A 422,871-nucleotide genomic window follows, 5' to 3' on the forward strand; every position below is an offset into this window, starting at 1 on the left:
GACTTCAAAAACAGTTTGATCTTTCCTAAAGGTCACAAGGTCTGTAGACATATAATCTGAAACGCAAACAGAAGCACTTGCAGCCTTTTCGGGCTCGGCCCTTCTACCCTGAAAACTTTTAATACCCATAGCACAAGTGTTTGATAATTAGTTCTTAAAATATAAAATTTATATAATAACCTGAAGTGTGTTGGCAATAATTTAAGATTTTTGGGAGTAAGTCTTTAGTTGTTGAAGTGCTTTTAGATATATTTGAATTATGTCGAAACAAATTCAAGCAGGAATTGCCTTATTAATAATTATTTCCGGGGTTATTTGGAGCTTCTCCGGTACCAGGCCACAGGTGGATCTGAGCAAAGAAGTGCCGGCCGGTCAATTTTCTACTGCACGGGCTTTTGAGCATGTGGAGGCTTTGGCACAGGAGCCGCATTATGTGGGCAGTGCTGCCCATTCCAAAGCGCGCAATTACATCGTGGATGAACTTGAACAGCTGGGTCTGCTAATAGAAATGCAGGAAGGCTTTTCCCTCAACAGGGAAGGCACCCTTGTACGGGCGCAAAATATCCTGGCGCGAATTCAAGGTACGGGAGACGGTCCTGCGCTGCTTCTTATGTCCCATTATGACAGCGCAATGCATTCTTCGCCGGGGGCAAGTGATGCTGCCAGTGGCGTTGCCACCATTCTTGAAGGGATTCGTGCCTACCGGACTTCGGGAAAAGTGCCTGAAAATGATATCATACTGCTCTTTACCGATGCCGAAGAGTTAGGTCTTAATGGCGCCGACCTATTTACAGAAGAACATCCCTGGGCTAAAGAAGTGGGGCTGGCCCTCAACTTTGAGTCTCGTGGCAGCGGGGGAAATTCTTTTATGCTGCTTGAGACCAATAGCGGGAACCAGGCGTTGATCAACCATTTTTCAGAAGCCGGGGTGCAATTCCCGGTCACCAATTCCCTCGCTTACAGCGTGTATAAAATGTTGCCCAATGATACAGATCTCACGGTGTTGCGGGAACAGGGGAATATTAACGGCTTCAACTTTGCTTTTATTGACGATCATTTTGATTATCACACGGCAACAGATGTTCCCGGGAACCTGGATCTGCGAACCCTGGCTCACCAGGGGAGTTACCTTATGCCTTTACTGAATTATTCGGCGTCGGTCCCTTTAGATAATTTTTCTTCGGAAGAAGATGTACTCTTTTTTAATCTTCCCGGATTCAATTTTATTAAATATCCCTATAGCTGGATCATGCCCATGGTCATCCTGTCCTTTACATTGCTGCTTGGAGTGATCATTTATGGTTTGCTGAAGCGGAGGCTGGAAATAAAATCAATGGTGAAAGGATTTTTGCCTTTGCTTTTGTCGCTGTTCCTGGTAGGTATTCTAGGTTACTTTTTATGGGAATTAGTTCTTTGGTTTTACCCGCAGTACAAAGAAATGGAACACGGCTTTACCTATAACGGCTACTGGTATATTGGAGCAGTGATTTTTCTTGCTCTCGCTGTATGTTTTTATGTCTATCACAAGTTTAGAAAACCACAAAATTCCCGTCAGTTATTGGTAGCACCTCTCATTTTGTGGTGGGTGATAAGTGTGCTGGCCGCAGTTTATTTAAAGGGTGCTGCATATTTTATTATTCCGGTGTTGTTTGGAATAATCCAGCTGTTGATAATGATTTTTGATCCAAAATGGAAGTTGCCCATATTGGCATTTTTGAGTCTGCCTGTCATTTTTATTCTCATGCCTTTTATAGTCTCTTTTCCGGTGGCACTGGGTCTTGGGATGCTGGTGCTTACGGCGGTCCTGGTGAATTTATTGTTCGTACTGCTGTGGCCGGTTTTTGGAGCCTTCAGGAATAATCAGTTATTTGGGTTTCTGAGTTTTCTTGTATTTATGGTGCTCTTTGTGATCGCGCATTTTAAATCAGATTTTAATGAAGATCGTCCCCGCCCCAACAGTCTGGTGTACCTGGCCGATAAAGATAAAGGCGTTGCTACCTGGAATACCTATGAAGAAATACTGGATGACTATACTGCGCCATATTTTGAAAATGCTTTAGAGGCACAGCTAAAGCACTGGTTTGGCAGCAAGAATGGCAGTAACTTCAGTAAAACGGCGGTGGCGCCACAAATCATGCTTCCGGAACCTTATGTTTCGGTTCAAAAAGCTGTTATTGAACCCGAAGGCGAGGATGTATATAACATTAAGATTGCGCCCAACCGCGATATTAACAGGATTGAACTTTTTGCCGACAAAGGAATTGATTTTAATTATTTTAAAGCCAATGCAAAAGAAGCGGGAGATTTGCGACCCGGCAGCAGTGACCTTCATGTGCATAAAAATCGCTGGTGGGATAATATCCTGACTTATTATGCGGTGAGTAAAGACACCCTAAGGCTGGAGCTGAGTGTGGAAGAGGGAATCCATCCCGAGATCACTCTTTTGGAAGCCTCATACGACCTGCATGAGAATCCGCAGTTACAGGTGCCTGCGCGGGCAGATGATATGATCCCAAGGCCGTTTGTGCTGAATGATGCAATTGTTGTAAAACGAACCTTTAAATTGGAGTAAATTTGAAGTAGAACCAAGAACCAGGAACCAAGAGCCTAGAGCCAAGAATCAAGATAGCTAAACCCGATATTGGAATTTGGTGCTTGGAATTTGGAATTTCATTTAAATCCTTAAATATTATACCTTTCAAAAACATATCGATTCTTGGAATCGGCTGGCTGGGACTACCGCTGGCTAAAATGCTTCTTGCTGAAGGTCTTTCGGTGAAAGGCTCCACCACCTCTGCAGATAAACTGCCTCTTTTGAGTAATGCCGGAATAGCCGGATTTCAACTGAAGGTTGCTGCGGAAGGAATTGTAGGAGATATAGAAGCTTTTCTGGCTTTGACCGATGTCCTGGTGATAGATTTCCCGCCGGGACTCCGCAAAGATCCGAAATCTGATTATTCGGGGGCTATTGCAAAGCTGGGACGGGCAATAGAAACTTCAGGGGTCAAAAAGGTCATTTTTATCTCCTCGATTTCAGTTTATGAGGAAACAGAAAACTTTACCATATATACCGAAGATCATAAACCTAACGCAACTTCGGCTTCGGGCAGGGAGATCATTTCCGCAGAAAAAACATTGTCCCAAAATCCCATTTTTGACACCACAGTGATTCGCTTTGGCGGACTTATTGGCGCGGGAAGGCACCCGGTGAAATATCTCGCCGGCAGAAGCGGACTCGCAAATCCACTGGGGCCTGTGAACCTTATTCATTTGAAGGACTGCCTGCAGGTGATAAAAAAGGTACTCGAAAATGACATTTTTGGAGAGGAATACAACGCTGTTTTTCCGCTAAATCCACCACGTGAAAAGTACTACAGCGAAAAAGCTTGTGAAGCCGGACTGGAAATTCCGGAATTTGATCATTCTAAATCTTCGGTCGGAAAAATAATTTCAGCATCTAAAGTGATGCGGGAGCTGGGGATAGAATTTAGGGCAGGAATATGATCAATTCAGCAACAATTAACAATTATCATTGATCCCCTGCAGGCTCAGGCCAAGGCCTGAAGTGATTTTGTTCGAATAAATAATTCCTGCCTGCTATCGGCACGGATTACAAATCCGCGCCATCTGTTTGATCCAACTTTTCCAAAGTTTTAATAATGAGACATGGCTTTTCATTCTGAAGTATGCTATTTTAATCTATGGAACCTTGGAAAAGTTTTAACCGGTTTGGAATTTGGATATTGGTGCTTGGAACATTTCGTTTCCCCTCTTAATAACTTTTGAAACTTTATGAGTTGCTTCCCCCTTCTGTTTTTTTAGATTTGAAGTTTTCAATAACCAGAGGATAGACTATGAGTGCATTCGTGATAAGTAAAAGAGATAATGGAAATTACAAGTTCACTTTTGCCTCCCGGAAGGGGAAAACCATCTTCACCAGCATTGCCTGTAAGCAGAAATCGGATTGCGAGAAGATCATAGAAACTATTCGGGAGGACACCGAATCTTTTACTTTTAGAAAAGCCAGGACAGGTTCGGGAAAATACTTCTTCAGGATCACCCGGGGCGGATTCGTTCTCGCCACCAGCCGCAAATTCTCTACAGAACTTATGCTTCAGAAAGGGATCGACCAGTTCCTAAAATATGGAACTGATGCCGAAACCCTGGACTTTTCCATTAGCGATAATGTTTTTGCCGAGGTGGAGGAATGATCATTAACAATTTCCAACTAACAATTTTGTTGGCCATTAATGGTTTTTCTGAAAGAGGTCTGGTTTAACTTCAAAATCCCGGTAAGGAAGAAAATTTTAAAATTTATCTCATATTTACAATCTTAAATATTGAAATGAAGAAACTATTTTTTCTTTTAGTGGTGCTATTTCCATCTATTTTATCAGCTCAAATAGAAGATCATGTTTATGAATTATCGGACTCTTCTAATATCCTTTCTGAAAGTGTAAAGACAATTATTTCGAAGAATATCGACAACAAGCAGTTTGTGTTCTTAGGAGAATCTTTTCACAGATCTGGAGCAGATCTAAGAAAGAAAACAGACTTCGTTAAATACCTTGTGAAGGAAAAGGGTTTTGAAAATATCATCTTTGAATCAGATTTTTATGCGCTTTATAATGAACATCAGCAGTCCCATCTCTATGGTATCTGGTCTCAGGCTGAACAATGTCAGGAACTCTTTAAGTTTTTTGACGAGTATAGTGTTACCATTTGGGGTGTAGATAATAAATTTCATTCTCCTTATTCTAAAAAAACCTTTCCGGGCGACCTGGAGAAGTTTCTAAAAAGTGAAGGAATAGATTTCAGCAGTAGGTATATATCCATTGTGCGCCAGATCCTGGAATCTGAATTCAAGGCTAATGATCTCATTGCTCCTGAGGATCTGCTTTACTTTGATAATGAAACTGAAAAGATTCTCATTCATCCAAATGTTCACAAGAACAGGTTTTGGCTGCAGGCTATCAAAAATTTAAGAAGTTGCTCCATTGTCTACAGGTCAAAGGATGTAAAATTGTCAATTGCTGAAAGAGACCGGCAGATGGCTGAAAATCTCAGCTTTTTCGCAAATAAATATCCCGGGAAAAAATTTATAGTCTGGGCGGCTAATGCACATATTGCAAGGACAGATAGTGAATACATGGGAGAGAAAACTATGGGAGTTGAATTTTTAAAGGCCAATCCCGATAATTCATACCACATCGCATTCGCTTCAGTAAAAATGCCTTACCGGAAGATTAAGAAAATTCAGAGAAAGAGAAAATCCCGGAAGAATCTCTTACACTACCTGCCCGATATTGATCAGGACTATTTTATGGACGCCAAAGAAATTAGAAGTAAATTTCCGGAGTTAGCGGGTTCACCTTATTATGCCAAATTATGGAGTGCCAGGAAAAAGCATTTAAAAACGGAGTGGCTCCGGCATTTTGACGCAATTGTTTTTATAGAAGATGGAGAGCTGGCTCAATATCTCCCTTTAAAATAATATTAATTGCTCAGGACCACATTCAGGGCAAGATCTTTCATCGGGAATGAGATAATTCGCTTAAGGTCTTTCGGGAATTTCCAGCTTCCGCCGTAATACCACCAGAGCAAATCCCCGTCGCCTCCTTTCACCATTCCCAGCTGCGGTTGGTATATGTATTTAATGGATTTCCCCTCTTCATAATTTCTGTTCATGTGCCTGTATTCCTCCTGATAGATCCTTCCCAAGAGTATAAAGAAACCATTTTCCGGCACCTGCACTTTTTCTTTGGTCAGGTCTATAGTGGTCTCTTTCCGGCCCTTTTCGGTTTCAATAATAAAATTCTTAGACAAGTACTTTTCGGAAGGCCGTCCGTCGGGATCTGCAGCAATGATCTTGATGGAAAGCGGCACGGGATCGTTCAGGGTGTTATCTGTCACCACTGAAATTTCTTTTATAAATGGAGTTTTTTCATATCTGGACTTGTGTTCAAAAAACCGGGCAGCGGAGTATTGCAGATTTTTTCCCGCGTAAAGGAATTCCAGGATCTGCCCGCGGCGCTTATAGGAGGTTATATCCTTTTCAAGTTCCTGTTTCCTAGGTATGATTACCACTTCGCTGAGTTCTTCTGTGCTTTCTTTCAAGTAGATGGTCAAATGCTCTATTCCTGCCAATACCTCCTTTGATTCAACCTCATATAGGAGATCATCAAAGTGTCTCCTTCTTTTGCCTTGTCGATGGAGAATTCGCCATTGTGGTCACTGGTACTGCCCAAAGCTTTGTTTTTGATCCATACGTTTACGTACTGGATTGGCCTTTTCTCAATGCTATCCACGATGGTGCCGGTTACCTGAGAGAAGATCAATTGTGAGGATAGAGTTAGTAAGACTGCAACAAATAGATTTTTCATAATTTCTAAGGCATAAAATTATCTTCTTTCTTGAAAGATTTCCAAAAGGATTCGTCGTATGGAATCCCGTCCAGCAACGTATTTTTCTTCCAGTTATCCCGGTTTAGGATTTCAATATCATCTGCAGTATAATAGGTATTAGGTATCAATGGTCTTCTTGAAATTTTGATAAAATTCCCTCCGGCATCAGGGATTCATGCCAGGAGAAGAATTTGGGACCACTGGTTTGGAGCTGTTCCTTTCCCTTGCAGCTTTGATTGACACCCGGTCTTTAATGGCTATGAGGAAGGGCGCAGTCCAGAAAACAATCCAGATTAAGGTTAGCTCCGGAAGAAAATTAAATATATAATTCGCCGAAAATACCACAACAGATACCATACTTAGTAGCAAGGAATCTTTTATTCGTACCTGCTCCAGGGAAAATCTACCTATATGGAGTTTGTTCATTCTGGCTATTCTTGTTAGATGGTCCTTATCAAAAAAGCTGTTTTTGGAGGGTACGTACACAGCGACCATTCGAAGGTTCTGGATGATATAGACAAGAGATATTCCCAATAAAAAGTGCTGTAGAATATTAATGAAGTAATCTATGGAATAAATACCGGTAAAGTATTGGAAATGGTAGACCCTGTAGATGTAGACAAGGGAAAAGATGCTCATTACAATAGAACTCCAAACGCTTAGGATGAGTCTTGTTCTTTTGGTTAATCTGTGGGAAGAAAATGCGTTATAAAAAGAAAAAACAATGAATACTATTCCTATCCCAAGAGCAGAAATCATAAAGTAATTGGATCCAATAAAAAAACCGGTCTGGAGGACCAGGTAAATTACAGCAATGGACTGGAGTAACGTGACTCCTTCGGTGATTCTGGGGGTTGCTTTCTTTTCGTAAAATATTGCTGAAATAAAAGCAAATATGACGATGAAAATATAGGGCCAATTCCTAATCTTTTCGGCGGCATTAAACGAGTCGAGATTGATAATAAATACTAGAAAGGAGGACAGAATAAAGGCAAACATTAGTTTAATAACAAAGAATGTCCAATGATCACTGAGTCTCTTATTTTCTGTGATCAGGCCGCAAATGAGAGGAATGGTAAGGAAAGGTAAAACATAAAAGTCTGCCTGAAATATGAGGAATACAAGATAGCCCAGCGAAACCAGGCAAAATGCAACGCAAATTATGACTGCCCCATTAATATCCTTTATTGTAAAATTTCCTAATTTTATTTCTTTCATAGAACCTGATTATAAGGATTTAAAACTTCTTTCACTTGAACCTATCATCATCTACCGATCTTAATTGGTTTGACTGAGTTCTGTATTTGGATATAAGGTTAAGAAAATTTACTCTTGAATTTTTTCAACAGGAGGCTTTTCGAATAATCCCGCTTTAAAATGCTCCCAGTCAGAAAAGATTGCACTTGCCAGAATGAAGGTGAAAAAAGCTACAATGGCTCACAACTTTATATTGGGTTCGTATATAATTCTAATTTGATGTTGGGTCACCTCTTTCCTTTCCTGCTCTTCAAAACTTTCTGATCTGTACTTATTGTTTTTGATAAATAAATGCGGCTGTCTTATGTAAGAAGCGAAAATGGTCGCCATAAGAACCAGAATCACGACCTCAGATGGTTTTCCTTTATACATATGGATCAGAACAATAAAGATCATATATAAAACCAGCATGGAAGTGCCTATCAAAATAGTTTTTCTGTACAAGAACAGCCCTGTCCCAACTAACAGGAAAGTACCGGCGATGATCATTACAACAGCACTTTCTACTATTTTTCCGGTTTGATATGGGTTGAGTAATTTGTCCAGAGCATTTGGAATATAGTAAAGGGTGATTACCAGTGAAGGTAACCAGGTCAATATGCTGCTAAGGGTTTTTTGTCTTCCTGCTGTTTTTTGTTCGGTCAATATTTGAGGTGTTAGATGTTATTGAAAGTTTTTTGACAAGGTTCTGTTTAAAATACTATACAGACTGCTGAGCCCGATCCTTTTCTGTCGGCCCTCGGCCTTCAGCAGGCGTAAATTCTAATATTCCGGAGATCAAAGTCTTATATTCCTGAACTTGCCTCTCAAACTCCTTTTTTATATGTAGTCCGATCAAGACCCCTGTTGCTAATAAAATTCCTCCTATTATCCACATATAAGTATTAGAACTGTACTCCAGGGCCACCCCGCCTAACAAGCCTAATCCCAAAATAAGATGGCCGTAAAGCAGTACTTTGGATAATGGGTGTAACCTGAAATCAATTTTTACATCGGTCTTGTTCTCAGGATCTGCCGGGAATAATTTTCCGTTTACAATAAGATTATTTTGAGTATTTATTTCAAATCCCAGGAGCATCCGTTTCCGGATCTTAAATTTTACCGGTTCCTTTTTATCAGAATTTACTTTAAAGACAAATCCTTTAGTTCCGCCAAGGGAGGATTCTAACCTTCTGCTGACCTCTTTAGGATCATTTTTTACTTGAAAATTCCATGCTTTCATATTATTATTTTAGGATTTTTTGTCCACCGGCAGAGAGGTTTAGTAATAGTTTTAACCAGTCTGTCGAGATTCCTTTCAACTATTTAAAGATCCGGAATGCCGGTACGAATCTGAATTTTTGTTCCTTGTAGATCCTTATGCTATTGATAAGAATTACTACAAAATTGTAGAAATATAGAATTATTAGCGGAATATAGAACAGTAGAATGCTTTTTGGACTTAGAGTGGTAAACCCGCTAAAAAAGCCGAAGAACATCAGGATAAAACAAGAGAAAAAAATAATGCACCAGGTGATCTCAAAGTTCATAATGGATTTACCGAGTTCATTCACCTTCTTTAATTTGTCTTTTTTAAGGATCCAGAAGATGAGGGGAACAATTACCCCCAGGATCGGAAAGAATAGAAATCCCATGGCAGACAAACACATTAGAGTGAGATATCCTTTATCTTCAGTTACCTGCCAGTCGATTATTTCATCGGGGGTGGTTGCCAGGGCCCGAGCTAATCTTTTTAAAGAATCTCCCCGGGGAACAGTCTCATTATTTTCAACCCGTTGAATTGTCCTTAAACTGAGGCCGGAATTTTCTGCAAGCAGTTCCTGCGTCAGGCCGTTTTGCTTTCTAAGTTCTTTTACTCTTTTAGATAATTTGAGATCTTTCATTTCTATGATTTTGTGTAGAGCAAAAGTATTCTGTGAACCAATCAAAGTGTTGCGTCTTTGCTACGACATTTTACCGTCATTAGTGTCAGATTAGTTAAAATAAAGGCTCTAGGGCTCTATCTGTACAATAACTTCTTTTGAGAGATTGCCGGTATGGGTACCAATAATGGTTTCATATTTTAGGATCTGTCCTGCCGAAAAAAGGTTTGAAGGGATCATGATGTCGATATCCTTCACATGCCTGGTAGCGCCATTGTCATGCTCATGAAATCCTCCCATGGGAACTTCCCTGGTGATCTCTATTCTTTCTCCCTCATGGATGGTCCTAAAGAACCTGGGCGAACTACCATCATTGGATTGAGTTCTGATCTGAAGGATCAGGGGTTTTTCGGGAGTAGTGAAGGACGCGTATACAGTGTCTTCCGTTACTTTCTGCTTATTATTGTGGCCATAGTCATCAAAAGTGGCATACTCTATCCAACTTTCACTATAATCAAGTTCATTACTACAGGATGCGGATAAAAGCGGCAATGAAAGAATGAGAATAATAAATGTGGATCTATTCATGGTTGTTCTTTTTACTTTTTAATATCAATTAAAACCTGTAGCCAATCCTCAAATGCAGATTAATAGCTAAGTCACTTTGATTTTCAAGGTAGCCCGCTTGCTTCGCAAAGGTATACTTGTAGCCCAGACCAATTCCGGTTTCGTAGTTGAAGTGGCTGCAAATGTGCCTCCTTATTCCCCATGTGGGAATTATTGAAATATCACTTATCACCCGGATATTTTCATAGTTAGAGATCACAAACCAATCGGGATGAAAGTTTGTCTGTAGGGATACAAAATTGCCTGAGTTCCCTTCTGTTCTTCTGGATTTTCTTTGTCTTTTATCGAGGTTGTAATACCATCTGGGCTCAAGACTTATCACCGGCGCCAGTAAAAATCCAACCTTGTCGTAATAGCTGCCGGCAAACAATCCGGTGTCAAAGCCGAGTTCACTTCTCAGCGCGATCTCCTCTGAAAGGGCAGCCTCATTATGAAACCAGAGGCCCAAAATTCCACTCTGGATACCGTAGGTGGAGTGCTCTACACTGGCATTTTGAGAATTAGCAAAAAAAGAAATAGCACAGAAGGTGAGGGACAGGAAAAATTTTTTCATCAATAAAATTGGTTGGTGCCCGGTATCTTATCTCCGCATCCATTTAAGACAGAGAAAAAAGGACAGATTTTAAAATGCAGGTCTTCAGGAGGTAGGGAAGGATAGAAGACCTGGTGACGAATATAGTTAAAAATTTTAACAGGCTTTTTAAAAAACCATAGAAGCCGTTTTTAAAAGAAAAGGCTTCAAAAATGACATTTTTGAAAGGTATTATTAAAGTAGCGCCTCGTAAAAACCGTAACTTTCTCCAGTCCTGCCTTACTGTTGAAGAAATTCCTGTCTCTTTGATTACTAAGGAAACCCGCCTCTACCGGTACCTTTATGTAGAATTATTTTTCGAAATAGGTCTCCACATAGTAAGAATAACTTTTCCCGTCTCGCTGCTTATAAAGAGTCATAGACTTGTAAGAGAAATGGGTGGCATTTAGTTCAAGAACTTCACCTTCGGGAAAGAAGTAAATGGGACCGCTACTTACAACGCCCGGCTCGATTCTAACATCAGTTTTAAAATTGTTTTCCTCCAGGAGCCAGGAACCGTAAAACTTATCTTCGTATTCCGGAGTTTCATAATAGGCAGAACCATCGACTTCCAAAGTAAGTACATTGTACGGCGGAGTATCATAGAAATCTTCCTCCACATCCTGCAGCTCCCCTTCATAAAAAGTATAAACCTTTGTGGCTGTTAGCGTCCAGGAGCCGGTTAACAGGTCCTTACTATTCCTCTTTTGATCATCGTCTTTTGAGCAGGAGGAGAGGACTAACAGGAAACTAAAAAATAGACTGATACTGATTTTCTTGATCAAAATGACTGACTTTGGTGGGTGGTTGTAAACTTGCCGGAAAAATATTCAATAAATATATTAATTAAGTCATTATTCGCACTACCTGATTTTCAGGTTTCACCTCCGGACTAGAAATATGGGTTTCCTCAAAAGCAGCGAAAACCCAGGCTTATTTACACAATCCCCGCTGCCAGCAGCACAGAGAACAGGAGCAGCATAATGCCTACGGCTCGGTGAAGGGTCCCGATTGTAATTTTCTTCAGGATCTTATTACCAACCGCAGCCCCAACAAAAGCCGACAAAGTAGCTGCAATGAGCAGGGAATAATCGATCTCCGATCTTATTTTCAGAATATCTGCAGCATAGACCGTGAGCCTGGAGATGTCGATAAAGACCGAAATCATAATTCCGGTGCCGATGAAAACTTCCTTGGTTAATCCTGCCCTAATTAAGAACGCGGTCCGCAAAGCGCCCTGGTGGCCTGAAAGTCCGCCGAAGAAGCCGCTCAGTACGCCACCCAGGGGAAGGTATTTGGGATCGAAATTCAGCTTCATCAGTTTTGGAACTATATCAAACAGTGCAAAAATGAACAACAGCAGGGCGATGATGAGTTTTAGCGGAGTGATGTAAAAGGTCTTTTCTGCCAGGGTATAGCTTGTTAATGCTTCGGTTTCAGAAAGTATGGTAAGCAGGTAAGCCCCTGCAAAGGCAGCGAGGATGGCCGGAACACCAAACTTTAGAACCACTTTTTTATCGGCTTTCCTGCCAATGAGACTGAGCTTGAAAAGATTGTTCAGGAAATGAACGATGGCCACCAGGGCTATAGAGATATCAAGCGGAAAGAACAATGCAAAAACCGGTAAAAGGATGGTGCCGAGCCCAAAGCCCGAAAAGAAGGTGAGTCCCGATGCCAGCAGGGCGAACAGGCAAATGACAATGTATTCCAGCATAAAATTTAGCTTGTTCTAATACTACCGCAATTTAAGGAGCAGATCTTCTGCTAATGTAACTGTAATATTATTTTTTGGATGAATTAAAAAAAATGCTTCAGCAGAAGAGGTTTGATACAGGTCACTTTATTTCCTGCCAATCCTTAACCGGGAAATTCCGTCTTTTTTGAGTAACAATTGTTGCAAATGTCTCAGCGGCAAGATGCTAACTTTATATTGTGAAAATCTCAGATGAATTAAAAGGTGTTTTACTGGCGTTTGTTTCTGTAATCGCTGTTTCAAACGTTTATATCTTTAGCAAGGCGGCCCTTATGGAGGTAAGTATGCCGCAGTTTGGGGTGTATTGGTTCAGCATTGGGCTGTCGTGGATATTTTTATATGGCTGTACCCAAAGAACCTACAGGTCAATAAAAGAATTTGCCAAAAGGAATTTAGGTATCCTGGCGGTGCTTGGGCTGATAGAAGTCGCGGGGACGTATTTCTTCTTTAAAGCCATTGATACCATTTCTAACCCGGCAGTCACCTCTTTTATCGGAAATATATCGCCGGTTTTCGTCATCACCCTCAGTTTTTTCCTGCTCAGGGAGCGGTTCAACCGGCAGGAATTCGTGGGGATGCTGTTTGCCATAGCCGGTGCCTTCATTATAAGCTATAAAGGAGATACGGCTTTTAGAGATATGTTTATCGATGGGACGCAATACGTGCTGTATTACGGTGCCTTTGCGGCTATAAGCGCAATCATTATAAAAAAGAACATCAGGAACATCAACCCGGTCATCCTAACGACCAACCGTAGTTTTTTTCTACTGGTATTTTCAGTTATGGCCCTGGTCTCTTCGGAAGAATCTTTAACCATACCCTTTAAGCCGCTGCTGAATATCTTCATCGGGGCTTCTTTGGGACCATTTCTAACGGTGATCGCCGGCTATCTCGCCCTGCAATACATTCCATTATCAAAAAAGGCAATTATTAGCAGTACGAAAGGATTGTTTGTCCTCTTTGGAGCCTATCTCTATTTTGGCCAGTTTCCCGATATGATCACTATAATTGGAGGTCTTATCACTATCCTGGGTTTACTGCTCATTGCCTTCGGAAAAAGAAAAATCCCAAAACCTAAAGAAGTTTCTTAGCTGTTCTCCTCCCGGCTACCCCATTCGGCCCAAGAGCCGTCATAAACCGATTTCTTTTGGTCAATTACAAGTTCCCCCGCCAAAAACAGGATACAGGCCGTGACTCCCGAGCCACAACTAAAGACCAGTTCCTTTGACGGGTCATTTACCTCCTTAAAAATGGATCTCAGCTCCTCTTTTTCTTTGAACTTTCCGTCCTTAAGCACTTCTTCGAAAGGAATATTGACAGAACCCGGTATATTCCCGCTTCTTACTCCTTCCCGGGGTTCGGGGACAGTGCCGTTAAATCTTTCACGGCTTCTGGCGTCAATGATCAGTGCCTCTTTTTTGGTGAGGTTCTGTTTTACAAAATCAATATCGGAAACCAGCTCCGGCTGAAAGTGCGCAGTAAAATTGCCTCTCTTTTTTGCAGTATCATGTTCTGTTTGGGTTGGGAATCCTGCCTTTACCCATGCTGAAAGTCCGCCATCAAGAACAGCGATCTTCTCATGTCCCATTACCCTGAACATCCACCATACCCGCGGACTCGTGTAAATACCGAGGTTGTCATATACCACGATCTCACTGGAATTGTCAAGGCCAAGTTTTCTACAGTTTTCCTGAAACTGTTCGGGTGACGGAAGCGTGTGGGGGAGACCGGAAGTGAGATCGCTAAAATCCTCTTCTATATCAAAATACCTCGCGTTTTGAATGACCGTGTTTTGGAATTCAGGTTTGAGGCCCGACATGTTGGACTGCGGGCTGCAATCCAGGATGATGAGATTGGGATTGTCTAATTTTCGGTGCAATTGTGCAGCGCTTAAAACAGGACTTTTCATACAAAATTTTTTAAGATTTAGGATAAGTTGCGGGAGTAGTGACGCAGACTTGTAGCCTCAGGAATTTTCTTATCCTGTTTCTAAAATTACAATTTTTTGACAATACCCATTGTTCGGGTGGGCCATCATTTCTACACTTTTTCAGGTTCGTTTTTGTCCTTATTTTAGCTGCGGAAATATTTTTCTGAACTTTTTAGGCAGTCCGTCCTGTATGTGAAGTTTTTTCCCGGAAAATGGATGCGTGAATTTAAGGCTGCCGGCGTGCAGGTACAGGCCTTTGCCTTTTAAGATGAGGTCCTCCAACCCATATTCCTTATCTCCTAAAATAGGATTTCCCAGACCTGCCAGATGTTTGCGCAACTGGTGCCGCCTTCCGGTTTGTGGGCGTAACTCCACCAGGTTGAGACTGCCGAATCTTTCTGAAGCAACCGATTCCAGTACTTTATATTCTGTATGCGATGTTTTGCCATCCACATCTGCGGTGATGCTGCCCTGAGATTCGATTTCACCAATGCACACGGCATAATAGATCTTTTCCACCTCTTTGTCTTCAAAAAGCTTGTTCAGGGCCCGAATCGCGGCACGGGTTTTCCCCGCCAGTAAGATGCCGGTAGTGGCGAGGTCCAGCCTGTGAACAGGTTGGGGAGTGGTAGCATCGGGCAATTCGCTGCGCTTCAGGTTTTGGGGCAGGGCATTGGCAAGGGTCTTAAAACTGTTACCGCTTACCACAATACCTGCAGGTTTATGCACCAGCGCCAGGTGTTCGTCTTCAAATAAAATCCGCAGCGGAAAAATGAGCTTTTTCCCGGTTGCTGTTTCCCCGGGAAGACTTAGTGTAATGGTCTCCCCGCCGGTGATAAAAGTAGCTGTACTTGCAATTTCCCCATTGACCGTGATATATTCCTTTTTTAAAGCCTTTTTTAATCCTGACTTAGTGGGAATGGTACTAAAGATCCCAACCCCGTATTCCTGCAGCCGCATGGGCGTGATTTCTGAAGGGACATGATGGGTCTGAATAGTTTGCACGGTTAGAGGGTCAAAACGCTGAATAAAATTAAGACATTGGCCAGAGCTTTCCTATTTTTCCGGCATAAGGAGGAATTTCATGTCATTCAGGAGAAAAGGCTAAAGTGATCCTGAAATAAATTCAGAATCATGATATATTAGCTTTTAAGACAGCCCAAAAATGCCATTTTTGAAAGGTAATCCGGGCTTCGGCATCAGGAAATTTTAAGCTTCTATAACCGGAGCATTACTTTCCTTTTTTACCAGGAACATTACGTACATGAGCAGGCCACAGGCAACCAGGGAAAGCAGGATCATCACATTCCAGGTGAGGGTATAACCAAATTTGTCGATCAATTGCATGCCCGAATTATGACCAAAAATATGCCCTATGGAGAAGGCTATGCTATACATGGCCATATAAGAACCCTGTTTTCCGCCTTCGGCTCTTTTGAGGGCAAAGCTGTTGGAAAAAGGAAATGCGATCATTTCCCCAAGGGTCAAAAAGATCATCCCCACCAGCAGGATCCCCACCCATCCCGTTAGGTTGATAAGGAGGAAACTTATGGAGACCAGGATGGTTCCCGTAATGACATGAAATAAGCTGGAGCGCACTTTCCCTTCCAGGTACTTTATGAGCGGCATTTCAAACAGAAAGATGAGGAAGCCGTTTAATCCCAGCAGCAGGCCTATGTGAGATTCACTTAAGAAATGTACCCGCGCATAATATAAAGGCATGGTCGAAAAATACTGAAGGAAAACAAACCCGAATAAGATCATGGCGGCTATAAAGACCAGGTAAGCTTTGTCTTTCATCATGGACTTCGGGATGCTTATGATCTCCTTTGGGTTTTCCACAGCTTTCTTTGGGTGGAGCAGTTTTAGCAGAAGAAAGCCAGCCATGATACAGGTGATTCCGTCTACCCAGAAGAGTCCGCTGTACCCGGCAGTCGCAATGATCAATCCGCCCACGGCAGGCCCTGCGGAAAATCCCAGGTTGATCGCGAGCCTTATGAGGGTTATGGACCGTGTCCTGTTTTGGGGTTTGCTGTAGGCGTTGATAGCGACAAAAACTGCGGGACGAAAAGTGTCGGCTACAAGCATCACGATAAAGATCCCGGCGCAAATCCCCCAGAAAGTAGAGGGGAACTGCAGAAAGATAAAAAGCACCCCCGAAATGAGCAGGCTTAAAGCCATGGTTTTGTAATGGCCAATCCTGTCCACCAGTTTCCCGCCCAGCCAGGAGCCGGCAACAGAACCCAGGCCAAAGAAGGTAAGGATCCAGCCGACTTCCTCAAGGGAAAAGCCCCTGTTTTTTGTCAAATACAGCGACAGGAATGGAATCACCATGGTGCCCGCCCTGTTGATAAAGGTGATGAAGGCCAAAAGCCAAACCTCCCGCCTCAGGTCGCTAAAGGACCCAACATAAGCCCTAAATAATCGCTGCAACATAGCTTACAAATAAAGCGTTGAAATTAAATTAAAAATGGATTGGTTGGGAGGAGGGCAGGAAGAATTTCTACAAAAACAAAAGCCCCTTCGAAAGAAGAGGCTTTGAAAATGTCTTTTTTGAAGAATATTATTGACGTAGTGCCTGAAGAATAATTCCCGCTACTTTCTCCTGTCCCGCCTCACTGCTAAGGAGATCCCTGTCGCTTTGATTGGTTAGGAAAACAATCACTACAAGGACAGCCGGGCAATTAGTGTTTTTAAGGACAGCGAAATTAGCCTTTTTGACTCTTGTATGGGCAAATTAATTTGAAAAGCTCCTGCTGATCTTTACTTTCGGATGAGCCGATATAGTTGCTCGTGGCTTAGTTTAAAATCGGTTTTATCAGTTTATCATCTATGAAATTCAGATGGAATTCAATTTCTGAGGTAGCTTTTTTAAAGGTTTCATCAGAGTTTTCGAAAGAAGCGAATAATAAAGTCTGGGCCTCTTTATAACTAGATAATTCTTTAAGAAATTTACCAAAATCATCTATTGACATATCTTGCTGCTTAGGTTCATCGAACATTAAAAGATTAGGATGATTTCCTCCTTTCTCAGATGACGTTTTGTATAGGCTACAAGTATATGCCCAAATACTTCTTACAAAATCACTAGCGGATGAATCGAACCTAATATTATAATATAAATCTCCATCAGGTTTTTTAGCAAGTGGAAGATAATTATCTTCTGAAATAGCAATATCACTAATTGCTTTACTACTATAGTTGAATTTTTGTAATAGCTGTTTAAAGTTACTTGTAAGAGATTCTAGTTTTGAAATATCATTTGTTGATAGAGTATTTCCTTTCAATTCACTTTGATCTTCTAGAAGCTTTTTCCAATGATTTGAAAGAATTATTAATTCATCTTTTAAATCAGCAAACTCCTCTAAGAATTTAGAATAAAATTCTACTTTTTTCTTCAAATTCAGTTTGTATTCAATGTCAACAATTGATGGTAGCCGATCATCGGAAATTAATTCTTTTTTTAAGTCTCGGATATCACTTCGGATATCATTTTGGGATTTTCGTAGATTTAAAAGGCCAACCTCCTTTTTTGAAATTTTTGATTCTAAACCTTCGATATTGACTACTAACATTCTAATCTGAGCATCTAAAAAATCGATATTATCTTCAATGCGCATTGGAACTTGCTTCACACTAAGAGGGAGAAGAGAATCATTAATCTCTTGATTACAAGTAGGACAATGATTTTCTGAAACTTTTAAATTTATCTCTGCTCCTAACTTTTGAACTTTGAGAGCTCCTTTATTTTTTCTCAAGTCATCTTTTAAGTTCTCTAATTGATAATTAAAATTTGTCCACTGCTGTTTGTTAAATGTCAGTTCACTAGAAATCATCTCAATATCAAAGCTCATTTGATTTAAAAGATCTTCCTTTTCTTGAATAATTTTCTCATCAGTTGAAATCTTATCTTTAACATTAAGATTTTCTTTTTTATTTAGATCTTCTAATTCTTGAATTAATAAATCTAGAAAGTCCGAAATCGAATATTCATTTTCTTCTCTTGATAACAGGATATTAATTTCATTATAATTATTGATAATCATTGGATTATATGTTACTCCAATGAGTTTGCCACCACCTTTCTCTGCAAATCCTTCTAACCTTTTAGCGAGACTAAGCCAATCATTCTCAAGAATTCTTTTGTTTATATTCAATTCCTGTTTTTTCATTTTGTTTCCATACACATCCATATCTAATATGAACTCTACCACTCTTGCTTCCTTGTTATTTAAACCGTAAATAGGCATTGTTGCGAAAAAATCAGACCATCCAGATTTTTGTTCAATAATAAAACTTGATGCAATTTGTTGGATATATATTTTACCTAAATCGCCTTTGTTGGTTAAAACCTTAGGAACGTTCCAGTTAAGAAACTCTTCAAGAAAGAGGTGGAAGCCGTAATATTCATTAGAAGCTCCGCCACTATCATGAATAAACATTGGGCGACTTTTTAAAGATTCCTCTTCTAATAGGCTCCCTTCATAAACATCAATTAACTGTGATTTTCGATTTGGGTTTTGTACGAATCTTCTAATAGTTATGATCTCGTTGTGAGAATTTTCAATTTCTAGTAAAACATTTGATTGCAGGACATTTTGGAAATTATCTTTTGGATATTCAACTTGATCCTTCAATACAGACTGCATTGTTTTTTCGAATTTTCCTCCAATTAGTTCTTCAAAACCAAGTGCATAAACGATTGCTTGAAATAAACTACTTTTTCCGCTCGTATTATTTCCTCTTATAATATTTAAGCCAAGATCAAATTCGTGAAAGGCCCCAAAAACACCATTGGTTGTATTAACTTCAATCTTAATATTATTAATTTTGAGCATTTTGATTTTTCCATTTTTTGTAGATAGAATCGATGCGACTATCTGTTATTTTTCTTTTCCCCAAGTAGTTTAGAAATTCAATTTCCTTTTCCAAGAAACCATTGTTTTTTATTATTTTTTGAAAAAGGGTCTCACCTTTATCTGATAATTCATACTTGCCGTGAATGATTTTACAAATTTGTTCATGTACTGCATAGTTTAAAGCTCTATTTAAGCTAGGCTCGATGCCCCAAGTTTTAGAGCTTTCTGTGTAATTACTATTAATAAACTTTTTTATCGATTCTTGATTTTCCGAGCTTTTAAGAGCCCAATAAATTAAATGAAGCTTTAGTAAGCTAGATTTAGAGCTTTGGCAGGATAGTTTTAAGATTAGTGCGATTAATCCAATAGTATATGATGGCCTATATTCAGGTGGTATTGAAATGGGCTTTTTCGAGAACGTAATCTTTTTCGCGTATAATTCCATTTACTCAAAATTTATCGGACATCTAAAAATCCAGTCAGCTAATGCCCAATTGGTTAATTTTAGGATCATTTGAGGAGCTAAATTGCTGAATGAGTTATGTAATTGATCTTTTAATATACCTCTAAATTCTTGATAAAGCTCACTCGGCTCTTTACTACTTGAAATACATCTCTCTTCAATTTCGGATTCAATTACGCTTGTTATATTTAAAAATGTCTCGTAATCAATTGGGTAATCTTCCTTCCATTTAAATAAGATATTATTCCCGTCTAAATAATCCGATACATTTATATCAACAAGTTTGTCTAACTTTTCTTCAAATTTCGATGATTTTTGATTTAAGCGATAACCATTTTTTGTCTGTGCTTTTTCAATTAATGAAATTGCCGAATCTTTCCATTTGAATTTCTCAACGGTCTCAATCTCATTTCCCGGTGATATATCGATTTTTATTTTAGCATTTTCAATAGCGGTATTTAAGTACGGATGTAGAAAATCTATATTTTCAAATAAAACTTCAAAATTATTATTATCAATAATTGACAAGTTCCAGCTTTTTACTTCTTCTTTTTTTAAAGTGCAATGTTGTACAATTTCATTTTTCGCATAAGTTGGTGTGACGAAATACCACTTATTTATTTTAGTTTCACCTAAAATTTTTTTTAACTGTTTCTCATAGGTTTTAAGTTTTTTCAAATCCTTGGTTATTTTATCTCGATGATTTTCATACAATAAGTGACTATTATAATGTTCGTCGGGACAATAACATTGAAATGCTTTTCCAGTGCGGGTAAAACCTTCAATACCAAAGTCTCCTGGAGTTGCCTTTATTTCCTGATATGCTTCTTCTCTAAAATTATTTTTGAAACATAATTGACAAACTCTTTCCCATTTGTTACCATCAAAGGTTCCATATTCTGTTCTTATCATTAATGTAAAATTGTTAATGCATTGGTTACAATGGCGTATGCACAATACTTACTTTCTCTTTATTCTACAGTCGCAGAAAAATACAAGTTTTGATCTGCAACAGCGGTAGGGGGAGGAGGAGCAGATTCTTCCTGCTAATATAATGTTAATTTCTTACAAGCTTTACGGGAAACCATATAAAGGTCCCAAAAACGGCTTATAATAAGTCATTCTTAAAAAGCTTAAAGCTATTAGCAGGTATAAGTATATTGTGGGGTTAAGTAACAAAATCTATCTATTATGGAAATCGCGATCTTTTACTTCTATATTTTCAGGAACTAAGTGATCAACAATTACCATTGATTTATTAGAGAACTGCTTATGTTTAAATTGAAGGACCAGTTCATTTTCCGAAAGTGCTTTGATCTTGAAAAATTTGTAGTTTTCATCAATGTTAAGCAGTTCGGGGATATCTTCACTTTCTAACTTAATATAACTGCGGTTATCCTGGGATACTACTTTCCATGAAGCATTTAAAGATCTGCCGCAATTTTTCGAAAAGTGTTACAATTTTATAAATAGTTGTCATTTAATGCAATTAAATGGGTCTCATTTATTCACAGCGAGAGCGGACGGACTTTAAGCTTCTTGATTTTTCCTTTTTCATTATCTTTTACCTTCTAAAACGCCAACCATGAAAAAATTTCTCTTTTTACTGCTCCTTATTGCCGGTCCGGTGTGGGCGCAGACTCCCGAAGAACGCATTGCAGAAATGGGCATCACCTTACCCGAAGTTCGGCAACCCTCGGCCAATTTTGTGAAGTGGAGACAGGTGGGGAACCTGCTGTTCTTAGCCGGGGAAGGCAGTCCCGAAAAAGGCACTTTGGGAAAGGATCTCACCACCCAGGAAGGTTATGACGCGGCAAGAAATACCGGCATCAGGATCCTTGCCACTCTTAAAGCGGCGACGGGAGATCTCGACAGGATCAAGCAGTTCGTGAAGGTGCGGGGCATGGTGAATTCAGCACCCGATTTCTATGAACAGCCACAGGTGATCAACGGCTTTTCTGATCTTATGTTCGAAGTCTTCGGGGAAAGTGGGAAACATGCACGGGCCGCAGTGGGTCACGTGAGCTTACCCTCCAATATCGCAGTAGAGATCGAAGTGGTGGTGGAGCTAAAGGAATAAAGGGACAGAAGAAAAAGAGGCCGACTCACTGGACCGTAATTGGTCAAGTTGAACTTATTTCAGCTTCTCTTTTATTCGATATAGTTTTTCAGTTTGTTAAAGATCCTGAAATAAATTCAGAATGACGTGTTTTCAGCGTTTTAGACACCTCTCAAAAATGCCATTTTTGAGAGGTATTTTAAGTCAGCAGGCTAAAATGTCTCAATGGTTTTTAGTCATTCTTTATTATATAGTAGTGTACATCTACCAGTTCATAGGAGTCGATAATTACGACATCCCGCGACTCCTCCTGGTCATAAGTTAAGATACAACTGGAGTTGGCAGCAATTTCATAACAGGGAATCGAGGCGTTTTGAGAAAAACTACTGGTGGTCTGGAGTCCGTCAACATTTACCGTAAGCACAGGTACTCCGGAAACAGCGTAATTGTTAGGATTGGTAAGCTCAATTTCAAATTCCAGCCTGGAGGTATTGCTTCCTGTGTCTGGTGTGAATTCGAATTTTAAAACTTCATAGGAAAAATCTTCTAATTGAGGGGGTTCAATTTCTTTTGCTTTTGTAGGCTCGGGAGTATCACAGGTAACTTCCTGGGTAGTATTATAGCTGTAAGACTGACCATTCACGTAATAAAATTGAGGAATAGTAATGGTTTTCATACACTCCTCCTCACTATCATCCGAAGAGCATCCAAACCATAAAACTGCAGTTAAAAATAATACAGGGAATTTTAATATTTTATTCATTTTCATAAGGTGTTTAATAACTCCCGGGGAGTGGGTACATAGTTCTTATTCAGTATAAATATCTAAAATAAATAACCGGATTTTAGATCAACCGCCTGATCCACCGGTTATTTTCTTTTTAATGAAGTTTCAGCATTAGATCTCAAAGAACCCGATTTCAGCTTTTTTGACCAGAATATAAATTGCGAATAATAAAATAGCAGTCGCAAGTGTAAATTTGCGGTTTTTAGAATTTTTGTCTTTTTTTTCCATTTTGGACCTGTTTGTATATTGGTAACCAATTGGTTTAAAATGTTACACTTTCTTCAATTTTCAGTTTAATTACCTGCAAATCAGGTTATTTATTTTAAGAAACTGACACTATTTGTTCAAATTCCAAATTGCCGCAAATGATGATCGGAATGTTTGTGAACTAAAATTCCTATCTGCTCTTTTGTCATTGTGCCGAAAAAGTCATGGACAAATTCCGGATTGTTGAAATTTTTATATTCCTTTAGCAGGGAAATCCATTTTAATTTCTCGGCTTCCAAATCGGAAAATTGGTTCTTCGCTTTGAACTGCTCTGAAGTAGGAATGTTTTTATCAAAAGGTTCTTCGTTTTTTATCATCCTCTTTAATGCGATTTTCCCGAATATTTTTCCCAGGAATGTTTGTTTATAAGTGTGCGCATCTTTTCCCAGGATCCACTCATTCCAGTAAGTATTATGCTTTAGCATTTGGTGAACGTTCATTTGTCCCCATTCCGCTTTATTGCTTTCCTTTATTTGTCCAATCCGGTCGATTAGATGTTGCCTGATAGTGTGGTCGAAAACTGTTTGCATTCTCTGAATTCTATTGATGATCTCTTAACCAGATAAAATTAATCTACTCTCTACTAACTGGTAGGGAAGAAATTGCTTTAAATGTAAGAGAAAAATCTCTTCAAGTGTGAAGGGGAATTATTAAAAAACCTGCTTCATGTTTATTGAATTGGTTTTGAATTTCAGTATTAAAATTAAGTATTAAATTAGGAGGTCTGTAATGACGGCAAGGGTGGTGAATAATTAATGACAGGTTATGGTGGCAGTTCTAATTATTTCTATGATCTTAAATTCCTCAATGATGATACAACTCATATTTGATTTTAATAAAGAATCTAACATTCGGGAATGGGTGATCGTGGATGATGTTGTGATGGGAGGACGATCCTCAGGTGAGATCAGCCTGAATGAGGACGGCCACGGAGTTTTTGAAGGGGAGGTTTCCCTTGAGAACAATGGCGGCTTCTCCTCGGTGCGTTACAGGACAGGAAGAATTGCGGTAAAGGATCATTCAAAAGTCGTGGTAAGATTGAAGGGGGACGGCAAAGAATACCAGTTCAGAATTAAAGGCGATACGGGGGATGAATATTCTTATGTAGTTCCGTTTTCAACTTCGGGAAAATGGGAGGAAATAGAAATTGAGCTAAAAGACATGTATCCCACTTTTAGAGGGAGAAAATTAGATATGCCCAATTTTTCAAATGATCATTTTGAAGAGATTGCTTTTTTGATCGGCAACAAAAAGAAGGAGAAATTCAAACTTGTGATCGACAGGATAGAGCTGAGGTAGAATTTTTTATTCTTTGGAGCAGAAATATCAAATCAATTTGAATATTTACGGAAATTTCTTCTTTCCAATTTGCCGGATTGTTTTTGATGTAGGTTGAAATGGTTTTAAATGCTCTATCATTCCTGATGATTATATCATGAAATCTTGTTTGCCATTCAAATTCATATCCCAGCCTGTGGGCATGTTTTGTAGTGGCAGATTTATAGGATCTAATGATGGTTGAAATGGAATTGGATTTTGGGGAGATCTTTGCCATTTGGAGATTTTTTTGGGGATGCGGCTGAGACGTTGCATGCAACGTCTGTACGGGATCTTTGGGATGATTCCCGGGGGGATCATTTTTCTTCTCCTCATCATTTCCTTCGGAAATTTTTTCTTCTCTCGAAATTTCCGGATTATCAAGAATCAGAATGCCGTGAATGTGATTTGGCATCACGATAAAATTTCCTAATTCTACGTGAGAGGCGTGGTGAGGGATCTCATGCCATAGCTTTTCTGCAATTGCCCCTGTGGGGGAGAATTGCATTTTCCCGTTTTTGATCTCTCCAAAATAATGTCTTCTATTGGCGGTGCAGATGGTGATGAAATAGGCAGCATTCCACCTGTAGTCCCAGTTCTCAAATCTGGTAGATTTTATTCGGTATTTATTTTTAAAAAGGTTTGCCATTCTTAAACGTTTTCAATTCGGAAGGAAGAATTTTTCACTCATCTATTTCATTTTCAATAGAAGCAATGATATCTTTTATCTTTTGTTTTACCCCTTCGGACTGCTCATTGGTATAGGCAGTAAAGCTTATCATCTGTAACAGGTAATCTTCAAAATCGGGATGTCTTAAAAGTGGTCTGAAGTCGGCCTGAGGCACCAGGTCCTTCATGTTCTGATATTCCGTAAGGCTGCCCATGGTCAGTTTGGCGCGTAATTCTTCGTCGTCCAGGAGCACCATCATCATGCGGCCTATCTGGTAATGTTCGATCAGAAAGGGGATCAGGCGTTCTTCGGTCAGGTTGAAGATGGCCACTTCCTCTTCTTTCAATTCACTCAGGGAACTCGAGAATGCCGAGACTTTATTTCTCAGCTCAAGGTTCTCAAGTAAATACAGTTTGCCCGAATTTATCAATTCATTACTAACGCTTAGCTCGGGATCGAAGGTGGGTCTTATTGAAATTCTGAAAAGGTGTGCGTCCAGGCTATCTCCAGATACTGTGGCGGGATCTTGCTTTTTGTATTGCAGCAGACTCAAACAGGAATTAAGCACCTCGTTCCTTATTTCTATCTTATCCTCGATCTGGGAGAGGTTGCTCCTGTATTCTTTTGAGAGCTGCGACAAGATCTGCTGCTCCTGGCTTCGGTTCTGTCGGTCCTGGTTCCAGCTATTGATCTGTAAGGCTATAAGGATCCCAAGGACCACAAGAATTATTTCCCCAACCGCATACAGCAGGTAACTAGTGAATTTGTTTCTGGTCAATAAGGCCTGACGAATCTTTCTAAAGATAGTAAGCACGCTTCCAAAGAATTAGTGCTATTAAAGATAAGGTATAAAAATTAACAGGAGTCGGTTAATTGATTTTAAGCCTAGTCAAAAATGACATTTTTGGGAAGTATTGAGAACTTTCAGTTATTCATTTATGGTTGTCAAAACAATAATTCGACACTATAATTGATATTATGAATTGTTTATATATATTCACAACTGCTAATTTTTTAAGAATCAGGTTTTTTATTTATAAATACTATCTTTAATAATTAAATCATTATGAATTTTTCACCGTATTTCAGGAATTTTTTATCATTTCTCTTTTTGTTTTCATTGATTTTTATCACAGTCTCATGCGGTAAAGATGAGGTGATTGACGATGATAACTCGAATGATGAAGATGAGGTGATTGATGAGGAAATCTTCGAGTTGGAAGAAAATTTAATGTTAGATGAAAGTCGTCAATTCTTAAATTATGTGATTCCGCAAACAGAATACGATCTTTTTCTTGCAGATCGAGGTGATTACACAATTGTTACAGAAAAAGTATATGAATACTTCAAAGATGATTTTGATTTTATATTCATTTTTGCGGATGAAGATGTCAAGCCTGATGGTTCACCCTATGGTACGAATAGATCTGCGAAACGAGACATTGATGGTTTAGGAGGCATTTTGTATGACGAAACAGCAACTTATGGTTCAGCCGGCAGATTAAAAAGCGTTCTGTATCTACCTTTAATAAGATATCTGCGAAGTGGCCCATTTTTACATGAAATTGCTCATCACTGGGCTAACAAAGGATTTATCCCATCAACGGTAGCCAGTCACTGGGGATATTCCAGTGCAGGAGGGCAGTTAGGTGGGTTTGATGAATTGGTAGACCTTGGAAATGGTTCATATTTGGGTAAATTAAATGGAAATGAGGGCTTTGGTACTGTCGCGAATGGAGGTAATAGTATACCTTATTCTAATGTCGAATTGTATTTAATGGGGATGATTCCAGAATCTGATCTTGAGGTAATTTATGTAGCAGAAAATCCGGAAAATGCTGAGGGAATTGGGGTTTTCACGGCAGATAAAATTACATCTTACACACCAGCAACTTTAATTAGCCAACATGGAGCAAGATCGCCTTCATATGCTAATTCACAAAAAGCATTTAAAGCCATAACGGTAATCATTTCTACAAGTCCTATTTCGGATGAAAGAAAAGAAATGGCTATCTCTAATCTTAAAAATTTTGTAAAACAAGGTGAACCGTCCGCTGAATGGGGCAATTCGAATAATTTCTGGATGGCAACAGGTGGTGTAGGATCGTTTGATGTTAATATCAATATTGAAAATTTGAAATAGAGATATGGCTACAGCGTCTCGAAAAATGCAAGTTGCATTCGGGAAATTTAAATTGATGAATTAAAAAACCCCTCCAAAAGAAGGGGCTTAAAATATTGTTTCCATTAGAGATTCCGATCCCGAAGCCTCGGGATCGGAATGACATAAGTATTACCAGATCTTCACCCGGTTCTCAGGTTTCACATACATCTTATCACCTTCCTGAATATTGAATGCTTCATAGAAAGCATCAATATTTTGAAGAGGCACATAAGCACGGTATTCTCCCGGAGAATGTGGATCTGTTTTGATCTTGTTTTTCAAAGCTTCTTCTCTCATCTTAGTTCTCCACACGGTTGCCCAGCTCATAAAGAAACGTTGTTCTGGCGTAAAGCCATCAATTTCTCCGGGGTTCCCATGCTCCTCAAGGTGGATCTGAAGTCCGTCATAAGCGGCGCTCACTCCTCCAAGGTCTCCAATGTTCTCACCTAAAGTAAATTTTCCATTGATGTAGACCGAGTCAAGCACTTCAATGGCGCTGTATTGGTCGGCCAGTCTTCCCCCAAGGGTTTCGAACTGCTCCAGGTCTTTTTCGCTCCACCAGTTGTTCAGGTTTCCGTCGGCATCAAATCTTGAACCGCTGTCGTCAAAACCGTGAGAGATCTCGTGGCCAATAACGGCACCAATTCCGCCATAATTAACTGCAGCATCAGCTTTATAATCGTAGAACGGCGGCTGCAGGATAGCAGCAGGGAATACGATCTCGTTGTAAAGCGGGTTGTAATAAGCATTCACGATTTGTGGCGCCATAAACCATTCGCTTTTGTCTACAGGCTTACCAAGTTCTGCGATGTCTTCTTCAACGTTCCATTTTGCTGCATTAAGCATGTTCTGGAAGTAGGAACCACCATTAGCAGGTTCTTTGATCTCCACGCTGCTGTAGTCTTTCCACTCATCTGGATATCCAACTTTGATCTGGGTAGTAGCCAGTTTCTGCTTCGCTTTAACCTTGGTGCTGTCGCTCATCCAGCTAAGGTTGTCGATGCGATTTTCAAAGGCTTTTACTACGTTTTGGATCATTTCTTCGGCTTTCTGCTTAGCTTCAGCCGGGAAATGTTCTTCTACATATAATTTCCCAAGGGCTTCTCCAATTGTGCTGTTGATGGTCGCAAGGGCGCGCTCATTCCGTGGTAATTGTTTTTGTGCGCCGCGAAGGGTTTTTTCGTAGAACTCCCAGTTTGCATCCTCGATCTCTGTGGTCAACATACCTGCTGCGTCATCAAAAAGAGACCAGCGCAGATATTCTTTCCAGTCCTCTACATTTTGAGAAGCAAGCGTGTTTTGAACTGCCTCCATGTATCGCGGCTGACTCACAATGATGGTATCGACATTGGCAGCACCAATAGCTTCAAAATAACGGTTCCAGTTGATCGCAGGAACTTTGTTCTGAAGTTCGGCAGTCGTCATAGGATTATAAGTTTTGCGGGCATCACGACGCTCAACTTTGTCAAGACGTGGTTGTGCAAGTGCAGTTTCAAATTCAAGAATGGTCTTAGCTTTTTGTGCTGCCTCTTCTTTAGAATCCCCTAAGTACTGAAGCATCCTGGTGATGTGTGCCACATATTTCTCACGCTTGTCTTTTGAGTCGGCATCTTCAGCAATGTAGTAATCCCTGTCTGGCAGTCCAAGACCTCCCGGAGCAAGATATGCTGCGTTCATGTTTGAATTCTTTGCATCGGCACCTACACCAAAGCTGAAGAATCCTCCACCGCCGTACATCTGCATTTCCTGAAGATAATTTTGAACGTCTTCTTTGGTCTTTATAGCCGCAATTTTATCCAGGTAAGGCTGAATTGGTTGTATTCCCTGCTCGTTACGGGCCACAGTGTCCATGATGGTCTTGTACAGGTAAACTGCTTTGGCCTGGTCACTATTAGCGTCAAGATCTTCGCTGTTTGCAGCAGCTTCAAGAAGGGCAAGAGCATCCTTATCTGTTTTTTCCCGTAATTCGTTAAAGCTTCCCCATGTTGTTTTGTCTTCGGGGATCTCATTGGTATCCAGCCAGCGGCCGTTCACATACCTGAAGAAATTTTCCTGCGGGGCCACTGTGGTATCCATATAGGCAAGATTGATCCCGCGTTGTTCTTCGGCTTCTACTTCTTTATCATTTTTACAGCCGGTAACAACCGCTGTTGCCATAAGAGTAAGAAGGAAACCTTTACTAAATTTATTCATATTCATGTTAATTTTTAAAAGTGGCGTAAAATAAGAAAAAGGATCCAAATTTTACCTTTTTATAGAACTTAGTGAGATCTTATTTTGGAAATAAAAGCTTTGTCAAAATCGGCTTTTAGAGAGGTAACAGCGGCCATATTTTCATTGGGTATGGCGATGGAAAGAACGTAGTGCTTTATTCTCCACTTTCCGTTTTCTTTTACCACTACGCCCGAGCCGCGGCAAATACCCATTTGAGTATCCAGCAACTCGTCAAACCAGGAAATTTCGGCATCATCGGCAAAATATATATTCCTTTCCAGAGTGGAAAAGCTCCAGGCTTTCCCGCGGTCAAAATAGGATTTTGACCATTCCATGAATTCTTGTTTGTTCCAGTTCTCTGTAGCATCTGTACCAATGAAAACAGATTCAGCAGCCATTAAGCTGAAGTATTCCTCGTAATTAGCTTCGGCTGCGGCCTTGTGCCACTCTTCAAGAAGGTGGTTTACGTGAGGCTCTTCAGCCTGACCGAAAGCGAAGCCCCCGAAAAAAAGCACGAGGGCCAAAAAAGAGATTTTTTGCATGTGTTTAGATTTTTATGAAAGATAAGGAATTTTGAAAATCGTAATTCTGTAGTTGGTTGAAACGTAACGCTGCATGTTAATTATTCCGCTTATAATTATTGGGCTAAAGCCCTTTTTATCCCGGAGACTTTTGATCCACCACCTGAAGGTGGCGGCAATTTATTTCTCTATTTAAACTTTAAGAATGACATACTTAACTGCCTACGGCTTTAGCCGGAGGTTAAAGACATACTGCAAAGGCCTTGGCCGGTCTATACGAACAGTGCATTTATATTCTTCTGCCTAATCATTGGGCTAAAGCCTTTTATTTAGGAAACCTTTGATCCACCACTAGAAGGTGGCAGCAAAGTATTTCTCTATTTAAACTTTAAGATGGCATACTTAAATTGCCTCCGGCTTTAGCCGGAGGTTAAAGAAATACTGCAAAGGCCTTGGCCGGTCTATACCAACAGTGCATTTATATTCTTCTGCCTATAATCATTGGGCTAAAGCCTTTTATTTAGGAAACCTTTGATCCACCACTAGAAGGTGGCAGCAATTTATTTCTCTATTTAAACTTTAAAGATGGCATACTTAAATTGCCTCCGGCTTTAGCAGGAGGATCAAAAAGATAATACAAAAGGCCTTTAGGCCAAACCCGATTTAACTTCGAACCGGGAATTAAGATTTAGATCTCGTCCTCTCCGGCATCAAGGGCAACAAAGTTTCTTATCGCCTCGTTGGGTTCAATAATATTGTACCCGCTCCAGAATTCGGGATTATAGACCTTGAAAGTCTCGTACTGGAAATCTTCGGGTTCCGGAATTTCAGAAAGTGCGGCCGCAGGCATAGTCTCAGATTCATAAACCACCAGTTGCAATTTATTCACCTGGCTTATGTTGAATTTAAGGTCCAGGTCCAGTTCATTCTGCTTACGGCGGCCGGGAACGTGCTTGTTCTTTTCGATGATGGTAAGTGGGCGGTCAATCCCAACAGATTCGCCGGTCTCCCGTTCAAGATAACTTAGGTTGTACTTTCCTGCTTCATCTTTTACAAAGATCATCTTGCCCCGGTAAACGTCATCTTTGGTGCTTATTCCAAAAAGGCGGAATTTCTTCAGCGGTTTTACATTTTCATATTCCAGGCGGTGGACCCCATAATCCTCTGTATTTACATAGATCCTGCCTTTAAAATCGGCTCCCCTTTTTGGTTCAAAATCGATGATGTAAACTGTAGCATTGTCTATCCAGGCATAGCCGTTTTGAGTAAACCTGTACTTGTTAGCCTTGTCAAAAAGGTTAAAAGTGATGTCTTCTTTCCAGAACATCCCGTCCATAAGTCTGTTTATCCTGGAATTAGAGTTCTTTTTGAGATTCTTTTTCCTTTCAGCAAGAATTTTTTCTTTTTCTACGGGAGTTTTTTCTTTCTTTTCCTCTTTTACTACTAATTCCTCTTTAAGTTCTTCCTCATCGACCTTTACCCCGATGATCCCCGAACGTATCTTGAGGTAAGAACGGTCTTTAAGAGTGTTCATAAAAAGGGAATTCAAGTGGTCTGTCACCTGTTCCAGGGATTGTGTGCTCTGTGGATCGTAAAGACTTGCAGCTTTTATAATATTTACTTTCTGGCTGTCAAAGTTCCCGTACATATCGGCCAGGATTTCTCTATAAGAATCTGATACTTTTGGAATTTTGGCAGAGATCTCGTTCATGAGGGCCTGATCTATACCGGCAATTGTACTTTTGTCCACTTCGAGGTCGAACCGGCGCACATAACTAATATCCGACTCTCTTAAAAAGATCCTCTTCCTGCTGTTGTCAAAATTGTAGTTGTTATAAACCTCTTCTTTTACTTTCTTAATGATCTCTTTTGCTGAAAGGTTTTTGTTCGAAAGAAAAACTTCGCGCAATTCTATGGTAGCAGGCTTTAGAAAAATGATCCCTTCGGAAATTTCTTTGGGGGCGATCTCAAGCAGTTCATAACCCAGGGAGGAGATCTTGATAATTTCGGGAGATTTTTCCTTTTGGGGGTTATAGCTGAAGGTCCCTTCTTCATTGGTCACCAGTCCCCGGTTTTCGGCAAAGATCACATTGGCGTAAGGAATAGGTTGTTTCGTGGCTGCGTCGAGTACCTGCGCGCGTATCTCCTGGGCTTGTAAAAACTGCACCTGAAGCAGCAACAGAAAGAAAAGAAGGAATCTCATAGTGAACGGTTTATTCTAAGACGAATATGGGTTATAAATGTTACAAATTGTGATTTGAATTTCAGCATTAACAAAAAACTAACTAAAAACAATTGGCAGCAGGATGAAGGGTTTTCTAACTTTATAGAAAAGCCAATCTATGACACGATCTATCTGGAAATCAACAGCAGAAAAAACTAATTTCCCGACATTAAAAGAATATATCAATACAGAAATTGCTATAGTAGGAGGTGGTATTACAGGAGTCACTGCAGCATACCTGTTGGCAAAGTCGGGTAGAAAGGTAGTCCTGCTGGAGGCAGGTACTATAAGCGGAGGAACCACAGGTGATTCTACCGGGAATCTTTATTCTATGATTGACAAACGCCTGCATCACATCCAGAGCAAGTGGGATAAGGAAACAGCATCAAATGTTGCCCGGTCAAGAGGACAGGCCGTAGACCTGGTCGAGAGGTTGGTGAACGAGCATCAAATTGACTGCAGTTTCAAGCGCGTGCCCTGGTATTTGTTCAGCGAGACAAATGAGAAAGATGAAGTAATTGAGAAGGAGATCGATGCCGCTGCAGATTATGGACTTCCCATAGAGGAATTACATGAATTGCCTCTCCCGGTTAAGGTGAGTAAGGCTATAAAGGTCAAAGGACAGGCACAATTTAATCCGGCAGCCTTTGTAAGTGGCCTGGCAGAAAAAATAGATCCTGCAAACTGCAGGATATTTGAAAATTCTGAGGTACATCATATTGAAAAAGAAGAGGAATTGGTGTTGTCTACCGCTACGGGAACAGTGACTGCTCAAAAAGTCATTTTAGCCACTCATACTCCCAAAGGAATTTATGGATTACAAACTGCTCTTTACCCATACCGTGAATACGCGATCGCGGCTAAACTTAATTCCGGAGATTTCCCGGATGGGATCTACTGGGATACAGAAGCCGATTTCCACACTTCCCTGCGTACCTATAGTAAAGGAAATGACAAGTACGTGCTTGTGCTGGGAGGACATCACAAGGTAGGGCAGGAGGATGATTACAGTCGTTTCTTTAGAAAGCTTGAACAGAATGCACGAAAATATTTCGATGTTTCAGAGATCGAGTATGAATGGAGTGCCCAGCACTACAAACCTGCAGATGGATTACCTTATATTGGAGAGAGTTCAGACGACAACATCTACATCGCTACCGGTTTTTCTACAGACGGGCTCACTTATGGAGTGCTTTCGGCAATGATCCTGGATGATCAGTTTAACGGCAGGGAAAACCAGTGGAGCGATCTCTACAAAGCCTCAAGGTTTACTCCCGTTAAATCTGCTAAAAATTTTATCAAGGAAAATATCAACGTAGCAAAGCAGTATCTTAAAGACCTTCCCGGAAAGGCCGAAGCCGATTCCTTTGATGAGATCGCGGTAGGGCAGGGAAAAGTAGTGGTAGTTGACGATGAAAAATGGGCAGTTTTTAAAGATGAAACGGGGCAGGTGCATTGCCAGTCGGCCGTGTGTACACACATGGATTGCATTGTGGACTGGAACGATGCCGAGAAAAGCTGGGATTGTCCATGTCATGGAAGCCGCTTTCAAGCTACCGGAGAGGTTATAGAAGGCCCTGCATTTTCCCCGCTGGACAAGAGGAACCTTGATAAAAAAGAATGATATTATGGTAATTACTGCAATTGTATTCATTAGTCTCGCTGTTTTACTCGGGCTTTACCTGATAAGTTTCGTTTTAAAGAAGAAAATTCCGCCTAAAGGAGTAGCTATAGTCCATGGCTCTCTGGCTGTTCTGGGAATTCTTATTCTTATTATTTACGCATTAACTACAACTTCTCATCATAAGCATTGGGATAGTATTATCATCTTTCTCCTTGCGGCAACGGGAGGGGTTTATCTCTTTTACAAGGATATTCGCCACCTTAAGATCCCGAAGTGGGTAGCCTTGATACATGGCGCCCTTGGGCTATTCGGTCTTGGCTGGATTTTGTATCACGTTATTGGTGGCACCCATTGACCTTTATCCAAAGGTGAAGTGCCGGCCGATGTTCCTTTTTTATTGATTCTTATTTTAAATATGTGCCCCTGCTTGTTTATTAATTTAAAACCAATGCCATGACAGGCTATAGACATTTTTTCAATCCTCCTTCACGTGACCCCAGTTCAAACTTTCGCTTTGCAACAGGGAAGATAAGATATCTCTTCTCTGGTCAAGGTCATATAGGTCTGTTTGTTCCTGTTTGTCACTCGAAGTTCGATCTTCATTGGGAAGAGAAGCTGAAAAATTCTCTTTTAAGTGCATTAAAAGATTTGTCATGGTACTTCTTAATAGCTGCAGCTCTTCCTTTTCATTTTGAGACCTTTCATTGGACTTAAGCAGGAGGGTAAGGGCTTCATCCAGCCGCACAAAATTAAGGCTAAGACAGTTTTCGGGATTTGAGTGGCTAAAGAAATGTACCACAGGATATGCCTGGTGGCTCACAAGATGATTATCGATCTTTTCCTGTAACGAAAGTACTTGTTGATCCCTGTAAGAGCTGTTTACTTTCTCGAGCTTATTGGCAATTTCAGAAGGGCTTTTCCCAAGGTTAGAAATACTCCTGGACAGTGTTCTTTTTCGAATGACCGCAGAGGAAACGGAGATCAGGTAAGTCATTGAACTGGTAAAGAAAATAAAGCCGAAAAAGGAAAATAAACTTGTTAGTATCTCAAAGAAGGGGGTGATAGGTTTAAAATTTCCCATGCCTAATGTAGAGATCACGTATCCGGTAAAGTAGAGCCTTTCTACCCAATTGGCCGGCCGCGAATCACTATTGGTTATTCCCGAAGGATCATAGGAAAAGACCAGGAACAGCCCCAGCCACACAATAATGATCCACACAAACAGTACTCCCAGATTAACGGTCATGCCGCAGTAGTCAAAGGCTTTCCTGCCAAAAAATCCGGAAGACCAGCGCGTTGCCCGGAAGGAGAGGCTGGCTACTTTTTTAGAAATAGGTCCTGCTCCGCTTCCGGAGAGGGTGGTAAAAAAGAAATCATAGATTACAAATATAAGAAGGAGGAATCCAAGGCTTAAATAAAGTACGTTCATATTTGAATTTTAAATTTTTAGAACCATAGAGAAATACCACCGCCTGCACCAAAACGATTGTCATAGCTTCCCATTAACCTTATTCCTTTGCTAAGCACATACTCGAGACCTACCTGGAATACCGTTTCGGTTTCGTAGTCTTTGCTCTCTTCGAGATCTCCATTCCAGCCAAAATCAATCTGGTATTCATATTCCCCATATAATTCAAGGCGGGGAAAAAGCAAAAGTCCGGCATTAAACGCCAACTGAGGCCGGAGTTTGTGATCAATGCTGAGTTCAGAATCTATTAACAGCGGCAGCAGGTATCTGATGCCGCCAATGGCAGTAGATTCCAGTTCATCCAGGTTATCTTCTTCTTCGTTTTCAATACTCCCGCCGGCAAAGACCCTGAAGTAGTCATTGAGGTATCTTTCATAGGTAAGAGTGGCTTCCACGTTTTCATTCCATCCATACTCAGCCCGCAACCTGAATTGGTTTCGAATATTGGTGGTGGTAGCATAAAATTCGGTCATGTGGCTTGCAGCCGATACTTCTCCCCAGGTAAAGTATTCATTCGCTTCTGTTGTTAGATTGGCTAAAGGATATGGTTCCAGCCGCTCATCACGTGGCGTATCGTAACTAAAGACCCGGGCCATACCGCCGTTGAGGTGATAGAGTACATGACAATGAAAGAACCAGTCTCCATATTCGTTGGCATCGAACTCGATCACCGTTTTTTGCATAGGGGCGACATTCACCGTATGCTTTAATGGGGAATATTCTCCATTCTTGTTGATCACTCTAAAGAAATGCCCGTGAAGGTGCATGGGGTGATGCATCATCGTTAGGTTATTCAGGGTAATTCGCACTTTTTGCCCCTGCTCAATTTTAATTTTGTCGGTTTCAGAAAGAGGTACTCCATTAATGCTCCACACGTACCTGTTCATATTTCCTGTGAGGTTGAACAGGATTTCTTTAAGCGGCTGTTCGTCAGAAATAGTGGTAGGTGCTGGGGCTCTGAGGTAATCATAATTGAAGACAGGAGATCCCGCGGTTTTCATGGCGTCGCCTATTACCAGGGAATCGGGCAGCGGCTTTTTTATAGGATCCATCAGGTTGGGATCTTTCATTTTGTCCTGAACCAGAGTATCCCTTTTCATGTCTTCATTCATGTCCATATCATGCTGGGTATGATCCTCTTTCATTTTCATTCCTTCGGAATCCATGTCCATCTCCATGTGATCCATTTCCATGGCATACTTTTTCATCACTTTAATGGAGTCATTTTTCCCGGGTCTGAACTTTGATGCCGGAGCGCCCATTTTCATATCCATGGCCATCATCTTTTTCATCATCTCAATCAGGTCAGGTTCGGGGACTACCGGGGCAGGTATAATTTCTCCTTCTCCTATATATGCTGAAGCATGTCCCGAACCATCCTGGGAAGTGGCACGAATTTCCAGTTTTCCACTTTCCGGAACAGTGACAATGAAGTCATAGGTCTCTGCAACAGCGATAAGGGTCTTGTTCTTTTTTACCGGTACCACATCCAGCCCATCGGCAGCAACCAAAAAAGGATCTTCTCCCCCAAAGGTGAGCCAGAAGTAGGACGCTGCAGAGGCATTGACAAATCGGAGCCGTACCTTTTCTCCCGATTCAAAATCAGGATACTGCTGTTCCGGGAGTCCGTTTACCAGGAAAAGATCATGGTAGTTATCAGAAATAGCCATATCGGGCATGCGTTGCCAGCTCATTTTGAGTTTGGCTCCCAGCGCGTTTTTAGCCAGGACTTTATTTAGACTTTGTACCTGCCCCTTCTTGATCAGGTACCATTCATTGCCTCTTTTGAGATTCCGAAGCTGTTCATGAGGTTTTTCATCCATCCAGTCTGAAAGGACCAGGACAAGATCTTTATCATATTCCATGCTTTGCTCCCGCGGATTGATCTGGATAGAACCGTACACCCCGCGTTGCTCCTGAAGTCCTGTGTGAGAGTGATACCAGTAGGTGCCCGACTGCTTCAGGGCAAATTCGTAAGTGAAGGTCTCTCCCGGTCTTATGGGCGGAGTGGTGAGATAAGGTACGCCATCAAAGAAATTCGGAAGTAAAAGTCCGTGCCAGTGCACCGAAGTTTCCACATCCATCTTGTTGGTAACATGGATCTTCGCATACTCTCCTTCGGTGAACTCCAAGACGGGACCGGGTATGCCGCCATTGATGGTCATGGCCTTGACCGGGTCTCCGGTGAGATTGACCATTTCTTCATCTATGGTCAGTTCATATTCATGCACCGGCCAGTTATCGACATTGCCTTCAACAGATTGAGGACGTTGAGCAAACGATTGAAAAGAAAATGTGAGAGTAAGGAAGATAGGGAGAAGAAGATTTTTCATTACATTTTCTTCAGGTTTACAGGAATAGGGATTTCTTACAAGTTAGTCAGCTTCTACCGTTTTCTGTATGAAAGTACTGTTAAAACTCTCCCGGTTAAAAAATTCCGAAGCATGGGAAAATCCACTTCTTTTCCGGTTTGTGACACTTTGCTTAACAGGAACTTAACCAAGCCCTCCGGATAAATTGATTAACTTATAGATCCTTTAGAAAACCATAAAAATCTATAGTTATGAAAATAAAATTGCTCTTCGTAATGTTTAGTCTCGGGTACGTTCTCACAGGATACTCACAGGGAACAATCGGACTGGAAGTGGTAGCTGACAATCTGGTTTCCCCGGTGGCACTTGTGGAATCTCCGGACGAATCGGGAAGATATTTCATTGTTGATCAGGTAGGTGTGATTAGGATACATACTCCTCAAAAAGGTCTTTTGCGGGAGCCTTTTTTGGATCTGAAGGATAAGATCGTTCCTTTAAAAGACGCCCATGAAGAGAGGGGACTTCTTGGCCTGGCTTTTCACCCTGATTACAGGGAGAACGGTAGGTTCTACGTTTATTACAGTGCGCCTTTGAGTGAAGATGCCCCCGAAAACTGGGATCACACCAGTCATATTTCAGAATTTCAGGTTTCGGCAGATAATCCTAATATGGCCGATAAGGCTTCAGAAAAGATCATTCTGAAGGTCGATCAGCCGCAGGATAATCACAATGCGGGAACTTTGGCATTCGGTCCCGACAATTACCTCTACATTGCTCTTGGCGATGGCGGTGGTGCAAACGATATTGATATGGGCCATGTACCCGACTGGTATGACAAGAACGCGGGTGGAAACGGGCAAGATGTAGAGCAGAATTTACTCGGCAGTATTTTACGAATTGATGTGGATGGGGATGCTCCTTATGCCATTCCTGAAGACAACCCCTTTGTAGACAAAGACGGAATGGATGAGATCTATGCCTATGGTTTGCGAAACCCCTACAGGTTTTCCTTTGACCTTGAAGGAGAGAATGATCTCATTGCCGGTGATGCGGGACAGGTACTATGGGAGGAAGTTAACGTAATTACCAAAGGCGGGAATTATGGATGGAATGTGAAGGAAGGGACACATTGTTTCAATTCCTATAATAACGACAAGGAGAAAAAGGAATGTCCTCAAGAAGATAAGATGGGCAACCCTCTTATAGATCCTGTCATCGAATTTAAACAAGGCGGTACCGACCATGGAGGCAAAGGCCTGGTGGTAATTGGTGGGTATGTCTACAGAGGTGAAATGATTAAAAACCTGGCCGGGAAGTACCTTTTTGGTACCTGGACGCAACATCACGGAAAACCTGCGGGAGCAGTGTTTATGGCAACCCCAAAAGAGACCGGAATGTGGGATTTTCAAGAGCTGAAAATTGCGCAGACCAACTCTACTTCAATAGGTCATTATCTATTGTCCTTTGGCCAGAACAAAGAGGGAGAAATGTTCGTTCTCACTACCGATGAAAATGGCCCGGTGGGCAATACAGGGAAAGTTTTTAAAATGGTTGCAGGAAAGTAAATCGGGTAGGCGTCATTCTGAATTTATTTCAGAATCTTTTCAGTACAAAGTTCGAACTAGAACCTGAAGTAAGTTACCATTGACGTTTTCAATTTTAATAAGGGAGAACTCCCTTCGGTCGATAGATATAAGGTGATTATTTTTTAATTGTTCATTTTTTTGCTGTGCATTCCTCTCCCTATGGTCGTCGGATGCAAGTAAAACGAACCAAAAAATGGACACTTTTTTGATAGGTGTTTCCAATTTTGCTCCCGCAAAATTGGAATCGCGCTCCCCCGGCTAAATTTTCTCCAAGGCTTCAAAAATTTTTAACTCCGGGGGAGCACTACACTTACAGAAAAGATCCTTTACAAGAACTAGTCATATAAACAGGAATATTCCGTCAAAATCATACGCTAGAAAATTTTTTTAGAGGTCTCAGGTTGACGAAAAATCGCATTTATCTAGTGAGATCATATCTCGAACGAAAGAGTCACTCCCATTGTAGCGGGATTACCAAGGTGAACGGCGCCAAAATTATAGCCGTAACTTACATAGTCGGTATCAAAAATATTACGGCCCCAGATCATTAGCTTTATATCCCGGTAAGAGACACCAACATTCCCATTGTACAGGCTGTAAGGCTCCTGCCTTAGATTATTGGCAAGATCGAAATATTGTTCCTCCAGGTACTTCCATTCTGCACGGGCCGTAAATTCCCAATCTTCATTCAGTCCAAGATTTGACTGATATTGGAGAGCGAGCATTGAAGTTACTTCGGGAGTATAGATCTGTTTATTATCCTTAAAATTCACTTCACTTCCATCCTGTGCAATGAGTAAGGATTCATAACTGGCATCAGTGAAACCCAGGTCATAGCTCAATTCCAGTCCGGTTGTTAATAAAGCTCTCAATTCTACTTCCACACCTTTGCTGTTAAGGCTTCCGGTGTTTCGGGTTACGATAACTCCATCGGGCATGACTAAAGTTGGCACCTGTACGTCGGTCACTTCCGTGTAGAACAAAGTGGCATTTACAAGCAGCCTATTGTCCAAAAATGAGTTTTTAGTACCTATTTCAAAGTTGTTACTGAATTCCGGATCGTATTCGTATAAAGGTGGCTGCGAAGGATCTGCACTCAATGGAGTAAGCCCTCCAGCCCTGAAGCCGCGGCTGTAGGTAAAGAAAACAAGGTTTTCTTCTGAAAGATCATAGGTAAGACCGGCCTTGGGCGAAAAGGCGTTAAAGCTTGCAGTAGCGGTAGAGTCCGGTTGATATTCAAAAATAGGTTCGGGTTCTGAGTCGGGCTGATATTCTCCCAAAATAGATTGCTTCTTGTACTCGTAATCATATCTCAAGCCGGCTATCAAACCAAGCTTTTCAGTAACCTCATAATTCAGCTGCCCAAAAAAGGCAATTCCTTTCCCAATTGCTTCACTTGTATTGATGAGGGAATAGTTGATATCTTCAGATCCCATTAATGCTGCATCCTCCCCAAAATGGGTTGCCTGTTTCACGGGGCTCTCCTGGTAGAACATGTAAGTTCCTGCAGTCCATTTCAGGTTCCTGCCGGAGCCGCTGGGAGAGGAGAGCCTAAATTCCTGGGTCGCAACTTTTACCGTATTCCAGTCCCTTCCGTAGTCATTGATAATGGACAGTGCATCGAGAGGGGAGAAGTCTGCATCAATAGGGTTTTGGTAATACCGGTAATTCTGCTGGTAAGCAGTCTGTGAACTAAAGTTGAGGTTTTCCCCTTTATGATCAATGACAAGAGAAGTATTAAAAGTATTGTCCTTCATTGTTGAAAGCTGGTTCTGGTTTAGGGTGTAAGGATTTTCCAGCGCGGCGTCTATCCCCATGTTCAATGGGAAAGCTCCTTCATTTTCTGCTGAAAAATGTTTAAGATTCAGGGTTGCATTCCAGGTTGGGCTAAAAAGGTATTTCAGGTAGTAATTTCCCGAAAAGTTTTTTTGATCATCATAACTGGAACCGGTGAATTCATTGGTGTAAAATCCTTCCCTTTCCTCATATAATCCGGCGGCACCAAAAAATAATTTATCAGTCAGGGGCGTTCTTATTCCTGCCATATATCGCTGTTGGTTGTAATTGCCCAGGGTAGCTTCACCAAATACTGTTGTTTCCTTTTGAGGCTCACGGGTTATAATGTTGATCACACCACCCATAGCATTCCTTCCATAAAGTGTTCCCTGTGGACCGCGTAATACTTCTATTCTCTCAATATCAAAAAGCTGGGTGATATAGGTGTCCAGGTTGTATTGATTTACGCCGTCAATATAGGTTGCAATGGCAGGATCGTAAGAGGTAGTGACAATTCCCCTTATGGAAGTTACAGTCCTTCTATCTCCGGGATCGCTGGCATAGAGGTTCGGGGAAATAGCCGTAAGATCATTCGCATTCTGGATCTGGCTTTGCTTTACGTTTTCATACGAAAGACTGGTAATACTCAATGGTATCTCCTGGATGAGCTCTTCTCTCTTTTGGGCGGTGACTACTACTTCTTTTAACCTTTCCCCTTCAGCAGAGAATATAATCTCAATTTCAACCAACTCTGAATCTATATTCACAATTTGGGTGGTTTCTGAATATCCCCGTTTGCCAAGGCGAATGATGTAAGAGCCATAAGGAACTGCCGAAAAAGAAAAAATTCCCTCTCCGGAAGTTGTGGTCTGGTAGGAGGAATTCAGCAGGTTGACCTGTACATTTTCCAGCGGTTCTGCAGATTCTGAAATTATTTTACCCGTTAGGCGACCTGTTTCCTGTGCGCCTGAAGTCATGGAAATTAAAGTAAAAAATATACTGAAGAGTAGGTAATGTTTCATTGGTTAGTAATTGACTTTTTTTGATTAAAATTTTTACGAAAGATCAGGTTTATCAAGAGGGCAAAGCTCAGGATGAGTAACCCGAAAAATTCCCGGGTGGCTTCGATCCATGGTTTTTCATCTGACATTGATCCGGTAATATCTTCTGCATTGTATAGGGTTATCCAGGAGTTTACCCCATCCGGAATAAAAAATAAATAAATGGCGTAAGACAGGAAGACGAGTAGCCCTAGGTAGTGATATATTTTTTTGTCTTTCCCAAAGACGGCAAGGCTACATACAAGGGCTCCATAGCCATAAATAGCTATCCAAAGGGCCGGGTCCGGGTCATTTAATTGTACAAAGGCGGAGAAAAAGAAGATAATAGCAAAGAGGGCATTAAATATTCTCACAAATTTTGTTTTAAGAATCTAAATTCCGGTAACAGGGATACCTGTGCATTGCCTTTTTCCCCGACTCTGACTGGAATAGAGAGAAACAGGGAAATTCTTCTCATTTTATGAGATCATTTAGTACATCAAGAACCCCGTTTTTTCACTTAAAGTTAAGAAAGAGGAATAGCAGGAGCGGCCATTTAACGACAGTTTAACCTTTTAAAAGGCAGAAAATTGAAAGGGAAAATATTTAGAGATTAATTACGGAAGTATCTCTTTATCACAAGATAACAACTTCTTTTATGGCTTGCCGGGAATATGGAAATTTTGATGTAAACCCGATACCTCCCAAAGAGGTTCAATAGTAATTTATCTGAAAAGTGGAACAGTCCCTGTGCTGTCGGGTTCCATGGATTCTTCGAACTCCTGGTCGAGTTCGGTCTCAAAATTCTCGGGAGTCTTCAGGAAGAGTTCGTTGAGTTGCAGTTTAAAATTGTCAAATTCTACAACAAGATCTCCGGCAACATCAAAGATCTCATCGGGGTTCTTCTGTTTTTTGGTGGAAAGTTGGTGCAATACCTGCGCCTTGGTATAAAGTACATTGGTGCGTGCCTCCACGGCTGTACTGCGCAGCGTATCGGGAATGGAGGTGTTCAGATTTTCCATGATCTGTACCAGATTATTAGAGGCATCCATAATATCCATACCGGTACTGTTCTCCAGGTTTTGAATTTCATTTTGAGCAGTTGCATATGCCAGCCATTCTCCTGCCACCTGTCTTGCCTCGGGCAACAGGTTTACGGTTCGGGTACTATTATGTTCCAACCGCTCGGAAAATTTTCTTTCAGACTGCACTTCAGAAACCTTTGCCTCCTGCTTTTCGGCACAGGAGAAAAGGGCGATCAACGTAAATAGCAAAAGAAATTTCCTCATTTTTTAAAGGTACATTTTAAAAGCAATTTTTAGGGTCGCTTTTGTACAAATTGATATATGTTTTAAGACTGCAGAATTCTTCATCTTTCCTGAATTCAATATCTTTGTTTACTTAGCAAACAAAAATTTTATGGCTTCAAAGATATTGATAATTGGTGCATGCGGACAAATAGGAACCGAACTTACTATGGCCCTTCGGGCAAAACGTGGGAATGAGAACGTCATCGCCTGCGACATTCGTGAGGGAAACAAAGAACTGATGGCTTCCGGCCCTTTTGAGATTGCCGATGCTACCAATTACCACCAGATCGAGGACCTGGTAATACAGTATGAAATCGATGAGGTCTATCTTATGGCAGCTATGCTTAGTGCAACAGCCGAGAAGTTTCCAATGAAGGGCTGGGCTTTAAACATGGATTCCCTGTTCCACGTTCTTAACCTTGCAAAAGAGGGAAAAGTGAACAAAGTTTTCTGGCCCTCCAGTATTGCCGTTTTTGGACCCACCACTCCTAAACATGACACGCCGCAAACTACTATTATGGAGCCTTCAACAGTGTACGGTATAAGCAAGCAGGCAGGAGAACGCTGGTGTGAATATTACCATAAAAAATATGGTGTGGATGTGCGCAGTATTCGATATCCGGGACTAATAAGTTATAAGACACTGCCGGGTGGTGGTACAACAGATTATGCAGTGGAGATCTATCATGAAGCTTTGAAAAATGGCAAATACACTTCATTTCTAAAGGAGGATACCGAACTACCTATGATGTTCATGGATGATGCCATAAGAGCTACGATATCCCTTATGGATGCTCCTTCAGACAAAGTGAAGATTCGTTCTTCGTATAATCTTTCCGCCTTAAATTTTACTCCAAAAACGCTTGCAGAGGCTATTCAAAAGCACATACCAGAATTTGAGATCTCTTATGATCCGGATTTCCGGCAGGCTATAGCCGATTCCTGGCCATCAAGCATAGATGACTCCAGGGCCCGGGAAGACTGGGGCTGGAAACATGAATTTGACCTGGAGAAAATGACTTCAGGAATGCTGGAGGGTATCAAGGAAGTACATCATGTATAAAACAAAAAAAGTCCTGCACACCGTGCAGGACTTTTTGATTGAGTAAAAACTAATATGATTAGTTGATCACGCGCACTCTTGTTGCGGTCAATCCTTTTCTTCCTTCTTCTTCCTCGTACTCAACTTTGTCTCCTTCATTAAGAGTTTCTCCATTAAGTCCGGTAACGTGAACAAAGATGTCTCTTCCTGTGTCGTCGTTCGTGATGAATCCGTAACCTTTTGATTCATTGAAAAATTTAACTGTACCTTCCATTTTAAAAAAAAATAATAATTAATAAAGTACAAACATAATCTAATAATTGAAACAGGGGGTAATCAAATTGTTATTTATTTCTAAAAATTTTAAAATGTGGCAGTTACCTCTCTTTTCTGTCTTTCATTTTTTTTAAGTTTTCATCGGAAAGAGTGTAGTCTTTCAATTTTTTTCCCCTCCAGCGAAGTACCAAAAACATAGGCAAAAGGATAAATACACTGGCAAGTACTGTGAGGCCAATGATTCTGTTTCCTAAAGCCTGGTCATTCTCCACTTGCATTACATAAAATCCCACAAGGAAGGATATTCCAATTAAAACGGCTACAATCTGGGTAAGTATTCCTAAAGTTCTCATACAGTTACTTCTATTAATTTCTTCCTGTAAGCAGTAAGAAGTTTTGATTTGGACACAAATCCAAGATACTTATTCTTTCTAACTACAGGAAGGTTCCAGGCATCACTTTCCTGAAATTTTTTCATTATTGTTTTCGGGCTGTCTTTTTCCTCATCAATGGTATCGGGAGCTGTTTGCATGAGCTCCTCTATTTTTACGCTGTCGTAAAGTTTTTTATCAAACATGATCGGCCTTATGTCGTCCAGAAGAAGAATTCCCATAAAGTTATTATCACCATCTACTACAGGAAATATATTTCGGGAGGATTTTACAACTCCTTCCTTTATAATTTCTCCAAGGGTCATTCCAATTTTTAAAGGAACAAAATTTTTCTCAATGACCTGATGAATATTCATAAGCGTAAGAACGGCCTGATCCTTATTATGAGTGATCAATTCGCCACGTAAAGCCAACTCCATGGTGTATACCGAATGTGGGAGGAATCTGGTAGTGATTAAGAATGAAATGGCTGCAGTGATCATAAGTGGTACAAAGAGTTCGTATCCATGAGTAAGTTCTGCAATAAGAAAGATCGCCGTTAGAGGGGCCTGTAATACCCCGGCCATTAAACCTGCCATTCCCACCAGTGTAAAATTACTAACCGAGAGGGGGGTCTTCAGGAAATTCAAGTGGTTTAAAAACAAGGCAAAACCGTGTCCCATTGTGCTTCCCATGAACAGCACGGGAGCAAATATTCCTCCGATTCCGCCGGCATTAAACGTCAGGGAGGTGGCGACAATCTTAAAGATGACAAGTCCCGCCAAAAGAACAATTATCACCCAAAAATTATCAAGATATTCGTTGAATAAGCTGCTTCCCAAAGCCTCAAGATAATCCTCCTGGAGCAAATTGTTTATTACGTTATAGCCTTCTCCATAGAGAGGAGGAATAAAAAAAAGGAGAACTCCCAGTGCCGATCCTCCAATAAGTAAGCGGTGAAATGAAGAATCTATTCTTTTGAATAACTTGTTGATCCAGAAATAGGTTTTGGTGAAGTAAATAGAACAAAGCCCTGCTAAAACACCTAAAAGAATATAATAAGGAACATCGGCAATCTCGAAACTGTCTTTAAGACTGAAAGGCAGAATAATATCTGAACCAAAGAAAAAATAGGAGGTAAGGATAGCCGAAACCGACGCCAACAGCAAGGGTAACAACGAGGCCAGGGTGAGGTCAAGACTGAAAACTTCAATTGCAAAAATAATAGCTGCAATAGGAGCTTTAAAAATACTTGACATGGCTCCGGCCGCCGCACAACCTATTAATAAGGTTCGCGTGGCCTGATTCATATTGAAAACCCGCGAAATATTAGATCCCAGGGAGGCGCCTGTTGCCACGGTAGGTCCTTCCAGTCCCACAGATCCACCAAAACCTACCGTTATAGGTGCGGTGATCAATGAAGCGTACATTTGTACAGGCCTCATTAGACCCTTTTTTTTGGAGATTGCATAAAGGGTGGATGGTATACCGTGTCCAATGGGATGTCTAATCCCATATCTCACAATAAGAATTGTAATGGCAAGGCCTACAATTGGGAATATGAAGTAGAAGGCATGGTGATAATTTACAATTAATTCCCCCTCAAGCAAACGCTGTATAAAATGTGTTAAGTTCTTAATTAACACAGCCGCAAGACCCGAGGTAAAACCTATGAGCGCCGCCAGTATCATCACAAACTGCTGCAAAGAAAGATTTTTGGTTCTCCAGATCAAAAATCTTTTGAATAAGGGATTCCTGCTTTTTGCGTTCATATTAAAAATGCCGAAAATCACCTGTTAGTACAGAAAGTATTTTCAGGTATATTAAAGGTTAATTTGTAACCTTCAAATTTAACTCTTTAAGCTGTTCCTCATTAATTCGTGCGGGAGCATCGATCATTACATCTCTTCCGGAGTTATTTTTTGGGAATGCGATGTAGTCTCTAATGGTTTCCTGACCGCCGAGGATAGCTACAAGCCTGTCAAATCCAAAAGCTATTCCTCCATGCGGAGGGGCTCCATATTGAAAAGCATCCATTAAGAACCCGAACTGGGCCTTAGCTTCTTCGGGAGTGAATCCCAAATGGTCGAACATCATTGCCTGCGTATTCTTGTCGTGGATCCTTATTGATCCTCCTCCAATTTCGTTTCCATTCAACACCAGGTCATAAGCGTTGGCGCGAACATTACCCGGGTCTGTGTCCAAAAGTTTAATATCTTCTGGCTTTGGAGAGGTGAAGGGGTGGTGCATTGCATGATAGCGGCCGGTCTCTTCATCCCACTCTAAAAGGGGAAAATCTACTACCCATAGTGGCGCGAATTCATCAGCTTTTCGAAGCCCCAGTTCATTACCAAGGTGCATGCGCAAAGCACTTAACTGAGTTCTGGATTTATTGGCATCACCTGCCATTACCAGGATAAGGTCTCCAGCTTTGGCGCCTGTTCTTTCAGCCCAGGATTTAAGATCTTCTTCAGAATAGAATTTATCTACCGAAGATTTCAGGGTTCCGTCCTCATTGTACTTTGCCCAAACTAGTCCGTTAGCACCAATTTGAGGGCGTTTTACCCAGTCAATAAGTTTATCTATTTCTTTTCTTGTAAAAGATGCAGCCCCGGGAACAGCAATTCCCACTACCAGTTCCTGCTGATCGAATACATTGAAACCTTTATTTTTGGCCAAATCATTCAATTCCCCGAACTCTATTCCAAAGCGGATGTCCGGCTTATCATTTCCGTATTTCTTCATGGCCTCATCATAGGTCATACGAGGAAATTCGGTTACATCTACGCCTTTTATGGCCTTGATGAGGTGGCGGGTGAAATCTTCAAAAGTATTGAGGATATCTTCCTGTTCCACAAATGCCATTTCACAGTCGATCTGGGTGAATTCCGGCTGCCGGTCGGCGCGCAGGTCTTCATCCCTAAAACATTTTACGATCTGGAAATACTTATCCATTCCGCCAACCATAAGCAGCTGCTTAAAGGTTTGGGGGGATTGAGGTAAGGCATAAAATTGGCCTTCGTTCATTCGGCTGGGTACCACGAAATCACGTGCACCTTCGGGTGTGGATTTGATCAGGACAGGTGTTTCCACCTCTATAAATCCCTTTTCTGAAAGGAATTTGCGTACCTCCATAGCCACTTTACTTCGGAAGATCAATTTGTTCTTCACAGGATTGCGGCGAATATCAAGGTAACGGTATTTCATGCGCAGGTCTTCGCCACCATCGGTTTCATCTTCTATTGTAAAAGGTGGAAGTTGTGCTGAGTTAAGAATCTTTAATTCTGAAACCAGGATCTCCACATCCCCGGTAGGCATGTTGGGATTTTTTGAAACCCGCTCGATCACTTCTCCCGAAACCTGAATAACAAATTCCCGGCCCAGCTGGGAAGCCATTTTGATCATTTCGTTGGAAGTACGCTCTTCGTCAAAGATAAGCTGCGTAAGTCCATAGCGGTCGCGAAGATCAACCCATACCATGAAGCCTTTATCCCTTATCTTTTGCACCCATCCGGAAAGTGTTACTTCTTTTCCTTTGTCTTCTAATCTTAATTCCCCGCAGGTATGGCTTCTGTACATAAATTGATCTTTTTTGAAGGGGCAAAAATAAGAAGAACTGACGGGATAGAAGAGAGATTGAAAAAAGTTAATCTATAAAAATGAATTTCATTTGAGAACAGATGTCAAAAATGACATTTTTGGGAGGTATTTGACAAAACATTTTTGCCACGAATACACGAATGATTTTGTTTCGTCAATATTGTAAATCCTTTGCCACTGATGCACGGATAATCTTTTTGAAGTAGAGACCTGCCAAAGTTTTATTTCAAGAAAATTGGATCTATAATCATTACCTGATCTTTTGATATGAAAACTTTGGCAGCTCAGAATTTTTTCGCAATTGAAATTTGGAGCTTGAAATTATGAAATTTAATTAGAATCCTGTTGGCGCGGATTTGTAATCCGTGCCGTGTAAACATCTACAGCCATCTAAGGGTTGACCTATATGTTGTCCTTACGGGACATTTGATCCGCGGGTGATTCTTGTGCTACCTATATGTTGTCCCTTCGGGACAGGTCCAGATTTTATATTCTGTGCTCTTAATTATTCGCCTTCGTGAGCTTTTATGCAAGATATTTCCGTTTTCTGCATTTGTTGGCGCGTATTTGTGATCCGTGCCGTGTAAAACATCTACAGCCATCTAAGGGTTTACCCATATGTTTTCCCTACGGGACATTTGATCCGCGGGTGATTCTTGTGCTACCTATATGTTGTCCCTGCGGGACAGGAGCAGAATTTCAATTTGGTACGAATTCTCTGGGAGGGGAGACCTGCCAAAGTTCCAAGCGAGGGAGATTCAGGTAGGAATTATATTCTGGTCATCCGATATTGAAAACTTTGGCAGGTCTGGTCACTTATTGGAATTTGGGCATTGCAATTGGCTATTTTAATTAGAAAAGGCTGCACATTTCTGTACAGCCCTTTTTGTATAAATCTTTCGAATTAGGTCTTAATGACCAATCTTGGTAAAATGTACCTTGTCGTTTATGGAGTTCAGGATAAAATTATCATCGAGGCCATTAACAATCCAGGTTTCGATCTTCGCTTTTTGGGTGATCTCGGCAGCTGAAACTTTTGACTCCATTCCGCCGGTTCCATGAGTGGATTTTGTTTCACTCATCACCTCTTTTTTAAGGGCTTCAAGATCATTCACATTGCGAATGGTTTCGGGGGTTTTGGCTTCTATAGTACCTTTTTTATAAACACCATGAGTGTTGGTGGCGATGATAAAAAGGTCTACATTCAGTAAAGCTGCGGTTTGCGCCGCCAGGTTATCATTATCACCAAATTTGATCGCATCTGTAGAAGAAGTATCATTCTCATTAATGATAGGAATGTAATCATTCTCTACCAATACGTTCACAGTGTTAATGATATTCTGTCTTGACTCTTCATTGCTGAAGTCGTTTGGAGATAGCAAACATTGCCCAATCAACAACCCAAGTTCCCGGAAGCTTTCCTGGAATATTCGCATAAGGTGTGGCTGGCCAATAGAGGCAAGGGCCTGCTTTACATCAATATTTTCCCCACTGCGCTCCAGGTTCACAAACTGCTTTGCCACAGCCACAGCTCCCGAACTAATGATCACAAATTCATAATCATCTTTAAGAGTCGCAATTTGTCGACCTATATCTTCGATCTTACCTCTTGAGATATAGTCAGTTTCCTTAGTTAGGGTATTAGAACCTAATTTTAAGAGAATCCTTTTTTTCTTCTTTGGAGTTTCCATTTCTATATTATTCTGTTCTAAAATTTTATCTAGTTTGTCCATTTCCGTGTATATACCATTTATTGGTTACTAAATGCTGTAGACCAATGGGTCCACGCTGGTGCAATTTATCTGTACTAATGGCAAGCTCTCCACCAAGTCCTAATTGCCCGCCATCTGTAAACCGGGTTGAAGCATTGTGATATACAGCTGCATTATCCACATTTTCCATGAAGTTTTGTGCTGTTTTATCATCACGTGAAATAATTGAAGCCGAATGACCTCCTGAATATTTGTTGATCTTCGCAATTGCTTCGGTTGTAGAATCTACCTCCCCGATAAGCGCCTTGTAATCCAGAAATTCTTCATACCATTCATCTTCACTTTCGATTGGCCTGCTACCTTCAATGTTCTCAAGGGATTTGTCGGCAATGATCTCTACATTATTGTCTGCAAGGGATTTTTGAAGTTGTTTCAAAAATTCTTCTTTGTTCGGAAGTGCCGAATCTATAAGAACCTTGTCTACTGCATTACAGGCAGAGATCTTCCCGGTTTTTCCGTTAAGGATCACGTCAAGGGCGATATCTGTATCTGCATTTTTTTCTACGAAGACAAAATTGTTTCCGCGGCCACTTACGATCACTTGTGCCGAAGAATTTTCTTTAACGAATTTAATCAAGCGCTCCCCGCCTCTTGGAACTACAAGGTCCACTTGTTGATCTGGGTTTGCAAGAAATTCCTGAGTTTGCTTTCTGTCAAACTGAAGGTATTCAACCCAGTTTGTAGAAATGTTATTGTCCTCAAGGGCTTTATGCCAAAGCTTTACAATCTCCAGATTTGAATTAAGAGACTCTTTTCCACCTTTTAGAAGGATTTTATTACCCGATTTAAAGGCAATCCCTGCGGCTTCAACGGTTACATCGGGACGGGATTCATATATGATCATTACTGTCCCAAAAGATGCAGTTCTATTATAGACCTGCATACCGTTATCGTGCTTAAAGCTGAATCTTTCCACTCCCACAGGATCCTCCTGGGAAGCTAAATGTTTTAATGAGTGAACCATTCCTTCAATTTTGGAATCATCCACTTTTAGTCGGTCTTCCATGGCCAGATCATCACCCGAATAACTATCGAGGTCGATCTTATTTGCTTTTAAAATATTATCTTTTTCCTTTTCCACAAGATTTGCCATTGAGAGCAATACTTTGTTTCGTTCATCAATGGTTAACTGAGTGTTCATTCGTTGAATTTTAATTAATATTAAACTTTCCTGCCCCGTATAGTCCAAACACTTTGCCATAGTGGGGAATTAAAAAGAAAACCTCCGGATAATTCCGAAGGTTTCTTAATAACAGGTGTTAAAAATGCCATTTTAGGCAAGTCTTTGTTCTCTCCTGTTTCTCATTTTTACCCGTCCCCGGTTCACCAGGTACATCATAGCCGGCACTACAACAAGGGTTAAGAAGGTTGCGAAGATGAGCCCGAAGATTACGGTCCAGGCCAGCGGCCCCCAGAATATAACGTTATCCCCTCCAATATAAATTTGTGGATCGTAATCTGTAAAAAGTGAGAAAAAGTCAATGTTGAGGCCTATAGCCAAAGGAATCAAACCTAATACTGTCGTAATGGCAGTTAATAGGACGGGCCGCAATCTTGACTTACCTCCTTCTACGATCATTTCAAAATACTGGCCTTTTGTCAGGAGTTCGCTGTCCTCAAGTCCCAGGCTGTCTTTTTTGCGGTCGATAAGGATCTGGGTATAATCTACCAATACAATGGCATTATTCACAACAATTCCCGCCAGGGAAATTATTCCCATCATGGTCATGATTATAATAAAGTCCATCTGGAAAACCACCAGTCCAAGGAAAACCCCTGCCAGTGATAAAAACACAGCCATAAGAATGATCAAAGGTTTCGGGATCGAGTTAAACTGAGCCACCAAAATAAGGAGTATTCCTCCCAGACCAATCAATAAAGCCTTTAACAGGAAGGACATATTCTCCTGTTGTTTTTCCTGTTCCCCCGTGAACTCCAGGGAAATATCCTGTGGCAAATCATAGGAAGCAAGTTCTGTTTGAAGTTGCTCAACAATCGCGTTCCCATTATAGCCTTCCAGTACGTTAGAATAAATTGTTATTACCCTTTTCAGGTCTTTTCGCTTTATGGAACTAAAAGCCGAAGTGAGCTCTGTTTTTGTAACAGATGATATTGGTACCTGGACAATGTTCCCTGTGTTTTGATCTTTAAAGGTAATAGGCTGATTGAACAATGCATTTTCATTGTACCTGAAGTCTTCATTAAACCTTACGTTGATAGGATAATCTTCATCACCTTCTTTAAAGGTAGAGATCTCTTCCCCATAGATCGCCCTACGCAGAGTTTGGCCTACTGCTCCAGTAGATACCCCAAGTTGTCCTGCTTTTACACGATCGACAGTGACATTAAGTTCAGGTTTTGATTTATTGACATCAATCTGCAATTCCTCGATCCCCGGAATATTCATATTCTGGATGTGCTCCTGCAGGTTCTCGGCGGTGATCAACATCTGTTCGTAATCCTCTCCTTTCAATTCCATATTGATAGGATATCCAACAGGCGGTCCTGCAGCATCCTTTTCCACAATAATTGAAGCTCCAGGGAAACCCTGTACTGCCTCTCTAACTTCAGAAAGAACATGGCTACTTCTCACTCCGCGCCGGTCTTTGAACTCACGCATTGTAAGGGTAACCTTTCCCTTGTGCGGCATATCGTTTTGCTGGCCGCCATCTGTCTGGGGATTTCCGGCACCCTGGCCTACCTGCGAGATGGCAGATTCCACCATGAAGTTGTACCCGTCTTCATCTTCATATTTTTCGATCACCTCATACACCTGCTGTTCTACCCGTTTGGTGATCTCATTGGTCTTACGAATGTCTGTACCTTCGGGTAACTCTATGTATGTAATGATTTGGTTCGGTTCATTTTCAGGAAAGAAAAGAACTTTTGGCTGTACAATCCCTACCAGGATAAAGGAGAGGATCAACATTGCCACAGTTCCGAAGAAAACCAGATAAGAGTTTTTTCCGCGGAGAGAAAAGCGAAGTGTGGATTCATATTTTTTCTCCAGTTTTTTTAATGCCCTGTACTGGAAGAAATCCACCCACTTACTAAGGAAATATTTATAAGCCCACAGCAGGATGGCTGCAAGTAAAGAAAGGTTTCCAATCGCTCGCAGTGCACCCATATCCAGTAAAAAACCGGCGACTAATAGAATTACTCCGATTCCCGCAAAAATTGCACTTATACGAATCAGCTTTTTCTTTGTTAGTTCCTTTTCTTCAGTCTTCATGTATTCCGAGGTGAGCATTGAGTTAATGATCAATGCGACAAAGAGGGAGGAACCAAGTACTATAGAGAGGGTAATGGGAAAGTAAATCATGAACTTCCCAATGGTTCCCGGCCATAGGCCAAGCGGGAAAAAGGCTGCTAAAGTAGTGGCGGTAGAAGCGATAATAGGCCAGGCGATCTCACCAACTCCCTGTTTTGCCGCTTTTACCCTGGGTACTCCCTGGTCCATAAGACTGTACACGTTCTCTACAACAACAATCCCGTTATCTACCAGCATTCCCAGCCCCATTACCAGTGCAAATAATACCATGGTGTTAAGGGTGAAACCTATACTTGAAAGGATTATGAATGATAGGAACATAGATAAGGGAATGGCAAACCCCACAAAAAGCGCATTCCTGAAGCCCAAAAAGAACATCAATACCACCACAACCAGGATTACCCCGAAAATAATGTTGTTCACAAGGTCGTCCACCATATTCTCTGTAGTGGTAGACTGGTCATTAGAGAAACTTATTTGAAGATCGTCGGGAAGATAATTCTCCTGTTCTGTCTTCACAATTTCCTTGATGTCACTTATCGCTTCGATCATGTTCTTCCCGCCGCGCTTTTTGATATCAAGCATCACTACAGGTTCTCCATATTCACGGGCAAAGGTGGTAGGTTCCTGCTCCTGGAATCTTATTTCGGCAATGTCTCTTAAAAAGACATTTCCATCTTCTCTTTTTACAATAACATTTTTTAACTGGTCGGGGTTTGTAACCTCTCCCAGGATACGTATGTTCTTCTGAATACCTCCGGTGATCACATTCCCTCCAGAAATGGTTTGGTTTTCCATACTCACTGCACTAATGATGTCCTGGAAACTCACTTTAGAAGCGGTCATTTTATAGATGTCTACCGCGATCTCTACCTCTTTTTCCTCGGCTCCCCTTACAGATGCCTCTTTTATCTGCGGAAGCAGTTCGATCCTGTCCTGCAAATATTCGGCGTATTCCTTCAATTTTTGCACAGGATAATCCCCTGTGAGGTTTACGTTGAGGATAGGCATTTCTTCTGAAATATTGAGGTCGAACACATTGGGTTCTACCTTGGCACCATTATCCAGAGTGGGCCAGGTGGTTGCAGCTTTTTGCTGATCCACCTTGTCTTTTACTTTTTGCTTAGCCGCATCGATCGTAATATCTTCATCAAATTCTACGATGACAAGCGAGTAATCCTGAAGGGTAGTGGAAGAAATATCCTGTACCCCGGCAATGTTGTTGAATTCCTCTTCGAGCGGTTCGGTGATGAACTTTTCAACATCTTCGGCAGAGTTCCCGGGATTGACGGAACTCACATATATTTTAGTCTCAATTACTTCCGGAAATGATTCCCGTGGCATGCTGTAGTAAGACATCAATCCACCAATGAAGATGATGGCAATGATGACGTACACCGTCATGCGGTTATCAATAGCCCAGGAAGAAAGTTTAAAATCTTTATCTAATTTCATTTTAGTTCGTTGCGTTTCGGTTATCCATCTCTACCTGTTCTCCTTCCTGAATGCTTCGTGCCCCACTGGTGATAAGCAGGTCGCCCGGTTGCAGGCCTGAAAGCACTTCCACAGCACTGTCGTAAATAAGCCCTGTCTCCAGAATTCTTCGCTCGGCTACGCCTGTGCTGTCGGTTTCTTTCTTAACTACATACGCCACATTTTCTCCGGCAGAATTCTTCTGGATCACGTTCTCGGGAATGATAATTGCATTTTCTGAAGTGTAGTCGTTTATGCTTACTGTTGCAATAAGATTTGGTTTGATCTGTTCTGTATTTTGAGGTACAGCTACCTGGATCTCGAAAGTACGGTTGTTCGGGTTTACAAAATTCCCCACCTGTTTAACAGTACTGGTAAAGGAAGTTCCCGTGGCGGCTATTTCAACCATTACTTCTGTTCCTACTTCAATTTTACCCAGGTATGACTCCGGTACTGCCGCAGTGATATACATATTGGAAAGATTGATCAACCTGAACAATCTACTTTGACCGGGAACTACAACTTCTCCCTGCTCGGTAAAGATCTCGTCGATCACCCCACTAAAAGGAGCTTTTACAACAGTTTTTGCTAATTGAGATCGCATTTGGTTAACCGAATTTTGAATTGCTTCATAATTGGTCCTGGCTTCAAGATACTGGATCTCGCTGCCAATGTTTTGTTCCCAAAGTCTCTGCTGCCTTTCAAAAGTAGTTTTGGCCAGGGTTTCCTGAGCTTCCATTTGCGCCAGCTGACTTCCTAATCCGCCTTCGTCAATTCTTGCCAGAATTTGCCCTTTTTGAACCCTGTCTCCTTCATCTACATTCACAGTAATGAGAATGCCAGAATATTCAGGATAAATGGTGATATTCTGTTTGGTTTCAACATCCCCCGGCAATTCAACATAATGTTTAAAAAGAGAATCTGTTATCTTTCTTACACTCACGAGGGTGAAGTCATTGTTAGAGTCTAATTTTTCAATAGCTGCATCCAGTTGAGCAATTTGAGAAGACAATTCACTTTGCTGAGCACTTAAGTTGGCTTTTTTGGCTCGTATTTCGCTCAGGTCTCCTGATTCTATAACCTTCTCAACAGAATCATTTTTTCCGCAGGAAACAAGAATGAGGAGACTTACTATAATTAGGCTTAATTTTTTCATTTTTCAGTGATTCGTATTTTGATTAGTCTTCTTCAGAATAAGTTTTTGTGCTTAGCACGTTTTCAAGTTCTACTTTATTATTTATCACCTCCAGCATAGCCTGCAACAGGTTTTGCTGGGCGCTATAAAGTTGTCTTTGTGCCTCGCTAAGTTCAAAGCTGCTGGCAAGCCCTTCAAAGAATTTGATCTGGTTCTTGTTTTCGATTCTCTCTGCTAACGCCAGACTTTCCTGCTGAGCTTCAAAATTTTCAAGGCTAAACCTGTAGTCGGCTTTTGCTGCATCTATTTCAAGGGAGATCCTGTTTGTGGTTTCCTCGAGGTCAAGCAGAGCCTGCTCGTATTCGAGCTGTTTTTGTTTAGTACGCGCATTCCTCATTCCGCTGCTAAAGATTGGCACATTTAAAGTTACGCCCAGGATAGACTGCTGGTAATACTCCTGGTCATCATTAAGAAATGTGAAAGAGTCACTGTAGCCTGAAGTCCCGTAGTTTAAAAAGCCGGTTAGTTGAGGTAAGGCCTTTGCCTTTTCAAGCCGCACAAAGATCCTTGCAGCTTCAGCAGAATTTTGAGCTATTCGCACATCTATATTTTCCTCAACTGGTATGCTTTCCTGTAGTAGTTGAAGATCATAAAATTGTAGCGCAAGGGTGTTGAGATCATCTGTAGGGATCACAGGCCGGTCAACAGGGATTCCCATAGCCATATTGAGCAACTGGTAAGAGATCTCCAGCATACGCCTGCTGCGGTTGAGGTTGTTCTCAAGGCTAAGGCGGGTGATCTTTAGCTGCTCTACATCTTCCTCCTCTGCCAGGCCATTTTCAAAAATTTTCTGGGTATCCTCAAGGTTTCCGGTGACATTTTCAAGGTTTTTCTCCAGGATGTCCACGCTTTCCCGCGCCATGAGTACATTGCCGTAGGCGTTGATTACTGCCTTTCTTACCTCGAGGTCGGTCTTGGTTTTGGCATTTTTAGAGATTTGTAGTAAGGTGCGGGCAGATTGTACACCTACAATATAGGAGCCGTCAAAAATGAGTTGTGACCAGGTGGCTGTTGCAGTAACATTTTGTTTGGTCCCAAACCGTACCGGGATAAAACCCTGGGGAGCATTCACAGGCTGGTCATTTCTTTGAGTACCTTCAAAATATTCCTCAACTACGTCAATAGTAGCCTGCGTGTTATCAAAAGCAGCTGCAGGTAAAAGCGTTACCGGCTGCTTCAGGAAATTTTGGTAATCTACGCTTCCATTGATTTGCGGTAAACCCTGGGAAATTATTTCCCATTTTTGAGATATTGTTTTCTCGACTTCCTTTTCAGATTTTAGAGAGGAATAATTGTTTTCAAGTCCCAGGGCAATCGCTTCCTCCAGTGACAGAGCCAATTTTTCAGGATCGGGTTCCTGTGCCAGGGCGTTAATACAGAACAGACTGCTGAATAGAAATATCAATTTTTTCATTTTGTGCTGCTTGTGGTTAAATATGTTTCCAGTTTTTTTAATCCTTTGTCGGTAACAATGGCTCGCAGGTGATATTCCAGGTGCATTTCCGTCAATTCGTTTACATGAAATTCCCCTTCATCAAAGAAATCATGGTCTTTGATTCCTACAATTCCCATGAAATAGATGCGGCTTGTGAAGGCCACAGGGATATCACTTCTGTACACTCCATCGCGAATTCCTTTATGAAGATTTTCTTTTGTGAGTTCTTCCAATATATGTTTCTGCTTCTCCCGTATCGTGGTATAGATCTTAGGGTAATATTTTTGAAGTTGATATTGCGGAGAGGATTTTTTGTCCTTGAGATTCTGGCAGGCGAAATCTTTTATTTCGAAAAGTTCCTCAATAGGATCTTTTCGATCATTTCTTATGGTCTGTATGCCTTCAGAGATTTGTTCAAAGACATACATTGCCGTTTCTTCAATTAATTTGGACTTAGTTGAAAAGTTAGCATAAATAGTCTTTTTAGAGATCCCCATTTCTGCCGCTATCTCATCCATAGTCACGCTTTTCACCCCAAGGGTGAGAAACATTTCGGCGGCTTTTTCTATAATTTGATCTTTCAAGATTTTATTTTTTGAGCCTGCAAAGATACAAATGGAAACTAAATAAACAATTAAAGTTTCCTAAGTTTTTACACCGAGATTTTCTTAGTGACGAAAAAGAGAGGATTTTCTCCCTGTTTTGGTATTTTAGCGCAAAAAATTTTTATGCTCTCAGTAGACCGGTACCGCGAAGAATTTGAAGAATACCTTTCCCGGAAAATTATAAAACAGGAACCTGCAAATTTGTATGATCCTATGGTTTATATTCTTAGTCTGGGCGGGAAGCGAGTAAGGCCTGTGCTGGTACTCATGGCGGCCGAGATCTTTGGGAGTGACTATAAAAAAGCTCTTGATGCGGCCCTGGCCATTGAGGTTTTTCATAATTTTTCCCTTGTACATGATGATATCATGGATGATGCCCCTTTGAGGAGAGGTAAGCAAACGGTACATGAACGGTGGGATATAAATACGGGAATACTTTCCGGCGACGCTATGCTCATCAAAGCCTATCAGTTATTCGAGAATTACCCCGGAGAAACCTTCAGACAACTTGCTGAGTTGTTTTCAAAAACAGCTATTGAGGTCTGCGAAGGCCAGCAATACGACATGGATTTCGAAGTTCTGGAAAAGGTACAAATAGATGAGTATCTTAAAATGATAGAATACAAGACAGCTGTTCTTGTAGGAGCTTCTTTGAAAATGGGTGCTATTGTGGCAAATGCTTCCGAAGAAAATAGTAAAAAGATCTACGAATTTGGGCGCCTGCTGGGAATAGCTTTTCAATTGCAGGATGATTATCTCGATGCTTTTGGAGACCCGGATTCCTTTGGTAAACAGGTGGGCGGCGATATCATTGAAAACAAAAAGACCTTTCTTTACCTCACTTCCCTACAGCAGGCGGCTTCCGGTGAAGCTATTCAGCTGGAGCATTTGTATTCCATAAATCCGCCAGATCCCGCATCAAAAGTGGAGACTGTAAAAAGCCTTTTTGAGAGCAGTGGTGCGGCCGAACTTACCCGAAAGGAAATTCAGAAATACACACAACAAGCCTTTGCTGTGCTTGACGAATTGCAGATAGAAGAAGACAGAAAAAAGCTGCTTTATAACTTTGGTAAAGGTTTGATGAACAGGCAGGTTTAGAAATAAATACTCACAAAGGGCATAAAAGCGTTAGCGTAAATGCTCTTTTCATCATCATACAATACATCATATCGCACCCCTATGGTGATTGGGCCGGTAAGATAACCCAGACCCAGGAAAAGAGCAGGGTACCAGTAGTCATCGGAGATATTGGCGCCGTCAAATTTAAGATCCCGTGAGACGTAATGCTCTTCGAATTCTGCGGAAAGCTGCAAAGGGTTGAATGGCCGCAGAATACCAATTGCGCTTGCTCCCACGGTAAATGAAGAGAAACGGGAAGTATTGTTATAGGAGCCGGTAAGGCCTACTCCGGCCGATGTGTAACGGTTAAAATCATAGATGGCCTTTGGGGCTATAAAACCACCGAAGTACCCATTACTAAAATTAACTCCCAAACTTCCGCCAAAACGAACGTCCTCCCAAAAAGCCTTTTTTGAAACCCCGCTCTCCTGTGCAACTAGATATGAATGAGAGGAATAAAGCAAAATTATTAAAACTAAAATCCCTGTTCTATTGCTTAAAAATGAGGCCATGATGTTAAATGTTTTAAAGGTAAAAGGTAAATATATTAAATGCTCCTATGCTTCTTTTTTAAAAATTGTACTTTTGTAACGTTTTACAAAAAAGAAACAGGTAGTTTCATCTTATGGACAAATATTCATTTTTAAATGCCGCACATACAGCCTATTTCGCTGAACTCTATGATCAATATCTACAATATCCCGACAGTGTAGAACCTAGCTGGAGAGCTTTTTTCCAGGGATTTGATTTTGGTCTGGAGTCTTCTGGAAATGGCCAAACCTTTGTTGAACATCCCGAAAACGGGGAGCCGATAGAAATGAGTGATTCGGTTCTTAAGGAGTTTCGGGTGGTGAAGTTGATCGATGGATACCGTACCCGTGGCCATCTCTTCACAAAAACCAATCCCGTAAGGGAACGCAGAAAATACAGTCCCACTCTTGATATCCAGAATTTTGATCTTGATGAAGGGGATCTGGAAACGGTTTTTAATGCAGGGGAAATTCTAGGGATAGGACCATCCACTTTAAGGCAGATCATTAAACACCTTGAAAAGGTTTATTGTGATTCCATAGGGATAGAGTACATGTATATTCGAAAGCCTGAACAGGTAAAGTGGATTCAGGATAGGTTGAATATCAATGAGAATCAGCCTTCGTTCACCAAGGAGCAGAAAAAACATATTTTAAAGAAGTTAAATGAAGCAGTTTCTTTCGAGAACTTTCTTCATACTAAATATGTAGGTCAAAAACGTTTTTCTCTGGAAGGAGGAGAAAGTTTAATCCCTGCACTCGATGCTATTATCGAAAAGGCTGCCGATCTTGGCGTGAAAGATTTCGTTATGGGAATGGCCCATAGGGGACGTCTTAGTACCCTTACCAATATTTTTGGGAAGAGTGCAAAGGATATCTTTACGGAATTTGACGGAAAAGATTACGAGCAGGACATTTTTGACGGGGATGTGAAATATCACCTGGGATGGACTTCCTGCCGAACAACCGACAGCGGGAAGGAGATCAACATAAATATTGCTCCCAATCCTTCTCACCTGGAGACCGTAGGAGCCGTAGTGCAGGGGATCACCCGTGGAAAACAGGACCGCCATTACCAGAAAAAAACAGATGCTGTTCTACCTATTATTGTACATGGTGATGCTGCAATAGCAGGCCAGGGGATTGTTTATGAAATAGTTCAAATGGCACAGCTGGAGGGATACGCCACCGGCGGTACCATACATATAGTGGTAAACAACCAGGTAGGTTTTACCACCAATTATCTTGACGGTCGTTCCTCGACCTATTGTACAGATGTTGCAAAAGTGACATTGTCTCCTGTGCTTCATGTGAATGCAGATGACGCCGAGGCGGTTGTACATGCTATCCTATTTGCCCTTGACTGGCGAATGACCTTTGGAAGGGATGTTTTTATTGACCTTTTAGGGTATCGAAAGTATGGGCACAACGAAGGGGATGAGCCAAGATTTACTCAGCCTAAACTTTATAAGGCTATTGCCAGTCATCAGAATCCGCGGGATATTTATTCAGAAAAGCTTAAGGCGCAGGGGGTCATTGATGATACCTATGTTCAAAAGCTGGAGGAAGAATATAAGGCAAAACTTGAAGAGAACCTGGAAGATTCCCGAAAAGAGGAAAAGACAAGGGTTACTCCATTTATGCAGGACGAATGGGAAGGATTTGAACATGTAGATGAATCCCGTATGATGGAAGAGGTTGACACAACCGTGGATATGGAAGTGCTTACCGAAGTTGCCAATGCAGTTTCCCAATTGCCTGCCGACAAAAAATTCCTTAGAAAAATAAAGAAACTGGTGGAGCTACGTCACACCATGTTCTTTGAAAACAACAGTCTTGACTGGAGTATGGCCGAATTACTTGCGTATGGCACGCTCATTAAAGAAGGATATTATGTGAGGATGAGCGGACAGGATGTGGAACGGGGAACTTTTTCTCACCGCCATGCCGTAGTTAAGGTAGAGGACAGTGAGGAGGAAATCATACTTCTCAATCAAATTAAAGGGGCGACTTGTGATACCAAGGAAGGTTCTTCCTGTGATTTAAAAATATATAACTCTCTGTTATCTGAATATGGAGTAGTAGGCTTCGATTACGGGTACGCAATGGCGAGCCCTAATTGCTTAACCATTTGGGAGGCGCAGTTTGGAGACTTCAGCAATGGAGCGCAGATCATGATCGACCAATACATTTCTGCTGCCGAAGATAAATGGAAACTACAAAATGGACTGGTTATGTTCTTGCCACATGGATATGAAGGCCAGGGAGCAGAACATTCTTCAGGAAGAATGGAAAGATACCTGCAGTTATGCGCTAAGGACAACATGTTTGTTGCCGATGTGACTACTCCAGCCAATATGTTCCACCTGCTTAGAAGGCAGATGAAGGTGAATTATAGAAAACCTTTAATTATTTTCACTCCAAAAAGTCTGCTAAGGCATTCGAAAGTGGTTTCGACAAAAGAAGAGTTTGCTAATGGTACTTTTCAGCCACTTTTAGATGATACGGCGGCCGATGTAAATAAGGTAAAATCTCTTGTATTCTGTACCGGGAAATTTTATTATGACCTGCTGGAGCGCAGGGAAGAATCTGGACGTGATGATGTCGCGTTGGTGAGACTGGAACAACTATTCCCATTGCCAACAGATCAAATTAAGAAGGTTATTGAGAAATATAAGAATGCCGATGATGTGGTGTGGGCACAGGAAGAACCTAGAAATATGGGGCCTTATGGACATTTACTATTGCATCTTGAGGAGGCAAAAAGCTTCAGAGTTTGTAGTAGAAAGTTTTATGGCTCACCTGCAGCAGGTAGTTCTGTGAGATTCAAGAAACGTCACGAAAAAGTTATCGAATCTGTATTTGATAAAACCGTTGAGGTAGTTTAATTATTATTAATTTTCAGCCGGTATTAATTTCGGCATTAAAATAAAAAAGAAGAAATCATGGCTTTAGAAATGAAAGTCCCTTCTCCGGGAGAATCGATCACCGAAGTAGAAATCGCCCAGTGGCTGGTTGAAGACGGAGATTATGTAGAAAAAGATCAGGCAATTGCCGAAATTGATAGTGATAAGGCTACCCTTGAGCTTCCGGCAGAGGCCAGTGGTATTATTACCTTAAAAGCAGAAGAGGGAGATGCCGTAGCTGTTGGTCAGGTAGTTTGTTTGATCGATACAGATGCTCCAAAGCCCGGAGGTGGAGATAGTGATTCAAAGGAAGTAGCGAAAGAGGAAAAAGAGGCCTCGTCGGCTAAAGAAGAGGAATTGGAATCTTCTGAAAAAGACAACAAAAAAGCTGAAGCCAAAACAGAGGCTCAAAACAAGCCGTCCCAGGAAAAGGAAACTTATGCAACGGGAAGTCCTTCTCCTGCAGCCAAAAAGATTCTTGATGAAAAAGGGATGGATGCAAATTCTGTAAAAGGAACCGGCCGTGACGGCAGGATCACTAAGGAAGATGCTAACAACGCAAAACCGTCTATGGGTACTCCAGGACAGGGTAAGCGTGGAGAGGAGCGTAAAAAAATGTCTATGCTGCGCCGTCGCGTTGCAGAGCGCCTGGTAGAAGTTAAGAATGAGACAGCTATGCTTACTACCTTTAATGAGGTAGACATGTCTGCCATCTTCTCTCTTCGAAAGCAATATAAAGAGGAGTTTAAAGATAAACACGGTGTTAGCCTTGGGTTTATGTCTTTCTTTACCCTTGCAGTAGTAAGAGCGCTGGACCTATATCCCGGAGTGAACTCCATGATCGACGGAGATTACCAGGTGAAGTATGACTATAAAGATATTAGTATTGCAGTATCGGGTCCAAAAGGATTGATGGTTCCGGTAATGAGAAATGTAGAGAACATGAGCTTCCGTGGGGTGGAAGCAGAGATCAAACGTCTTGCAATCAAGGTGCGCGACGGGCAGATCACTGTAGATGAAATGACCGGAGGTACATTTACCATTACCAATGGTGGAGTATTTGGTTCTATGCTCTCAACACCTATTCTAAATCCTCCTCAAAGCGGAATTCTTGGAATGCATAATATTGTGGACAGGCCTGTGGCTATTGATGGTCATGTGGAAATTCGTCCTATTATGTATGTAGCACTTTCTTATGATCACAGGATTATTGACGGAAAAGAATCTGTAGGATTTTTGGTGGCCATAAAAGAGGCCCTGGAAAATCCGGAAGAACTTCTTATGGATAATGATGTGAAGAGAGCTCTGGAATTATAGAGTTCGAAAAATGATAAAAAGAAAGGCCGTAATTTTTCGAAAATTACGGCCTTTCTTTTTGTACTAGTACGTAAGTAGAATGTAGAGATTGAGTACCAGTACAAATATAATTAACAGTGCCAGTAACGCCGGAAACACCGGCAGGTGTTTTAGGTTAAAAAAATTCATAGCGGTAGATTTTTTGGTTAACCTCAAGGTACTCAAAGATATACCGCTGTAAAATGGGTGGAAACCCCCATTTTTTAAAGATTATTTCAGGTAAAGGTTCATAGATTTGTAATCAATAATGGCTTTGCCTTTCTTGAGTATGTCGGCGCCAATAATTCCCTGCACCTTTTCGGCTTTATGTTTTACCAGAGCCTCATTAACATGCTTAAGGTCGAAAAGTATGAGATCCACTTTTTTTGTTTTCCAGCCTTTGATCTCAATAAGGTTCTTCATTGCAATTTGGGTCAACATGTTAGTTGCCCCGGCACCTGCCGCTTTTACATCACTATCTTCTGCGAGTAACTCGAAATATGAAATAGCTTCCAGCCCAACGCAGGTGCTGGATGCCCCGGTGTCAAGGATGAAATTGCCCTCAATTTTATTTATTTTCGCTTTTAGTTCCAGATGTTGAGTGGCGGTATAGGTGAGAGGTATTCTTGTGTATCCTTTTTCTTTAAGTAACTTCTTAAGAGATGCCATTCTTTTCTTTTTGGCAAAGATAGCTGTATAAATTAAATTATTTTTGCATTTATGACAATAACAGATACTCATACCCACCTCTACAGTGAATCTTTTGAGGAAGATCGCAGGGAGATGATAAATAGAGCATTAGATGCCAATATTACACGTTTTTTTATTCCGGCTATTGATTCAGCCTATATTGAAGATATGTATGCTCTGGAAAAAGAATTCCCCGAAAATATTTTTTTAATGGCCGGGCTGCATCCCACTCATGTAAAGGAGAATTTTCGGGAGGAATTAGATATTGTGGAAAAGCAGCTTAATGAAAAGAAGTTTTATGCAGTGGGAGAGACGGGAGTTGATCTTTACTGGGATAAGTCAACTTTAAAAATTCAGCAGGAAGCTTTCAGGTATCAAATACAGCTTGCGAAGAATCATCAATTGCCAATTGTGATTCACTGCCGGGATGCATTTGATGAAGTGTTTGAAGTGCTGGAACAAGAGAAGGGAGAAGATCTATTTGGAATTTTTCATTGCTTTACCGGGACTCACGAACAGGCTTTAAAGGCACTTTCCTATAATATGAAGCTGGGGATTGGCGGCGTAGTAACCTTCAAAAATGGTAAAATTGACAGGTTTTTAGATCAGATCCCGCTTAGTGAGATTGTGCTGGAGACCGATGCTCCTTACCTGGCGCCGGTGCCCTACAGGGGGAAACGCAATGAAAGTCTCTATATCCTTGAAGTGCTTAACAAGGTTGCTGAGGTCTATAACGCCACTCCCGAAGAAATAGCTGCAGTCACAACCCGTAACTCACGGGATATTTTTGGGATATAATCAAGACTTGTGCTTATATTTTTGTTTTTTTGCTAACTCTAACGAACAACCAGTGACAAATTACGATGATATTCGGTTTTACGACGATGCAGAAGTGCAGGGTGCTTTAAAGGATTATGTGCGGCATCCTATGATCAAAGGTCTTTTGCAATTCACCTTTCCGAATGTTGCATTTGAGAAGGTGGAGGAGAAGGTCCTTAGCTGTAATTCTATTAGGGACTTCCAGACCAAAATTATTTATCACACCGTGCAAATGGTGTTGAGCAAGAGCTCTGAGGGTTTATCTTATTCGGGTTTTGATCAACTGGATAAAAATGAGTCTTACCTGTATATTTCCAATCACAGGGATATAGTTCTCGATACTTCCCTGCTTAATTGTGTGCTTTACGAGGCCGATCTTAAGATGACTGCTTCGGCCATTGGGGATAACCTTGTGAAAAAGCCGTTCCTGCTTGCACTTTCCCGACTCAATCGTAATTTCCTGGTAACACGGGGGGTGAGTCCGCGGGAAATGCTTAAAAGTTCCCAAAAACTTTCAGAATATATAAGAAAACTTCTCCTCGAGGAGAAGCGATCGGTTTGGATGGCCCAACGTGAGGGTAGGACCAAAGACGGTAATGATCATACTCAGCAAGGAGTGCTAAAAATGCTGGCGATGGCAAAGGGAGATGACTCTGTAGCCGAATATTTTGGTAAGCTGAAAGTTGTACCCGTGGCGATTTCCTATGAATTTGATCCTACAGATGTGCTAAAGTTGCCGGAGATCCTGGCCAAAAGAATGGAGCAGATCTATATAAAGTCGGCAAATGAAGATTTTAAATCTATTCTTAAAGGTGCCCTTGGAAATAAGGGAAGAATACACATTGCTGCCGGAGAACCTATAAGCACAGAGGCGCTTAAGGAGATCGAGGCGAAAGCCGGATCTGTGAATGAACAGCTGCAAGTCTTAACGGCGAGTATTGATCGTCGCATCCATTACAACTATAAGCTTTGGCCTGCCAATTATATCGCTTTTGATTTGCTTAATGGTAGCAGCATGTTTGAAGAATTTTATAACACAAAACAAAAAAGACAGTTTGAAAGGCGTCTTACCCGTAGAGTTGATTTTAAGAATGCACTTGAGGTGAACAGTTATCTTCTAATGTATGCCAATCCAGTAATTAATCAGAAGAATCAGCATGAAAACCAGCGCTAATATTCTCCTAATATATACTGGGGGAACCATTGGTATGGTGAAGGATTTTGAGACAGGTGCGCTCAAGGCCTTCAATTTTGATGAGCTGTTGCAAAATATCCCTGAATTAAAACTGCTGGAACATCATATTGACACGGTAAGTTTTGAAAGGCCTATAGATTCTTCAAACATGAATCCCGCCTATTGGGTTCAAATGGCCGAAATTATTGAGGAGAAATATGAAGAGTATGACGGGTTTGTTGTTTTGCATGGGAGTGATACCATGTCTTACAGTGCATCGGCTCTAAGTTTTATGTTTGAGAACCTTTCAAAACCTGTGATCCTGACCGGTTCCCAGTTGCCTATTGGGGATCTTAGGACAGATGCTAAAGAAAATCTCATTACCAGTATTCAAATCGCAGGACTTCAAAAGAACGGAAAGCCGGTAATCACTGAGGTTGGTCTCTATTTTGAATACAAGTTGTACAGGGGGAACCGTACTTCAAAAATCAATGCAGAGCATTTTCAGGCTTTTGCTTCACCTAATTATCCTCCTTTAGTAAATTCGGGAGTTCATTTGGCAGTTAACGACGCTTATTTATGGAAGCCGAACCAGCGTCGCAGGATGAAACTTCACAAAGGTCTTAATGATGAGATTGCCTTGGTAAAGATTTTTCCGGGGATAAACAGGAGTCTATTGGAGCATATATTGAGTAAAGAAGGATTAAAGGGAGTGATCCTGGAAACCTATGGTAGCGGGAACGCGCCTACCCTGGAATGGTTTGTTCAATTACTCAAGGATACAATTTCCAGGGGTGTGGTTATTGTGAATGTCACCCAGTGCATTGGGGGCAGTGTAGCGATGGGCCAATATGAAACAAGTACACAACTCAAAAAAATTGGGGTTGTCTCGGGTAAAGACATTACTACAGAGGCAGCTGTGGCTAAAATGATGTATCTCCTGGCGAAGGAACTAAGTCCAAAAGTATTTAGAACAATATTCGAAACTTCCTTACGTGGGGAAATGTCATAAAAATTAAGGGCTGTTACTTGACCAGCTTCTCTTTTTTTTCGTTATTTGGCGAACTGTTCAGAAATAGCTTGAAAAAAGATTTTGTCAGTATAATATTTTAGAGAGGTGGCCGAGTGGTCGAAGGCGCACGCCTGGAAAGTGTGTATACCCCACAAGGGTATCGAGGGTTCGAATCCCTTCCTCTCTGCTAGTTATTTTTATTTGAATAAATATTTATATCTTTAACCCGTTAACTAATTAAATTAAGACAAAAAGTAATGAAAAGATTATTTTCAATTTTGGTGATCGCTACAATTATGGTGTTCGGAGCCGTAGATGTAAATGCGACAAATAACGTGAATGCCCTGCCGGCTACCATGGTGAACTTTGTTCAGGATGAAGATCAGGCAGTTGCTGAAGAAACTGAAGATGTAGGATTTCACCAGGAGCTTAAAAGACGCTTCATCGAAGGTGGACCCGGATTTATGGGGATCGTACTTCTTTGTTTGATCTTAGGACTGGCGATCGCGATTGAAAGAATTATATATCTTAACCTTGCAACTACCAATACTAAGAAACTTGCGCAGGATGTAGAAGACGCATTGAATACAGGTGGTATCGAAGCTGCCAAAGATGTTTGTCGTAACACAAAAGGTCCTGTTGCTTCTATTTATTACCAGGGTCTTGACCGCGCCGATGAAGGTACAGAAGCTGCTGAAAAAGCAGTTGTAGCTTATGGAGGTGTTCAAATGGGACTTCTTGAGAAAAACGTATCATGGGTATCTTTGTTTATCGCTCTGGCTCCGATGCTTGGGTTCATGGGTACTGTAATTGGTATGATCGAGGCTTTCGATAGAATCGAAGCGGCAGGAGATATGCAACCTTCACTAGTTGCTGGTGGTATTAAGATCGCTCTTCTTACTACAGTATTTGGTTTGATCGTGGCTATTATTCTTCAAATCTTTTACAACTACATTATCGCTAAGATCGACCGTATCGTTAATGATATGGAAGATGCTTCTATCACTTTGATGGATATCCTTGTAGACTACAAGAACAAAAGAAGAGTATAACATTACCAAACTTAATTATGAGCTTACATAAAATATTAAAATATATAGCGCTCGTTATCGGGGTTATTGGACTAATCCTTTGGGGAAGAGTTCTAATGGCCGGTGATGATGCTATAGAAAACTCGGCAGATGTACAGGCAAGTGTGGTGACTCCATTCCTATATGTGGCATACATTGTGTTTGCAATAATTGTGCTCCTTGTGCTATTCTTTGTGATCAAAGGACTGTTTTCGGGAGATATTATGCGAACCCTAATCGCAGTAGGAGCGTTTATTGTGGTTATTGGTATTGCATATTTACTTACAAGTGGTACCGAGAGACAACTTAATGATGGAACGATGCTTTCAGCAAATGCAGACCATTGGGTAGGAGCAGGTTTAGTAACCTTCTATATCCTTGCCGGTACAGCAATATTGCTAATGATACTTTCCGGAGTCAGAAAACTTATAAACTAAATTAGCTATGGCCAGACGATCTACACCTGAAGTAAATGCCGGTTCATTGGCCGACATCGCCTTCTTGCTTTTGATCTTCTTCCTGGTGACAACAACTATTGAAACAGATAGCGGTATCAGCAGAAAGTTGCCTCCAATGCAGGATGAAAACGTGGAACCGCCAATTATCAAAGAAAAGAATATTTTCAAGGTAATTGTAAACCGAAATAATGATCTGTTAGTAGAAGATGAGCTAATGGAGCTTAAGGATCTTAGAGATGCCGCTGTTGCCTTTTTGGACAATGGTGGAGGAGTTGGACCGGAAGCCTGTACTTACTGTGAAGGTGCCGGAGATCCAACCTCTTCAGATAATCCTATAAAAGCAGTTATCATGCTTGTAAATGACAGGCAAACTGAATATGGGACCTATATTGCCGTTCAAAATGAATTGGTAGGAGCGTATAATGAGTTGCGTAACCGTTCTGCCCAAAGGTTGTACGGAAAATCTTTCTCTCAAATGGAGGCAGACTATGACAACATCAATTTTACAGGAAATAAGGAAAGTTTGAAGGAGCGAATTGAGGAAATAAGAGATATGTGGCCTCAAAAGCTTTCAGAAGCCGATCCTAAAAATTAATCGCGAAAATTAAAGAGCTATGGCAAAATTCAATAAGAAAAAAGGCAGTGAACTGCCCGCGATAAATACCTCATCCCTGCCAGATATCGTTTTTATGCTTCTTTTCTTCTTCATGGTGGCAACAACAATGAGGGAGACTACCTTAAAGGTGCAAAACGTTCTTCCTTATGCAGACCAGGTAGAGAAACTCGATAAGAAGGATCTTGTGATGTATATCTATGCGGGTAAACCAAGTGCCAGATATCAACAAAGTGTTGGTACCGAATCCAGGATACAGTTGAATGATAACTTTGCTGAGGTTAGTGAAATCCAACAGTTTATTTATGCTGAAAGAGAAACTAAAAGAGAGGAACTTGTTCCTTTCCTTACAACCGCATTAAAGGTTGACCATGAAACCAATATGGGATTAGTATCTGATATTAAGATGGAGCTGAGAAAGGCTGAAGCTCTTAAGATTAATTACACTACCCGTACCGGTGATGCAGCGCAGAACTTTGACTAAAATCTTTTTATAATCTTTTTATAATCCCCTTTCTTTCCGAAAGGGGATTTTTTTTTTGAATGCTGCTTTTCTTCGAGTTATCTTTGATCAAAATTCTTTCATGTACCGGTCGCAAAAATGGCATTTTATCGTTTTATTCTTTTCTTCTTTTTTCCTTCAGGCGCAGGAAAGAAATGAAATTCCCCCTGTGATCGATAGCCTGTATCGTGAGGACCAGGTGTATTTTAGTTTCACTTACAACATCGTTAGCGGGTCGCCATCAGAGATTACCACTTCTCAGTTCTCAGGAGGTTTTCACACCGGCTTTATTAGAGATTTTCCCATTAATTCCCGGCGGAATGTTGCCCTTGGGCTTGGTCTTGGCTGGTCCATTGACACCTATGGGCACAACCTCTACGTAGGAGAAGCTGTGGAGGGGGAGGGAACCTATTTTGCAGTACTTGACCGGGATAGGGTAGATTTTAATACTAATCGGTTTACAACGCAGTCCATTGATTTACCAATTCAGTTTAGATGGCGTACCTCGACTCCAGAAAGTTATAAGTTTTGGCGTATCTACGCAGGTTTAAGACCTGGATATGTATATTATTTTCAGTCAAAATTTGTGCAGGATGGAAATACTTACAGGGAATCGGATGTCCCGGAATTTGAAAAACTTAGGTTAGGGGCAACTTTTACCTTTGGCTATAACACCTTTAACTTTTCTCTCTATTATAGCCTAAACTCCTTCTTTAAAGACGCGACAGTGAATAATGAAGACCTTGATCTAAAGACCTTGCAGTTGGGACTTACTTTCTATCTTTTATAACCACATAAAGGCTACTCCTACCTGGGGAAGCAGACCGAGAATTATTCCCAGACTTAGTTCGGTGTAAGAATGGGCGCCATGATGCAACCGTGAAGAGGCGGTGAGGCCTGTAATGGCAATCATAAAACTAATGGTATAAACCAGGTTGAGATTAAAATGCAGGCTTAGAAATACCAGGAAGAGCGTTAATCCCCCGAGCCCCATCATGTGGAGGCTTACTTTGATCCTGGCAAGAAGAAACAATAAAGCCAAAAGAGCTGAGAGCATTATCCCCATGAAGAAATAATACAATTCGGGATAATCAAAGGTGTTCAATACATATTTGAGCACTACAAAATCTAACACGGCATATAAGAACAGCGGCCATTTTCTTTCTTGTATTTCTTTTAGATGATGGTCATTTACCTTTTCAAGGGTTTTGAGCATATAAACAAAAACGATGGGAATAAAGATAGTCATGATGGCCACTGCCAAAAGCTTGGCTTTAATGACTTCTATTGGGAAAAATCGTGGTGTTACCAGGAAATAGATCAAAGTTCCTACAGAGGGCATCCAAATGGGGTGAAAAAGGTAGGATGCAGACTTAATAAGAAGCTTCATCAAATCTCTTTTCGAAGGCGGGCAACGGGAATATCCAGCTGTTCTCTATATTTTGCTACAGTACGACGCGCAATTGGATAACCCTTTTCCTTCAGCATTTTTGCCAGCTTCTCATCTGTTAGAGGTTTCCTCTTGTTTTCGTCTTCAATGGTCATCTCAAGGATCTTTTTGATCTCCTTGGTTGAAACATCTTCCCCCTGGTCGTTCTTCATGGATTCAGAAAAGAAATCTTTAATGAGTCTTGTGCCATAGGGAGTATCGACATATTTACTATTGGCTACCCGGGAAACCGTGGAGACATCCATGTCAATCTCGTCTGCAATATCCTTTAGGATCATGGGCCTTAGATTTCTTTCATCTCCGGTTAGAAAGAATTCCTTTTGGTAATTCATGATAGAACTCATCGTAACAAACAGGGTAGTTTGTCGCTGTTTTATTGCTTCAATGAACCACTTTGCGGCATCCAGTTTTTGTTTTATGAACATTACCGCATCCTTCTGTGCCCGGCTTTTTTCTTTGGATTCCTTGTAACCTTTGAGCATCTCACTGTAATCCTTGGAAACGTGCATTTCTGGCGCATTTCGACCGTTGAGGCTTAGTTCCAGCTCCCCATCGACTATTTTGATAGTAAAATCGGGAATTACATGTTCCACTGCACGCGTATTTCCAGCATAGGCACCCCCGGGTTTGGGGTTAAGGTGTTCTATGACATCTATTGCATTCCTAAGTTCTTCTTCGGAAATATCATGCTTGGAAAGCAATTTCTGGTAATGCTTCTTACTGAATTGATCAAAAGACTTTTCAATAATATCGGAGGCAAGACTTACCGCTCTTGTTTGCTCTTTTCTGTTCAACTGAATCAACAAACATTCCTGAAGACTTCTTGCACCAACGCCCGCAGGATCCAATTCGTGTACATATTTTAGTACTTTTTCAACAGTTTCCTCATCTGTATAAACGTTTTGAGTGAAAGCAAGGTCATCAACAATGTCCTGAATAGATCTTCTTATATATCCGCTTTCATCCACGCTTCCTACCAAAAACTCGGCAATCTCTTCTTCAGACTCATTAAGCCTAAGAGTGCTGAGTTGGGTTTTTAAATACTGCGTAAAAGATGTGCCCGATGCATAGGGTACCTGCCTGTCTTCGTCATCTGCACTATAATTATTGGCCTGCAAACGGTAATTAGGAATTTCGTCATCACTCAGGTACTCATCTACATTGATGTCTGCCTCAATGGTCTCATTTCCCTGATCTTCATCCTGGTAGTCATCTGTGCCAAAATCCTCTTCGTACTCTTCATTATCCTCTTTCCCACCTTCAAGTGCAGGATTTTCCTCCATCTCCTGCTTAAGCCGTTGCTCAAAAGCCTGCGTAGGAAGCTGAATAAGCTTCATCAACTGGATTTGTTGAGGGGAAAGCTTTTGAGATAATTTTAAGTTTAACTGCTGTTTTAGCATATAGTTTCTGGCTTTTTATAAAAATAAAAAAAACAATCTACAAACGTAAACGAACGTAGATTGTTTATGAGTACTTTAGGATGTAAAAAGTTTTAGAATTCGGCGTTAAGCGGAGTTCTCGGGTATGGGATCACATCTCTAATGTTCCCCATTCCCGTGGCAAACTGCACCAATCTTTCAAATCCAAGTCCAAATCCACTGTGTACACAGGTCCCAAATCTACGGGTATCGAGATACCACCACAACTCTTCTTCATCAATATCAAGCGCCCGCATCTTTTGTTGTAGCACCTCAAGACGTTCTTCCCGTTGTGAGCCACCAACGATCTCCCCAATACCAGGGAAAAGGATATCCATGGCCCGCACAGTCTTACCGTCTTCATTTAAACGCATATAAAAAGCTTTTATGTTGGCCGGGTAATCAAAAAGTATCACCGGACATTTAAAATGCTTTTCTACGAGGTACCGCTCATGCTCACTTTGCAGGTCGGCTCCCCATTCTTCTATAATATAATTAAATTTTTTCTTTTTGTTGGGCTTCGAGTTCTTTAGGATGTCAATAGCTTCGGTGTAACTCACCCTTTTGAAGTTATTTTCAATTACGAACTTCAACTTTTCTGTAAGGCTCATTGGGCTTCTTTCGGCTTCCGGTTTTGCCTTGTCTTCATTGGCCTGGCGTTCTTCAAGAAATGCAAGATCGTCTTTGCAGTTGTCCAATACGTACTTGAGAACATATTTTATAAAATCCTCGGCAATGTCCATATTTCCAGCCAGGTCACAAAAAGCCATTTCGGGCTCTACCATCCAGAATTCGGCAAGGTGACGGGAAGTATTGGAGTTTTCTGCCCTAAAAGTAGGTCCAAAAGTGTAGATCTGTCCGAGACCAAGAGCATAAGTCTCGCCCTCAAGCTGTCCCGAAACGGTTAGGTTAGTTTCCTTTCCGAAGAAATCTTCCTTGTAATTAATGGATCCATCTTCGTTACGCGGAACATTATCAAGGTCGAAAGACGTCACTTTGAACATTTCTCCTGCTCCCTCGGCATCACTTCCGGTGATTATAGGGGTATTGACGTAGTGGAAATTGTTTTGCTGAAAATAGCTGTGAATAGCAAAAGACAATTTAGACCTTAGTCTCATCACAGCCCCAAAAGTGTTGGTCCTTACCCTAAGGTGTGCCTGCTCCCTAAGTTTTTCAAGGGAATGCCTTTTAGGAGAGAGGATGGTAAGTTTAACTTCTTCGGGATCTGCATCCCCAAGGATTACCACAGAATTTGCCTGGATTTCCACCTTTTGTCCGCTGCCCTGGCTTTCTTCCAGGGTCCCCGTGACCTTTATCGCTGCCCCAACCGTAATGCGTTTTAGGGTATTCTCACTTAGTTTTTCGTAATCAACAACACATTGAAGGTTGTTGATGGTAGAGCCGTCATTGAGGGCGATAAAGCGGTTGCTCCTAAAGGAACGAACCCAGCCATTTACCTCTACTTCCTGTAAATATTGAGTGCTTTCTAAAAGTTCTGCAACTTTTCCTGTGATCATCTTTTTCTATTTGGAGAGCAAAGATAATTTTTCCGCACTTGCCTTACAAGTAATTAAATAAAGGCCTTGACCAAAAACAGGTGTCAAAAATCACATTTTTGGATCCTCCTTGCTGTAGTTCTCTTCGGAATCTTCTTCCTCCGGAAAGATATTTATGGTAGGCTCCCGCAATACATCTTCATTTGCAATTTCCTTCTGAAGCGATAGAAGTAACGCCGGTAGTAGTAGCAGGTTCGACAGCATGGCAAACAGCAGGGTGGCCGAAACCAATCCTCCAAGTGCTACTGTGCCCCCAAAACTGCTTATCATAAATACAGAGAAACCAAAAAACAGCACAATTGAAGTATAGAACATACTCACACCGGTTTCTCTCAAAGCAGCATAGACAGATCTTTTGACCTTCCAGTTGTTTGCTTTGAGTTCCTGCCGGTATTTTGCCAGGAAATGAATGGTGTCATCTACAGAGATCCCAAAGGCGATGCTAAAAACCAGGATAGTTGAGGGTTTGATTGGCACTCCCAGGAAGCCCATCATTCCCGCCGTCACCAGAAGAGGCAGGAGATTTGGAATTAGCGATACAAGTATCATTTTAAAGGAGCGGAACATCCATGCCATGATCAGGGCAATTAGGAAGATCGCGAGACTAAGGGAAATGATCAGGTTTTTAACCAGGTAATTTGTGCCTTTTTGAAAGATCAATGCTTTACCTGTCATCTCTACTGAAAAACGATCTTCAGGAAATATTTCAAGGATCTTTGGCCACAGGTCTTCCTCGATCCCCTCCATTTCTTTGGTGCCAATATCTTTCATAAAGGTGGTCATCCTGGCATAACGGCCGGTACTATCCACAAAAGAAGTGAGTAAATTATCACCGGCAGCATCCAGCCCCTTGGCATAAGGAAGAATAAAGTTGCGTTCCTGGGATGTGGGCAGCTGATAATATTTTGGATTCCCGTTGTAATAGGCCTGTTTCGAATACTTAACCAGGTTTACTATAGAAACCGGAGGGGAAAGCTGTTTTTCTTCAGCAATGAGCTCTTGAAGCTCATCCATTTTCCTTAGGGTAGGCAGTTTCATTACTCCCTGCTCCCGCTTGGTGTCTATCAATATTTCCAATGGCATAACACCATCGAACTCTTCTTCAAAGAATTTGATATCTTTAAAAAAGGCCGCCTCCTGTGGCATGTCCTCCAAAAGGCTTCCGGAAATCTTGATCGTATAGATCCCAATAATGCTTGCTACCAGCAGTACAAGTGAGATGATGAAGATCCCAATGCGGTGGTGCCTTACCATTTTTTCCATCCAGTCTACAAACCCGGCGATCCATCTTTTGTTCAGGTGTTTTAAGTGCTTTTCCCTCGGCACATTCATGTAACTGTAGATGATGGGAATGATAAGGAGGCTCAGGATAAAGATCGCAATGATATTTATAGAAGCCACGATCCCGAACTCTTTGAGCAAGGTACTTTCTGTAAGAATAAAAGTTGCAAATCCCGAAGCTGTCGTAAGATTGGTCATTAGGGTGGCATTCCCCACTTTTGTGATCACTCGCTGCAACGACTTCGCCTGATTCCCGTGCTTCTTTATCTCCTGCTGATATTTATTAATGAGGAAGATGCAATTTGGGATCCCAATCACAATGATCAACGGCGGAATGATCGCAGTAAGTACCGTGATCTCATAATGCAGCAGTCCCAATACACCAAAGGCCCACATCACGCCAATAATAACCGTGATCATGGAGATCACCGTAGCGCGAATACTCCTGAAGAAGAAGAAAAATATAAGAGAAGTTACTAAAAGCGCAGCTCCAATGAATAAACCTATCTCATCAATGATGTTCTGGGAATTAAGCGTACGTATATAAGGCATGCCCGAGACATAGACATTTAGATCCTGTTCTGCTTCAAACTTTTCTACGAGTGGAATTAGATCCTCTACTACAAATGTTTTGCGCTTCCCTGTGTTGACGATCTCCTTGTCAAGATAAATTGCAGTTTGAACTGTATTGGAGTGCCTGCTGTAAACCAAACCTTCGTAAAAGGGCAAATCCTGAAATAATTCTTCCCGATACTCCCTTACCTGTTTGGTGTTGGGCTGGGGCTCGGTAACAAAAGGAACCATCTCAAACCTCCCGGGATCTTCAAATTTCTGAAGTTTTTGAAGGTTGCCAATGCCAACTGAAAATTCAACTTCAGGAAAACTGTCCAGTTTTTCGGCCAAAGAATTCCAGGCCATGAAATTTTCAGGAGAAAATAAAGCAGAATCCTTTACAGCAAGTACAATTACATTGCCCTCTTCCCCAAACTTGTCTAAAAACTCCTGGTACTGCAAATTGATAGGGTCATCATCGGGCAGAAGGTTAGCTTCAGTAAAGGAAAATTTCATGTTCTTCCACTGCAAACCAAGAAAAATGGTTGCTGCAGCGATCAATATCAGGATAAGGATCCTGTTCCGAAGAATGGTACGTGCAACCGTATTCCAGAACTCGAAGCCGAGAAATTTTGACATGGTAGAAATTTGTTTTGCAAAGGTAAGAAAGCAAGCATATTTATATAATGGTAGCAGCCTTCAAATTGGAGCAGAAAAAAGCGGCCGAAAAAGCCGCTTTAAAAAAGTATATAAATTTAGCCCTTTTAGACAGTCATGATCTCTTTTTCCTTAACTGCAAGGATCTTATCTATCTTATCAATATAAGTGTCTGTAAGTTCCTGAATCTCGGCTTCAGCAGACTTTTGAAGATCCTCAGAAATGTCAAGTTTTTTTATTTCCTGGTTAGCGTTCTTACGATCGTTCCTAACCCCAATCTTGGCATCTTCGGCTTCGGCTTTGGCCTGCTTTGCAAGTTCACGGCGACGCTCCTCGGTCAAAGGTGGAACGTTAATGATCACGCTGTCCCCGTTATTCATAGGATTAAACCCCAAATTGGCCTGCATGATCCCTTTTTCAATAGCCTGGATCATACTTTTTTCAAAAGGTTGAATGGTGAGGGTACGGGCATCTGGAGTATTCACGTTGGCTACCTGATTTAGAGGAGTCTGGCTTCCGTAGTAATCTACTCTTACGCTGCCAAGCATAGCGGGAGTCGCTTTTCCCGCTCTAATGTTTAATAACTGTTTCTCCAGGTGAAGAATGGCTTTATCCATTGCTTCCTTTGCACTATCAATAACAAAATCTAACTCGTCGTTCATTTCTAAAGGTTAATTTTAAAAACTATTTCAAATCTCGTATGCCTAAAAATTTACTTTGGTACCTATTTTTTCTCCGGTCACAACCTTTTCGAGATTTCCGGGTTTATTCATATCAAAAACGATAATAGGTAGCTTATTTTCCTGACTAAGTGTAAAAGCCGTACTATCCATAACTTTCAATCCCTTGGTAAGGACCTCATCAAAGCTTATAAAGTCAAATTTAGTAGCTTTTTTGTCTATTTCCGGGTCTGCAGAGTAAATTCCGTCTACGCGTGTCCCTTTGAGGATCACATCGGCGTGAATTTCTATAGCCCTTAAAACTGCTGCGGAATCTGTAGTGAAATAAGGATTTCCTGTACCACCCCCAAAAATAACTACTCTCCCTTTTTCAAGGTGGCGCATGGCTTTTCTTCTAATGAAAGGCTCTGCTACTTCATTAATTTTTATAGCGGACTGAAGTCTCGTTTGGATGCCTGCATCTTCGAGAGCAGACTGCAGTGCCAAACCATTTATTACCGTGGCAAGCATTCCCATGTGATCGCCGGTCACGCGATCCATACCACGACTGGCACCAGATACACCTCTAAAGATATTACCGCCGCCAATAACTATGGCCACTTCAACTCCTCTTTCTGTAACTGCTTTTATTTCCTGTGCATACTCGGCTAAACGGAATGGATCGATTCCATACTGGCGATCGCCCATAAGTGCTTCGCCCGAAAGTTTAAGTAAGATTCTTTTGTAGTGCATTTACGTGATTTGATGGGTTGTGCAAAACTAAGGAAATTATTAATGTTATAAAGGGGACAAAAAAGAATATTGAAGTAGCCCTTTGATGAGGGCTAAATTTTATACTTTTATTAACGGGAAAAGGGTTGCCCGATCAAAAATAAGCAATGAAAAAAATTATATTTCTAAAAGTATTTTTAGTACTCTTCCTTTTTTGTGCGATCTCCTGTGATAAGGATGATTCTATAGAAAAAACCCTTCCGGGGGAATGGATCGAAGTGGCACCTGTAAGTGATCGCACCACACTTATTTTTTCATCACATAACAGGTTGACAAGAATAGACGGAGAAGGCAATGAGGAAGATTATATCTATGAAATTAAAGATGATGCCATTTTTTTAAGTCTGGTAAGTGGGCAGGAGGGAAGCACTGAGTTGTTTTTCCAAAAGCTGGATCCCGGTAGATTCAGAACTGGAAATTTATATCCTTCTATCCCCGAAGGCGAAGAGGTTATTATGACCTTTGAGAGGATCTAAAAAGAGAACCAAGACCGCTCTGCCGGCCGGCCGGCTACAAGAAACAAGAGCCAAGATTTTTTTATTCCTTAAATGAAATTCTAGTCGTTTGGGCTAAAGCCCTTTTTGTTTCTTCTTTTTTTTACCACCTAAAGGTGGTGGCAATTTAAGTTAGCCATTTAAAGATGGATAATTAATAACCATGAATTGCCGCCGGCTGTAGCCGGCGGATGCAGAGAACAAAATCTCCCAAGGCTTTAGCCAAATTTTCGATCTTAATTTTTAACCCAGTCTAAAACGCAAAAAACCCGCTTCTGGAAAGAAGCGGGTTTTTTATATTGATTGAGCAAGTGCTTATCCAAGTGCAACTCTTTCGAATCCTACAACTTTAAGGTTGGCATCTTCAGACTTTACATATTCCCCAACAGACATTTTGCTGTCTTTGATGAAATCCTGATTTACAAGAGTGTTGTCTTTAAAGAAACGTTTGATCTTTCCTTTTGCGATATTGTCAAGCATTTCTTCTGGCTTACCTTCCTGTCTTAGTTGATCTTTAGCGATCTCGATCTCTTTTTCAACTACAGACTGGTCAACACCTTCTTCGTTAAGAGCAACAGGGTTCATTGCAGCTGCCTGCATAGAAACGTTTTTCGCAACTTCTTCGGCGTTATCTGTCTTTGCAGAAAGTCCTGTAAGAACAGCGATCTTGTTACCGGCGTGGATGTAAGATCCTACAAATGGAGCCTCAAGAGTCCTGAAGTCACCAATCTCGATCTTCTCACCAATAACCCCGGTTTGCTCCGTAAGTTTCTCCTGAACAGTAATTCCTTTGTACTGCTTTCCAAGAAGTTCTTCCTTAGAAGAAGTTTCAAGGGCAAGATCTGCAAGATCCTGTGCGAACTGAACGAAAGAATCATTCTTTGCAACGAAGTCTGTTTCACAGTTAAGAGAAACGATCACTCCTCTGGTGTTATCAGAATTTACTGTTGCGATCACAGCTCCTTCAGAAGACTCTCTGTCGGCACGGTTTGCAGCAACTTTTTGTCCTTTTTTGCGAAGAACTTCAATAGCTTTATCGTAATCTCCTTCGGCTTCTACCAATGCTTTTTTGCAGTCCATCATTCCGGCACCGGTAGCTTGTCTTAGTTTATTTACTTCTGCGGCGGTTATCTTAGCCATAGTGTATAATGTTTTATATTAAAAGAATAAGTCGTTCAGTTAATTTCAGAAGAAAGAAACCGAACGACTCATAGATTAACTTATGAAATTTCTATTCTTCCTCACCATTAGTAGAACGAGCATCGGCTAAAGTCTCTTTTTTAGACTCTAGTTTCACGTCTTCCTGAGCTTCCTTCATGTCTTTTTTATCCTGTGGATCTGTAGACGGAACTTCAGTTTCTAATTTCGGCTTTCTTGGCTTAGGAGTTCTTTTTGGTTTGTCTTCTGTTTGATCTTCTTCTTTGGAATCTTTTCCAGAAGATTTTCTTTCAGAAAGACCTTCTACGATAGAATCGGCCATGTAAGAAACAACTTTACTAATTGATTTTGAAGCATCATCATTTGCAGGGATCACATAATCCACATCTCTTGGATCTGAATTCGTATCGACCATTGCAAAAATTGGAATGTTTAATTTTTGAGCTTCTTTAATCGCGATGTGTTCACGAGTAATATCTACTACGAATAAAGCGGCCGGAAGACGGCTCATTTCCGAAATAGAACCTAAGTTTTTCTCTAACTTAGCTCTTAAACGATCTACTTGTAAACGTTCTTTTTTAGAAAGTGTGTTGAAAGTACCGTCTTTCTTCATTCTATCGATAGAAGCCATTTTCTTAACAGCTTTACGAATAGTAACGAAGTTTGTCAACATACCACCAGGCCATCTTTCTGTGATGTAAGGCATGTTAGCTTTTTCGGCTTGTTCAGCAACAATTTCTTTTGCTTGTTTCTTGGTAGCTACGAAGAGTATTTTTCTACCACTGGCTGCAATTTTGCTAAGCGCGTCTCCGGCTTCCTGCATTTTAGCAGCACTCTTATAAAGGTTGATGATGTGAATCCCGTTGCGCTCCATGTATATGTAAGGCGCCATGTTTGGATTCCATCTTCTTGTGAGGTGACCAAAGTGTACACCTGCATCAAGTAATTCTTTTACTTCTACTTTGTTTGCCATTTTTGTAATAGTTTACGTTCTGTTGAGATAGCAACAATCAAGTGGCGATTTTTAAATCTGGCCTTGACCGTTTAGATGCTAAACTAACCACCGGCACTTCGACATGCTTAGTGTGAATTCCGGAGTAACAACAAAAATCTAATGATTTTAATGAACTTTTGGTGCTGTGAACACCAATAATATTAACGTTTAGAGAACTGGAATTTCTTACGAGCTTTCTTCTGACCGAATTTCTTACGTTCAACCATTCTTGGGTCTCTTGTAAGTAAACCTTCTGGTTTTAGAGTAGTTCTATTCTCAGCGTCCAATTCTACCATAGCTCTGGAAAGGGCAAGGCGAATAGCTTCTGCCTGTCCAGTAATCCCACCACCGTAAACATTTACTTTGATGTCAAAGCTTTCGTTGTTTCCGGTTAAGTTAAGCGGCTGTCTTACTTTATATTGTAAGGTGCTGGTAGAGAAGTAATCCTTAACGTCTTTTTTGTTTACAGTGATGTTACCGCTTCCTGTAGAAACGTACACACGTGCAACTGCCGTTTTTCTACGGCCAATTTTGTGAATAACTTCCATTACTTAAGATCGTTTAAGTTAATAGTTTTTGGTTTTTGCGCCTGTAGGTCATGTTCTGATCCTGCAAAAACTCTTAGGTTACGGAAAAGATCTGCTCCAAGTTTGTTCTTTGGTAGCATTCCTTTTACTGCATTTTCCACAAGTCTCTCTGGACCTTTAGTGAATAATTCCGTTGCAGTTAAACTTCTTTGACCCCCAGGATAGCCGGTGTGGCGAATGTACTCTTTAGAGTCCCATTTCTTTCCTGTTAAGTTGATCTTCTCGGCATTGATAACAATTACGTTATCACCACAATCAACGTGTGGGGTGAAATTAGCTTTGAACTTCCCTCTTAGTAGCTTTGCTACTACAGAAGAAAGGCGGCCAAGGGCCTGTCCTTCGGCATCAACAACAACCCACTCCTTATTTACAGTGGCTTTGTTGGCAGAAACCGTTTTGTAGCTTAATGTGTCCACACTAATTAAATTTACTTAATAATTAAACATTCCATTCCCTGCATAAAACAGGGGTGCAAATGTACAATTATAAATTTATATTACAAACGCCAGATTACTAATTTAATGGAGTAGAAGTTTCTGGTTTTCAGACCTGTTGTAAATGTCACCAGAATTTAGTTTTTTCAGCTTTGGAAATCTCTTCTTTTAAAGAAATTTAAGCCATTAATTTCGGTCCTTCACAATATCTAATAAGTTGTGGTTAATCGATGAAATACACTTAATATCGATTAAAGGGAAATAAGTGTTAAAGAATTATTAAATAAGATTTCTCTCTCTTACATTTGTACCCTCGAAATGAAGAACTTGACTATGAAAAGATTATTACTTCATGCAGTGGCGGGGATTATGTTGGCGCCACTTTTTACTGCCTGCTCAAAGGATAATGGGAACAGTGATGTTCAGGAATTAAATCTTACAGGAACCACTTCTATTCAGGAAGTCAATATTTTGGCGGCAGACCTCGTAGGAACATGGAACATGTACTCCATGACTTCAATGGAAAACACTGTAGATTTTGACCAGGATGGTAACAGGACTAATGACCTCCTGCTAGAAACCAATTGTTTCGATCCCATGTATTTTATATTTAAAGAGAATGGTGGAGTGGATACGCACCAGGCCAGACTGTATTTTAGCGAGGCTACCGGAATGTTCTCCTGTCAAACAACCGGCGATTATTCTGCAACTTATGAAATTGTAGATGGAAATGAACTCACCATTACATTTTCAATAGATGGACAGCAATACGTTGAGACCAGAACAATAAGCCTTTTTACCAAAGACAATTCCGAATTTCTAAAAGTAACCCTTACAAAAACTGAAACAAATGCTGCAGTTTATGTAGCGCCAGATCCCGGTAATACAGTCGCTTCAGAAATTCAAAAAATTGAAATGGTATATATAAAACAATAACAGTCTTTTTTGCCCCCTGAATGATCAAAACCTTCGGCACCTGTTTCCGAAGGTTTTTTTATGCTCATCTTTCCTGTTTTCTTTTGAACAGGTTCGGGACCAACGAAAGATTTTAGATCTCAAATCTCACATCTCACATCTCACATCTAATTAATGTGCCTCGAGCCAGTTCTCTCCCGTACCTAATTCTACTTCCAGAGGGACATCCATAATAAATGCATTTTCCATCTCGTGCTTCACCATCTTTTGGATTTGTTCCAGTTCTGGGCGGTACACATCAAAAACAAGTTCATCATGAACCTGTAGCAGCATTTTGGTTTTGTAATTTCCCTCCTGCAATTTTTTATGAATATTGATCATTGCCAGTTTAATGATATCGGCAGCACTTCCCTGGATAGGGGCATTAACGGCATTTCTTTCAGCTGCACTGCGAACCATCTGGTTTCGGGAATTGATATCTCTTAAATATCTTCTTCTGCCAAGCACCGTTTGTACATAACCATGCTGGCGGGCAAATTCCACTTGCTCACTTATAAAGTTCCGAAGTTTTGGATAAGTCTTATAATAGGTGTCGATCAATTCTTTTGCTTCTCCTCTTGAGAGATTTGTCTGGTTGCTCAACCCAAAGGCAGAAACCCCGTAAACTATTCCAAAATTAACTGTTTTTGCATTACTACGCTGCTCACGTGTCACCTCTTCTAAAGGAACATTGAACACTTTTGCAGCGGTAGAAGCGTGAATATCCTGGTTTTGTTGAAAAGCAGAGATCATATTATCTTCTTCACTTAAAGAGGCGATGATTCGTAACTCGATCTGCGAATAATCGGCAGCCAGTAAAATATGGTCTTTATCGCGAGGGACAAATGCTTTTCGCACCTGCCTGCCTCTTTCGGTCCTTATAGGGATATTCTGCAGGTTGGGATTATTGGAACTCAATCTTCCAGTTGCCGCCACGGTTTGCATATAATCTGTATGCACCCTGCCTGTGGTCTCATCCACCTGTAGGGGCAAAGCATCTATGTAGGTATTTTTTAATTTGACCAGTCCCCGGTAATCGAGTACCTGTTGCACGATCTTGTGCTGCGGTGCCAGGGCCGAAAGGATTTCTTCCCCGGTAGAATACTGTCCCGATTTTGTTTTTTTGGGCTTGTCAACCAGTTTCAGTTTTTCGAACAATATAATCCCTAGCTGTTTTGGCGAGCCTATATTGAACTCTTCCCCTGCGGTGTCAAAAATGCCTTTTTCAAGCAGGCTAATATCTTTATCAAGTTCCTCCGAAAGGTTTGAAAGAAAATCTTTATCGAGTTTTATTCCTTCCAGTTCCATATCGGCCAGGACACGTACCAATGGGATCTCGATCTTATTGAAAAGTTTCTCGGTTTTGGCTTCTTTAAGTTCTGGAGTGAAATGTTGCTTTAACTGCAGGATCACGTCGGCATCCTCAACGCTGAATTCCGTTTGTTGCTCGAGAGAAATGTCGCGCATGGATTTCTGGTTTTTGCCTTTCCCCAATAATTCCTCTACAAAAACAGGAGAATAATTCAAATATGTTTCTGAAAGCACGTTCAGGCTGTGGCGCATATCGGGATTAATAAGATAGTGGGCGATCATGGTGTCGAACAGTTCCCCCTTAAACCTGATGTTGTATTTTGCCAGTACCTTGATATCGTGTTTCAGGTTTTGGCCCACTTTTTCGATGTTTTCAGCTTCAAAAAAGGGCCTGAGTTTTTCCATCACTTCCTGGGCTGCAGATCGGTCTTCGGGAACAGGGATATAAAATCCTTTTCCGGCTTCCCATGAAAACGCAACTCCAATAATTTCTGCGGAAAGCGGATTCAATCCTGTTGTTGTAAATTCAAAACATACGCAGGGTTGCTTCATTAAATTTTGAAGGAAGAGTTGCATGGCCATACCTGTAGCGATACTTTGGTAAACATGCGGGACATCTTTAATGGTCTTCCTGCCCGAAAAATTCTCAATACTTTCGGATGCTTCGGTCCCAAAAAGGGAAAATTGGCCTGCTCCTGCCTGCCGCTCCTGGGCTTTCGCGGTTTCGGTACTTGTAACCTGCGTAGGTCGTGCAGTTTCCCCGCCCGAAAACAGCTTCAGGAATTGTTCTTTTAAACGACGGAATTCCAGTTCTTCAAAGATCTCCTGTACCTTTTCTGCATCGGGCTTGGAGAGTTCGTAATCTTCAGCATGAAATTTTACATTACAGTCGGTCATGATGGCGGCCAGTTTTCGGGAGATCCTGCCCTGCTCAGCATGGGCTTCCACTTTTTCACGCATCTTGCCTTTAAGCTTATCGGTATTTGCAAGTAAGTTTTCCATGCTGCCAAACTCCTTCAGGAATTTCTTAGCGGTCTTTTCACCTACCCCGGGCAAACCGGGTATGTTATCAACTGCATCTCCCATCATTCCGAGGAAATCGATCACCTGCTCCGGGCGTTCTACAGCAAATTTCTTCTGCACTTCGGGAATTCCCCATATTTCAATGCCGTTACCCATGCGGGCTGGACGGTACATGAAAATATTTTCGGAAACCAATTGGGCAAAATCTTTATCGGGTGTTACCATGAACACCTTATAATTTTCTTTTTCGGCTTGTTTTGCCAAAGTCCCAATTATATCATCGGCCTCACAACCCGGCAACACTACCACGGGAATATGCATTGCAGTCAAAATATCCTGGATATAAGGAATAGCTTTAAGGATAGGTTCGGGAGTGGCATCCCGGTGTGCCTTATAAGCTTCAAACATTTCTGTACGGGCGGCGCTTCCTTCCTTGTCAAAACACACTGCCAAATGATCTGGCTGTTCCCGTCTTATAACGTCGAACAGGGAATTCATAAAACCCATGATGGCCGAAGTATCCTGGCCTTTGGAATTTACAATGGGGTTATTGATAAAGGCATAATATCCTCTAAAAATTAAAGCATAAGCGTCAAGAAGGAATAAGCGTTTTTGGTCGGCCATGAAATTGTTTTTTACGCGATAAAATTAAGAAACTAAAATGAGTATTAAGAATCGATAAAAGTGTAGCGGGATATTAAACACTAATCAACAGCCAATGCCCATAAAAAGTTAACCTGGCCATTGAATTTTGGTTCAATGACCAGGTTAATTATTTAATCCCATGAATTTACCTGATTAAATATTGCCACAGGTAACCTTCTATTGGACCTTAGTCTTTAAATCTTATATCGCAATCTCTGCTTTTCTGCGACGGTAACCATAGTAAAGTATATAACTGTAGCACAACATCACGAGGATAAGTGCAAGGTTAAATCCATAGGAATCTGTGATGTAACCAAAAGCCGGGGGGATTATTGCCCCACCCACAATCATAGTACATAATACTCCAGAACCCTGTGGTTTGTTATCTCCAAGTCCGTCAAGTGCCAGACTGAAAATGGTAGGGAACATAATAGAGTTGAACAATCCTACTGCGATCAAAGACCACATTGCAACAAGTCCCGTAGTAAGGTCGGAAATAAGGACGAGACCAATGGCGCAGGCTGCAAAGAAGCTAAGTACTTTTGCCGGGTTCAGGATCTTAGTGAGGTAAGAACCAATAAAACGGCCAATCATGGCTCCGGTCCAGTAGAAAGTCACAAATACTCCCACTACCGCCATATCTGTAGAGGTGGTGACGCCCGAGGATAAGATCCATTCGGCCAGGGTTCGCATAAATGGCGTTTCCCTTATTATATCGGGAAGGTTAAGGCTTAAAAAATAGTTGACCATATAGGAACCAATAGCTACCTCGGCACCTACGTAGAAGAATAATCCAAAAGCACCCATTATCAGGTTACGGTTCTTAAGTACTACCCCGTAATCATTGGAGGCTTCGGTGTCGGTTACCTTCGGAAGTTTTACAAAAAGAAAGACCAGTGCTATGAGGATAATAAAAATGGCTATACCAACGAAAGGAGTTTGTACGGCTGAAGCTTCCGCAGCATAGTATTTTACTCTTTCGGCTTCGGTCATAAAAGCGATCTCATCTTTTGTAAGTACTTTGTCACTAAGGATAAAAAGGGCACCAAGGGCAGGAGCGATCGCTGTTCCCAAAGAGTTAAAAGCCTGAGACAGGTTGAGTCGGCTGGAAGCAGTTTTTGCGGGGCCGAGAATGGTTACATACGGGTTGGCTGCAACCTGCAGGATAGTGATACCCCCGGCCAGGATAAAGTAACCAACCATAAAAATTCCGAAGACCCTGTAAGAAGCCGCCGGCCAAAAAAGGAGGCAACCTGTAGCCATGGTAAAGAGGCCCAGTACAATTCCTTTTTTATATCCAATTTTGGAAAGCAGCCATCCTGCCGGAATTGATAACAGGAAATAGGCGCCAAAAAAGGCAAATTGAACCATTCCTGCCTGGAAATAAGTAAGGGTAAAAACCTCCCTTAATCTTGGTATGAGGGAATCTACTAATACAGTGATAAAGCCCCAAAGGAAAAAAAGTATGGTTAAAAAAATAAAAGCGGTACGATAGGATTTTTTTTGTTCTTCCATGGTTTTAAAAATAGAATTTACTGGCTACGTTTTTGTTCTCTCCTGCCCTGTATTCCATATAGGAAAAGCCTTTTTGGATGCAGTAAGAACCTACTTCACCTTTTTTGTTGATGGCAATGAATGCCGCCTGGAAATCTTTGTAATTTGGGTTTTGTTTAATTATTCGTAAAATGGCTGTCTCACATGCTTCCTGCGGAGAAATTCCCTGTCTCATTAGCTCCACGATAAGGAAGGAACCAACACTTTTCAAAATTGCTTCGCCCATTCCGGTCGCTACGGCACCTCCCACTTCGTTGTCAAGAAAAAGCCCGGCTCCTACAATGGGAGAATCTCCTACGCGCCCGTTCATTTTGTAAGACAGGCCCGAACTGGTGCATGCACCTGCTATATCACCTTTATGATCTATACAGAGCATGCCAATGGTATCGTGATTTTCAATATTGATAATAGGCTTGTACTCTTTTGTTTTAAGCCATTCTTTGTATGCCTTTTCTGAAGCTTGGGTAAGAAGGTCTTCTTTTTCGAATCCCTGCTCCTGCGCGAATTGATCGGCACCTTCTCCCGCCAGGATCACGTGAGGGGTTTCTTCCATGACCTTTCTGGCCACAGAGACAGCATGAGTATTATTCTTCAAGTAGACCACAGCACCGGCGTCACCCTGTGGGTTCATTATACAGGCGTCAAGAGTGACATTTCCTTCCCTGTCTGGGGCGCCGCCACGACCTACTGTAGTATTTCTAATATCGGCTTCTTCCACCATCACGCCCTGTTCAACTGCATCAAGAGCCAATGCTCCTGCCTCGAGCATTTTCCCTGCCATGAGGCTCGCATTGGGAAAGTTCCAGGTCGCAATACAAACAGGCAGAAAATTTGACATTTTTGACAGGTTTAAATAATCCATAAATGGAGAAGCAGTGGCAATTCCTAATCCGCCAAGGGAAGCATTTCTTATGAAATAACGTCTTTTCAAGTTTAGCTAAAACATAATTTTAGAGCCGGCCGTAAATGTATGAAAAGAGATTCAGAAATTTGGAGGCATAGCGGGTCGCATTATATGAGAATGCTCATATTTATTGATAAAATTTGTTCTGTATTGGATAAACTGCTTTAAGTCACAGTTCTTAATAAACTATTAAAGTTCCGGAATATCGAGCAGAATAGTACATTCACATTTTAATCCTGAATTATGTTCGCCTCAGAAACCTGGTCACTTTATGTTACTATTCTTCTTGTTGTTTATGCTTTGATCATCCTCTTCTTTGTAATAAGGGGAAATCTTCGCACAAAGAACATGAATGACTTTGCTGTTGGCAGTGGATTTCCTGCCTGGGCCGTTGGTTTGTCCCTCGCGGCTTCCATGACCAGTGCTGCAACCTTTATTATTAATCCTGGCTTTATAGCACTTTACGGGTTTTCAGGAATTATCTCTTTTGGAATAGTGATGCCTATTGCCATTTTTGCATCTCTCATTTTCTTTACCAAATCCTTTCAAAAGTACGGGTCCACCGTTAAGGCCCTTACCATGGCTCAATGGATAGGAAAACGTTATGATTCTAAAGGGCTGACCATATTTTTTGCTGTTCTGTCCCTTTTACTCATCACTTTTATAGTACTCATCTGTGTAGGCTTAACTCAAATTATTTCGAAATCCCTAAACCTGGAGCCATTTTACGTCTTGCTGGGGCTGGTGACTTTTGTTTTTGGCTATACCATGTTCGGGGGTGCGAATTCTATGGTCTATACCAATACCGTGCAGGCGATCCTCATGTTTATTGTTGCGGTAATCCTGCTGCTATCGGGATCTGAATATTTCTCCAATGGCTTTGATGGGTTTGTAGATCTTTTAAAAAATATAAACCCTCAGCTAACAGAACCCACAAATCCTCAAAGTTTTCTCTTTCGGGATTATTTCGAGATCATTTTTACCCAGATCATTATTGGGATTGCCATTGTTTGCCAGCCACACATCATCACAAAAACCCTTTTTTTGAAAAGTGAAAAGGCAGTGAATCCATATCTCACCGTAGCCATTCTCACCATGAGTGTATTCTTTCTGGTTGTGATCGTTGGCCTGTACGCCCGAATCACCTTTCCCGATCTTAGCTATAATGGAGAAGCATTGGGGATGGATGAACTGGTTTCGGCTTATGTGGTGCGGACCTTCTCTGCCGGAGTGGGAGTAATCATTGTGGCCGGATTAATTTCTGCAGGCCTTTCCACCCTTGAAGCACTTATTCAGTCGCTTTCAAGTACAATTACAACAGACCTGCTTGGGCCGGTGATCAATAAGAGTGAAAAAACGGGCGTAGCCGTGAACAAGGTTGTAATCGTAGCCTTGGCCATAGTGAGCTTTTTTCTTAGTTACGACCAGATCGTCAATCCCAATGTGAGCGTAGCCATTTTCGCGCAGAATGGTGTTTACGCCTATTTTGCAGCAGCATTTGTACCTGTTCTCTTTGGGATCTATTTCAAAAAAGTGAGCAAAAATGCCGTTTTCATCGCAAGTTTTTCGGCTGTAGCTCTGCACTTTATTATTTACTACGGCAGGATCACGCCATACATGCAGGAACCCGTAAATAATCCCGGAGTTTCTGCAGCTATTGCCATAGTTATCTCATTTATAATAGGTAATTCTCTATATTTATTCAGCAGGAAGACAGCATGAACTACTTTGATTGGATAGGAAAATGGGCAGAATACACACCCGATAAGGTCGCTGTAGCAGCTGCTGATGATAGCTTGTCCTATACTTTCAGGGAACTTCATGAAGCCTCTTTAAAGGTGGAAAATTCGCTGCGGAAGGAATTCGGGGTCAAGGAAAAAGACAGGCTGCCGGTACTGGCACAGCATTCCCCGCAATTCCTCATTCTCTTTCTTGCTGCCCAACGCATGGGAGCAATCCTGGTGCCGTTAAATTACCGTTCTTCTGCTTTTGAAATACAATATTACATAGAGGATATTGATCCAAAGCTCCTTTTTGCCGATGTTGAACTCTTTCAAAATAAGCTTGGGGAGATCAAACAAAAAATAGATCTGCCAGTCATTTCGCTCAAAGCCCTTTTTGAGAGTGCAGAAAAATTTAGCTCTAATACCTCGCCATCTAATATTGAGCCGGACAGGCCGGTGTTCATCTTCTATACTTCGGGAACTACGGGCAAACCCAAGGGAGTGCTTTACACTAATCGAATGCTTTTTTGGAACAGCCTTAATACTTCCGTGCAACTTGAAATTACTTCTGGAGATTATACCCTCAATGCCCTGCCACCATATCATACTTCTGGATGGAACGTGCTGTTGCTCCCTATGCTTCACAGGGGCGCACGGGTAGATTTTATGAGCAGGTTTAAGGCAAAGAAGGTGTTGAATTATATTGAGAATAAACAAATAAGCTTGTTTCTTGCCATTCCCACTATGCTGCGAATGATGGTAAAGAACAAGAATTTTCAAAATTTTAAAAATTCCAATCTGCGGTATATGGTCGTAGGCGGAGAAAATCTTTCGATCCCGATCATCGATGCCTGGGCTGAAAAAGGTATAATGCTTCGGCAGGGATACGGTCTTACCGAAGCCGGACCTTGCATAACATCTCTGCATCACCACGATGCCCTGTGGAAAAAGGGTTCCATAGGGAAACCAAATTTTTATGTGGACTATAAGATCGTGAATGAGCAAAATGAAGAGGTAGGGGTAAATGAACCCGGGGAATTTTGCATTCACGGTAATATTGTCACGCCGGGTTACTGGAACAATTCGACTTATACTTATCAAAAGATTCGGGATAGATGGCTGCATACGGGTGATATCGTTCGAATGGATGCCGATGGCTTTATGTACGTTATTGGCAGGAAAAATCAATCCTATATTTCGGGCGGAGTAAATATTTTTCCGCTGGAGATAGAGCAGGTGCTGGTGAAGCGGGAGCTGGTGAAAGAAGCTGCTGTGATTGGAGTGGATGATGAACAATGGGGAGAGGTAGGAGTCGCGTTTGTGGAGAAGAACAGCATAACTTCAGAAGCTGAAATCCTTAAAGAATTAAAGCGTTACCTGGCATCTTATAAGATCCCGAGGGAAATTATATTTCTGGATTCCCTTCCAAAATCGGGAATAGGAAAGATAGACCGGAACAAATTGAAAAATGACTACAACCATTTAAAAAATGAGAAAAGGAATATTGTTTAGTCTGCTATTCATAACAATAGCGTCATCTACAGCACAAGAAAAAATCAACGAACTGGTAAAATACAGTCTTCCCGTGAAGAGCATCAACTTAAATTCCGAGACTATTGCATATGCCGAAGAGGGCAGCGGAGAGAAAACGCTGCTTTTTATTCATGGCCTGTCAAGTACTCTTGATGCCTGGAAAAAGAACATTAATGGGCTTAAAGATGAATACCGGTGCATCGCGGTTGACCTGCCGGGATACGGGAAATCTTCCAGGAACAGTACCAATTACAGCTTAAATGACTACGGCGGAATGCTGCAGGAATTTATTAAAAAGAAGGATCTCAAAAAGGTCATTTTAGTGGGGCATTCTATGGGTGGCCAGATTGCCATGCATACTGTTCTTAATTATCCTGAAGACTTTAAAAAATTAGTATTAATTGCACCGGCTGGTATAGAGACTTTTACCGAGCAGGAAGCAACTTTGATGAAGGCTTCATACACACCGGTAATGGTGGTGAATACAACAAATGAACAGATCCTGGCTAACTATAAACTCAACTTTTTCGAGTTCCCTGAAGATGCCCAACAAATGGTAGATGACAGGATAAGAATAAAATCGGCTCAGGATTTTCCAGCTTATGCAGAGGTAGTAGTGAATAATATTCACGCTATGCTGGACGAACCGGTGATTGACAGGATCAAAGAAATAAATATTCCGGTATTGATGATCTGGGGGGCGAATGACATGCTCATTCCTAATAAGTACCTTCATCCTTCAGAAAGCATTGAAAACCTTATAAAACTTTCCGAAGAAAAATTTTCCGATCTTGAAGTGGAAGTTATTGATAAAGCCGGACATTTCGTAAACTTTGAAAAAGCTGAAGAAGTAAATTCCGAAATCAGGGAATTTTTAAAGAATTAATGAAATCAAAACTTAAAATATTCGCCGATTTTGCTGAAAGCGTGCTGCCCCATGAGGCGGCCTTTCTGCTTAAAGAAAACCGCATTCGGGATGATGAAAAAGAAGATATTTTAAGCAGAGTTTGCCATAATGCTGAAGAGTTCCATGCTTCGGTAGATTTCGACGAAACGGTAGATAAGCGCAAGTACGCATATATCAAGAAATGGATTGCAAAAAAGCTTGAGAAAGCAGATGTAGATGCAAATCTCATCTATTTAAGCCACATTGAGAAACAGGTGCTCACAGATACAATTTCTTCCGAAGAAGAAAAGGAGCTCCTGGAGCGCATTAATGAATATGATCAAACTTCCTTTTACTTTGAAAAATTCTATGAGCTGGTCAAGGAATATCAGGATTATCTGCTGGTGCGTTTTCGATATAAAGATTGCGAGGTAACGCAGGATTTTTTAAAAAGGAACAAACAACATTACGCCAGGGCTATTAAGGTGAAGAATCAGTTGTTTTTGGCTACTAAGGACCTTACCCGGCAGTATACAACTCAGGCGTTAAATACCAAGCACTGGGAAGCGCAACTGCTGGAATATCTTTATGACGATGAGCTTGATGGCCGCAATAAATACCATGCTTTTATAAGACTGGTGTTTCTTTATTTCAATTATAAGGAATATGAAAAAGCGAAAGAAGTGTTCGACTATATGGACGGCTGCTTCCGTAATGGGCTTATGTATTCAAGACGGGTGCTTTTTAATTACTACGGGAACAGGGTGATCCTGCATTCCAATCTCAAAGACCTTGAAAAAGCTGAATATTTTGCGCACCTATCTGTAAAGCAGGAGAACAGTGATAAATTATTTTATTTAAATAATCTTATTGCGATCCTTCTCAAAAAGGAGAAAAACCGCGAGGCATTGGAATTGCTCACAGATAATTATAAATTATTCAAGAGCTCTCATAACCATCACCAGAAGCTTGGGTTTGCGACTCATTACCTGCGGGCTTTGGTGCGTAACAACCGGATCCAGATAGCAGAGAATTTTGCCGTGAATTTTCTGTATGAGAATAAAAAGCACGTGTTCGAACATCGTTGGAACAGATTTTTTTCAAACTACCTGCTTGCCCTCACAATTGCTGAAAAACCCGCGGAAGCCTTAAAAGTGATGGAGAAATATGATCTTTTGGAAAAAGAGGCAGAAGCATCGGGAAGGGAAGATTACTTTCCAAAAATTCAATTTTATTATGGCCTTGCACTTTATCTCAACGGAAATATTTCTGAAGATAAGTTGTTTGAGCGTCTTAGCGGCTCTCTTCCCGCAGCTTCCCAAATGACCGAAGAAGGCGTGGATGCTCTGCTTGCCTTTTTGGACCGGCTATCCTTTGCCCTGCCAAATTTCTTTTCTGCTTTAAAGTCGCACTTTCATAAAAGCCTTCTCGTTTCTTGAAATTTTCACAATAATCAACCTTTTTTGAGACAGGGAATAGATGGGTCACACTTCAGAAATCTTTTGTTTGTCTCCAGTTGGTGTTAACTCTTGTTAATTTGGTCTTAATTATTTAAAAACCATCTTTTTATGAAGATCAAATTTTTCACCATCATGGGCTTGCTGTTCGGGGTACTATCGTATGCTCAAACAGGAAGTATTAGCGGGAACATTGTTGATGCTACAACGGGAGAACCTCTCCTGGGCGCCAATGTTGTGGTACGTGGCACCAATACAGGGGCAACGACCAACGAGGACGGATATTTTATTCTGAAGGACCTTGAGCCGGAACAATATACGCTGGACATCTTTTTTATGGGTTACGAAAGTATGACCCGCAAGATTGACCTTCAACAAGGGCAGGAGGTCACATTAGATCTAATGCTGAACAAATCCAGCGATCTATTGAGCGAAGTGGTTGTTTCTGCAAACAGGAGACCACAAAAAATCACCCGGGCGCCTGCCACGGTGAACGTAATTTCTTCTGAACAGATCGAGAACTTTCCCGGTCCCAATGCGGGCGAACTTGCTGCCCGCCAAAAGGGAGTTGACTTTGTGAGAACGGGAGTGCAGGGCACCGGGATCAATATCCGCGGTTTCAATTCTGCTTTTAACTCCAAGAACCTGCAGGTGGAGGATGGAAGGATCTCCAATCTTGTAGCTACTGGTCTACCCTTTGGTTCCTTTACAACCATCACAAAAGAAGATATTGAGCGCGTAGAGATCATTTTAGGTCCTAACGCCGCACTTTACGGGCCTAATGCTCATAATGGTTTGGTGAACACTTTGACCAAAGATCCAAGAACTTCTGAAGGGCTGGACCTGATTGCAGGTGCAGGGAACCAGGAGCAATTGACCTTTAGGGGACGCTTTGCAATGGAAGTTAAAGATAATGTGGGGGTCAAACTTTGGGGAGAGCATACCCGGGGAACCGAGTTTGACTACGTAGATTCAGTTTATGTTGGACAAACAGCATATCCCGAACTCGAACTTGACCCCGATTTCCATACTACCAAATATGGCGCCGCGGTCTATTACGGTTTAAATGAAACCAATGATCTTATCGCCTCCTATGGGCACAGTGATAACTCCAATTTAGGGGTGACCAACGCCGGTAGAAATCAGATAAAGGATTGGAATATAGATTACGCCCAGCTGCGGTATCTTTCTCCTCATTTTTATGCCAACGTTTACCACACCTGGAGTAAGACCGAAGATACTTATGCAATAAATCAACGTACGCAGAATTATATTTCTTTCATAAACAACGGATTTTCGGAAGCTGAAGCACTGGAAAGATCATTTACAGAACAATGGTTCCCCGTGCCGGCTTTACCCGATGGAGGTTTATCTCTGCCAAGAGGTGCAGTATTTGCCGACGATTCCAGGAGATGGAATGGGGAAGCACAATATAACAACGAGATCGGCGCACTTACATATGTTGCCGGAATTCAATATCAGCAGGACCGTGCCGATTCCAAGGGGACTTATTTGCTGGACATGGATGGGCCCATTGTAATTGACCAGACGGGATATTATGGACAACTGGAATACACTTTTGAAGAGGCCGGACTCGACCTGCTTTTTGTGGGGAGGTATGACGATCACGAATTGTATGGGGGGAACTTTATACCAAAGGCAGCTATTGTCAAGAACTTCGATTTTGGTAGTTTCAGGCTTACTTATGGAAAAGGAATTGCTGCTCCTTCTATTCTCAACCTTAGCGGAAATCTCTTTGGTGGTCTGGTACTTGGGAACGGGGAAGGTTTTACTTTGGAAGATGGAACAGAGATCCCGGCCCTTGACGTAGAAACTATTCGTTCAATTGAGGCAGGATACAAGGGAAAACTTTTTTCAGACAGGCTTTTTATGGAGGCTAATGCCTATTACAACATGTCTGAAGACTTCCTGAGTCCTTTAATTAATATTTCGGCTACTTCGCCAGTGGATACGAGAGGCAGTACTCCTATAGAGGAATTGATCCCGGGATCTGACGGATCTTTTGTCCTTACCTATCTCAATTTTGGAGATGTGGATACCTATGGAGCCGATCTTGGACTTAATTATTTTTTTAATGACCAGAACAGGTTCTCCTTTAACTACTCCTATTTTGATTATTCGCTTGATGAAGACGATCCTGCCAATGATGCCAACAGAGATGGAGTGGTACTAAAAACAGATCTTCCCATTAATACACCAAAGCACAAATTTGGATTGGGCTACTACTACACCGGCAGCAAATTCTTTGGTTCCCTTTATGGAAGATATGTAGAGGAGTACGATTTCTTTTCGGGTATCAATGTAGCTGCCGAGACTCAGCGGGACCTTCTTGTTGGAGGGGATCCTGTAGTAGAAAACGCACGTGTGGGAAGAACATGGAATTACGGGCCACTGGGAGGTTTTTTCAATGTAGATCTTACCCTGGGCTATAATTTTTCTGAAAACTGGATCCTGGGTGCTTCTGTGACCAATATTTTTGATTCTGAAGTAAGGCAGTTTGTGGCCTCTCCTGCAATAGGAAGATTATATATGGTAGAGCTGAAATATCACCTGCCCATAGGAAATAACTAGACCCGCAGGATCACATGATTCAAAAAACTGAATTATCCAACGGGATAGGACTGGAGTACCTAGACCGCGGGGAAGGAGAAGTCATTCTTCTGCTCCACGGCCTGGGATCCACAAAAGCCGACTGGGATTTGCAGGTGGAGGAGTTTTCGAAGGAATTTCGGATAATTGCTCCCGATCTAAGGGGGCATGGAAACTCCTCCAAACCTGCAGAAAGATCTGAGTACGGTGTAGAGAAGTGCGCAGAAGATATGAAGTTGCTTCTGAAGGAACTGGGGATAGAAAAATGCACTATAGTGGGATTTTCTATGGGAGGAGCGATAGCTTTTGAAATGGCAGTGGATTTCCCCAAGCTTGTTTCAAAAATGGTCATTGTCAATACCGCTCCCGATTTTAATGATCTGGGAGAAATGGGGGAAGAGATGGTCCGGGAAAGGACAAAGTCTCTTAAAACTTCAGGGATGGAACCTTTGGCGAGACAAATTTCCGAAGGTATGTTCCCGGGAGAGGACCAAAAGGAACTTAGAAATGCCTTTTTTGAGAGGGCACGAAAAAATCCTGTAGATGCCTATTATAATTCCTTCATCACTTTAATGAAATGGGGAATAGGAGATAAGATCAAAGAGATAAATATTCCGGTGCTGGTCATTGCGTCAGATCTTGATTATACGCCGGTGAGCCTTAAAGAATCCTACGCAGGGAAAATGCCCGATGCAGAAGTTGTGGTGATCAAAAATTCCAGGCATGGAGTTACCATGGACCAACCGGAGCAATTCAATAAGGCCCTGCTAAAATTTTTCAGAAGATGAACAGAGTAGCTTTAATTACCGGAAGCACCAGTGGAATAGGGAAAGCCATTGCAACGGCCTTTGCGGCTGCGGGCTATAATGTCATGTTTCACGGTCTCGAAAAAGATGGATCACAGATAGCCGAAACGATTGGGAAAGAAAAGGGAGTGAAAACGGCTTTTTCGAATGCCAATCTTAAGGAGCCACAATCGATTTTGGACCTGGTGGAGGACACAGTCAATACTTTTGGAAAAATAGATGTTTTGATCAACAATGCGGGGATACAATTTGTTTCAAAGGTGGAAGAATTTCCGCTTGAGAAATGGAATGACATCATTGCTATTAATATGACTTCTGCATTTGTAGCCTCAAAAGCAGCCTGGTCTGTGATGAAAAAGAATGGCTTTGGCAGGATCATCAATATCTCATCGGTACATGGATTAAGAGCTTCAGAATATAAAGCGGCTTACGTCTCTGCCAAGCACGGGGTCATTGGATTGACAAAGGTGCTTGGCCTGGAAGGCGCAGGGCATAATATCACCTGTAATGCCATCTGTCCGGGATATGTAAAAACTCCCTTGGTGGAAGATCAAATTAAAGATCAGGCGAAAGCGCATAATCTTTCCGAAGATGAGGTGGTTAAAAAGGTGATGCTTAAAAAACAGGCGGTAAAAGAATTTATACCCGAACAAAAAATTGCAGAACTGGCTCTTCTGTTAGCCAAAGAAGACGCTTCTGCTCTTACTGCCGGCTCCTATGTGCTGGATGGAGGCTGGACCGCGCAGTAATTTTTTCTTTTATGGTTAAAAAAGCAGGGCCGGTCCCTGCTTTTTTCTGTCTAAGTAGTGTCTATGGAGCTATCAGTTAAACATTTAGCAATGTGAATTTTTTGGCAGGACTTTAGCAGTACCTTTGCAGCTTAAAATTTTTACATGCGCTGGATCATTTTTGTCATCATATATGTAGTTCTGGATATTTACGCTTATCAGGCTTTTAAAACCGTTACCCGCCATTCCTGGATCTATTTGATTTACCTCGCCCTTTCCCTGGGAGTATTAGCTTATTTGCTATACCAGTTCAATGTGCCCGAAAAACAGGGATTGACAGGAGCGCGCAGTTATGCGATTGGGTTCTTTCTGGCTTTTTTCGCACCTAAACTTATCTTTTTCGTGCTTTTATTTGGTGAGGACATGGTTAGGCTTGTGGTGAGCGGATTTCAAAAGATAGCGCATACAGATCAGGAATATGCTTTGCCTTCACGGCGCAAGTTCATTAGCCAGATTGCGCTGGGAATTGCAGCTATTCCTTTTGCTTCCCTGCTCTACGGAATGTATCAGGGACGGTATAACTACAAAGTATTAAAGTATGTGCTTCATTTTGAAGATCTGCCCGATGCTTTTGACGGCTATAAGATCACCCAGATAAGTGATATTCACTCCGGAAGTTTTGATAATCCTGAAAAGATCAAATATGGGATCGACCTTATAAATGAGCAGCAAAGTGATGCCATCATGTTTACCGGTGACCTGGTGAACAATACAGCTTCCGAAATGGATGACTGGAAGGAGGTTTTTGGCACCCTGTCTGCAAAAGACGGTGTATTCTCTGTACTGGGAAATCATGATTACGGGGATTACGTCAACTGGGAATCTGCAGCGGCAAAAAAGGCGAATTTGGATGCTCTTAAAGGAGTTCACGGGGAAATGGGCTGGAATCTCCTTTTGGATGATCACAAAAAAATTGTTCGTGGCGATGATTCCATTGCCATAGTAGGCGTGGAGAATTGGGGAGCAGGTTTTAAACAGGTTGGAGATCTTGATAGAGCCGCTTCAGGGCTTACAGAAAAGGAATTCAAGATCCTTCTTTCTCATGATCCTTCTCACTGGCAGGAAAAGGTGAAAAAAGATGAGAAGAAATTCCATATCACCCTAAGCGGACATACTCACGGAATGCAGTTTGGGATCGAGATCCCGGGCTGGTTCAAATGGAGCCCCGTACAGTACAGGTATGAACACTGGGCAGGAATTTATGAAGAGGCAGGACGTTTTCTCAATGTCAACCGCGGCTTCGGATTCTTAGCTTATCCCGGCAGGGTTGGCATCTGGCCAGAAGTATCGGTCATTGAACTTCGAAAAGGACCCAAACCCATATAAATCAAACTTTTGATTATATTTGATTAAGGCTGCAGGAGTTTAACTTCTATTGTGGCCCGGAATCAATTTCAGGATTATGTCAAAATTTGGGGAATTAATTGACCTGCAAGTGCCGGTCCTGCTGGAATTCTATACGGACTGGCATGAAGCTTCCGCAGCCATGCATCCGGTTTTAAAGGACGTCGCCGCTGCATTAGGCGATAAGGCCCGGATCATAAAGATAGATGTCGATAAAAATTCTGAACTGGCAGAAGCCCTGCGTGTAAAAGGCCTGCCTACCCTCATGATCTACAAGGAAGGGGAGATGAAATGGCGGCAAAGCGGGGAACAGGATGCCAACACTTTGATTGGGCTAATTCAGGAGTATATTTAATGCTTTGATGAACAAGTTCGATACCCGAACAGGCAATTTTGCTGAAGATTTAATAATTACAATAACAATAGAGGGGCGATAAAGCCAACCCTTACTTCATTTTTGTTATAATCGGACAGAGCCAGATTTTCTACGGCATAATCTGAATAATCGTAATACCGGCCGATATATGCTAGGTAAAACCGGAGATCAATATTTTTAAACGGACTGTAGTAAAGGGTAGGGATATATCCATAGCTCGTTCTCATGTGGTCATGGCTGCTCGTGACGTCCCCGTAAGCGCTACTGGTCATTAGGGTCAACAAACCCTGGAATTTTGGACTAAAACGGTATTCTGCTCTCAACCAGTTTTCGAGATAAGTAACATCTTCAGCAATCTGATCATTATTCAGAATACCTGTCATGATCCCCTTCGTATCTACCTGTTCATAGCTGTAATGAAGGTCATACATTAGGGTGAGGTTTCGGTTTTGGTATTTATGGCCTAAAGTAAAAAAAGAGGTCCCTCTGTTTTTAACTTCATTGGAATAACTAATGCTGTAAATGGTTTGGAATTTTCCGTCAAAAAAGTTTCCCCGCCAATTTCCAACCACGGCTACCGGCCATACCGGTTCCTGAATATTTTCAGCAACAATATCACCGTAAAGGTCATCATAATGCATGGTGCGCGAATTTAGCACCTGCAAACCGAAAGTGTGATTCTCAAAAGCCTGATAAGAAATTCCTGCCCCCGTCACATACGCCAGAGCATTGTTGTAAATATCATTGTACTCCAAAACATTTAAGGCGCTAAACTCATATTCATAACCACCATAAAAGGCACTCATTTTACCCAGGAAAACATTGAGGATGGGACTGGCTTTGACGTTGATGTATGCCAATTCAATATTGTTGCCCAATTGATCCAGGGTTTGAACATTACTGTCTCTATTAAAGCGGTTTCTAAAATGAAAATTCACCTTTTCGTGGAGTTTTCCCGAAATTCCGAGAGCGGTATGTCCATTTTGAAACTGTATCCCGTCGTAATCATTGTCACCGCCTCTAAAAGTATATGCCCGAAACTCCATACGCATATCAAAGGTCATATTTATATTTTTTAGGAGCTCTACCTTTTCTATAGGAATGATAGGTTTAGTAATACTGTCGTTTTGCTGTGAAAATCCCATTATAGGAATTAATAACAGCCCACATACCAAAAATGATTTTATCATTATTAAAGAGATCTTATAATTCATTTAAAAATGAATTGATGGTGGAAAATATTGCCAATTGATAATTTTATAAGTAAGAAATAGTTTCTAATGTGTGTGGTAGCTCTATAAATTTACTAAAATTTTGACGATAATCTGTTTAGGGTAATTTTCCCAATTCAAAATTCAAACAATTGTATACAATAGAGAAAAATGAACACGACTTACCGATTTTTAATCCCGGGCCAATGGCTAAGGTCTGGGCCAAAGGCAAAAAAAAAGCCCGGAATAATATTCCGGGCCATTTTAATAAACACAATTGAAGTTTATTTAAGCATTTCATATAGTTTTTTAGCAACCAGGTGCGATGAGGCAGGGTTTTGTCCGGTAATTAAATTACCATCCTGTACTGCATATTCTTTCCAGTCGCCTTCTTTAGAATAGATACCGCCGTTTTCTTTCAGCATATCTTCTACAAGAAAAGGAACAATCTCTGTTAATTGAACAGCTGCTTCTTCAGAATTGGTGAAGCCGGTTACCTTTTTACCTTTTACTAAAGGTTCTCCTGCTTCATTCTTTACATTCTTAAGCGCTGCGGGAGCATGACAAACAAATCCAATAGGTTTTTCCTGCTGGTTAAAAGACTGGATAAGCTCAATTGAGGTTTCGTCATTTGCAAGATCCCAAAGTGGACCATGTCCTCCCGGATAAAAAACGGCGTCAAAATCCTCGGCATTGATCGTTTCCAATTTTATTGTGTTATTGATCACATTCTGTGCTTCCGCATCATTGTAAAATCGCTCAGTGTCGCTGGTTTGAGCCGAAGGACTTGTACTGCTCGGGTCAATTGGCGCTTTTCCTCCCTGTGGAGTTGCTACTGTAATTTCAACACCTTTGTCCAGTAAGGTATAATATGGATTGGCAAATTCTTCCACCCAAAAACCTGTTTTTTTTCCTGTGTCTCCCAGTTCATCATGGGAAGTCAATACAAATAATACCTTCATTTTCCTGTCAACTTTTTGTTACTACTATTTTTAATTTCTGCTTGTGGCATTTGTGCCGTGGCTGTTAAACCAAAGCTAAGTGCCAGTACTAATAAATTAATCTTCTTCATTATATTCTATTTTCAATAACTCATTTTTACAATCTTCTCTACATCTTCGGGCTTAAGGTTCTGGTGTTCTCCCAGGCCTAACCAACCTCGATCTGTAAATCTTTTTGAGATCTCTTCGGCTGTACCGTGATAATCTTTAGTATAATCAGAAAGTCTGGTTTTTATTCCAAGTTCCTGAAAGAAAGTCTCGGTCCTGTCAATTGCCGCAGAAGCTTTATGGTCCAGGGAACCTTCGGTTATGTTCCAAACCCTTTCAGCATATTGTGCCAATTTTTCCTTTTTGGTTTCAAAATTGAACTTGTAATGGCTCGGTGCTATTACAGCAAGAGTACGTGCATGGTCGATCCCGTGAAGCGCGGTAAGTTCATGCCCCATGGCATGTACAGCCCAATCTGTTGGCACTCCTTTTTGAATAAGTCCGTTTAGAGCCATGGTACAACTCCACATAAAATTGGAAGCTGCAGTATAATCTTTAGGGTTATTCAATACTTTAGGGGCCACCTCAATCAGCGTCTGTAATATGCTTTCAGCGAATCTGTCCTGTAGACTTGCTCCACTGGGGTACGTCATGTATTGTTCCAGTACATGAGTGAAGGCATCAGTGATTCCGTTGACCAATTGGCGTGAAGGAATAGAATGAATTACTGTAGGATCAAGAACGGAGAAAGCGGGGAATAATCCAGGACCTCCCATACCCAGCTTTTCTTTGGTCTCAGCGCGTGTAATTACCGCGCCGGAGTTCATTTCTGAACCTGTAGCCGGCAGGGTGAGTACTGTTCCAAAAGGCATCCCTTTTTGTGTGGGGATCTTTTGGCTAAGTATTTCCCACGGAAAATCTCCCTCATATAGAGCTGCAGATGATAAAAATTTAGTTCCGTCAATTACAGAACCTCCACCTACAGCTAGCAGGAAAGTTATGTTCTCCTCCTTTATTACCTTTAAGGCGTTTATCAATACTGAATATTCAGGGTTAGCAGGAATTCCTCCAAATTCCAGTACTTCAAATCCTTCAAGTGCCGTTTTTACCTGCTCATAAATACCATTCTTCTTGATACTTCCTCCGCCATAAAGCATGAGAATTTTAGCATTTTCAGGTACTTCTTCTTTTAGTTTATCTATTTGTCCCTTCCCAAAGATGATTTTGGTTGGATTCTTAAAATCAAAATTTTTCATAAATCTCTTTTACTAATAATTAATCAATTACTGTTACCAGGTCTTCTTTGCTTTTGCGCACTTTTACAAGTCCGGCAAGCCAGTCATTTTCGGTATCCCTGTATCCTAGAGGCAGCATCAAACAACTTCTCAGGTTCTTTTCCTTCAGGTTTAGAATTTCATCTAATGCAATTGGATCGAAGCCTTCCATTGGAGTACTGTCAACTTCTTCAAAAGCTGCTGCGGTAATGGCGTGAGAAAAGGAAATATAGGCTTGCTTGGCAGCATGGTGAAAATTTTCTTCAGCATCGCGATGGGGATAGAAGCCAAGTAATTTTTGACGGTAATTTTCCCAACCTTCGTTTTTAAATCCTCGCACCGTATTGGTATGGTCAAACATCTTGTTGATGCGCGCTTCGGTATAATTATCCCAGGCAGCGAAAACCAGTAGGTGTGAACAGTCTGTCACTACAGATTGATCCCAGGCGATAGCTCGTATTTGCTTTTTGATCTCGGGATTGGTGATCACGAGGATCTCAAAAGGTTGTAAACCGCTAGAAGTTGGAGCAAGGGATGCCGCTTCTATAATTGTATTTATTTTTTCCTGTGCTACTTTTTCACCATTCATGGCTTTTGCCGCGTAACGCCAGTTGAGTTTATCTAATAATTCCATATCTAATTAATTATTAATGAATATTCATTCTTTTTTAGGCCGGAAGTTTTTCCCGGATCTTACATTTAATATATTATGCTTTAATGCTGTTCCAGGCCGATTGGTAGGCTTTGTTTACAGCTTCCTGGCCAACCGTGCAAAGTCCCCGGTTTTCCATGTTTACCAGAAAAGAAATGGGATAGATGGTAAAAGCGTATAGAAGATAAGGAGAAATCGGTTTAATGATCCCTTCCTTTTTTCCCCTTTCCCAAAGCTCCAATAAAGGTTCCAGATGTTTCAATCCTTCCTGCCTGCTTTCCTCATCGATCATGGGAGTATTGTCACACTGGGAAAGGAACAAGGCCTGATCTACCTCTTTCAATTTATAGAAGGCAATATTCTTCCAGATCTTTTCAAAGCCCGCTTCCACTGTCATACTTTTATCATAATCTTTAAAAGCGTAACTGCTGAAGGCTGCCTTTACTTCTATATATACCTGGTTCACCAAATCCTGTTTATTTTTGAAATACAGATAAATAGTGGCAGGAGAAACATTTGCCATTTTGGCAATTTTAGACATAGGAGTAGCATGAAAACCACTATTGTTTACTAAACTAATAGTTGCTTTTACTAAAGCATCTCTCTTCATCTGACTTTTTGAAATTGCTTTCATAATTTTCAATCCTGGGCAAAGATACAAAAAAAGAATGAACGTTCATTTTTTAATTTATTCTTTTGTTTTTCTCTTCGTTATATTAATTTTTACTTGTAAGACTACCACCATAGTGGTTAAAGTAATCGCGGTTATAATAGTCAGGAATTTTAATTCCGGAAGTATATCCCACATATCTCCTCCGTAAAATGCCACTTTTCGGAAACCACTCAAATAGTGGGTCACCGGAATGGATTGGGAGAACGCATTAATAGACTTTGGGATTGCAAGACTTGGCCAGGTGAATCCACTTAAAACGAAAGCAGGGGTGGAGATCACCATTAAAAGTTCTGTAGCCTTCAGCTGATTCGGGATCAATATCGAGAACAACATCCCGATCCCCATCGAAGCAAACGTAAGAAGTGTAGTAAGTATTAGCATGGGGAAATTGAAGATATCGGCTTCTACATTGAAGAAGACGAAGAACTGACTTACTATGAACCACATCACCGGTAGCATGAGTAGAAACGGAGTTGCCTTTAGACCTATATGGTAAACCGACCACTTTTTGACTTTTACCAGCTCTTTAAAATATCCATCCTCAAAATCCCTTGCGAAAACCAGCGCCATGGCCAGGAAGATGACCTGTTGCATAATAGCGCCTAAAAGTCCGGGTAACATGAAACTTAGATAATTTCCAGTGGAGTTGTAAAGCTTATTAAAATTGGTCTTGAAGCTCTCATATGACTCCATGGCCTGGGATTGAGGCATTCCCTGTTTCTGTAATCCCTCAATTTCAATCCCGGCATTTATGGTCATCAAAACCTGCTGAATGTTCTTACTTGCGATATTGGCATTTAGAATATTTGCCATGTTGAGGTCCACCCTCACTTCGGGATGCTTCTTTTGAAGTATGTCGGCTTCGAAACCCGATGGCAGAGTAATAACGGCAGCATACTGTTCCCCTGGCATTTCTTCGGCAATGGTGCCCGGGGTGTACCTGAGATCCTTCAGCAGTAGCGCTTCATTTATTTCAAACGCATCAATAATTTGATCTGATAAAGGGCTTACGTCCTGATCAACAATAACTATAGGAAGATTTACAACTTTTGCCTGTTGATATACAAATCCAAATAAGATCCCGTACAAAATAGGAGCTCCAAAAAAGATAGCAGAAAGCACATTATTGGAAAATATGCGCCTGAATTCTATCTTGAGTAATTTCAAAAATTCTTTCATCCCTGTTACTTTTTAAGAAGTATGGTTGCATTGGTATAGAAGGTGCGCTGGGAAATATCGGAAGTTGGGACCACCTTTAGCTCATAAACAGATTCCGACAGGTCATACAGCGGGGCTGTAGTGGTGATGTCTGCATAATGAGCAAGCTGCTTAATGGCCAGAATATTTCCTTTGACCTCTTCTTCAGTATAAGGATTGACCATTATCAATTCATCCCCTTCTTTAAAATCATATATATTCGATTCGTTAATTGTAAACCTGAAGTAAAGGCTGCTCTTTTTATATCCGTTAAAAAGTGCATACCCGGGAGAAAGCAATTCTCCTTCTTCAAGGCTTATGGTCTCAATAGTCATATCTGCAGGAGCCAATAGGTAGATCTCATTGGAGGCGGTAAGAACTTCTTCTTTGGCACCCTGTGCACGGTCTAACTGGCCTTTTGCCTGGTCGATCTGCTCTGACCTTACACTGTTCTTTGCTTCCCGGCGCTTTGCTTCAATAGCCGAGACCTGGGCTTTGGCCATATTTAATTTCATCTTTACCTCGTCCAGTTGCTGGCGTGATACGAGAGAATCTTTGTACATATTATCCAGTCGATTGTAAGATTCCTGTGCAAATTCCATCTGCGCTTTCGCTGCTTCCAGTTTCCCGTCGATCTGAATCAATTGTTCTGTGGTAGCTCCATTATAAGCCATGTTCAACTGACCTTGTGCAGCTGTAACGGCGCCTTCTGCCTGGATCATTTTGGCATTGATCTCGGGAATATCGAGGTGAGCGAGGGTATCTCCTTTTTTTACTTCCTGTCCTTCCTCCACATATAATTGTTTTACTCTTCCTGCGAGTTTGCTGCTTACAGAAATGGTCTCAAATTTTACTTTCCCTCTAAAAGGGGTTATTTCCTCTTCATTATTGCATGAACCCAAGGTGAATAGCGTGATAAGGCCGAGTCCAATTTTCTTTATTGCTGTCATATTTTTAAATTAATAGTTTAATAATTAAGTAGTCCTTTTGCATGTAGCAGTGCCGTGGTAGCTCTTCGTTGTTCGAAGTAGGACTGCTGCAGTTGAAATTTTGCCTGTTCAAGATCTTTTAGAGCGTCAAGTACCTCGTTTATAGAAGCCAAATCATTCTTGTATTGCTTATCAAGCATTTCATAAGTGGCTTCGGCCAATTCGATCTCTTTCTTTGCGATCTGTGTATTTTGTAGTGAAGACTTATATGAAAGCTCTGCTTTTATGCTGCTTAGAGCGATCATTTCTTCGGCTTCTTCGATCTGTTCCCGGTATTTCCTGCTTTCAAGTTTTGATTTGAGGCTTTGTAGCCTGGATTCGTTCCCGTCAAAAATGTTCCAGCGCACGCCCACACCTACAAACCATTGGGGATCTAAAAGAGAGAGATCGTCTTCCAGAAATTCGTAGTGTCCTTTAAGAGCTATTTTTGGAATAAAATGGCTTTTTTCCATTTTAGCTTTATAGTCGGTAGCTTTTTCTGCTTCCTCCAAAGCTTTGATTTCATTTCGTTTCTCGGCGGCCATTAGATTGTCGGGCATTACAGAGTTCAGTTCAGGCTGAAGGGCTTTTAATTGTTCTTTGTCCTCACCTGTTAGCTGATGTAAAACTTCAATCAACAAAGTTTTATTCTGGCTGAATTCTAGTTGTTTCCCCGCCAGTTGTTGCTGGGCAAGCTCGATCTTCTTTCTGCTGATGGGTGTGGCGAGGCCATTCTCAATAGCTTTTCTAACATAGTATTCCTGCTCTTCCAGGTAATCGGCAGAGGCGGAAAGTACCTGTTCTGAAGCATTTACGAGAGCAAGTTGATCATAGGTTTCAATGATTTTTAAGGCGATCCTGTCTTTTTCCGCCATCCCGGCGTATTTAACAGAAGCTTCTTTATGTTTTCCGGCTTTGAGGGCATTAGTGGCTTCAAAGCCGCTAAACAGTACCCAATCTACATCTACCGAAGATTTCAAAATATTCTTATCCTGCAGGTTGTCTGCCTGCTGTAGAGGAATATTTTCAGGAAAAGGGGAATTAAATGGAATACCAGCAGCTTCTTTTATAAGAAGCTTTTGAGTGGACATTAAAAGACTTTGTGTGTCTTCGTCAAAAGTAATATCATCATTTAATCTCGTGTAGCTCCCATTGAGGGTAACTTTGGGAAGAAATACCGATTTAGCCAGTTTTTGATCCACCCGGGCCTTCTCGGCATCCAGGTCATAGACATTCACGGAGTGACTTTTTTCAAGTCCTTTTTCGATAAGGACCTTAAGTGCGGGATCTAATTGCTGTGCCATCGAACTTGTCGGGAACAGAGCCATTAGCAGGCAAAAAAAGCTTATTCTTAAGAGGTTTATTTTCATTGCAGCTGTTTTTATTAAAGCAGTGCAAATTTCCTCACTAAGCAGGCTGTATCCTTTGACCTATGTCAAAAAGTAAAAATTAGGGTCTTTTTGGGGAGTCATTCCGACGAATGCGACTCAGTGTTTCCTGGGTCATCCCCAGGTAAGAAGCGATATGACCTAAAGAAACTCTGTTGGAGATATTGGGAAATTCAGTGAGCATGTAATCATACCGCTCTCTGGCAGTCTGGAACTGGAGGGCATTTAATTTATTGACTACCCTTGTGAGCATCTCGGTAGAAAGCAACCGTCCAAATTTTTCCATATCGTGGTATTTGGCAAAAAGGGCATCTAATTTTTCACGGGTAATGCTGTAAATGGTGGAGTCCTCAAGCATTTCGAGGTAATACAGACTTGGGACCTGCTGAAAAAAGCTTTCGATACTGGACATGAATTTACCTTCAATAAAGAACCACTGTGTGATCTCCTTCCCGTCTTCCTTAAGGTAATAACTCCTGCCAACACCTTCTTCTATAAAGTACAATTTATTGCAAACCTGTCCCTGGGTTACCAGTGTCTTATTTTTCTGAACAATTTCTTTTTCAAAATGTGAAATAATATCCTCTAATTCTTCCGGAGGAAAAGAAACAAATTGCTTAAGAAAATCAGAAAGATTCATATTTTTGCCCGGTCTTTTAAGAATTTTTACAAAGGTATTTATTTGAAAAGAAAGTAAAGGATCTTAAGACTGCCTTAATCTAAATTTATGTTGATCGAGTTGGGTAGTTGACCTATCACCTGTAGAAAAAATCCCCAATACTTCGGGGATTCTATATAATATTCCATGATTTTTAGTGTGCTGGCAATTGGTATGTGAATTGCTTCTACCTCATGGGACCATCAAAATTCCATTAGCGTTTTTAAAAATTAGTAAGAAAAGAATGAATAAAAATAATTTTAATCCAGCTCCCCTGGAATTAACTGCAGCCGAAGAAAATAAGAATACAGAAAACTTTGTAGAACAAGAACGAAAACCAAGGCATATTAAGGGAATAATTGTGAGGGCAAGCAGTCTTGTGCTGCTTATGAGTGCCGCTTATTTGGTATATGCTTTACAAAATGATTTTACCCGCTTCAATTTAAAGGGTATGGATTCCCAATGGGGCATGGTCCTTTTTATAATTGCGGGTGGACTTTTTCTGTTTAGGGCAGGATTCTTCTTATATAATCTTTACCTGTATTTTCGTTACAAACCGGTTGATACGGTTGCAAATGATCATCTGCCTACCTGCACGGTGATTGTGCCCGCTTATAATGAAGGAAAACAGGTTTGGGCCACTTTAATGAGTTTGGCAAAAAGTGATTATCCTGCAGATAAACTTCAATTACTGGCCATTGATGATGGTAGTAAAGATGATACCTGGAGCTGGATGCAAAAAGCTAAAGAAGTACTTGGAGATCGTCTAAGTATTTACCAGCAACCCGTAAACCAGGGGAAACGTCATGCTCTCTACCGTGGCTTTAACTTAGGGACCGGAGAGATCTTTATCACCGTGGATAGTGATTCTGAAGTTACCGGTGACACGCTGCGCAACCTGGTAAGCCCTTTTGTGGTGAACGAAAAATGTGGTGCGGTTGCAGGGAACATTCGGGTTCTTAACAACGGGCAGAAAGCTTTGTTGCCAAAAATGCTCGACGTAAGTTTTGTGCTGAGTTTTGAATTCGTACGTTCTGCCGAAAGTAGTCTGGAGTCTGTGTTATGTACTCCCGGCGCATTGGCTGCATACAGAAGGGAAGCTGTTTTCGGTTGCCTTGATGAGTGGATCAACCAAACCTTTATGGGGCAGGCTTCAGATATCGGGGAAGACAGGGCAATGACCAATATGATCCTTAAGCAGGGTTACCATGTCCTCTTCCAGCGAAATGCTTTCGCCTATACAAATGTTCCCGAAAAGTATTCCGGACTTTACAAGATGTTCATAAGATGGGGAAGGAGCAACGTACGGGAGAATATTGCCATGGCAAAATATGTGTTCACCGATTTCCGGGAAGGCTCTAAAACAGGATCCCGTATCCTGTTCATCAACCAGGTACTAAAGTTAGTGTTGACTTATCCTTCCATTCTTTTGATGCTTTTCTTTCTTTCAATTGAACCGGTGCTGTTCATAAGCTCAACCCTTTTTAGCATATTGATCTGGTCCAGTTTCCCGGTGCTGTTCTATGCGAAGAAGTACAAGTTATCTGAGTCATTCTGGGCATATTCATACAGTATTCTGTACACTTTCGGGCTATTCTGGATCACTCCTTATGCAATTGCCACGGCAAGTAAAAGGGGATGGCTAACCCGGGGTTAAATTCCTGAAAACCTTTAAAGATTAAAAAGAGGCGTCTAAATTTTTTTTAGACGCCTCTTAAATTTTTAATTTTTAGTCTTTACAGGATATGGAGGCCGCTTTACCAGCTCCAGCTCGCCTGATGAGGTCTTTTTATAAGATCAATAAAATAATGTGTCAGCTGGCTGGCATGGTTAAACCTTTCGTCTATGATCAAAGCCTTTTTATTGGCTTGAGGAAAGAAATAACGCTTGAAGTTTTCATGACCCTGGTAAGCTGTATTCGACACATAAACATAGGCCACCTGGCCGTTAGTCGCCTCGTCCATTTTTTTAATATTCCCTTCTATCCAGTCACGGTTCCTAAGTGCCCATTCTGTTTCTATGGGAGTTACTTTCTCTGTTCTGGAGTTATTAAGAGAAGGGGAAGAGCTTACGGTAAGGTTCACCAGTTTTCCCGCTGTGTTCTCAAAAAAGCGGAAAAGATTGTCATTTGAAATTACTTCTTCACCTTTTACCTTGAGGATGTAATTACCTTGTTTAAAATCTGCGGTGACTAAAGTTTTATAAGATATTTTTGATCGACGATCCTCTCGCTAAATATTGTATAATTGGATCTTGAATATTTGGATGCTATTGTTTTATTGTAGAAAAGCCACCATCTACGTGGATAATTTGACCGGTTATCCAGGATGATCCCGGAGTTAGTAAGAAGACAGCAGCTTCTGCAATATCTTTTGGTTTGCCTATTTTCTTTAACGGATTCTTTTGAGATTGCGCCTCCACTTTCTCCTGGGTATTTAAAAATTTACTGGCGAGATTCGTATTGGTGAGGGAAGGGGCTACTGCATTTACTCTAATGCCTGGAGATAATTCTGCTGCAAGGGATCTGGTCAATCCTTCAATCGCACCTTTAGACATGGCAACTTGTGAATGAAAGTTAAAACCGGTTTGAACAGCAACTGTTGAAAATAGCACAATTGAAGAATCATGGCTTTTTTTCATCATTGGTAAAAGCTGTTGAATAATTTTAGTTGCACCTAAAACCTGTAATTTAAAATCTTGAATGAAGTCTTCTTCTTTAAAACGGTGGAAAGGTTTTAAATTAATACTACCGGGACAATATGCAAGACCGTGAATTTCTTCAGGGAGATCCTCAGTATTCAAGGTTTCGGATAGAACATCCAATTTGAAATACCTTACATTTTGTCTGTCCTGGAGAATATTATTATTGTAGGTCGCCACAATATTAGCTCCTTGTTTTTCAAGTATAGTAACTATCTCTTTACCAATACCTGAAGAGCCACCAATAATTACATAATTTCTCATTTCTTTTTGTTTTACACTAAAATGATTTAGACTGGTCCTTTCGGCTATTAATATTCTAAAATACTGTCTTTTCCTGAAACTGCTTAGGAAGATATTGTTTAAAAAGTATGTTTGCAAGGACTTCAGGTCCATTACCTTCCAAAAAAATAATATACCTTATTGAGATACTTTGTTCTCTCTGTTGACCCTGCATGGTTTCCCGGCCTGTTGTTGCTAGGATTTTTTATAGTATAATTTTCCGCTTAAGAATAATAGTATAAGCGGGATCAAACCGATTGGGCTATATTCTTCTTTCCCAAGAAAACTCACGATTAGAAGAATTAAAGCGATAGCAAGAATCATTAAATTTTCGAAGGTACTTTTATTCATATTTTTAAATGTTTGTAGAGGATTATCCGGCTGAGGTTATTGTTTTTTTATCGAAAAGTGTTCCCACAGGGAGTAATTATTCCTTGTTCATTTTCGGAGGCATTGCAATGTTTCCGGATAATGAAAGTGGGCTGTAGGGAAGATATCACTTTCCGGCATAACGGGTTTATCTTATGGAAATAAATTTAGGAAATTATCCTTTTAAATATCAACCTGATGCAATTTTTAGCAGGCTCCAGCCTTGGAATTTATTTTTATCTCGATAGAGCGCATTATTGTTTACCCTATGTCATGTGTTTTTTCCCTTCCGCAATATTTTGACAATACGGTTATAGAAAATTTCTGATAAATTCCATTTGTATCCATCAAAATCTGTGGTATTTGTAAACTGGATTACCACAGCATCAATGTCTTTATGATACCTGGCAATACTTTGAAAGCCGGGAATTAACCCGGTATGGTCATACCCGTAAATAGAAGAATAGATCATCTGTTCCTCCCCTTCAAATAAGGAGCCATCGTTCAATGCCCTTAAGAAAATGCCAACATCTTCGGCGGTTGCCAACATAGATCCATAGTCGGTTGTTTTAATATCTTCCTCGACTCCCACGTAATAACCACTCATTACGTCATCTAAATTGACATCATGAATTGAAGCATATGTGTTCTTCAGTTCAAGGGGTAACAGAATTTCATCTTCTATATATTGAAATTTGCTCCTGCCAGTAACCTTTTCAATAAGTTCAGTAATCAATAGATAGTTAGTATTTGAATATTCATATTTTTCACCGGGTTCGAAATTTGCCTGCAAATCCAATACTCTTTCCAGTGCTTCTTCACTACTTTTTGGTAGATTGATCCAGAAATCCGGTGTGTCGGTTAAATTGGGAATGCCACTTCTGTGCTTTACCATCATTTCCAGGGTAATTCTTTCTGCATTTTCTATTCGCCCTACAAGTTCAGGAAAGTAATCAGCAACAGTTTTGCTTAAAGACAAATGCTTATCGTTGACTAGTTTTGCAATAGCAACAGCATCATATAATTTACCAATGCTGGCTATTTTAAATAATGAAGATGAGCTTGCGGGTATTTTACGTTCCTTATCTTTCCATCCTGCTGCGTAAAATTCTGGCTTTTGACCTTCCTGGTTTATATAGACAATTACTCCATCAAATCCATAATTTGTTATCTCTTCTACCTGTTCTTCTACCGTGTCGGGTAACGGTAATATCCATGCCTTTAATACAATCCATGGAACGAAAAAGAGGGAGATCACGGTGCCAACAATTAATGTTGTTGTGATTATGAGTTTAGTTTGTTGCCTGGTCATTTTTCACCTAATGTTCTTTTAATTTTTTATTGCTTTAGTTCGTGTTGCAATAACATTATCAACTCGTTGATCTCTCTATCAAGATCTTTTCTTCGGTCTATCACGTCCTGAGTAAAGGTTAATTTCATTCCCAGAAGATTTCTTATTCTACCATCAGTTAACACTCGGTTATAATCGTTTTCTTCTTCATTTTGTATGTTAATTTCAGGAACATTAGATTTTACCAGAGGGACAAAATTTATTTCCTTCTCCAGAATATCATCAATTCGTATTTGATGGACGCTTAATCTATCCTCGAGGATATCATTAAGTTTATTTAACCGGAATTCTAATTCTGTAAATTTTTCACTGATGCTTTTATTTTTGATCAGGCTTAATTTATCAGTGTTTTTTAAATTGTCGTAAGCGTTAAATGTTGGCTTGTCACTTTCTAAATCCCAGACGGCCCTTTTAAAAATTGAGTCGGGGATTAACACAATTTTAGTTGGGTCTGATCCAATTCCGAGAATCCTGATGAGTCTTTTTTTTAAAGTATCTTCGTTGGAAATTAATGATACAGATTGAGATCGTGCCAGGTCTAAATTTTCTAATAGATTTTTGAGAACTACTTTTTCCTGAATTGTATCTTTTCTGTTTTCATTCCAGTTGTTTATTTGTAGAGCAATCAATATCCCAATTACAACCAAAATTATTTCTTCAATTGCATAAAGAAGATACTTGCTGAATTTATTTTCCGATAATAATCCCCGGCGGATCTTCCTGAAGAAATTGATCATTAGAGAATTCTTTCTCTAAATATATGATTTTAAATTAATTAGCTTGTAGACATTGTTATGCACAATTGCGAATAAAAATATGCGAGTTGCTGAATCATGGAAATTAAATTTAATCTGAATTTTTCAACGTTCTAACGTCGATCACCAAACCTTTTTAACTTTGCCAATCACAAGAAGTCCAATTCCCAGCCCCATGCTGGCTCCAATCCAAAAGCCGTGGATTATTGTGTCCAGTAAATAGTGTGCTCCTATTCCTAACAGGAGAATCATTAGGCCTATTATTCTAACCTTATTCATTCTTGAGTGGTTTTTTATTTTTTACTCTATAAGTCAGGGATGCTGAAATAATAAAAGCAGGTACTATAAAAACATTAATTACAGTACGTGGTTCAATCCATTCATATTGTGCGAATATTATGGCTGAGAATAATATCACATTTAAAATGTAGAATCCTGTTTTATTTATCTTCATCAGTTCTAAGTTTTTAGAAAACTATTCTTGCTATTTAAACCTTTTATTAATCAAAAGCTTTTTTAAAATTGTTACGCAGTCGATATTGAAAAAACATTCCCAACAGATAAAATAAAATTCCAACTGCAATGATAATCAGTCCAATAATGAAAGTCTTATTGTCTTCATGATATGACTTTGCTGCTAGTATGGTAATAATTCCAACTAATACAGTAAGAACAGGAAGAATAGAAATGACAGGATTTGGTCTTGTGTCTAGCATTATAGATGTGCCTTTTCCTGAACTGATTATTTTACCTTTTAAATAGGCGGTTTTCCTTTTAAAATTTGGAATATACCACGTAATATAGGTCCATTTGTCATAAGCTTCAAACTCATCCTGACTTATAAATTTCCCAACAAAACCTGAATTGCATTTCTGAAAGATATCTTCAATTCTTTGCTTTAGTGTTTCTCCCTTCAAATTAGATGGATATTTTATTCGGCTGGAATTAAGTAATTTTTCAATGATTTTCATCGATATGTTTTATTCAGTTCAAGAGCTAATATAGCATTTCTATGATCCCGGGCATTCTCATTTTTCCAGTGCACCAGAACGTCTCGTACAAAAGCAGTTTGAGTGCGCAAGCTTTTCAACAATTCGTTTGAGTCCGTAGGACATTTTAGCGTTCCCGGTGGAAACCCCGCTTTTGATTAGGTACTATAAGATAACATTGATTTTTTATGGAAACATTCTTCTTATTAGAAACTGTTCGAAATTAAATAACTGTCCGGTTTTAGTCCTGCTTCAAAAAATCAAGGGCTTTATTTAAAATTTCATCCTCTCCCTTCTTGATGCTCAAAATGTTTCGCTCTACTTTAATATCCGGAGATATGCCAACCCTTTGGGTTTCTCTACCATCTGGATAAAAAACCCCTATACCAGACATTCCCGTAGTATAACCTCCAACAAAGGAGATATCACTAAAATTACCATTAGCTCCTGCTGTAGGTCTTCCAATAGTAGTGACATTTGGTGCGTTTTGCAGTGCCATAATGGTATATTCTCCCTGGCTTTGGGTATATTCATCCATTAGGAGAACTACTTTCCCCTCGTACACATCGGGATTATCGTGGGGAATAACTAAGGTTTCTGTAAACCTGAATTTACCAGGGTAATCTACCACTGGAACAAGGGATTTGGCAATTCCGTAATCTTCTTTTTGGAGGTAATTTGCAAGTGCATACCATGTTCCTCTGGGATACGCTCTTGCATCGATAATAATTCCCCTTGCATCTTTAAATTCTTCATACATTCTAGGCACATCCTCTCTTTCGAGTAGCCCCAGATCTACATAACCAATATTACTGTCCAGAAACTTCCAGGGTTGATTAGAAATATCTGGCCTAAATTCCCTTCTGTAATAACGTGTTATCTTTTTCTTAAGCTCTTCACCGTTTCTTGAGATAAGTACTTCTACGGAATCTGTGTTGCCATTAAGTAGAGGAATATGGATATCTCTATGTTTTGATCTATAGTTTGATCCTGTTAAAAATCTTTTCTCCTTTTCAAGGATGTCAGAGACCGGCACACCATTTACTGCTAAAACTATGTCACCTAATTTCCAGTCGTCTTTCTCAGCATAGATCTTGTCCATAAAATGAGTTACTACAGGTTGTTTGTCTATCATATTTAGCTCAACGGGAGCCCAGTAAAATCCAAGACGCTTATTTAGCTCGGGGGTGATCAAATAAGCGTGTGCATCATCAAGCTTAGCGACTGTCGCCAACATTGCCAGTTGATAATCCATTTCAGAAGCAGGAGTTAAAAAGAGCGGTAACATTTCTTTGAGTACCTGATCCCAATTTTCATCCATTTGATATTTGTAAGGAAAAAAATACTCCACCTGGTTCCAATACCTGAATAAGGCCAGAAGTCTTAGGTTCTTCTGGTCCCAGCTAAAAGATTTGTATTCTTTTTCATTAGTGAAGATGGCATTGCCTACCTGTTCGGCAGGCTGGACATAATAGTGGTTTCCCTTATAGCGGTTTTGCTCAATGGATCTAAGCTTCTTTTCAAGCTTTTTGCTGAACATCCCGGATTCAATCCAGGAAAGATCAAAATTCTTATTGAATAAATTCTCTGAAGACTCTTCAGGGGGAAAATCCAGCTCGGGAACTTCACCCAGTTCTTCAATCCACTTTAAAAAGAATACCGAAAGTTCTTTTTTATTTTCAATTGTTTCAATCCCTGCTAATTTTTCGAGTAATTGTTTATCCCAGTCAAAAGATCCATTTGCTACTTCGGGATGATAATATTTAAGAAAGCCCCAAATTTTAGCTGTAGCGGCTAATTTATCTGTTTCGGGAAGATCTTGTTCTTTGCAGGTAGCTCCTAAGGGGAATACTAACAGAAAAAGAAAAAAGGCAATTCCAATATGTCTTTTCATAATAAAAATTGTTCTATTAATTTATTTGGAGAATAATTCAATGGCTCTGGTGGTTTAGAAAAAAAAAGATTGTATGGAATATTTTGAAAGGAGATTGCAATCTCGATTCAGGTTTAAATAGTTGATACATCGCCGCTTAATGAAAGTGGTGTGTAGGGAAGATTTCACTTTCTGGTAAAACGGATCTTTATTAGGGAAATAAATGTAGGAAATTATCTCTCAAAAAGGCCATTTTTGACAGGCCTTTTGCTTTAAATCAATGCTTTAAAATTGTAACCTGCATTTTTATAGTGCTCCAGCACCTGGGGTAGTACCTGCTTTAAGTTTTTTTCGGCTTTATGGCTGTCGTGAAAAACAATGATGCTGCCGGGACCTGCATTCTTCAGTACATTTTCAAGGCACTTTTCAGGAGAAATGCGCAGGTCATAATCCATGCTCACTATACTCCACATTACGATCCTGAAACCCAGTTTCTGAAGTCTTTTTGCCTGTACATTTCTTATCTTTCCGTAAGGGGGGCGAAAAAGGGGATCTTGAATGTCTTTTCCCTGCGGAAGATTTTGATCAATAACCTCCCGGGCTTTTATGGTATTCTGAATGTATTCTTCTACCGGAGTTTTCCAGCCATTAAGGTGGTTGTAGGTGTGATTGCCTACCACGTGACCTGCATCGATAACCTGCCGGAAGACTTCCGGATGTTTTTCTACATTTTCACCAATACAAAAAAAGCTGGCTTTGGCATCGTAAGCTTTTAACTGTTCCAGGACCCAAGGAGTCACGCCCGGAACAGGACCATCGTCAAAGGTGAGGTAGAGGGCCTTTTCGTCCTCAGGACCCTCCCATATCCTCTGTGGATAGATCCATTTTATGATCCTGGGTATGCGCTCTCTCATGTCTCCTTGTGCCCCTCTTTTTACAGCGAATCCCTTATTTCGGTAGGGAGCAGGTCTGCTCCATCAGTCGGTACTTCTTCGGGCGCCACTTCAGGGCTTCCGTAGAAATGCTGGAAAAGCATAAGGTACTGGTTGAACTTATCTGCCTCTTCTCTTGCGAGTTCTTCGGAGTCATTTATGATCAACAGGTCTACCAGGCTCCTGTAGCGTTCAATGTCGGTCACTATTTCATTTCCGCGGGAAAATTGTCTGTCCAGCTCAAGGGAACTGTAATAGGTAAGGTTCTCCTGATATTTTTGCGCCACATCCTGCCACAGTTCACGGGCTTTTTCCTTTTCTCCCACCTCATAATATCCCTGGATAAATGGTTCCAGTAAAGTGTAGTATTCAAAATAGTCTACAGGCATTTTTTCCATTGCGAGGTCCATAACATCTTCTGCCCGCTGCATTTTGCCCTCGTTGATAAGGGTTTCGGCAAGACGAGCCAGGTTGCTTCGATAGGTAATGGCATTCTTACGCGTTTCCGGATCATAATACAGGTCGGGATCTCCCGAAGTGCCCCAGTACCAGTTCATCACAATGTCATACATTTTATCTGAATCAATACGGCCCATATCAAACGGGTTACGTGGATTCACCGGCGTCTCTATCGGCACCAGTTTGTAAGCGACCCCGTCCAACTGCAGGTAATCTTTCATCCACAGGTAGTCGTCGTCTCCAAAACTTCCGCCGGTAAAGTAAATAGGTCTCTCCCAGTCATTTCCAGCAATGATATCCAGCATTAACAGCCTGTTCTTGTATAGAATGTCTCCGGAAAGTTCAATTATAATCTCGTCAACAATTTCATCGGCATTCTGAGGTTTTACGATGCCATTTTCCAGCACATTTTCCTTGTTAACGGGAATCCTTATGTGCTTGGTAGGGAAGGTACTTACACTTTGGCCACTCATCAAATCGGCTTTAGTACGGGGATCGTCGCTGGCGATCCAGTTCATCCAGGTCTCTATGTTCATAGTGTCCTGCGTGATGGGCTGGAACCAAACAGCATCTCTTGTTCCATACCTGTACTGCTCATGTTGTAGCTGTCCCGGGATAGGATCACTTTCCCAGGCTTTGCGCTTCATCTGGTCAATATACCAGTCGGTCGCAAAGAGGCTGGTGTTTACAATACGCACATCTGTACGGTAGCCTTCCACTTGCTGCGCATACCATAAAGCAAAGGTGTCATTATCCCCAATGGTAAAGAGAATTGCGTTTTCATCGAGACTATCCAGGTACATTTTTGCCATTGCCAGGGCAGAGTAGCGGTTCGATCTGTCGTGATCATCATAATTCTCACTGGCCAGAATTCCGGGTACAGCCAGTAAAGAAACAACCACCACAAGGGCAACAGTGATCTTTGGCTTCAGGTAATCTTTCAGAAGATCGAAGAGAGCATAAACCCCAAATCCTATCCAGATGGCAAATACATAGAAGGAACCAACCAAAGCATAATCTCTTTCCCGTGGTTCAAAAGGCCGTTCATTGAGGTAGATCTTAAGGGCAATTCCTGTAAAGAGAAAGAATACCAGTAGTACCCAAAAGTTTTTCTTGTCCCTGCTGTATTGGAACACCAGTCCAATTATCCCTAAGAGAAGCGGAAGAAAATAATAGGTATTCCTGGCCGGATTGTTTTTTGCATCGGGGGGCAGCTGATCCTGGTTCCCAAGACGGGCCTCGTCAATGAAGTCAATCCCGCTAAGCCAGTTTCCATTCTGGTCTGTATATTTTCCCTGCACGTCGTTTTGGCGACCTGCGAAATTCCACATGAAATAACGCCAATACATATAACCCATCTGGTACTCGAACAGGTAATTCATATTCGAGCTAAAAGACGGTTTATCAACATCAAGGTATTCCCTAAAGCGGCTTAAAAAGCTATGGTACTGTTCATAATCAACATTCCCCTGATTGAAATTTTGCTTGAATTCATTCACAGCGGCAATAAGCTGGTCCTCTTGTTGATATTCGGGTTTAATGGTGAAATCAAGTGGCCCTGTAAACTCCATGTAATTTGAAGCATGCTCTGTGCTCCACATACGCGGCAGGAATGCCTTGTGATCATCATCTGTATTTTGTTTCGCGTTTTTGTAATCATTAACAATTACATATTCGCCTGTAGCCTCATCTATCTCATATTTAGGTTTGTCGTCAACATAAGGATTATTTTCATCAAGGCCGCTGTAGATCTCTGTAAATTGAGGTCCGTAGAACAAATGCGTTTCGGGATATTGTTCCCTGTTGTAATAAGCCAGTAGTTCCCGTGCGTTGTTCGGGTTATTTTCATTGATCACCGTGTTTGCGTTTGCCCTTATAGGAAGCATCAGCCATGAGGAGAAACCAATGAAGATGAACAGGATGCACAGCAGTAATGTGTTTAGCTGAAAGTATTGTTTGCGCCGCGTGTATTTGATTCCGAAGTAAAAAGCAGCGATAAGTACAAGGCCCGTAAAAATTGTTCCCGAATTAAACGGAAGCCCCAGAGTGTTCACAAAGAAAATTTCAGTAGCCGAAAATAATTTTAAAGAACCCGGCAATAGGAACATAAAAACAAACAGAAGTACCGCTACAACAGCCAGGTTTGCAACAATAAAATTCTTGACCGTGATCTTTGAAAAGTTTTTGAAGTAGTAAAGAAATCCTATGGCAGGGATGGTTAGCAGCCCCATAAAATGGACTCCAAAAGAAAGCCCAATTATAAAACAGATAAGGATCACCCAGCGGTTCCCCCGTGGCTCAAACATATCCCTTTCCCAAAGCAGTCCCAGGTAAAACAGGATAGACATTAGAAAGGTGGCCATGGCATAAACTTCGGCTTCCCCGGCATTGAACCAAAAACTGTCTGTAAAAGTAAAAGCAAGAGAGCCAACCGCGGCACTACCAAGAACAGCAGCTTTTTTTGCACCGGAGATCCCGCTCACAGGTCCGCTTATCTTCAAAACCAGTAAGACAATAGACCAGAACATGAACAGAATGGTAAAGGCGCTGGCAAAGACCGACATGAGATTCACCATATAAGCCACTTGTGAAGGTTCACTGGCAAAAATGGAGAAAAAGGCTCCCATCATTTGGTAGAGCGGCGCACCGGGAGGGTGTCCAACTTCAAGATTTGAAGAAGTGGCAATGTATTCTCCTGCATCCCAAAAACTAAGCGTGGGTTCTACAGTAAGCCAAAAGGTTGCGAGTGCTATAAGGAAAACCAACCAGCCCAGAATTTTATTCCACCTGGTAAAGTTAAAATCTGTCATATTTGTGAGTTTGAGAACAGTGGCGAATTTAAGAATAATTAAAATACTGTAGGAAGAACGAATTTCAAAAGAAGATATTTTGGATTGGGGCGGCTAACTATTGAATTTTAATCTATTGACAGGTATGTAAACAACAGGTTTTAAAAATGTTATTTCCACGGAACAATAAAATTTAGCCTTCGGGAAAAGAATTTGAAAAAAATGTTTGTACAAGCCAAAGTTTGTTTTAAATTTGCATCCGCATTACAGCAATGGCCTATGGTGTAACTGGCAACACGTCTGGTTTTGGTCCAGAAGAGTCTAGGTTCGAGCCCTAGTAGGCCAACAAAGTTAATGTGAAACCGAATTGTGAAAACAGTTCGGTTTTTTGTTTTTAGCTGAAATGGGCGAGAAGCCTGTCCCGAGCGGGGCCGCAGGCTGAGTCGAGGGAAGCCCTAGTAGGCCAACTGAAATGAAAAACCCCGAACGAAAATTCGGGGTTTTGTTGTTTATAGGAAGCTGTGCGAAGTCCAGATGGCTGTGCGAAGGCTGTTTGAAGCTGTGCGAAGTCTCCAGACTTCGCACAGCTTCAAACTATTAAACTTTAATCCAGTCTTTCAATAAAAAGATCGCGGCGGGGGGAAGTACTATTTAAATCTTTTTTTACCAGGCCGGAAGAAATGCTCATGATCCTTCCTAAATGATCCTTGAATACAAAGTGTGGATAACCTTTTGCAGGATATGTGACTAAAGCGCCGGAGTTAAGATTAAATGTTTGTGCCTTCTTTTCATACAGGGAGTCTTCTGCCAAAAAACCTGAAGGGTCATTATAACTTCCCAGTACTAAACTGCCATCCGGGCTTAGGGAGGTTGGAAGAACGGGTTCCTCAAACTTTCTAACAAGAGAAAAGTCTTTAGTTGACCATATACTGCGATCCTCAAAATTGACGAGCAGTTGTAGAGATTTTGAAAATGCCACCTCATTCTGCCACTGTGGTTCTAAAGGTAAATTCACATTGGTTCTTCCGTTCAACCTGCCATCATTTTCCACCATAAACCTGAGACTGTTTGGTTCATTCATATGACCTACCAGAATTTCCCTGTTCAAAAGCTGCACAATTTCATAATTTCCCAATCCCTGGTGAGCTGTAAAATGAACTTCTTTACTCACCACTTTAAAAGTGTTGGCTTCCCGGGTACATATATACAGGTGGTCCCCGTCTGCCATTGCCCAATGTCCATTCCCAAGATATTCCACATCATCCAAATAAACTGACTCCTCAAGCACCCTCAAATAATATTTAAACTCCAGGGTTGCTGCCTCATAAACAGCAACATCACTTCCTTGTGGGAAAAAGATCTCTTTTCCTTCATTGGATATGAAAATTTTCATACCAAAGTTAGGGTGCGAAGCAGGTGTACTGGCAGCTTCGGTCTCCACACTGTGAGATATATAATCGTAACCGAATAGTTTTGATTCGCCCGAAGCGGAATTTGTAGTATAAAGATATACTATACTGTTGCCGGGATCTACCGCAAAGCTTGAAATGGAATTTAACGGGAGGATCTCCGGGCGGGCGGCTTCTACCTTCTGGCTGTTATCGCCAATGATGCTCTGCATAGTTTTATTTCCGAAGATATCATACACATATACCGTGTAAACAGGATCTACAAAATACGGTAATTCTGTAGTGTAGGTTGTGGTCTCCCGATTCTGAATTGTGGCAATCACTTCTTCCTGGTACCCGGCACCGTACCCGCCTTCGAAATTACGAAGTGTGATCGCGTAATGTGAAAAATAATAACCAGCATATTTTCCCCAGTTAAGGGTAACAGCAAGATCCTGGAGCTGTGGCTGCTCCATCTGTACAGTTCCCACCTGCAGATAACCGGTATTTACGATTACCGGTTCGCTTTCGGCCAGTAAACCTTCAGAAGTATAAAGCCTGAAGAAATAACAGATCTCCTCCTGTACCGGGGGATCTTCATCTATAAAGTAAGCCTGTTGCTGTTGATTTATACTTCCAATGTGCCTCGCATTAGATTTATCACAACCGCTGTCAATTCTGTAGATTTCATAACGATCAAAAAGATTGTATCCAATATAAGGCTGCCAGTCCAGCCTGATCTTGTCATAATGCGGAGTAACAAGTTCATGCCTAAAGGTTTCAGAATAAATATCCAACTCTGCCGGGGGCTGGTACCTTCTTGCCGTTAAAACAACTATCTCCTGTTTCCCGTCGTCATCTGTGTCTATTTTGCTTTTAAATTTCATTTCTTTGTCGTTCAAAGAGGTAATCACCATTTGCAAGGTAGTGCCCTCCAGGTCTATAATTCCGTTATTGAGGCTGAAGGTGGTCATTCCCACTTCAGGCGGGCAACCATAGCTGTCAGAAAAAGTAAATTCTAAATAGCTTCCATTTGGAGAAAAAACAAAGAAATCACGAGGACATCCTGAGGCATTTCCGGGAACAGTGCTTTCCCGTCCCTCATATTCTACTTCAAAGACAGACCAGATCCCTTGCAGATCCTGAGCTTTGGCTGAAGTTAGAGCATTTGAATAAAAGCTGTCTTCTGCGCTGTCGTCATCTTTAGAGCAGCTTAAAAGGCTAAAAAACAGCAAGACTGCGCAGCAGGCAATGGGGTATGAGGGGCGAAAGTAGTTCTTCATAATGACAGAATCGTGAATTTAAAGGCTTACACCTTGGATTAGTTTTAAATTTTGAAGTATACTGTATTAAATCAATTTTTTTAAGCTGAAATCTGCCTGAAGTTGTGCCATTTCTTCTTTATCCATCATTCTCATCGAGTGAAGCCAAAGAATGTCTGCGTAGAACTTCTTATACCTGAACTTTTCCATGATGGTGTTGAATTCAGCTCTGGTCTCCAAACCTTTTTTGTGTCTGATAGCGCTCATGTTAGCCTGTAAAAATTGCTGAAAAGTAAACAAAAAGTTGATTGCTTCACCTGATGAATCTCAACCTTTTATAAAAAAAATCAGCCTTTAAAAATGGTAGCAGGTGCAAAGCCGAAGGCTGTGCGAAGTCTCCAGACTTCGCACAGCTTCACGCACAGCTTCACGCACAGCTTCACGCACAGCTTCACGCACAGCTTCACGCACAGCTTCACGCACAGCTTCACGCACAGCTTCACGCACAGCTTCACGCACAGCTTCACGCACAGCTTCACGCACAGCTTCACGCACAGCTTCACGCACAGCTTCATTTATTTTCATAACTTAATAAAGTGAAAGCAGGCTATATTATAAAAGATCAATCCAGACCTCATTTTTTAACAGCAACAGTTGTAGACTGGGTTGATATATTCAGCAGGCAAATTTACAGGGATTGCATCCTTGACAGCCTTACTTATTGTGTGCAGAATAAAGGGATGGTAGTTTATGGTTATGTTATAATGACCAATCACATTCATCTCATCATAAAATCTGAAAAAGGGGAGTTGTCAAATCTGCTAAGGGATTTCAAAAAGTTTACTGCCACAAAGATCCTGGAGCATCTTCAAAATTGTGGGGAAAGCAGAAGAGAATGGATCCTGGAGAGACTGGCACTAACTACTCTGACCCATAGCAGAAACAAGAACTATCAGGTTTGGAAGTACGGCAACCACCCCGAAGAAATTTACAGCTCAAAATTCTTGTGGTCAAAACTGGATTATATTCATCTGAATCCCGTACGCGCTGGTTTTGTGAGTCGTGCTTCACATTACACGTATTCCAGTGCTTCGAATTACGTAAATGGCAAAGGAATATTTGAGCATGTAACCCTGGCCGACAATCACGTTTCCAATTTGGTAATGCACCAAAGAATAAGAGATAAATATTACTAGGTGTGTTTAACTGCTGTGCGAAGTCAACTGCTGTGCGAAGTCTCCAGATTTCGCACAGCCTCACATCTACCTATAAACAAAAAAAGCCCCGGAAAATTCCGGAGCTAAATATTCTAAAGCCACATTTTTTACATTTCACTAAGCTACCTGCGACAGTGCTTCAGGAATATGGTTGTAATAATTTAATGAACTCTGATAAAAATTCAGGCTTCTTTTATCGTTTTTGAGGCAGGAAGAAAGAAAACGATCCAGATCCTGGCATTCGAAATTTACTGTGGTATATTCATGATCAGACACAGGAATTTCTGCCTTGATGGTATGTTTTTTATAATCGATCTCTACCCTTCGGGCTCCAAAATACATTTTGATGATACCCTTGTGAAGAGAGCTGAATTTTTCCATTTCTGTTTCACAATCTGTACAACTGCTATGAACAAAATTTTTAAATTCTTCAATAATTTGGGAGGGTTGAAATGATGTCATGAGGCTGATAGTTTTTGGTTAATTATTCTCTGCTTGAGGGGCCTAAATTAAGGTTTGAGGTGTTAAATAAGTTCTAACAAAATGTTGATTAATATAGAATTAACAACAAGGCTTCGCTCTTGTGAAAAATTTGGGAGGAAAGAGGGCGCTGGATAGTTTAAGTACTAAAGCGTTTTTAACAATTTTGTCTTAACCAGCGTGAATCACCCCCTCAAAATTGTCTTATGTACTTCCTGTTCACAGGCTTTTGCAGGAAAAATACTATCTTCATCAAAAACCAGGGTGTGAGTAAACAAAGAAAAGTAATCTGGATATCGGCCGGTGGGATTGGAATAGTTCTCCTGTTGTTACTGGCCAATCTCTACGTAAAAAACAGAATTGAGCAGAGACTCGAAAGTAAGGTGGGAGCTTCAGATTATAAAGATCTGTCTGTAAATATCTTCCTCAATAAATTTAGTGTGGAAGACCTGAAAATGGAGCAGGACCGGTTTGCCGGTAATGTGGATAAAATAAGTGTTAGTGGTATTTCCTACTATAAATACCTTTTTAAGAACGAGGTGGAGATAGATGAGCTCGAGCTAGGTTCCCCGCAAGTTAGCCTCTTTCCAAAAGATACTTCAGCAAAAAAAGATTCCGCTACACAGAAGGTGCACATAAAAAACTTCAGGATAGAGGATGGGAGTTTCAGCAAAAAAAGTGCAGAAACAGCTGCTGCCTCCATATACGCACATATTCCAACTGCTCACATGAGGAATTTGAAATCGGGGATGCAGCTTTCCGACTTTAATTCTTATGATGTGGAAATGGATACCGTTTTCCTGAAGATGAATTCCGAACATTATATTAATGCGGGCAATGTTTCGGCGGTAAACGGAGAGGTGAAAATCTCAGATTTTAAAATACGTTCCTTTTATCCCAGGAATGAATTCATTCAAAAGATCCCTTATGAAAAAGATCACATCACGCTCGATGTGAAGGCGATCACCCTGGACAGCCTGAATGTTGGAAAGCGCAAGGATTCTTTATATCTAAGAAATCATGAAATGACTATTAGCGGGGCCGAGCTCACTATTTACCGGGACAAGCAGGTGCGTGATGATCCCAGGGAGAAAGCTTTATACAGCAAATTGCTGCGGGAGGCGCCGTTGTTGCTCAACTTCGAAAAGGTGCTGGTAGAAAATAGTGAGATCGTTTACGAAGAGCAGGTAAAGCCCGAAGGTGGGCCTGCCATAGTGCGTTTCGCAGCTGTAAATGCCAACATCAATAATCTCCACAATATTCGGGAACTAAAGGCCCACCCTAAAATTACTGCCAATGCCGATTTTATGCAGGGTACACCCGTAAATATTGACTGGACTTTTCCCGTTTTTGATCCTCAGGACAAATTCCAGATTTCGGGCAGCTTTGGTAGGCTGGAGGGAGAGGCCCTTGATCCATTCCTGGTGCCATCCATGAATGCGCGGGCAAGGGGCACCGTGAATGACGTTTATTTTAATTTCTACGGAAATGATGATATCCTGCAGGGAGATTACAGGATGGAATATGAGAATTTCAAGATCGAGCTGCTCACCAAAGAAAAGGGGAAAGAAAAAAGCTTTTTAAGTTCCATTGCAAATCTTTTTGTGGACAATAACCAGGAACCCGATGAAGGGGAAGAACAGGATGTAAAGGTGGAAAGAAATAAACATCGTTCCTTCTGGAACTACGCCTGGAAAGGCCTTAGGGAAGGTTTGATCGATGCCGTGGGGCAGCTTTAGAAGGTTTAAGGTTTAATGTTTAAAGTTCAGGATTCAAGGGCGATTCTGATAATTATTTCAGGAAAAATCCTTTCAGAAATGTCCTTTTTAAGAGGTGAGTCCATATGTTTATAAAATTCCCGGCCTATCGAAAATCGATTGTGAAATTTGAAGAGAGATGGCGTTTAAATTTTCTGCTGTTTGAGCGTCCTTTAATTTTCTCGTTGCACTATTTTTTCTCGCGAGTTCAGAAAATTTAGACATCGATCGAAAAATTTAGATCTATTTTCGTAAGCCTAGATTTTTTGGTTCTTTTTCATCAATGGAAAAAGAACAAATATTCTTTTATACTATAATCATTATCTCTTCCCAAAATTTATACGGCGAGGCATTTCAAGAAGTTGAACTATTATCAAAAAATTTAATATATCGGAATAATTCCATTCAATGGGATTATTTCCTATTTTTGCTGAAAATCAGCAGCATGGATTATGAAAGGATAAAGGAGAAACTGAGTATTTTAGCCGATGCCGCCAAATACGACGTTTCCTGTTCTTCCAGCGGAAGCAAACGCAAAAATACCTCCAGTGGTCTGGGAGATTCTTCAGGGATGGGGATCTGTCATTCTTATACCGAAGACGGTCGCTGCGTTTCCCTTCTCAAGATCCTGCTCACCAATCACTGCATTTTCGATTGTGCCTACTGCGTTACCAGAAAGAGCAACGACATCAAACGGGCTGCTTTTAAGGTGCAGGAGGTGGTAGATCTCACCATCCACTTTTACCGGCGCAATTATATCGAAGGTCTCTTTCTGAGTTCCGGGATCTTTAAAGATGCCGATTATACCATGGAGCGGCTCATACAGGTAGCCAAAAAACTGCGGCTGGAAGAGAATTTCAACGGTTATATCCATCTCAAGTCAATTCCTGGCGCAAGTGACGAACTTATGCGGGAGGCGGGGCTCTACGCCGACCGGCTAAGCGTCAACATCGAGATCCCCACCAAAAGCGGACTCAAGCTCCTGGCACCCGATAAAAAACACGAAGATTTCATGAAGCCCATGGAAAAAGTGAAAAATGAGATCATCCAGTATAAACAGGAAAGCAAGCTTATAAAAAGCACCCCCAGGTATGCCCCGGCGGGGCAGAGTACGCAAATGATCATTGGCGCATCTGGCGAGAGCGATCGCGACATCATGTACTCGGCTAACTTTTTTTATAAGAAGTACAACATGAAGCGGGTGTATTATTCGGGATATGTGCCGGTGGCTGAAGATCCACGGTTACCGGCCTTGAACAGTCAGGTGCCGCTGTTGAGGGAGAACCGGCTGTACCAGACAGACTGGCTGCTGCGCTTCTACGGCTTTGATATTCGGGAGCTGCTGAATGAGCAGAATCTCAATCTTGACCTGGAAGTCGATCCGAAATTAAGCTGGGCGCTGCGCAACAGGCATCTCTTTCCGGTAAATATCAATCGGGTGGAGAAGCAGCTGCTGTTAAGGATTCCCGGTATAGGGTTAAAGTCGGTCAACAAGATCCTGCAGGCGAGGAAATTCCGGAAGCTCAACTGGGAACACTTAAAAAACATCGGGATCGCCATGAACAGGGCGAAACATTTTATCACCTGTGACTCCAGGGAATTTGAAGTAAAAGAACCTTCCAGCGAGTACCTCAAAAATGTCATTTTAGGCACCTCTTCGGGAAAGTTCAGGAAAGATATTGGAAGCCAGTTAAGCCTTTTTTAAATGGAACAGCAGGCGATACTTGTTTATGACGGGACCATGGAAGGTTTTCTTTGTTGCCTGTTCACAGCCTACGAAGAAAAGTTGAAGGTGGTGGATATAAATCCGCCGGGAGCACAGGCCGGGCAACAGTTGTTCACAGCATCCCGGGAGGTGATCACAGAACCCGATAAAGCCAAACGCGTATGGACTTCCTTGAAGAAGAAAGCCTCACCCGCCGGACTGCGGGATCTAAAATGGACATTTTTGAGTGAAATTCCGGGGATGGAGATGCACATGTACAGCATGATACGTTACATCCTTGCCGAAAATGTGCCGGTGGACCGGGATTTTTCCCATCCCGCGGTACTTAAAGTTTCTCAGGCGGCCAAAAAAGTGGGTCGGGAGAAACATCGCATGGAGGCATTTGTTCGCTTTAGGCTAACCAAAGATGAGGTTTATTTTGCGGCCATAGAACCCGATTTCAACGTGCTGCCGCTCATAAAAAGCCATTTTAAGAACCGGTATGCCGATCAAAAGTGGATCATCTATGATTTAAAACGGAATTTCGGAATAGCTTATGATCTTTCAGCCGTACAATTTATTACTCTGGATCTTGATCCCGCGATTGGCCTCTCCGGCGCGCCGGAGGCTTATTTTCACTCTTCAGAAATAGCTTTTCAGAAGTTGTGGGATCAGTACTTCACCAGTACCAACATCAAAAGCAGGGCAAATCAAAAACTGCATGTGCAGCACCTTCCCAAGCGGTACTGGAAATATCTTACGGAAAAGAACCTTTAAAAATGGCATTTTCATTCTTCTAACATTCAAGTGATAAAGATGAATTGCCACTGGCTTCAGCCAGTGGTTTAAAGAAGAGGTGAGATCAGGGCTTTAGCTCAAATTTCGGGGTTGTATATAAAAGGAACTGATGGAATAGGGGAAACTCCATTGGGCTAAAGCCCTATCTATCTTTATTTCATTAAATCCTCCGCCTAAAGGCGAAGGCAATTAAAGTCTCATCAGCATTCATTCTGAATATTTCCATTCTTCTACCATTCAAATGGTACAAATGAACTGCCACTGGCTTTAGTCAGTGGTTTAAAGAAGAGGTGAAATTAAGGCTTTAGCCCAAATTTCGGGTTGTATATAAAAGGAGCTGATGGAATAGGGGAAACTCTATTGGGCTAAAGCCCTATTTATCTTTAATTTCATTAAATCCTCCGCCTAAAGGCGAAGTCAATTAAAGTCTCATCACCATTCATTCTGAATATTTCCATTCTTCTGTCATTCAAATGGTACAAATGAACTGCCACTGGCTTTAGTCAGTGGTTTAAAGAAGAGGTGAAATTAAGGCTTTAGCCCAAATTTCTGAATGGTTTATAAAAGGAGCTGATGGAATAGGGACAACCCATTGGGCTAAAGCCCTATCTATCTTTATTTCATTAAATCCTCCGCCTAAAGGCGAAGGCAATTAAAGTCTCATCACCATTCATTCTGAATATTTCCATTCTTCTACCATTCAAATGGTACAAATGAATTGCCACTGGCTTTAGTCAGTGGTTTAAAGAAGAGGTAAAATCAGGGCTTTAGCCCAAACTTCGGGGTGGTATGTAAAAGGAGCTGATGGAATAGGGGAAACTCCATTGGGCTAAAGCCCTATCTATCTTTTATTTCATTAAATCCTCCGCCTAAAGGCGGAGGCAATTTAAGTCTCATCACTATTCATTCTGAATATTTTCATTCTTCCAGCATTCAAATTGTACAGATGAATTGCCACTGGCTTGAGCCAGTGGTTTAAAGAAGAGGTGAAATCAGGGCTTTAGCCAAAACTTCGGGGTTGTATTTAAAAGGAGCTGATGGAATAGGGGAGCCTTTATTGGGCTAAAGCCCTATCTATCTTTATTTCATTAAATCCTCCGCCTAAAGGCGAAGGCAATTTAAGTCTCATCACCATTCATTCTGAATATTTCCATTCTTCTGTCATTCAAATGGTACAAATGAACTGCCACTGGCTTTAGTCAGTGGTTTAAAGAAGAGGTGAAATTAAGGCTTTAGCCCAAATTTCGGGGTTGTATGTAAAAGGAGCTGATGGAATAGGGGAGCCTTTATTGGGCTAAAGCCCTACTTATCTTTAATTTCATTAAATCCTCCGCCTAAAGGCGAAGGCAATTAAAGTCTCATCACCATTCATTCTGAATATTTCCATTCTTCTACCATTCAAATTGTACAGATGAATTGCCACTGGCTTCAGCCAGTGGTTTAAAGAAGAGGTGAAATCAGGGCTTTAGCCCAAACTTCGGGGTTGTATGTAAAAGGAGCTGATGGAATAGGGTAGCCTTTATTGGGCTAAAGCCCTATTTATCTTTAATTTCATTAAATCCTCCGCCTAAAGGCGGAGGCAATTCAAGTCTCATCACTATTCATTCTGAATATTTTCATTCTTCTACCATTTAAATTGTACAGATGAATTGCCACTGGCTTGAGCCAGTGGTTTAAAGAAGAGGTGAAATCAGGGCTTTAGCCCAAATTTCGGGGTTGTATATAAAAGGAACTGATGGAATAGGGGAAACTCCATTGGGCTAAGGCCCTATCTATCTTTTATTTCATTAAATCCTCCGCCTAAAGGCGAAGGCAATTCACAGAAAATAAAAAAACAACATTCTAGTTCTAAAGATTCTTTTCTTTCTATGATTAGAACCTGAAACTCCCGAAGCTTCGGGACAGGTTGACCGAATCAAAGAACCTTCAGAAATGCTATTTTTGGGAGGTAAGGTTGTAAACCAACTTCATTCTGAATTTACTTCAGAGTTACTTTGATCTGCTCTTCGGAATAAAGAAGAACCTGAAACTCCCGAAGCGTCGGGACAGGTTGACGGGAAAAAACCTTCAGAAATGATATTTTTGAGATGTAAGGCTGTAAACTGACGTCATTCTGAATTTATTTCAGAATCCATTTTAGAGCGATATGTAATTCAGACATTTATGACCTGATTAAAATCATGTTATAAACAAGATAAGCCTGTTACTTTTGCGATCTAAATAAAGAGGTATGAGCACATCTTTGATTCAGAAATACAACGTTCCCGGCCCCAGGTATACCAGTTATCCCACGGTGCCGTACTGGAATGAAGCCGCATTTACGGTAGAACAATATAAAGAGACGCTAAAAAAGTCATTTTTGGAGAGCAATAGCAAGGAGGGGATTAGTATTTACATTCACCTGCCTTTTTGCGAGAGCCTTTGTACTTTTTGCGGCTGCAACAAACGTATTACCAAACGCCATGAAGTGGAGTCGCCGTACATCGCTGCGGTGCTCGAGGAGTGGGACATGTATGTGAACCTGCTGGAGGAAAAGCCGGTGATTAAGGAGATACATCTGGGTGGAGGAACACCCACGTTCTTTTCTCCCGCAAATCTTAAGATCCTTCTCGACGGACTTTTCGAAAAAGCTGTGCGGGCAGAGGAAACCGATTTTAGCTTTGAAGGCCACCCCAACAACACCAAACAGGAGCACCTGCAGTTGCTTTATGACCTGGGCTTTGAGAGGGTGAGTTACGGGGTTCAGGATTATAATTTTGAGGTGCAGCGGGCTATTCACAGGTTTCAGCCTTTTGTGAATGTGAAAAATGCTACTGAAGGGGCCCGCGAAATTGGCTACACTTCTGTGGGTCACGATCTTATTTTTGGTCTGCCTTTTCAAACCGTAGATCACATTCGGGAAACCATTGAAAAGACCAAAGAGCTGATGCCGGACAGGATCGCGTTTTACAGCTACGCCCATGTGCCCTGGATCAAAGGAAACGGGCAGCGCGGCTTTAAGGAGGAAGATCTGCCTTCGGCCGATGTGAAGCGGGAGATGTATGAAGTGGGGAAACAACTGCTCGCCGAAGCCGGTTATGTGGAAGTGGGCATGGACCATTTTGCACTAAAGAGCGATACGCTTTATAAGGCCATGGAGAACCACAAGCTGCACCGTAACTTTATGGGCTACACTTCTTCCAAGACCAAAGTGATGATAGGTTTGGGAGTTTCGGCTATTAGTGACAGCTGGAGCGGTTTCGCCCAGAATGTCAAGACCATTGAAGAATATTACGAGATCCTTGAAAAAGGAGAACTGCCTCTTTACCGCGGACATATTCTTACTGCGGAAGACGAGAAACTCCGCCAGCACATTCTAAATCTCATGTGCAACCTGGAAACTTCCTGGAAAGATGACGACATGAAATTCCCCGAACTTCCTGAAGTCCTCATCAACCTGAAAGAAATGGAAGCCGATGGTCTCCTGGAATTCGGGGATGAAAAATTGATCATCAAAGAATCGGGAAGACCTTTTGTTCGAAATATTTGTATGGCTTTTGACCTGTTGCTGCAAAGAAGCAAACCGGAGACGAGATTGTTTTCTATGACGGTTTAGGAAAGGGATTTAAGGTTGTAATTCAGGATTGAAGACTAGAAAATTGGGATAAAAAGGTACTCAAACTGCGAGGATCGGTTGCATTCTCATGGGTTAAAGAAAACCTTTGGAATTCATACCAATCTGAAAAGTAAAGGTTTCCCGAATGTTCTGGAAAACGAGAAATTTGATTTTCTGATGGATAGAAGAACTCCGAATCAATAAGTTTTTTACGTAAAATTTCCTCTGCTTGTTGGGGAGTTAGACCTTTATTATTTTCAAATATTACTTCTCCAAAGATCTTGTAATTTCCCTCATCACGGTGTAAGTATTGGAATGAAATATTTTTCTTCTGCATAACCTGTTTTTCCTGAAAAGTTACCAGGAATTTTTTATACTAGGTTAAAGAATTAGAATATTTGATATTGGTTGGTGAGAAATTCATCTAATTCTCTCTCAGAATAAAATTCGAATTGTGGCTCCTTGTTTTGTTGGAAAAATGAATTTAAAGCTATTTCACTTTCAAATAATCTGAAATGATATCCTTCGTAATTATATACAAAGCAAATAGATGTTTTAAGATAATCTGTAATGTCAATTTTTTCAATCGTTCTTGACGAACTAAGATATTGCACATCAGGTTGCTTTAAAATATTCATAGTATTCTTTTAAAGCAGAAAAACTTCTTTATTGTGCCAGCTCAAGGATTCCTGTGAAGGGTAATACTTTTCCTTTTCAGGGAGAATTATTTGCTTTCCTTCAAATTGTGAAAGAGTAAATCTCGATTCTTCTTCTTGAATAGATGGAGAAACCCTCACCAAAAAATTTGAATTTATCGTCAGCAGGCCCCTATCAAAAGCGCGATGCATGGTAGGTGATAGTGCAATACCATTTGTGACGGTATCATCTCCAGATAAACTAAAAGAGTAAATATGACAAGCATCTATCATTTGAAGGTTATGTGAAGATTTAATTTTCATTCCTGTGATACAGCAGGTGTGGCTATAAATTTTAGGAATGGTTTTTTTAAATAATCCCCCACGAACAAATAATTCCTCTTCATACTCATCTTCTTCCAAAGTTTCTTGCAGGCTCTGGATGTAACTTTGATATGCCTCTTTCGGCTCATTCAGGATTTGGTTTTCGATATTTTCTTCTTCATAGCTTCTGTCCAGTCTGGAATATAAATTTTTGGTTGTTGAGAAGTAATTGTCCAAAATGACCTGTTCAAACCACAATTGGTTCGGTGTCTCCTGAAGAAGTAAGAACAATTCCCTGTCGATTTCAGCATAGGCAATAGATTCTTTTAAATTTTTGAAGCTTTTTATACTTTTTGAACTGGTAGTGACAATCTCTTTTCCTGGCTTCGCTACCAAATACCAAAAAGCTTCGGATCGCAAATGAAAAAAAGGAAGTGAAAAATTCCGCTTGTGATCAGTGATTACTAATTGATTCCAGATTTGCTTAAAAGTCAGCAAGAGGTCTGAAGTAATGAATATTCGATTATTAGTAATTGCTCCACGAGAAATTAGCTGGATTATAGAAAGCAATAAAATTGGTTTATGAGGAGCTTTGCCCATATCCTTGACATAGGCGCACCTCAATTTCTTGAATTGAGAAGAATATTTTAGAATTGCTTCTTCTGTCATCACTAACCAACTGCTAATTTCTGACTTTCTTTCAAAATATAAGAAGGCATAGGTTCAAGAAGCCTCCACTCTACACTCATTGGTTTTTCGCCTTTTGATTTTATAAACTCTGTCTCACCCAAAAAGGTGTACGACATTGTGAATCCATATTCATCAACATTTTGCTCTCTTACAAAAAGTAAGATCTTTTTACCCAAATCTTTATGTTTGATATAAGATTCTCCCTTGGGTGAATTCGGGGAAATGCTATTCTGACTTTGCCAGTGAAATAGTGTTTTATTAACGGCGTAGTCCTCATACATCGTTGTTGGAGAATATTCCTTTTCGGTCTTTTTAAGAGTTACGAACAACGCTTCCACGTTTAGCTCCTTGTTATAAGCAGATCCCTCACGGTTAGAGGATTTTTTACTGAAGGTACTCATGCCGATTGCGGCTAAAATTTCTTCTCTATTATATCTACTGTGGAGCTTTAAAGGGAAAGGAAAATCTAAACGAATATCTTTTTCAACAAATTCTATTTTTTCTATTTGATGTTCAATAAACTCTTGCAACTCTTGAAGCATGACCTTGTTGTTTCTCAACAAAGTCATACTGTCTTTTATATCTGAAAAATCCAGTTTTATCCCTGCCTCCTGCCAAACATCGTAATGGAACATTAGCAGCATTTTTTCTTCCTCCTGAGTGAGCAAATCTAGGTTTGTATTTTCAGAAATTACTTTCTGAATAAACTGCAGATAGCTTAAAGAGTTACACTGGATGAGTTTCTTCTGCATACAAGTCGTCAGTTCTTTTTCCTGGGGCTCGTTAAAATCTGGAATTACCTTTGCATCTGCACACAGTCTTTTCCAGCTTCCTTTCCTATAAATTTGTCGAATCTCGAGATGATGAAACTCTAAGAAATTATTCAGGGAAAGTGGCAGGGTCGAATGGTTCTTAAACTGCTGAATTTTGGTTAGTAGCTGTGGTCTCCTAAATTCAGTTGCCTCTCGAATGTTTCTTAGAATAACTTCCTTAGCTTTTTTCTCCAGTACGATAGAACAACCTAAAGGTAAATGAGGAAATTCATCTTCTATTTCTTTTATGATTGAGGTGTGTGTTTTGCCTACCAAGGCTCTGAATTTATGTTCAAAATCGTATTCTGGACGGGCGTTACCCACAAAGTCCAAAACAGTTAAACAATCTTTATTTTCAGCAAGTCTGAGACCACGTCCTAATTGCTGAAGAAAAACGGTTAAACTTTCTGTAGGTCTTAGAAAAAGGACCGTGTCAATATTTGGAATATCTACACCTTCATTAAAAATGTCTACTACGAAGAGATAATTAATTTCTTTTTTCAGGAGTTGATTTCTCAAAAACTCCCTCTCCGAGCTATTACTACTAACTAAATAATTGGCTTTTAATTTAGCTATTGTAAATTTTTCGGCCATGTATCGGGCATGCTCTTGACTCACACAAAATCCTATAGCTTGTACATCATGAACATCTGTCAAATATTCCTCACAATTACGGATGATATCTGATACGCGTCTGTCATTTTCTGTATAAAGCTTTGTCAGTTCTTTTACCTCATACTTCCCATTCCTCCAATTTACTGTTGATAAATCAATAGCATCAGAAAGAGCGAAGTATTGGAAGGGACTTAAAAGCTTACGATTTAGAGCTTCTGGTAGTCGAATTTCTGCAGCAATCTTGTTGTGGAAATCTTCTGTTATGTCTCCTCCATCCATTCTTTCTGGAGTTGCTGTTAAGCCTAAAAGGATTTTGGGCTCAAATCTTTTAAGAATTGGACGATAGCTATCGGCCTTGATGTGATGCACTTCATCAACTATTATGTAATCATAAAAATCAAGTCCCAAATGGATGGTCTTTAAGCGATTGTTCAAAGTCTGAACCGATGCGAAAAGTTGAGTATATTTTTCTGGTTCATTTCCATCTACCCAAAGTTCTCCAAAATTCGAATCACGCAAGACATGCTGAAATGTTATCTGAGCCTGTTGTAAAATCTCTTTCCGGTGAGCAACAAACAAGAAATTTGCATTTGGATTTTCCAAATAGAACCTCCTAAAATCAAAAGCTGAGATTACGGTTTTTCCAGTTCCCGTGGCTGCCACCAGTAAATTTTTATTTCTATTATGGACTTCTCTTTCAGATTGTAACTTAGACAGAATTTCCTCTTGATAGGGATATGGTTTTAAATCGAAAAAGGTGGTAATTTGATTTGATCCGTAGGAACTTTGTTTCTTAAGAGCGCTGCTGAGTTTTTCCTTATCTCTTCCTTTTTCGTATGGTTCAAATTCGGGATCTTCCCAGTAAGTTTCGAAAGTCTTTTGAAACTTATTGATGATATGACCAATTTCCTGAGTTGTTACTTTCAGATTCCATTCTAAGCCATTAGTTAAAGCAGATCTGGAAAGATTTGAAGAGCCAATATACCCAGTATGAAAGCCAGAATTTCTTAGAAAGAGGTAAGCTTTGGCATGCAGGCGTTCATGTTCGGAATTGTATGAAACCTTTATTTCTGTATTGGGTAAAGAAGATAAATATTCAATGGCTTTTACATCTGTAGCTCCCATATAGGAAGTGGTAATAATTTTTAGGCTTTTACCACTGTTCGTAAATTCTTCTAATTCCTTCTTGAAAATTCTGATTCCGGAGTACTTTATAAAAGACACTAACCAGTAGATTTCATCGGCAGAAAGAATTTCTTTCCTCAATTCACTTTCCAATGAAATCCCAACGTTGTTTCCGGTGAAAAGTTCACTCTGGCTCATTCGAGTATAAGGAGTTATCTCCTTCAGTCGCGTTTCTAAACTTGAAAAGGGAAAATTGAGTTTCGAAAAAACAGCTTGCAAAATTTTACCCTCGCTTTCCAATAAGTTGTCGGATAATTCAACGTCCCCTAATTCTGAGACTAAGAGTTGTATTATCTTATTGGAGAGCTCAATTTGTTTTAGTGGCCGATCTTTTTCTTTGATCTCATTAAGAGCATACTTTATTGTTTCTGCTAGGTAAAGACTTAAATATTGCGAAGCTTCTTCTTTGTCCAAAGTCGTTTCGCTAATGTGAAATTTTTCAGAATCAACAGATTCTAATTTATTGGCGACCAGTTTGTTTATTAGCTGTTCGTAAAGTCCTGTTTCGAGGTTCATTGGATACTTTGAATATAATTTTGAACAATAGGTATGTCGGCTTCTGCCCAATCGTACTGTGACAAATCAGCAGGGAATACCCACTCAACCTTTAGATGTTCTTTTAAATCAATTTCAAATGTCTGTAGGGAACAGCGAAATGGAATTAGTTTGATTACTTTTTTATTTGAATAGGAGTGTGTATTAAAAGGTAAACGTTCATTGACTTTGATTTCTACACCTAATTCTTCTTTTATTTCTCTTTTTAAGCAGCTTTCCAGATCTTCAGCTTCTTCAACTTTGCCTCCGGGAAATTCCCACTTGAGCGGGAGGCTCATCTTTTCACTTCTTTGTGCACAGAGAACCTTTCCATCGTGTTCTATTATGGCACATGTTACTAAAATCACCTTTTGGGAATATTTTTTAATAAAAATAAGGAATTACTCAAGAAGAGTAGCAGCCTATTGTGATTTCTATTGTTAGCAAATTCAAGTTTGCTTTTTGGCACCCCTGTCTGTTCGCAAGATCCCCAAGATAGAGCCAAGCTTTGCCGGTTCAAAATTTCAATAATATTTATTCGGAAAAGCTAATTTCGTATCTTTGATAAAAGCTTGATGACTATGGATTTAGAAATAAGAAAAAAAGAATTTGTGCGGGAATTTCTGAAAGTTCAGAATGAAGAGATAATTATTCAACTTGAGAATATTCTTTGGAAGGAAAATAAATCTGTTCAGGATAAGGCCGAACCCATGAGTGTGGAAGAATTTAATTTAAGAATTGACAAATCCATGGATGATTCCCGAAGCGGGAAACTCGTAGAGGCATCCGACTTAAAAGCCAGAATGAAAAAGTGGAGTTAGGCATCTATTGGACTGAATTCGCAGTTAGAGAATTTGAAAATATCTTTGAATATTATTCCGAAAAAGCAAGTCCTCAGGTTGCCCGAAAATTGACAAACGGAATCTATAATGAAACTCTTAAATTAAAATCACAGCCTGAAATTGGTCAAATCGAGGAGTTACTTAGAGAACGCTCTGGGGAATTCCGTTATTTGATTTATAAAAGCTATAAAATTATTTATTTGCTCAACTATCAGAAAGACCGGATTGAAATACTGGATGTTTTTGATACCCGACAAAATCCACGAAAAATAAAAAGAACTGAATAGAGAAATTGTCTATTCCGGTGAAATTCTTTTTTCTCTCCTTATCTTTCTCTACTATAATTTTTTGTAGATAACCTTCCTCTCCTTAAAGAAGCTGGTTTTTTATTGTCTAAATTCAATTACAAGAATTTTTCCCCTTTTTAACAGCTTCCTTTATTCTTCTTATTCTAATTATTTCTAATTTTGGAAATATTCCAATTAATAGGAAATTATCCAATAATGGAGAAGAATAAAGCTATTTTACATCTCGACCTGGACACTTTTTTCGTGTCTGTAGAGCGCAGGTTGCATCCCGAGCTTAATAACCGTCCGGTGCTGGTGGGTGGTTTGGGAGATCGCGGGGTGGTGGCGGCATGTAGTTATGAAACGCGCCGCTATGGAGTACACTCGGGCATGGCGATGAAGGTGGCCCGGCAGCTGTGTCCCGCCGCCACTATTATCAAGGGAGAAACCACCACTTACAGTAAATATTCCAACGAGGTAACCGAGATCATACAAAATAAAGTACCCGCTTTTGAAAAAGCGAGTATCGACGAATTCTATGCCGACCTTACAGGTATGGACAAGTTCTTTGGCACCTACCAGTTTGCCACCGAGTTGCGAAAGGAGATCATCCGGGAAAGCGGCCTTCCTATTTCCTTTGGCCTCTCCCGCAATAAAGTGGTGTCAAAGATCGCCACGGGCGAGGCCAAGCCTAATAATCAAATCCTCATAGAAACCGGGGGCGAAAGGTCCTTTTTGGCACCGCTGTCTGTGCGTAAGATCCCTATGATAGGAGCTAAGACCTTTCAGACGTTGCTGGGGCTGGGCGTGCGGGAGATAAAGACCATACAGGAAATGCCGGTGGAGATGATGGAAAGTGTGCTGGGCAAGAACGGGCGCACCATTTGGAAACGAGCACATGGGATCGATGAGGTGCCTATCATTCCGTTTCACGAGCGCAAATCCATCTCGGCCGAACGTACTTTTCACCGGGACACCATTGATATGGTACAGTTAAATGCCACCCTCACTGCCATGACCGAGAGCCTGGCGTATCAGCTGCGGCGCGGGGATAAGCTTACGTCGAATATAAGTGTGAAGATTAGGTATTCAGATTTTAATACCTATACCAAACAGGCGACCATTCCCTACACCAGCGCCGATCATATTTTGATCCCAAAGATCGAGGCACTCTTTAGGCAGCTGTACAACCGGCGGTTGTTGATAAGACTCGTGGGAGTGAAGTTTGGCGGACTCGTAGGCGGGCATTACCAGATCAATCTTTTTGATGACAGCGAAGAGATGCTGGACCTGTACAACTCCATCGACCGCATTAGGAACAGGTTTGGGGAGAACAGCGTGATGCGGGCATCGACCATTGGCGGTACCAGCATAGGCGGAAGACAGAATTCCTTTGACGGCGCTCCACCTATGTTGTATGCGCACAGGCAAAATTAATCTTCGCCCTTTGGGCGGTTCAAGGTTTAAAGTTCAAGGTTGGTTCAATGATCAATAAACAATTAGCAATAAACTAATTTCTTTGCGGGCTTTGCGAAAGCTTGGCGGCTTTTGCGTGAAAAAGATTTGAGAATGTGATGATTTGAAAATTTGAAGATGAGATGTCTCCGTCAGTTCGAGTGAATTGGAGACTGCGAAAGCAGGATACAATTTATATCGAGAACAAGGGGCTGAGTACCCGGCCTTCTTCTCGATACAATTTTCCCTCGCTGCCGCTCAGAAAAATCACTCGAAGTGACGGCCATGGAAAAGTGGACAGTGTTCGGTGATCAGTGATCAGAAGTGCGCAGTTCGCAGTTCTTTTTCAACTCCCCGTCAGTTCGAGGGAATCTGGAACTGCGTGAGCAGGGACAGATTTGTATCGGGAACAAGGGAGTGACTGCCCGGCCTTCTTCTCGATACAATTTTCCCTCGCTCGCGCTCAGAAAAATCACTCGAAGTGACGGCCAGGAGAAAAAAGTGCTCAGTGTTCGGTAATCAGGGATCAGAAGTGCGCAGTAGGCAGTTCTTTTTCAGCTCCCTTTAGGGTTGGGGTAACTGAAAAAGAACACCCTAAAATTGGAATTTGGAATTTGACAAATTGGAATTTAAAACAGCATGTTTTTAAACAACCACACATACTACTCTCTCCGCTACGGGACTTTCCCGGAGAAGGAACTGTGTGAGCTGGCGGAAGAGAATGGAGCGACTGCGGTGGCGGTGACCGATATCAATAACACCTCGGCCTGCCTCAGCTTTTTGAAGACGGCTCAAAAATATGATTTTAAGACCCTCATTGGGATCGACTTCCGGAATGGGGTGCAGCAGCAATACGTGGGCCTGGCGCGGAACAATGAGGGGTTTAAAAATCTCAATGATCACCTTTCGGAACATTTGCATGTGGAAAAGGAATTCGCTGCTGAAGCTCCGCTGCTGGAGGATTGCTGGTTTATTTATCCGCTGGAGCAGGTGATGAGGTGTCAAAAACGGCATTTTAGAGATGATGAGTTTATAGGTGTTTCCGTGGAAAGTCTGCGCAAGCTGAAATTCTCCAAATATCTTGAACTTCGCGATAAACTGGTGCTGCTGCAAACGGTAAGCTTCCGGAATAAAAGAGATTACAATGCTCACCGCCTGCTGCGGGCCATTGATAAGAACATTTTGTTAAGTCAGCTGCCCGAAGTAGAACAGGGTTCTCCCACTCATAAAATGTTACCCGAAAATTCCCTTTTTGAAGCCTTTGCAGATTATCCTTTTATCCCAGAAAATACGCAGCGCCTTATCGATGGTTGCGAGGTCAACTTTGGTTTTGACAGCGCCCGCCAAAACCGAAACCTGCAGATCTTTGGCAACAGCAAAGAGGAAGATGCTGAAGTGCTAAGGGCACTTTGCTATAAAAAACTGCCGCGCCGTTATCCCAACGCTAATTCCGAAACTCTGGCGCGGGTAGAGAAGGAGCTGGACGCGATCATTAGCCTGGGTTTTGTGTCTTACTTTTTGATCAACCACGATATCGTGGAGTATGCCAAATCGAAGAATTACCCGTTCATTGGCCGGGGCAGCGGGGCGAATTCGGTGGTGGCTTACATCATTGGCATTACCAATGTAGATCCCATTGAACTCAATCTTTATTTTGAGCGCTTTATCAATGCGAGCCGTCACTCGCCGCCCGACTTTGATATCGACTTCTCCTGGAAAGACCGGCAGGATGTGACCAATTATATTTTCCGAAGATATAAGAATACTGCGTTGCTCGCTACTTATGTTACTTTTAAGCGGCGGGCTGTAATAAGGGAGCTGGGGAAAGTTTTCGGGTTACCCAAAGCAGAGATCGACAAGCTTTCTTCAGGCTATTTTGATCCTAAAGATATTGATGAGATGGAAAAGCTGGTGTTCCGCTACAGTGGATTGATCGCCGGATTTCCTAATTACCTGAGCGTTCATGCCGGCGGAATTGCCATTTTACAGGCTCCAATCCATCAATATGCCGCCACTTTTTTGCCGCCCAAGGGCTTTGCGACCATTCAGTTTGATATGAATATCGCCGAAGACGTGGGCATTTTTAAATTTGATATCCTCGCCCAGCGTGGCCTCTCCAAGATCACCGATGCCATTGAGATCATTAGGGAGAATCAGCCAGATGCTGTGGTCGAAGACATGGAGAATGTTTCAGCTTTCAAATATGATCCCAACATTAACAACCTGCTGCGCACGGGCGATTGCATGGGCGTATTTTACGTGGAATCCCCTGCCATGCGCGGATTATTTCAGAAGTTACAGACCGATGATTACCTGGGGCTGGTAGCGGCGAGTTCTATTATTCGGCCAGGAGTTTCCAACGGCGGGATGAAGGAGGAGTATATTAAACGCCACCGCGATCCCAACCGGCGCAAACAGGCGCATCCTGTTTTAGCTGAGATCCTTCATGAAACCTACGGCGTCATGGTCTACCAGGAAGATGTGCTCAAGATCGCCCACTATTTTGCCGGGCTCTCCCTCGAGGAAGCCGATATCCTGCGCCGCGGCATGAGCGGGAAAAAACGGAATGAGGTAGATTTTCGAAAGCTGGAGGATAAATTCCGCAACAACTGCAGGGAGAAGGGATATTCCGAAGAACTTATTGAAGAGGTGTGGACCCAGATCATGTCCTTTGCCGGCTACGCTTTTCCGAAGGGACATTCGGCCTCCTATGCCGTGGAGAGTTACCAGAGCCTTTACCTGAAATTTTACTTTCCGCTTGAGTTCATGGTGGCCTGCCTCAATAACGGCGGGGGCTTTTATGATGTGGAGACTTATATTCAGGAGATAAGGAAGTGCGGCGGCAAAGTGCATCCGCCATGTATTAACCAAAGCGATCACCACACGGTGATCTATGGAAAAGATATCTACCTGGGGCTGGGTTACATCAAGGAGCTGGAGATAAAGGTAGTGCAGCGTATTTTGGAGGATCGCAATTTCTTCGGAAGTTATAAGTCTTTTGATGATTTTATCGACCGGGTGCCTATTTCCATAGAGCAGCTGAGTATCCTGCTGAAGATCGATGCTTTCCGCTTTACCGGCGTAGATAAGCACCACCTGCTGTGGAAGGCTTATTTTAAGCTGAACCGTTCCCGCACCCGCAGCGGGCAAACCCTGTTGTTCCGTCCGCCGCACCGCGATTTCAACCTGCCGGAATTATCGCATTCCATGCTGATTGATGCCTATGACCAGATGGAGCTGCTGGGTTTTTCCCTGCACGACCACTTCAAACTCCTCAAACCCGAAAACTACCGCAACCTGCAGCGGCCCGGAGTGGTGATGGCCAAAAACCTGAAGCAGCATCTAGGTAAGACCATAGAGATCTACGGCCACCTTATTACCGCCAAACGCACGCCAACTGTCAACCGGCAGTATATGTGCTTTGGGACTTTCTACGACCGCGCGGGTGATATTTTCGACACGGTACAATTCCCCCGTGCGGCAGAGCGGTTTCCGCTGCACAGCAAGGGGATCTATCTATGTAAAGGAAAGGTAGTGGAGGAGCTGGATTATATATGCATCAACATAGAATGGCTTGAAAGACAGGAAACAGTAGGAGATCCAAGATATATAAGCAGCACCCGCATGAAGATCTCTTTTAGGGAAGATGGGAAGGGGATGATAATTAAGTGATCAGTGCTCAGTGATCAGTGGGCAGTAAAGTTAGATTTACGAAATAAGAAGTACGAGGTTCAGGACCCGTGATAAGGGCAGGGTTGTCATTTCGACAGAGCCTTTTCTTTTGAGAAAAAGAAGAGGCGACGAGAAATCTCATCTTGCTATGTACAAGTATTGAGACAAGAGACTAAGTGCCCAGCCTTCTTCTCGATACGATTTTCCCTCGCTCCCGCTCAAAAAAATCACTCGAAGTGACGGCCATGAAATTTGAGAATGTGATGATTTGAAAATGAGGTTAAAAAAAGGAATCAGTGTCGGTGATCAGTGGTCATTACCTCCCCCACTTTTGAGCGGGACTACCGTACATTATGATTTTTTTGAAGATTTATTTGGAGCAGCAAAAGAAAGCCCCAGAGGTGCGAAATATCTGTAGTCCGGGGTTTTAACCCCGGGTTTAGGTGGACCTCTATGACAAATGCCTAATTAAGAATGAAGCGTATCAGGGCAGTTTTAAGGAAAAGTAGTAAAATTATAAATTCATTATCTTTAATAAAAAGCTCAGAAATGGAAGCAACAGAATTAAAGCGGCGGTTGATTGATTACATAAATAATGCAGATGAGGAAGTGCTAAAGAATATCCAGGCCCTGGTGGAGAATCATGAAAAGGATCAGGTAGTTGCATATACTGTTGAGGGAAAACCTCTAAACAAACAGGAATTTCAAAAGGAAATTGCGGAAGCTGAAGCAGAATATGAAAAGGGAAACTTCAAAACCCATGAACAACTGAAAAAGGAAGTAAAAACTTGGAAAAAATAATTTGGACAGATAAAGCTAAAACTTCTCTGCACCATATCTGGAAATTTTATGCTGAAGTTAATCCGGAATTAGGTGATAAAATAGTTAATGAAATTCTTCAGGGTGTAGCAGGGATGATCTTTTTGGAACAGTATCAATTGGGGGAAGCGCTATCGCAGAATTATTGTGAGACACTTTAAAATTATTTATCGCCCTATCGAGAATGGTATACTGGTATTACAGGTTATTGATACCCGGCAAAATCCTGAAAAACTTAAAATAGAATAATTGTGTGTTTTGATCAAAAGTGTGCAGTAGTTAATTTTCTCTGCACTCCTTTGCGTTTGATCTTTGCGGTCTCTGGGAGAAATGATTTGAAGATGAGGTGAAAAAAATGATCAGTTTTCGGTGATCAGGGAAGTTCAGCAGGTTGTCATTTCGACAGAGCCTCTTCTTTTGAGAAAAAGAAGAGGCGACGAGAAATCTATGGCCACCTTATCATCACCAAACGCACCTCAACTGTCAACCGGCAGTCATATTTCATCAGTAATATATTCGGTTTATTGAAAAATAACTGCGCACTAAAGCACTGCTAATTGCCTACTAAATTTCCTCTTTCCCAATGGGGTGATCTTCGTACCAGTCGTCGAAGGTTTTATCTGTAGAATAATTGTCGGTGATGACTTTATAAACGGTAAGAAGCCACCAGGCCTGTCCGGCGATTACGGTATAGAACACTATATCATAAGAAACATTATAGAATACCATTACCGCTACCGATACCAGTAGCAGAGTCGCAACAATAACATAAAAGTGGGCCGAAATTCTCATATCCTTAAGATAGCAAAGAACAGCGCCACAATGAGTTAACGGACTAATAAATCAATCCATTTTAGCAGAAGTTTGACTTTTTGTTAAGATATTCCTTAAGAGCAGTAAACCGGCAGTTAGTGGCAGGAAAATGCTGCTGTAAGCGAGCAGGCGAAAGTAATCTTCAAAAAGCGGAAGTTCCAGCCAGGTCACCGTTCCTTTGTAGAAAATAAGGGCTTCGGTCATAAGAAAGGCTGCAAAATAGAGCCAGAAAATCCATTTTGGAAGTTGCAGGAGCCTGGTGTGAGAGAGAAAAGCAAGTAGAGTAATGGTCACCACACCAAGAAAAACCCAGTGCAGGTATCCTATTACAAAATCGGGAAAGCTAAAAGCGAGATTCGCGAACCATGGAATAGCCGATAGTAGTTGTAACAGGAGCTTAAAGATGAGCACAATCCCTGCTATGCTTAGCAGGAGTTTTAAAAATGAGGAAAAACGAAGTTGTTTCCAAAAAGGGGAAACGATCTTCAAAAACTTCACAAATGCAGTGATTTGCAGGATTGCTCCCAAACCACCTAATATGTAGTAGATCCAGTGCGGCTCTGTCCAGAGAACAGATAGGAAAAATCCAAGAACCACTGCGGCATTGAGTTGCCAGAAGAAGCTTTTAAAATCCTCTTTTTGAGGCTTCAGGTTTTGCTGTTCCATGAAGTAAAAAAAGATCCCGAGGAGCGCAAGGATAAACCATGCGTTGTATTGAAAATGCAGGTAGAAATATATCGACAAATTGTACCAGATGCTGGTATTACCCAAAGTGGCCATAACGCCACCTATGGCCCAGGGACCAATACTGGAGACCACCATATACCACAGGGATGCTTTAATGAGTTTAAAGGAATAGGTGTTCTTGTAGGGTGGCGGAGTCTTCTTCAGGATAAACCAGGCCATAAAATAGGAGGCAATGAGAAAGAGCGTGGAAAATATGATCGAAAAAAGAGCATATCCTGTGAAGGGAAATGTGACCAGCATTCCTATTAAGGTGATCTGTGTAAACCAGAAAATACGTTTGTAGATCCTTCCGAAGCCGGCTTCAGAAAAATACATTTTATAGATAAGCGTGGTAAGAGCAATGTAAACCCAGCCCAGCAATGCGATATGTGAATGGGAATGCACTACATACCGAAAATTAGCAGGAATGGGAATAACAAAAAAGAACCGGAGGAACACTCCCAGCAGCCCTACAAGGAAGAAATATCCAAGAGCAATGTTAGCGTGCTTTTTAAGATCGATCATGTTTTAAAAGTAGGAAAAAGAGAGGAGGCAAAAAACCGCATTTTTGACACCCCAAAAAATGGGATAGAAAAACAGCTTTTTGCCTCCTCAGTAAATTTGAGTTTATACTTCTACGGGTTCTTCTTTCCGTAATTTTTCTTTTTTAGATGCCGGCAACTTCTTGCGGCTGTCAAGAGTAAATACAAACCATACAAAGGCAAACAGGCCTACTGCAAAAATTGTATCTCCAATTGCCCTCATCCAGCGCAGCGTATCCATTCCCGGTTGCTGCATAAATTCGGCAGAACGGGCATACCACATTCCTTCATTTACACTGGCTACTGTTTGTAGCAGGCCTATTGGAAGGACACTGAGCAGTACCATAAGAATAAGACCTATATTAATAGACCAGAAGGAGAAACTCAGCAGTTTATCATTCCATACCTGTACTCTGTACAAACTTCTAAGTACAAACAGCATGAGGCCGATTCCAAGGAAACCATATACTCCAAAGAGAGCGGTGTGTGCATGAACTGCAGTGGTGTTTAGTCCCTGCATGTAGTAAAGGGCGATTGGAGGATTGATAATAAATCCAAAGATCCCTGCTCCCAAGAAGTTCCAGAAGGCTACGGCTATAAGGCAGTAAATAGGCCATTTGTAATCCTTAAGCCATTCTGTAGCTTTAGACAGTTTGTAGTTTTCATAAACTTCATAACCTATCAATACCAGCGGTACTACTTCCAGGGCGCTAAAGGTCGCTCCTAAAGCCATTACGGCTGTTGGGGTACCACTAAAATAGAGGTGGTGAAATGTTCCCAGAATACCTCCCGAGAGGAAGATCACGGTAGCCAACAGCACACTTAAAGTTGCTGTTTTGGTACGTAGCAAGCCAAGTCTTACGAAAAGGAAGGCAGAAACTACTGTGGCAAATACTTCAAAGAAGCCTTCTACCCACAGGTGCACTACCCACCAGCGCCAGTATTCGGCAATCGCGAGATTTGTTTGTCTTCCCCACATAAGTCCTGCTCCATAGAACAAAGCAATGGCTGCGGAAGAAACAAGGAACATGATAAGCAGGTTTCTTTCTGAAGTTCTTTGACGTATTACCGGTATAAGTGGTCTCACCATAAGCGCGAGCCATACAAAGAGCCCTACAAACAGGAATATTTGCCAGAATCTTCCCAGGTCCACGTATTCATAACCCTGGTGTCCAAACCAGAAGTTCTCTGCCAGTCCCAGTTTTTGCATGATTCCCATCCATTGTCCGGCCATAGAACCAAACACAATTATCAAAAGGCACACAAATAAGAAGTTAACTCCAAATTTCTGAAACTTAGGATCTTTTCCTGAAACTGCAGGCGCGATATAAAGTCCTGTGCCCAGCCAGGCAGTAGCGATCCAGAGGATTCCAAGTTGTACGTGCCAGGTACGGGATATTGAATAGGGGAGAATTTCGGCGAGGTCAAGACCATAGAAACCGTCTCCTTCAACTCCGTAATGTGCAGTTACTACTCCAAAGGTTACCTGGATAAGAATGAGAACACATACTATCCAAATGTACTTTTTCACCGCCAGCATAGAAGGCGTAATGGTTTGGTCCATTAATGGATCTTTCACCGGTCTTTCCAGCTCTTCCTCTTCTTTCATTCGGGCGTGGTAAAATACCATTAGACCAATTCCAACCAGAAGAAGAATAATACTAAATCCAGTCCAGATTAAAAGATCTCCGGTTGCCTTGTTGCCTACCAAATCATCTGGGGGCCAGTTATGGGTGTAGGAGACATCACTGCCGGGACGTTCTGTAACAGTTGCCCAGGTGGCCCAGAAAAAGAAGCCGGCCATTTGGTGCATCCTTCCCTCGTCCTTTATGGAATTGGGAGGAATGGCGTAGTAATCCCTCAATTCATCCAGTTCGGGGTTCTCCATGAAGAGTCCGCGGTAATAGTCACTAAGATATACTACGGCTTTTGCTCTCATAGGAGAGATGGTTATGGTGTTATCGGTTTCATTATAGGTGTTCTTTCTCAACTCCAGTTGTAACCTTCTTTCAAGGAGCGCCTGTTTTTCACTTTCCAGTTCCTCGTAAGTTTGACCATAATCTTCCTGTGACCATTCACCCAGTATAAACAATGCCTCCCGGTGGAGCCAGTCTGCGGTCCAGTCGGGGGCCTGGTATGCGCCGTGGCCCCATATGGAGCCAACTTCCTGCCCCCCCATACTTTGCCAAACGTTCTGCCCGTCTTTAATATCCTGACCTTCGAAGACGATCTCTCCTTCGGTAGTGACTACTTTATCGGGCATTGGAGGCGCTTTTTGATAGATCTCAAAGCCATAGTAACCAAGGATGGCAAAGGATGCGGTCACTACCAAAAGGAAAACGATCCATAATTTTCTTTCTTTACTCATTCGTACTTAATTAAAAGCCGAAAAAGAATTTGAAACCTGTGACTTACAGACTTTGTCTTTTTCGGCGGGTTGGGGATTTAATTCAATGATCTGCCGGTATTATGAACGGAGTTCTTTTTCAAGGTTAAGAGCCTTTGGGAAAAGAATATTGTTCTCAAGATGCACATGTTGGTGTAGGTCCTGCTCAAATTCTTCCAGTTTGGCGTAGAATGCTCTGTAGGTGTTACAGGCGCCTTGAGGCGGAGTATAATTGCTGCTTAATTCGGAAATTCTTCTAAGTAGTTCCCCGGCATCTTCGTGCTCGATCTCCATCATCTTAATGGGATTGTCCACGGTGCCAAAATTTGCTGCAGGCAATTCCATATTCTCTTTTTTTGCCTGGACCATCTTTTTAATGAACGGGAACAGGATTAACTCTTCTTTTTTAAGGTGAGCGCTTAATTCCCCGGCTACCTGCTTTACAAGATCTTTTATCTCCAGCAGTTCGTGGTAATGTCCTCCATGAACCTGTGCAACTCTCTCGGAATACTGGAGTAGGAGTGGGATATTTTCTTCAACATAGCTGTGATGAACATTGATGATGTGATCTGTAAGGAAATCAAGCTCCCATCTATTGTAATTGGTTGCTTTTGATGTGTCCTGGTCTACATTGAGAAGGTCCCGGCTCAACAGGTTATAGTCTACTTTGTATTTTTCACATGCCTTTTCAAGGCTAATGCCGCCGCCGCAACAAAAATCGATGCCGTATCTTTTAAAGATGTGTGCAGTTTTGATGTTCTCTGTCACCATTTCTGCGACTGTTTTTGTTTGTAAGTTTTCCATGATCATATGTTTTAGATTAACAGAAGTTTAATTTTCGGGTACAAAGATCAAAGATTGGCAGGGGCTGGTTTATGAGTCGGGTCATAAAAGACAAATTTGTCCGAGTTATTTTAAGGGAATAAAAAAACGCCCCCGGGATTGGAGGCGTCAACTTTAAAAAACAATCTAATAACACTAAACTAAAACAACCTATTAACCATGTAAAACCAGTAATGGCAGCTGATTTATAAACGGAATATTTTCATTCTCTTCGTTACGCAGAAATTTTTGGCACAAGTTGAGGTTCTTTGCAGCCAATACGATCATGTCTACATCGCGGTTGGCAATAAGTATTTTCTTGGGACTTTGATCCTTGTAGGTGTAGTAGGTTTGTAGAACTGGAATTCTAGGGGAAAAAGAATCCTGCAGGAAATCACGGTTCTTAATTTGTTCGGTCGAGGGTTCCTTATCATTGTTGAAAATCTCCAGGATCTTGACATTGGCCTTTGAAAGGGAAGCGAGATTGAGGAGAGTACGCAAAACCTTACTCCCGTAATGGATCTTATAATCTGTAGGGAAAAGGATCTTTTTGTGTTCTTTAAAAGAAGCGTGTTCCGAAATGGCAAGCACGGGACATTTGACTTTCATCATAACGTCTGAAGTGTTTTTGCCTATAACGACACCTTCATTATTGGTTTTTCCTTTGGTGCCCATAAGGATTAGATCTATCTGTTTTTCCTGTACCTTGGCTCTTACGGCATTGATTAGGTAATCTGCCTTAAAACAAATATTGAAAGTATGCTCTGGATTAGTACGTATACTTTTAAGCCAGTCAAGCAACCTGTCGAAATTTGACTGTACTTCCTGGGACATTGACATATATCCAGTCGCCATTTTATTTACCGGAACCGGGAAAACATGTAGCAAATGAAAATTGCAGGGAGTGTCCTTAAAGAACTGCAGCGCGTATGCTGCGGCATTCCTGCTATTTTCAGAAAAATCTGTGGGCAATAAGATATTCATCATCTGTCACATCTATTTACCCCGCAAAAATATGCAGGATGCATAGTGGAAAAAATGATGAACATCAGTTATTGAACTATTCTAAATAATAAGGAGGATCAACTAATTTTTTTAAGTGCTTCCACATTGAGAAGCTTGATATTGCGGCCTTCTATTTCCAGCAGACCTTCTTTCTTAAAATCTGATAAAGTACGAATAAGGGTTTCTGAAGCCATTCCTGCCACACTGGCAAGGTCGCTCCTCGAGATCCTGATGCTCTGGGTTGGATGCCTTCTTATTTTTTGAGAGAATAACAAAATGGTACGTGCTGCCTTTTTTCGAACCGACCCATAGGCCATTTCCAGGAGTTGCCCTTTAATACCTGCAAGGTTATCACCCAGTACATCTATTAACTCAAGGGTGATGTTGCTGTTATTCATGAGGATGTGCTTCAGCTCCTCTTTGGAAACAGCATATACCCTTGTTTCCTCCATAGCGGTAGCATATTCGGTATAGGTGTCACTCTTTTTAAAAGAAGTATTTCCGAAGAAATCTCCTTCCTTATATAGGGAGGTAATAAGTTCTTTTCCATATTCATCCATACGGTGACTCTTGACCACTCCTTTATCAATGAAGAAAAAATGGTTTCCCAGCTTCCCTTCCTCGTAGATGGTTTCACCTGCCTTAAAAGTTTGCTGTTCGTATTTCTTAACTTCCTCCCTTAGTTCCTGCAGGGAATTGATCTTTTGCTGGGCATCTTCCTGTGCAGGAGGATTGTTGGTTTCCTGAATTTTACTAAGGATCGCAACTTTTGCCAGGCGGCTTTCTATGGCGCTTATTAGTTCTTCTTCTTCGAAAGGTTTGGTGAGGTAATCATCTGCCCCCAGATCCATTCCGCGACGAATATCTTTATGTTCTGTTTTTGCTGAAAGAAAGATAAATGGGATGTGGCGTGTTTGAGGGTCTTCAGAAAGAGCCTGAAGTACCCCATAGCCGTCCATCTCGGGCATCATAATATCACAGATTATAATGTTTGGCAATTCCTGTCGTGCCACCTCCAGGCCGGAGCGGCCATTGGCTGCCGTGATAACGTTATATTCTGCAAGCTCAAGTAGTTCGGCTGTGTTTTCCCGTACTACGGTATCATCTTCTATAAAAAGTACTTTTTTCATTCTTTAACTATAGGTAGTTCTACAATAAACTGGGTTCCCGCATTTTCTTTACTGCTAAAGCTTATGGTTCCTCCCAGGTTCTCCAAATGCACTTTGGCTATGTTAAGACCTATTCCTGTGCCCTGGTTTAAAAGAGCATTTTCGGCCCTGAAATATCTTTCAAAGATATGTTTTTGATCTTTCTCGGGGATTCCCATTCCCTCATCTGTTACCTTAAACCGGATTATTTTTCCCTCCACCTCAATTTCAAATCTAATTAAAGTGTCTTCCGGGGAATATTTTATTGCGTTGTTCAATAGATTGGACAGGACCAGTTCAAGAATCTTTTCATCCTGCTGAAGTACGATATTTTCAATGTCACGGGTATATTTGATGTTTTGCCCGCTCTTAAGAGTGACATTGGCGTTATATACTACTTCATTGATCAGTTTACTAAGGTTGAAACTGGTGAATTTATAAGTAACCCTACCGCTTTCAAGCCTTTCAATAGATAAAAAGTCATTAAGGATGTTGTCCAGATAATGAACCTTGCTCTTGATTGTATTAAGGTGTTTTTCCCTTTTTTCCTGGTGCTCTTCAAGTTTGTACTTTCCGGCAAGAACCACCGAGGTCAGTATTCCGCTTAGAGGAGTTTTAAATTCATGCGATACAAGGGAAAGAAATTTGGTTTTTAATTCATTGAGTTCTTTCTCTTTTTGAAGGGCAGTTTTGATCCGGTTCTCGGCCTCTTTACGGCGTTTTACCTCCAGCTCCAGATTTTTGTTAGCTTTCTGAAGCTTTTCAATGCTTTCCTCCAGCTCTTTTGTCCTTACCTTGATCTTATCTTCAAGTTCATTATTTAAATCAGTGATTTGACGTTGCGCCTCCTTCCTGACCGAGATGTCAATTATGAGAGACATTACAAACTGCTCTTCCCCAATTTTGAAAGGGTTCAAACCGGCTTCTACAGGAAACTCATCGCCATTCTTTTTCACTCCATACAGGTCACGCCCATGGCCCATTTGCCTTTTTTCACTGTCTTTCAAAAACCCCTTAAAATGAGCAGGATGTGCAGAACGGTATTTTGGAGGTATCAGGAGATTAAGAGGCTTGTTTTTAAGTTCACCTTTTTCGTACCCAAACATTCTATCTGCGGCGAGGTTACTGCTTATAATGTTCTGATTTTTATCAACTACAATAATACCTTCTGAAGCTGCTTCAAAAAGTACATTGAAAACATTCTGGTCTTTTTCAAATATTTCCAGGTGCTTATCTGCGGCGGTACTCAATACTGAATTTTTTGGAGTGAAGGTCAAATTTAAACAATTTAGAATAACTGAGGTTTAAATGAGAATGTTGTACGGAAAAAGAAATTCCGCTATAAATTCAGAGTTGTTTGTTCCCCGGCGCTCACAGGACTTCAGCGTAACTTATATGAGAATGAAATTTTTTATTTTTTGGAGACGATGAGCCCTTGGATTTTCTTCTTATACCTGATGAAGAAACTATATTGATTTTCCCAGAGGGCTATGGTCATTTAAAGGTTAGTCGAAAATGCCTTTTTTTGAAGGGGGAGTAAATATAAAAGATCCGGAGAGAAAGAATTTTTCTATCCGGATCCTTTTGTTGTAGCTCTACAGTATTCAAACTTTCACGTTCTCTCCAGCACCTGTAAAAACTACAACTATGACGCCTGCTCGTCTTCGGGCGAGACATAATCTTTATCTGCCGGTAAAAGTCGGCTTGCAAGTTTTGTCACTCCCATTGCTATAAGCACAGCAGTGATAACAAAAAGCAAAAATTTTACCATAAGATTATCCTCCAGCACATTGCTGTAAAAAGTGAGAATGATCTCTATAGCCAAAAATGCTAATTGAAAACTTGCTTTTAATACCATATAAGTAAAATATGGGATAAAGATACGTCTGTGGTAAATTTAATTGACGTGTTTTTTCAGCTTTGACTCAAATTTAACTTATGACTTTCAATTGCTTAACTTAACCGGTACAACCTTCAAAAGGTTTTCAAAATGCCATTATTCGGGAGGAATAAGGAGTAGCTGGGAGTTGCAACAGGAGCCTGTTACTTCGTATCCCGATGTTTAGTTTCCTTAAATTATCCTAAAGAATCTTCAGAAGAAAAATTCGAGGATCCTCTTCTGTTTTTCCAATGAAATCTAACATTGTTTCCACTTCTTTGGAAATTCTTTTTTTTGGAAAACAATGGTTTAAAAAGCTATTTTTCGAGTTTAAAAGTAATGACCGGACTATTTGCGTGATTCACCAGGTCTTCGCTTATGCTGCCATTAAAAAAATGTGATAATCCTTTGCGTCCATGGGTGGCGATGCCCATTACATCTGCATTGACCTTCTTAGAGAAATTTAATATTCCCTCTTCTACGGTATCATCGTTAAAGACGTGGAACTCATAATTGTTGAAATCTGATCCCTCCATGTACTTTTTCAGCTTTTTATCGCAGTCAATCGTGGTCAAAAATTCATTGGCGGTATTTATATAGACCAAATGTAGTTTTGCCTCAAAGGTTTCGGCCAGGGCCACCACCTTTGCCAGGGTCTTTCTCCCGGTGGTTTCCAGGTTGGTAGCAAAAATGAAATTTTTGATATCAAAGGCGGGATGGTCATTTTTAACGACAAGCACCGGCACTTCTGATGTTCTCACAACCTTTTCGGTATTTGAACCTATGAACATTTCTTTTAAGCCGGAAGCTCCCTGGGAACCCATAACAATAAAGTCGCAGTCGTGTTTTTCGCTGGCTTCCAGGATGCCGTCGAATGCCTTATTGATCTCCACAATATCATGCACCGCAAGACCTTTTAGGTAAGGGCGTGAAAGCAGGTCGTCGAACCTCTTTTTTGCCAGCTTCATAAAGAAAATAGCCTCGGGTAAATCGTTGGTACGTGTTTCTCCCACAGGGTTCACCATATCTGCAGGTAATTCTATCAAATGCAAAAGATAAATTTCTGCATTAAATTTTTTCGCGAGTTGAGCGGCTACTTTGAGGGCGTTTTCTGCCTTCTCCGAAAAGTCGGTCGGCACAAGGATTTTTTTCATAGGTAATTGTAAATAGGTAAGGTTGATTTAGTTATAAAACTACAAATATTTTTTCATTCAAAATCTTGTTTTCGTTCTACAAAAATATTACTATATTTGCACCGTTGAAGCGAAAAAAGAACAACGAGGGGACAGAAAGTCCCCTCTTTTTATAGCCAGACCCGGGAATGTTACAGGAGAAAGTAGAAAAATTACTGCAGGAAGCTTTCGAAGAAAATAATTCATTATTTTTAATTGAGCTCAACGTCAACGAGGCGAACCATATTGCTGTCATTATTGACGGTGATGAAGGGGTGTCTGTAAATGACTGTATTGCGGTAAGCCGCAAAATAGAACATAATCTTGATCGCGAAGAGGAAGATTTTTCGCTTGATGTATCCTCGGTAGGTGTTTCAAGTCCCCTGGAAATGCCGCGGCAGTACAAAAAAAATATTGGTAGAACTCTTGCAGTTACCACTGTTGATGGAGAGAAGGTCGAAGGGAAACTCACTTCTTTTGAGGATGAAAAGATTACTCTTAAGTGGAAGGCCCGGGAGCCTAAGCCTGTAGGTAAAGGAAAGGTGACTGTAAATAAAGAAGCTGTCTTGCCTTTAGAGGATGTGAAAGAGGCAAAGGTGATAATAACATTTTAATAGAATAAGATATGGAAAATATCGCGTTGATAGATTCGTTTTCAGAATTTAAGGATGATAAGTCTATAGACAAGCCAACTTTAATGGCGATCCTTGAAGAGGTGCTGCGAAGCGCGCTTAAAAAGAAGTACGGAGAAGACGACAACTTTGACATCATTGTAAACCCCGATAAAGGGGATCTTGAGATTTGGAGAAACAGGGTGGTGGTAGCCGATGGAGAAGTGGAAGATCCTAACCAGGAGATTTCCCTTACCGAAGCCCGTAAGATCGAGCCTGATTTCGAGGTTGGTGAAGATGTTTCTGAAGAAGTTAAATTGATCGACCTTGGACGTCGCTCAATTCTTTCTTTACGTCAAAATCTTATTTCAAAGGTACACGAACACGATAATACAAATATCTACAAGCACTTTAAGGAGCTTGAAGGAGAAATATATACTGCCGAAGTTCACCACATTCGCCACCGTGCGATTATCTTACTGGATGATGATGGTAACGAGATCATCCTTCCAAAGGACAGGCAGATACCGTCAGATTTCTTCCGTAAAGGAGAGAATGTAAGGGGAATCATTGAAAGTGTTGAATTAAAAGGAAATAAGCCTGTCATTATTCTGTCAAGAACTTCTCCCTTATTTTTGGAGAAACTTTTTGAGCAGGAAATTCCTGAAGTTTTCGATGGTTTGATCAATGTGAAGAAAGTAGTGAGAATACCTGGTGAAAAAGCGAAAGTAGCCGTAGATTCTTATGACGATCGTATAGATCCTGTTGGTGCCTGTGTGGGTATGAAAGGATCAAGGATTCACAGTATCGTTCGCGAACTGGGGAATGAGAATATTGATGTGATTAATTTCACCACCAATAACCAGTTGTTGATCACAAGGGCCCTTAGTCCTGCAAAGATCACCTCTCTTAAAATAGATGAGGAGAATAAGCGGGCAGAAGTGATGTTAAAGCCCGAAGAAGTGTCGAAAGCCATTGGTCGTGGAGGTCATAATATAAGATTGGCAGGACAATTGACGGGTTATGAAATAGATGTCTTTAGAGAAGGCGTTGAGGAAGATGTTGAATTGAGAGAATTTGCAGATGAGATCGATGACTGGGTTATCGCAGAATTTGCCAAAATTGGTCTTGATACAGCAAAAAGTATATTAGAGCAGGACGTAGAGGATCTTGTCAAGAGAACAGATCTTGAGGAAGAGACCGTACGCGATGTTATGAGAGTTCTTAGAGAAGAATTTGAAGAAGAGAACAACAGTTAAGAATAAAAGAGGTTAATTTAGAGGGCAATTTATGGCTGAAGCGAAGACAATGCGATTAAATAAGGTGTTACGCGAATTCAACATTTCGTTGGATCGTGCCGTGGAATTTCTCAATTCCAAGGGCCACGAAATAGAGGCGCGTCCCACCACAAAAATTTCGGGGGAAATTTATCAGGTGCTTTCTGATGAATTCCAGACCGATAAGAGTAAGAAGGTAGAGGCGAAGGAAGTTGGAGAAGAAAAGCGCAAGGAGAAAGAAAGCCTACGACTTGAAAGAGAGAAGGAGCAGGAAGAAAAGCGCAAACATGAGGAGAAGCAGGAGGTCATTAGAGCTAAGTCTAACCTGGAAGGCCCAAAACAGGTAGGCAAGATCGATCTGGACAAGCCAAAAACAGCTTCACCGGAAAAACCTAAAGCTCCGGCAGAAGAAACTAAAGCGCCTGAACAGCCACAGGCCAAAGCTCCTGAAGCCGCAGAACAGGAAACGCCTAAAGCTGATGCTCCAAAAGCAGAAGCCCCAAAAGCAGAAGCTTCCAAAACTGAAACTCCAAAAGCCGAAACTCCAAAAGCCGAAACGCCAAAAGCGGAGGCTCCAAAAGAAGAAGCTTCAAAAGCTGAAACTTCAAAACCTGAAGTGAAAGCACCGGAGACTCCCAAGCCTAAGGCCGAAGAGTCTAAAGAGGAAAAACCTAAAGAGGGAAAAGCAGCCGAAGGTTCTGAGAATAAAGAAGAATCCTCTACTGTTGCTACAAAATATCAAAAGCTTAGCGGCCCTAATTTTACCGGAGAGAAAATTGATCTTTCCCAGTTTAAAAAGCCTGTTAAGAAGAAGGACGAAAAAGACAAAAAAGCTGAAGAAGAGAAGGAGAAGCGTAAAAAACGTCGTCGTCGTATAAGTAAAGATGTTAAAGGTGCACCGGGACAAGGTGGTGGTGGTTCAAGATCTAACAAACCAGCCGGGAAACGTACTCGTCCTGTAACAAAAGAAGAGCCTAGCGAAGAAGAAGTTCAAAAGCAGGTGCGTGAGACCCTTGAGAAATTACAGGGTAAATCCAGCAAAGGTCGTGGTGCCAAATACCGTAAGACCAAGCGTGATACTCACCGTCAAAGAACCGAAGATGCACAGCTTGAAGAAGAAAACAAGATCTTAAAGGTTACCGAATTTGTTACCGTGAGCGAAGTTGCCACGATGATGGATGTGCCGGTAACTCAAATCATCTCTGCATGTATGTCTCTTGGAATGATGGTAACGATGAATCAGCGTCTTGATGCTGAAACACTTTCTATCGTTGCCGAAGAGTTTGACTATGAAGTTGAATTTGTTACTGCAGATATTGATGAACCAAAAGAAGTAGTTCCCGAAAATCCTGAAGATCTAAGCCCACGTGCTCCAATCGTTACAGTAATGGGACACGTAGATCATGGTAAAACATCTTTACTGGATTATATTCGGAAAGAAAATGTAATTGCCGGGGAGAGCGGTGGAATCACGCAGCACATTGGTGCCTACGGAGTAAAACTGGAAAACGGTCAGAAAATAACATTTTTGGATACTCCGGGTCACGAGGCCTTTACGGCCATGCGTGCAAGGGGTGCCCAGGTAACCGACCTTGCTATTATTGTTGTAGCGGCCGATGATGATGTGATGCCTCAAACAAAAGAGGCTATCTCCCACGCACAGGCTGCAGGAGTTCCTATTGTATTTGCAATTAATAAGGTGGACTTGCCGGCGGCAAATCCCGAAAAGATAAAAGAGAAACTTGCCTCTATGAACCTTCTTGTAGAAGATTGGGGAGGTAAAGTTCAATCTCATGATATTTCTGCCAAAACAGGAGTAGGGGTTAAGGAATTACTTGAAAAAGTGCTTCTTGAAGCCGAGATCCTGGAGTTACAGGCTAACCCGGATAAACTTGCTACAGGTACTGTGGTGGAAGCTTACCTGGATAAAGGAAGAGGATATGTTTCTACGATTCTTGTACAAACAGGTACACTTAAGATAGGAGATTTTGTTCTTGCAGGTAGACACAGTGGTAAGGTGAAGGCAATGCAGGATGAGCGTGGAAAAGACGTGAAAGAAGCAGGTCCTTCAACACCGGTATCTATTCTTGGTCTTGATGGTGCCCCACAGGCGGGTGATAAGTTCAAGGTCATGACAGATGAGCGTGAAGCTAAAGATATCGCTGCCAAACGTACACAGTTGCAGCGCGAGCAATCGGTAAGAACTCAGCGTCATATTACGCTTGATGAGATTGGACGTCGTATTGCACTGGGTGACTTTAAAGAACTTAACATTATTCTTAAAGGTGACGTGGATGGTTCTGTGGAAGCGCTTACAGATTCATTCCAGAAGTTGTCTACTGAAGAAATTCAGGTGAACATTATCCATAAAGGAGTAGGTGCGATCACTGAGAGTGATGTGTTGCTGGCTTCAGCATCAGATGCGATTATCATCGGATTTAACGTAAGACCTGCAGGAAATGCCCGAATGGTTGCCGAGAAAGAAGAAATCGACATTAGAACTTATTCCATCATTTATGATGCAATAAACGATCTAAAAGATGCGATGGAAGGAATGCTTTCTCCTGTAATGAAGGAGGAGATCACCGGTAACGCAGAGATCAGAGAGATCTTTAAAGTGTCTAAAATTGGATCTATTGCCGGTTGTATGGTTACAGATGGTAAGATCTACAGAAATTCACGTATAAGATTGATTCGCGACGGAGTTGTGGTTTACACAGGTGAACTTTCCTCTCTAAAACGATTCAAGGATGACGTGAAGGAAGTTTCTAAAGGTTATGACTGTGGATTGCAAATCAAGAACTACAATGACATCCAGGAGGGTGATGTAGTTGAAGCATTCCAGGAAGTTGCCGTGAAGAAAAAGTTGAAATAGTACCTAATAGTATAAATAGAAAAAGGGACGCAAATTGCGTCCCTTTTTTATTGGGATTTTACGAAATAGATCTTACCTGTTCTGTATTATATAATTGGGAATTTTGTGAAACAAACCTGTCCTAATGTGATTAAAGAAATTTAATCTGAACAAATACCTGCCAAAAAGGGCATTTTCAGCTCTTCATTTTCCGAAGTGAACTTTTGAGAGTTGAATAAATGAAAGACCAACAAAAAAATATCTCCGGAATTTATTTCAGATTAATTATATTACTGCTGGTCCAACAGGTTACAATATTCAGGATTGTTTTGATGCGCTCTTCAGCTTAAATATCAAAATCACCTGTTGCTTTTTTATTATCTCTTCTCCGGTTTGAATCTAAAAGCTGCCGGGAAGGATTTCTTGATCTCCAGCAGAGCTCTGTCGGCCTCAAGGCTGTTCCTGAAGTTCCCAACCCACACCTTGTAATTTGGAGTTTCAAAAACTATTGTAGATGACCATTCTGGGAAGAGGGATCTATATTCTTTAATGACTTTACTGGCTTGGTTGTTATCTCCCGAGAATAATTGTACCCTATAACGCTCGCCAATAACCCCATCTTTTACCATTTCCGATTTTTGTTCCAGGAGTTCTGGTATTATTTCATCCTGATGGATAGTTACCTGTCCTTCCTGCGCTTTAGACACTGTAATGGTTCCAATTACAATAAAAGTAGCCAGGGTTAATTTGCTTTTTCTCAACATTTCTTCTTAATTTTCTGAAATACAAAAGTATAACTTTACCGATAATTTCTGTCGTTAACAGTTATTTAGAACTGTTATAAATTAATTGGCTATCCTCTTAAATCGAACTTAAGTATTACTTTTGTCGGTAAATTTTTAGGTGCTAAAACATGATTTTTGTCACGTTTTAATTCTACTAAAAATCGTACCAAATAAGACGTTAATTCAACTTATAATATGAAAAAGGTGAAATACCGCCATTCAGCAGCTCGAATAGTATTTTTCAGTGTATCCCTGTTTTTCTCTTTTAATGCCCTTCTTTTAGCGCAGGAGCCCGATGATTCTCCGCTTTCTGAAGACGAAGCAGACAGGCAGGAAACTGTTCAGGGGCCTCAGGAATCGAATGTAGAGGCAGAAACCTCCGGTGGGGATGAAGCCGCCGGGAAAGAACTTTTCAACACCCTGTGTGCTGCCTGTCATAAATTAGATGGGAATTCTATTGGGCCGCCATTGAGAGGTGTGGGTGATAGGAGAGAGGTCGAATGGCTGCACAGCTGGATTAGAAATTCCCAGGCGATGATCGCCGCGGGAGATGAGCAGGCGGTTGAGATCTACAATGAATACAATCAGGTGGCAATGCCTCCTTTTCCACAGTTGAGCGATAGCGATATCGATAACATTCTTGCTTATGTAAATGCGCCTAAGGCTGTGCCTCAGGAAAAGCAGCCGGGAGCAGAAGCTGCCGGGGCCGGTGCGCAGGGTGGCGGCGGAATCTCTACAGATATTTTGCTTGGGATACTTGCCTTTGTGCTTTTAATGCTGCTTGTGATCCTCTACCTGGTAAATAAAACTCTTAGAAGATTTGCGGCTGCCAGCGGTGTGGAACTACCGGTAAAAGAAAAGAGAGGGAAGCCTATATGGAAATCCTTTGTTGAAAATCAATTCCTGGTAATAGTTACTTCAGTTGTGCTTGTACTTGTTGGATCTTACTTTGCTTATGGATGGATGATGCAGGTAGGAGTTGATCAGGGCTACCAGCCAATTCAGCCAATTCACTTCTCACACAGAATTCACGCAGGAGATAACCAGATCGAGTGTAAATTTTGTCACAGTTCTGCCAGGGTGTCTAAAACCTCGGGTATTCCATCTTTGAATGTGTGTATGAACTGTCACAAATCAATAAGCGAAGTTGCTGAAGGAACAGCGACAGAAGAATATTCAAAAGAATTCTATGACGGGGAAATTGCGAAGTTATACGACGCAGTTGGATGGGATGTATCTCAACAGGCATACACCGGAGAAACTGAACCTGTTAAATGGATTAGGATTCACAATCTGCCCGATTTTGCATATTTCAACCACTCGCAGCACGTAGAAGTTGGAGGGATTGCCTGTCAAACCTGTCATGGCCCTGTTCAGGAAATGGAAATTATGTACCAGAATGCTCCTCTTACGATGGGCTGGTGTATAAACTGTCACCGCGAAACCAATGTTCGTACCGCTGGAAACGAATATTATGAAAAAGTTCATGAAGAGCTTTCAAGAAAATATGAGGTTGAAGAATTAACTGTTGCCCAAATGGGCGGGATTGAATGTGCCAAGTGCCATTATTAATTTAAAAAGTAGAAAGTAAGCATATGTCATCAAACAAGAAATACTGGAAAAGTGTTGAAGAGCTGAATGAAACCAGCTCAATTGTTGAGACGCACAGCCAAAAGGAGTTTGTAGAGGAGATCCCTACAGATGAATTTTTAGGCAACAAGGAGACTCTCGAAACATCGACCACTTCAAGAAGGGACTTTTTGAAGTACGTTGGTTTTAGTACCGCAGCGGCTTCTTTGGCTGCCTGTGAAGGTCCTGTAATGAAGTCTATTCCTTATGTGGTGCAGCCCGAAAGGATTGTTCCCGGAGTAGCGAATTACTATGCTACCACTATGGCCGATGGATTTGATTTTTCAAGTGTTCTTGTTAAGACACGTGAAGGTCGTCCTATAAAAATTGAACAAAACACGATGGGGACTACGGGTGCCAATGCAAGGGTGCATGCATCGGTTCTTTCTCTTTATGATAATAAAAGACTTCAAAGGCCTCTGGCTAACGGTGAAGTAACTTCATGGGAGCAGTTTGATCGTGAGGTAAAGGAAAAGCTAAACAATGTTGATGGAGAGATTGTTCTGCTCACGCAAACTTTCGCCAGTCCTTCTACCGCAAAACTTATCAATGAATTTTCTGAAAAATTTGGAAATGTTCGTCACGTTGTTTATGACACTGTTTCTGAAGACCACATGTTGGATGCTTTTGAGAACCGTTACGGAAGAAGGGCTTTGCCATCTTACGAATTCTCGACAGCTGAAGTTATAGTTTCCATTGGAGCCGATTTCCTTGGAGACTGGGCCGGTGGTGGTCATGATGCAGGTTATGCAAAAGGACGTATTCCTGAAAATGGAAAGATGTCACGCCACGTGCAGTTCGAATCGAATTTTTCTCTTACCGGTGCCAATGCCGACAGGAGAATAACCCTTACACTTTCTCAGCAAAAAGCTGCCATCGCAGCTCTTCACGGTTATGTTACCGGAGGTGCTTCGACGAGTAATCTTCCGGCGCATATTGATGATGCTCTTATAAAAGCTGCACGACAACTCCGTGAGGCGGGAAGTAAGGCTGTAGTAGTTACAGGTATTCCCGATGTTGAGGCACAGTCTCTTGCGTTATCCATTAACGAAGCTCTTGGAAGTACTGTGATGAACACTGCAACACCAAGAATGCTGCGCCAGGGAAGTACTGCTGCGGTAAGGCAATTAGTTGCAGATATGCAGGCAGGGCAGGTTGGTGCTATTCTTATTGTAGGAGTTAATCCTGTTTATAGTTTACCATTTGCCGATGAATTTGTGGAAGGATTGGCTAAAGTGGACCTTAAAGTGACGTTCTCCATGAAGAATGATGAGACCGCACTTCTTTCCAACTATGTCGCAGCCACTCCTCATTATCTTGAGAGCTGGGGAGATGTAGAATTTACAACACAGAAATTTGGGTTGATGCAGCCTACGATCAGGCCTCTTTTTGATACAAGCCAGTTTCAGGATGTACTTCTAAGATGGACTGATAAAAATATATCTTACGCAGATTACCTGAAGCAAACCTGGGAAGGATCAATGGGATCCAGCTCATGGGTTGATGCCCTTCACGACGGGGTGTTCGAAGGAACTTCTCCTGTAAGTGCGCAGGTTGGAGCCGATCAGGTTACCTCTGCATCCACATCATTTGATGAAAGTGCAGCGGTGAGAAATCTTTCTGCAGCGCAGGGAGAAGGATTAGAGCTGGAGCTTTATACCTCTGTAGCTATGGGAGCCGGAAATCAGGCCAATAACCCATGGTTGCAGGAATTGCCAGATCCTATTACCCGTGCCTCATGGGATAACTATCTTAAAATATCCAGAGCCGATGCTGAAGCGCTGGGTCTTGAAAATGAGCACGTTTCTAACGGGGCTTTAAATGGTAATTATGTAAACCTTAAGGTTGGAGATACTGTTCTTGAAAGAGTTCCCGTATTTATTCAGCCGGGCCAGGCGAGAGGAGTAGTTTCTCTGGCATTGGGTTATGGTAAAAGAGAAGGGATTCAGCGTGAAATGCAGGTAGGTGTAAATGCTTATCCTCTGTATAAGGATTTCCGTGCTCACCAGAATGTTATTATAGAAAAAGCTGCAGGCGTTCATGAATTTGCATGTTTGCAGTTGCATACTACTCTAATGGGTAGGAATGATATTATAAAAGAAACCACCCTGGAGATCTTCAATACAAAAGATGTCCACGTGTGGAATGAAATGCCCCAAGTTTCTCTAAACCACGTAGAGACACCGGTTACTTCACCAGATGTAGATCTTTGGGATGGGTTTGACCGTTCTGTAGGTCACCATTTTAAAATGTCTATTGATCTTAATGCCTGTACAGGTTGTGGTGCATGTGTGATCGCCTGTCACGCCGAAAACAACGTGCCGGTAGTAGGCAAGGAAGAAGTGAGAAAGTATCGTGATATGCACTGGTTGCGTATTGACCGTTACTACTCTTCTGAGGAAACATTTGAACAGGATGTAGAGAAGAAAGAAAATATGAGTGGTCTTGGCGATTCCCTCTCCCAGTTTGGAGAAATGGAAGTGGCTTCAGATAATCCTCAGGTTGTATTTCAGCCAATGTTATGTCAGCACTGTAACCATGCTCCATGTGAGACGGTATGTCCTGTTGCTGCCACTATGCACGGGCGCCAGGGTCAAAACCAAATGATCTACAATAGATGTGTTGGTACCCGTTACTGTGCGAACAACTGTCCTTATAAAGTGAGAAGGTTCAACTGGTTCCTTTATAACAAGAATGAGGAATTTGATTATAATATGAACAACGACCTTGGGCGTATGGTGTTGAACCCCGATGTTACTGTAAGGTCAAGGGGAGTTATGGAGAAATGTTCTTTCTGTATCCAGCGTACACAAAAGACCATTCTGGATGCTAAACGTGAAGGCAGGGCCATTGAAGATGGAGAGTTCCAGACTGCATGTTCTGCAGCCTGTGACAAAGGAGCTATTGTTTTTGGGGATGTGAATGATGAAGCAAGCAAAATAGCAGCTTTAAGTGAGGATGATAGGATGTATCACGCCCTGGAATACATTGGTACAAAACCAAACGTAATGTATCAGACTAAAGTCCGCAATACATCTGAAGCATAAATTAAACAGTTAAAGAATTAATTATAAAAAGCATATGTCTCATTACGAAGCACCTATTCGAAAGCCTTTAGTACTCGGCGATAAGACCTATCATGATGTTACGGTAGATGTTGCTGCTCCTGTTGAAGGACGGGCCAACAAATCATGGTGGATAGTTTTCTCTATTGCACTTGTGGCTTTTCTATGGGGATTGGGTTGTATTATTTATACAGTTTCTACAGGAATTGGTACCTGGGGATTAAACAGGACCGTTGGTTGGGCCTGGGACATCACCAACTTTGTTTGGTGGGTAGGTATTGGTCACGCCGGTACACTTATTTCGGCGGTACTATTACTCTTCCGTCAAAAATGGAGAATGGCTATTAACCGTTCGGCAGAAGCCATGACGATTTTCTCGGTCGTGCAGGCGGGATTATTCCCAATCATTCACATGGGACGTCCATGGCTTGCTTATTGGGTACTTCCAATTCCTAACCAGTTCGGTTCCCTTTGGGTAAACTTTAATTCACCACTGCTTTGGGACGTATTTGCGATCTCTACTTATTTGTCGGTTTCTTTGGTATTCTGGTGGACAGGTTTATTACCAGATTTCGCGATGATAAGAGACCGTGCAGTAAAGCCTTTTCAGAAACACATTTACGGAATCCTGAGTTTCGGGTGGAGTGGCCGTGCAAAGGACTGGCAACGATTTGAAGAAGTGTCCCTTGTTTTGGCAGGTTTGGCTACGCCTCTTGTACTTTCTGTACACACTATTGTATCCTTTGACTTTGCTACTTCTGTTATTCCTGGGTGGCATACAACGATCTTTCCTCCCTACTTCGTGGCTGGAGCGATCTTCTCGGGATTTGCGATGGTAAACACTCTTCTTATTATCATGAGAAAGGTGTCTAATCTTGAAGACTATATTACTATCCAGCATATCGAACTAATGAACATCGTGATCATGATCACTGGTTCTATAGTTGGGGTTGCCTATATTACAGAATTATTCATGGCCTGGTACTCGGGAGTTGAATACGAACAGTACGCTTTCCTTAACAGGGCCACAGGGCCTTACTGGTGGGCTTACTGGTCTATGATGGCCTGTAATGTGTTCTCACCACAGTTCATGTGGTTCAAGAAACTTCGTACCAGCATCATGTTCTCTTTCTTTATTTCTATTGTTGTAAACGTAGGGATGTGGTTCGAGCGATTCGTAATTATTGTGACTTCCCTGCACAGGGATTACCTGCCTTCGTCCTGGACGATGTTCTCTCCAACTTTTGTGGATATAGGAATATTTATTGGAACGATTGGATTCTTCTTTGTGTTGTTCCTGCTTTATGCCCGTAGCTTTCCTGTTATTGCACAGGCCGAGGTGAAGACAATTCTAAAAGCATCTGGAGACAGATATAAAAAGTTGCGTGCAGAGCATGGAGATCATGCAGATCACACGAATACTATTGTTAGAGAACCGGTTTCAAATGTTGAAGGTGGCTGGATAAAGAGAGGGGATCATACTTCTAAGAAGGAGCATGAGCCGACTACTCATACCGAAAGTTTGACAACGTCTGAATTAGACCGTGATAAAATTGATGAAATGCTGCACAGGATTGGAGTTTTTGATCCTGCGACACACTCTGAAGATGATCTTCAAAAACTAAATGGTGTAGGTCCTTTAATGGAACAGAAATTACACCAGACTGGAATTTATACCTATGAGCAGGTAAGCAACCTTACCTTTGAAGACTATACATTACTGGATAGGGTAATAGAAAACTTCCCTACTGCCGATAATCGCGGTGACTGGAACGACCAGGCAAACCAACTAAAAAGTAAATAAGAATGGCATCTAAAGTTATACACGCTCTTTATACAGATGACGACTTGCTTTTACAGGCTGTAAGGCAAGTTAAGGAGGCCCGCTATAGCATTGGGCAAATCTATACTCCTTTCCCGGTCCACGGGCTGGACAAGGCTATGGGGCTCGCACCAACAAGGCTTGCAATAACCTCATTTATTTATGGGATTATAGGTTTGTTGGTAGCAGTAGCTATGATGAATTTTATTATGATCGAAGACTGGCCAATGGATATTGGAGGAAAACCAAGTTTTAGCTTTATCCAGAATATGCCTGCTTTCGTTCCTATTATGTTTGAGCTTACGGTATTTTTTGCTGCCCACCTTATGGTTTTTACTTTCTTCATGAGAAGTAAATTATGGCCGTTCAAAAAAGCTGAGAACCCTGACGTTAGAACCACAGATGATCATTTCCTAATGGAAGTAGTGGTGGGGAATCATAATATGGAGGAGCTTACCGACTTTTTGTTCAATACCGGTGCTTCTGAAATTAAATTAATAGATAACAAATAAACCCGATGAAAAGTTTATTTAGAAAAACCATATTTTTCATTTTAGCACTTAGTGCAGTTTCCTGTGTGGAAAACTCTAAGCCAAATTACCAGTATATGCCAAATATGTACGAGACGGTAAGCTATGAACCTTATGGAGCATACGAAGTTTTTGTTAATGAGCAGGAGGCTAAGTTGCCGGTGGAGGGAACAGTTTCCAGAGGATGGAAACCTTATGAGTATGAGAATTCCCCCGATGGATTTGCGACTGCCAAGGCAGAGTTGCAAAACCCTCTTCCTTATACCGAAGACAATCTTGCTGAAGGAAAAGCACTTTATACAATTTATTGTGCAGTTTGTCATGGGGACAAAGGAGATGGTAAGGGAATCCTGGTGGAGCGTGAAAAGTTCCTTGGAATTCCAAGTTATTCAGATGCGGGAAGGGCGATTACAGAAGGGAGTGTTTATCACGTAATGTACTATGGTCTTAACGCAATGGGTTCTTATGCTTCGCAAACTTCAATCGATGAGCGTTGGAAAATTGATCACTATGTAATGTATTTGAAAGGCCAGCTTGAAGGGGCTCCAGAGAGGGAATTTGAGGCGGAAGGAACAGAAACTGAGGATATAAATGAGAAAGAGGAAAACCTTATGCCACCCGTAAATGCCGAACAGACTATGGAGGTGAAGCAAAGTGAACCTGAAGGCGAACCAATCGAATAAAATCAAGAATAACAGCACATTAGATATTATACAATATGTACACGCTATCCAGTAAATTAAAATTATTTTCTATCATCCTCATGGTAGTAGGTCTGTTAGGTTTGATCTACGGATTCATTGCCGTGCCTGCAAATATTGAAGAGGTTAAAGAGCTAATAGCACATGATGATCACGGGGAAGTGGTGGAAATGCCTTTACCCGGTCAAACCGAGGATGAATTGGAAGATGATGCCGAAGGTTTTGATTTTGTTCCTTCGGAACATGAAGTAATTACCGAGCGTACAGATGAGAAGGTTCACAAAATGGCTGAAGATGCCCAATTGGTGCACCTCGAACATGTTTTTCATCAATTACAGAATAAACCATGGGCAGCTGTATATGTTGCAGCTTTCTTTTTCTTTATGATTTCACTGGGAGTGCTTGCTTTTTATGCAGTACAGTTTGCTGCGCAGGCAGGATGGTCCCCTGTTCTTTTCAGAGTAATGGAAGGTATTACGGCTTACTTGCTCCCCGGTGGTATTATTATGTTCGTGCTGTTGGCACTTTCTGGTTTCCACCTCAACCATCTGTTTGTGTGGATGGATCCCGAAGTAGTGGCTCATGATGAAATCATTCAAAATAAACAGTCTTATCTCAATGTGCCGTTTTTCCTTATAAGAGCAGCTATCTATATTGCGGGTTGGGCATTATTCAGATATTACCTGACGAGAAACTCAAGACGCCAGGATAATGCAACAGATATTAACTGGTATAAAAAGAATTTCAAGTTGTCTGCAGGATTCCTTGTATTCTTTATCGTAACCGAATCTATGATGTCATGGGACTGGATCATGAGTTTGGATCCACACTGGTTTAGTACCCTTTTTGGATGGTATGTATTCTCCAGTATGTTTGTTTCTGGTATTACCGTGATTGCGTTGGTGACTATTTATCTCAAATCACGTAACTATTTACCATTTGTAAATGATAGTCATATACATGATCTTGCCAAGTTCATGTTTGGGATCAGTATTTTCTGGACTTACCTTTGGTTCTCACAGTTTATGCTTATCTGGTACTCGAACATTCCTGAAGAAGTAACCTATTTTGTAGCCCGTATAGAAGATTATGGGTTGGTATTCTTTGGAATGGTTGCACTTAATTTTATCTTTCCGCTTTTATTATTAATGAATAGCGACTTTAAAAGGGTGAACTGGTTTGTGGTAATGACAGGAATAATCATTCTATTAGGTCATTATCTTGATGTTTATGTGATGGTAATGCCTGCAACTGTTGGGGAATCATGGTTTATTGGTATCCCGGAATTGAGTGCCCTGGCATTTTTCGGAGGATTATTTATTTTTATAATATTCAACTCCCTAACCAAAGCCCCACTACATGCAAAGGGTAATCCTTTCATGAAGGAGAGTGAACATTATCATTATTAAAAGATTTTTTAAAGAGAAATTATAAAATGACAGTATTTTTAATCATAATAGTAGTAGCATTATTTGCGATAACTATTTGGCAGCTTACCAGGATCTTCCAATTATCAAGGAGTTCAGACTCCGTTGATTCTTCAGAGATCGCCAATGACAAGGATAACAAGACGCAGGGTAATTTAATGCTTGCTTTTGGAATCGCGTTTTATATTTTCATGCTTTACAACTTCTGGAATTTTGGGAACAGGGCTTTACCTGCCGCTTCTTCAGAACATGGTGCAGAGTATGATAATTTGCTTTTGATCACAATGGCTGTGATCATGTTTGTACAGGTTATAACTCAGGGATTGCTTCACTACTTTGCCTTTAAATACAAGGGTAAAAAAGGACAGAAGGCTCTATTCTTTGCAGATAACGATAAACTTGAATTCGTATGGACGGTTATTCCAGTTATCGTACTTGCAGGATTGATTATTTACGGGTTGTTTACCTGGAGTGATATTATGGACATTGATGAGGAAGAAGACCCTATTGTTATTGAGCTTTATGCCAAGCAATTCAGCTGGCAGGCACGCTATGCAGGAAAAGACAATGTTCTTGGAAAGGCTAATGTTCGTTTTATTGAAGGAGCAAATACCATGGGTGTTGACGAAAGTGATCCATATGCCATGGATGACGTTATCACTGCAGAGATCCACCTTCCTGTGAACAGACCAGTACTTTTCAAGATGAGATCACAGGATGTACTTCACTCTGCCTACTTCCCGCATTTTAGAGCACAAATGAATGTGGTGCCTGGAATGATCACTCAGTTTTCCTTTACACCTACTGTCACGACAGATGCGATAAATGAGACCGAATATATGAGGGATAAAGTTGCGTACATTAATGAAATTAGAAGAGAGAAAAGTGAAGAACTCGCTGCATTGGGTGAAGAGCCTTTGGCAGAATATGAAAACTTCGAATATTACCTGTTATGTAATAAAATTTGTGGGGTAGCACACTACAACATGCAAATGAAAGTAGTTGTGGAAAGTGAAGAGGAGTTCAACGCCTGGATGGCAGAACAAAATGAGTATTCCGAAACTCTGGAATCTGCAACTGCAGCCAAAGAGGTTAAGAAGACCAATGGAGATGAAATAGCACAGGTAGAAAATTAATTAAGCTAAGAATAAAGAAATATGTCAGCAGTAGGACACGTACCGGTTAATGAACACGCTCATGATGATCACCATGATGAGGGTAATTTCTTTACGAAATATATATTCAGCATGGATCATAAGGTTATTGCTAAGCAATACCTTTTTACGGCGCTTTTCATGGGGATCATTGGGATCGCCATGTCTATTTTCTTCCGTATGCAGCTCGCATGGCCATCAGAATCATTTAAGATCTTTGAGATCTTCCTTGGAAAATGGGCTCCGGGAGGAGTAATGAGCCAGGAAGTTTATTTAGCACTTGTAACAATTCACGGTACCATCATGGTTTTCTTTGTGCTTACACAGGGACTGAGTGGTACCTTTAGTAACCTTCTTATTCCGCTTCAAATTGGTGCACGGGATATGGCTTCAGGATTTATGAACATGCTTTCTTACTGGCTGTTCTTCATCTCCTGTGTGATCATGCTTGGTTCCCTTTTTGTTGAGTCAGGACCTGCTTCTGCCGGTTGGACTATCTATCCGCCACTTAGTGCCTTGCCACAGGCTATTGGTGGATCTGGATTGGGAATGACGCTTTGGCTTGTTTCTATGGCCATTTTCATTGCTTCCTCTTTACTTGGTTCCCTTAACTATATTGTTACAGTGATCAACCTAAGAACAACAGGATTGTCCATGACACGTTTGCCTTTGACAATCTGGGCACTTTTTGTTACCGCTATTATTGGTGTTGTTTCTTTCCCTGTTCTTTTATCGGCAGCTTTAATGCTGATTATGGATAGAAGCTTCGGAACTTCATTCTTCCTGAGTGATATTTACATTGGAGGAGAAGTGCTGCACTATCAGGGAGGTTCTCCAATTCTTTTTGAGCACCTTTTCTGGTTCCTTGGTCACCCGGAAGTATATATTGTAATCCTTCCTGCCATGGGTATCGCTTCAGAGATCCTGGCAACCAACGCGAGAAAACCTATTTTTGGATACCGTGCGATGATCGCATCGATCCTTGGTATTGCCTTCCTTTCTACGATCGTTTGGGGACACCACATGTTCGTATCCGGTATGAACCCGTTCCTTGGTTCGGTATTTACCTTTACAACCCTCTTGATCGCGATTCCTTCCGCAGTAAAAGCATTTAACTGGATCACGACCATCTGGAAGGGTAACCTGCAAATGAACCCATCCATGCTGTTCTCCATTGGGTTTGTCTCAACTTTCATTACCGGAGGTTTGACAGGTCTTGTTCTTGGGGACAGTACACTGGATATTAACGTACACGATACCTACTTCGTTGTTGCTCACTTCCACCTTGTAATGGGTATTTCTGCTCTTTACGGAATGTTCGCAGGAATCTACCACTGGTTCCCTAAGATGTTTGGACGTATGATGAACAAGAACCTGGGATATATCCACTTCTGGATTACAATTATAGGTGCCTACGGAGTATTCTTCCCGATGCATTTTGTTGGAATGGCCGGTCTTCCCCGTAGATATTATGACAACACTGCTTTTCCTTACTTTGACGATCTTTTGGAGATCAATGTATTGATCACCGTTTTTGCTATAATAACTGCGCTGGTGCAGTTGGTATTCCTTTACAATTTTATCCATTCAATGGTTGCAGGGAAAAAAGCGACAGCAAACCCATGGAATTCGAACTCCCTTGAATGGACTACTCCGGTAGAACCTATTCATGGAAACTGGCCGGGACCAATCCCTCACGTTTACCGTTGGCCTTATGACTACAGTAAAACGAATGAGAACGGAGAGTACGTGATCGCAGGCCAGGATTTTGCGCCACAGAACGTTCCGCTACAAAAGGGCGAAGAAGAGCTAAATCATTAAAGCTTTTGAACACAATAGTATAAAGCCTTTTCATCCACATGAAAAGGCTTTTTCTTTTATCTTTGTTTCTTTAATTTCCTTAATATGAACGAAAACCTTGATCCCACCGGGGAAAATTTTTCCTCGGAAGAACTTGACATCGAAAGAGCTTTACGGCCTCTCGAATTTTATGATTTTGCAGGCCAGGATCAGGTATTGGATAATCTGAAGGTTTTTGTTGAGGCCGCCAATCAGCGCGGGGAGGCTCTTGATCATACCCTGTTTCACGGTCCTCCGGGACTTGGTAAGACCACTTTGGCCCATATCCTGGCTAATGAACTTGGGGTGGGAATTAAGGTGACCTCAGGGCCTGTTTTGGATAAACCTGGCGATCTTGCCGGTCTGCTTACTAACCTCGACGAAAGGGATGTATTGTTTATTGACGAGATCCACCGCCTTAGTGCCGTAGTAGAAGAGTATCTCTATTCGGCCATGGAGGATTATAAGATCGATATTATGATCGAGACAGGACCCAATGCCCGTTCGGTCCAGATAAATCTGAATCCTTTTACTCTCATAGGAGCAACCACCCGCAGCGGATTACTCACCGCACCTATGCGTGCCCGTTTTGGAATTTCCAGCCGACTCCAATATTATACTACCGAACTACTTTCAGATATTGTACAACGTAGTGCGCAAATCCTAAAAGTGCCAATCAACATGGAGGCAGCTATTGAGATCGCAGGACGTAGCCGCGGGACACCGCGTATTGCAAATGCCCTTTTACGAAGGGTAAGGGATTTTGCACAGATTAAAGGCAATGGGAAAATAGACATTGAGATCGCGAAGTATAGTTTGAAAGCTCTTAATGTTGATGCTCATGGTTTGGATGAGATGGATAATAAGATCCTTACTACGATCATTGATAAATTTAAAGGCGGCCCGGTAGGTATTACCACTCTGGCCACTGCTGTAAGCGAAAGTGCAGAGACCATTGAAGAAGTCTATGAACCTTTCCTTATCCAGCAGGGTTTTATACAAAGAACACCACGGGGGCGCGAAGTTACAGAAGCAGCCTACAAGCATCTTGGGCGTACCAAAGGCGGTATCCAGAGTGGATTGTTTTAACAACAAACCTACCAGGTCTATAAGACCTGTTAGGTTTTGATATGTACCTATGAAGCAGGATGTTTTAGAACCCGGGGCAACCTACCATGTTTTCAATCGGGGAAATAATAAAGAGGACATTTTTAAGGAGGAAGAAAACTATTTTTATTTTTTAAAATTAATCCGGATTCATTTATTGCCTGTTTGTGATATCTATGCTTATAGTTTATTTGGAAACCATTTTCACTTACTTCTAAAGATCAAGGAAAGGGAGGAATTATCTTCTATCCACCAGGATAAGACTCATCTTCCATTCTCTAACTTCTTTAATGCGTATACAAAAGGAATAAATAAAAAGTACAACAGGACCGGCAGCCTCTTTCAGGAACATTTCAAAAGATCAAGGTGAGGGATGAGAAGTATCTTGTTCAATTAATTGCCTATATTCATCTGAATCCTGTAAAACATGGTTTTGTTGAAGATCACAGAAATTATAGATTTTCTTCTTTTCAGACATATGTCCATACCAAACCGACCAAAATAGAAACCAATTATATATTTTCTCTTATTGACACTGAAACTTTTCAGCAATGGCATAATGAAAGAAGATTAAACACGAAATACTTAAGTGATTTCCTACAGGACCAGACCTAACAGGTCATAAAGACCTGGTAGGTCTAAAAAAAACAAAAAGGATAAAGAGACGAATGAAAGAAATCAAAGGCATACCAACAGTTTCAGTTTTTAAATTCTACAGGAATGCCCGTAGGATTTTAAAAAACCCCCTGCCGTTTCACCGCGAGAATTTTACAGAACTTGGGGATACCTGGAGGTTAAATCTGGCCGTTCGTGAAGCTGTGATTTTTTCCCGCAATCCCGATTTTGCAAAATATGTTCTTCAGAAGAATCAGAAGAACTATAGAAAAACCACTATCCAAACCGTAGATATTGCCAAATATCTTGGGCAGGGCCTGCTCACCGCAGAGGGTGAACTTTGGAAAAAACAGCGAAAAATGCTGCAGCCGGCTTTTCACAAGAAGCAGCTGGTAAACCTGTTGGACACTATAAAAACAGCCATCGATACCGAACTTGACAAAATAGAAACAGGAAGGCCATTCGATATTTTCCCCATTTATAATGATCTCGCTTTTCAAACTGTAGTGAAGAGCCTTTTTAGCGGTGCTGCGACCAAAGAAGAAATTGCGAGGTTACAATATATTACAGAAGCCGCCCAGAAAATGGTAGTCCGGGAACTGCGGCAGCCTTATCTAAACTGGTGGTTCAGGATGCGTGGAGAAATTCAAAAGCACCTCGATCTTACTCAGGAGGCAAGAGGCATCCTGGCGAGAATTGTGGAAGAGCGACAAGAGAGTGGTGTTCGGCATAACGATCTTCTTGATATGATGCTCGATGCCCGCTATGAAGATGGGGAGCCTATGCCGCGCGAACAGCTTCTTGATGAGATCCTCATCCTGTTTACCGCAGGACATGAGACAACTTCAAATGCGCTTACCTTTACTTCTCAATTGTTGGCAAACAATCCAGAATATCAGGATAAGATCTTTCACGAGGTTCAAAAAGCCGAAAAAGAAAGCTCCTCTTTGATGGAATTTATTCAGGCTCTAAAATTCACCCAACATGTAGTGGAGGAATCTATGCGGCTTTACCCGCCCGCTTATTTTATCGACAGGAGGAATATAGAAGAAGATGAATTTGAAGGTATAAAGATACCCAAAGACACCGATGTACTTTTTTCTGTTTATGAAATTCACAGGCATAAGGACTACTGGGATAACCCCGACAAATTCTTCCCCGAAAGATTTGAACGGGCTGATGCTTCTGAATTTTCCTCACATTATTTTCCTTTTGGCGCCGGCCCAAGAAAGTGCATTGGTAATAATTTTGCCATGTATGAAATGATAATGGCTGTTGCCGAAGTGGTTAAAAGATACAGGATTGAAGCTCTGGATCCCGAAATCCAGATCCAGCCGCTCATTACTTTAAAGCCGAAAAATGCAATTCTTCAATTTAACTTCAGATAATTCAATATCCTCTTCTGAAATAACTTTATTGAACAGATCAGAAAAAATTACAACCCGCAGAATTTCTGTTGAATTAATCAGAATATTGATCCTGGTGATTAATAGATAATTTCCTGTTCTGGAGTAATATTTGTGCAATAATTGCAATAGTTTTGCCTGTAAGTGTGGATTTAAGATCGAAATATTCAAACCTCATAAAAACCGAAGCAAAACGCCTCGGTTTTTTGTCATGCGGAATTTCCAAAGCCGAATTTCTTGAAGAGGAAGCGCCACGGCTTGAAGAATACCTGCACAATCAAAGGCATGGAAAAATGTCATTTTTGGAGAATTATTTCGACAAGCGTCTTGATCCCACAAAACTTATGGAAGGCTCTAAAAGTGTTATTTCCCTGCTCCTGAATTACTATCCTGAGGATACTCAGCGGGAAGATTCCTATAAGATCAGTAAATATGCATACGGTACAGATTACCACTTTGTGATCAAGGATAAGCTCAAGAGTTTGTTGCAGTACATTAAGCAGGAAATAGGAGAAGTGGAGGGCAGGGCTTTTGTAGATTCTGCACCGGTAATGGATAAGGCCTGGGCTGCAAAGGCAGGCCTGGGCTGGGTTGGAAAACACACCCTTTTATTGTCAAAGCAGAAAGGCTCCTTCTTTTTTGTAGCCGAATTGATCGTGGATCTTGACCTGGAGTATGACGCGCCGGTTACAGATCATTGTGGGAGCTGCACTGCATGTATTGATGCCTGCCCCACAAATGCAATTGTGGAACCCTATAAGGTTGACGGTAGCAAATGTATTTCCTACTTTACGATTGAGCTAAAAGAGGAATTGCCTAATGAAATGAAAGGTAAATTTGACGACTGGGCATTTGGTTGTGATATTTGCCAGGATGTATGTCCCTGGAACCGCTTTTCAAAACCTCATAATGAACCTTTGTTCAATCCGCACCCCGAGCTGCTTAGTATGAGCAAAAAGGACTGGGAGGAGATCACCGAAGAAACTTTTAGAAAAGTCTTTAAAAAATCGGCGGTAAAACGCACCAAGTACAGCGGACTTACGCGCAACATCAGGTTTTTAAAAGATTAGACTCCCTGCAAATTCAGTTTTGACAGGATTTCCCTGCTCATCTTTGGCGGGGCTGTTGAATTTCAAATTTTCGAGGACTTCTTTAACTATTTGATTTGCCCGTTTTCCCGGAGCAACTGCGATTACGTTAAGGCTTTTTCCTTCCTTGTTTACTTCAAAAAAATATTTTATTTCTGTACCCGATTTGATCTTTGCTCTTCCTTTTTGAAGATGCGCTCGCAGTCTTTCGTTTGTTACTTTACGAAAGCATTCTTTGTTATCGGGCATGGAGACACATTCCTGATATTCCGGAGGAAATTTTAGTTCTTCAAATTTAATAACTCCCAGCCGCTCTGTTTCCTGCCTGCCCAGGCTCTTTTCGATGTTTTTTTGGAAATCTTCAGAACTCAGAAATTCCTCCATGCTGTTATGATTTACGGTTCTAAAGGTGATCGGCAAAGAATGCAACACAGCTACCTTTTCGCCATTAAGGGTTGCAGGTTCTTTGATCTTAAGCATCTTAATTACCCTTTTTGCTTCTTTCCTATGCTTACTATCCTCTGCGCGCACCTTTACATCCTGCACCTGCCCATCTGCCGAAACTTTGAATTGAACATAAGCCTTCCCTGTGGCATGTAAGGTTTTCCTAATATCAAGATTGGCTTGAATGTGATCGCTTAGCTTATCATTAAAGCAATCTTTAGTATCTTTAGAATCATCGCACTCCCCAATAACAGGTGCGGTATCAACAGCAGGCATAAGGTAAGCGTCCTGTGAAAATGGATTATTACTGAAAAAGAATAGAAATAGGAATAAGTAAAGATATTTCATGAGGTTATTTTTTTTAAATATAAAAGTTTTTAAGCAGTTTCTCCTGATCCTGTGTTTCTTCGGAATTTCCCATCAGCTTTTTGCGCAAACTGAAACCTTTGAACTTAAGGTTGATTCGACCTTCGAGAGGCTAATTGCTGTGGCCGATACCGATGGTGACAAAAAGATCACCATAGAAGATGAGCAAAAAATGCCATTTTTGATACCCCGTACCGCTGGAGATTCAGTGGCCATTGAAGAAATTTATTATTTATCAAATTTACTTCAGGAGCTCGCCATGGCCCGGGCAGATGACAGGGATACGCTTCAGATTTCTCTACAGGAGATCAAGGAAGAACCAACTAAGCGAATTTCCCGAAGAATTAAGGAGCAGTTTTGGGATGATCTCACCCGTACCATTGATCGTAAAGGCCTGCGAAAGATCTTGCGGGATACAAAAGCTTCAGATGGTGTTCAGCGGCTATATGTGCCGGCGACAGACACTACAGGAATAAATTACTATACAGAGCTTCAGCAGGAATTAAGTGGTTTTGAGGTGGTGATTCTTCCGCATGAGATAAGTCCGCAGTATGTAAAATCTATAAATAATCAACCCGGACTGCTGGCATTAAAAATAGAAGATGATCGCGGGGTTCCATTCGTGGTTCCGGGCGGCAGGTTCAATGAAATGTATGGCTGGGATAGCTATTTTGAAGGAGTAGGGCTACTCGTTGACGGCAGGATAGATCTGGCCAAAGCCATGGTAGATAATTTTATCTACCAGATCAATCACTATGGAAAGATCCTAAATGCCAACCGCTCTTATTATCTAACTCGCACTCAGCCGCCGTTCATGTCCTCTTTTGTTCGGGAGGTTTATGAAGCCATGGAAGAAGAGGATAAGGCCTGGCTGCGGAAAGCATTGGAAGCAGCCATAAAAGAATATGAACAGGTGTGGATGGTAGAGGGGGAACGACTCACTTCCAATGGTCTCAATAGATATTTCGCCCAGGGTATAGGTATTCCGCCTGAGACTGAAAAAGGGCATTTTAACGAGGTGCTTCAGGAGTTTGCATCAAAGCATGATTTAGAAGTTTCAGAATTTGTAGAGAAATATCAATCGGGAGCAATAGAAGATTCCGAAGTAGATGAGTATTTCAGGCATGACAGGACCCTTCGGGAGAGCGGGCATGATACGTCGTGGCGTTTGGAGAACAGGGCGGCAAATTTAAACACTGTTGATCTCAACTCGCTGCTCTATAAATATGAGAAGGACTTTGAATACCTCATTGATGAATATTTTGATGACAGCTTCACAACTTCAGCCGGAAAAACTTATACAGATGACTACTGGAAAGATAAAGCTGAAAAACGCAAAGAGCTAATGAACCGTTATTTGTGGAGTGAGGAGAAGGGCAGCTTTTTCGATTATAATTTCAAAACAGGAGAGCAAACCGGGTATATTTCAGCTACGAATTTTTACCCTTTGTGGAGCGGACTGGCTTCAGAAGAACAGTCTGAAAGAATGGTTCCTCAGTTAATGCAGGACCTCAAGGCGCAGGGCGGGATCCTTTCCAGCGCAAAGGCTTCCGTAGAAGAAACAGCGACAAACGAGGTGCAAAGGCAGTGGGATTACCCTTATGGTTGGGCCCCGCATCAAATGCTCCTGTGGCAGGGCTTGTTAAGCTATGGTTACGAGGAACAGGCGCATGAGCTTATTTACAGGTGGCTCTGGATGATCACTAAAAATGCCGTGGATTACAACGGTACTATTCCGGAAAAATACGATGTTGTGGATGCCACTCATAAAGTCTATGCCGAATACGGGAATGTTGGAACAGAATTCGATTATATCACCACCTCGGGTTTTGGCTGGATGAACGCATCCTATCAACTGGGACTGGAGTTGCTGCCGAAAAAATACCATGAAAAGCTTGACGGCCTGGTGCCGCCAGGGAAGTTAAACTTCGAACAATAATGCTGTTTTAGGCATCTCTCTGCCTGCAGGAAAAAATGACCCACATCATTAAGCTGTAAATACTAAACCCTTACCTTTGTTCCGCCTGAATAAACAGGGAATTATGAGGAACGAACGCAAAAGACGTGAAGCTTTAATTTATCACGCAAAACCGCACCCCGGTAAAATACAGGTGGTGCCTACCAAAAAATATTCTACCCAACGCGATCTTTCACTGGCTTACTCTCCCGGGGTTGCAGAGCCTTGCCTGGAGATCCATAAAAATGTAGAGAACGTATATAAATACACCACCAAAGGAAACCTTGTGGCGGTAATTTCTAACGGTACCGCCGTACTTGGCCTTGGTGACATAGGTCCCGAAGCTTCAAAACCCGTAATGGAAGGTAAAGGCTTGCTCTTTAAAATTTTCGCAGATATTGATGTTTTTGACATTGAAGTGGACACTAAAAATGTGGATGCTTTTGTGGAGACCGTCAAGAATATTGCGCCTACTTTTGGCGGAATTAACCTGGAAGATATAGCAGCGCCCGAAGCTTTTGAGATCGAAAGAAGGTTAAAGGCAGAACTTGATATTCCGGTAATGCATGATGACCAGCACGGTACGGCTATTATTTCTTCGGCTGCCCTGCTTAATGCCCTTGATCTTGCAAAAAAGAAAATAGGTAAAGTGAAAGTGGTGATCTCGGGGGCGGGATCGGCTGCAATTGCCTGTGCCAATCTTTATGTTTCCCTCGGGGTGAAGGTGGAAAACATCGTGATGTTTGATGTAAAAGGAGTGCTGCACAAAGACCGGAAAGACCTTTCTGATCTTCAGAAGAGATTTGCGGTAAAAAAGGAATATAAGAACTTGTCGGCCGCTATGGAAGGGGCCGATGTGTTTTTAGGATTATCGGTTGGAAATATTGTAAAACCCGACATGCTGGAGAAAATGGCCAAACGGCCTATTGTTTTCGCCATGGCCAACCCAGAACCTGAAATAGATTACGACCTGGCCGTTGCCACCAGAAAAGATATTATTATGGCGACTGGTCGTAGTGATCATCCTAATCAGGTGAACAATGTGCTTGGTTTTCCTTTCATTTTTAGGGGCGCTCTTGATGTGAGGGCAACCAAGATCAATGAAGAAATGAAGATGGCAGCCGTAAAAGCCCTTGCTGCACTGGCTAAGGAGCCGGTGCCCGAGCAGGTGAATATTGCCTACGGGGAAACCAAACTTCTCTTTGGGAAAGATTATATTATCCCTAAGCCTTTTGATCCCAGGTTGATCACACAGGTTCCTCCGGCAGTGGCTAAGGCCGCAATGGAAAGCGGAGTTGCCAAAAATCCTATTCAGGATTGGGCACGTTATGAAGATGAGCTGCTGGAAAGGATGGGGAATGACAATAAGATCACCCGTTTGCTTATGAACAGGGCGAAAATGAATCCTAAGAAAGTTGTTTTTGCCGAAGCCGATCACCTGGATGTGCTTAAAGCAGCACAGATTGCACACGACGAAGGTATTGCACAACCTATCTTGCTGGGCCGCAGAGATGTGATTGAAGAACTAATGAAGGAGATCGATTTTCATGCAGATGATGTTGTAATAATCGATTCCAAAAGTGATGTTGAAGACGAACGTCGCAACCGGTATGCAGAGGTTTACTGGGAAACCCGAAAACGAAAGGGAGTTACCCGCTATGATGCCCGCTTATTAATGCGTCAACGTAATTACTTTGCGGCTATGATGGTGAACTCGGGAGATGCAGATGCTTTGATTTCAGGATATTCCAGGTCTTATCCTACAGTACTTAAACCTATGCTTGAGTTAATAGGTAAAGCTGCGGGCGTTTCTAAAGTTGCAGCGACGAACCTTATGAATACCTCCCGTGGGCCACTTTTTATTAGTGATACTTCGGTAAATATTGATCCCACTGCCAAGGAACTCGGAAAGATTGCTCAAATGACCGCCAGGACCGTGAGACTGTTTGGAATGGAGCCGGTGATGGCGATGATCTCCTACGGGAATTTTGGATCCTCACAGAATGAAAAAGCCGAAAAAGTAAGGGAAGCGGTAGATTATCTACATCGCTTTTACCCGGACCTTATTGTCGATGGGGAAATGCAGACCGACTTTGCGCTTAACAATGAAATGTTGCAAAAGAAATTTCCATTTTCAAAACTTGCGGGTCGTAAAGTGAACACTCTTATATTTCCTAATCTCGATTCGGGTAACAGTACCTATAAGCTGCTAAAAGAGCTTAACAAAACCGAATCTGTTGGGCCAATCCTAATGGGGATGAATAAACCTGTACACGTGCTTCAACTTGGTGCAAGTGTAGAGGAAATAGTGAACATGACTGCTGTAGCAGTGGTAGATGCCCAGGAAAAGGAGCGAAAAGCTAAACGTGAACAATAAATAAAAAAGTGAAGGTGTCAAAAAATACATTTTCCTCTTGTTTTTTTTAAAGAATTATATCGGGTAAAGGCCATTTTAAAAGCTAAGAGCAGCAGGTAATTGCTGTTTCCCTATCCTTTCAATTTTATTACATTTGACGCTACAAATATCTACTTTCCATGATCTACAGCATTAAAGGCCGGCTTGTTGAAAAGAATCCTACTAATGTGGTGATCGATTGCAACGGAGTCGGATATTTTATCCACATTTCCCTACATACTTTTTCTTTAATCCCTTCGCAGGAACAACTGCAGTTATATACCCACTTACAGGTAAAAGAAGATTCGCATACCCTTTTTGGTTTTTGGGAAAAATCTGAGCGGGAGATCTTTAGGCTGTTAATTTCTGTTTCGGGAGTTGGCGCGAGTACAGCCCGTAGTATGTTGTCTTCCCTTGAGCCAGGACAAATAACGGAAGCAATTGCCGCAGGCGATGTGGCGACCATTCAGGGAATAAAAGGAATTGGAGCCAAGACGGCGCAGCGGGTGATCATTGATCTTAAAGACAAAATTGTAAAAGTCTTTGGTATTGATGAAGTTTCAGCGCCTCAAAGCAATACAAGCCGTGAAGAAGCGTTATCTGCATTAGAGACCCTTGGGTACACACGAAAGCAGTCTGAAAAAGTGGTAGAGAGAATTGTGAAGGAAGAACCTGATGCTTCAGTGGAATCTCTTATTAAGCAGGCACTAAAAAAATTATAACTCCTTTGGAGCAGAACTACAATTTCAGGTTTTGGCTTTCAAATTCCTTTGCACTTCTTTGTGTTCTGGTACTCTCTTCGCCAACCCTGGCGCAGGATACCATCGTTGAACAGGATACCGTAAAAACAGGTCATTCACTGGGAAAATTGAGGTTATCTAATCCGAACAGTATAGTTGCCGCTTACACCTATGATCCCGTCCTTGACCGTTATGTCTATAGAGAAACTTTAGGAAAGTTAAATATTACCGCTCCCCTTATCCTTACTCCCGAAGAATACCAGGAGTTGGTGATCCAGGAAGAAATGAAAAATTACTTTCAGGAAAAATCTGATGCGCTTTCGGGAAGAAAAGAAGGTACAGAGGAAGATCAGCGGGACCTGCTTCCCGGGTTTTATGTGAATTCCGATTTCTTTCAGAATATATTTGGTGGTGGTGATATTGAATTTATTCCGCAGGGATCTGTCGCACTGGATTTGGGAATTCTTTATTCAAAAAGAGATAATCCTGCTTTCTCACCCCGAAACCGAAGTACGTTTACTTTTGATTTTGACCAGCGAATCCAGCTGAGTCTCCTCGGAAATGTGGGTGAGCGCCTAAAAGTAACGGCAAACTACGATACCGAGTCTACTTTTGATTTTCAAAACCAGCTGAAACTGGAGTATACTCCTACCGAAGATGATATCATTCAAAAGATCGAGGTGGGTAATATCAATATGCCACTTAATTCGGCTTTGATCCAGGGCGCGCAAAGTTTATTTGGGGTAAAGACTCAGCTTCAGTTTGGAAAGACCACGATAACCGGGGTTTTTTCTGAACAGAAAAGTGAACGGCGAACGGTAAATGTTGAAGGCGGGGCAACCGTCCAGGAATTCGACAAATTTGCAATTGAATACGACGAGAACAGGCACTTTTTCCTGGCACATTACTTTCGTGACCATTACGATGAAGCACTGGAAAATTATCCTTTTATAAATTCCAACATACAGATCACCCGGGTACAGGTATGGGTGACCAACAGGACAAATAACGTACAAAATCTCACCGATACCCGAAATATTGTTGCGATTCAGGATCTTGGGGAGTCCCCGGTACCGGGAAATATAGGTTTGGTAAATCCGCCGGCAGGTTTTTTCAATCAGCCGGAAGGTGCCTTTGCCGATAACCGCAATAATGATCTAAACCCTTTTGGGATAACCGGGCCGTTTGAATCTGTGCTTACTCCCGCAATTAGAGATGTGGCAAGGGTGGAAAGCGGGTTTGGTGGCCTGCAGGTTTCAGAAGGAAGGGATTACGTGAAACTGGAAAATGCCAGGCAGTTAAAACCTTCAGAATACCGCTTGAACTCCAGTCTTGGATATATTTCCCTGAATCAAAGACTGGCAAGTGATGAAATTCTTGCTGTCGCTTTTCAGTATACTGTTGGAGGAGAGGTCTATCAGGTAGGGGAATTTGCAAGTGACGGGATCGATGCCTCGGGTGGTACGGGAGAGGAATCTTCAATTTCTCAAAACCTGGTAGTGAAGATGCTTAAGAGTTCGGTCACCAATGTTGATGAACCGGTATGGGACCTTATGATGAAGAACATCTACAACCTGGGGGCTTTTAATCTGGAGAGAGATGATTTTCGAATGAACATCGTGTACACAGATCCTCAACCCCTTAATTACATTACAGGAGTTGAAGGCGTGCCTTTACCCGAAGATGTGGAGCAAACAACCCTTTTAAGGGTATTTAACCTCGATAATCTCAATGTTTCGGGGGATCCAATAGTAGGCGGAGACGGGTTTTTTGATTTTGTGCCGGGAATTACAATTAATCCCGAAACAGGGAATATAATATTCACCTCTGTAGAGCCATTTGGAAATTACCTTTTCAACAAACTGGATCCCAATCCTAATGCAGGTTCAGAAATTTATGAGCTTCCCGAAACCTGGAATGCCAATCAGCAAAAATACGTTTTCCGGGCGCTTTATAATACTACCAAAACTCAGGCAGAGCAGGAGCAGGCCGAAAAGAACAAGTTCCAGCTTCGCGGGCGCTACAAATCCTCTAATGTTGAAGGTATTCCGATTGGTGCTTTTAATGTGCCACAGGGATCGGTAACAGTTACCGCGGGAGGAAGAGTGTTGCAGGAAGGGGTTGACTATGTGGTGAACTACCAGTTTGGACGGGTGCAGATCCTGGATGAGGCTTTATTGGCTTCAAATATTCCCATCCAGGTATCAACAGAGAATAATGCCCTTTTCGGGCAGCAAACAAAACGGTTTACCGGGATTAATGTCGAGCATCTTTTTAATGAAAATTTCCTGGTGGGTGCCACTTATCTTAACCTTAATGAACGCCCGCTCACACAAAAATCCAATTACAGCTACGAACCCATCAATAATACTATCCTTGGGCTCAACCTGAATTATTCAACCGAATTGCCATTTTTGACACGCTGGGTCAATAAACTTCCCAATATTGATACAGATGTGTTCTCCAATCTTTCCCTGCGCGGTGAAGTGGCGTATTTGTTGCCGGGTGCGCCAAAAGGAAGTGAATTCGAAGGTCGTGCCACCACTTATGTGGATGATTTTGAGGCAGCGCAAACCTCTATTGCTATTGACAATCCGCTGGGATGGGAACTTTCCAGCGTTCCTCTTGGTTTTGGCGGCGAACTGGCTAACGGAAATCTCGCTACCAATTACAAAAGGGCGAAACTTGCCTGGTACAGCATAGATCCTATTTTCTACGGAAGCAGCAGACCTTCGGGAGTTACAGACTCAGATCTTTCCAGTTACGCGACCCGAAGGGTTTTTCTCAATGAGATCTTTCCGAATGTAGATGTAGTGCAGGGCCAGTCACAGGTGCTATACACTCTTGACCTGGCTTATTATCCGGGAATAAGAGGGGCTTACAATTTTAATCCTGCAGCTGCCGGTGGCAATAACCTGCCAAACCCTGCAGAGAATTTTGGGGGTATATCCCGGGCGATTAACTCGACCAACTTTGAGCAGAGTAACGTGGAATACATAGAGTTTTGGATGATGGATCCTTTCCTGTATTCAGAAAATGCGGGAAATCCCGGAGGGAAGCTGGTCTTTAACCTGGGAAACATTTCTGAAGATGTTTTAAAAGACGGGCGGAAGCAATACGAAAACGGGCTTCCTGTAGATGGCGGTGTGCAGAATACGACCCTTACAGAATTTGGTAAAGTGCCTTCCAACCAGTCACTAATTTACGCTTTCAATACTGAAGGGCAGGAAAGACTAAACCAGGATACTGGATACGACGGACTTTCTGATGCAGAAGAAGCTTCTCAATTCCCTGCTTTTGGAAACCTTCCCGATCCTGCAGCCGATAATTATGATTATTTCCTGAATGCTTCAGGAGGAATTCTGGATCGCTATTTTGACTATAATGGTATTGAAGGTAATTCCCCACCAGATGTTACCAATACCAACCGCGGCAACACCACTTTACCTACAGTTGAAGATCTAAACCGTGATAATACCATGAACACGGTTGATAGCTATTTCGAATATGAGGTTCCTGTTTTTCCGAATATGAGCATAGACAATAGCCGCTATGTCACAGATGTCAAAGAATTTTCAATTGATTTGCCTAACGGGCAGGAGTTACCTGTGAGATGGTTGCAGTTTAAGGTGCCAATTTATGAGCCAACCGCTGCTCGCGGAGGAATTGGAGATTTCAGGTCTATAAGATTTATGAGGATGTATCTTACCGGCTTTGAAGATCCCACGGTACTCAGGTTTGGAACTATGGACCTGGTGCGGGGGGATTACCGTAGATATACCCAAAGTTTGGATCCCGATAAATCTGATCCTACCAATGAAAGCACCACTTTTACTGTCGCTTCAGTAAGTATTGAGGAGAATGAAAACCGCCAGCCTATCCCTTATGTCTTGCCACCCGGTGTGGATCGTGAGGAATTGATGAATAATAATACCAGGGTGAGACAGAACGAGCAGTCGCTTGCCGTGACAGTTTGTGATCTCGAGCCGCAGGATTCCCGCGGAGTATATAAGAACTTCCAGTTGGATATGAGGCAGTACAAGAATCTTGAGCTGTTCATTCATGCCGAACCTTTGGTAAACAGGCTAAAATGGCAGGATGGTGAGTTGGTGGCCTTTGTGCGGATTGGTACAGATTTTACCGATAACTTCTACCAGATAGAGATCCCGCTAAAACCAACCGAATTTGGTGCAGCGTCTGCTTCGGAAATTTGGCCCGTGGAAAACCGCATGAACCTGGCATTGGAATTACTGCAGGAGGTGAAAGCAAAAGTGATTGGAAATCCCGATTTGGTGTCTACGGAACTCAATTTCTTTAATGAAACAGGAGAGCAGGTTGCAGCGGAAGCACCTTACGAGGTGGGCCAGTTAAGAATAGGGATCAAAGGAAATCCCAGCTTTGGGAATGTAAGGATGCTCATGTTAGGTGTCAAAAATGGCCTTTCTGAAGCCACTTCCAGAAACCTTTGCGGGGAGGTATGGTTCAATGAACTTCGTTTGTCTGAACTGGATAATGAAGGAGGCTGGGCAGCGATCGTGAATATGGACGCCAACGTGGCCGATTTTGCGAATCTTTCGGCTACCGGAAGAAGGAGTACTGTTGGTTTTGGTTCTTTGGAACAGGGACCAAACCAAAGAAGCAGAGAAGACTTTTTACAATATGATGTGGTGAGTAATCTCAATATGGGGCAGCTTTTACCACCCTCCTGGGGCGTGAAAATCCCTGTGAGCTACAGCTATGGCGAAGAATTAATTACTCCAAAATATGATCCCGAATATCTTGATCTGGAACTGGAAACTGTGCTGGATAATGCCGCAACAGACGAAATTAGGGATGACCTTAGGGAAAGGGCCGAGGACTTTACCCGGCGTCAGAGTATAAATGTAATAGGACTTCGTAAGGAAAGATTGGGAGAGGACAAACCTATGCCTTACGATATTGAAAACCTTAGCGTTTCCGGAAGTTATAATCAGGTGGATCACCGGGATTTTGAAATAGAAGATGCCTTTGATCAAAATGTGCGGGTAGGAGCTACTTATGACTATACTTTTGCACCTGTGAATATTGAGCCTTTGAGAAATGTAAAGGCCTTGGACAGCAGTGCGTATTATGCCCTTTTAAGGGATTTTAATTTCAACGTGTTTCCATCAAACGTAACTGCAACCTCTACTATATTCAGACAATATAATGAGCAGAAATTTAGGGAGATCAATTTGCCTCCCGGTTTTATTAATGGGATTCCAACGCTTTACCAGAGAAACTTTTTGTTTGACTGGCAGTATACTATTAATTATAACTTCACTAAAAGCCTGCGGCTGAATTTTGATTCCTCAACCAACAGAATTGTTCGCAACTACCTTGATGAAGATAACAACCCCGATACTACTACAGATATTTGGGACGGCTTTTTCAATGTAGGTATTCCAAATCAACATTACCAGTCCTTACAACTCAATTACGATTTGCCCCTGGCAAAGGTTCCTGTACTTGAATTTGTGAAGGCGACCTATTCGTACACAGGAAATTTTCAATGGGAGCGGGGCTCAGAAATTTATCAAACTCTGGAAGACGTGCCCGATCTTGGAAATAGTGTTCAAAATTCCAATGTACACCAGGTAAGCGCAAATATGGAAATGCAGACCTTGTATGATTACTTTGGTCTAAAGAAAAGGACACGACCGGGAGGAGCCCAAACAATAGAAGAGCGCAGCAGAGCAGTGCCTACTTTAGACGGGGATCAACCAAAAGCTCCAGCCCCGGCAGATATTGCCCGGCTAAGTGCAGGGGATAGAACCTACAACACTTTTGTGGGGCTTCTAACTTCCATTCGAAGGATACAGGTAAATTACCAGGAGAACAACGGGACCTTCCTTCCCGGTTATACCAATGACATAGGATTTATGGGTACCTGGAATCCAACCTTCGGCTTTACACTGGGAAGTCAGGAAGAGGTGAGATATATGGCAGCCCGTAAAGGCTGGCTTACTTTATATCAGCAATTTAATCAGCAGTACACGCAGGTCGAAAATGAACAACTGGGGATCAATGCTGATATTTCCCTGTTGCCAGATTTAACCGTTCAGCTTACCGCAGGCAGGTTATATTCAGAAACATTTCAGGAAAATTACAGGGTAATAGGAGGTCAATATGTGCCGCTTACCCCATTAACTTTTGGGAACTTCAACATTTCTACCATTCTTCTTAAAACTGCTTTCAATCAAAGTACGGCTGAATCTTCGGCGACTTTTCAGGATTTCAGGGAGAACAGGCTGGCAGTGGCAAGAAGACTGGCTATAGAAAATGGCCTTGATCCAAATGAGACAGATGAATTTGGCTATCCTGTAGGCTACGGAAAAAATAATCAGGATGTATTGCTACCGGCATTTTTAGCTGCTTATTCGGGTTCAGATCCCGATGATGTGGCGCTGGGAGCATTCAGGGATTTCCCTCTTCCCAACTGGAACCTGAAATATACCGGCTTTATGCGCCTGCCGTGGTTCAAAAAGAATTTCAAAAGATTTTCTGTTAATCATGGTTATACTGCAGGATATACTCTTAACCAATTCCAGACCAATTTAGATTATGATCCTGCCAATCCCCGCGATGTAGACCAGGCAGGGAACTACAAGAGTGAGTTGCTTTTTTCCAATGTTAATCTTACTGAACAGTTTAGCCCTCTTGTTCGGGTGGATATGGAAATGGCAAATTCTATCAAAATTTTAGCCGATATTCAAAAAGACAGGGCGTTGTCATTAAGTTTTGACAATAACCTTCTTACCGAAATAAACGGGAACCAATATACTCTCGGTTTAGGATACCGTATCAAAGATCTAAAGATCGACACCAAGATTGGGGGGCGTCAAAGAATTCTTAGCAGTGACCTCAATTTTAAGGCAGATGTTTCATACCGTCACAACGAAACCGTTATTCGATATCTGGACATAGACAATAGTCAGGTTACTGCGGGACAGGATATCTGGGCCATCAATTTTACGGCAGATTATGCCCTTTCAAAGAACCTTACCGCGCTGGTTTACTACGATCACAGTTTCTCGGAATACGCAATTTCAACAGCTTTTCCCCAGACTACAATCAGGTCTGGAGTGACTTTGAGATATAACTTCGGAAATTAGCGCAGGGGGCTTGACTAAAAGGATTAAAAAATTAACTTTGTTATATTAAAAAACTAACCATGAAGATTCCAAAAGACTTAAAGTACACCAATGATCACGAATGGGTGAGAATTGAAGGGGATGTTGCCACTGTAGGTATTACCGATTTTGCTCAGGGTGAGCTGGGAGATATCGTTTATGTAGAAGTTGAAACTGTAGATGAAACTCTGGATAGAGAAGAAGTGTTTGGTACTGTTGAAGCAGTAAAAACAGTTTCAGATCTGTTTGCACCGCTTTCGGGTGAGATCATTGAATTCAATGAGAGCCTGGAGGACGAGCCGGAGAAAGTTAATTCAGATCCTTATGGAGAGGGTTGGATGGTAAAGATTCGTTTTACCGATGCTTCGCAGATCGATGATCTTTTAAGTGCCGAAGAATACACTGAAGTTGTTGAAGGTTAAACTTCTTTTTCTTCTAACTGCAGTATCTTATACGATTCTAATACTATACCTGTCTCTCATTAATCTTGCAGATACCCCGGTTAAAGAACTTGGGGTGAGTGATAAGGTTATGCACGGCGGGGCCTATTTTGGTCTTGGACTGCTGTGGATGTTGTTTGTGCTCTTTTCTTTTAAGGAAAACAAGCTTTTTAAGAAAATTCTTATTATTTCTGTAAGTTCAATAGCCTTTGGCATTTTTATTGAGGTTCTGCAGGATACATTGACGAGTTATCGACAATTGGATCTATATGATATTTTTGCTAACACTCTGGGTGTTGTTCTTGCAGGAATTGTTGTGTGGACCTTAAGGAAATATCTAATCAGGTTAAAAGCCAAGATTAATTTAGATTTAATGAAAAATTAATTATTTTAGCCAACCTATAATTAAAACGGAATTATGAAACCCAAAAAAAATCCAAAAGCTGATTTATCCAGGAGAAGCGTTTTGTTCTTCCAGATTGGAATGATCGTGATGCTTTTCATTACCTGGAGGGCGATTGAGTGGAAAACCTATGATAAGGAAGCGATTGATACCGGGATGGTTGATATGGATGCCTTTGAAGAGGAAGATGTGCCAATCACCGAATTGAATACACCACCGCCACCACCACCGCCACCACCGCCACCAGCACCCGAGGTTATCGAGATCGTAGAAGATGAAGAAGAAGTTGAAGAGACGGTGATCGAATCTACCGAAACTAACCAGGAAGAGATCGTGGAAGTTGAAGAGGTAGAGGTTGTTGAGGAAGAAGAAGAAATTGGGGACGTTCCGTTTGCTGTTATTGAAGATGTACCTGTTTTTCCCGGATGTGAAAACGAGAAAAACAACCAGGCCCGTAAGGACTGTATGAGTGAAAAGATCAATGACTTCGTGAACCGAAGATTTGATACAGGTTTAGGTAGTGATCTTGGACTTTCTGGAATCAACAGGATCTATGTGCAGTTTAGGATCGAGAAGAATGGTAATATAACCGTTCTTGGAGCGAGGGCTCCACATCCACGTCTACAGCAGGAAGCAGAAAGAGTAGTGAACATGCTACCTAAGATGCAGCCAGGGAAACAACGTGGTCAACCGGTTGGGGTGCTTTATTCCCTTCCTATTACTTTTAGAGTACAGGACTAACTTAGTCGTTTAATATATTTTTGAAAATCCCGCACTTGTTGCGGGATTTTTTATTTCCGATCATTTGGTGTAGGAAGATTTAATTTCTGTAGGATATTTTAATGAAGTTTCTGCTATTTGGCTTAATTATTGAAGTTGTGCTAATTGATTAACTAAAAAGATGTTTTTAGTTTCTCCTTTTGGCCTCAGGAATCATTAATCTTTATATATATTATGGAAAATAAGAAAAACACTAAAGTAGATCTCGCAAAAAGGAGCATTTTATTTTTTCAGCTGGGCCTTATTCTTGCTCTTTTATTGGTCTTTCAGTTAATCGAATTCAGAGTCGAAGCGGAGCCGGTTTCTAAGGAGGAGCTTGTAATGGCAGATCCTTTTGAAGATGAGATGGTGCCCGTGACCAAAGTCGAGGAGGCAAAACCGCCGGAACCACCAAAAGAAATTGCGGAAGTAGTTGATGTAATTGATGATGATGTTGATAAAAAAGAAGATATAATCGCCTCAACAGAGAGTGAGGAAAAGATCCTGGAGGTAGCCGAAGTAGATTTCATTGAAAAAGAAGAGCCTGTTGAGGAGTACAATATTAACTCGGTAGAAGAAGTTCCTGTTTTTCCCGGCTGTGAAGGTCTGGAAGATAACACCTCCCGTAAACAGTGTTTTAGTGAAAAGGTGAATAGATTGGTTGGCCGCACTTTTGATACCAGCCTTGGAAGTGAGCTGGGGCTATCTGGTCTTCATCGTATTTATGTGAGCTTTAAAGTACAAAAAGATGGAAGTGTGAAGGTCATTGGTGTTCGTGCTCCTCACCCCAAGCTTGAGGAAGAAGCCAGGAGAGTTATACTACAATTTCCCGAATTAATTCCGGGTAAACAGGGAGGAATACCGGTAGGGGTAACATATTCACTGCCTATCACTTTTAGAATACAGGAATAAAATGTTTTGAAAATGCCATTTTTAATCCCGCACCTGGTTGCGGGATTTTTGATTGTATGAAAATACTTCAAGTTTTTAAAATAATGTATCTTTCCGCAGTAATCTATTGAGCATTGTGCAGGCTATGACAAAAATTTACACGCTCTTCCTTATATTTCTTCCGTTACTTGCCTTTTCCCAGACCTTTAAAGGAGATCCTGAAAGATTTCCCCGTTTTTCTGAATGTGAAAATGTGGAGTTTGAACAGGAGGAAAGTTGTTTCAGAAAGATTTTAAAACAAAAGATAAGCAGGGAATTTCAATTGCCACAAATAATTTCTGAAGACGATTATAGAGGAGAAGTAATAGTGCTTTTTGAGGTCACCCGTGATGGAGACTTTGAAATAATCTTTATCGATGCAGCTTATTCCGAATTAAAGGAGGAGATAAATCGCATTTTTAAGACCCTTCCGAAGATCTCTCCTGCTACCTACAACAGCAGGCCAATTAATATGCAGTTCCGTATGCCGGTTAAAATTCCTTTTGAACAAGAGGAAGCTGTGTCACCCACATATAACGAGGAATTAGAAGTTGTAAAGGCCGAAGTAGCAGCTCCTGTTGTACGAAAAGAAGTGACAGAAGAGTATGATGAAATCAAATCATTGGACATTGGTAATCCACGGTTTGAAAGTGAGATCAATATTCCTCTATCGCACGAACTTTACAGTAGGTTTGAAGATGAGGTGAACAGGGTAGGGACTAATTTTCACACTTCCTCCAAGCCTTTTCTCTATTCGGAAGTACAGCCTTATTACAATTTTGAGGCTAAGCTTGCCGCGCTTCAAAAGCCTGTAGACTCTTGGGTCGGGAGAAAAATTTGGAATGAGCATCTTTTTAGATTTCAAGGTGAAGATTACTGGTTCACAGTAGATTTTGCTCTTGACCTGCAGGTGGGGAAAGACTTTGACAGTGAATTGGATGTTACCTACAATAATACAAGGGCTGCCATTTTTCAGGGTGGACTCGGTAAAAATTTTAGCTTTTATTCTGTAGTTTATGAGAACCAGGGAAGATTTGCAGATTATTTTAATCATTATGCCGAATCAATAAGACCTGGTTCTGAAGGTGCGGCTATTATTCCCGGGCGTGGAATTGCCAAGCCATTCATGGGGCAGGCCTATGACTATCCTGTCGCCGAGGGTTATCTTTCCTACAGCCCCGGCAAATTCTTTAATTTGCAGTTTGGCCATGGCAAAAATTTTATTGGGGACGGTTATAGGTCACTATTGTTGAGTGATAATGCATCTCCATATCCTTTTTTTAAGCTCAACACCACTTTCTGGAAGATAAAATACACTAACACGTGGATGTCTTTGCGTGATGTACGGCCCGAAGTTACGGGAGAGGACTCCTACCGCACAAAATTTATGGCCAACCATTACCTGAGTTACAATGTGACAAAGAGACTTAATATTGGCTTTTTTGAATCTGTAATGTGGGAGAATGACAACAACCGCGGCTTTGATCTCAATTACCTAAACCCGGTGATCTTCTACCGTGCTATTGAATTTTCGACCGGGGGACAGGCTGGAAATGCCATTATCGGCCTTACCGGGAAGTATAAGTGGAATAACAGTTTCCTTACTTATGGCCAGTGGCTTATTGATGAATTTTCTTCCAGTGATGTTTTTGGGGGAGAGGGAAGCTGGAAGAATAAACATGGATTTCAGTTAGGGACAAAATATTTTAACGCTTTTAATGTAGAGAACCTTCACCTGCAGCTGGAATACAATCAGGTGCGGCCTTACACCTATTCTCACAACACTATTACGCTCAATTATGGTCATACAAACCAATCCATGGCGCATTTATGGGGAGCTAATTTTAGGGAGCTTGTGGCTATTGCCCGATATAAAAGCGGAAGGTATTATGGTCATGTGAAGGCGATATACGGGGAACGTGGTTTTGACTTTTCAGAAAATGGTGATTATTACGGCGGAAATATCTACCGCAGTGAGGAGGAACGCCCTCTGGAAACAGGCGTAAGGATTGGTCAGGGAAATAATACAGATTCATTCTTTGCTCAAACTGAAATTGGCTACATTATAAATCCTGCCACAAATCTTAAATTTTTCGGCAGCTTTATTTACCGCAATTTTGATCCTGAAATTAATACTGTAGAGCACTCTGATAATACCACATACTGGGTAAATATTGGGCTTCGGACAGATATTTTTAACTGGTACTTTGATATGTAAGTTCTATAATGGATTGAGAATCAATAGCTATATTTTTTTGGGATTATTAATTTAACGTCTTCGTGGACTTGGTAGAAAACAATTAAGAAGTATCTTTGCGCCAAAATTCCCTTTTTTGGAAAACACCCAAGTACATAGTCCTGCAATTTCTCTGGTAAGCGATCTAAAGGAGGTTACCAAGATGAGACTGGCAATAAGTGTAGTCTTTTCTTCGGTTGCCGGTTATTTTTTAGGAGCAGAATCTGTTGATCTCCTCACAGTGATCATGTTGTCGATTGGAGGGTATTGCCTCGTTGGAGCCTCAAATGCCTATAACCAGATCCTTGAAAAGGATCTTGACTCTTTAATGAAGAGGACCAGTAACCGTCCTGTTCCTTCAGGAAGAATGTCGGTTAATACTGCTTTCATTATTGCAAGTTCCCTCACGGTACTGGGGCTGGTAATTCTATATCTTATCAATCCCAGAACAGCAATGTTTGGGGCGATCAGTATTTTTCTTTATGTAAGTGTTTATACACCTCTTAAGACCAAGACCCCACTATCTGTATTTGTGGGTGCCTTTCCGGGTGCCATCCCTTTTATGTTAGGATGGGTTGCAGCTACGGGAGATTTTGGTATTGAGCCGGGAACATTGTTCATGATACAATTCTTCTGGCAATTTCCGCATTTTTGGGCCCTTGGCTGGTGGTTGTATGATGATTATGCTAAAGGTGGTTTCTTTATGTTACCCACGGGGAAAAGGGATAAGGGTACTGCGGTACAAATCGTTTTATACACCGTTTGGACTGTAATAGTTTCTCTAATACCCGTAACCGGGATGACAGGGGCACTGTATATTACGCCGTTTTCTGCGGTACTTGTACTTCTTCTGGGAATGGGAATGTTGTTTTATGCCGTACAGCTTTACCGGAAGAGAGATGAAAAATCGGCTAAAAAACTTATGCTGGCAAGTGTTTCATATATCACTCTGCTGCAAATTATATATGTATTAGATAAATTAATTCGAGTATGGATTTAACACAAGGAACCCAAGCGTACAAGCAGGGCCGGGCAAAAAAGATGATGCTGTGGTTTGGGATCATAAGTATGGCTATGATGTTCGCGGGACTTACCAGTGCTTATGTAGTAAGTACCAAGCGACCGGACTGGCTTACTGAACTTCAATTGCCAGTCACCTTCATTTGGAGTACTTTGGTAATATTTTTAAGTAGTATTACCTTTCATTTTGCCATAAAAGCAGTGAAGCAGAACAATCATTCTCTTGCTACTTCAAGTCTTGTTGCGACTTTATTACTTAGCATCGGGTTCATTGTTTTGCAATTTATGAGCTTTAATGAGCTGCTGGAATCGGGATATTTCTTCACAGGGAGTGCGAGTAGCGTTACTACTTCCTTTCTGTATTTGATCGTAGGATCGCATTTAGTCCACCTTTTAGGAGGAATAATTGTGCTTTTGGTGATAATTTATAACCATTTTAAACAAAAGTATTATGCTGGGCAAACACTTGGATTAGAACTTGGTGCTACTTACTGGCACTTCGTGGATGCCCTTTGGATTTACCTGTTTTTATTTTTATATTTCTTTAGATAAATAAAAAACCTATTTTTGCCCATACTTTAAAAATCAAACTCTTTCTATGGAAGCGACTGTGACCAGAACAGGTACCGAAGGAAAAACATGGGGTGGTGGAAATCAACCTCTAAAGGTGAGCTATGGAAAAATGATGATGTGGTTCTTCATATTGTCAGATGCGCTTACGTTTTCGGGATTTCTTGCCTCTTACGGTTTTGCCCGATATAAATTTTCTGAAAGCTGGCCTATCGCCGATGAGGTTTTTACCCACTTTCCCTTTTTGCACGGAGTAGAGGCGCCAATGTACTATGTGGCATTAATGACCTTTATCCTTATTTTTTCCTCTGTAACTATGGTTTTGGCTGTAGACGCAGGGCATCAAATGAAGAAATCCAAGGTGACCTTTTATATGTTGTTAACCATTATTGGAGGTATAGTCTTCCTTGGTTCGCAGGCATGGGAATGGAAAAATTTTATTCAGGGTACTTATGGGGCAGTTGAAACCAGGGGTGGAAATGTGCTGCAGGTAGTAAATGATGAAGGACATCGTGTTGCTCTAGATGAATTTGTGGTTGCTGCACCAACAGAGAGATTACAACAAACACGTTCTAATGCCTTGTGGTTTGTAGACGAACCTACTTTACCACGCTTTACGATGGAAGACGTGCTTGTGGGATTTGCGGCTAATCCAAACCTGCATATTAGGACTCAGCAGTTGACTGAGACAGGAGAGAAGGTTGTGCTTACCAGAGCGGAGTCTTTAGCTAAACTTGAAAACGAAGGAATTGGAATTATTGAAGGGGCTAATCTTCAAAAGAATGAATATGGTAATCCTTTATTTGGAGGCTTCTTCTTCTTTATTACTGGATTCCACGGGTTTCACGTCTTAACAGGAGTTTTGATCAATATCATTATTTTTTTTAATGTTCTTATTGGGACTTACGAAAGAAGAGGGCATTATGAAATGGTGGAGAAGGTAGGACTGTACTGGCACTTTGTAGACCTTGTATGGGTATTTGTATTTACTTTCTTCTATTTAGTATAATCTGGAATACATTATAAAATGGCACACGATACAACACACGCACACCAATCGAATACAAAAAGGATCTGGACCGTATTTATTATTCTTTCAGTTATTACCATTGTGGAGGTAATTCTGGGAATCATCAAGCCCGAGGTACTAACAGATACTTACTTTATAAGCTTAAAATTAATTAACTGGATCTTTATTGTGCTTACCATCTGGAAAGCATATTATATTACCTGGGCCTTCATGCACATGGAAGGTGAGACGAAAGGACTAAGACGTTCTGTAGTCTGGACTGCGGGTTTTCTCATTGTTTACCTGGTTTTCATTCTCCTAACCGAAGGAGATTACGTTCATGAGGTAATGAAAAGAGGGCAGGTAGCCTGGGATTTTTAAAAGTTAAAACATTAGGAAAAGGCGGTTTTAAAACCGCCTTTTTTTATTTTTGTGCACATCTTTCCGTAAAAGATAACATGAAAAAATTCTTTGTCATTTTTGTGCTTTTTGCACTCCCCCTTGGGGCCTATTTGTTCTTCGCTTCAGGAGTCAATAATTTTGCACGTCTGCCTGTGCTTACGCAGGAAATTTATCAGTTGGAATCCTTCAGAAGTCTTGAAGATGAAGAGGAGGAGGTGAGCTTTGATGGCAAGATCACCATTCTGGGTTTTCCAGGTGGTGAGCCACTTGAATATTCCAACAATGCCTATCATCTTGCTGAAAAAATTTATGACCGCTATGCGGAATTTAAGGACTTCCAGTTTGTTTCTGTAATACCTTCGGGAAGTGAGGCTGAAGTTGAAAAGCTTCAGGATAAAATTTCCAAAGTTATAGATCTTAAAAAGTGGAAATTTGTCACAGGTACTTCCGAAGAGATCAACGCGTTATTTGACAGTCTCAATACCGATCTTGAATTGACCGGTGATCTTTCTACTCCCAATGTATTTATTATTGATAAGGAAGGAAAGCTGCGTGGCAGGGACAAAGACGACGATGGGAATGAACTCTATGGCTACGATACTGGCTCTATTTTTGTACTCAACAACAAAATGAATGATGACGTAAAAGTTATCCTTGCAGAGTATCGCCTGGCACTAAAGAAATATAACAGAGAGAATACCGAGAAATAAATGAAAAATTACTCCTACATAGGAATTTCCTTCGTGATCTTAATTTTTGGGATCATAGTTGTTCCCGAGATTATCGACAGGATAAACGAACGGGAAGTGGTCTCTTCCAATAGGTCTGATGGACAGGAAGAACGTGCTTCAGAAAATATTGAGCTGGAGTATATTATGGTGAACCAAGAAAAAAAGAAGGTTCCCGCATTTGAATTCATAGATCAGCACGGGGATACTATTACCAATAAAGATTATGAAGGTAAAGTCTATATAGCAGAATTCTTCTTTTCTACCTGTCCTACTATTTGTCCTATTATGAAAGAAAATTTAGTCCAGGTGCAGGATGTTTTTGCTAAAAATGATGATTTCGGGATCGCTTCCTTTAGCATAGACCCACAGCATGATACTCCCGGAGTTTTAAAAGAGTATGCTGCCTTGAATAACATAACCCATCCAAACTGGCACTTGTTGACCGGGAAGCGGGAAGAAATTTACGATCTCGCGAATTCTGGATTCAATATTTACGCCGGGGAAGATGAAAATGCCGAGGGAGGTTTTGCCCACTCCGGTTATTTTGCACTGGTTGACAAAGAAGGCTATATAAGATCGCGAAAGGACCGACATGGAAATCCTATCATTTATTACCGTGGGTCTGTGCCGCGTAAATCTATAGTGGAACCCGGTGAGGAAGAACCTCAAATAGATATTTTGATTGCAGATGCTAAAAAACTTGTCAATGATAAATAGGAAGTCCGATAGGGTGATGGTACCGGCCATTTTGGTGATCTCCATTTTGGTTCCCGTGCTTGTGCTAATTTTAATGTACCTCCCCGAGAGGTATGATGTATTGGGAGGAAATTTCAATAATTTCCCTCTGTTTCATGCTGTTCTTAATTTCTTTACTGCCCTGTTACTCATTGCAGGGTATTTATCAATGAGAAAAAAAGAATTGGCGTGGCATAGAAATTTAATGATTTCAGCATTTTTCCTGTCGGCAGTTTTTTTAGTGAGTTATGTGATCTCCAAAATAAGCAATGAGCCTGTGCCTTATGGTGGGGAAGGTGTACTTAAATATATTTATTTCTTTATTTTGATCACGCATATCCTGCTTTCGGCAATTATTGTTCCCCTGGTTTTGTTCACCATGTACCGCGGTCTTACAGGAGAGGTGGGAAAACATCGTAAAATTGCCCGCTATACTTTTCCAATATGGTTATATGTAGCTGTGACAGGAGTGTTGGTATATTTATTTATGGCTCCCTATTATTAATATTATGAGAACACGAATCTTACTTAGTGCATTTTTAATACTGGCTCTTTCTTTTGATGCAGAAGCCCAGTGTGCAATGTGTCGGGCTGTTCTTGAGAGTGGAGAAAGCCAATCGGCTGCTGAAGGTATAAATGACGGGATCCTGTATCTCATGATCTTTCCTTACCTTTTAATGGCCGGTATAGCCTATTTTATTTGGAAATCCCGGAAAAAGACCCGTACCCAAGAATAGCATTCTTTTCTTTCAAAAATGTGCTTTTTCTGAATCTTTTTCTTAAAACTGTAACATTTCCCCTTTTTGCAAGTCTAATGGTTGCCCCCCTCTAATTAAAAGAAAGAGACCGGTATGATCGAAATAAAAGATTTGCACAAGTCCTATAAGACCGGAAATAATTCCCTGCACGTCCTAAAGGGAATAAATTTTAATGTCGCCGAAGGAGAACTTGTCTCAATTATGGGGTCTTCCGGATCCGGTAAGTCCACACTTCTCAACATCCTGGGAATGCTTGATGAGGCCGATTCGGGCACGTATACGCTCGACGGAGTTCCTATCAAAAATCTCAATGAAAAAATAGCAGCCCGCTACAGGAATAAATTTCTGGGATTTATTTTTCAGTCTTTCAATCTTATAAATTACAAGACAGCTCTTGATAATGTCGCTTTGCCCCTTTATTATCAGGGTATGAAGCGCAAAGAAAGAATTGAGCGCGCAATGGCATACCTCGATAAAGTAGGTCTTAGTCCCTGGGCGCAACATCATCCCAACGAACTTTCGGGAGGTCAAAAGCAAAGAGTTGCAATAGCCAGAGCCCTTGCCAGTGATCCTAAAGTTTTACTGGCCGATGAGCCTACCGGTGCGCTTGATACCAAAACGTCTTATGAGGTGATGGACCTCATTCAAAAGATCAACGAAGAAGGGCGTACGATCTTGATCGTTACCCACGAGCATGATATTGCCGAAATGACAAAACGCATCGTCAATCTAAAGGATGGTGTAATTATAGATGATAAAAAAGTAGATCAGGTAAAGGCACTGCAGTATGTTTGATCTGGAACGTTGGGAGGAGATCTTCGAAACTATCCGTAAGAATAAATTGCGGACCTTTCTTACCGGGCTCTCGGTAGCATCCGGGATCTTCATTCTTGTCGTCTTGTTGGGTATTGGCCAGGGCATGAGGAACGGGATCGGCGTCCAATTTGAGCAGGATGCGGCCAATATTCTTTATATCTGGACAAACAGAACTTCTGTAGAATATAAAGGCTTGAATCCCGGGCGGGAGATAAGACTAAAGAACACCGACTATCAAACTACTGCCCAGAAATATATTGATGAGCTCGAGTACAAATCTGCCGTTTACAGGATCTGGAATGGGGTGGTTACCTTTAAAAAGGAATCTGGATCATACAGGGTAGAAGGGGTGCTTCCAGACTACCAGTTCCTTGAGAACAGTACTATGACAGAAGGCCGGTATCTTAACTACACCGACCATGAGAATTATGAAAAAGTAGCCGTTATTGGGAACCGGGTAAAAAATGACCTTTTTAAAGAGGCAGATCCTATCGGCAAATACGTCGAAATCTCGGGAATTAACTTCAAGGTCATAGGGGTTTTCACAGATCCCGGAGGGGAACGTGAGGAAAACAGGGTATACGTGCCTCTGTCAACCGGACAAAGGGTCTTTTATGGTCAGAACTACATAAACAATATGGCCTTTACCCTTGATAAACAGGACAATTTCGAAGCGGCACTGGCTGCGTCAAATAAATTTTCTTCAGAACTTGAGGCATTTTTAAAGGAACAACACAGTGTAGCTCCCGAAGATGACCGTGCTATCAATATTAATAATTCTCTTGAGAATGCAAAGCGGTTTTACGACCTCATGGACATGATCAAGTACTTCTTCTGGGGAGTAGGAATATGCACAATAATAGCCGGGATCGTGGGGGTTAGTAATATTATGCTCATAATTGTAAAGGAACGCACCCGGGAGATTGGCGTGCGAAAAGCTCTTGGAGCAGAACCTTTGTCTATAGTGGGGATGGTGCTGCACGAATCTATTTTTGTAACTGCCATTGCCGGGCTGGTAGGACTAATTGGAAGTCTTGCCCTGCTTGAGCTGGTGGGACCAATGATAGAAACAGAATTTATTACAAATCCTTCGGTGAATTTTGGGATTGCACTTACTACAGTGTTCATCCTGGTGATTGCCGGAGCACTCGCGGGATTCTTTCCTGCCTACAGGGCAGCCAGGATCAAACCTATTGTCGCATTAAGAGATGAATAAGCATGTTTAGCAGAGATAATTGGGACGAAATACTGGAAGCCCTTAGCGCCAACTGGTTTAGAACCATTCTTACCGCATTTGGGGTGCTTTGGGGGATATTTATCCTCGTGATCCTGCTTGCTGCCGGAAAAGGTTTGGAAAACGGGGTGAAGCAGGGTTTTGGCGGAATGGCAACGAACTCCATGTTCATGTGGACGCAGGTTACCTCCAAACCGTACAAAGGTTTACCTAAAGGAAGAAGATATAACTTCAAGATTGATGACGTTGCAGCTATAAAACGCGAAGTACCAAATATGAGGTTCGTGTCCCCACGAAATCAATTGGGAGGCTTTGGCGGTGGAAACAATGTTGTAAGAGGGCTCAATACCGGTGCTTTTAACGTATATGGTGATTATCCCGAGATAATACAGCAGGAACCCATGGACATTACCTCAGGAAGGTTTCTCAACTATTCAGATATTAATGATAAAAGGAAAGTGGCTGTTATTGGGGATGGGGTTCGAACGGTTTTGTACAAGCAGGGAGAAGAGGTACTTGGAACTTACATTAAGATCAATGGGGTAAACTTCATGGTAATTGGTACCTATAAAAAGAAGGGGAACAACGGTAATTCGGAAGAAAATCAAAAACAAATTTACGTGCCATTTACTGCATTTTCTCAGGCCTTTAATCAGGGGAATAATGTAGGGTGGATGGCGATCACCGCCCAGGATGGCTCTTCAATTACCGAATTAAAAGGGGAAGTGCTGGACGTCATCAAATCCAGGCATTCCATACATCCTGAAGATGACAGAGCAGTTGGGAATTTTGATCTTTATGAAGAGTATAACAAGATCAACGGTTTATTTGTCGCACTAAAAAGCGTCGCCTATTTCGTGGGAATCCTTGTGCTTTTATCCGGGATAATTGGAATAAGCAATATCATGCTCATCGTGGTTAAAGAACGCACCAATGAAATTGGAGTGAGACGTGCTCTTGGGGCTACACCCTGGGCTATTAGAGGACAGATCCTTATGGAGTCTATCTTCCTTACAATTATTTCGGGAATGGCGGGAATAGTACTCGCTACAGGAGTGATTGCTCTTGTGAACCAGGCACTAAGTGGAATGGATACTTCAGAAATGATGTTCCTCAACCCCAGCGTAGATCTTGGGGTAGTAATGGTGGCATTGGGTATCCTTGTAATATCGGGATTGCTGGCAGGTTTGATTCCGGCTCAAAACGCGATTAAGGTGAAACCTGTAGATGCTTTAAGAACAGAATAACAATAAATACAAATAAGTAACAGAATGAAAAGAGTTGTAACTATCCTGATCCTGGTTGTAATTGCAGTAGCTTTTACCGGTGCATTGTACTACCTGTATGCTAAAAATCAGGAGGATCCAACGGTGTACGAAACCGAGCAGGCTTCAGAACAAACCATTGTGAAAAAGACAGTGGCAACCGGGAATATTGTTCCTAAAGAAGAAGTTTTGATCAAGCCCAATATCTCGGGAGTTATTGAAGAAATATATATCGAAGCCGGGGATCGCATCAAGGCCGGGGATCAGATCGCTAAAATCAGGGTGATCCCAAATGTTTCTTCCCTGCAGAGTGCTAAAGACGCAGTGCAGACTGCGAAGATCAACTTTGATAATGAAACTAAAAATTTTGAACGTCAAAAATCCCTTTTTGAAAAAGGTGTGATCTCTGCCAATGAATTCGATAATGCGCAGGTTGGATATAGACGTGCAGAGCAGAATTACCGGTCTGCACAACAAAATTATGAGATCGTTCGCACAGGAACAACCAGTGGGTTGGGAAGTGCAGCCAATACCATGATTCGTTCTACAGTGGAAGGTATGGTGCTGGATGTTCCTGTTAAGGTTGGAAACCAGGTTATAGAAAGTAACAACTTTAATGATGGAACTACAATCGCTGTTTTGGCCGATGTAAATGAGATGATCTTTGAAGGGAAGGTAGATGAAAGTGAAGTGGGGAAAATAAGGGAAGCCCTTCCGCTGGAAGTGACTGTAGGAGCCATTGAGAACAAAACTTTTAATGCTGTGCTGGATTATATTGCGCCTAAAGGAGTTGAGGAAAACGGGGCTATTCAGTTTGATATTGAAGGCACCTTAGATAAGGCCGATACAACTTTTATCAGGGCAGGATTGAGCGCCAATGCTTCGATCATTCTCGCACGGGCCGAGGATGTGCTTGCAGTGCGTGAAGCATTGATACAGTTTGATCCTAAGACACAGGAACCGTTTGTTGAAGTGGCTACAGGGGACCAGGAGTTTGAACGCAGAGAAGTTGAGTTGGGAGTGAGTGACGGTATTTTTGTAGAAATCAAGAACGGTATTACCGCAAATGACAAGATCAAAGTTTGGAATCAATTAAAACCAGCCGGGCCAACTGCACAGGTGCAATAGATTGTGTCTTTGTGTAACAAAAAAGGTTCATAGAAGACTTATATTTTACAACTACCATTATGAAAAGATTTTTATTAACTGCAGTTTTCCTTTCCTCTTCCTTTTTAGGGTTTTCGCAACAAAAAGAATGGACACTTCAGGAATGTATTGAATATGCACTTGACAACAACATAAGCGTAAAGCAGTCACAACTTGATGTGGAGCTGGCAGATATTCAGATATCTGATGCTTTCGGAAACTTCCTGCCGGGATTGAATGCTTCGGCTTCCAATTCCTGGAATACGGGACTTACCCAAAATGTTACTACAGGTATTCTTCAAACCCAAACCACGCGGAACTTTTCCGCAGGAGCTACAGCGGGATTAACCCTGTTCGACGGATTAAGAAATTTTAAGCAATACCAGTACGCTAAAATGGCAAAACTGGCCAGTGAATATTCCCTGGAGCAAATGAAGGATGATATTGCCCTTTTTGTGGCCAATGCTTACCTGCAGGTACTCTTTAACAAAGAAAGTCTTAAGGTGATCCAGGCACAGCATCAAATAACCCTTGAGCAACTGGAGAGGGCTGAGGCTTTAGTAGAAGCAGGTTCCCTTCCCAGGGGTGATCTACTGGAGATAAAAGCTACTTCTGCAAATGAGGTACAGCGAATGATCGTGGCCGAAAACCAGATCGAGATCTCTTTAGTCTCCTTAGCTCAATTGCTTCTTATTGAAGATTATGAAAACTTTGACATTGCCGACAGAGACTACGAAGTTTTTGGAAGTGAGGTCCTGGAAATGCCGGTTTCTCAGGTGATTGATGCTGCCGAGGAGGAGCGTTACGAAGTGAAAGTTGCCGAGATGAATACAGAACTGGCAGAAAAGGAGCTTGAGATAGCTCGTGGGGCTTACTGGCCTACTCTCGGTGCCTTCTTTAATTACAATACAAGAGAATCTGGTGCCGGGCGATTTATTTCTGCAGGTCTTGATCCCGATGAGCCTTATCGCCAGATAGGTTTTGTAGAGGCAACCGAAGAAATTGTTGTGGCGCCGAACATGGTCACCGAAATCGGAAATCCCCTTCCCTTCTTTGAACAACTTCAGCTTAACGATGGTATCTCTTATGGGGTTCAGGTTAGTGTGCCTATTTTTAATGGATTTAGCACCCGTAATCAGGTAAAAAGAAGAAAAGTAAATGTACTGAGATCTGAGTATCAACTGGAGCAGACGAGGCTTGATCTTGAGGCTAACGTTTACCAGGCTTATACAGATGCCCGCGGTGCTTTAAAAGCCTACGAGGCGGCACTGGTGGCACGGGAAGCCCAGGTATTGGCTTATGAGTACGCTACAGAACGCTATAATGTAGGGATGACTAATGCTTTTGACTTTAGCCAGGCGAAATTTAATCTGGAGAACGCAGAAAGCGAAGTGGTAAGAACTAAGTACGATTATATTTTTAAATTAAAAGTGTTGGAACTGTATTTTGGAGTGCCAATCACAGACCTTAAATTCTAAGTAATGAAGAAAAAAACTATTTATATAATTGCCGGAATTACCGTTTTAATCATTGTCTTGCTCGTGGTAGGCAAAAAAGCAGGATGGTTTGGGAAATCGGGTAATTTCAAAGAAGTTGAGGTTACAGAAGTACAGAGATTTGATGTTATTGAAAAAGTATCGGCAACCGGAAAGATCCAGCCCGAGGTTGAGGTAATGCTTTCCTCGGAAGTTTCAGGAGAAATTATAGAGCTTCCAGTAGTAGAAGGGCAGCAGGTTCAAAAAGGGGATTTGCTGGTGCGTGTTAATCCTGAAATCTACCAGTCCAGCCTTGAACGTTCCCGTGCGGGACTTCAGAATATAAGATCTGGCCTTTCACAGGCAGAAGCTTCCTTAAAAGAAGCTGAAGCCAACTATGAGCGAAATAAAACCCTTTTTGAAAAGGGAATTATCTCCAAGGCCGAATGGGATAGGATCGTTTCTTCCTATGAAGTAGCACAGGCTTCTCGACAAGCTGCTTTTTACAACGTAAGAAGTGCCGAAGCCAGTGTCAACGAAGCCTTGGAAAATTTGGGGAGAACTAACATCTATGCGCCAATGAGTGGAACCATTTCTTCTCTTGATGCCGAGCTTGGAGAAAGAGTAGTGGGTACACAGCAAATGGCGGGTACCGAAATTCTAAGAGTGGCTGATCTTAACGATATGGAAGTTGAGGTAGATGTTAATGAAAATGATATAGTAAAGATATCAATAGGGGATTCTACTTTAGTTGAGGTGGATGCTTATCTCAAGCAGGAATTCCAAGGAGTGGTTACAGAAATTTCAAACTCAGCCAACGCTACAGCTACGGCCGATCAAGTGACTAATTTTAAGGTAAAAGTGAGAATACTTAAAGAATCTTATGACCACCTGCTCGAAGGAAAACCTGAAAATTTTTCTCCTTTTAGACCGGGAATGACTGCTACCGTAGACATTATCACCAATCGTCGCGACGATGTGATTGCCGTGCCTATTAGTGCGGTGGTTGTGAAAGCTGATACAACTGCGGGCAGCCGTGACAAGGAAGAAGATAAAGCCTCTCCCGAGGAGCTTTTTGAAACTGTCTACATAAAGGAAGGTGACGAAGCCAAGGTACGTGTTGTTGAAACAGGGATACAGGATGATGCGAGGATTGAGATCAAAGAAGGTCTGGAGACAGGCGAAATGGTCATTACGGGCCCATATAATACCGTCACCAAAGTTCTTAAACCCGGGGACAAAGTTGAAGTAAAAAATGAAACCGAATAAATCGTTAACTTGCGAGGGTGATTCTATGTATTGAAACAGCTACCACAAACTGCTCGGTAGCACTGGAGAATAAAGGGAAGTTGCTGGCTTTGAAAGAAGACTACAGCAGTAATTATTCACATGCCGAAAGGCTGCACCTTTTCATTGAGGAGATCCTTAAGGAGAATGATGTGCAGGCCGGCGATCTGGAAGCCATTGCTGTTAGCAAAGGCCCCGGGTCCTATACGGGTTTACGAATTGGAGTTTCGGCTGCAAAAGGCCTTTGTTTTGCCTTAGACCTGCCCCTTATCTCGATCCCTACTTTAAAGTCTCTCGCTCTACAGGTAAAGCAGAAAAAAGATGGTTTCATTATTCCTCTTTTGGATGCCCGAAGGATGGAAGTCTATACCACCGGATTTACCGCAGAATATAAAAAGGTGTTTGATACCCGCGCAGAAATTTTAAATTCAGATTCATTTTTGGAATATCTGGAAAATGCTGCGGTAACTTTTATTGGGAGTGGAGTGGAGAAGTTCAGTAAGATATGTGAACATCCCAATGCTACCTTTATTGAAGGGAAGTTACCTTCTGCCGGAGAAATGGTAACCCTGGCGGCAGAAAAGTTTCAGAAGCAAAAATTTGAGGATGTAGCCTACTTTGAGCCATATTATCTTAAAGATTTTATGGCAGGGTAGCCAAAAAAATAACAAAAAAAAGGTTCCAAAAATGACAATTTTTGGAACCTTTTTTTTGTTCTAAACCCTGGTTTTATTCTGTAGCAGATTCTTTGCTGTGGTTAAAGAAATGTACATCGCGCTGCGGGAAAGGAATGGAAATACCGGCAGCTTCGAGACGTGTTTTAGCTTCTTCAATTGTATACCAGTGGCAATCCCAGAAATCTTCAATTTTGGCCCAGAACCTAACCGAAAGATTTACAGAGCTATCTGCCAGTTCGGTGACCACTACGGCGGGAGCAGGATCTTCCAGTATGTTTTCCTGCTCTTTGAGCAGCTCCAAAAGAACGTCTTTAGCTACCTTGATATTGCTGTCATAAGAAATTCCAATGGTGATGGCATCTCTTCTGGTATTTTCAGCTGAATAATTTACAATATTTTCATTCGACAGTTCGCCGTTAGGAATTATGGCCAATTGGTTTCCAAAGGTGTTGAGTCTCGTGTAAAACATAGAAATATCTTTCACACTACCCGAAATACCATTTACTTCAATCCAGTCTCCTAATTTAAATGGTTTGAGCAAAAGGATCAAAACTCCGCCGGCAAAATTTGAAAGAGAACCCTGCAGTGCCAAACCAATGGCCAGACCTGCGGCCCCTAAAATGGCAATAAATGAGGTAGTTTCAATCCCAAGCATACCTACCACACTAATTAGTAGTAGTACTACAAGCGCCCCATTTGCCAGGTTCAAAAGAAATTTGGTTAAAGCTGGATCATGGCCTTTGTTGTCAAAGAACTTTTTAAGGTAACCAATGACTAATTTAATTAGCCACCAGCCAATGACCAGCCATAGGATTGCTCCCAGGAGATCGGGCAGAAAGCCTAAGAATTGTTGGAAATATTCTGCAGTTATGGTTTTAAGATCGGTAATTTTCTCCATCTACTTTACATGATTTACTGCAAAGGTGGCAGAATCGGTCATTTTTATGCGTTTAGGAACTGTTAAAATTATGTGAAAGAAGTATGGGAAGGAAAGTTTGCAGAAATAAAAAAGCTCTCCGAAGAGAGCTTAATTAACTAATTAAATTATGCCTGTAACTTAGGCATCTACTTGAAAAGTGATCTTAACGATCACCCGGTAGTCTGTAATACTATCGCCTTCTATATTTGCTGTTTGATCCTTAACGTATACAGATTTTATATTCTTTACAGATTTTGCTGCTGTTTTCACTGCATTTTTTACGGCATCTTCCCAACTTTTGTCAGAATTCGCCATAATCTCCAGTACTTTCATTACTGCCATAATTCTTTTAATTTAAGGTTAGTATTTGTTTTAATCGATTGATTATCAATATACAAATTTCCTATGCAAAGTATTTCCAAGAAATTGTTAAACCTTTTCTTTTGGCAAGAACCTGCCTATGGAATTAATGAAAAGATTGAGATATATAAAGCCCTCAAAAGTTAAACACTTATTGAGGGCCAGTCTGGAATTATTTTTATTTTTTAAATAATATTCCCTCTTTCATCTGTTTTAATCCTGATAACTTCTTTTCCGTTTTCCAGCCTTAATTTATATCTTTTATCACTTCCTCTTTCATCGTGATAATTGACAAGATAAACATCTTTTGAAATTGACCAGTTGGGATATTTCTTCATAACGTTTTTTCGAACGACATCTGGGATCCCTGCATTCTTATATCTTTCAATGGTTCTAATTAATTTACCATCCCTGTCATAAGCCGCGAGCACAGACCCTTCAGGTATAAAAAAACTTACCTCATAAGTATCATAATCATCATGGTAAATCTCTGACGATTTGATATCATACGACGCAACATGTTCAGACAGCTTTTTCACTGGTATGGCAACCTGTTCATTAGTTACGGCATCCAGATATTTATAGTTTACCGCAACCAAATTTACTTCTTTGAGTTCCTCAGGTTCTGTAATCTGAGCAAAATTCGGACTCATTATTCCAAAAAGGAATAATATTGAAAGCACTTTTTTCATAACTGAATATTTTAGTTAGTACTGTTTAGTTGTTTAAAACTAAGTTATTATACTAAGTTAATATTTATAACTAACTGAAACAAAGTTATTTATATAATTATTTTGAGTATTACCATTCGGGTTTTGCATTTATATTAACCATGGGTTTTCCCGCCTTTCTATAAATAATTCATATTTTGCAGTGCCAAACCCGCTTTTCTTAATGGAAGATATCTATATCGTAATGCTGGTTGCCCTCTTTGCTCTGGCAGTCACAGATCTTGTTGTTGGGGTGAGTAATGACGCCATTAATTTCTTAAGCTCGGCAATTGGATCCCGTGCTTTTCCCATGAAGACCATACTTATAGTTGCCAGTATTGGTGTAGGTGTGGGCGCAATCTTTTCAAGTGGCATAATGGAGGTCGCCAGAAAAGGTATATTCATGCCGGGCGAATTTTATTTTGAGGAGATCATGATCATCTTTATGGCAGTAATGATCACCGATGTTCTGCTACTGGACTTCTTTAACTCCCTGGGATTACCTACTTCCACCACGGTATCTATAGTTTTTGAACTACTTGGTGCGGCAGTCAGTATTGCAGCAATCAAGATATACAATGAGTCCGGAAATTACGGGGATATCCTTACCTATATCAATACATCAAAGGCCACCGAGATCATTATTGGGATCTTACTGGCCGTCGTCATTGCTTTTCTCATTGGGGCTATAGTCCAATATCTATCACGCTTAATTTTCTCTTTTCAATTTGAGCAGAAAGTTAAGTACGTAGGTGCCATTTTTGGAGGGGTGTCTTTAACAGCGATTCTATATTTTATTCTTCTGAAAGGTTTAAAATCGGTCACTTTTATTCCTGAAGCTTACCTCGATTACCTGGACAATAATACATTAATCATTATCGGGATAGGCCTGGTGTTTTTTACCGTTATCTCGCAGTTGTTAATGAGCATATTTAAAACTCATATCCTCAAGTTCGTGATCCTTGTGGGTACCTTTTCCCTTGCACTTGCTTTTGCCGGAAATGACCTTGTGAATTTTATCGGGGTACCAATTGCCGCCTGGCAGTCTTTCGAATTATGGCAAACAGCCTATGCCTCTTCCGGGGTTTTACCTTCAGAATTTTCTATGACCGGCCTGCAGGGGGAAGTTTCAACGCCCCCGTTTCTTTTATTGGGAGCAGGGGCAGTCATGGTAGTGACCCTTTGGTTTTCACGAAAGGCGCGAAACGTGGTGGAAACAGGAGTTAATCTTTCCCGACAGGGAGAAGTGACAGAGAGATTTGATCCTAATTTCCTTTCTCGCGGAATTGTACGCTATTCTGTATTACTGGGAAATGTAATAGGCGCCATAACTCCCCAGCAGGTAAGGAGTAAAATAGAAGAGAAATTTCAGAAACCGAAGGCTTTTACCAGAGATGTCGAGGATACTCCGGCCTTCGACCTTGTACGGGCTTCGGTCAATCTTGTAGTGGCAAGTATTCTTATCTCTATTGGTACCAGCCTAAAATTACCGCTTTCGACCACTTACGTTACTTTTATGGTGGCTATGGGTACTTCATTAGCAGACAGGGCCTGGGACAGGGAAAGCGCTGTCTATCGCGTTGCCGGTGTTGTAAATGTTGTGGGTGGCTGGTTTGTTACCGCACTGGTAGCTTTTTCGGCAGCGGCTATTTTTGCCGCGATAATCTATTTTGGTGGAATTATTGCCATTACAGTGCTTATTGGCCTGGCGATCTTCAGCATAGCCCGCAGCTTTGTGCTTCATTCCCGAAAAGAGAAGGAGAAGAAATTAAAAAAGCCTTTCCGAAGGAATGACATCAGCACCATTAATGACATAGTAGTGGAGAGCTCAAAAAATATTTCGGGCATCGTTTGCGGAGTGAACCAGATGTTTTCCAAGACGGTGAAAAACCTTGGCTATTATGACAAGAGTAAACTTAAAAAGAACAAAAAGTCAATTAAAAAACTTGAATCTGAAATTGATGAGCTAAAGCGGAATGTCTTTTACTTCATCAAAACTATTGAGGAGGGTTCCCTTGATTCCAATCGTTTTTACATACTTATCCTGGATTACCTGCAGGATATTGTCCAGTCAATTGGTTATATTACAAGGAACAGCTACAATCACGTGAATAATAACCATAAGAACCTCAAGTTTAATCAAATAAGGGATCTAAAAAGGGTAGATGATAAAATGCAGGCTCTGTTTGACGAGATAGAGGATATTTTTGATAAACAGGATTTTGCACGTATTGATGTGGTATTGGCAGGGAAGCAAGCGCTTTTGAGTGATGTTGGGGACCTTATAGAAAAGCAGATCAACCGTATAAGGACCACCGAAAGCAGTCCTAAAAATTCTGAGCTTTATTTTGGTTTACTTCTGGAAACCCGTGACCTCATTACCTCTACAATGAACCTCCTGGAGCTGTACCGGGAATTCAATATCGCTGTAGAAACCACTCGATTTTCGGCTGGAGCACCTCAAAAAAAATAAGACCGCAAAACCCCATTTTTGAAAGGTCTTGCAGTCTTTAATTTTTATTACTTCAGTTAACCTGAAGTTTAATTTAACCTGCGGTCGATTTCTTGTGTGCCTTTATTAACCAAAGAGTCAATTCTTGTTGAAGTCTTTCGCACAACAGAATCCAGGTTCTTAATTCTCTTTGTTTTTGCGGTAATAGTAGAATCAAGATCCTCTACCTTATCCAAGCCGCGGTTAACAGCAGAATCAAGTTCTTCTGCACGGTCATTGATCCTGTCCAGTTGCTCATCCACTCTGGAATTCATCTCCTGGCAGCCGGTAAAGATTGCTGAAACACCAAGGATCAACAACGGGATTTTTACGAATTTGCTTATTTTTTTCATAGCTCTATATATTAGGAAACCTAAATCTTTAACTTTCAGTGAATAAAATCTTTAAATTACCCATTAATGGCTTCCACGCGTTCCACCCGTCCTGCAAGCATATCCTTTAACATGGTTTCGATTCCATTTTTAAGGGTGATTGTGGAAGAGGGGCAACCGCTACATGCTCCCTGAAGGATCACCTTAACTAGTTTTTGGTCCTGGTCATAGCTTTCAAACAGGATGTTTCCACCGTCACTTGCAACTGCAGGTTTGATGTATTCGTCAAGAATGGCAACAATTTCCCTGGAGGTATCATCCAGTTCAATCTTCTGTACCGGGGCTTCTTCTTTATTTTTTGTAGAAGATGGTTGTTCGCTGTCGTCCAGTAAAACATCTTTTCCCTGTTCCAAATACTCTCTCATAAATTCCCTGAGCTCCTGGGTGATTTCCTCCCATTCGGCAATGTCAAATTTCATGATAGAGAGGTAGTTTTCATCAATAAAAACTTCTTTTACAAATGGGAAATGAAATAGAGCTTTGGCTAAAGGTGCGTTTTTTGCCTCATCGATATTCTTAAATTCCACGCTTTGAAGCACCAGTTTCTTATTGGAAACAAACTTCATCACAGTTGGGTTTGGAGTACTCTCGGCATAAACGGTTACCGGAATTTTTTTGACTTCCTCTTTGGGAGGAGTAACTACAGTTCCGCCACTGTTTAAAAATGACTCTATTTGCTCCGAAATTTCTTGCTGTACATCTTTCCAGTGCACAATGTTATACTTTTCAATAGCCACAAAATTCTGGGCTATATAGACCTTTTTTACAAACGGGAGGTGAAATAGCTGTTGGGCTAAAGGAGAACGTCCTGCCTCTTCAATATTTTGAAATTCAAAGCTTTCATGTTTGGTCAAAAAAACGTTAGCCTCGAACTTAACAATAGTAGGTTTAGTGGTAGGCTGTATATTTATGGTGATATTTTTCATGTCGAAATTTTTGCAAAAGTACAATTTTCTCTTTGCATTCTACCTCTTATTTAGAATGATTCAATGCTTTTAGAAATCCAGATGGTTAACCTTGAAAGAACCGGCAGGGGCGGGGATAATGTTCTTAAGAATTTCCGGGCTGCCATTCGTGAAGAACTCGGGTAAATGTTGTTGATTCCCGGTAAGGAGGTCAAGACCTTGCAGAACTACCTTAGTCTGTTTTGCCACGGCCATGCCCGAATCGATGATCTTAACATGTGCGGGAAGAATTTTCTCAAGCGTGGGAATTAAATAGGGGTAATGGCTGCATCCCAGCACCAGGTGATCAATTCCTGCTTTGATCATTGGGTCCAGTAATTCTTCAAGCATCTTCTTTAAAAAGGAAGAATCTTTTTGCCCTTTTTCGATCTCCTCAACTAAACCTTTTCCCACAACCTCGATGATCTTGTTGTCTTTAGAATAAAGATCTGATGTCCTTGCAAAAAGGGCGCTGGAGAGGGTTCCTTTGGTTGCCAGTATGCCAATACATTTAGTCTCACTTTGCAAAGCCGCAGGCTTAATTGCAGGTTCTATCCCAATAAAAGGTACATTGTAAGAGGATCTTAGGTGAGTGATGGCATTTGTCGTTGCCGTATTACAGGCCACTACAATGATCTTAGCACCCATTTCCAGTAGTTTTCGGGTATTTTTGACACTTAGCCTTACAATCTCCTCGGGAGGTTTTTCTCCGTATGGGGCATTAGCGCTGTCGGCTAAATAAATAGTGTGTTCCAGGGGGAGCAGGTGATGGATTTCTTTCCAGATGGAGGTGCCGCCAACACCCGAATCAAAAATCCCAATAGGCTTATCTTTACTCATTCCTGTAAAAATAAAAACTGCGCATCAATGATGCGCAGTTTTTACAATATTTTTTGAGAATGGAAATTAAATTCCTAACTCTTTCTTTACATCTGGCATTAGGTCATATCCATCGGCCATGATCACTCCCGTTCCAGTTGTTGAGTCAAGAACATAATCAAACTCTTTTGCACGAGCTACTTTTTGGATTGTAGTACGGGCTTTTTCGAAAACAGGCTTTAGAAGATCTACTTCTTTCTTTCTAAGATCCTGCTCAGCAGTTTGACGGTACTCGCCAATAGATCTTTGGGTTTGTTGAAGCTCTAATGCTCTTTTTTGATTTTCTTCATCGGTTTTGGTTTGAGCTTCGGCTTCATATCTTTTCATTGTACCCTGTGCTTCAGTTACCATCTCCTTGATCTGGGTATCGTAAGTCTTTTGTAGTTTTTCTAACTGGTTCATTGCAGTTTTGTAAGACGGCATTTGTTCAATTAGTTCCTGAGTTGCAATGTGAGCTACTTTTGTTTGTGCGTTTGCAAAAGAGGATGCTCCCAGGATTAAAGCTACAGCTATTAGAAGTGTCTTGAATTGTTTCATTGTTTAAAAATTGATTATTTAGATTATTTAATTGTTGAATTATTTACCGAAAATTTAATAATGGCCTTTTAATTATTTCTGTTTTCTTCCCTCGCTTTGGCTACGGAATCTTTTTTTCGCTGGCGTTCTTCTAATATTTCTTGCCTGCGTTTCTCCAATTCCTCCTTCTTTGCCGTGCGAATTGAGTCTCTTACCCTGCGTCGTTCTTCCAGTAGAGCTTCTCTTTCTTCTTTTCTTTGTTGTTGCAGTTGTTCTCTTTCTGAAAGTACCGCATCTTCTTCAACAGTCTTTGCTTCCTGTCTTACCAGTTCCCGTTTTTCCTGACGGGTTTCCAACTCTTCACGATTAGAGGCCCTGGTAATGCTTCTAAGAACCTGGTCACTAACATCCAGCCGGTCGGCTGCATATAAAGTGATGACATCTGCCGATTTATCAAAGATAAGATCGTAATCCCTGTTTTTAGCAATTTCCTGCACCGCAACAAAAACCTGATCCTGAATTGGCTTTACCAATTGCAGCTTTTGTGTTATAAGATCCCCATTGGGACCAAAACGTTTTTGCTGGTAATCAAGGATCTTTTTTTCTTCAAACTTTATTTCATCCTCCCGGTCACTAATCAACTCACTTGTCAAAAGCGGCCTTTCATTCGCAAGATCCTGCTTCATTTTTTCAATCCGGTTCAATTCTGTCTCTATCTCTCTTTTCCACTGTTGAACTTTGTTTTCAAGTTGAGCAGAGGCTTCCTGATATTCGGGAACATTCTCCAGAATGTATTCCATATCTACATAACCAATTCTTACCGTTTGCTGCGCCTTTGCGGCAAAGCCTGAAAAGACTAAGAAAGCAAGTGTTATAAGAATGGAGTTTTTCATAATTAATGGGTGTATAGAAAATACCGTGCCAAATTAAAACTGCTGTCCAATTATAAAATGTGTTTCCCAACCGTTTGCTTTGGTCTCCCCTGGAATTGGATCGAATCCATATCCAAAGTCTATTCCAAGTAATCCAAACGCCGGCATAAAAATTCTTAGACCAGCACCTGCCGCCCTGTTGAGCTGGAAAGGATTATAGTCCCTAAAGTCATCAAAAGAAGCACCGGCTTCAAGGAAAGTTAGGGCAAAAATAGAAGCTGTAGGCTTTAAAGTAATAGGATATCTCAACTCCAGGGAATACTTGTTGTAGATAGTGGCCCCATCATTATCTGATGCAGCACTTAATACACCCCTGTCCACAGGGGTAACCGACTGGTTAGGATACCCTCTTAGAGCAATAGCTTCCCTTCCGTCCATACTGTATGTTCCCATACCATCTCCTCCAAGGTAGAATCGTTCAAAAGGAGGCACCCCACGATCATTATTGTAAGCACCTAGGAAACCATATTCTGCGTGCGTTTTTAATACAAGTTTATCATATAGGTTAGTATACCAGGTACCGTTAAATTTGATCTTATAGAATTCTAACCACTTGTATTTTTCCTGGTCAATCTTTGCTTGATCGGGAACGGGATCTTCTCCCTCTCTTAATGGTCTTCCCTGCCTGTTGATCAAATCGCCGTTTGCGTTTTTAAGCTGAAATTCGGTCTGGTCTCCCAGATTAGCATAATCCACATCGTTAAATAGAGAATAAGGCGGAGTAAGTTTTGCAACCACCTCAAATTTCGAACCTCCCATTGGGAAAATAGGATTGCTGAAGGTGTTGTCGCGGGTTAGTCCTAAGGTTAAAGAGAAGTTATTGGAATATCCATCTCCAAAGGTGAATAAACCAGTATTATAATTACTTAGGTTGTAGTGCTGGAAGGCAACTGCAGTAGAAAATACAAAGAAATCATCTGGTACTGTAAGCCTTCTGGCAAGACCAAATGTAATACCCGAAATAGAGAACTTTCGGTCTTTATCTGCCTCGCGGTTCCTGTAATCATAGAAATATTGTTCTGTGTGCTGCAGGGATGTTGAAAGCCTTACAGGTTTTTTTCCGCCCCACCAGGGTTCAGAAAAGGAAAGGCTGTAAGTCTGGTAATAAGTACTGGCCTGTGCACGCAAAGAAAGTGTTTGTCCATCTCCCATTGGTAAAGGACGGTAAGCATCTTTATCGAAAAGTCCGCTTAGAGAGAAGTTATTGAAGGATAATCCAAGGGTTCCAACAAAACCTCCGCCTCCATAACCTCCCTGGAGCTCAATTTGGCTGGCTCCTGCTTCCACTACAGAATATTCCAGGTCCACAGTGCCCGTGCTCTGGTCAACTTCTTTAAAGTCAGGAGTAAGGTTTTCAGCATCAAAGAACCCTAATTGCCCAAGTTCCCTTACGGTTCTTACCACAGCTTCCTTGCTGTATTTGTGGCCGGGTTTGGTGCGTATTTCTCTGTAAATTACATGGTCTTTGGTCTTGTCATTTCCAATTACCGTAATTTCATCAAAATAGGCAATTTTACCTTCTCTTATTCTTATTTCGAAATCTATGGTGTCATTGTAAACCTTTACTTCAACCGGGTTAATGTTAGAAAAGAGGTATCCATTATTTTGATAAAGGTTGGTGAGATCATTTGCATCGGGTTTGGTGTTATCGGCGATCTGTTTTTCAAGCAGCACTCCGTTATAAACATCTCCTTTGCCTATTCCCAGTCTTCTTCGTAACTCCTGGTCTGTATAAACAGAATTTCCAATGAATTCAATATCACCAAAATAGTATCGGTTTCCTTCCTCAATATTGATTTGCAGAGCTACGTCGTCTTCATCTACACGAATAAGACTATCAGAAATTATTCGAGCATCGCGATATCCTCTTTCTTTATAAACATTAAGCAACTTCTGCTTATCTGCCTCATATTCTTCGGGAATAAATTTCGATCGCTTCCAGAATCTTAGGAAATTTTCCTGTTTGGTTTTTTTCATGGCTCGTTTAAGACGGGCGTCAGAAAAGGCATCGTTACCGGTAATTTCGATATCCTCGATCTTCACTCTCTCTCCCTTATCCACGTTGATTACCATATTTACCGTGTTCCGGTTCAAAGTGTCTTCGACAGGTACGGTATTAATGGCAACTTTGGTGTTGAGGTAGCCTTCATCTTTATAAGTGTTCTGGATAAAATTTCTGGTGGTGGTAATCAGGTTTTCCGTGATCTTAGTACCTACCGTTAGCTTATTCTCTTTTATGAGTTCCTCCTGTTTCTTTTTCTTGATGCCCTGGATCCTCACATTCGCAAGTGCAGGAACTTCCTGGATTTCCAGTTCAAGATCGGCCACGTTACCTTCTATGTTGGTAACATAAATATTGATATCGCTGAAGGACCCTACATCCCATAATTTTTTAAGTACCTTGCTTATGCGGTCGCCGGGAATAAAGATCTTTTCGCCCTTTTTTAGACCGGTATATGCAATGATGGTTTGTTCATTAAAGGAAACATTTCCTGTAACCTTAATTTCACCTATTGTGTACTCCTGTCCGTTTGCAATTGGAAGATCCTGTGCTACTGAAGTAAAATTTATTAAGAGGCCAAGGGCCAAAAGTGCTAATGTAGATTTTGTTTTAAAGGCACTAACTAAGTTGCTCACTTGTTTTTCCAAATCTTCGTTCTCTGTTTTGATAGTTATAAATGGCTTCGTAGAGATCCTCTCTCCTGTAATCTGGCCATAGTATTTCTGAAAAATATAATTCGGCATAAGCTATTTGCCATAAAAGGAAATTGCTTATGCGTTGTTCTCCGCTTGTTCTTATTAGCAAATCTACATCTGGTAAATTGCGGGTGTAAAGATGCTTATTTATAACCGATTCATCAATATCTTTAGAGGAAAACTCACCTGCAGCCACTTCATTCGCGATTTCCTTCACCATATTACACAATTCTTCCCGGGAACCATAGCTTAAGGCCAGGGTAAGGGTCATCCGGTTGTTTGACGAGGTTTTCTCAATTACCTCCTGCAATTCTTTAAAGGCTTTTGGAGGTAAAGTGTCAAGGCAACCTATGGCGTTTAACTTGATATTGTTGTCCTGAAGGGTTTTGATCTCTTTTTTTAGGGAAGAAACTAAAAGTCGCATGAGCATATCCACTTCCACCTTGGGTCTGTTCCAGTTTTCTGTAGAAAATGCATAAAGGGTGAGATTTTCAACCCCTAATTCTGCACTTGCTTCCACAACTTCCCTAACCGCTTTAGTGCCTTTTTCATGGCCTCTTACGCGCATTAAACCCTGTTTTTTTGCCCATCTGCCGTTACCATCCATAATGATGGCAATGTGTTTGGGTAATTTTTTAGGGTTAATGTTCTCTTTAAAATTCATATTAGTATTTGTTGAAGCACCCCGATCCTCTCCCAAAGTTAAAGGTAAAATAGATACCGGTAAAAACATACCAGTCGGAGGTATTTCGGTTACCAAAATCATAAAGGTTGTAACTACCATCAACTTCTGAAGGGTGACTACCATCCAGGTTGTCTGTAAAGGTATAGCGGGCTCCTATTTCCATGCCAGCAGAGAGAAAATTGTTCAGGGTTTGTTTATAGCCCATTACGATAGGCAGTGAAAATTCCCAGTTATTCCCGGCTTCCTGTAATTCATTTGCTGCCGGATTGGTATAGGCCAAATTTTTCAACATGTAGTGATTGGCAAAATAGTAGTTAATTCCGGTGTAAAGATAAGGAGTTGATTGGTAAGTATTGGCGTGAAGGTCCCAATCCCAAAAAGTAAATTCAAGACCTAATGAAGCTTCAGCAATAGTATTTGAGAAAGAATATCCTCTTTGCAGTCTTCGGCCTTCATTGGATTTTGCATCATCGGCCTCGATTTTGGCGTAAAGGAGGGAGAATCTAAAGGAGTGGCGATCACTGCGATTCCACTTTACAAGACCTCCAAAGACCGGTGTGTTCGGGTTGATATAGGTAGTGTTTCCCACATCCCCAATATAATTTGCTCCTCCTATAAAAGGGCCTACTTCAAAATTTTGGGAATAGGTCTGATTTCCGCAAAGGGCAATTAGAACCATAACAACAAGATACCTCATAGGTCTTCAAAAGTCTGCAAATATAACAATATTGTTAACCCTACAATAACATGAGGGAGTTTGTGCTTTAGCATTAACAGATTAAAGCAGGTTTTATTGTTTTAATTGCGCTTATCTTCTCCCCAAAGTAGTTTTTTTCGGAGGGTTTTTAAGAAGGTGTCACTTGTAAATTCCACCATTTTTATTTTAAAAGGCGCCTTTTTAATGGTGACTGTAGTGTTGTTTTTAAGGGTTTCTAACCTTGAATCCATAGAAACAAGGTAGTCATCTGCACGACCCGACACTTTTAATGTGATTGTGGTGTTATCTTTTATGACCAGTGGGCGGGCATTAAGATTGTGAGGAGCAATGGGGGTGATCACAAGTGCCTTTGTGGCAGGTGTAATCACGGGGCCGCCACAACTTAATGAATAGCCGGTAGAGCCGGTAGGGGTGGAAACTATTAACCCGTCTGCCCAATAGGAGGTAAGTGGTTCTCCATCAAGCCAGGTGTCAATAGTGATCATGGAGGTACTGTTCTTTCTGCTAACAGCTATTTCATTAAGGGCGAAATTGTTGTGGCATAGTTCTTCCGCTTCAGGTTGGGTCATAATACACAACAAGGAACGTTCGGAGATCTTATACTCGTTTTTGAGAAGCCTTGAGATGGTAGCCCGAATTTCTTCTTTATGTACCGTAGCCAGGAAACCAAGTCTCCCGGTATTGATTCCCATAATGGGAATATTTAGGTCCTGAACAAAATTTACCGAATGAAGTATAGTCCCGTCTCCTCCTACACTTATAAAAATATCGAAGGTATCATCCAGCTCCGTAAAGGTTGCAAAATGGTGAAAATCCTTTTCAATTTCTTTGCTTTCGTCAATGAGTCTAAGAAAATTCTCTTCTATAGCGACCTCAATATTTTCAGAATCTAAGACATTTAGAAGTTCTTCAATATAGGCGCCCGAGTTGGTGTGATAAAATTGCCCGTAGATTGCAGCCTTCATCCTTAAATGTTTAGGTATTTATCCAGATAGCGGGAGCGATCCTGCAAACTCGATGAAAAAGAATCTTCAGAGTGTTGGGATACGACCTCATAGCCGTACCTTCTAAAGGTTTGAAACATGGCATTAAATGGGACAGCTCCTGTTTTAAGAGTGATTTGTGCACGTTCATTTTCAATGGCTGAAACGAATGCGCCCAGTACATTGGTGCCATTGGATTCCACAATCTGGCATATTTCACTAAAGGCATAGTCCTTGACTCCTTTTTCCACTACTATAATACCGCCCGGATTGTTAAGGAAAGGTGATTCGGTAAATAAGTTCATAATATCCTGTAGCTCAAGATATCCCAAAAATGCATTGTTTTCATCTAAAACGGGCATTATGTTGGAATCATTCTTGGAAAAATTATGCAACACATCTATCCAGTTGTCTGTATCCCTTACAAAAAAGCCTTCCAGGGCATATTGAAACTCCTCCATGGGTTTGTCTGTGTCAAAGATCCTGGCATCAGCCACGGGGATACAGCCCATATAGGTTTCACCCTGTTTGACGGGTAAATGAGAATAAGGATATTCATTGAAAATCTCAAGCACTTCTGCCACAGGGGTGTCGAATTGCGGGATTTTTATCTCATTAAGTATGTATGGCTGAATGTTCATTGCCCCGGGGTTTTTCTGCAAATTAATCAAAATAATGTACTTTTTTGCTTAATCAACTTTGTATTTTTGTTGAAAACAAGTGTCAAAAATGACTAAATTAAGCGTAAATATTAATAAGATTGCAACCCTTCGAAACAGTCGGGGAGGGGATATTCCCAATGTTGTACAGGTTGCCAAAGATGTGCAGCGGTTTGGAGGACAGGGAATCACAGTTCACCCAAGGCCAGATGAACGCCATATAAGATACCAGGATGTGCTGGACCTTCGTCCTGTAGTAACCACAGAATTTAATATTGAAGGAAATCCAATTCAAAAATTCGTTGACCTGGTATTAAAGGTAAAACCCGAACAGGTGACTCTTGTTCCCGATGCAGAAGATGCAATTACTTCAAATGCGGGTTGGGATACTATTAAACATAAAGACTACCTGAGAGAGATCATTTCAGAATTTAAAAACAAAGGGATCCGGACTTCGATTTTTGTGGATCCCGATCTTGAAATGATCAAAGGTGCAGCAAATACCGGGACAGATCGTATTGAACTCTATACCGAGGAATACGCCCGGCAATATGCAAAAGGAAACAAAGATGGAATTAAACCTTATAGATCCTGTGCCGAAGCTGCCAATGATCTTGGACTGGGAATAAATGCTGGTCACGATCTTTCCCTGGCAAACATTGAATACTTTCAGAAGAATATTCCTGGTTTGCTGGAGGTGTCTATTGGCCATGCTTTAATAGCCGAAGCTCTATACCAGGGGCTGGAATATGTTATTAATCAATACTTAAGTTTACTAAGAAGCTAATGAAATTACATTCGAATATCGTGGGAGAGGGGCAGCCTCTATTGATCCTTCATGGATTTTTGGGGATGAGTGATAACTGGAAAACGCTTGGAAATGATTTTGCCGATGCCGGTTACCAGGTGCACCTCATTGACCAAAGGAATCATGGTCGTAGCCCTCACAGTGAGGTATTTAATTATACCGAGCTGGCCAAAGATATCAAAGAATATATTCAGCACTACAGTCTCAAAAATGCCATTTTAATTGGACATTCTATGGGAGGTAAAACAGCAATGACGGCCGCCGCTTTGTTTCCTGATCTTATTGAAAAGCTGGTAGTAGTGGATATTGCGCCAAAATACTACCCGCCGCACCACCAGGATATTTTGAAGGGATTAAAAGCCGTTGATGAGGCTACATTGGAATCGCGGGGAGAAGCAGATGAAGTGCTGTCACAATATGTGTCGCAGAAAGCAGTACGAATGTTTTTGCTTAAAAATCTTTATTGGAAAGAAAAAAATCGGCTGGGACTAAGGTTGAATCTGGAGGTACTTACAAAAGAGATCGAAAAAGTAGGTGAAGCACTGCCGGGGGATTACGTTTATTCCAAACCCACACTTTTTATTAAAGGGGAAAGGTCAAATTATATTACTTCAGAAGATGAAGGGCTCATAGAAAAACATTTTCCCGAAGCGAAAATTTCAGTCATTCCGCGAGCGGGGCACTGGGTTCACGCTGAGAATAAAAAGGAGTTTTATGAAGAGGTAATGAGATTTTTGTAATTCTGTTGTAGAATTTACTATGCACGCGTAATAAATTGATGTTTTTCTTGCCTTATATTCAATTTATGCTATTTTTGAGCCATTGATCCTAAAATTAAATCTACACAAACTATTATGAAAAAAGTTTTATTACTAATGGTATTTGTTCTTGCAGGTACTATAACTTATGCCGGTGGTTATCGTGTTGGTGTACAGGGGCAGCGCGCACTGGCCATGGGACACACGGGAGTTGCCGTAGTTAACAGTGCCGAATTGGGTTTTTTCAATCCGGCAGGACTTGTTTACCTTGAAAACCAATTAACCATTTCTGCAGGGGTAAGTGCAGTATTTTCTGAAGTTGCCTGGCAAAATGAATCTACAGGAGCAACAGCTCGTACAGATAACCCTGCGGGAACTCCTTTTTACTTCAATGCTTCTTATAAATTGAATGAAAATCTTGCTCTTGGCCTTAGTATATATACCCCTTACGGGAGTACGGTAGAATGGGAAGATGACTGGGCCGGTTCTCACTTAGTTAATAATATTAAACTTCAGGCTATCTACATCCAGCCACTTGTTTCTTACAAGATCGCCGATTTCGTGAGCGTTGGTGGTGGTCCCATCTTCGTGACAGGTTCGGTTAATTTTAACCGTAATTTAAGCAGAACCCTTACCAACATTGATGGTGAGAGATCAAATGTTACCATAGACGCTTCGGGAGTGAACGAATGGGGATGGTCTGCAGGTGCACTTTTTACTCCTACCGAAGATCTTAGAGTGGGAGTTAATTACCGTTCTGAGATCATTATGAATGCTGAAGGTGGAGATGCCGATTTTGAAAACATTCCAAATACGCCGCTTGCACCTTTTAGCGATACAACTTTTGATGCTCAGTTGCCTTTACCGGCAGAACTTACTGTAGGTCTATCTTATGAGCTCAATGAAAAGTGGTTATTGGCCTTTGATTTTAACAGGACTTATTGGGGAGTGTATGAATCCCTTGATATAAAATTTGCCAATGGTGTGGTTTCTGAAAATCCACGTGGTTATGAGGATGCCAATACCTGGAGATTTGGAGCACAATACATTGCAACAGATAAGTTGACCTTACGTGCAGGTTATTATCTTGATCAATCCCCTGTACAACCTGGATATTTTGCACCAGAGACTCCACGTAATGACTCCATGGGTTTCACCGGGGGACTTTCTCTTAATGTGACTTCAAGACTTGCAATAGACGCCTCTTTTGCATACATAAGATTTGACGAGGTAGATGCATCCTACGACCACTACATTGATGAAAATGGGCAAAATGTACCTTTTGGAGGAACATATAAATCTGTAGCCTTTATTCCTGGGCTGGGTGTTACTTATAAACTATAATAAAGAAATTTGAATATGAAAAACTATATAAAATATATCGGAATTCTGGCCCTGGGGATGGTTGCCTGTGAACCCGAATTTGAAAATCCGGTTGATGATATTGATGCTTATTCCAGTGGGGAAGCTGACTTTTCAAACTATGTGGCATTAGGAAATTCTCTTACAGCGGGCTATGCAGATAATGCATTGTATATCACCGGTCAGCAGAATTCTTACCCAAATATCCTGGCGCAACAATTTGCAAAAGTGCAGGAGACTCAGGATTTTGACCAGCCCTTAATGGCCGACAACGCCGGGGGTCTTCTTTTTAATGGAACTCCAATTGCCAACACAAGGCTTGTGCTGGGAATAGGTGAAAGTGGAACATCTCCAAGAAATTACACCGGAAGCCAGCCTACTACAGAGGTTACTAACAAACTATCGGGATCTTTTAATAATATGGGAGTGCCAGGAGCAAAAAGTTTCCATTTAATTGCGCCAGGCTATGGAAATCCTGCCGGAGTATTAACAGGAGCTTCGAATCCTTATTTTGCAAGGTTTGCTTCAACAGAAAATGCTACGGTGTTAGCAGATGCTGTAGCTCAAAATCCCACCTTCTTTACCTTATGGATTGGTAATAATGACGTTTTAAGTTTTGCTACTTCAGGTGGTTTGGGTGTTTATCAAGAGGATCCAACTGTGGAACTTTCTGCTTATGGTTCCAATGATATTACCAACCCTCAGGTTTTTGCGGGAGTATATTCAACTTTAGTGGACCTAATGATGAGTGCCGGCGCCGAGGAAGGAGTGCTGCTTAACATTCCTGATGTTACAAATATTCCCTTTTTTACAACTGTTCCTAATAACGCATTAGAACTTTCTGCAGAACAGGCTGCCGGGTTGACCGGTTATTTTCAGGCTGTAGCCGGAATATTCACACAGTTTTTAATGAGCCAGCAAGTGCCCGCAGAGCAGGCGCAGGCAATAGCTTCTCAATATGCCATTACTTTCAATGAGGGGAAAAATCGCTTTATAATTGATGTTCCTGAAACTCAAACTAATCCACTTGGTTTTCGTCAAATGACAGAGGAAGAATTACTCCTGTTGACAATCAATCAATCAGCTTTACGGGAGCAGGGATATGGGTCGGCTGCTATTACGCCACAAGTAATGGAAGTACTTGGAATGCTACAGGCTGGACAGCAACCTTCTCCAGAACAGGCTCAACTTGTATTGGATGCAGTAAATGGTATTGATGATGGGGACGCCCTGGATGCTTCAGAATTAAATGACATTAATACAGCGAGAACCCAGTACAATCAAACAATTAAACAATTGGCTGATGCTAACGGATTAGCATTTGTAGATGCAGCAGCAATGCTGGAGCAAACTGCTACCACGGGGGTTAACTATGATGCAGGAGTGCTTACTTCAACTTTTGGAAGTGGTGGTGCTTTCTCCCTTGATGGAGTTCATCTTACACCAAGAGGCTATGCTCTTGTTGCCAATCGTATTATTGAAGCTGTTAACGACAAATATAATGCTACTGTCCCAACTGTGAATATTGGTTATTATGGCACCATTACTCCGAGTAACGATTAAGGGCTTTTATTAATAATCATCAAAACGCCGGGACATACCCGGCGTTTTTCGTTCAAAAGACTATCTTAGTATTCAAAAATATTAAACTATGACTTTCATTTTAAGAATTCTCCTTACAGCCGTTGTTGTGGTTTTCCTTGCTAATTTTCTTCCCGGTGTAACGGTTACTGGATATTTTACTGCAATTGTCGTAGCCCTGGTGTTGGCGCTGCTTAATCTAATTGTCAAGCCTATCCTGGTGCTGTTGACATTACCTGTTACCATTATTACTCTGGGGCTATTTTTAATCGTGATCAATGCAATTATTATACTTCTGGTCGATGCTTTTGTAGATGGATTCCAGGTAAGTGGCTTTTGGATTGCTGTGCTTTTTAGCCTTTTATTATCAATTATCCAATCTCTGTTTTTCTCTATTGCCGAAAAGAAATAAAGGCTGCTGAATTTCAACTTTTTGAAACTTTGCTCGCTCTTAAAAAAGTTGTACTTTTGCAGACCAATTTTTATAAGCAATTATAATGAATATAACGAGAGAGAACATAGACGAACTTAATGCCGTACTCAAGGTAGATATAGCTAAAGAGGACTACAGCAACAAAGTTGAAAAAGTACTAAAAGATTACCGTAAGAATGCAAATATTCCCGGCTTCCGAAAAGGACATGTGCCAATGGGGATGGTGAAAAAGCAGTATGGTAAGGCTGTTTTGGTTGATGAGGTGAACAAGTTACTTCAGGATTCATTGAATAAGTATCTTACTGAAGAAAAACTTGATGTTCTTGGAAATCCGCTTCCAAAGGAGCAGGAAAATTTTGACTGGGACAGTGATAACTACACCTTTGAATTTGAATTAGGTCTTTCTCCACAATTTGAAGTGAGCCTGGACAACAAAGAGGCTATAACTTATTACAAGATCGTTGCCGGTGAGGAAATGATAGATAACCAGGTGAAGACCCTTCAGAAGCAATATGGGAAACTCGTTTCAAAAGAAGTTGCCGAAGAAGGAGACCAGGTTACAGGTACTTTTAAAAATGAAGCTGAAGGAATAGAATCTAAAACTACCCTTCCTCTTGAAAAGTTGAAAAACAAGGAGCCTTTCCTTGGAGCTAAGGCCGGTGATACTGTTTCTGTTAGTACCAAAGATCTTTTTGAAGATGATCACCAGTTGATGGAATTTCTTAAAGTTGAGCATGACAAGGCGCATGGACTTGATGTTGAGGTGCAGTTTGAAGTTGAGGAAGTTAACACTCAGGAGTTGGCCGATCTTGATCAGGAGTTATTCGATAAGCTTTTTGGGGCAGGGGAAGTCACTTCTGTTTCCGAGCTTAAGGAAAAAATAAAAGAAGACGCTGCAAAGCAATTCGAACAACAAAGTGACCAGCAATTGCTGAATGATGTTACTGAGATGCTTATAGAGACTCACAATTTTGATCTTCCAAAGGAATTTCTTCAGAAGTGGATCCAAACCGCAGGTGAAAAAGAACTTTCTGAAGAGCAGGCGAAGGAAGAGTACGAAAAAAGTGAAAAAGGATTAAGATTTCAATTGATCGAAGGTAAGCTTATACAGGAGCATAACCTGGAAGTGAAATTTGAAGATCTAAAATCTTTTGCCAAAGACAGGATCAAAGAACAAATGGCTCAATTTGGCCAGATGAATCCCGAAGAAAAGGAACTTGATGATATCGCAGCGAGAATCCTTTCCAATCAGGAGGAAGTAAAGCGCCTTTCGGAACAATTAATGAACCAGAAACTTCTTGAACTTTACAAGGAAAAAGTAAACCTTGAGGAGAAAGAAGTAACGTACGAAGAATTTGTTAAAGAAGTTTACCAATAGAACTTTTGTTAATTAATACTTATATCTTTAAGGGCGTTAGACCGAATGCGGGATAACGCCTTTTTTGGTAAATGATTTAGGGGGAAAAATTCCTCTTTTTAAAGTAAAACCGATTTTATTTCAATGGATTACGCTAAAGAATTTGAGAAATATGCAACCCGTCATCACGGGATCAACAGTAACTATTACGACAAGATAATAAGCAGCATGTACCCTCAGGGTATGACGCCAAACATCATTGAAGAGCGGCAAATGAATATTGCCATTTTTGATGTTTTCTCACGTTTAATGATGGATCGTATTATCTTTTTAGGAACCGGAATTAGCGACCAGGTGGCCAATATTATTCAGGCACAGTTGTTGTTTTTAGAGAGTACAGATTCCTCCAAGGATATTCAGATTTATATTAACTCTCCTGGAGGAAGTGTTTATGCAGGCTTGGGTATTTATGACACAATGCAGTTCATTAAGCCCAATGTTGCAACAATTTGTACGGGAATGGCCGCTTCTATGGGAGCAGTTCTTCTTTGTGCAGGGGAAAAAGGAAAAAGGAGCGGTTTGCCGCATTCCCGTGTGATGATCCACCAGCCTTTAGGTGGGGCGCAGGGACAGGCAAGTGACATTGAGATCACAGCTCGTGAGATCCTTATCCTTAAGAAAGAGCTTTATGATATCATTGCAAAGCACACTGGTCAAACCTATGAGAAGATCCATGAAGACAGTGACCGTGACTATTGGATGAAAGCAGATAAAGCTTTGGAATACGGAATGATAGATGAAATTTTAACTAGGGAATAATTCCTTTTTTGAAGAATGTAGAGAAGCCTTAAAGGCTACAAGAAAAGATTTATGGCAAAAGAAGAATTAGAATGTTCCTTCTGCGGAAGAAAAAAACCTGAAACCAACCTGCTTATCGCCGGGCTGGACGCTCATATTTGCGACCGGTGTATTGAGCAGGCTCATGGGATCGTTATTGAAGAATCAAAACAAGACAGCTCGGGGGAACTTTCCTCAGAGCTAAAGCTAAGAAAGCCTCAGGCCATCAAAGGCTTTTTGGATCAATACGTTATTGGGCAGGAGCACACCAAAAAGGTACTTTCTGTCGCTGTTTATAATCACTACAAAAGATTATTACAGCCGGTGAATAACGATGATATCGAGATCCAGAAAAGTAATATTATTATGGTAGGGGAGACCGGTACCGGTAAAACCCTTATGGCCAAAACCATAGCCAAAATGCTAAACGTGCCGCTGGCTATCGTAGATGCCACGGTATTGACCGAAGCCGGTTATGTGGGGGAAGATGTGGAAAGCATACTTACCCGCTTGCTTCAGGCTGCCGATTATAATCTGGAGAAGGCACAGCACGGGATCGTATTTATTGATGAGATCGACAAGATTGCCCGCAAGAGCGATAATCCTTCGATCACGCGGGATGTGTCGGGAGAAGGCGTGCAGCAGGCATTACTTAAGCTTCTGGAAGGAACTACAGTGAATGTGCCGCCAAAAGGAGGTCGTAAACATCCCGATCAAAAGTTTATTGAAGTAGATACAGAAAATATTCTCTTTGTAACAGGAGGGGCTTTTGACGGCATTGAGAAGAACATTAGCAAGCGACTCAATATGCAGGCGGTTGGTTTTAGTGCTTCCAAAAGCGATGATGCTATTGAGCGGGAAAATTTGCTTAAGTACATCATTCCAAAAGATTTAAAAGATTTTGGACTTATTCCCGAAATTATTGGTCGTCTCCCGGTGCTTACACACATGAACCCATTGGATAGAAAGACCCTTAGGTCAATACTTACAGAACCTAAGAATGCTATTATTAAACAGTATCAAAAGCTGTTTGAGATGGATGATATTAACTTTACTATTACCGATGAAGCTCTGGATTTCATCGTAGAAAAAGCAATAGAATATAAGCTTGGAGCTCGTGGCTTGAGGTCCCTCTGTGAAGCAATACTTACCGATGCTATGTTTGAAATGCCCGAAGGCAATACCAACGTACTGGAGGTCGATAGAGATTACGCCGAAGAGAAACTGGATAAATCTGGTATAAAAAGGCTTAAAGCAGTCTCTTGATAAGGTATCAAAAAGGATATTTAAAGCCATTCTCTTTAGAATGGCTTTTTTTATGGCCTGTATTTCATGTCTTCTGAATTTTTGAAAATTTTAATACAACAATTCGAATAAACGTGTAAATTAGACAGAATGTAATGATTTGTTAAATAGACGGATAATGGAAAAATTAAATCCCTACCTTACTTTTTCCGGCAATTGTGAAGAAGCTTTTTATTTCTATAAATCGATTTTTGGAGGCGAATTCTCCCATATAAGTCGATATCGGGATATCCCGTCAGATGAAGGTCTCGAGATTCCGGAATATAGAATGAACAAGATTAAACACATTGTGTTACCCCTCGGAGAAAAATGCCAATTGATTGGGAGTGATTGCGACGATGGATGGTGCCCCGAGGTGGTGAAGGGGAACAATGTTTCTCTCGCAATCGATGTGGAAAGCAAACAAAAAGCCGATAAGTACTTTGAAGCTTTATGTGCAGAAGGTTCGATTACCATGCAAATAGGTGATGTTTTCTGGGGAAGTTACTACGGAATGTGTACAGACAAATTTGGAGTAACCTGGATCATTAACCATCCCAAACCCGAAGGCAATACCTAGAATGCAACAACTGGAGATCAAGACTGCGATTCAAATAGCAAGATCCAAATATGACATTTTTGAGGCGATAGTTGAGCCTGAGAAAATGAGCGGGTACTTTATTTCAGGTTCCTCCGGGAGTCTGCAGGAAGGGAAGACCGTCAACTGGACCTTTCCCGAATTCCCTGATAGTTTTCCTGTCAAAGTTGTTCAGGTAAATGCTTCTGAAAAGGTTCTTTTTGAATGGGATGGAGCCGAAGGATTTAAGACTACCGTAGAAATTAATCTGGAGAAAATTACCGATACTCAGACTCTTGTAACAATCACCGAAGGAAAGATGGAGGTAACCGAACAGGGAATAAAATGGTATGGCCAGAATACTGAAGGCTGGGCTAATTTTTCAGCCAGTTTAAAAGCTTATATGGAGCACGGTATAAACCTTCGCAAGGGCGCATTTGATTTTCTGAAAAAATAGATTTTTAATTTCTTTATTCAACGGTCATGAAAACAACATCTGCCGAAGTAATTAATGATCTTATTGTTCGCACAGAGGCCAATCTTAGAATGGCCCGTGAGCTAAACAAAAGATCTGTCCATGATCTTAACCAAAGTCCTGCACCGGGCTCCTGGAGTGCATTGGAATGTATTGAACATCTCAATTATTACGGGGATTTCTATGTTCCTGAAATTGAAAACCAAATTGCTTCTTCACCTTATCTGCACGAAGAGATCTTCAAAAGTGGCTTTTTGGGAAATTATTTTGCTCAAAGTATGCTTCCAAAAGAGGGTTTTAAAAAGATGAAAACTTTGAAGAGTACTAATCCCTCGGGAAAGAAACTGGGTAAGGAAGTTATCGACAGGTTCATCATGCATCAGCAAAAGTTACTGGAGTTGCTCAAAAAAGCAAAAAGTGTAAGTCTTACCCGCACCAAAACCGGAATAAGTATTTCCAGGTTCATTAGGTTGCGGCTGGGAGACACTTTTAGAGTTGCTATCTATCATAATCAAAGACATTTGCTACAGGCCGAGAGGGCATTGAAATCTGTAGAAACTTCTGCAGCCGAAGCATAAGTTAAGAGAGGTTCCAAAAATGACATTTTTGGAACCTCTTTAAATTCAGGTGAAGTGGGGAATCTTTTTTAGTAGCCGGAAATAAAAAACCCGCTTCAGTAAAGAAGCGGGTTTTTCTATTCTAAAACTTAAGATATGCAGAGTAAAATCTCAATACTCAATACTCATATCTCAAATCTATTTTTACATCATTCCAGGCATACCTCCGCCCATTCCTTGAGGCATTCCGCCACCACCGGCGTTTTCTTCCTTGATATCAACCAAAGAACACTCGGTAGTAAGGATCATGCCCGAAACAGAAGCAGCGTTTTCAAGAGCTACTCTTGTTACCTTCTTAGGATCGATAATTCCTGCTTTCATCATGTCCACATAAGTGTCAGATTTTGCATCATATCCATAGTTTCCTTTTCCTTCAAGTACTTTATTGATCACTACAGAGCCTTCGCCACCTGCATTCTCAACAATGGTTCTAAGAGGAGATTCGATTGCACGGTTCACGATCTGGATACCTGTAGCCTCGTCGGCATTAATAGATTCAAGATTTGCAAGAACTGCCTTTGCACGTACCAGGGCAACACCACCACCGGCAACAATACCTTCTTCTACAGCCGCACGGGTTGCATGAAGTGCATCGTCAACACGATCTTTCTTTTCTTTCATTTCAACTTCTGAAGCTGCACCTACATAAAGTACAGCAACACCTCCGGCTAGTTTAGCCAAGCGCTCCTGAAGTTTTTCTTTGTCATAGTCTGAAGTAGTGCTCTCCATTTGAGACTTGATCTGGTTCACACGATCTTTGATTGCCTGGTTGTCACCTGCACCGTTTACTACAGTTGTATTGTCTTTGTCGATAGCTACTTTTTCGGCAGTACCAAGCATGTCAAGAGTTGCGTTTTCAAGGGTGTAACCTCTTTCTTCAGAAATTACAGTACCACCTGTAAGGATCGCGATATCTTCAAGCATTGCTTTTCTTCTGTCTCCAAATCCTGGAGCTTTTACAGCTGCAATCTTAAGAGAACCTCTTAATTTGTTTACAACAAGCGTTGCAAGGGCTTCACCGTCAACATCTTCGGCAATGATCAAAAGTGGCTTTCCGCTTTGAGCAACAGGCTCAAGTACAGGAAGCAGGTCTTTCATTGAAGAGATCTTCTTATCGTAGATAAGGATATATGGATCTTCAAGATCTGCAGTCATTTTCTCGCTGTTGGTAACGAAGTAAGGAGAAAGGTATCCGCGGTCAAACTGCATCCCTTCTACAACATCAACATGAGTCTCTGTTCCTTTTGCTTCCTCAACAGTGATCACTCCTTCTTTTCCAACTTTACCAAAGGCCTGAGCGATTAGCTCTCCAATTTTATCGTCATTGTTGGCAGAAATAGAAGCTACCTGCTTAATTTTTTCTGAAGAATCTCCTACTTGCTGACTTTGTTCCTTAAGGTTGGCAACCAAAGCTTCTACAGCCTTGTCAATTCCACGTTTAAGATCCATTGGGTTTGCACCGGCTGCAACGTTTTTAAGACCTTCTTTTACGATGGCCTGAGCAAGTACAGTAGCAGTAGTTGTACCGTCACCGGCAATATCATTGGTTTTAGAAGCAACTTCTTTTACCATTTGTGCTCCCATATTCTCAAGAGCATCTTCTAATTCGATCTCTTTTGCAACAGTTACACCATCTTTTGTTACTACAGGAGCTCCAAAGGATTTATTGATGATCACATTACGACCTTTTGGGCCCAAAGTAACTTTTACTGCATTAGCCAATGCATCTACTCCGCGTTTAATACCGTCGCGGGCTTCGATGTCAAATTTTATTTCTTTTGCCATTTTTATTAAATTTTTTTCTCCCGAAACCGGGAATTAATCTTGTTTTCAAAAATTGATGAGGTAAAAAACCGCCTGTAAGTGATGGCGGTGTAACCACAGTGGTTATACTATAGCAAGAATATCTTCCTCTCTCATGATAAGGTAATCTTTACCTTCCAGTTTGAGCTCTGTACCTGCATATTTTCCATAAAGCACACTGTCACCAACCTTAACGGTCATGTCGTGATCTTTTTTACCGCCGCCTACGGCTACTACTGTGCCTTTTTGAGGCTTTTCTTTTGCGGTTTCTGGAATGTAAATACCTGATGCAGTTTGAGTTTCGGCTGCGGCAGGCTCAACAAGTACTCTGTCTGAAAGAGGTTTAATGTTTAGTGCCATTTTACAAATGTATTTTAGTTAATGATTCTATTAATTGAACTGGCTTAAAGACGAAAATTGTGCCAGTTGGTAAATGCTGACAAAAGCCAAAAAAAAATGCCAGCTTGTCATAAGCTGGCATTTGTATAAATATTTTAGGAACTTTTTAGTTCTGCTCTCCAGGATTGTTGGCAGGAGTTTCAATAGGTGCAGGGATGTTGGTTTCCACCTCTGGTTCACCGCCCATTATCTTAGATTCTCCAACTCCATTCCCATCCATGATGGTAACGTTGGAAAGTAGGATAAGCACAAGTAAAAGTGTAGCCAGGGTCCAGGTACTTTTATCCAAAAAGTCCGAAGTTTTTTGGACTCCCCCAATTTGGTTTGCACCACCGCCAAAGGCAGATGATAGTCCGCCACCCTTAGGGTTTTGAACCATGATAACCACTACCAGCAAAAACGCTACTATAATTATAAGTGTCAAAAAGATTGTAAACGTGCTCATTATGCTTAACTGTTATTTTCCTGTAATTTTTCGATTGCCCGAATTTGGTCTGCAAAGAAACCACTTTTTTCCGGATTTTTCAAAATTAAAATTTTATATGCCTGTATGGCTTTTTTGTAATTTTTTTGTTCCAGGTATACCCGCGCTAAAGTCTCTGTCATAAGGGATTCCGGCGCTGCCAGGCTGTCCTCTGCGAGATTGGCTTTTTTTGCAGTTTTTGAGGGGGTAATGCGCGGATTTTTGGAAATAAATTCCTCAATTAGTTCAAACTTTCTGCTCTTTGCTTCCTGTTCTTCTGAAGATAAACCTTCCCTGTTTATAGGTTTTGCTGAAGCAAGCTTTAACCATTCTGAAAATGAATGATTTTCGTTCGGATTAAAAGAGAGGGGTTTTCCTAAATCAAGGGAATCATCTTCAGCTGAAGTTTGCCCTTCTTTTTCTCTTCTTCTGAAAAGCTCGGGATCAAAAACCTGTTCAGATTCCTTCACCTTCATTTTTAAAGCCTTGTCAAGAGAAAGATTGTCATCTTTTGTTTCGGCCTCTCCGGGCTGTAGATCTCCAATATCTTTTTGATGCTGCTCCTGTTTTTTAATGGAATCGGCGATCTTGTTCTGGTTGAACTCTTTCGAAGTGATAAAATCGAACAGTACTCCGCGATCTGCGGTGTGGGCAGCTGCAACCTTTAATTCTTTATTGTAATGTAAACTATTTACATTTTTAAGCCCCTTTAGTCGTACCGCACGGGCAGCCTGGAAGTACGGATATTTTTTCAAAACCTCGTGCAGGGCTTTTGTCTGCTCAAAAGAGACTGCAGCCGGATTTTTTAATATCGATATTACTTCCTCCTGTTTCATTACCAGTTTGTAAGGGTGGCGTTAAAGATATCCTGGGTTATACGGGTGAAAATTTCCTCAAGGGCCGTTGCCAAAGTGGAGCCGGAAAGCTGATCGTTGGCCGGATAATCATAGTAAAAAGAGAATCGCCTGTCTAAAATGTCCTTTTCGGGATCAAGCGTATTATAATAACGCAAATTCACCACAATGGTAAGCCGGTTTTGAGCAGCTGTACTTTGAGCTGTTGCACTCATTGGGGACACGTAATAATCCACTATTTCACCTTCATATACCAAATCTCCGTTTTCATCTGTCAGGTTGAGGTTCGTCTGACTTTGAATAAGATCCTGAAGCTGCAGTGTGAAGGTGCGGTCTATTCCCGGTTCTACTATTGGTGCTGCATTCTGAAAATAATTTACCTGGAAAGTTTCTGCCTCACCCACATCGGCTCCCGTGAATGAGTAGATGCCACAGGAGTGGAAGCTAAGTAGAAACAGGGCAGCAAGCAGCAGTTGAATTTTTTTCATAAAATATAAGGTGTCAAAAATGACATTTTAAAGGTCGTATTGTTTGATCTTTCTGTACAGGGTGCGCTCACTTATTCCCAATTCTTCAGCCGCGGCCTTTCGTTTTCCATTGTGGCGTTCCAGGGATTTCTTGATGAGTTCCAATTCTTTATCCTGAAGGGAAAGGGTTTCTTCCTCCTCAATTTCTTCAGCAAAATAATATTTATCCTGTTTATCGGGTTGATTTTGCTGCGGAATTTGAAGAACTTCCAGTTGCTCGTCTGTTATTTCTTCGGGAATGACATCTTCCTCATCATTATTTCCGTAGATCTTTTTAATAAGGCTTTCGTTTTCTTCTTTCACGTTTGTGTGACTCTCATTCTCCATGAGCTCTAAAGTGAGCTTTTTAAGATCGTTGAGATCGTTTTTCATGTCGAAAAGCACTTTGTAAAGGATCTCCCTCTCATTGCTGAAGTCGCTTTCTTTTTTCTTCTCCTCAATAATGGCCGGTAAATTACTGCCATAACCGGGGAGATATTCTTTAAGCTTTGCAGCGTCAATACTTCTTTCCTGTTCCAGGACAGAAATTTGTTCGGCCAGATTCCTTAGCTGCCTTACGTTGCCATTCCATCGGTACTTTTGTAACAGGCTAATGGCATCATCATCAAGTCGTATGGTGGGCATTTTGTACTTTAAAGCAAAATCTGACGCAAATTTCCTAAAAAGCAGGTGGATATCGTCCTTGCGCTCGCGCAGGGGCGGCAGGTAGATTTCAACGGTACTCAACCTGTAATAAAGATCTTCCCGAAATTTCTCCTTTTGAATGGCTTCGCTCATATTAAGGTTGGTGGCAGCTACAATGCGCACATTAGTTTTCTGAACTTTGGAAGAACCAACTTTAATAAATTCTCCGTTTTCGAGAACTCTTAATAACCGAACCTGCGTAGTTAAAGGCAATTCCCCAACTTCATCGAGGAAGATAGTTCCTCCGTCGGCGACTTCGAAATATCCGCTCCGGGTTTGGGAGGCGCCGGTAAAAGCACCTTTTTCGTGCCCAAATAATTCTGAATCAATGGTGCCTTCGGGAATTGCTCCACAGTTGACAGCAATGTATTTTCCATGCTTTCTATGGGAGAGGGCGTGGATGATCTTGGGAATACTTTCCTTTCCCACACCGCTTTCCCCGGTTACCAGCACCGAAATATCTGTAGGTGCCACCTGCATGGCTTTTTCTACAGCCCTGTTAAGCTTCTGGTCATTTCCCAGAATACCAAAACGTTGTTTTATTGCCTGAATGCTTTCCATATTTTAAATCAAATTCCAATAAACAAGCACCAAATTCCAATAGGGGTGCGGGAAATACTGTACTATTTAATTAAAGAGTTTTACTCCTCCAATGTTGATCTTAAAGTTTAGAATTTTAATTTACTTAAACCTTAAACCTTAAACCTTAAACCTTAAACCTTAAACCTTAAACCTTAAACCCAATGACCACTAATTGTTGTCGCTATACCCAACTGCTTCTCCTATTAGCGTAGCACTGGTACAGGCTTCTATCTTCACATTCACAAATTCACCTACTTTGTAGTTCTTCTTTGGAAAAACCGCAACCGTATTCTGGGTAGTTCTTCCGCTCCAATGAGCATCAGATTTTTTGGATTCTTTTTCGATCAAAACTTCTACCGTTTTACCAACGAACTGCTGCGTTCTGTAAAGGCTGTGTTCCCGCTGAAGGCTGACAATTTCTGTAAGTCTTCTTTTCTTTACTTCTTCGGGTACATCATCTTCAAGCTTTCTGGCCGCCATTGTTCCAGGTCTTTCAGAATAAGCGAACATAAAACCATAGTCGTATTTCACATATTCCATTAATGACAGCGTGTCCTGGTGATCCTCTTCGGTTTCTGTAGGGAAGCCGGTGATCATATCCTGGGAAATAGCTACATCGGGAATTAATCTTTTGATGTTATCTATTAGGGTGAAATATTCCTCGCGGGTATGAAGTCGGTTCATTTCCCTGAGGATCCTATCGCTTCCGCTTTGCACAGGAAGGTGGATGTAATTACAAATATTTCTATAATTCGCCATTGCCTCGATCACGTCCAGGGTCATATCCTGCGGATTGGAGGTGGAGAATCTAATTCTCATTTTAGGATGTGCTTCGGCAACCATTCGCAAAAGTGCAGCGAAGTTTGTGGCGGTCGCAATTTGCATTTCAGAAGCATTTTTAAAATCCTTTTTAAGTCCGCCGCCGTACCACAAATAGCTGTCAACATTCTGTCCCAAAAGAGTGATTTCCTTGAATCCTTTTTTTGCGAGATCATTTACTTCTTCCATGATGCTCTGTGGATCCCGGCTGCGCTCTCTTCCTCTTGTGAAGGGAACCACGCAAAAGGTGCACATATTATCGCAACCACGGGTGATAGAGACAAAAGCCGAAACGCCGTTGCTTTGCAGTCGCACCGGGGAAATGTCGCCGTAAGTTTCATCTTTGGAAAGAATAACATTTACTGCGTTTCTTCCTTCCTCAACTTCATTTATAAGGTTTGGCAGGTCTTTATAGGCATCGGGTCCCACAACCAGGTCAACGATCTTTTCTTCTTCCAGGAATTTAGCTTTAAGGCGCTCGGCCATGCAGCCAAGAACTCCCACTTTCATTCCCGGATTAATTTTCTTTACTGCGTTATATTTTTCGAGTCTCTTGCGAACTGTTTGTTCTGCTTTATCTCGTATTGAACAGGTATTAATAAGAACAAGGTCTGCTTCCTCAAGGCTCTGCGTAGTATCAAAGCCTTCTTTGGCGAGAATGGACGCAACGATCTCGCTGTCGCTAAAGTTCATCTGGCAGCCATAGCTCTCGATCATCAGCTTTTTCCCGTTTCCGGTCTTAGGCTCCATAACCAGTGCATTTCCCTGCTGTTTTTCATCTATAATCTTCTCCATATTTCAAAAAAGTGCCATTAGGTAATTGAACGCGCAAAGATACGTTTTTAGTTGAGAAGTGACAAAGTGACAGGAGGAAATAATGTCTTTTCTGAAGACCAAAAAAATGCATTTTTGAAAATTAAAAAAGCGATGTTTAAAATTTCCTATACTTTTGCAAATCTAAAAAAGATACTATGGCGAAGAATTTAGTGATTGTAGAGTCCCCCGCAAAGGCTAAGACCATTGAAAAATTTCTGGGCAAAGATTATATCGTTGCCTCGAGTTTTGGTCATATTGCCGATCTTCCCACCAAAGAACTTGGGGTGGATACCGAGGGTGATTTTACTCCTAAATATATAGTATCCCGCGACAAAAAAGATGTCGTCAAGAAGCTCAAGAGCTTAGCAAAGAATGCCGACATGGTTTGGCTGGCGAGTGATGAGGACCGGGAGGGAGAGGCTATTGCCTGGCACCTGGCCGAAGAGCTTAAACTTGATAAGGATAAAACCAAAAGAATTGTATTCCATGAGATCACCAAATCTGCTATTCTTAAAGCAATCGAGAATCCACGTGGGATCAATTATAATCTTGTAAACGCACAGCAGGCCCGTAGGGTTTTAGACAGGCTGGTAGGTTACGAACTTTCTCCCGTATTGTGGAGGAAGGTTAAAGGCGGACTTTCTGCCGGAAGGGTGCAGTCTGTTTCTGTGAGATTGATCGTGGAGCGAGAGCGGGAAATTCAAAATTTTCAAGCTGAAGCCTCTTTTAGAATAGATGCCGAATTTACTAATGAAGAAGGAAAGACCTTTAAAGCGAAACTTCCGAAGAATTTTGACACCAAAGCTGAAGCTGAACAATTTCTTTCAGATAATCTTGGCGCAAACTTTAAAGTAGCCGATCTTACTACCAAACCGGCAAAGAAATCACCTGCTCCACCATTTACGACTTCCACGCTTCAGCAGGAAGCAGCCAGGAAATTATATTTTTCGGTAAGTAAGACAATGACCATGGCCCAGCGTCTTTATGAGGCGGGACATATTACTTATATGAGAACCGATAGCGTCAACCTTTCTGACGATGCAAGAAAAGGTGCCAAAAAAGAGATTTTAGACGCCTATGGGGAAAAGTACAGCAAGACCCGGCAGTTTAAAGGAAAGACAAAAGGGGCGCAGGAGGCACACGAAGCAATTAGGCCAACCAACTTTGCAGCGCATAGCGTGAAGGCAGACAGGGATGAGCAGAGGTTGTATGAACTTATATGGAAACGGGCGATCGCTTCCCAAATGAGTGAGGCTCAACTTGAACGTACAAACGTTAAGATTGAGGCCGATAAGCATGACAAGCAATTCACTGCCAACGGGGAGGTGCTAAAATTTGATGGTTTCCTTAAAGTGTATCTTGAGGGGAGAGATGAGGAAGATGAAGAAGTACAGGAGCAGGAAGGAATGCTACCGGCATTGCGGGTGAATGAAAAGCTTGAAAATGAATATATAACCGCAACCGAAAGGTTTACGCGTCCACCTTACAGATATACCGAAGCTTCTTTGGTGAAGAAACTGGAGGAGCTGGGAATTGGCCGTCCTTCAACTTACGCGCCAACAATTTCTACTATTCAAAACAGAAATTATATTGAAAAAGGATCTGTTGACGGTACCGAGCGGGAGTATGTTCAGATTAGTCTGAAGAATGAAAAAATTAATGAAAAGAAACTTACAGAAAATGTAGGTAGCGATAAAGGAAAATTAGTGCCAACCGATGTTGGAATGGTGGTGAATGACTTCCTGGTAAACCATTTTTCGGGTATTCTTGACTATAACTTTACGGCTAAAGTGGAACAGGATTTTGATGATATAGCCGATGGTAATGAGGAATGGACAAAGATGATGAAGGATTTCTACAGCGATTTTCATCCTCGTGTTCAGGACGTGGCCGAAAATGCCGAAAGAGAAGTTGGGGAGAGAATTCTGGGTACAGATCCAACTTCCGGAAAACCTGTAAGCGTGCGCCTTGGGAAATTTGGTCCTATGGTACAAATGGGTTCTGTTGAGGATGAGGAAAAACCGAAATTCGCGAGCCTTTCACCAGATCAAACGCTTGATTCCGTCACTTTTGAAGAAGCTATGGAGCTGTTCAAGCTTCCGAAGGAATTAGGGGAATATGAAGGAGAAAAAGTGGAGGTGAACAATGGACGTTTTGGACCATATGTTAGGTATGGAAAAAAATTCGTTTCCCTTGAAAAGGGGGAGGATCCCATTGAAGTGACAATGGAGCGGGCGCTGGAGTTGATCAAGGAAAAAGAAAAAGCCGATGCTCCTATTTATGAGTATAAAGACCTTCCGGTACAAAAAGGTATCGGGCGTTTTGGACCCTTCCTTAAATGGAACGACATGTTCATCAATGTCAATAAAAAATATGATTTTGATAATCTTTCCGCAGAAGATATTGAAGAACTAATCGAAGATAAGATCAAGAAGGAGCGCGAAAAGGTGATCCATAACTGGGAAGATGAAGGAATTAGGGTTGAAAAAGCCAGGTGGGGGCGGTCTAATATTATAAAAGGTAAGACTAAAATTGAATTACCTAAAACTGTTGATGCTGCCAAACTTAGCCTTGAAGAAGTGAAGGATATCATAGAAAAAAAGGCGCCAAAGAAAAAAGCGGCAAAAAAATCCACAGGTACTAAAAAGACAGCTGCCAAAAAAACAACCCGTAAAAAAACCACCTCCAAAAAGAAGTAATTTATGGAACTGGAATTTTTTACGCCGGTTAACGCAGAGCTTGCAGAAATTGCAGGAAATAAGCTGCGGTCTTCCCTTAGAATTCATCTTGAGGATAAAGCTTTTCCCGATCTTGATGGGGTGAAAATCGCCTTTTTTGGTGTTCTGGAAGATCGTCTTGATGAAGAGCCAACAGGGGAACCTTTTAACTTTGATGACATTCGCAGGGAATTTTATAATCTGTACCCCGGCAACTGGCATTTACCAATGGCCGATCTGGGGGATATTCAAAAAGGGGAGACTGTTGAAGATACTTTTTTTGCTGTCCAGTCTGCTGTAAATGTGTGTCTCAAAAAAGGGATCATTCCTGTCATTTTAGGCGGGAGTGAAGATTTAGTATATGCGCAATACAGGGCGTATGACGGGGTTGAGCAAATGGTAAACCTGGTGAATATTGATTCCAAATTTGATCTTGGAGACGCTGATAAACCTATTAGCAATCGTTCATATGTAGGAAAGATTGTGGTAACCAAGCCATATAATCTCTTTAATTATTCCAGCCTGGGATATCAAACGTATTTTAATTCACAGGATGAAATAGAATTGATGGATCGTTTGTTCTTCGATGCCTATCGTCTTGGGGAAGTTACAGGGGATATTACAGTGATTGAACCGGTAATGAGGGATGCTAATCTTGTAAGTTTGGATCTTGGTGCAATTAGTGGAGGAGCCCTTGGTAACTACCGGCTTAAATCGCCAAATGGTTTTGATGGAAAGGAAATTTGTGCTTTGTCCAGATATGCCGGTATAAGTGATAAAGTATCTTCATTTGGTGTATATGAGTATACTGCACGACTTAATTTTCCTGCATCCAGAATGTTAATCGCACAGATTCTTTGGTATTTTGTGGAGGGAGTGAATTTCAGAAAGAATGAAAATACTATTTCCTCAAAAAAAGAGTTTATAAGATATCAGGTGCCAATTGATGATGAAATACTGGTGTTTTACAAGAGTCCCGTGAGTGGTCGCTGGTGGATAGAGATTCCTTTTATTTCCCCGGTAAGTAATAAACTTAAACGGCATACGTTATTACCTTGCACGCAAGGAGATTATTTGGATGCCTGCAATCAAATCATCCCTGAGAGGTGGTATAAAACTAAAAGGAAAAACGAAATTTAATGATATAAACATTTGTAGCTTCTGCATTTTGACTAAATAAATTGTTTATTAGAAAATAAATAAATAGGTTTACTGCCTTGGAGCTATTATGTCCTAACTTTTGAGAGATATTATGAGGAAACTTATTTCGCTTATTGCTGTAATTTCTGTTTTGGCCTCTTGTGGCCGCGGTGATCAGGGGCAATTGGTAGGTGCGCAGGGAAAAAAATGGCATCCCGAAAAGCCCCTGGGAATGACATTAATTCCCGGTGGGGCGTTCATCATGGGTAAAAGTGATGATGATATTGCCGGTTTAAAGAATGCACCGCCCAAAACTGTAACAGTTCGTTCCTTTTACATGGACGAGACCGAGATTACAAATGCAGAGTATCGACAATTTGTGAACTGGGTTAAAGATTCAGTGACCAGGATGAAATTGGCCATTTTTGCCGAAGAGATGGGTGAAACTCCGGGAACTGGAGGTATTGGTGAATTTGCCTTTGCCGATACCGAAGAAGCCGATATGACTCCGTACGAGAAGTATATGTACGATAACTACTATAGCATGGGTGGTTATGAAGGTCGAAAGATTAATAAAGATGTAGATATTATATGGGATACCAGGGACTATCCCGATGAGTATTATGCCGAAGTAATGGATACCTTATATATTCCCATTGAAGAAGCATACAACGGGCAGCGTTCTTTTGATGTGAACCATCTTAAATTTCGTTATACCTGGATGGACGTGAGCTCGGCAGCAAGAGCTGAACCGGGACGACGTGCCGACTTTATTGAAACTGAAGAGATCCAGATCTATCCCGACACAACGGTTTGGATCAAGGATTTTAATTACTCCTATAACGAGCCAATGCACAATGATTACTTCTGGCATGACGCTTATGGAGAGTATCCGGTGGTGGGTGTTTCCTGGAAACAAGCCCGTGCTTTTGCACAATGGAGAACGCTTTACCACAATTCTTACCGAAAAGAAAGAGGTAAGCATAATGTGAATTCTTACCGCCTGCCAACAGAGGCAGAATGGGAATACGCAGCCCGTGGTGGTCTGGAATCTGCTACTTATCCCTGGGGTGGGCCTTATACCAAGAATGACCGTGGTTGTTTTATGGCTAACTTCAAACCATTAAGAGGGGATTATGCAGCCGATCAGGCTCTTTACACAGTTGAGGCAAAATCTTATGAACCTAACGATTACGGGCTTTATAATATGGCCGGTAATGTTGGGGAATGGGTTTTCTCATCTTATGATCCGGCTTCTTATGAGTATTCTTCATCTATGAACCCTTCTGTAAACGATGAGGCGAACATGCGAAAAGTAGTTCGAGGGGGATCATGGAAAGATGTAGCGTACTTCCTGCAGGTGAGCTCAAGGGATTACGAATATGCGGATTCTGCACGTAGCTACATTGGCTTTAGAACTGTGCAGGATTACATGGGGACAGATCTTACCCTCAACCAAACAAGATAAAAATCCCTATTTTCACATAACCTATTTACAAAGAAGAACTAAATTTTAAATTATTATGGCACAAGCAAAGTCAAGTAAGAAACTAATGAACATGGTGTATGGTTTAGGTGCATCTGTAGTTATCCTGGGAGCACTTTTTAAAATTATGCACTGGCCCTTCGGTAACGAAATGCTTATTATCGGTCTTATTGTAGAAGCGCTGGTATTTGCGGTTTCTGCATTTGAGCCTGTAGATGATGATGTTGACTGGTCACTCGTCTACCCGGAGCTTGCAGGTGGTGAAACAACTGTACGCAACAATCAAGCGGTAGTTACCGATCAGGAAACTGAGGGTATGCTTTCCCGTAAACTTGATGAGATCCTTCGTGAGGCTAAAATCGATGCCGGACTTATGAGTAGTCTGGGAGAAAGTATTAGAAATTTCGAAGGTGCCGCAAAAAATATCACTCCTACTGTAGATGCTATGGCTTCTCAAAAGAAGTACAGTGAAGAAATGAGCCTTGCAGCAAACCAATTGGAGTCCTTGAACAGTATTTATAAAGTGCAGGTGGAATCAGCCGGACGTCAGGCAGAAGTTAATGAAGCAGTAGCCGAAAATGCAAACAGATTGAATGAGCAAATGGAATCTTTGGCTTCCAACCTTTCTTCTCTTAACAGTGTGTATGGAGGAATGCTTTCTGCTATGCATGTAAAAGCTTAAGCATTTACTGCAGAATAAATATTTAATAGAACAAACTAAAGATAGAGAATGGCGTCTGGAAAACAAACACCAAGACAGAAGATGATTAACCTGATGTATCTGGTTTTCATCGCAATGATGGCTCTTAACATGTCCAAAGAAGTACTTACAGCCTTTGGAATGATCAATGAGAGCCTTGCGGAATCAAACGCTTCTGTTACCGAAAGAAATATCGCCGCTATGGCGGGGCTGGCAGCAAAAGCTGAAGAACAACCGGCAAAATATGTTCCCTTAAAGGAAAAAGCAGAACAAATCCATACCCTTACTACCAATTTTACTACTTATATCGACAATCTCAAAGAGAAAGCTCTTGAGGATATAGAAGGAGAAGAGCGGGAAGACTATGAAGCAATGGACCAGTCTGCTAAACTTGATGAGTATCTTTTCTCAAGTGGTCAGCCAAGTCAGGCCGGAAAGGAATTTCTTGCTGAAATAGAGAAATACCGCGAAGGAGTAGCAAATGTGCTGGGAGAAGAGTTCTCTCAAATCGCAGCTGAAGTTAAAAGAGAATTTAGTACAGAACCTGTGGTTGATGGAGAAGGTGTAAAACGGCCGTGGCTTGCTTACAACTTTGAAGGATTTCCATTAATTGCCTCCCTTACAAAGTTGACTCAAATGCAAGGGGATGCAAAATCTGCAGAAAACGATGCACTTTCCGCAATGCTTTCTGGTCAATTACAAAGTGAAGTTTCCCTTACAAATTATGAAGCTCTGGTTATTCCAGATAAAACTGCATTTTTTAGTGGTGAAAACTTTACAGGTACAGTAGTATTAGGACGTGTAGATAATACATTGCAATTTGATAAAGTTACCATTAACGGTCAGGATGTAAAATCTACCAAGGCCGGGCAAGTGAAGTTGGAATTCCCTGCAGGGAATGTTGGAGAGCAGAAAATTAGTGGTCAGCTTCAGTTTAAAGAAGGGGATTCTATTGTAACTATTCCTGTGAACCAAAGTTATAGTGTTATACCTAAGCCTAATTCAGCAGTTATTTCTGCAGATAAAATGAATGTCGTATATCGTGGGGTTGCAAACCCAATGACTATTTCTATTCCTGGAGTTGGAAACGTTTCAGCTAATGCACCTGGTTTAAGATCTACTGGTGGTGCGGGTAATTACATTATGGATGTAACCACCCTTCAGGCACGTGAAGTGACCATTAACGTTAGTGGGGAGCTACCAGGCGGAGAAAGAGTTAGCGACAGTAAAACATTTAGAGTACGTGATATTCCGAGACCTGTTGGAACTGTAAGAGGGGAAGACGGGACTGTGAGAATGCAGCGTCAAAACCTTGAAATTTCGACCATTGGAGCAGCTCTTCCCGATTTCGAATTTGATGTTGATCTAAGGGTCACAGGATTTAAATTCCGTGTGCCGGGTCAGCCTACAATTCAGGTAAGAGGACAAAAACTTGACCAAAGCGCCATTGCAGCTCTTAGAAGAGCAGGAAGAGGAGAGACTATCCAGATCTTTGATGTGGAAGCGCAACTTGCCGGTAGTTCAGGCTATAAGCTGAAGCAGGTTTCTCCGGTACTGGTTGAATTAACAAATTAAATCATTAGAACATGAAGTGGAACCAAATATTGTTAGGATTATGCGGATTGCTTGTTTCGGGCACCTCTTTGGGTCAAACTAATCTTTTAAACGCTAAGAGCCCCGACGAGATAGGAGGTCCAACCAAAGCAGACGTTACTTATGGAAAGAACGATCCTTTGGAATATGGATATGTGGATGACAGGGATGTACTGTGGGCAAAATCCACCTGGGAGGTCATAGACCTAGATGAAAGGGTGAATTTTCCATTGTATTATCCCATAGATACTAACCAAATTGGGAGTTCAAGAAGATCACTTTATGATGTATTGGTTGCCGGCATTAAAAGCGGAAAGATCAAAAATATCTATGCCGACTCCTATTTTAATGACAAGCGTACCCTAGATGATATACAGGCTGCCTTGTCTAAGGTAGATACTACAGATCTTGGTATTGAACAGTATAATGCAGGGGAGGAAATCGACCCACAGTTCATTAGCCGCAGGGACATTTCCTCTGCCGATATTGCTGAGTATCACATTCGTGGATACTGGTATTTTGATAAACGCCAGGCCGAACTTAAATACAGGTTACTCGGAATTGCACCTGTTGCGCCCGATGTTAACTTTATTGATCAGGGTGGAGCCTCGGCTCTAGTGGAATTGTTCTGGGTTTGGTTTCCAGGAGCAAGGGAAGTCTTAAATGAGGCTTACGCTTTTAATCCTCAAAACACTTCAAATCCTGTTTCTTTTGACCACTTGCTCAATGCAAGAAGATTTAATGCAGTGATCTATGCTGAAGATAACGTGCAGGGGGACCGACAGGTTGATGATTACATTAATAACAATGCTTTTATGCAGTTGCTCGAATCTGAACGTATAAAGGAACAAATAAGAAATTTTGAACAGGATATGTGGAATTACTAAATCCATCCTGAAGTAATATATTTAAGCGCCTTTCCTCTCAGAAAGGCGTTTTTTTATACCTAATTTTGCGGTATGAAAGACTTTATAATTGTTGGCGCAGGTCTTAGCGGAAGCTGTCTTGCTTACAGGCTCGAAAAAAGCGGAAAATCCTTTGTTGTTTTTGATGACGAAAGCCAGGAAGCCTCAAAAGTAGCCGGCGGATTCATGAATCCTGTCATCCTGAAGCGTTTCACCATGGCATGGAAGGCCGATGAACAGCTGGACATTGCCTACAGGTTTTACAGGGACATGGAAGAGACTTTGGGAAAGACCTTTTTAGGACCTTTAGAGGTCTACAGGCGGTTTTCTTCGATTGAGGAGCAGAACGACTGGTTTACTGCAGCCGATAAGCCTAAATTGGCTCCATATCTCGACACCAATCTTGTTTCGAACCTCAATAAACATATTCCCGGACAATTTTCTTTCGGAAAAGTCCTTGGAACATCCCGCATCGATCCACGTTATCTTCTGGAATCTTATGCGGAATATCTACAGGAAAAAGGATCTTTTATAAAGGAGACTTTTGATTACGATAAGTTGGAAATTGACTCTTCAGGCGTCAGGTACAAAAATCTAAGTGCCAAAAATGTCATTTTTTGTGAAGGTTTCGGACTAAAAAATAATCCATTTTTCAACTATCTTCCGTTAAGAGGGAACAAAGGAGAATACATTATTATAAAAGCACCCGGGCTCGATCTTGAAGTAGGGGTGAAATCCTCTATCTTCATTTTTCCTGCGGGGGATGATCATTATGCTGTAGGTGCGACTTACAGTAACAGCGACAAAACACCCGGACCTACTACAGCAGCACGGGAGGAACTAATTAAAAAACTGAAAGACCTTATTAAAATAGATTTTGAAGTGGTGGATCAGGTTGCCGGACTTAGACCTTCTACAATTGACAGGAGGCCACTGGTGGGACAGCATCCAAAATTCAGCAATCTCTACACCTGTAATGGGTTTGGAAGCCGGGGCATTCTCATAGCTCCTTCAATATCCCGGGAACTTCTAAGCTATATTGAAGAAGGGGAAGCACTGGATCCAGAGATCAACATTTCAAGATTTTCCAAAAAATGGTATAGAGAAGCTTAATTTTTTGCCTTTTTAGGGTCATAAGAAAAAAAGAAATTCACCCATATGTTTCTGCTCCAGCGTACAATTACCGGTAAAAACAGGATTAGGGTAATTACAATGGCGATGAAGGTGGGGAGTAGAGAAAGACCCAGAAACCAGTAGGAGATCACGAAAGCTGCAGTTGCAAAAGCTATTCCCACTGCATAACTCACATACATGGCTCCAAAGAAGAAAGAAGGCTCCATTTTGTATTTGGTGCCGCAGTTGGAGCAGCGCTCGTGCATGTCAAATAGTTTAGAGATCTTGTAAGGGTTCTGTTCTTTGTACATGCTTTCTTCCTGGCACACGGGACAGGTGCCGGTGAATATGCTGTATAATTTATTTCCTTTCAGGAATTCCATAAGATTCTGTAATCTGTTGTAAATTTAAGAATCTTCTTTGAATTATGGGAAGGGCCGTCATTAATGAGTTGTCAAAAAGGACTGATTTACCGCATATTTTTCTTCTCTTACTTTGCGATGGGTCAATAATAATTAAATGATCAACCAGAATTTAATCTTCCCGCCTCCTAATTGCCTTCAAGATCTTAAATTGGAACATCTTTTAAAAATTTCCGATAAGAAGATAGAGCCAGAAGGTTAAAAATTTGGGTTCTTAACTGGTTTTCAATTAACCCGATGCAATTAAAAGGTTATTTTTTTCCCCCGAAAAAAGTGAGCATCTTTGCAAAAATTTTGCAGTGGAATGTTGAATATACACAACTTATCGGTCTCCTTTGGTGGAGAATATTTATTTGAAGAGATCACCTTTAGGCTTGGCGCCGGTGACAGGGTGGGATTAATAGGAAAAAACGGGGCCGGAAAATCCACTATGCTCAAGATCCTTTCGGGGGAAATGGAACCCGATACCGGCCAAATTGCTGCCGACAAGGATCTAAAGATTGGTTTTCTTAAACAGGATATTGACTTCGTTGAGGGAAGAACTGTACTGGAAGAATCTTATGAAGCTTTTGAGGAAATAAAGGAACTGGAAAAGCGTCTTGAGGGAATTAATCATCAACTGGCAGAGCGTACTGACTATGAGAGTGACGAGTACCACCAGTTAATGGTAGATCTCAATGATGTGCAGCATCAATATGAGATCCATGGGGGCTATAGTTATCAGGGAGAAACCGAGAGGATCCTGCAGGGGCTTGGGTTTAAAAGAGAAGATTTCAACAAATTGACCAACACCTTTTCAGGGGGTTGGAGAATGAGAATAGAGCTGGCTAAGCTTCTGCTTCAGCAGAATGATATTCTTTTGCTGGATGAGCCTACCAACCACCTCGATATCGAATCCATTATCTGGCTTGAAGGATTTTTAAATAATTATCCAGGTGCTGTAGTTATTGTTTCGCATGATAAGATGTTCCTGGACAATGTGACGAACAGAACGATTGAGATTTCATTGGGTAGGATCTATGATTTCAATAAACCATATTCCAAGTACCTGGTGCTTCGTAATGAATTAAGGGAGCAACAACTGGCTTCACAAAAAAATCAGGAAAAACAAATCCAGCAGACAGAGAAACTTATTGAGAAATTCCGTGCTAAAGCTTCCAAGGCAAGCATGGCCCAGTCTCTTATAAAAAAGCTTGACAAGATCGATCGTATTGAAGTCGACGAGGATGATAATTCGGTCATGAATTTAAAATTCCCCGTTTCGGTAGTTCCGGGGAAGGTAGTTATCGAAGCACATCATATTTCCAAGAATTACGGGCATAAAACTGTACTTAAGAATATTGACCTGCTTATTGAACGGGATTCAAAGACTGCTTTTGTGGGTCAAAACGGGCAGGGTAAGTCCACACTTGCTAAAATTATAGTTGGAGAGCTAGACCATAAAGGAGAGCTTAAGCTGGGACACAATGTTCAAATTGGATATTTTGCTCAGAATCAAGCCGAATACCTTGATGGCTCAAAAACTGTCCTGGACACGATGATAGATGCTGCTAATGAAAAGAACAGGTCAAAGGTGAGGGATATCCTGGGTTCCTTTTTATTTCGGGGGGATGAAGTCGATAAATATGTGAGGGTACTTTCGGGAGGAGAGAGGAACAGGTTGGCTTTGGCAAAAATGCTGCTTCAGCCCTTTAACGTTCTCGTGATGGATGAGCCAACAAACCACCTGGATATTAAATCAAAGAATGTTCTTAAAGATGCTTTAAAGAGTTTTGAAGGTACTTTGATCCTGGTTTCGCACGACAGGGATTTCCTGCAGGGGCTTACAAACAAGGTCTATGAATTTAAGGATCATAAAATTAAAGAATACCTGGGAGATATAGATTATTACCTTGACCAGCGTAAACTGGTGGATATGCGGGAGGTTGAGAAGAGAGATGTTGAAAAGCAGGCACCTAAGGAAAGTAATAAAGATTCTTACGAGAACCAGAAAAAGCTAAAGTCCCTTAATAACAAATTGAGCAATATTGAAAGCAAGATCTCCCGTCTTGAAAAAGAAATAAAAGCGAAAGATGTTGAACTTGCTGCCAACTATGAGAAAAGCGTTGCTCAAAAAGACTTTTTAAATACCTATCAGGAAAAGAAAAAAGAACTGTCCCAATTGATGAAAGATTGGGAGCAAGTGCAGCTCTCTATTGAAGAAAAAGGATAGCTATGATTGAGCATTTCTTTCAATGTCCATATTGCTGGGAGGAAATTTCCATGCTTCTGGATCCCTCAATAAGGGAACAGAAATATATTGAAGATTGTGAGAATTGCTGTAACCCGATAGAAGTATCTGTTTCATTTGAAGATGGAGAATTAAACAGCTTTCAGGTAGCCGGAATTGATCAATAAACTTTATAAATTCAAAAATTTCAGGGGTTTATAAGATACTTTTTTTAAATTCGGAGACTGTACAAAAAACTGACTGTGGAAAAATCTTTTGAATTTGCTGAAAACGTTGTTGGCTTTATGGTCAATTCTGAAATTGATCAGGAGAAAATCGAGGAGATTTTAGCAGCAGTAAAACAAAGGATTAAGAAAATATCGCCTATTTGTCTGTACCTCGAGGACCAGAATGATGACGGTGCCTCTTTCGGAGGCTTTATGGAAATTCTTTCTTTTCATTTTTCTCACTCAAAGGATCTCGATAAAATAGCAGTGGTTACAGACGATAAGTTGTTTCAAAAATCTATGGATTTTAAAGATCTTATAGTTCCTGCCAAGGTTAAAACTTTTGACAGAAAGGAGCGAATGAAGGCTATGAATTGGGTGATGGAATAATTTTCAAAAAAAGCTTTGGAGAAATGAAAATTGACTGTATATTTGCAGTCCAATATCGCGGGATAGAGCAGTAGGTAGCTCGTCGGGCTCATAACCCGAAGGTCACTGGTTCGAGTCCAGTTCCCGCTACTAGCAAAGACAAGGCTTCACAGAAATGTGAAGCCTTGTCTTTTTTCAATGGGGTACAGAATAAGTACAGAATAAGGGGATCAATCCTAAATATTGTTGCATGGGTTCGAGTCTTCCTTCTATTTACTTGCATTGGAAGCTCAGTAAGGAAAACGAAGGTGAAATGTTATTTATTAGTTTGAAAAACACCTTTGGAGAGTGAACCAATTTTTAAATATCAAAATGACATTTATCAGGTAATGTTGTTGTGATAAGCAGTACCTTAATATGGCATTAAATTTATTGGGTATGAGAGTTTTAAACAGGACGACCAGGATAATTTATTGGGGATTGATTATTTTGTCCTTTGTTGTTGGTTATGTGGTGTATCTTTTCCTATCCGATAACTGTAACCTTCAGTTTTTAGTATTGTTTTCTGGTCTCCCATTTTGGTTCTTTATAACAGGTGTGTTTGGGTTGCTATGGCCAAGGATAAAACCCGAAGGGGAATCTAATTACATTATTCACGCTTTGGTAATAGGAATAATTTTTTTTCTCCTATTTGTCATTCACACCTGGCTGATTTTACCACTTCTCTGTCCTGAATTTAAAGAATGTCTTCTATCATAGCCTTTAAGCTATTCATAGTGATAAAATTTACTCGATACTGGCTAAACCACCTTTTTTCAAGGTGTTTTTTTGTTTAAATTTTTTTCCCTGAAAAAGCCTATCTTAAACTTTTATAAAACGTCTATACAATGAAAAGTTTAATAAGTGTTCTATTTATCATGGTGTTATTGTCGGGCTGTACTTCGTCTGATGAAGGTATTCTTTGTGAAACGGGTCCTGTAGGATTAACTTTTGAAGTCATTGATGAAGCTACAGGGGAGAATCTGTTCGAAGACGAATTCAATCCAAATCAACTCCAAATAGAAAATAATGAAGAGGAAAGAGTAGACGTCCGTTTTGAGACTGAGCGAAATGTCTTTAATGTCCTTTTGGGCTGGGAGTCCAAATCTGATACCTATACCGTTACCATCGCTGAAGAAATAGAATTTACTTTTGCATTCACCCTGGAAGAATCGAGTAGTGGAGGTTGTACTTCTACTAAGCTTACAGCATTAGAAATAACAGGTGCCACTTATGAAATACAGGAAACAAGTGATGTAACGACCATTTTTGTGAGCAGTACAGCTGAGTAAAAATTTCCTTTCACAGCTTAGTTTATCCGATTCCTTAAGATACCCAGTGAAAACCGTCCAAAAAAAAATTCATCTGTAGATCGAGCGATGTTTTTTTAACATAACTATGTATTACATTTGATCATGAAAATGCTGAAAACATCTTTTATGAATTTGAGAGTAAAGCTCTTCTTGCTAATGCTTCTTGGTAGCACCTGCTCTCTTTTTTCGGCCAGTTCAGACCTTCCTGTTAATCAGGTACAGGAAAAGGAGCAGAAGGCAGAAAGCTATGACCTGATAGGTGAGCAGATCACTTCTTTGTTTGATTCTATACTCCCTACCCACAAAAACCTCCTTTTTTCAAGCGGTGGTTATAGTACAGGAAGTGATTTTGAAGCTCATATCCTTAACCATACTTTTACTTCCCTTAATTACATTAAGCGCTCCCGTTACATTATTCCTGGTTTGGGAGTAAAGGAAGTAATTTTCCCGTTTCATATTTTTCTCTAGGGTTTCAGTCCAAAAATTTGTGTATTGGTGCTTAGTACCATCACTTGTGTCGTCCTTTTAGAATAGACACTAAAATTTGTTACCTGAAACTTAATGATTAAACTTATATGAAACTTGATATATTGATTGTGGATTTTGCCATGCTGGCATTAGTGTTTGTACCATATCTTATTTTTATCCTTATCGGGAAAAGAGAAGAACGTAATTTGAAAAATACATTTTTAGAAGAGACCCGGAAACTTCGTCTTCGGCTTGACGAGAAGGATAAGTGGAATAATAATATAATAGGATTGGATAAAGAAAAAACAACTCTTCTACTGGTACAAAAGAGAAGAACCGGATTGTTGACAGAAGTTATAGACCTTCGGGAAGTGCGGGCATGTGAAGTGCTCCAGGAGGTGCAGACTGTAAGAATTGAACAAAGGAACGAACAGATCCTTCAAAAGATAGATCTGCAGTTGAAGTTGTATGACGGTTCCTTCAGAATCATAAGATTGTACGACTGTGAAGAGACTTACACTCAGGATTATGAGTTGAAACATGCAGAGAAATGGAATAACACAATAAATTCCTTAATAGTTTTTCGCCCTACCATTAATTCTGCAGCATAGCCGCAAAAAATCCGGGAAGAGACAATCTTCACTGTCTCTTCCCAAATTCCCCTTTTTCCTTTATTCATTTTAACTAAATATTTTTCTCATATTTAATGATACTTCAAAGTTTACTTCTCATTGCCGGTCTCTTATTGTTGATCAAAGGTGCCGGTTGGCTTGTGGAAAATTCCTCTGCCTTCGCCCGTAAGAAAAAGATATCCGATCTTGCCATTGGTCTTACCATAGTGGCTTTTGGAACTTCGGCCCCCGAGTTGGTGGTGAATGCCGTTGCGGCCTATCAGGGGCACGAGGAGATTGTTTTTGCCAACGTGATAGGAAGTAATAATTTCAACCTTCTCTTTATTCTGGGAGTGGCAGGATTGATCTCTCCTTTATTGGTACAGCAAACTACTGTGTGGAAAGAGATTCCAATTTCCTTACTTGCTGCAGTAGTGCTTTTTTTTCTGGTCAATAATTTTTTTGTAGATCAGGAAGGTTCTTTGAGCAGGTGGGACGCTTTGGTTCTGATTTCATTCTTTCTGGCTTTTCTTTTTTATGTCTATAAGCAATTAAAAGATGTCCCTTCAGCCTCTCCGGGTTTAGAAAAGGAAAAGTCAAATACCAGAATCTTCGGGTTTATTATTCTTGGACTTGCAGGTTTAATCCTGGGAGGAAGGCTGGTGGTTGAAAGTGCTATGCAAATTGCTGGAACTCTTGGGGTGAGTGAAAAGATCATTGGTATTACCATTGTTGCCGCCGGTACTTCTTTGCCCGAGTTAGCAACTTCTGTTATTGCGGCCTTTAAGAAGAACAATGATATTGCAGTAGGTAACATTATTGGCTCCAACATTTTTAATATTTTCTTCATTCTGGGATTAAGTGCTCTGGTAAGACCTATTGGATACAATGCCGTTTTTAACAACGACTTGTTTCTCCTGTTTGGAGGAACGGCTCTTTTGTTTCTATTCATGTTTCTTGGTGGAAAGAGAAGGCTCGAAAGATGGGAAGCAGGTGTTTTGCTCCTGATTTATCTGGTCTACACCACCTACCTTGTTCTTAAAGAGATATGAAATCTGTGGATAAGGCAGGTCTTTAATATAAACAACTTCTGAAGTCATGGATAAAAAAAATATCCCAATGCACTGGAAGATTCTTATTGGAATGAGTCTGGGTGTATTTCTGGGTCTGGCGTTGGCGCAGTTTGAATGGGGTCCCTCTTTTGTCCGGGATTGGATTAAACCTTTCGGTAGTATATTTATAAATGCACTGAAGCTAATTGCTGTTCCTCTAATCCTGGCTTCGCTGATCAAAGGTGTCTCCGATCTGAAAGACCTTTCTAACCTTTCAAAAATGGGATTCCGAACGGTCTTTACTTTTGTTCTCACCACTATAGTGGCAGTTTGTATAGGTCTTCTTCTGGTAAACCTCATTAAACCCGGTGCTTCGATTTCTGAAGAGACAAGACTGGACCTCCTTTCAAGTTATGAAACCGAGGCTTCTACAAATATTTCTAAAGCTGTTGTACAGCAGGAGACCGGTCCGCTCCAGGGAATAGTGGATATAGTGCCCGAAAATTTTATGGGAGCAGCTGCAGATAACAGAAATATGCTTCAGGTGATCTTCTTTGCCCTAATGGTAGGAGTGGGATTAATTCTTATTCCCGGGGATACGGCAAAACCGGTTAAGGAATTCTTTGATGGTTTCAACGAGGTAATTCTTAAAATGATCGATATCATCATGATGGCTGCGCCTGTTGGTGTTTTTGCTCTCTTGGCGACTCTGGTGATTGATTCCCCCAGCCTTGACCTATTTGCCGCCCTTGGTATGTATGCCTTCACTGTTATTCTTGGATTGCTCTTAATGATTGGCGTGTATGGCTTAATGGTTTATTTCTTTACCCGAAGATCCCCACTTTCTTTTTTTAAGGGAATAGCTCCTGCTCAATTACTGGCCTTCTCGACAAGTTCCAGTGCTGCAACTCTTCCTGTAACTATGGAAAGGGTAACCGAACACCTGGGGGTGCCAAAAGAAATAGCAAGTTTTGTTCTTCCGGTTGGGGCGACCATAAACATGGATGGTACCAGTCTCTACCAGGCAGTAGCAGCAGTCTTTATAGCTCAGGCATTTGGACTCGATCTATCTTTGGGAACTCAATTAGGAATTATTCTAACTGCTACGCTTGCCTCAATAGGATCGGCAGCAGTACCGGGAGCAGGAATGGTAATGCTGGTAATAGTTCTTGCTCAGGCAGGAATACCCGAGGCAGGATTGGCTTTGATCTTTGGAATTGACAGGCCTTTGGATATGTGCAGGACCGTTGTGAATGTCTCCGGAGATGCCGCAGTTTCCAGCTTAGTGGCAAAAGCTGTTGTTTCCAGGGGAAAATTTGCTACAGCCGAACTGGAGGAAGTGCAGGTTTAACCTTTTGGAGAGAATAGGGAATTCATTTCCAGGTCTGCGTAGTTAATACTCCTGTCTTTTGAAAGAACTACCTCTCCCTGTTTATTTGTAGGAAAACCCGGATCAATATGACGGTCTATAATCACAGAATTCTGATTGGTGATCACCCAAAAGGATTTGATCGTTCCATTTCCCGGTTTCCTGAGCCAGATATATTGATGCCATTTTTTTCTGTTTGCCTCATACTCAAGCTGAACAGCTGCTTCTTTGCCTGGCAATGGTATTTCAAAGGCTGAGGGATTATGAGGTTTTAGAGTTCCAAGATCTGTGAATTTTCCATTCTGGCTGGATGCTGAATCCTCAGAGAAAGAATAGTCATAATGAACCTTTCTTCTTACTTTGAGATTTTGAATAGGATCTTTTCCATTGAGGGTGATGAGTACCATGGCAATAGAATCCTGCGTCTTTGAAATAATATTTGCCTGGGGATAACTATAGACACCCCGGGATCTAAGCTCTTCTGAAAGCTGCTGATTCTTGTTTTCGAGGATTGTAATTTCTTCAAGTCTTTTCTTCAGTTGATCTTCGGCGTTGATACTTCCTTTTTTCATGCCCAGGAGAAAAGCAGCTGCCGCTAATCCTAAAAGGATTATAGCCCAAACAAAGTCTGAATTTATCTTCATTCGATAAAGTGGGAATTTTAATACAATATATGCTTTAATTAGTTCGAAGCCATATACAAAGCAAATTTTCTCCGGGGAGCTTAAAGCTTAAATACAAATAATTAAGGAAGGCTAGCGGTGGTTTGTCGCGTGTTACAAATTTTCGTGCCTGTGATGAACTCTTAAATTAAGATTATGCTGTAGTTCGACAATGAAAAGCCCTCGGGTATCATTTGTTAAGGTTATAAAAAATATAAAGTAAGATAACTTTCCCTAAATAATTTTATGCTTGAAGTAAAGTTTTAGTTTTCAAACAATTACCAAAGATGGTTGAAAAATTATTTTCAACATACCGTGCGAAATGGCATCCAATTTGCAGATAGAGGAGAAAAAGGATCTATGTCTAAAAAAGATATCATAAAGCTTATTAAAAACTCCGATGTTCCCTGTATTGGACTTTTTGTGCTGGCGGCTGTGGCAGGAATAGTCCTTATTCTTTCCCTTCACAGATTGTGGTTCTTTTGAAAACTAGCTATTCTTCCCGAAACCATTTGCTATACATGATATAGTTCGCAGCAGTTTTCTTAAGGTTTGCAATCTGGGCTTCAGATAATTTTTTAATCTTTTTTGCAGGAATTCCTGCGTAAATATGGCCCGCCTCACAAATTGTTTTTTCCAGAACCACAGCTCCTGCAGCAATAATGCAGTCTTCCTCAACTACTACATCATCCATCACAATTGCTCCCATTCCCACCAAGGCCCTGTCTTTTATACTGCAGCCATGAACTATTGCTCTATGTCCAATTGAAACATCATTTCCTATACCGGTAGCTGCTTTTTTATAAGTGCAGTGTATAACAGCTCCATCCTGGATGTTTGTTCGGTCTCCTATGTGGATGGAATTTACATCCCCCCGTACTACGGCTGTAAACCAAATTGAACAATTTTTTCCAATAACAACATCTCCTACTATTGTTGCATTTTCGGCAATAAAGCAATTATCGCCTATTTGAGGATTTTTATCTTCTACGGGAAGGATAAGAGGCATAAGAATATTTTTTTGTTCTGTAAAAATACAAAAGGTACGGTGCCTTTCCTTGTTCTGTGACAAATTTTAGTCCTTCCAGATGGAGTTGACTGGAAAAACAAAAATGACTATCTTTTAACTTTAAGTAACCAGAAATTATGGAGGAAAAAAGTCCTGAAAATAAGTATAATGTGATCCTGCGCCTACCTGTGAAAATCAATTATAAGGTGCTGGAAACCTATCTTCAGAAGAAATTACTTGGAAAAGTCTTAAGTAAGGGAAAAGCAAATGGCCAAACCGCCGACCATGCCCGAATACAAAAGATTAACCTTGAAAGAAGCCATTTAGAAGACTTTGATCTTGCAGTACATGTGCAGTTAAGGCTGCTCACTACCTTTTTTAAGAACAGGGAAATTTCTGCTGTTGCACACCTTTCTTTGGGATTTCAGGAAGCAGAGCAGGAATTACTAATTAGACGATTTAAAGTTGAGAGTGAAAACAATGGTTGGGTAATAAATAACCTTGTCGAAATGCTTATCAATAACTTCTTATACTCAAGGTTTAAAGAGAAAATGAAATTTGACATTGGCCCAATAGTTTCTAAAAAATTAGAGAAACTTAATGAAAAACTTACCGGTGCACTGCAGGTTACAGAGGGGGTGAATATTACCGGGAAGATTAATGAATTCAGAGTTCAGGATATTATTCCGGGCCAGAGAACTTTACTTGTTTCCGTTCAGGTATTGGGGAATAACGTTTTGAATATTAACAGCATTGATATTTAAAACAAAAAAATTCCCATAACACCTTTTTCAAGTGCTATGGGAATAAATAACATTTCGGGATTTATTTTTCCTAAGCTGAGGGCTGCTGTTCAACTTCCCTGTTGCTGTCAATAAGATTTTTACGAATTTCGTCGTGCTTATTCATCATTTCTTCATGTTCACTCCGCATGGTGCTATGTTCATCCATTATGGTTTGATGCACCTCTTTCATTTTGGAGATCTGGGCTTTCATTTCTGAACTACTCAGGTTTCCGAAGTTATCTTTAAGGTCTTGATGGCCTTGCATTAATTCTTCATGACCGGCTAACAAGCCTTCATGCTTTTTAAGGATAACTTCATTCTGCGCCATTTGATCATAATAGGTAGAATCTGAAACCTGCATAGTGTCCAGCTGCTGTATAAGCTCATTGTGGCTCTGTTGCATTCTTTGATGTGTGGCCTGGAACTCTGTATGTACTTGTGAAATACTATCGTTCTGTGCCATCAATTCATCAAACTCTTTGGATAAGTTTTCTTTTTCATTGTCACCACAAGAAGCTAAAAGTCCCATGGTAAAAATTAAAATCATAAATTTTTTCATTATATTTTCTTTTTGCTGGTTAATCCCTTCAAAAATACAAAAGCGAACCTCTACTAGTTATAATTATCTGTTAAAAGGATTTAGAGAGGAAAGTGCAGATTAAAAATGCTACTCTATACAATGACCGGAAATCATATACAGGTTTCCTGCTGTTATAAATGAGTATCTTTGTAAAGAAAAATTGAATTATGGCGCATAAAGCAGGATTTGTAAATATAATAGGTAACCCTAACGTTGGGAAATCTACCCTAATGAACGCCTTTGTGGGGGAGAAATTAAGTATCATTACTTCCAAGGCGCAAACCACCCGGCACCGCATTCTTGGTATCGTAAATGGAGAAGACTTCCAGGTCATCCTAAGCGACACCCCCGGTATTATAAAACCCGCCTATCAACTTCAGGAGTCGATGATGGATTTCGTCAAATCTGCTTTTGAAGATGCAGATGTTTTGATCTATATGGTGGAGATTGGAGAACAGGAACTTAAAGATGAATCCTTTTTCAACAAGATTATCCATTCAGAAATCCCTGTTTTATTACTTCTGAATAAAATAGATAAATCGAACCAGCAACAACTTGAAGAGCAAGTCCAGCTTTGGCAGGAAAAAGTTCCGAATGCCGAAATATTTCCTGTTTCTGCACTGGAAGGTTTCAATGTGCCGCAGGTTTTCAATAGAATTGTGGAACTTTTACCGGAGTCGCCTCCGTTCTATCCAAAAGATACACTTACAGATAAGCCCGAACGCTTTTTTGTCAATGAGATCGTAAGGGAAAAGATCCTTATGCACTACAAAAAGGAAATTCCTTACAGCGTGGAGATCGATACAGAAGAGTTTTTTGAAGAGGAAGAGATCATTCGTATGCGTAGTGTGATCATGGTCGAAAGGGAAACCCAAAAAGGAATTATTATTGGCCATAAAGGCGCCGCATTAAAAAGAGTGGGAGTAGAGGCGCGCAAGGATCTTGAAAAATTCTTTGGAAAACAGGTGCACCTTGAATTATATGTGAAGGTGAACAAGAACTGGAGAAGTGATTCAAAACAGTTGCGTCGCTTTGGTTATTCAGGGGATAAGAAGTAAATTTTAAATTCTGTTGGTAGCAAAGGTCAATCTCGACCACATTTTATTTTTTGCAAAATTTAAAAAACATTTATCTCTGTTATTCCTGAAAATTAGGCAGGTATATGTGCCGGGCAATTGTTTTAAATGCCCTAATTTTGCAGCCTTATTAAGAAAATTTTATTATGAGCAGTATAGTAGCCATTGTAGGTAGGCCTAACGTTGGTAAATCCACATTTTTTAACCGGTTGATCCAGCGCCGGGAAGCCATCGTAGACTCAGTGAGCGGAGTAACCCGTGATCGTCACTACGGAAAAACCGACTGGAATGGCCGTTATTTTTCAGTAATTGATACCGGGGGATATATCCTGGGAAGTGATGATGTTTTTGAAGCCGAAATTGATAAGCAGGTAGAACTTGCCATTGGAGAGGCCGATGCTATCATTTTTATGGTTGATGTGGAAACTGGGGTTACACCTATGGACGAAGATGTAGCGCAGCTCCTGCGGAAAGTAAATAAACCTGTTTTCCTTGCTGTAAACAAGGTGGATAATGGAAAAAGATTAGAAAACGCAGTAGAATTCTATTCCCTTGGATTAGGGGAATATTTTCCAATTGCCAGTACCAGCGGTAGTGGTACGGGGGAATTGTTGGATGCTTTGGTAGAAGCTCTTCCTGAAGATACACGTCCCGAAGAAGCCGAATTACCACGTTTTGCAGTGGTTGGTCGTCCCAATGCAGGAAAATCTTCTTTTATTAATGCATTGATTGGGGAAGATCGATACATAGTGACAGATATTGCCGGAACTACCCGGGATTCGATCGATACCAAATACAATCGTTTTGGTTTTGAATTTAACCTTGTGGATACTGCCGGTATACGCCGCAAGTCCAAGGTTAAAGAAGACCTGGAGTTCTACTCTGTGATGCGTTCTGTACGAGCTATAGAACATTGCGATGTTTGTTTGATCGTGATGGATGCTACCCGTGGGTTCGATGGACAGGTGCAGAATATCTTCTGGCTGGCCCAGCGTAACAGGAAAGGTATTGTGATACTTGTGAATAAATGGGATCTCCTGGAAAAGGAGACCAACACCATGAAAGAATACGAGGCCAAAATTCGTCTTGAAATGGAACCTTTCACAGATGTGCCGATTGTTTTCATTTCGGTGCTCACAAAACAACGAATTTTCAAAGCGATAGAAACTGCTGTGGAAGTTTATAAAAACAGGAGCAAAAAGATCAAAACCAGCGAACTTAATGAGGTGATGCTTCCTATCATGGAATCATATCCACCGCCGGCTTATAAGGGGAAATACGTGAAGATCAAGTTCTGTATGCAATTGCCTACCCCGCAGCCACAATTCGCTTTCTTCTGTAATCTACCACAGTATGTAAAAGATCCTTATAAGAGATTCCTTGAGAATAAATTGAGAGAGAAATTTGACTTCACAGGTGTGCCTGTTTCAGTCTACTTTAGAAAAAAATAAGGTAAAGGTGTAGCTTTAAGCCTTTATGAAAGTCGAATGAATGCTGTTACTTAAGGTAGCAGCATTTATTTTTTTCAATCTATTTTTGTCAGAAACCAATTAAATAGGGGAATCAGTGCCCGGGAATTGAATTGATATTTTCGAGACTGCTCATAAAAACTGCCAACTGAAATACTGAATACTGCCTACTTTAGGACTACCATCCACCTCCGGCACCGCCGCCGCCAAAGCCGCCGCCGCCGAAACCTCCTCCGAAGCCTCCGCCACCGCCAAAGCCTCCGCCTCCACCACCAAAGCTGCCGCCGCCGAATCCGCCGCGACCAAGGCTGCTTAGCACCAGGATGTCAAGGAGTCCGCCGCCACGACGATATCCGCCACGGCCGCCGCCTCTTTTATTTCGGGAGCTAAGGATGACAAGAAAAACAATGAAGATGAGGGCAAGAATGATAAAGCGTGAGGAAGACCCTTCGCCCGAAGCTGGTCTTGAACCTTCATAAGTTCCGTTTAGGACCTGGAAAATAGCACTTGTTCCCACATCAAGGCCTGCGTAGTAATTTCCCTCCCTAAATCGCGGCAGAATGATGTTCTGCACGATCTCGTATGAAAGGGCATCGGTAAGATAGGGTTCTATCCCGTAACCAGTTTGTATCTGTATTAATCGATCTCCTTCAGATAGGAGGATGAAGATTCCGTTATCTTCTTTTTCCTGCCCCACACCCCACTCGTGGGCCCATTCGGTTGCATAGGTAGCGATCTCTTCCCCCTGGAGGCTCTCAATTGTAGCTATAACTATTTGGGTGGAGGTGGTGTCGGCGTAATTGATAAGCTTTCGTTCCAGCGCCTGTTCTTCCTGAGGCGTGAGTACATCGGCTTCATCATAGACACTCGTTGCCAGAGAAGGCTTTGGTGGGATATCCCTTTGTGCACTGGCAGTAAAACTGAAGCAAATTAAAAGTATTAAAAAAAGAGAATTCCGAAGTAAATTATTCATTATGTGGATATTTTATTCGAAAGTTCATTCTTATCACCTTCGCTCCATGGAAAATGTTCCTGTAGTTCTTTTCCAGCTATTAAGATCCCGTCAATAAGTCCCTGTTTAAAATCCCCTTTTTTGAAACTGGAGGCAATAGCATCTTTAGTAGTCTCCCAAAAATCCTTTGGCACGACCTTGTTGATGCCTTTGTCGCCGTAGATCACAAACTGGCGGTCATCAATTGCAACGTAAATGAGCACCCCATTATCTTCTTTGGTGTTATCCATCTTTAGTAAATGAAAAACCTCCATGGCACGATCCCAAATATTTCCATTACTGGTCTTCTCAATATGCACACGAATTTCTCCAGAAGTATGACTCTCTGCCTTTCTTATGGCTGCTACCACTTCGGCTTCCTGTTCTTCGTTAAGAAATTCTTCTATTTTTGACATTTTTGAAAGTTTTAAAAGTCGAAATCTACATCGGGGGCGTCTTCTGATCCTGGATCTGCTTCATAAAGCGGCATCCTGTCAAATCCATACATGCCAACAATAACGTTGTTTGGGAATTTTCGAATATAAGTATTATAATCCCTCACCTCCTGGTTATACCTGTTCCTTTCTACATTGATCCTGTTCTCTGTACCTTCAAGCTGGGACTGTAACTGCTGGAAGTTTGACGTTGCACGTAGTTCCGGATATCTTTCAACGGTAACCAGTAACCTGGACAAAGCAGAAGATACCTGTCCCTGGGCCTGTTGAAATTGCTGCAGTTGTTCCTGGGTCAAATTATCTGCATCGATTTGGACGGAGGTCGCATTTGCGCGGGCTTCTATAACATCTGTAAGGGTTCCTCTTTCAAAATCTGCAGCTCCTTTTACAGTGTTCACCAGGTTTGGAATAAGATCACTCCGGCGTTGGTAAGCACTCTCTACCTGTGACCATGCAGTTTTTGCATTCTCCTGTCTTTCTACAGCAGTATTGTATTTACCCACAGTTAATAAATAAATTCCCAATAGTATTGCTCCTATGATCAATACGGGTACAAGCCATTTTTTCATGTTATAGTTCCTTTTTTAAATTGGTAAGTGTGGATTTTATATTTTCCAGCTTTCGAATAATTTCAAAGTTAGATAATGTTTTCCGGCTTTTCTCCTCCTTTAGGTGGATTTTAGCACCTTCCAGGGTAAACCCTCTTTCCTTAACCAGGTGATAGATCAATTCCAGGTTCTTAATATCCTCACGTGTAAACTTGCGATTGCCTTTGGCGTTCTTCTTGGGTTTGATCACGTCAAACTCCTTTTCCCAGAACCTTATTAAAGAAGCATTGACACTAAAAGCTGTGGCTACTTCTCCTATAGAGTAATAAAGTTTATCGGGCAGGTCTACATGCATTAATCCAGGGATTGATTTTCAAGTTGTGCCTGTTCCAGGATCTCATCATATTCTGTAGGAGAAAGATGGCCGTAGTAGAAATTGATAGGATTGATCTTCTCATCATCCTTAAAGATCTCATAGTGGAGGTGAGGAGCCTGGGAACGCCCGGTGCTTCCTACAAAGCCAATAAGGTCTCCCCGCTGGACTTTGTTTCCTTTTCGTACATTGTATTTATATAAATGCGCATAGAGACTAACATAGCCATAACCATGATTTATTCTAATGTGATTCCCGTAACCGCTGGAGCGGTTATCTGCACGTTCCACCACGCCATCACCTGTTGCATAGACGGGGGTGCCACGAGGTGCAGTGAAATCCATACCGTAATGAAATTTTCTCACCTTGGTAAAAGGATCTGTTCTCCAGCCATAACCCGAAGCCATTCTTTTAAGGTTCTCATTCTTAACCGGCATAATTGCCGGGATGGAAGCAAGTAGATTCTCCTTATCATTGGCGAGTTCTACAATTTCATCCAAAGAACGCGACTGGACAACCAGTCTTTTTGTAAGCATGTCCAGCTTTTTATGGCTGTCCACGATCAGCTTGGAATTGTCGAAACCTTCCAGATCTTTATAGCGGTTGATACCTCCAAATCCTGCAAGACGCTGCTCTTCGGGGATTGGGTTGGCCTCAAAATAGAGTCGGTAAATATTATTGTCCCTATCTTCAACGTTAGCCAGGACATTTTCAACCTGCTCCATTTTTCGGTTGAGCAGGCTATATTGAAGTTTCATATTCTCAAGTTCCCTGGTAAGCGCTTTTTCCTTCGGGGTTTCGAGCTGCGGAATGTTGAGGTAAATGACCAGTAATATAAAGCCTGCGAGAAAGGCTCCAAGTACACTAAGAGCAGCAATTCCCCACCTACGGCTCTTCTTGCGCTCTATCTTTTTATAAGAAAGCGTCTCACTGTCGTAATAATATTTAACCTTAGACATAAGTTAAATTATTCTATTTTTGCGTTACCTATTATGTTGCAAAAACAGTGCAACAATCAGCTTGAGAAACGAACAAAGATAAAAATTGTTTTCCCGAAAGCATAATATAAAAATTTTAACTTTTCATGAGATCCCAGGAGATACGTTCTAAATTCCTCGAATTTTTCCAAAGTAAGTCCCATACCATTGTTTCATCTGCACCCATGGTGGTGAAGGATGATCCAACCCTAATGTTCACCAATGCAGGGATGAACCAGTTCAAGGAGTACTTCCTGGGCAATGGGACACCCGCCAGCAGGAGAATCACCGATACTCAAAAATGCCTTCGCGTGAGCGGAAAACACAATGACCTGGAGGAAGTAGGAAAAGATACCTACCACCATACCATGTTCGAGATGCTTGGGAACTGGAGCTTCGGAGATTATTTCAAAAAGGAAGCAATTACCTGGGCCTGGGAACTACTCACTGAAGTTTACAAGCTTAACAAAGAAGATCTTTACGTTTCGGTTTTTGAAGGCAGTCCCGAAGAGGACCTGCCACTTGATAAAGAGGCATTGGATCTATGGAAACAAATAGTGCCCGAAGATCGGATCATCTACGGAAACAAAAAAGACAATTTCTGGGAAATGGGTGACCAGGGACCTTGCGGACCTTCTTCTGAAATTCATATCGACCTCCGTTCGGCTGAAGAGAAGGCGAAAACACCCGGAAGAGATCTTGTAAATAATGATCACCCACTGGTAGTGGAGATCTGGAACCTGGTTTTTATTCAGTTTAACAGAAAAGCCGATGGTTCCCTTGAAAAACTACCCGAGAGCCATGTGGACACCGGGATGGGTTTCGAGCGTTTATGTATGGCACTGCAGGGAGTAAAATCAAATTACGATACCGACGTTTTTACCCCGCTTATCAAAAAGATCAGCGAGATCACTGCTTCGGAATATGAAAAAGATGAGGAAATTGATATAGCGATTCGTGTAATAGCAGATCACGTGCGGGCAGTTGCTTTTGCTATTGCAGACGGGCAGTTGCCCGGCAGTGGCGGGGCAGGATATGTGATCCGACGTATCCTTCGCAGAGCGATACGTTATGGCTTTACATTCCTAAATCAAAAGGAGCCATTTGTTTATAAGCTGGTTGAAACCCTTGCCTCTCAAATGGGAGAAGCTTTCCCCGAGCTGCGTTCTCAGCAAAATTTGATCACGAATGTCATAAGAGAAGAAGAAAATTCCTTTTTACGCACCCTGGATCAGGGTCTTGTGATGCTGGATCAAATCATGGAAGAGAGCAAAGACAAGAATGTTTCAGGAAAAAAGGCTTTTGAACTATACGATACCTACGGATTTCCAATTGACCTAACTGCGCTTATCTTAAGTGAAAAGGGATATAGTCTTGATCAAAAAGGATTTGAGGCAGAACTTCAAAAGCAAAAAGACCGCTCCCGGAATGCATCAAAAGTAACTTCAGGGGACTGGCAGGTGGTGAAGGATGCAGAAACTGAAGGTTTTGTGGGCTATGATAGTCTGGAAGCCGAAGTGGAGATCTTGCGTTACCGCAAGGTGGAATCCCAAAAAGAAGGTGAGTTGTACCAGCTGGTCTTCAGCAGGACACCTTTTTATCCTGAAGGTGGAGGTCAGGTAGGGGACAGGGGAGTTCTTGAGGCAAAAAATGGTGCCGTAATTTACATTTTAGACACCCGTAAGGAGAACAACCTTATCATTCACCTCACAAAAGAATTGCCCGAAGATGTTTCAGGAACTTTCACCGCAAAGGTAAATGCTGCCCAACGTGCTCGTACTGCGGCTAATCACAGTGCTACCCATTTATTGCATCAGGCTTTAAGGAGCATCCTGGGAACTCATGTGGAGCAAAAGGGTTCTATGGTGCAGAGTGATTATTTGAGATTCGATTTTTCCCACTTCAGTAAAGTGAGTGCAGAAGAATTACAGCAAATTGAAGAATTTGTAAATTCAAGAATTGCAGAGAAACTTCCGCTTGTTGACAACAGGGAGATGACCTATCAGGAAGCCATAGATGACGGTGCAATTGCTCTTTTTGGAGAGAAATATGGGGACAAGGTGCGTGCTGTTCGCTTTGGAAAATCCATGGAACTATGTGGAGGAACCCACGTTGGAAACACTTCAGACATCTGGCACTTTAAGATTATTTCTGAAGGTGCTGTGGCATCAGGAATTCGAAGAATTGAAGCGATCACCAATGAAGCTGCCAAAGAATACTTTACTGCACAGACCCAGACCTTCAACGAGATCAAAGCAGTGCTTAAGAATGCTCAGGATCCCGTAAAGGCTGTGGTGAACCTGCAGGAAGAAAATGCCGAATTGAAGAAACAGATTGAATCCCTGCTTCGCGATAAGGCTAAGAACCTTAAAGGAGATCTAAAAAGCCAGATCAAAGAGATCAACGGAGTGAACTTTTTAGCTCAAAAAGTGGATCTGGATATGGGCGGGATCAAAGATCTTTCCTTCCAGTTAGGAGATGAAATGGAGAATCTATTCCTTCTTTTTGGAGCGCAACAGGACGAAAAAGCAATGCTTTCCTGTTATATTTCCAAAAACCTGGTAGAGGAAAAAGGACTAAATGCCGGAAAAGTAGTGAAAGAATTAGGCCGGTACATACAGGGCGGCGGCGGCGGACAACCTTTCTACGCAACTGCCGGAGGTAAGAATCCTGCAGGACTTAACGAGGCGCTGCAAAAAGCAGAGGAGTTCGTGAAATAAGATATGAAATCAACCCTTTCAGGGTTGCAAACTTTAAAAGGGTTTTAATCATACCTAGCCTACAAGGTCTTTTCCAGACCTTGAAGGTTTTATTGTAAAAAAGACCTACAAGGTTTTGGAAACCTTGCAGGTCACCGAAATCAAAAAGATGGAATTTCGTACTCTAGTTCCCATAGTGCCTCAGGAACCAAAAATTGGTTACTCTTCAAAAGTGCTGCTTTTGGGCTCTTGTTTTGTCGAAAATATTGGGAAGAAACTGGATTATTTTAACTTCCCAAACCTGCTCAATCCCTTTGGAATTTTATTTCATCCCGCAGCCATCCATAACTTCCTGAAAAGGGTAAAATCTCAACACACTTTTACAGAAGCCGACATTTTTTACCACAATGAAGCCTGGCACAGTTATGAAGCCCATTCCGATCTTAATTCGGTAGAAAAACAGGAGATCCTCAACAAGCTGAATGCTGCTGTGGAGGAAACAGCAGGCTTTCTACGGTCCACTACTCATGTTATCATTACACCAGGCACGGCCTGGGGCTACAGGCTTAAAGAATCTGGAGAAATGGTTGCTAATTGCCATAAGGTCCCGCAGTCAAACTTCAGCAAAGAAATAACAGAGGCTCAAAATGCCCTTTTTGAGACAGCAGCAATTGTGAAGGAAATGAATCCAAAAGCAAAGGTCATTTTTACGGTCTCTCCTGTGAGGCATTTAAAAGATGGGTTTGTGGAAAATCAGCTAAGCAAGGCCAAGTTGATCACAGCGATTCAGGAAATTGTTGCTTCTAAAGATCACTGTGCTTACTTTCCCTCCTATGAGATTATGATGGATGAACTTCGGGATTACCGTTTCTATGCAGAAGACATGGTACACCCAAATAAGGTGGCTATCGATTACATCTGGGAGAAATTTAAGGAGGCATGGATAGCTTTAGAAGCTTCCGAAGTAATGAAGAGAGTGGATACCATTAAAAAAGGGCTTTCACACCGGCCATTTAATGAAGCTTCCGAAGCACATCAAAAATTCCGCAGAGATCTTCAGCAAAAGATGGAAAAACTTGAAAAAGAATATCCTGAAATTAAATTTTGAAGTAAATCTTCACATTTTCTTCAAATAAACCCTTTTTCTAATTCGTATTTTTAGAACATGAAGAAATATTTTCTTGGTGCCCTTGTCGTGTTGATCATCTTTTTGACCTTTCGTTATTGTGAAAACCGGGATGCCGAACGCGACCGCCTGGAAGAGAGCACTGCGTTGATACAGCAGCAGATCAAAAATGTGGGGAAACTGGTAGTGACCGAAGGTACTTTTGCACAGGTCTACACCTACAAGGATACTGAAAAAAGGTTCTTTGATGTGCTCCCGGCGCGCAAAAGGGCGCTTATTATTGTCAATGCCAAGGCTACAGTTGCTTATGACCTGAGTAAACTACAAACCGAGGTGGATGTGGAGAATAAAACGGTGCATATCAAGTACATTCCCAAAGAGGAAATCAATATCTATCCAGATATTAAATATTACGACATCACCCAGGACTACCTCAATCAATTCACAGCGGCCGATTATAATAAGATCAAGACCCGGATAAATAAATCCATACGGGAAAAGGTGGAGAAATCTTCCCTAAAATCTAATGCAGAGAACCGGCTCATTAGCGAACTGCAAAAGATATATATCCTTACCAATACCCTTGGCTGGACCCTTACCTATAATGAACAGGAGTTTGGAACTTCCATGGAAGGAATGCAGGAACTTAAGCTGTAATTATCCTGTAACCAGTTCGGGTTTTACGAGCCCAATTCCATTATCAATTAAATGTGCTACTTCGGGTCTTCGATGTTTTACGTCTTCCAGATGCTCCAACACCTTTGAAGCCAGTTTCTCATCTTTACCGCTTGTCAATTCGAAGATCTCGACTGAAAGCAGCCAGTCTTTAGGATGATATTTTTTCACGAGATCAAAAGCAGCGTCCAATGAAAACTTTGTGTTTTCTCCCTGCCTGATATTTCTTACCGATTTATACAGGGATTCCAGTTCTTCGCGCTCAGGTGTTTTTTTGCTCTTGATGGTGGTGGAAGAAGGGGTGTGGGTGATAAGGTCAAAAGATTTTGCATCTGCAGGTCCTGCAAAAGCTGATATCACTTCTTTTCCTATCGCCATATCATAATTCCCCCATTCAGGTTTAAAAAGTACTTCGTCTTTCCAGGTGACGGTGCAGTTCTTTAAACTTATTAAGATCACCTTTCCCTGTAAATTCCTGGTTCCTGTGATGATCTCACCTTTGACTGTGATGCCGCCTTCAAATTCGAAATTCACCTGCTCTCCTTCATAAATGTCATAGGCGCGAAGGTCGCGGGGGCTCATATCTTCAATGGCGAGGTTTATACCTTTTAATCTTCCCACGGGAGATCCAAAACCATCGGGATGATTCTCTATGCCGTGGCCAACTAACTCTTTCTCTCTTGAAGCAAGGGCAGTTTCTCCCGTAGTTTGGAAATATACCGGCTTTCCGTTTTCTTCGATTACCCGGGTGAATTTTCCGGAAATCTGGATCCCGGTACTAAGTTCTATCGTACCTATGTTTTTTGAATGGATTAGCTTTTGTAAGCCTTCCAATCCGCCAACGCGGAGTGCCATTTTGTTGGCAAACTCTTCCAGGATAAGGCTTAGGTGGGCAAAATCTGGTGTCACATACAGCTGGGGCTGAGGTTTTGTAATATCAAATTCCTGTTGAGCTGCTTCTATGGTGTAAGGTATCTTTTTTACTTTATCGGTCATGCACCAGGTGCTCTCCCCAATGGAGGAAAGGAGGCCGGCCCCATAGATCCTCGGATTTTCGGGGGTTCCTATCAAACCGTATTCCACTGTCCACCAGTGTAGATTTCTTATTTGAGCCATTTCGCTTTGCTCCCGCTGGTCATTTTGTAGCTCCTCAACTCTTTTTTCGGCGGCTGCGATTTCTTCTTCGGGAGTATCTTCGGCTTCTTTAATGATAGAGAGGTGCCTTATAGCTTCGTAGATCTCGTAATCTTTTGCGCTGGAGATCGCCTTACAACCAATTTCTCCAAACCGGCGCAGGTATTCTGCATATTCGGGGTTGGCAATGATGGGTGCATGGCCTGCACCTTCATGGATAATATCGGGTGCCGGGGTATATTCTATATGTTCAAGTTGTCTTATGTCACTTGCAATCACCAAAACATTGAATGCCTGAAATTCCATAAATGCCGCAGGCGGTATAAAACCGTCAACCGCTACTGCAGCCCAGCCAATTTCCTTTAGGATCCTGTTCATCCCATACATGTTGGGGATGTGGTCAATGGAAATTCCCGTTTGTTTAAGTCCATCCAGATAGGAAGAGTGAGCAACCCTGCTAAGGTAATCCACATTCTTGCGCATTACGTATCTCCACACCGCCTGATTTATAGGAGTGTAGTCCTCGTAATTCTGAGGTTTTATGAATTGCTTCAGGTGTGCCGGAAGCCGGTCAATAATTTCGTTCGATTCAAATTTTTGTTCCATGATTGTATCAAAAATGACAGAAATTAAAGATACAAAAATATTGATGATGCAATATTTTGATTTTCAATGAAGTAAGCTTTGCAAAAACAAAAAAAGCCGCTACGGTTTTCACTATAGTGGCTTTTAAAAAGGGGGACTTCAGTATTAATTAAGAGAAGGAGGGTATTTTTCCAGAATTTCTTCTACAATCTCATTTATCCTCTCCTGTTTTCGATCAACTTTACTGGAAAGGGCTGCAGTACCCATTCCCTGCCACACTAATTCTTTCTTTTCTGCATCTACAAGGTCTATATAAAGAGTACCTTCGGTAGTGGAATTGATGGTGTTATGACCTGCACCCCAGTACCATGGATGCCAACCCCAACCATATCCATAGCCATAAGGATTGTTATAAATATTTATATTTTCTTTTGTCTTCGTGAAAATGCTCACCAGCATATCTGGATTATCAGATTTGGTAAAACCTTTTTCCTGCATTTCGTCATCTATGGCTCTTAAAATCCTCTTCTTGTCAAGATCAGAAATTTCTGCTTTGTCAATTCCAGGTTTAAAGAAGGCATAAGTTTGGTACTGTGCAAAATTGGCTTCTTTGTCGTAATCTGTCGCTACACGCACGCTATTACAAGAAGTCATAACCAGTACCATCAGAAGAAGTACCGAAGTAATTTTAATAGCTCTCATACTAATATGGTTTTAAGGTTAAGTGTCCAGGAGACTGTCATCGACCATGTTTGGAAGTGTAACCTTTAAACGCGGTTCTGTTTCCATAGCCCGTTTAATTGCAAAGATAGCTCCTTCATTACGAGCCCAGGATCTACGAGCGATCCCGTTGTTTACATCCCAGAATAACATAGCGTTGAGTCGCCTCTCCGACTCCTTATTACCCTCAAGAACCATACCGAACCCGCCGTTGATCACCTCTCCCCAGCCTACACCTCCGCCATTGTGAATACTCACCCAGGTGGCTCCTCTAAAGCTGTCGCCAATTACATTTTGAATGGCCATATCGGCCGTGAAGCGGGAACCGTCATAGATGTTGGAGGTTTCGCGATAAGGAGAATCTGTTCCCGACACGTCATGATGATCCCTTCCTAAAATCACTATTCCAATTTCCCCTTTTTCAATAGCCTTATTAAAAGCTTTTGCAATTTCGATGCGGCCCTGGGCATCGGCATAAAGTATGCGAGCCTGGGAGCCCACCACCAGTTTGTTGGCTCTTGCTCCTTCGATCCATTTAATATTGTCCTGCATTTGCTGCTGGATTTCATCAGGAGCCTCTTGTTTTAATTTCTTAAGCATCTCGCGGGCAATAGCATCGGTCCTTTCCAGGTCTTCCTCTTTTCCCGAAGCACACACCCAGCGGAATGGTCCAAATCCCAGATCAAAGCACATAGGGCCCATGATATCCTGCACGTAACTTGGATAAGCAAAATCCTTTTCTTCTCCGGCTGAAGTTCCACTTACAAAATTGCCTTTCCCGTCTCTGTATATCTTTGCGCCTGCTCTTGAAGCTTCAAGTAAAAAGGCGTTTCCATAATCAAAGAAATAAGTTCCCTTTTTTGTGTGGCAATTGATCGCATCAGTTTGTCTGCGAAGGCTTTCCCGCACTTTTTCTTTAAAGCGTTCGGGATCTTTGCTCATCATCTCATTGGCTTCTTCCAGGCTTAGACCTACGGGATAATAGCCACCCGCCCAGGGATTATGGAGAGAAGTCTGATCGCTGCCCAGATCAATTTGCACATTTTCTTCATCAAACTTTTCCCACACCTCTACCACATTACCCAGGTATGCAAAAGAGATTGTTTTTCCTGCCGCTTTTGCTTCTGTCACCTTTTGCACGAGTAAGTCGAGGTCTTCTACGACTTCATCGACCCATCCCTGGGAATGACGGGTTTCAACAGCTTTTGGATTTACCTCGGCGCACACCGTGATACAGCCGGCAATATTTCCTGCTTTGGGTTGGGCACCGCTCATTCCTCCAAGCCCCGAAGTCACAAATAAAGAACCCTCTCCCAAATTGCCTTTTTTGATACCTGTACCATCGGGGGAAGTGGAAGTTCGGGCTATCTTTCGTAATGCATTTAGCACAGTGATCGTGGTACCATGGACAATTCCCTGTGGCCCAATGTACATATAGCTTCCTGCCGTCATTTGGCCGTACTGCGTTACTCCCAGGGCATTAAATCTTTCCCAGTCGTCCTGTTTCGAATAGTTGGGGATCATCATTCCATTGGTGACCACTACGCGCGGGGCATCCTTATGGGAAGGAAAGAGGCCGAGCGGGTGGCCCGAGTTCATGACAAGTGTTTGCTCCCCGGTCATTTCGGCTAAATATTTCATCACCAGCCGGTACTGCGCCCAGTTTTGAAACACTGCCCCGTTTCCGCCGTAAGTGATCAATTCATGTGGATGCTGAGCTACTTTAGGATCCAGGTTGTTCTGGATCATGAGCATGATTCCTTTTGCCTGTTCACATTTTCCGGGATACTCAGAAATTGGACGCGCATACATCTCATAGTCTGGGCGCAGGCGGTACATATAGATCCTTCCGTAGGTTTCAAGTTCGTGACGAAATTCCGGAAGCAGCTCCTCGTGATGCTTTTTATCAAAATACCTAAGTGCGTTGCGCAAGGCCAGTTTCTTCTCTTCGGAAGAGAGAATATCCTTGCGTTTTGGCGCATGATTTACTGCGGAATCAAAATTTTTCGCAGTCGGTAAAGTGTTGGGAATACCTTCTAAAATGGCATTTTTGAAGTCCATATAGAATTATTTTTTCTGTTGATTGGTTTTCTTATTGAAGCCGTAGGGGCAGTGGCGACAGCCGCTTTCACAGCAGTATCCTCTTTTAAGGTGGTATTGTTCGGTAAAGCAGCGGTAGCCTTCTGGAGTAATATAGAAGTCCCCTTCCTCAAGCGGAATTTTTTTCTTTAAAAAACTCATATTACAAAAATAGCATTTTCTTATCTTGCCCTAATGTTTGTGGTGGTAAATAAATTTATTCTTGCCAAACAATTTGATGGCGTCGTCCTTTGGCCATTTATTGTAATAAAGCGAAAAGAGCTAAGGCGTAATTCAGTTTTTATGAATCACGAGCGAATACACCTCAAGCAACAGCTGGAGCTGCTTATCATATTCTTTTTTATCTGGTACTTTTTCGAATATTTTATTAGACTTATTAAGTACCGGGATTCCTATAAGGCCTATAACAGGATTTGTTTTGAACGGGAAGCCTATGCCAACGAAAAAAACCTTAAATACCTGGAGAAAAGATCATTCTGGGGATTTCGACATTACCTCTAAGTGGGTTGATATTTGGGACTAGAGATCCCTCAGATCTTCAAGCATAGTAGGAATAAGTTCACTTACCGTAGGATGTATGTGAATTGCATCTCTTATTACTTTGTAAGAAGCTCCTGCATACATCTGGTCGATGACCGTGTGGATGATCTCGTCTGCCCCGGTTCCCAAAAATGTTGCACCAAGTATCTTTTCGCTTTCTGCATCAATAAACACCTTCATCTTTCCTAATGTCTCCCCTTTCTCCTTTGCCCTGGCCACATGTTTCATAGGTATTTCTGCCACTTTCGCTTTTATACCCTTTTCCTTTATTTGTGTTTCATTCATTCCTACCCGGGCCAGTGGCGGGTCAATAAAGGCGGCATAGCAAACAAACCGGTCAGAAAGGGATCTTTTCCTTTCCTCAAAGAACTGGGAATTTACAATTTGAAAGTCGTTGTAGGCGGTGTGGGTGAAGGCTCCTTCTCCATTGCAGTCCCCCAGAGCCCAAATGTGGGGCACAGAAGTTTGTAGTTGATCATTTACCTTAATGTATCCGCGTTTATCCATTTGCACTCCCGTATGTTCCAGGCCCAGACCATCTGTATTAGGTACTCTTCCCACCGCCAGCAACAAATGGTTGGTTTGGATCTTTTTTGCTCCTTCTTCACAGTCATAGGATACTTCAATGCCTCTTTTTTCTGTGGTGGCTTTGATGCAGTCTGAATTTAGTAGCACCTTGATCCCGCTGGTCTCAAGGATCTCTGTTATAACTGCGGCAATATCTTCGTCTTCTTTTTTCATGAGCCTTGGTCCCCGCTCCAGTATGGTCACTTTACTTCCAAAGCGGCTAAACATCTGGCTAAATTCCAAACCAATATATCCTCCTCCCACAATGACCAGCTCTGCAGGCACCTCTTCAAGTTCAAGCATACTCCGGTTGGTTAAATAATTCACGTCTTTAAAATCTTTAGGGACGTTAGGCCTGGCGCCAACATTGATAAAGATCTTTTCTGCAGTAAGCTTTTCGCCGTTTACCTCAATTGTATTATTGTCCACAAAGACCGCTTTACCGCGAATAAGAATTATGTTTTCTTCATTCTCAAACTGCTTTTGCAGTCCGGCATGTGAATCGGAGATCAAATCATCCTTGCGGGCCCTGATCTTTTTAAGATCTACTTTTACTTCACCCTCGATACTTATCCCCAGATCCCGGCTATTCTTTGCCACAAATGCTCTTCTTGCAGCAGCGACATAAGCTTTGGTAGGAGTACATCCTGTATTCACGCAGGTGCCGCCCAGGTCATCTTTTTCAATGATCGCCGTTTTAAAACCATTTTTGGCGAGACTGGAAGCCAGGGGAGGTCCTGCCTGGCCTGTGCCTATAATTATTGCATCAAATGTTTTCATCTGTCTGTATTTCTTTTGCTCATCTTTGTTTCTTCTAAAGGAAATCGACTATAAAAGTTGGTTTCAGAAATTATAGATTCTTTTTGAGAAACTGGGCTTTCTTTCTTATAATTAGTTCTTAATATTTGAACCAGGATTATAAAAACCCGGATGCCGAAGATCACTCAGCGATAGAAAAGACTATTATCCCCTGCCAAATGAATAATACAGAAAATGTATTTTATGCACCTCCCAAGATCCCCAATCAGTTTATAGCTGAAGTCAATGGAGTTTCCATTTATCTAAAGAGGGAGGACCTTCTGCATCCCGAGGTTTCGGGTAATAAATTCCGCAAACTTAAATACAACCTGGCTGAAGCTGCCTCTCAAAAAAGGCAAATCCTGCTCACTTTTGGGGGCGCGTATTCCAATCATATTGCAGCCACCGCTGCTGCAGGGAAACTTGCGGGCTTTAAAACAATAGGGGTAATTAGGGGAGAAGAACTTGGGAATGACCTGGAAAAGACACTCCGCGAGAATGCTACGCTTAGGTTCGCTCATTCCTGCGGAATGCAGTTGCATTTTGTAAGCCGTAGTGACTACCGGGAAAAAGTTTCCGAAGAATTTTTAAAAGAGCTGCAGGAGAAATTTGGCGAGTTCTATCTTGTACCCGAAGGAGGCTCCAATGAACTGGCTGTAAAAGGCTGTGAGGAAATATTAACTCCTAAGGATGCTGAATTTGACGTTATTTGTTGTGCCATTGGGACTGGAGGAACCATCAGCGGATTAATAAATTCTTCTGAAGAGCATCAGCAAATCCTGGGCTTCCCCGCCCTAAAAGGGGACTTTCTTAAGCCGGAAATAGAGCGCTTCAGCAAAAAAAATAACTGGAAGATTATACCAGATTATCATTTTGGAGGTTATGCTAAAGTGGATGAAAAGCTCATTAACTTTATCAATAACTTCCGAAGGAAGTATGGGGTGCAATTAGATCCTGTTTACACAGGAAAACTTTTGTACGGTATCTTTGATCTCGCACAGACTGGATATTTTCTGAAAAATACTCGTATTTTAGCCATTCATACAGGCGGAATCCAGGGAATTCCCGGTATGAATAAGGTGTTAAAAATGAGAAATTTACCTCCAATTTTGACCTAGTATGAAAGTCACATTTAAAATTTTTACACTTATACTTCTCACTTTCACAGTTTCCTGTGGAACAAGTAAGAAAGCTTCCAAAGGGGGAGAGGTCACCAGTAAAGAACGTAGGACTAACGGGGAGAGACCGGTGGGAAGACTTCCTTCGCCCACTCCCGGGACCTACCAGGATAAGGTGGCAAGGTATATTGAACTTTATGCGCCCATGGCACAGGAGGAGATGGAGCTTTATAAAATTCCTGCCAGTATTACCCTTGCCCAGGGCATTTTGGAATCGGGTGCAGGGGAGGGGGAGTTAACCCGCAGGGCAAATAACCATTTTGGAATAAAATGCCATGGCTGGACCGGGGGGAAGGTATATCATGATGATGACCGGTCACAGGAATGTTTCAGGAAATATAAAGATCCCAAATATTCTTTTAGGGATCATTCCCTTTTCCTTGCCGAAAGAAAACGGTATGCTGCACTTTTTGAGCTTGACCCCTACGATTACAAAGGCTGGGCCCACGGGCTTAGAGCTGCAGGTTACGCGACAGACAGGCGGTACCCCGAGAAACTCATTAGCATTATTGAAAGATATCAACTCCATTTGTACGATGGCGATACTCCTGCGAGACAGGTGGTTGTTTATACAGAAACGACCACTTCGGGCAATTCTGGAGGCCGGGCTTATACCGTACAGCAGGGGGATACCTTATATTCTATTGCAAAAAGGCACAACCTAAGCGTTGAACAGTTACAAAAAATAAATAATCTTAAAGGCACTAATATTGGCATTGGCCAGACTCTTCTAGTGACTCCTTAAAACAATATTATGATCTACAAAAGAAGCAGCGAGTTGTTCACTGCAGCTAAAAAAGTTATACCCGGTGGGGTAAATTCCCCTGTTCGGGCATTTTCTGCCGTTGGCGGGGAACCAATTTTCATTAAAGAAGCCAAAGGAGCTTATATTTATGATGAGGACGGGAATAAGTATATTGATTATATCAACTCCTGGGGGCCTCTTATTTTAGGTCATGCCTTTGAACCGGTAGTTAATGCGGTGGTAGAAAAGGCGAGAAAGGGAACCTCTTTTGGAACCCCGACAGAACTGGAAACCACTATTGCCGAACTTGCTGTTTCCATGGTTCCGAATATCGACAAGATACGTATGGTAAATTCGGGTACCGAGGCTACCATGAGCGCCGTACGTCTTGCCCGCGGCTTTAAGGATCGTGATAAGATCATCAAGTTTGCAGGCTGCTATCATGGGCATAGTGATTCGTTTTTGATCCAGGCGGGCAGTGGGGCAGTGACTTTTGGAACGCCTAACAGTCCCGGGGTAACCAAAGGAACTGCTAAGGACACCTTGCTGGCCACTTTTAATGACCTCGAAAATGTGAAACAACTGCTGGAATCAAATAAAGGGGAAGTAGCCTGTATTATTCTTGAACCGGTTGCTGGAAATATGGGATGTATCCCCCCAAAAAAGGGATTTTTGGAAGGTCTTCGCCAGCTGTGTGATGAACATGATGTACTGCTTATTTTTGATGAGGTAATGACCGGTTTCCGTCTTGCAAAAGGTGGTGCACAGGAGCTTTACGGAGTTAACGCAGATATCGTTTGCTTCGGAAAGGTAATTGGCGGCGGACTACCCGTGGGAGCTTTTGCTGCCCGAAATGAGATTATGGATTATCTTGCGCCTGTAGGACCTGTTTACCAGGCAGGAACCCTTAGCGGAAATCCTCTGGCAATGGCTGCAGGCCTTGCAATGCTGCAGGCACTTAACAGCGATAATGAGATCTACGGGCGTTTAAAAGAGAAAACCGCTTACCTGCATAAAGGCATTAAAAATGTGCTTAACCGCAATGAGGTGGCACACACCATTAACAGGAAGGGATCAATGATCTCCATTCATTTTGGAGAAGAACCGGTAACCGATTTTGCCTCTGCAGCAAGATCTGCCGGGAACGGGAAATTCAATAAATTCTTTCACGGTTTACTTGATCACGGAATCTATATCGCACCAAGTGCTTTTGAAACCTGGTTCATTACAGATGCTTTGACTTATAAAGATCTTGATGCTACAATAGAAGCCGTGCACCAGGTGTCGAAGGAGTTGTAAGTTAAGAAATCAACCCTTTCAGGGTTCCAAAACCTGAAAGGGTTTTTAGTTATAATATTAAAATATACCGCACCTCCGGCGCTCTGTTGAGTCATTTAGACATTTCTATAAACATGTCGCTCCTCCGGAGCTTGATTAATTACAAATCAGCTCCGGAGGAGCGTAATTTTTATAGCAAGAATGGAAAGAGGGTAACAGGAGCTCCGGAGGAGCGTAATATTTATAGGTAGAATGTAAGTATAGTGAAAGGAGCTCCAGAGGAGCGGCATATAATTAGTTCATCCCTTTAGGCCCTGTCAAGAGGGAGACAACAAAAATTTATCAGGTTTTGAAATTCTAAAGTCTAAATTCTCAGATCTCAGATCTCAGATCTCAGATCTCACGTCTCAAATCTCACGTCTACCCATTCATCTCCAGCAGCTCCTCAACATAACAACGTTTGTTGGAAAGCCGCGGAATCTTATGCTGTCCTCCCAGTTTGTCTCTCTTTTTTAGCCAGTCGTAAAATAGCTTTTCCCTGGCAATATGGACCTTTGGTGAATTGAGGGTCATGTTATTGAAGCGCTTGGCTTCATAATCGCTATTGATGTTTTGCAAATGCCTGTCCAGGCATTCAACAAAAAATTTAAAATCGGCGGGAGGCGTCTTGAATTCAATGATCCATTCATGCGCTCCTTTTTCCCTGCCTTGCATGAAAACAGGTGCAGCGGTATAATCCACTATTTCGCAGTCGGTTTGTTGAGAAGCTTTTTTTAATGCTTCTTCGGCGTTCTCGATAATAAGTTCTTCCCCAAACACATTGATGTGATGTTTGGTCCTGCCCGTGATCTTAATGCGGTATGGATCCAGGGAGGTGAAGCGTACGGTATCTCCAATCTTGTAGCGCCATAGACCTGCATTTGTGGTAATAAGCACTGCATAGTTCTTATCTAATTCCACTTCAGAAAGGGGAATTACTTTTTCTTCAGGAGTACCAAAATTCTCCATCGGGATGAATTCATAGAAGACACCATAATCGAGCATTAGCAGTAACTCCTTGGAATCATTAGTGTCCTGAATGGCGAAAAATCCTTCCGAAGCATTATAGATCTCAAAATACCTAAAGTTGCTGGAGGGCAGAATTTTTTGATATTGATCCATATAAGGCGCAAAATTTACTCCGCCGTGAAAATAGACCTCAAGATTAGGCCATATCTCAAAAAGGTTTTGTCGACCCGAAGCCTCTAAAGCATTGTTGAGAAGAACCAGCATCCAGGATGGTACACCCGCAAGGCTGGTAACATTTTCATCAATGGTTTCATTGACTATCGCCGGCATTTTCACCTCCCAGTTGCTCATTAGGGAGATTTCGTTGCTGGGGGTACTACTGTATTCTGCCCAAAAAGGCATATTATCAATCAGTATAGCAGAAAGATCTCCAAACTGTGTTCCGTTGCTGCTATAGAGTTCCTTGCTGCCGCCCAACCTGAGGCTTTTACCACTAAATAACTGTGATTCCGGATTGTTGTTAAGGTACATGCACAGCATATCCTTACCTGCGGCGTAGTGGCATTTTTCCAGGGATTCATCACTAACCGGAATGAATTTGCTCTTTGCGTTAGTGGTGCCACTGGACTTTGCAAACCATTTGATGGGAGTGGGCCAAAAAATATTATTTTCGCCACGACGGCTGCGTTCTATTTGCGGCTCAAAATCTTCGTATTGTTGTAAAGGCACCCGTTGTGCAAAATCCTCGTAAGTCTTTATTGAAGCAAAATCATATTGCAGCCCAACTTCTGTGTTTTTTGCTTTTTGTATGAGTTTTTTAAGTAGCTCAAATTGCACTTCCTGGGGATATTTGATAAACAACTCCATTTGATGGATTCGCTTCTTGAGGAACCAGGAAGCCACAGAATGTACTAAAGGAATTGGCATTTTTTCTTTTTATCTTTGGGCGCTTCAAATCGGTGTGCAACCGGTTAAAATTAAAACTATTCTTACAGCTGACAAAAAATAAGGCTGCGATAAAATCTTCTTTTCTATGACTTATGAGGGTGTGCTTACTAAAATGAAAACTGAATTAGCAGAAACAGTTCAATATTACCTCATTTTTGAGCAGGATTTTCTCAATATGAACCAGGTGCTGGACAAGCGTTTGGCGATTAATTTCCTAAACTATGAGTGTACCAGTTGTCATAAGAAAAAGAAAATCTTTGCCAATGGGGTTTGTTATAACTGCTTTATGGAACTGCCCGAAATGGGGGAGTGGGTAATTAGGCCGGAACTAAGCAAAGCACATCTCGATGAGGAGGACAGGGACCTTGAATATGAAAAGGCAGCTCAATTGCAGCCACATGTGGTTTACCTGGCAAATTCCAGTAATGTGAAAGTGGGGGTGACCCGAAAAAGCCAGATCCCTACCCGTTGGATCGATCAGGGGGCGCACGAAGCCATAGAGGTGGTAGAGGTTCCCAATCGCTATCTTGCCGGGATCACAGAAGTTGCTCTTAAAGAACATCTTTCTGATAAAACCAACTGGCGCAGTATGCTCACTAACAATCTTAAAGATCTCGATTTGGCGGCCATTCGTGAAGACATGAAACAATATCTGCCTGCCGAAGTCCTGGATTACTACCTGCCCAATTCTAAAGAGCTCGAAATAAAGTTTCCGGTTATGAGCTATCCCACAAAATGCAAATCCCTTAACCTCGCTAAAATGCCATTTTACGAGGGGGTTTTAAAAGGGATAAAAGGGCAGTACCTTATTTTTGAAGACGGTATGGTCTTCAACGTGAGGAAACATGAGGGATATAATGTCTCTCTGTCTCTGTCTATAAAATAATTACTGGCTCTTTGTAGTATCTTTTTTCTTTTTGTTGCCGCCCAGAATTCCGCCCAGGATGTCTTTGGCGGTCTCTTTTATGGCGTCATTAGGATCCTTTTTAGCTAAAGAATCTTTTTGAGTGGTACTGCTGCCACTTATGGTATCTTTCTTTTGGCCCCCGCTAATAATGTCACTCAAAACATCCCGGCCCTTATCTTTGAGAGTTTCTTTTTGAGTAGCGAGAATTTGTTGCGTTAGGTTATTTACCGCTTGTTGTACGTTGAGGTTGATGTTTGGATTGCTAAAACTACCCGTAATATTTACCGGTAGGCCAACAGTCATATTCTCCTGGTCCTGAGCACTGAGACGGGAGAGGGTGCTGCCTATCTCGCTGCCTAAATATTGTGCTGGAACTTCCAGGGCTACATTGTAATTCATGTCCAAATCAAAACCATGAGCACCCGAGGCACGGCCTTTTATTCCTTTGATGTTAAAATCAAAGGGCTGCACTTCAACCTGGCCATTATTGAAGGTTAATCTTGTCTCCAGGTCCTTTAAGTTAAGGTTATTAAGGTCAATGAAAGTAAGGCTTTGATTCAGTTTTGCAAGCAGAGGAGTTTGCGCCGGGTTCACCCTTGCCCCCAGAACTTTTGCAAGTGCATTTCCCGCTAAAGTTTGTAGCTGCGGCGTAAGGTCATCATTTAAATTTCCTCTTAAATCAATATTTGTAGTGAGTTCTCCCTGTAACGCCTGAGCAATAGGTGCGAGATTCCTTAATAGCTCCATGTCTTTAAACGCACGTGCAATGTCAATGGACTGCAACTCTAGCTGCATGGCAAAATTCGGGATAAGATCCTTGGTGGAAACCAATCCGTTCAACAGGATGTTACCTGCAAAGATGTTGGAAGTAACATTAGACAGGCGGGCAGTTTCATCTACGATCCTTAAACTTCCACGGGTATTTTCCAGTACCAGGTTATCATACAGTACCCTATTTGCGGTAAAGTCAATATTGGCATCCAAAAATGACGGGATCTTGATCGCTTCATCGCCGGGGATTTCTGCAGTGGTTGACGGTTCATTATCTGCTCCTTCTACAGCAGTTTCCTTCACCATAAAATCATTCACCGAAAAAGTTTTGGAGGCAGCAGTAAAATTCCCCTTTAGCTTTTGATCTGTGAATAAATAACCCATCAGGTTCTGAATGGTTCCGGTAACAGCGAGATCTGTTTGTCCCGTGGTTAATACTGTGTTCTCCAGGCTAACGGTAGCCGGATTAAATCGCAGCTGCGCAGTAGAGAGTTTTATCTCATTCGGGATTTCGGGAGAGGTGTAGCTAAAATCCCTGATGATCGCAGTACCGCTGCTTTTTACATTTTGATACTGCTCCTTTTCAACAGATTCCATATCGAAGCTTGTTGTAAGATCGGCAGTGACAATACCATTCAGGTCCTGCTCGAGTTCAAGGGGATAGGCCCTGGTGATGTTTGCCAGGTTGATGGTTCCCTGTAGGGCCATATTCACCAGCATATTGCCGGTAAGGTTTTTAATGCTTCCGCTGGCGTTGAAAGCGTCCTGATCAATCCTGAAATTGAGACGATCAATGTTTACATAGGTATCCTCTGCAAGACCGGTGTCATTTTTTAGCACAGCAGCAATCGTAATATCTTCCACTGCTTTGGGGAGGTCGGGATATTTAAAGGCTGCATTGTTGGAAGCAATATTGATCTCCATCTTCGGAATATAAGTTTCGTCAACAATTCCGCGGATAAATCCATTTACTACAAAATCTCCTTTTGTTTCAACATTCTCAATGTTCTTAGAATATTCATCGGGCATTACTGCAAGGAAATTCTTAAAGGAGGAAGTGGGGGTCTTGAAAGTGAGATCCACTTCATTATCGTTTTCATTCACCTGAACGTAGCCGTCAAAGGTGAGGGGGAGCTGATTTATTAGCGCTTCATTTTCCAAAAAGGTATAACGCATATCTTCCAGGTCCATCTTAAAATCGGCATCAAGTTGTAGCTTGTTCCGTTTTAAATAATTCACACTGTCCATTTCAAAACTTACCAGGGCGGTTGAAAAAGTACTTAGCGTAGAAGTCTGGGCAGAGAAATCTCCCGTACCCTCGTGGTTAAGATCTTCCACTAGTAGTTTCATATTTTGTCCCTGATCAACATAGTCTACCCGGGAGTTATTGATCTCGTAATGCTCTACATCAAATTGAAAACCTCCACCATTTGAGGTGGTCGTAGAAACGGAATCCTGTATGGCAATGTCATAATTATTGTTCCCCAGGGAGTCCACTTTTACATTTAGAAAAGTGTTTTCTAATTTAAGAGCATCAATCTTCTTAGGTTCACCTCCGCTTTTGAAGAGTTCCCGAACCGACATCTGCAAAATAATCTCTTCACTCAGGGCAAGAGTATCATCTTCAAAAGGAGCATTATTTATGATCTTCAGGTTTTGAATGGCCAGGGTAGCATCGGGAAAATTCCTGAAGATGCTCAAATCTACATCTTCAAAGCTCACTGTCGCATTGACATTTTTGTTGATCGTATCCTGTACCAGGTCTTTCAGCTGCTTTTCAAATAAAAATGGAGTAAGAAAAAGCAGGAGAAGGATCACTCCCAGGATAATTCCGAATATTTTTAAAAATTTTTTCATCTTTTACTTTTATGGGATCATATTCTCCTCAAGTTCGTGCCTTATGCCCGAATTCCTCGAGGAGCCGTTTTTGTTCAAACTCTTTATAACAAAGTTAAGGGTATGTGCATTTGTTTTATTTAATTTGCTGTGAAATATCTTGATCCCGTCTTACTAAAAATTTCTTAAGATCTCTTGAACCCTTTAAAAACCGTTTATATAGCACTAGGAAGCAATGAGGGTGCCAGATTTAACTTTTTACAAAGGGCTGTTGAAGAAATTCAGCAAAAAACGGGAGATGTAAGAGCGGTTTCGGGGGTGTATGAAACCCCTGCCATGGGTTTTGAAGGTAAACCTTTCCTTAATTCCTGTATTGCTGTAGACAGCCGTTTTAAACCTCATAAGATCCTAAAGCAACTGCTGGAGATCGAGAAAAAAATGGGGCGGGAGAGAAAATCCGGCGACCGTTATCAAAACCGGCCAATAGATCTTGATATCCTGCTTGTGGAGGATGAGGTGATCACTTCTGAAGACCTCACAGTACCTCACCCCGAAATTCAAAACCGGAATTTTGTTTTGGCGCCTCTTGCCGATATTGCTTCGGAAGTAAAGCACCCTCACAAAAAGGTGAAAATTAAAGTCCTGCTGGAGTCTGTCGACAGAACAGAATTAAAGCTTATACCCGAAAAACTGAAGCTTCCGAAGAAATTTTCCTTTTCAGGATTCAATTATATTGCCGTGGAAGGGAATATAGGTGCCGGTAAGACCAGTTTTGCAACCATGGTTTCCCAGGATTTTAATGCCAAGCTTATCCTGGAAAGATTCAAGGACAATCCATTCCTTCCGAAGTTTTATGAGGATCAATCCCGCTACGCTTTTCCGCTGGAAATGTCATTTTTGGCTGATAGGTATCAGCAGCTTTCAGATGACCTTGCTCAATACGATCTTTTCAAGGATTTTGTGGTTTCCGATTACGATGTTTTTAAATCCCTCATTTTTGCAAAGATCACCCTTCATGAAGATGAATATTCGCTTTACCAGAAACTTTTTAACCTTATGTACAAGGAGCTGGTAAAACCCGATCTATATGTGTATTTCTATCAAAATACCGAAAGGTTGCTGGAAAACATCAAGAAGCGGGGCAGGGATTACGAACAGAATATTGAAGCCGATTATCTTGCAAATATCAACCGCAGCTACCTGTCTTTCATTAAATCCCAGCCCGGGCTCAATGTGAAGATCATTGATATTTCCAATCTGGATTTCGTGAAAAGAAGGGAAGATTATCTAAGCCTGTTGCAGGAAATTACCGGGTAAAAAAGATTAAAGACCGCTTCGCTGCAAGAACCAGGAGTCAAGACTTTATTTCTGGTAATTTTAATCATTTCCCCTAATAGCCTTGGTTCAAAAATTAATTTTCCGGATCTGTATCTAATTGACCAGTCAAAAAAATTCTCTAAGAAGAATGCTCAATTTTGGAAAATACATCCCAAAGGACGACTCCTGCACTCACGGCAATATTGAGGGAATGTTTGCTGCCCAGTTGCGGGATTTCCAGGACTCCGTCGCTGGCAGTAACTACCTTTTGCTGCACTCCCTTTACTTCGTTCCCGAAAACCAGGGCGTACTTTTGCCCTTTTTGAGGGGTAAAAGTATCGAGCAAAGTTGAATCTTCGGCTTGTTCTACCGAATAAACCCGAACGTCTTCCTGTTGAAGGTCCTTCACCAGCTCCAGGACATCTTCCTTATATTCCCAGGCCACAGTATCTGTCGCTCCCAAAGCCGTTTTTTGAATATCTTTATGAGGCGGAGTGGCTGTTATCCCGCAGAGGTAGATCTTTTCTATCAAAAATGCATCTGAGGTGCGAAATATTGAACCCACGTTATTAAGGCTGCGTACATTGTCTAAAATGACAATAAGCGGCGTCTTTTCGGCTGACTTAAATTCTTCAGTAGATTTTCTTACGAGTTCGCTGTTTTTCAGCTTTCGATTTTCCATAGCGGCAAAATTATGAAAACAGAACATCTTTTCTGTGGAAATCATGTAGTCCTTTACAATCCACATTCCGCATAATTGGTACTTTATTGTTGAAAAAGGTGCATCTTTGCTTCATTTTTATATATATTTTTAATGTATTCGCTATTTAAATGAAAGTGTATCATTTTTTAATCTGTTTTTTTCTGTTTTTTGGTAATTCGGTAATTGTCGCTCAGGAGAAATTTGAACCTGCTTATGTTGTTGATCTTAAAATGGATACAATCAAGGGTTTTATTAAGGAGGAAACTGATGCCCAGCTCGCTAAAAGGATAAGCTTTAAAAAAAACCTGGAGGCTTCAGCAAAACAATATACTGCAAATGAACTTCTCGGTTTTGGTTTTGATAGTGGGAGGATCTTTAAAAGGCATAGAATTTACGCAGCAGGTAACGAGAGGTATATTTTTGCAAAAAGAATTTTAAAGGGAAAGACAGATCTTTTTGTATGGAGGAAAAAAGGTAAAGCAAAACCTGACTTTTTTGTTACTAATACTCAAATTAACAAGACGGTTCATCTTAATGCCCCATCTAAAAAGGTAATCACTTCTGAAGAGGGAAAGAAATACTCTGTTAAAAATAAGCAATACCTGGAGCTGCTTAATCAAATTAAAACTGATCTTAAAGATCAGGAACAAAAAGAGATCAGGTACAACGAAAATAAAATATATAAAGATCTTCGAAATTATAATTTACAATTTTCGGAAAAGTATCCGGTTTCAGACTATGAAGAAAGCCAGGTGAACAGTTATGAGGTAACATTTGGAATGATGCCCAAAGATTTAGCAGGTGAAACTCATTTTAGAGTCGCAGTTTACAGGGATAAACTAAGAGTAGAGAGATCAACCAACTGGAGTTACATAAGAGGCTTTTCTTATAGGTATTGGGAGAATGATAATGAAAAAAATAGGGAAAGGCTCAGTACAGGGACCTCTAGTTACCGATGGCAGTCATTAAGTCTTATTCCCATTGGTATAAAGTATCAGTCTAATAAAGGAATATTTAGACCATATTCTTATGTAGGGTTGGGAGTTGGATTTTTATTAAGGACAGATCATGTAGTCGAAAATTATGAAATAACAGGAGTCACAAAATCCTTCTATCCCTTTCCTACCATCCATGTTGGAGCCGGGATAAAAGCTAAACTGGGTAAAGATTTTTTACTTTTCGAGGTTACCCCTTCATTTGATGGGGTCTTTTTAAATGTTGGATACTCCTTTTAGTCTGAATTAATTTTAGGCCTAACTCTTACCTTGTCTATCTAAGGGAATCCAGGGCAGGAGTTCTCATATAAATTTTTGATACTTAAGAGTAAATTTGGAAATTCCTATAAATATGTAGAAAACCCCATGTGCTTAAGAAAAAAATAATCGGGAAAGTTACAATTAATGTGTTTGACAGGTTGTGGATAAAAGTTTGAAAATGAGAGAGGGGAAGATTATCTTTAAATTGAGAGAATCCATATTTTAGCCCTCAGCAAAAAATCAAGCATAGTGTCAGGAAAATCAGAGAAGAAGGTGACCCCTTTAATGCAGCAGTATAACAGCATCAAGAAGAAATATCCCGATGCGATGTTGCTGTTTAGGGTAGGCGATTTTTATGAAACTTTCGGGGAAGATGCCGTAAAAGCTGCACGTATTTTAAATATTGTGCTTACCAATCGCAATAATGGCAGTGAACGTAGTGAATTGGCTGGTTTTCCACATCATTCTTTGAACACTTATTTACCTAAACTGGTAAAGGCAGGTGAGCGGGTGGCAATTTGTGACCAGCTGGAAGATCCAAAACTCACGAAAAAGATCGTAAAACGCGGGGTGACCGAGCTAGTGACTCCCGGGGTATCTATGAATGATGAGGTGCTCCAAAGCAAGACGAACAATTTCTTATGCGCAGTTCACTTCGGAAAGAGATCATTGGGAATATCTTTTCTGGATGTTTCGACGGGAGAATTTTTAACCGCCGAAGGCTCTGTGGAATATATTGATAAGCTCCTGCAAAATTTTAGTCCCAGCGAGGTGCTGGTTCCAAAGCAGAAGAAAAAGGATTTCTATAACAGTTTTGGGCAGGACCACCATGTTTTCTTCCTGGAAGACTGGGTCTTTAAACTGGATTATGCTTACGAGAACCTGAACACACATTTTAAAACGAAGTCCTTAAAAGGTTTTGGAGTAGAGCACCTGGAAGAGGGAATAATTGCGGCAGGTTCGGTTCTTTACTACCTGGGAGAAACACAACATCACCGCCTGCAGCATATTACCGGGATTACCCGTATTGCCGAGGAAGAGTATGTATGGATGGACAGGTTTACTATTCGTAACCTGGAGCTGTACACTTCAAACGCACAAAATGCCGTAACGCTTCTTGATGTCATTGATAGTACTATTTCCCCAATGGGAGGAAGGATGCTGAAGCGTTGGCTTGCTTTACCTCTTAAAAATGCAGAAAAAATAAAGAAGCGTCACAAGGTGGTCGCTTACCTTGTTGATCAACCCGAAATACTTCAGAAGACCAGAAATCATATTAAAAAAATCAGCGACCTGGAAAGGTTGATCTCCAAGGTGGCTACTGGCAAGGTTTGCCCACGGGAGGTGATCCAGCTAAAGAATTCCCTGGAAGCAGTGATACCGGTCAAGGCACTTGCAACTTCTTCCGGCGAAGAGGCTCTAAAGGTGATGGGGGAGAACCTGCAAAGTTGCGATCTGCTTCGGAATAAAATAAAAGAAACCCTTTACGAAGATGCACCTGTAAATATTCAGAAGGGAAATACTGTTGCCGAAGGATTTTCATCTGAACTCGATGAACTGCGAAAAATAGCATTTTCGGGTAAGGATTATCTAGATAAGCTCCTGGAGCGGGAGAGTGCTGCCACGGGGATCACCTCCCTCAAAATTGGGAGTAATAATGTCTTTGGATATTATATAGAAGTACGTAATGCGCATAAAACTAAGGTGCCGGAGGACTGGGTGAGGAAACAAACCCTTGTGAATGCAGAAAGATATATCACCGAAGAACTTAAGGAATACGAGGCAAAAATCCTTGGAGCCGAAGAAAAGATCCTGCAACTTGAACAGGAAATATTTGCCAGTCTTGTGACATGGATTGGAGATTACATTCAGCCGGTGCAGCAAAATGCTTTTATAATAGGGCAGCTCGATTGCTTATGTTCCTTTGCCCAACAAGCCAAAATAGAAAATTACTGCCAACCGGAAATTGACGATTCGTTTGAACTCGAAATAACTAATGGCCGTCATCCTGTAATTGAAAAGCAATTGCCACTTTCTGAAGCCTATGTTGCCAATGATCTTTACCTGGACAGGGAAACCCAGCAAATTATCATGATCACCGGGCCCAACATGAGTGGTAAGTCTGCAATTCTTAGACAAACGGCACTCATTGTGCTTATGGCTCAGATGGGAAGTTTCGTACCTGCTGAAGCAGTTAGGATTGGGCTGGTAGACAAGATCTTTACAAGGGTAGGTGCAAGTGATAATATCTCCATGGGAGAATCCACTTTTATGGTGGAAATGAATGAAACTGCAAGCATCCTTAACAACCTTTCAGAAAGAAGCCTTGTGCTGCTGGATGAAATAGGACGGGGAACCAGCACCTACGATGGTATTTCTATTGCATGGGCCATCACAGAATACCTTCATGAGCACCCTGCCAAAGCAAAAACCCTCTTTGCAACCCATTACCATGAGTTAAACGATATGGGGGAGACGTTTGGGCGTATCAAGAACTATAATGTTTCGGTAAAGGAGCTTAAGGATAATGTGCTGTTCCTAAGAAAGCTGGTGCCCGGAGGCAGTGAGCACAGTTTCGGGATACATGTTGCGCGAATGGCAGGTATGCCTCAACAGGTTTTGAGAAGAGCAAATAAGATCCTGAAGAAGCTCGAAGATTCCCACGGGATGAAGGAAAAATCGGGTGCCTTAAAGAAGTCGGCCGAAGACGATATGCAGCTCAGCTTTTTTAATCTCGATGATCCTATCCTGGAAGAACTTAAAGAAGAAATACTGCATACAGATATCAATACCCTTACTCCTGTGGAAGCTTTGATGAAGCTCAATGAGATCAAACGAATGCTTACCAGCAGGCAACAGGCAGGGGTATAGGGGATTACCGGCAGACTAATAAAAGACGGGGTTTTTTGAAAAAAAATCTTTGCCAGTTTCAGAAATGTATTAAATTTGCACCGCAATACTCCTCACAAAAGGAGAAGTTCTTTAAAAACGCGAAAATAGCTCTCCCGATAGCTATCGGGAGGTAGAGCGCCACCAAGGCTCTCTATTTTTAATGTTCTTTAAAATGCGAAAATAGCTCAGTTGGTAGAGCGCCACCTTGCCAAGGTGGAGGTCGCGGGTTCGAATCCCGTTTTTCGCTCTTAAATGGAGAAGCCCGGGCAGACCGGGTTTGTTTTTTAAACTTAATATTAAAAAGCCACTCTTCATTTTAAAGTTCCACGCTCGGATGGTGGAATTGGTAGACACGTTGGACTTAAAATCCAATGGGAAGAAATTCCCGTGCGGGTTCAAGTCCCGCTCCGAGTACAGAAACCCTTGTTAATCTCCTGATTTTCAAGGGTTTTTTTGTTTAAGGATGGCTGAATTTCCCCCGTATTTTTCTTTAATCTTCGAATTTCATTTGATTTTTCATTATCAAGGCTAATTTTATCCACTTTTGAATTCAGTTATTTTCAAAGTTTGATATAAAGCTCTTGTGTCTCAAACTGACTTTGAAGTAATTTCTCTCTCTTGAACCCCCACCTCAGTTAGTAAAGAGTCATATTCTCCTTTTCACGCCCCTTCACAGGTTTTTATAAAGAATCATTACCTTTATCAAGATGTCCCCATTCCCAATGAAGAAAAGATACTGGATTCCTGCTGTTGTTCTCCTCATCCTTATAATCACCTATTTTTTAGGTCCTAAACCGCCTAATCCAGACTACGGGAAAGAACTGCCAGATGTTCCTAATGATCTGGAACAGCTGGGAGCCTATATCCAAAAAAGGGAAAAACAGCTTCCTCTCAGGGAGGATAATCAGGCGCGGATACTTTGGCAGCAAAACGAGCCGCAGGTCACAGAATATAGTGTGGTTTACCTGCATGGATTTGGTGGAAGTTACCGGGATGGATATCCTGTTAATGTTAAGATAGCCGACACTCTAGGAGCCAATCTCTACCTTGCCCGCTGGGCAGGACACGGCATGGTTGCCGGCGAAGCTCTGGAGGAATTTTCTCCGGGAGCTGCCTGGGAATCGGCTAAGGAAGCCCTGGTAGTAGGTGAAAAAATTGATAAAAAGGTGATCATTATGAGCACCTCCACGGGTGGTACGCTCGCCTTTAAGTTAGCTGCTACTTATCCCGATAAAGTGCATGCGCTTATTAACTTATCGCCATACATAGAAGATGAGACAGATGGAGCTTTTCTATTGAACTCACCTTGGGGCTATGAACTAGCGAGCCTTGTTTCTTTTGGAGACCATATGAAGGTGGAACATGAAAAAGAAATTGCCGCGCAATACTTCGATACTATCTATCCTTCCCGGGCCCTGGTGGACCTGCAGGTTTTACTGGGGACGCTTATTTCTGAAGACACTTTCCGGAAGGTGACTTCTCCCGTCCTCACCCTTTATTATTACGAGAATTTTCTTGAAGAGGATGATCATGTTGAGGTAGAAGTTTATCCTGAAGTCCATGCATTACTGGCTACCCCCGATTCTCTAAAGAAGCTGGTGAGACTGGTGGAGCCGAAAAATCATTTTTTAGGAAGTGAAATAAAATCTGAAAATACTCATGTGGTTACAAAGGAAATCGTAGAGTTCTTAAGGGAAACCCTGAAACTGGAAATTAATTCTGATTCCGCAGAAATAAGAGATTTGGAGGTAGATGAACAGGCGAATGATAATTGATCATTCAATTAGAAGGTGTTCATTTCCCGGAAGCATTTTTCCTTTAAATTATCTCTGGTCTAAATTTTAATACCTTTTTTTGTTAGCGTAGTTCACCAGGGAGAGCATTACAGGGACTTCCACCAGAACGCCGACCACACAAACCAATGCTGCCGGACTTTCCAGCCCAAAGAGCCCTATGGCTACGGCAACAGATAATTCGAAGAAATTACTCGCGCCAATCATGGCGGCCGGGGCGCATACCGGATGGCTGAGGTTGAGTTTTCGACCCGCAAACCAGGTGGCAAAAAAGATAAAGTAGGTCTGAATGATCAATGGCACCGCGATCAAAACGATAATAAGTGGATTATTGAGGATATTCTCCCCCTGAAATGCGAAAAGCAGAACCAGGGTCAGTAAAAGTGCGATGACACTCAGCGGCTTGAACTTGGGTAGAAAGTCAGTCTGGAACCAATCAGCCCCGTGTTTTTTGATAAGCATACTACTTGTAAGGATACCTGCCAGTAACGGTACAACCACGTAGATAAGTATGCTCAAAATAAGGGTTTCATAAGGAACTACAACATCGGTTATTCCAAGCAGGAGTCCTACAATTGGCACATAAGCAAAGAGGATAATAAGATCATTTACCGAAACCTGCATGAGGGTGTAATTGGAATCGCCGTCGGTAAGATAGGACCAAACAAAGACCATTGCCGTGCATGGCGCGGCTCCAAGAATAATAGCTCCGGCGATATATTCTCCGGCAAGCGAGGGATCAATAAAGGCAGCAAAAATCTTGGTAAAGAAGATCCAGGCAAAAAATGCCATTGTGAAGGGTTTGACCAGCCAGTTCATTACCAATGTCAGCACAATACCTTTAGGCCTTTTTCCTATCTTTTTAATGCTGGTAAAGTCTATTTGTAACATCATTGGATAGATCATCAACCAGATTAGAATGGCAATTGGAATATTTACCTGGTAGATCTCCCAGGTGCTCATGACCTCCATTGCATCTCCTGCGAGATAGCCAATAAATATACCTCCGGCTATACAAAGGGCTACCCATAGACTTAGATACTTTTCAAAAAAAGCGATCTCCTTTTTCTCAGACATGACTTTTAAAATTTTGGTGGTGGTTAGTAATTCAGAATTGTTCTTAATATCCTCTTCTAAGATTTTCTGCGTAAGCATTGGGAAGCCGACTATCCTCTACCGCTTTTGCAGCTTTTTCAACATCGTAACTAAACCTTATGAAGTCTGCTTTTATGCTATCTGCCTTTTTAATGGAGCTATTCTCATCTATTTCCAGAATTATATAACCGCCGCGGTTATCCCGGTCTTTAGGTTTTCCAACCGAGCCCAGATTAATCGCATGCCTGTAATGCGGATTTTCTTCTTCCCCGGAATTCAGGATCCTATGATAAGGTTTGTGCGTATGGCCAAAGCACATAATATCTGCCCCGGCCTTTTCCAATATCCTCAAAAGGCTTTTTTCTTCCCGTTCTTCAAAAAGATATTCGTTGATCTTGCGCGGACTGCCATGAACCATTAACAGGTTTAAGTTTTCCCCGTTCATTTTAAATTCCACGCTCATATGCGCCGGAAGGCTCCGAAGGTAAGCCCTGTTTTTTTCTGAAATGAGTTCATTGGTAAGGGAAATGGAGACTGCTCCATTGGCTTTTTCTTCATCGGTGCTATAGGCGCAGCCACAGTCATCGCTGTTTCTCCCAATGCCATAATCATAGTTCCCGGCGATTACAGAAATGTTTCTTTTTCTCAATTCTTCAATAACCTCATTTGGCCAGATGTTATAGCCCACAAGGTCTCCCAGGCAATAGATGAAGTCTATATCACGGTTTTCGACATCTTTAAAAAATGCTTCGAGAGCCGGAAGGTTCGCATGTATATCGCTAAATAACGCAATTTTCATTTTGGATCTATTTTAGGTTAACAGCAATCGTTTGAAGAAGGGCTATTATATTCATTAAAGATATTATTGAATTTTTCCTTTATTTCTGCCCAACGGGATGGGTTGATACAGTAATTCACCTTTGTACCTTCAATGGTCCCCTGTATGATACCAATATCTTTTAGTTCTCGAAGATGTTGACTAATAGTAGCCTGAGCCAGTCCCAATTCATTAACTAAATCTCCATTGATACAGCTGTTAGATTTCAGCAGGAATTCCAGTATGGCAATGCGGGCAGGGTGCGCAAAGGCTTTTGCTGCAAGAGCTATTTCGTTTTGAGATTTAGTAAAAAGATCATTTTTTGTTACTCCCATTTTACTCTGAATTTTAATGTTGCAAACCATTCCTCACTGGATATTGGAACCCGGTCGAGGAAGAGTAAATATATCGCAATATTACGATATATTTTGTAGATTTTTTAAAGGATAGTTTCTTTTGGTTTTACCCACTCGTTATAAGGAGAGATAAAAAGAATCCTGGAGGGCTCTTTCAGGTCGAGGTGTTAACCTTTTGTCAAAATTATCTTTTCCTCGAATTTTGAGATATCTTTTATAGAATAGCAATTGGAAAAGGTTATTTTAGCTTTTTTCCTAAACGAAGTACTACTTTAATGAAGAGCAGCCAGGCACCCTTTATGGAAGATCCTGAACAGATAAAATTTGCCGAAAGTTTAATAATTTCTTTGCGCGAACCGGTTGTGGTTATAAGCGAGGAAGGGAAGATTCTTGCTGCAAACGATGCTATTTCCAGGATCTTTGAAACTCCCCCCGATAATTTTACGGGAGAATACCTGGTTCCCCTGCTGGAGGACAGGGAAGAATCTTCGCGTTTAAATGACCTTATACATACTCTCATAAAGTCAAAAGCAGCTGTAAAAGATTTTCCGGTAATTTTATCATCTGCAGGACTTAAAAAGCACCGTTTCAGGATCAATGCTAATTATTTTCCCGCTAATGGTTCGGGTTCACCCGGTTTCCTGCTTTGCTTTCAGGATGTGAATATACCTGAGGGGGACAAAATTGACTACCGTAAATTACTTAGTGAGGTCCTATCTGAAGTTCCTGCCCTAATATGCACTCTGCGAGGTCCCGATCACAAATTTGAACTTGCAAATGATAAGTATCTTGCCCTTGTAGAATACCGTGAAATAATAGGTAAACCTGTTAAAGAAATACTGCCCGAGGTAGAAAATCAGGGCTTTATTAAAATGCTGGATAAGGTCTATGATACGGGAGAAGCTTTCATAGGAAAAGAAATAAAACTTGATTTAAAGAATAAAAGAGGAAGGAAAAGTTTAGTTCTTGATTTTGTGTATCAGCCTATAAAGGATGCTTCAGGAAAAGTTGAGGGAATTTTTGTTCATGCCATAGATGTCACCGAAAAGGTTCTAAACAGGCAAAGCCTGGAGAACAGTGAGAAAGAATTGAGAAATCTTATTGATACGGTGCCGGTAATTATTTGGATTTCGAATGCGCAGGGAGAAGGCTATTATCTTAACAAGAATTGGTATTTATATACAGGACAGAGCAGAAATGAATCCTCAGGTTTTGGTTGGTTGAGCGCGGTACATCCCGAAGACAGGGATATGGTAGCGACACATTTCAAATTGGCCCATGAAGAGGAAAAGGAATACTACAGGAAATTTCGTCTCTATAATAAAAATGGATACTACAGGTGGGTGATCGACCGGGGTCGCCCTAAATGGAATTCAAAGGGAGAATTTGAAGGTTTAATAGGCACAGTCACAGATGTTCATGATGACCACCTTAAGGAGCAGGTGATCAAAGAAAATGAGCATCGCATTCGTTCCATAGTAGAACAGGCAACTGTGGCTACAGCAGTCTATATGGGCGAGGAAATGAAGATTGAGCTGGCTAATGATGCTATGCTGAACCTCTGGGGAAAAGGCAGGTCTGTAATTGGAACCACTTTGCGCCAGGCATTACCAGAGCTTGAGGGGCAGCCTTTTCATGACCTCCTGCTTAAAGTATTCACGACAGGGGAAATCTACTGGGGAAAAGAGGACCGGGTAGATTTAATGAAGAATGGCCAGATGGTAACAGGTTACTATAATTTTACTTACAAGCCGCTTCGCAATGAAGAAGGTGAGATCATTGGTATTCTCAATATGGCCCTGGACGTTACCGAAATGGTCGAATCAAAAAACCTTTTAAAAGAAAGGGAACGTCATTTTCGACTCATGGCAGATCTTATGCCTGAAAAGGTTATTAATACAGATGCCGGCGGGGAAGCAATCTACTTCAACAAAAATTGGCTGGACTATACTGGCATGAGTTTTTCTGAGCTCAAGAAACGCAATTGGGAGAGCTTTATTCACCCGCAGGAGGAGAAAGAATTCAATGAGAAGTGGCAGTATTCCCTTGAGACCGGAAGCGATTTTGAAATGGAATTGAGACTTCAGGATAGAAACGGTGAATTTTTGTGGCATCTAAGCAGGGCCGAAGCGGTAAGAGGAGAGGATGGGGAAGTAGCAATGTGGATTGGGACTAATACCCAAATTCAAAAGCTTAAAGAAGAAGAAAAAAGGAAGGAAGATTTTCTTAAAATGGTAAGCCACGAATTAAAAACACCTGTGACTTCCATCAAAGGTTATGTTCAGCTTCTACTGAATTTTTTCGAAAAAAATAAGGTAGAAATACCCGGAGGTTTTCCAATTAGACCTTCACTCGAGCGAATTGACAATCAGGTAGTACGTCTCACCAGGCTCATTGCCGAGATTCTGGATCTTTCGAGGCTGGAGGAGGATAAACTGGATTTGAAAAAGGAAGTCTTTGATCTTAACGAACTTGTAGAAGAAACCGTTCAGGATATAAAGCTTACGAACACTCAGCATCAAATGGATATCTTTCATACCTATAATGCGAAAGTTTGTGCAGACAAAGACAGAATTGGACAGGTGCTAATCAATTTTATTACTAATGCTATAAAATATTCACCCGAGAGTCAGTACATTGAAATCCACATTCTAAAAGTGGATGACAAAAAGGTAGGTGTTAGCGTTAGAGACAAGGGAATTGGGATTGATGAAAAATACCATAAGAATATTTTTAAAAGATTTTACAGGATAGGAGTGGAGAGTGATGATACTTATTCTGGGTTTGGGATAGGATTGTATCTTGCTAATGAGATCATTGAGCGCCATAATGGCTATATAGAAGTAAAAAGTAAAAAAGGGGAAGGTTCAGACTTTAGTTTTGTGCTTCTGGAAAACAAAAAAGAAAATGAATAAAAATAAAATTCTGGTAGTTGATGACGATTCGGGAATTGGTGAAATGCTAAAAACCCTTCTCGAGTTCTACGAATATGATGTCACTGTAACCGCAAAACCCGAAGAAACCGAAAAACTTATCATTGCCGAAAAGGTTGATTTGGTGCTTCTCGACATGCTCATCTCTGGCGTTAATGGTACAGACGTCTGCGCCCGTCTTAGAAACAATCCTCAAATGGAAAATATTCCGGTTCTAATGATGTCTGCCCTTCATGATGCCGGTACCAAATGCAGGGAGGCCGGGGCCAATGATTTTATTGCCAAACCTTTTGAAATGGATGAGCTGGTTAATAAAATAGGTGTTATCCTGGAATCCAAAGCGAAAAGTTAATTACCGGCTGTCTTTCTTAGGTTGACAATGTACTCGGGATAATCGGTTATTATACCGTCAACACCTAAATTGATCATTTTTTTAATTTTATTTTTGCTGTTAATGGTCCAGGGGACAACTTTTATTCCTCTGGCCTGTATTTCCTTTACCTGTTCTTTTGTTCTCAATTGCTTGTAGTAGGGTCCAATTGCATCGGGAGTGAAGTCAAGGCGGTTTAGTCCTTCTCTCCAGGGAGTTTCGTAGATAAGATAGGAAGTTTTTATATCAGGATACTTTTGCTTCAGGAGGTTGACGAAGTTTGCATCAAAAGATTTGATAATCACAACTTCCTCCATTTGATGCTTGCTTACAATTTCCATAATTAATTCTGCAAATTCCCCGGGATGCGGTTGAAAGATGCCATAATCGGGAGGTCTTGATTTTGCCTCCAAGTAATAGGTGATAGGTTCGAGCCCCTCTTTTTTTCTAAAATTTTCCACTGCCTCAAATATTTCACTGAGAAGAGGCTTGTGAGCATTAGAACTTTGCTGTTGATTGCGAAATGTTGTGTTTTTGAGAGTGCCTGTTGGAAATTGCCTGATGCTATCATAGGTCATCCTGTACAGGTTATAGTTTTTTTGTTTTGAACGGCTAATCCTTTTTCCTTCTGGAGTAATAACCGTGGCAGCGGCCATATACGGTTCGTGAGAAACAACGACTTCTTTATCGGCAGAGATCACAAGGTCCATTTCTATTGCATCTACCCCAAGCGACACCGCGCTTATAAAGCCTTCAAGGGTATTCTCCGGGTACAAAGAAACATTTCCTCTGTGGCCAACTATTTCAAAACCGGGATGAAAAATGACATTTTTGGAACTCACACAGGAAGAAATTAAAATTAAGCTAATAAACACCAGAAAAAGGTTTCTCATTTTCCAATTAGTTCTATCTAAAGATATAGAAATGCCGCTTCAAAAACCAGAAAGCCGCCCCTGATTAGGAACGGCTTTAAAATATTTTTGTGAAACTTTTAGAGAAATATACTATTCTATCTTTTCCTGCTCCACCTGGTCATCGGTCTCATGGATCTCTTCCTCGATCTCCTGTTCTACTTTCTCTGCACCCTTTTCTACTTCCCTGGCAGCACGTCGTGTACCGTCTTCAATGTCTTCACCTATTGCCTCTACAGCATCTTCTGTTTTTTCCTGGGTACTTTCCCTACAGGAGTAGGTTGTCAAGATGACTCCTGTAATCAATAAACTCAAAAAAACTTTTTTCATAACTACTATTTTTTAAATGTAAAAAGCCATAAGAGTAAACTTATGGCTTTAAATTCTTCAAAAAAGAAGGAACTACTGCATGTCGTCAGTTTCGTTCATTTCTTCTTCAATTTCCTGCTCAGTTTCCTCACCAGCCTCTTCTATTTCATTTCCTGCTTCTTCAAGACCAGATTCAATGTCTTCTCCTGTTTCTTCAAGATCAGTTTCTACTTCTTCCATTTCAGTTTCTACATTTTCTTCAGTAGTCTCTCTACAAGAGTAAGTAGAAAGAGTAAATGCAGCTACAAGTAATCCTAAAAATAATTTTTTCATGTGAGTATGTTTAATTAGTTGAAACAAATTTAAACTATTTTTTATATATGCAAAGAAGTGTTTAAATAAACTGCTGCAGCCTGAAGGAATAAGGTGAAGTATTTATCGTTTTTTTAAGAAATATTCTGAAATCATTGGAGTTGCCCCTCTGTTTTTCCTGATATAAGCAGCTGAATTTGAGCCCATTCTTTCCCGGAAACTCTTATCACCAACGAGTTGAGTGAGTGCGGCCCCGGCTTCTTCACTACTTTTAACCGAAAGCAATCCTCCAGATCTTTCGAGTGCTCCTGCTTCGGGAAATTTTGAGTGGTTTTTCCCAATGATAACCGGTATTCCAAAAGCGGCAGGTTCTAAAACATTGTGCAGACCTGTTTCTCCGGCGGCACCTCCCACATACGCGATATTCGCATAACTATAAATCCTGGTAAGGAGCCCCACGTTATCAATAATTAGCACCTTATAATCCTTTAGCTGCTTACTGTCTTTCTCTGAATACAATAGTGAACTTACCTCAAGCTTATTTTGAAATGCTTCTATTTTTTCTTTCTTAATGGCATGTGGAGCAATAATGAACCTGACTCCTGTCTTTGCTTCGTTGATGAAGTTGATTAGCAAATCCTCGTCTTCGGGCCATGTGCTGCCGGCAACGATACACAAATTATTATCTACAAAATCCTCGACAAAACCTAAATGATTGTTCTGCTCCAGTTGTGCACTTACCCTGTCAAATCTCGTATCGCCGCTTACTTCAGAGTTTTTAAAGCCTATTCTATCTAAAAGCTCTTTTGAGTTTTGATTCTGAAGAAAAAAGTACTCAAACGCCTCAAGGTATTTTCTCATCCATTTTCCATAGGGCTTGAAAAACACCTGATCTTCCCTGAAAACTCCCGATATCAGTAAAGTCCTGGTCTTTCTTCTCCTAAGTTCTTCAAGGAAATTGGGCCAGAATTCATACTTTATGAAAAGAGCCCAATCGGGGTGAACAAGGTCAATGAACCTTGAGGCATTTTCTTTGGTGTCCAGAGGAAGGTAAGTTACCACATCTACCAGGGAAGTGCTTTTCCTTACTTCATAACCTGAAGGGGAGAAGAAGCTTAGCACGATTTTATGTTTGGGAAATATTTCCTTTACCTGCCCAATCATCGGCACGGCCTGTTCGTATTCCCCAAGGGATGCTGCATGAAACCATATGGTCCTGTCTGTAGGTGCAATTTCAGTAGCAAGATGCTCAAAAAGGTCCTTTCTTCCGTGGTTAAAAAGGCGGAGCTTTTCATTATATCTTCCCGCCAGGGGGAGTAACTTTTCAGCAGATTTAATGGCGAAATTGTAGAGAAAATGCAAGACTGGTGGTTTGGGTGCTAAAATAATAAAATACCATTGGCAAAAGTGACATTCTTCGTATTTTCGTAGTCCTAACTTTATAAGATGAAAAATATACAAATGGTTGACCTTAAGGGTCAATACGAAAAAATAAAAGATACTGTCAATAACTCTATTTTAGAAGTTCTCGATACCACTGCCTTTATTAATGGACCCGAAGTTCATGCTTTTCAAAAAGAATTGGAGACTTACCTGGATGTAAAACATGTGATCCCCTGCGCAAACGGTACAGATGCCTTACAAATAGCTATGATGGGATTGGGATTAAAACCAGGTGATGAGGTAATCACTGCCGATTTTACTTTTGCGGCAACCGTGGAGGTAATTGCACTCCTTCAGTTAACCCCTGTCCTTGTAGATGTGGAACCCGATACTTTCAATATCGATCCCGAAGCCATTAAAAAGGCCATTACACCAAACACCAAGGCTATCGTTCCGGTGCACCTGTTCGGGCAGGCTGCAAACATGGATGCAATTATGGAAATTGCAAGGGAACACGATCTATATGTGATTGAGGATAATGCACAGGCCATTGGTTCTAATTACCATTTTAAGGACGGTAAAACCCAAAAAACCGGAGCAATTGGACATGCTGCGTCCACGTCATTTTTTCCTTCCAAAAACCTGGGTTGTTATGGAGATGGAGGCGCAATTTTTACTAATGATGATGATTTGGCCCATACCATAAGGGGAATTGTGAATCACGGGATGTATGAGCGCTACCACCATGATGTAGTGGGCGTGAATTCAAGGCTTGACAGCTTACAGGCCGCAGTTCTTAGAGCGAAACTTCCACAGTTGGACGGGTATAATAAGGCCCGGCAAGAAGCTGCACAAAAATATAGCCGTGCCCTAAAAGGTGTAGAGGGTATAACCGTGCCTTATACCGAAGGTGCAGATGATACCCATGTTTATCATCAATACACTATCAAAGTGGCCAATGGGAAAAGAGATGGACTGGCTAAACACCTGGCAGAAAAAGGTATTCCTCATGGTATTTATTATCCAATCCCGCTCCATAGCCAAAAGGCATATAAGGATGAGCGTTATAATGAGGCCGATTTTCCTGTGACCAATCGCCTGGTAGAGGAGGTGATCTCCCTTCCAATGCACACCGAACTTGATGATGAACAAATTTCCTATATTACAAATACTATAACCGATTTTTTGACGAAATAAGTATTATATGAAATATCTTCTTTGGGCCTGCACTCTGCTGTTTACTTTTGTAGCTGCTGCACAGGACACTTACATTCACAGCGGAAAACTTTTGGATACTAAAACCGGAAAGGTCCTTAACGATCAGACAATTATTGTCTCGGAAAAAAAGATCAGGGAAATCAGGGATGGTTTTGTGCAACCGGCAAGAACTTCAGACAGTTTAATTGATCTACGGAACATGTTCGTGCTTCCCGGGTTGACCGATATGCACGTGCACCTGGAGAGTGAAACCAATCCTTCGAAATACCTGCAGCGGTTTACTAATGATCCTGCAGATGATGCTTTTAATTCTGTTGCTTTTGCCGAAACCACTCTCCTGGCGGGATTTACTACAGTGCGGGATTTGGGAGGCAGTGGAGTAAATATTTCGTTACGGGATGCCATTAATAAAGGCAAGGTGAAAGGTCCAAGAATCTTTACCTCGGGCAAGTCTCTTGCCACCACGGGAGGTCACGCCGATCCTTCAAACGGGATGAACAGGGAATTTGCCGGAGACCCGGGGCCTGCAGAAGGTGTGGTGAACTCTGTTGAAGATGCAGCCAAAGCAGTGAGGCAACGTTATAAAAATGGAGCCGATCTTATCAAGATCACAGCTACCGGCGGAGTATTAAGTGTCGCCAAAAGTAGTTCCAATCCGCAGTTCACCCTTGAAGAAATAAAAGCTATCGTAGATATTGCAAAAGATTATGGTTTTCATGTTGCAGCTCATGCTCATGGAGATGAAGGTATGCAGCGGGCAATAAAAGGAGGGGTTACTACTATTGAACACGGCACCTTGATGAGTGACGCAACAATGGAGCTTATGAAAAAGCACGGTACTTATCTGGTCCCCACGATAACTGCAGGAAAAGAAGTGACCGAAAAAGCCAAAATAGAAAATTATTATCCGGAGTTAGTAGTACCAAAAGCTCGGGAAATTGGACCGCAAATTCAAAACACTTTCGGGAAAGCTTATAAAAAGGGAGTAAAGATCGCCTTTGGAACAGACGCCGGAGTTTTTGAACATGGCAAAAATGGGAAAGAGTTTGGTTATATGGTGGAGGCAGGGATGCCGGCACTTGAAGCCATTCAGTCGGCCACCATTGTTCCTGCACAAATTTTGAAGATGGAAAAAGAATTAGGACAACTGGCACCCGGTTTCTTTGCCGATATTATTGCAGTAAAGGAAGATCCCATCCGCAATATAAAAACTTTGGAAGACGTGCAGTTTGTAATGAAAGAAGGTAAGGTTTACAAGCATAAATAATATCCTGCTAAACATGAAAGGCTAAAAAGCCGGAGATTTTCTCCGGCTTTTTACTTATTGCCCCAGCCCTTGTTCAGACTCTTGACTCTTGACACTCTTGACTCTAATATTTAAAATTCTGCAGAACGCACCTGCACACTTCTGTCTATCTTCTTTACCAATCCCTGAAGCACTTTTCCCGGGCCTACTTCAATAAATTCAGTAGCACCATCTTTGATCATGTTTTGAACACTTTGGGTCCATTTTACCGGCGCAGTCAATTGAAAGATCAGGTTTTTCTTTATTTCAGAAGGAGCTGTAACGGCAAAAGTGGATACGTTTTGATATATGGGGCAGGAAGGGGTTTTAAAATCGGTTTCTTTAATTGCGGCTGCCAGCTCTTCCCTTGCAGGTTCCATTAAGGGAGAGTGAAAAGCACCTCCCACGGGAAGGATCATGGCTCTTCTTGCACCTCTTTCTTTTAATTCTTCGCAGGCTTTCTCCACAGCTAAAAGATCCCCGGAAATTACCAGTTGTCCCGGGCAATTATAGTTAGCAGCCACAACTGTACCTTTAATATCGGCACAAATGGCTTCTACCAGATGATCTTCAAGTCCTAAAACTGCAGCCATGGTAGACTCTTCCAGTTCACAGGCTTTTTGCATGGCCAAAGCTCTTTTAGAAACTAATTTCAATGCATCTTCAAATTGTAAAGTTCCGTTGGCAACAAGGGCCGAAAATTCCCCCAAGGAATGGCCTGCAACCATATCGGGCTTAAAGGAATCTCCCAATACTTTGGATAAAATAACCGAATGGAGAAAAATTGCCGGTTGAGTTACCTTTGTTTGCTTAAGGTCTTCGTCGGTTCCTTCAAACATGATCTTCGTGATTGAGAACCCTAAAATATTATTGGCTTTTTCGAAAAGTTCTTTTGCAAGAGGGGATTTCTCATAGAGATCCTGTCCCATTCCTGTGAATTGTGCTCCCTGGCCTGGAAATATATATGCTTTCATATCATTGGTGATTAGTCTGCAAAATTAGTAAAATAAAAAAATCCTTACAGCGGGACTGTAAGGATTTGTCTTATGAAGCTGGTTCTAAAGGTTTAATTTTCCTTTTTCGCCAATATCTTTATTGTCACCTGTAAGGGCACCAACTCCCATTTTAAAGAGGGTAACATACTTATTGGTCTTCGTGTCCCAGTAATATGCCTCTGCAGGAGTAATTTTTATCGCGGTTAAGTTAGGATCGTCGGGCCCGTCAAACCAGTTGTCGGTTCTGGGGTTGTATAGATCCTCGAGTACTGCCCTGTCTTTGGTGATCTCTGCCTTTCCATAAAGGCTCATAAATTCCATATCGTCGGGATCACTGTAGAGCAGGTGAACATCGGGATTTGTCTTTAAATTCTGGTTGTGTTCACTATTGCCCATGCTAATAAACCAGATATTTCCTTTTTCGTCTACCTTTTTTGTACTCATGGGAATGGCATTGATCGGCTTCTTTTCAAGCCCGGTAACCATCATGGCTACTTTTATGTCGTCTACCATTTCTTTTAGCTTTTCCCACGATTTCTCTTTATTTAAATTCTCTGTGCTCATATCTTTTTTTATGTTTATCCATTTAAATATAAAGGAATTAGGGAGGGATGTCCTCTAAAGAACTGCTAAAAGAACAGCGAAGCCTGTTAAGATTATGAAAAGCGGCGGATTATTCCTTTTACCTGCGGAAGATAACTGCTGCCAAATATATTAAGGTGGACCAGGAGGTAATACAGCTGCCACAAAGGAATTCGCTCTTCCCATCCCTGCTGAAGCGGAAAATGTGCGTGATAAACCTCGAATACTTCCGAAGGAAATCCTCCAAAAAGCTTCATCATTGCCAGGTCCATTTCTCGTGGGCCATAACATACAGCAGGATCAATGAGGCAAGGCAAACCTTCTTCGTTTGTAATATAATTGCCGCTCCAGAGGTCTCCGTGTAGCAGGGCAGGGGCTTCTTCGGTAATTTCTTCTGAAATATTCTGATAAAATCCTGAAAGGTCGCCCAGCGAAAATCCTCTTTCTGAAGCCATTTTTACCTGTGGCTCCAACCGTTGGCTTATAAAGAAATCGGCTGTAGATTTTCGTTTTTCGTTATACTGGGGAAGGCTGCCAATGTAGTTTGGCCCGGAAAAACCGAATTCTTTTGCCGATGCTTTGTGAAGTTCGGAAAGCTGCTCCCCAAATACCTCCCAAAAATGGTTTTTTTGACCCCCTTCTTTTTTGTGTTCCAAAAGCAGGTAAGCCATGTCCTCTATTTCTCCCAAACCCAAAACAGCCGGCACATCAAAAGCTTCAGCTTTTTTCAGGGCTTCAAGTCCTTGCTTTTCGGCAGCAAACATATTGGGGAATTTTCCCGCAGAATTTATCTTGATGACCTTTTTTCCTTCCGAAGTATCAAGAAGATAAACCGCATTAATACTGCCTCCCGAAAGGGAAGTGACCTTGTTTAATTCAAAGCCCTCCCGGTTCGCCAGTTCCTTTATAACCTGTTGATCATTCGGCACGTTCGTAAGTAAGGTAAGTAAATGCGAAATTGTGACGTTCATCCTTTGGATGCGTTTCAGAAGCTACAAGCTTCCACTTTTTCTCGTCAATTTCCGGAAAAAAAGTATCGGCTTCAAAAGTTCCGTGGACACGGGTGAGTTCGATACAATCTGCCTTTGCCATTGATAATTTGTAGATCTCGCCTCCGCCAATTACAAAAGGTTGAGAGTCTTCCTTGGCCTTTTCAAGTGCTTTTTCCAAAGAATTCACCACAATAGTTCCTTCGGGATTGTAATCCTGCTTTCGGGTAATAATAACATGCTTGCGGTTTGGAAGCAATTGAGGAAAGGTCTCAAACGTCTTGCGACCCATGATGATCGTATGGCCCGTGGTTAGTTTTTTGAACCTTTTGAAATCATCGGGTAAATGCCACACCAGGTCTTTGTCTTTACCCAATTCATTGTTCTCACCTGCAGCTGCGATCAAAGTAACTTTTCCCATTTATTAAGAATTTATTGGAGCATCTGGATCAATAGGTTTGTGGGTAGTGGGAGGGATGTAGGGTTGATCTTTTTTTGGCAATGGATGTTCCCTTTCTACTTCCTTTTGAATTTCCTCGATCCTTTGTCGCTGTTTGGCCACAAGTCTTTCAACCTGCTCATTTTCCCAGTCTTTTCCAAAGAATTTATTGGTGACATACACATTAAAGGCATGAATAAGCAGGAGCAAAGCCCAGAATATTATAGCCCATACAAACCAGTCCAATCCAAAAGGATTGATATCACGACCTATTTCAAAGATCACGTTTAAAAGGATAAGAACCACCGAGCCCAGCAGGAAGACAATGAAGTGTTGGTACAACCTTCTCTTTTGTCTCGCCCGCATCTGCGCTCTTTCGATGAGTATTCGCTGCTCAGGATCAATTTTTGAAGAACTATTTTTTTCCAGCCCCATTTTTATAGGTAATTTAGATATCTACCCAAATTTATTGATTTTACTGCGGAATATTCCATGTATATGAAGAATTTTAAGAAACAGTTTCCCCTTTTAGAGCAGTATACCTACCTCGACACTGCTGCTTCGGGTCTTTTGCCAGAGGCTGTACTGGAATTCCGGCAGGACCACGACCTTGACTTTTTAATAGGGGGCAGCATATTTCGGGAGAACCGCGAGGCAATGTTCCTAAAGGTGAGAAAGGCAGTTGGAGATCTTTTTCATTGCGCTCCCAACCTGGTGGCGCTAACACCCAATTTCTCTTATGGGTTCAATTTACTTATGGAAGGAATTGATCGCAGCAAAAAGGTTCTTTTGCTGCGGAAGGATTATCCTTCAGTCAATTGGGCTGTGGAGTCAAGAGGTTTTAAAGTTTGCTATGCCGAAATTGACGAAAACCTGGAGCAAAATGTTGCTGAAGCAGTAGAAAAGGAAAAACCTGATATTTTCGCTTTTAGTCTCGTACAATACATCAACGGAATTAAAATAGATCCCGCTTTCCTCCTGAAGCTGAAGGAACAATACCCGGAACTGCTACTTTTTGCTGATGGTACCCAGTATTGCGGAACCGAAAAATTTAATTTTGAAGCTTCAGCTTTGGATGTACTTGGGGCCAGTGCATATAAATGGCTCAATGCCGGCTATGGAAATGCTTTCTTTCTCTTTAAGGAACATATGCAGGAGAAAATTGCTCCAAAGGAGTTGGAGCTAAAAGACCTGCGGGGTAAGAACAAGCCGCATAAGGGCAGTTTTATCGGTAAGTTTGAGCCCGGTCACCTGGACACGCTCAACTTCGGAAGTTTAAAAGCTGCCATTGATCTTATTGAGCAAATAGGAATAGACAAGATCGAATCCAGGGTGAGGGAACTCTCAGCGCCTGCCAAAGAGAAACTTGCAGAAAGAGGCCTTTTGGAATCTGCAGTGGTGAACCGGAAGCTGCATTCTTCTATTTTTAACATTAAAGGAGATGAAAAATTATTTCAAAAGCTGCGAAGCAACAAGATAATTTGCTCTATGCGGGGTGAGGGAATTCGGGTAAGCTTCATTTATTTTAATACCGAAGCCGATCTGGATAAACTGCTCAGGAATTTATAATGAAGGATCCAAAATGCCATTTTTGGATAAAATATTTTATACACAGATCATATATCGTAAAATTATAAAATAGAAGGAACTCACAGGTTTTCAAAACCTGTGAGTTCCTTTGTGAATGCTCATAAACAAATAATTAAGTAGGTATTCTAAAGCAAATGTATTCCTGCCTGCGCCATTTCCTGCCTCATTGCTTCCGGCCAGATGCTTACCTGTACTTCTCCAATATGTTCTTTTCTTAACAGGAACATACACAACCTGGATTGTCCAATCCCGCCTCCTATGGTTTGGGGAAGCTTTCCTTCAAGTAACTGCTTGTGATAGAACAGTTGGCTTCTTGTTTCTGCCTGTCGCATTTTTAATTGCTGTTCCAGTATAGCGGCATCCACTCTTATTCCCATGGAGGAGAGTTCAAAGGCCTTTTCAAGCACCGGGTTCCATACCAGGATATCGCCGTTTAAGCCTTTTGTGGTAGCAGAGGTTGGGGAGCTCCAGTCATCATAATCGGGGGCGCGGCCGTCATGGAATTCTCCCCCCTGCAATTCCCCACCTATTCCTATAAGAAAGACAGCGCCATATTTCTTAGCGGCCATGTTTTCTCTTTCCTTTGGTGAAAGCCCGGGATATTTTTCCTGTAGATCTTCGGTATGCAAAAAAGTAATTTCTGCAGGAAGAATGGGAGTGAGTAGGGGATACTGGCTGGTTACTGCTGCCTCGGTGGCTAAAATGCCTTCATAGATCCTGGAGACCTGTTGTTTGAGGAATTCCAGGTGGCGATCTTCGGGAGCCATAACTTTCTCCCAGTCCCACTGGTCTACAGAGATCGAATGCATAGGCCCCAGCTCATCATCGGGGCGCAGCGCCTTCATGTCGGTCACTATTCCCAAACCTGGTTCCAGCTCATATTCCTTTAAGCGCAGCCTTTTCCATTTAGCCAGAGATTGCACCACCTCGGCCCTCTGTTCCTGCATTTCTTTAATAGGGAAGCCTACAGGACGTTCTATTCCGTTGAGGTCATCGTTGATACCGGTGCCCTGGAGAACAACCGTGGGGGCAGAGACCCGCACTAAAGAAAGCTTCTCTTTTAAATGTTTTTCAAATTCGGTTTTTACGAAGTGTACAGCTTCTTCGGTTTCAAGTTTTCGCGATAGTTGTTGTAGTGTAGTTTTCATAATTCTTGTTTTAGATTTTTAAGTAATAAAAAAGCCTGCCCCGGGAAGGAGGCAGGCTTATAAGCACAGAGATCCTCTCCCCTGGGTGGCGGACTATTATTATTGATATTATTTGTTTGAAGTCGTTTCATAATTGAGCAAAAAAAAGCCTTTCCTGGTGTGGGAAAGGCTTTAAATATTGTTTAAGGGATCTTGTTATACAATAATAGCTTTCCGCAACCTGAGTCGATTCAGATTGTTATTGAAATTATTATTGTTGTTATTGAAAATCACCTGTTTGTGTCTTTTGATATTTGTAAACTTACTTCTTTTTTATTTACTGCCAAATTTATTTTTCAATCTTAACTCCTTTCCAGAAGGCTACATGATCTTTGATTTTTGCAGCTTCAGATTTTGGATGAGGATAAAACCAGGCTGCATCGGGGTTTTTCTCTTCTCCCACCTTTAGGTGAAAATAGGAAGCCCGGCCTTTCCAGGGGTAGGTAGTGTGCGTGTCGCTGAGCTGAAAGAATTCAGCTTTGATAGCTTCGGGAGGGAAATACTGGTTGTTCTCCACTTCCACTGTATTATCACTCTCTGCTATAATGGTGTTGTTCCAAATTGCTTTCATAATCCTGTTCTTTTAAAAAGGTAATTTTTATAGCAGTTATCCTTGTCTGCCCAACTTCCTGCCATTTCCAGCCCGGCTTCTTCTGCAAGCCAAGCGATTGAGGTATCATCATATTTTTGAGACACTTCTGTATGTATTGTTTCCCATTTATGGAAATGTACTTCCAGATTGAGTGCGTTTACCTGCACCGTTTGTTCTTTTGTGCTAACAAGATAACTTTTTGCTACGCCGGTTTCAGGATTGTAGAGCGGCCAGTGCATAAAAGTTTCCGGATCAAAATCGGCTTCCAGCTCCCGGTTCATCCGCGTCAACAGGTTCTTGTTAAAGGCTTCGGTAACTCCTGCACTATCATTATAAGCGTCCAAAATCACCTGTGGCTCCTTTTTTTGATCCACCCCCATGAAAAACAGATCTTTTTCATGCATGGCAGAGGAGATCTTTTTAAGAAATGCAACGGCTTCTTCGGGAGTAAGATTCCCAATATTCGATCCCAGGAATAAAATTACTTTTTTCCTGTCCCGGTAATCTGCAAGACGGGTAAGTACATTTGCGTAGGTCCCTTGTTGTGGTTCTACATCTAATCCAGGGAACTCCTGTAGCAGGCTGCCACTTAGCTGTTCCAGCACATTCTTGCTTATATCGACCGGCAGGTATTTGTAGTCGTAACTTTTTTCCTGGAAATGTCTTAATAGCACCTTGGTTTTTTTCCCATCTCCAGCACCAAGTTCGATAAGGTCAAAACCGTTAAAAGAGGAAAAAGCGTCCCCTATTTCCTCCCTGTGCTGTACCAGTATATCGTACTCCTTTCCGGTAAGATAATATTCCGGCAGCTCCATGATCTTTTGGAAAAGTTCATCCCCTTTTTCATCATAGAAAAATTTGGAGCTTATCTTTTTAGGATAGGAGGTAAGGCCTTTGAAAACATCTTCGGCAAATTGCGTTTTAAATTCGGGAGGTTTTGTCTCGTTCATTGAAATAATTTTCCGCATAACTTTCCTAATTTGAAAATAAAAAAAGGAAACCCGCGGGTTTCCTTCAAATTTAATCTTTTAAAAATCCCTTTTAGTTAAAGGAATACTAACAATGCGCTTAAACCTTCTTGAGCGACATAGGTAGTAGAGAACTAACTGCTACGTCCTTTCCCGCTTTCTTACCGGGTTCAAATTGAGGTATACTTTTCAATTGTTTGATAACTTCTTTTGCAAATTCCTCTCCCCCGCCAAATATAACCACACGACCTACTTTTCCATCCACACCAACTACATAAGCAGCCGTAAGGGAATAGGTTCCCGGTTCTTTTATGGCTGAAATATTAACGTGGCGGTTCATCCAGTCATTAACCGAGGAGGTGGTGCAGGTTTGAATGTCTTCAGCTTTGCGGCACTTTTTCCAAATAGGCTGTTGATCTGCTTCTTTAGAAGTAACAACTTCTATTGGGGAAGTACCGGGTTCTGAAATGTAGAGAGGTACTTTCAGATCTACTATAACATTCGCCTTTTTGTTATCAAATTCCCCGGGGATAAAATGAGGCATATTTTTTAATCGTCTCTCCAATGCCTTTGCGGCTTCTTTAGGTATACCTTTTACGGAAGCCCAGCCTACTTTTCCTGTAGTGTCAATAATGATTCGTACAGGTATTTCAATCTTGCCTTCTTCAACGGTTGTCAATGCTCCTACTCCTGTGATATGCTGCAACACGTATCTTTCAATCAATTTGGCTGTACAGGCAGGAGTTTTTTCTACACATTCTGTGGAGGACGGAGACACATCAGCGTTAATTAAAGGAATAAAAGCTCCGGAATTACTTTCCTTCTGAGCAAAAGCTGCCGAAGTTGAAAGGGCCAGTAATAAGAAACACAGAAGGTTCTTCAAAGGGAAAAATTTTAGAAGGTGAAAGGAACTTTATAACTAATCTCCCTGGGTTTTCCTGCCAGTTGTCCCGGCTTCATTTGCGGGATAGCGAGAATTATTCGCTTTGCCTCCTCATTAAGCTCCTTTTTTGGTCCTTCTACTTTTTTTACCACCGGCTTTCCTTCTTTGTCGATCACAAAAGAAACTACTGCTTTTCCTCTAATATAGTTGCCATTGGCATCCTTCGGGAATTTATAATTTTCCTTGAGGTGCTGCGTAAGTTTCTTCCTAAAACACGCTTTTGTATCCCCGGCAGATGCTTCACATCCCGGCCAAATTGGTGGAATTTCTTTGGTGGTAACCGTATTATTGGAAACCTTCACTCCTTCCTGAGCAATGCTGGTGCCTGCGGTAAAGAGGAAAAGAATTAAAAATAGTTTTTTCATGATCGGGAGATAAAAATTTTAAAAGCGATAGGTGCTGGTAAAGTTGCGTGTATCGGGTTCCCCGTTTAAAGTTCCCGGTTCCATATCAGGAATTTTTTCCAGCATATTTCTTGCTGCTTCATTAACCAAAGGCTCAGAGCCTTCCACCGATTTTACTACAACTTCCCCTTTCTTATTAATGTCAAAGGAAACTTTCACCTGCCCACGTACGTAAGCATTGTTCTTCATGGGATATTCATAATGTTCCCTCACATGGGCATTTAGTTTTTCGTTAAAACATTCTGTTTTGTCTTCGGCATCTTCACAACCGGGCCAAACCGGGGAGGTTTGTTGTGCCTGGGAAACTGTAATTCCCCCAAAGAAAAAACATGTGATAACTAAGAACTTCTTCATACTGTTGAAAAATTTAAATTAAACAAAAATTAAACCGCTACACGGCCTTTTATAGCCGGATGCGGATCATAATTCTCCAATTTAAAATCTTCAAACTTAAAATCAAAAATATTTTTCACCTCCGGGTTGAGCTTCATCACCGGTAACGGCCTTGGATCCCTTGACAGCTGCAGGTTCACCTGCTCCATATGATTGTTATAAATATGTGCGTCACCAAAAGTGTGAATAAAATCCCCGGCCTCATAACCGCAAACCTGCGCGATCATCATGGTGAGCAGGGCGTAGGATGCAATATTGAATGGCACCCCCAGGAAAATATCGGCGCTGCGCTGATAAAGCTGACAGGAGAGTTTCCCATTGGCTACATAAAACTGAAAGAAGGCATGGCAGGGGGGAAGTGCCGCTTTCCCGTTAGCCACATTTTCTGAAAAACTTTTAGAATTATCTGGCAGTACAGATGGATTCCAGGCGGTAACCAGCATGCGGCGGCTGTTTGGATTCTTCTTTAGAGTCTCCACCACCTCTTTTATCTGGTCAATATCCTCACTGTTCCAGTTGCGCCATTGGTGTCCATATATTGGTCCCAGATTGCCATTTTCATCGGCCCACTCGTTCCAGATACGCACCCCGTTTTCCTGCAGATATTTGACATTGGTATCCCCATTAAGGAACCAAAGCAGTTCATAAATGATAGACTTTAGATGAAGCTTTTTCGTGGTGACCATAGGAAAACCTTCGCTTAGGTCAAACCGCATTTGATAACCAAAGACACTTTTGGTGCCGGTGCCGGTGCGGTCCCCTTTTTCATTTCCGTTTTCCAGGACGTGTTTTATCAAGTCGTGATACTGCTTCATTATGAGTTAATTCTGAAGGATTTATATTTTAAAGATAGTGCTGATGCTTACCTGCCAAAAATGACAAATTCCGGATCAGTTTCAGCTAAAATAGAAAACTGCCCCGATTAAAAAAGTTAATTCCAAAAATGAATTGTTACAGACTTATTAACTATCGTATTTAAGATAAAGTATACCTGTTTTAGAATAAATATGAATCCTGAGTAATTATAAGTCTTAAGTCTTGACTCCTGGCTCTTGGTTCCATCTTTAGGACATTTAAATATAAATTAACCAATGATCATCCCCGCAATAGTAGCCGAAAGTAAAGATGCGATAGTACCTCCAATAAGAGCTTTCATTCCAAACTCTGATAAGTTCTTTCGCTGGCCGGGCGCCAGGGAACCTATTCCGCCAATCTGGATTCCAATAGAGGCAAAATTAGCAAAACCACATAGCATATATGTAGCCATGATAATTGATTTTTCATAGGTAAGGCTTAGGGCGTTCACAGGGTTTTTTAATTCTGCTAACTGTATGTAACCAACAAATTCGCTGGCTGCCAATTTGATTCCAAGAAGCTGTCCCATGAGCATCATATCTTCTGTAGCCACTCCTATGAGCCACATAAGAGGTGCGAATACCAAGCCCAGCAAAGATTCGAGAGACAGCCTTGCATAAGGTGTATTTTCAGCCATTACAGCGTTGAGGGTCGTAAGATCTCCAAACCAGCCCAAAACATAGTTGATAAGGGCAATAAATGCGATAAACACAAGCAGCATAGCAGCAACATTGGCTGCAAGTTTTAAACCTTCGGTAGTACCGTTAGCGATGGCATCAAGAAGATTGGATCCAATTTTTTCTGATGAAACCTCAACATTGGTATCGATCTCCTGCTGCTGCGGATAGAGGATCTTGGAAACCACGATCGCTCCCGGTGCTGCCATTACCGAAGCTGCAAGCAGGTGCTTTGCAAATTCAAGTCTTAAGGCGGGATCATCCCCACCCAAAAATCCAATATAAGCAGCGAGTACTCCTCCTGCTACAGTGGCCATTCCACCAATCATTACCAACAGGATCTCAGATCGTGTCATTCTTTCAAGATAGGCTTTGATCATAAGTGGTGCCTCTGTTTGGCCCAGAAATATATTCCCTGCCACACTTAAGCTTTCGGGGCCAGAGATGCCCATAAGTTTGGTGAGCACCCATGCCATTCCTTTTACAATGACCTGAATTACTCCAAGATAGAAAAGTACCGAAGTAAGTGCCGAGAAGAAGATAATTGTAGGTAACACCTGGAACAAAAAGATAAAGCCGTAGCTCTCAACACTCATAAGTCCTCCCAGCAGGAATTCGCTTCCTGCAGCAGTAAAGTCAAGAATAAGAACGAAAATACCTCCAACAAATTCAAAAATGTTCTGTATAAATTCAACTTTTAGCACCCCTATGGCCAGTAATAACTGGGCTGTCAACCCTACCAGAATCGTTTTCCAGTTGATCGCTTTGCGGTTGCTGCTGAATAGAAATGCAATCAAAATAAGAGATACCATTCCCAGTGCACCTCTCCAGAAGCTTGTAAAAGTAAAACCTTGATTGGGGATGACGGTTTTTGCCGTTTCTACCGGCAGTACTTCTCCAACGGTTTGGGGGATTTCTTTTAAGGAATAAGTGACGTTCCTGGCAGAAAGAACCAGCGTAGAGTCGGTTAAAGTTTCGACTCTGAAATTTTGTATACTATCCCCGGGGTTATTGAAAAAAAGAACCAGGACATTATCTTGATAGACGTAATTCCCGGTTGCATTGGGAACTTCTTCATTGGTAAGGGCGAATTCAAAGTCGCCGTTATCAAGTTTCAAGAAGTCATTCCCGGGAGAGATCTCAAAAATGGCATTTTGGGCACTGTCTTCAACAGCTTCAAAATCCCAGGTTTTAGAAATAGATTGGGCAAAAAGGGAGGATATTCCGAAGAAGATCAGAAACAGGCAGCACCAAATTTTGTTCATAAAGGGGGGAGTTATTTTCGCTTGGAGATCTCATCTCGTATGCGGGCCGCTTTTTCATAATCTTCATTTTTTACGGCCTGATCTAACATGTTATTCAGTTCGTTAAGGGAAAGTTTTTTATAATTCTGTTGGTCAGGTTTTATCTCCACTTCTTTAGAAAATAGTTCATCTACGATGATATCTTCTTTCTTCTGTTCTTCTTCTGCCTCTTTGCTGGCATCTCCTTTTAGGTAAATACCGGCCTTGTCTAAAATGTTTTTATAGGTAAAAATGGGTGCCTGGAACCTCAGGGCAAGAGCAATGGCATCACTGGTCCTGGCATCAATGATCTCTTCTATCTTATCGCGCTCACAAATTAGACTGGAGTAGAAAACTCCATCTACCAGCTTGTGAATGATCACCTGTTTTACCACGATCTCAAATCTGTCGGCAAAATTCTTAAAAAGGTCATGGGTAAGCGGGCGGGGAGGTTTGATCTCTTTTTCTAGAGCAATAGCAATAGATTGGGCTTCAAAGGCTCCAATGACTATGGGTAATTTTCGTTCTCCTTCTACCTCGCTCAGGATTAGAGCATAAGCCCCGTTCTGTGTCTGGCTGTAAGAAATTCCTTTTATATTAAGGCGCACTAAGCTCATACTTCAAAAATACAAAAAAAGCTGTCTAAACGGGCAAAAAACCTAATTTAGACAGCCCTCTTAAAGGCTCGCAAGTTAAAAAATTATGAGTTACCAGCCTTAAATTCCTTTAATTTTTCGGTGAGCTTTGGTACAATTTCAAAGGCGTCTCCCACCACCCCGTAATCGGCTGCTTTGAAAAAAGGAGCTTCGGGGTCATTATTGATCACCACCTTTGTTTTTGAAGCGCTTACCCCGGCAAGATGCTGTATTGCACCCGAGATTCCCACTGCTATATAGAGATTTGCGGCAACGGGCTTTCCTGTTTGACCTACGTGCTCACTGTGTGGTCTCCAGCCCATGTCGCTCACTGGTTTGGAACATGCTGTTGCTGCCCCAAGAGTATCTGCAAGTTCTTCGAGCATTCCCCAGTTTTCCGGTCCTTTCATTCCTCTTCCGCCAGAAACTACGATCTCGGCATCGGCAATGGTCACCTTATCGGCTGCCTTGTCCACAGAAACTACGTTTACTGAGAAATCTCCTTCAGCAAGAGAAGGGGAGAAATCTTCTTCTTTAGTCTCTGTTGCGCTTTCTTTAAGACCAAAGGCATTTTTGGAAAGGCCTATGATCTTCACATCTGTAGAAAGTTCTGTGAAGTTAAAAGCCTTATTGGTAAAAGCTGTTCTTTTTACCTGAAGGGGCTCGGTGCCTTCGGGCAGGGCAACCACATTGGAGGCGTAACCTGCATCCAGTTGTACCGCCAATAGCGGAGCTAAATATTTTGCATTAGCACTCTGGCTAAGGACAATTACTTTTGCTCCTTCTTTTTCGACTGCCTGTTTTATGGCATCGGCATAAGCTTTGGCATTGAATTTTTGAAGTTTATCATCATTTATCTTAAGTACCTTGCTTACTCCGTATTGCCCAAGGTCCCCTGCGCCCTGTGCGTTAAAGGAAACGGCAGTGACATCTGTTCCCAACATGTCGGCAACACCTTTTGCATAAGAGGCCACTTCGAGTGCGGTCTTTTTAAATTTTCCTTCTTCTGATTCTGTATATACTAAAACTGACATATCTTTTTATGGTATATTTTTTATTGAATATTGAATAGTTAAAAATGGAGTCTGGATTCCAGACACTTCATCTTTAAATCACCTTCGCCTCATTGTGAAGCAAATTCACCAACTCATCCAGGTTATCGGGATCGATAAGTTTAATATCTCCTTTTGGCTGTGGCTTTTCAAATTTCACAGCTTCAGAATGTGTTCCTGCTTCTACCGGTTCCACTACATTAAGTGGCTTCTTACGGGCCTGCATTATTCCCCGCATATTAGGAATACGAAGATCACTCTCCTGTACAATTCCTTTTTGTGTTCCAATAACTAAAGGGAGGCTTGTCTTAAGCGTTTCTTTTCCTCCATCGATTTCGCGAATTGCCGTGGCTTCATTTCCTTCCACTTCCAATCCAATACAGGTATTTATGAAATTAGCTCCAATTAGACCTGCAACCATTCCGGGAACCATCCCGCCGTTATAGTCAATAGATTCACGGCCGGCAATAATAAGGTCATAACCCCCGTCCTGTGCTACTTTGGCAATTTGTTTTGCAACATATACCCCATCTGTAGCCGGTGTATTTACGCGTATAGCGCTATCGGCTCCAATAGCCAGAGCTTTTCTTAAGGTAGGCTCGGTCTCTGTACCACCTACATTTACCACATCTACTGTTGCGCCTTGTTTTTCTTTGAACCACATTGCCCTGGTAAGACCAAATTCGTCATTTGGATTTATCACGAACTGTACCCCGGCAGTGTCGAATTTTGTGTCACCTTCAGAAAAATTAATCTTGGAGGTAGTATCAGGAACGTGACTAATACACACTAATATTTTCATATATCTCAGTATTTTTTAAATAAAATTTATAATTGGTTTACGAAGATACATAAAAACTGAGGAAAAATACTGTGCGTGCATAAGAAATTTTTGTTCTGAAGTAGGCGATAATCCTTATTTGAATTACTATTTTTGTGGTTCGAAATTTTTAATCAAATACGTGTAATGAAGACAATCCAGTTCAGGGAAGCAATAGCCCAGGCCATGAGTGAAGAGATGCGCAGGGATGAAACTGTGTACCTTATGGGGGAAGAGGTTGCTGAATATAACGGAGCTTATAAGGCATCAAAAGGGATGCTGGATGAATTTGGTCCCGATCGTGTGATCGACACACCCATTTCAGAATTAGGTTTTTCAGGAATAGGGGTTGGTAGCGCCATGAACGGCAACCGCCCTATCATAGAATTCATGACCTTTAACTTTTCCCTGGTGGGAATTGACCAGATCATAAATAATGCTGCCAAGATGCGCCAAATGAGCGGCGGGCAATTTAATATTCCTATTGTATTTCGTGGTCCAACAGCATCTGCGGGACAATTGGGTGCTACCCACTCCCAGGCTTTTGAAAGCTGGTATGCAAATACTCCGGGACTTAAAGTTATTGTTCCTTCTAATCCTTATGACGCAAAAGGGCTTTTAAAAGCTGCTATTCGCGATGATGATCCTGTGATCTTCATGGAGTCTGAACAAATGTACGGCGACAAAGGTGAAGTGCCCGAAGAAGAATATGTTTTGCCAATTGGTAAAGCCGATATTAAAAGAGAAGGTAGCGATGTTACTATTGTTTCTTTTGGTAAGATCATCAAGATATGTTACAAGGCTGCTGAAGAATTGGAAAAAGAAGGTATCTCCTGTGAGATCATCGACCTGCGTACTATTCGCCCGATGGATCACGAGGCTATCTTGGAATCTGTAAAAAAGACCAACAGGTTAGTAATCGTGGAAGAGGCATGGCCTTTTGGAAATATTGCTACAGAGATCACTTACCAGGTGCAGTCACAGGCTTTCGATTTCCTTGACGCTCCTATTGTAAAGATAAATACTGCCGATACCCCGGCGCCATATTCTCCTGTATTGCTGGAAGAGTGGTTGCCAAATCACAACGACGTGATCAAAGCGGTGAAGAAAGTAATGTATAAGGAATAAAACCTTTCAAAAATAACATTTTCAAGCCTCCTTTTTGGGAGGCTTTTTTGTTTACAACCCCAATTACCAATCATCAAATTCCAGCCACCAAGCACCAAGCACCAAGCATCAAGCACCAAACACCAGGCACCAAACACCGAACTCCAAGCACCGAACTCCAAGCACCGAACTCCAAGCACCAAGCACCAAGCACCAAATCTTTAAATCTGCAAATTGGAATTTGGAATTTGGGATTTGGAATTTGGAATTTGAGGATTCGGAATTTGAGGATTTTGAATTTGCCTCCGCCATTTGTGAAAAAAAACCTAAACTTTATTTTAAGGAGCAACTTCTCAATAAGATATACCTATTTAAAACGGAAGGAAGTATTATATTTGCCGCCCCTAAGAGAAAAAAAGAAATTAAAAATAATATAATGAGTAAAACATTTGACGTTCTTATCGAAATCCCAAAAGGGAGCCGTAATAAATATGAGTATGACTTTGATCTAAAGAAAGTGCGCTATGACAGGATGATCTTTTCTTCCATGATGTATCCTGCAGATTATGGTTTCATTCCCGAAACCCTGGCTTTAGACAGTGACCCCTTGGACGTACTTGTATTGGTGACCGAACCTACTTTCCCGGGTTGTGTGATGGAGGTAAAGCCTATTGGTGTTTTCCACATGGCCGATGAAAAGGGGCCTGATGAGAAAGTGATCTGTGTACCTATTTCCGACCCTATCTGGAACAGGCTTAATGACCTTAGCGACGTAAATGGTCACCTTATCAAGGAAATAGAGCATTTTTTCAAGGTGTACAAAGATCTTGAGCAAAAGAAGGTTGATGTTGAAGGTTGGGGAGATGTTAAAGAGGCAAATGCTATTATCGAGGATTGTATTAAACGATATAAAGACAGCAACGGGGAAAAAGGAAATTTTTCGATCCTTTAATCTTCCGGCGCTCACCATATTAAGAAGGCAGCTATTGAAAAATAGCTGCTTTTTTATTTTAAGATATTCCTAAGGTTTAATTTCCTTTCATTCTGCATTCGTTAAAAAACCAATTAAAAAATGGCATTATCATAAAATTATTCTCTAAAATATATTTTTATCGCCTCAAGGCTACCTATGACTGAGAATATCTGAACTTTTTTGCCTGTTACTGACAAACATCATATTTAGGATGCTATATTTTCCCCTCTTTTGCTAACTTTAGCACCGTAAATAAATTTAACAAAAAATTATGGAATCATTGATGATCTGGTTGCCGGCTATCCTGGCGATCATAGGGCTCATTTTTATGTGGGCAAAACGCTCCTGGGTTTTGAAACAGGATGCGGGAGATGGAAAGATGAAGGATATTTCCTCTCACATTTACGAAGGAGCGCTGGCTTTCCTTAATGCCGAGTATAAGATCCTTACCATTTTTGTCATTGTCGCAAGCATTTTACTGGCAGGAATTTCATTTATTGTTCCTACCACCCATATTCTAATTGTTGTAGCCTTTATATTTGGGGCTATTTTTTCGGCTTTCGCCGGAAATATAGGGATGCGTATCGCAACCCAGTCTAACGTTCGTACAACCCAGGCCGCAAGGACAAGTTTGCCACAGGCATTAAAAGTGTCATTTGGAGGTGGAACAGTTATGGGACTTGGTGTGGCCGGTCTTGCCGTTCTTGGCTTAACGACCTTCTTTATCATTTTCTATCATGTCTTTATGGGCGGGGAGTGGACAGATGTTCACCAAATGACCATTGTACTGGAAACTCTTGCAGGATTCTCTCTTGGAGCCGAATCTATTGCGCTATTCGCACGTGTGGGTGGTGGTATTTATACCAAAGCGGCCGATGTTGGTGCCGACCTTGTTGGAAAAGTGGAAGCCGGTATTCCAGAAGATGACCCCCGTAACCCTGCTACCATTGCCGATAACGTTGGGGACAACGTAGGTGATGTTGCCGGGATGGGTGCCGACCTCTTCGGAAGTTATGTAGCTACCGTATTAGCGGCTATGGTTCTTGGTAATTATGTGATCAAAGACATGGGCGGTGATATTATTTCTGAAGGTTTTGGAGGGATTGGACCCATTCTTTTACCAATGGCGATCGCCGGCTTCGGGATCATTTTCTCTATCGTGGGAACGCTTTTGGTGAAGATTAGCAGTAGTACTGCTAAAGAAGCTGAGGTACAGTCAGCACTTAACAGAGGGAACTGGGTGTCCATCATCCTGGTTGCCATCTCATCTTTCTTCCTTGTGACCTGGATGTTGCCGGAAACCATGCAAATGGAATTCTTTGGCGAAGGCCCACAGTTGATTTCTTCAATGAGGGTTTTCTATGCCACTTTAGTGGGACTTGTAGTAGGAGGAGTAATTTCTGCTGTTACCGAATATTACACTGGGCTGGGTAATAAACCTGTACTTTCTATTGTTCAGAATTCCAGCACAGGTGCCGGGACCAACATAATTGCCGGTCTTGCTACCGGGATGATCTCTACTTTTTATTCTGTACTTCTTTTCGCCATCGCGATATGGGCGTCTTATGCCTTTGCAGGTTTCTACGGAGTAGCGCTTGCGGCTTCGGCCATGATGGCGACCACAGCAATGCAGCTGGCTATTGATGCTTTTGGACCAATTGCCGATAACGCCGGAGGTATTGCCGAAATGAGCGAACTGCCTTCAGAAGTTAGAGAGAGAACAGATATTTTGGATTCAGTAGGAAATACAACTGCAGCGACAGGAAAAGGATTTGCCATCGCTTCGGCGGCACTTACCTCTCTTGCTCTTTTTGCAGCTTATGTCACTTTTACTGGAATTGACGGGATCAACATCTTTAAAGCTCCTGTACTTGCCATGTTGTTTGTAGGAGGTATGATACCCGTAGTGTTCTCGGCTCTTGCAATGCAATCTGTTGGGAAAGCGGCCATGGAAATGGTAAACGAGGTGCGTAGGCAGTTTCGTGAGATCCCCGGGATCATGGAAGGAACAGGCAAGCCACAATACGATAAGTGTGTAGAGATCTCCACAAAAGCAGCCTTACGTGAAATGTTGTTGCCGGGTCTTCTAACCATTGGATTCCCTATCCTAATCGTACTTATACCCATGGCTCTTGGTTATGAAAATCCTCTTATCGCCGAAATGCTTGGAGGTTATATGGCCGGAGTTACCGTAAGTGGTGTGCTTTGGGCGATCTTTCAGAATAACGCGGGAGGTGCTTGGGATAACGCCAAGAAATCTTTTGAAGCCGGGGTGATGATCAACGGCGAGATGACCTATAAAGGTTCTGAAGCTCATAAAGCTGCCGTAACCGGTGATACTGTGGGAGATCCTTTTAAAGATACATCGGGTCCATCAATGAACATTTTGATTAAGCTTACTTGTTTAATAGGTCTTGTGATCGCGCCTATTCTTGGAGAAGATATGGCTATGGCCAATACACCCGAAGTAGATGAAGTAACTATCATTCACGAGCAGGAGGAGGCAGAAGTAGTACCTGTGGTACAATTCTCAACAGATAAAAATGAGGCTCTTGTTGCTGCGGAAAAAATTGCTGATGCGGTTATTGCTTCGGAAGCTGTACCGGCTGAAAAAGCTTCAGAAGTAACTCCTGAAAAAGAGTGATTCAGAAGGAAATTTCCTAAAAAACTTTTAAAATCCCCTGCAACCACAGGGGATTTTTGTTTTAAAATGTATCTTGAAAAAAAGTGTCAAAAATGGCATTTTTAAAACCTGTTTATGAAGCTCCTTTCCAGGATTAAAAATCATCTTACCGCCAAACCTGAAGTAAAACTGGCCACCTACCGCAGTTATGGAACTTCCAGTCATCTTTATTTGTTGGGACGGGCTATAGATGATGATAACCTGAAGATGCATGAGGACCAATCATTTTTCAGGACACTTTCCAACACCTATAAGCAGTTCGACAGCTATGAGATCTCAAATGCCGAAATTGCCCTGGAACTTCCAAATGGTGTGGTGCTTAAGACAAAAACCAATGCCAAAGGCTATTTCCTCTACGACAAGACCATTTCCCTAAACCTGAAGGAGTTTGCCAATGATGAAGGCTGGGTGAAGCTCAAGGTCTCTTTTGTGAATGAGGTGCATAACAGTAAGATCACCAACAACAATGAATTTGAAGCTGAACTGCTTATCCCGCCCATAAAGGCCAGCTACGGAGTCATAAGCGATATTGACGATACTATTTTACATACCGGGGTAACCTCTTTTCTTAAGTGGAGACTTATCAAAAACTCTCTTTTTAAAAATGCTCACAACAGGATCTCTTTAGAAGGTTCTCCTAAATTTTATAGGGACCTGCATGCCGGAAAGAAAGGAGATGAACAGAACCCCATAATCTATTTAAGCAATAGTCCATGGAATCTATACCAGTATCTCAGAATTTTCCTGGAGGTCAATGATTTCCCAAAAGGACCTATTTTGCTGCGGGACTTTAGAACCCCTTTTGATAAAACATTAAGACCCGAGAAGCCGCACAAGCAAAAGGAGATCGTAAATATCCTGAAGACCTATCCCCACCTTAATTTCATTCTCATTGGTGATAGTGGAGAACACGATCCTGCTATTTACACAGAGATCGCTGCCCAGTACCCAGATCGTATTTTGGCAATTTACCTGCGCAGCGTAAAACACCGCCGACAAATGAGACGGGTGAGAAGTATAGTGGACAACTTCGAGACCGTTCCCGTCTTAATGGTCGAAAATTCCCAACAAGCCGAGGAACATGCGCGGGAACAGGGGTTTATTTAAAGGTTTAATGTTGTTGCAGGTTGCAGGTTGCAGGTTGCCCTTTCTACGTTCCGCGCTTCATGCGAAACGGAGCTTTTTGGTGACCGAAACAATCTGCCTCTTTTGAATGTGGATACCAACTTCCTGATGACTTGTAACTTTTTTATGCCTTTATGCTCCATTATTAGAAAGGTAAGTTGCCATCACTGCCGACTTGGGACTGTGCACTGCATACTGAACCTGACCACTGATGACTGAGAACTGAACACTAATTCCGTCTTGTAAAGGGCACAAACCTTACCGGCATCAAGTTTTTGATCTTCAGCTTTCCGTTCTTTTGTTTTGTTACAAGTCTTAGTTCCTGCGAAGCCGACATGGGGCCAACCGGGATGATCATTTTACCACCCACCTTAAGTTGTTCTGCCAGTCGGGGAGGGATTTCTTCGGGAGCAGCGGTAACAATAATAGCGTCGTAGGGCGCATGTTCTTCCCAACCGTAAAAGCCATCCCCAACCCTGAAGTGGATGTTGTCGTAACCCATTTCTATAAGTCTCTTTTTTGCAGTCTTCGCCAAAGGTTCGACAGTTTCAATGGTGTAGACCTCATCTACAATCTCAGCCAGCACTGCCGCCTGGTATCCAGATCCTGTTCCTATTTCCAGCACCTTCATTCCCGGTTTAGGATTAATGGCCTGGGTCATATAAGCAACAATGAATGGCTGAGAAATGGTTTGCCCTTTTCCAATGGGTAGCGGCCTGTCATCATAGGCATAGCTTTGCATGTTCGGGGGAACGAGTTTGTGTCGCTCCACAGTCCGCATGGCCTTTAGAACATTTTTATCATCTATTCCGCGGGAAGCAAGATGCTGCTTCACCATTCTCTCGCGCTGTTGCTGATATCTGTCCTGTTCAGTAAAGGGAAAGAAAAAGAGCAGGACAAAACCCCAGATAAATACACCAATTTTCATTTTTCTATTTAAGGTAATGAAAATCAGTAAATTGTGAAAGAATACTTATTGAATAAAAAATAATGTGCGAAGTCAAAATTTCGCTCAGCTGTGTCTTCGCAAAGCTGCCATGCGAAAGCAGAAGACTATGCTAAACCGAAAAAATATTAACAAGAGAGACAGTCTAGTCTCCCATCTAAAATCTCAAATCTACTTGAAAAGTCCGTGAAGTTCGCCATCCACTCTGGTGATAATATTACCCAGGTCTTCCGGATTATCGACAAAGTTGATGTTATCCACATCAATGATGAGCAGATTACCTTTATTGTAGTTGTGTACCCAGGCTTCGTAGCGCTCATTGAGCCGGCTTAGATAATCGATGGAAATGGAATTTTCATATTCCCTGCCGCGTTTATGGATCTGGGAAACAAGATTGGGAATACTGCTGCGCAGGTAGATCAAAAGATCGGGTCCCTGTACCACACTTTCCATAAGGTCAAAAAGAGATTTATAATTCTCGTAATCCCTGTTGGTCATGAGCCCCATCGCATGCAGGTTGGGTGCGAAAATATGAGCATCTTCATAGATAGTACGGTCCTGGATGATCGCTTTTCCACTTTCCCTAAGCTCAAGGATCTGGCGGAACCGGCTGTTTAAAAAGTAGATTTGCAGGTTAAATGACCAGCGTTCCATTTTGTTGTAAAAATCTTCCAGATATGGATTTTCCAGGACATCTTCATATTGAGCTTCCCAGTTAAAATGTTTTGCTAGTAATTTGGTAAGGGTGGTTTTTCCCGCCCCTATGTTTCCCGCAATGGCTACGTGCATGTTCAGAGATTTTTGGCTGTTGATCCGGGAGCAGTGAAAACTCCGCCGGTAAATATAATGGAATTAGATTTTTTATTAAAAGTAAAATTGAAATTGGTTTTTAGTTAATGGGGAATTGGTAAACTGGTTAATTGGGGATTTGTAATTGGGGAGTGGTTATAGATGCTATCAAAGTCTATAGTCTGGACTCGAGTCTCTAGACCCGAGGCTCTGGTTTTCAAAATATACTTTCAAACACCTCCCCGATAGAACACTCCTCACACTTCCCATACATCCACAGGCAGTCGATCGTGTCTGTAATCATATGAAAAGCAAGTCCTATCATTACCAGTTTAATGATCCTGTGTTTAATAAAAACTGCTCCGAGGAAGTAAAACGGAATAATATATTCAGAATGCAGGGGATGATAGCCTATTCCGCAACGCTCCGGCATAAAAATGGGGTCTGCAAAAACATGGTCAACATCCACCAGCATTGTCGCCAGTAAAATAAGCCATGCTTTTTTCCAGTTCTTCGGGTCGTACCAATAGGCTATGGCACCTATAAATATGAAGTGGAGAAAATAATGTACCAGCGTTTGTAGCATTGAGGAATCAAAATTTAAAATTCAGGATTCTTTGTTTCGGGTTGCAAGTTGCGGCTTCAAAATCTGGTCCAAAGTTAGCTTTAATACTCTAAAAACGCGAAATGGATGAACAGCTTTCACTGTCCATCCATTTTCCAGAACTGAAAGTCATTCCCCCAAATGATTTCAATTCTTAACTTTAGAATGGTGAATAATTAATCTGTTTCAGCTTCACTGCAGTCTACACCCTGTATCTGGTCATAAGCCTCCTGGTAGTAATCTCCCCAATAAGGACAATCGCTGAATTCGTTGTAAAATTCAAGCAAGGCGTTCTTATAGGCTTCGCAGTTTTCTGCGTTCGGATTTTGAGAATATGCCGAAAGGGCATCTGCTACGGGAGCATATTCGCTTTCGAAATTATTACACCCGGAAATTTCATCGTCGCCACCCGAGTCATCATCACTGGAACAGGCTGTAAGATTAAAAAGTCCGAAGCATAGAATGATTGATAGAAGTTTAATGGAATTTTTCATAATTAGTTTTTTGATGTTTGGTTTTTTAATTGGTAGTTATCTTTTATTTAAAGGGATATAGTTCACTATCATGCGCACTCCCTGTGGTTTTTAAAACCCAATTGGGAGTATAATAAAATACCTTTAATAATTATTTTTTTCATGGTCTCGCTCTGGGGTTTGGTCTTTATCTCGAAGTTCAAAAATTTCATTTTTAAACTTCCTTTTTCTCAAATATTCTGAAACCATTCTTCAAACTTGTTTCCCAAAAAGGGCACAGGTTTAGCTTTGCCGTTAATGGCATTTATAAGTCCCATGATCCACAAGTACAACAGGAAGAGGGAACCAAAGAAACTCACTATCCATCCCAGAACAGGGATCATTCCTACGGCAAAAACGGCGAATCCACATACCGTGAGTCCTAAAGATTGCTTGATGTGGTAGGCTGCAAAAGGATCTTTTTTCTCATTGTTCATTACAAATGCTGCTACCAGGCCAATGATGGTTAAATAGGCTATAACTGCAATAGTTTTATCACTGGTTCTCTCGTTTTCGGTTTGGGTTTGTGTATTTCCGGTTTCCATAATCTGTTTTTTAAGGATTCAAAAAAGGTGTTTTTAATGGTTGGTTAGCTGCCGGAGTGCTTTTGAGCTCTTAGTAAAACACCGGTAACATTCGGGGAGTAATTCAGAAACTTTACAGGTTGAATTTCACACCGGCTGCAAGTACCAGCTGACTCCCATCTATGATCACGTATTTAGCTTCAGCAAAAGGGGTGATACTACTTCCAATATCGAAATTCGCACCGGCGCCAAGGTTTAAACCAAATCGCCCATCACTGGTTTCCATGGAAGAATCTGCAAAGGGAGCATCGTCTATATCGAATTTGACATGAGTGTAATTGAGACCGGCAATACCATAGAAACCGAGGCTCTCACTATTCATAAAATAGTAGTTGGCATTTCCATTTATTTCCCACCAGTTCAAACTCACGCCAGCTTCATCTTTTGGGAAGTAGTAGATAAAGGCCGGAGAAATGCTTAGATTTTCCAATACAGGGAATTCGGCATTGACACCCAGCCCCAGGTTTTCAATCTCGGTCCCGTAAGCAGCCATCGCCCCCATTTTTGTATCGGTTTGGGCATTTGTTACAAAGCAACTTCCAAGTATGATCAAAGCGCTGGTAAAAAGTAATTTCATTTTCATGTTTAAACAGTTTAAAGGTTAGTGTTTTAAAATCTTTCAGAAGTTGTAATTCTGATTGGTGGGTGTAAAAGTCTAAATATTACTAGTTTAATTGGAAGGAAATTGAGTGAAGAGGGGTTTTGAATTAGTATAGCCGCCTCAAAAATTATTTAGAGGAAATTTTAAAGTGAAACCTGTCAATTATGCCTTAGCCTAATTCATACTGTACTTATTCTAATGAATAAAGGTATTTAATCAGTTAATTTTTTATTGGATCGTTTATAAAACCTACTTTTATTATGTCAAAACGTTCAATTTTTGAATTTATACCAAAATGAGAGTAGCGATCGTAGATGATGAAGTACATTGTGTAGAGGGGCTTGTCCTGCACGTGAAAAGCAAGTTTCCTGAAGCCGAGATCGTCTTTAAGGGCACCAAACCCGAGGACGCGCTGGTGTCTATTCCCAATGTAAAACCAGATCTATTATTTCTCGATGTGGAGATGCCGGGAATGAATGGTTTTGAATTGCTCGATCAACTTTCTGTAGAAAATTTTGATGTTATTTTTACCACTGCCTACAGCCAGTATGCTGCACAGGCTTTTAAAGCCAATGCTGTAAATTACCTTCTTAAACCCATTGATGAAACAGAATTTGAAACAGCGGTGCTGCAGTGGAAAAAAGAACGGGAAATGAAAAAGACCCTTTCTTCTGAAAACATGAATGAGCTGTTGAATCACATGAAAAGAGAAGGGATTCTTAAAAATAAAATTGCAGTCCCGGTAACTGAAGGTTACGAGTTTATAGAAACAAATGAAATTTTATACTGCCAAAGTCAGAATAACTATACCTTATTATTTACCGTTGATAACCGGAAACTTGTATTGAGTAAAACTCTCAAGGAATTTGAAAAACTGCTCGACAAATACTTTTTCATCCGCATTCATAAGTCCTATCTCATCAATCCCAATTACATGAAAAAGTATTACCGGAATGACGGCGGATATCTTGTGATGCAGGACGGAAAATCCATCCCGGTAAGCAAAAGTAAAAAAGACCTGATCACCAATTTATTTGATGCAATTACCAAAACAGCTTAATAACATTTCAAATTCTTCCAATCGACCGGGATCTATGCTGAAGTTTTCAGGAAAACTCCGTAGACCCTTGTGTCTTCTATGGTTCATTCTTATTTTCCTTTGCACTACCTCGGGATTTTCTCAATCTCGTCTTGATAGCCTTACAACTTCTTATGAGCAGGAAACCAATGATTCTTTAAGGGTTATTACCGGACTTCAAATGCTTCGGGAACTCCACCGGAATGAGCACCGGGAAGAAAAAGAATATTCCTTTGCTCGTGATATTATTCAGGAAGCATTAAACACCGGAGATTCTTTGCTTTATGCGAGGTCACTGGACAACCTTGGCTTACTCTACAGGTTTCACCAACGATATGATGAAGCGATGCCCCTGCATATCAAGGCCTATAGGCTTATTGAGAATAAGGAGGTTGACCCGGTATACAAGATGATCTTTGCAAACAATGCGGGGGTGGCTGGGCGTTATGACCAGAGGTATGATACTGCCGTTTCCTATTACATGAAGGCGTTGAAAATAGCAGAAAAGGAGAACAATCTTAAAAATATTGCAATTGCGGGTAATGGGATTGGTAATACCCTTGGAAATATAGCCGGGAGGCAGGACGAAGCTTTAAAATATTTTGAGCGTTCCCTGGAAGCCGAAAAAGAACGGGGAAACAGTCTTGGGGTAGCCATGAATTACCTGTCTATAAGTGATTATTATATATCTAAAGATGAATTTGCAAAGGCCCGCGAATATCTTGATGAGTTACTAAGGTTAAACCTGGATAGGAATGATGACTATGGTCTCGCTATAACCTATGAGTTTTATGGTAAGTCTTACCTGGAGGAGGAAGAAGACCTGGACCGCGCTGCTTCCTATTTTATGGATGCCCTCAAGAGATTCCAGGAACTGGGTGATACACACCGGCAGGCCCAGATCCAGGGAAGCCTTGGGGATGTACGTTTAGAGCAGGATCGACTTGATCTTGCCCGGGATTACTTCCGGAGATCACTGGAGCTTGCAAAAGATCTCAACCAACATGGACTTATCATGGCCAATTCCTATAAACTGGCCCAAATACTTGAAAGGCAAGAGAAACCTTCTGATGCTTTGCAATACCTCAAACAGGGAAAAGCCTATGAAGACAGTATCAAGCTTGAAGAACAAAATGTTGAAATAGCCGCACTCATTCGACAGTATGATATAGAAAAAAAAGAAGACCATATTCAGCTTCTTGAGAAAGATAAGGCGCTGCAGCAAACAGTTTTAGACAATCAGCGTCAAAAACTGGAGCAGCGCAGGATACTCGTGTTACTCATGGGCCTTGGATCTTTGTTCATCCTGGTGATCTTTGGCTTGCAGTACCGCAATATAAGGATGAAGAAGAAGGTCAATGCACGCATTCTGAAAGAGGAAAAAGAAAAGATGAAGGCGATTTACGAGCGCAATCTTGCCCGTGCAGAGATCCTGGTCACCCGCCTGAGAATCAACCCGCATTTCATTTTTAACAGTCTAAATGCCATCACCTATCTTATCCAAAGTCAGCAGAATGCAAAAGCAATGAAATATCTCGTGGTTTTTAGCCGCTATACCAGGATGGTGCTGGAAACCTCCCAAAAACATGTGGTTCCATTATCTGAAGAACTTCAGTTAACTCATTATTACCTTACCCTTGAAAAGAATCGTTTTGAGAAGGATTTTTCCTTCGAGATCAAAGGAGATGATATTCCTGAGGTGGGGAATGTGATGATCCCGCCATTACTGCTGCAGCCGTTGATCGAAAATGCCATCTGGCACGGACTGCTTCCAAGTAAACGCGAGACAAAGACCTTGCTTCTGGAAGTAATTCCTGAAGGGGAGGATATCTGGATCATTATTGATGATAACGGAGTGGGCAGAAGCGGCACCGGCAAGAGATCTTCTGAAAAAGATCATAAAAGCATGGGCATGCAGATCATAAAAGAAAGGATAGAGCTTTACAACAAGAGTTATTCGGGGAATATTGATTTTGAGGTCATTGATAAAAAGGATGAACAGGGGAGGCCTGAAGGTACCAGGATCCTTTTTAAACTGAAGCAAAATGCCTTTGCCAAAAATCCTGCGGAATTTTTAACCTGATTCATGTGGTTTGCGAGATCGATACATTTCACGGTAACTACTCCTATTTTGTTTAGGAAGATTTCGATTTCCGGAATAATTTTTAAAATCTGCCGCCCCTCCGGGGCTCTTGATTTTTGTACGATATAATCCCGGGGTTGAAACCCTGGGCTATAAATATGTCGCCCCTCCGGAGCTTTTTATTTATCCCCTCCTCCGGAGGGGTGCCCGCAGGGTGGGGTGGGTGTAGACTGAATTTCCAAGAGATCCTGAAACAAGTTCAGGATGACGAGAGAACCATTTTGGAAAGGACTGTAATTTATGAATAGCCCCATTCAGGTGGGGAATTTAAAATGATGATAATTTGGGCTTCAGCCCAAACCGGTGAGAATTCTATTCTCTGAATTTCTTGTCACTCTTTATTTATGCCGCCCCTCTGGGGCTCTTGATTTTGGTACGATATAATCTTGGGGTTGAAATCCCGGGCTATAAATATGTCGCCCCTCCGGGACTTTTAATTTATCCCCTCCTCCGGAGGGGTGCCCGCAGGGTGGGGTGGGTGTAGACTGAATTTCAAAAAGATCCTGAAACAAGTTCAGGATGACAGCAGAACCAGACCGGAAAGGATAGTGACTTATGAATAGCCCCCACCTTCAGGTGGGGGATTTAAGATGATAATGATATAGGGCTTTAGCCCAATTCTTTGGAGTCTGGGTCATAAAGCACTCACGAGATCCTGAAACAAGTTCAGGATGACGGGTGGAAGGAAGGATGTTCCTTTTTCCGAAGGAAAAAGAAAAAGCCGAGATCCATAGGATCCCGGCTTTAATCTCAATCAAGTCTAATTTCTAACAGCGCAGCGGTCTAATTTCTAGCAGCGCAGCGGTCTATTTTAATGAGCCATACACCCATGCCCCGTGCTCTCCTCATGCCATCCAAAAGAAGGATTATACCGGTTGTTCTCCCAGTAAAATGGTAACCTTTCTTTTGGCTCGTTTCCTATCTCATTCATGGTTTCAGCGTCATAAAGTCTTCCGTTGACCATAGTGTAGATGATGCTGTTGGTGTTCTTAATATCCTCCAGCGGATTCTTCTCCATCACGATCAAGTCGGCTAGCTTTCCTTCTTCAAGGGAACCGATCTCGCTGCCCAAGCCAATATATTCTGCGGAATTGATGGTAGCAGTTTGCAACGCTTCCATGTTGCTCATGCCGCCCATTTGAATCAGCCAAAGCTCCCAGTGAGCTCCAAGCCCCTGAAGTTGTCCATGCGCGCCCATGTTCACTTTCACGCCTTCATCAGAAAGTTGTTTGGCAGTTTCTGAAACCAATATTGGTCCCTGCTCATATTCTTCTTCCGGCAAAGTGGTGCGGTGCCTTGAGCGGGAATCGATCACCGACCGCGGAGTGAAATTCAGAAGTTTTTCATTTTCCCACACATTGGTCTTGTCATAGAAATAATACTCCCCGTTGATTCCGCCGTAGTTAACGATCAGCGTGGGAGTATAACCGGTGTCGCTGTTGCCCCAAAGGGTAAGCACATCTTTATAGACCGGTGCCACGGGAATATTGTGTTCGATCCCGGTATGCCCGTCCACGATCATGTTCATGTTGTGCAAAAAGGTACTTCCACCCTCGGGCACCACATTCATATCGAGTTCTTTTGCTGCCTGCATCACCTGCTGACGTTGCTCCCGGCGCGGCTGATTGTAACTTTTAACTGAAGTCGCTCCAAATGCCTTGGTCCTTCTCAAAGCTGATCGCGCATCTTCCAGGCTGTTGATCTCTGCTTTAAAATCCCCTTCGGCCCCGTACAGGATGATCCCGGTGGAGTAGAGGCGTGGGCCAACCATTTCGCCGCTCTTGATCAATTCGGCCATTCCAAAGACGGTTTCACTTAAAGCAGAAGGATCATGTGCTGTAGTCACGCCGTAAGCCAGGTTAGCGAATGCCGGCCAGTGCTGCTGCGGAGTCAGGCCATATCTAAAGGCGCCAATGTGGGCATGGGCATCCACCATTCCGGGCATTATCGTTTTGCCTGCCACATCGTAAACCTTCGCATTTCGCGGAACACTTACTTCTGAAGCTGTTCCTATCTGCACGATCTTGTTGCCTTCGATCACAATACTTCCGTTCTCGATCACCTTATCGCCGTCCATGGTAATGATTCGCGCATTGGTGAAAGCGATCTGTCCCTTCGGAACATCTGTCTTCACCTGCAGCCCGATCTTTGTTCCCTCTTTGGTGATTGGCGGAATAGAATCCACAGAATTCTCTAAAAAGGTAAACCGCTCGGTAATTTTGTTGGTGAAATATTCGTCTCCTAGAGTCCAGTGCACATTCTGGCTGTCGTTTGACCAGTGCAGGTTGATCCCCGCATCTTTCGCCAACTGACTCACCGGAAGGATTTTACTGTCAGGGCCAATTTCCACAGCTTTTCCAGCCATGACCAGCGGTGCCACGTATGCTTTGTGCAGGTTGCTAAAGGCTACCCATTTATTGTCGGGACTTGGAACCAGTCGGCCGCCGTACTTGGATTCGATGTGGGTGCGCTCGTCCTTTCCGTTGAGGTCGATACTCTTCAGGGATTTGGTAAGGTTTCCGAATAAATATCCCCCTGTTTGGAACAGGATACGGTCATCATTGGTGTTGAACATGGCAAACTCGCCTTCATCGTGGATCTTTTTCATATTTTCTCCGGAAGCCTTCATCAGGTAAATTCCGGGGTTCTTGGTGAAGGTCCTTCCCAGGTCAGAGTTTCCGCCTTCCTTGTTGAAGACGATCATCTTACCATCGCCTGAAAAAGAAGGGTTCCTGAAAATGCCTTTTTCAGCAGTTAGTTTTTTTGCATTCCTTCCGTTGAGGTCTACAGTTCTTACAGCGCCCATATTGTTATCGCTCCAGGTCACATATACGATGCTCTTTCCGTCGGGAGAGAAGCTGGGTTCAAATTCGAATTCTTCAGCATCGGTGATGCGCTGCGGAGTTCCGTTAGGAAGGTTTTTCTTCCACAGGTAACCCACGGCATTGAAGACCAAAGTTTTCCCGTCGGGGGATGTCACCGCATGACGGATCACTTTCGGATTAAATTCCTCTGTATGTACCTGGTGATCGGTGTGGTGGCTTTCGGCTATTTTGATGGTGGTGTCGACGTTGAAAGGTATTTCTGAAACATTGGTGTTATCAATGTTCACTTTTTTGATCTTTCCTTCGGCCCACATCACAATGTCTTTGTTGTTCGGCATCCAGCTGAAACCGGGATATACCCCGAAGATCGCCCATGCCTCCTGCTGGTCTTTGCTCAACTGGTCGTATACCGGCCATTCCTCACCCGTTTCCAGGTCGTGGATGAACAGTACAGATTTTGTGCGTACCCGCTTTACAAAAGCCAGCTTTTTTCCGTCAGGGGATACCTGCGGTCTTGCAGCACCCCCGGGACCTCCGGTTACCCGGTCGATCTCTCCGGTTTTAAAGTCGTAGCGATTGATTACATAGATCTGCTTGTTGGGATCTTTGTTGTATTGGAAAAATCCGCCGGGGTACTCATCCTGGCTGTAGTAAAGATAACGGCCATCAGAGGAAATACTCGGCTCGTTCATATCCTGCTGTTCGTTCTTCTTTTCCACAAGCTGGATCCCTGCTTTTCCTGCGCCTAAATGGTACATCCACATTTCCCCGGCACCAAGGGAGCGGCCGGAGGTAAAATGCTTTCGGGCAACGATCGCGTTCCCGTCGGGCATCCACTCGGAGTTGTTGAGCAGCCTGAAGTTTTCATGCGTGAGTTGTTTGGCATTCTTGCCGGTTGCATCCATGATCCAGATGTTGTCTCCGCCACCGGCGTCACTGGTATAGGAGATGCTTTTCCCATCGGGGCTAAACCGCGGCTGCACATCATAGGCCATCCCGCTGGTAAGTGCAGTGGCTTTTCCACCGTCGATTGGCATAATGTATAGATCCCCTAAAAGGTCAAAAACGATCTGCTTTCCGTCGGGGCTTACGTCGAGGTTCATCCAGGTACCTTCATCGGTATTGAGGGGAACTTCTTTGATGTTCCAGTCATCGGTATAGGGATCATTCACGTCCCATTTCTTTTCATCTTTCTTTTCTTCTTCCTGCGCAAATACTAAGGAGGTTGACATTAGCAGCAGCAATGCCAGTAGCGATCTTTGGATCATATATAAAGTTTGAGAATTTTAAGAGGGCTAAATATATGGAATGTTTTTATGTTTTTTGGGGATGCCAGGAGGTAAGCCGCTCCCTTTAAGTTGGTAGTTTTGGAAACCTGAGTTGCCTCGACAACAATTTTCGTTATGGATTAAGGGAATTTGTCAACAAAAACTTGAGAATAGAAGCTTTCTGCTATATTTATCACCTGAATGAAAAAAGTACTTTTTACAATCCTCACGATTTTTGCTGTAACCCGGGCACAGGCTCAATATTGGGAAGAAGTCATTGATGTTTCTGTAGGTTATGGAATAAGTGTGCCTTATGATGAGGTGGGGTATTTTGGTGCAGGTGTTTATGCACAGGGAGAGTATTTATTTGGAGTGAACGAGTGGATTGATTTGAGAGCATATGCCGGTTATACGCTGGCCGAAATGAAGGGAGATCTTTCCGGGTCTAATGCCGGCCGGACTAAATCGACTGCAAGCGCCGTTCTCTTTGGAGGAAAAGCGCGCGTGAGGTACCCGTTTGAATGGGTGGCGCCTTTTGCTGAATTAGGATTAGGTGGGTCACTTGGATCTTTTCAAACTGTCACCCCCAATATCAATATTGATAAGAAAGGACTTTTTGCACACATTCCTTTCTCTTTGGGTGTGGAACTGGGGCCGCGACATAATATGAGTGTTAAATTGACTTCTTATTTTCATACCGGTGTGAAACAGTTCACCGCAGCTGCTGCAATTGGGATAAGAATTCCTATTGGTTATTATTAGGATTTCTCACCGGAGACGAGCTGTATTACTATAAACACAATTTTAAAATTGCAAAGCATATAAATTTGCCGATCCCGCTATCAGTGAAAAATTCATTTGCAACTTAATAATTACCGTAACAGAAGGAAAAAACGGGAATAGTAAACTCATTCCAAATGAACCTTCTACATTTCTTCTTCTTCCACAAATACTACGGAGGTTGACATTAGCAGCAGCAATTCCAGTAGCGATTTATGGATCATATAAAGATTTTAAGAGGGCTAAATATAGGGGTTTTTGAAGGTTCTATTGCCAAAACTATCGACAAGGATAAGGCGTTGAAAAGTTTCTTTAAGAAAAGGTGTTCCTGTAGGTTTATAATGTTATTTTTAACATTCCCTACAATTTATGGTAATTAATAAATCTCTGGAATATTGACAAAAAGCCTGACAAGACATGGCAGTGTCATGTTATACCGTTGCTTTCAGAAATTTTAAACAGTTAAAAATGACATCAAATCACCAAATTATAGTTCAAACTCTTGTTGAACAAAAGAGAGATGAGTTGTACCCAGAAATTTCAATAAATGATTTCTTTCATATTTATGCAACTGAACAAATTTTGAAAAATTACGATTTGAATTATGAAGAAATTGAAAAGGGAATAACAGAAGGTGGCGGAGACGGTGGGATTGATGGTATATATACATTTATAAATGGGGAATTAATTCAATCAGTTGATGACATTGTTGACGCAAAAAAAAATACACTATTAGAGTTAGTGGTGATTCAATCCAAGTTTACCAATAGTTTTACTGAAACAGCAGTGGAGAAGTGTAACTCTTCAGCAAAGGAACTGTTTGACCTTTCAAATGACTTAGATGCATTAAGATCCGTTTATAATGAGCAGTTAATTAGGAGTGTCAAGATATTCAGGGAACAATACAAGAAGATCATTAGCAAATTTCCCGAATTAAGTATACAATATTTTTATTGCTCCAAAGGAACTGAAGTTCATCCGAATACAGAAAGAAAGGTGAGTGTTATTGACTCAACTTTTCAAGAGTTGTATTCAGATGCTTCCTTTAAATTCGAATTTATTACAGCTCAAAAATTATTAGAGATTTCTAGAAAAGAACAAACAAGAGTAAAACAACTTCTTCTCAAGGACAATCCAATTTCAACTACAGATGAAGGGTATATTGCCATTGCATCCATAAGGTCTTACTTTGATTTTATTACGAGTGATGATAAAAAACTTCTAAAATATTTTTTTGATGCAAATGTAAGAGACTATCAGGGAACCGTAGAAGTAAATAAAGGAATTAAAGAAACATTAGAAAATCCTGGAGAAGAAGATTTTTGGTGGCTCAATAATGGAATTACAATTACTGTTAGCAAAGCAACATACTCTGGAAAAACTCTAACAATTGAGGACCCTCAAATAGTTAATGGCCTTCAAACTTCGTTTGAAGTTTATAATTATTTCCGAGGTGTCCCCGATTCTCAGGATGAAAGAAACGTTCTTGTACGAGTTATTACTACGAAATCAGAAAAGAGTCGATTAAAGGTAATTCGTGCTACTAATAGTCAGACCAAGGTTCCTCTTGCCTCACTTCGTGCAACAGAATCCATTCACCGGGATCTAGAAGACTTTTTGCTCACAGAAGGTTTTTATTATGACAGAAGGAAAAACTTTTACAAAAACAATGGAAAACCAATTAATAGCATCGTAAGCATTTCTTATTTAGGCCAAGCAGTAATGGCAATAGTTTTGCAAGAGCCTGATTATGCACGTGCCAGACCTTCATCTTTATTAAAAAATGATAGTGATTATAAGCGTGTCTTTACTGAAGATTATCCAATTAAACTGTACGCAAAGTGTGTAAACATTCAAAAGCAAACCGAACATAGATTAAAAGCAAGCAAGAGCTCATTTTCAACTTCACAAATTGGGGATATGAAATATCATGTAGCTCTTTATATTACTTGTCTTGCTCTAAAAAAGGAATCTCCAACTCCGAAAGAAATTGAAGGTTTGAATTTATCAGAAGTTTCTGAAGACTCTTGGCAAACTGCTATTGATGATGTGAATGTCTTATACGATTCCCTCGGTGGAACTAACGCGGTTGCAAAGGGGAAGGAATTAATTACTGAGCTAAAAGAATTGATTAGAGAAAAGATAACTGCAGCCGATAAGGTGTATAGTAAATAGCTACCTCCGAAATGACTGTCATCGCCATTATACACCACATTCTTTTTAAGTCTGTAAATTCCTTATTTCTTAATTCTTAGTTTATGAAAAACTTCGGTAAAACTATAAAGATCTTCCTTGTAGACGGGGAGCCAAATGGCAGGATGACCTGCGAATTGTCTAACTGGACTGGGAAAGCTCTGAAAATTCCAAGGAAGAAAATTAAAGAATCCTCAGACCGGCCGGAATTGGAAAACACCGGGATCTATATTCTATTTGGAAAATCTGATAAATCAGAAAACAAAGAACTTGCTTACATAGGTGAAGCAGAGGGGATTTATAAAAGATTGAACCAGCATTTATCTGCAAAGGATTTCTGGAACGAAGCCCTTGTCTTTGTAAGCAAGGATGAAAACCTTAATAAGGCTCACATCAAATACCTGGAAAGCAGATTACATGAAATTGCGTTGAAAGTTAATCGTTACGACCTGGAAAATGGTAATTTGCCACCGAGGTCTTCAATATCAGAATCTGACAAAGCAGAAATGGAAGAGTTCCTGGAGAACATCAGACTGTTGGTGAATTCTTTAGGATATAAAATATTTGAAGAGCTTAGAAAAGCCCAAACAACTCAGGAGGAGGTAAACAATACCTTCTACATAAATTCAGTAAGAGGTGCCAACGCGAAAGGACAAATGACCAACGAAGGATTTGTCGTTTTAAAGGATTCAGAAATAGCAAATTCCATTACCAACTCCTTCCCGGAGAATTTGGTTAAATTCAGGCAAAGCTTAATTGATGACAACATAATTGTTGAGGTCAATAATAAGCTCGTGTTGAGAAAGGATCATTTGTTTTCCAGTCCGTCAGCTGCAGCTGCTGTTGTAATGGGAAGAAGTGCAAATGGTTTAACGGAGTGGAAACTTAATGACGGCCGTCCACTAAAAGCGGTGGAATCTAACTCATAAAAAACCTTTCAAAAATGACAAAATTTCTATTCCTTCTGTTTTTATGCCTGTTGACAACAAGCTGCATCGATGATGAAATGAGGAGACCAATTCCTGGAGGCGCGCCTCAGGAAAAAGAATTTGAAGAAATAAAAGCTGTCGCGCATTTGCCGGTACATATTGACAGCACAAAATACCTGTTGCATCCTGTAGGGGAACTGGGGGAGGAGAGATCGGAGTATTTCGGTTCCGGAGGCTCGTCGGGAGGTCATGTATATCAATCTTCAGATGTGATTAAGGGGAGAATGAGCAACATCAAATTTCAGCAAATAGATTCTGAAGAATTGGTGCCGCTAACGAACGGACGGGTGGTGATCTATTCTGTTGAATTCCTCCGCAGCATCTTTGAAAATACCGGAAAACAGTTTCTGATTTACGAAATGCGGGATCGGGATACCAATGGTGATGAAAACCTGGATGGGGAAGATGCAAACTCACTTTACATTAGCAACATTAACGGAGAAAACTTCAGAAAACTCACTCCAAAAGGTCAGCACCTGCTGCAATTGACGGTAGTTGACGAGATGAACCGGCTCTACTTCAAAACCAGTGAAGATAGCAACGGAGACGGGCACTTGGATAACAAAGACCGGCAGCATTTATTTTATATTGATCTAGCTGTTGAGACTCCAAAAGTTGTAGAATACGATCCTCTAAAAAAATAAAAAAATACTATTTTGACCGCTTTTAAATATTCAAATGGAAAAAATACTACTCCTGTTTTGTCTGGTTACCTTGCTCTCCTGTTCTAAAGAAGATACAGCACCAGATGATCCCGTTGTGGCAACCTGGAGCCATGTAAAAATGATCAAAACGCCTTTACAGGGAGAGCCGGTAGTTATTGAAGGCAACGACTGCTCAAAAATGGAAACCATGACCTTTAAAAATAATGGAAAGCTTGAGGTCGCTTATTACCGCTACGGTGAAAATTCTGAATGTATAATAAATGAAACTGCCTCCGGGATCTATGAATGGAAAAAAGTTTCCGAAGGATTATACAACCTTAGCAGGGGAGGGAATACCGGGACCACTTATGAAGTCTCTTTTCCCAATATGAACACTCTTCATATGACCGTGCAATTATCTACAGCAAATGTTCAGTGGCAAAGCTACACCTATGTATACCAAAAGCTTTAAGAGTAAAGATTTCCAAAATTTAAATTTTTACACGCCCTAGCTTCAGCGGTGGTAGGTCAAAAATCACACTTCTAACCTCGCACTTCTAAAATCCAACTTCCTCAATTACCTTTTAAAAATGCCATTTTAAGAACCTCTTCCGCAGCAGCTGCCTGCTCAATTTCCGATTGGCGATAATGAAGAGGTTTAGAAAGTTTCTCAATGAAAATGCTGCTATGTAGGAATTTATACTATTTTTAACAATCCCTACAAAATTATAGCAAAGTAACACTCAACAACGCGAGCATATCGACAATTCAGAAAAAATGAAACAACAATTACTATTAATTTTATTGACAGCATTTTTAAGTCTTAACTGCTATGCCCAGATCAATTATGAAAAGGGATATTACATTGATAATGAGGGTCAAAAAACTGAGGTCCTTATTAAAAATATTGACTGGAACAATAATCCCACCGAATTTGAATTTAGACAATCTGCGGATAGCCAATCTGAGAATGCCACAATAAAAACTGTAAGGGAATTTGGAATAAACAACTTTTCAAAATACAGCCGGCAGCTGGTAAATATTGATCGATCCAGTGGGAACTTAGATCTTTTGAGTGAAGACAGCAGCCCTCGATTTAAGGAAGAAGAACTTTTCTTAGAAGTATTAATAGAAGGAAAAGCCAATCTATACTTGTATAATGATGGTAATATTACCAGGTATTTTTACAGTAAGGATGGTTCCAAAATTGAACAATTAATATTTAAAAAATATTTGACCTCAGACAATAACATTGGTACAAATGAGGGGTATAAACAGCAATTATTCAATGATTTGAAATGTCCAGCTTTTACAATGAGAAAAGTTGAGAATGTAGATTACAGGAAAAATGAATTAATAAGTTTTTTTGAAGATTATAACAAGTGCCATAACCAGGACTATATTAATTTTAAAGAAAAGCAAAAAAAGGATCTATTCAATTTGAATATCCGGCCCGGTATTAACTTTTCATCTCTTTCAATGTACAATACTGTTAGTGATTTCAAGGATACCGATTTTGGTGATGAATTAGGATTTAGGCTGGGAATAGAGGGAGAATTTATTATGCCATTTAACAAAAACAAATGGGCGATCATTCTTGAACCAACCTATCGTAACTATAAATCTGAACAGTCGCAGGAATCGGGTACTGTATCTGGTGGGATCCTTATTACAAGAGTTGATTATAAATCGATTGAACTGCCAATAGGTGTGCGGCACTATTTATACTTCAATGATAATTCAAAGCTTTTTTTAAACGCATCCTATGTTGTTGATCTTAATCTTGATTCAACACTTGAATTCTTTAGACAAAATGGTTCAATGTACTCTTCACTGGACATTAAACCTAAAGGAGTTATAGCACTGGGTGTTGGTTATAAATTTATGGACAAATACAGCATCGAAATGAGATATCATACCAGTCGGGAACTATTAGTTGGATACTCGTATTGGAGATCTGATTATGAAACTGTTTCAATGATAATTGGATACTCTTTGTTTTAATAACCATCCTAACAAATGAATAAGATAAGGATAATTGGTGCAGTCCTCTTCTGTATAGGAATAACGGGTCATTTTTTAGTGGATACTGAAGATTTCGGCTTCTGGACTGGAGCAGCAATGGGAGCGGGTGTGACTATGTTATTGATCGGAAAACTTAAATGGGCTTAATTGTTCTCTGCATTATTAATGTGAATAATCGAATGAAACTTAGCATTTATCCATAGACCTGAAATGGTTTTTAAAATAATTAAAATAAATCTGTTGTGACCAAAACAAACCTCTTTCTCCTCCTCAGCTTTTTACTGGCTGCAAGTTTAACGGGCTGGTTCTATTACCAGGTTGATCATGAGGTGGGGGAAATTAATTTTGATGGCAGCCTGGATGATCCTGCCTTTGAGCTTTGTGATGAAGATAGGGTGCAACAGGATTATTCTCCTGTTGGTGCCAATTATCGCGGCGGAAAAAAAGCGATCGAAAAGGAGATCCTGGACAGGCTGCAGGAGAAGTTGCTTTTTGAAGGATCAGGGATAATTACCCTTAGGTTTGTCGTGAACTGCAATGGGGAAACAGGACGCTTCAGGATATGGACTATAGACGGGAAAATACAGGAAAAAGAATCTATTCAGGAGCAAATCCATATTTTTAAAGCTTCCGTAGCACAACTGAAGCATTGGGAGCCGGGCTCATGGAAAGAAAAGAAATTTGACAGCTATTACCAGGTCAATTTTAAGATCAAAAACGGAAAGATCACAGATATTTTCTAGAGCTTATGAGAAAGTTTTTCAACGTTTTAAAGATTATCCTTACCGTGATATTGTTTGCGTATTCGCTGTGCTTTCTGCTTTTCATTTTTGTCATGCCTAAAGAAAGGAGGTTTGATTTTGCAGGGCATATGCAGGGTACTTATTTGTCACAGAGCATGTTCGATGTGCTCACCTGGCAGCATCCAACCTATGCCAAGGCTTATTTCGAACAGTCGGTCGCTTTAAATAAACGGGGGGAGTATGCCAAAGGATTTCGGTTGCTGGACAGGGCGGTTGAGCTGGATCCAAAAATGCACCTTGGCTATCGCGGGTACATGAAGCTGCGTTTTCTTCGGGATTATGATGCTGCCCTGGCAGATCTTGACCGTCTCGATAGTCTTACTCCAAATCATACCGATGCGCCCTGGGGAGAAGATATTGATTTTCTAAGAGGGGAAGCCTGGTTTGGAAAAGAAAATTACCGGAAGGCGATTCGAGTATTCAACCGCAGCCTCGAAAACCAGGGGGAAGATTGGGCAGATATTCAAACCTTCGTATACCTGGGAATGGCAGAACATGAATTGGGTAATTATGAGCGGGCTATTTCAGAATTTCAAAGGGCTTTAAAATATTCAGCTTCAACTCCCGAAGCACACTTAGGCCTGGCGCAGGTCTATCGGGAAATCGGCAATCCAGGCCTGGCCCGGGAGCACATTTTAGAAGCGGAAAAAAGCATGGCCTATAAAAGAGAGGATTCCTACAACGAGTATTTGAATGAGATCTATTACATTGATATAGCAGCGATGAAGAAGGATTTGGATCTTGAGACGGCCTCAACCACTACTGCTGATGAACACTCCCGGTCCTGAAGTAGAAGCTGAATAAAATGACACCAACCAATACTTATCTTTTCACCTCCCGACGGCTCGGTTTCCGGCCATGGATTTTGGATGACCTGGAGGAATTCGCCGCACTTAACGCTGATCCTGCGGTGATGGAGTTCTTTCCGAAGCCATTAAGCAGGGAGGAATCGGCGGAGTTTCTCGACAGATTATTTAATCATTATACGAAGCATGGCTACTGCTACTTCGCTGTGGAGTTGCTGGAGACGGGGGAATTTCTTGGCTTCACAGGCCTGGCTTACCAAACTTTTGATTCAGAATTCACTCCGGCCACAGATATTGGTTGGCGGCTTCAAAGAAGAGCGTGGGGGAAAGGCTATGCCACCGAAGGCGCCAAAAGATGCCTTCAATATGCTTTTGAAGACCTGAAGCTGAATAAGATAATTTCCACCTGCCCAAAATTAAATCATCGTTCTGAACGGACAATGCAGAAGATAGGTATGGTTAAAAAAGGAGAGTTTGATCATCCGGGACTTCAGGAGTATCCCGAACTCCAAAGCTGCGTATTGTATGAGATTGGAAAGGAGTGAAAACCGGGATTTTTCAGCCCGGGTTTTATCATTTTTTTAATAGATTTGGAAACACCTAACAGGAAAGCCGGTATTTAAAATGCTAATCTTGTGCCGGTGAAATAAGTATATAACTATCATACTCATTACTCTTTAGACATGATAAACAGATTACTAAAAACCGGAACTGTAATTGGAATGGCCATATGCGTCATTGGATATATATTTTTAAAATTGCTTTCCTTATCCGCGGGATATTTCAACATCTATGACATCACATATTCATTGACGGCTTTGATGGGTTGCTTATTTATTCTAACGGGTAGCCGGTTTGTTAAGGAAAAGATTTATGATGTTTTAAAAATTATCGGGCTTTTGTTTGTAGTGATGCTGGGGAGCAGCTTACTCAATGAATTGAATGTTTTTGAATTGAGTAAATTTCACGTGTTTTATATCAAAATCCTTCCTATGCTTTTATTTACAGGAATTTATTCCATGTACCTGGATTACTTCAGAAAAAAGGAAGACCATGATAAATTGGATTATTGGAAAATTATCCTGTTAACCCTGATCATCATTAATGTCTATTTCATCCATTTCAATTTTCACCCCTCCTTATTTAAGGATGTCAATCAGGTTTTATTCTGGATAATCGTTACCGGAATTCTGCTGAATGAATATATCGGGTCGAAAATGGGGCGCATTGATTAACATCGGCTGCACTCAATAAAATCTTAAAGATCTGGATTGTCTTCTATTTCCTTGATTCGCTTCTGTATTTTAATCAGGTTATAAAGTATTAAAATACCACCTAAAAGTAATAGCGAATAAATAGCCCAGCCCCAGGGAATAAAGATCACGGCAAACCCATAGCACACAAATGCAAAGACCGCAGCCGCAACGAGAATGTTTCGGCCCTTCTTTGCTTTTTGGAGTTGTTCCGGAGTCATATTTTTAGATTATCTGCCAAAAATAGGGAATTGCTGCTGCCATTGAAAAACAAAAATTTCGCGTATAAAAATCTATCTCAATTTTGCTGAAAGTTTTACTATCCTGAAAAAAAGTAAGTAAAGTTCTGGTTTTCAGTAAAGCTCTAAAGATGTCCTTTTGCATAAAAGTGTAAAAAAAGAATCTATAAAGGAATTTTTTAACTAATTTGCTGATAGAAGATCCTGCTGCCGCTTTAATAAATGGCTCTCCCTACCTTCATCTTCTGCTTTTAAACCAACCAAAAAGCACTTTATGAGAGCATTAAAAATTATGCTGTTCCTAACAGCACTGGTAAGCTTTGTTTCCTGTTCAAAAGAAGAAAACGATCCCGAATTAGAGACGGAAATGCTCCTGGGGGAATGGCACCTGGAAGAGTTTAATTATTCGGGCACCAATGTTTATTCAGCCGGCAATGAGACTGCTTCTGTTTCTTATACGGGAGAAGCCGTTGAAATAGATTTTGAAACTGTTTTTCTCAAGGATGGAACTTATATAACTGTGGGCACCTACACCATTATCCTTACTTCAACTGCCGAGGGAGAAACTGCTGTTGAGGAGTTCACCTATTCTGATATTAATACCACCGGGACCTACAGTATCGAAGACAACAAGATCACTACGACCCATGAACAGGAATACCCGGGACAGGAGATGATTGCCGAAATTAGTGAGGGTGTTATAAAGGAGCTTACGCCAAACAGGCTGATTCTTACTTATGAATATAGTGGTACCACAGAAGTCTGGGGTATGGAAGTCGAAGTTAACACGAATGTTATTCAAATTTTCTCCCGATAATAAGACCGGTTATGAAAAAAACATTGCCATGGTTGCTGCCACTCTTTATCTTTTCGTTTTTATCTTCCTGTGAACCCGAAGGTCCGGGAGACAAAGATCCCGAGCCACCTGTCGCCGAAGATATCATTGAAATTCCTGATGAGCATTTTAAACATGCGCTGGTCAACACCAATTCTATCGACACCAACGGAGATCATGTAGGGGACAGCAATATCGACCTGAACAACGATGGGGAGATTCAGCGCAGCGAAGCGAATTCCATTCGAGGTTTAGTAATACACTTTAACTACAACGATTTTAACAGATACGTAGATCTTAAAGGGATTGAAAATTTTGTGAATCTTGAATATTTTAAAATGACAGGCGACCTTCTGTTTGAGGAAATTGATCATGAGTTATTAAGTTACGATTTGTCTAATCTTAAAAAGTTACGTTTTCTGGAGATGAATAATCTTGGAACTAATGCTTTTAAAGATTTAGATCTACAAGGTCTTGCCGATCTGGAGGAACTAAAAATTATCAATAGCAGACCGGACTATAGTAAGGATGGAGAAGATTATGGCAATCCTCTCAATTTTATGGATGTTAATCTTGCAGGTACTCCAAACCTTACCATCATGGACATTACAAACAGTTTTCTAAATATTGATTTCTGCCAGGTGCCATCTCTGAAAAGGCTAAATATGTTCTATTTGGAAGGAGGAGAGCCCGAGATTTTTGACTTCCACTGTTTGACAGAGCTGGAGTGGCTGAATATTTCAGAAAACAGAATTAAGTCTCTCATCCTCAAAAATTCATCGATCTTAAATACATTGCTGGTTAAGGATATCGGATATTATGGCATCAATTATCCCTTTGTAGAATATATCTGTATTGACGATTTTCCTGAAGAGCATGAGCAGATCGCCACTTTAATAGATGAGCATACCGTGGTGGTGACCGATTGTAGTTTTTAGAACATCCGGAAGGTGATCCGGGAAGGAGAATTAGCTATGGCGGTAAAATTTCAGAATAAATATTGCATTGAATCCACCCGATTGCAGAAATGGGATTATGGATGGGATGCTGCATATTTTATCACCCTTTGCACAAAAGGCCGGGGGCATTTTTTCGGAAAAATTATTGATGGGAAGATGCAATTTTCACCGGCAGGTGCAATTGCCAATGTTTTGTGGCACGATTAATTTCCTTAACCGCGTCCGGTCAAGCATAGTCGAGACCCCGCCCTCCAAAAATGTCATTTTTGTCACCTCTACGTGCAGCAAATCTTAAGTACAGATAAAAACTATCTTAGAGCAGAACGAACCCTGATCCAGTAAAATTTTAATTCCAGGAATTTGCTTAAATTTCCAATTCCCTGCCATACTGTAATTCAAATTAGAAATAATAAAGACTATTGTATCTCACCGGTCATTAATTGCCGACACTATTAATAAAAATTGTTTTATGAAGGGTATCATTCTCACTGTCTTATTTTTAGTCTTACATCAAACTTCTTTTTCGCAGGAAACAATTATTAAAGACCATTCAATTCCTGCCCTGAACAAGGTAATTGATTCTTTAGAAAACAACTATAAGAGATCTGAAATACCAACTTTCCTGTCTCTGCCGCAAACTACAGGAGATTATTTTTATTTAAAAACTGAATTCCCTGATGATTTTATAAATGCTTTAAAAGCAGGTATTCCGCTGGATTCACTTATTGGGAAATTTCCAAATCTCCAGATCGACCGAGATCTATTAATCATAAAGAACAACTACGTGCTTTCCAATGGCGAAGAGAAACTGGAACTAAAATCCTTTCAGATAAAATTTAATAGTGACCATAAGATCACCCTGGAAGCATCAGATTCTTTAGTGAAGGCAAATCATAGACTTTATTATTTAAATCAGCCAGATTATGCTTCCGGCATTAGAAGAGTCAGGGGGTTTTACTTACATGGAGATTTTGTTCAGAAGGAGATTCCGAAGAAATATTCAAAATGGGTCAATTACACCAGTCATCTTGTGCCACCAACCCGGCTGTTTTCTAAGAGCGATACTGATCCTTTTTCGCATATCACAGTGACTACGCCTATAGATTCCCTGGTTACCTACTTCGCTAAAGTTACCCACAAACCTGTGTTTGACAGAAATGAGGATTTCAAGTTACGTATAAGACTAATGGATCAATGGGAAGAGAAAAGAGCTGTACGTGCCGATAGTTTATTCAGAAATGATCCCGTTTTTAAGAACCTGCTTTTCGAAGCCCTCGATTTTGCTGAGACTAATCAAAAATCCAATGGCGAACTGGAGGTTTTTGTTGCACAACTTATTTCAAGAGAACGGGCGCTGAATTTAATGAGAAACAATCAGCAGATAGGAACCTGTAGTTTTGATAACGGTCCCCTTGAGCAACAGAAGCGGATGGCCCGGCTGGCCGCAGAAATTCCCGATTGGAATGTTTTTATTCAGTCTTTTCTAAATGTCATGAATGATCATGTTTCCAGGGTTGCCAACTCTAATATAGCAAGTGAGTCGAGAAAAACCTATATAGAAGAACTTACCAAATTGGATCTTGATGTAAGAACCTTGTTGTTGGGCTCGAACATGCGTATTGCTGAGACCTCAAATGCTCTTTATTTTTCTGATGGAAGTAAGGTGGCCAAAGCATTTACTGCATTAAACGAAACCAATAAAGATTTTTTTGAGGCTGCTGTTGATGGCCTGATCAAGGACGAGCAGGTTGATGCCTTCAACAAACTGCATTTTTATAATACCCTTAGCTATTACCATTATTTTCTTGAGGATTCTCCCAGAAAAGAACGCGTGGCTCAAAAGATGGAAAAAATGTCAGCTTTTATGCCTGTTTCGATTAGATCAAGAATGGAAGAACCGCATAAGGAATTAAAAGATCTGCTTTTTCAGGAAAGTGAAAAGTTGGAGGAGTTCAACATTCTTGATTCTTCCATTGGAAATATTTATTCATATAGTTACGGAGGAGATTGCTGGATGGCCGAGATTCAGGAGAATGCCGGGAATCCGCGATTGATCTATGATCTTACCATGCCTATTGAAGAAAAGATCACCCCGTTAAGTAATTTTTTGAAACAAAAGCCAGAGCTAACCAGAAGAATTGAGGATCATAGCTTCATCAAACGCTTATTGGATGCTGATGCCGAAAGTAAACTTTATTTAAAATTTACAGAAGACAGATCATTTTATAATTTCCGTAATAAGGTGCTCAAAGATGTTCCCGGGGCAATTAAAGAAAATTGGGATTTTAAAAATGCTGTTTCCTTTTACATTTCTTATCCCGACAGAAGATATGTGAGATTTATCCTTTTTGAAAATAATGATGTCATGGTTCTGAAGATTCCCAGGGATTACAGTCTTCCTAATTACCGTTTTGAAGATTTAGTCACAAAAACAAATGAATCTTTTCTTTCTGTGACCTATGAAAGCTACAAAATCTTTAATGAGAAGGGTGAAATGCTGAATTAATTTAAGGGAAAAGATATCTTCCCGTTTTAAAAATTCAAAATAAAAGATTTTATGAGCTCACAGCTTGAATTTATAAGAAATGCGACCCTCGTTCTTAATTACGCAGGCAAAAGGATTTTAATGGATCCTATGTTTGCCAAAAAGGGCGAATATCCAGGCTTTCCCGGCACCGTAAATTCTGAAGTTAGGAATCCGCTGGTAGAGATGCCGGTTAAGCCAGAAAGTCTATTTGATGTTGATGCCGTTCTGGTTTCTCATTTGCACACAGACCACTGGGATCCGGTCGCGAAACAGATCCTGCCAAAAAACCTGAAGATCCTTGTTCAGAATGAAGATGATGCGAAAATAGTTTGCTCACAGGGTTTTACTAATGTTGAAGCTCTGCCGGAAAAGGCAGATTTCGAAGGTCTTAAGTTCACGAAAACCCATTGCCAGCACGGGAACGATATGGCCTATTCGGTACCCGAAATGGTTGAATTCCTGGGGAAATCCTCGGGATTCTATTTTACCACGGAAGGGGAGAAGTCAGTTTACTTTTTAGGAGATACGATCTGGATCGAGGAGGTAGAAAATAATTTAAAAAGCTGGATACCCGATGTGGTCGTGGTCAATGCCGGCCATGCACAAATGGAAGATGAACGGTTTGGTGCAATTATTATGGGAAAAGAAGATTTGGAAAGGATTCACGAACTATTGCCGACCGCCACAATCATTGCCATTCATATGGAAGCTTTAAATCACTGTATTTTAAGTCGAAGGGAGTTAAGGAGATTTGCCGAAGAAAAGGGCTTTTCAGAAAAATTGATCATTCCGAAAGATGGTGAGGTAATTGATTTTTAGATATAGATAATTAAACGGTGGTCCGGTCGGGCGGAATCGAGACCTCGTTGTCCAAAAATGCCATTTTTGTCACCTCTCCGGTAGCAGCTTTTGAGGTGGATAATATCAGAGAAAGTTTATCTTAGTGGAAGCTAACCAACCAGTTATCATCATTGAATGCTTCAGATAACAATGATATTTTCACCTACAGGAGACTCAGGCGGGCGATAGGATACCTGGGAATTGCGCTTCCGGTGCTGCTGGTGGTATTTTCTTTTATTCCCTTTTTCAAAACCGAAGTGCAGCCCTCCATAAGTGATTACTATTACACTAATCTCCGCGACATTTTCACCGGGACTTTAGGCGCGGTTGGATTATTTATGATCTCTTATAAAGGACATTGGAATAAGTCACTTTTGAAGAATGACCAGCTGCTTACCAATATTGCGGGTATCATGGCAGTGGGCGTGGCGCTTATTCCCGTGACGCCGGAGTTTGAAGTTGAAAATATCCTTACTCTTATTCCCTATGATTTTTCCTGGTTGGGCTGGTTCCACTACGGTTTTGCTGCCCTGCTCTTCGGAAGCTTCGCGTTGCTGGCGATCAACGTTTTTACCATCGGACAGAATGAGCCCCAAGATATTCCTGTAAGCACAATTAATGAAAATCATATCTATAGGTTTTGCGGGATTGCCATTATTATTCTCATGATCCTGGTTCCTGTTTCCGAAATGCTGAAATTATTCAGGTATTCTACGCTTATCCTTGAATCTCTTGCCCTGTTTTTCTTTGGAGCGGCCTGGTTGATTAAAGGTCGGGCGCTGGGAGACCGGGGAAAACTGGGAGAGAAAATTTACCGGGAGCATAACGCGGAAGGCACTGAAGAACGATGATTATGCAGCAAAAACAATCCTTCCGGAATTTCAATTTCTAAAAGGTTAAAAGGAAGCAAGACCGGATCTTAAAAATGCCATTTTTTAGAAGTCTGAATTTCCGCAGAAAAATACGAAACCTCTTCCCCCAAAATTCTTTATCTTCTTGTACCATCCTAATAAAATGAAAGCTAAATTGATCACTTTTTTCTCTGTCATATTAATTCTGTACCTCCTTATTTGCACTTTGCTGTCATTTTTCCAGGAGAAAGTAATATTCTTTCCCCAGTCTCTGGAAAAGGATTTCAGGTTTGAGTTTGAAGGGGATTTTGAAGAACATTATGTCATAATGAAAGATAGCAGCAAATTACATTCCCTGCTCTTCAATACAACCGATCCAAAAGGAGTGATCCTGTATTTGCATGGTAACGCGGGTTCTCTGCAAGACTGGGGGACGGTGGCAGGTACTTTCACCAGCCTGGGATATGAAGTTTTTATCCCCGATTACCGGGGCTACGGCAAAAGTGAAGGCAGAATAAAAAATGAGGCGCAGCTGCACAGAGATATGCAAACTCTCTATAATTACCTGAAAAAAGAATATTCTGAAAACGACATCATCGTACTGGGCCATTCCATAGGTTCGGGGTTGGCGGCAAAGTTGGCTGCGAAAAACGATCCAAGATTACTTATCCTGCAGGCGCCACCATACTCTTTGCCCCACCTGGCAAAAAAGATGTTTCCGCTCAATCTTTTTCCGTCGTTCCTTATCGATTACAAACTTGAAACCGGAAAATATGTGAAAAAGGCCAATGTTCCGGTTGCGGTTTTTCATGGAGATGAAGATGAGATCGTTCCCTATGGCTCTTCCCTTAAAATTAAGCAGCATTTTAAGCCCGGGGATACTTTAATAACTCTCGAAGGCTTGGGCCACAACGATTTTTTAAATACACGGCAATATGCAGAAGCAATAGAGGAAATCCTGGCTAATAACAGCGATTAATCTGAACCTGGAAATGATCCTGAAAATGCCATTTTTGGAAGGCCTGAATTTCCGCAGAAAAAACCGCCCTCTTTCCCCTCAAATTTTTCATCCTGTCTCTGCATAAAAAAAATTAATATACATTGCCATAGCTTTTACCGATCTCTGACTTAACAACTTTTTTAAATTCACAGGATAATCCTTCGAAAAAGGTGCAACAGTCCCTTTTTTAAGCATAAAAATTTATCATGAAAAATAGTTTTTTGACGAGCCTCGTTTTTTGCTTCCTTTTTATTTTTTACACTAATACTTCCCGGGCACAGCAGGAATTCAATCTTACCGGGGGAACAGGATCACCCGAAATGATCAATGTTGGGCTGAGAATGCGGGTGGATCAGAATCAATATGGTTTAGCCATAGGTACTAATTTGGCTTATAAGAATGATAATATAAACGTGTCCGGGGATTATTATTATCATTTCAGCGGAAGATCGGGACATACCTCTTTGCGCCCGTGGTACATCAAATCGGGATTAACTTATATGCACAGTGAAGGGGATTGGGAAATACGACAGAACCTCTTGCTGGTGCCCAGGCTGGGAAGGGAATTCAATATAACTCCCGAATTTGGAGTGGCCCTGGAGGCGGGAATTATGCTTATGCTCATTGATAAAAATACAGCAAAGAAGGAAAGGACAGATGCTGTATCAGGTGATCTTGATCTTATAGGATCGGGATTTATACAACCCTCTGCCGGCCTGAAATTTTTCTACAGACTCTATTAATGATCAATAGACAATTACAAGCACCAAATTTTAATAATTTGAAAATGTGAGGATTTGAAAGTTTGAAAATTGGAGCTGATCTCTCTACTGCACCTCGGCGGCCTTTATAGAATCTTTGCAGCCGTTGCAAGAAATAATGAGTGGGTTACATGCACCAGGTCCGGGAGAAATTTGAAGATTTCAGAATTTTAATCTTTAGAATGTAGATATGATTATTGGTAAATTCATATACACTAAGTAATAATATTTTCAAAAAACAACTGGTTTGTTAAAATTAATTTTACTTTTATGATATTCTGATAATTCACTAACACTAATCCTATAGAATATGCTCTATTTACTTTGGTCTCTTTTAAACATTGCCTTAGCTCTTTATTTCATTTATCTATTTGTTGGGTTTATAGCAGTAGGTAGGAAAGTTTTAGGGAAAAAAGCCAGGTGGCTTTCTGTTCCGGTTTTGGCTCTAGGGCTAATAAATTTAGTGGCTGCGGCAGGTCCGGAAGTAAAAAACAATGAGGTGTTGGTTGCAGACTCTAACAAGGACGAAATTGAGATGAAGTATAAGAGTATTGTGGTTGAAGATAACTTAAGTCTGGATTTTTCTCTTGGTGTAGATTATTATGTTAAAGACGGGGAGGTAATTTTGGTGAAATCTCTTAGTAATGTTAGCGGATTAATTCCAGGATATGAATATGAATACGTTTCTTTCCATGCGGGAAAAGTTCAGGAAAATGGACAGGTTCCTTTTTCAGCCGTGGGGTTTCTAAAATGGAAATTCGGTGGAATTGGCATCTATAGCCAAATGAAATCCTTTGAAGGAAAGTTGCAACTATAGAAATTTCAGGAAACGAGTAGCAACTAAAAAAGTTTAAACACGAACTCCCGATTGCCAATTTTCAGGTTTCAGGTTTTTTTTCTCTGATGCCACAGTAGAGCAAGTTGTTCTAAACTCAGGACAGTCACTATTATTAGTGAATTTGTGGCTCAACTTTCCCGCTAATTTGAGGTGATTGTGCTTTGTCATATGCCTTCAACTTCCCATTTTTCAATTATTACTTCCAACATCCCTCTTCATACTTCTAATTTCCCAAATCTAACTTCCGAATTCTAACTTCATTCTTTATCTTGGGAACCTTAAAATCCCTTTTACCCATGATAAAAAAGTTACCGATGTACGGGCTGCTTTTAGCGGTTGGTGTAAGTTGCCAGACGCAAAAAGGAGTGCCGGCACAAAAAAGTGAGGCTTCAGCTGAAAAAAAGACAAAGGAGGCTACCAAACCTTATAGCGAGGTGATCACTGCAGCAGCAGAGAGCGATCAAGGCTTATTCGCCACCCATTTTGTTGACGATAAGCTCTACTTTGAAATTCCGCTTGACATGCTGGAGAAAGACATGCTGCTGGTGAGCCGTATCGCCGGAGTGCCATCAGGTTATGGTGGCGGTTATGTTAACGCCGGTTCCAAGGCGAACGAGCAGGTGGTTCGCTGGTCGAAGAGAGGTGATAATATTGACATGAAAGTGATAAGCTTCGAGAATGAAAGCGAGGAAGGATCGCCTATTTACCAGTCGGTCGCTGCAAATAATTTTTTCCCAATACTCTTCAGTGCGAAGATTGCGGCTTATAATGATGATAAAACTTCCGCAGTAATTGAAGTGAGTGATCTTTTCAAAGAAGAAGTAGCAGCCATTAACGGAGTTTCCCCCAATCTTCGGAAGCGCTATAAAGTGAAAAAACTTGACAAATCCCGCTCTTTCATCACTTCGGCAAATGCATTTCCCGAAAATATCGAGGTGAAGCACGTGATGACCTATGAAGCGGAGGAACCGCCCGAAAGAGATCAGGCCGGGACTATCACCATGATGATGAACCAGTCGATGATCCTGCTTCCGGAAGAGAAAATGCAACCGCGCCTGGCCGATCATCGTGTAGGTTGGTTTACTACCCGTAAGTATAATTATAATTCCGATGAGCTAAAAAGTGATGATTACAGGATCATCAACCGCTGGCAGCTGGTTCCAAAAGATATTGAAGCCTACAAGAGAGGTGAGCTGGTAGAGCCGGTGAAGCCTATTGTATGGTACCTGGATCCTGCTACGCCCAAAAAGTGGCGGCCTTATTTCAAGCAGGGGATCGAAGACTGGAATGTGGCTTTTGAAGCTGCAGGTTTCAAAAATGCAGTGATCGCCAAAGATCCTCCTACAAAAGAAGAAGACCCCGATTTTAGTCCCGAAGATGTGCGATATTCGGTGGTGCGCTATGTTGCGAGCACGACCCGTAATGCCATGGGCCCTTCGGTGACCGATCCCCGTACCGGTGAGATCATCGAGAGTGATATCATTTGGTACCACAACCACCTGCGTTCTTACAGGAACCGCTATATGATCGAGGCCGGGGCGCAAAATCCTTCGGCTCGTACTCTTAATACGCCCGAAGAAGAAATAGGGGAGATGATGCGCATGGTGATCGCACATGAAGTAGGTCACGCGCTCGGTTTGCCCCACAACATGAAGGCCAGCTCTGCGTACGCAACAGATTCTTTGCGTTCTCCAGAGTTTACCCGGGAATATGGTCTAACACCTTCCATTATGGATTACGCGCGCGTGAACTATGTGGCCCAGCCGGGAGATGAAGATGTACGCTACATCAGGATGATGGGGCCTTATGACCTTTACGCGATCAACTGGGGTTACAGGTATATCCCGGAAGCAGATTCCCCGCAGGAAGAAAAACCAATTTTAAGCCAGTGGATCCTCGAGAAGGCAGGAGACCCTGTCTATGAATTCGGAAATGGTTACGGCGGAATTGATCCGCAGTCGCAGAGGGAAAGCCTTGGTGACGACCAGATCAAAGCCAGCGAGTACGGACTTGCCAACCTGAAAAAGGTGGTTCCAAATCTTGTGGAGTGGACCTCAAAAGACAATACCGATTATTCTGAATTATCTGAAGTTTACCGCGAACTTACTTATATGTGGAGAGGCTATGTTTCCCATGTAGTAGCCAATGTTGGCGGCGTCTATGAAACCCGAAAAACCTCAGATCAGGATGGAACTGTCTATACCCCGGTTCCCGAAGAAAAACAAAAGGCCGCAGTGGCATTTTTAAATGAACACGCTTTCTCCAAACCAGACTGGCTGCTGAACAGGGAGCTTTTGGAACGTATTGAACCTACAGGTGCCATTGAACGGGTACAGAACCTGCAGAGCAGGGCATTAAATGATCTGCTGGATGAGGACCGCCTGCAACGAATGATCGAAAATGAGCAGGTTAATGGTAATGACGCTTACACCGCAGTTGAAATGATGAATGACCTTAGAAAAGGCATTTTTGAAGAGCTGTACAATTCTCAGGAAGTTGATGCTTATAGAAGAAGCATTCAGCGTGCCTATGTTGATACCGCCGCAGAATATGTTCAGAGTTTAAAAAAGGATGAAAATAGCGATATTACTTCCACTGATATTGTTGCTTTAATGCGTGGAGACCTGGAGCAACTAAAGAGAGATCTTAGAACTAGAAAAAACAGGACTAGCGATCAATTGAGCCTTTACCACTGGAATGACCTTATTGCAAGAATAGATGCAGCCCTTGACGTGGATGCATAGAAGATGAGACATGTTGCATAAATTACTTTTTAAAGCTCCGCTATTCGCGGAGCTTGTTTTGTTCAGTAGATCATTTTTGCTTTAAGTCATCTACTGATAACCAATTAATTAGTCTAAATTTACTTTTACACTAATGGAGGAGATTATGAAGAAGGTAAGTTTAATTTTAATGATCCTGTAGTTGGCAGTTCTTTCCTGTAAGAATTCAACAACGCCTGAAAATGATGAAGTGCTATTGGAAACCTCCAAAGTAGGTTCTACTTATGGATGTGCACCACCAACAGTGGATAGTGAGTGGTACAGAAAGAATAATGTTGCACCGCTTCTGGACGGGCTTGATGTACTGCATTATCCCGTTACCACAAATGATCCTAAAGCTCAGGAATATTTTAATCAGGGACTGGTGCTTTCCTATGGTTTCAACCATGCCGAGGCTGCAAGGTCATTTTACTATGCTACCAAACTGGATTCCGAATGTGCTATGTGCTATTGGGGCTTCGCTTATGTTTTGGGGCCAAACTATAACGCAGGAATGGAGCCCGACAATTATGAGCGGGCTTATGAAGCCATTCAGCAGGCTGTTAGCCTTTCAGATAATGTTACAGAAAAAGAAAAAGCGCTTATCGATGCACTTGCTTTGCGGTATGTTCCGGAACCCGTGGAAGACCGTCGGGAACTGGATGTAAGGTATTCTGCTGCGATGGAAGATTTGTTCAACAGGTATGACAGTGATCCCGAAATAGCAGCCCTTTATGCCGAATCTGTCATGGACCTCTATCCGTGGAATTTATACGACAAAGAAGGGGAGGCCAGGGAGTGGACTCCAAAGGTGATCATGCTGCTTGAAAAAGTGATAAAGGATTTTCCCGACCATCCGGGAGCCCATCACTTTTACATACATGCCACAGAGGCTTCAAAGACTCCCGGGAGGGCGCTTGGTAGTGCAAAAAAGTTTGATGAAGGCTTAGTGCCGGGTGCCGGCCATCTACTTCATATGCCCTCACATACCTATATCCAGACGGGAGATTATCACAAGGGTAGTTTAGCTAATTTAAGAGCGGTGGAAAGAGACAGTGCTTATGTTACCCTCTGTCATGCACAGGGCGCATATCCTTTGGTTTATTATCCGCATAACTACCACTTTCTCGCTGCAACCGCGACTCTGGAAGGCAATAGCAAATGGGCCCTTATGGGTGCCGAAAAACTGGCTGAGAAAATTCATCCCGATATCATGACAGAACCTGGATGGTCTACCCTGCAACACTTTTACATGATCCCGTACTTTGTAGATGTGAAGTTTGCAAAATGGGATAAGATCCTTGCAAGGCAGGTAACAGACACACTGTTATACCCCGAGGCAATTTCCCGCTATTCACGCGGTATGGCTTACCTGGGTAAAAAAGATTTACAGAAGGCGAAGGAAGAACTAAAGAAGCTCAAATTCCTGGAAAAGGATGAAAGGCTGGCAGAAATGATGATATGGGAGATCAATTCCATGAAGATCATAGTGGAGATCGCCAGGAAAGTCCTCGAGGCTGAAATTTTAGCCAGCGAAGAAGAATTTGACCGGAGCATAATTTTGCTGCAGGAAGCTGTAGCTTTGGAAGATAGTCTGAATTTTCAGGAACCGCCGGACTGGTTTTTCTCGGTTCGCCATACCCTGGGAGCGGCACAAATAGAGGCCGGAAGATATCCGGAGGCAGTTAAGACCTTAAGAGAAGACCTCGAGACCCTTCCAAAAAACGGCTGGGCACAACACGGGCTGAAACTGGCCTATGAAAAAATGAATGACCGGGAAAAAGTTCTGGAGATGGAAACTGCACTTAAGGATTCCTGGGCCACAGCAGATGTGGTGATAAATACCTCCAGAATCAAATGATCTTTTCTTGAAAGTATAGTAGAGTTTCAAATAAAGATAACCGCCCTGCAGAGATGCAGGGCTTTTTATATTCTCAGAAATTCTTTATCAGAGGTAGGCAGGAGAGGGTTATCTATTGAAAATTAACTTGTTATACTATCAAAAATTAGGTATTTTACACATTCTTAGGTGTTTCCATAAAATATTATGAAATGAATAAGGTTTTTATTAATGGTTTAAAGATAATAGGATTGTTTCTACTGGGCTTTCTGTCAGTAGTCCTTTTATTGATGTATACCGGAGTGATCTGGAGATCGCCGGAGCACTATTCTGTTGCAGCCGTAAAGGATTTTAAACAGCCTGTAATGAGCATGGAGGAGTACAGCAACGTACCCGGCCATCGCCGACCCTATACTTTCCACCTCAGCAAAGGCGATGGGGAAGCATATATTGTGGGGATTGAGCACACTAAAGATACGAACAACCCACAGCTTGACACCATAAACAGGATCTGGGAAGATTTTAAACCCAATGTGGTATTGGTGGAAGGAAGATTGGGCTTTTTGTTTAGCGGAATCCAGGATCCTGTAAAGACACATGGAGAAGGAGGCAGGGTTATAAGCCTGGCCAGGCGGGACAAAGTAAAATTCTACACCTGGGAACCTCTTAAGCAGGATGAGGTGAATATGATGCTGAAGCGTTTTCCTGCTGAAAAAGTCGCACTCTTTTATTCCCTTAGACCATACCTGAGCAACTATAGGTATGGAAAGCCTGCAAATCCGGCTAAGAATTTACAGGGTTACATTGACAGCAGGACCGATTATGATGGCATAAGAGGAGAGATAACCACAGTTGCACAGATAGACAGTATATGGGCGGCAGATTATCCGCAGGAAAAGGACTGGCGGGATTCGACAGATGAATTTGGCTGGCCTAAAGGAGAACTCTCAGAAATGGCAGCATACTCAAATGAGCTGCGGAATATCCACATGTGTACCGCTATTCTTGAACTCATGGAGCAGGGGAATAAGGTGTTTGTAAGTATGGGCTCCAGCCATGCCTACAGGATCGAAAAAACATTAAAGGAGGAGCTTAGAAGAGAGTAAAAAATAAAGGGTAACCCGGCGATCTGTCAATCCTCATAAAAAAGATTTGTATCTCATTTTGTTGCTTAAAAAATATGCGACCGGTCTTAACTATTCCTCAATCGGAATAGCTAATATAGGAATACTGGCTTTCTTCACTAATTCCAGGGAAACGCTTTCCTGCAAAAGGTTGTGCAGAAAGCTGTGTTTATGTGTCCCTACAATAAGAAGATCGCAATTCAGCTTTTGCGCCTCTTCCAAAACAGCTTCTACAGTTGAACCCTGTATGAGCAGGGCTTCTTTTTCTATATCCCCGCTCAAAAAGTTGTCGCAGTACATTTGCAGGTTGCGATGTTCCTCCCTGAATTCTTCGGCCTTAAAATCTCTGATGTATTGCGGTCCGGGTTCATAACCCACAAAATCGGGATCGGGTTCTGCCACGTGCAACACCCAGACTTTGGCACCGAACTTTCCTGCCAGGCCATCGGCATAACCGAGCAAATCTCCTACGGCGTCATTAAAATCTACTGCTACTAATATGTTCTTTAGTTCGTTCATGATGTTGTCTTTTTTATGATTTTTTGTTCCGGTTCCCTGTTGCCTGTTGCCTGTTGCCAGTATTTAAGGTCAATTACTAACCTAAAATAAGGTAACCTTATTCAGGCAAGGTCTCACTGATCACTGCCACTGATCACTGAATACTAGTACTCCTTTTCCCGTGAAACTTCATTCTCCAGGTTTTTCCCTTCCTGCATTAAGCGAAAATTCTTCAGGATCTGTGGAATTACAGATTCTACGTGGGTGGTACTGGCGATATGCGGGGAAATCCTGATCTTTTTATTGTTCCAAAATGGATGTCCTTCTGGCAAAGGTTCCTGCCTGAAAACATCCAATGCAGCTCCCGAAAGGTGTCCATTGTTTATCATTTCCAGCAGGTCATCTTCTACAAGATGCTCCCCCCGTGCCACGTTGATCACATAAGCCTCCTTAGGTAGCTTCTCAAAAAGGTGTTTATTCAATATGTTTCTTGTCTCGGAAGTAAGAGGCAGCAAATTCACCAGCACCCTGCTGTCCTTCAGGAAATCCTTCAACTGGTCATCACCGTGATATTTTGTCACTCCCAGGATCTCTTTATTGGTACGGGACCAGCCGGTGACATTGAATTTGTTCTGAATAAGTTTTTCGGCTACCCCCACACCTAGAACACCCATGCCCATAATTCCCACCTGTACTTCTTCGGGCCGTAAATAGGCGGTGGGATTCCATTCCTTGCTGCAATGGTGCTCAGCGAGATTGCGAAGGTGTTCAAGAACCAGGGAAAGGACAAAGACACTCATATCTTTCGTAAGCTGTTCATCTACCAGCCGGGTAATACGAATGTGTTGCGGAATTTCCTTATCACATATGATATGGTCTATTCCTGCTCCCATGGAAGCGATCACTTTTAAATTGGGATAATCCCGAAAAGCTCCGTGGGGATGTTTCCAGGACAGGGCAAATTTTACCTTTTTAGGGTCTCTGACATCGGGATACACCTCCAGATCAAGATCGGGTGCTTTTTCTTTCAAAGCTTCCACCCAGGGTTTCGGATCTTTTTGGGAAGTGATGATGAGGAATGACATATAAAAATTTTTAGACATTAGTGGGTAGTCATTAGTTGTCCGGAGCTTGAATTCTATATATTTCTAAAGACTAAAGACTAAAGACTACAGACTTTTTTAACTCACAAACGCACTATACCCCGTGATCGCTCTTCCTACAATAAGGGAGTTGATCTCCTTGGTGCCTTCATAACTATAAATGGCTTCGGCATCTGCGACAAATCGTGCAACATCGTATTCCAGCAGAATTCCGTTGCCGCCCATGACTTCCCTTGCCCTGCTCACAACATCGCGCATCCTCATGCTCGTATAGACTTTTGCCAGGGAGGCATGTTCATCTTTTAGCAGGTCCTGGTCCTGTAGTTCAGATAGCCTGAAACAGAGGGTTTGCATTGAGGTGAGGTTGGCGATCATCTCCACCAGGTGGTTTTGGATCAATTGGTACGAAGCTATAGGCCTTCCAAATTGTTCTCTTTTCTTAGTGTACTTGAGAGCGCTCTCATAAGCCCCGCGGGCGCAGCCCACAGCCTGCCAGGCTACCCCGGCACGTGTCATCCTCAGCACCTTTGCAGTGTCTTTAAAAGATTCCGCTTTTTGAAGCCTGTCTTTCTCATCGATTTTGCAATCGGTAAGGGTGATGAGGGCGTTCTGCACAATACGCAGTGCCATCTTGTCTTCCATTTTTTCAGCTTTAAAACCGGGGTTGTCATTTCGAACTAAAAATCCTTTTACCTGATTTGAATCTTCATCCCTGGCCCATATCACGATCACATCTGCAAAAGTGGCATTTCCTATCCATTTTTTCTGTCCGTTAAGCACCCAGTGCTCCCCATCAAACTTACAGGTAGTTTCAAGTCCGCCGGCAACGCCGCTTCCCACATTAGGTTCGGTGAGGCCGAAAGCCCCAATGGCCTCAAGGCGCTGCATTTTTGGAAGCCATTCTTCTTTTTGTTCATCGCTTCCGCAGAGATAAATAGAACCCATTGCGAGCCCGCTATGGACTCCAAAAAAGGTGGAAATGGAAACATCCACCCTGGCGATCTCCTGCGCAATGATACCTTCCATCAAAAATGGCAAATTAGGGCAGCCGTAGCCCTCATACGGCACTCCCGTGATATTGAGTTTTTTAAATTTATCGATGATCTCATGAGGAAACTTTGCGCGGTTCCAGTGATCGTTGACCAATGGCCGCACCTCATCTTCCATAAAGTTCCGCACCCTTAGCTGTAGTTCGCGCTGTTCTTCTGTCAATTTAAGGTCCAGATTATAGAAATCCCCGTCAATTGGTGGAAGGTCGTGCTGACCTTTGCGACGTTTGGTCTTTAGCATTTTCATGAGCCCTTTAAGCTGATTATCGTCCAGCTGACCCAGGGTTTGCATAGCTTCAGGTAGATCGATCTGTTTATTGATCTTCGCCAGTTGATCAAGATCGATGTTTTTTAAAAGATTGATGGTGTTTCTAACTTTTCCGAAAAAGGCCATAGGTTTTGGTTTTTCTAAAAATAGGCATTAAAGAAGAAGCATCTTGTTAAAGCTTTCTCAAACCGAACCTTAGTGCAGAGTATTAAGTAGTGAGAAGTAAGATTTTTCTTTAGAGGCGGAATATCTCGTTTGGAATGATCCCGAAATTTGATTTAACTTCCCAAAAATAACTTAAACACAAGTAAAATGGGAATTTTTTCATCATTAATGGGCAATGCCGGTGCAGTCGACAATCAAAATTTACAGAATGATTACGGGCAGTTGCTTTTTGAATCTGAAATTATAGAAGCAGGTTTTAAAATTTTTAGGGACACCTTTATCTTTACCAATAGAAGATTGATCCTGGTGGATAAGCAGGGATTGACCGGAAGCAAGACTCAATATCTCTCGGTAAGCTATAAGAGTATTTCCCGCTTTAGTGTAGAAACAGCAGGAACTTTTGATCTTGATGCCGAATTGAAAATATGGATTTCGGCTGAACAGCAACCAAGTATAAGCAGGAAGTTTAATAAATCTGTGAACGTGTATGAAGTGCAGAAAATCCTGGCACAACATGTTTTAAGGTAGACTTTTAGCAAAACTTTAGTTGCTTTCTTTCCTTCGTCGGCTTCACTTTATTTAAATTAATGGGAAATCCTGAGGTGTCAAAAATGGCATTTTTGGAACCTCTTCAAAAAAAAGTTTGAGCTATGAAAGATGACAACAAAGAAATGAAGGACCCACAAAAGAAAGAAGCACAACCCCCTTTTGAAAATCAGGAACGGCAGCAGGTTACGCCGGGTAAAGAAAAGAAAATGCATCCCAAAGTCGATCACGGCGAGGAATCTTATAAAGGCTCGGGTAAGCTGGAAGGGAAAAATGCCATCATTACAGGAGGTGATTCAGGAATTGGTCGCGCTGTGGCCATAGCCTTTGCAAGGGAAGGAGCGAATGTCTTGATTTCCTACCTGGAAGAACACGATGATGCCAAAGAAACTGCCAAATGGATAATAAAGACTGGAAAAAAGGCAGTTTTGGTGCCAGGAGATGTAAGTGAAGAAGAACACTGCAGCAAGATCGTCCAAAAGGCTGTAAATGAGTTTGGGCAGATCGATATACTTGTTAATAATGCAGCCTTTCAAATGGCAAGAGAAAAGATACAGGATATTCCCAGCGATGAGTGGGATAAGACCTTCAAAACAAACATCTACTCCATGTTCTACCTGGTGAAAGCTGCCGAACCTCACATGAAACCCGGGAGTACAATAATTAATACTACTTCTATCAACGCATATAAGCCACATCCGCAACTGCTGGCCTATGCTGCCACAAAAGGGGCTATTCAAAACTTTACAGCCAATCTCGGGCAAATTTTAGCACCAAAAGGAATTCGTGCAAACTGTGTAGCTCCGGGTCCGGTTTGGACGCCATTGATCCCGTCTACCATGCCCATGGATGAGGTAGAAACTTTCGGGAAAGATACTCCCCTTGGCAGGCCGGGACAACCGTCTGAATTTGCGGCGCCTTTTGTACTATTGGCCTCGGAAGGGTCAAGTTATATGACCGGCTCTACCGTCCAGGTGACGGGAGGAAGACCAACAATTTAGTTTATTTTTGCACTTTTCACATTAAAGAAATGTCCAGATTAACCACAGACCGTTCAACTGAAGGGGAAGTCTCCTTTTCCCGGTTTTACAGGATCTTTTTCATCCTGTTTTTAAGCTTTACCCTTAGTATGCCTGCAACTTTGCAGGCACAACGCACCGAGCCGAACAGCGAAGCTGTAGAAACCAGCGGCGATATCATACTTTTGGCGTTGCCTGCATCGGCTGCACTTAGCAGCGTTGTGATGAAAGACAAAAAAGGTTTTTGGCAATTCACTAAAAGTTTCGCGACTAATATTGCTATTACAGGGGCACTTAAATATACCATCAATAAGCGAAGGCCTTTCAATGAAGGGGGGCAGGCATTTCCCTCGGGACATACATCCATTACATTTCAGGCAGCATCCTTTATCCACAGGAGGTATGGCTTTAAATATAGTATTCCCGGATATTTACTTGCCGGCTGGACCGGCTACAGCCGTATTTATGCCACGCGCCATGATGGATATGATGTACTTGCCGGGGCAGTGGTAGGCATAGGCAGCAGTTTTTTATTCACTACTCCCTACCAACGGGAACATATGCAGCTTAGCTTTAAGAGTTCCGAAGATGAATTTTTGCTGGGATTTATTTACAGATTTTAAGAGAGGGGCAACAGTTAAACTGGATCAAACAAAAAACGCTTCCCGAAAGAGAAGCGTTTTTTTGCTGTTTTTGAGAAGTTATATTCCAAACTCTTCTTTTACTTTATCAACGTAATCAAGTTCCTCCCAGGTAAATAACTTCACCTCCAAAGTTTTTTCTCCGTTATAAGGACTCTTGAATACTTTTCTTTCAGTACGTGGTTCTTTTCCAAAATGGCCGTACGCCGAAGTCTCCCGGTAAATAGGATTTCTTAGGCCCAACCTTTCTTCAATGGCCGATGGTCTCATGTCAAATATCTTAAGTACTTTTTGTGCGATCTCGCCATGAGAAAGATCAACTTTTTTAGAACCATAGGTTTCAACCAGGATGGAAGTTGGTTCCACAACTCCAATAGCGTACGATACCTGCACCAGGACCTCGTCGGCCACGCCGGCAGCCACAAGGTTCTTAGCGATATGCCGCGCCGCATATGCAGCAGAGCGATCCACTTTACTTGGATCCTTTCCTGAAAATGCACCCCCGCCGTGAGCTCCTTTTCCGCCGTAGGTATCTACAATAATTTTTCTTCCGGTGAGCCCGGTATCCCCATGAGGTCCCCCAATGACGAACTTTCCGGTAGGATTGATATGGTATTTGATCTTGTCATTGAATAATCCCTGAACATATTCCGGCAGCTGTGCCTGCACCCGCGGAATAAGAATTTCAAGAATGTCTTTTTTGATCTTGTCGAGCATGCGGTTATCATCCTCGTCAAATTCGTCATGCTGGGTGGAAACCACGATGGCAACTATACGTTGCGGCACATTGTCATCGCTGTATTCAATGGTAACCTGGCTCTTGGAATCGGGGCGCAGGTAAGTAATTTCGTCATTTTCGCGGCGCAATTTTGCAAGCTCGATAAGGATCTTGTGAGAAATATCAAGCGCGAGGGGCATATAGTTTTCGGTTTCTTTGGTGGCGTAACCAAACATCATTCCCTGGTCACCTGCACCCTGTTCCTCCTTGTTGCCACGATCCACACCCTGGTTGATGTCCTGGGACTGTTCGTGGATTAGGGAGATCACCCCGCAGGAATCCCCGCTAAATTTATACGCGCCCTTTGTGTAACCAATGTCATTGATCACCTCTCTTGCAATGGTTTGAACATCGAGGTAAGTATCACTTTTCACCTCCCCGGCAAGTACCACCTGCCCCGTAGTAACGAGGGTTTCACAGGCAACTTTAGATTCGGGATCAAAAGCAAGAAAATTATCTAAAAGGGTATCGCTAATCTGGTCTGCAACTTTATCCGGGTGGCCTTCAGATACACTTTCTGAAGTAAATAAATATGGCATGCTTCGTAGTTTTTATATTCCGGGAGAAATTTGACGTGGAAGCGCTAGAGGAGTTTTCACTGCTTTAGCATTTTTAAGGGTTGCAATCAGTCAAATTTTTCCCTGTAATTTTTCAGCAGCAAATGTATGGAATTTGATTCAAATCAGGATACTAATTTCTATTTTTAAGAATGGTTTGGGCGCTCCGCCCCGTCCTCCCGGCCGTCCCGTCAGGCTTTCGCGGGTCGCTTCCCTCATCCATAAGGCTTCGGGAGAGCTCCAACAACCGCTCAATCCTTAGCGCAAGGCTATCTAACTATGGCTATCGTATAAAAAAGGCTTTTTCACCGGTAGATCCCGTGAAAAGCCTTTTTTAGAATCAGAAGACCAATTATTAAAATTCTTCAGCAGTAGCTTCTGCCTCAGCACGGGAAAGGAATATCTGTATCCCCAGGTTGATGCCTAAAGAATGCTGATAATCTGTGTTTCCTCCACCCACCAGGCCATTGTATTTCACGCTCGCCTCAAGAGCCACGTACTGGTTAAGGAACAGGGAATATCCCGGGCCAAATCCAAAGGCAAAACCATTGGTGGTTGGACCATCTTCCACATTTACCCCGGCAATACCTGCATGAGTTTCCAAAAAGAAATAGCCGGTAGGTATTTTATTGCCAAGATTGATATCTGAGGGTGCCACATAAAATCTTCCCAATGCCTGGACTCCGTAAACAAAAGTATTAACCGATTCATCATCGGGTCCTTCAGAATTGTTATACCCCAGGTTCACAATTGCTCCTGCGACAAAGGTATCGGTGAAGAAATATCCGGCCTTTGGACTTATCCCGATGTTGTATCCCGAATCTTCATTTAACCCAATGTTAATTCCGAAGAGTCCGTTGGTAGAAGTAGTGCTAAGACCACTTCCAATGTCGGCCCCTAGCATAAAATTTCCTTCCTGCAATTGCCCATGGGAAATATGGGTGAATCCAAAAATCATCAAAGTCGATAGAAGTAAAATTTTTTTCATAACTGTTATTTTTAAGGTTTAGGGGGGATTGTTATCATGTATAAATTACTAACAACCAAGCGTTTAAATGGCAATTTTTAATACTTTTTAAGTGCCAATTCACGAATTTTTATTAGGAGAATTCGCAAATTCCTACACTCTTACGAAGAATGTTGTTCTTCAAGTTAATATTTAAAAGAAAATCCTCTACAAACATTTGGATTTCCTGAAAAAATCAAATTATTTTCAAATTTATTTGTTCCTTAAAGTTTTCTGTCGTTAACTTTGCCTAATACAAAACAGGAAATGAAACAGGTAATTTGTAATATGATGTGCATGATGTGGAGAAAGTCCGCAGCGCGTCCTATTGCATGATCCTGAAAAGATAAAATTGCAAAAAGCCGCTGCCACCGCAGCGGCTTTTTTGTTTTAAGTATAAAACAAGAGGTGCCAAAAATGGCATTTTAAAGACCTTTTAAAAACTAAAGCTGATGACAGCTAAAACAGAAAAAATGAAAATTAACCCGGTAACAGCAATGATGATGCGTTGTATGATGATGTGCATGATGTGCGCAGGAAATCGCTATTGCCAAAAGATGAGGATCTAATTTAGTTATATATTCAGTTACTAAAATCCCTTTGGCAAGCGAGTCAAAGGGATTTTTTTTTTAGGCAATTAGCAATGAAAAATAACGAAGCACCAACTTTCAAGCACCAAATTCCAATTTGGAAAGGGTTTTTTAATCCGCAACCCGCAACCCGCAACCCGCAACCCGCAACCCGCAACAATAAACAGTAAACAATGAACAATAATCAGTCACCAATGAGTAAAAGACAACAACAGAGGAAACCCGGATGAGATCTCTCGTCGCATCTCCTTTCTCCGAAAGAAAATGCTCTGTCGAGATGACAATTAAAAATTAGAAAACCGAGAACCGAGAACCGACAACAAAAACTTAAAAAGCATCTAGTACCAAATTCCAAATTCCAAATTGGGAAAATTAAAACATTCGTGAATTCGAGGCCATTTTTAACCCGCAACCGACAACGCAACCATAAACCATAAACCCGAAACAACAAACAATTAAACCTTAAACTTTAAACATTGAACCCATGAATACACCACAAAAATTTTCGACCAACGCCCTGCATGCAGGCCATGACGTAACAACAAATGGCGGAACCAGAGCAGTTCCCATTTACCAAACAACTTCTTACGTCTTCAAAGATTCAGATCACGCTGCAAATCTATTTTCCCTGGCCGAACCGGGCTTCATTTACACCCGACTGAACAACCCAACAAATGATGTACTGGAGCAAAGGCTGGCGGCGCTCGAAGGCGGGATCGCTGCTGTAGTAACAGCATCTGGAACGGCGGCCATAAGCACAACGCTGCTCACCCTGCTAAAAACCGGAGATCATATCGTCGCTTCCAGCAGTCTTTACGGCGGAACTTACAATCTACTGGGCGTTACTTTACCCAGGCTCGGCATCAATACTACTTTTGTAGATCCTACAGATCCAAAAAATTTCTCTGAAGCTGTAAAAGAGAATACCCGTGCAATTTTTGTAGAGTCACTTGGAAACCCGAAGCTCGATGTGCTCGATCTGCAGGCGATTTCCAAAGTGGCTAAGGAACATAAAGTTCCATTTATAGTGGATAATACAGTAGCCACTTCTGCTTTGGTCAAACCTATAGATCATGGCGCCGACCTGGTGATCCATTCCCTCACAAAATACATCGCCGGCAATGGTACTTCTCTCGGCGGAGTCATTAACGACGCCGGAAAATTTGATTGGGCCAACGGCAAATTTCCGGAATTCACCGAACCGTCTCCCGGTTACCACGGACTCGTTTATCACGATGCTTTAAAAGAAGCAGCCTTTATAGCTAAAGTAAGGATCGAAGGCTTACGGGATTTAGGCGCTGCCCTTAGTCCGTTCAATGCTTTTCAGATCATTCAGGGGTTAGAGACCCTGGAGATAAGGATCAAAAAACACAGCGAAAATGCATTGGCTTTGGCAAAATGGCTGCAGCAAAAAGAAGAAGTGAGCTGGGTGAACTATCCCGGGCTGGAGAGCAGTGCTTATTATAAACTGGCACAAAAATATCTTCCAAAAGGGCAAAGCGGAGTGGTGACTTTTGGAGTGAAAGGCGGCTATGAAGCTGCAAAAGTGTTAGTGGACCAAACAAAACTTTTCTCTTTGCTAGCCAATATTGGGGATACTAAATCTTTGATCATTCACCCCGCCAGCACTACGCATCAGCAGTTAAATGACCAGCAGCAGGAATCAACCGGTGTAACAAAGGATCTGGTAAGACTTTCTGTTGGTTTGGAAGACCTGGAAGATCTTAAAGCAGACCTGGAACAGGCCCTGGCGCAAATTTCCAATAAGAAAGCAGTTAAAACAGCATAAGAACCCAATCCGGAATAGCTGAAATATTGTCTGCTGTTCCGGTAAAATAATAATTTATGTTACAGGAAATCATACTTCCCGACTTTGAAAATTCCGGCGGCAGCCTTCAAAAAATTCATGTGTTTTTTCGCTTTTTTGGCAGGGAAGCCGGCACTGCGCCTGTAGTGCTGGTGAATCATGCCCTTACGGGAAATGCCGATGTCACGGGAGAGAAAGGCTGGTGGAAGGAACTGATTGGTCCCAACAAATGTATCGACACCAACAGGTTTTGCATCCTGGCGATCAACGTTCCCGGCAATGGCGCAAGTGGGAATAGTGAACATCTGTTGCACAATTACACAGAATTTACCATACATGATGTGGCCAGGATCTTTTCCTCTGTTCTTGAGGAGCTGAAGATCGAAAGCCTTTTTGCAGCCATTGGTGGATCAATCGGCGGAGCTCTTGCCTGGCATCTGGCAGTGCTAAAGCCAAACCTCATACAAAACCTAATTCCCATAGCGACCGATCTCAAGGCTACCGACTGGGTGCTGGGGCAGTGTAAGGTACAGGACCAGATCCTCAACAATTCGGTAGATCCCATTCACGATGCCCGCATGCACGCGATGACTTTTTATCGTACTCCGGCTTCCTTTTCAGCAAAATTCCGCCGGAAAAGGAACGAACTCAATTTCCAGTTTGAAGTGGCGAACTGGCTAAGCTATCACGGCAGGAGGCTGGAAGGCCGGTTTGAACTCGCAGCTTATAAGCTAATGAACCATTTGCTTACTACCATAGATGTTTCGGGAGGGAAAGGGGAACCTTCAGCAGCTGCTAAAAAGATCAGCGGGAGTATCCATCTTATAGGGATCGATAGCGACCTGTTTTTTCTTCCGGAGGAAATAAGGGGAACCTATCGGGAACTTTCCGAAGTAAAGGAAAATGTGAGTTACCACGAGATCAAGTCTATTCATGGCCACGATGCTTTTCTTATCGAATATGAGCAGTTATCACAAATTTTAGATTCCATTTTTAATCAAAATAACACACAAAATGAAGAAAATAAATATAGTTCTCTTTGGAACCGGTAACGTAGGAAGTATCCTTGTAAATCAAATTTTGCAGGCCCGGGAATCACTTCAGCAGAAAGAAGACCTTGAGATCAACCTGCCCGTCATCGCTAATTCTACAACAGCTTTTTTTCAAAAGGAGAATCAGCAGCCTTCGTGGGAAGCCGATCTAAAGAATTTCGGTTTTCCTTATAAGCTGGAGGATATTCTGGATTATGTGCAAAAACAGCAGTACGAGAATCTTATTGCCGTAGATGCTACGGCCAGTGAGGAATTTGTGGATAATTATCTTGATCTTATTCGTGGCGGTTTTCACATCGTTGCCGCCAATAAGGTAGCCAATACCCTTTCGTCTCAATTCTATACTCAATTACGGGAAACGTTGCAGGAGCACAACAAGCATTTTCTCTATGAGACAAACGTGGGTGCCGGATTGCCAGTTATTGAGACCCTGCGGAATTTTTATCGTGCCAATGAGCGGGTGACAAAGGTGAGGGGAGTATTTTCAGGTTCTCTTAGCTATATCTTCAATACCTATTGCGAGGTGGAAAAGGCATTTTCGGAAGTTCTTACCGAAGCGGCCGACAAAGGTTTCACAGAACCCGATCCACGGGTAGACCTTTCTGGAAAAGATGTTGCCCGTAAGCTGTTGATCCTTGGCAGGGAACTGGGGTTACAAAAAGAGTTTGAGGAGATAAGCATTCAGGACCTGGTGCCGGTTCATCTCAACGGGCAATCTACCCTCAAGAATTTTCAAAAGAAAAAGAAGGATCTGGACCCGATTTTTCTGAAACTAAAAAAGGATCTTAGGCATGATGAGGTACTACGGCATGTTGGCGAGCTGGATCTTCAAACCGGAATTCTGGATGTGAAACTGGTGACCGAAAACCGAACTTCTGCCCTTGGCAGCCTTAAAAATGCCGATTCTTCCTTTGAAATATTTACAGAATCTTATGGCGAGCAGCCTTTGGTCATTAAAGGCGCGGGTGCAGGAGCCGCAGTGACGGCACGTGGAGTTCTTACAGATTTAATTAAATTAGCCGAAAAATTACCCTCATGAAGATCCATCTAAAAAGGCTCAACGACAACTACCATTTTGAAACAGTTAATGAACGCGGCAATGTAATTCATCTCGATAACAAGAGTGAACCGAATCCGCAGGGAGCAAGCCCCATGGAGTTGCTACTCATGGGAATTGCCGGCTGCAGCGGAATTGATATTGTAATGATCCTGAAAAAACAACAACTGGAGATGACTAATCTGGAGATGGATGTTGAAGGTTTTAGAGTTGACGGTGCTGTTCCCAATGTTTTCACCAGAATTCACCTAAAGATCTCAATTGATGGGGAAATTCCTGAAAATAAAGCAAAAAGAGCAGTAGATCTTTCCCTGGAAAAGTACTGTTCAGTTGCAAAAATGCTGGAAAAGACAGCCGAAATTACTTCGGAAGTTATATTGAACGGTTCTCCGGTGAGTAAGTAATTCCGGCACCTGACCCCATGAAAAAATTGCTGTTTCTTGTTATGCTGATCTCTGCGACTGTTTTTTCGCAGGAGAAGCATTACTCGTTGGAGGCAAATTATTTCTACGGAAGCATTTGGGAGCACAACCCGAATATCTCTCACCTTATTACCGAACATCCCTATGGGCTCCTGCTGCATTTCAACCGGAAGACTTACGGGGATGAGCCCTGGGAGAGGCGGTACAATTATCCCAACGTGGGATTTTCGCTCTCCTATCAGGATCTTAAAAATGAGCATTTAGGCGAAAATTTTGGCGCTTATGCACATCTGGGTTTTTACCTTTTAAATAGGCACCTTTTGCTAAAAGTAGGGCAGGGCCTGGCAGTGACCACGAATCCGTATCATCCCGATGACAATTACCGCAACAACGCCTACGGCTCCCGCCTGCTCAGTTCCACCATTTTCACCGGAAATCTTCAATTCGAAAATCTTCTAGGCGGCCTTGGATTCCAGACAGGCCTTGCATTGATCCATTACTCCAATGCCGATTTCAAATCTCCAAACAGCTCCACCAACACCCTGGCCTGGAGCGCCGGATTGAATTACGATTTTGACCACGGCTCTCAAAGAGAATTTATTCCCAAGGATCCAAAAATGCCATTTTCGGCACCCTTTAGGTACAACTTTGTTTTGAGAAGCGGAGTGAATACGACCGGGGTAATAGGATCGGAATCTTATCCTTTCCTAACACTTTCAGCTTATGCCGATAAGGCTTTGAACCATAAGAGTACGTTACAGGCGGGAGCAGAACTTTTCCTGTCACGGGCAATGGAAGAATATATTTATTTTCATTCGGTCGCTTTTCCGCTTGACGGTTCGGCGGGAGATGAAGACGCGAAGCGGGTTGGGATCTTTGCGGGACACCAATTGACCTTCAGGAAGCTTAGTCTCATTACGCATTTAGGATACTATGTTTACTATCCGTACGATAAATATGTGGACAGGATCTACAATCGCGTTGGTTTGCAAAGAGAGATATGGAATGACCTTTTTGGATCTGTAACCGTCCGCTCGCATGGCGCAAATGCCGAAGCAGTTGAATTTTCAATAGGATACCGGTTATGAATGTGCTGCTGAAAAAATACCTGCCAATATTGCCTTTTTTGAGCCTGCTGCTTTTTCTGGGCTGTGATACAGAAGACGCACCCGATTGTTTCCAAACCGCCGGGAAGAAGATTACAAAAGAAATTCAGGTAGAAGCTTTTCACGAACTCATTGTTTACGAGGATATCAACCTGTTTATTGAGCAGGGGACAGAACATAAGGTTGCCGTGGAAACAGGGGAGAACCTAATGAAGGAGATCTCTGCTGAAGTCGTTGACGACAGACTTATTCTGCGAAATTCCAACGGATGTAATTTATTGCGGGATTATGGTCTTACCAATATCTATGTTACCGTCCCTAATCTGGAGTGGCTGCAAAATTCAGGGAACCGCGTTATAAAAAGTGTGGGGGAATTACATTTTCCGGACATCTGGCTGCGTAGTCTTAACCAGGAACGCGCAAAAGGAGTGTATACGGTAGGGGATTTTGATCTGCATTTGGTCTCAGATCATGTGCGGGTGACAGGGGATGATTTCTCTAATTTCTTTCTCCGTGGGGAAACAGATCATCTTGATCTTTACATTGCAAATGGCGACGGCAGGGTGGAAGCGCAGGAAATGATCGCAGAGACAGTGGAGATACAGCACCGCGGGACGAATAAGTTGCTCGTTAATCCGCAGCAGGTGTTGAATGGGGAAATAAGAAGTACGGGAGATGTGATCTCTGTCAACCGGCCACCCATAGTTCAGGTGGAGACGTTTTATACCGGCAAGTTGATCTTTGAGTAAACCCTGACAGCGGTTAAATTCCAACCAAACCTGCAAGATCTTTTTTCTTTTAGCCACGGATGCACGGATAATTTTCTGATTCTGCCGGAGATTCAATTCTGTTAGCGGTTTTGGATATCCGAATTAATCTGCAAGGTCTTTTTTGGACCTTGTAGGTTTCTACCTGAAAAATAAGACCTACAAGGTTTTAAAAACCTTGCAGGTCTGGTGGAGGTGGGTTGATTATTTCTTCAGCGTCAATTCCGAAAATAAATTCTCAAGGTTCTTATTTTTCCGGTTTAATTGTAGGGTTTTTAATCCGTTGTCGTGGGCGAAGTCGAACACTGTGGGGCGCATATCTTTTTCAGTGTCAAAGGTGAGCTCATAGACAAATCCAACGATATTATTAATATTTAAAAGGTAAGGCAGGCGCTGCAGGGCAACTTCTTCAATGCGGTAGTCAAATTCTACCTCAATGATCTGCACCTGTTCGTCGCGTAATTCCGCAAGACTTTTATCGGCTACGATCTTTCCTTTGTTGATAATTATCACCCGCTCGCATAAGGCTTCCACTTCGCGCATGATGTGGGTGGAGAGAAAAATGGTTTTTTCCCTGCCGGTTTGTTTGATCAATTCCCGAATTTCGACCAATTGGTTAGGATCCAATCCGGTGGTAGGTTCATCCAGGATCAAAACTTCGGGATCGTGTAAGAGGGCATTTGCAAGGCCTACCCGCTGCCGAAAACCTTTGGAAAGTTGTTCGATCTTTTTATTGGCTTCGGGCAATAATCCGGTCTGAATAATTACCTCTTCAATTCGGCTTTTTGGCACCTTGTAAATGAGCGCATTGAACTCGAGGTATTCCCGCACGTACATTTCGGTATAAAGGGAATTATGTTCTGGTAAATATCCGGTGCTTCTTTGTGCCTCCAACATCTCTTCTGCAAGGGGATGACCGTTAACAGTAGCTTCCCCCGAAGATGGCTGCAAATAACCGGTAAGGATCTTCATTAAAGTTGATTTTCCCGCGCCGTTGGGACCGAGAAAGCCTACAATTTCCCCTTTTTGAATAGAAAAGGAAACTTCGTCAAGGGCCTTTTGCTCCCCGTAATATTTTGAGATCTTATTTACCTGTATGGACATAGCAGCTTTTTTTCAAAAGTAAATCAACTTTTTCAAAAGAAGGAAATTTTAGAAGGAGAAGTCCGGAGCAAGGGAATTCTACTAAATCGTTCTCGTGAATTATTACAAAAAAAATATCGTTTTCTGAAAATATGTACTACATTAGCTTTTCACAAAGATGAGAATGAGCAATTTATTTATCTGGAACGCCTGGTATTATTTTTATTTCTATAACAGAGATAGGATCGGGAGTGCCATATAATTAAACTAATAGTTATAACTGAAATCCCGATGTAAGCATCGGGATTTTTTTTTGCCATAAAATGGAAGAAAAAATAGCAATACAGGGAATAAAAGGTTCGTTTCACCACCAGGTTGCCGGGGAATACTTCAGGCAGGATGTGCAGGTAGATGAATGCCGCTCCTTTCGGGAAGTGGTGGATAGTTTGTTGACCAACCGGTCTGTTAGTGCGGTAATGGCCATAGAGAATTCCACGGCCGGTACTATACTTCCTAATTATGCTTTGATCGACGAAAACAATCTTCAGATAAAAGGGGAGCATTACATACCCATTTTTATGAATCTTATGGCGCTTCCGGGGCAAAAGATCGGAGATATTAAAAAAGTCTGTTCTCACCCAATGGCATTATTACAGTGCCAGGATTTTTTCAAAGATCATCCGCACATTGAACTTATAGAAGATACGGATACTGCAGATGTGGCTAAAAGAATAAGCGAGCAAAGACTTAAAGGGGTTGCGGCTCTCGCCAGCAAGTCTGCAGCCCAAATCTATGATCTGGAGATCCTGAATGAAGGAATACAGACTATGAAGAGCAATTCCACTCGCTTCCTGGTGCTTTCCTCCAAAAATGCGGCCCCTGTAGTCACCGGATCTAATAAGGCTTCTCTCAAGATCATTCTTGAAAACAAAAAAGGAAGCCTGGTAAGTGTACTAAATATTTTACGGGATTTTGATCTTGATATGACCAAGATTCAAAGTGTTCCGGTAGTTGATATCCCCTGGAAGTATGCATTTTTTATAGATGTGCTGTTTCAGAATGAAGAGGAATTTCAAAAGGTATTGGGAATACTTTCAGGATTAACTGAAGAATTAAAAGTATTGGGGATTTATAAAAACGGGTTATTATGATAGCACAAGCCAGTAGATTAAATCATGTTGAAGAATACTACTTCTCAACAAAATTGAAGGAAGTGAGGGCTTTACAAGATTCCGGGAAGCCTATTATTAACCTGGGCGTGGGAAGCCCAGACCTTGCGCCACCGCCACAGGTGATGACGGCTTTACAAAAGGCCTTGCTCAACCCAGATGCTCACCAGTATCAGCCGTATCGCGGAACTAATGACTTTCGGAAAGCTATAGCAGAATTCTACCAGAATTTCTATAACGTAGACCTGAATTCAGAAACTGAGATCCTTCCCCTCATGGGCAGCAAGGAAGGAATAACGCATATTTCTATGGCGTTTTTAAATGAAGGAGATGAGGTGCTTGTGCCAAATCCCGGCTACCCCACCTATGCTGCTGTTAGTCGTTTGGTGGGAGCCAGTACGGTGTTGTACGATCTTAGTGAAGAAACCGGCTGGCTGCCCAATTTTGAGCAACTGGAAAAGAGGGATCTAAGCAGTGTGAAATTAATGTGGGTAAATTACCCTAACATGCCCACCGGTGCGGTGGCAAAAAAGGCAATTTTTGAACAGCTTATTGCCTTCGGAAAAAAGCATAGCATTCTTATAGTAAATGACAACCCATACAGTTTTATCCTGAATGAGGAGCCGGAAAGTATCTTGAAGTATGCCGATGATACAGACGGCGTGCTGGAGCTGAATTCTTTAAGTAAAAGTTTTAATATGTCCGGCTGGCGAATTGGGATGCTTTGCGGAAGTGAAAAACACATCAATTCTGTCCTGAAAGTGAAGACCAACATGGACAGCGGAATGTTTTTCCCGCTACAGGCGGGTGCGGCAATGGCATTGAGACTTCCGCCAGACTGGTTTAGGGAGCAGAATAAGATCTACCTGCGCCGGAAAGAGGAAATAAGCATATTGGCAGATGCCCTTGACTGTAGTTTTACCCAAGATCAAACCGGAATGTTCCTTTGGTGCAGGGTACCAAGAGGTATTACTTCGGAAGCTTTTGTAGATCATCTTTTAAAGCAGTATCATATTTTTGTGGCCCCGGGATTTATTTTTGGGAGTCAGGGGGAAGGGTACATCCGGTTCTCTCTTTGTTCTTCCGAAGAAACTATTATTAAAGCCTGTAAAAGATTATCGGCATGAAGGTTCATATTATAGGTTTAGGTTTAATAGGCGGGTCTTTTACATTGGGATTGCGGAGAGAATTTCCGGAAGTGGAAATTTCCGGGAGTGATGCAAATGAAGCTCATCTCGATAAGGCGCAAAAACTCAGGCTCATTGACCGTCCTGCAGGGTTGGAAGCATTAGATCATGCAGACGTGGTGATTATTGCCGTTCCTGTTGATGTGGCAAAGAAAGTGGCCGTTGAGGTCCTTGATAAAGTAAGGGCAAATACGCTTGTTTTTGATGCAGGTTCGACAAAATCGGGATTATGTGAAGCGATAGAGCAGCATCCTAACCGACGAAACTTCCTGGCGGCTCATCCTATTGCGGGTACAGAATTTTCGGGACCTTCAGCCGCTGTAGAAGACCTCTTCAGGAATAAAACCAATATTATTTGTGAAGTGGAAAAAACAGCTTTTAAACTTCAGGAAAGAGGGTTGGAAATATTTCAGAAGCTGGGAATGCGCATTAGGTATATGGATCCCAAGTCCCACGACCGGCACATCGCTTATGTTTCTCATCTGTCGCATATCAGCTCTTTTATGTTGGGAAAAACCGTGCTTCAGAAAGAGCAGAACGAAAAAGACATTTTTGACCTGGCAGGAAGTGGATTTGCATCCACAGTGCGACTTGCGAAGAGTTCTCCCGCTATGTGGACCCCAATTTTTCAGCAGAACAAAGGCAACATCCTGGAGACACTGGAAGAATATATTAGCAACCTTACCAAATTCAAAAATCTTATCGAAAATGATGATTTTCAGGAGGTTTTTCTGGAGATGGAACGAACAAATCATATTAAAACGATTTTAAACGGAATAAACTGATCATAAAATGGAAAATAAAAAGGAACTGAGAACCTGGTTGGACAATTTTGGACTGGATCATCCCCTTGTAATTGCCGGCCCCTGCAGTGCAGAAACTGAGGAGCAGGTACTCAAAATAGCACACCAGTTAAAAGACACCGATGCCACAGTTTTAAGGGCAGGGATATGGAAACCGAGAACCCGCCCGGGTAATTTTGAAGGTGTGGGTGCGCTTGGGCTAAAATGGCTTCAGAAAGCAAAAGAGGAAACCGGAATGTTGACTACGACGGAAGTTGCCAATCCAAACCACGTGGATCTCGCTCTCAAACATGATATTGATATCCTGTGGATAGGCGCACGAACTACGGTTTCTCCTTTTATTATTCAGGAAATTGCCGATGCTCTTAAAGGTACAGACAAGGTTGTGCTTGTAAAAAATCCGGTGAACCCCGATCTTTCCCTTTGGCTGGGAGCGGTGGAGAGATTTTACACTAGTGATATCAAAAACCTTGGGGTGATCCACCGCGGATTTTCCACTTACGAAAAGACCAGGTATAGGAATAATCCTGAATGGCAGATTCCTATTGATCTACAGACAAAATTCCCCGATTTGCCGTTGATCCTTGATCCGTCGCACATTGCCGGAAACAGGACGTCGATCTTTGATCTTTGCCAGACCGCTCTGGACCTTAACTATGACGGACTCATGGTAGAGACACACTACGATCCCGATAATGCATGGAGTGACGCCGCCCAACAAATTACACCGGCCACACTGGTGCAGTTTATGGAAGATTTGAGGATTAGGAAAGTGATTTCAGAAAGCGAGGAATTTAAGTCCAAACTTCAGAGTTTGAGAGCGATGATAGATATTGCCGATACTCAATTACTGGACGTGCTATCGAGAAGAATGAAGATATCTGATGAAATAGGGAAAGCTAAAAAATCACAGAACGTAGCGGTGCTGCAAAATCAGCGATGGAGTGAAATTCTGGAAAAAATGACCGGGGAAGGGCAGCAGAATGGATTGAGTGAAGAATTTATCATGAGGATCTTCAAAGCTATTCACCAGGAGTCAATCGACCACCAGGAGAAGATCATGAGGTCTATGCAGTAAAAGACGAGGGTTGTTATTGCAGGTGCAGATACTGCAATGTTGTAAAATAATAGGTATTGAAAATTTATAATGTAATTTTGCCTATCTAGTTAAGAGTACAGAATATATGGTTTTGAGTGCTACTTTTTTCCTATTGCGGAAAGCTCCAAAACCTAAAAAAAATTTATGACAGGAACTGTTTACAAATCTACCGGAAGCTGGTACCAGGTAAAAGCTGATGACGGACACTTTTATCAATGCCGAATTAAAGGAAAGTTCAGGATCAAGGGTATTAAAAGCACCAATCCTGTGGCTGTGGGAGACCGGGTGGAATTTAAACTGGAAAATACTTCCGAAGAAGATCAAAACGGGGTGATCACAGGGATCAAGGAGCGGGAAAATTACATTATCCGCAAATCGGTAAACCTGTCAAAGCAAACGCATATTATTGCCTCAAATATTGATCAGGCTTTTTTACTGGTGACCATGAAAAGTCCGCCAACCTTTACCATTTTTATTGATCGTTTCCTTATCACTGCGGAAGCTTATGAGATCAAGGCAATTTTGCTTTTCAACAAGATAGATACCTATAATGATGATGAGCTGGACGAGGTGAAATATCTCGCAGCCATGTACCGGCAAATTGGTTATGAATGTATAAGGATTTCGGCAAAGACCGGAAAAAATGTGGAGAAGGTAAAAGAGCTTATGAAGGGGAAAACCAGTCTAATCTCCGGTCATAGCGGAACAGGGAAGTCTACTTTGATCAATGCGATCGAACCTAAACTGGACCTAAAGACTACCGAAATTTCTGAGCAGCACCGTCAGGGCCAGCATACCACTACTTTTGCTGAAATGTATGATCTTGATTTTGGTGCCCAGATCATTGATACTCCCGGGATAAAAGGTTTTGGGGTAGTAGATATCGAAAAAGAAGAATTAGGGAATTATTTTCCGGAGTTCTTTGCGCGGAAACAGGATTGTAAGTTCTATAATTGCCTTCACCTGGAAGAGCCTAAATGCGCTGTAAAAGAGGCGTTGGAAGCCGGGGAGATCCCCTGGTCCCGTTACAAAAGTTATCTGCAAATATTGAAAGGCGAAGACGAACAGAATTATCGATTTGACAATCACCAGCCCGAATGAGAGCAGTAATACAAAGAGTTTCTAAAGCATCGGTCACTATAAATGGTGTCAAAAATGCTGAAATTGGTAAAGGTTTATTGATCCTGTTGGGAATAGTTGAAGAAGATACTTCCGAAGATATTGCATGGCTATGCAAAAAGATCGTGAACATGAGGATCTTTAATGATTCCAATGGAGTGATGAATGATTCTCTACTTGACGTGAATGGGGATGGTATAGTGGTAAGCCAGTTCACCCTGCATGCGAGCACAAAAAAAGGAAATCGTCCCAGTTATATTAAAGCCGCCAAACCCGACGTTGCTATTCCTTTATACGAGGAATTTGTAAACCGATTTGAGCAGGAGCTTGGAAAAGCAGTAGGCACAGGAGAATTTGGTGCAGACATGAAAGTGGAGCTATTAAATGATGGGCCTGTGACTATAATTTTGGATTCAAAAAATAAGGAATGATAGAATAGCCCTTTCGGGGTTCTAACCCTGAAAGGGTTCAAAATAAACATAATGAACATACAGGATTCTCAAAAAGCAGTAGATAACTGGATCAAAGAGCACGGGGTGAGGTATTTTAATGAGCTCACCAACATGGCGCAGCTTACCGAAGAAGTTGGGGAAGTGGCCCGCATTATTGCCCGTCGTTATGGGGAACAAAGTGAAAAAGAGAGCGACAAAGCAAAGGACCTGGGCGAGGAACTTGCCGATGTTGTGTTTGTGGTGCTCTGCCTTGCCAATCAAACCGGCATCAACCTCCAGGAAGCCTTTGATAAAAAACTTGATCTCAAATCTCAGCGGGACAAAGACAGGCATAAAAACAATAAAAAATTAAAATAAATGCGCATTTTAGAAGACATTAAAAATCCGGATTACTGGACAAAAGTTTTCCAATTAGGAGTTATCTTTTTTGTAATATTCGTGGGACTTTCATTGATCATCTCTCATTTTCGCCAGATCATGTCGGGGGATTTTAGTGCTATTTACCAGGATGAATTTGCGGATGGGAAATGGGTAGAATATATTCTTGTTAAGGCTGCAATAAGTCTTGTGTATGCAATGTATATGACCAGTAGGCGCAAGAATTTCAAAAGAGAGTAATCTATGCAGCTGCAGCTTTCTATTAGGAGCCGGGAACTTGCCGGCAGGATCTCTGTTACCGGTTCAAAAAGTGAATCAAACAGGCTTCTTATATTGCAGGCGCAGTTTCCTTCCATTGAAATTCAAAACCTTTCCAACAGCGATGATACCCGGGTACTTCAAACTGCTCTTACTTCTTTAGAAGAGGTTATAGACATTCATCACGCGGGTACGGCAATGCGGTTTTTAACCGCTTACCTGGCATCTACCGAAGGCCGGGAGGTAATTTTGACCGGTAGCCAAAGAATGCAGGAACGACCAATCGGGATTCTTGTAGATTCACTTCGGGAATTGGGAGCAGAGATTTCTTATGAAAACAAAGAAGGTTATCCACCTTTACGCATCAAAGGAAAAAAGTTGGTTAAAAATGAAGTGAAAGTATTGGCAAACATCAGTAGCCAGTATATTTCGGCTTTGATGCTGATTGCACCCGGAATGCCGGAAGGTTTGCATATACACCTGGAAGGAAAAGTAACTTCTGTACCTTATATCTTAATGACCCTTCAACTCCTGAAGCAGTGTGGGATCTCCGGAAGCTTTGAAAACAATAAAATTTCTATCGGGCCACAAAAATCGGTGCCAAAAACTGAAATTACTGTAGAATCTGACTGGAGTTCAGCTTCTTATTTTTACAGCCTCGCAGCCCTTTCGAATTCGGCAGAGATTATTCTAACTTCCTATCGGGAAAATAGTTTGCAGGGAGACAGAAGCGTAGCAGAGATCTACCGAAAATTAGGTGTAAAAACCACCTTTTTGGAAGGTGAGATAAAGCTGGAGAAAACTGAAATACTACTTCCCAATATTCTGGAGCTGGACCTCTCCAACAGCCCCGACCTTGCGCAGACGATTGCCGTCACCTGCTTTGGCCTTGGAATAGAAGCCCGGTTAACAGGTTTGCATACCTTAAGGATCAAGGAAACAGATAGGCTTCAGGCATTGAAGAACGAGATTGAGAAGCTTGGGGGTAAGGTTTCAATTACAGAGAATTCGCTGCAGCTTTCAGCTTCCGAAGAAATAAATTTAAATATTTCAATCGATACTTATAATGACCATCGTATGGCACTGGCTTTTGCACCTTTGGCCTTAAAAGTGCCAATAGGAATCAAAAATGCCGGGGTGGTGAGTAAATCTTTTCCGGGGTTTTGGAAAGATATGCAGCAGCTTGGGTTTTCTGTAGAAGATTCAGCGGTCGACTAAAAATTTTTCAAAAGAACCCGTTGTGTGGCCGCGTCAATTAACAGATTTCTTAAATAAACCTGCATTTACTTGACAACGCCTATCTCGAGGTCGTATATTTGCAGCTTCAAAAAAACTATCTTATATGGGAATGAAATTATCGCACTTCAGCTTTGATCTGCCACCAGAACTTTTGGCCGAATATCCTTCAGAAAACAGGGATGAGGCACGTTTAATGGTTTTGAATAGAAAAGATCAAACTATTGAGCACAAACAATTCAAGGATCTTATCGATTATTTTGAACCAAATGACGTGATGGTATTGAACAATACTAAGGTTTTTCCTGCGCGTTTATTTGGTAATAAAGAAAAGACCGGTGCTCGTATTGAAGTGTTCCTTTTGAGGGAATTAAACGCCGAAACCCGTTTGTGGGATGTGCTTGTAGATCCAGCCAGAAAGATTAGGATAGGGAATAAATTATATTTTGGAGAGGATGAAAGCCTTGTGGCCGAAGTCATTGACAATACTACCTCCCGCGGGAGAACACTTCGTTTCCTGTATGACGGTTCTTATGAAGAATTCCGTGATAAACTGACAGAGCTGGGTGAAACTCCGCTGCCAAAATACATCAAGAGAGAGGTACAGCCTGAAGATAAGGAGCGTTACCAAACGATCTATGCAAAATCTGAAGGGGCTGTAGCGGCACCAACTGCCGGACTTCACTTCTCAAAGCACCTTTTAAAGAGGTTAGAGATAAAGGGAATTGATTTTGCCGAGGTGACACTACACGTTGGATTGGGGACTTTTAGCCCTGTTGAGGTAGAAGATCTTTCAAAACATAAAATGGACAGCGAGGAAGCTTTTATTGAAAAACCGGCTGTAGATACTATTAATAAAGCTATTAGCGAAAAACGTAAAGTTTGTGCAGTAGGAACTACTGTGATGCGTTCCCTGGAAAGCTCTGTTTCTTCGAACAGAACTCTAAATGAATTTGGTGGATGGACCAATAAATTTATCTTCCCTCCTTACGATTTTAGTATAGCGAACTGTATGATCACCAACTTCCATACCCCAAAATCGACTTTATTGATGATGGTTTCTGCCTTTGCAGGTCATGACTTCATGAAAAAGGCATATGCTGAAGCGGTGAAAGAAAAATATAAATTCTACACCTACGGGGATGCAATGCTTATTCTTTAAGTAGGTAGTTCTCAGTTTACAGTAGGCAGTTTAAATAAAACAAAACCTCACAGGTCTTTGAGACCTGTGAGGTTTTGTTTTACATCTTGATGAAGTAGTATCTACGGATTTTCATTTCTTTTCATAATTCAGATCTGTGATTATTTGTGCGATCAGCGGGAAACTTGCAACCCTGCAACCTGTAACCAAAAATTGGCTAACTTATTGATCCTCAAAAATGACATTTTAGAGGAGTATTAGAAATCACAATAACTTTAGTATTTTTGCAGCGTGAAAAACGGAAAGAAAGACATACGAGCATTGACCAAAGAACAACTTCAGCAATTCTTTGTTTCTCAGGGAGATAAATCCTTCCGCGGAACTCAGGTTTATGAGTGGCTGTGGGGTAAAGGTGCTCATTCTTTTGAAGATATGACCAATATCTCAAAGGACACGCGTCAAATGCTGAAGGATAATTTTGTGATCAATCACATTCGGGTGGACCAGATGCAGCGGAGTAGTGACGGGACCATCAAAAATGCAGTAAAATTACACGATGATCTTACCGTGGAATCTGTTTTAATTCCCACCAAAACACGTACTACCGCTTGTGTTTCCTCCCAGGTAGGCTGCAGCCTTGACTGTAAGTTCTGCGCGACTGCAAAGCTGAAGCGAATGCGAAACCTCAATCCCGATGAGATTTACGATCAGGTAGTAGCCATTGATAATGAGAGCCGGTTGTACTTTGATAAGCCGTTATCCAACATTGTTTTTATGGGAATGGGGGAGCCGCTTATGAATTACAATAATGTTCTTAAGGCTATAGAAATGATTACTTCTCCCGAAGGTTTAGGGATGTCACCAAAACGTATTACCGTTTCCACTTCTGGGGTACCAAAAATGATCAAAAAAATGGCCGATGAGGAGGTGAAGTTTAAGCTTGCTGTTTCCCTGCATTCAGCCATTGATGAGGTGCGGACTTCCATTATGCCATTCAATGCAACCTTTCCTCTTAAAGACCTAAGGGAATCACTGGAATACTGGTATGCAAAGACGGGAAGCCGTATCACCTATGAATATGTGGTGTGGAAAGGGATCAATGACAGTAAAAAGGATGTAGATGCGTTGGTGAGATTTTGTAAGTATGTTCCCTGTAAGGTGAACCTTATTGAATATAATCCAATTGGCGACGATCTTTTCATGCAGGCACCCGAAGAAACTACGAATATGTACGTGAGGGAGCTGGAGCGCAACCACATCACCTGTACCGTTCGCCGGTCCCGCGGGAAGGACATAGATGCAGCCTGTGGACAGCTTGCAAACAAATCCAAGGAAGTTACCGTATAGACTGTCAAAAAGGTCATTTTTTGAAGGGTTGAAAATTTAATCTTTTAACTATCTTAGCAGCCCTTATGAAGGTAATTTCCAAAATAAAGCTGCCGGTAGAAAAGGAGATGGAACTTTTTGAAAAAAAGTTCACTCAGTCGATGTCTTCGAAGGTTGCTCTTTTAAACAGAATCACCCACTTTATTGTAAACCGGAAGGGTAAGCAAATGCGGCCTATGTTCGTTTTTCTTGTTGCAAAAATGGTTGCAGACGGGAAGGTAAATGAACGTACCTACAGGGGAGCTTCTGTCATCGAACTCATACACACCGCTACTCTTGTTCACGATGATGTGGTGGACGATTCCAACCGTCGCCGTGGATTCTTTTCTATTAACGCCCTTTGGAAAAACAAGATCGCCGTTCTTGTTGGGGATTACCTGCTTTCAAAAGGACTTTTGCTTTCCATTGATAATAACGATTTTGATTTACTGAAAATAATTTCAGTTGCTGTACGGGAAATGAGTGAGGGCGAACTATTGCAGATCGAAAAAGCCCGTCGCCTGGATATTACCGAAGATATTTACTACGAGATCATTCGGCAAAAAACAGCTACGCTAATTGCTGCCTGTTGCAGCCTTGGAGCAGCATCTGTGCAACCAGATTCTTCTGAAGTGGAGAAAATGCGCCATTTTGGAGAACTTATAGGAATGGCCTTCCAGATCAAGGATGATCTTTTTGATTACGGTAACGAACGCATTGGAAAACCTACCGGGATTGATATTAAAGAACAGAAAATGACCCTCCCGCTTATTCATGTGCTTAACAAGGTTTCTCCTAAAGAGAAGGCGTGGGTGATAAACTCTGTAAAAAATCACAATAAAGACGGCAAACGGGTAAAGGAAGTCATCGAATTTGTAAAGAACAATGGAGGGTTGGACTATGCCGTTGCCAGAATGAAATCCTTTCAACAAGAGGCGCTGGCTTTACTTGAAGAATATCCCGATTCTCCCTATAAAGATTCTCTCATCCTAATGGTCAATTACGTTATTGAACGTAAGAAGTAATTCCGCCATTGTGCGATTTTCCTTTCTATTGATTTAGAGAAAAATTTTTCTCCTGTGCCTACTTATAATTGCACGTGAAAAACATGCCTTTAAAAAAAATGTTCTTTTTAGAAGAAGAAAGCTGACTTCTCCGGAAAATTTTTAGAAAAAATCTCACCCTCAGGCAACCTTTTGTAACTTTCACTCGTCTATGTTAATAGAAGGCCTTTTGAAAAGCTAAGCAGGTGAAAGTAATTCAACTCTTTAAAAATGATTCTCTTTTGATAAAACGTGCAGCCGCCGGTAACCGGCAGGCACAGCGTAAGATCTATGAGAAACATTCGGGGAAAATGCTCAGCGTTTGTCGGCAGTATGTGAAGGATCTTCAGCATGCCGAAGAAGTAATGCTTAACGGATTTTTTAAGGTATTTACCCACCTGGAAGATTTTCGGGATGAAGGCAGCTTTGAAGGCTGGATGCGCAGGATCATGATAAGGGAGGCGATCTCTTTTCTCCGGAAAGATAAGCGTTCATTATTTGCTGAAGATGAGGTGCCGGAAAATAGTGATTTCTCTTACACCTTTACTGAAGACTTCAATGCGGCACACATACAGGAGATGATCGATAGCTTGCCCGAAGGTTATAAAATGGTGTTTTTGATGTATGCTGTGGAAGGTTATAAGCACTCAGAAATTGCAAAAATGCTGAACATTACTGAAGGAACTTCTAAATCACAGCTTTTTAAAGCCCGAAAGATGCTGCAGGAAAAGCTGAAACAGGAAAACATGACAGAATATGGGATCGGAAAAATTTGAAAATAAGATAAAAACCTTGCTTGAAGAGAGGGAAATAGAGCCTTCTTCTCAAAGCTGGGGTCGTCTTGAGCAGCGGCTGGAGAAAAAGAAGAAGCTGAGAAAACCTTACCTGTTATGGATCAGTTCCGCAGCAGCCGTAGCCGTGATCTTCTTTACCCTGGGCACGTATTTCAATGCTCCAGTAGCTTCGGAAGGGTCGCAGGTGGTGGAGCAAACTTCAGAAGAGCCGTTTCTAGAGGGAAAAACACAGGAGCCTGAGGTAATTCAGCTGGCTACTTCAGAAGGTAAAGAGGAGCAAAAGGATCCTGAAACTGAGAAAAAATCTTCAGCTAAAAAACCTTCCAAAAATGTCATATTTGAGCCCCCTGTTGGAGATGCTTCCGAAGAAGAAAGCCTGCTAGCTTCAGAAATTTCTTCAGAAGCAATTGAAGTTGTAAAACCTGAAAATGAATTGCTGCTGGCTGAAAATAAAGAGATAATATCTGAACCTCAAATACCTTCCGAAGTAAGTGATACCGAAGTGGAAGCTCTTTTATTGCTGGCATCTGCCGAATTAAAATCTGATCCTGTCTTTACAGTGAATTCGGGGGATTTATTGCACCAGGTAGAATATGAACTGGATCAGTCGTTTAGGGAAAAAGTATTTGAGGTTGTAAAAGAAGGTCTTTCCAGGGCAAAAACTGCAGTCGCAAACAGGGATTTTTAATCAAATAATTCATCAATCAATCAACTAACGGGCTTTTTACAGAAGCCCAAAAAATTAAAATCATGAAAAATATTACATTTTTAATGCTCTTAACCCTTTGTTCCTTTGTTGTTAATCCTGCTGTGGCGCAGGAAAAAACAAATAGTGAAAAGATCGAACAGCTGGAAAAACAAAAAGAGCAGATCATCGCCGAGGAGAAGGAAGCTCTAAAACTGGAGGTAGAAGCTATTAACAGGCGTGCCCAGGCCAAGGAAATCGACTGGGAAGAGGCAGAAAAAATGAAGGGTGAGGCGGCAAGGAAACACGCCATGAATATCCAGAACAGGGTAGCAATAATTGATAACCAGATCGCCCTGCTCACCCGGGAAGAGGGAGCCGAGGAATTTGAGTGGGAAGATGAGGAGGAGGAAGATGATGATGATCACTGGTACAACAAAAGCAAGTACAGCCGGACCTCTACTCACCTTGTACTAGCCGTGGGATTCAATAATGCACTTACCGAAGACCAGTCTATCAATGATTCTGACTTTAAAGTAGGGGGCAGCCGGTTTTTCGAACTTGGAATTGCGTGGAGGACCCGCGTTTTTGAACAAAGTAACTTTATGCGTCTACGGTATGGGTTCTCATTTCAGTTCAATGGTTTGAAACCTACAGATAATCGTTTCTTTGTAGAAGATGGGGACCTCACTATGCTGGAGGAATATCCCCTTGACCTGGACAAGTCGAAATTCAGGATGGATAATCTTGTATTTCCTGTTCATTTTGAGTTTGGTCCTTCTAAAAAAGTCGAAACTCCGCGCAGTGTTTGGTTTTCAACGCATAACAAACTTAAGATCGGTCTTGGGGGCTACGCTGGTGTAAACCTGGGGGAACGTCAAAAATTGAAATATGAAGAGGATGGAGAAAAGGTGAAGGAAAAGCTCAAGGGGGATTATAATACAAACGACTTTATTTATGGGCTGAGTGGTTATCTTGGTTGGGGAGATGCCTCCATTTATGTGAAGTACGATCTCAATCCTATTTTTAAAGATCCAAACCCCGAGATGCGAAACATTTCCATAGGTCTGCGATTTGATGCGAATTAAGAATTAGCCTTAAACAATGAGTACTGAAGAAAAGGGCGCCTGCGGGGGTCCTTTTTTGTGGTGATTTTGTAGCATGTTTTTTGCTATATTAGAAAAGGAAATAATCAATCATGGAAACCCTTATAATAAATACCAAGAATTCGGGGAATGCCGAACGTATTCTGGAACTAGTGAAAAAACTTGGGGAAGAAGGAAAAATTCTTTCTAAAGAAGAGCAGGAGGATTTTCTTTTAGGAAAGATTATGGAGGCCGAAAACACCGGGAAAGATGTAGGTAAAGAGGCAATTTTGAAGGAATTAACAACTATTTGTTATGAATAAGCTGGAAATTAGAGAGAAATTAATTGCAGAAATAAAGCAAGTGGAGAACCTGCATTTACTTAAAGTGCTGTATGATATTCTTTCGGCAGAGACGGGAGAGAAATTCTACAATTTAAATAGGGACCAGATTTCGGCTATAGAAGAGGCAAAACAGCAATATAAGGAAGGAGAGTTTTTCACTAATGAAGAAGTAGACCGGGAAACAGAAGAATGGCTAAAGCAGTAGTTTGGTCGTTGCGGGCCAAAACTGACAGGAGGAATATTCTGGAGTATTGGCATAAGAGAAATAAATCTAAGCTTTACAGTAGAAAGCTCTTCAGATTATTTCAAGAAGCTGTGCAGCAGATAAGTGAGAATTCAGCCATTGGAAAACCGACTTCTCTATTGGAGGTAAGGTCTTATGTTGTTAAAGATTACCTGATATTCTACGAAAATTTTAAAGATCATATTCTCATCCTCACGGTCTGAGATAGCCGTCAAGATCCAACAAAGTTGAATTTGTGAGTCAAAAAATGACTGAGGGTACTTCTCAGAGAAACTTTACCGAAAGGGATTCCCAGCGGGTAATCCCTTTTCTGTTTTATAGTTATTAACGTACATTTGAGCAAAATTTCCGCAGTAGAAAAATGATCTCGAAATCTACCATAGACCGTGTTTTTGAAGCTTCCCGCGTTGAGGAGGTGCTTGGCGATTTTGTAAATCTGAAGAAATCGGGTAGCAATTACAAAGGCCTTAGCCCGTTTAGCGATGAACGTACTCCAAGTTTCATGGTTTCTCCTGTGAAACAGATTTGGAAGGATTTTTCCAGCGGGAAAGGAGGAAATGTGGTGGCTTTTTTAATGGAGCATGAACATTTCACTTATCCCGAAGCTATCAAGTACCTGGCAAAGAAGTACAACATTGAAGTTGAAGAGACAGAGCAGAGCCAGGAGCAAAAGGAGCAGGCAGATGAGAGGGAGAGCATGTTCCTTGTTTCGGAATTTGCTGCAAAATACTTTCAGAACAACCTGCTAAAGACCGAGCTGGGAAAAGCCATTGGTCTTAGTTATTTCAGGGAGCGGGGTTTTACAGATGAGACCATCAAAAAATTCAATTTGGGTTACTGCCTGGATGACTGGAACGCCTTTACCAATGAAGCCCTTAAAAAGGGTTACAAGTTGGAATACCTGGAGAAAACCGGGCTGAGCATTGTAAAAGAAGATAAGCAGTTTGACAGGTTCAAAGGTCGGGTAATGTTTCCTATCCAATCCATGAGTGGTCGTGTGCTTGGCTTTGGTGGAAGGATACTTACCAACGATAAAAAAGCAGCAAAATACCTTAACAGCCCCGAAAGTGATATTTATCACAAGAGTAAGGTGCTTTACGGTATCTACCATGCAAAGCAGGCTATTGCCAAAGAAGATAATTGCTACCTGGTAGAAGGCTATACTGATGTGATCCAGTTTAACCAGGCCGGGATTGAGAATGTGGTTTCTTCTTCGGGTACGGCTTTAACTCCAGAGCAAATAAGGCTTATCAACAGGCTCACAAAAAATATTACGGTACTTTTCGATAGTGATGCTGCCGGCCAGCGTGCATCCATTCGTGGGATTGACCTTATCCTGGAGCAGGGGATGAACGTGAAAGTTTGTGCCTTTCCGGAAGGGGAGGACCCCGACAGTTTTGCCAAAAAGAATTCTGAAGAAGATATAAGGCTGTACCTGAAGGAAAATTCAAAGGACTTTATTAATTACAAAGCTTCCCTCTTGATGGAGGAAGCTAAGAATGATCCCGTCAAGAAGGCTTCCCTAATTCGGGATATGGTGAGCAGCATTTCAAAGATACCCGATAATATTCAGCAGGAAGTTTACGTGCAGGAAACCTCCCGCATCATGGATATTTCTGAAGAAGTATTATTTACCACCCTTGCCCAACTTGGAGGAAAGGCCCAGGGGAAACCGGCTGCCAAAAAGACCCAGCAGTTTGAAGTAGTAAGGGATGACCCTGCGCCGCGGGTGAAGGTTGACGAGTTGTATGTGCTGGAGCGAACCATTATTAGTCTTTTGCTGCACTACGGAATGATGGAGGAAGATTTTGAAGACCTGGTCGTTAAGGTAGACGATAAAGGTGAAATTACCCTCGAACCCGAAATGGTAACAGCGAAGGTTTATGAAAAGATCTTTCTCGATCTACAGGAAGATGAAGTTGCCTTTGCAAATGAGCATTTCCAGAAAATCTATCAACTGGTTATCCAAAAATATAACGAAGAAGAAGAATTTTCCATAGACACTTTTATAAATGGATTACAGCCTGAAAATGCTTCGGAAGTAACAAGTATTTTAATGGATGAAGAGCAATATGTTCTACATGACTGGGAAAGGATGGAAATATTTGTAAAGGGGAAAAAGGCTGAAATTGGTCGCCTGGTAAATGAGACAATTCTCGCTTTGAGAAGATACCTTGTGAACCGAAAAATTAATGAACTGAACCGGGAAATAAAAGAAGTTCCCCCCGAGGAGTCAATGGGAATCCTTCAGGACATTATGGATTATATTTCTCTAAAAAAGGTGCTGTCGGGCAAACTTAACCGGGTTATGTAGGTTTTATTTGCAATAAGCGGGATTGGTTAATTAGATCGGCAAGGTTATCTACACGTAATTTTTTAAGAAGCCTGGTTTTATAGGTGCTCACCGTTTTTTCATTAATTTTCAAGGCTTCAGCGATATCCTTATTTCTTTTCCCAGTGGACAGTAAATTGAGTACTTCAATTTCCCTGGTGGAGAGTTTTTTATACCGCGAAACAAGGTTATTGGATCTTGTAGTGCCAGAGTTGATCTTTTCACTAATTTCCTTGTTAAGATATATTCCTCCCCTGGCTACTTGATGTACTGCCTCCAGGAGAATATCTGTAGAGACGGTTTTTGAAAGATAAGCAGCGGCACCCGCTTTAATAGAGTTCAAAGCATACATTTCTTCGGGATGACAGCTAAGGATAAGGATCTTGGTTCCGGGATTTTCAGATTTTATGGTTCTTAGCGCTGTAATTCCATTTATGTCCGGTAAATCGATCTCGAGGATCAATACATCGGGATTTTTGTTTTTCAGAGCCCTGAAAAGATCCTTCCCGTTGGTTACTTTCCCTACTACTTCGTACACACCTTCCTTTTCCAAAAGTGAGGAAATACCCATTCGGGTAATAGGATGGTGATCTGCAATTAAAATTTTAGTCATCGTTAGAATTTTAGCACAAGAAATTTCACAGACTATACTTTCATAACCGTTTGATTTTTAGATTTGAATCGTAAAGTCAGGGGGAGAAGGAAATTTACTACCTAATTCTCGTGAAAAATAATTTTTTCGATTAACTGCAATTATTTCAGGTCAAGAGGAACGTTGCAAACCGGGATAGGTTCCATCTTATGTTTGTTAGCCCTATGGCGCATCTTATAGATCCTGAAAACTTCCTGCTGGCGCCCTGAGAAATCTTCTTCGGTCTTTCCTGCTTCAGCTTCCTTCATGGCCCATTCAAGCTCGTCATAACTGGCGCCAATTTGATCCTCATCACTTCTGCTATCGCCAAAAAGACCATCGGTAGGAGCGGCAATTACAATGCTTTCGATCACATCCAGTTCTTTGGCGATTTCGTAAACTTCACTCTTCATAAGATCGGCAAGAGGGCTAAGATCCACTCCGCCGTCACCATATTTCGTAAAAAAGCCTACTCCAAAATCTTCTACTTTGTTGCCGGTACCTGCTACGAGGTAGTTGTGCAGCCCTGCAAAATAATACAGAGTAGTCATTCGCAATCTTGCACGCACGTTGGCCATGGCGAGATGCAGCTTCGGACTTTCTTCGACCTGTGGTACTGTTTTGCCAAACGTGTCGAAGGTTTGAGTAAGATCCACCTGTACATTGGTCACGTTCGAGAACTTCCTTTTTAAATGAGTGATATGTTCCTGGGCGCGGGTCACCTGTTCGAGTGACTGGTGGATGGGAAGTTCTACACAAAGAGTCCTCAAGCCTGTTTTAGCGCAAAGAGCAGAAACAACAGCCGAATCCACGCCACCACTAACTCCAACCACAAAGCCATTCATTTTAGCGTTAGCAGCGTAATCTTTTAGCCAGTTTGTGATGTGGTCAATTACTTGTTTAGTTTTCATAATAGTTGGTGAGTTTGTGCGGGAAACAATATCTTTGTTAACAAATATAGTTTTTCGGTCAAGTTTCCCGAAATAGCGCGCGTTAAACCATTCTTAATTTGCTCATGCTTAAAAAAATCTTTCTTATCTGTCTGGTTGCCACTTTGTTTTCTTGTGCCGAAGATGATGGGAGGGAAGAGGAAATTGCAAACATCCCGATGGAACTGGATGTTCAAAGATTTGATCAACGCTTTGCACGTGCAACGGCCGATAGCCTTCCTGCTCTGAAAAGGGATTTTTCGTTCCTCTTTCCGCGGCAGTACCCCGATATTCTTTGGGTGGAAAAAATGAATGATACCATTCAGCTGGAATTGAACAAAGCCGTGGCTAATGAATTTCCAGATCTTAAGAAGACCGAGCAGGATATTGAAAGTCTTTTTCAGCATATAAAATATTATTTTCCGGAGCGCAAAATCCCCAAAGTGATTACCCTTACCAGTGATGTTGATTATCGAAACCAGGTTGTATGGGCCGATTCGCTGCTACTTGTCGCTCTTGACACCTATTTGGGCATGGATCATCCACTATATGCGGGCGTGCAGGATTATATCAAAAAGGAAATGCGTAAAGAGCAAATTTCTGTTGATGCTGCCGAGGCCTTTGCACAAACCGTGGTGCCACGGCCCAGTTCCCGGGATTTCCTTGCGCACATGATCTACTATGGAAAGATCCTTTACCTAAAAGACCTGTTGGTTCCTTTCAAGACCGATGCACAAAAAATGACATTTTTGCCCGAAGAAATGGCTTGGGCAGAAGCGAATGAAGACCAGGTTTGGAGGTATTTTGTGGAGCGGGAATTGCTCTATTCCTCAGATTCAGACCTGTATACGAGATTCCTTTATCCTGCACCTTTTTCAAAGTTCTACCTGGAACTGGATGCCGAAGCTCCGCCGCGTCTTGGGCAGTTCATTGGCTGGCAAATTGTAAAGCAATACATGGAAAAGAATGATGTTTCTGTAGAAGAGATGGTACAGAAAGATGGAGGAACAATTTTTAAACAATCAAACTATAAACCCCAGAAGTAATGGCTATAAAAAGGAAATCAAACATAAACATCAACGTATCTCTTGATGAGAACCGTGTACCCGAAGAGCTTCACTGGAGCGCCGAAGATGGTGGCGTGGAAAACCAGGAAGCAAAAGCAATGCTGCTTTCCATGTGGGATGCAGAACAAAAAGAAACTCTAAAGATCGATCTTTGGACCAAAGATATGCCACTGGACGATATGAAAATGTTCTTTCATCAAACGCTGGTCACCATGAGTGATACTTTCTTTCGTGCTACGCAGGATGAGAAAATGCGCGATACCATGAAAGATTTTTGTGAGTTTTTCGCAGATAAGATGGAGCTGAAGGACAAGAAATAGATCACTCTTCTGCCCGTGGAGGAAAAATTAAATCCCAATAATCTTTTTTTAAATATTCGGACATCCAGTCTGCTCTAAATTCTCCATGTCTTACAAGCACCTGGCCGTTAGGTTTGATTAGAGCAAAGGAGCCGCACAGAGTGGGATTTCTAAAAATGGTTTTCCTAAGGAAATTATTGGTGTCGGTGTGAAAATATTCCTTTTCGGGAACCGAAGTTTTGGGAAACTCAATTCCTTTCTCAAAAATATGGAGGAAATCAAGTTGATCATTTTGTCCAAGAGGCTCTGTGGTAATAGAATCCAAAAAATGTTTTCGTTCCATGACATCTTTTTTGGTCCAATGATTCCTTTTCGAGGTACAATGATCGTCGAGATAAACGTATTCGAGAAGAAAAATAGTGTTGTCATTAAAATCCTTTCCTGTCATTTTTTCGAGATTATTTCGGAATGGAGGATAGGCCAAAACGTATTGTTCAAAAACAGGATGAATTAGCCGGCTGATTCGTGCAGTGTCATTTTCAGATATCCAACTTGCATAAGTAATGTTTGGATTTTTCTTCATCTTCCGGAAGCTATTTTCTGAAATAGGGGTTCCGTTTTCATCCAAATAGTAGTTCTTCTTTGGGTATGAGGAACATGCAGCAATCATGAATGCAAGTAGGAAAAATTTGAGGCTTTTCACGGGAGGATTAGATTGGATTTGAGATCAAGATAAAAATATTCCTGAAATAACTGTTTCAGGAGGACCTTCTCCTACTATTTCTGCGGCAGCAGATTATCATTAATGCTCTGTATATAATTCAGAACATCTTCGCTCCCCATTCCGTTTGCCGAAGAGGTGACAAAAAACTGAGGCATTTCTGTCCAGGTTTTTAGCATCTCTGCCTGGTAATCATTAATATTTCTTTCCAAAGCTTTGGGTTTCATTTTATCTGCTTTGGTAAAAATGATACAGAAAGGCACCTGGTGTTCTCCAAGCCAGCTCATGAATTCCATATCAATGGGTTGAGGTTTGTGACGGCTGTCAATTAGTACAAAAGCACAGATCATTTGCTCCCGCTTCTCGAAATACTGAGTAATAAACTTCTGAAAAGTCTTTTTTGCCGTCTTTGAAACGCGGGCATAACCATAGCCCGGTAAATCTACCAGGTACCAGCTTTGGTTGATCAAAAAGTGGTTTATAAGCTGAGTTTTTCCCGGCCGGCCTGAAGTCTTTGCAAGATCTTTCCTGTTGGTAAGAGCATTGATAAGTGAGGACTTTCCAACATTACTGCGGCCAATAAAAGCATATTCGGGCAGCTTGGTTTCCGGACATTTAGAAACATCAGAATTGCTAATGACAAATTCGGCCGATTTGATCTTCATGGGGTGGTTTTAGTACTTACGGGCGGTCAACCAACGAAAAAGGATCTCGTTGAAAGCCTCGGGATGTTCCATCATGGCTGCATGACCGCATTTTTCTATCCAGTAAAGGTTGGAGTCGGGTAACAGGCGGTGAAAATCTTCGGCTACTTCGGGAGGAGTAACATTGTCATTGCGCCCCCAAATAATACAGGTGGGAGTTTGCATCTTTGGAAGATCTTTCGACATGTTGTGCCGAATTGCACTCTTTGCAATAGCCAGGGTCTTGATCAATTTATTGCGATCATTAACCGTTTCGTAAACATCATCCACAATTTCTTTGGTCGCTACTTTTGGATCATAGAAAACATTTTCGGCTTTTTTCCGAATGTATTCATAGTCTCCTCTTTTTGGGTAACTTTCTCCCATGGCACTTTCGTAAAGACCTGAGCTACCTGTTATAACAAGGGCTTTTATGGAATTTGGGTAAAGTTTTGTGCAAAGAAGTGCTATATGACCGCCAAGAGAATTTCCCAGCAGGATCACCTGCTCAAATTTTTTGTGGACAATAAATTCCTGAAGGTATTTTGCAAAGGTGGCAACACTGGTTTTTAAAAGGGAAAGCTCGTACAGGGGCAATTTAAGCAGCACAACTTTGTAACCATGTTTTGGGAAGAAATCAAGAACTCCCTCAAAATTACTTAATCCTCCCATTAAACCGTGCAGGATTATAATTGGTGTTCCTTCACCTTCCTCCACATAACTAAATTTTCCTTCTTCCCTTAGATTATTTTCCATTGATGCCTTTGCTGTTAGCTTCGCAAATATAATGATTTCCTTACAAGTATACCGATTTTGCAGAAGCTGCCATAATTTTCTGCCGCCCAAATTTCACATTTTTTCCCGTACCGGGTTTATTAACATCAAAATTTTTTTAACATATGATTGATACAACTTAAACTGCTTCAAGTAGTTGGTATAACAGGTGGGAGTGAGTCAAGAAGTGGAAAATTTATCAACAATGTGGTAAAAAGTGGTAAAATGTGGTTTAAATTTCAATATATTTGAAGTTGTAAACTACAAGGGTGGTAAATCTCATTGGTACATATGAATGCAAAGTAGACGCTAAGGGCCGGTTGATGGTTCCTGCGCCTATGAAGAAGCAGTTGGTGCCAATCATGCAAGAAGGATTTGTGCTCAAACGTTCAGTTTTTAATCCCTGTCTTGAGTTATATCCATTGGAGCAATGGAACAAGGAGATGGAGAAGATTGGAGAACTTAATCAGTACGTGAAGGAGAATGTGGATTTTATAAGAATGTTTACTGCTGGTGTTAAATTAGTGGATGTTGACACTAATGGGAGGTTATTGATCCCTAAGGACCTTGTAAGGGTCGCAAAGATAAATAAAGAAGTGGTCCTTAACTCCTCTATTGGTAAAGTAGAGATCTGGGATAAGGATTTATATGAAAAATCCATAGATACTCCTGCTGAAGAATTTGCGGCATTAGCCGAACGAGTAATGGGAAACAAAAACCGAAATGCAAATGAGTTATCATAATCCTGTATTGCTGAAGGAAAGTGTTGACGGGCTGAATATTCAGCCTTCGGGCGTTTATGTGGACGTAACTTTTGGTGGCGGTGGGCATTCCCGGGAGATCCTTAGTCGGCTTGGGCCACAAGGAAAGCTTTACGCTTTTGATCAGGATAAAGATGCCCTTGAGAATAAGATCGATGATGAGCGGTTTACGCTTATCAACGAAAACTTCAGGTTTATCAAGCGTTTTCTGAGATTCTACGGTGTGAAAAAAGTAGATGGAATTCTTGGGGATTTTGGGGTTTCCTCTCATCAGTTCGATGTAGCTGAAAGAGGTTTTTCTACCCGTTTCGAATCCAAACTTGATATGAGAATGGATCAGGGGAGTAGTCTTAGTGCATTTGAAGTAGTGAACAACTATGAAGAAAGGCAGCTTAAGGCAGTGCTTTTTAATTATGGAGAATTGAGAAGTGCGCCAAAAATTGCCCGAACTATAATCTCTGCCCGTAAGGAGGAAGAGATCTCAACAAGTGAAAGATTAAAAGAAGTTTTAAAACCTTTTTTACCGGTAGGGCGGGAGCACAAGGTGCTTGCCCAGGTGTACCAGGCGATTAGAATTGAGGTGAATCAGGAGATCGAAGTGCTCAAGGAATTTTTGTTGCAAACCGAAAATTTGTTGAAGCCGGGAGGCAGGCTAAGTCTTATTTCATATCACTCGCTTGAAGACAGGTTAGTGAAGAGATATATAAGGAGTGGCATGTTTGAGGGTGAGCCTGAAAAAGATTTCTACGGAAACATTTCAGTGCCCTTTCAAAAAGTGGGAAAAATGATCGTGCCTTCTTCCGAAGAAATAAAGAAGAACAATCGTGCCCGTAGTGCAAGATTAAGAATAGCTGAAAGAAATGAATAACATGAAAGAGAGCTTATATAACATCCTGAAAGGGAAATTTCTTATAAGTAACGACGCCTTTAACAACTGGCGTTTTATTCTTTTTTGTACGGTGCTGGCAATTTTCATGATTGGCAGCTCTCATAGTGCAGAGCAAAAGGTACATGAGATAGCGAGGCTTAACGATGAGGTGCTGGAGTTGAGGACAGAGTTCCTTGATGGCAGGTCAAACCTTATGAAGCTAAAAATGGAATCTACTATTACAGGTAGAATGGCGCCAAAAGGTATTAAACCTTCAGATGTGCCTCCAACAAAGATCATAGTTAAAGAAAAAGAGTAATGGCAACTACCGAGAAGCACATACTTTACCGCATATATGTTGTGGCAGGTCTTATGTTCTTGCTGGCTGTTGCTGTGGGCTTTAAGCTTCTCAATATTCAGATAGTTGAGGGAGAGAATTACCGGGAGATGGCCGAGCAGCGTACCTACCGGAATTTTGTTATTCCGGCGAACCGGGGGAATTTATATGATACCAATGGAAATTTGCTGGCGACTTCCATACCTAAATATGACATCAGGTTTGATGCGGTTACAGTTTCAGATAAAAATTTCCAGGAAAATGTGGGGCCACTTTCAGAAAAACTGGCAAAAATGTTTGGGGAATCTTCCTCAAGATGGGCACAGAAACTACGTTCTGCCAGGGCCAATAAGCACCGCTACCTGCTCATAGCACGCAATCTTGGATATTCGGAATATATCAAAATAAAAAACTTTCCAATGTTCAACCTTGGCTCGAACCGGGGAGGAATCATTGTGGAGCAAAGAACGGTGCGGGAGCATCCTCTTGGGAAAATGGCTGAGCGCACAGTAGGCTATGAGCGGCAGGATGACAGCGGTTACTATACCCGGGTTGGCCTTGAAGGAGCCTTTGGACCCTATCTTAGGGGTAAAGAAGGAAAACGACTTAAGCAGCGTATTTCCAAAGGGCAATGGAAGCCAATTAGCGACAATAACGAGGTGGAGCCAAAAGATGGGTATGACCTTATTTCGACCATTGACGTTAAGATCCAGGATATCGCTCACCATGCTTTGCTAAAGCAGCTTGAAAAATATGAGGCCGATCACGGTTCTGTAGTAGTGATGGAAACTGAAACAGGGGAGATCAAAGCGATTTCAAACCTTGGCCGTACCTCACAGGGAACTTACTTTGAAAAGCTGAACTACGCAGTGGGAGAAGCCCACGAGCCGGGTTCAACCTTCAAGTTGATGTCTATGATCGTAGCCCTGGAAGACAAGGTGATCGATACCAGTACGATAGTAGACACAGAGAAAGGCCAGATGATTATTTACCGCAGAAGAGTTCGTGATTCAAAACACGGCGGTTACGGTAAGATCTCTGCAGGAAAAGCTTTTGAAGTTTCTTCCAATGTAGGGATCGTTAAACTCATTTATGAAAACTATAAGGACCAGCCTCAAAAATTTGTGGATCGGTTGAAAGCAATGCATCTTGATGAAAACCTCGGCCTTGCAATTAAAGGCGAGGGAACGCCCTATATCCCAACGCCGGGAGATAAGACCTGGAGCGGGTTGTCTCTGCCGTGGATGGCTTATGGCTATGGAAGTATCCAGATCACTCCGTTGCAAACGCTCACTTTTTACAATGCCATTGCTAATGGAGGTGAAATGGTGAAGCCACGCTTTATTAAAGAAGTAAAGGAGTGGGACAAAACGATTGAAAAATTTGATAAGGAAGTTATTGATCCCCAGATATGCAGCCCCGAGACAGTGGCAAAGGTGACCGATTTGCTGAAGAATGTTGTAGAACGGGGAACCGGAAAAAGCCTTTATGATCCTAATTTTTCCATGGCCGGAAAGACAGGAACTGCCCAAACTGAATACTGGAAAGAAGGCTGGGCGCAGAATCCCCAGTACATCTCTTCCTTTGTGGGATTCTTTCCTGTAGAAGATCCAAAATATTCCTGCATTGTTGTGATACATAAACCCGATAATAAAGTTGGGTATTACGGGGCAGACGTAAGTGGGCCGGTATTTAAAAGAATTGCGCAAAAGATATTTACAGATACCCCGGTGCTTGATGAATTTGAAACTCTGGAGACTGTAAATCCTGCTATTGAAAAGAATTACGAAAAATATTTTGCCACAGCCAGGAATCTTGGAAAGGTAATACCAGATTTGAAAGGAATGCCTGCTATGGATGCAGTTTCGCTTTTGGAGAACCTCGGAGTGAAATATGAACTTTCCGGAAACGGGGAAGTGAGCCAGCAGTCGGTTAAACCCGGAACTAAGATCGCTGAAAACCTGGTGATAAAATTGAAATTAAGTTGATCTATTTAAAAGACATATTATACAGGGTGTCCCTGGAGGCTGTAGTTGGAAACACCAACATCCAGGTCAATGATATTCACTTTGATTCCCGAAAAGTGAGTTTCAATGATATATTTGTGGCAATACGCGGTACCCAGACCGATGGCCATGGCTATATAGATAAGGCTGTAGAACAAGGCGCACTTGCAATTGTTTGTGAGGAAATGCCAAAGACCATCGTGAATGGGATCACTTATGTGAAAGTGAAGGACTCACAGCAGGCTTTAGCTTACATGGCCGATAATTTTTATGAAAATCCTTCAGAAAACCTGAAACTTGTCGGCGTTACAGGAACTAATGGTAAAACAACCGTTGCATCTCTCCTGTACCAGCTGTTCACAAAAGCAGGGTTTAAAGTAGGTTTGCTTTCTACCGTAAATGTCATGGTGGGAGAGGAAAAATTTCCTGCTACACATACCACCCCAGATTCTCTTACAATCAATTCTTATTTAAAGAAAATGAATGAGGCCGGTGTGGAGTTCTGTTTTATGGAAGTAAGCTCCCACGGGATCGCCCAGCATCGGACTACCGGATTAAAATTTGCCGGCGGAATTTTCACCAACCTTACCCACGAGCATCTCGATTACCACAAGTCTTTTGCCGAATACAGGGATGTCAAAAAGGCCTTTTTTGACCAGCTTCCGGCTTCAGCTTTTGCTTTAACCAATGGCGATGACAAAAATGGAAGGATAATGCTTCAGAATACAAAAGCCAGGAAATATACTTATGCTTTAAAATCTGTAGCCGATTATAAGGCGCAGATCCTGGAAAATGGATTTGGCGGCATGCTGCTGAAGATCAACGAGCAGGAGGTTTGGACTAAATTAATAGGAAACTTTAATGCCTATAATGTCCTGGCGATCTATGCTGCTTCAGAATTACTTGGATTGACAACTTTGGAAAGTTTAAAGTACATAAGTGAACTCAACGCTGTTAGCGGAAGGTTTCAGTACCACATTTCCGAAGGAAAGATAACTGCAATTGTGGATTATGCGCATACGCCCGATGCTTTGCAGAACGTGCTGGAAACTATCAACAGCATAAGAACAAAAAATGAAGAATTGATCACTGTGGTTGGTTGCGGTGGAGATCGTGACCGTTCAAAAAGGCCAAAAATGGGACACATTGCCTCGAGTCTAAGTACTAAAGTGGTTTTTACCAGTGATAACCCCCGCACCGAAGATCCCGATAAGATCATTGAAGAGGTGGAAGCAGGGGTTGAGCCGCAGAATTTTAGGAAAGTGATGTCAGTCACCAGTAGACTGCAGGCTATAAAAACTGCCTGCCAGCTGGCCAATAAGAATGATATCATCCTAATCGCCGGGAAAGGTCACGAGACTTACCAGGAGATCAATGGGGTGAGAAAGGATTTTGATGATTTCAAGATCGTAAGTGAATATTTAAAGGAGCTAAAAAAATAATTCTCCCGGAGAAGACAAACCGTATGTTATACCATCTGTTCGAATATCTTGAAGAAGCCTATACCTTTCCCGGGGAGAGACTGTATCAATACATCTCCTTTAGATCGGCTGTGGCTATTATCCTGTCTTTAGGTATTTCAACAATTTATGGAAAAAGGATAATCAATTTCCTTCGGAAGAAGCAGATTGGGGAAAGCGTTCGGGATCTAGGGCTTGAAGGCCAAACCCAAAAGGCCGGTACGCCAACAATGGGAGGAATAATCATCATTATTGCCACCCTAATTCCGGTATTGCTGGTAGCGAAACTGGACAATATTTATGTGATCCTGTTGATCGTTACGACATTATGGATGGGAGCAATAGGATTTCTGGATGATTATATCAAAACCTTCCGGAAGGATAAAGAGGGACTAAAAGGCATTTTTAAGGTAGTAGGGCAAGTTGGGCTTGGGCTTATAGTAGGAGCTACAATCTATTTTCATCCCGATATTACCATTAATGAAAATCCGCAGTTGCCCGGAAGTGCCAATGCTGTAGAGCTTATCTCTTCTGCCGAAAATCCTGTAACAACTTCTGTCGAAGAGAAATCGACAAAAACGACTATTCCTTTTGTAAAGAACAACGAATTCGACTATGCGAGTCTTATCTCCTGGATCAATCCAGATTATGCACAATATGCCTGGTTAATATTCATTCCTATTGTGATTTTCATAGTAACGGCCGTTTCCAATGGAGCCAATCTCACCGATGGTATCGACGGTCTCGCAGCGGGAACTTCAACTATTATTGTTCTCACGCTGGGCATCTTTGCGTGGGTTTCGGGTAACATTATTTTTTCAGATTATCTCAATGTGATGTACATCCCCAGGACAGGGGAGATGACAATATTTATTTCGGCCTTTGCGGGAGCATTGGTAGGATTTCTATGGTACAATACTTTTCCTGCACAGGTTTTTATGGGAGATACCGGAAGTCTCACCATCGGGGGAATTATAGCTGTAATCGCACTGGCTACAAGAAAAGAATTATTGATCCCCATCCTTTGCGGAGTATTCCTTATTGAAAATCTTTCTGTAGTAATGCAGGTGGGTTGGTTCAAATACACCCGAAGAAAATACGGGGAAGGCAGAAGGATCTTCCTTATGTCGCCTTTACATCATCATTTTCAAAAGGCCGGTTTTCACGAAAGTAAGATCGTAGTAAGATTCTGGATCATTGGGATCTTCCTGGCGATTGTAACCATTGTAACCCTTAAGATTCGCTAATGGCGGCAGGAGCAAAACATATGAAGGAGAAGAATTTCCTCGTCATCCTTGGAGGAGGCGAGAGCGGTGTGGGTACTGCCATTCTTGGAAAGAAGGAAGGCTTCAGGACATTTGTTTCAGACAAGGGAAAAATTAAGGAGCATTTTAAGGCCCAGCTTGACGCTCACGAAATTGACTGGGAAGAAGAAAAACATTCCGAAGAAAAGATCTTTGAAGCCGACATGGTAATGAAAAGTCCGGGGATACCTGACGATGCCCCCCTCGTCAGCCGGCTTAGAGGAAAAGGCATTCCGGTGATTTCAGAAATTGAATTCGCCTATGCCTTTACTAATGCAGTGTTGGTAGGAATAACAGGAAGTAATGGTAAGACCACTACTACCATGTTTGCACATCATCTGTTGAAAGAAGGCGGATTGAATGTAGGAATGGCCGGTAACGTGGGACAGAGTTTTGCTAAACAAGTTGCCGAAACTAATGCAGATCATTACGTACTGGAGCTTAGCAGTTTTCAGCTTGATGGCATAGAGAAATTTAGGCCACATATTGCCGTTTTGACCAACATAACCCCAGATCATCTTGACCGCTACAGGCATGACTTTAATCAGTATATCGCCAGTAAGTTCAGGATCGTAATGAACCAGACAGAACAAGATTATTTTATATATGATGCCGATGATCCCGTGATCGCGAAATGGCTAAAAGAAAACCCTATACAGTCCCAAAAATTGCCTTTTTCACTCCGGGAGGAATTTGAAAAAGGAGCTTTTATTAAAGATAACCAACTTATTATTCGCACAGATAATTTAGAAATGACCATGCCAACATCAAACATAACCCTTGAGGGAAAACACAACGCCAAGAATGCGATGGCCGCAGCTACTGTTGCACAATTATTACGCATTAGAAAAGAGACAATAAGACAAAGCATGGAAAGTTTTCAAGGGGTGGAACACCGGCTTGAAAAAGTGCTTAAAATAAATAATGTCCAGTACATAAATGATTCCAAAGCTACCAATGTAAACGCGACTTATTACGCGCTTGAAAGTATGGAGTCTGAAACCGTCTGGATCGTTGGGGGTGTGGACAAAGGCAATGAATACGCAGAGTTATTACCATTGGTAAATGAAAAGGTAAAGGCTATTATTTGTCTTGGGGTAAATAATACTCCTATTTTAAATGCTTTTGGGAACTGTGTGGATCAGATTTTTGAAACACGTTCCATGGAAGATGCCGTAAAGCAGGCGTACAAAATTGCAGAAAAAGGAGATACTGTTCTCCTGTCTCCGGCTTGTGCAAGTTTTGATCTTTTTCAGAACTATGAAGACAGGGGAAGACAATTTAAAGAAGCAGTAAGGAATCTTTAAACTAAAGTTTCAAAAAGGGCATTAAATGACAGAAATTTTTTCAAGGATAAAAGGTGATAAAACTATCTGGGCTTCGGCTGCACTGCTGGCGATCTTTTCGTTCCTGCCGGTGTACAGCGCCAGTAGTAATTTGGCCTACCTGTATGGAGATGGGAGTACCCTGCCGTACCTGGTGAGTCATTTTATTCACTTGTTCCTTGGATTTGTTATTATGTTCTTTGTACACAAGGTGCCGTATCACTATTTTGTAGGTCTTTCTATCATCACATTGCCGTTGTTGATCCTGTTACTGTTGTTTACAGTTTCCCAGGGTGTAGTGATAGATGGTGCCAATGCAAGCAGATGGATCAATATTCCTATCCTGAACAAGACCTTTCAACCATCAACTCTGGCATCGGTGGTGCTGCTTACCTATGTGGCTAAATATATGGCCAAGGTCAAGGATAAAGTATACAATTTTAAACAAACGATACTACCCTTGTGGTTGCCGGTGGCAGTAGTTATGGGGCTTATCCTGCCCGCTAACTTTTCGACTACCGCCATCCTGTTTCTAATGGTGCTGCTGGTGACCTTTATTGGCGGTTATCCCTGGAAATATTTATTGGCAATCATAGCCGCGGGTATTGTGATGTTATCCATTTTTATGTTGACCGCCAAGGCATTTCCAGGACTGTTCCCCAACAGGGTGGATACCTGGATAAGTAGGGTGGAGAACTTCACCAATGATGAAGTTACTGAAGCCGATTATCAAATAGAAAAAGCTAAGATTGCTATCGCCAGTGGTGGAGTGACAGGCCAGGGTATTGGGAAAAGTGTGCAGAGGAATTTCCTGCCACAGTCCTCTTCAGATTTTATTTATGCCATTATTGTGGAGGAAATGGGGCTTATTGGAGGGATTGGAGTAATGCTGGCTTACCTCATGCTCTTTTTTAGAATAATTATTGTGGCTACAAAAGCCAATTCGGTGTTTGGAAAATTACTGGTGATAGGTGTAGGCCTGCCAATAATATTTCAGGCGCTGGTCAATATGGCCGTTGCGGTCGAATTATTTCCTGTAACAGGACAAACTTTACCACTTATAAGCAGTGGGGGTTCTTCGATTTGGATGACTTGCCTTGCACTGGGAATGGTGCTTAGTGTTAGTGTGAAGCGTGAGGAAGAGCTTCAACAAATGGAAAAACAAAACGATGCGGAGCAAGATAATCCGCTGGAAATTTTAAGCAAGGCAATATGAAAAATCAACTAAAAGTGATCATTTCTGGCGGAGGTACGGGAGGACATATTTTTCCCGCAATTTCTATTGCCAACGAATTAAAACTTCGATACCCGACCAGTGAGATTCTTTTCGTGGGAGCAGAGGATAAAATGGAGATGCAAAAAGTTCCCGAAGCGGGTTACAAAATAGAAGGTCTTTGGATAAGTGGCTTTCAACGCCGTATGACTGCCAGGAATTTACTTTTTCCGGTGAAACTGGTGAAGAGTTTGTGGAAGGCCCGGGATATAATTAAAAAATTTCAGCCAAATGTGGTGATAGGTACCGGTGGCTTTGCCAGTGGGCCTTTGCTGCAAATGGCAAACAGGGAAAACATTCCCACTTTGATCCAGGAACAGAATTCGTATCCCGGGATCACTAATAAACTCCTGGCCAAGGGTGCAAACACTATTTGTACGGCCTATCCCAATATGGGAAGGTTTTTTCCTGAAGAGAAAATTGTCCTAACCGGCAATCCCGTGCGGCAGGATTTGCTTACGGTTGATGAAAAACGCGAGGAGGCCCTTAAATTCTTCGGAATTGACCCAACAAAAAAGACCGTGCTGGTCCTGGGTGGAAGCCTGGGAGCAAGAAAGATCAATCAATTGGTTGAGGACAACCTGAAGGAGTTTGAGAAACACAACCTGCAGGTGATTTGGCAAACCGGAAGTCTTTATTTCGAAGATTACAGCAAATATGCCGAACTGGAAAACATCCAGACTTTCGCATTTTTGAACAGAATGGACCTTGCTTATGCAGCGGCCGATATTATTATCTCCCGGGCCGGGGCAGGAACAGTTTCTGAATTGTGCATTATTGGAAAGCCGGTAGTGTTTATTCCTTCACCAAATGTAGCCGAAGATCATCAAACCAAAAACGCGATGGCGCTGGCCGAAAAAGACGCTGCAGTAATCCTTTCAGAAAGTCACCTGGAGCAAGGTTTTAGGTCAATATTTTTTCCGCTGGTCGAATCAGATGAGAAGATGAAAAGTTTGGGTAAGAACATTAAGAAACTGGAGAAGCCGTTCGCCACGGCAAATATTGTAAACGAAGTAGAAAAATTATTGACTACCTGGAGGTAAATGGGGCATTACGATAACATACAAAATATCTATTTTATAGGCATCGGCGGGATCGGGATGAGTGCTCTTGCGCGTTATTTTAATGCCAAAGGGAAAAAAGTGGCCGGTTACGACCGTGGCCGCACAGAACTTACCGGGCAATTACAGGAGGAAGGGATTGAAGTCATTACTTCAGATAAGGTTGAAGACCTGCCGGAAGCTATTTTGAAAGACAGGGAATCTCTTATTATTTATACTCCTGCCATTCCAAAAGACCACCCACAATATCTTCATTTTACAGCCGATAGCTACACCATGGAGAAGCGGGCTGCAGTGCTTGGGAACCTTACAAAAGGACATTTCACGCTGGCAGTTGCGGGTACTCACGGCAAGACCACTACAAGCGCCATGCTTGCGCATTTGTTGAAACAATCTGGTGTTAAAATAACCGCATTTTTAGGAGGTATAGCAGAGAATTATAATTCCAATTTAATTCTTGACGGAGATAGGGCTATGGTGGTGGAAGCCGATGAATTTGATCGCTCCTTCTTAAGCCTGTCACCAAACCTTGCTGCCATCACTTCTATGGATGCAGATCATCTCGACATTTACGGGGAAGATGCACAGATCAAGGAATCGTTTAAAGCTTTCGCGGCTTTAATTCCCCAAGGCGGAAAGCTGTTTTATGCCAATGGCTTGCCTCTATTGGGAACGTCTGTTGGGGTTGATGATGATGCAGATGTGGCCGCCGTGAACATAAGTGTCAAAAATGGCAGTTATCACTTCGATTTAAGAACAAAAGAAAAAACTTACGAAGGCTTTGAGTTAAGCCTTCCGGGGAAACATAATTTACAAAATGCAGTCACAGCTTTGGCAATGGCAATTGAATTCGGTGCCCCCCCCGAGTTCCTTGTCGGAGCTTTGGCTTCATTTAAAGGTGTGCAACGTCGGTTTTCATACCGTATTAAGAGAGATGACCTTGTGTTTATAGATGATTACGCACATCATCCTTCAGAAATTATGGCGGTGCATCAGGCGGTTCGGGAAATGCATCCCGGGAAGAGGGTTTTGGCGGTATTTCAGCCACATCTTTTTAGCCGTACAAGAGATTTTGCTGAAGCTTTTGCGGAAAGCCTCAGCCTCTTTGATGAGTTGCTGCTGCTGGATATTTACCCGGCGCGGGAGAAGCCAATTGAGGGAATTACTTCAGAATGGCTTCTGAAGCTGGTCAAAAATGACAAAAAAGAGCTGGTATCCAAAGAAGAGCTTTCCGCAGTAATAAAGAGTAAAAATGCTGAGGTCGTGGTTCTTATGGGAGCCGGCGATATAGGCGAAGAAGTAGGGAAAATACGTAAAGAACTGGCAGGTGAAAATTAACTGGAATTACATAAAAACATTCTTGCTCATTGGCGTAGTGTTCTTTTTATTTGCATTCGCCGAAAAGCGCAATCACGCGCGGGTTCTTTCCGAAGTAAATCTGCATTTTACGAACAGCGAAAACCTGTATCTCACTGAAGAAGCGGTTAATAAATTGTTAATACAAAATGAGGTGAGGGTTAAGAGTATAGGCAAAGAAACTTTAGATTTGAGTAGGGTGGAAGCCCTTGTCGAATCTCATGATATGGTTGAGAGCGCCGAGGTCTTTCTCACGGTTGACGGAAAGATGGGAGCAGAGATCACCCAGAGGAAGCCGTTAGCCAGGGTGATGGCGAGTGCACCATTTTATATTGACAGGCAGGGATCGAAAATGCCGCTTTCAGAATATCATTCTGCACGGGTGCCGTTAGTGACTGGAGTGAATGAAAAGCAACTGGCAGATTTACACCCGCTTATGGATTTTATCAATAAGGATGAATTTCTAACGCGACATGTAACCCAAATTACCCGCTTGCCAAACGGCAAGTTTGAAATTTACCTAAGGCAACTTGATTTTGTGGTGGTTTTTGGCGAAGTGAAGAACATTGAAGAAAAATTTAAAAATTTTAAAGCTTTTTATCAAAAGGCATTGAAGGATAAGAAGCTTGACGCATATCAAAAAGTGGATCTACAATTTGGCGATCAGGTTGTATGCACTAAAAAGTAAAATATGGAACAGAACGACATCGCAGTAGGATTAGACATTGGTACTACTAAGATCGTAGCCATGATTGGCCGTAAGAACGATTACGGCAAAATGGAGATCATTGGGATTGGAAAGGCAAAGAGTCTCGGGGTGCACCGTGGGGTTGTAAATAACATTACACAAACAATACAGTCCATCCAGCAGGCGATACAGGAGGCAGAGGCAGATAGTGGAATGAAAATTAAAGATGTGGTGGTGGGCATTGCCGGCCAGCACATTCGCAGTTTACAACATAGTGATTATATAACGCGTCCAAATCCCGACGAGGTGATTGACGCAACAGATATTGAAACGCTTTGCAACCAGGTACATAAACTGGTGATGCTTCCGGGAGAGGAGATCATCCATGTGTTGCCCCAGGAATTCAAAGTTGATGGGCAGGCCGAGATTAAAGAACCTATTGGGATGTATGGCGGCCGTTTGGAAGCCAACTTCCATGTGGTAGTGGGGCAGGTTTCCTCAATAAGGAACGTGGGAAGATGTGTGAAAAGTGCCGGCCTGGAGCTTTCGGCAGTTACTCTGGAGCCGTTGGCATCTGCTAATGCAGTGCTGAGCCAGGAAGAAAAAGAAGCGGGCGTTGCCCTTGTGGATATTGGTGGAGGTACGACAGATCTTGCCATTTTTAAGGATGGGATCATTCGACACACGGCAGTTATACCGTTTGGCGGTGGAGTGATCACCGAAGATATAAAAGAAGGCTGTTCGATCATTGAAAAGCAGGCAGAGTTGCTTAAAGTAAAATTTGGATCTGCATGGCCGGGAGAGAATAAGGATAATGAGATAGTTTCTATTCCGGGATTGCGTGGAAGAGAGCCTAAAGAAATTACTCTTAAGAACCTTTCCAAGATCATCCACGCCAGAGTGGTGGAGATCATTGAGCAGGTTTACCTGGAGATCAAAAATTACGGTCACGAAGAGCAGAAGAAAAAATTAATTGCGGGAATAGTGCTAACCGGTGGTGGCGCACAGCTTAAGCATATTAAACAGCTGGTGGAATACATTACCGGAATGGATACCAGGATTGGTTATCCCAATGAGCATCTTGCCGGGGACAGTGATACAGAAACAACAAGTCCTGTTTTTGCCACGGCAGTAGGATTGGTATTAAACAGCCTGGAGATAAACAGCAAACATCCTCACACAGAGGAGGAGGAAGAACATGCGCAGGAGGAAGTGGCGGGAGGAGCCACGCCTACGGCAGTACCTCAGGAAGAGGAAGAAGAGCGGGAAGAACGTACCACGGTAAGTCAGCCCCGCAGAACGATATTTGAAAAATGGTTTGAAAAATTTAAAGATTTTTTAGACAACGCCGAGTAGGTTCGGCGAAGAAATAAGCTATGAAAAAGAATAAAAAAGTAGAAAACCAGTAAAACAGAATTTATGAGCAGCACAGAATTCGGAAACATTACATTCGATCTCCCCAAGAATCAATCGAACGTTATAAAAGTTATTGGTGTAGGAGGAGGCGGTAGCAACGCGATCAACCACATGTTTCAACAAGGGATCAAGGGAGTTGATTTCGTGATTTGCAATACAGATGCACAGGCCCTGGAGAACAGTCCTGTACCCAACAAGATACAGCTGGGAGTGAGAGAGACCGAAGGTCTTGGAGCAGGCGCCGATCCTGAAGTTGGTCGCAAAGCAGCTGAAGAAAGTTTTGATGAGATAAGAGCCCTTTTGGACACCAATACTAAAATGGTGTTTATCACCGCCGGAATGGGTGGAGGAACAGGAACAGGAGCTGCTCCCATCATTGCCAAACAAGCCAAGGACATGGGAATTCTCACGGTGGGGATCGTGACCAGCCCGTTTTTGTTCGAAGGCAAGACAAGAAATGAACAGGCCCAGCTAGGAGTTGAAAACCTGCGAAGCCATGTTGATTCACTAATTGTAATCAACAACAATAAATTGCGTGAGGTATATGGAAACCTAGGATTCAAAGCCGGGTTCTCCAAAGCCGATGAAGTACTGGCAACTGCTTCGCGCGGTATCGCCGAAGTAATAACCCATCACTACACGCAAAACATTGACTTGCGGGATGCTAAGACCGTTCTTAGTAACAGTGGTACTGCAATAATGGGATCTGCACAGGCATCTGGCGGAAGCCGTGCCCAGGATGCTATTTCTAAGGCCCTGGATTCCCCGCTGCTTAATGACAATAAAATCACCGGAGCCAAAAATGTGTTGCTGCTTATCATTTCTGGTTCCGAGGAGATCACTATAGATGAAATAGGGGAAATAAGTGACCATATCCAGGCAGAAGCCGGGCACAGTGCAAACATCATTATGGGCGTTGGTGAGGATGAAAGTCTTGACGACGCAATCTCGGTTACTATTATAGCAACCGGTTTTGACATCGAGCAACAAAATGATATTGTTAATACCGAAACTAAAAAGATCATTCACACTCTTGAAGATGAGCAAAGAGCCGAGCATGAACTTTCTCCAAAGAAGACATCATCGGCTTATGACGGGCCTGCGCCTGCGCCAAAAGAAGAGAATAAGATCGTTCATACGCTTTCTTTAGAAGATGAAGTGGATGAGGAGCCGGAGAGTAGTAAGCCTTCAGCTGCAGTGAGGGAAATGAAGGTGGATTACGAAGAAGTTAGGCCAGCTGAGGAAACCGAATTTGTAATCACAGACAGTGTAAGGGAAGTAGAGGTTTCTGAACCAGAGGTTGTAAAACCCGACCCGCAGGAGCAGCAGTTCATGTTTACTTTTGACATGCCTAAAAATGTTGCTTCAGAAGAAAAAGAAGCACCAAAAGCAGAGCAGCCTAAAGCACCCGCAGAGGAGCAAAAGGAGCCTGTAAGAGAACAGAGAATAATCCATACTCTTTCCGAAGATATGGAAGGGAAAAACCAGGTGAAGAAGGAGCTGTCAAATCAGACCAAAAACACCAACAATGGAGTAACCCGTTATTCTCTTAACGACTACATGGAGGTAGAGGAAATGCTGAAGAGCTCACAGCCCGTTCAGAAATCTAAACCCGAACCGGAGCCGGAACTTAGAAGAACGCCTGCGCCTGTTCAACCACCTGTTTCAAGGGTTGCCCCTAAACCGGAAGAACCAAAACAGGCTCCCGAAGAGGAGGCAGATCCATTCAATATTCCAATCAATGAAAGCCTGGTAAAAAGGTCGGCCGAAAGACGGGCTAAAATGAAGGAGTTCAATTATAAGTTCAGGAATAACCTTAAGGTGGATGAGTATGAAAGACAACCGGCTTATAAGAGGCAGGGGATAGATCTTGATAACTCAAAACCGGGAGAGGGAAAATTATCGCGAACTACTTTAGGTAGTGGTGATGATGACGAGATGAGATTTAGAACTAACAATTCTTTTTTACACGATAATGTAGATTAAGTAGTCCCCCAACTATTTAAAACCCGAAGCCAGCCCCCCGGTTTCGGGTTTTTTTGTGTCCGGGAAGTTCTCGCTTTGACCTATTTCGTTATCTTCGCAGGACTAATAAAATCCCATTAAAAATGAGTTTACAGGATAAAGTAATGGCCGAGATGAAAGAGGCTATGCGCGCTAAGGACAGTAATAAGCTTGAAGCTTTGAGAGCGGTAAAGAGTGCAATATTATTAGCAAGGACCGATGCTTCGGGAAAAGATGGACTAAGTGAAGATGAAGAGTTGAAACTCTTACAGCGCCTTGTAAAACAGCGAAAAGAAAGTGCTGCAATTTATAAGGAGCAGGGCCGGGAAGATTTGGCTCAACCCGAACTGGACCAGGCAGCTGTAATAGAAAACTTCCTTCCCGAGCAAATGAGTGAGCAGGAAATAGAGGCCGAAGTTGATAAGATAATTTCGCAAACGGGAGCCAGCGGGATGCAGAATATGGGAAAAGTAATGGGATTAGCTTCCAAAGAATTGGCCGGCAGGGCAGATGGTAAGACTATTTCTATGGTGGTGAAGAGGAAACTTAGTAGTTAGTATTGAGTATTGAGATGGTTACAGGTTTCCTAACTAAGAGTGAGGGGGGAGAAAGTTAGGACTCATCGGACTTTTTAAGAACGTCTTATTATGTTCTAAAGTCTGGGAAATTCTTTGTCGCAGTTTAAAGTTTTTATGTAAATTGCGCCTTCTTAAAAGGCCCCGTGGCGCAACTGAATAGCGCATCAGATTTCGGCTCTGAGGGTTGGGGGTTTGAATCCCTCCGGGGTCACTTAAAAGCAGAAAATCCACAGCGAAAGCTGTGGATTTTTTCGTTTTGCAAAAAAGCTGGGCTTGCTCAAAACTTTGAGGGAAAAAAACACACACCGACTGTAAAGAGGTGTGGATTTTCAATTTTCAGGTGGGGCTCCCGGGGAGAGGCGGAGTCAATCCCTTCGGGGTCACTTCACTCGAAGATAAAATTATTTTTAATGAAGCCGTTGCGTGAAACCGTAAACGATTCGCCATATGATTAATCCAATTAACAAATCCCTAACAAACGAATCCCTCCTCCACCAAAAGTTGTGATTCCATACAAGCCTACAGTCATTAAATTTGATTATACTGTCCGCTTCGGAAAATATAACATCCGAATAAAAAGTTCACAATGAAATACATAATAACAATAGAGGAAGTCCAGACGGTCGATGAGATCAAAGAATTCTGGACAAATGAGAACTATGTTCAATTGCTGGAAAAGTTTGATTATCCCGATGCGGAAGATACCGGATGCGAGAGCTTACGGGAACTACTATTTATGGCAATAGCCGATTTTGAACCTTCTGAAGCTGCAGGGATTGTGCTGAAATACAAACTGGAGAACAAATTGACTGAAGGACAAATTGACCAGATCTCCAATGATATGTTACTGGATACGGTATGTGAGGAATATCCCGAGATTGAATTGCAGGCTCCATTATTCCATATCAACCAGTTACTTTTTAAAGCGTACAACGGCAAATTTCCCAGCTCCAGCGCAACAATTATTAAATGCCTAATTAACTCTCAGGATGAGCCCGAAAAGAACCTTAACAAAGAAATGATCCTAAGAATATTAAATGACGGATTGTCTGACAGGAATATCGTAAAAAGATTATTTGAAGAACAAATGAAGGGTAATTTAGAATTTCTGGAAGCAGAAAACATTATCTGGGACTTGCAAAATCTTGAAAAGAACGAATATAGAATTACAACTTCCGGGAATTTAATTAAAAAGGAGGAAATAATTTCTTCTGAATGGGAAGGTGAATTAACGATTTCTGAAGTAGCTTCTTAGAAAGCGGGATTGGTAGGTCCTAATCCCTCGCGTTCTCCATGCAAATTTTTCTCGCTGAAACGCTCAAAAAACTCACTGGAACATATGGAGGATTTCTTCCAATGCACGTCACTTCGAAGTGGCAATGGTTCTTTCCTGATTGAAGCACAGGTGCAAAAATGCATTTCAAATTGGGTTTACACATGGGCAGAGGGAATTAAAATGCAGCTGCATTTAATTATTGTTCCTGTAGCTATACTTCTGGTTATAAGTTGGATCCATTATTTTGTGGATCTCTAAATTCCACTTTTCCTTTTTTAATTTGTCTTGTTTTACAAGTAAAGAAATTATAGTATTCTTCTAGCCATTTTCCTTTGCGGAAAATGAAAGACAGGTAGTCACAAAGATTGGGACGTGATGTCCTCTGAGACTTTTATATACAAATTCTTTTCTGACTTCCAGGTTATCTTAGGGATGGATAGAGACGACCAGAAGTAGAACAAGAGTTAGAACGCGAATCAAGCAATAAATAATAAATAAAAGGTAGCAGAGCAGAGAAGAATTGGATGTTATAAGAATTACTCAAGCCCATCATGAAGTGCAGGATCTATGTTTTAGGCGTTATAAGCTTTACTTCAAAGATGGTATCCAAAGACACACATGCCTTTGAGGTTTAGAAGATGCTTGAAGGGTTAGCTCCCAATAGAAGTGAATTTTTTCTAAACGATAAAACCCAGCAGTACCAGAAAGATGAAAAAGGCGACAACCAGGCAATGGTCAGACCAAATCTCGAAATTAGACACCTTTTCTTTTTCTTCGGAATTTCTTTTATGTGAGCTCATGATGAAAATTTTTAAGGTTCTAAATCTCTAAAATCCTCTTAAACGGGATTAAATCTAATTTAGAAAATTTTAAGTTTTCAACAAATTTTTAGATGTTAAATGTCTGAAATAGAGTACAGGAATTACTCTATGACCTAAGTTTTTTTCAGGGATAGAGTTAATAAAACTAAAATTTCAGGAACTGCAGGATAGCATGGAACAACCCGCTTTTTGTGCGGCCCATTCCGGTCGTTTGGCGACCAGCTCCTCAAAACCGGTCGATGCATACGGCTGCTTTAGCGCCTCCTGAAGCTTCAGGAAGAGCATGTTTTCTCCTTTTTCCAGCTCTTCAATAGCTTGGTGTAAAAGGTAATTCCGAAGAATAATCCTGGGATTGTTTTGGTTCATGAGCTTTTTAATTTCTTCTTCAGAAAAGTTGCTGTTTTTCCGCATTTTTAAGTAATCTGTGATAAGAGCTGTAAAGAGTTCAGCGTCCTTTGGCTCCAGGCTGTTATAAAATGAGGGCTTGAAATGTTTTAAAATTGCTTCAGAAGCAGCTTCAGAAGGAACATCGGCGAGTAAGCGATAGAAGATGGTCATATCTGGCTGAACTACAGAAAGTACTTTTTCGAAGCGGGAGATTAGTTCCTTTTCTAGTTTTCCAACTTTATCAAATCCTAGTTTGCGACCCATCATTCTATAATAATGGTCCCAAAAGGACTTTTCATAGGTTCCCAGTGCGGCTTCAAGTCCCTCTGTATCTTCAAAAAGTAGGGAAAGAGCATTGGCAAGCCTGCCAAGATTCCAGTATCCTATCGAAGGTTGGTTTCCAAAAGCATAACGGCGGCCGGGAAGATCTGTGGTGTTGGGAGTAAAGTTATGGTCGTAGTTATCAAGAAAAGAAAAAGGCCCGTAATCTATTGTAAGACCTAAAATGGACATATTATCTGTATTCATTACTCCATGGACAAAGCCTACTCTTTGCCACTCACTCATCAAAAAGGCCGTTTTTTCAACTACTTCTTCAAACCATTTTAAAATACTGTCTTCATCTGTAAGATGAGGGTAATATCGATCTATGGTCCAGTTTACAAGTTGCCGGAGCTTTTCGGTTTCCCGCTGTGCAGCCAGTAATTCGAAGTTTCCGAAACGTAAAAAAGAGGGAGCCACGCGGGTAACAATCGCACCGGGTTCATATTCAGGATTGCCGTTATAAAACATGTCGCGCAATATTTTGTCTCCTGTCGAGACAAGAGAAAGGGCCCGGGTAGTGGGTACTCCCAGGTGGTGCATAGCTTCGCTCATCAAATATTCCCTGACAGAGGATCGCAGTACTGCTCTTCCATCGGCATGCCGGGAATAAGCAGTGGGACCCGCACCTTTTAATTGAAGTTCAAAAATGCCATTTTTGGTGCTCCATTCCCCAAGGTTGATAGCGCGACCATCTCCCAATTGCCCTGCCCAATTGCCAAATTGGTGACCCGCATAGCAGGATGCGTAAGTAACCATCGAAGATGTGACCTTATTGCCGGCGAGAACTTCAATATCTGTTTGAGATGGATATTTGATCCCAAGTTTTTCGGCCAAATCGGTTGACCAGCCAAGTAACCTTGGAGCTGCTACAGGAGTGGGGGCTGCCTTGCTGTAAAGTTTTCCGGGGGTTTGACGTGGAGTGCGATCCCCGCTGTCATCTCCTTCAAAGGTCTTTGTGAAGGCATTTTGAAATTCTTTTTCTGAAATAGCAATCATGGAATTTTTTTGTCAAAATACGAAACTTTCAGCAAGACCCGAAGGGGCATTTCCTCGGCTGCTGTTCAACCTACAAGAAGGGAAAAACTGATTTTTAAAAAGTAAGAATTTTCTTTGGAAAATTAACAGCAGCTTAAACAATGATAAAGAATTAAGTTAAACCTAAATTAAATTGTATTTGGGAGAAGAAGATCTAATCTATTTTTATAAAAAAAATTGAAGACATGATTTCTTACCAGAGTAAAAACGACATTCAAAATCAGGTGCTTAACCTGTTGCCGCACCAAATTGAGGAGTGCAGGGAGTGTGACAAACTTCCGGAATCTCTTGTAGAGCTTATAAAACATAATTACCAGGCCACTTTCGTATGCTATGATAAAAAATCCAATTGCATAGAAGTGGGAATTGAAAATGAAAAAGAGAATTCACCTTATCCTGAAATACAGGTTCAAAAAATCCCTCTTAAGAAAGCTGTTGCCCAACTAGGAAAGACCTTTAGGAGTAGTGATTCTGACCTTAAATTCTATGGAAAAATTCTGGCGAGCTATGGCTCTTCTTCCAGGGTTGAAGATGTAGTTTTGGTCTAGCAATAATTTGCAATTTACCTTAAGCTTCCCGAAGTGTTTTTCGGGGAGCTTTTTTTATGGAAAAAACTTTCAGGCTTCTATCTTTGCCAATACACCTTCAGTTATAACCATGAATTCAACCAGCTTTATTCTTGCCCGCACAAACCTTCCTCAAAAAAGCGTAGAAAATACACTGCAATTGTTGAAAGAAGACGCTACAATTCCTTTTATTTCAAGGTACCGCAAAGAAATGACCGGAAATCTGGATGAGGTGCAGATCGAACAAATCGTAAAATTTAAAGCCGAATTCGAGGAACTGGAGAAGCGAAAGAAAAGCATCTTAAAGACCATTTCTGAACAGGAGGCACTAACTCCCGAACTGGAATCTAAAATTCTTGCCACAAACGATCTTGTTCATCTCGAGGATCTTTATTTGCCTTACAAGAAAAAGCGGAAAACCAAAGCCGATGCTGCACGGGAACTTGGGCTGGAGCCACTCGCTAAAATGCTCATGGCACAAAATTCTTCCAATATAGAAGCTGCGGCAGAAAGATTTACAGGGAAGGATGTTGTCTCCGTGGCCGATGCACTTTCCGGAGCAAAGGACATTGTGGCCGAATGGATCAATGAGCATCAAGGCGTGAGAAGCCGGCTTCGGAAGATGTTTCTACAGAAGGCAATGATCTCTTCAAAAGTGATCAAAAAGAAGGTTGAAGAGGAGGAAGCACAAAAATTCAGGAATTATTTTGAGTGGGAGGAAAAGCTGAAGTTTATTCCGTCTCACCGGTTACTCGCCATTCTTCGGGCCGAAAAAGAGGGATTCGTAAGGGTAAAGGTGGAAGTGGGGCAGGAAGAGGCTTTTAGAGGCGTATCGGCGGCAATCCTAAAGCCGCAGCAGAACTCCTTTAAAACTATTTTAGAGGAAGCTATTGAGGATGCTCTTAAAAGGCTACTATTTCCTGCACTTTCCAATGAAGTGCTAAGCGTTGCAAAACAAAAAGCAGATGAAGATGCGATTAAAGTCTTCGCCGATAACCTAAGGCAGTTGTTGCTCGCACCTCCCTTGGGTTCAAAAAGAATTCTGGCGCTCGACCCGGGTTTTAAATCTGGATGTAAGTTAGTCTGTCTGGATGAAAAAGGGGATTTGCAGCATAACGAAACCATTTTTCCACATCCGCCGCAAAAGGAAATTGCAATGGCTTCAAAAAAGGTGAAATCCCTGGTGAATGCTTACAATATAGAAGCCATTGCAATAGGAAATGGAACTGCCTCCCGTGAAACTGAATTTTTTATCAAGAACATACGCTTCGACCGGGATGTACAGGTGTTTATTGTTAATGAAGCCGGGGCCTCGGTATATTCCGCTTCAAAAATTGCCAGGGCCGAATTTACCAATTTTGACGTCACTGTGAGAGGAGCTGTGTCCATTGGCCGCAGGCTCGCAGATCCATTGGCCGAACTGGTGAAAATAGATGCTAAAGCAATAGGTGTTGGGCAGTACCAGCACGATGTGGATCAAACAAAGCTTAAGAATGAACTTGACCGCGTAGTGGAAAGTTGTGTGAATGCAATTGGAGTCAATCTTAATACGGCCAGTGCCCCTTTGTTAAGTTATGTTTCGGGTATTGGACCTGCTTTAGCTGAAAATATTACCAATTACCGAAGTGAAAATGGGGAGTTTTCCTCCCGAAAAGAATTGCTGAAAGTTCCCCGTCTGGGAGCCAAGGCTTTTGAACAGGCAGCTGGATTTCTCAAAGTGCCCAATTCTGAAAATCTTTTGGACAATTCGGCTGTACATCCTGAAAGTTATTCCATAGTAGAAAAAATGGCCGCCGATCTTAACGTGGACCTGAAGGAGCTCATTGGCAACAAAGCTCTGATATCAAAAATAACTCCTGAAAATTACATTTTTGACACCGTAGGTTTACCTACGATTAAGGATATCCTGCACGAACTTGAAAAACCCGGAGTAGATCCCCGTAAGTCGGCTAAGGTATTTGAATTTGACCCCAATGTCAAAACAATTAAAGATCTCAAACCCGGGATGAAGCTGCCAGGGATCGTGAATAATATCACCAACTTTGGGTGTTTTGTAGATGTTGGAGTCAAAGAAAGTGGACTGGTCCATATCTCCAAGCTGAAAAATGATTTCGTAAGCGATGTGAATTCGGTAGTAAAACTGCATCAGCATGTACAGGTAACGGTGATGGAAGTAGATGAACAAAGAAAGCGGATACAACTTTCAATGATCGATTAATGAAGTTAGATATTAGAATTGGGAAATTAGAAGTAGTGTTCAGTGGTCGGTGGACAGAGGGCAGAAAAAAGTCTTAAGTGCACCGAAATCAGTTGGCAGAAAAAACAGGAGAGTAGATGGATAAAGAAATAGGGCGGCAGAGGTAATTAAGTACTCCAATGCTCCATCGGCTACTGCGTAGTTAACTCCTCTCCTTTGGAGAGGCGGGGGAGAGGATTAGTCTCGATAATCGAGCTTCCCGTTCTCAATTTTTGCCGGTTTAGTGTAAGGGTGCTCGGTAATTTTATTCTGTGCCATGATATGCAGGACCTTCCAACCATCGGCTTTCAGTTGATCGGCTACCATAGATCGATGACAGCTCCACCAAACTGCTTCAGAACACATGATGGCGGTTCTCATTTCAGTAGCAATAGCTTTTAGTTCATCAACGGTAGACTTAAATTCAGGAGTTTCCATGTAATCAGCATATCCGCGGAAAGATGGATGTCGCCATACCTGGTTTACAGAATCCGGTTTTGCTTTTCGCCTTCCTCCAAGATTTTCAAAATGATTATATAAAATGTCATTTTTGGGAAGGGAGTCTGCAAGAGCTTCCAGGTTGAAGTGTGGAAATTTCCTTGAACCGGGATACCGGCGGATATCCACCAGGACTTCAATTTTATGGGAGTGCAACCATTCCAAAAATTCCTCCAGCGGATGAGTGGAATGTCCTATTGTCCAAATTTGATGTTGTGGTGGCATTTTTTAAATGTAGAGTTACGACGTTTGAAATAAATTCTTGCTTTTCGTTAATGATGAGATTCCTCAGTCGCAAAAAGCTCCTTCGGAATGACAAATCTTCTAGAACCCGCAACCCGCTCTTCAGAGGACAGGGAAAATCGGTGGTCCACAATCCTTCAGTTGTCGGGTACTGAAATAAGTTGACCATTTTCCGGAGTTTTAAACAACTCAGTATTATGGCAAAACTACAAGATTTTTCTAAAGAGAGTTCTCAACGGGTAAATCGTTATTTTAGTGAGAGCTTTAAGCGTAAAAAGGTTCGGGAGATTGAGAAGAACCTAGTGACGGTTGCGGAGATTAGCAAAGAATATGAAGTATCAACAACGGCAATTTATAAGTGGCTGGACAAGTATTCCCGCAATCGCAAACGAGGCGTAAAACAAGTTGTAGAACTTATGAGTGATACCCGCAAATTACAAGATCTAAAGGCCAGAATTCGTGAACTGGAACAAATGCTTGGTCAAAAGCAATTCGAAATCGAGTTTAAAGATAAGATGATCGATATTGCAGAAGAGATGTATGATATCGATATCAAAAAAAACTAGGTTCCAAACCCTTACCTGGTTCTGGCTCCACAGGGAAGCCCACCGATGGAAAATGAACCAGATCT

At 41.6% G+C, this 422,871-nt stretch carries 385 protein-coding genes, 6 tRNA genes and 1 pseudogene (1 of these 392 only partly in view); 216 read left to right on the forward strand and 176 right to left on the reverse strand.

Annotated elements, in window-relative coordinates; all coding sequences use genetic code 11:
* Positions 1–129, reverse strand: partial view of a CBS domain-containing protein gene (locus LA313_RS07550; RefSeq protein WP_228914068.1) — the beginning only. The gene continues 345 nt to the left of window position 1, outside the view; 129 of the gene's 474 nt are visible here — the first part of the coding sequence; the start codon lies at positions 127–129; the stop codon falls past the left edge of the window.
* A 130-nt stretch (positions 130–259) separates the two neighbouring features.
* Between LA313_RS07550 and LA313_RS07555 the strand changes: the two genes are divergently transcribed.
* From LA313_RS07555 to LA313_RS07570, 4 genes are all read left to right on the forward strand, one after another.
* Positions 260–2,572, forward strand: a complete 2,313-nt coding sequence (locus LA313_RS07555; protein ID WP_228914069.1) for a M20/M25/M40 family metallo-hydrolase — start codon at positions 260–262, stop codon at positions 2,570–2,572.
* An 83-nt stretch (positions 2,573–2,655) separates the two neighbouring features.
* Positions 2,656–3,504 (forward strand): NAD(P)H-binding protein, encoded by an 849-nt coding sequence (locus LA313_RS07560; RefSeq protein WP_255702484.1) that lies wholly within the window; start codon positions 2,656–2,658, stop codon positions 3,502–3,504.
* Positions 3,505–3,854: 350 nt separating this feature from the next.
* On the forward strand, positions 3,855–4,211 hold the full coding sequence (locus tag LA313_RS07565; RefSeq protein ID WP_228914071.1) for a DUF1508 domain-containing protein: 357 nt from the start codon (positions 3,855–3,857) through the stop codon (positions 4,209–4,211).
* Between the two features lie 134 nt (positions 4,212–4,345).
* Positions 4,346–5,494: an erythromycin esterase family protein gene (locus tag LA313_RS07570; protein WP_228914072.1), complete on the forward strand. Its 1,149-nt coding sequence runs from the start codon at positions 4,346–4,348 to the stop codon at positions 5,492–5,494.
* Between the two features lie 2 nt (positions 5,495–5,496).
* On the opposite strand, the gene LA313_RS07575 is transcribed toward LA313_RS07570, so the two are convergent.
* From LA313_RS07575 to LA313_RS07625, 11 genes are all read right to left on the reverse strand, one after another.
* Positions 5,497–6,147, reverse strand: a complete 651-nt coding sequence (locus LA313_RS07575; RefSeq protein WP_228914073.1) for a hypothetical protein — start codon at positions 6,145–6,147, stop codon at positions 5,497–5,499.
* Positions 6,135–6,383, reverse strand: coding sequence for a carboxypeptidase-like regulatory domain-containing protein (locus tag LA313_RS07580; RefSeq protein ID WP_228914074.1), 249 nt, complete (start codon positions 6,381–6,383; stop codon positions 6,135–6,137). Before LA313_RS07580 ends, LA313_RS07575 begins: the two co-directional genes overlap by 13 nt.
* Positions 6,384–6,388: 5 nt before the next feature.
* Positions 6,389–6,532 (reverse strand): hypothetical protein, encoded by a 144-nt coding sequence (locus LA313_RS07585; RefSeq protein WP_228914075.1) that lies wholly within the window; start codon positions 6,530–6,532, stop codon positions 6,389–6,391.
* 37 nt (positions 6,533–6,569) lie between these two features.
* Positions 6,570–7,622 carry a hypothetical protein gene (locus LA313_RS07590; protein ID WP_228914076.1) on the reverse strand — a complete coding sequence of 351 codons (1,053 nt, stop codon included), beginning with the start codon at positions 7,620–7,622 and terminating at the stop codon, positions 6,570–6,572.
* Positions 7,623–7,841: 219 nt separating this feature from the next.
* On the reverse strand, positions 7,842–8,306 hold the full coding sequence (locus tag LA313_RS07595) for a hypothetical protein (RefSeq protein ID WP_228914077.1): 465 nt from the start codon (positions 8,304–8,306) through the stop codon (positions 7,842–7,844).
* Between the two features lie 55 nt (positions 8,307–8,361).
* Entirely contained in the window at positions 8,362–8,883 is a 522-nt protein-coding gene (locus LA313_RS07600) for a DUF423 domain-containing protein (protein ID WP_228914078.1), read from the reverse strand.
* Between the two features lie 79 nt (positions 8,884–8,962).
* Positions 8,963–9,544, reverse strand: coding sequence for a DUF4870 domain-containing protein (locus tag LA313_RS07605; protein ID WP_228914079.1), 582 nt, complete (start codon positions 9,542–9,544; stop codon positions 8,963–8,965).
* A gap of 108 nt (positions 9,545–9,652) precedes the next feature.
* Positions 9,653–10,111, reverse strand: a complete 459-nt coding sequence (locus LA313_RS07610; RefSeq protein WP_228914080.1) for a hypothetical protein — start codon at positions 10,109–10,111, stop codon at positions 9,653–9,655.
* Between the two features lie 28 nt (positions 10,112–10,139).
* Positions 10,140–10,703, reverse strand: a complete 564-nt coding sequence (locus tag LA313_RS07615; RefSeq protein WP_228914081.1) for a hypothetical protein — start codon at positions 10,701–10,703, stop codon at positions 10,140–10,142.
* Between the two features lie 329 nt (positions 10,704–11,032).
* Positions 11,033–11,506 carry a hypothetical protein gene (locus LA313_RS07620; RefSeq protein WP_228914082.1) on the reverse strand — a complete coding sequence of 158 codons (474 nt, stop codon included), beginning with the start codon at positions 11,504–11,506 and terminating at the stop codon, positions 11,033–11,035.
* A 152-nt stretch (positions 11,507–11,658) separates the two neighbouring features.
* A complete protein-coding gene (locus LA313_RS07625; RefSeq protein ID WP_228914083.1) occupies positions 11,659–12,435 on the reverse strand; it encodes a sulfite exporter TauE/SafE family protein in 777 nt (258 codons plus the stop codon).
* A 218-nt stretch (positions 12,436–12,653) separates the two neighbouring features.
* On the opposite strand from LA313_RS07625, the gene LA313_RS07630 reads away from it, so the two are divergent.
* Complete coding sequence (locus tag LA313_RS07630) at positions 12,654–13,565, forward strand: DMT family transporter (RefSeq protein WP_228914084.1); 912 nt, start codon at positions 12,654–12,656, stop codon at positions 13,563–13,565.
* Here LA313_RS07630 and LA313_RS07635 read toward each other — a convergent pair.
* From LA313_RS07635 to LA313_RS07660, 7 genes and pseudogenes are all read right to left on the reverse strand, one after another.
* Complete coding sequence (locus LA313_RS07635) at positions 13,562–14,383, reverse strand: sulfurtransferase (RefSeq protein WP_228914085.1); 822 nt, start codon at positions 14,381–14,383, stop codon at positions 13,562–13,564. The two genes, LA313_RS07630 and LA313_RS07635, sit on opposite strands and share 4 nt — an antisense overlap.
* 159 nt (positions 14,384–14,542) lie before the next feature.
* Complete coding sequence (locus tag LA313_RS07640; protein ID WP_228914086.1) at positions 14,543–15,409, reverse strand: RluA family pseudouridine synthase; 867 nt, start codon at positions 15,407–15,409, stop codon at positions 14,543–14,545.
* Positions 15,410–15,613: 204 nt separating this feature from the next.
* Positions 15,614–16,837 (reverse strand): MFS transporter, encoded by a 1,224-nt coding sequence (locus LA313_RS07645; RefSeq protein WP_408641370.1) that lies wholly within the window; start codon positions 16,835–16,837, stop codon positions 15,614–15,616.
* Between the two features lie 130 nt (positions 16,838–16,967).
* Positions 16,968–17,120, reverse strand: a pseudogene (locus tag LA313_RS16445) (N-acetylmuramoyl-L-alanine amidase family protein); the annotation flags it as partial.
* Positions 17,121–17,202: 82 nt separating this feature from the next.
* Complete coding sequence (locus LA313_RS07650; RefSeq protein ID WP_228914088.1) at positions 17,203–19,242, reverse strand: hypothetical protein; 2,040 nt, start codon at positions 19,240–19,242, stop codon at positions 17,203–17,205.
* Positions 19,229–19,708, reverse strand: a complete 480-nt coding sequence (locus tag LA313_RS07655; RefSeq protein ID WP_228914089.1) for a hypothetical protein — start codon at positions 19,706–19,708, stop codon at positions 19,229–19,231. Before LA313_RS07655 ends, LA313_RS07650 begins: the two co-directional genes overlap by 14 nt.
* Complete coding sequence (locus tag LA313_RS07660) at positions 19,709–20,638, reverse strand: hypothetical protein (RefSeq protein ID WP_228914090.1); 930 nt, start codon at positions 20,636–20,638, stop codon at positions 19,709–19,711.
* 673 nt (positions 20,639–21,311) lie between these two features.
* On the opposite strand from LA313_RS07660, the gene LA313_RS07665 reads away from it, so the two are divergent.
* A complete protein-coding gene (locus tag LA313_RS07665) occupies positions 21,312–21,806 on the forward strand; it encodes a RidA family protein (protein WP_228914091.1) in 495 nt (164 codons plus the stop codon).
* A 211-nt stretch (positions 21,807–22,017) separates the two neighbouring features.
* On the opposite strand, the gene LA313_RS07670 is transcribed toward LA313_RS07665, so the two are convergent.
* Both LA313_RS07670 and LA313_RS07675 read right to left on the reverse strand, forming a co-directional pair.
* Positions 22,018–22,548, reverse strand: coding sequence for a hypothetical protein (locus LA313_RS07670; protein WP_228914092.1), 531 nt, complete (start codon positions 22,546–22,548; stop codon positions 22,018–22,020).
* A gap of 368 nt (positions 22,549–22,916) precedes the next feature.
* The gene (locus LA313_RS07675) at positions 22,917–23,369 is read right to left on the reverse strand and encodes a DUF1569 domain-containing protein (protein ID WP_228914093.1); all 453 of its coding nucleotides are present in this window, start codon (positions 23,367–23,369) and stop codon (positions 22,917–22,919) included.
* A 277-nt stretch (positions 23,370–23,646) separates the two neighbouring features.
* Here LA313_RS07675 and LA313_RS07680 point away from each other — a divergent pair, with 277 nt between their 5' ends.
* Positions 23,647–24,138 carry a CIA30 family protein gene (locus LA313_RS07680; protein ID WP_228914094.1) on the forward strand — a complete coding sequence of 164 codons (492 nt, stop codon included), beginning with the start codon at positions 23,647–23,649 and terminating at the stop codon, positions 24,136–24,138.
* Here LA313_RS07680 and LA313_RS07685 read toward each other — a convergent pair.
* Complete coding sequence (locus LA313_RS07685) at positions 24,104–24,805, reverse strand: transposase (RefSeq protein ID WP_228914095.1); 702 nt, start codon at positions 24,803–24,805, stop codon at positions 24,104–24,106. The genes LA313_RS07680 and LA313_RS07685 overlap by 35 nt on opposite strands.
* A gap of 34 nt (positions 24,806–24,839) precedes the next feature.
* Positions 24,840–25,604, reverse strand: a complete 765-nt coding sequence (locus LA313_RS07690) for a DUF6090 family protein (RefSeq protein ID WP_228914096.1) — start codon at positions 25,602–25,604, stop codon at positions 24,840–24,842.
* Between the two features lie 288 nt (positions 25,605–25,892).
* Here LA313_RS07690 and LA313_RS07695 point away from each other — a divergent pair, with 288 nt between their 5' ends.
* On the forward strand, positions 25,893–26,969 hold the full coding sequence (locus tag LA313_RS07695) for a hypothetical protein (RefSeq protein ID WP_228914097.1): 1,077 nt from the start codon (positions 25,893–25,895) through the stop codon (positions 26,967–26,969).
* A gap of 150 nt (positions 26,970–27,119) precedes the next feature.
* Here the strand turns inward: LA313_RS07695 and LA313_RS07700 are convergent, their stop codons facing one another.
* The 3 genes from LA313_RS07700 to LA313_RS07710 all read right to left on the reverse strand — a co-directional run bounded on the left by LA313_RS07700 (position 27,120) and on the right by LA313_RS07710 (position 31,928).
* A complete protein-coding gene (locus tag LA313_RS07700) occupies positions 27,120–29,183 on the reverse strand; it encodes a M13 family metallopeptidase (protein ID WP_228914098.1) in 2,064 nt (687 codons plus the stop codon).
* Positions 29,184–29,251: 68 nt separating this feature from the next.
* Positions 29,252–29,746, reverse strand: coding sequence for a nuclear transport factor 2 family protein (locus tag LA313_RS07705; protein ID WP_228914099.1), 495 nt, complete (start codon positions 29,744–29,746; stop codon positions 29,252–29,254).
* Between the two features lie 667 nt (positions 29,747–30,413).
* Positions 30,414–31,928 carry a carboxypeptidase-like regulatory domain-containing protein gene (locus LA313_RS07710; RefSeq protein WP_228914100.1) on the reverse strand — a complete coding sequence of 505 codons (1,515 nt, stop codon included), beginning with the start codon at positions 31,926–31,928 and terminating at the stop codon, positions 30,414–30,416.
* A gap of 139 nt (positions 31,929–32,067) precedes the next feature.
* Here LA313_RS07710 and LA313_RS07715 point away from each other — a divergent pair, with 139 nt between their 5' ends.
* Positions 32,068–33,573, forward strand: a complete 1,506-nt coding sequence (locus LA313_RS07715) for an FAD-dependent oxidoreductase (protein WP_228914101.1) — start codon at positions 32,068–32,070, stop codon at positions 33,571–33,573.
* A gap of 4 nt (positions 33,574–33,577) precedes the next feature.
* Positions 33,578–33,928: a hypothetical protein gene (locus LA313_RS07720; RefSeq protein WP_228914102.1), complete on the forward strand. Its 351-nt coding sequence runs from the start codon at positions 33,578–33,580 to the stop codon at positions 33,926–33,928.
* Between the two features lie 120 nt (positions 33,929–34,048).
* Here the strand turns inward: LA313_RS07720 and LA313_RS07725 are convergent, their stop codons facing one another.
* Both LA313_RS07725 and LA313_RS07730 read right to left on the reverse strand, forming a co-directional pair.
* A complete protein-coding gene (locus tag LA313_RS07725) occupies positions 34,049–35,002 on the reverse strand; it encodes an ion channel (RefSeq protein ID WP_228914103.1) in 954 nt (317 codons plus the stop codon).
* Between the two features lie 17 nt (positions 35,003–35,019).
* Positions 35,020–37,374: a multicopper oxidase domain-containing protein gene (locus tag LA313_RS07730; RefSeq protein ID WP_228914104.1), complete on the reverse strand. Its 2,355-nt coding sequence runs from the start codon at positions 37,372–37,374 to the stop codon at positions 35,020–35,022.
* A gap of 230 nt (positions 37,375–37,604) precedes the next feature.
* Between LA313_RS07730 and LA313_RS07735 the strand changes: the two genes are divergently transcribed.
* Positions 37,605–38,918 carry a PQQ-dependent sugar dehydrogenase gene (locus LA313_RS07735; protein WP_228914105.1) on the forward strand — a complete coding sequence of 438 codons (1,314 nt, stop codon included), beginning with the start codon at positions 37,605–37,607 and terminating at the stop codon, positions 38,916–38,918.
* A gap of 452 nt (positions 38,919–39,370) precedes the next feature.
* Here the strand turns inward: LA313_RS07735 and LA313_RS07740 are convergent, their stop codons facing one another.
* The 3 genes from LA313_RS07740 to LA313_RS07750 all read right to left on the reverse strand — a co-directional run bounded on the left by LA313_RS07740 (position 39,371) and on the right by LA313_RS07750 (position 43,044).
* Positions 39,371–41,737 carry a TonB-dependent receptor gene (locus tag LA313_RS07740; protein WP_228914106.1) on the reverse strand — a complete coding sequence of 789 codons (2,367 nt, stop codon included), beginning with the start codon at positions 41,735–41,737 and terminating at the stop codon, positions 39,371–39,373.
* Complete coding sequence (locus tag LA313_RS07745) at positions 41,734–42,129, reverse strand: transmembrane 220 family protein (RefSeq protein WP_228914107.1); 396 nt, start codon at positions 42,127–42,129, stop codon at positions 41,734–41,736. Before LA313_RS07745 ends, LA313_RS07740 begins: the two co-directional genes overlap by 4 nt.
* Positions 42,130–42,480: 351 nt before the next feature.
* Complete coding sequence (locus LA313_RS07750; protein WP_228914108.1) at positions 42,481–43,044, reverse strand: hypothetical protein; 564 nt, start codon at positions 43,042–43,044, stop codon at positions 42,481–42,483.
* Positions 43,045–43,174: 130 nt separating this feature from the next.
* On the opposite strand from LA313_RS07750, the gene LA313_RS07755 reads away from it, so the two are divergent.
* Positions 43,175–44,128, forward strand: a complete 954-nt coding sequence (locus LA313_RS07755) for an NAD-dependent epimerase/dehydratase family protein (RefSeq protein ID WP_228914109.1) — start codon at positions 43,175–43,177, stop codon at positions 44,126–44,128.
* A 58-nt stretch (positions 44,129–44,186) separates the two neighbouring features.
* Here LA313_RS07755 and LA313_RS07760 read toward each other — a convergent pair whose 3' ends face one another.
* The 10 genes from LA313_RS07760 to LA313_RS07805 form a co-directional block, all read right to left on the reverse strand.
* A complete protein-coding gene (locus tag LA313_RS07760; RefSeq protein ID WP_228914110.1) occupies positions 44,187–44,381 on the reverse strand; it encodes a cold-shock protein in 195 nt (64 codons plus the stop codon).
* Positions 44,382–44,484: 103 nt separating this feature from the next.
* On the reverse strand, positions 44,485–44,736 hold the full coding sequence (locus tag LA313_RS07765; protein ID WP_228914111.1) for a hypothetical protein: 252 nt from the start codon (positions 44,734–44,736) through the stop codon (positions 44,485–44,487).
* Complete coding sequence (locus LA313_RS07770; protein ID WP_228914112.1) at positions 44,733–46,526, reverse strand: chloride channel protein; 1,794 nt, start codon at positions 46,524–46,526, stop codon at positions 44,733–44,735. Before LA313_RS07770 ends, LA313_RS07765 begins: the two co-directional genes overlap by 4 nt.
* A gap of 58 nt (positions 46,527–46,584) precedes the next feature.
* The gene (aspS, locus tag LA313_RS07775) at positions 46,585–48,333 is read right to left on the reverse strand and encodes an aspartate--tRNA ligase (protein WP_228914113.1); all 1,749 of its coding nucleotides are present in this window, start codon (positions 48,331–48,333) and stop codon (positions 46,585–46,587) included.
* A gap of 932 nt (positions 48,334–49,265) precedes the next feature.
* On the reverse strand, positions 49,266–50,087 hold the full coding sequence (gene proB / locus LA313_RS07780; RefSeq protein WP_228914114.1) for a glutamate 5-kinase: 822 nt from the start codon (positions 50,085–50,087) through the stop codon (positions 49,266–49,268).
* Positions 50,071–51,267: a glutamate-5-semialdehyde dehydrogenase gene (locus LA313_RS07785; protein WP_228914115.1), complete on the reverse strand. Its 1,197-nt coding sequence runs from the start codon at positions 51,265–51,267 to the stop codon at positions 50,071–50,073. Before LA313_RS07785 ends, proB begins: the two co-directional genes overlap by 17 nt.
* Positions 51,268–51,399: 132 nt before the next feature.
* Positions 51,400–54,852, reverse strand: a complete 3,453-nt coding sequence (locus LA313_RS07790) for an efflux RND transporter permease subunit (protein ID WP_228914116.1) — start codon at positions 54,850–54,852, stop codon at positions 51,400–51,402.
* 1 nt (position 54,853) lies between these two features.
* Positions 54,854–56,026 carry an efflux RND transporter periplasmic adaptor subunit gene (locus LA313_RS07795; RefSeq protein WP_228914117.1) on the reverse strand — a complete coding sequence of 391 codons (1,173 nt, stop codon included), beginning with the start codon at positions 56,024–56,026 and terminating at the stop codon, positions 54,854–54,856.
* A gap of 22 nt (positions 56,027–56,048) precedes the next feature.
* Complete coding sequence (locus tag LA313_RS07800; protein ID WP_228914118.1) at positions 56,049–57,479, reverse strand: TolC family protein; 1,431 nt, start codon at positions 57,477–57,479, stop codon at positions 56,049–56,051.
* Positions 57,476–58,084 carry a TetR/AcrR family transcriptional regulator gene (locus tag LA313_RS07805; RefSeq protein WP_228914119.1) on the reverse strand — a complete coding sequence of 203 codons (609 nt, stop codon included), beginning with the start codon at positions 58,082–58,084 and terminating at the stop codon, positions 57,476–57,478. The genes LA313_RS07800 and LA313_RS07805 overlap by 4 nt, the downstream gene beginning before the upstream one ends.
* Positions 58,085–58,228: 144 nt before the next feature.
* On the opposite strand from LA313_RS07805, the gene LA313_RS07810 reads away from it, so the two are divergent.
* Complete coding sequence (locus LA313_RS07810) at positions 58,229–59,203, forward strand: polyprenyl synthetase family protein (RefSeq protein ID WP_228914120.1); 975 nt, start codon at positions 58,229–58,231, stop codon at positions 59,201–59,203.
* Here LA313_RS07810 and LA313_RS07815 read toward each other — a convergent pair.
* A complete protein-coding gene (locus tag LA313_RS07815; RefSeq protein ID WP_228914121.1) occupies positions 59,200–59,736 on the reverse strand; it encodes an alpha-ketoglutarate decarboxylase in 537 nt (178 codons plus the stop codon). The two genes, LA313_RS07810 and LA313_RS07815, sit on opposite strands and share 4 nt — an antisense overlap.
* Positions 59,737–59,849: 113 nt before the next feature.
* On the opposite strand from LA313_RS07815, the gene LA313_RS07820 reads away from it, so the two are divergent.
* The gene (locus tag LA313_RS07820) at positions 59,850–62,642 is read left to right on the forward strand and encodes a 2-oxoglutarate dehydrogenase E1 component (RefSeq protein ID WP_228914122.1); all 2,793 of its coding nucleotides are present in this window, start codon (positions 59,850–59,852) and stop codon (positions 62,640–62,642) included.
* 57 nt (positions 62,643–62,699) lie between these two features.
* Positions 62,700–63,977 (forward strand): 2-oxoglutarate dehydrogenase complex dihydrolipoyllysine-residue succinyltransferase, encoded by a 1,278-nt coding sequence (odhB, locus tag LA313_RS07825; RefSeq protein WP_228914123.1) that lies wholly within the window; start codon positions 62,700–62,702, stop codon positions 63,975–63,977.
* 249 nt (positions 63,978–64,226) lie between these two features.
* On the opposite strand, the gene LA313_RS07830 is transcribed toward odhB, so the two are convergent.
* The gene (locus tag LA313_RS07830) at positions 64,227–64,664 is read right to left on the reverse strand and encodes a retropepsin-like aspartic protease (protein WP_228914124.1); all 438 of its coding nucleotides are present in this window, start codon (positions 64,662–64,664) and stop codon (positions 64,227–64,229) included.
* Between the two features lie 51 nt (positions 64,665–64,715).
* On the opposite strand from LA313_RS07830, the gene LA313_RS07835 reads away from it, so the two are divergent.
* From LA313_RS07835 to LA313_RS07875, 9 genes are all read left to right on the forward strand, one after another.
* Positions 64,716–65,483: a TatD family hydrolase gene (locus LA313_RS07835; RefSeq protein WP_228914125.1), complete on the forward strand. Its 768-nt coding sequence runs from the start codon at positions 64,716–64,718 to the stop codon at positions 65,481–65,483.
* 52 nt (positions 65,484–65,535) lie between these two features.
* Positions 65,536–66,678 (forward strand): 1-acyl-sn-glycerol-3-phosphate acyltransferase, encoded by a 1,143-nt coding sequence (locus tag LA313_RS07840; RefSeq protein ID WP_228914126.1) that lies wholly within the window; start codon positions 65,536–65,538, stop codon positions 66,676–66,678.
* Positions 66,662–67,690, forward strand: a complete 1,029-nt coding sequence (locus LA313_RS07845) for an asparaginase (protein WP_228914127.1) — start codon at positions 66,662–66,664, stop codon at positions 67,688–67,690. Before LA313_RS07840 ends, LA313_RS07845 begins: the two co-directional genes overlap by 17 nt.
* Positions 67,691–67,789: 99 nt before the next feature.
* A tRNA-Ser gene (locus LA313_RS07850) sits at positions 67,790–67,877 on the forward strand.
* 70 nt (positions 67,878–67,947) lie between these two features.
* Entirely contained in the window at positions 67,948–68,742 is a 795-nt protein-coding gene (locus LA313_RS07855) for a MotA/TolQ/ExbB proton channel family protein (protein WP_228914128.1), read from the forward strand.
* A gap of 17 nt (positions 68,743–68,759) precedes the next feature.
* The gene (locus tag LA313_RS07860) at positions 68,760–69,197 is read left to right on the forward strand and encodes a hypothetical protein (RefSeq protein WP_228914129.1); all 438 of its coding nucleotides are present in this window, start codon (positions 68,760–68,762) and stop codon (positions 69,195–69,197) included.
* A 7-nt stretch (positions 69,198–69,204) separates the two neighbouring features.
* Complete coding sequence (locus tag LA313_RS07865) at positions 69,205–69,813, forward strand: ExbD/TolR family protein (RefSeq protein ID WP_228914130.1); 609 nt, start codon at positions 69,205–69,207, stop codon at positions 69,811–69,813.
* A gap of 19 nt (positions 69,814–69,832) precedes the next feature.
* The gene (locus LA313_RS07870) at positions 69,833–70,315 is read left to right on the forward strand and encodes an ExbD/TolR family protein (protein ID WP_228914131.1); all 483 of its coding nucleotides are present in this window, start codon (positions 69,833–69,835) and stop codon (positions 70,313–70,315) included.
* Positions 70,316–70,415: 100 nt separating this feature from the next.
* Positions 70,416–71,123, forward strand: a complete 708-nt coding sequence (locus LA313_RS07875; protein WP_228914132.1) for a porin family protein — start codon at positions 70,416–70,418, stop codon at positions 71,121–71,123.
* On the opposite strand, the gene LA313_RS07880 is transcribed toward LA313_RS07875, so the two are convergent.
* From LA313_RS07880 to pyrH, 6 genes are all read right to left on the reverse strand, one after another.
* On the reverse strand, positions 71,118–71,723 hold the full coding sequence (locus tag LA313_RS07880) for a hypothetical protein (RefSeq protein ID WP_228914133.1): 606 nt from the start codon (positions 71,721–71,723) through the stop codon (positions 71,118–71,120). The genes LA313_RS07875 and LA313_RS07880 overlap by 6 nt on opposite strands.
* Positions 71,723–73,183, reverse strand: a complete 1,461-nt coding sequence (gene rpoN / locus LA313_RS07885) for an RNA polymerase factor sigma-54 (protein ID WP_228914134.1) — start codon at positions 73,181–73,183, stop codon at positions 71,723–71,725. Before rpoN ends, LA313_RS07880 begins: the two co-directional genes overlap by 1 nt.
* Before the next feature lie 92 nt (positions 73,184–73,275).
* Positions 73,276–74,718, reverse strand: coding sequence for an asparagine--tRNA ligase (gene asnS, locus LA313_RS07890; RefSeq protein WP_228914135.1), 1,443 nt, complete (start codon positions 74,716–74,718; stop codon positions 73,276–73,278).
* 90 nt (positions 74,719–74,808) lie between these two features.
* Positions 74,809–77,229: an efflux RND transporter permease subunit gene (locus LA313_RS07895; RefSeq protein ID WP_228914136.1), complete on the reverse strand. Its 2,421-nt coding sequence runs from the start codon at positions 77,227–77,229 to the stop codon at positions 74,809–74,811.
* Positions 77,230–77,354: 125 nt separating this feature from the next.
* Entirely contained in the window at positions 77,355–77,909 is a 555-nt protein-coding gene (gene frr / locus LA313_RS07900; protein WP_228914137.1) for a ribosome recycling factor, read from the reverse strand.
* 42 nt (positions 77,910–77,951) lie between these two features.
* Positions 77,952–78,659, reverse strand: a complete 708-nt coding sequence (pyrH, locus tag LA313_RS07905; protein WP_228914138.1) for a UMP kinase — start codon at positions 78,657–78,659, stop codon at positions 77,952–77,954.
* Between the two features lie 146 nt (positions 78,660–78,805).
* Between pyrH and LA313_RS07910 the strand changes: the two genes are divergently transcribed.
* Positions 78,806–79,174 carry a hypothetical protein gene (locus tag LA313_RS07910; RefSeq protein WP_228914139.1) on the forward strand — a complete coding sequence of 123 codons (369 nt, stop codon included), beginning with the start codon at positions 78,806–78,808 and terminating at the stop codon, positions 79,172–79,174.
* 333 nt (positions 79,175–79,507) lie between these two features.
* Here LA313_RS07910 and tsf read toward each other — a convergent pair whose 3' ends face one another.
* The 4 genes from tsf to rplM form a co-directional block, all read right to left on the reverse strand.
* Positions 79,508–80,332, reverse strand: coding sequence for a translation elongation factor Ts (tsf, locus tag LA313_RS07915; protein ID WP_228914140.1), 825 nt, complete (start codon positions 80,330–80,332; stop codon positions 79,508–79,510).
* A gap of 91 nt (positions 80,333–80,423) precedes the next feature.
* A complete protein-coding gene (gene rpsB, locus LA313_RS07920) occupies positions 80,424–81,323 on the reverse strand; it encodes a 30S ribosomal protein S2 (RefSeq protein WP_228914141.1) in 900 nt (299 codons plus the stop codon).
* Between the two features lie 182 nt (positions 81,324–81,505).
* Positions 81,506–81,892, reverse strand: coding sequence for a 30S ribosomal protein S9 (rpsI, locus tag LA313_RS07925; RefSeq protein WP_228914142.1), 387 nt, complete (start codon positions 81,890–81,892; stop codon positions 81,506–81,508).
* Positions 81,892–82,347 carry a 50S ribosomal protein L13 gene (gene rplM / locus LA313_RS07930; RefSeq protein ID WP_228914143.1) on the reverse strand — a complete coding sequence of 152 codons (456 nt, stop codon included), beginning with the start codon at positions 82,345–82,347 and terminating at the stop codon, positions 81,892–81,894. Before rplM ends, rpsI begins: the two co-directional genes overlap by 1 nt.
* 351 nt (positions 82,348–82,698) lie before the next feature.
* Here rplM and LA313_RS07935 point away from each other — a divergent pair, with 351 nt between their 5' ends.
* Positions 82,699–83,301: a lipocalin-like domain-containing protein gene (locus LA313_RS07935; protein ID WP_228914144.1), complete on the forward strand. Its 603-nt coding sequence runs from the start codon at positions 82,699–82,701 to the stop codon at positions 83,299–83,301.
* Between the two features lie 150 nt (positions 83,302–83,451).
* Here the strand turns inward: LA313_RS07935 and polA are convergent, their stop codons facing one another.
* From polA to LA313_RS07950, 3 genes are all read right to left on the reverse strand, one after another.
* The gene (gene polA / locus LA313_RS07940) at positions 83,452–86,277 is read right to left on the reverse strand and encodes a DNA polymerase I (RefSeq protein ID WP_228914145.1); all 2,826 of its coding nucleotides are present in this window, start codon (positions 86,275–86,277) and stop codon (positions 83,452–83,454) included.
* A gap of 222 nt (positions 86,278–86,499) precedes the next feature.
* Positions 86,500–87,813: a sugar MFS transporter gene (locus tag LA313_RS07945; RefSeq protein ID WP_228914146.1), complete on the reverse strand. Its 1,314-nt coding sequence runs from the start codon at positions 87,811–87,813 to the stop codon at positions 86,500–86,502.
* A 4-nt stretch (positions 87,814–87,817) separates the two neighbouring features.
* Positions 87,818–88,783, reverse strand: a complete 966-nt coding sequence (locus tag LA313_RS07950; RefSeq protein ID WP_228914147.1) for a N(4)-(beta-N-acetylglucosaminyl)-L-asparaginase — start codon at positions 88,781–88,783, stop codon at positions 87,818–87,820.
* Between the two features lie 216 nt (positions 88,784–88,999).
* On the opposite strand from LA313_RS07950, the gene LA313_RS07955 reads away from it, so the two are divergent.
* From LA313_RS07955 to LA313_RS07995, 9 genes are all read left to right on the forward strand, one after another.
* A complete protein-coding gene (locus tag LA313_RS07955; RefSeq protein WP_228914148.1) occupies positions 89,000–90,478 on the forward strand; it encodes a sodium/pantothenate symporter in 1,479 nt (492 codons plus the stop codon).
* Complete coding sequence (locus tag LA313_RS07960; protein ID WP_228914149.1) at positions 90,475–91,992, forward strand: class I adenylate-forming enzyme family protein; 1,518 nt, start codon at positions 90,475–90,477, stop codon at positions 91,990–91,992. The genes LA313_RS07955 and LA313_RS07960 overlap by 4 nt, the downstream gene beginning before the upstream one ends.
* Positions 91,970–92,899 carry an alpha/beta fold hydrolase gene (locus LA313_RS07965; RefSeq protein ID WP_228914150.1) on the forward strand — a complete coding sequence of 310 codons (930 nt, stop codon included), beginning with the start codon at positions 91,970–91,972 and terminating at the stop codon, positions 92,897–92,899. The genes LA313_RS07960 and LA313_RS07965 overlap by 23 nt, the downstream gene beginning before the upstream one ends.
* Positions 92,899–94,338 (forward strand): hypothetical protein, encoded by a 1,440-nt coding sequence (locus tag LA313_RS07970; RefSeq protein WP_228914151.1) that lies wholly within the window; start codon positions 92,899–92,901, stop codon positions 94,336–94,338. The genes LA313_RS07965 and LA313_RS07970 overlap by 1 nt, the downstream gene beginning before the upstream one ends.
* Before the next feature lie 129 nt (positions 94,339–94,467).
* Entirely contained in the window at positions 94,468–96,948 is a 2,481-nt protein-coding gene (locus LA313_RS07975; protein ID WP_228914152.1) for a TonB-dependent receptor, read from the forward strand.
* Positions 96,949–96,962: 14 nt separating this feature from the next.
* Positions 96,963–97,754: an alpha/beta fold hydrolase gene (locus LA313_RS07980; protein WP_228914153.1), complete on the forward strand. Its 792-nt coding sequence runs from the start codon at positions 96,963–96,965 to the stop codon at positions 97,752–97,754.
* Complete coding sequence (locus LA313_RS07985; protein WP_228914154.1) at positions 97,751–98,521, forward strand: 3-hydroxybutyrate dehydrogenase; 771 nt, start codon at positions 97,751–97,753, stop codon at positions 98,519–98,521. Before LA313_RS07980 ends, LA313_RS07985 begins: the two co-directional genes overlap by 4 nt.
* 144 nt (positions 98,522–98,665) lie before the next feature.
* Positions 98,666–99,886: a metallophosphoesterase gene (locus tag LA313_RS07990; RefSeq protein WP_228914155.1), complete on the forward strand. Its 1,221-nt coding sequence runs from the start codon at positions 98,666–98,668 to the stop codon at positions 99,884–99,886.
* Between the two features lie 76 nt (positions 99,887–99,962).
* Positions 99,963–100,259 (forward strand): thioredoxin family protein, encoded by a 297-nt coding sequence (locus LA313_RS07995; protein WP_228914156.1) that lies wholly within the window; start codon positions 99,963–99,965, stop codon positions 100,257–100,259.
* Positions 100,260–100,315: 56 nt separating this feature from the next.
* Here LA313_RS07995 and LA313_RS08000 read toward each other — a convergent pair whose 3' ends face one another.
* From LA313_RS08000 to LA313_RS08040, 9 genes are all read right to left on the reverse strand, one after another.
* A complete protein-coding gene (locus tag LA313_RS08000) occupies positions 100,316–101,425 on the reverse strand; it encodes a porin (protein WP_228914157.1) in 1,110 nt (369 codons plus the stop codon).
* Positions 101,426–101,775: 350 nt separating this feature from the next.
* On the reverse strand, positions 101,776–102,453 hold the full coding sequence (locus LA313_RS08005) for a type 1 glutamine amidotransferase domain-containing protein (protein WP_228914158.1): 678 nt from the start codon (positions 102,451–102,453) through the stop codon (positions 101,776–101,778).
* A 122-nt stretch (positions 102,454–102,575) separates the two neighbouring features.
* The gene (locus tag LA313_RS08010) at positions 102,576–103,736 is read right to left on the reverse strand and encodes an iron-containing alcohol dehydrogenase (RefSeq protein WP_228914159.1); all 1,161 of its coding nucleotides are present in this window, start codon (positions 103,734–103,736) and stop codon (positions 102,576–102,578) included.
* 19 nt (positions 103,737–103,755) lie between these two features.
* Complete coding sequence (locus LA313_RS08015) at positions 103,756–104,388, reverse strand: nitroreductase family protein (RefSeq protein WP_228914160.1); 633 nt, start codon at positions 104,386–104,388, stop codon at positions 103,756–103,758.
* Between the two features lie 73 nt (positions 104,389–104,461).
* The gene (locus LA313_RS08020; protein ID WP_228914161.1) at positions 104,462–105,040 is read right to left on the reverse strand and encodes a TetR/AcrR family transcriptional regulator; all 579 of its coding nucleotides are present in this window, start codon (positions 105,038–105,040) and stop codon (positions 104,462–104,464) included.
* 54 nt (positions 105,041–105,094) lie between these two features.
* On the reverse strand, positions 105,095–106,258 hold the full coding sequence (locus LA313_RS08025) for an ABC transporter permease (protein ID WP_228914162.1): 1,164 nt from the start codon (positions 106,256–106,258) through the stop codon (positions 105,095–105,097).
* Positions 106,259–106,263: 5 nt separating this feature from the next.
* The gene (locus LA313_RS08030; protein WP_228914163.1) at positions 106,264–107,226 is read right to left on the reverse strand and encodes an HlyD family secretion protein; all 963 of its coding nucleotides are present in this window, start codon (positions 107,224–107,226) and stop codon (positions 106,264–106,266) included.
* 17 nt (positions 107,227–107,243) lie between these two features.
* Positions 107,244–108,614 (reverse strand): TolC family protein, encoded by a 1,371-nt coding sequence (locus LA313_RS08035; RefSeq protein WP_228914164.1) that lies wholly within the window; start codon positions 108,612–108,614, stop codon positions 107,244–107,246.
* Between the two features lie 79 nt (positions 108,615–108,693).
* Positions 108,694–109,272 carry a Crp/Fnr family transcriptional regulator gene (locus LA313_RS08040; RefSeq protein WP_228914165.1) on the reverse strand — a complete coding sequence of 193 codons (579 nt, stop codon included), beginning with the start codon at positions 109,270–109,272 and terminating at the stop codon, positions 108,694–108,696.
* A 262-nt stretch (positions 109,273–109,534) separates the two neighbouring features.
* Here LA313_RS08040 and LA313_RS08045 point away from each other — a divergent pair, with 262 nt between their 5' ends.
* Complete coding sequence (locus tag LA313_RS08045; protein WP_228914166.1) at positions 109,535–110,947, forward strand: glycosyltransferase; 1,413 nt, start codon at positions 109,535–109,537, stop codon at positions 110,945–110,947.
* Between the two features lie 100 nt (positions 110,948–111,047).
* On the opposite strand, the gene LA313_RS08050 is transcribed toward LA313_RS08045, so the two are convergent.
* From LA313_RS08050 to LA313_RS08090, 9 genes are all read right to left on the reverse strand, one after another.
* Positions 111,048–111,374: a S41 family peptidase gene (locus LA313_RS08050; protein WP_228914167.1), complete on the reverse strand. Its 327-nt coding sequence runs from the start codon at positions 111,372–111,374 to the stop codon at positions 111,048–111,050.
* 184 nt (positions 111,375–111,558) lie between these two features.
* Entirely contained in the window at positions 111,559–112,254 is a 696-nt protein-coding gene (locus tag LA313_RS08055; protein WP_228914168.1) for an SDR family NAD(P)-dependent oxidoreductase, read from the reverse strand.
* A gap of 658 nt (positions 112,255–112,912) precedes the next feature.
* Entirely contained in the window at positions 112,913–113,953 is a 1,041-nt protein-coding gene (locus LA313_RS08060) for a serine hydrolase domain-containing protein (RefSeq protein WP_228914169.1), read from the reverse strand.
* A gap of 26 nt (positions 113,954–113,979) precedes the next feature.
* Entirely contained in the window at positions 113,980–114,729 is a 750-nt protein-coding gene (locus LA313_RS08065; RefSeq protein ID WP_228914170.1) for a DUF6090 family protein, read from the reverse strand.
* Between the two features lie 141 nt (positions 114,730–114,870).
* Complete coding sequence (locus tag LA313_RS08070) at positions 114,871–115,026, reverse strand: hypothetical protein (RefSeq protein WP_228914171.1); 156 nt, start codon at positions 115,024–115,026, stop codon at positions 114,871–114,873.
* 221 nt (positions 115,027–115,247) lie between these two features.
* Entirely contained in the window at positions 115,248–115,718 is a 471-nt protein-coding gene (locus tag LA313_RS08075; protein WP_228914172.1) for a hypothetical protein, read from the reverse strand.
* A gap of 259 nt (positions 115,719–115,977) precedes the next feature.
* Positions 115,978–117,630, reverse strand: coding sequence for a S41 family peptidase (locus LA313_RS08080; RefSeq protein ID WP_228914173.1), 1,653 nt, complete (start codon positions 117,628–117,630; stop codon positions 115,978–115,980).
* A gap of 251 nt (positions 117,631–117,881) precedes the next feature.
* The gene (locus tag LA313_RS08085) at positions 117,882–118,523 is read right to left on the reverse strand and encodes a polysaccharide deacetylase family protein (protein ID WP_228914174.1); all 642 of its coding nucleotides are present in this window, start codon (positions 118,521–118,523) and stop codon (positions 117,882–117,884) included.
* 20 nt (positions 118,524–118,543) lie between these two features.
* Positions 118,544–121,810: a glycosyltransferase family 117 protein gene (locus tag LA313_RS08090; protein WP_228914175.1), complete on the reverse strand. Its 3,267-nt coding sequence runs from the start codon at positions 121,808–121,810 to the stop codon at positions 118,544–118,546.
* Between the two features lie 252 nt (positions 121,811–122,062).
* Between LA313_RS08090 and LA313_RS08095 the strand changes: the two genes are divergently transcribed.
* Positions 122,063–122,135: transfer RNA gene (locus LA313_RS08095), tRNA-Gln, on the forward strand.
* A gap of 258 nt (positions 122,136–122,393) precedes the next feature.
* On the opposite strand, the gene LA313_RS08100 is transcribed toward LA313_RS08095, so the two are convergent.
* The 3 genes from LA313_RS08100 to LA313_RS08110 all read right to left on the reverse strand — a co-directional run bounded on the left by LA313_RS08100 (position 122,394) and on the right by LA313_RS08110 (position 125,014).
* Positions 122,394–124,460 carry a lipocalin-like domain-containing protein gene (locus LA313_RS08100; protein WP_228914176.1) on the reverse strand — a complete coding sequence of 689 codons (2,067 nt, stop codon included), beginning with the start codon at positions 124,458–124,460 and terminating at the stop codon, positions 122,394–122,396.
* 66 nt (positions 124,461–124,526) lie between these two features.
* Positions 124,527–124,706 carry a hypothetical protein gene (locus LA313_RS08105; protein ID WP_228914177.1) on the reverse strand — a complete coding sequence of 60 codons (180 nt, stop codon included), beginning with the start codon at positions 124,704–124,706 and terminating at the stop codon, positions 124,527–124,529.
* An 80-nt stretch (positions 124,707–124,786) separates the two neighbouring features.
* Positions 124,787–125,014 carry a hypothetical protein gene (locus LA313_RS08110; RefSeq protein ID WP_228914178.1) on the reverse strand — a complete coding sequence of 76 codons (228 nt, stop codon included), beginning with the start codon at positions 125,012–125,014 and terminating at the stop codon, positions 124,787–124,789.
* 21 nt (positions 125,015–125,035) lie between these two features.
* On the opposite strand from LA313_RS08110, the gene LA313_RS08115 reads away from it, so the two are divergent.
* Positions 125,036–125,635 carry an REP-associated tyrosine transposase gene (locus tag LA313_RS08115; protein ID WP_228914179.1) on the forward strand — a complete coding sequence of 200 codons (600 nt, stop codon included), beginning with the start codon at positions 125,036–125,038 and terminating at the stop codon, positions 125,633–125,635.
* A 138-nt stretch (positions 125,636–125,773) separates the two neighbouring features.
* Here the strand turns inward: LA313_RS08115 and LA313_RS08120 are convergent, their stop codons facing one another.
* The gene (locus tag LA313_RS08120) at positions 125,774–126,118 is read right to left on the reverse strand and encodes a hypothetical protein (protein WP_228914180.1); all 345 of its coding nucleotides are present in this window, start codon (positions 126,116–126,118) and stop codon (positions 125,774–125,776) included.
* A 284-nt stretch (positions 126,119–126,402) separates the two neighbouring features.
* Here LA313_RS08120 and LA313_RS08125 point away from each other — a divergent pair, with 284 nt between their 5' ends.
* From LA313_RS08125 to hemN, 4 genes are all read left to right on the forward strand, one after another.
* Complete coding sequence (locus LA313_RS08125) at positions 126,403–127,875, forward strand: AsmA family protein (protein ID WP_228914181.1); 1,473 nt, start codon at positions 126,403–126,405, stop codon at positions 127,873–127,875.
* 463 nt (positions 127,876–128,338) lie between these two features.
* A complete protein-coding gene (locus LA313_RS08130) occupies positions 128,339–129,598 on the forward strand; it encodes a putative DNA modification/repair radical SAM protein (RefSeq protein ID WP_228914182.1) in 1,260 nt (419 codons plus the stop codon).
* Positions 129,599–130,375 (forward strand): TIGR03915 family putative DNA repair protein, encoded by a 777-nt coding sequence (locus tag LA313_RS08135; protein WP_228914183.1) that lies wholly within the window; start codon positions 129,599–129,601, stop codon positions 130,373–130,375.
* A gap of 2,251 nt (positions 130,376–132,626) precedes the next feature.
* Complete coding sequence (hemN, locus tag LA313_RS08140; protein ID WP_228914184.1) at positions 132,627–133,991, forward strand: oxygen-independent coproporphyrinogen III oxidase; 1,365 nt, start codon at positions 132,627–132,629, stop codon at positions 133,989–133,991.
* 22 nt (positions 133,992–134,013) lie between these two features.
* On the opposite strand, the gene LA313_RS08145 is transcribed toward hemN, so the two are convergent.
* The 4 genes from LA313_RS08145 to LA313_RS08160 all read right to left on the reverse strand — a co-directional run bounded on the left by LA313_RS08145 (position 134,014) and on the right by LA313_RS08160 (position 139,154).
* Entirely contained in the window at positions 134,014–134,328 is a 315-nt protein-coding gene (locus LA313_RS08145; protein WP_228914185.1) for a hypothetical protein, read from the reverse strand.
* Between the two features lie 310 nt (positions 134,329–134,638).
* The gene (locus LA313_RS08150) at positions 134,639–135,619 is read right to left on the reverse strand and encodes an HNH endonuclease (protein ID WP_228914186.1); all 981 of its coding nucleotides are present in this window, start codon (positions 135,617–135,619) and stop codon (positions 134,639–134,641) included.
* A 2-nt stretch (positions 135,620–135,621) separates the two neighbouring features.
* Positions 135,622–138,768, reverse strand: a complete 3,147-nt coding sequence (locus tag LA313_RS08155) for a DEAD/DEAH box helicase (RefSeq protein WP_228914187.1) — start codon at positions 138,766–138,768, stop codon at positions 135,622–135,624.
* Complete coding sequence (locus LA313_RS08160; protein ID WP_228914188.1) at positions 138,765–139,154, reverse strand: (deoxy)nucleoside triphosphate pyrophosphohydrolase; 390 nt, start codon at positions 139,152–139,154, stop codon at positions 138,765–138,767. Before LA313_RS08160 ends, LA313_RS08155 begins: the two co-directional genes overlap by 4 nt.
* 213 nt (positions 139,155–139,367) lie before the next feature.
* Between LA313_RS08160 and LA313_RS08165 the strand changes: the two genes are divergently transcribed.
* The 6 genes from LA313_RS08165 (at position 139,368) to LA313_RS08190 (ending at position 146,022) form a co-directional block, all read left to right on the forward strand.
* Positions 139,368–139,607 carry a hypothetical protein gene (locus tag LA313_RS08165; RefSeq protein ID WP_228914189.1) on the forward strand — a complete coding sequence of 80 codons (240 nt, stop codon included), beginning with the start codon at positions 139,368–139,370 and terminating at the stop codon, positions 139,605–139,607.
* Positions 139,598–139,915 carry a type II toxin-antitoxin system RelE/ParE family toxin gene (locus tag LA313_RS08170; protein ID WP_228914190.1) on the forward strand — a complete coding sequence of 106 codons (318 nt, stop codon included), beginning with the start codon at positions 139,598–139,600 and terminating at the stop codon, positions 139,913–139,915. The genes LA313_RS08165 and LA313_RS08170 overlap by 10 nt, the downstream gene beginning before the upstream one ends.
* Positions 139,916–140,131: 216 nt before the next feature.
* The gene (gene dinB, locus LA313_RS08175; protein ID WP_228914191.1) at positions 140,132–141,352 is read left to right on the forward strand and encodes a DNA polymerase IV; all 1,221 of its coding nucleotides are present in this window, start codon (positions 140,132–140,134) and stop codon (positions 141,350–141,352) included.
* Positions 141,353–142,009: 657 nt separating this feature from the next.
* Entirely contained in the window at positions 142,010–145,042 is a 3,033-nt protein-coding gene (locus LA313_RS08180) for a DNA polymerase III subunit alpha (RefSeq protein ID WP_228914192.1), read from the forward strand.
* Between the two features lie 549 nt (positions 145,043–145,591).
* Positions 145,592–145,843, forward strand: coding sequence for a hypothetical protein (locus LA313_RS08185; RefSeq protein WP_228914193.1), 252 nt, complete (start codon positions 145,592–145,594; stop codon positions 145,841–145,843).
* Positions 145,831–146,022 (forward strand): type II toxin-antitoxin system RelE/ParE family toxin, encoded by a 192-nt coding sequence (locus LA313_RS08190; RefSeq protein ID WP_228914194.1) that lies wholly within the window; start codon positions 145,831–145,833, stop codon positions 146,020–146,022. The genes LA313_RS08185 and LA313_RS08190 overlap by 13 nt, the downstream gene beginning before the upstream one ends.
* Before the next feature lie 403 nt (positions 146,023–146,425).
* Here LA313_RS08190 and LA313_RS08195 read toward each other — a convergent pair whose 3' ends face one another.
* The 9 genes from LA313_RS08195 to LA313_RS08235 form a co-directional block, all read right to left on the reverse strand.
* A complete protein-coding gene (locus LA313_RS08195) occupies positions 146,426–146,653 on the reverse strand; it encodes a hypothetical protein (protein ID WP_228914195.1) in 228 nt (75 codons plus the stop codon).
* Positions 146,654–146,704: 51 nt separating this feature from the next.
* On the reverse strand, positions 146,705–147,925 hold the full coding sequence (locus LA313_RS08200) for a hypothetical protein (RefSeq protein WP_228914196.1): 1,221 nt from the start codon (positions 147,923–147,925) through the stop codon (positions 146,705–146,707).
* Positions 147,926–148,027: 102 nt separating this feature from the next.
* Positions 148,028–150,310 (reverse strand): nitric-oxide reductase large subunit, encoded by a 2,283-nt coding sequence (locus LA313_RS08205; protein WP_228914197.1) that lies wholly within the window; start codon positions 150,308–150,310, stop codon positions 148,028–148,030.
* A gap of 99 nt (positions 150,311–150,409) precedes the next feature.
* Positions 150,410–151,132 (reverse strand): iron-sulfur cluster repair di-iron protein, encoded by a 723-nt coding sequence (gene ric / locus LA313_RS08210; RefSeq protein WP_228914198.1) that lies wholly within the window; start codon positions 151,130–151,132, stop codon positions 150,410–150,412.
* Positions 151,133–151,324: 192 nt separating this feature from the next.
* A complete protein-coding gene (locus LA313_RS08215; protein ID WP_228914199.1) occupies positions 151,325–152,137 on the reverse strand; it encodes a universal stress protein in 813 nt (270 codons plus the stop codon).
* Between the two features lie 95 nt (positions 152,138–152,232).
* The gene (locus LA313_RS08220; RefSeq protein ID WP_228914200.1) at positions 152,233–153,285 is read right to left on the reverse strand and encodes a response regulator; all 1,053 of its coding nucleotides are present in this window, start codon (positions 153,283–153,285) and stop codon (positions 152,233–152,235) included.
* A complete protein-coding gene (locus tag LA313_RS08225) occupies positions 153,282–154,553 on the reverse strand; it encodes a PAS domain-containing sensor histidine kinase (protein WP_228914201.1) in 1,272 nt (423 codons plus the stop codon). The genes LA313_RS08220 and LA313_RS08225 overlap by 4 nt, the downstream gene beginning before the upstream one ends.
* A gap of 395 nt (positions 154,554–154,948) precedes the next feature.
* On the reverse strand, positions 154,949–155,161 hold the full coding sequence (locus tag LA313_RS08230; RefSeq protein ID WP_228914202.1) for a hypothetical protein: 213 nt from the start codon (positions 155,159–155,161) through the stop codon (positions 154,949–154,951).
* 338 nt (positions 155,162–155,499) lie between these two features.
* The gene (locus LA313_RS08235) at positions 155,500–156,336 is read right to left on the reverse strand and encodes a universal stress protein (RefSeq protein ID WP_228914203.1); all 837 of its coding nucleotides are present in this window, start codon (positions 156,334–156,336) and stop codon (positions 155,500–155,502) included.
* Positions 156,337–156,503: 167 nt separating this feature from the next.
* Between LA313_RS08235 and rimP the strand changes: the two genes are divergently transcribed.
* The 3 genes from rimP to infB are packed head-to-tail and all read left to right on the forward strand — an operon-like array spanning position 156,504 to position 161,117.
* Entirely contained in the window at positions 156,504–156,968 is a 465-nt protein-coding gene (gene rimP / locus LA313_RS08240) for a ribosome assembly cofactor RimP (protein ID WP_228914204.1), read from the forward strand.
* An 11-nt stretch (positions 156,969–156,979) separates the two neighbouring features.
* The gene (gene nusA / locus LA313_RS08245; RefSeq protein WP_228914205.1) at positions 156,980–158,224 is read left to right on the forward strand and encodes a transcription termination factor NusA; all 1,245 of its coding nucleotides are present in this window, start codon (positions 156,980–156,982) and stop codon (positions 158,222–158,224) included.
* Between the two features lie 31 nt (positions 158,225–158,255).
* Positions 158,256–161,117 carry a translation initiation factor IF-2 gene (gene infB / locus LA313_RS08250; protein ID WP_228914206.1) on the forward strand — a complete coding sequence of 954 codons (2,862 nt, stop codon included), beginning with the start codon at positions 158,256–158,258 and terminating at the stop codon, positions 161,115–161,117.
* A gap of 356 nt (positions 161,118–161,473) precedes the next feature.
* Here the strand turns inward: infB and LA313_RS08255 are convergent, their stop codons facing one another.
* Positions 161,474–161,860, reverse strand: a complete 387-nt coding sequence (locus tag LA313_RS08255) for an SPOR domain-containing protein (RefSeq protein WP_228914207.1) — start codon at positions 161,858–161,860, stop codon at positions 161,474–161,476.
* Positions 161,861–162,076: 216 nt separating this feature from the next.
* On the opposite strand from LA313_RS08255, the gene LA313_RS08260 reads away from it, so the two are divergent.
* The 12 genes from LA313_RS08260 (at position 162,077) to queG (ending at position 178,246) form a co-directional block, all read left to right on the forward strand.
* A complete protein-coding gene (locus LA313_RS08260; protein ID WP_228914208.1) occupies positions 162,077–163,453 on the forward strand; it encodes a c-type cytochrome in 1,377 nt (458 codons plus the stop codon).
* 23 nt (positions 163,454–163,476) lie between these two features.
* A complete protein-coding gene (locus tag LA313_RS08265) occupies positions 163,477–166,557 on the forward strand; it encodes a TAT-variant-translocated molybdopterin oxidoreductase (protein WP_228914209.1) in 3,081 nt (1,026 codons plus the stop codon).
* Between the two features lie 34 nt (positions 166,558–166,591).
* A complete protein-coding gene (gene nrfD, locus LA313_RS08270; protein WP_228914210.1) occupies positions 166,592–168,379 on the forward strand; it encodes an NrfD/PsrC family molybdoenzyme membrane anchor subunit in 1,788 nt (595 codons plus the stop codon).
* A gap of 2 nt (positions 168,380–168,381) precedes the next feature.
* A complete protein-coding gene (locus LA313_RS08275; protein ID WP_228914211.1) occupies positions 168,382–168,909 on the forward strand; it encodes a DUF3341 domain-containing protein in 528 nt (175 codons plus the stop codon).
* Positions 168,910–168,914: 5 nt separating this feature from the next.
* On the forward strand, positions 168,915–169,610 hold the full coding sequence (locus tag LA313_RS08280) for a c-type cytochrome (RefSeq protein ID WP_228914212.1): 696 nt from the start codon (positions 168,915–168,917) through the stop codon (positions 169,608–169,610).
* 35 nt (positions 169,611–169,645) lie between these two features.
* Entirely contained in the window at positions 169,646–171,037 is a 1,392-nt protein-coding gene (locus LA313_RS08285) for a quinol:cytochrome C oxidoreductase (RefSeq protein ID WP_228914213.1), read from the forward strand.
* A gap of 26 nt (positions 171,038–171,063) precedes the next feature.
* A complete protein-coding gene (locus tag LA313_RS08290) occupies positions 171,064–172,191 on the forward strand; it encodes a cytochrome c oxidase subunit II (RefSeq protein WP_228914214.1) in 1,128 nt (375 codons plus the stop codon).
* Between the two features lie 21 nt (positions 172,192–172,212).
* Positions 172,213–174,030, forward strand: coding sequence for a cytochrome c oxidase subunit I (locus LA313_RS08295; RefSeq protein WP_228914215.1), 1,818 nt, complete (start codon positions 172,213–172,215; stop codon positions 174,028–174,030).
* A gap of 84 nt (positions 174,031–174,114) precedes the next feature.
* Positions 174,115–175,137, forward strand: coding sequence for a Holliday junction branch migration DNA helicase RuvB (gene ruvB, locus LA313_RS08300; protein WP_228914216.1), 1,023 nt, complete (start codon positions 174,115–174,117; stop codon positions 175,135–175,137).
* A 49-nt stretch (positions 175,138–175,186) separates the two neighbouring features.
* Complete coding sequence (locus LA313_RS08305; protein ID WP_228914217.1) at positions 175,187–175,525, forward strand: transposase; 339 nt, start codon at positions 175,187–175,189, stop codon at positions 175,523–175,525.
* A 298-nt stretch (positions 175,526–175,823) separates the two neighbouring features.
* Positions 175,824–177,158, forward strand: a complete 1,335-nt coding sequence (locus LA313_RS08310) for a cytochrome P450 (RefSeq protein ID WP_228914218.1) — start codon at positions 175,824–175,826, stop codon at positions 177,156–177,158.
* Between the two features lie 164 nt (positions 177,159–177,322).
* Positions 177,323–178,246, forward strand: coding sequence for a tRNA epoxyqueuosine(34) reductase QueG (gene queG / locus LA313_RS08315; RefSeq protein ID WP_228914219.1), 924 nt, complete (start codon positions 177,323–177,325; stop codon positions 178,244–178,246).
* Here the strand turns inward: queG and LA313_RS08320 are convergent.
* Positions 178,235–179,056 carry an energy transducer TonB gene (locus LA313_RS08320; RefSeq protein ID WP_228914220.1) on the reverse strand — a complete coding sequence of 274 codons (822 nt, stop codon included), beginning with the start codon at positions 179,054–179,056 and terminating at the stop codon, positions 178,235–178,237. The genes queG and LA313_RS08320 overlap by 12 nt on opposite strands.
* On the opposite strand from LA313_RS08320, the gene LA313_RS08325 reads away from it, so the two are divergent.
* The 24 genes from LA313_RS08325 to tsaB all read left to right on the forward strand — a co-directional run bounded on the left by LA313_RS08325 (position 179,055) and on the right by tsaB (position 209,189).
* A complete protein-coding gene (locus tag LA313_RS08325) occupies positions 179,055–181,013 on the forward strand; it encodes a trehalase family glycosidase (RefSeq protein WP_228914221.1) in 1,959 nt (652 codons plus the stop codon). The genes LA313_RS08320 and LA313_RS08325 overlap by 2 nt on opposite strands.
* Positions 181,014–181,116: 103 nt before the next feature.
* Positions 181,117–183,408: an NADP-dependent malic enzyme gene (locus tag LA313_RS08330; RefSeq protein ID WP_228914222.1), complete on the forward strand. Its 2,292-nt coding sequence runs from the start codon at positions 181,117–181,119 to the stop codon at positions 183,406–183,408.
* Positions 183,409–183,566: 158 nt separating this feature from the next.
* The gene (gene ruvA / locus LA313_RS08335) at positions 183,567–184,148 is read left to right on the forward strand and encodes a Holliday junction branch migration protein RuvA (protein WP_228914223.1); all 582 of its coding nucleotides are present in this window, start codon (positions 183,567–183,569) and stop codon (positions 184,146–184,148) included.
* 5 nt (positions 184,149–184,153) lie between these two features.
* Entirely contained in the window at positions 184,154–191,299 is a 7,146-nt protein-coding gene (gene sov / locus LA313_RS08340; RefSeq protein ID WP_228914224.1) for a T9SS outer membrane translocon Sov/SprA, read from the forward strand.
* Between the two features lie 59 nt (positions 191,300–191,358).
* Positions 191,359–191,739, forward strand: a complete 381-nt coding sequence (gene gcvH / locus LA313_RS08345) for a glycine cleavage system protein GcvH (RefSeq protein WP_228914225.1) — start codon at positions 191,359–191,361, stop codon at positions 191,737–191,739.
* Complete coding sequence (locus LA313_RS08350; RefSeq protein WP_228914226.1) at positions 191,705–192,142, forward strand: VanZ family protein; 438 nt, start codon at positions 191,705–191,707, stop codon at positions 192,140–192,142. Before gcvH ends, LA313_RS08350 begins: the two co-directional genes overlap by 35 nt.
* A gap of 33 nt (positions 192,143–192,175) precedes the next feature.
* Positions 192,176–192,901, forward strand: coding sequence for an energy transducer TonB (locus LA313_RS08355; protein ID WP_228914227.1), 726 nt, complete (start codon positions 192,176–192,178; stop codon positions 192,899–192,901).
* Between the two features lie 213 nt (positions 192,902–193,114).
* Complete coding sequence (locus tag LA313_RS08360) at positions 193,115–193,831, forward strand: energy transducer TonB (RefSeq protein ID WP_228914228.1); 717 nt, start codon at positions 193,115–193,117, stop codon at positions 193,829–193,831.
* 124 nt (positions 193,832–193,955) lie between these two features.
* Positions 193,956–196,067, forward strand: coding sequence for a gliding motility protein RemB (locus tag LA313_RS08365; RefSeq protein ID WP_228914229.1), 2,112 nt, complete (start codon positions 193,956–193,958; stop codon positions 196,065–196,067).
* A 115-nt stretch (positions 196,068–196,182) separates the two neighbouring features.
* A complete protein-coding gene (cyoE, locus tag LA313_RS08370) occupies positions 196,183–197,085 on the forward strand; it encodes a heme o synthase (RefSeq protein WP_228914230.1) in 903 nt (300 codons plus the stop codon).
* On the forward strand, positions 197,076–197,657 hold the full coding sequence (locus LA313_RS08375) for a cytochrome c oxidase subunit 3 (protein ID WP_228914231.1): 582 nt from the start codon (positions 197,076–197,078) through the stop codon (positions 197,655–197,657). The genes cyoE and LA313_RS08375 overlap by 10 nt, the downstream gene beginning before the upstream one ends.
* 46 nt (positions 197,658–197,703) lie before the next feature.
* A complete protein-coding gene (locus LA313_RS08380; RefSeq protein WP_228914232.1) occupies positions 197,704–198,684 on the forward strand; it encodes a cytochrome c oxidase subunit 3 in 981 nt (326 codons plus the stop codon).
* Between the two features lie 18 nt (positions 198,685–198,702).
* Entirely contained in the window at positions 198,703–199,065 is a 363-nt protein-coding gene (locus LA313_RS08385) for a cytochrome C oxidase subunit IV family protein (RefSeq protein WP_228914233.1), read from the forward strand.
* A gap of 77 nt (positions 199,066–199,142) precedes the next feature.
* The gene (locus LA313_RS08390) at positions 199,143–199,796 is read left to right on the forward strand and encodes a hypothetical protein (RefSeq protein WP_228914234.1); all 654 of its coding nucleotides are present in this window, start codon (positions 199,143–199,145) and stop codon (positions 199,794–199,796) included.
* Positions 199,797–200,534: an SCO family protein gene (locus LA313_RS08395; RefSeq protein ID WP_228914235.1), complete on the forward strand. Its 738-nt coding sequence runs from the start codon at positions 199,797–199,799 to the stop codon at positions 200,532–200,534.
* The gene (locus LA313_RS08400) at positions 200,524–201,057 is read left to right on the forward strand and encodes a DUF420 domain-containing protein (RefSeq protein WP_228914236.1); all 534 of its coding nucleotides are present in this window, start codon (positions 200,524–200,526) and stop codon (positions 201,055–201,057) included. The genes LA313_RS08395 and LA313_RS08400 overlap by 11 nt, the downstream gene beginning before the upstream one ends.
* Positions 201,058–201,061: 4 nt before the next feature.
* Positions 201,062–201,289 carry a hypothetical protein gene (locus LA313_RS08405; RefSeq protein ID WP_228914237.1) on the forward strand — a complete coding sequence of 76 codons (228 nt, stop codon included), beginning with the start codon at positions 201,062–201,064 and terminating at the stop codon, positions 201,287–201,289.
* 114 nt (positions 201,290–201,403) lie between these two features.
* Positions 201,404–202,105, forward strand: a complete 702-nt coding sequence (locus LA313_RS08410) for an ABC transporter ATP-binding protein (RefSeq protein ID WP_228914238.1) — start codon at positions 201,404–201,406, stop codon at positions 202,103–202,105.
* Positions 202,098–203,342 carry an ABC transporter permease gene (locus LA313_RS08415; protein WP_228914239.1) on the forward strand — a complete coding sequence of 415 codons (1,245 nt, stop codon included), beginning with the start codon at positions 202,098–202,100 and terminating at the stop codon, positions 203,340–203,342. The genes LA313_RS08410 and LA313_RS08415 overlap by 8 nt, the downstream gene beginning before the upstream one ends.
* Before the next feature lie 2 nt (positions 203,343–203,344).
* On the forward strand, positions 203,345–204,607 hold the full coding sequence (locus tag LA313_RS08420; RefSeq protein ID WP_228914240.1) for an ABC transporter permease: 1,263 nt from the start codon (positions 203,345–203,347) through the stop codon (positions 204,605–204,607).
* Positions 204,608–204,631: 24 nt separating this feature from the next.
* Positions 204,632–205,753, forward strand: coding sequence for an efflux RND transporter periplasmic adaptor subunit (locus LA313_RS08425; RefSeq protein WP_228914241.1), 1,122 nt, complete (start codon positions 204,632–204,634; stop codon positions 205,751–205,753).
* Positions 205,754–205,812: 59 nt separating this feature from the next.
* A complete protein-coding gene (locus LA313_RS08430; RefSeq protein WP_228914242.1) occupies positions 205,813–207,249 on the forward strand; it encodes a TolC family protein in 1,437 nt (478 codons plus the stop codon).
* Between the two features lie 3 nt (positions 207,250–207,252).
* Positions 207,253–208,515 (forward strand): efflux RND transporter periplasmic adaptor subunit, encoded by a 1,263-nt coding sequence (locus LA313_RS08435; RefSeq protein ID WP_228914243.1) that lies wholly within the window; start codon positions 207,253–207,255, stop codon positions 208,513–208,515.
* A gap of 17 nt (positions 208,516–208,532) precedes the next feature.
* Positions 208,533–209,189: a tRNA (adenosine(37)-N6)-threonylcarbamoyltransferase complex dimerization subunit type 1 TsaB gene (tsaB, locus tag LA313_RS08440; protein ID WP_228914244.1), complete on the forward strand. Its 657-nt coding sequence runs from the start codon at positions 208,533–208,535 to the stop codon at positions 209,187–209,189.
* A 73-nt stretch (positions 209,190–209,262) separates the two neighbouring features.
* Here the strand turns inward: tsaB and LA313_RS08445 are convergent, their stop codons facing one another.
* From LA313_RS08445 to LA313_RS08455, 3 genes are all read right to left on the reverse strand, one after another.
* The gene (locus tag LA313_RS08445) at positions 209,263–210,108 is read right to left on the reverse strand and encodes a mechanosensitive ion channel family protein (protein ID WP_228914245.1); all 846 of its coding nucleotides are present in this window, start codon (positions 210,106–210,108) and stop codon (positions 209,263–209,265) included.
* Positions 210,109–210,267: 159 nt separating this feature from the next.
* Positions 210,268–210,471, reverse strand: a complete 204-nt coding sequence (locus LA313_RS08450) for a dodecin family protein (protein WP_228914246.1) — start codon at positions 210,469–210,471, stop codon at positions 210,268–210,270.
* A 203-nt stretch (positions 210,472–210,674) separates the two neighbouring features.
* On the reverse strand, positions 210,675–211,181 hold the full coding sequence (locus LA313_RS08455; protein WP_228914247.1) for a nicotinate-nucleotide adenylyltransferase: 507 nt from the start codon (positions 211,179–211,181) through the stop codon (positions 210,675–210,677).
* 202 nt (positions 211,182–211,383) lie between these two features.
* Between LA313_RS08455 and LA313_RS08460 the strand changes: the two genes are divergently transcribed.
* On the forward strand, positions 211,384–213,672 hold the full coding sequence (locus tag LA313_RS08460) for an inorganic phosphate transporter (RefSeq protein WP_228914248.1): 2,289 nt from the start codon (positions 211,384–211,386) through the stop codon (positions 213,670–213,672).
* Between the two features lie 68 nt (positions 213,673–213,740).
* Here the strand turns inward: LA313_RS08460 and LA313_RS08465 are convergent, their stop codons facing one another.
* The 10 genes from LA313_RS08465 to LA313_RS08510 form a co-directional block, all read right to left on the reverse strand.
* Complete coding sequence (locus LA313_RS08465) at positions 213,741–214,043, reverse strand: hypothetical protein (RefSeq protein WP_228914249.1); 303 nt, start codon at positions 214,041–214,043, stop codon at positions 213,741–213,743.
* A 56-nt stretch (positions 214,044–214,099) separates the two neighbouring features.
* Positions 214,100–215,008, reverse strand: a complete 909-nt coding sequence (locus LA313_RS08470) for a NifU family protein (RefSeq protein ID WP_228914250.1) — start codon at positions 215,006–215,008, stop codon at positions 214,100–214,102.
* 69 nt (positions 215,009–215,077) lie between these two features.
* Complete coding sequence (gene murI / locus LA313_RS08475) at positions 215,078–215,866, reverse strand: glutamate racemase (protein WP_228914251.1); 789 nt, start codon at positions 215,864–215,866, stop codon at positions 215,078–215,080.
* Positions 215,867–215,932: 66 nt separating this feature from the next.
* On the reverse strand, positions 215,933–216,442 hold the full coding sequence (locus tag LA313_RS08480) for an OmpH family outer membrane protein (RefSeq protein WP_228914252.1): 510 nt from the start codon (positions 216,440–216,442) through the stop codon (positions 215,933–215,935).
* 68 nt (positions 216,443–216,510) lie between these two features.
* Positions 216,511–217,314 (reverse strand): OmpH family outer membrane protein, encoded by an 804-nt coding sequence (locus tag LA313_RS08485; RefSeq protein ID WP_228914253.1) that lies wholly within the window; start codon positions 217,312–217,314, stop codon positions 216,511–216,513.
* A gap of 33 nt (positions 217,315–217,347) precedes the next feature.
* Complete coding sequence (gene bamA / locus LA313_RS08490; protein WP_228914254.1) at positions 217,348–220,002, reverse strand: outer membrane protein assembly factor BamA; 2,655 nt, start codon at positions 220,000–220,002, stop codon at positions 217,348–217,350.
* Entirely contained in the window at positions 219,974–220,714 is a 741-nt protein-coding gene (locus LA313_RS08495; RefSeq protein ID WP_228914255.1) for an isoprenyl transferase, read from the reverse strand. The genes bamA and LA313_RS08495 overlap by 29 nt, the downstream gene beginning before the upstream one ends.
* Before the next feature lies 1 nt (position 220,715).
* Positions 220,716–221,432 (reverse strand): type IX secretion system protein PorG, encoded by a 717-nt coding sequence (gene porG, locus LA313_RS08500; protein WP_228914256.1) that lies wholly within the window; start codon positions 221,430–221,432, stop codon positions 220,716–220,718.
* A 101-nt stretch (positions 221,433–221,533) separates the two neighbouring features.
* Positions 221,534–222,418 (reverse strand): NAD kinase, encoded by an 885-nt coding sequence (locus LA313_RS08505; RefSeq protein WP_228914257.1) that lies wholly within the window; start codon positions 222,416–222,418, stop codon positions 221,534–221,536.
* Between the two features lie 2 nt (positions 222,419–222,420).
* Positions 222,421–223,077 carry a CBS domain-containing protein gene (locus LA313_RS08510; RefSeq protein WP_228914258.1) on the reverse strand — a complete coding sequence of 219 codons (657 nt, stop codon included), beginning with the start codon at positions 223,075–223,077 and terminating at the stop codon, positions 222,421–222,423.
* 88 nt (positions 223,078–223,165) lie between these two features.
* Here LA313_RS08510 and LA313_RS08515 point away from each other — a divergent pair, with 88 nt between their 5' ends.
* The 11 genes from LA313_RS08515 to LA313_RS08565 all read left to right on the forward strand — a co-directional run bounded on the left by LA313_RS08515 (position 223,166) and on the right by LA313_RS08565 (position 233,145).
* The gene (locus LA313_RS08515; protein ID WP_228914259.1) at positions 223,166–223,882 is read left to right on the forward strand and encodes a pyridoxine 5'-phosphate synthase; all 717 of its coding nucleotides are present in this window, start codon (positions 223,166–223,168) and stop codon (positions 223,880–223,882) included.
* A complete protein-coding gene (locus tag LA313_RS08520) occupies positions 223,882–224,643 on the forward strand; it encodes an alpha/beta fold hydrolase (protein WP_228914260.1) in 762 nt (253 codons plus the stop codon). Before LA313_RS08515 ends, LA313_RS08520 begins: the two co-directional genes overlap by 1 nt.
* A gap of 114 nt (positions 224,644–224,757) precedes the next feature.
* Entirely contained in the window at positions 224,758–226,005 is a 1,248-nt protein-coding gene (locus LA313_RS08525; RefSeq protein WP_228914261.1) for an OmpP1/FadL family transporter, read from the forward strand.
* Positions 226,006–226,020: 15 nt separating this feature from the next.
* Positions 226,021–227,586, forward strand: coding sequence for a G-D-S-L family lipolytic protein (locus tag LA313_RS08530; RefSeq protein WP_228914262.1), 1,566 nt, complete (start codon positions 226,021–226,023; stop codon positions 227,584–227,586).
* An 88-nt stretch (positions 227,587–227,674) separates the two neighbouring features.
* Positions 227,675–228,016 carry a phage holin family protein gene (locus LA313_RS08535; protein WP_228914263.1) on the forward strand — a complete coding sequence of 114 codons (342 nt, stop codon included), beginning with the start codon at positions 227,675–227,677 and terminating at the stop codon, positions 228,014–228,016.
* 85 nt (positions 228,017–228,101) lie between these two features.
* Positions 228,102–229,415 (forward strand): trigger factor, encoded by a 1,314-nt coding sequence (gene tig, locus LA313_RS08540; protein WP_228914264.1) that lies wholly within the window; start codon positions 228,102–228,104, stop codon positions 229,413–229,415.
* A gap of 123 nt (positions 229,416–229,538) precedes the next feature.
* Positions 229,539–230,213, forward strand: coding sequence for an ATP-dependent Clp endopeptidase proteolytic subunit ClpP (gene clpP, locus LA313_RS08545; RefSeq protein ID WP_029033202.1), 675 nt, complete (start codon positions 229,539–229,541; stop codon positions 230,211–230,213).
* Between the two features lie 51 nt (positions 230,214–230,264).
* Complete coding sequence (gene clpX, locus LA313_RS08550; RefSeq protein ID WP_228914265.1) at positions 230,265–231,497, forward strand: ATP-dependent Clp protease ATP-binding subunit ClpX; 1,233 nt, start codon at positions 230,265–230,267, stop codon at positions 231,495–231,497.
* A gap of 157 nt (positions 231,498–231,654) precedes the next feature.
* A complete protein-coding gene (locus LA313_RS08555; RefSeq protein ID WP_228914266.1) occupies positions 231,655–232,095 on the forward strand; it encodes a VOC family protein in 441 nt (146 codons plus the stop codon).
* A gap of 1 nt (position 232,096) precedes the next feature.
* Positions 232,097–232,549, forward strand: a complete 453-nt coding sequence (locus LA313_RS08560) for an SRPBCC family protein (protein ID WP_228914267.1) — start codon at positions 232,097–232,099, stop codon at positions 232,547–232,549.
* A gap of 26 nt (positions 232,550–232,575) precedes the next feature.
* Entirely contained in the window at positions 232,576–233,145 is a 570-nt protein-coding gene (locus LA313_RS08565; protein WP_228914268.1) for a DinB family protein, read from the forward strand.
* A gap of 183 nt (positions 233,146–233,328) precedes the next feature.
* On the opposite strand, the gene groL is transcribed toward LA313_RS08565, so the two are convergent.
* From groL to miaB, 7 genes are all read right to left on the reverse strand, one after another.
* Positions 233,329–234,969 (reverse strand): chaperonin GroEL, encoded by a 1,641-nt coding sequence (gene groL / locus LA313_RS08570; RefSeq protein WP_228914269.1) that lies wholly within the window; start codon positions 234,967–234,969, stop codon positions 233,329–233,331.
* A gap of 102 nt (positions 234,970–235,071) precedes the next feature.
* The gene (locus tag LA313_RS08575) at positions 235,072–235,347 is read right to left on the reverse strand and encodes a co-chaperone GroES (protein ID WP_228914270.1); all 276 of its coding nucleotides are present in this window, start codon (positions 235,345–235,347) and stop codon (positions 235,072–235,074) included.
* Positions 235,348–235,492: 145 nt separating this feature from the next.
* Positions 235,493–235,831 (reverse strand): preprotein translocase subunit SecG, encoded by a 339-nt coding sequence (secG, locus tag LA313_RS08580; protein ID WP_228914271.1) that lies wholly within the window; start codon positions 235,829–235,831, stop codon positions 235,493–235,495.
* Positions 235,832–235,836: 5 nt separating this feature from the next.
* Positions 235,837–236,685: a hypothetical protein gene (locus LA313_RS08585; protein WP_228914272.1), complete on the reverse strand. Its 849-nt coding sequence runs from the start codon at positions 236,683–236,685 to the stop codon at positions 235,837–235,839.
* Positions 236,685–237,191 carry an LPS assembly lipoprotein LptE gene (lptE, locus tag LA313_RS08590; RefSeq protein ID WP_228914273.1) on the reverse strand — a complete coding sequence of 169 codons (507 nt, stop codon included), beginning with the start codon at positions 237,189–237,191 and terminating at the stop codon, positions 236,685–236,687. Before lptE ends, LA313_RS08585 begins: the two co-directional genes overlap by 1 nt.
* A gap of 27 nt (positions 237,192–237,218) precedes the next feature.
* Positions 237,219–238,475, reverse strand: a complete 1,257-nt coding sequence (locus tag LA313_RS08595) for a sigma-54 interaction domain-containing protein (protein WP_228914274.1) — start codon at positions 238,473–238,475, stop codon at positions 237,219–237,221.
* A gap of 189 nt (positions 238,476–238,664) precedes the next feature.
* The gene (gene miaB / locus LA313_RS08600) at positions 238,665–240,110 is read right to left on the reverse strand and encodes a tRNA (N6-isopentenyl adenosine(37)-C2)-methylthiotransferase MiaB (protein WP_228914275.1); all 1,446 of its coding nucleotides are present in this window, start codon (positions 240,108–240,110) and stop codon (positions 238,665–238,667) included.
* A 176-nt stretch (positions 240,111–240,286) separates the two neighbouring features.
* Here miaB and topA point away from each other — a divergent pair, with 176 nt between their 5' ends.
* The 7 genes from topA to LA313_RS08635 all read left to right on the forward strand — a co-directional run bounded on the left by topA (position 240,287) and on the right by LA313_RS08635 (position 249,785).
* Positions 240,287–242,830 carry a type I DNA topoisomerase gene (gene topA / locus LA313_RS08605; protein ID WP_228914276.1) on the forward strand — a complete coding sequence of 848 codons (2,544 nt, stop codon included), beginning with the start codon at positions 240,287–240,289 and terminating at the stop codon, positions 242,828–242,830.
* A gap of 3 nt (positions 242,831–242,833) precedes the next feature.
* Entirely contained in the window at positions 242,834–243,988 is a 1,155-nt protein-coding gene (locus LA313_RS08610; protein ID WP_228914277.1) for a formimidoylglutamase, read from the forward strand.
* Positions 243,989–244,100: 112 nt separating this feature from the next.
* Positions 244,101–245,456, forward strand: coding sequence for a T9SS ring complex lipoprotein PorK/GldK (gene porK / locus LA313_RS08615; RefSeq protein WP_228914278.1), 1,356 nt, complete (start codon positions 244,101–244,103; stop codon positions 245,454–245,456).
* A gap of 55 nt (positions 245,457–245,511) precedes the next feature.
* Complete coding sequence (gene porL / locus LA313_RS08620; protein ID WP_228914279.1) at positions 245,512–246,156, forward strand: type IX secretion system motor protein PorL/GldL; 645 nt, start codon at positions 245,512–245,514, stop codon at positions 246,154–246,156.
* A gap of 48 nt (positions 246,157–246,204) precedes the next feature.
* Positions 246,205–247,749, forward strand: a complete 1,545-nt coding sequence (porM, locus tag LA313_RS08625) for a type IX secretion system motor protein PorM/GldM (protein WP_228914280.1) — start codon at positions 246,205–246,207, stop codon at positions 247,747–247,749.
* An 11-nt stretch (positions 247,750–247,760) separates the two neighbouring features.
* Entirely contained in the window at positions 247,761–248,654 is an 894-nt protein-coding gene (porN, locus tag LA313_RS08630; RefSeq protein WP_228914281.1) for a type IX secretion system ring subunit PorN/GldN, read from the forward strand.
* Positions 248,655–248,726: 72 nt separating this feature from the next.
* Positions 248,727–249,785 carry an NAD(P)/FAD-dependent oxidoreductase gene (locus tag LA313_RS08635; protein WP_228914282.1) on the forward strand — a complete coding sequence of 353 codons (1,059 nt, stop codon included), beginning with the start codon at positions 248,727–248,729 and terminating at the stop codon, positions 249,783–249,785.
* Here LA313_RS08635 and LA313_RS08640 read toward each other — a convergent pair.
* Positions 249,782–250,168, reverse strand: coding sequence for a DUF983 domain-containing protein (locus LA313_RS08640; RefSeq protein WP_228914283.1), 387 nt, complete (start codon positions 250,166–250,168; stop codon positions 249,782–249,784). The two genes, LA313_RS08635 and LA313_RS08640, sit on opposite strands and share 4 nt — an antisense overlap.
* A gap of 343 nt (positions 250,169–250,511) precedes the next feature.
* Here LA313_RS08640 and LA313_RS08645 point away from each other — a divergent pair, with 343 nt between their 5' ends.
* The 9 genes from LA313_RS08645 (at position 250,512) to LA313_RS08685 (ending at position 257,846) form a co-directional block, all read left to right on the forward strand.
* Entirely contained in the window at positions 250,512–252,419 is a 1,908-nt protein-coding gene (locus LA313_RS08645; RefSeq protein ID WP_228914284.1) for an ABC-F family ATP-binding cassette domain-containing protein, read from the forward strand.
* 2 nt (positions 252,420–252,421) lie between these two features.
* Positions 252,422–252,604, forward strand: coding sequence for a CPXCG motif-containing cysteine-rich protein (locus tag LA313_RS08650; RefSeq protein ID WP_228914285.1), 183 nt, complete (start codon positions 252,422–252,424; stop codon positions 252,602–252,604).
* A 75-nt stretch (positions 252,605–252,679) separates the two neighbouring features.
* Positions 252,680–253,033, forward strand: a complete 354-nt coding sequence (locus LA313_RS08655) for a SpoIIAA family protein (RefSeq protein WP_228914286.1) — start codon at positions 252,680–252,682, stop codon at positions 253,031–253,033.
* A gap of 56 nt (positions 253,034–253,089) precedes the next feature.
* A tRNA-Met gene (locus LA313_RS08660) sits at positions 253,090–253,162 on the forward strand.
* Between the two features lie 737 nt (positions 253,163–253,899).
* Positions 253,900–254,343: a hypothetical protein gene (locus LA313_RS08665; RefSeq protein ID WP_228914287.1), complete on the forward strand. Its 444-nt coding sequence runs from the start codon at positions 253,900–253,902 to the stop codon at positions 254,341–254,343.
* A gap of 147 nt (positions 254,344–254,490) precedes the next feature.
* Positions 254,491–254,832 (forward strand): hypothetical protein, encoded by a 342-nt coding sequence (locus LA313_RS08670; RefSeq protein WP_228914288.1) that lies wholly within the window; start codon positions 254,491–254,493, stop codon positions 254,830–254,832.
* A gap of 107 nt (positions 254,833–254,939) precedes the next feature.
* On the forward strand, positions 254,940–255,443 hold the full coding sequence (locus tag LA313_RS08675; RefSeq protein ID WP_228914289.1) for a hypothetical protein: 504 nt from the start codon (positions 254,940–254,942) through the stop codon (positions 255,441–255,443).
* Between the two features lie 95 nt (positions 255,444–255,538).
* Positions 255,539–256,495, forward strand: a complete 957-nt coding sequence (locus LA313_RS08680; protein ID WP_228914290.1) for a calcium/sodium antiporter — start codon at positions 255,539–255,541, stop codon at positions 256,493–256,495.
* A gap of 67 nt (positions 256,496–256,562) precedes the next feature.
* Complete coding sequence (locus LA313_RS08685) at positions 256,563–257,846, forward strand: dicarboxylate/amino acid:cation symporter (protein WP_228914291.1); 1,284 nt, start codon at positions 256,563–256,565, stop codon at positions 257,844–257,846.
* Here LA313_RS08685 and LA313_RS08690 read toward each other — a convergent pair.
* A complete protein-coding gene (locus LA313_RS08690; RefSeq protein WP_228914292.1) occupies positions 257,843–258,508 on the reverse strand; it encodes a hypothetical protein in 666 nt (221 codons plus the stop codon). The genes LA313_RS08685 and LA313_RS08690 overlap by 4 nt on opposite strands.
* Before the next feature lie 378 nt (positions 258,509–258,886).
* On the opposite strand from LA313_RS08690, the gene LA313_RS16355 reads away from it, so the two are divergent.
* Positions 258,887–259,012 carry a hypothetical protein gene (locus LA313_RS16355; protein ID WP_255702490.1) on the forward strand — a complete coding sequence of 42 codons (126 nt, stop codon included), beginning with the start codon at positions 258,887–258,889 and terminating at the stop codon, positions 259,010–259,012.
* A gap of 7 nt (positions 259,013–259,019) precedes the next feature.
* Here LA313_RS16355 and LA313_RS08695 read toward each other — a convergent pair whose 3' ends face one another.
* Positions 259,020–259,535 carry a gamma carbonic anhydrase family protein gene (locus tag LA313_RS08695; protein WP_228914293.1) on the reverse strand — a complete coding sequence of 172 codons (516 nt, stop codon included), beginning with the start codon at positions 259,533–259,535 and terminating at the stop codon, positions 259,020–259,022.
* A gap of 137 nt (positions 259,536–259,672) precedes the next feature.
* Between LA313_RS08695 and LA313_RS08700 the strand changes: the two genes are divergently transcribed.
* The gene (locus LA313_RS08700) at positions 259,673–260,299 is read left to right on the forward strand and encodes a DUF4403 family protein (protein WP_228914294.1); all 627 of its coding nucleotides are present in this window, start codon (positions 259,673–259,675) and stop codon (positions 260,297–260,299) included.
* A 70-nt stretch (positions 260,300–260,369) separates the two neighbouring features.
* Here the strand turns inward: LA313_RS08700 and LA313_RS08705 are convergent, their stop codons facing one another.
* Positions 260,370–260,879, reverse strand: a complete 510-nt coding sequence (locus tag LA313_RS08705) for a hypothetical protein (protein ID WP_228914295.1) — start codon at positions 260,877–260,879, stop codon at positions 260,370–260,372.
* A 188-nt stretch (positions 260,880–261,067) separates the two neighbouring features.
* On the opposite strand from LA313_RS08705, the gene era reads away from it, so the two are divergent.
* Positions 261,068–261,958 (forward strand): GTPase Era, encoded by an 891-nt coding sequence (gene era / locus LA313_RS08710; RefSeq protein ID WP_228914296.1) that lies wholly within the window; start codon positions 261,068–261,070, stop codon positions 261,956–261,958.
* A 164-nt stretch (positions 261,959–262,122) separates the two neighbouring features.
* Positions 262,123–263,427: a ribosome biogenesis GTPase Der gene (gene der / locus LA313_RS08715; protein ID WP_228914297.1), complete on the forward strand. Its 1,305-nt coding sequence runs from the start codon at positions 262,123–262,125 to the stop codon at positions 263,425–263,427.
* A gap of 196 nt (positions 263,428–263,623) precedes the next feature.
* On the opposite strand, the gene LA313_RS08720 is transcribed toward der, so the two are convergent.
* The 5 genes from LA313_RS08720 to LA313_RS08740 are packed head-to-tail and all read right to left on the reverse strand — an operon-like array spanning position 263,624 to position 266,771.
* Positions 263,624–264,418 (reverse strand): TPM domain-containing protein, encoded by a 795-nt coding sequence (locus tag LA313_RS08720; RefSeq protein WP_228914298.1) that lies wholly within the window; start codon positions 264,416–264,418, stop codon positions 263,624–263,626.
* Positions 264,418–264,852 (reverse strand): TPM domain-containing protein, encoded by a 435-nt coding sequence (locus tag LA313_RS08725; RefSeq protein ID WP_228914299.1) that lies wholly within the window; start codon positions 264,850–264,852, stop codon positions 264,418–264,420. The genes LA313_RS08720 and LA313_RS08725 overlap by 1 nt, the downstream gene beginning before the upstream one ends.
* Before the next feature lie 11 nt (positions 264,853–264,863).
* Positions 264,864–265,460: a LemA family protein gene (locus tag LA313_RS08730; protein ID WP_228914300.1), complete on the reverse strand. Its 597-nt coding sequence runs from the start codon at positions 265,458–265,460 to the stop codon at positions 264,864–264,866.
* Position 265,461: 1 nt separating this feature from the next.
* The gene (locus LA313_RS08735; protein WP_228914301.1) at positions 265,462–265,794 is read right to left on the reverse strand and encodes a MerR family transcriptional regulator; all 333 of its coding nucleotides are present in this window, start codon (positions 265,792–265,794) and stop codon (positions 265,462–265,464) included.
* On the reverse strand, positions 265,794–266,771 hold the full coding sequence (locus tag LA313_RS08740) for a M23 family metallopeptidase (RefSeq protein ID WP_228914302.1): 978 nt from the start codon (positions 266,769–266,771) through the stop codon (positions 265,794–265,796). Before LA313_RS08740 ends, LA313_RS08735 begins: the two co-directional genes overlap by 1 nt.
* Before the next feature lie 125 nt (positions 266,772–266,896).
* On the opposite strand from LA313_RS08740, the gene alaS reads away from it, so the two are divergent.
* From alaS to LA313_RS08755, 3 genes are all read left to right on the forward strand, one after another.
* Positions 266,897–269,509, forward strand: coding sequence for an alanine--tRNA ligase (gene alaS, locus LA313_RS08745; RefSeq protein WP_228914303.1), 2,613 nt, complete (start codon positions 266,897–266,899; stop codon positions 269,507–269,509).
* Positions 269,510–269,657: 148 nt separating this feature from the next.
* On the forward strand, positions 269,658–270,596 hold the full coding sequence (locus LA313_RS08750) for a GSCFA domain-containing protein (protein WP_228914304.1): 939 nt from the start codon (positions 269,658–269,660) through the stop codon (positions 270,594–270,596).
* A 57-nt stretch (positions 270,597–270,653) separates the two neighbouring features.
* Complete coding sequence (locus tag LA313_RS08755; RefSeq protein ID WP_228914305.1) at positions 270,654–271,271, forward strand: DUF4230 domain-containing protein; 618 nt, start codon at positions 270,654–270,656, stop codon at positions 271,269–271,271.
* Here LA313_RS08755 and LA313_RS08760 read toward each other — a convergent pair whose 3' ends face one another.
* The 4 genes from LA313_RS08760 to LA313_RS08775 form a co-directional block, all read right to left on the reverse strand.
* Complete coding sequence (locus LA313_RS08760) at positions 271,272–273,029, reverse strand: aromatic amino acid hydroxylase (protein WP_228914306.1); 1,758 nt, start codon at positions 273,027–273,029, stop codon at positions 271,272–271,274.
* Between the two features lie 144 nt (positions 273,030–273,173).
* The gene (locus LA313_RS08765; protein ID WP_228914307.1) at positions 273,174–273,710 is read right to left on the reverse strand and encodes a DUF4136 domain-containing protein; all 537 of its coding nucleotides are present in this window, start codon (positions 273,708–273,710) and stop codon (positions 273,174–273,176) included.
* 18 nt (positions 273,711–273,728) lie between these two features.
* The gene (locus tag LA313_RS08770) at positions 273,729–275,789 is read right to left on the reverse strand and encodes a urocanate hydratase (protein ID WP_228914308.1); all 2,061 of its coding nucleotides are present in this window, start codon (positions 275,787–275,789) and stop codon (positions 273,729–273,731) included.
* 6 nt (positions 275,790–275,795) lie between these two features.
* Positions 275,796–275,969 carry a DUF5522 domain-containing protein gene (locus tag LA313_RS08775; RefSeq protein WP_169578534.1) on the reverse strand — a complete coding sequence of 58 codons (174 nt, stop codon included), beginning with the start codon at positions 275,967–275,969 and terminating at the stop codon, positions 275,796–275,798.
* A gap of 141 nt (positions 275,970–276,110) precedes the next feature.
* Here LA313_RS08775 and LA313_RS08780 point away from each other — a divergent pair, with 141 nt between their 5' ends.
* Positions 276,111–276,329 carry a hypothetical protein gene (locus tag LA313_RS08780; RefSeq protein ID WP_326493539.1) on the forward strand — a complete coding sequence of 73 codons (219 nt, stop codon included), beginning with the start codon at positions 276,111–276,113 and terminating at the stop codon, positions 276,327–276,329.
* Positions 276,330–276,347: 18 nt separating this feature from the next.
* Here the strand turns inward: LA313_RS08780 and LA313_RS08785 are convergent, their stop codons facing one another.
* Positions 276,348–277,715, reverse strand: a complete 1,368-nt coding sequence (locus LA313_RS08785) for an FAD-containing oxidoreductase (protein WP_228914310.1) — start codon at positions 277,713–277,715, stop codon at positions 276,348–276,350.
* Positions 277,716–277,912: 197 nt separating this feature from the next.
* On the opposite strand from LA313_RS08785, the gene LA313_RS08790 reads away from it, so the two are divergent.
* Genes LA313_RS08790 through hemL form a run of 3 tightly spaced genes read left to right on the forward strand, consistent with a single transcriptional unit; the run spans position 277,913 to position 280,955 of the window.
* The gene (locus tag LA313_RS08790) at positions 277,913–278,851 is read left to right on the forward strand and encodes a 1-aminocyclopropane-1-carboxylate deaminase/D-cysteine desulfhydrase (protein WP_228914311.1); all 939 of its coding nucleotides are present in this window, start codon (positions 277,913–277,915) and stop codon (positions 278,849–278,851) included.
* A 1-nt stretch (position 278,852) separates the two neighbouring features.
* Entirely contained in the window at positions 278,853–279,656 is an 804-nt protein-coding gene (locus LA313_RS08795) for a glucosaminidase domain-containing protein (RefSeq protein ID WP_228914312.1), read from the forward strand.
* Between the two features lie 9 nt (positions 279,657–279,665).
* Positions 279,666–280,955, forward strand: a complete 1,290-nt coding sequence (gene hemL, locus LA313_RS08800) for a glutamate-1-semialdehyde 2,1-aminomutase (protein ID WP_228914313.1) — start codon at positions 279,666–279,668, stop codon at positions 280,953–280,955.
* 399 nt (positions 280,956–281,354) lie between these two features.
* On the opposite strand, the gene LA313_RS08805 is transcribed toward hemL, so the two are convergent.
* Positions 281,355–282,869: a GH3 auxin-responsive promoter family protein gene (locus tag LA313_RS08805; protein WP_228914314.1), complete on the reverse strand. Its 1,515-nt coding sequence runs from the start codon at positions 282,867–282,869 to the stop codon at positions 281,355–281,357.
* Between the two features lie 106 nt (positions 282,870–282,975).
* On the opposite strand from LA313_RS08805, the gene LA313_RS08810 reads away from it, so the two are divergent.
* Positions 282,976–283,776, forward strand: a complete 801-nt coding sequence (locus LA313_RS08810; RefSeq protein ID WP_228914315.1) for a DUF2797 domain-containing protein — start codon at positions 282,976–282,978, stop codon at positions 283,774–283,776.
* Here LA313_RS08810 and LA313_RS08815 read toward each other — a convergent pair whose 3' ends face one another.
* Complete coding sequence (locus LA313_RS08815) at positions 283,777–286,425, reverse strand: AsmA-like C-terminal region-containing protein (protein ID WP_228914316.1); 2,649 nt, start codon at positions 286,423–286,425, stop codon at positions 283,777–283,779.
* A gap of 174 nt (positions 286,426–286,599) precedes the next feature.
* On the opposite strand from LA313_RS08815, the gene folK reads away from it, so the two are divergent.
* Complete coding sequence (folK, locus tag LA313_RS08820; RefSeq protein WP_228914317.1) at positions 286,600–287,721, forward strand: 2-amino-4-hydroxy-6-hydroxymethyldihydropteridine diphosphokinase; 1,122 nt, start codon at positions 286,600–286,602, stop codon at positions 287,719–287,721.
* Positions 287,722–287,860: 139 nt separating this feature from the next.
* Here folK and LA313_RS08825 read toward each other — a convergent pair whose 3' ends face one another.
* Complete coding sequence (locus LA313_RS08825; protein WP_228914318.1) at positions 287,861–288,403, reverse strand: RNA methyltransferase; 543 nt, start codon at positions 288,401–288,403, stop codon at positions 287,861–287,863.
* Between the two features lie 251 nt (positions 288,404–288,654).
* On the opposite strand from LA313_RS08825, the gene LA313_RS08830 reads away from it, so the two are divergent.
* From LA313_RS08830 to LA313_RS08850, 5 genes are all read left to right on the forward strand, one after another.
* On the forward strand, positions 288,655–289,659 hold the full coding sequence (locus LA313_RS08830; RefSeq protein WP_228914319.1) for a hypothetical protein: 1,005 nt from the start codon (positions 288,655–288,657) through the stop codon (positions 289,657–289,659).
* Between the two features lie 306 nt (positions 289,660–289,965).
* A complete protein-coding gene (gene mutS, locus LA313_RS08835; protein WP_228914455.1) occupies positions 289,966–292,551 on the forward strand; it encodes a DNA mismatch repair protein MutS in 2,586 nt (861 codons plus the stop codon).
* Positions 292,552–292,746: 195 nt separating this feature from the next.
* A tRNA-Gly gene (locus tag LA313_RS08840) sits at positions 292,747–292,819 on the forward strand.
* A gap of 81 nt (positions 292,820–292,900) precedes the next feature.
* Positions 292,901–292,986: transfer RNA gene (locus LA313_RS08845), tRNA-Leu, on the forward strand.
* Positions 292,987–293,294: 308 nt separating this feature from the next.
* Positions 293,295–294,347, forward strand: coding sequence for an alpha/beta hydrolase (locus tag LA313_RS08850; protein WP_228914320.1), 1,053 nt, complete (start codon positions 293,295–293,297; stop codon positions 294,345–294,347).
* A gap of 66 nt (positions 294,348–294,413) precedes the next feature.
* Here the strand turns inward: LA313_RS08850 and arsB are convergent, their stop codons facing one another.
* From arsB to LA313_RS08865, 3 genes are read right to left on the reverse strand one after another with little or no spacing between them, the layout of a single operon-like run.
* Positions 294,414–295,442 carry an ACR3 family arsenite efflux transporter gene (gene arsB, locus LA313_RS08855; RefSeq protein WP_228914321.1) on the reverse strand — a complete coding sequence of 343 codons (1,029 nt, stop codon included), beginning with the start codon at positions 295,440–295,442 and terminating at the stop codon, positions 294,414–294,416.
* 43 nt (positions 295,443–295,485) lie between these two features.
* On the reverse strand, positions 295,486–296,259 hold the full coding sequence (locus tag LA313_RS08860) for a metallophosphoesterase family protein (protein WP_228914322.1): 774 nt from the start codon (positions 296,257–296,259) through the stop codon (positions 295,486–295,488).
* A 17-nt stretch (positions 296,260–296,276) separates the two neighbouring features.
* Positions 296,277–296,612 carry an ArsR/SmtB family transcription factor gene (locus tag LA313_RS08865; protein WP_228914323.1) on the reverse strand — a complete coding sequence of 112 codons (336 nt, stop codon included), beginning with the start codon at positions 296,610–296,612 and terminating at the stop codon, positions 296,277–296,279.
* A 296-nt stretch (positions 296,613–296,908) separates the two neighbouring features.
* Between LA313_RS08865 and LA313_RS08870 the strand changes: the two genes are divergently transcribed.
* Positions 296,909–299,548 (forward strand): PAS domain S-box protein, encoded by a 2,640-nt coding sequence (locus LA313_RS08870; protein ID WP_228914324.1) that lies wholly within the window; start codon positions 296,909–296,911, stop codon positions 299,546–299,548.
* Entirely contained in the window at positions 299,541–299,918 is a 378-nt protein-coding gene (locus tag LA313_RS08875; protein WP_228914325.1) for a response regulator, read from the forward strand. Before LA313_RS08870 ends, LA313_RS08875 begins: the two co-directional genes overlap by 8 nt.
* On the opposite strand, the gene LA313_RS08880 is transcribed toward LA313_RS08875, so the two are convergent.
* From LA313_RS08880 to LA313_RS08895, 4 genes are all read right to left on the reverse strand, one after another.
* Positions 299,915–300,829, reverse strand: coding sequence for a glycerophosphodiester phosphodiesterase family protein (locus tag LA313_RS08880; RefSeq protein ID WP_228914326.1), 915 nt, complete (start codon positions 300,827–300,829; stop codon positions 299,915–299,917). The two genes, LA313_RS08875 and LA313_RS08880, sit on opposite strands and share 4 nt — an antisense overlap.
* 111 nt (positions 300,830–300,940) lie before the next feature.
* Complete coding sequence (locus LA313_RS08885) at positions 300,941–301,177, reverse strand: hypothetical protein (RefSeq protein WP_228914327.1); 237 nt, start codon at positions 301,175–301,177, stop codon at positions 300,941–300,943.
* Between the two features lie 72 nt (positions 301,178–301,249).
* Positions 301,250–301,489 (reverse strand): hypothetical protein, encoded by a 240-nt coding sequence (locus tag LA313_RS08890; protein ID WP_228914328.1) that lies wholly within the window; start codon positions 301,487–301,489, stop codon positions 301,250–301,252.
* 102 nt (positions 301,490–301,591) lie between these two features.
* Positions 301,592–302,830 (reverse strand): 3-deoxy-D-manno-octulosonic acid transferase, encoded by a 1,239-nt coding sequence (locus tag LA313_RS08895; RefSeq protein WP_228914329.1) that lies wholly within the window; start codon positions 302,828–302,830, stop codon positions 301,592–301,594.
* An 84-nt stretch (positions 302,831–302,914) separates the two neighbouring features.
* On the opposite strand from LA313_RS08895, the gene LA313_RS08900 reads away from it, so the two are divergent.
* Positions 302,915–304,048: a DegT/DnrJ/EryC1/StrS family aminotransferase gene (locus tag LA313_RS08900; RefSeq protein ID WP_228914330.1), complete on the forward strand. Its 1,134-nt coding sequence runs from the start codon at positions 302,915–302,917 to the stop codon at positions 304,046–304,048.
* A gap of 7 nt (positions 304,049–304,055) precedes the next feature.
* Complete coding sequence (locus tag LA313_RS08905) at positions 304,056–305,336, forward strand: metal-dependent hydrolase family protein (protein ID WP_228914331.1); 1,281 nt, start codon at positions 304,056–304,058, stop codon at positions 305,334–305,336.
* 110 nt (positions 305,337–305,446) lie between these two features.
* On the opposite strand, the gene fabD is transcribed toward LA313_RS08905, so the two are convergent.
* From fabD to LA313_RS08930, 5 genes are all read right to left on the reverse strand, one after another.
* Entirely contained in the window at positions 305,447–306,328 is an 882-nt protein-coding gene (gene fabD / locus LA313_RS08910) for an ACP S-malonyltransferase (RefSeq protein ID WP_228914332.1), read from the reverse strand.
* An 84-nt stretch (positions 306,329–306,412) separates the two neighbouring features.
* Positions 306,413–306,913 carry a pyridoxamine 5'-phosphate oxidase family protein gene (locus tag LA313_RS08915; protein WP_228914333.1) on the reverse strand — a complete coding sequence of 167 codons (501 nt, stop codon included), beginning with the start codon at positions 306,911–306,913 and terminating at the stop codon, positions 306,413–306,415.
* Positions 306,914–307,005: 92 nt separating this feature from the next.
* Positions 307,006–307,902 carry a fructosamine kinase family protein gene (locus LA313_RS08920; RefSeq protein WP_228914334.1) on the reverse strand — a complete coding sequence of 299 codons (897 nt, stop codon included), beginning with the start codon at positions 307,900–307,902 and terminating at the stop codon, positions 307,006–307,008.
* Positions 307,850–308,341 (reverse strand): dihydrofolate reductase, encoded by a 492-nt coding sequence (locus tag LA313_RS08925; protein WP_228914335.1) that lies wholly within the window; start codon positions 308,339–308,341, stop codon positions 307,850–307,852. The genes LA313_RS08920 and LA313_RS08925 overlap by 53 nt, the downstream gene beginning before the upstream one ends.
* A 3-nt stretch (positions 308,342–308,344) precedes the next feature.
* The gene (locus LA313_RS08930) at positions 308,345–308,794 is read right to left on the reverse strand and encodes a 2TM domain-containing protein (protein WP_228914336.1); all 450 of its coding nucleotides are present in this window, start codon (positions 308,792–308,794) and stop codon (positions 308,345–308,347) included.
* Positions 308,795–308,857: 63 nt separating this feature from the next.
* Here LA313_RS08930 and LA313_RS08935 point away from each other — a divergent pair, with 63 nt between their 5' ends.
* Positions 308,858–309,928, forward strand: a complete 1,071-nt coding sequence (locus tag LA313_RS08935; protein ID WP_228914337.1) for an aminotransferase class V-fold PLP-dependent enzyme — start codon at positions 308,858–308,860, stop codon at positions 309,926–309,928.
* Between the two features lie 146 nt (positions 309,929–310,074).
* Here LA313_RS08935 and asnA read toward each other — a convergent pair whose 3' ends face one another.
* The 11 genes from asnA to LA313_RS08990 all read right to left on the reverse strand — a co-directional run bounded on the left by asnA (position 310,075) and on the right by LA313_RS08990 (position 319,740).
* Entirely contained in the window at positions 310,075–311,097 is a 1,023-nt protein-coding gene (gene asnA / locus LA313_RS08940; RefSeq protein WP_228914338.1) for an aspartate--ammonia ligase, read from the reverse strand.
* Between the two features lie 328 nt (positions 311,098–311,425).
* Positions 311,426–311,707: a DUF427 domain-containing protein gene (locus tag LA313_RS08945; RefSeq protein WP_228914339.1), complete on the reverse strand. Its 282-nt coding sequence runs from the start codon at positions 311,705–311,707 to the stop codon at positions 311,426–311,428.
* Positions 311,704–312,678, reverse strand: coding sequence for an L-histidine N(alpha)-methyltransferase (gene egtD, locus LA313_RS08950; protein WP_228914340.1), 975 nt, complete (start codon positions 312,676–312,678; stop codon positions 311,704–311,706). The genes LA313_RS08945 and egtD overlap by 4 nt, the downstream gene beginning before the upstream one ends.
* Positions 312,679–312,796: 118 nt before the next feature.
* Positions 312,797–313,579, reverse strand: coding sequence for a hypothetical protein (locus LA313_RS08955; RefSeq protein WP_228914341.1), 783 nt, complete (start codon positions 313,577–313,579; stop codon positions 312,797–312,799).
* 11 nt (positions 313,580–313,590) lie between these two features.
* Positions 313,591–314,004 carry an energy transducer TonB gene (locus tag LA313_RS08960; protein ID WP_228914342.1) on the reverse strand — a complete coding sequence of 138 codons (414 nt, stop codon included), beginning with the start codon at positions 314,002–314,004 and terminating at the stop codon, positions 313,591–313,593.
* An 18-nt stretch (positions 314,005–314,022) separates the two neighbouring features.
* Positions 314,023–314,397, reverse strand: a complete 375-nt coding sequence (locus LA313_RS08965) for an energy transducer TonB (RefSeq protein ID WP_228914343.1) — start codon at positions 314,395–314,397, stop codon at positions 314,023–314,025.
* Between the two features lie 29 nt (positions 314,398–314,426).
* Complete coding sequence (locus LA313_RS08970) at positions 314,427–315,251, reverse strand: thymidylate synthase (RefSeq protein WP_228914344.1); 825 nt, start codon at positions 315,249–315,251, stop codon at positions 314,427–314,429.
* Between the two features lie 269 nt (positions 315,252–315,520).
* Positions 315,521–317,233: a nucleoside transporter C-terminal domain-containing protein gene (locus tag LA313_RS08975; protein WP_228914345.1), complete on the reverse strand. Its 1,713-nt coding sequence runs from the start codon at positions 317,231–317,233 to the stop codon at positions 315,521–315,523.
* 11 nt (positions 317,234–317,244) lie between these two features.
* Positions 317,245–317,868, reverse strand: coding sequence for a bifunctional nuclease family protein (locus LA313_RS08980; protein ID WP_228914346.1), 624 nt, complete (start codon positions 317,866–317,868; stop codon positions 317,245–317,247).
* 83 nt (positions 317,869–317,951) lie between these two features.
* A complete protein-coding gene (locus LA313_RS08985; protein WP_228914347.1) occupies positions 317,952–318,920 on the reverse strand; it encodes an electron transfer flavoprotein subunit alpha/FixB family protein in 969 nt (322 codons plus the stop codon).
* A 73-nt stretch (positions 318,921–318,993) separates the two neighbouring features.
* Positions 318,994–319,740, reverse strand: coding sequence for an electron transfer flavoprotein subunit beta/FixA family protein (locus tag LA313_RS08990; RefSeq protein WP_228914348.1), 747 nt, complete (start codon positions 319,738–319,740; stop codon positions 318,994–318,996).
* Positions 319,741–319,905: 165 nt separating this feature from the next.
* Between LA313_RS08990 and LA313_RS08995 the strand changes: the two genes are divergently transcribed.
* The 4 genes from LA313_RS08995 (at position 319,906) to LA313_RS09010 (ending at position 325,628) form a co-directional block, all read left to right on the forward strand.
* On the forward strand, positions 319,906–320,886 hold the full coding sequence (locus LA313_RS08995; protein ID WP_228914349.1) for a pyruvate dehydrogenase complex E1 component subunit beta: 981 nt from the start codon (positions 319,906–319,908) through the stop codon (positions 320,884–320,886).
* Between the two features lie 415 nt (positions 320,887–321,301).
* Complete coding sequence (locus LA313_RS09000; protein WP_228914350.1) at positions 321,302–321,817, forward strand: inorganic diphosphatase; 516 nt, start codon at positions 321,302–321,304, stop codon at positions 321,815–321,817.
* Positions 321,818–322,109: 292 nt separating this feature from the next.
* Positions 322,110–324,482 (forward strand): sodium-translocating pyrophosphatase, encoded by a 2,373-nt coding sequence (locus LA313_RS09005; protein ID WP_228914351.1) that lies wholly within the window; start codon positions 322,110–322,112, stop codon positions 324,480–324,482.
* A gap of 114 nt (positions 324,483–324,596) precedes the next feature.
* A complete protein-coding gene (locus LA313_RS09010; protein WP_228914352.1) occupies positions 324,597–325,628 on the forward strand; it encodes an App1 family protein in 1,032 nt (343 codons plus the stop codon).
* A 247-nt stretch (positions 325,629–325,875) separates the two neighbouring features.
* Here LA313_RS09010 and LA313_RS09015 read toward each other — a convergent pair whose 3' ends face one another.
* From LA313_RS09015 to LA313_RS09040, 6 genes are all read right to left on the reverse strand, one after another.
* Positions 325,876–326,574 (reverse strand): protein-L-isoaspartate(D-aspartate) O-methyltransferase, encoded by a 699-nt coding sequence (locus LA313_RS09015; RefSeq protein ID WP_228914353.1) that lies wholly within the window; start codon positions 326,572–326,574, stop codon positions 325,876–325,878.
* Between the two features lie 189 nt (positions 326,575–326,763).
* The gene (locus tag LA313_RS09020) at positions 326,764–327,381 is read right to left on the reverse strand and encodes a deoxynucleoside kinase (protein WP_228914354.1); all 618 of its coding nucleotides are present in this window, start codon (positions 327,379–327,381) and stop codon (positions 326,764–326,766) included.
* A gap of 217 nt (positions 327,382–327,598) precedes the next feature.
* Positions 327,599–327,967, reverse strand: a complete 369-nt coding sequence (locus LA313_RS09025) for a DUF6122 family protein (RefSeq protein WP_228914355.1) — start codon at positions 327,965–327,967, stop codon at positions 327,599–327,601.
* A 194-nt stretch (positions 327,968–328,161) separates the two neighbouring features.
* Complete coding sequence (locus LA313_RS09030) at positions 328,162–328,479, reverse strand: hypothetical protein (RefSeq protein WP_228914356.1); 318 nt, start codon at positions 328,477–328,479, stop codon at positions 328,162–328,164.
* 209 nt (positions 328,480–328,688) lie between these two features.
* Positions 328,689–329,042, reverse strand: a complete 354-nt coding sequence (locus tag LA313_RS09035; protein WP_228914357.1) for a DUF4870 domain-containing protein — start codon at positions 329,040–329,042, stop codon at positions 328,689–328,691.
* 112 nt (positions 329,043–329,154) lie between these two features.
* On the reverse strand, positions 329,155–329,664 hold the full coding sequence (locus LA313_RS09040; RefSeq protein ID WP_228914358.1) for an outer membrane beta-barrel protein: 510 nt from the start codon (positions 329,662–329,664) through the stop codon (positions 329,155–329,157).
* A 313-nt stretch (positions 329,665–329,977) separates the two neighbouring features.
* Here LA313_RS09040 and LA313_RS09045 point away from each other — a divergent pair, with 313 nt between their 5' ends.
* Entirely contained in the window at positions 329,978–330,742 is a 765-nt protein-coding gene (locus tag LA313_RS09045; RefSeq protein WP_228914359.1) for a LytR/AlgR family response regulator transcription factor, read from the forward strand.
* Positions 330,720–332,843 carry a tetratricopeptide repeat protein gene (locus LA313_RS09050; protein WP_228914360.1) on the forward strand — a complete coding sequence of 708 codons (2,124 nt, stop codon included), beginning with the start codon at positions 330,720–330,722 and terminating at the stop codon, positions 332,841–332,843. The genes LA313_RS09045 and LA313_RS09050 overlap by 23 nt, the downstream gene beginning before the upstream one ends.
* 632 nt (positions 332,844–333,475) lie before the next feature.
* On the opposite strand, the gene LA313_RS09055 is transcribed toward LA313_RS09050, so the two are convergent.
* Positions 333,476–333,661 (reverse strand): hypothetical protein, encoded by a 186-nt coding sequence (locus LA313_RS09055; RefSeq protein WP_228914361.1) that lies wholly within the window; start codon positions 333,659–333,661, stop codon positions 333,476–333,478.
* 53 nt (positions 333,662–333,714) lie between these two features.
* Positions 333,715–336,996, reverse strand: a complete 3,282-nt coding sequence (locus tag LA313_RS09060) for an amidohydrolase family protein (RefSeq protein WP_228914362.1) — start codon at positions 336,994–336,996, stop codon at positions 333,715–333,717.
* Positions 336,997–337,197: 201 nt separating this feature from the next.
* On the opposite strand from LA313_RS09060, the gene LA313_RS09065 reads away from it, so the two are divergent.
* The 11 genes from LA313_RS09065 to LA313_RS09115 all read left to right on the forward strand — a co-directional run bounded on the left by LA313_RS09065 (position 337,198) and on the right by LA313_RS09115 (position 346,471).
* Positions 337,198–337,758, forward strand: coding sequence for a hypothetical protein (locus LA313_RS09065; protein ID WP_228914363.1), 561 nt, complete (start codon positions 337,198–337,200; stop codon positions 337,756–337,758).
* Positions 337,759–338,244: 486 nt separating this feature from the next.
* A complete protein-coding gene (locus tag LA313_RS09070; protein WP_228914364.1) occupies positions 338,245–339,951 on the forward strand; it encodes an AIPR family protein in 1,707 nt (568 codons plus the stop codon).
* Positions 339,952–340,034: 83 nt separating this feature from the next.
* The gene (locus tag LA313_RS09075; protein ID WP_228914365.1) at positions 340,035–340,898 is read left to right on the forward strand and encodes a GIY-YIG nuclease family protein; all 864 of its coding nucleotides are present in this window, start codon (positions 340,035–340,037) and stop codon (positions 340,896–340,898) included.
* 14 nt (positions 340,899–340,912) lie between these two features.
* On the forward strand, positions 340,913–341,602 hold the full coding sequence (locus tag LA313_RS09080) for a hypothetical protein (protein ID WP_228914366.1): 690 nt from the start codon (positions 340,913–340,915) through the stop codon (positions 341,600–341,602).
* Between the two features lie 34 nt (positions 341,603–341,636).
* Positions 341,637–342,074: a hypothetical protein gene (locus tag LA313_RS09085; RefSeq protein WP_228914367.1), complete on the forward strand. Its 438-nt coding sequence runs from the start codon at positions 341,637–341,639 to the stop codon at positions 342,072–342,074.
* A 305-nt stretch (positions 342,075–342,379) separates the two neighbouring features.
* Positions 342,380–343,606: a PorT family protein gene (locus tag LA313_RS09090; RefSeq protein WP_228914368.1), complete on the forward strand. Its 1,227-nt coding sequence runs from the start codon at positions 342,380–342,382 to the stop codon at positions 343,604–343,606.
* Positions 343,607–343,621: 15 nt separating this feature from the next.
* Positions 343,622–343,774: a hypothetical protein gene (locus LA313_RS09095; RefSeq protein ID WP_228914369.1), complete on the forward strand. Its 153-nt coding sequence runs from the start codon at positions 343,622–343,624 to the stop codon at positions 343,772–343,774.
* A gap of 95 nt (positions 343,775–343,869) precedes the next feature.
* Positions 343,870–344,370, forward strand: a complete 501-nt coding sequence (locus LA313_RS09100; RefSeq protein ID WP_228914370.1) for a hypothetical protein — start codon at positions 343,870–343,872, stop codon at positions 344,368–344,370.
* A 92-nt stretch (positions 344,371–344,462) separates the two neighbouring features.
* Positions 344,463–345,218: a tetratricopeptide repeat protein gene (locus tag LA313_RS09105; protein WP_228914371.1), complete on the forward strand. Its 756-nt coding sequence runs from the start codon at positions 344,463–344,465 to the stop codon at positions 345,216–345,218.
* A 17-nt stretch (positions 345,219–345,235) separates the two neighbouring features.
* Positions 345,236–345,781, forward strand: a complete 546-nt coding sequence (locus tag LA313_RS09110; RefSeq protein ID WP_228914372.1) for a GNAT family N-acetyltransferase — start codon at positions 345,236–345,238, stop codon at positions 345,779–345,781.
* 138 nt (positions 345,782–345,919) lie between these two features.
* Complete coding sequence (locus LA313_RS09115; RefSeq protein WP_228914373.1) at positions 345,920–346,471, forward strand: hypothetical protein; 552 nt, start codon at positions 345,920–345,922, stop codon at positions 346,469–346,471.
* A 23-nt stretch (positions 346,472–346,494) separates the two neighbouring features.
* Here LA313_RS09115 and LA313_RS09120 read toward each other — a convergent pair whose 3' ends face one another.
* Positions 346,495–346,710: a hypothetical protein gene (locus LA313_RS09120; RefSeq protein WP_228914374.1), complete on the reverse strand. Its 216-nt coding sequence runs from the start codon at positions 346,708–346,710 to the stop codon at positions 346,495–346,497.
* A 292-nt stretch (positions 346,711–347,002) separates the two neighbouring features.
* Between LA313_RS09120 and LA313_RS09125 the strand changes: the two genes are divergently transcribed.
* From LA313_RS09125 to LA313_RS09180, 12 genes are all read left to right on the forward strand, one after another.
* The gene (locus tag LA313_RS09125; RefSeq protein ID WP_228914375.1) at positions 347,003–347,545 is read left to right on the forward strand and encodes a lipocalin family protein; all 543 of its coding nucleotides are present in this window, start codon (positions 347,003–347,005) and stop codon (positions 347,543–347,545) included.
* Positions 347,546–347,556: 11 nt separating this feature from the next.
* A complete protein-coding gene (locus LA313_RS09130) occupies positions 347,557–348,501 on the forward strand; it encodes a leucine-rich repeat domain-containing protein (protein WP_228914376.1) in 945 nt (314 codons plus the stop codon).
* A 12-nt stretch (positions 348,502–348,513) separates the two neighbouring features.
* Entirely contained in the window at positions 348,514–348,729 is a 216-nt protein-coding gene (locus LA313_RS09135) for a hypothetical protein (protein WP_228914377.1), read from the forward strand.
* 262 nt (positions 348,730–348,991) lie between these two features.
* A complete protein-coding gene (locus tag LA313_RS09140) occupies positions 348,992–351,028 on the forward strand; it encodes a hypothetical protein (RefSeq protein ID WP_228914378.1) in 2,037 nt (678 codons plus the stop codon).
* Between the two features lie 51 nt (positions 351,029–351,079).
* Positions 351,080–351,868 carry an MBL fold metallo-hydrolase gene (locus tag LA313_RS09145; RefSeq protein WP_228914379.1) on the forward strand — a complete coding sequence of 263 codons (789 nt, stop codon included), beginning with the start codon at positions 351,080–351,082 and terminating at the stop codon, positions 351,866–351,868.
* A gap of 152 nt (positions 351,869–352,020) precedes the next feature.
* Positions 352,021–352,740 (forward strand): hypothetical protein, encoded by a 720-nt coding sequence (locus LA313_RS09150; protein WP_228914380.1) that lies wholly within the window; start codon positions 352,021–352,023, stop codon positions 352,738–352,740.
* A 163-nt stretch (positions 352,741–352,903) separates the two neighbouring features.
* Entirely contained in the window at positions 352,904–353,719 is an 816-nt protein-coding gene (locus LA313_RS09155) for an alpha/beta hydrolase (protein WP_228914381.1), read from the forward strand.
* A gap of 227 nt (positions 353,720–353,946) precedes the next feature.
* Complete coding sequence (locus tag LA313_RS09160; protein ID WP_228914382.1) at positions 353,947–354,483, forward strand: hypothetical protein; 537 nt, start codon at positions 353,947–353,949, stop codon at positions 354,481–354,483.
* A gap of 328 nt (positions 354,484–354,811) precedes the next feature.
* On the forward strand, positions 354,812–355,318 hold the full coding sequence (locus LA313_RS09165; RefSeq protein ID WP_228914383.1) for a hypothetical protein: 507 nt from the start codon (positions 354,812–354,814) through the stop codon (positions 355,316–355,318).
* A gap of 317 nt (positions 355,319–355,635) precedes the next feature.
* Entirely contained in the window at positions 355,636–358,083 is a 2,448-nt protein-coding gene (locus LA313_RS09170) for a zinc-dependent metalloprotease (protein ID WP_228914384.1), read from the forward strand.
* A gap of 181 nt (positions 358,084–358,264) precedes the next feature.
* The gene (locus LA313_RS09175; protein WP_228914385.1) at positions 358,265–359,962 is read left to right on the forward strand and encodes a tetratricopeptide repeat protein; all 1,698 of its coding nucleotides are present in this window, start codon (positions 358,265–358,267) and stop codon (positions 359,960–359,962) included.
* A gap of 191 nt (positions 359,963–360,153) precedes the next feature.
* The gene (locus tag LA313_RS09180) at positions 360,154–361,047 is read left to right on the forward strand and encodes a hypothetical protein (RefSeq protein ID WP_228914386.1); all 894 of its coding nucleotides are present in this window, start codon (positions 360,154–360,156) and stop codon (positions 361,045–361,047) included.
* A 90-nt stretch (positions 361,048–361,137) separates the two neighbouring features.
* On the opposite strand, the gene LA313_RS09185 is transcribed toward LA313_RS09180, so the two are convergent.
* From LA313_RS09185 to LA313_RS09195, 3 genes are all read right to left on the reverse strand, one after another.
* Complete coding sequence (locus LA313_RS09185) at positions 361,138–361,584, reverse strand: universal stress protein (RefSeq protein WP_228914387.1); 447 nt, start codon at positions 361,582–361,584, stop codon at positions 361,138–361,140.
* 143 nt (positions 361,585–361,727) lie between these two features.
* Positions 361,728–362,648, reverse strand: a complete 921-nt coding sequence (locus tag LA313_RS09190; RefSeq protein WP_228914388.1) for a 2-hydroxyacid dehydrogenase — start codon at positions 362,646–362,648, stop codon at positions 361,728–361,730.
* A gap of 96 nt (positions 362,649–362,744) precedes the next feature.
* A complete protein-coding gene (locus LA313_RS09195) occupies positions 362,745–364,109 on the reverse strand; it encodes an acyl-CoA dehydrogenase family protein (protein ID WP_228914389.1) in 1,365 nt (454 codons plus the stop codon).
* A gap of 186 nt (positions 364,110–364,295) precedes the next feature.
* Here LA313_RS09195 and LA313_RS09200 point away from each other — a divergent pair, with 186 nt between their 5' ends.
* The 3 genes from LA313_RS09200 (at position 364,296) to LA313_RS09210 (ending at position 366,336) form a co-directional block, all read left to right on the forward strand.
* Positions 364,296–364,676 carry a PH domain-containing protein gene (locus LA313_RS09200; RefSeq protein ID WP_228914390.1) on the forward strand — a complete coding sequence of 127 codons (381 nt, stop codon included), beginning with the start codon at positions 364,296–364,298 and terminating at the stop codon, positions 364,674–364,676.
* Between the two features lie 122 nt (positions 364,677–364,798).
* Positions 364,799–365,695: an SDR family oxidoreductase gene (locus LA313_RS09205; protein ID WP_228914391.1), complete on the forward strand. Its 897-nt coding sequence runs from the start codon at positions 364,799–364,801 to the stop codon at positions 365,693–365,695.
* A gap of 29 nt (positions 365,696–365,724) precedes the next feature.
* Positions 365,725–366,336 (forward strand): phosphatase PAP2 family protein, encoded by a 612-nt coding sequence (locus tag LA313_RS09210; protein WP_228914392.1) that lies wholly within the window; start codon positions 365,725–365,727, stop codon positions 366,334–366,336.
* Between the two features lie 78 nt (positions 366,337–366,414).
* On the opposite strand, the gene metK is transcribed toward LA313_RS09210, so the two are convergent.
* Both metK and LA313_RS09220 read right to left on the reverse strand, forming a co-directional pair.
* Positions 366,415–367,671 carry a methionine adenosyltransferase gene (gene metK / locus LA313_RS09215; protein WP_228914393.1) on the reverse strand — a complete coding sequence of 419 codons (1,257 nt, stop codon included), beginning with the start codon at positions 367,669–367,671 and terminating at the stop codon, positions 366,415–366,417.
* 373 nt (positions 367,672–368,044) lie between these two features.
* Entirely contained in the window at positions 368,045–368,677 is a 633-nt protein-coding gene (locus tag LA313_RS09220) for a hypothetical protein (protein ID WP_228914394.1), read from the reverse strand.
* 1,092 nt (positions 368,678–369,769) lie between these two features.
* On the opposite strand from LA313_RS09220, the gene LA313_RS09225 reads away from it, so the two are divergent.
* The 6 genes from LA313_RS09225 to LA313_RS09250 are packed head-to-tail and all read left to right on the forward strand — an operon-like array spanning position 369,770 to position 375,478.
* A complete protein-coding gene (locus tag LA313_RS09225; RefSeq protein WP_228914395.1) occupies positions 369,770–371,074 on the forward strand; it encodes an O-acetylhomoserine aminocarboxypropyltransferase/cysteine synthase family protein in 1,305 nt (434 codons plus the stop codon).
* A gap of 56 nt (positions 371,075–371,130) precedes the next feature.
* A complete protein-coding gene (locus LA313_RS09230) occupies positions 371,131–372,144 on the forward strand; it encodes an alpha/beta fold hydrolase (protein WP_228914396.1) in 1,014 nt (337 codons plus the stop codon).
* Entirely contained in the window at positions 372,107–373,183 is a 1,077-nt protein-coding gene (locus tag LA313_RS09235) for a homoserine dehydrogenase family protein (RefSeq protein ID WP_228914397.1), read from the forward strand. The genes LA313_RS09230 and LA313_RS09235 overlap by 38 nt, the downstream gene beginning before the upstream one ends.
* The gene (locus LA313_RS09240; protein WP_228914398.1) at positions 373,180–373,605 is read left to right on the forward strand and encodes an OsmC family protein; all 426 of its coding nucleotides are present in this window, start codon (positions 373,180–373,182) and stop codon (positions 373,603–373,605) included. The genes LA313_RS09235 and LA313_RS09240 overlap by 4 nt, the downstream gene beginning before the upstream one ends.
* A 17-nt stretch (positions 373,606–373,622) precedes the next feature.
* A complete protein-coding gene (locus LA313_RS09245; RefSeq protein WP_228914399.1) occupies positions 373,623–374,711 on the forward strand; it encodes an acyloxyacyl hydrolase in 1,089 nt (362 codons plus the stop codon).
* A complete protein-coding gene (locus tag LA313_RS09250; RefSeq protein ID WP_228914400.1) occupies positions 374,708–375,478 on the forward strand; it encodes a head GIN domain-containing protein in 771 nt (256 codons plus the stop codon). The genes LA313_RS09245 and LA313_RS09250 overlap by 4 nt, the downstream gene beginning before the upstream one ends.
* A gap of 222 nt (positions 375,479–375,700) precedes the next feature.
* On the opposite strand, the gene gldA is transcribed toward LA313_RS09250, so the two are convergent.
* Entirely contained in the window at positions 375,701–376,600 is a 900-nt protein-coding gene (gene gldA, locus LA313_RS09255; protein ID WP_228914401.1) for a gliding motility-associated ABC transporter ATP-binding subunit GldA, read from the reverse strand.
* Between the two features lie 302 nt (positions 376,601–376,902).
* Here gldA and LA313_RS09260 point away from each other — a divergent pair, with 302 nt between their 5' ends.
* The 19 genes from LA313_RS09260 to dnaG all read left to right on the forward strand — a co-directional run bounded on the left by LA313_RS09260 (position 376,903) and on the right by dnaG (position 393,295).
* Positions 376,903–377,730, forward strand: coding sequence for a prephenate dehydratase (locus tag LA313_RS09260; RefSeq protein WP_228914402.1), 828 nt, complete (start codon positions 376,903–376,905; stop codon positions 377,728–377,730).
* Complete coding sequence (locus LA313_RS09265; RefSeq protein ID WP_228914403.1) at positions 377,727–378,875, forward strand: pyridoxal phosphate-dependent aminotransferase; 1,149 nt, start codon at positions 377,727–377,729, stop codon at positions 378,873–378,875. The genes LA313_RS09260 and LA313_RS09265 overlap by 4 nt, the downstream gene beginning before the upstream one ends.
* Positions 378,872–379,720 carry a prephenate dehydrogenase gene (locus LA313_RS09270; RefSeq protein WP_228914404.1) on the forward strand — a complete coding sequence of 283 codons (849 nt, stop codon included), beginning with the start codon at positions 378,872–378,874 and terminating at the stop codon, positions 379,718–379,720. Before LA313_RS09265 ends, LA313_RS09270 begins: the two co-directional genes overlap by 4 nt.
* Positions 379,721–379,727: 7 nt before the next feature.
* Positions 379,728–380,816 carry a chorismate mutase gene (locus LA313_RS09275; protein ID WP_228914405.1) on the forward strand — a complete coding sequence of 363 codons (1,089 nt, stop codon included), beginning with the start codon at positions 379,728–379,730 and terminating at the stop codon, positions 380,814–380,816.
* A gap of 165 nt (positions 380,817–380,981) precedes the next feature.
* Positions 380,982–381,938: a ribosome small subunit-dependent GTPase A gene (gene rsgA / locus LA313_RS09280; protein WP_228914406.1), complete on the forward strand. Its 957-nt coding sequence runs from the start codon at positions 380,982–380,984 to the stop codon at positions 381,936–381,938.
* A complete protein-coding gene (gene dtd, locus LA313_RS09285; protein WP_228914407.1) occupies positions 381,935–382,387 on the forward strand; it encodes a D-aminoacyl-tRNA deacylase in 453 nt (150 codons plus the stop codon). Before rsgA ends, dtd begins: the two co-directional genes overlap by 4 nt.
* A 51-nt stretch (positions 382,388–382,438) precedes the next feature.
* Positions 382,439–382,765, forward strand: a complete 327-nt coding sequence (locus LA313_RS09290; RefSeq protein WP_228914408.1) for a nucleotide pyrophosphohydrolase — start codon at positions 382,439–382,441, stop codon at positions 382,763–382,765.
* Positions 382,766–383,026 (forward strand): hypothetical protein, encoded by a 261-nt coding sequence (locus LA313_RS09295; RefSeq protein WP_228914409.1) that lies wholly within the window; start codon positions 382,766–382,768, stop codon positions 383,024–383,026.
* A gap of 3 nt (positions 383,027–383,029) precedes the next feature.
* Positions 383,030–384,262 carry a 3-phosphoshikimate 1-carboxyvinyltransferase gene (gene aroA, locus LA313_RS09300; RefSeq protein WP_228914410.1) on the forward strand — a complete coding sequence of 411 codons (1,233 nt, stop codon included), beginning with the start codon at positions 383,030–383,032 and terminating at the stop codon, positions 384,260–384,262.
* Between the two features lie 130 nt (positions 384,263–384,392).
* Positions 384,393–385,442 (forward strand): tRNA preQ1(34) S-adenosylmethionine ribosyltransferase-isomerase QueA, encoded by a 1,050-nt coding sequence (gene queA, locus LA313_RS09305; RefSeq protein ID WP_228914456.1) that lies wholly within the window; start codon positions 384,393–384,395, stop codon positions 385,440–385,442.
* A gap of 270 nt (positions 385,443–385,712) precedes the next feature.
* On the forward strand, positions 385,713–386,768 hold the full coding sequence (gene rlmN / locus LA313_RS09310; RefSeq protein ID WP_228914411.1) for a 23S rRNA (adenine(2503)-C(2))-methyltransferase RlmN: 1,056 nt from the start codon (positions 385,713–385,715) through the stop codon (positions 386,766–386,768).
* 65 nt (positions 386,769–386,833) lie between these two features.
* Positions 386,834–387,811, forward strand: a complete 978-nt coding sequence (locus LA313_RS09315) for a polyprenyl synthetase family protein (protein ID WP_228914412.1) — start codon at positions 386,834–386,836, stop codon at positions 387,809–387,811.
* Positions 387,812–388,035: 224 nt separating this feature from the next.
* Positions 388,036–388,605 carry an RNA polymerase sigma factor gene (locus LA313_RS09320; protein WP_228914413.1) on the forward strand — a complete coding sequence of 190 codons (570 nt, stop codon included), beginning with the start codon at positions 388,036–388,038 and terminating at the stop codon, positions 388,603–388,605.
* A complete protein-coding gene (locus tag LA313_RS09325) occupies positions 388,586–389,311 on the forward strand; it encodes a hypothetical protein (protein WP_228914414.1) in 726 nt (241 codons plus the stop codon). The genes LA313_RS09320 and LA313_RS09325 overlap by 20 nt, the downstream gene beginning before the upstream one ends.
* Before the next feature lie 62 nt (positions 389,312–389,373).
* Entirely contained in the window at positions 389,374–390,396 is a 1,023-nt protein-coding gene (locus tag LA313_RS09330) for a PorT family protein (protein WP_228914415.1), read from the forward strand.
* A 110-nt stretch (positions 390,397–390,506) separates the two neighbouring features.
* Positions 390,507–390,716 carry a hypothetical protein gene (locus LA313_RS09335; protein WP_228914416.1) on the forward strand — a complete coding sequence of 70 codons (210 nt, stop codon included), beginning with the start codon at positions 390,507–390,509 and terminating at the stop codon, positions 390,714–390,716.
* Complete coding sequence (locus LA313_RS09340) at positions 390,709–390,942, forward strand: hypothetical protein (protein ID WP_228914417.1); 234 nt, start codon at positions 390,709–390,711, stop codon at positions 390,940–390,942. The genes LA313_RS09335 and LA313_RS09340 overlap by 8 nt, the downstream gene beginning before the upstream one ends.
* Positions 390,927–391,184 (forward strand): type II toxin-antitoxin system RelE/ParE family toxin, encoded by a 258-nt coding sequence (locus LA313_RS09345; RefSeq protein WP_228914418.1) that lies wholly within the window; start codon positions 390,927–390,929, stop codon positions 391,182–391,184. The genes LA313_RS09340 and LA313_RS09345 overlap by 16 nt, the downstream gene beginning before the upstream one ends.
* 158 nt (positions 391,185–391,342) lie before the next feature.
* The gene (gene dnaG / locus LA313_RS09350; RefSeq protein ID WP_228914419.1) at positions 391,343–393,295 is read left to right on the forward strand and encodes a DNA primase; all 1,953 of its coding nucleotides are present in this window, start codon (positions 391,343–391,345) and stop codon (positions 393,293–393,295) included.
* Here dnaG and LA313_RS09355 read toward each other — a convergent pair.
* Positions 393,288–393,926 (reverse strand): response regulator transcription factor, encoded by a 639-nt coding sequence (locus LA313_RS09355; protein WP_228914420.1) that lies wholly within the window; start codon positions 393,924–393,926, stop codon positions 393,288–393,290. The genes dnaG and LA313_RS09355 overlap by 8 nt on opposite strands.
* 140 nt (positions 393,927–394,066) lie before the next feature.
* Positions 394,067–394,855, reverse strand: coding sequence for an NAD(+) synthase (gene nadE, locus LA313_RS09360; RefSeq protein WP_228914421.1), 789 nt, complete (start codon positions 394,853–394,855; stop codon positions 394,067–394,069).
* A gap of 104 nt (positions 394,856–394,959) precedes the next feature.
* On the opposite strand from nadE, the gene gldB reads away from it, so the two are divergent.
* Positions 394,960–395,919, forward strand: coding sequence for a gliding motility lipoprotein GldB (gene gldB / locus LA313_RS09365; protein WP_228914422.1), 960 nt, complete (start codon positions 394,960–394,962; stop codon positions 395,917–395,919).
* Complete coding sequence (gene gldC / locus LA313_RS09370; RefSeq protein ID WP_228914423.1) at positions 395,919–396,260, forward strand: gliding motility protein GldC; 342 nt, start codon at positions 395,919–395,921, stop codon at positions 396,258–396,260. The genes gldB and gldC overlap by 1 nt, the downstream gene beginning before the upstream one ends.
* Before the next feature lies 1 nt (position 396,261).
* Here gldC and LA313_RS09375 read toward each other — a convergent pair whose 3' ends face one another.
* The 3 genes from LA313_RS09375 to LA313_RS09385 all read right to left on the reverse strand — a co-directional run bounded on the left by LA313_RS09375 (position 396,262) and on the right by LA313_RS09385 (position 398,399).
* Positions 396,262–396,942, reverse strand: a complete 681-nt coding sequence (locus tag LA313_RS09375) for a hypothetical protein (RefSeq protein ID WP_228914424.1) — start codon at positions 396,940–396,942, stop codon at positions 396,262–396,264.
* Positions 396,943–397,016: 74 nt separating this feature from the next.
* Entirely contained in the window at positions 397,017–397,625 is a 609-nt protein-coding gene (yihA, locus tag LA313_RS09380; RefSeq protein ID WP_228914425.1) for a ribosome biogenesis GTP-binding protein YihA/YsxC, read from the reverse strand.
* Positions 397,626–397,634: 9 nt separating this feature from the next.
* The gene (locus LA313_RS09385; RefSeq protein ID WP_228914426.1) at positions 397,635–398,399 is read right to left on the reverse strand and encodes an alpha/beta fold hydrolase; all 765 of its coding nucleotides are present in this window, start codon (positions 398,397–398,399) and stop codon (positions 397,635–397,637) included.
* 287 nt (positions 398,400–398,686) lie between these two features.
* On the opposite strand from LA313_RS09385, the gene mraZ reads away from it, so the two are divergent.
* From mraZ to LA313_RS09465, 16 genes are all read left to right on the forward strand, one after another.
* Entirely contained in the window at positions 398,687–399,160 is a 474-nt protein-coding gene (mraZ, locus tag LA313_RS09390) for a division/cell wall cluster transcriptional repressor MraZ (RefSeq protein ID WP_228914427.1), read from the forward strand.
* Positions 399,147–400,046: a 16S rRNA (cytosine(1402)-N(4))-methyltransferase RsmH gene (gene rsmH / locus LA313_RS09395; protein WP_228914428.1), complete on the forward strand. Its 900-nt coding sequence runs from the start codon at positions 399,147–399,149 to the stop codon at positions 400,044–400,046. The genes mraZ and rsmH overlap by 14 nt, the downstream gene beginning before the upstream one ends.
* A 1-nt stretch (position 400,047) precedes the next feature.
* Positions 400,048–400,365 (forward strand): FtsL-like putative cell division protein, encoded by a 318-nt coding sequence (locus LA313_RS09400; RefSeq protein ID WP_228914429.1) that lies wholly within the window; start codon positions 400,048–400,050, stop codon positions 400,363–400,365.
* Entirely contained in the window at positions 400,365–402,371 is a 2,007-nt protein-coding gene (locus LA313_RS09405; RefSeq protein ID WP_228914430.1) for a penicillin-binding protein, read from the forward strand. Before LA313_RS09400 ends, LA313_RS09405 begins: the two co-directional genes overlap by 1 nt.
* Entirely contained in the window at positions 402,368–403,831 is a 1,464-nt protein-coding gene (locus LA313_RS09410) for a UDP-N-acetylmuramoyl-L-alanyl-D-glutamate--2,6-diaminopimelate ligase (RefSeq protein ID WP_228914431.1), read from the forward strand. Before LA313_RS09405 ends, LA313_RS09410 begins: the two co-directional genes overlap by 4 nt.
* A gap of 23 nt (positions 403,832–403,854) precedes the next feature.
* Positions 403,855–405,096, forward strand: coding sequence for a phospho-N-acetylmuramoyl-pentapeptide-transferase (gene mraY / locus LA313_RS09415; protein ID WP_228914432.1), 1,242 nt, complete (start codon positions 403,855–403,857; stop codon positions 405,094–405,096).
* Positions 405,097–405,116: 20 nt separating this feature from the next.
* A complete protein-coding gene (murD, locus tag LA313_RS09420) occupies positions 405,117–406,460 on the forward strand; it encodes a UDP-N-acetylmuramoyl-L-alanine--D-glutamate ligase (protein WP_228914433.1) in 1,344 nt (447 codons plus the stop codon).
* A 25-nt stretch (positions 406,461–406,485) separates the two neighbouring features.
* Complete coding sequence (locus tag LA313_RS09425) at positions 406,486–407,694, forward strand: FtsW/RodA/SpoVE family cell cycle protein (RefSeq protein WP_228914434.1); 1,209 nt, start codon at positions 406,486–406,488, stop codon at positions 407,692–407,694.
* Positions 407,691–408,794, forward strand: a complete 1,104-nt coding sequence (gene murG, locus LA313_RS09430; protein WP_228914435.1) for an undecaprenyldiphospho-muramoylpentapeptide beta-N-acetylglucosaminyltransferase — start codon at positions 407,691–407,693, stop codon at positions 408,792–408,794. Before LA313_RS09425 ends, murG begins: the two co-directional genes overlap by 4 nt.
* Positions 408,795–410,150, forward strand: a complete 1,356-nt coding sequence (gene murC / locus LA313_RS09435; RefSeq protein WP_228914436.1) for a UDP-N-acetylmuramate--L-alanine ligase — start codon at positions 408,795–408,797, stop codon at positions 410,148–410,150.
* A complete protein-coding gene (locus LA313_RS09440) occupies positions 410,140–410,856 on the forward strand; it encodes a cell division protein FtsQ/DivIB (protein ID WP_228914437.1) in 717 nt (238 codons plus the stop codon). The genes murC and LA313_RS09440 overlap by 11 nt, the downstream gene beginning before the upstream one ends.
* A gap of 3 nt (positions 410,857–410,859) precedes the next feature.
* Positions 410,860–412,212: a cell division protein FtsA gene (ftsA, locus tag LA313_RS09445; RefSeq protein ID WP_228914438.1), complete on the forward strand. Its 1,353-nt coding sequence runs from the start codon at positions 410,860–410,862 to the stop codon at positions 412,210–412,212.
* A 63-nt stretch (positions 412,213–412,275) separates the two neighbouring features.
* Positions 412,276–414,258, forward strand: coding sequence for a cell division protein FtsZ (ftsZ, locus tag LA313_RS09450; RefSeq protein ID WP_228914439.1), 1,983 nt, complete (start codon positions 412,276–412,278; stop codon positions 414,256–414,258).
* A 122-nt stretch (positions 414,259–414,380) separates the two neighbouring features.
* A complete protein-coding gene (locus tag LA313_RS09455; RefSeq protein WP_228914440.1) occupies positions 414,381–414,833 on the forward strand; it encodes a GatB/YqeY domain-containing protein in 453 nt (150 codons plus the stop codon).
* Between the two features lie 158 nt (positions 414,834–414,991).
* Positions 414,992–415,065, forward strand: a tRNA-Arg gene (locus LA313_RS09460).
* 375 nt (positions 415,066–415,440) lie between these two features.
* Positions 415,441–416,109: a hypothetical protein gene (locus LA313_RS09465; RefSeq protein ID WP_228914441.1), complete on the forward strand. Its 669-nt coding sequence runs from the start codon at positions 415,441–415,443 to the stop codon at positions 416,107–416,109.
* Between the two features lie 698 nt (positions 416,110–416,807).
* Here the strand turns inward: LA313_RS09465 and LA313_RS16360 are convergent.
* Together LA313_RS16360 and LA313_RS09470 are read right to left on the reverse strand one after the other, a co-directional pair.
* Positions 416,808–416,930 (reverse strand): hypothetical protein, encoded by a 123-nt coding sequence (locus LA313_RS16360; protein ID WP_255702491.1) that lies wholly within the window; start codon positions 416,928–416,930, stop codon positions 416,808–416,810.
* Positions 416,931–417,104: 174 nt separating this feature from the next.
* A complete protein-coding gene (locus tag LA313_RS09470) occupies positions 417,105–418,658 on the reverse strand; it encodes a protein adenylyltransferase SelO (protein WP_228914442.1) in 1,554 nt (517 codons plus the stop codon).
* A 224-nt stretch (positions 418,659–418,882) separates the two neighbouring features.
* Here LA313_RS09470 and LA313_RS09475 point away from each other — a divergent pair, with 224 nt between their 5' ends.
* On the forward strand, positions 418,883–419,245 hold the full coding sequence (locus LA313_RS09475; RefSeq protein ID WP_228914443.1) for a hypothetical protein: 363 nt from the start codon (positions 418,883–418,885) through the stop codon (positions 419,243–419,245).
* Positions 419,246–419,354: 109 nt separating this feature from the next.
* Positions 419,355–421,481 carry a Tex family protein gene (locus tag LA313_RS09480; RefSeq protein WP_228914444.1) on the forward strand — a complete coding sequence of 709 codons (2,127 nt, stop codon included), beginning with the start codon at positions 419,355–419,357 and terminating at the stop codon, positions 421,479–421,481.
* Between the two features lie 216 nt (positions 421,482–421,697).
* Here the strand turns inward: LA313_RS09480 and LA313_RS09485 are convergent, their stop codons facing one another.
* Positions 421,698–422,222, reverse strand: coding sequence for a DUF488 domain-containing protein (locus LA313_RS09485; RefSeq protein WP_228914445.1), 525 nt, complete (start codon positions 422,220–422,222; stop codon positions 421,698–421,700).
* A 215-nt stretch (positions 422,223–422,437) separates the two neighbouring features.
* On the opposite strand from LA313_RS09485, the gene LA313_RS09490 reads away from it, so the two are divergent.
* On the forward strand, positions 422,438–422,806 hold the full coding sequence (locus tag LA313_RS09490) for a transposase (RefSeq protein WP_228914446.1): 369 nt from the start codon (positions 422,438–422,440) through the stop codon (positions 422,804–422,806).
* Positions 422,807–422,871 lie beyond the last annotated feature (65 nt).

Origin of the sequence: Salinimicrobium sediminilitoris (genome assembly GCF_020866905.1) — a bacterium.
In the GTDB taxonomy this organism is placed as follows: Bacteria; Bacteroidota; Bacteroidia; order Flavobacteriales; family Flavobacteriaceae; genus Salinimicrobium; species Salinimicrobium sediminilitoris.

What these genes read in the sequence shown, in the direction of transcription:
- LA313_RS08355 (WP_228914227.1), top strand. Translation starts at nt 192,176, where the DNA reads ATGAAACCCAAAAAAAATCCAAAAGCTGATTTATCCAGGAGAAGCGTT.
- porK (WP_228914278.1), top strand. Translation starts at nt 244,101, where the DNA reads ATGAGGAAACTTATTTCGCTTATTGCTGTAATTTCTGTTTTGGCCTCT.
- LA313_RS07680 (WP_228914094.1), top strand. Translation starts at nt 23,647, where the DNA reads ATGATGATACAACTCATATTTGATTTTAATAAAGAATCTAACATTCGG.
- LA313_RS09155 (WP_228914381.1), top strand. Translation starts at nt 352,904, where the DNA reads ATGAAAGCTAAATTGATCACTTTTTTCTCTGTCATATTAATTCTGTAC.
- LA313_RS07655 (WP_228914089.1), bottom strand. Translation starts at nt 19,708, where the DNA reads ATGGAATTATACGCGAAAAAGATTACGTTCTCGAAAAAGCCCATTTCA.
- LA313_RS08425 (WP_228914241.1), top strand. Translation starts at nt 204,632, where the DNA reads ATGAAAAGAGTTGTAACTATCCTGATCCTGGTTGTAATTGCAGTAGCT.
- LA313_RS09290 (WP_228914408.1), top strand. Translation starts at nt 382,439, where the DNA reads ATGAACATACAGGATTCTCAAAAAGCAGTAGATAACTGGATCAAAGAG.
- murI (WP_228914251.1), bottom strand. Translation starts at nt 215,866, where the DNA reads ATGAGTAAAGATAAGCCTATTGGGATTTTTGATTCGGGTGTTGGCGGC.
- LA313_RS08385 (WP_228914233.1), top strand. Translation starts at nt 198,703, where the DNA reads ATGGCACACGATACAACACACGCACACCAATCGAATACAAAAAGGATC.
- frr (WP_228914137.1), bottom strand. Translation starts at nt 77,909, where the DNA reads ATGAACGACGAGTTAGATTTTGTTATTGATAGTGCAAAGGAAGCAATG.
- LA313_RS09065 (WP_228914363.1), top strand. Translation starts at nt 337,198, where the DNA reads ATGAAAAAAGTACTTTTTACAATCCTCACGATTTTTGCTGTAACCCGG.
- infB (WP_228914206.1), top strand. Translation starts at nt 158,256, where the DNA reads ATGGCTGAAGCGAAGACAATGCGATTAAATAAGGTGTTACGCGAATTC.
- LA313_RS09025 (WP_228914355.1), bottom strand. Translation starts at nt 327,967, where the DNA reads ATGCTACAAACGCTGGTACATTATTTTCTCCACTTCATATTTATAGGT.
- LA313_RS08530 (WP_228914262.1), top strand. Translation starts at nt 226,021, where the DNA reads ATGAAAAACTATATAAAATATATCGGAATTCTGGCCCTGGGGATGGTT.
- LA313_RS09345 (WP_228914418.1), top strand. Translation starts at nt 390,927, where the DNA reads ATGGCTAAAGCAGTAGTTTGGTCGTTGCGGGCCAAAACTGACAGGAGG.
- LA313_RS08565 (WP_228914268.1), top strand. Translation starts at nt 232,576, where the DNA reads ATGAAAACAACATCTGCCGAAGTAATTAATGATCTTATTGTTCGCACA.
- LA313_RS08445 (WP_228914245.1), bottom strand. Translation starts at nt 210,108, where the DNA reads ATGGAGAAAATTACCGATCTTAAAACCATAACTGCAGAATATTTCCAA.
- LA313_RS16360 (WP_255702491.1), bottom strand. Translation starts at nt 416,930, where the DNA reads ATGAGCTCACATAAAAGAAATTCCGAAGAAAAAGAAAAGGTGTCTAAT.
- LA313_RS07790 (WP_228914116.1), bottom strand. Translation starts at nt 54,852, where the DNA reads ATGAAATTAGATAAAGATTTTAAACTTTCTTCCTGGGCTATTGATAAC.
- LA313_RS08645 (WP_228914284.1), top strand. Translation starts at nt 250,512, where the DNA reads ATGTTGAATATACACAACTTATCGGTCTCCTTTGGTGGAGAATATTTA.
- LA313_RS16355 (WP_255702490.1), top strand. Translation starts at nt 258,887, where the DNA reads ATGTCTAAAAAAGATATCATAAAGCTTATTAAAAACTCCGATGTTCCC.
- alaS (WP_228914303.1), top strand. Translation starts at nt 266,897, where the DNA reads ATGAGATCCCAGGAGATACGTTCTAAATTCCTCGAATTTTTCCAAAGT.
- LA313_RS08065 (WP_228914170.1), bottom strand. Translation starts at nt 114,729, where the DNA reads ATGATCAATTTCTTCAGGAAGATCCGCCGGGGATTATTATCGGAAAAT.
- LA313_RS07935 (WP_228914144.1), top strand. Translation starts at nt 82,699, where the DNA reads ATGAAAAGATTATTACTTCATGCAGTGGCGGGGATTATGTTGGCGCCA.
- LA313_RS08470 (WP_228914250.1), bottom strand. Translation starts at nt 215,008, where the DNA reads ATGAAAAATATCACCATAAATATACAGCCTACCACTAAACCTACTATT.
- LA313_RS09120 (WP_228914374.1), bottom strand. Translation starts at nt 346,710, where the DNA reads ATGACTCCGGAACAACTCCAAAAAGCAAAGAAGGGCCGAAACATTCTC.
- LA313_RS08735 (WP_228914301.1), bottom strand. Translation starts at nt 265,794, where the DNA reads ATGCATGTAGACCTGCCCGATAAACTTTATTACTCTATAGGAGAAGTA.
- LA313_RS07815 (WP_228914121.1), bottom strand. Translation starts at nt 59,736, where the DNA reads ATGGCCTCATTTTTAAGCAATAGAACAGGGATTTTAGTTTTAATAATT.
- LA313_RS08520 (WP_228914260.1), top strand. Translation starts at nt 223,882, where the DNA reads ATGAAATTACATTCGAATATCGTGGGAGAGGGGCAGCCTCTATTGATC.
- LA313_RS09095 (WP_228914369.1), top strand. Translation starts at nt 343,622, where the DNA reads ATGAATAAGATAAGGATAATTGGTGCAGTCCTCTTCTGTATAGGAATA.
- LA313_RS09085 (WP_228914367.1), top strand. Translation starts at nt 341,637, where the DNA reads ATGGAAAAAATACTACTCCTGTTTTGTCTGGTTACCTTGCTCTCCTGT.
- hemL (WP_228914313.1), top strand. Translation starts at nt 279,666, where the DNA reads ATGATCTACAAAAGAAGCAGCGAGTTGTTCACTGCAGCTAAAAAAGTT.
- LA313_RS08870 (WP_228914324.1), top strand. Translation starts at nt 296,909, where the DNA reads ATGAAGAGCAGCCAGGCACCCTTTATGGAAGATCCTGAACAGATAAAA.
- clpP (WP_029033202.1), top strand. Translation starts at nt 229,539, where the DNA reads ATGGATTACGCTAAAGAATTTGAGAAATATGCAACCCGTCATCACGGG.
- LA313_RS08455 (WP_228914247.1), bottom strand. Translation starts at nt 211,181, where the DNA reads ATGAAAAAAGTGCTTTCAATATTATTCCTTTTTGGAATAATGAGTCCG.
- LA313_RS08460 (WP_228914248.1), top strand. Translation starts at nt 211,384, where the DNA reads ATGGAAGATATCTATATCGTAATGCTGGTTGCCCTCTTTGCTCTGGCA.
- LA313_RS07765 (WP_228914111.1), bottom strand. Translation starts at nt 44,736, where the DNA reads ATGAGAACTTTAGGAATACTTACCCAGATTGTAGCCGTTTTAATTGGA.
- LA313_RS08560 (WP_228914267.1), top strand. Translation starts at nt 232,097, where the DNA reads ATGCAACAACTGGAGATCAAGACTGCGATTCAAATAGCAAGATCCAAA.
- LA313_RS07800 (WP_228914118.1), bottom strand. Translation starts at nt 57,479, where the DNA reads ATGAAAAAATTGATATTTCTATTCAGCAGTCTGTTCTGTATTAACGCC.
- LA313_RS08850 (WP_228914320.1), top strand. Translation starts at nt 293,295, where the DNA reads ATGAAGAAAAGATACTGGATTCCTGCTGTTGTTCTCCTCATCCTTATA.
- LA313_RS08005 (WP_228914158.1), bottom strand. Translation starts at nt 102,453, where the DNA reads ATGAAGGTATTATTTGTATTGACTTCCCATGATGAACTGGGAGACACA.
- LA313_RS08990 (WP_228914348.1), bottom strand. Translation starts at nt 319,740, where the DNA reads ATGAAAATATTAGTGTGTATTAGTCACGTTCCTGATACTACCTCCAAG.
- LA313_RS08230 (WP_228914202.1), bottom strand. Translation starts at nt 155,161, where the DNA reads ATGGTATTAAAAGCAAGTTTTCAATTAGCATTTTTGGCTATAGAGATC.
- LA313_RS09330 (WP_228914415.1), top strand. Translation starts at nt 389,374, where the DNA reads ATGAAAAATATTACATTTTTAATGCTCTTAACCCTTTGTTCCTTTGTT.
- LA313_RS08205 (WP_228914197.1), bottom strand. Translation starts at nt 150,310, where the DNA reads ATGAGTAAAGAAAGAAAATTATGGATCGTTTTCCTTTTGGTAGTGACC.
- LA313_RS08290 (WP_228914214.1), top strand. Translation starts at nt 171,064, where the DNA reads ATGACAGTATTTTTAATCATAATAGTAGTAGCATTATTTGCGATAACT.
- LA313_RS08365 (WP_228914229.1), top strand. Translation starts at nt 193,956, where the DNA reads ATGACAAAAATTTACACGCTCTTCCTTATATTTCTTCCGTTACTTGCC.
- LA313_RS07835 (WP_228914125.1), top strand. Translation starts at nt 64,716, where the DNA reads ATGACAATAACAGATACTCATACCCACCTCTACAGTGAATCTTTTGAG.
- LA313_RS08080 (WP_228914173.1), bottom strand. Translation starts at nt 117,630, where the DNA reads ATGAAAAGACATATTGGAATTGCCTTTTTTCTTTTTCTGTTAGTATTC.
- LA313_RS07945 (WP_228914146.1), bottom strand. Translation starts at nt 87,813, where the DNA reads ATGGAAGAACAAAAAAAATCCTATCGTACCGCTTTTATTTTTTTAACC.
- arsB (WP_228914321.1), bottom strand. Translation starts at nt 295,442, where the DNA reads ATGTCTGAGAAAAAGGAGATCGCTTTTTTTGAAAAGTATCTAAGTCTA.
- LA313_RS07730 (WP_228914104.1), bottom strand. Translation starts at nt 37,374, where the DNA reads ATGAAAAATCTTCTTCTCCCTATCTTCCTTACTCTCACATTTTCTTTT.
- LA313_RS08220 (WP_228914200.1), bottom strand. Translation starts at nt 153,285, where the DNA reads ATGAAAAAAGTACTTTTTATAGAAGATGATACCGTAGTACGGGAAAAC.
- LA313_RS07685 (WP_228914095.1), bottom strand. Translation starts at nt 24,805, where the DNA reads ATGGCAAACCTTTTTAAAAATAAATACCGAATAAAATCTACCAGATTT.
- tsf (WP_228914140.1), bottom strand. Translation starts at nt 80,332, where the DNA reads ATGGCTAAGATAACCGCCGCAGAAGTAAATAAACTAAGACAAGCTACC.
- LA313_RS08280 (WP_228914212.1), top strand. Translation starts at nt 168,915, where the DNA reads ATGAAAAGTTTATTTAGAAAAACCATATTTTTCATTTTAGCACTTAGT.
- LA313_RS09005 (WP_228914351.1), top strand. Translation starts at nt 322,110, where the DNA reads ATGGAATCATTGATGATCTGGTTGCCGGCTATCCTGGCGATCATAGGG.
- LA313_RS08135 (WP_228914183.1), top strand. Translation starts at nt 129,599, where the DNA reads ATGGAACAGCAGGCGATACTTGTTTATGACGGGACCATGGAAGGTTTT.
- gldC (WP_228914423.1), top strand. Translation starts at nt 395,919, where the DNA reads ATGGCTATAAAAAGGAAATCAAACATAAACATCAACGTATCTCTTGAT.
- LA313_RS08900 (WP_228914330.1), top strand. Translation starts at nt 302,915, where the DNA reads ATGAAAAATATACAAATGGTTGACCTTAAGGGTCAATACGAAAAAATA.
- LA313_RS08075 (WP_228914172.1), bottom strand. Translation starts at nt 115,718, where the DNA reads ATGAAAATCATTGAAAAATTACTTAATTCCAGCCGAATAAAATATCCA.
- LA313_RS09315 (WP_228914412.1), top strand. Translation starts at nt 386,834, where the DNA reads ATGAAGGTAATTTCCAAAATAAAGCTGCCGGTAGAAAAGGAGATGGAA.
- LA313_RS08585 (WP_228914272.1), bottom strand. Translation starts at nt 236,685, where the DNA reads ATGAAACAGGAGGAAGTAATATCGATATTAAAAAATCCGGCTGCAGTC.
- LA313_RS08780 (WP_326493539.1), top strand. Translation starts at nt 276,111, where the DNA reads ATGAATCACGAGCGAATACACCTCAAGCAACAGCTGGAGCTGCTTATC.
- LA313_RS08665 (WP_228914287.1), top strand. Translation starts at nt 253,900, where the DNA reads ATGAAAAGTTTAATAAGTGTTCTATTTATCATGGTGTTATTGTCGGGC.
- LA313_RS08235 (WP_228914203.1), bottom strand. Translation starts at nt 156,336, where the DNA reads ATGAAAAAAATCCTTGTGCCGACCGACTTTTCGGAGAAGGCAGAAAAC.
- LA313_RS07750 (WP_228914108.1), bottom strand. Translation starts at nt 43,044, where the DNA reads ATGAGGAAATTTCTTTTGCTATTTACGTTGATCGCCCTTTTCTCCTGT.
- LA313_RS07600 (WP_228914078.1), bottom strand. Translation starts at nt 8,883, where the DNA reads ATGAAAGCATGGAATTTTCAAGTAAAAAATGATCCTAAAGAGGTCAGC.
- odhB (WP_228914123.1), top strand. Translation starts at nt 62,700, where the DNA reads ATGGCTTTAGAAATGAAAGTCCCTTCTCCGGGAGAATCGATCACCGAA.
- LA313_RS08635 (WP_228914282.1), top strand. Translation starts at nt 248,727, where the DNA reads ATGAAAGACTTTATAATTGTTGGCGCAGGTCTTAGCGGAAGCTGTCTT.
- murC (WP_228914436.1), top strand. Translation starts at nt 408,795, where the DNA reads ATGGGGCATTACGATAACATACAAAATATCTATTTTATAGGCATCGGC.
- LA313_RS08035 (WP_228914164.1), bottom strand. Translation starts at nt 108,614, where the DNA reads ATGAAAATAAACCTCTTAAGAATAAGCTTTTTTTGCCTGCTAATGGCT.
- LA313_RS08700 (WP_228914294.1), top strand. Translation starts at nt 259,673, where the DNA reads ATGGAGGAAAAAAGTCCTGAAAATAAGTATAATGTGATCCTGCGCCTA.
- aspS (WP_228914113.1), bottom strand. Translation starts at nt 48,333, where the DNA reads ATGTACAGAAGCCATACCTGCGGGGAATTAAGATTAGAAGACAAAGGA.
- LA313_RS08690 (WP_228914292.1), bottom strand. Translation starts at nt 258,508, where the DNA reads ATGAAGATAAATTCAGACTTTGTTTGGGCTATAATCCTTTTAGGATTA.
- LA313_RS08010 (WP_228914159.1), bottom strand. Translation starts at nt 103,736, where the DNA reads ATGAAAAATTTTGATTTTAAGAATCCAACCAAAATCATCTTTGGGAAG.
- LA313_RS07710 (WP_228914100.1), bottom strand. Translation starts at nt 31,928, where the DNA reads ATGAGATTCCTTCTTTTCTTTCTGTTGCTGCTTCAGGTGCAGTTTTTA.
- LA313_RS08070 (WP_228914171.1), bottom strand. Translation starts at nt 115,026, where the DNA reads ATGAATAAGGTTAGAATAATAGGCCTAATGATTCTCCTGTTAGGAATA.
- LA313_RS08055 (WP_228914168.1), bottom strand. Translation starts at nt 112,254, where the DNA reads ATGAGAAATTATGTAATTATTGGTGGCTCTTCAGGTATTGGTAAAGAG.
- LA313_RS09020 (WP_228914354.1), bottom strand. Translation starts at nt 327,381, where the DNA reads ATGCACGTAGCCATTGCGGGAAACATAGGGGCGGGAAAAACCACCCTT.
- porM (WP_228914280.1), top strand. Translation starts at nt 246,205, where the DNA reads ATGGCGTCTGGAAAACAAACACCAAGACAGAAGATGATTAACCTGATG.
- LA313_RS08595 (WP_228914274.1), bottom strand. Translation starts at nt 238,475, where the DNA reads ATGGAAAGCATTCAGGCAATAAAACAACGTTTTGGTATTCTGGGAAAT.
- LA313_RS08130 (WP_228914182.1), top strand. Translation starts at nt 128,339, where the DNA reads ATGGATTATGAAAGGATAAAGGAGAAACTGAGTATTTTAGCCGATGCC.
- LA313_RS07695 (WP_228914097.1), top strand. Translation starts at nt 25,893, where the DNA reads ATGAATTTTTCACCGTATTTCAGGAATTTTTTATCATTTCTCTTTTTG.
- LA313_RS08770 (WP_228914308.1), bottom strand. Translation starts at nt 275,789, where the DNA reads ATGGACTTCAAAAATGCCATTTTAGAAGGTATTCCCAACACTTTACCG.
- LA313_RS08775 (WP_169578534.1), bottom strand. Translation starts at nt 275,969, where the DNA reads ATGAGTTTTTTAAAGAAAAAAATTCCGCTTGAGGAAGGGGACTTCTAT.
- LA313_RS09340 (WP_228914417.1), top strand. Translation starts at nt 390,709, where the DNA reads ATGAATAAGCTGGAAATTAGAGAGAAATTAATTGCAGAAATAAAGCAA.
- LA313_RS09455 (WP_228914440.1), top strand. Translation starts at nt 414,381, where the DNA reads ATGAGTTTACAGGATAAAGTAATGGCCGAGATGAAAGAGGCTATGCGC.
- LA313_RS07855 (WP_228914128.1), top strand. Translation starts at nt 67,948, where the DNA reads ATGAAAAGATTATTTTCAATTTTGGTGATCGCTACAATTATGGTGTTC.
- LA313_RS07605 (WP_228914079.1), bottom strand. Translation starts at nt 9,544, where the DNA reads ATGAAAGATCTCAAATTATCTAAAAGAGTAAAAGAACTTAGAAAGCAA.
- nrfD (WP_228914210.1), top strand. Translation starts at nt 166,592, where the DNA reads ATGTCTCATTACGAAGCACCTATTCGAAAGCCTTTAGTACTCGGCGAT.
- mraY (WP_228914432.1), top strand. Translation starts at nt 403,855, where the DNA reads ATGTTATACCATCTGTTCGAATATCTTGAAGAAGCCTATACCTTTCCC.
- LA313_RS09295 (WP_228914409.1), top strand. Translation starts at nt 382,766, where the DNA reads ATGCGCATTTTAGAAGACATTAAAAATCCGGATTACTGGACAAAAGTT.
- aroA (WP_228914410.1), top strand. Translation starts at nt 383,030, where the DNA reads ATGCAGCTGCAGCTTTCTATTAGGAGCCGGGAACTTGCCGGCAGGATC.
- LA313_RS08885 (WP_228914327.1), bottom strand. Translation starts at nt 301,177, where the DNA reads ATGAAAAAAGTTTTTTTGAGTTTATTGATTACAGGAGTCATCTTGACA.
- LA313_RS07720 (WP_228914102.1), top strand. Translation starts at nt 33,578, where the DNA reads ATGGTAATTACTGCAATTGTATTCATTAGTCTCGCTGTTTTACTCGGG.
- LA313_RS08015 (WP_228914160.1), bottom strand. Translation starts at nt 104,388, where the DNA reads ATGGAATTATTAGATAAACTCAACTGGCGTTACGCGGCAAAAGCCATG.
- LA313_RS08430 (WP_228914242.1), top strand. Translation starts at nt 205,813, where the DNA reads ATGAAAAGATTTTTATTAACTGCAGTTTTCCTTTCCTCTTCCTTTTTA.
- LA313_RS08045 (WP_228914166.1), top strand. Translation starts at nt 109,535, where the DNA reads ATGAATAAAAATAATTTTAATCCAGCTCCCCTGGAATTAACTGCAGCC.
- LA313_RS07975 (WP_228914152.1), top strand. Translation starts at nt 94,468, where the DNA reads ATGAAGATCAAATTTTTCACCATCATGGGCTTGCTGTTCGGGGTACTA.
- asnA (WP_228914338.1), bottom strand. Translation starts at nt 311,097, where the DNA reads ATGAAAACTACACTACAACAACTATCGCGAAAACTTGAAACCGAAGAA.
- LA313_RS09090 (WP_228914368.1), top strand. Translation starts at nt 342,380, where the DNA reads ATGAAACAACAATTACTATTAATTTTATTGACAGCATTTTTAAGTCTT.
- LA313_RS07555 (WP_228914069.1), top strand. Translation starts at nt 260, where the DNA reads ATGTCGAAACAAATTCAAGCAGGAATTGCCTTATTAATAATTATTTCC.
- LA313_RS08260 (WP_228914208.1), top strand. Translation starts at nt 162,077, where the DNA reads ATGAAAAAGGTGAAATACCGCCATTCAGCAGCTCGAATAGTATTTTTC.
- LA313_RS08890 (WP_228914328.1), bottom strand. Translation starts at nt 301,489, where the DNA reads ATGAAAAAATTATTTTTAGGATTACTTGTAGCTGCATTTACTCTTTCT.
- LA313_RS08330 (WP_228914222.1), top strand. Translation starts at nt 181,117, where the DNA reads ATGAGGAACGAACGCAAAAGACGTGAAGCTTTAATTTATCACGCAAAA.
- hemN (WP_228914184.1), top strand. Translation starts at nt 132,627, where the DNA reads ATGAGCACATCTTTGATTCAGAAATACAACGTTCCCGGCCCCAGGTAT.
- LA313_RS08415 (WP_228914239.1), top strand. Translation starts at nt 202,098, where the DNA reads ATGTTTGATCTGGAACGTTGGGAGGAGATCTTCGAAACTATCCGTAAG.
- egtD (WP_228914340.1), bottom strand. Translation starts at nt 312,678, where the DNA reads ATGAACGAGACAAAACCTCCCGAATTTAAAACGCAATTTGCCGAAGAT.
- LA313_RS07895 (WP_228914136.1), bottom strand. Translation starts at nt 77,229, where the DNA reads ATGTCAAAATTTCTCGGCTTCGAGTTCTGGAATACGGTTGCACGTACC.
- secG (WP_228914271.1), bottom strand. Translation starts at nt 235,831, where the DNA reads ATGAGCACGTTTACAATCTTTTTGACACTTATAATTATAGTAGCGTTT.
- LA313_RS08980 (WP_228914346.1), bottom strand. Translation starts at nt 317,868, where the DNA reads ATGAGCTTAGTGCGCCTTAATATAAAAGGAATTTCTTACAGCCAGACA.
- LA313_RS07635 (WP_228914085.1), bottom strand. Translation starts at nt 14,383, where the DNA reads ATGAAAAGTCCTGTTTTAAGCGCTGCACAATTGCACCGAAAATTAGAC.
- yihA (WP_228914425.1), bottom strand. Translation starts at nt 397,625, where the DNA reads ATGAAGATCAAATCGGCCGAATTTGTCATTAGCAATTCTGATGTTTCT.
- LA313_RS07570 (WP_228914072.1), top strand. Translation starts at nt 4,346, where the DNA reads ATGAAGAAACTATTTTTTCTTTTAGTGGTGCTATTTCCATCTATTTTA.
- LA313_RS08040 (WP_228914165.1), bottom strand. Translation starts at nt 109,272, where the DNA reads ATGAATCTTTCTGATTTTCTTAAGCAATTTGTTTCTTTTCCTCCGGAA.
- LA313_RS08420 (WP_228914240.1), top strand. Translation starts at nt 203,345, where the DNA reads ATGTTTAGCAGAGATAATTGGGACGAAATACTGGAAGCCCTTAGCGCC.
- LA313_RS08310 (WP_228914218.1), top strand. Translation starts at nt 175,824, where the DNA reads ATGAAAGAAATCAAAGGCATACCAACAGTTTCAGTTTTTAAATTCTAC.
- LA313_RS08765 (WP_228914307.1), bottom strand. Translation starts at nt 273,710, where the DNA reads ATGAGAGCTATTAAAATTACTTCGGTACTTCTTCTGATGGTACTGGTT.
- LA313_RS08465 (WP_228914249.1), bottom strand. Translation starts at nt 214,043, where the DNA reads ATGAAAAAAATAAGCAAATTCGTAAAAATCCCGTTGTTGATCCTTGGT.
- LA313_RS08515 (WP_228914259.1), top strand. Translation starts at nt 223,166, where the DNA reads ATGACTAAATTAAGCGTAAATATTAATAAGATTGCAACCCTTCGAAAC.
- LA313_RS07795 (WP_228914117.1), bottom strand. Translation starts at nt 56,026, where the DNA reads ATGAAAAAATTAAGCCTAATTATAGTAAGTCTCCTCATTCTTGTTTCC.
- LA313_RS09275 (WP_228914405.1), top strand. Translation starts at nt 379,728, where the DNA reads ATGGAAAATAAAAAGGAACTGAGAACCTGGTTGGACAATTTTGGACTG.
- LA313_RS08730 (WP_228914300.1), bottom strand. Translation starts at nt 265,460, where the DNA reads ATGAAAAAATGGCTTGTACCCGTATTGATCATAGGAGCAATACTATTG.
- lptE (WP_228914273.1), bottom strand. Translation starts at nt 237,191, where the DNA reads ATGAAAAAAATTCAACTGCTGCTTGCTGCCCTGTTTCTACTTAGCTTC.
- LA313_RS08215 (WP_228914199.1), bottom strand. Translation starts at nt 152,137, where the DNA reads ATGATGAATATCTTATTGCCCACAGATTTTTCTGAAAATAGCAGGAAT.
- LA313_RS08085 (WP_228914174.1), bottom strand. Translation starts at nt 118,523, where the DNA reads ATGAGAGAGCGCATACCCAGGATCATAAAATGGATCTATCCACAGAGG.
- LA313_RS09165 (WP_228914383.1), top strand. Translation starts at nt 354,812, where the DNA reads ATGCTCTATTTACTTTGGTCTCTTTTAAACATTGCCTTAGCTCTTTAT.
- rsmH (WP_228914428.1), top strand. Translation starts at nt 399,147, where the DNA reads ATGAGTTATCATAATCCTGTATTGCTGAAGGAAAGTGTTGACGGGCTG.
- LA313_RS09050 (WP_228914360.1), top strand. Translation starts at nt 330,720, where the DNA reads ATGCAATTACCAAAACAGCTTAATAACATTTCAAATTCTTCCAATCGA.
- LA313_RS07880 (WP_228914133.1), bottom strand. Translation starts at nt 71,723, where the DNA reads ATGAAGCTTCTTATTAAGTCTGCATCCTACCTTTTTCACCCCATTTGG.
- ftsZ (WP_228914439.1), top strand. Translation starts at nt 412,276, where the DNA reads ATGAGCAGCACAGAATTCGGAAACATTACATTCGATCTCCCCAAGAAT.
- gldA (WP_228914401.1), bottom strand. Translation starts at nt 376,600, where the DNA reads ATGTCCATACAGGTAAATAAGATCTCAAAATATTACGGGGAGCAAAAG.
- proB (WP_228914114.1), bottom strand. Translation starts at nt 50,087, where the DNA reads ATGGACAAACTAGATAAAATTTTAGAACAGAATAATATAGAAATGGAA.
- gldB (WP_228914422.1), top strand. Translation starts at nt 394,960, where the DNA reads ATGCTTAAAAAAATCTTTCTTATCTGTCTGGTTGCCACTTTGTTTTCT.
- LA313_RS09225 (WP_228914395.1), top strand. Translation starts at nt 369,770, where the DNA reads ATGAATACACCACAAAAATTTTCGACCAACGCCCTGCATGCAGGCCAT.
- LA313_RS09485 (WP_228914445.1), bottom strand. Translation starts at nt 422,222, where the DNA reads ATGCCACCACAACATCAAATTTGGACAATAGGACATTCCACTCATCCG.
- clpX (WP_228914265.1), top strand. Translation starts at nt 230,265, where the DNA reads ATGGCAAAAGAAGAATTAGAATGTTCCTTCTGCGGAAGAAAAAAACCT.
- LA313_RS08650 (WP_228914285.1), top strand. Translation starts at nt 252,422, where the DNA reads ATGATTGAGCATTTCTTTCAATGTCCATATTGCTGGGAGGAAATTTCC.
- LA313_RS08905 (WP_228914331.1), top strand. Translation starts at nt 304,056, where the DNA reads ATGAAATATCTTCTTTGGGCCTGCACTCTGCTGTTTACTTTTGTAGCT.
- LA313_RS07845 (WP_228914127.1), top strand. Translation starts at nt 66,662, where the DNA reads ATGAAAACCAGCGCTAATATTCTCCTAATATATACTGGGGGAACCATT.
- LA313_RS07875 (WP_228914132.1), top strand. Translation starts at nt 70,416, where the DNA reads ATGTACCGGTCGCAAAAATGGCATTTTATCGTTTTATTCTTTTCTTCT.
- pyrH (WP_228914138.1), bottom strand. Translation starts at nt 78,659, where the DNA reads ATGCACTACAAAAGAATCTTACTTAAACTTTCGGGCGAAGCACTTATG.
- LA313_RS08145 (WP_228914185.1), bottom strand. Translation starts at nt 134,328, where the DNA reads ATGCAGAAGAAAAATATTTCATTCCAATACTTACACCGTGATGAGGGA.
- LA313_RS08305 (WP_228914217.1), top strand. Translation starts at nt 175,187, where the DNA reads ATGAAGCAGGATGTTTTAGAACCCGGGGCAACCTACCATGTTTTCAAT.
- asnS (WP_228914135.1), bottom strand. Translation starts at nt 74,718, where the DNA reads ATGATCACAGGAAAAGTTGCAGAACTTTTAGAAAGCACTCAATATTTA.
- rpsB (WP_228914141.1), bottom strand. Translation starts at nt 81,323, where the DNA reads ATGGCAAACAAAGTAGAAGTAAAAGAATTACTTGATGCAGGTGTACAC.
- LA313_RS08325 (WP_228914221.1), top strand. Translation starts at nt 179,055, where the DNA reads ATGAGGTTATTTTTTTTAAATATAAAAGTTTTTAAGCAGTTTCTCCTG.
- LA313_RS09180 (WP_228914386.1), top strand. Translation starts at nt 360,154, where the DNA reads ATGAATAAGGTTTTTATTAATGGTTTAAAGATAATAGGATTGTTTCTA.
- LA313_RS08675 (WP_228914289.1), top strand. Translation starts at nt 254,940, where the DNA reads ATGAAACTTGATATATTGATTGTGGATTTTGCCATGCTGGCATTAGTG.
- LA313_RS08740 (WP_228914302.1), bottom strand. Translation starts at nt 266,771, where the DNA reads ATGTCTAAGGTTAAATATTATTACGACAGTGAGACGCTTTCTTATAAA.
- LA313_RS08915 (WP_228914333.1), bottom strand. Translation starts at nt 306,913, where the DNA reads ATGAGCACAGAGAATTTAAATAAAGAGAAATCGTGGGAAAAGCTAAAA.
- LA313_RS09205 (WP_228914391.1), top strand. Translation starts at nt 364,799, where the DNA reads ATGAAAGATGACAACAAAGAAATGAAGGACCCACAAAAGAAAGAAGCA.
- LA313_RS08535 (WP_228914263.1), top strand. Translation starts at nt 227,675, where the DNA reads ATGACTTTCATTTTAAGAATTCTCCTTACAGCCGTTGTTGTGGTTTTC.
- LA313_RS07960 (WP_228914149.1), top strand. Translation starts at nt 90,475, where the DNA reads ATGAACTACTTTGATTGGATAGGAAAATGGGCAGAATACACACCCGAT.
- ftsA (WP_228914438.1), top strand. Translation starts at nt 410,860, where the DNA reads ATGGAACAGAACGACATCGCAGTAGGATTAGACATTGGTACTACTAAG.
- rimP (WP_228914204.1), top strand. Translation starts at nt 156,504, where the DNA reads ATGTTACAGGAGAAAGTAGAAAAATTACTGCAGGAAGCTTTCGAAGAA.
- LA313_RS08725 (WP_228914299.1), bottom strand. Translation starts at nt 264,852, where the DNA reads ATGTCAAAAATAGAAGAATTTCTTAACGAAGAACAGGAAGCCGAAGTG.
- LA313_RS08555 (WP_228914266.1), top strand. Translation starts at nt 231,655, where the DNA reads ATGGAAAAATTAAATCCCTACCTTACTTTTTCCGGCAATTGTGAAGAA.
- LA313_RS09190 (WP_228914388.1), bottom strand. Translation starts at nt 362,648, where the DNA reads ATGTCATTCCTCATCATCACTTCCCAAAAAGATCCGAAACCCTGGGTG.
- LA313_RS07870 (WP_228914131.1), top strand. Translation starts at nt 69,833, where the DNA reads ATGGCAAAATTCAATAAGAAAAAAGGCAGTGAACTGCCCGCGATAAAT.
- LA313_RS09235 (WP_228914397.1), top strand. Translation starts at nt 372,107, where the DNA reads ATGAAGAAAATAAATATAGTTCTCTTTGGAACCGGTAACGTAGGAAGT.
- LA313_RS09210 (WP_228914392.1), top strand. Translation starts at nt 365,725, where the DNA reads ATGTCCAGATTAACCACAGACCGTTCAACTGAAGGGGAAGTCTCCTTT.
- rpoN (WP_228914134.1), bottom strand. Translation starts at nt 73,183, where the DNA reads ATGCTAAAACAGCAGTTAAACTTAAAATTATCTCAAAAGCTTTCCCCT.
- LA313_RS08945 (WP_228914339.1), bottom strand. Translation starts at nt 311,707, where the DNA reads ATGAAAGCAATTTGGAACAACACCATTATAGCAGAGAGTGATAATACA.
- LA313_RS08405 (WP_228914237.1), top strand. Translation starts at nt 201,062, where the DNA reads ATGAGAACACGAATCTTACTTAGTGCATTTTTAATACTGGCTCTTTCT.
- LA313_RS08995 (WP_228914349.1), top strand. Translation starts at nt 319,906, where the DNA reads ATGAAGACAATCCAGTTCAGGGAAGCAATAGCCCAGGCCATGAGTGAA.
- LA313_RS08395 (WP_228914235.1), top strand. Translation starts at nt 199,797, where the DNA reads ATGAAAAATTACTCCTACATAGGAATTTCCTTCGTGATCTTAATTTTT.
- LA313_RS09130 (WP_228914376.1), top strand. Translation starts at nt 347,557, where the DNA reads ATGAAAAAAACATTGCCATGGTTGCTGCCACTCTTTATCTTTTCGTTT.
- LA313_RS08960 (WP_228914342.1), bottom strand. Translation starts at nt 314,004, where the DNA reads ATGAAAAAACTATTTTTAATTCTTTTCCTCTTTACCGCAGGCACCAGC.
- LA313_RS07955 (WP_228914148.1), top strand. Translation starts at nt 89,000, where the DNA reads ATGTTCGCCTCAGAAACCTGGTCACTTTATGTTACTATTCTTCTTGTT.
- LA313_RS09115 (WP_228914373.1), top strand. Translation starts at nt 345,920, where the DNA reads ATGATAAACAGATTACTAAAAACCGGAACTGTAATTGGAATGGCCATA.
- LA313_RS07865 (WP_228914130.1), top strand. Translation starts at nt 69,205, where the DNA reads ATGGCCAGACGATCTACACCTGAAGTAAATGCCGGTTCATTGGCCGAC.
- LA313_RS09060 (WP_228914362.1), bottom strand. Translation starts at nt 336,996, where the DNA reads ATGATCCAAAGATCGCTACTGGCATTGCTGCTGCTAATGTCAACCTCC.
- porG (WP_228914256.1), bottom strand. Translation starts at nt 221,432, where the DNA reads ATGAGGTATCTTGTTGTTATGGTTCTAATTGCCCTTTGCGGAAATCAG.
- LA313_RS07995 (WP_228914156.1), top strand. Translation starts at nt 99,963, where the DNA reads ATGTCAAAATTTGGGGAATTAATTGACCTGCAAGTGCCGGTCCTGCTG.
- LA313_RS08760 (WP_228914306.1), bottom strand. Translation starts at nt 273,029, where the DNA reads ATGGAACAAAAATTTGAATCGAACGAAATTATTGACCGGCTTCCGGCA.
- LA313_RS09230 (WP_228914396.1), top strand. Translation starts at nt 371,131, where the DNA reads ATGTTACAGGAAATCATACTTCCCGACTTTGAAAATTCCGGCGGCAGC.
- LA313_RS09400 (WP_228914429.1), top strand. Translation starts at nt 400,048, where the DNA reads ATGAAAGAGAGCTTATATAACATCCTGAAAGGGAAATTTCTTATAAGT.
- LA313_RS09490 (WP_228914446.1), top strand. Translation starts at nt 422,438, where the DNA reads ATGGCAAAACTACAAGATTTTTCTAAAGAGAGTTCTCAACGGGTAAAT.
- LA313_RS08875 (WP_228914325.1), top strand. Translation starts at nt 299,541, where the DNA reads ATGAATAAAAATAAAATTCTGGTAGTTGATGACGATTCGGGAATTGGT.
- LA313_RS08695 (WP_228914293.1), bottom strand. Translation starts at nt 259,535, where the DNA reads ATGCCTCTTATCCTTCCCGTAGAAGATAAAAATCCTCAAATAGGCGAT.
- LA313_RS07910 (WP_228914139.1), top strand. Translation starts at nt 78,806, where the DNA reads ATGAAAAAAATTATATTTCTAAAAGTATTTTTAGTACTCTTCCTTTTT.
- LA313_RS08610 (WP_228914277.1), top strand. Translation starts at nt 242,834, where the DNA reads ATGGAACTGGAATTTTTTACGCCGGTTAACGCAGAGCTTGCAGAAATT.
- LA313_RS08275 (WP_228914211.1), top strand. Translation starts at nt 168,382, where the DNA reads ATGGCATCTAAAGTTATACACGCTCTTTATACAGATGACGACTTGCTT.
- LA313_RS08060 (WP_228914169.1), bottom strand. Translation starts at nt 113,953, where the DNA reads ATGACCAGGCAACAAACTAAACTCATAATCACAACAACATTAATTGTT.
- LA313_RS09475 (WP_228914443.1), top strand. Translation starts at nt 418,883, where the DNA reads ATGATTTCTTACCAGAGTAAAAACGACATTCAAAATCAGGTGCTTAAC.
- LA313_RS09405 (WP_228914430.1), top strand. Translation starts at nt 400,365, where the DNA reads ATGGCAACTACCGAGAAGCACATACTTTACCGCATATATGTTGTGGCA.
- LA313_RS08860 (WP_228914322.1), bottom strand. Translation starts at nt 296,259, where the DNA reads ATGAAAATTGCGTTATTTAGCGATATACATGCGAACCTTCCGGCTCTC.
- LA313_RS08685 (WP_228914291.1), top strand. Translation starts at nt 256,563, where the DNA reads ATGCACTGGAAGATTCTTATTGGAATGAGTCTGGGTGTATTTCTGGGT.
- murD (WP_228914433.1), top strand. Translation starts at nt 405,117, where the DNA reads ATGAAGGAGAAGAATTTCCTCGTCATCCTTGGAGGAGGCGAGAGCGGT.
- LA313_RS08880 (WP_228914326.1), bottom strand. Translation starts at nt 300,829, where the DNA reads ATGAGAAACCTTTTTCTGGTGTTTATTAGCTTAATTTTAATTTCTTCC.
- LA313_RS07990 (WP_228914155.1), top strand. Translation starts at nt 98,666, where the DNA reads ATGCGCTGGATCATTTTTGTCATCATATATGTAGTTCTGGATATTTAC.
- porL (WP_228914279.1), top strand. Translation starts at nt 245,512, where the DNA reads ATGGCACAAGCAAAGTCAAGTAAGAAACTAATGAACATGGTGTATGGT.
- LA313_RS08925 (WP_228914335.1), bottom strand. Translation starts at nt 308,341, where the DNA reads ATGGGAAAAGTTACTTTGATCGCAGCTGCAGGTGAGAACAATGAATTG.
- LA313_RS08195 (WP_228914195.1), bottom strand. Translation starts at nt 146,653, where the DNA reads ATGAGAATTTCGGCCCACTTTTATGTTATTGTTGCGACTCTGCTACTG.
- LA313_RS09075 (WP_228914365.1), top strand. Translation starts at nt 340,035, where the DNA reads ATGAAAAACTTCGGTAAAACTATAAAGATCTTCCTTGTAGACGGGGAG.
- LA313_RS08180 (WP_228914192.1), top strand. Translation starts at nt 142,010, where the DNA reads ATGTTTTTAAACAACCACACATACTACTCTCTCCGCTACGGGACTTTC.
- LA313_RS07700 (WP_228914098.1), bottom strand. Translation starts at nt 29,183, where the DNA reads ATGAATAAATTTAGTAAAGGTTTCCTTCTTACTCTTATGGCAACAGCG.
- gcvH (WP_228914225.1), top strand. Translation starts at nt 191,359, where the DNA reads ATGAAGATTCCAAAAGACTTAAAGTACACCAATGATCACGAATGGGTG.
- LA313_RS07965 (WP_228914150.1), top strand. Translation starts at nt 91,970, where the DNA reads ATGAGAAAAGGAATATTGTTTAGTCTGCTATTCATAACAATAGCGTCA.
- LA313_RS07670 (WP_228914092.1), bottom strand. Translation starts at nt 22,548, where the DNA reads ATGAATAAAATATTAAAATTCCCTGTATTATTTTTAACTGCAGTTTTA.
- LA313_RS08920 (WP_228914334.1), bottom strand. Translation starts at nt 307,902, where the DNA reads ATGAACGTCACAATTTCGCATTTACTTACCTTACTTACGAACGTGCCG.
- nusA (WP_228914205.1), top strand. Translation starts at nt 156,980, where the DNA reads ATGGAAAATATCGCGTTGATAGATTCGTTTTCAGAATTTAAGGATGAT.
- LA313_RS09140 (WP_228914378.1), top strand. Translation starts at nt 348,992, where the DNA reads ATGAAGGGTATCATTCTCACTGTCTTATTTTTAGTCTTACATCAAACT.
- rpsI (WP_228914142.1), bottom strand. Translation starts at nt 81,892, where the DNA reads ATGGAAGTTATTCACAAAATTGGCCGTAGAAAAACGGCAGTTGCACGT.
- porN (WP_228914281.1), top strand. Translation starts at nt 247,761, where the DNA reads ATGAAGTGGAACCAAATATTGTTAGGATTATGCGGATTGCTTGTTTCG.
- LA313_RS07760 (WP_228914110.1), bottom strand. Translation starts at nt 44,381, where the DNA reads ATGGAAGGTACAGTTAAATTTTTCAATGAATCAAAAGGTTACGGATTC.
- LA313_RS07715 (WP_228914101.1), top strand. Translation starts at nt 32,068, where the DNA reads ATGACACGATCTATCTGGAAATCAACAGCAGAAAAAACTAATTTCCCG.
- LA313_RS09465 (WP_228914441.1), top strand. Translation starts at nt 415,441, where the DNA reads ATGAAATACATAATAACAATAGAGGAAGTCCAGACGGTCGATGAGATC.
- LA313_RS08165 (WP_228914189.1), top strand. Translation starts at nt 139,368, where the DNA reads ATGGATTTAGAAATAAGAAAAAAAGAATTTGTGCGGGAATTTCTGAAA.
- LA313_RS08285 (WP_228914213.1), top strand. Translation starts at nt 169,646, where the DNA reads ATGTACACGCTATCCAGTAAATTAAAATTATTTTCTATCATCCTCATG.
- LA313_RS08495 (WP_228914255.1), bottom strand. Translation starts at nt 220,714, where the DNA reads ATGAATTTTAAAGAGAACATTAACCCTAAAAAATTACCCAAACACATT.
- LA313_RS08825 (WP_228914318.1), bottom strand. Translation starts at nt 288,403, where the DNA reads ATGGAAAATCGAAAGCTGAAAAACAGCGAACTCGTAAGAAAATCTACT.
- LA313_RS09335 (WP_228914416.1), top strand. Translation starts at nt 390,507, where the DNA reads ATGGAAACCCTTATAATAAATACCAAGAATTCGGGGAATGCCGAACGT.
- LA313_RS09250 (WP_228914400.1), top strand. Translation starts at nt 374,708, where the DNA reads ATGAATGTGCTGCTGAAAAAATACCTGCCAATATTGCCTTTTTTGAGC.
- LA313_RS08930 (WP_228914336.1), bottom strand. Translation starts at nt 308,794, where the DNA reads ATGGGGCTGGAAAAAAATAGTTCTTCAAAAATTGATCCTGAGCAGCGA.
- LA313_RS07665 (WP_228914091.1), top strand. Translation starts at nt 21,312, where the DNA reads ATGAAAAAATTTCTCTTTTTACTGCTCCTTATTGCCGGTCCGGTGTGG.
- era (WP_228914296.1), top strand. Translation starts at nt 261,068, where the DNA reads ATGGCGCATAAAGCAGGATTTGTAAATATAATAGGTAACCCTAACGTT.
- LA313_RS08320 (WP_228914220.1), bottom strand. Translation starts at nt 179,056, where the DNA reads ATGAAATATCTTTACTTATTCCTATTTCTATTCTTTTTCAGTAATAAT.
- LA313_RS07580 (WP_228914074.1), bottom strand. Translation starts at nt 6,383, where the DNA reads ATGAAAAATCTATTTGTTGCAGTCTTACTAACTCTATCCTCACAATTG.
- polA (WP_228914145.1), bottom strand. Translation starts at nt 86,277, where the DNA reads ATGGCCGACCAAAAACGCTTATTCCTTCTTGACGCTTATGCTTTAATT.
- LA313_RS08120 (WP_228914180.1), bottom strand. Translation starts at nt 126,118, where the DNA reads ATGACATCATTTCAACCCTCCCAAATTATTGAAGAATTTAAAAATTTT.
- LA313_RS09470 (WP_228914442.1), bottom strand. Translation starts at nt 418,658, where the DNA reads ATGATTGCTATTTCAGAAAAAGAATTTCAAAATGCCTTCACAAAGACC.
- LA313_RS08020 (WP_228914161.1), bottom strand. Translation starts at nt 105,040, where the DNA reads ATGAAAGCAATTTCAAAAAGTCAGATGAAGAGAGATGCTTTAGTAAAA.
- LA313_RS09260 (WP_228914402.1), top strand. Translation starts at nt 376,903, where the DNA reads ATGGAAGAAAAAATAGCAATACAGGGAATAAAAGGTTCGTTTCACCAC.
- LA313_RS08265 (WP_228914209.1), top strand. Translation starts at nt 163,477, where the DNA reads ATGTCATCAAACAAGAAATACTGGAAAAGTGTTGAAGAGCTGAATGAA.
- LA313_RS08410 (WP_228914238.1), top strand. Translation starts at nt 201,404, where the DNA reads ATGATCGAAATAAAAGATTTGCACAAGTCCTATAAGACCGGAAATAAT.
- LA313_RS09425 (WP_228914434.1), top strand. Translation starts at nt 406,486, where the DNA reads ATGACAGAAATTTTTTCAAGGATAAAAGGTGATAAAACTATCTGGGCT.
- LA313_RS09270 (WP_228914404.1), top strand. Translation starts at nt 378,872, where the DNA reads ATGAAGGTTCATATTATAGGTTTAGGTTTAATAGGCGGGTCTTTTACA.
- LA313_RS07650 (WP_228914088.1), bottom strand. Translation starts at nt 19,242, where the DNA reads ATGCTCAAAATTAATAATATTAAGATTGAAGTTAATACAACCAATGGT.
- LA313_RS07980 (WP_228914153.1), top strand. Translation starts at nt 96,963, where the DNA reads ATGATTCAAAAAACTGAATTATCCAACGGGATAGGACTGGAGTACCTA.
- queA (WP_228914456.1), top strand. Translation starts at nt 384,393, where the DNA reads ATGAAATTATCGCACTTCAGCTTTGATCTGCCACCAGAACTTTTGGCC.
- LA313_RS09195 (WP_228914389.1), bottom strand. Translation starts at nt 364,109, where the DNA reads ATGGCCTTTTTCGGAAAAGTTAGAAACACCATCAATCTTTTAAAAAAC.
- LA313_RS08090 (WP_228914175.1), bottom strand. Translation starts at nt 121,810, where the DNA reads ATGACAGATTTTAACTTTACCAGGTGGAATAAAATTCTGGGCTGGTTG.
- LA313_RS07660 (WP_228914090.1), bottom strand. Translation starts at nt 20,638, where the DNA reads ATGATAAGAACAGAATATGGAACCTTTGATGGTAACAAATGGGAAAGA.
- LA313_RS07725 (WP_228914103.1), bottom strand. Translation starts at nt 35,002, where the DNA reads ATGAACGTACTTTATTTAAGCCTTGGATTCCTCCTTCTTATATTTGTA.
- LA313_RS08865 (WP_228914323.1), bottom strand. Translation starts at nt 296,612, where the DNA reads ATGGGAGTAACAAAAAATGATCTTTTTACTAAATCTCAAAACGAAATA.
- LA313_RS07810 (WP_228914120.1), top strand. Translation starts at nt 58,229, where the DNA reads ATGCTCTCAGTAGACCGGTACCGCGAAGAATTTGAAGAATACCTTTCC.
- LA313_RS08505 (WP_228914257.1), bottom strand. Translation starts at nt 222,418, where the DNA reads ATGAAGGCTGCAATCTACGGGCAATTTTATCACACCAACTCGGGCGCC.
- LA313_RS09010 (WP_228914352.1), top strand. Translation starts at nt 324,597, where the DNA reads ATGAAGCTCCTTTCCAGGATTAAAAATCATCTTACCGCCAAACCTGAA.
- LA313_RS08375 (WP_228914231.1), top strand. Translation starts at nt 197,076, where the DNA reads ATGGATTTAACACAAGGAACCCAAGCGTACAAGCAGGGCCGGGCAAAA.
- LA313_RS08810 (WP_228914315.1), top strand. Translation starts at nt 282,976, where the DNA reads ATGACTTATGAGGGTGTGCTTACTAAAATGAAAACTGAATTAGCAGAA.
- LA313_RS07740 (WP_228914106.1), bottom strand. Translation starts at nt 41,737, where the DNA reads ATGAAACATTACCTACTCTTCAGTATATTTTTTACTTTAATTTCCATG.
- der (WP_228914297.1), top strand. Translation starts at nt 262,123, where the DNA reads ATGAGCAGTATAGTAGCCATTGTAGGTAGGCCTAACGTTGGTAAATCC.
- LA313_RS08720 (WP_228914298.1), bottom strand. Translation starts at nt 264,418, where the DNA reads ATGAATAATTTACTTCGGAATTCTCTTTTTTTAATACTTTTAATTTGC.
- LA313_RS08510 (WP_228914258.1), bottom strand. Translation starts at nt 223,077, where the DNA reads ATGAACATTCAGCCATACATACTTAATGAGATAAAAATCCCGCAATTC.
- LA313_RS08815 (WP_228914316.1), bottom strand. Translation starts at nt 286,425, where the DNA reads ATGAAAAAATTTTTAAAAATATTCGGAATTATCCTGGGAGTGATCCTT.
- LA313_RS09145 (WP_228914379.1), top strand. Translation starts at nt 351,080, where the DNA reads ATGAGCTCACAGCTTGAATTTATAAGAAATGCGACCCTCGTTCTTAAT.
- mutS (WP_228914455.1), top strand. Translation starts at nt 289,966, where the DNA reads ATGCAGCAGTATAACAGCATCAAGAAGAAATATCCCGATGCGATGTTG.
- murG (WP_228914435.1), top strand. Translation starts at nt 407,691, where the DNA reads ATGAAAAATCAACTAAAAGTGATCATTTCTGGCGGAGGTACGGGAGGA.
- LA313_RS08680 (WP_228914290.1), top strand. Translation starts at nt 255,539, where the DNA reads ATGATACTTCAAAGTTTACTTCTCATTGCCGGTCTCTTATTGTTGATC.
- ric (WP_228914198.1), bottom strand. Translation starts at nt 151,132, where the DNA reads ATGGAAAACTTACAAACAAAAACAGTCGCAGAAATGGTGACAGAGAAC.
- LA313_RS08380 (WP_228914232.1), top strand. Translation starts at nt 197,704, where the DNA reads ATGGAAGCGACTGTGACCAGAACAGGTACCGAAGGAAAAACATGGGGT.
- LA313_RS07755 (WP_228914109.1), top strand. Translation starts at nt 43,175, where the DNA reads ATGGCTTCAAAGATATTGATAATTGGTGCATGCGGACAAATAGGAACC.
- LA313_RS09185 (WP_228914387.1), bottom strand. Translation starts at nt 361,584, where the DNA reads ATGAACGAACTAAAGAACATATTAGTAGCAGTAGATTTTAATGACGCC.
- LA313_RS09045 (WP_228914359.1), top strand. Translation starts at nt 329,978, where the DNA reads ATGAGAGTAGCGATCGTAGATGATGAAGTACATTGTGTAGAGGGGCTT.
- LA313_RS08185 (WP_228914193.1), top strand. Translation starts at nt 145,592, where the DNA reads ATGGAAGCAACAGAATTAAAGCGGCGGTTGATTGATTACATAAATAAT.
- LA313_RS09240 (WP_228914398.1), top strand. Translation starts at nt 373,180, where the DNA reads ATGAAGATCCATCTAAAAAGGCTCAACGACAACTACCATTTTGAAACA.
- LA313_RS08705 (WP_228914295.1), bottom strand. Translation starts at nt 260,879, where the DNA reads ATGAAAAAATTTATGATTTTAATTTTTACCATGGGACTTTTAGCTTCT.
- LA313_RS09200 (WP_228914390.1), top strand. Translation starts at nt 364,296, where the DNA reads ATGGGAATTTTTTCATCATTAATGGGCAATGCCGGTGCAGTCGACAAT.
- LA313_RS09170 (WP_228914384.1), top strand. Translation starts at nt 355,636, where the DNA reads ATGATAAAAAAGTTACCGATGTACGGGCTGCTTTTAGCGGTTGGTGTA.
- LA313_RS09110 (WP_228914372.1), top strand. Translation starts at nt 345,236, where the DNA reads ATGACACCAACCAATACTTATCTTTTCACCTCCCGACGGCTCGGTTTC.
- LA313_RS07985 (WP_228914154.1), top strand. Translation starts at nt 97,751, where the DNA reads ATGAACAGAGTAGCTTTAATTACCGGAAGCACCAGTGGAATAGGGAAA.
- LA313_RS09125 (WP_228914375.1), top strand. Translation starts at nt 347,003, where the DNA reads ATGAGAGCATTAAAAATTATGCTGTTCCTAACAGCACTGGTAAGCTTT.
- LA313_RS08670 (WP_228914288.1), top strand. Translation starts at nt 254,491, where the DNA reads ATGAATTTGAGAGTAAAGCTCTTCTTGCTAATGCTTCTTGGTAGCACC.
- LA313_RS07970 (WP_228914151.1), top strand. Translation starts at nt 92,899, where the DNA reads ATGAAATCAAAACTTAAAATATTCGCCGATTTTGCTGAAAGCGTGCTG.
- LA313_RS08110 (WP_228914178.1), bottom strand. Translation starts at nt 125,014, where the DNA reads ATGAAGCTGTGCGTGAAGCTGTGCGTGAAGCTGTGCGTGAAGCTGTGC.
- rsgA (WP_228914406.1), top strand. Translation starts at nt 380,982, where the DNA reads ATGACAGGAACTGTTTACAAATCTACCGGAAGCTGGTACCAGGTAAAA.
- LA313_RS09030 (WP_228914356.1), bottom strand. Translation starts at nt 328,479, where the DNA reads ATGAAAAATTCCATTAAACTTCTATCAATCATTCTATGCTTCGGACTT.
- LA313_RS07830 (WP_228914124.1), bottom strand. Translation starts at nt 64,664, where the DNA reads ATGGCATCTCTTAAGAAGTTACTTAAAGAAAAAGGATACACAAGAATA.
- dinB (WP_228914191.1), top strand. Translation starts at nt 140,132, where the DNA reads ATGGAGAAGAATAAAGCTATTTTACATCTCGACCTGGACACTTTTTTC.
- tig (WP_228914264.1), top strand. Translation starts at nt 228,102, where the DNA reads ATGAATATAACGAGAGAGAACATAGACGAACTTAATGCCGTACTCAAG.
- LA313_RS07705 (WP_228914099.1), bottom strand. Translation starts at nt 29,746, where the DNA reads ATGCAAAAAATCTCTTTTTTGGCCCTCGTGCTTTTTTTCGGGGGCTTC.
- LA313_RS08255 (WP_228914207.1), bottom strand. Translation starts at nt 161,860, where the DNA reads ATGTTGAGAAAAAGCAAATTAACCCTGGCTACTTTTATTGTAATTGGA.
- LA313_RS08155 (WP_228914187.1), bottom strand. Translation starts at nt 138,768, where the DNA reads ATGAACCTCGAAACAGGACTTTACGAACAGCTAATAAACAAACTGGTC.
- LA313_RS09220 (WP_228914394.1), bottom strand. Translation starts at nt 368,677, where the DNA reads ATGAAAAAAATTTTACTTCTATCGACTTTGATGATTTTTGGATTCACC.
- groL (WP_228914269.1), bottom strand. Translation starts at nt 234,969, where the DNA reads ATGGCAAAAGAAATAAAATTTGACATCGAAGCCCGCGACGGTATTAAA.
- ruvB (WP_228914216.1), top strand. Translation starts at nt 174,115, where the DNA reads ATGAACGAAAACCTTGATCCCACCGGGGAAAATTTTTCCTCGGAAGAA.
- LA313_RS07735 (WP_228914105.1), top strand. Translation starts at nt 37,605, where the DNA reads ATGAAAATAAAATTGCTCTTCGTAATGTTTAGTCTCGGGTACGTTCTC.
- LA313_RS08105 (WP_228914177.1), bottom strand. Translation starts at nt 124,706, where the DNA reads ATGAGCGCTATCAGACACAAAAAAGGTTTGGAGACCAGAGCTGAATTC.
- LA313_RS08785 (WP_228914310.1), bottom strand. Translation starts at nt 277,715, where the DNA reads ATGAAAACATTTGATGCAATAATTATAGGCACAGGCCAGGCAGGACCT.
- LA313_RS09325 (WP_228914414.1), top strand. Translation starts at nt 388,586, where the DNA reads ATGGGATCGGAAAAATTTGAAAATAAGATAAAAACCTTGCTTGAAGAG.
- LA313_RS08935 (WP_228914337.1), top strand. Translation starts at nt 308,858, where the DNA reads ATGAAGAATTTTAAGAAACAGTTTCCCCTTTTAGAGCAGTATACCTAC.
- LA313_RS09080 (WP_228914366.1), top strand. Translation starts at nt 340,913, where the DNA reads ATGACAAAATTTCTATTCCTTCTGTTTTTATGCCTGTTGACAACAAGC.
- LA313_RS09265 (WP_228914403.1), top strand. Translation starts at nt 377,727, where the DNA reads ATGATAGCACAAGCCAGTAGATTAAATCATGTTGAAGAATACTACTTC.
- LA313_RS09385 (WP_228914426.1), bottom strand. Translation starts at nt 398,399, where the DNA reads ATGGAAAATAATCTAAGGGAAGAAGGAAAATTTAGTTATGTGGAGGAA.
- LA313_RS08390 (WP_228914234.1), top strand. Translation starts at nt 199,143, where the DNA reads ATGAAAAAATTCTTTGTCATTTTTGTGCTTTTTGCACTCCCCCTTGGG.
- LA313_RS08100 (WP_228914176.1), bottom strand. Translation starts at nt 124,460, where the DNA reads ATGAAGAACTACTTTCGCCCCTCATACCCCATTGCCTGCTGCGCAGTC.
- topA (WP_228914276.1), top strand. Translation starts at nt 240,287, where the DNA reads ATGGCGAAGAATTTAGTGATTGTAGAGTCCCCCGCAAAGGCTAAGACC.
- LA313_RS09040 (WP_228914358.1), bottom strand. Translation starts at nt 329,664, where the DNA reads ATGAAAATGAAATTACTTTTTACCAGCGCTTTGATCATACTTGGAAGT.
- LA313_RS08150 (WP_228914186.1), bottom strand. Translation starts at nt 135,619, where the DNA reads ATGACAGAAGAAGCAATTCTAAAATATTCTTCTCAATTCAAGAAATTG.
- LA313_RS08200 (WP_228914196.1), bottom strand. Translation starts at nt 147,925, where the DNA reads ATGATCGATCTTAAAAAGCACGCTAACATTGCTCTTGGATATTTCTTC.
- LA313_RS08000 (WP_228914157.1), bottom strand. Translation starts at nt 101,425, where the DNA reads ATGGGATTTTCACAGCAAAACGACAGTATTACTAAACCTATCATTCCT.
- LA313_RS09355 (WP_228914420.1), bottom strand. Translation starts at nt 393,926, where the DNA reads ATGACTAAAATTTTAATTGCAGATCACCATCCTATTACCCGAATGGGT.
- LA313_RS08400 (WP_228914236.1), top strand. Translation starts at nt 200,524, where the DNA reads ATGATAAATAGGAAGTCCGATAGGGTGATGGTACCGGCCATTTTGGTG.
- metK (WP_228914393.1), bottom strand. Translation starts at nt 367,671, where the DNA reads ATGCCATATTTATTTACTTCAGAAAGTGTATCTGAAGGCCACCCGGAT.
- dtd (WP_228914407.1), top strand. Translation starts at nt 381,935, where the DNA reads ATGAGAGCAGTAATACAAAGAGTTTCTAAAGCATCGGTCACTATAAAT.
- LA313_RS09035 (WP_228914357.1), bottom strand. Translation starts at nt 329,042, where the DNA reads ATGGAAACCGGAAATACACAAACCCAAACCGAAAACGAGAGAACCAGT.
- LA313_RS08640 (WP_228914283.1), bottom strand. Translation starts at nt 250,168, where the DNA reads ATGGAATTCCTGAAAGGAAATAAATTATACAGCATATTCACCGGCACC.
- LA313_RS08485 (WP_228914253.1), bottom strand. Translation starts at nt 217,314, where the DNA reads ATGAAAAACTCCATTCTTATAACACTTGCTTTCTTAGTCTTTTCAGGC.
- LA313_RS08830 (WP_228914319.1), top strand. Translation starts at nt 288,655, where the DNA reads ATGGATACAATCAAGGGTTTTATTAAGGAGGAAACTGATGCCCAGCTC.
- LA313_RS08480 (WP_228914252.1), bottom strand. Translation starts at nt 216,442, where the DNA reads ATGAAACAATTCAAGACACTTCTAATAGCTGTAGCTTTAATCCTGGGA.
- LA313_RS08025 (WP_228914162.1), bottom strand. Translation starts at nt 106,258, where the DNA reads ATGAAAGAATTTTTGAAATTACTCAAGATAGAATTCAGGCGCATATTT.
- LA313_RS08750 (WP_228914304.1), top strand. Translation starts at nt 269,658, where the DNA reads ATGGAATTTCGTACTCTAGTTCCCATAGTGCCTCAGGAACCAAAAATT.
- nadE (WP_228914421.1), bottom strand. Translation starts at nt 394,855, where the DNA reads ATGAAAACTAAACAAGTAATTGACCACATCACAAACTGGCTAAAAGAT.
- LA313_RS09105 (WP_228914371.1), top strand. Translation starts at nt 344,463, where the DNA reads ATGCCTAAAGAAAGGAGGTTTGATTTTGCAGGGCATATGCAGGGTACT.
- LA313_RS07615 (WP_228914081.1), bottom strand. Translation starts at nt 10,703, where the DNA reads ATGAAAAAATTTTTCCTGTCCCTCACCTTCTGTGCTATTTCTTTTTTT.
- LA313_RS08030 (WP_228914163.1), bottom strand. Translation starts at nt 107,226, where the DNA reads ATGACAGCAATAAAGAAAATTGGACTCGGCCTTATCACGCTATTCACC.
- LA313_RS09070 (WP_228914364.1), top strand. Translation starts at nt 338,245, where the DNA reads ATGACATCAAATCACCAAATTATAGTTCAAACTCTTGTTGAACAAAAG.
- LA313_RS08965 (WP_228914343.1), bottom strand. Translation starts at nt 314,397, where the DNA reads ATGAAGAAGTTCTTAGTTATCACATGTTTTTTCTTTGGGGGAATTACA.
- LA313_RS09000 (WP_228914350.1), top strand. Translation starts at nt 321,302, where the DNA reads ATGAGTAAAACATTTGACGTTCTTATCGAAATCCCAAAAGGGAGCCGT.
- LA313_RS07590 (WP_228914076.1), bottom strand. Translation starts at nt 7,622, where the DNA reads ATGAAAGAAATAAAATTAGGAAATTTTACAATAAAGGATATTAATGGG.
- LA313_RS08795 (WP_228914312.1), top strand. Translation starts at nt 278,853, where the DNA reads ATGAAAGTCACATTTAAAATTTTTACACTTATACTTCTCACTTTCACA.
- LA313_RS09245 (WP_228914399.1), top strand. Translation starts at nt 373,623, where the DNA reads ATGAAAAAATTGCTGTTTCTTGTTATGCTGATCTCTGCGACTGTTTTT.
- LA313_RS08970 (WP_228914344.1), bottom strand. Translation starts at nt 315,251, where the DNA reads ATGAAGCAGTATCACGACTTGATAAAACACGTCCTGGAAAACGGAAAT.
- LA313_RS08295 (WP_228914215.1), top strand. Translation starts at nt 172,213, where the DNA reads ATGTCAGCAGTAGGACACGTACCGGTTAATGAACACGCTCATGATGAT.
- LA313_RS08755 (WP_228914305.1), top strand. Translation starts at nt 270,654, where the DNA reads ATGAAGAAATATTTTCTTGGTGCCCTTGTCGTGTTGATCATCTTTTTG.
- LA313_RS08985 (WP_228914347.1), bottom strand. Translation starts at nt 318,920, where the DNA reads ATGTCAGTTTTAGTATATACAGAATCAGAAGAAGGAAAATTTAAAAAG.
- LA313_RS07625 (WP_228914083.1), bottom strand. Translation starts at nt 12,435, where the DNA reads ATGCTGGAATACATTGTCATTTGCCTGTTCGCCCTGCTGGCATCGGGA.
- fabD (WP_228914332.1), bottom strand. Translation starts at nt 306,328, where the DNA reads ATGAAAGCATATATATTTCCAGGCCAGGGAGCACAATTCACAGGAATG.
- LA313_RS08575 (WP_228914270.1), bottom strand. Translation starts at nt 235,347, where the DNA reads ATGGCACTAAACATTAAACCTCTTTCAGACAGAGTACTTGTTGAGCCT.
- dnaG (WP_228914419.1), top strand. Translation starts at nt 391,343, where the DNA reads ATGATCTCGAAATCTACCATAGACCGTGTTTTTGAAGCTTCCCGCGTT.
- LA313_RS08360 (WP_228914228.1), top strand. Translation starts at nt 193,115, where the DNA reads ATGGAAAATAAGAAAAACACTAAAGTAGATCTCGCAAAAAGGAGCATT.
- LA313_RS08450 (WP_228914246.1), bottom strand. Translation starts at nt 210,471, where the DNA reads ATGGCAGTAATGAAAGTACTGGAGATTATGGCGAATTCTGACAAAAGT.
- ruvA (WP_228914223.1), top strand. Translation starts at nt 183,567, where the DNA reads ATGATCTACAGCATTAAAGGCCGGCTTGTTGAAAAGAATCCTACTAAT.
- LA313_RS08525 (WP_228914261.1), top strand. Translation starts at nt 224,758, where the DNA reads ATGAAAAAAGTTTTATTACTAATGGTATTTGTTCTTGCAGGTACTATA.
- LA313_RS07770 (WP_228914112.1), bottom strand. Translation starts at nt 46,526, where the DNA reads ATGAACGCAAAAAGCAGGAATCCCTTATTCAAAAGATTTTTGATCTGG.
- LA313_RS07610 (WP_228914080.1), bottom strand. Translation starts at nt 10,111, where the DNA reads ATGAATAGATCCACATTTATTATTCTCATTCTTTCATTGCCGCTTTTA.
- LA313_RS07860 (WP_228914129.1), top strand. Translation starts at nt 68,760, where the DNA reads ATGAGCTTACATAAAATATTAAAATATATAGCGCTCGTTATCGGGGTT.
- LA313_RS09480 (WP_228914444.1), top strand. Translation starts at nt 419,355, where the DNA reads ATGAATTCAACCAGCTTTATTCTTGCCCGCACAAACCTTCCTCAAAAA.
- LA313_RS09160 (WP_228914382.1), top strand. Translation starts at nt 353,947, where the DNA reads ATGAAAAATAGTTTTTTGACGAGCCTCGTTTTTTGCTTCCTTTTTATT.
- LA313_RS07820 (WP_228914122.1), top strand. Translation starts at nt 59,850, where the DNA reads ATGGACAAATATTCATTTTTAAATGCCGCACATACAGCCTATTTCGCT.
- miaB (WP_228914275.1), bottom strand. Translation starts at nt 240,110, where the DNA reads ATGGAGAAGATTATAGATGAAAAACAGCAGGGAAATGCACTGGTTATG.
- LA313_RS08435 (WP_228914243.1), top strand. Translation starts at nt 207,253, where the DNA reads ATGAAGAAAAAAACTATTTATATAATTGCCGGAATTACCGTTTTAATC.
- LA313_RS09015 (WP_228914353.1), bottom strand. Translation starts at nt 326,574, where the DNA reads ATGAAAATTGGTGTATTTATCTGGGGTTTTGTCCTGCTCTTTTTCTTT.
- LA313_RS08790 (WP_228914311.1), top strand. Translation starts at nt 277,913, where the DNA reads ATGAATAATACAGAAAATGTATTTTATGCACCTCCCAAGATCCCCAAT.
- LA313_RS08975 (WP_228914345.1), bottom strand. Translation starts at nt 317,233, where the DNA reads ATGAACAAAATTTGGTGCTGCCTGTTTCTGATCTTCTTCGGAATATCC.
- LA313_RS07675 (WP_228914093.1), bottom strand. Translation starts at nt 23,369, where the DNA reads ATGCAAACAGTTTTCGACCACACTATCAGGCAACATCTAATCGACCGG.
- LA313_RS07565 (WP_228914071.1), top strand. Translation starts at nt 3,855, where the DNA reads ATGAGTGCATTCGTGATAAGTAAAAGAGATAATGGAAATTACAAGTTC.
- LA313_RS08805 (WP_228914314.1), bottom strand. Translation starts at nt 282,869, where the DNA reads ATGCCAATTCCTTTAGTACATTCTGTGGCTTCCTGGTTCCTCAAGAAG.
- LA313_RS07785 (WP_228914115.1), bottom strand. Translation starts at nt 51,267, where the DNA reads ATGAACACTCAGTTAACCATTGATGAACGAAACAAAGTATTGCTCTCA.